The sequence below is a fragment of the Yersinia kristensenii genome (assembly GCF_900460525.1).
Taxonomy (GTDB): domain Bacteria; phylum Pseudomonadota; class Gammaproteobacteria; order Enterobacterales; family Enterobacteriaceae; genus Yersinia; species Yersinia kristensenii.
The window spans coordinates 2,708,767-3,170,139 of record NZ_UHIY01000001.1 but is presented as its reverse complement, the minus strand read 5'-3'; the positions used below and the strand labels follow the sequence as shown (position 1 = coordinate 3,170,139).

Here is a 461,373-nt window from a genome sequence, read left to right as displayed (position 1 = left end):
CACCGTTTAGTGCCACTGGCGACGATACCGGTAGCAGCCTGCCATTCTGGCAACAACAATCGTTCTTTGATCAGTTGATCAATATTGGTCGCTATTTACTCATCTTACTGGTCGCGTGGATCTTATGGCGCAAACTGGTACGCCCATTGATGGAGAAAAAACAAGTAGCGGATAAAGCAACGGCGTCGGTCAACACCCTGGTACAGACCGCGCAAGCCTCTGAAACAGCGAAACAAACTAAAGAAGAGCTGGCCCTGCGTAAGAAAAATCAGCAACGAGTGAGTGCTGAAGTTCAGGCCCAGCGTATACGCGAACTTGCGGATAAAGACCCACGTGTTGTCGCGCTGGTTATCCGTCAATGGATGAGTAATGACCAATGAGCCTGACCGGAACTGAAAAAAGCGCCATCATGCTGATGACACTGGGTGAAGACCATGCCGCCGAGGTATTTAAACACCTTTCCTCGCGCGAAGTGCAACAGCTCAGTACCACCATGGCCAGTATGCGACAGGTTTCTCACCAACAGTTGGTTGATGTATTGGCTGAGTTTGAAGACGATGCCGAGCAATATGCTGCACTGAGTGTGAACGCCAGCGATTATCTGCGCTCGGTGCTGATAAAAGCATTGGGGGAAGAACGAGCATCCAGCTTGTTGGAAGACATTCTGGAATCACGCGAAACCACCAGTGGCATGGAAACCCTCAACTTTATGGAACCGCAGATGGCGGCCGACCTGATCCGCGACGAACATCCGCAGATTATCGCCACTATTCTGGTTCATTTAAAGCGCTCTCAGGCGGCAGATATTCTGGCACTGTTCGACGAACGTCTGCGCAACGATGTCATGTTGCGTATCGCCACCTTCGGCGGAGTTCAGCCAGCAGCATTGGCAGAATTAACCGAAGTGCTGAACAACCTGCTTGATGGCCAAAATCTCAAACGCAGCAAAATGGGCGGTATCCGCACCGCGGCTGAGATTATCAACTTGATGAAAAGCCAGCAGGAAGAAACCGTTATGGACGCCGTGCGCGAATACGACGGCGAGCTGGCACAGAAAATTATCGACGAAATGTTCCTGTTCGAGAATCTGGTCAGTGTCGACGACCGCAGCATCCAGCGTTTACTGCAAGAAATCGACAACGAATCGCTATTGATTGCGTTGAAAGGGGCCGATCAGGCGCTGCGCGAGCGCTTCCTCAGCAATATGTCACTGCGTGCCGCAGAAATTCTGCGCGACGACCTGGCTACCCGAGGGCCGGTGCGGATGTCACTGGTCGAAAACGAGCAGAAAGCCATCTTGCTGATTGTCCGTCGTTTGGCGGAAAGCGGCGAGATAGTCATCGGTGGCGGCGAGGATATCTATGTCTGATAGGATTAATGCCCTGCCCTGGCAACCTTGGTCACTGAATGACTTTGCCAGCCAACCCGAACCCAGCACTGCCACTGCGCCGCCGGATATCAGTATGTTGTTTACTGATGAGCCAACAGCGGATATCGCACCAATGGAAAGTGATGAACAACAAACACTGATAAACCTGCAACTCGAAGCCGAGAAGCAGGGCCGCCAGCAAGGGTTTGCCAAAGGGTTGCAAGAGGGCTTGGATAAAGGTTACCAAACCGGTCTGGAGGAAGGACATCAGCAAGCGCTGGCAGATGCCGAGAAACAGTTGGCTCCGATCACCGCGCACTGGCAAACCCTGGTCGATGATTTTCAAAACACCCTGGATGCGCTGGACAGTGTGATTGCTTCGCGGTTGATGCAAATGGCCTTAGCAGCAGCAAAACAGATTCTGGGGCAACCGGCTATTTGCGATGGCACCGCGTTGCTGGCCCAAATCCAGCAAATGATTCAGCAAGAGCCGATGTTTGCCGGTAAGCCGCAACTGCGGGTGAACCCGAATGATTTAGCCGTGGTGGAACAGCGCTTAGGCTCGACCTTGAGTCTGCATGGTTGGCGCTTGTTAGGCGACAGTCAAATTCACCCCGGCGGATGCAAAGTTAGCGCCGAAGAAGGTGATTTGGATGCCAGCCTGGCGACGCGTTGGCATGAACTATGCCGCCTGGCAGCACCAGGAGAATTATGATGACCGCCCGCCTTGGCCGCTGGCTCACCTCTTTAGACAAGTTCGAAGAGCGTATCAGCCAATCAACCACCATTCGCCGCTACGGCCGCTTGACACGTGCCACCGGCTTGGTGCTGGAAGCCACTGGTTTGCAACTCCCCCTCGGCGCAACCTGTCTGATTGAGCGCCATGATAACGGCGAAGTACAAGAAGTTGAGAGCGAAGTGGTCGGTTTTAACGGCCAGCGCCTGTTTTTGATGCCACTGGAAGAGGTCGAAGGGATTGTACCCGGAGCGCGTGTTTATGCCCGCATCACTACGGGAGGGACGTCTGCCAGTAAACAATTGCCGCTCGGCCCAGAACTACTGGGGCGGGTATTAGATGGCAGCGCCAAGCCGCTGGATGGTTTGCCCGCACCGGAAACCGGTTATCGTGCTCCCCTGATTACCCCCCCTATCAATCCATTACAACGTACCGCGATTGAACAGGTATTGGATGTTGGTGTGCGCACCATTAATGCCCTGCTGACAGTCGGTCGAGGGCAGCGTATGGGCTTGTTCGCGGGTTCTGGGGTAGGGAAAAGTGTGTTGTTGGGCATGATGGCCCGCTACACCCAAGCGGATGTCATTGTGGTTGGGCTTATCGGTGAGCGTGGCCGTGAAGTTAAAGATTTTATCGAGAATATTTTAGGTACCGAGGGGCGTGCCCGCTCAGTAGTCATTGCCGCGCCAGCCGACGTATCGCCATTGCTACGTATGCAAGGCGCGGCCTATGCCACCCGCATTGCAGAAGATTTCCGCGACCGCGGCCAACATGTGTTGCTGATCATGGACTCTCTGACGCGCTACGCCATGGCACAACGCGAAATCGCACTGGCAATTGGCGAACCTCCGGCCACCAAAGGCTATCCACCGTCCGTATTCGCTAAATTACCGGCGCTGGTGGAACGCGCGGGTAACGGCGTGTCCGGTGGCGGCTCGATTACCGCATTTTATACGGTACTGACCGAGGGCGATGATCAGCAAGACCCGATTGCCGACTCTGCGCGCGCCATTCTCGATGGTCATGTGGTGTTATCTCGCCGTCTGGCAGAATCCGGTCATTATCCCGCCATTGATATCGAAGCTTCTATCAGCCGTGCGATGACCTCACTGATTGATGAAAATCACTACAGCAAAGTTCGCCAATTTAAACAGTTACTTGCCAGTTTCCAACGCAACCGCGACTTGGTCAGCGTCGGGGCCTATGCCGCCGGTAGCGACCCCTTGTTGGATAAGGCCATTGCCCTCTATCCACAAATGGAAATCTTCTTGCAGCAAGGCATGTATGAGCGCAGCAGTTACGAAGATGCCTGCCAGCATCTGAAAAGCCTGTTTCCGGGTTAATAAAATAGGTTTCCGGATGGATAGCTAACAACCCTGCGGCGTCAAGCACAAAACATATGCCCAAAGTGATTGGTGTTGCAGGTAGGCGGCAAGTGAATGAATCCCGATGAGCTGACTTTCGTCAGTGATTCGGGTAAGTGAACGTAGCTAACAACCCTGCGGCGTCAAGCACAAAACATATGCCCAAAGTGATTGGTGTTGCAGGTAGGCGGCAAGTGAATGAATCCCGATGAGCTGACTTTCGTCAGTGATTCGGGTAAGTGAACGTAGCTAACAACCCTGCGGCGTCAAGCACGAAGGGCATTGAGGAATACCATGAAAAGTCAGTCACCTCTCATCACCCTGCGCGACCTGGCTCAAAAGGCGGTTGAACAGGCAACGACCCAATTGGGGCAGGTGCGCTTGTCCTATCAGAATGCTGAGCAGCAACTGAGTATGTTGCTGTCTTATCAGGATGAATATCGGGTGCGGCTGAATGACACGCTGAGTAATGGCATGGCTTCCTCCAGTTGGCAAAATTATCAGCAGTTTATTCAAACATTGGAGCAAGCCATTGAGCAACATCGTCATCAGTTGGCTCAATGGAATGTCAAAGTTGAGCAAGCAGTGAAGCATTGGCAAGAAAAGCAACAGCGATTAAATGCATTTGAAACGCTGAACGAGCGAGCTGAAACCACCGCGCGTTTGCACGAGAACCGTTTGGATCAAAAACTGATGGATGAGTTCGCCCAGCGCGCCTCACAAAGGAGTCTACATTCATGAATCTATCGCTCTTGCCTACTGCTATCACTGCGAGTGAAGCCGAGGGCGCAACATCTTCGTCATCGATTGCCGCGCTGTTTACCGACGCGGGGTTACCCGCCGATTTTGCTAAACTTTTGGGTGACCAACTGGGAAAAGAACTCACTGCGGTGGATGCTTCAACCCTGAAATCATCTTTAGCCGCCGCGACTGATCTCACCCCCGATGTTGACGGCAGCAAGTCAACTACGGGTAACAGTAAGTTGAATCAGTTATTGGCCGCATTGGGGGATATCAGTGCTACGCTGCCAGCGGGTTTAACCCATGCAGGACAAACTGGCGATGCCGCGGGTATCAAGAAAACCACCCTCAATGAAGGTGGTAAGCTGAGCAGTGCCAGTGAAAAAACTCACGATAAAGTCGACCCCGCCGCATTACAAACCTTGCTGGCGATGTTGCCACATCAGGTGGCTAACACATTGGGCGGGCAAAAAGCTACCCAGACTGATAACAACGGTCTGACGGACAATAAAACCACGGCCGCCAGGCAAGATATTGCCACTCTCACCAGCCTGACCTCACAAGATAAAGGTTTAGCTGCACTGATTGGCGGCACTATGGTCAGTATGAAAAGTGATAAGGCCATGGACAGTGTAAAAAATAATAAAGCCGTAAGCAGTGACGATGAGTTAGCGGGTGTCTCCTCGAAAACAAAAACAACCGCGGCATCGGATAAGCTAGCCCCGTTGAGCGCGAAAGATGTCGACAGCAGCACTCTCAATGCCAAAACCGTTCCACAGGCAGCACAAGTTGGAACCATCGCATCCACCGCTGCAGTGGATAAAACCTTGGCCAATTCAACTGCCCTGACCCCCTCTCTGCCTCCGGTTTCCAGCCCTATTCTGCCGACTACCGCGACCGCCAGCGCCCATATCAGTGCGCCTGCCAGCGGTTATTTAAGTGCGCAACTGGGCAGCCAAGAATGGCAACAATCACTTGGGCAACAAGTGATTATGTTCAGCCGCAATGGGCAACAAAACGCCGAGTTGCGGCTCAACCCACAGGAATTGGGTGCTCTGCAAATCAGTCTGAAAATAGAAGATAAGCAGGCGCAATTACACTTCGTTTCAGCCCATAGTCAGGTTCGGGCGGCGATTGAAGCCGCCATGCCAAACTTGCGCACCGCCTTGGCCGAAAGTGGTATTCAATTGGGTCAAAGTAGTGTCGGCAGTGAAGGTCAATGGCAGCAAGCGCAGCAACAGAACCAGCAGAATCAGCAAGATTTCGCCTCACGTGGTCAGCCGGGTTACGGTGAAGTCGCCGCTGACGAAACACAGGCAAGCACACCGCTGGTCACACCGGCGGCGTTGCAAGCTCTGGCCAATGGCACTGGTGGCGTTGACATTTTCGCCTAAAAAGCGCGGTTAATTTCACCAAAAGGGGACAAACGAGCAAGTTAGGCCGTTTTTCTCCACCTATTCTGCCTATTGGGATTAAGGATACGCGGGATAATCATCAGTAATAATTCGGATAGCTTGGTGTCATTGGCACCAAGCTATTATCGTGATTCACCGGTTTGATACCGAAACAGGAATTTGCCTTCTTCATGTCTCAAAATACCTTCCCGGCCAAGCGTAAGAGTTCAATCTGGGTGATCCTGCTGGTGCTGATTGCGGTAGCAGCAACTGCGGGTGGCGGTTATAGCTGGTGGATACTCAATAAGAGTAAGCCAACCATAGCGAAAGCCGCGCCTGTCATCCCGGTGTTCATGCCCCTGGAGACCTTTACGGTCAATCTGATCACGCCGGATAATAATCTGGATCGTGTACTTTATATCGGATTAACGCTAAGACTCCCCGACGACAGCACCCGCGCAAAACTCAATGACTATCTGCCGGAAGTGCGCAGTCGGCTGCTGTTACTGCTCTCCCGTCAATCCGCTGATAGTTTGGCGAACGAAGAAGGCAAACAGCGCTTAGTCGGTGAAATTAAAAACGTTCTTAGCCCGCCAATGGTTAAAGGTCAACCTAATCAGGTAGTCAGCGATGTGCTGTTTACCGCATTTATATTGCGATAATCATTATGGGCGATAGCATTCTTTCACAAGCAGAGATTGACGCACTGTTAAACGGTGACAGCGGGGGTGATGAACCCGAAGCTGTCACTGGAAGCGAAACAGACGTTAAGCCTTATGATCCGACAACCCAGCGACGTGTAGTGCGTGAGCGCCTGCATGCGCTGGAGATAATTAATGAGCGGTTTGCCCGTCAGTTCCGGATGGGGTTATTTAACCTGTTGCGCCGCAGCCCGGACATCACGGTTGGCCCGATAAAAATCCAGCCATATCATGATTTTGCTCGTAACTTGCCGGTGCCGACCAACCTCAACTTGATACATTTGAAACCGTTGCGCGGCACGGCGCTGTTCGTTTTCGCCCCAAGTTTGGTCTTTATTGCCGTTGATAACTTGTTTGGTGGTGATGGCCGTTTCCCAACAAAAGTGGAAGGGCGCGAGTTTACCCACACAGAACAACGCGTGATTAACCGGATGCTACGGCTGGCGCTGGATGCATACCGTGATGCCTGGGCTCCCATCTATAAAATTGATGTGGAATATGTCCGTTCTGAAATACAGGTGAAATTTACCAATATCACCACCTCCCCCAACGACATCGTGGTCACGACCCCTTTCCAGGTAGAAATCGGCGCGTTGAGTGGTGAGTTTAATATCTGTATTCCGTTTGCCATGATTGAGCCGCTGCGCGAACTGCTGACCAACCCACCACTGGAAAATTCCCGTCAGGAAGACAGCCATTGGCGTGAAACGCTGGTCAAGCAAGTTCAGCATTCCGAGCTGGAACTGGTGGCGAACTTCGTCGATATTCCACTGAGATTGTCGCAGATACTCAAGCTACAACCGGGGGATGTTTTACCGATAGATAAACCTGAACGACTGATCGCGCATGTCGACGGCGTGCCAGTGCTGACCAGTCAGTACGGGACATTAAACGGGCAATATGCCCTACGTGTTGAACATTTGATTAACCCTATTTTGAATGCTCTGAATGAGGAACAGCCCAATGAGTGACCCTAAGTTTCCGTCTGATGATGGAAAGGAATCCGTGGATGACCTGTGGGCTGATGCGTTTAATGAGCAACAGGCAACGGAAAAGCCAGCGGCCACTACCGAAGGCGTATTTAAATCACTGGAAGCACCCGACGGGCTGGGTAACCTGCAAGATATCGATTTGATTCTCGATATTCCGGTAAAACTGACTGTCGAACTGGGTCGCACCAAAATGACTATCAAAGAATTACTGCGCCTGTCTCAAGGCTCAGTCGTTTCCCTTGATGGTCTGGCGGGCGAACCTTTGGATATTCTGATTAATGGTTACCTGATTGCACAGGGTGAAGTGGTGGTGGTGGCGGATAAATACGGCGTGCGCATCACTGACATTATTACCCCATCAGAACGTATGCGTCGTCTGAGCCGCTAATGACCGCAGCACAAACGGTGGCAATAACATCAACTGAATCAGCATCGACAACGGATACTCCGGTCGCAACTAATACTTCGGTGACCTCGCCGCAAACGCCTGTCACCGGGTTTGCGGCCAGCCACCCCGGCATCGCTACGCAACAAACAGCCCCGGCGATGCCCGCAGGATCAGTGTTGACCCAAGTCGGCAGTGTGTTGGGGGGGATTTTGCTGTTGATTTTATTTGCCGCCTGGCTGGTGCGCCGCTTAGGTTTTGCGCCACAGGCTCGCAACAATAAGCTATTGAATGTGCGGGCCAGTTGTCAAGTCGGCCAGCGCGAGCGGGTGGTCATTGTCGAAGTCGACAACACTTGGTTAGTTTTGGGTGTTACCGCCCAACAAGTGACGCCGCTCCATACACTGGAGCGCCCTCCGGTTGACGAAACCAGTACCGCGCTGTCGTCTGACACAGGAAAGCCGGCTGATTTTCGCCAACTCCTGAATACCTATCTTTTAAACAAAAAACCGCTATTAAACAAGAATTCGCTATTAAACAAGAAGTCAAAACCTCCGGAAAAATCGGCATGATGTCTCTGCGTCCGCTCATGAATAAAGTCCCCCTGCTGCTGCTCACCCTACTTTGCTCTCCAACAGCATTAGCTCAATTGCCGGGCATTATCAGCCAGCCGTTGGCGAATGGCGGGCAGAGCTGGTCTTTGCCGGTGCAGACGCTCGTTTTTATTACCACGCTAAGTTTTCTACCCGCCGCATTGCTGATGATGACCAGCTTTACCCGGATCATTATTGTGCTTGGCTTGTTGCGCAACGCATTAGGCACCCCCTCCGCACCACCGAATCAGGTGATGCTGGGTTTAGCGCTGTTTCTGACGTTTTTCATTATGTCTCCGGTGTTTGACAAGGTTTATCAAGATGCTTATCTGCCCTTCAGTCAGGACAAGATAAGTATGGAAGTGGCAATGGATAAAGGCTCTCAACCATTGCGGGAATTTATGTTACGCCAGACCCGTGAATCTGACCTGGCCCTGTATGCCCGGTTAGCCAATCTGCCGCCATTGGAAGGGCCGGAAGTGGTGCCAATGCGCATTTTGCTGCCCGCCTATGTCACCAGTGAGCTGAAAACCGCTTTCCAGATTGGTTTTACGGTGTTTATTCCATTTTTGATTATCGACTTGGTGGTCGCCAGTGTGCTGATGGCGCTGGGGATGATGATGGTGCCGCCCGCGAGTATCTCGCTCCCTTTCAAGCTGATGCTGTTTGTGTTAGTTGATGGCTGGCAGTTGCTACTCGGTTCGTTAGCGCAAAGCTTTTATAGCTGAGGTAGAGACATCATGACACCAGAATCGGTAATGGCCCTCGGCGTTGAGGCAATGAAAATCGCTCTTGCACTGGCCGCGCCATTATTACTGGCTGCATTGATTAGCGGCTTAATTGTCAGCCTGTTGCAGGCCGCGACACAAATTAACGAAATGACCCTGTCATTTATCCCCAAAATACTGGCGGTTTTCGCTACTTTGGTTATCGCTGGCCCGTGGATGCTGAGCTTGATTCTCGACTATATGCGTAATTTGTTTACCAGCCTGCCGACGTTAATTGGCTAAGAACCTAGGTTATCAATATGGTCTCTCTTGATACCACTCAACTCAGCGTCTGGGTCAGCCAGTATTTCTGGCCATTAATACGCATATTGGCCTTGATAAGCACCGCGCCGGTTTTAAGCGAAAAACAGATAAATCGTAAAGTCAAAGTCGGTTTGGCGATATTAATTACCTTTCTCATTGCTCCCTCCCTGCCACCCGTCAATATTCCGCTCGTTTCTAGCGGTGCGGTATGGGTCGCGGGTCAGCAGATATTGATTGGGGCCGCTATCGGGTTAACCATGCAGTTTGCTTTCGCCGCTATCCGCCTGTCTGGCGAAGTGATTGGTTTGCAAATGGGGCTGTCTTTCGCCACCTTCTTTGACCCCTCTGGCGGGCCAAACATGCCGGTTCTCGCCCGGTTGTTAAACTTATTGGCGATGCTGTTATTTCTCAGCTTTGATGGCCATTTGTGGCTAATTTCTTTATTAGCGGACAGTTTTCATACTTTACCTATTCAATTCGAGCCACTCAATGGCAATGGTTTCCTGGCATTGGCACAGGCCGGTTCCTTGATCTTTATGAATGGGCTAATGCTGGCATTGCCACTCATAACTCTGCTACTCACCCTGAATATGGCGCTAGGTATGCTTAACCGCATGACACCACAACTTTCTGTTTTCGTTATAGGTTTCCCACTGACATTGACGGTCGGTATTATTTCGTTGGGCTTAGCTATGCCGCTGCTGGCCCCTTTTACCGAGCACCTATTTGGCGAATTCTTCGACCGACTGGCGGGTGTTCTCAGTGGGTTAGCGTATTGACTGATACCCAAAAGAATGGGAGTTGCGGGTAGACCGTCAGCAAACAACCTGCGGCTTCAAGTATGGCGGGTAACCTGCGGGGCGAGCCCACAGGTTAAAGACGGATTACTTATTCAGTTGGAACAGAGACAAGCCCTGCATATTGGTGAATGTGGTGTAAGAAGCCTGTAAGGCAGCCTGCTGCATAACATAGGAAGAGATAGCAGAGTTCCAATCGACATCCACTAAATCACTCATTCGCTGCTTGTTGATCAAGGTACGGTCTTCGCCCAAACTATCAAGATTGTCCAACTCTTGCAGTTGAGTACCAATACCTGCCTGCACAGATAACACATTATTCAATGAGTTAGCCATACCGCGGATACCTTTATCCATCGCCGCATTCACTTGTTCTTTAACCTCATCAGTCGCACCTTGCATTGGCGTTTTGAGGGCATTGAGAACAGTGTCGATGGTATTAAAGATATTCTTTTCCGCATCTACCGGCTTACCATCAACATCATTCGGCTCAGGTTTGGCATTACTGGTCAGCGCCATAAAAACACTGTCACCGGTGTGACCGACCGTCATTGACCGGTTAGCATCGACTTTTTGCTCAATCGCGACATCGCCGCCCACATAAGTGACCTCGCCAGTTTTGCTAACAGCAAAAGGCGGCTTATCACTTTGAAAACCACCAAAAATATAGCGGCCATTACCATCAGTGGTGTTCGCCTGATTAACCAGTTGGTCTTTCAAACCCTGTAACTGAGTCGCATAAGAAGCACGGTCATCATCACTCAAAATATCGCTTTTAGCACTGATAATGACACTTTGAATAGACTGAATGGTGCTAGTGGCCTGCGCCAAAACCGTGGTTTCCAGTGATGAACTTTGGCGGGCAAAGCTACGTGCTAATGCATACTGGTTATTCTCTGACTGAGCTTGTGACACCATCACCGCTTGCGAGGCCGACATCGGATCATCCGAAGGATTAACCACGCGCTTGCCGGTGGAAAGTTGTTGGCCAGACTGCATCCAAAGGGATTGAGCATTAGTGATGCCCTGCATATTTTGCTGATACAGCATGCTGGTACTTAAGCGCACGATGTCAGTTCCTTTTAGTAACAGCTTAGTCAGACGGCCCGCACAAACTGCCATTCTGACTAAACCTAAAATGAGATAAGCAGCGGCAATACCGCTAACCAAAACTTAACCGCGCAGACTCAGCAACGCGTTAAACAATGTTGAAGCAGTCTGGATAACTTGGGCATTCGCCAGGTAATATTGCTGGAAACGCTGTAAGTCGCCGTACTCTTCATCCAGGTTCACCCCAGAAATAGACTGCTGTTCCGCTGACAACTGTTTGACGATATTGGCCTGTGCCGTGCTGTTAGTTTTCGCCGTTGCCGTCTGGTTGCCGACATTACTGACCAACCCGGCATAAGCACCCGAAAATGTCGCTTTACCATCGACCAGTTTTTGGGTTTGCAGATTCAATAGTGCTTGCGCGTTAACGTTGTCACTCGCGCCACCATCAGCAGTACCGCCCGCAGCAATCATGCTGGAGTCGGTAATGGCGACCTGCAAATTAGCGGCAACATTAGAAACGGTTTTAATGGTGAATTTATCTTTGGCTTCTGGCCCCTGCGTGCCATTAGTGACGCTGACCGCGATACCGTCGAAATTCAGTGTAGGTTTGCCATCTTTATCAGTCCCGGCGGTGGTAGGAACTTTGGTATTATCCGATACGCGCGTAACCTGCCAATCTTTACCGTCAAACTCCAGGGTGTAATCACTGGCTTTCACTTTCGAGGTATCGGTGTAACTCACCGTTAAGCTGCTATCACCTTGATTTTTTGCATTTTTCAATACTGACGGTTTAGCAAAACTAAAGAAATCTTTGCCCTCATCACCATTAGCATCAAAACCGGCTTTGTGCTGGGTATTAAAGCTATCGGCCATCACCAAAGCTAATTGACCCAATTGGTTACGCGCGCTGTCCAGTGCTTCACTGCGGAATTTCAAGGTACCGCCGAGTGAACCGCTGGTCAGGCGACTTTCGTCAATTTCAATGGTGTCGCTAGTGCCATGTTTATAACCCAAGGTTAGGCGGGTTGCATCGGCGCTGGAGGGAATGGCTTCCACTTTATAAGCATTCGGCCCTTGCACCAGAGATAACCCCCCGGCAAATGACACATTGTAAGCATCGCCATCTTGCTGAGTGACCGTCACCGCGACAATCTGGTTTAACTCGGTAACCAGTTGGTCACGTTGGTCAAGCAAGGCATTTGGCTCACTACCGCTGCTACCGCGCAGGCGAGTAATCTGGTCATTTAACTTGGCGATTTGCTCAGCATAGTTATTAATTTGTGCCGCGCTGTCACTTATCTTTTGGTTTACACCATTATCCATATCGCGCAGATATTTATCTGCATTCTGGAATTGGTTAACTAGCCCTTCGGCCTTGCCCAAAACTGTTTTACGCGCCGCATCATCGCCCGCGTTACTCACCAAGTTTTGCAGGTTGTTGAAGAAATCCTGCATGGTGGTTGAGATGTTATTGGAGGTATTGGACAGTAAATTATCGATTTGCGAGATTTGCTGATAATAGGTCGTCAGTCCACTGCTTTGGGTTTGTGATGCTCGCAACTGATTGGTAATAAAGGCATTATACTCACGGTTAACACCGGTCACTGCCACGCCATTACCAATAAAACCCGCCGGGCTTAATGTCCCACCGTTTTGCGCAAAAACCGTGTTCTGACGGTTATAACCCGCCACTTGGAAATTGCTGATGTTGTTACTGACGGTGCTCAAAGCATATTGGGCGGCACTCAGACCACTCATCGCAGTATTCATTAAACTATTGGACATGAAGAGATCCTTTTACCGCAGGCGATTCACATCGCGCACCTGCATTTATTAATATTGGGATACTGCCTGAGGAGATCTACGCCCCCGCACAGCCTATTCAGAGTATCGGCCCAAGTTTGGAAAACTTGAGTAAAAATATGGGTGTAAACCGGGTTCAATTTCCAAAATGGCCAGTAAAATAACCTATTAGAAGAGAGAGTCCAGATTGCTGCTGTATGCTTTTACTGCTTGCTCGCCGGTATTCTTCATCTGCTGAATAACATTAACTAATTTTTGCGCATATTGCGGGTCGGTGGCATAACCGGCGCGCTGCAAAGCATGTGCACCTTGTTCAGGGCTTTGGGCAGCAGCCACATTGGCGTAGCGCGGGTTTTGGGTCAGTAACTTGACATAATCACTGACCGCCTCGACATAAGAGCCATAGACCCGGAAGCGCGCTTTGGTTTTCTTCGCCACACCTTGCTCATATTCCGTGGTGGTGATTTCACTGACCGGGCCATCCCAGTTACTGCCCGCTTTGATACCAAAGACGTTGTAGCTGCTCTTGCCATCAGCCGTTGGGATCTCGCGCTGACCCCAACCAGATTCCAGCGCGGCCTGTGCCATAATAAGTTGATGCGGAATGCCACTTTGCTGGCTGGCAATTTGCGCCGGAATAGACATGCGGGCGACGAAATTACCGGTGCTTTGCGGCAGTGAAACTGGGCTGTTGACTGGCGGTGTCGGCATTGCCCGACGAACCATTTGCTCCAATGCTTGCGCAGGAAGAGTCTGCAAGACGTCGTTATCCAGCATCATTGGCACCGAGCCCGCAGTTTCACTCGGTGAAGAGGTTCCTGAAAGCTGCTCCACCATCATGTCAGCTAGCCCGAGCCCTTTGACCGACATTTGCTGCGCGATTTGCTGGTCATACATTGAGGTATAGAGCCGGGTTTGGTCACTGTTCATGACCCCCTCTTGCGGCAAGGCGGAGCGCATGCTTTTCAGCATCATCTGCACAAACATCCCTTCTACCTGCTGGGCAACCTGCTTTAGGTTGCCATCAGGATCTCTTGCCGCGTCACGTTTCAAGCTATTCAGTGATTGGGCGTCATAGGCCGCGCCGAACATTTCATTGGCGGCGCTGGGCATTGCCATCAAATCGCTCATTAGATAATTTCCAGTTTAGCCCGTAAGCAGCCGGCACTCTGCATCGCTTGCAAGATAGACATCAAATCAATCGGCGTTGCCCCCAACGAGTTCAAGGCGCGCACCACATTATTCAGATTCGGGCTGGCATTAACGCGTTGCAATGCGCCACCTTGTTGCTGAACAGAAATCTGGGTATTCGGCGTCACGACAGTCTGTCCGCCACCAAAGGGAGTATCTGGCTGGCTGACGGTATTCTGCTTATCAATCACCACTGACAAGTTCCCTTGCGCCACAGCACAAGAGTCGAGCATGACGTTGCGGTTCATCACCACCGAGCCAGTGCGGGAGTTAATAATGACTTTGGCATCACCCGCATCAATATTCACCGGAATGTTCTGAATATCCGCCAGGAAACGTACTTGCGAACTGTTACCGCGTGGCACTAACACCTGAATAGTGCGGGCATCAATGGCGGTCGCAGAACCAAAACCGCGTTGGCGGTTAATGGCATCACTGACCTGCTGTGCCGTGGTAAAATCTTCGGTATTCAATTGAAGATTAATCACCCCATCAGTGCCAAAGGTGGTTGGCAACTCGCGTTCAATGGTCGCGCCATTACTAATGCGCCCGCCGGTCAATTGGTTGACCTGAACACTGCTGCCACCGGAAGAAGCCCCAGCCCCGCCTACCAACACGTTACCCTGCGCCAAAGCATAAACCTGATTATCAACCCCTTTTAGTGGGGTCATCAGCAAGGTGCCGCCACGGATACTCTTGGCATTCCCCATTGAGGACACCACCACATCAATGGTTTGCCCGGTGCGGGAAAATGCCGGTAATTTGGCGGTGACCATCACTGCCGCCACGTTTTTGAGCTGCATATTGGTACCCGGTGGCACGGTAATACCCAATTGCGACAACATGTTACTGAGACTTTGCGTGGTAAACGGCGTCTGCATGGTCTGGTCACCGGAACCATCCAACCCCACCACCAGACCATAACCAATCAATGCGTTATCGCGCACTCCCTGAACGGTCACCAAATCGCGGATACGTTCGGCTGACGCCGGAAATGACACCAGCGTGAACAGCACAATAAGCTGCATGATAAATAGGGTGATAAGTGACTGTTTACGCATCAATGGGCCTCTTAGTATGGCGAAACATTAAGGAAGAACCGCTGCAACCAGCCCATGGTTTGCGCTTCATTGATATAACCATTACCCACATACTCGATGCGCGCATCAGCCACCTGTGTTGAGGTCACTGTATTACTGCCGCTGATGGTGCGTGGGTTGACAACCCCAGAGAAACGAATGAATTCAGTTCCCTGATTAATAGCGATCTGCTTCTCGCCCACCACATGCAAGTTGCCGTTAGCCAGCACTTGATTCACCGTTACCGTGATGGTGCCACTGAAGGTATTGTTAGCATTTGCCCCGCCCTTGCCACCAAAGGTGCTATCACCAGAAATATCCAAATCAGCGCGTGCATTACCCAACGGCCCCTCGAGGTAACGAGGTGCGGTAGCAACACCAAATTTGCTGGATCCGTTACGACTAGCGTTGGCAGAAGAACTTTTGCTGGCACTGACATTTTCCTGCAAGGTAATGGTCAGTGTGTCACCGATGTTACGCGGACGACGGTCTTCAAATAGCGGCTGATAACCATAGTTCATCGGCTGGGCAGCCTGGAAAATAGAGCCATTTGGCAGGGGCGCACTGGCAGGGGCTGGCTGTGCTGACGTCGAACCATCCACCAGCGGTTTATGCGGAATATACGCACAGCCATTGAGTAGTAGCATCGCCAGCAACGGCGTACCCATCCACCTCAACTCACCTAATTTTCGCAGCGGCGATGTATCCATCTCTGATTATCTGTCCTGTAACCGGTTAGAGGCTGGCAAGGTCAACCCCGAATACTCATTATTCTGCTGCAATCAGGGGGCGCTGTTGCCCCCCGAGAGCGGATTTACAGCTGTGTCAGTTTTTGCAACATCTGATCTGAAGTTGAAACCGCTTTACTGTTGATTTCATAGGCGCGTTGCGTCTGGATCATATTGACCAACTCTTCCGCCACATTGACGTTAGAAGTCTCAACATACCCCTGATACAACAAGCCGCCGCCATTCAGGCCCGGCGTTGTTTCATTCGGCGCACCGGAACTGGCGGTTTCCTGATACAAGTTTTCACCGACACTTTCCAGGCCACTGTTGTTAATGAACGTGGTCAAAGTCAGTTGTCCAACTTGCTGCGTGGCGGTTTGCCCCTGCAAGGTGACACTGACGATACCGTCACGACCAATCGTCATTTTCAGAGCATTCGCCGGAATAGTGATAGCGGGTTGAACCTGAAAACCACTGGCCGTCACCAGTTGGCCATTTTGGTCAACCTGGAAAGAACCGTCGCGGGTATAGGCATTGGTGCCATCAGGCATCTGCACCTGAAAGAACCCTTCGCCTTTGATAGCCACATCTTTGGTGTTATCGGTTTTGGACAAGTTGCCCTGGCTGTGTAAACGCTCAGTGGCGACCGGACGAACACCGGTACCAATCTGCAAACCCGATGGCAAGGTGGTCTGCTCGGAAGATTGTGCTCCCGGTTGACGTATCGTTTGGTACAACAAATCTTCAAACACCGCCCGCTGACGTTTAAAGCCATTGGTGCTGACGTTCGCCAGGTTGTTGGCGATAACGTCCATATTGGTCTGCTGTGCATCCAAGCCGGTTTTGGCAATCCAGAGTGATCGGATCATCAGTTTATTCCTCTGCGCCTATGCGCTTAGCTGATTGCTAACAGCTGGTTAGCGCGCTGTTCGTTTTCATCCACGCTGTGAATGACTTTCATCTGCATTTCGAAACTGCGGGCATTGGCAATCATGTCGGTCATCGCTTCAACCGCTTTCACATTACTGCCCTCCAGCACCCCCGGCATCACCTTGATGAGCGGGTCATTAGCCAACTGAGCACCACGCGCCTGCTGTGTCTCGGGTGTCAAATGGAACAAACCATCATCGCCGTGCATCACTTCACCGGCAGTGGCTCGCACCCGTTTAATCTGCCCCAACTGAGCAATGGTGTTCGGTGAGTCACCGGCGTTCAGTGCCGAAATAGTGCCATCCGCAGCAATGGTGATCGCCGCCTGAGGGGGGACATCAATCGGGCCGTTGTCACCCATTAATGGATAACCCTGCACAGTCATCTGCCCATCAGCTGAAATCTGAATATTCCCGTTACGGGTATAGGCCTCAGTGCCATCGGGCAGTTGAACCGCTAAATAGCCATCCTGCTGCAAGGCCACATCCAACGGGCGGCCGCTGTAGTTCATCGTCCCCTGACTGATATCTACCCCAGGGGTTGACGCCGTGACCATAGTGCGCGTGGCCATACTTGGCCCATCAATAGGTACGGCCCGCATCGCCGCCAACTGCGCGCGGAAACCCGGCGTCGAGGCGTTAGCCAGGTTATTAGCGGTAACCGCTTGCAGTTCGAGTGACTGCCGGGCAGCCCCCATTGCGGTATATATTGCGTGATCCATGAGCGAGTCCCGTCAGTGCGATTAACGCAGGTTAACCAGAGTTTGTAAGATCTGATCCTGGGTTTTGATGGTCTGCGCGTTCGACTGATAGTTACGCTGCGCCACAATCATGTTCACCAGTTCTTTACTCAAATCCACGTTAGAGGATTCCAATGCGCCACTGGTCAATGTGCCAAAACCACCACTGCCCGCAGTCCCAAGAATCGCGTTCCCAGAGGAAAGGGTTTCTTTCCAGACGTTATTGCCCTCAGATGACAACCCTTCTGGGTTAGCAAAGTTGACCATCACGATCTGGCCCAGCAATTGGGTCTGCTGGTTTGAATAAGTCCCGACCACCGAGCCGTCGTTATTGATCTGGAAGCCAGTGAACTCACCCGCTGCATAGCCGGTTTGGTTTTGGGTAACGATGCTGTCGGTACCAGTATTTTGCTGCTTGCTGCCCGCCACATTCAGCGCGAAATCTTGTGCCGGTGCACCATTAACTATCCCCATTGGGATGGTCAAGGTGAAAGGCACGGTTGTTGGGGTTTCCACCGGTGTGGTAGCCGGTGGGGTTATCACCGGATTGGTGGTTTCAACCAATGCACCGTTAGTATCAAAACGCATGGAACCGCGTCTCTCGGCAACTTGTGCTGGAACAGCGCTGCTATCGCGAGTGTAAACATCCCAAGAGTTACCATTTACGGCGTCTTCGGAGCGCTTAACATAGAACACGTTGATTTCATGGCGGTTACCCAGGCTATCAAAGGTGGTAATGTTATTCACAAAGCTATAGGTATCAGGTTTATCGGGATCAAACGTCGGGGTAGTGACCCCCGCACTGCTGGTAGTCTCGGCTGGAATAATATTGTGCGTCGACGTCAAGTTAGCCACCATATTGCCGGAGGTGGTGGCTTTGGCTGGGATCATGCCCTGCGGAATAGACAATGGAACCGGGTTGGCGCCTTGTTGTACTGTCGGCGGCGTCCCTGTTGCCGGGTAACCTGTCAGGTTGAGGCCCTGCATATTGACGATATTGCGGTTCTCATCCAACTTAAACTGGCCGTTGCGGGCATAGAATATACCGCCGGTGCTGTCTTGCATCCGGAAGAAACCATTTTGGCTAATAGCTAAATCCAGACGGCGGTTGGTGGTGGTAGTGGTGCCGTCGTTAAAGTCCTGAGTAATCCCCGCAACCTTAACGCCCATCCCGGTCTGAGAGCCGGCGAACATATCGGCAAAAGAAACTGAGCCGGCTTTGAAACCTGAGGTCGCCGAGTTGGCGATATTGTTACCGATCACATCCAGATTACTGGACGCTGCGTTCAAACCGCTGACTGCTTGAGAAAAGCCCATTTTCTTCTCCGTGAGATTCGGGGTCCGTGAAAGACCTTGAGCATTGATGACATATCAAACGCTATTTTTAAAAAATGATGGTGAATCCGTTCGAATCCTTGGCTCACCCTAATGTTTTTTGCTACTTCTTGTTCTTGCTGCCGTTTGGGACGACATATACCCTAAACAATTCGAGTTGCAGGAAGGCGGCAAGTGAGATAATCCCGATGAGCTTACTGTGGTAAGTGATTCGGGTTATTAAACGTAGCCAACGCACATGCAGCTTGAAGTGTGACGGGTATAACCGGCTTACAAAATCTGACGGACTTTATCCATCGTGATGGTACCCGCCATACCAAGATCTAATTTGGAACCATCGCTACCACGGGTGACACCATTAACAATGGCGTAGCTCAATGGTGTCGCCACCACCGATGCGCCGCCATTAGTGGCGGTAATCGTGACGGTATAAGCGCCATCCGGCGCATTGCCACCGGCCTCCACCGAGCCATCCCAGGTAAAGGCATGCACCCCCGCCGTCAAACCGCCAATCTCAATGGTGCGTACGGCCACGCCGTTACTGTCACTGATAGTCGCCGTCACTTTGTCGGCAGCGCGCTCCAGCTCCACACCAAATGGGGTGGTGGTTACAACACCGTCTTTGCTACCCGCTAACACATTGGTACCCGGAATCATTACACCGTGACCAATCAGGCTGCTAGCTTGCAGAGATTGGCTACTATCAATCTGACCGGAGATAGAACCCAGTGTGGTATTCAACTTTTCAATACCGCTCACGGTGTTGATCTGCGCTAATTGCGTAGTCAACTCGTTGTTTTGCATTGGGTTGGTCGGGTCCTGATTTTTCAACTGTGCCACCAACAACGTCAGGAAACTGTTTTGCAGATCCTGGCTGGTGCTGCCGCTGGTAGAACCGGTGCCGCTAGTGCTGTTAATCCCGTAATCACTATCAGTCAGGGAATTGGTAATAGCCATGTGTATAGGCTCCTGTTATTGACCCAATGTCAGCGTTTTGAGCATCAATGATTTCGTCGTATTCAACACTTCAACATTGGCCTGATAACTGCGCGAAGCTGAGATGGTATTCACCATCTCGCCAGTGATATCAACATTCGGCATACGGACATACCCCTTGGCATCTGCCAGTGGGTTACCGGGTTGAAAGACCAAACGATCCGGTGCCGGGTCATCAATGACTTGTGCAACGCGCACACCGCCAGTTTCTTGTCCCGGCTGAGCCGCAACCTGAAACACCACTTGCTTAGCGCGGTAGGGCTGACCATCCGGGCCTGTCACACTGTCGGCGTTAGCCATATTACTGGCGCTGACGTTCATCCGCTGCGACTGAGCTGATAATGCTGAACCGGCAATATCAAAAATATTCAGTAAAGACATCCGTCTTATCCTTGTTGTAACACTGACATCATCCCTTTGATCTGACCGCCTAGAACGGTCAAATCGGTCTGATATTTCAGGCTGTTATCGGCAAAATTGGTACGTTCGCGGTCCATATCTACCGTGTTACCGTCCATTGATGGCTGGTCTGGCACCCGGAATAATAGATCCAAGTCAGGCGGCTGAACTGTACTTGCAGGGATATGACGGGCTGACGTTAAACTGAGTGACACCCCGGTGCCATTGACACGTCCTTGCTCCATTACTTTTTTCAGTTGGCTGGAGAAATCAATATCACGTGCCTGAAAGCCGGGCGTATCCGCATTGGCAATATTGGACGACAGGATCTCCTGTCGTTGCGCACGCAAATTAAGCGCCTCTTGTTGAAAACGCAGAGCACCGTCCAGTTTGTCGAGCATAGTCCCCCCGCAAGGTTAGAATTTGGAGTCGACAGCATAAACGCCGTGCAGGGAAGCCTATCGTCAGAATAAGAGCAAAATGCGTCGCTATTTGTCCCCTTAGCCTTGTCGAGGTACAGGTACACTAGTGTGCAAAAGGGGATTCCCTGGCACTACCGGGTTGTGTGGGCGGAGATAATATTGATGGCAATGAAAAGAAATGACACCCTAACCTTAGCTTTAGGGCTACTGTTTATGAGTCAGACATTGACCCATCAGGCGATGGCCGCAGATTTATCTGTGCAGGTAAATCAATTCTTCCACCAGCAATATCCCGATAAAAACAGCCAGATTAATGTCATTATCAAAACCCCGCAAAGCCAATGGCCACAATGCGAGATGCCAGAAATCACACTGCCTGCCAATGCTCGTCCTTGGGGGAATATCAGTTTGTCAGTGCGGTGCGAGGGTTTACGGCGTTTTATCCAGACCCAAGTACAGGTCAGTGGCCAGTATGCTGTGGCTGCCCGTCAACTGACAGCGGGTGCAAAAATCACGCCGCAGGATATTGAAATGAAACAAGGCCGGCTTGATACCCTGCCCCCTGGCGCGCTATTAGAACCCAGTTTTGCTCAAGGCGCGGTCAGTTTACGGCAAATCAATGCTGGCCAGCCGCTGACTCGCAATATGTTGCGCCGCCTGTGGGTAGTCAAAGCAGGGCAATATGTGCAGGTCTTAGCGCAGGGCGACGGGTTTAATGTTAACGGCAGTGGCAAAGCCATGAACAACGCCGCAGTGCAAGATAATGTCCGGGTGCGCATGGCGTCAGGTCAAATCGTCAGTGGCACCGTGTCTGACGATGGTATAATTAAGATAATATTATAGTGATTAAAGTTTTTTTAACCTTTGCCGATAACCCTGGTATGCAGTTATTTGCGGGTTAAACAGTGACAATCCCGCCATTTTTTTGCTGAAAGATAAAAGTCTCGCGGGGCGTTAAACGTCAATCCCGCAATAAAGGGAGCAACACCATATGAGTATTGATCGCACCCAGCCGTTATTACCGATAACACAAGTGCAACCACGGGAAACCAGTGATATTGCGCAGCAAACGCGGAAACAGTCTGCCCAGACAAAAACGCCGGTGAGTGGTACTGAGGTTAAATTGAGTGATGCGCAGGCGAAATTGATGCAGCCGGGTGGTCAGGACATCAATGTAGAACGTGTCGAAACCTTAAAACAGGCGATTCGTTCAGGCCAACTGACCATGGACACCGGTAAAATTGCCGATGCTTTGCTCAGAAATGTCGCAGATGATCTGAAGAATAGCTAAACATAAAACAATCGTTAACCGTAAAAGGATAGGTGGTGGTGGAAAGATTACAAACCAATATGGACCAGCAGCTGGAACTGCTTGAATCCCTAAAAACTGTAGTAGCGCAAGAACAGCAATTACTGTGCTCCGGTCGGATTCAAGGCATGGTGCTGCAAGGTGTCACTGAACAAAAAAGTTCAATTTTGGCTACCTTGGCTTATCTGGACCAGACCCGGCTCACCACCGAAAAAACGATCAATATTCAAGCGCCGTACAGCAGCGTGCATGAGTTAGCCGTCCGCTGGCAACGTGTATTGGAGCTGGCCGAAACACTGCGATACAGCAACCTGCATAATGGGCTATTACTGCAACAGCATATTGAGCATAACACTCAGGCGCTGGCAGTTCTGAATACCCGCCACGGTCAGACATTATATGGGCCAGATGGTCACTCTAAAGGTGCCAGTTTACTGGGCCGGAAGATCGGTATTTAACAGCATTCTGCCATTAGTAAATACGACAAAATTTAATCATCCGCAGAGTTAAATTACCGCACAGCGGCGTTTAAATCTGCGCGAACGTTCTACTCCCTCCTTTATTTTCACGCCTATCTGACGTTATTACTGCCTACATAAAAAAGGATTTTTTCTCTTTTTCCGCGATGCGTTACTCTGGCGTGACTAGGCAAATACTGGCTTAGTTTAAAGGAGGGAATATGGAAAAACAGCGTGTAAGTTTATTATTTAGCTTGGTTTTTGTCGGCGTTATGGCGATGTCTGCACATTCAACTGCCCAAGCCGAGGAACTCAATAGCAGGCCTCCCTTGCCAATCCCAATGTGCTACGGTTGCTTTTCTCCGATAGGATTTTAGCGATAATTGACTATCACTTGGTTGCTAATCACTTGAAGTGGCGGATTTACCCGCCCTTTTCCTGCAATAAAGTACACAAAAGTCAGTTGAGTAGCAGCCGCTTCCCCCGCCAGCCCGCGGCTTTGCCCGCTGCCTCCTTCAAGAGGCATACAGCGGGTCGGCGTACACAACTTAACTTGTAAACCATCTGGTGCTGCCGACATTAATTGGTAGCGCCAACCTACCGACACAATTCGCGCATTTTCTTGAGCCAGTGCAACCGGTGATTGCAGCGGTTTGGCGGAAATAGCCACTCCGCGAAAACTCTGTGTAATGCCAATATCATCTGCCACCCACGTACCTGAAGCCGCAGCATTCAGCGGCAACATACTCAGCGAAAGCACACCACCTAGAATCAGTGGAAAAAGACGCGTTAACATCAGGCTGCTCCTATGGTTGAAGTCATACGGATCTGGCGATTATCGCCAATTTCCAGGTTAGACAGCACCACCATCTGCGGTAAGCTACGGCGCAAGAAACGCGCTAATAATGCACGGAGCGCGTGGTTAACCAGTAATACCGGCGGTGCGCCCAGCATTTCCTGACGTTGCAGTGCTTGTTTGGATTGTTCCAAGAGACGATCAGCCAGACCTGGCTCTAAGCCGCTACCACCTTGAAGTGCCTGCAATAACAAGCGCTCCAATGCTGCATCCAGCCCAATAACCTGAATTTCGCCCGTTCCGGGGAACCATTGCTGTGCAATTGAACGCCCCAGTGCAACGCGCACCACAGCGGTTAATTCATAAGGATCGGTTTGATTTGGCGCATGCTCGGCCAGTGTCTCAATAATGGTGCGCATATCGCGAATAGATACCCGCTCCATTAACAGGTTTTGCAGCACTTTATGCAGCGTGGTTAAAGTCACCACTCCGGGGATAAAATCTTCTGTCAGTTTCGGCATTTCTTGTGAAACCCTGTCCAGCAATTGCTGTGTTTCCTGACGTCCGAATAAATCACTCGCATATTGGCTAATCAAATGATTCAAGTGCGTGGCAACAACCGTACTGGCCTCAACCACGGTAAAGCCCTGGATCTGCGCTTGTTCGCGTAATGCACTTTCAATCCATACCGCCGCCAAACCAAAGGCGGGGTCATGGGTTGCTTCGCCGGGCAATGTCCCGACAGCATTCCCCGGGTTGATCGCCAGCCAGCGGCCCGGATGGGCTTCACCGCTGCCAATCTCGACCCCTTTCATTAATATCCGATAACTGGCAGGCGGGAGTTCCAGATTATCTCTGATATGAACCACTGGCGGTAGATAACCCATTTCTTGGGCAAACTTTTTACGAATACTGCGAATTCGGCCGAGTAACTCACCATTTTGCTGGAAATCGACCATCGGAATCAGGCGATAACCGACTTCCATACCCAATGGATCTTCCAACTGAACATCGGACCAAGTGGCTTCAGCGGCTTGCTGGTTATCCTGCACCACTGGCGCTTCTGCCGCTACCGGTTGCTGAGATTGCTTACCGCGCAAGCGCCAGGCTAATGCCAACAATGCAGCAGTAAACAGCAGGAATACAAAGTTAGGCATTCCGGGTACCATACCCAGTAAACCCAGTACCGCTGCACTCAAAACCATCACCCGCGGGTTGTTGAACAACTGGGTGACCATTTGCTGGCCGACATCCTGATCGGTGCTCACGCGGGTAACAATAACACCTGCCGCCGTGGAGATGACCAATGCTGGGATCTGCGCCACTAAGCCATCACCGATGGTCAATAATGTATAGGTTTCGGCGGCATGACCCACAGCCATGTTGTGCTGAAGCACGCCAACTAACAGGCCACCGACCACGTTAATCACCATGATCAGTAGCCCCGCGACCGCATCACCACGAACAAATTTACTGGCCCCGTCCATTGAGCCGTAGAAATCCGCTTCCTGTGTGACATCAGAACGACGCTTTTTCGCTTCGTCTTCACCAATCAAACCGGCATTTAAGTCGGCGTCGATGGCCATCTGCTTACCGGGCATACCATCAAGAACAAAACGTGCACCAACTTCGGCAATACGCCCTGCCCCTTTGGTAATAACCATAAAGTTGATGATAACCAAAATGACAAAGACCACGATACCGATGGCAAAGTTGCCGCCCACCAGAAAATGGCCAAAGGCTTCAACGACGCGCCCTGCCGCCGCTGCACCGGTGTGACCATCCATCAGAATGATACGGGTGGAAGCTACGTTTAGGGATAAGCGCAATAATGTCGAGAACAGTAGAATGGTTGGGAAGGCGGCGAAATCTAAAGTGCGCTGGGTAAACATGGCCACCAACAACACCATAATCGACAGCGCAATGTTGAAGGTAAACAACAAATCAAGGATGAAAGGCGGCAGCGGCAACACCATCATCGACAAGATCATTAAGATTAAGATTGGCCCGGCAAGAATTTGCCACTGGGTATCTTTGAAATTGCCCGGTAAACGAAGCAGGGCGGCCAAATTAGCCATTAGTCAGTCTCACTCTCTGTTGCAAAATCCAGACCTTCCGGTACCGGCAGATGTTCAGGTTTTTTCGGGATTAGCCCACCTTCCCGCTTCCAGCGTTTCAGCTGATATACCCAGGCAAGAACTTCTGCCACCGCGGCATAAAGGGTGGCTGGAATATGTTGGCCCACATCACTGTGCCGGAATAAAGCCCTCGCCAGTGGTGGCGCTTCTAATAAAGGAATGCGATGTTCAGCGCCCAGTTCACGGATACGCAATGCAACGGCCCCCGCTCCTTTCGCTAAAACTTTGGGCGCACTCATTTTTGCTTCGTTGTACTGCAATGCGACGGCATAGTGAGTCGGGTTCGTCACAATCACATCAGCTTTATGCACATCAGCCATCATCCGCCGGCGGGCCATTGCCCGTTGTTGTTGACGAATGCGCCCTTTCACATGCGGGTCACCTTCTTGATCTTTGAATTCATCACGTATTTCCTGCTTGGTCATACGCAATTTTTTAATATGGTTGGTTATTTGGAAAAACACATCAAACGCGACCATCGGGGTGAGGCCTAAAACCACGACCAATCCACAAAAAATAATCAAGTGGAGCGCATCCCCTAAAGCCGCCACCGGCGGTGCAGCCATTAACCGCATCATATCTGGCCAGTTATGCCACAGAAATATGCCGGTCACCCAGCCAACCAGCGTCGCTTTCAAAATGGCTTTCAGTAGCTCAGCCAATGCCTGAGAGGAAAACATCCGTTTTAAGCCCGCAATGGGGCTCATCCGCTTCAGGTCAAATTTGATTGATTCGCCGCTAAACAGCACTCCCCCCAACAGCATTGGGACTGCCAGCGCCACAATCACCAATCCGGCAAAAATGGGTATCATTGCTATTAGCGTTTGGCGCAATAACATGCCAATTTGCCGTAGCATTTGCTTATCATCACTGATGATACCGTGATCAAAGTGCAGCCCTTGGGCAATCATAGCGGCCAACTGGCGAGCCATCGATTCCCCCGAAACCCACAAAATAGACAAACCGGCCCCAAGCATCAGCATTGAGGTCAGTTCGCGCGAGCGCGGGATCTGGCCTTTTTCGCGGGCCTTCTCCAGCTTATGGGATGTGGGTTCCTCACTTTTTTCTGCATCGCTATCTTCAGCCACAGCAGGTTTTCCTGTTCAGCGTAAGCGTTCCCAAGTCAGGGAAAGAGATAAATATCAAAATTGTTGCTTAGGATGACAAACATTCAGTAAGTCTATGGCTTGAACAACGTGATAATTGAGGGGTTATTTGCCGGATGACGACACCAAAACCACTTTAACTCCCTGTTAGCGGGCTAGTTATTGTCAGATTTTGATAACCGGAAACACACCAATATATGTTATATAAAATCAGCCAACCCGCGACTCTAAATAATTCATATCTAAAAACATATTTATAAGCGCAGTAAACAAAAAATCCAGCTCAGCGCCATCCTATTAAAAGGAAATCAAAATGAAACAATTTGACGTTACATATGATGTTCTGGACAATAAACGCAAGACATTCAGCCTAATAAAATCCACTGATATACTCATAATAAGAATGCATAAAGAGGCCGACTTTACCCACATGATGGTCAATATTATTGGCGACAGTGATATACAATATGAGGTTATTTTTAATATTGCCCATGCTGACACCTATGTCGTCAACCTAAAAATCTCGGCAAGTAGGGTTAGCGAAATAAAGAAAAATATGGCTAACAATAAGGAGGTTAGGTTCGCCGGACATGCCTTTGTTAATGAAGAAAATCAAGAACCTGTTATTTATACCGAGAACCTTTTTATTCAATTCAAAAATGACTTAACCGAGAATGACTGTGAAAAAATAATCGATAAATATAATCTTGCCATTAAAAATAAAATATCATTTCTTAGGAATTCTTATTTTGTCTCAATATTGGAAAATACGGGTGAAGACACGTTTACACTTGCCGAAAATATTTTAAATCGTAAGGATATTGAACATTGTCATCCAGAATTAATTTATCATAAAAAAGCCAAAACCATTCATCCTAATCAGTGGCATTTAAAGAAAACCATCGTACGAACTGAGATTGATGTTGACGCTAGCGCGAATGTTGAAAACGCCCATAAAATCACCTTGGGAAAAGGTACGACGATTGCTGTCATTGATGATGGGTTCGATCTGGGCCATCCAGAATTTTGGCGCGAAGGTAAAATTGTCCATCCTTGTAGCCTGCCAGACGAAGACCAAGATGTTTCACCGCGAATAGGCGACAACCACGGTACCGCCTGTGCCGGAGTCGCCTGTGCCGATGGCCGCTATGGTGCTTCTGGCGTGGCCCCCGAGGCTAAACTGATGCCAATACGGCATACCGGAGGATTAGGCTCACAGAGCGAAGCTTTCGCCTTTGCGTGGGCGGCAGAACATGGCGCGGATGTTATCTCTTGCAGTTGGGGGCCCGTAGATGGCCTGTGGCTTGATCCCGATGCTCCAGAGCATAATGTCGTCGTCGCAATGCCAGCATTAACCCGTAAGGCCATTGATTATGCAGTAAAAAATGGTCGAGAAGGTAAGGGATGTGTGATCTTTTTTGCCGCGGGTAACGGCAATGAACCCCTCGAAAATGATGGTTACGCCAGCCATGAACAGGTGATTGCTGTCGGTGCCTGCAATGACCGCAGTAAACGTGCTGTTTACAGCGATTATGGCAAAGCACTCTGGTGCTCCTTCCCCAGCGGCGACATCCCTGCGCCTCACATGCGCCATCCCTCCCCTTTCACCAAGGGCATCTGGACCACCGATATACGTCATGAGGCTGGCTATAGTTCAGACGACACATTCACAGGGGATATTTTTGGTAATTACACCACGATATTTAGTGGCACCTCAAGTGCCTGTCCTGGCGCAGCTGGCGTGGCTGCGTTAATTCTCTCAGTGAATCCCTCTCTGAAATATTATGAAGTCAAAGACATTATCCGCTATAGCTGTGACAAAATAGATGAGGAAAACGGGCAATATGATGAAAACGGCCACAGTAAATGGTACGGCTACGGACGAGTCAATGCCGAGAGAGCGGTAATATTGGCCAAAGAATGGAAGAAATGAGCCACTCCGCCAGGGAGTGTCTCAAATGAGATTATCGTAGAGATAAATAAAGCAGACGAGGGCTCCCTCATCTGCATTTTAGGGGCGTAAGTCAGCTTAGAAACCTAAGCTATCAAGCAGATCATCAACTTGATCCTGACTGGCAATGACACCTGCGCCATTTTTATCCATTTGCGGCCCATTGAGTAAACTGTCAGCCGGTTTTTGCGGTTTTGACGGCATATCAGGAATGTTCTCCATCAATACCATCAATAGCTGTTTCTCAATTTCTTGCACCACATCCATCATGCGCTTGATAACCTGACCGGTCAGGTCTTGGAAATCCTGCGCCATCATTATTTCCAATAATTGCGCATTGGTAAATGAGGTGTGTTGCGGCACGACATCCAGATATTCACGAGTATCAGTGACCAGGTCGCGGGCATCTGACAGCTCGATTGGATTAGCAAACCATTCATCCCAACGAACCTTAAGCGCCTTAGCCGATGACTCCAGCTCATTCTGGCGCGGTTGCGCTGCTTCAACACAGTTCAATGCTCTTTCAGCAGCCTGTGCCGTCATATGAACCACATAGTCCAAACGGTCACGGGCATCAGGAATTGCTTCTGCGGCCTGAGCAATGGCCTGATCAAGACCCAACTCGCGCAGACTGTCACGTAACATCCGCGTCAATTGACCAATACGGCTTATTATATCACTGGCTGATGCCGCATCTGTTGCGGGCATTTGATGGTTACTCATCTCGCCTCCTTACATACCCAATTTTTCAAAGATCTTATTGAGTTTCTCTTCCAAGGTAGCGGCAGTGAAAGGTTTCACTACATAACCACTGGCACCGGCTTGCGCTGCTGCGATGATATTCTCTTTTTTAGCTTCAGCAGTTACCATCAAAACTGGCAGAGAACCAAGAGCACCATCACCACGGATAGTTTTTAACAGATCCAGACCATCCATATTGGGCATGTTCCAGTCAGAAACCACAAAATCAAAACCACCCGTTCGTAATTTATTCAATGCGTCTACGCCATCTTCGGCTTCTTCCACATTGTTAAAACCCAGTTCTTTCAGCAGGTTTCTGACAATACGACGCATGGTCGAAAAATCGTCTACCACTAAAAATCTGAGATTCTTATCCGCCATACCAACTCCTAAGGTTTGTTGCTCACCGCTGAGCGATTAAATACCAAAACCGACTTACACCTGATCTCACCCCAAAGACATTGGCGTTTCAGCCAGGCAGCAAACAAACACATCCCGAAGAGCTTACATAAGTCAGTGATTCGGGTGCGTGCGGCTAACACCGCTGCAACGTCAAGGACGAGGGGATTAGATGCGCAGGGCTTGGCCGCTACTAATCTGTGCCAACATCCGCTGGCTTATCTGATTCAACTCCAGAATTTCATTAACACCGCCCATCCCAATGGCTTCTCGCGGCATACCGAATACCACACAACTGGCTTCGTTTTGAGCAAGGGTATAAGCCCCTGCACGATGCATTTCCAGTAAACCGGCTGCACCGTCATTGCCCATTCCCGTCAAGATCACACCGACCGCATTACGCCCGGCATACTGTGCCACTGAACGGAAAAGCACATCGACCGAGGGACGATGGCGATTAACCGCAGGCCCGTCATGGATGCGCACCTGATAGTTTGCCCCACTACGTGCCAGTTCCATGTGCCGATCACCGGGCGCAATATACGCGTGTCCGGGCAATACCCGCTCACCGTCTTCTGCTTCCTTCACGGTAATTTGGCATAATTTATTGAGCCGCTCGGCAAATGAACGGGTAAAACCCGGTGGCATATGCTGTGTTATCAACAAGGCCGGGCTGGTCGGTGGCAACGGCTGCAATACCATACGGATAGCTTCTGTTCCCCCCGTCGAAGCGCCGATTGCAATGAGCTTTTCGCTACTGAGCAACGGCGTATGTGTCAGCATCACCGGTGCATTTTCTGGGCCACGCTGAGGTAACCGAGCTTTAGCCGCGGTGCGGATTTTTTCCGCAATTAATTCACTGTAAGCCAGCATTCCTTCCCGAATACCTAACTGAGGTTTGGTGACAAAATCAATTGCCCCTAACTCCAGCGCCCGCATGGTTATCTCGGAGTTTTTCCCGGTTAATGACGACACCATCACCACCGGCATTGGCCGTAACCGCATCAGTTTCTCAAGAAAATCCAAACCATCCATCCGCGGCATTTCAACATCGAGTGTTAACACCTGCGGATTAAATTTTTTAATTAAATCACGGGCAACCAACGGATCCGGTGCTGCTGCAACCATTTCCATGTCTGGGTGACTGTTAATAATCTCTGTCATTAACTGGCGCATCAACGCGGAATCATCAACGCACAATACTCTGATTTTACTCATCACCTCTCCTTGGTCAGTCCATAAACGGTCTGCCCGCGCAAATAGAATTCCCGACTAATTTGACTGAAATTCTCCGAATGGCCTGCAAACATCAAGCCGCCGGGTTTTAGCAAAGGGACAAAGCGACGCAGAATGCGCTCCTGCGTTTCTTTATCAAAATAAATCATCACGTTACGACAAAAAATAGCATCAAATTGCCCCGGTAGTGCCCATTCGGGTGCTAATAGATTCAATTGCTGAAACTGAATCATATTGGCCAGCTCCGGGCGCACTCTGACCAGCCCCTGATGAGGGCCAGTGCCACGCAGGAAGTAGCGCTGCATTTGTTGTGCCGACAATGAACGCAATTCATCTTGGCGATACACACCGCTGGTGGCTTTCTCCAGAACTTGTGTATCAATATCACTGGCTAATACCTGGCAAGAACCTGACCGATTCCCCAATACATCACATAATGTCATGGCGATGGAATAAGGCTCTTCACCGGTCGAGGCCGCGGTACTCCAGACCGAATAATTCCCCGACCGCTGGCGAGCATGCTCTGCCAGTATCGGGAAATGGTGCGCCTCACGGAAAAATGCCGTGAGGTTAGTGGTCAAGGCATTAATAAATGCCTGCCACTCTGCACTGTTAGGATCGGTCTCCAGTAAAGCCAAATATTGACCAAAATCGTCAATCCCCAGCAATCTTAACCGCCTCACCAGGCGGTTATAGACCATTTCCCGTTTGTGGGAGGCCAGAACAATCCCAGCCCGTTGGTAAATAAGTTGGCAAATGCGCCGGAAGTGAACATCCGACAGCGGGAGCCGTTGAATCATCTGGGTCAGAGGAGACCCAGACTCTTGGGGTGATGGTTTCATGCAGTCTCACCCCACCATGCCATTTTCGTTACACCGTTTGACAATCTGGGGTTTCCTTTGCAGCCGCTGTTTTCACAACAAATTGCTGACCACTGCCCGCTGCTGCCTGCCCCTCCCCGCCGTCGCTATATTGCTCCAAACGAAAAACAGACACGGCATCAGAGAGCATACCTGCTTGCTCTTCCAGTGCATTAGCTGCAGCTGCAGCCTCTTCCACTAATGCGGCGTTTTGCTGAGTGACCTGATCCATCTGTGTTACCGCGAGTGAAACCTGCTCGATACCTCGGCTTTGCTCATCCGAAGCGGAAGCAATTTCACCCATAATGTCGGTTACCCGAGTCACTGAGCGAACAATCTCTTCCATGGTGGTACCCGCATTTTCGACCAGTGTGGAGCCCTGGCGAACTCGGCTAACCGACTCATCGATTAACCCTTTGATTTCTTTTGCTGCCTGCGCACTGCGCTGGGCTAAATTGCGCACTTCACCGGCAACAACAGCAAACCCACGCCCTTGTTCACCCGCACGTGCAGCTTCAACCGCAGCATTCAGTGCCAGAATATTGGTTTGGAAAGCAATACCATCGATAACACTGGTAATTGCACCAATCTTCTGCGAACTGGTGGCGATATCATGCATTGTTTTCACCACACTGCCAGTCAATTCACCGCCTTTGGCGGCGGTTCCCGATGCTTCTTGCGCCAGTTGTGTGGCCTGACGAGCATTATCAGCATTCTGTTTCACTGTCGCCGTCAGTTGCTCCATACTGGCTGCTGTTTGCTCTAATGAAGCGGCCTGCTGTTCGGTTCTGGCGGACAAATCATTGTTACCGGCAGATATTTCCTGAATCCCGGTTAACATGGATTCTGTCCCATCGCGAACATGACTAACAGTGGTGATAAGCGACTGTTGCATGGTGCGTAAACTGGCAAACATCTGACTGATTTCATTGCGACCAGAGACAGTAATCTGACCGGATAAATCTCCCTGAGCAATCCGGTCAAAATGGGCGCGCATAATCTTCAACGGCGTGACAAACATGGTTCGTAGCCAGATAAGCGCAGAAATCGCCATCACTATCACCATCAAAATCGCACCACCAAATATCCACATGGAGAGGTGGTAAGCTTGTTGGTTCTGGCTGCCAGCATCCGCAACCACTTCATTGGCATACTGCAAATACTGCATAAAATCGGCTTCAAACAGATCTTGGGTTTTCTGAGTGGGCTGATCCATAAAACTCTGTAAATTACCGGCTTCCAGGAAATCGATTAATTCCCGTAAGGAAACGCGTAAATTCTGATAACTGTTTTTGGTCGCGTCTAGCAACTCACCACCGGTATCACTCTCATCAAGACGAGGCACAGCCAAAAACTGATTAAAATAAAGATCCGCTTTCTGTAGTGAACTACGCGCATTACCCATTAGCGCGTTGACTTGCTCCTGAGGGACTTTGAGAGCCGAGCGAGTCGCCGCCCGGTTTAAGGTATTACGCGCCTGAAGTAAGGATACCCAACTGAGGCTTAATGCATCCCGCTGCTGGCTACTGAGATCCACTCGATTTAAATTTTGATAGTCTGAACGAAAAGCAGTAAATGACAGACCACTTGAAATTAACTGTATCGAGCAAATCAACATCAGTAACAGGAAAAAGCTGGTAGAAATCCGGATTCGGCCAAACATCGTAACCTCTTCTCAGCCGGCTCGTTGGCCGGCTTTATCTATCCCCGTCATACTTCAAATTGCAGGGGTGTTGGCCGCCTTCGTTCCCCCCAATCACTTACTCATGTAAGCTCCTGGGGACTTTCTCACTTGCCGCCTTCCTGCAATTCGAATTATCTAGGGTATATGTTTTGTGTAGGGGGTTAGAAAGTTTCCCAATTATCTTGCAGGTCACTTCCCAGTGTTTTTTTAGCAGTACCGCTCTTATCCTGTGTCGGCTGCTTGGTTTTTTTCACATCTTTTTTGGTGCTATCGTTATCCATATGCAGGACAAATACGGACATGGATTGGGTTAATATACTGGCTTGTTCTTCCAGTGCTGCGGCAGCGGAAGCAGATTCCTCTACCAAAGAGGCATTTTGTTGTGTCACACGGTCCATTTCTGTCACCGCCTGACCCACCTGATCGATACCCCGACTTTGTTCATCAGAGGCAGAAGCGATTTCGCCCATGATGTCCGTGACACGGGTCACCGCATTCACGATATCGCCCATGGTTTCACCGGCACTTTCCACCAGCACAGACCCCATGTCGACACGGTTAACTGAATCTTCAATCAAGCCTTTAATTTCTTTTGCTGCTTGCGCACTGCGCTGAGCCAAATTGCGCACTTCACCCGCCACAACGGCAAAACCACGGCCTTGCTCACCGGCACGGGCAGCTTCAACTGCGGCATTCAATGCCAGGATATTGGTTTGGAACGCGATACCATCAATGACGCTGGTGATATCAGCAATTTTCTGCGAACTTCCCGCAATTTCATGCATGGTTTGCACCACGTTGGCGACAACTTTCCCACCTTTTTGCGCGGTTTCTGATGCACTCAATGCCAGTTGGCTAGCCTGACGAGCATTTTCAGCATTCTGTTTCACCGTGGCAGTGAGCTGCTCCATACTGGCAGCGGTTTCTTCCAGTGATGCGGCCTGTTGTTCGGTACGTGCTGACAAATCATTGTTACCGGCGGCAATTTCTGATGCACCGCTGTAGATAGCATCGGCACCTAAACGGACATCGCTGACGGTGGTAATCAATTCAGATTGCATATGTTTCAAGCTAGCGGCCAAGGTGCCCATTTCATTGCGGCTATGCACCTCAATATTCTGAGTTAAATCACCATTAGCGATATGTTTGATATGCTCAATCAAGTGTTTCAGCGGGTTAATTAAGATGTGCTGCATACCCAACCAAACAATGACAATCACGACGAATACCGCAATCAACACGAAAATAATCACACTCATCGCGTAAGTGAAGGAGCGGTTGCTGTCTTCCACCACAGAGGCGTATAGACGGTCGTTTTGTGTTAGGTAAGTGTTGTAATCCTGTTCAAAAGCATTTTGGAAACTGGAGGTGGGCTGATCAAAGAATTCATTGATCTTCCCTGCTTGCATTAATTGAATCAGTTCGGTCAATGCGGCAAAGTATTGGTCGTAAGTCAGTTTTAATTTTTTAGCTGATTCTGGGTCTTGTTTGCTATCCAAAGGGATTTGTTCATAGCTTTTAAAACGCTCCGCCGCCACACCCAATGTGCCTTTGGCGGAAGCCAAAAGGTCATTCACTGTCGGGCCACTGCCCGTGTGATTCACATCCATCATGTAGCGGATGCCAGCACGGTTCAGCGTATTACGTGTTTGCAGCAGATTTACCCAGCTTTCATTCAATACCGACTGTTGCTGACGGATGACTTGTAAAACCGCAAAGTTTTCTTTGTCATTTTTCAAGGAATTGAAGAAAAGCCCGCCGGAAACCAGCTGTAAGGCACCAAATAGCACTAACACCAGCAGCAGGCTGGTGACCACTTTCATACGCTTGAACATGTTATCCCTTCATAAGTACGTCAAAATATAGGTATATCAAAATACAAGTACGCCAAAACATAAACGTTTAGTTAACTGTGTTATCGGCACCCTAAGAGGGAACTTTACCGGGGAGAGGGATTATTTTACCGAGGGGATACTCGCGTTAGTCCTGTAAAATTTTAGCTTGATATCCGTTTCGTGATCAATTTGGTCATGCAGACGTGGGTTCTGCTTGCTGAAACCCTCGCCTGGTCGCCTTATGACAAGTCATCAACACAGACTTTCAGATAAGTGCAATCGGCCTAATTAATAAAAAAAACTGAACAGTTAGCGAGCATATCTATTCCCTTATTCCTTTTGTGACTATAGAAGTTCATAAAAATATTTGTTCTCAACATAGGGAGTGCGTAAAGAATATCTGTATTGAAAAATGACTCGTCCAAATTTGCTGGTTTATTTTATTAAAGGGGAAACCAATATGTCAGAATTGGGTGAATCACTGTTTATCCCATCACAGAATATTAATTGGCGGCTAAACAGCATTGTTGATGAATTAGGTTTGGTTCGACAGAAATGGCGTGATAAAAATTATCAAAACGCCGATAACAATAAACGCTTACTCCCTTCAAAAGACAATGTGAGTAACATTGCCAATACATTATCCAAAGTTTTATATCCTAAGCGATTAGGGACAACCGAACTCAGAAAAGAAAACGAAGATTATTATGTGGGTTATTTACTGGGTGATGCTTTAGATCGTTTAGCGGAAGAAGCAACTCTGGAATTGAGTTATAAAGCAGTTCAAAAAAGTCATAATAGTGAGGGTTCCGCACAAAACAAAGAGGTAATAGAACGTATCAGGCAGTTTGCACAACAGTTGCCCACTATTCGCCAATTACTGGATAGCGATATTCTGGCGGCCTATCATGGCGACCCTTCAGCCCAAAGTTTGGATGAAGTGCTGCTCTGCTACCCGGGCATTCATGCCGTTATTCACTATCGTATCGCCCATCAACTCTATCAGCTGGGGCTGCCTTTGTTGGCAAGGCTTATCACCGAAAAAGCCCATAGCGAGAGTGGGATTGATATTCACCCAGGCGCGAAAATTGACGAAGGATTTTTCATCGATCATGGCACCGGTGTGGTAATTGGTGAAACCGCTATTATTGGCAAACGGGTTCGTATCTATCAAGCCGTGACACTGGGTGCGAAGAGCTTTATTACTGATGAAGAAGGGAATCTGCAAAAAAGTTATCAGCGCCACCCCATTGTTGAAGATGATGTGGTTATTTATGCCGGTGCGACGGTGTTGGGAAGAATAACTATCGGCGCGCGATCAAGTATTGGGGGCAATGTGTGGTTAACGCGAAGTGTTCCCCCTGATAGCAATATTAGACAAGCGAATATATTGCAAAGAAAATTTATTGATGGCGATGGTATTTAATTAGCGATCTTTTACTGTTTATTTTATTGATATCTGAAAAGTATGACTCACCGTAAATACACAGTGAAACTGGAAATTATTTATAGTCAATAAATGGAAATGATTATGCGTATTATTGATATGGTGGGGAACACACCATTAATAACATTATCGTATTTTTCTGAGGAATTTCCCGGCGTTTCTATTTTAGCCAAAGCAGAATTTATGAACCCTAGCGGCTCGGTAAAAGACCGAGCGGCAAAGGCAATGATTCTTGATGGAATAGCGCGAGGAAAATTAACCGCGGGAAAAACCATTATTGATGCTACCAGCGGGAATACCGGTATTGCCTATGCCATGCTCGGTGCGGCACTGGGCTATGACGTGGTGCTATTTATGCCCCAAAACACCAGTGCAGAGCGGAAAAACACCATTCGCCATTACGGAGCAAAAATAGTGGAAACCGATCCCCTTGAAGGTTCTGACGGGGCCTATCTGGCGGTGAGAGAACAGGTTGAATCAGCCCCTGAACGCTATTTTTATCCGGATCAATACAACAACACTGTTAACCCAGAAACACATTTCACTACCACCGGGTGGGAAATCTGGCAGCAGTCGCAACAGCGAGTGACACATTTTATCGCCAGCATGGGCACTTCCGGCAGTTTTGTCGGCAGCGCCCGGCGGCTGAAACAAGAGAATCCACAGATTAAAACGCTGTCAGTACAACCGGCCTCGCCGCTGCATGGTATTGAAGGCACAAAACACATGGCGAGCAGCATCAAGCCCGGCATTTTGGACGAAACACTACAAGATGGCGTGGTAACCGTCACCACCGAAGAGGCCTATGCCAGCACCCGGAATCTGGCAAAACACGAGGGGCTTTTCGTGGGAATTTCATCGGGAGCTAATGTCGCCGCGGCGGTAAAACTGGCCCGCACTCTCCCCGCTGGCTCGGTGGTTGTTACGCTGCTTTGTGATACCGGTTCGCGTTATCTCACTGACCCTTTTTGGAATGAAATCTGATGATTAGATTCGCGATAGAAACAGAAAAACAGATCCGGATTGAGGGTGAAAATAGCTATCCGAATGAATGCTGTGGTGCCCTATTGGGTGTCTTTGATAAGGAGGGCAACGCGCGTGTAGAGACTATTCTCCCCATCATTAATGCCCGAGAAGATGAGGAGCAATATCACCGCTTTGTGATTACCGCAGATGAGTACCTATTGGCAGAACGCACCGCGCGCGTGAAAGGGATTGATGTCGTCGGTTTTTATCACTCACACCCCGACCACCCGGCTATTCCGTCCGAATATGACCGCGAGCATGCTCTGCCATTTTACGCCTACATCATTGTGGCGGTCGCCCAAGGGCGTTCGGGGGATTTGACCAGTTGGCGGCTGGATCCCAATAGCCGACAGTTCGAGCAAGAAAGTGTAATCACAAGCTAACTCAATGTTTTTATTTGAATTTTTTAAAACATAACAGAAAGGGAACCGCGATGGCAGTGACATTATTAATTCCAAGCGCATTACGCGCATTTACTGACGGCCAAGGTAAAGTGAGTTTGGAGGGGGAAAACGTCGGGGAATTAGTGGCGGCGTTGGCGGAGCATTATCCCGATATTCGTCAGCATTTATATGAAGATGACGGCTCGCTCCGCTCTTTTATCAACTTGTATGTGGGGGATGCCAACATCAAAACCACCGGGGGATTAGATACCCCGGTTAACAGTGGCGATGAAGTCATTTTGGTCCCCGCCATTGCAGGTGGTGCAGGGGCGCGGGCATGAGTATTGCGAGCATCATTCCTGATGAGCGGCTGACTGAACTGTCGAATGCCGAAATAGCCCGTTACAGCCGCCATTTGTTGCTGCCGGAAGTTGCTGTTGAAGGGCAGTTAAGACTGAAAAGCGCCAAAGTCCTGCTGGTGGGAACCGGTGGTTTAGGTGCGCCGGTCGCGCTCTATCTGGCAGCGGCCGGTGTTGGCAAGATTGGCATTGTAGATTTTGATTTTGTTGAAGTTTCAAACTTACAACGTCAAATCATTCACAGCACCAAAGATCTGGATCGCCCTAAAGTGGCATCGGCAAAAGATCGCATCAAAGCTATCAATCCTAATGTTGAGGTGGCGACATACAACACGCAACTGAATAGCCAAAATGCGCTGGATATCATCCGCGATTACGACATCGTGGTGGATGGTACTGATAACTACCCTACCCGCTATCTTATCAATGACGCCTGTGTGCTGCTCGGCAAACCCAATGTTTACGGCTCCATTTTTCAGTTTGAAGGGCAAGCCAGCGTATTTTATGCAAAATCCGGCCCATGCTACCGCTGCCTTTACCCTGCCCCACCGCCACCGGGGCTAGTTCCGTCCTGTTCAGAGGGCGGTGTCATCGGCGTATTGCCCGGCATCATCGGCACCATTCAAGCCGCCGAGGTCATCAAACTGATCATTGGCGGTAACGGCAGCTTGATAGGGCGCTTACTGCTGTTCGATGTATGGCAGATGAAGCAGCGCGAACTGAAACTGGAAAAAGACGCCGGGTGCCCCATCTGCGGGGAACATCCAACCATTCATGAACTTATCGATTATGAAAAGTTCTGTGGCCTGAAACCCTCTGATCAAGAAACGCCGATTGAAAGTGTGACCGCACTTGAGTTGAAGTCGTGGATAGAGGCAGGCAAACCGCTGCAATTGATTGATATTCGTGAGCAACACGAGCGGTCAATTGTGAAATTCCCCGCCGCTAAAGTCATCCCTTTGGGGCAGATAGTCCGCCGCATTGATGAGTTTGACCCCAGCATTGATGCCGTTTTTCTCTGCAAGATTGGGCAACGGAGCATCTTCGCTATCCGGGCGCTCCAGCGCGCAGGTTATCAAGGGCGGCTGCTTAATTTAAAAGATGGCATTAATGCCTGGGCACGGGATGTCGATTCCCATTTACCCCAATATTAACAATAACAGCAGCACTGACAACGTTGACCGACATAAAAACCATTTATCTATTGAAAAATAAAGGAAAATATCATGGCAGAAAAAAATGTAATTAATGCATTGGGACGTGAAGCAGCCTATCAGTTGGCCAACGTAACTAAAACTGCACCACAGTTTGGCGCGATTACGCCGCGCTGGGTCAGCCGTTTTCTCGACTACAAAGGGCTGGAATCGGGCATTTATCGGGTTAACAAAGTGGTTGAGGGGGATACGCCGCTGGATGCTTTATGCAGCCAAGACCCGTCGCGCGTCGAAATCCCTAAGGGCTATATTGAATACCAGACACAACCGCGAGAGTATCAGTTGGATTCTATTGCGACCATTGTCAATGTGGATACCAAAATCGCCGATATTTACAGATCTCCCTTTGACCAGGCATCAGAGCAAATCGCGCTGGCGATTGAAAGTTTGCGAGAACGTCAGGAAAGCCAATTAATCAATAATGATGAATACGGTTTACTTAAAAATATCACTGACGCCCAACGCATTCAGACGCGCAATGGCCGCCCGACCCCAGACGATTTGGATGAGTTGATTTCTAAAGTGTGGAAAGAGCCGTCCTTTTTCCTCGCGCACCCCCGTGCTATTGCGGCATTTCAGCGCGAGGCGACTCGGCGCGGTGTTCCCCCGGTGACAGTCAATCTGCAAGGGGGCAATTTTATCCTGTGGCGGGGCATCCCATTGATTCCTAGCGACAAACTTTTCGTCGATGGATTGAAAAACCCGAAAAGCAAAGGTGGTAAAACCAATATCCTACTGGTTCGCTCCGGCGAAGCTAAGCGCGGAGTGTTGGGTCTGTATCAATCGGGTTTACCGAATGAACAATCTCGCGGTTTGTCCGTCCGCTTCCGTGGGATTGATGACAATGGTGTCGCTTCTTACCTGCTTTCACTCTATTGCTCCGCCGCCATTCTGGCCGATGATGCTATCGCGGTGTTGGAAGACGTTGAAGTAGGTGAATATTATGACTACGAATAAGCACTCACTTACCGGCTTGTCCGGGGCGTGGCCGCCCTCCCAAGAGGGGCTGTTTTCTGCGCGCGATTACGGGCTACCGGATGAGCGCGATCTGCTCGCGCTACTCGGCGCAGGCGCGCCCGCTCAAGGGCCGACTGATCCGGCCTATTTGCCCAAAGTTGTTCCTTATGGGCAGGAGAATACCCCCGCAGTGCAGGGGGCGCTTTCCCGACCTCATGCTTCACACTATGACTATGGGACACCGGCCCCACTGGCACGAGTGGGCCAAGTTCCTGTGGAGCGCATTCGGGCTGATTTTCCTATCCTTGCGGAATTAGTCGATGGTAAGCCATTGGTTTGGCTGGATAATGCCGCAACCACGCAGCGCCCAAAGCAGGTCATCGAGCGAATCAGCCATTATTATCTGCATGAAAACTCGAATATTCACCGTGCTGCACACACGCTGGCGGCGCGTTCTACCGATGCCTATGAAGCCGCGCGGGGTAAAGTCGCGCGTTTCATCGGAGCACCCAGTGCGGATAATATTATATTCGTTCGAGGCACCACGGAAGGGCTGAATCTGATTGCACAAAGCTACGTGAAACCACGGCTGAAGCCGGGTGATGAGATTATCCTGACGCTGTTGGAGCATCACGCGAATATCGTGCCCTGGCAATTGATTGCACAAGAAACCGGTGCGGTCATTCGCGTTGTACCGGTGGATGAACATGGGCAATTAATCATTGAGGAATATGTCCGGCTGTTTAACGACAAAACCCGTTTTGTTTCAGCCACTCATGTGTCCAATGCATTGGGAACAGTGACACCTATTCATGAGTTGGTGGCCATCGCACACAGTTTTGGGGTGAAAATTGCTATCGATGGCGCTCAGTCTATTTCTCACATTCCGGTTAATGTGACCTTGTTAGATGCTGATTTCTTTGTGTTTTCAGGACATAAAGTGTTCGGCCCCACCGGTATCGGCGTGGTGTACGGCAAACAAGAAGTGCTGGACGACGCCAACCCTTATCAGGGCGGTGGTAACATGATTGCCGATGTCACTTTTGAGTTGACCCGTTACCAACCCGCGCCGAATAAATTCGAAGCAGGAACCGGTAATATTGCCGATGCGGTGGGGCTTGGGGCGGCCATTGATTATGTAACATCTCTGGGAATTGAAAATATCGAGCAGTACGAACATGTGTTGCTCGAATATGGCATTGATAAATTGTCGCAGATCCCCGGATTACGGCTGATTGGCACCGCAGCACAGAAAACCAGTGTGTTATCGTTTGTATTGGAAGGGTTTGAAAATGAAGCGGTTGGCCGTTATCTCAGCCAGCAAGGTATTGCAGTACGTTCCGGGCACCATTGCGCTCAACCTATCTTGCGCCACTTTGGTTATGAAAGTACCGTCCGCCCTTCTCTTGCATTTTATAATACTCCGCAGGAGATTGATTTCCTTGCGGAAAAAGTGGCCGAACTGGTGCGCTCTCGTTAAGTGAATTAGCGAAAAAGAGAGTTAGCAGAATTATCGGTGCTGATATAAATGAATACGCAGAGTAGCCGTAATAGCTACTCTGCCAATCGAATGAATAAGCAGTAACAACTTACCCTTTCGCCACTGAATCAAGCAATGACATCTCTTCACTGCTTAGCAACTTCTCAATATCAACCAAAATCAGCATCCGCTCACCCAGTGAACCTAAACCGGTCAGATACTCAGTCGCCAGCGTCACAGCGAATTCAGGAGCTGGGCGGATTTGCTCCGCGGTCAATGACAACACGTCAGATACGCCATCAACCACAATACCGACGACTCGCTGACCAAAATTCAGCACGATCACCACGGTATTTTCGTTATAGCTGACACCCTGTTGGGCAAATTTAACCCGTAAATCAATAATAGGAACAATAACGCCGCGTAAGTTAGTGACACCTTTAATGAAAGCCGGGGTGTTAGCGATGCGGGTCACTTGATCATAACCGCGGATCTCTTGGACTTTCAGAATATCAATGCCGTACTCTTCAGCACCCAGCGTAAAAATCAGGAACTCCTGTCCTACCGTTTCGCCTGCCAGCTTCGTGACGGTTGCTAGTCCTGCCATGTTTTTACCCTTCAATCAGTAGGTTGAATTTATGTTTTTTCAAGGCTTTATTACGCGACGGCGACATCATCAGCCGTAACACGTTTTTCCCGGTTTAAGGCCTGCAATGCCGACACATCCACAATGAGTGCCACACTGCCATCACCCAATATAGTGGCGGCAGAAATACCGGGAACCTTCCGATAATTACTTTCCAGATTCTTCACCACCACCTGATGCTGGCCTATCAATTGGTCTACCAGCAGGGCATAACGGCGACCGGCACTTTGCAGAATCACAACAATGCCTTGTGTGGCTTCAGTTTTTGCATTTTCAACATCAAATACACGGAACAGCTCAACCAATGGCAAATACTCACCGCGGACTTGCAATACGCGCTCACCGCCAGCCAGTGGATGTAAATCCTCAGCCAATGGTTGCAATGACTCCATTACGGCATTCAATGGCAAAATAAACACTTCATCACTGACTTTGACAGACATGCCATCAAGGATAGCCAGCGTCAATGGCAGCAAGATACGGATAGAGGTACCTTTGCCGGCCTGGAAACTGACTTGCACATGGCCGCCCATTTCCTGAATATTTCGCTTAACCACATCCATGCCAACACCACGACCGGACACGTCCGTCACCTGCTCAGCCGTTGAGAATCCAGGGGCAAAAATCAGCATCCCGACATCTTCATCACTCATATGCTCATTAACAGCCATACCTTGCGATTGAGCTTTTGCCAGAATTTTCTGTCGGTTAAGCCCTGCGCCATCATCAAGAACTTCAATGCAAATATTGCCGCCTTGATGTTCTGCGGACAGTGTCAGATTGCCGACCGGGGCTTTACCCGCCGCGATGCGTGTTGCAGGGTCCTCAATACCGTGGTCCAAACTGTTTCGCACCAGATGGGTTAACGGATCAATAATGCGTTCAATCAGACTTTTATCCAGTTCAGTCGAACTGCCCAGCAGGGTGAGCTCAACTTGCTTATTCAGTTTACTGGCTAAATCGCGCACCAACCGTGGGAAGCGGCTGAAGACATATTCCATCGGCATCATACGAATCGACATCACTGACTCTTGCAAGTCACGGGCATTACGTTCCAACTGCCCCATGCTATTGAGCAAATCGCCGTTAATCACCGGGTCTAAGGTACTAGAGCGCTGGGCCAGCATAGATTGAGTGATAACCAGTTCGCCCACCAGGTTAATCAGTTGGTCAACTTTCTCAACCGCTACGCGGATGCTGGTTGATTCACTGGCTTTCGCTTTAGGTTTTACATGCTCGGCGCTGGGAGTTTCAACTTTAGGAGTATTGCTGACTTCTGCAATCGTGGCGGGGGCAACGGGCGGCACTTGCGCCACAACCGGTGCGACGACCGCCGCCTCAACCACTGGCTCTTGCGCTGGCTCGGCCTGCACAAAGCTAATCTGCTCTGGCTCCAACACAAAACACAGCACGGCGCTGATATCATCTTCGCTGACCGACGTAATCAGGGTCGCCTCAAGGCTATCTGTCTCTTGGTGGGCATCTTTGACATCGCCAAGATTGCCCAGTTCTTCCAGCATCAGCGGGATTTCTTGTTCTTTCAAACCCGACAGTCGAATGCGCATCCCCCCCTGAACCAACGCCGGAGACTTACTGTTGGCCTTGGTTTCAGTGCTTGGGGTCGCTGCGTGATCCGCTGTCGCAACCTGATGAGTGGTTTGCTGTTCTAAAGCTTCGAGTGCCAGTTGGCGTAATGCATGACAAATATACTCAAAGCTTTCCGCATTAGGTTCTTGAGAGGTTTTGTAGGCGTCCAACTGTTCCTGCATAATATCTTTCGTTTCCAAAAACAGGTTGATGATATCAGTGCTCAAACGCATTTCATCGCGACGGGCACCATCCAACAGGTTTTCCAACAGATGGGTTGTCTCTTGTAATACCGAAAAACCAAATGTTGCGGCACCGCCCTTGATCGAGTGAGCAGCACGGAAAATAGCATTAAGTTGTTCATTATCTGGTGCCAACGGGTCCAGCAAGAGTAAGTGCTGTTCCATGTCTGCCAGCAGTTCATCTGCTTCATCAAAGAAAGTCTGATAAAACGCAGTAATATCCATGCTCACGGTGTCACCTCTACTGTGCGTCGCGGCTTGTCGGAGAGACCGGTGCATTACTTGCAGGTGCCGCTGGCAACGATGTCGTTGGCCCGCGGGCAACTCGAGTAACGTTCTCCGTGCTCGATTGTTGTGTTTGTGATGCTGTTGCTGGCGGAACTTGCGCTTTCACCGGCTCAGCAGTTGTCGGTGGCAAAGCGGTTGTTGTCGAAACCGTGTTTGTCGAAATCGTGCTGGTTGAAACACTTATCGTCGAAACCGCGACTGCTGCTTTTCCTGTGGTGCCAGATTGTTCAGCAGATAGCGCCGCCCCCGTGGCCGCTGGTGGTATCGCAGCCGTATTAGGCGCAGTCACTGCAGGCGTCGTGCCAGTGGAATCAATCTGTTTTAAGCTTTCGGCCTTTTCTATATCAAGCGCCCTGCTATCTAAGTTCTCGTGCTCAATATCATGTTGGGTTTGCTTATTCAGCACCAAGATACTGATACGGCGGTTCACCGGGTCATCTGATGCCTGCTCTTTTAGGCGCATCGTCGACGCCATGCCCACCACGCGTAATACTTTGCCTTCATCCAGTCCCCCAGCCAGTAATTCACGCCGCGAGGCATTGGCACGATCGGCCGACAGCTCCCAGTTACTGTAGCCCCGTTCGCCCGAGGCATAAGGTAGGTCATCGGTGTGACCGGACAAACTGATCTTGTTGGGAATGTCATTCAAAATTGGCGCTATAGCACGTAAAATATCGCGCATATACGGCTCAACTTGGGCGCTTCCCATCTTGAACATAGGGCGGTTTTGACTATCAATAATCTGAATTCTCAGCCCTTCATCCATCATGTTGATCAACAGATGTGGCCGCAAAGCTCTCAGCCTCGGGTCAGATTCAATTAATTGATCCAGTTTTTCCCGTAATTTGTTCAGCCGATATTCTTCTTTGCGACTCTCTTCGGAATCAATGTGCTTACGCACTTCGCCCACTTGTTGAGTTGGATCATCACCACCGCCAGGAATCGGACTGGTGCTATCACTGCTTTTCTCACCATGGGTCAGTGCGACTTTCAATGGCGTACGAAAATACTCTGCAATTTGTGTCAGCTCTTGCGGGCTGGAAACCGACAGCAACCACATCACCAGAAAGAAGGCCATCATTGCTGTCATAAAGTCCGCATAAGCAATTTTCCATGATCCGCCATGATGAGCTTGGGCATGTTTGGCTTTGCGCTTTTTGACCAGAATAACGGGGTGGTTCTGATGCTTCATGCGTCCTCTTCTGTCGCTTGCTGTGCTGGTGCTTTCACCCTGCGCACATGCTCTTCCAGCTCAATGAACGATGGCCGTTCCGTGGTGTAGAGTGTTTTACGACCAAATTCCACAGCAATTTGCGGTGCATATCCATTCAGACTGGAAAGCAAAGTCACCTTGATGCACTGCATCATTTTGTTGGTTTCTGCGCTCTGTTGACGTAGCAATGTCGCCAATGGCGAAATAAATCCATACGCCAACAAAATACCCAGGAATGTCCCTACCATTGCATGGGCAATTAACGCCCCGAGTTCTGCAGCAGGCCGGTCTGCGGATGCCAAGGCATGCACCACCCCCATCACTGCAGCAACAATACCGAATGCAGGTAAAGAATCCCCGACCATCGCCAAACTACCAGCAGGGATTTCGCATTCTTGTTCGTGAGTTTCTATCTCTTCATCCATCAATGCTTCGATTTCAAAAGCATTCATGTTCCCACTGACAATTAACCGCAAATAGTCGGTAATAAACTCCACCAACAACTTATCGGCCAAAATCCTTGGATAATTAGAGAAAATTTCACTTTCCAAGGGACTTTCTATATCTCGCTCTAGTGAAAGCATTCCCTGTTGGCGAGATTTAGCTAATAAGCGGTACAGCAGCGCCATTAAATCCATATAGAGGACTTTGTTATATTTAGAACGGCGCATCAGTTTTGGCATTACCTTCAGCGTAGCTTTTATCGCTTTACCATTGTTGCCCACAATAAACGCACCAATACCCGCTCCGCCGATAATTAAAAACTCAGCGGGTTGATATAATGCGCCTAGGTGACCACCGACAATGATGTAGCCGCCAAAAACCGCCCCTAAGACCACGATATAACCCAAAATAACTAACACGCGATATCCTTAGCAAAGTGTGTGGGTGGAAGGTGAGGCGTTAGCACCCTTTGAGTGCTATAAGTTGCCATTAACAGGCGACAGGGACGGTATCCATACCGCTGCTGTCACCCAAAATCCTGACAACTCAAAGAAACTCAAACTGCGCGTCTAACCTGCTCATCCAGCAGTTGTGAAGTTATATCGGCAGATTGCGGAGAAAGTTTACGTTTTTTTACTGCGCGGGAAGGTGGCTGGCAGAGACTGCAAACAAAGCTGTTTCGTGGTTGATGCGCATGGGTGATAAAAGTTCCACCACAGCAGTTACAGCCAGAAAGTTGCAACATGCCACTATCAACGAACCGAACCAAAGTCCAGGCCCGAGTTAGTGCCAATAATGGCGGTATTCCGGACTGATCCGGGCACTGTTCGAGATAAAGACGATAAGCCTTAATGACGGCTTCAACACCGGTGCATTGCCCACTTTTTAGCAAGAAGCTATAAGCGTTATAAAACATCGATGAATGGATATTCTGTTCCCAAGTCATAAACCAATCGGTCGAAAACGGTAACATACCTTTAGGCGGAGGACTGCCTCTCAGCTCTTTATAAAGCTTAATTAAACGCCCTCGGCTGAGTTGCGTTTCACTTTCTAACATCTGTAAACGCGCGCCTAAAGTTATTAACTCCATAGCTAAATGAATGTCTTTGGCTTCCTGAACAATACTTTTCTCAGCCATCAGTCATGCTCTTTTTTTAGATGCACTACCGTCTTTTAACGATAGCTCGTGGAGTAAATGACTCGACAATAAAATTCCTGTATGGATTTGCTGTAAATCATCCACACGAGACTCTTTCGTCAGATGATGAATTGTATTGTGATCACTGAAACGGAAATGACAGACCAATTGGTTTGTCTCGGCTAATTTAACCATCTGCGGTAATGTTAGCTGTGCTAGTGCATCGGCCATCGTATCCGTAATACCCAAGCGAAACATCGCTGAGGCTTTCTCATCGTTAATTAACCGTTGTGCTAAAAGCAAATATGACAAATTAATATCATAAATATGTTTGAGTAATTCAGACGTACTCATCTTATACATCCCGACTGATTATGTTTTAAAACATAAGTTGGATGATAGTATTCTTCACCCAAGACCTGGGATCCTTCCCGTTATACAGTTAATTAAAACCTATAGAACTAAAAGTAATAGATACCTATTGGTACTACATGACAAAAATACCATTTTGTAGGAAATAACATGCCGTCTGCCTGACAGTTTGATTTTATGTTGCTTACTGCTCTGATATTGCACCTTCGACATGAAACTTTTCTTACAAAATATTAGGATTATTCCTAAACAGGCCCAACTCTACTCCCGAATCGTTAGCACATACAATGTGACTAGCGATTCATTTTAAATGTAATGTGATCAATATCACAAAAATAAAATATAAAGTAGAGAAGTCTCTCTTTTTTTGTGTGTTTTTTAACCACCTCAGTATTCAAAAAGCAGCTAAAAGTAAAAAAATAGCTAAAAAACTAAGGATATAGGCCCTATTCTTAGTGTTTTTAGATCGGTTCGAACAAAAGCACTTCCAAAGCGAAATAGCAGGATATAAATCTGTCATAACAGCAAATCATCAGAATTAAGATCTGGTAAGTCACTTTATAACTCGACACCTCTATAGGTAACTATCCGAAACCACATTGCTTTAACGAATATTTATGCCATGTTAAAAAGTGCCTTTTATCGTTTATTTATTAACCTATTTGCCTATTTACGTTAAAACGAACGAAAACGTGTATTAAAAAAGGCAGCAGAGGTAACCATATGTTTCACTGTTAATCACCCTCACGTATTTTCATCAAACATATTCTCAATCTGAGTTTTTATCCCTATTTTTAGTCTGGTTTATTACCTTAAATGTAAGTAGGGTTAATTAATAAGTTTTAAATCATAAGCCTTACATATCATTATTTATGATTAGTTTTATTTAACTGTATGTTAAAGGTGACTTTTTTATTAGCTACCGCCAAGTGTGATTTGAATCTCATTTATTAAAGATATGATCCCCTAATCTTTACCCTACAGTCGCGCTTATGGGAGCTTAATAATGGGATACAGTAATGTACTGGTCGCCGTGGCCCTTTCACCCGATAGCCAACAATTAGTAGATAAGGCCGTTTCTATCGTACGGCCTTATAACGGCCGGGTTTCATTGATTACGCTGACAACAGAACCCGAAATGTACAGTAGCTACGCGGCCCCGATGCTGGGTGATTTGCGATCCGTTTTACAGGAAGAAGCCCAGTTATTTATGGATGAATTGGCTCTCAATGCTGATTATCCCATTGAGAACCGAACCATAGTTCATGGTGAGTTCGCTGATAGCATGGCTTATGTTTGCCAACAACAACATATTGACCTGGTGATATGTGGCAACCACAGCACAAGGCTAATGAATAAATTTTCCTGCTCAGCTGCTCGCCTGATTAATACCAGTATGGTAGATGTACTAATCGTCCCTCTTTAATAAGACTTTCTCGCCACATCACGGCGCTGTACACCTTAATAGCAGCGCTACTCGTTACTCTTTCGCACTATTAGCTGAAACCTTTCTGAAGAGTTCTACTATGATTTTTAACACTCATGCATTTCCAATACACCTCCAAATAAGGGATTCTGATGCCACAAAATAAAGTAGAGAATCGCCGCATTCTGTTAGCTTCACGCCCACAGGGTGTGCCAACCCACGAAAATTTCGTATTAGAGACCCAACCCATTCCTCAACCCGCAGCAGGTCAGGTGTTACTGCGCACACGTTATCTGTCTCTTGACCCTTATATGCGAGGCCGAATGAGTGATGCCCCATCATATGCAGCTCCGGTTGGGATTGGCGATGTGATGGTTGGCGGTGCCGTCTCACGGGTTGAAGTGTCGAAACATCCAGGCTTCCAGGTGGGTGATTGGGTTTTGGCCCGTAGTGGCTGGCAAGATTATGCGTTATCAGATGGCTCTGATATCCGCAATCTGGGGCCGGAACTCTCTCATCCTTCGCGCGCACTCGGTGTACTGGGAATGCCTGGCTTCACGGCTTATATGGGGTTATTGGATATTGGTCAGCCCAAAGCCGGCGAAACATTGGTCGTAGCCGCCGCTAGCGGTGCAGTTGGCTCCGTCGTTGGGCAAATAGGTAAATTAAAAGGATGTAAAGTCGTCGGTATTGCTGGCGGAGCAGAAAAATGCCGCTATGTGGTAGAAGAGTTAGGGTTCGATGCATGCATTGATCATCGGGCAACCGATTTTGCGCAACAACTGGAAAAAGCCTGTTCAGAGGGGATTGATATCTATTATGAAAATGTGGGCGGCGCAGTCTTTGATGCAGTATTACCATTATTAAATTCCCGCGCCCGCATCCCGGTTTGCGGCTTAATTGCCCGCTATAACGATACTGAGTTACCCGATGGCCCGGATCGTTTGCCACTGTTGCAAAGCATCATTTTGCGTAAACGGATTCGGATGCAAGGGTTTATCATTTTTGATGACTATGCACATCATTTTGATGATTTTCTACAACAAATGACCCCTTGGGTAGAGCAAGGAAAAATCAAGTTTCGCGAAGATTTGGTTGATGGGTTGGAAAATGCGCCACAAGCCTTTATTGGGCTATTGCAAGGTAAGAACTTTGGCAAACTAGTGATTCGCGTGAGTAATGAATAGTTATTATCGTTCCGGGGCCTATTGGCCCCGGATTTCTTGATATCCAACATTCATAAATACTGTTAGAACCATTTGCCAAAGCGGCGGATATAAAACTGCTTCATCAGTTGCGCAACAACACAGTAGCTGATCAGTGTCCCTGCCAACCATGGGAAATATTGCCATGGCAGGGGTTGCAGCCCGACTAATGCTCCTAATGGGGAGAATGGAATATAAATACCTACCGCCATAATAACCCCAGTGGTTAATAACACGGGTAATGCAGCGGTGCTTTGAATAAACGGAATTTTCTGCGTACGCAACATATGAACAACTAATGTTTGCGACAATAAACCTTCAATAAACCAACCTGACTGGAACAAAGCTTGATGCTCGACACTATTGGCCGCGAAAACAAACCACATCAGCGCAAAAGTGGTGATATCAAAGATCGACGAAGTCGGCCCTATCCACAGCATAAAGCGGCCAATATTTTTAGCATCCCACTTACGTGGTTTACGCAAAAACTCTTTGTCCATTTTATCCCACGGCAAAGAGAGCTGGGAGATGTCATACATCAGGTTTTGCAGCAGTAAATGGATAGCCAGCATCGGCAAGAATGGAATAAAGGCACTGGCAACCAGTACAGAGAAAACATTACCAAAGTTAGAGCTCGCGGTCATGTTCAAATACTTAATAATATTCCCGAAAGTTTCGCGCCCTTTAATAACGCCCTCTTCCAATACCATTAAATTCTTTTCGAGCAAAATGATATCGGCTGACTCTTTGGCGATATCTGTACCGGTATCAACAGAGATTCCCACATCAGCATCGCGCAATGCCGGAGCATCATTGATACCATCCCCGAGGAAACCGACGGTATGACCATTACTTTGTAGCATTTTCAGCACACGTGATTTTTGCAGCGGAGTCAGTTTGGTGAACACCGTGCGCAATTCCACTTCTCGCGCCAGCGTTTCATCATCCATATGCTCAATATCAAGACCACTCAATGGCTCCCCAGGTTCCAACCCAACATCGCGACAAATTTTAGCGGTAATAATCGGGTTATCGCCGGTTAATACTTTTACCGCAACGCCATTTTCTCGCAATGCGGCAATAGCGGCCTCGGCACTCTCTTTTGGCGGGTCAAGGAAAGTCAGTAATCCTTGAACAACCAGTTCACGCTCGTCGGCAATACTTAAAGGTAACTCACTAATTTTGTTACCTAACTCACGGGTTGCCAGCAGTAAAACACGAAAACCGTCTTCATTATATTGCGTGGCTAATGCCAACAATGAGGCGCGGCGGGCTTCATCAAGCGGATAGATTTCATCGCCCTCGCGCACGGAAGTGCAGATACTGAGCATTTCTTCTATTGCACCTTTGCAGATCAATGTCTGATGCTGCTGATCATCTTTCACCACAATCGATAAACGACGGCGAATGAAATCAAAGGGTAATTCATCAACTTTATTAAAGCTGCGCAAAGCATCAATTTCTGGCTTGCCACGGCTGAATTTAATAACCGCCTGATCCATCAGGTTACGCATACCACTTTGATGGAAACTGTTAAGCCATGCTAGTTGTAATATTTTACTGTCATTGCTGCCAAGAACATTTAAATGGTGCTCGAGAATGATTCGATCCTGCGTTAATGTCCCAGTTTTATCGGTACACAACACATCCATCGCACCAAAATTTTGTATTGCATTCAATCGCTTGACGACAACCTTTCGCCGCGACATCGCTATTGCACCTTTAGCCAGGTTAGAGCTGACAATCATCGGCAACATTTCAGGTGTTAATCCGACCGCTACCGCCAAAGCAAACAGCGCCGCCTCACTCCAATCCCCCTTAGTAAAACCATTAATCAGCAATACAATCGGCACCATCACCAACATAAAGCGAATTAATAGCCAGCTAACACTATTAACCCCTCGGTCAAAGGCAGTTTGAGCTCGGTTGCCCACAATGGATTTCGCAAGTGATCCGAAATAAGTATACCCGCCGGTAGCAACCACCACGGCCATGGCCGTTCCACTGGCAACATTCGTCCCCATCAGACAAATATTCGATAACTCAAGTAATTCACTTTCGCTACTGGCATCTGCTTCCACCGATTTTGGTGCAATTGACCCCATTGCATCATATTTCTCAATGGGTATAGCTTCACCGGTCAGGATTGCCTGGCTGATAAATAAATCTCTGGATTTAATCAGGCGCAAATCAGCCGGAATCATATCCCCAGCAGATAATAAAATAATATCGCCTGGTACCAACTGTTTAATGGCTATTTCCTGTTTCGCTGGCTGGGCACTATGGCTGCTGCGACGCAGTACCGTGGCCGTGGTACGCACCATTGATTTCAGTGTTTCTGCGGCTTTATTGGTGCGGTACTCCTGCCAAAAACGCAGTAATCCGCTGATTAAGACCATGGTCACAATAATGCTGACACCGACCAGATCAGTTTCCTCGCCACGTTGCAGCGGTAACCAATAATCAGTCACGAAACTAATTGCCGCCAAGATCATTAAAACAAAAATAAAAGGGTTATTAAACGCAGCCAGTAATTGAATCAGAGCGGGTGGTGCTTTCTCATGCGCAACTTCATTAATACCGTATAATTCCAGCCGCTCTTTGGCATCTTCCTCTGTTAGTCCATTCAAGTTAGCATTTAACTTAGATAATGTTTGATCCAAGCTATTTTTAGCCTCTAATGCAATAGTAAAAGGTTTTTTATTATTGCTACGGCCTGTACCTGTCTTTTGAAATTTGGTCATAACGCTTCTCTTTTAATTCTAAACGCACAGGATTTATCCGCTCAGTTATTGAGAGATAAATGTGCTGAACTATTATTGCGCCGCCAATTTTATATTTATATTTAATCAGCAGCGGCTAATTAAGTTAACTCCGGGGTGATCGTCCATAACAACTCCTTACTACCACGTGGGTCAGTATTATTGACTGCTAATTTGAAATTAGATTAATTTCCCAATTTATGCTGGTAATTCTGATGCGATACGCCAATGAATAGCACTGACACTCCGCTCCAGACTGACTCGGCAAACAATACTTTCAATTTCTTTTTGTGCTGCTGGCGTTGCCATTATTTCAGCACAGACTTCTAACTGACCGGGCTTGGCAATATCGGCGCTGCATAATGATTGCAGACGTAATGCCATACCATTCAATGCCTGTAAAATTAGGGTGCGGACTAATACTTCATCTTCCGTGCCACATGTCACGTGAATACGATAACGTACTTCTAAATCAACAGCTTGTTGTTGAGGTTGCATATTAATGCGTTGCGCAGCTTCCCGCAGTAATATATTGGCGCATAGAATGACAGCCGTTGCTGCAACAGCATTCCAATACAATCCCAGACCACAAAGCACACCAATCCCTGCGGAACACCACAAGGTGGCCGCCGTATTTAAGCCTCGAATATTCATGCCTTCGCGCATAATAACGCCAGCCCCCAAGAAACCAATCCCCGAGACCACTTGAGCAGCAATACGGCCCGGGCTATCAGGAGAGGTAGCATAAGAGCTGAGAATAAATACCGCCGCACCCGTCGCAACTAATGCATTAGTCCGCAGGCCAGCCATACGCTGGCGCCATTGTCTTTCGGCACCAATTAATGCACCCAAGCACATCGCCAGTAATAAATTTATAACAAAAGGAGTTAATGCCATGATTCTCTCCATGAATTAATCATTGGTAGAATAATCATGTGCTATTTAGCACACAGGTAATTGTGCTGATATATACCTAAAGGCAAATCAGCGATAACCAGTGTTAGCGCCAGGAGGAAAGAGTGGGTGGCTGTTAAATACCATAATAAAGACCCGAATTAATATCCTCGATGACTAATCATCGAGTAAAATCATTATTGGGTATGCACAGCTCAGGAAATACAGTGAGGGTGCTGCCCGCCATGTTTCGGCAAGCAACAAATCGGTCGGGAGATAAGTTAGCTTGCCTTGCTTATTTGACTACTACTTTGCGTATCCATTAGTTTCTCCACCGAAATTTTTCAAGAGTATAATTGTCTATGATAATTATGTAAAGGTTATATTTCTAAACAAAACTTAAACCGATTAAGAACAATTAAATAATAAGGATAATAGCGAAAATATAAGATGTAAATTAATCATATTTCACGGCTGGATATCATATTGCTATAAATAAGACTTCCTCGGAAAACACTATTCTTATGACTACACTGCACATGCGAAGTTTCTGCGGATACTTTGTATAAAAATAAAGCAAAAAAACAGCTGAATATTCCCCAAAAAAATTCAAAATAACTTATTGGAGAACAACCGCCCCCTCATAACAAAACACCTACGTGGTGGATTCCGTCAACGTTCCTCCCACCTGGCAAGTACCGCGGGGCATTGAATCGCAGACAACTATCAAGTCCTTGACGTTATTACAAAAATGTAATGAACCTTTCACCCAAAATGGGATCGTGATCTCATTTATAGCACTAACTATTTTAGGTCTATTGCCGATAGGTTCTTAAAGGAGTGTTGAGATTATTTTAGATATAGGGGTGGATTAATTTTAAGTAGCGATGCCCGCACTCCAATCATTGATGTTGCCGTCAGACAACTAACAACGCGGCAACGTCGAATGTATGGACATATCAGGCAAGGACCTTTCCTCGAGCGACTATAGAAACGGAACTAACAATGAAACGTGGAAGTACGCATAAGCCATTGGATATAAAAATAACGCCAGAACATAATAAAGAGACGAAAGTATTGTTTGTTAATAATATGCGTCTGGTTACTTTGTTTATCGCCATTCTGGCGGGGATATTGCTTTTATTTGCAGCGGCAATTGGTACATCTGGCTACTTCTTGAAACAAAGTAACCAATCGCTTGAAGAAGCGACTCAAGAGCTGGATATACGCCTGGGCCTCTCTAACAGCTCCAACCATTTGCGTACTGCGCGCCTTATTTTGATTCAGGCAGCATCATCGGCGCGTATTGGTGATGCTACAGGTTATCAACAGGGCTTGAAGAATGCAGAAAATCGCATTTCTCAATCGCAACAAATGTTTGACCTCTACTATAACCGCCCCACTAAATCCGAAACCGACATCGCCTTAGACAGCCCACTGAAGAAAGCCTATGAACAATATCGCGACGACGGCATGAAACTCATGCTGGAAGCGACTAAAGAGGGGCATTTCGAAGAAGTTATCTCGTTAGAGGCAGAGAAACTTAATCAGTTAGATGACGCCTATAACGAGCCGCTGCTAAAAGCCGTTAAATATCGCACAGAACTCGCCAACCAAATTAATCAGTCGGCTCAACAGGAGGCACACCTCGGCTACATACTGATGGGCGGGGCCTTTATTCTGGCTATATTACTGACAGTAATCGCTTTTTTAGTGATCAGCAAAGTCATTATCAAGCCGATTAACTGGTTGGTAGTGCGTATTCAACGAATTGCTCAAGGGGATTTAACACAAAGCCCCGTGGCATTTGGCCGCAATGAAATCGGTGTGTTAGGTCATAATATTCAACAAATGCAAGATTCGTTAGCTTCCACGGTTGAAGCGGTACGAAGCAGTGCCGAATCTATATATCAAGGCTCTAGCGAAATAGCACTGGGCAATACCGATCTTTCAGCACGAACTGAGCAACAAGCCGCGTCACTTGAACAGACAGCAGCTAGCATGGAGCAACTGACTGCAACGGTTAAACAAAATGCGGAAAATGCCCACCATGCCAGTCAACTGGCAGCGAATGCATCGGGTAAGGCTGCTCAAGGTGGCGATATCGTGAATGATGTTGTCGACACGATGGATAAAATATCCCTCAGCTCAATGAAAATTGCTGAGATTACTAACGTAATTAATAGCATTGCTTTCCAAACCAACATTCTGGCATTGAACGCTGCGGTAGAAGCAGCCCGTGCTGGTGAGCAAGGCCGTGGATTTGCGGTCGTCGCCAGTGAGGTTCGCAATCTGGCACAACGCAGTGCTGATGCAGCCAAAGAGATAGAATCGCTGATTGAAGTCTCAGTTGACCTTATTGGTGATGGCTCAATTCTGGTCTCTGATGCGGGTAAAACCATGAAAGAGATTGTAACAGCTGTTACACATGTGACTGATATTATGGGTGAAATTGCATCAGCCTCTGATGAACAAAGCCGCGGGATCACCCAGGTTGCGCAAGCTGTATCCGAGATGGACAACGTAACACAGCAGAATGCCTCTTTGGTACAAGAAGCATCAGCGGCAGCGGCATCTTTAGAGCAGCAGGCCGAGATACTGACTCAAGCCGTTGCAGTCTTCCATTTAAATGGCCGTAATCCAGCTCCGTCCCTTAAAACGCCAACGCCTTCATCTGGAGGACAGAATAAAACCGGCGGAAATAAAAAGTCTGCCGATGACTCGCTGAATTGGGAAACTTTCTGAGTTATCGCTAGCGGCAACTCAGCCGAGCTATAATTGCAAACGCTGATAACATAACCGGAGGTAGGGCTATCGCCCTCCTCCGGTTTTTTACTGTCACTGGCTACGCGCCAGGCAGATAAAAGGGTTACAAACGCTATTGGTGAAGTGGTTCAACAAAGGTGCCATCATGGCTATCAGTTTCATTAAAGAACCAGACACCGGCGGGGTAATTTTCCAGTGAAACCAGATACATAACACCCTCGCTAAACTGTTCCACCTCTAAAACGACCCCCTCACGTCGCGGGCCGCCATCGGTTTTTACTGTTACCCGATCATTCACTTTCATGATATTACCTTTGATTAAGTCAATGCTGCTAGTGTAGTACAGAATCAGGTGAGAATGATAAGGTTTACGCACAATCAAGTGTATGCTTTTGATGAATTTATTTAAGCAGAAAAATGGAGGTGCTCACACGGAGAGTATGTTGAGAGAATCAGCAGACAGAGGGGAAAATGAGAGTATATAAAGCAGTTTACTTTATATTAGAAAGTAAAAAACCCGCCTTAGCGGGTTTTTTTATAATCAGCCAAAGGCCAATTAGATTGCAGTTACGTTTGCTGCAGACGGACCTTTAGCACCGTTCTCGATAGAGAACTGTACATTCTGGCCTTCAGCCAGGGTCTTGAAGCCTTGATCTTGGATTGCAGAGAAGTGCACGAACACGTCTTTGCTGCCATCAGCTGGAGTGATGAAACCGAAGCCTTTAGACTCGTTGAACCACTTTACTTGACCTTTCATCATGTTAGACATGTGTATTTCCTTTATTAAAAAATTTTGCCACCATGGGCGTGTTATAGCCGGTTATCAGTCGTTACTTATGGAGGCACTATGAAGGAAATTCGTCAGTGAAGAGCTATCAACGATAACGCTTTAAATATGAACCACTTTACTCAAGATGTCGTGCATAAATAGGTCTGTACCACAGGCCGAGACGCATTAACTCATGACCGGCTTTTAATAGCAACTCTTTTTAGCAGGCAAGCGGAAGATTCTTGTTTGCATGACTAAAATAAGACCAAAAAAGCTATTTATTATACTCTTCTGTTCAGTTTTAATCATGTTTGCTGCTTGGGGCTGAAAGTTTATCCCTTGAATTTGCTATCATAAGCGGCCAACTATCCTTGAGAGAAATACATGAAGCCCAAGTCTGCCACTTTAGATGATGTCGCACGCCTGGCGGGTGTTTCTTATCAAACGGTATCCCGTGTTTTAAACCAAGCCCCTCATGTCTCGCTAAAAACCCGGAATAAAGTTGAATTGGCTATGGCTGAGCTGAACTATGTTCCTAACCGGGTAGCCCAGCAATTAGCAGGCAAACATAGCCTAACTCTCGGGTTAGCGACCACCGACCTTTCTTTGCATGCTCCTTCGCAAATAGCCGCCGCAATAAAAAGAAAAGCCCGTGAACTACGGTATAACGTCGTCATTGCCATGGTCGATGACCAAAGCGAACACTCCTGCCAACAAGCTATAAACGAGTTACTAGCTCAACGAGTTGATGGGATTTTAGTCAATGTTCCTTTGAAGACAAAGCACAGCCAGAAAATTACCGAACAATGTGCAGATACGCCGGTCCTTTTTCTCGATGTTGACCCCCAGTCCACCGCTTTCAGCGTCTTATTTGACCCCAAAGCAGGTGCAATTCAGGGGGCTAACTACATCATCGCATTAGGCCACCAGCAAATAGTGCTTATCTCCGGCCCCAAAGACGCTATTTCAGCCCAATTACGCCATCAGGGGTGGTTACAGGTATTGAATAACGCCTCACTCATACCACAAGCGGTTTACCACGGATCATGGAATGCGCAGAGTGGCTATCAGGCAACACAGAAATTGATCGCCAGCAAGACTCCTTTTAGCGCTATTTTGGTCGCTAACGACCAGATGGCACTCGGCGTATTACGTGCTCTGCACGAACATAATATCGACGTCCCGGAGAAGGTCTCTGTCATTGGTTATGATGATACTGCGGACAGTGCTTATTTCCAGCCCCCCCTGACCACCATCAGACAAAACTTCAAGTTATTAGGAGAAGAAAGCGTTTCCCGTCTGATAGTCAAGCTACATCATACGATTGAACCGCCCTCTCAATCGTTGTCTTTAGAGACTGAATTGATAATACGCCAGACTACAGCCTCTTTTAATCCTGTAAGGTACAAAAACGAATAAATGCGATCGTTCTCGACTATTTAACTCACCGCTATTTACTTTGTTTTCGGCTGAATTCATCTTGATTGCATCAAAATTGTGAGCGCATAACATTTCACTCCTAACTAAAGTAGCGCTAACAAAAACGAGCTCACTTTCGCAAAAGATAAGGCTGAAATCATGACGGCACAGCAAGAAGTTAAACAGCAGGTTAAACCAGCCCTATCACAGATTTTATTTCGCCGAGATTGGGAAAGCCCACAGATAACACAATACAATCGCCTTGAAGCGCACCCTCCATTTTACAGTTGGCGAAATATCGATGCCGCTCAAGATGATACCTATTCTCCACAGCGGCAATTACTGAATGGACAGTGGGTATTTAGTTATTTTACACGGCCCGAATCAGTACCCGATGAATGGACTGAGCAAGATTTGCCTGGAGCTGCGTCAATACCAGTCCCTTCAAATTGGCAGCTCCATGGTTACGACACCCCGATTTATACCAATGTACGATACCCAATTCCCGTTGACCCACCGCGAGTACCGCAGGATAACCCGACAGGCTGCTATTCCTATAATTTCACATTGGACCCCAATTGGCTCTCGGCAGGGCAAACCCGCATTATTTTTGATGGTGTGAGCTCCGCATTTTATCTGTGGTGCAACGGCTATTGGGTCGGATATTCCCAAGACAGTCGCCTGCCCGCCGAGTTTGATCTCACTCCTTATTTGCAAGCAAACAATAACCGCATCGCCGTTCTTGTATTGCGTTGGAGTGATGGTAGCTATCTGGAAGATCAAGATATGTGGCGCATGAGCGGAATTTTTCGTGATGTCAGCCTACTGCACAAACCTGATATTCATTTGCGGGATATTCATATCACGACGCATTTATCGCCAGAATTCAGCTCCGCCCATTTAGATGTGATGGCGGCAGTTAATATCCCATTGATTGATATCAATAACATGCAAGTGGCCGAAGCCTATCAAATCCGGGTACAGCTTTGGTTAGAAGAGACATTAGTTACCAGTTTACAACAACCTCTAAGTACTCAAGCAATTGATGAAAGAGGGAATTATACTGATCGCACTCTCCTAAGCCTACGGGTAGAACAGCCATTATTATGGAGCGCTGAACAACCTACACTCTATCGAGCCGTCATCTCGCTACTTGATAACCAGCAAAAACTTATCGAAGCAGAAGCTTATGATGTCGGCTTCCGCCAAGTCGTCATTCATCAAGGCTTACTCAAGATTAATGGCAAAGCAGTGCTGATTCGTGGAGTAAATCGCCATGAGCATCACCCCCAAACAGGCCAAGCTATAGATGAAGAAAGTATGCTGCAAGATATCATTTTAATGAAACAGCATAACTTTAATGCCGTAAGGTGTTCACATTACCCCAATCACCCATTGTGGTATCGCCTGTGCGATCGCTACGGTTTATATGTTGTCGATGAAGCCAACATCGAAACACATGGAATGCAGCCTATGGGGCGATTAGCAGACGATCCACAGTGGTTTTCTGCTTTCAGCGAACGGGTTACTCGGATGGTTCAGCGCGATCGTAACCATCCTTGTATTATTATCTGGTCATTAGGCAATGAATCAGGTCACGGCACTAGCCACGATGCACTTTATCGCTGGGTAAAAACCAATGACCCCACTCGCCCGGTACAATATGAAGGTGGCGGTGCGAATACCCAAGCTACTGATATTGTTTGCCCAATGTATGCTCGAGTGGATGAAGATCAACCTTTCCCTACAGTACCTAAATGGGCAATAAAAAAATGGATTGGTCTACCAAACGAATCTCGTCCATTGATTTTATGTGAATACGCCCATGCAATGGGCAACAGTTTTGGTGGATTTTCCCGCTATTGGCAAGCATTTCGCCAATACCCTCGGCTACAAGGAGGGTTTATTTGGGATTGGGTAGACCAAAGCCTTAGTCGTAATGATGAGAATGGTCAGTCTTATTGGGCTTATGGTGGTGACTTTGGCGACAGCCCCAATGACCGCCAATTCTGTATGAATGGATTAGTTTTCCCTGACCGCACCCCCCACCCAAGTTTGTATGAAGCACAATGCGCGCAGCAATTTTTCCAATTCGAGTTGCTTAGCACAACACCGCTGGTAGTCAGCATTACCAGTGAATATCTGTTCAAAAACAGCGATAACGAGCAGCTGTATTGGCGTATAGAGTTAGAAGGAAAGTCAGTTCTGGAAGGGAGCCGTCCACTAGATTTATCGCCTGAAAGTACACAATACATCACATTGGCAGAGCAATTACCGATCATCAGTGAGCAGGGTGATTTATGGTTGAATGTTGAGGTCAGGCAAGTAAAAGAGACAACTTGGTCACCAAAGCATCATCGTAGCGCCTGGCATCAATGGCGTTTACCACATTCGCTATCTGTTCCCCAAAGCTCCTTAGCTAGCTTAGCTGAGTCTAATAGCCTCCAACTGCACCAAAATGCGCAATATATTACTGTGGTTCATCAACAACAGCGCTGGTTATTTAGCTGCAAAACCGGATTAATGGAACAATGGTGGGTCGATGGGGAAAACAGATTACTAACCCCATTGCGTGATCAATTTATCCGCGCACCGCTGGATAACGATATTGGTATTAGTGAAGCAACACAGATTGATCCCAACGCTTGGGTTGAGCGCTGGAAAAAAGCAGGAATGTATCAACTGGAACAACGTTGTTTATCATTACAAGCGGATAAGTTGTCTCACGCTATACAAATCAATGCTGAATATGTGTATGAGTTTGCCAAAGAACAATTATTGTATACCCATTGGTTCTACCGCTTTGATCAACAAGGCTGTATGACCATTGATGTCCGGGTTCAAATTGCTACATCGCTCCCCTCACCGGCAAGAATCGGTATGTGTTGCCAATTATCTGATGTTTCTGAAAATGTTAGTTGGTTGGGATTAGGGCCTCACGAAAACTATCCTGACCGCCAACTCTCGGCACAATATGGTCACTGGTCGCAACCCCTTGAACAGATGCACACCCCCTACATATTTCCAAGTGAGAATGGATTACGTTGCAAAACTAGTACATTGAATTATGGAAATTGGTTATTAACGGGACAGTTCCATTTTGGTATCAGCCGTTACAGCACACAGCAACTCATGGTGACCAGCCATCAGCATTTGCTTAAACCAGAACCAGGTACCTGGCTTAATATTGATGGTTTCCATATGGGGGTCGGTGGTGATGATTCATGGAGCCCCAGCGTCCATAGCGATAACTTACTGACGCGTGAAACTTATCAGTATCAGGTTCGCTGGCAATACAAAAACGATATGTAACCAGCAACCAGAGACGAGAAGCTAATTTCGTTACTGGATTAATGCACAATTTCGGATTAATACCTATATTGAATCAAGGAAAACAGTCTTAATATCATTATGTTCCAAACATCTCTTAGTCTCGATTATTGCCATGTAATGAGTCATACATGTAGTACTCCTTTGTAAATTTATGCGTCCACCCTATTGGGCGCTTTTTTATCTTCCACTCTCCCTCGATGATGTTGCCTTTTGCATACGTGTCATAGTAAGCACATTCGCTCCATGAATTATTTACGTTACGGGACTAAGATAATCACTCAGTCATCGACATAGCTTCTGACTCAGTATCTTCATGTTACAAGAGGAATATTATGACATTGTTAACTCATCTCCCAACAAACATGGTCTCGATAGAAATTACTCAACCTGGCGGCCCCAAAGTCTTAGTCCCGGTAGATCGCCCAACACCTATGCCCGCTGCCGGTGAAATACTGGTTAAGGTTTCAGCAGCGGGAGTTAACCGCCCTGACGTCATGCAACGCCGTGGACAATATGCACCACCACCGGGTGCCTCCGATATTCCGGGGTTAGAAGTTGCAGGTACCGTAGTTGCGGTTGCGGCTGATGTCTCACGGTTTAAAATTGGAGACAAAGTGTGTGGGTTAGTCGCAGGTGGTGGTTATGCCCAATACTGCGTAATACATGAAACCAATGCTTTACCTATCCCACCTAACCTCACTGAAATTGAAGCGGCGGCGTTACCCGAAACTTTCTTTACCGTATGGACTAACCTCTTCCAACGTGGTCATTTTACTGCGGGTGAAACTGTCTTAATTCACGGTGGGTCTTCAGGTATTGGGACTACAGCAATAATGCTGAGCAAAGCATTTGGCGCAAAAATAGTTATCGTCACCGTGGGGTCAGAAGAAAAACGTCTGGCCTGCCTGGCATTAGGTGCTGATATTGCTATTAATTATCATACTGACGATTTTGTTGCCGAGACCAAACGAGCCACCGCAGGAAAAGGTGTCGATGTTATTATCGATTTAATTGCGGGTGATTATGTCGCACGTAATTATGAAGCTGCCGCAATGAGTGGTCGTATCGTGCAGATTGGCACTCAAAATGGGAATGCCAAAGACTTGAATTTGATGTTAATGTTGCTAAAACGCCTAACACACACAGGGTCTACATTGCGCTCGCGTACTGTGGCAGAAAAAGCGCTCATCGCCACAGAACTGGAGCAACACGTTTGGCCATTGCTGTGTAATGGTCAAATAAAACCACTGATATTTCAGACATTCCCACTGAAAGACGCCGCTAAAGCCCATGAATTAATGGAGAGCAGCACGCATATTGGTAAAATTGTCCTGACCACTGATGGCTGTTCAGAGCTATAATTATCCTCTCTATCAAGTTTCATCAGGTGAAATTGCAGAAAAACGATTATTTTCATCTGATGAATGAATAGGATATCTATACTAGTCTCTATTCAGCTATAACAGTTTTTCTAACTAATTCCTTAAACTGATATACTTTAAATTTAACTTTTCATGCTAAACTATAACAAACTATTATGGTTTAACTTTTATGAGTTATTAATTACAAGGTCATTATTATGGACATAATTAAAAAAATATTAACCGACGATATCGCAAGAATAAATCAGAAAGAAAAAAGAGATGGTCGATTAAAATTTAACAGCGATTTTGTCCACAAGCACCCCTACCTTTGCCTTGCGATGCTTATATCATACTTTTTTGTCTTAATTTTAATGTACTTAACACCCTACTTTGGCACGAGTTATATGGTTGCCTTTAGCGTTTTTTTTGTTTTGATGTCTGCGGTTCTCATGATGGAAATAAAGCCCGTATTTAAATTCGACGATATTGGTATTCTTGATTTACGTGTTTGCTATAACGGTGAATGGTTCTTTAGCCGCGCGCTATCAACACAGGCAATTGATGAAATATTAAATAGCAAGGATATCAGCGATGATTTTAAAATCCGCTTTAAACATATTATTAGCAATAAAGGTGAAATAGACTTTTATGATGTTTATGATTTAGCCTATTTACAAAAAAAATCTATTCGTGCCAATGAGCCGAATCAAACTGCATCGTTGACCAATACCTCCGCTATCAGACATTAATCACATCGAACTAGCATGACCTTCCCCTCTGCCAGTCACGGTAGAGGATATACTTCTGTGTATAAACTCGACTTTCTCAAAGATAAATCCGTGGTGGCAGGCATTACTGCTTTAATAGTCAATATTGCCCAAGCCTTTATTGATGTGACTAACGCTAGCAAAAAACTCGCCTTTTATTCACCAACGTCATTATATTTAGCGGGAAACTGTCGTTAACATATTACAATGACATCTATAATGAACCTATTGTTTCTAATCATAAAAGGCGGGTAGGCATGGACAAGATTGATGAACAATTGATTACCATCTTAGCAAAAAATGCACGGATATCTTTGAAGGACCTATCACAGCAAGTCAATCTCTCCTCCCCCAGTACCTCCGAACGTTTACGACGCCTCGAAGAACGTCATATTATCCGCAGTTACACACTAGATTTGGATCAACAGGCATTCGGGTATAACTTGCAAGCTATTGTGCGCGTCAAACCGCGGGCAGGAATGCTACGAATAACTGAAGAAATGATTCAGAAAACACCTGAATGTGTTGAGTGTGACAAAGTGACCGGCGACGACTGCTTCATTAGCCGTTTATATATTCATTCGATGGAGCAATTGGATACGATTATTGACCGTTGGTCAGAACATGCCGAAATCCAAACCTCAATTGTTAAATCATCCCCAATTATACGGCGCTTTCCACCCTTAGTGCAGTTGTCCAAAGAAAGTAAAATTTGAAATATGTACCCTAGCCCTCATTTTATCTATAATAAAGGGTTATTCTTGACATGATTAATATATGGAAGCGAATAGTTGATGAGTAATAATCAAAACAATGCGTCGGATTCATCGATTCTTACGCTCCCCTACACCCATTGGGGTCAAGATAACACGCAAAACTCCAGTGCTGTTGAGGCTCTGGAGCAAGGTAAAGTACTTTTTCTGCCTCATTTGGCATTTGCGCTGAGTGAACAGGAAATGCAACTGCTTGACCCCGCCTTAGTGGATATAAAACGTAAAAATATCAGCTTTAAGCCTATGGAAGGCACACTAACCGGTGTCACTGATGAAAGCAAAATGACATTAACCCATCAGTTGCTTGAGCGTTATTATCAGAATTGCCTCAGTCTGGTGAACCAATTATTGCCGGATTATATCTCTGCCCTGCACAGTCCGACCAATAGCTTACGTTTGCACCCGGTTACGGCCTGGCGTGATAAAACATCTTGGCGTAAGGATGATAGCCGCTTACATGTGGATGCTTTCCCGTCGCGGCCTAATTATGGTGAGCGCATCATCCGAATTTTTACCAATATCAACCCTCATAATGAACCCCGTTCATGGCGCGTAGGGGAAGGTTTCTCGCAATTAGCCGGTCGCTATTTACCGCAACTCGATAGCTATTCCCCTATCAGCAGTTGGTTGCAGCATAAGGTCGGGATAACCAAGCGCCGCCGCAGCCATTACGATCATTTAATGCTTCAACTGCATGATAAGATGAAGTCAGACTCTGATTACCAAAAAAATGGCCTACAGCAAGCTATTGATTTCCCAGCGGGTAGCAGCTGGATCTGTTTTTCAGATCAAACGCCTCACGCGGCGATGGGAGGGCAATTTATGTTGGAACAAACTTTCCTGCTGCCGGTTGAAGGGATGAAAGACCCTCAGCAATCCCCACTAAAAATACTGGAATCTTTAACGCGGAAGTCACTGATATAGCACATTGCTGGCCGTCTACAGAAAATCCGCTGACAAAGCGGATTTTTTATTAGCCTATATCCGATAAAAAAATTCTTATACGACTTGATCCCCGCTAAAAAAATAAATATCATTTTTCACAGAAAGTAAGCCAACTCCATAATAGCTTTGACTGAGGAAAATAAACTGTTCTTACCGAGAGAGGTCTATATAAAAGTTGTTTAGTTGTTCAATCTCACGTTAACAATAGGTTTATATCTTAGATATTTATTTGATTTTAGGTGTGAAATTTACACCCAGTAACTATTGAACCTTATCAGATAATTATTGGAGATTAATATGGTTAAGGTCTATGACAGAAACAGAAACCAAATTATTCCTGGTAAACGTGTCATGGTCGCACAAACAGGGGAAATTGACGTAGCCAAGGCTATTCACGCTGATGGCATGGCACCTACACAAGCAGAGCGAGAGCGGGTTGTAGAGCTCCTGCATACTGGTGAGCGCTATGTACCTTTCGATTTAGTCAGACTAGGTTAATAATACTTAAATTGTAGTGCTTCCGCTAATTGAAACATTGTCTTATTAGTGCTATCACTAATTTTCGGAGCTACCTGTATCTCACAGATAGCTCCATTTTTTATTTAAATAACATTCACCACAATAAATCCTTAATAATATTAGTTATAATAAACCCACATCGCAAGTCCCTATTACAATGTGGGCTATTGACCTATCCGAAAGATATAAACTCGTCCTGGATAGTCATAATTTAAATATGGCATGTAGGTTCTATCACTTGGGCGACTTTCTTTTGGAACGTTTCAAGCTGACAAAGTTTGTTATCACCCTCGTTTTCACACCCTTCAATAGCAATGGGAACAATTCTTGCCGGGTTGTTTTTCAAATCTAACTTATCTGCATTGCGCAACTGCTCCATCGTTTGATAGAACATTTTCACCGCCACATAGCGTTGATGGTTATCCGGATTCTGCCATAGCTCAAAGACTAGCCCTCCGCCTGGCGGGGTATTATCAGGTTGCTGCGGTAATTGCCAATTGGCCCCTAACATACCCGCAATATTGGCAATATTGGTGTCATGTCCCCCGAGGAACAGCAATTTGGTTTGCGGTGACAGCGGCAGTGTTTGCCCCTGAGCATCACGTTGCAACACTAATGCCGTATCAATTTGTTGCAACAACGGAGTTCCTTTATGCCGGGCGATATAAGGGGTTTTGGCCATCAAATCGAACTGTGCATTATGCAGTGACAATAATGAAATCCAATTTTCTTCACCGCTGAGACGGTTCCAGGCGACATCTGGCATGGCCTGTGAATTTTGTAATAGGAAAATTTCACCTAATGTCGATGATAGCGCCAATGGCCCACTCAGTGAGACTTTTGTCCCTTCTTTATTTACCTCGATTTCATTTGCTGCAAAAGTCGCAAAATCACAGGTTTTTCCTTTCTGTTGCAGTGAGTTGCAATAAGGTGAGGCCGAAAAATTCAGCACCTCGCCCATCAGGGCAAAGGGCTTGGCATAGCGTTGACTCAGTTCATTTAATGGCCCACCCAAGCGTTTTTCAACAGCCTGATGAGTTTTCTCTGGGTCCAATTTACATACCCCCGCCTCGACGGTATGGAACAATGGGTCAATTTTTTTCAAATCAGCTTGATAATGTACTTTCAGGCCGCAATCCGGGGCTATACCGTCCAGAAATGCCTGCCCGGTTAAGCGGGTACGTTGGTCAACATCAGCTTGCACATAGATGGATTCGTCTGCCGGGCACCCCGCCGGTAACAACCCATAGCTGCGGAAATAATCACCATAGAACCCGCCCATTAAAGTGACTAATCCTGCCCCTCGCGGCGTTAAATAGCCCGCTTTTACTGGCCATTGTGGCCATTTGTCCGGTGTAACATCATTCATTAACTGTGTTTGTTTCGTCGGGGAACGAACACCGTGGCGGCTCAAAATCACCACGCGCTCCAAAGTGTAACCGGTAGATTGTGCTGCAAGCGGTGCAGCACTTAGCGTAAAACTACTGAGCACCAAAGTGAGTATGGATAACCGCAGATATTCTTTTGCTATTGTCATAATTTTATATCCTTATTAAAACTACGAATATTTTTGCCCTATCGAGTATGGTCGAGGATTACAAACCTCACAATGTAGAAAGCAACACACCACCCTCTCCATGAGATAGGGGGGGCGAAAAACTTTAACCTGAACACGCTAAACTTGATTCGCTTCTCATTGTTAGAACGATAATTAGCCGATTATGTTATTGACGACGTTAATACTTAAAGGAGGCATAAATCCGGTCATTATCCGGGCAGTATTTAGCATATTAGGATTGATGGATATAGCTTGTAATCCGACGGCTATACATACAAATGATAAGGAGTCTGACATGCGGAAAGCAGGTGATATCGATAGAGTCATGTCGGCCAGACAACTTCCCAATAAAGCCGTAGCCCTGATTCTTGCAGGTGGTCGCGGTTCACGTCTTAAAGACCTCACGTCTGTCCGAGCAAAACCCGCTGTTCATTTCGGCGGAAAATACCGCATTATCGACTTCGCACTATCAAATTGCCTTAATTCAGGTATTCGCCGCATCGGCGTGATAACACAGTATCAGTCCCATACTTTGGTGCAACATATCCAACATGGTTGGTCATTTCTCAGTGAAGAGATGAATGAGTTTGTAGATTTATTGCCCGCACAACAGCGTCAGGGGCAGGAACACTGGTATACCGGCACCGCAGATGCGGTTTTTCAGAATCTGGATATTATTCGCCGCTATCGTGCCGAATATGTCGTGATTCTGGCGGGAGATCATATTTATAAGATGGATTACTCGCGTATGCTGCTCGATCATGTAGAAAGCGGCGCAGCTTGCACCGTGGCCTGTATCGAAGTGCCCAAGGAAGAAGCAACGGCCTTCGGTGTGATGGAAGTCTCCGAAGAGTTACAAGTGAAAATGTTTTGGGAAAAACCTGAAAATCCTCCTACGCTGCCTGGCAAGCCCGATAGCAGTCTGGCCAGTATGGGGATTTATGTGTTTAACGCCGAATTCCTGTTTGGTCTACTTGAGAGTGATCACGCAGACGAAAACAGCAGTCATGACTTTGGTAAAGATATTCTGCCGAAAATCACCGAACAGGGCCATGTTTGGGCACATCCGTTCTCATTATCTTGTGTTTCCACCTCACCCGATGCCCCTGATTATTGGCGTGATGTCGGGACATTAGATGCCTATTGGCAAGCAAACCTCGATCAAGCAGCTATCACGCCAGAGTTAGATATGTATGACTCACATTGGCCGATACGCACCTATGCCGAGCCATTGCCACCGGCAAAATTTGTACAAGATCGCTCTGGTAGCCATGGTATGACCATGAATACTTTGGTATCAGGCGGCTGTTTTATCTCCGGCTCTGTGGTGGTTAACTCGGTATTATTTTCTCGAGTACGCGTTAATTCATTCTGTAATATCGATTCTTGCGTATTACTGCCCGACGTCAATGTAGGCCGCTCTTGTCGGTTGCATCGCTGTGTCGTAGACCGTGCCAGTGTTATCCCTGAAGGTATGGTGATTGGTGAAAATGCGGATGAAGATGCCCGCCGTTTTTATCGTTCGGAAAGTGGGATTGTGCTGGTTACCCGAGAGATGCTAGCGAAGCTGTAAAGTCGCGATGTAATTAATGTCGAGTTGTCCGAGCATGGACAAGCGGGGAATAGTTTATATAATCAGGCCAAACGAATAAAAGGGTCTGAATATGTCATTTACTGAATGGGTCATTTTAGGTGTAGTGATTGGTTGTGCCGTTGGTGCCTTATTGAAGATTTTTGGCAAGAAAAAAGACAGTTAGCCCTTTCCGCTCCCTGATTAATCAATCACCACCTCCCTGGGAGGTAGTTTAGGGGTGACAATTAAAAAGGCGACCATTATCGGCCGCCTTTCGCATTGATGAACGCACTAATCTTGGTTAGCGCGAAACAGGAACCGTCACTTCCGGTTGCACAAAACCATAACGGCTCAGAGGTGTAACTTTAACTGATGTAGGTGACGACTTAATCGCAAATTGTTTGGTGACACCCGGCATAATATAATGGCTGCCCAAGGGAACAACTTCATTGCTCGGCACTAAAATTACCTGTGGGCCAAGGCGAACGACATGTTTGCTCGGATTATTAATAATCAAGTTATTACCGGATGTAGAGATAACCAATTCCTGCCAAGGGGTTTTAATCTGTGGCACAGCATTTGGCTGAATGAGAAAACCAATTTCTTGGCGAATTGGCATCACTGTCGCATTACCTGGCACCTGTTCAACCCCTTCAAATGAAGCTTTTAATAATACTTCTGAATCCAGTGTTGTGCCTTTCTTCAATACAAAGTTAACCTGCTGACTTTGCCCAGCATCAATACGCGTTACCGGTGGAGAAATCAAAATTTGCTTACTCAGATTTTTACCATCTAAGTCAACCAACTTGGTCACCAGCAATATCGGGTTCGCCGAAGTGTTTTCAATAGTAAAACTGGTGCGACCATCACTTTCTTTCAAAATGACCGTGGTGCTTTCTAATTTGAAAGATGCATTAGATGCCAAACTCCAGCAGCTTAACAACACCAGTAAATTGAACATAAAAAACGATTTAACACGTTTGAGAATAGGAGTAGGAGCAGCCATTACTCTCACACTACCATAACTAACCATCGTATTTTTCATAATAAATCCTATGTCTAAAAAATATTCACTGAGTATCTGCTTGCTCGACAATTTAATAAATCAATGACATACAGCGTCAGCAACTTCATATAATGCATCCGGGTCAAACTTCTCCGGTTCAACATAACTCACCACACATTCATTACGATTGGTAGCCTTAACACGTAACGTTGCACCAATTGCTTTGTTTTCCAACATAAAGTTACCATCACCAATAATGGTTCCCAGGAAATTACCTTTTTCATCAAGCACATTAGCCCCTACCGGTAACATTTCACCGTTACTATCACGAATACTTAGCAATAACTGGCGAGTTTCTGTTGCTTCAAAATTACGGGTAGCGACAGTGCCACGAGTCATCTTCAAATCGGCACTGGTACTGTTAAGGCGAATATTCAGTGGCAATGTTTTAGTACTTATTTGTGCTTTTGATGCCGTATAAGGCATCACTGATGGCAATAATGCCGTCCCTGCATAATCGGTAATCGATGTTCCACTACTCGGTGACGAAATACGCAAATTAGACTGACTCGGTATATTCACTACCGCAAAAGTATCACCAATTGCTGACGAAGAAGTGGCAAAAGTGCTATTGGCATAAGCCATTGAACCATTAGCAGAAACATAAGCTGAGCGGCTATTGTTGGTTGCCTGAGAAACCCCACCCGCCAGTTGTGTATACGCCGAGTTCATATTCACCGCCCCATTAATACGCCGCTGGCTATCACTGCCTGTTATGCCTACCTGGTAACCTTTGTTGTCTCCCCAGCGACCTTGATAGGTGCTGCCTAAGGTCATATTGCCATTATTACGCTGCATCCGACCACTGAGTGAGCCGTTACCCAATGGCAAAGTGATACCCACATATAACGCATTTTGTCCCTGCGAAGTGGATTGAAAACTTAGCGTCGTGGTCACCCGGCCAAATTGTTCGCTTGCTGAGAATGTGTGAGAAACACTATCAGCCGCCTGATAATACATATTATTAGACAAAACATAGGAAAAAGCGCCCCAACGAGGATGCGCCCACGTCATCGCTGCCGACGTCGAATTCTTCAGTTTACCGTACTTTAAATCATTCAGATTATTGCCACTACTCAGAGCATTATCCGGCGACCAATAACTTGATGAGTCATATACTGTCGACAATGAAGCACTCAGATTTCCGTTAATTGCGACCTGATTTTGTAAGGTGAGCTGGTAACCCTGCCCGACATTTTTAGTATTAGAGTAACTTGCCGCTGCCGAAAACCAGGCATTCTCCAACCCACTATAAAGATTTTGTACATTGATATTTTGATAATCAGGGGAAAGCAACCCGGCAGAAGTCATACGCAATGCGCTCATCGGGTTAAAAGACATCTCACCCGATGCCAATAGTGGTGACTTGCTCTCACTGTCATTCAGACTATCGCGATAACGGCCCAACCCCAATTGGTAGGTCGTCGCCTGCTGTTCAAAGTTAGGATCCAGCGCATTCGATACGGTAAAATGCTGCTGGGTGCCATCTTCTTCAATAACATCAACATCCGTAACCACGCCACTGGAAAAGTTACTGATATTGGATAATGAAAATGGGCCAGGAGGTACAACGGTGCGGTAAATAACTCGTCCGCGCTGGCGAATCTCAATAGTTGCGTTGGTATTGGCAATGCCTTCAATGGGCACCACCAACTGTGTATTATTTAGTTGAGCATTATCGGAATATATCTGGGCACCGGCGATCGGCAAGCCAGAATAGGTGTCACCGACTAAACCAAACTCACCTAACTGCACCACTGATTTCAATGATTCCACTGCGCGTAATGCGTAGGTTTCCTGATTATCATAATGGCCTACCCCTTGATTATAGGTATAGGATCCCCGGTTACGCAGTACCCAGTTATTAAAGTTAATCCCCGGCTGAAACTGTCCTTGGAATAAATTAAGATTATCGCCCTTGCTCTCAATTCGCTGGCCGAACAGATTATAGTTCAATAATAATGCATGACCGCCACTTTGGTAATCACTGCCTTCCATCTCAGGATCAAATGCCTCTTGGGGCAACGTCATTTCAACCCGGAATTGGCCGGGAAATAGTTTTATAGCCACACCAGGCCACAAGGCTTCAATGTCTTCACAACTGTCGCCGCTATCTTTGTGACGTAACTTCAATGCAATCAATAACTTTCGGTCTACACATAAATTACCCTCACTGTCGAAGGTAGCTTCAATATGATAGGTTTTATTGGCATTCACAATGATAGTGACATCATGTTGACCGGGTAAAAATCTATCTTTATTGCTGAAAAAATCCGCTAATTCCGCCGAATATCCCAAACCTTCCAGTGTTTTTATGTCAAATGCTACCGCGCCCTCTTTTGTTGCGGAGAAAACCGCTACAGGGAAGAGAGATAAGAGGAATGCTGTAAATGAAAACGCAACACAACGCGCAAACACAATGGTGTCCTAAAACAAGGAAAATGAGTGAATTAATAGACAATATTGCTTTATGCAATAAAAAGTACACCAGGCTATTAAAAATTGAAAACAACCTGATGTATAGGATTTTTATGAATTAAATACCAAAAGAAAAATTCATAGTCGCAGAACCATCGATATTGATATTTTCAGTGATGGCCCCGCCCATGGTAGTTGATCCTGCCAATGTCGGTATTACCGTAAAATCGGCACTGAATACTTTACCTGCTTTTGCTGTCGTCGCATTTTCAGACCAACCAAAGCGGAAATTATTGGTTAGCGTCTCCAAAGTATGTCCGCCCTGCAGTATGTTATTAGCGTCAATAAAATAGAGCAAACTGCTCACGCCATCGACAGTGGCGTTACTCATCGTGGTTTTATAAAAACCCAGTTTTCCGCTGCCATTCACAAAGCCCAAACCGAAATTGTGAATGCCGGTGTTATCACTAACAGAAGCTTTGCGGTTATCAATCGCGTTTAAACTCAGGTACGTCACGCTATCACAAGTGACTGTCCAAGTTTTGGTGATCGATGGCAATACTGTTACTGCTGTACCACTTTTTATCTGGCTTGATGAAATCTCACCAACATTATAAATACCGCCATCAGGGGCATTGATAGTACAGGTTGGGATACCAATATTCCCTTTAACCTTCAATTCAGCAGTAGGTGCTGCTGCATGGGCGGCAACGCCTAATAACAAAGAAGATAAAATGGCAGATTTCATTATCAGGCTTTTCATAACCATTAAATACCAAATGAGAAGTTCATTGTCATTGAGCCATCGATATTCGCATCTTCAGTGATCGGGCCGTTCATGGTCGTGGTTCCCGCCAATGTTGGTGCAATAGTAATATCAGTACTAAACGATTTTCCGGCAATGGCGACGGCAGAGGCGTTAGAGAAGCCATAATAATAACTATCGACCAAATACAGGCTGGTTCCTGCTGTCGCCGCCCCGGTACTTAGCCTGTAATACATTGAAGTGCTGTTACCATCAACCCGTGGGTTACTTAATGTCGCCGTATAAAAACCGATTTTACCGGTGCCATTAATATTGCCCAACCCGTGATTTCGGGTGGTTGATGTATCACTCACAGATGTAAGACGATTATCGATACTGGTATAACTTAAATACGTTGTAGCATCACAGCTGATAGTCCAGGTTTTTGTCATTGTAGGTAATGCCGTGATGGCGGTACCTGATTTCACATTCGTGGCTGAAATCTTACCTAGATCGTAAATGCCACCATTTGGGGCTGTTACTGTGCAATTTGGCACCCCAATTTTCCCTTTCACTTTTAATTCTGCAGAAGGCGGTGCCGCCTGCACGGTGACAGAGAAAATTAATGAGGTGAAAAGAGCTAATTTGAAAGTATGCATTCTCATAAAATGATGAGTCCTTCCAATATATATATTCTCAACACTTATCCATGACTGTGTTTTAAGGCAAAATTAAGGGCAGAAATAAAGATCTGCCCTCAATTTATACCGTGCCGAACAGGTTATTTAGATACCGAATGCAAAGTTCATCGTCAATGAACCGTCGATTTCTGCATCTTCAGTGATCGGGCCACCCATCGTCGTGGTACCAGCCAAAATAGGGCTAACAGTAATATCAGCAGTAAATATTTTACCGGTGCTCTGGGTATTAGCAGCAGATGACCAACCGGTACGCAGACCTGTTGTCAACGGAGCAGTTGTTGCTACAGCAAAGGTTGAAGTCGCGGATGAGAAGACGTTAGATACTTTACCATCGACAGTGGCACTCTTCATTTGTGCAGTATAATAACCGATTTTGCCGGTGTTATTCACGTTACCCATACCGAAGTTAGTTGTTCCCGCAACACTGGCAGATGCAGTGCGGTTATCTACAGGTGTAAAGTTCAGGTAAGTTTCTGCATCACAGCTTATTGTCCAGGTTTTAGTCATCGGCGTCAGAGGCGTAGTCGCAGTACCTGATTTAACTAAAGATGAAGACAGGTTACCAAAATCGTAAACACCCTCATCCGGAGGAGTAATGGTACAGCTTGGCACAGTCAACGTGCCTATTACTTTTAATTCTGCAGTCGGTGCTTCTGCATTGGCAGCATTAATACCAAAAATCAAAGAAGACAGTACAGTAATTTTAGCCAGTTGCTTTTTCATTTAAATAATCCTGATATTATGTTTATCGCGTTGCGATACCCAAACGTTAATAGGCCTGGTGCCTGGGAGTTAAATTCATTTTTATTTGGTTGACCCAAATCAAAATATGAATTCAAAATTTATGTGTCTATTAGACGTTTTAAGACATTCCTTGTATATAAGACTGTAGGCTGACTTGGTGTAGGAAAGGTCTTACGCCACAGTTAATCATGGCGTGATTCTGCCGGTTAAATTCTCTTAATCTACGTTTAATCGCGAAAAAACGAGAGAATATCTCGAAGAAATGACTCCAAATAAACATTAAAAAACAATAAAAATCAAACAAACAAATAAATAAATAAATAAATAAATAAATAAATAAATAAATAAGAATCTATTTTTACGACTCTGCCTCAGATTTATATTTCCTCTGAATTTTTTGCAGGGAAAATATATTAATCAACATATTAATGCTCAATAATATTAAATAACATTTTCTCTTTACAGACTCTATTACCCATTTAGCATGGTTATCTCTCTTTTTATCGCGAATACCATTTCGCAAAATGTATTACTTCAGCGGCTTACCTCACCCCCTCTAAAGCTAATTTTTAACTTTGCAATCCAATAAAAATCATATGCAATCAGTATCTTACTGGCCGCCCTCCCCTTTATACTCGGAATATTATGACTTTTAATGATGGTAATACCCGATGGATTATTATCTGGGAATCGATGTAGGGACTTCAAAAGTTAAATCAGTGCTATTTGATACCCATTTCAATGAGTGTCTGGTGGCATCCGTCGATAACCTCACTTTATCCCCCCGCCCCGGCTATGCAGAACAAGATATGCACAGCCTCTGGTTAGGCGTGGTTTCCACCCTAAAAACGGTGATGGCTTCGCCTTTATTGAGGCAAAATGCGATTCGCTCAATTGGTATTACTGGGCAAGGCGAAGGCGTCTGGTTAGTGGATAAGCAGGGGCACCCGATCCGTAATGCCATCTTATGGAGTGACACCCGGAGTGCCGCGCTAGTTGAGCAATTTAAGCAGCAGCCGGGCCTGGAAGAACAACTGTTTGCTATCAACGGCACCCCTTTATTACCGTGCAATAGCAGCTTGATTCTCAGTTGGTTACAGCAATATGAACCTGAAACATTGGCGCAAGCAGATCGCTTTTTTTTCGCTAAAGACTGGATTCGCTACCAACTGACTGGAGAATCCTGGCTGGAAATCAGTGATACCGGCACTTCATTGTTAGATTTGCAACGCGGCGAATTATCACATGAGGTTCTGACACAATTAGGGATAACAAATACCGCGCGACTATTTCCCCCGCTATTATCATCAGCCGCTGTTGCAGGCCACATCACCGCGGAAGCCGCACAGATTATCGGGCTGGAAGCCGGTATCCCGGTCTGTGCGGGTGCATTGGATGTTTCAGCCACCGCATTGGGGATGGGGGCGGTGAATCATGGGGATGTCTATACCATCCTCGGCACCACTTGCTGTACCGGTATTGTTTGTCATGACATTAAGCGGATTAACCGGAAAACGCGATTTGTCCCCCATGTGTTAAGCGGCAATTATATCAATTTATTTGCCATGCAATCCGGCACCCCGAATATTGATTGGGCGCTGTCGCAGCTGGCCGAAAATAGAGATTTTTCGCACATTAGCACCCAGTTGAAAGCCATTCCCGCAGGTTGTGCTGGGGTATTTTATCAACCTTATATTAATGGTGAACGTGCGCCATTTTATAGCCCATCTGCACGCGCCGGTTTTTTCGGTATCAGCCAACACACCACAGATAACCACTTATTACGGGCAGTTTTTGAAGGTCTGGCTTACGCCATCAAAGATTCTCTGGCTGATTATCCTGCTGGAGGTCGGTTGTATTTGGCTGGTGGCGGAGCAGCCTCGAGTCTGTGGTTACAGATTATTGCTAATTGCACTGGCCGCGAGGTTATCACCCGCCGAGCTAAAGAATTAGGTGCCCGCGGAGCTGCCATATTGGCAGCGCAATCCATCGGACAGACGGTTTATCCCATCGACTCACTTGATGACATCACGACCTACACACCCGAACCGCAACAAGTGCAAGTGTATAACGCGCTCTATCCTGTTTTCCGCCAACTGCGCGACGCGCTACAACCCGTTTGGCAAGCCAGAGAGCAGGCCCTGAGTCAGCTAAATACCCTTACATTGTCTCTTCACTCTCAGGCCCCCCTATGAAAACGCTCTTTACCGCAGAATATTCTGGCAGCCTCGACCATTTCCATCAGTTAGGTGAATTGGTTATCAGTGGTTGGGCGGCAGGGGAACCCAAACTGAGCGAAGATCAGTTGATCGCGCTCGGGCAAGATGCTGACTTTCTGGTCACCAGTTATGATGATATTACTGCGCGAGTGATTAAAGCTTGCCCGCAACTAAAGCTGATTGCTTGTACCCGGGCCAGCCCGGTCAATATTGATGTAAAAGCGGCAACGGAACGGGGTATTCCAGTCATTTATACCCCTGGGCGCAACTCCGATGCGGCGGCAGAGTTGACGATTGCGCTGATGCTCAATGTGGCTCGCCATATCCCACAGGCCCATAGCGCCCTAAAACAGGGCCAATTCACTGCCACGGAGCAAAGTCATTTTGGGCTTAAAACCGATGTGGTGTGGGATGTGACCAAAGACAGCCCCTATGAAGTGTTCAAAGGTATTGAATTACGCAATAAGACCTTGGGAATTGTCGGTTACGGCAGTATTGGACAGCGCGTTGGGCGCATTGCGCGGGCTTTTGGTATGCAATTATTGGTTGCCGACCCTTATGTTTCTGAGGTGGAACTGGATGAGCCCGGCATCCACAAAAGCACATTGGAACAACTGTTCAGCCAAGCCGATTTTGTCAGTTTACACTTGAAAGTCACCCCACAAACTGAGGGTTTAATTGATGCCCACCTGTTTTCACTGATGAAACCGGAGGCCTATTTTATCAATACCTCACGCGCGGCAGTGGTGGTTGAACAACATTTAATTGATGCTTTGCGGCACAAACAATTGGCAGGGGCAGCATTAGATGTCTATGCCCATGAGCCCATCCATGCCAGCCACCCATTTATTCATGAGTTTGATAATGTGGTTATCACCCCGCATATTGCGGGTGCAACACGTGAAACTCTGGTGAAACATACGGCGATGATTGCGCAGGATATTGAACGTTTTCTGCGCAATGAACCTTTGTTATATCGCTACAACTAAGCCGGTTAAATAACTGAGTGAGTTAATTAGCCCAATCTGGGCGTCCGCGCCATAAAATCAAGCGTATGCGCCCAATCCACCACACCGGCATCCGACCCCAAGCCGGTCGCCACTAATCCCGCCACTGCCGAGCCAAGCTCACAAGACTGTTCCAGTGACCTCCCTTTGGCGAGTCCAGCAATAAACCCGCCGCAATAACTGTCGCCACAGCCGGTCGTGTCCGACACTGCCACCTGATAGGCTGGCACACGGAAGTTATGCTGCGGACTTATCACATAAGACCCGTGCGCCCCCGCTTTAAAAATACAGGTTCCCACGCCCAGATCGAGGAAAAACTGGGCAATATCCTGCGGATTATCCAGACCAGAAAGAAAAGCGGCCTCCTCTAATGTCGGCATAAAATAATCAATGTTAGCCAGCATCGGTTTTAACAATGTGAGCGTTTGTGAGTTGGGGGCAATGAGATCAAAACTGGTGATGACTCCTTGGCTTTTAGCATGCTGCAAGAGCCGCGCACTTTGCCCCTGATCCATGGCTGCCAGTAACCCACTACCACCATGATGCAAAAACCGGGTGTTGCACACCGCATCAAAATCAGCGTCTTCAACATACCAATGATCAGAAGCCCCGCGGCAATGCAATGCAGGCCGCTCGCCATCAGGCCGAATGGTCAAGATAGTGGCTGAGGTTTCTGCTTGCGCGGTGCGCTGGATAAGCGAACTATCAATCCCCAGCTTATGATAAACACTCAGAATGAAATCGGCTTTCTCATCCTCGCCCAAACACGCGGAAGTGGCGGTATGAATCCCCAGTTTGGCGGCATTCATCGCCGCGCCACTGGCGGTTCCCGCTGGATTAAGGCGGATTTGGTCGATAAAATGCACCCCACCCTTTTCCGGAATACCGCTCACCGGACGCCCGGCAATATCTAAAATGGTCAGACCCACAAACACGGCATCAAACTGACTCACTGCATTTCCTTATTCATATGCTAGCGCACGCTGGGAGCGCTTAAGGTTGCGCTGGATAAATGATAGCGCCAAAGCTGCCACCAAAATAATGCCCGTCAAAGCATCTTTAACAATAAAATCAAGCCCTAACAGATTCAAACCATTCGCGACCATTCCCAAAAATAACACTCCGACCAACGTGCCCGGTACATTCGGCCGCCCCTGAGCATGAAAAGCGGTGCCAATAAAGACCGCCGCGATAGCATCCAGCAAATAAGCCTGCCCCGCCAATGGCGTGAACTGACGCAAGTTTGCCGACAAAATGACGCCGCCCAATGCACAAGTCACCGAGGTAATCATTAATGTCCAGAACAGATAGCGCTTAACACGAATACCGGCCGCATTAGCCGCCTGACTATTCAAGCCCAGAGCATGAATCCGCTTACCCAATATAGTGCGTTCAAAAAAGATAAAATAGAGCAGAAATAGCCCGCCGGCAAAAATCACGGGCAAAGGAATATTCGCCCATGACCCCACCGCCAGATAGTGATATTCCTGCGCCATACGCCGGAAAGCAATGGGGCCACCGCCATCGGTATAAATCCGTTCCACACTACTGCCAATAAAATAAGTGCCCAAGGTGGCGAGAAAAGGCCGGACATTGCACCAGACAATCAAGAAAGCATTCAATAAGCCGATTAATGCGCCACCTGCCAATGCCGCCAATATCGCCACTTGCCAAGGCAATTGGTATTGTTTGAGGGCAATAAGTGCAAAAGCGGCACCAAAATCCAGTGCTACCCCGACGGAAAGATCTATCCCGCCAGTGGTGACTACCAGGGTCATCGCCAGCGCCACAATCAGTAAAATGGCATTGCCTTGCAGTAAGTTTTGTAGATTAGCCAGTGAGAAAAAAGCATTGGTTTTCAAAGAGAAAAAAACAAAAAATGCCGCTAATATTAAAACAAACCCATATTGAATCAGTAAATACTTCAGGGCCGGTAAAACTCGCTCACGATAGTGAATATTGACATTTTTCATCAGTAACGCCCCCGGGACTTCAATGCAGAGGTCGCCAGTACCAGCAATATCAGCGCGCCTTTTATTGCGCCAACCCAAAAAATATCAACACGCAATAATGCCAATCCATTTGATAATGCATTGACCAATAACGCGCCGAGCAATGCACCGCCAATGGTGACGACCCGGCGGCGTGAAAATGCAGAGCCGATGAATGTCGCGAGAACCATTTCCAGCAATAATGACTCTTCCGTCCCTGGTGAACTTCCGGAACCCCGAGCCACCAGCGCTAATGCCGCTAACACCGCCGTCAGCGCAGCCAGTAAATAGGATTGCGCCACCAGCCGTTTGACTGACAAGCCCGACATCTCTGCCGCTTCGCGATTTCCGCCACTCGCCTGTAAATGTAACCCCCAGCGGGTGCGGTACAGCACAAAAAGCAATACCGCAAAAATAATCAGCATAAACCAAACTGCAGCGGGCAATCCCCAATAGCGATTATCACGAAAAGCCACAATCGCACTATCCGCCACACTGATGCGTCGCTGCTGAGTTATCAAGTTAGTGATGCCGATAAAAGCAACTGATGTCGCCAATGTCGCCAATAATGGGGGTAACTTCACCCAAACCACCAACACAGCATTGACCGCGCCGGCCAACAATGACGCGCCAATCGCCCATATCGCGATAGTCAAATATCCCGCACCTTGGTGGGTCAGCCCCTCACTGATGATGGCTGCGCCCAAAACAGCAATCGCGGGTAGCGAAATATCAATGCCTCCCGAAACGACATCATCACCACCGCCGGTAACCACGCAAACCAACCCCAAACAGAGAATAGCCAACGGCACGGTTTGTCGCAGAATGGTGGTAATATTTTGCCAGCCGAGAAAATAAGGCGCTTGCACACAAAGGAAAAGTAATAAGGCGGCGAATAACAATATCGGGATGTTATCAACTAATTGCCGTTGGTTCGGCAGGAAACTTTTGCCGCCATGCGGCTTTTTTTTCAATTGGCTGTGACTGAGTTGGCTCATATCCGTGCCTCCCATTCTGCCGGTTGTGGCGGTAATTGTGTGCTACCGGTGGTTAGTGCCAGCAACACTTCCAACGTCAGATTTTGTGTGGAAACTTCCGCCACCAACTCACCCCGTAACATCACTAAAATGCGGTCACATAACCCGATAAGCTCACTGGCATCACTGGAGGAAACCAACGCACTTTTACCGCTGCTCACCAATGACTCCACCAATTGATAAATCTCCGCTCTCGCCCCCATATCCACCCCCAGTGTGGGTTCATCCAAAATAAACAGGTTGGCGTCCGTCGCTAGCCAGCGGGCCAAAATCACTTTCTGTTGATTGCCGCCGCTGAGGAAACGAACGGGTTGACGAAGATTATTGGGCCGAATACGCAGGCGATTTGCCAACGCCTTGGCGCGCGCCAAGGCTTTACCGCGTTGTTCCCAGCCCGCCCATGCCACTTTGGATAATGACGCCAAATTAATGTTATCGGTTACGGGCATTTCCAGCACCAATCCCTGATGGCGTCTATCTCGCGGCACCAGCACGATACCCTGCGCAATGGCCTGTGCTGGAGAGAGGATCGAGGCCGACTGGCCATTGATGGTGATACTGCCGCCGCTGGGCCGTTGCAGGCCATAGAGAGTGTCAATCAGCGCGTCTCGCCCTGACCCCAATAAACCGGCAATACCAACAATTTCGCCTTCAGCAATCTGAAAGCTGAGTGGGGAAAATGCGCGGTTAAGCCGCAGTTGATTAACTTCAAGCCGCGGTTTTAATGCCGTTTTAGGCTGTCGCGGTGCAAACAGCGCCTCGAGATCCCGGCCAATCATCAAACGAATTAATTGTGGAATATCCTGTTGGGTTACGGCAGATAAAGTGTCAACTTCTTTGCCATTGCGAAATACGGTGACGCGGTCGCATAACACCGTTATTTCTGACAGATAGTGAGAGATATAAATAATGGCGATGCCACGGGATTTTAATTCGCTAATGGCGGCAAACACCCGCTGCGCCTCACTGGCTTCCAGCGGGGCTGTCGGCTCATCAAATACCACCAACCGCGCCTGCCCATCAATCAACGCCCGGGCAATTTGCACCAACTTGCGTTCGGCAATACTCAGCGCACTAATTAAAGTATTGCCATCTATCTCGGTATTCAGAATTTGTCTGAAGAATTGCTCCGTTTTTTGCCGCATCGCGTGTTTGTCTAAACCCAGCCAACGGTGACGTAACTCTTGCCCCATAAAGACCGACTCAGTCACAGTAAAGTGCGGAATGAGGTGCAATTCTTGATGAATAAAGCGAATGCCACTGGCATGAACAGTTGTGGCGGTGACGGGATTAAGACGTTTATTATCAACGATTATTTCGCCGCTATCCGCGTGATAAACTCCCGCCAGGATCTTGATTAAGGTGGATTTTCCCGCGCCATTTTCGCCAATAAGGCCGTGAGCTTCTCCCGGCTGAATGCGAAATGTGGCTCCATCCAGCGCGACAGTTCCCGGAAATGACTTTCTAATATGGTTCATTTCAAGGCCACCCACCGCGTGGGTGCCTGAATAAGCAGAATATGTCATGGTGTTATTTCAAATCACCGTAACCAAGCTGCTTGTAGACTGCTTTCGCCTCTTCTGGCCCGTTGACCGGCAGCACTGGGACGAAGGTTTGTGGCAACAATTTTTCACCGGCAAAGTAGCGGGCTACGTTATCGGCAGAAGTTTTACCAATCAGATTAGGTTGTTGCGCGACATTGGCAACCAGTGGGCTGTCTTTCTCTGCCATGATTTCCAGTGTTTCTGGCCCGGCATCAATCGCGGTCACTTTGACATCACCAGCACGTCCGCTCTCTTCCAAAGCCTGCACAATACCAATGGCGGGCTGATCCCAACAGGCGACATGTATAGCATCCAAAGTGCCTTTCGGATGTTGACTCAATAATTCCAGTGTCTTTTTCCGGGCATCTTCCGGTGAGTTAGCATATTGTTCCGCCAGTTCCGGCTGAATAATTTTGATGCCAGGATAATCCTGTAATACATATTTCCACAGATCGTAGCGAATACCGCAAATACGCAATGAATTAGAGAAAGCATTAAATACCGCTATATTGCCTTTCCCCCCTAAAGCATCGGCGGTATAACGGCCAATGGTGCTACCGATGGTGTAATTATCAGAGGTGGTGTTATTGATTGAATAAGGTGACACATGGTCGACAGTAAATACCGGAATACCTGCCGCCTGTAACGCTTTAAATTTAGGCTCAACCGCACTGTCACCCAAAATACTGATAACGGCATCGACTTTGCGTGCCAGCAAAATATCATGATTATCGGCATGCACTTGATTATCCCGCCCGCCGTCCACCGCAACCAATTTCCCCCCCAGCTTTTCGACCTCACTGGATGCCCCTTTAAAGGCTTCGCGATCCCAGAAATGCTGCGTGCCAACCACCGCGACGCCAATGGTTTTCCCTTGAAGGGAGAGTGCTTCAGTTTGTGCCTGAACACTGCCCGTTAATAAAATTAACCCTGAAAAACCCGCCGCTATCGCGGTATTAAGCGTTTTCTTCTTTGCCATTTTGTTATTATCCTTTTATTCACTGCTTGTTATTTGCCACTCAATCCCCTGATAAAGCCTCTAGAAATTAACAACGCCCTCAGGTAAAACGAAATAACAAAAGTGATAAAAGAAAGTTAAAAAATGGGATTGTATTTTACAATCAATTAACCAGACTTGGGTGAATTAGCCCACAGCAATCACCCGACATCCACTCGCGTACCCAATCGCCGTGCCAGCCCTTTCGCGCCTTCGCGCATAACACTGTTATGGTTCCAGCGAAAAAGCGGTGCCGCTATCGGGGCCAAGTGATTCATCCAGCGCGTATTGGTGCGGATGTGCCAGTCGTAACGAACAATTGTGTCAGTACCATCATAAAATAATGACCACAACCCGATGCCCTCGACCTCGCCACTGGCTTGCCCCTCCAACAAGTGCAAGGGGTTAATTGTTATCACATGAATATCAAAGGTTATTCGGTATGGAAGTACACCTTTCCAGGTATAACGATGCAATGCGCCGATACCATTAAGATCGCCCTTTTCAATCTCGACAACCTGCTCCAGACTTTTCCACCAACTCGGCCACAAATCAGGATGACAAAGAATATCCCATACGGCCTGTAGCGGGGCCTTAACACGCCAGAGGGTCGAAAACCGGTACTCAGCCATGCTGTCAGACTCCGTATTAAGGGGTAAAGAAATGCTCAGGAAAGTGCAGGTTGATTATCATGGCATCCATTACTACGGTTTCCAGTTGATGCCCATCAGCGCCATAACTCACGACTTTGACAGGGAAATTTTGACTCTTTTCCAACCAAACATCATAGCGATGCACATTATCCACCGTGACACCCACCGGGCCGGTTACAGAAAGATGCAATACCGGCTGCTGTGCTAACACTTCGTCACCGAGAATAGCCGTCTCACCGCTTTGTTGTAGGCTGCGGATATGGCTGAGCAATGTCCCCATATCTGATTGATCCACGCGGTGCCCATTCTTATCACGTATCAAACTATTGGTCGGCGACAGACTCAGCACCGGTAAACTATTTACTCCAAATGGCCATAATCGCACTTTGCCACTGCTTGGGTCATAGACCAGCGCCGCGCCATTATGGGGTTCGGTGAAGTCCATGCGCACATATCCCGGCTTACGGTAACTGTAACGAATCACGGTTAAATCGCCCTGTACCGACCGGGAATGCACGCTAACCTGATAGGATTCAATTTGCTCAAAATGGTGCAGAGCCGCGCTAATGGGGTCATTTCCGCCAGTATTGATTAGTGGGGTGGATATCATGGAGGCATTATAAATTTGATGTGTGGCCGTCGTTGCATAGACAACACTCGGCGACATAAAGACTGCCGCCAGTAGAGTGAGTGAACCGGTTAAGCTGCAAATAGTCTTCTCCTTGGGGCAAGTCATTCAAGCCCATGATTAACTATAGGCCTAAATATCAGTAAGTAATTATCAGCAAGCAATGAGCAAGACGGATGTATTATTTATCGTCTTGCTTTGCCAACTTACTGTGATAAAGATCGCTGAATTTTTTTTCTATAAGTGCTTGAATAATGAAAGAGCATAAGGGGTTTTGCCCTATCAGAAAGCGGATTTTCTCACCCGTTTGTGAGCTAGCCCTTTCAAGTGCTCGGGTATCTCTTCATGAAACGGTTGCGTTCATGCCACTTTTTACGGCATGTTTACAACAACACTTCCCTGCTTTAGACGTTCGAATTATCACTTTGTGAGCAACCTGATGATTAAGTGGCTGTGGAAAGCAAATCAACCGCAAGCGGAGCTGCTTGCACAGTGGCGTGAAGCGCTGAATATTCCTCTATTAGCCCCTTTGAATGAAGAGGAGCAACAGCGGCTGGTTTCTGTCGCCAGCCATTTGTTGCAACAAAAACGCCTGCTACCGCTGCAAGGGTTGGTATTAACGCCGTTGATGCAGGCTCGCCTAACACTATTATTCGCTCTGCCAGTGATGGAGTTAGGGGCTAAATGGCTGGATGGCTTCCATGAAGTGCTTATTTATCCGTCCCCTTTTGTGGTTGATGACGACTGGCAAGATGATGCGGGCTTGGTTCACACCGGGCAAACAGTGCAGTCCGGTCAGAGTTGGGAACAGGGGCCTATCGTCCTGAATTGGCAAGATATTCAGGATTCTTTTGATTTATCAGGTTTTAATCTGGTTATTCATGAGGCTGCCCATAAACTGGATATGCGCAATGGCGGTCATTCAAATGGCGTGCCGCCGATTGCCATGCGTGACGTTGCGGCATGGGAGTATGACCTGCATCAGGCAATGGACAACATTCAAGATGAGATAGATATGGTGGGTGTCGACGCAGCCAGTATGGATGCATACGCCGCCAGTGATCCTGCTGAATGTTTTGCGGTGTTATCCGAATATTTTTTCAGTGCGCCCGAGCTATTGGAAAACCGTTTCCCAGCGGTTTATCAGCATTTCTGTACTTTTTATCGTCAAGATCCGCTGGCCAGACTAAAACGCTGGGAAAACGAGAATCAAAACGCTGAGATTTTGCATCCACTGAATTAGTGATTGGCTCAATGCCTTAAACCATAAAGGCATAAAAACGGTGAAATCGTCTTATTTAGTCGTTATCGCTCTCTGTCTTGCTCATATGCTGAGCAGTCGAGCCAAATGTACTAATTTAGCGTTGACAGTATCGGGTATGCTAGATATCATGCGCCCCGTTCACACGATTCCTCTGTAGTTCAGTCGGTAGAACGGCGGACTGTTAATCCGTATGTCACTGGTTCGAGTCCAGTCAGAGGAGCCAAATTAGAGAAGCCCGCTTAGGAAACTAAGCGGGCTTTTTGCTCTATGCTTGCTGGTGGGCAGTGACCATGATTGGCGGCCAGATTCGCCAGTCGGCTGAAAGTTCGTTATTATCCCCCACCTATTCTCCCTTCGGGCAGCCTGATGTCTACCATTTACGATACCTTTATTGCCCCGCCGTGCCATGACAAGATAGAGACTCTCTATCAGGACGATCATCTGGTGCTTATCAATAAACCTGCTGGGCTGCTCAGTCTCTCGGGGAAAAACCCGCAAAATCTCGACTCGGTGCATCATCGACTGGTACAAATATTCCCCGGCTGCACCCTAGTTCACCGCCTTGATTTCGGGACTTCCGGGCTGATGGTGATTGCTCGGAATAAGACTATTAATGCTGCCCTCTGCCAACAGTTCAGTCAGCGCACCGTGACCAAAGTGTACAGCGCACTGCTCTGTGGACATCTGGGCAACAATGAAGGAGTGATAGACGCGGCGATAGCCAAAGACCCTGCGCTGTTCCCGCTGATGTCGATTTGCCCAATCAACGGCAAGCCCGCCCGTTCCCACTATCAGGTCATTGAGCGCTTTTATCACAAGTTGGCAGACCAGAAGCTACTGCCATTGACGCGGGTACAGCTCACCCCGGAGACCGGGCGTACCCATCAACTGCGCATCCACTGCCAGCAGTTGGGCCACCCTATTTGGGGCTGCGACTTGTATGGCGGCCGCCTGCTACCCGGCACCGAACAGACACCCCGGCTGATGCTGCATGCCAGTGAGCTACATTTTGTTCATCCCATCAGCAATGAGTGGATCAAAGCCCGTAATACCTGCCCGTTCTAAAGCAAAAATCTCTATCACTATGCCGCCATGAAGAGGCCTTGAGTATTGCCATAATTTTCTTTAGAGAAACCCATCTTTAAGAAAACTTAAGCAGGCTTTTTGCTTTCGGTGCCCATTATCCGCTGCGGCGCACCTTTAGCTGAGGTGCTAATGGAGTGACTGGCTGAATATCTGGTTCTCCCTGCCAGGCGGCTTGCGGGATATCATTACCGCCAATAATATCGGCTGTTTATGACTCATTTGCAGCGGAAAACTCAATCCCACAAGCGGCCTTTTGCCTCCATCTAATTGATGACTTTGTTATTTTATTGGGGAGTATTACAGCGCATAAAAAATCAATGCAGCAATGCCACCAAATAAAATCCATTTGATAAGATAATAAATTGTGCGGTTCCAGGCTTTTAAACGTTTACCCACCTTCCGTACCGCATAGATATATTTGAACGCGCGGTTGACACCACCGGTTCTATCCCCTTCTTCATTGGGAGCCGTGGCGGCACTCATTAAGTTACGGCCCAACCAATGGTTAATCCATTGTGCCCAGCGATAGCGCATCGGGCGTTCAATATCGCAAAATAAAATGAGCCGGTTTTGTCCACTCTGATTTTCGGCATAGTGAATATAGGTTTCATCAAATAATATTCCTTCACCATCACGCCAGCTATAAGTGGTGCCATCGACATCAATAAAGCAGCGGTCATCATTCGGCGTTATTAGGCCAAGGTGATAACGCAAAGAGCCCGCATAAGGATCGCGGTGGCGAGGTAAACGGCTGCCGTCGGGCAACTCAGCAAACATCGCCGCTTTCACCGACGGCAATCCTTGTAATAAGGTGGTGGTGTATGGGCACAATGTCATGGCTGATGGGTGGCTGTCTTCATACCATTTTAAGTAAAAGCGCTTCCAACCCGTTTTAAAAAAAGAATTAAAACCGGCATCATTATATTTGTCCGATGCTTTGATTTGCTGGATTTCCATTAACGCCTGACCTTCTTCCCTAATTTTTAACCAGTTATCTCGCAACACAGTCAGTTCGGGGAAAAGATCCTGCTTTAAATAGGGCGTGGTGGGGACGCGGGAGAATAAATACATGAAGACATTGATTGGCGAAACGAATGTCGAATGGTCTGAGAGCTGACGCCAGAATCTATAACGCACTTTCCCACGAAAATGCACATAGGCTACACACAAGATGAAGGCCAATAGCACTATATATTTCATGATGTCCTATCAATAAATATTTTTTGGTAGCTAAATATTTAGTCTATTCCTATTAAACTTTCCAATTAAAAATTATTTAAAATAATGACAAGGGCCGATGGTATAAAAATCAGTAAGCAATAAGTGTTTGTATATCGCTATCATTTAATGTGAAACAGCCAGTAAAACAGCGCCCTGCGGGAAAATCTCCACTTAACTCCCGTAATAATTGTAATTCAAAACGCCCCGTGTCCAGCGAGTAACTCAGCAACTTTGCTTCAAGAAAATCAAAATACCGTCCAAGCTGTGGGTATATCGCTTTAAATAAGCTTTCTTTCGCGGAAAAAGCCAATGTTAGCACGTGGTTAAAAGGTAATGGGCCATCTTGAAAATGCTGATATTCCTCTTCATTGAGAATACCCGGCCACACATTGGCGGCTCTTTCAACAGGAATTAAGCTTTCGATATCCACACCAATACCATGCAAGCGGCGGGAGGATTCTAAAGGCTCAGCAGCGGATGTTATTATTTGTGCGGTGCACAAAGCGCGTTGATTATTATGACTGATGCTGCCAATCAAACCGGTTGGCCACAGTGGCGCGCGATCGATACCATTCGCCAGCGGATAATCGCGTACTTCCAACATATTCAGAACTTGTCTGGCAACAAAACGCCCGGCCAGATATTCGGCACGCCGTTTAGCAACCGCTTTCTGTAAACTGCCTGGAAACGCGATGCCATATACGGCAAACAGCTCATCCCGATATTCATTCACATCAAAATCACATTTAGCCAAAAGCCCGTGAAACAAGGGTTGGTCATTCAGACCGGCGGCAGGTAATGCAGCAAAAGTAAAATTACGGATAAATACCGGCGTCACACGTTATCCTAATCATCTTAATTAATGGCGTTTTATAGTAGTAGTTAACCTCCCTTGCCACAACATCAGAACCCGCCATTTGAACTAAAACGTTATCCACTTCAAGTTGCACCTCATTTATAACCCGATAAATCATATCTCTCACCACGCGTTCGATTGATTAAAAGTCAATATGAAATGATACTTCACAATTATTGGAACGCAGTTCCTGTCATTTCTTTTTCTGTGACACTGGTCAATTTAAAAGCAAATGTAAACAGCTAGCTTTATCACCTTGGGGATAAAGGAATGGCCCTTTTATATCACTATTCCATTATTAGAAATGACCTATTTTTCTCTGTTAATTTAATGACTTCTGGAGACCACTGAATGAAATTCTCTATGAAATTTCCTAAGCCGCTGCCAACACTCTGTCTGGCTATTTCAGCTATTTTATTTAGCCAAATAGCGGCTGCTCAACAAATTAAAGCTGCCGATGTTCATCCTAAAGATTATCCCAATGTTGTCGCGGTTAAAAATATGGGTGACAAACTAAAGACTGCGACTGACGGGCGATTGGAAATTAAAACTTTCCCTGGCGGGGTATTGGGTGATGAAAAACAAATGATAGAACAAGCCCAAATGGGGGCTATTGATATTATTCGTGTTTCCATGACCCCGGTGGCATCAATTTTACCGGAGATCAGTGTCTTTACTCTGCCCTATATGTTCCGTGATGAAGATCACTTGCATAAAGTGATTGATGGGAAAATTGGTCAGGAAATTGGCGATAAAATCACTAATAATAAAAACTCAAAATTAGTCTTCCTCGGTTGGATGGATGCAGGCACCCGTAATCTGATAACCAAACAGCCCGTCATTAAATCGGAAGATCTAAAAGGCATGAAAATCCGAGTACAGGGCAGCCCGATTGCACTGGCAACACTAAAAGCGATGGGGGCCAATTCACTCAGTATGGGCGTCAGTGAAGTGTTCAGCGGGATGCAAACTGGGGTTATTGATGGCACCGAAAATAACGAGCCAACTTTTGTCGCACATAACTATCTGCCAGTGGTTAAAAACTATACTTTAAGCGGCCATTTTATTATTCCCGAATTGTTCCTTTATTCTAAAACCAAGTGGGATAAATTATCTCCAGAAGATCAACAAACCATTCTGAAATTGGCAAAAGAAGCACAGGCGGAACAGCGGGTATTATGGCAAGCCTATGTGCAGCAATCTCATGACAAAATGAAAGCTGGCGGCGTGCAATATCATGAAATCGATCATGACTATTATTATCAAGCCACTCAGCCAGTACGTGATGAATTTGGTAAAGATTATCAGGATCTTATTCAGCAAATCAGCGCGGTCAAATAACATTCATTTTGGCGGTGTTAATTTTTTAATGCCATCGATATATACCCAAAATCCTTGGTGTTGCCGCAAGGCGACTAACACCGCGGCAACACCAAGGTCGAAGGGTAATCTGAGGTCTCCACTATGGCTCGCTCTTATCTATCAACGATGGATGCTTTATATCGCCTGTCAATCTGGGTGGCGGGTATTGCATTAATTATTATGGTTGCAGTTATTCCTGTTGGGATATTCACCCGTTATGTCCTAAACGATGGTTTATCCTGGCCCGAACCCGTGGCTATTTTATGCATGGTGACATTTACCTTTGTGGGTGCTGCGGCCAGTTATCGTTCGGGTTCGCATATTGCCGTCAGTATGGTCACCGACCGGCTCTCTGAAACGGGTAAAAAAGTCTGCCTAATATTAGTGGATTTGCTAATGATATTAATCAGCCTGTTTATTCTGGTTTACAGCTTTATTCTGTGTAGCGAACTGTGGTCACAGCCAGTGGCGGAGTTCCCATTACTGACTGCCGGACAAACTTATATTCCTCTGCCGATAGGTTCCACAATTACCCTGTTGTTTATTATCGAGCGCTTGTTCTTCGGCTCGCAGACCCACCGCCCGATAGTCATGATTGGCAATTCATAATTTGGGGAACTTTGCCTTATGGACGCATTTATTTTAGTTTTTACCCTGGCAATTTTGTTGGCTATTGGCGTGCCGGTGGCTTATGCCGTCGGTTTGAGTGCGATTGCTGGCGCATTTTGGATTGATTTACCGCTGGAGGCGGTAATGATTCAAATAACCAGCGGCGTAAACAAATTCTCATTATTGGCTATTCCCTTCTTTATTCTGGCCGGTGCCATTATGGCTGAGGGAGGAATTGCGCGGCGACTGGTGAGTTTCGCCTATATTTTCGTCGGGTTTATTCGTGGCGGCCTGTCGCTGGTGAATATCGTCGCCTCGACTTTTTTCGGTGCTATTTCAGGGTCGTCCGTGGCGGATACCGCCTCTATTGGCTCGGTGATGATCCCGGAAATGGACAAAAAAGGTTACCCACGAGACTTTGCGGCAGCGGTTACCGCCAGTGGTTCGGTTCAGGCAATATTGACACCGCCTAGCCATAATTCAGTGATTTATTCATTAGCCACCGGCGGTACTGTCTCTATTGCGGCACTGTTTATTGCTGGGATCTTGCCGGGCCTGCTGCTCAGTTTCACCCTAATGTTGATGTGTGTCGGCTTTGCTTATAAGCGGGGTTACCCCAAAGGTGAGCGGGTGCCGTTCCGTCAGGCGCTTAAAATTTTTGTCGATACATTATGGGGGCTGATGACGGTGGTCATCATCATGGGCGGGATTCTTTCTGGCGTGTTTACTGCCACTGAATCCGCCGCTATTGCCTGTTTGTGGTCGTTTTTCGTCACCATGTTTATCTATCGTGATTACAAATGGTCAGAGTTACCCAAGCTGATGTATCGCACAGTAAAAACCGTCACTATCGTGATGATTTTGATAGGCTTTGCCGCCAGCTTTGGCGCTATCATGACCTATATGCAATTACCCGAACGTATCACTGAGTTCTTTACCTCGGTTTCAGATAATAAATACGTCATTTTAATGTGTATCAATATCATGTTGCTGTTGATTGGCACTTTGATGGACATGGCCCCGCTGATTTTGATACTGACGCCCGTGCTGATGCCGGTGACCAATTCATTGGGCATTGACCCGGTGCACTTCGGGATGATCATGCTGATAAATTTGGGAATTGGCCTGATTACACCGCCGGTGGGGTCGGTGCTGTTTGTTGCCAGTGCAGTGAGTAAACAGAAAATTGAGCAGGTGGTAAAAGCGATGTTGCCGTTCTATGGCGCACTGCTGTTGGTGCTGATGCTAGTGACTTATATTCCGGCAATATCGCTGTGGTTGCCAAGAGTCTTTGGTGTTTACACCGGCTAACACATCAACTCGCTATCTATCATAAATATGTCGGGCCGCTGACTGGCCCGACATACAGAAATACTTCTAAATCAATACCATAAGCTCATAATTGGCCAGCCCACCAGCAGCAACATGGTAATGTAGAACACCCCCATGATCCCGCCCAGTCGCCAGTAATCTTTGGATTTCACATAGCCGCAGCCGTAGATAATGACTCCAGGGCCAGTAGCATACGGGGTCAGAACCCCCATGATCCCGATAGACAACACCAGCAGCATGGATAAATGCTCCATGGGTACCCCACTCAACCCTTTACCAACAGCCAGAATCACCGGCAACATGGTGGCGGTATGAGCAGACAAACTCGCGAACAGGTAATGAGAGAAATAGAACACCAGCACCAATGCCACTACCGTCATATTCGGTGAGAAGCCATCAAGATGGGTGCTCATGGTGTTGGCGAACCAATCAATAAAGCCGGAGCGGGTCAGGCCGTTGGCCATCACCACCAATGTCGCCAGATTGACCAAGGTATTCCAGGCGCTGGAGTATTTGGTGATGTCCTTCCACGACACCACATGCAGTGCCAGCATCAAAGATACCGCCAGCAGACCCACGGCGGTGGCATCAATAAATTTACCGCCAAATACCCACAAACACAGACTCAACAGCACCAAACCAATCAGAGTCATCTCTTTGCGGGTCAGCGCCCCCATTTCACTTAGCGCTGTTTGTGCCCAAGCCGCCACTTCATCACTTTTGGTCACGCCGGGCTTATACAGCACGTAAGAGAGCCACGGTGCGACGATCAGTAAAATTAACCCGACGGGCAGGAATGCCAGGAACCACTGCATCCAGCCGATATGAACACCGGCAATTTTATTCACAAACTCAATACCCAGCACATTAGGTGCTGCGCCAGTGACAAACATGGAGGAGCTGATGCTGGTACCAATGACCATCATCCACATCAGATAGCCGCCGATCCGCCGTGACGAAGGGTCATGCGGATAGGAGTCAAACAATGGCGGCAAGTTTTTCACCACCGGGAACACCGTACCGCCGGTTCGGGCCGTATTCGAAGGGGTAAAAGGTGCTAATAGAATATCAATGATAACAATGGCATAACCTAGTGTCAGTGTGCGCTTGCCCATGAACTTCACCATGAACAAGGCAATCCGCCGCCCCAACCCGGTGGCTTCATAGCCCAGTGCAAAGATAAATGCCCCGAATACCAACCAGACGGTGGTACTGGAGAACCCTGCCAGCCCCCACTTCAATGATTCTTTACCGCCATTAAAGCTGGCATCCGCCACTTCAGCGGGACTAAATAGCACCCAGTCAGCACTCAGCACGCAAATGGTCACCGCAATAAAGCTGATGGCGGTGGCCGGAATCGGCTCTAAAATCATCCCGACAATCATGGCGACAAAAATCGCAAAATAGCGCCAGGCTTGAGGTGGCATACCTTCTGGGGTAGGTATCAACAGCAGAACGGCTAACACCACAAAAGGCGCGAGCGCTTTCCATAATTTCTCTTGCGACTTCAACATAGAGAGACTCCTGTAGCGGTTACTGATCCAATAGCGGTGAGTGGTTCAATAACAACGTTATTATTTTTGTGAGGGAGATGATGGGGGAATTGCGCCAGAAACCAGGTCAGGATCAGCAGGTCAGCACTGCCGCCAGGGCTAAGGTTGCGGGCGATACATTGGGCGTCAAACGTTCGCAGCCTCAATTGGCTAACCGGGTCGCCCACTCCTGCCGCTGAGAGTGAGGCCAGTAGCTCTTCCGCCTGTTGTTGCAGCCATTGCAGCCCCGCCATACCGCCACGAGAGACCACATTGGTATCGCGATTAACGGACATCAAAATCAGCAAGGTGTGCAATAAGGCATGGTCAGGTTGCGCCCCGTCCGCAAGTAAGCGCCGGTACGCGGGTAAAGCATGGGTTAATACGGTTGCAAAGCCGGATTCCGCTTCACCACGCGCACCCGTCAAACCCTGTTGATAAAACAGGCGCTGCCCGGCGGTTTGTTGTGGATTTGATTGGCGCAGTTCGCGCTCAGTCAGCCCACAGCATAAGCTGGCGACCTCCTGACATAGCGTTTCCGCACTTATCAGGGCCGCACGCGCTTTCAACCGCCCCAGCGCACAGCAAATGAGCCCCAGAGAGAAAACGCTGCCTTTATGGGTATTGACCCCTCCGGTGGCTAAAAACATGCTGTTTTCACACGCCAACCCTAAGGGCCGCAGGTTGGTCAGGGCCGTCTGCCCGTGCAAGTGGCTGTGGCGGATGCCGTGCTCAATAAAACGCGGTAGCCACGGCGCAATAGCATCAGCGCTGTGATAAAAATCTTGCAGCGTCATGTCCTGATGGGCACCACAATTAACACGATCGACTAAACCGGGCTTAGGTGTCAGATTGACTTCAGCTAACATCGCCTGATAAGCCAAAGCGCCATACTTTTCGCTAAAGTCACCGTCAGCCCAAACAACCGGCGACGAAACCGCCATGTTGTCAGTGCGTTGCAGTTGTGGCATTGAGCATCAACTCCATCTGGGCCAATAATTCGTCAAGCGTATGTGTCTGCGCTCGGGCGCAAACATTGGCTGGGCGATGGCATAGCAAGCAGCGGCGTGGAGCTAAGCCCACATCACGGCGCGACAAAATTCGCCCCGAAACATCCAGCACATCGATATCCCATAACCGGCCCTGCGGATGCTTTAACTCGAGTAATAGCGCGGCGTCTTTGACTTGCTCGGCGGGTAAATCAACCGCGATCAAGCCCTCACAACCGGTCGGCAGGGGGAAAACCTCTTGCTGCAATATCGGCCAACATTGTTGTTGGCCGAGTGCCGTGATCGCCTGCCACGCTAGTGAAAATAGCTTTCGCGTCAATGGGTTATCTTTGACCGCTCCCGGTGCCACCAATGTCAGTGAAATTAATGTGACGGGGTAGCGGGTCTGCCAGGCTTGTTGTCGGCTCTGGCGGGACTCACGACTGGTCAGCAATTCAGGTAAACTAATGGGCCGGTTAGCCGCTAAAGCGGGAGAAAGTGTATTCATCGTCTACTCCTGTATCTGATGAACAACATCAATCACCGAACCGTCGCGATAGCGCACCACCGCTACCACCCGGTCAGTGAATTTGATCGGTTGCGGTTCGCCGGTCAAAATCAGCGCGCGCTGATAGAGCCAGTCGATGGCCACTACCGGTAACCCCGCTTGCTGCAAACGTTCCGCCAGTTCTGGTCGTGCCGGATTCACCGCAATACCGTGATCGGTCACTAAAATGTCCACACTGGAGCCTGGCGTTACGCAGGTGGTCACTGCCTTGACCAAAGTAGGAATACGCCCGCGCACCAATGGCGCGACAATGATTGACAGCCGGGCAGCCACCGCCGTATCACAATGGCCACCAGATGCCCCACGCAACACACCATCGGAACCGGTCAGCACATTGACGTTAAAACCGGTGTCAATTTCCAGCGCACTGAGCACCACCACATCCAGCCGATCGACTGACGCGCCTTTCGAGCTGAAATTCGCATATTGGTTAGCACTGATTTCGATATGACGCGGGTTACGCGCCAACGAAGAAGCCGCTTGTTTATCAAAACTTTGCACATCCAGCAGTTTGGTAATCAGCCCTTTTTCGTGCAAATCCACCATGGTTGAGGTGATGCCACCGAGTGCAAAGCCGGCAGTGATATTGCGGCGTAGCATTTTGTCCTCAAGGAAGCGAGTGACCGCCAGTGATGCCCCGCCGGTACCGGTCTGCAAAGAGAAACCTTCGACAAAATAGCCCGAGCCAGCAATCACCTCGGCGGCACGGCGAGCAATCAGTAATTCGCGGGGATTAGAGGTCATTCGGGTGCTATCAGCACCAATTTTGTCGGCATCTCCCACTTGCTCAACCTGAACAATTAAATCCACTTGATCCTGGGTAATGCTGGCCGGATGATGCGGATAGGCCACCAGCGCTTCGGTCAGCAGCACCACACAATCAGCATATTCGGCATCAACACGGGCGTAACCCAAGGAGCCACAACAGGCATTGCCACTGAAACCATTGGTATTACCGAATTCATCACAGGCCGGTACCCCAATAAAGGCGACATCAATGCTCAGCTCGCCGGACTCAATCAAACTCACGCGGCCACCGTGGGAGTGAACTTGCACCGGTTTAGCTAATAACCCACGGGATATCTCCTCCGCCAGTGGCCCGCGCAGGCCCGAGGTATAGATTTCGCTGACCACACCATTACGGATATGCTCAACCAGCGGCGAATGGCACTCACTCAGGGAACTGGAAGCCAAACGCAAGTTTTTGAACCCCATGCCGGCAATGGCATTCATCACCAGATTTAAGGTCAAATCACCCGCGCGGAAAGCATGGTGGAAAGAAATGGTCATGCCGTCTTGCAACCCGCTGCGGCGGATGACATTTTCCAATGAATCACACATCTTGACATTGCGCGGTTTCTGCGCCTGTAAATTCGCTTTAGAGGTGTTTTGATACAAGTGATATGTCGGGCTGTTATCCTGGCAGTGACTTAAGCTTTCAACTCGTTGTTGCCTATTCATTTGTTATTCCTCACGCAGGCCGCTGACCGCACGTTGCAAAACCAACCGCGCCCGTTCAATCACCGGGCTGTCCACCATCTTGCCGTTCAGAGAAACTACACCGCGCCCTTCCGCTTCGGCCGCAGCCGCGGCATCGACCACCGCCTGCGCATGGCGGACTTCTTTCTCGGTTGGGGCATAAAGGTTGTGCAATAGCTCGATTTGGCGGGGGTTTATCAATGACTTGCCATCAAAACCCAATTGTTTGATAAGCGCCGCTTCCTGCAAGAAACCAGCTTCGTTATTGGCATCGGAATACACGGTGTCAAAAGCCTGAATCCCGACGGCACGGGCGGCCTGCAAAATTGAACAGCGGGCAAACAGCAGCTCAATACCTTCGGGAGAGCGCTCGGTGCGCAAGTTGCGGACATAATCCTCAGCCCCCAGCGCAATGCCCATTAAGCGCGGTGACGCCTGTGCAATAGCCAGCGCCTGAGTGATACCCTGCGCCGATTCAATCGCCGCCAATAGGCCGGTGCTGCCCACTTCGCGGCCACATTCCGACTCAATACGGCTGATTTCGCGCGCCATATCTTCGACATCTTTTGCATTATCAGTTTTCGGCAAGCGCACAATATCCGCGCCCCCGCGCACCACGGCGTCTAAATCAGCCAGGCCATAAGCTGAGTCCAATGCATTGACCCGCACAATGGTTTCTACATCTTGATAAAGCGGATGTTGCAAGGCGTGATAGACCAAACGACGAGCGGCATCTTTTTCGCGCAGAATAACCGAGTCTTCGAGGTCAAACATCAGTGCATCTGCCTGATAAATAAAGGCATTACTGACCATGGCGGCATTGGCACCGGGCACAAATAACATGCTGCGGCGCATTCTGTTTCTCATTTCAGGTTTCATCAATGCGCTCTCCATGGCAGAATTTTTTCATCGCAGGCTCTCAGCAATGCGGTTTCCAGCCGTGCCTGCAAAACGCAATCCAGTGCGCCTTTGTCATCAATAATCAGTTGCACCCCGGTCACCCGATACTGTTCCAGCAACGCCAATACGCTGTAGCGAATGGCGTCACCGAACTGTTTGTCTACACTGCTATGTATTTGCAGATCTATTTCGGGGGGGGTTAATGGCGCGATGCGCACCATAACGTCGCTCGACTCCAATGTTCCGGCGACGGCCTCTCTCATAATTTTCATGTTTCACCTGATTAACTTGTCTTCAAATTCGTGGTATCTGACTTATCTGCCAGTCCCTATCTTTGTGCCCTGCTTTAATCGGCTGCTTTATAATCAGCTATCGTTAATCCGTTAAAGCGGGGCTTAACTCTTTACTAACGTGGCACTTTTCTCTGGGCTAGTTGCCTTTTTCGCGCGCTGAGCCAGCAAACGTTGTAAGTAATGGCAGGTGGCGGTGGGGACTAATTTGCGAATAGTTTCGCCGTCTCCCTGTGCCAGTAATTTGCGCACCCATGAGGCGGAAATAGCGGTGTTGTGATATTTAAGGCGCTCAATTTCCACCAGCGAAATCGGGGGGAATGGCAATGATGGCGTTTCCAGCCACAAGCCCATGTCGTGGTTATATTTGGCGGTGACAGTACAAAACGGTTCCGTACCGACAAAGCGGTGAGTAACACCCAGTGCCGGGGCCAGGTATTGGCGGAATATTTTCAGATCGATTTCGGTATAACAGTCATCCGCGACACCTTGGTCTTTAATGAAATAACAAGGAAAAGTCGCGCGGGAAATCATATATTCCGAGCCGGGGTGTACAGTAAGATTGGCAATATCTTGTGTGCCTTCGAGCACTAATTGCAGCCGGTCTTCATACGGAAAACGCGAATTATCTTCTTTCACCAAAAACAGATGTAGCCAATCACACTGAGCGGCAGCCTGTCGCACCAAATATTGATGCCCACGAGTAAAGGGGTTGGCATTCATGACGATGCTGCCGATTTTCTGCCCTGGCTGGCGTAATTGACTTAATTGTTTAGCGTAGCGCGACAAACGGCAGTCGCTATTCTCCATCAGCACCACAATACCGGGGACACTGGCAATAGGATAAAAACCACAAGCTTTAAATAAGCTCTCGTTTTTAGTTTTGGTATAAATAAACAAATGGCTGTGATGGCGCTCATAGGCCAGATTTACCAGCTCTGTTGCCAGTGTCAGCGCCAACCCTTCGCCCCTCACCTGCTCGCTGATGGCCACACATTTGATAATATTGCCGGCAATACCACCACAGGCCACCAGCTTTTCATTACGGCTTACGGTAATAAACACCTCAACGGTGGTGTCTATATTCAGATCATTCGCACGTAAGAAGCGTGTTATTTCTGCAATCTGCTGATGGTCTGAACGATTAACTCGACTAAATACCGTATCCATAATTCACTCTCTACCATAACGTTTACATAACAAATAAAAAACAAGTTTATTCATTTGCAATAAAATAAATAAAAATTAAATTTTAAATAAAAAATTCACACAAAAACAACAAGATAAAATAATTTTACTTGGGTTTATTTTTAATTTTAATTAATTCGTGAGCACATGCTAAACATAAAAACAGCGTGGTTAATTGACCTATTTCACATATAAGAGAGTAAATATAAGTTATTTAATGGTTTTAATTTTCTTAATTATTAATAACTATTTTTATTTCTCTTAGCTATTTAATTATTTCTTAAATTAACTTATGTTAATGCCAATGTAATAGCCCATATGTTAATTAAGGTGAGTAATGTGTCGACCCCCTCTGCCGATCGCTTTACATCAGGCAAATTAAAATGGCGCAGCCGGATATGGAGCCGGTTGCAAAATATGGCTTTCCCACTGCGCATATTTCTTCTGCTATTAACCGTCTCTATTCTGTTAGTCGGGGCGCTGGATCGCTTTCTCAGCCATAACTTTGAGCAATACTTGCTGGATCAAGTCAGTAAAACCGCAATGAATCAGGCCAAAATAATTGCCTCAATGGATTCGGTAGTGAATGCCGTTAAACATCGCGATAAAGCGCAATTGGCCCACATTGTCGGGCGACTTGGAAATACATCAGACCTTGATTACCTCGTCATTGGGGATACTCAGTCAATTCGCCTGTATCACCCCAATCCTGAGATGATTGGCTACCCGATGCAATGGACCAAACCCGGCGCACTGGAAAGGGGCGAGAGCTACATTATTTTTGGTAAAGGCTCTATCGGCGAAGCCATGCGGGCTAAAACCCCCATCCGCGATGAACAGGGGAAGATCATTGGCGTGGTTTCTCTGGGTTATCTGATCAGCAAAATAGACCACTGGCGGCTGATTTATCTGCTGCCACTCACCCACTCTTTTATCCTCGTGCTGGGTGTATTGCTACTGCTGTCATGGCTGTTTGCCCATCATATCCGCCGCCAGATGATGGGGATGGAACCGAAAGAGATCGCACGCGTATTGCGCCAGCAAGAAGCTTTGTTCGGGGCCGTATTTGAAGGGCTATTAGCGGTTGATCCTGAGGGAAGGATCACTGCAATCAATCAAAATGCGCGTAAAATGCTGCACATCTCCGCCACGCCACAGCAATTGATTGGCCGAAAAGTCAGTGAGGTGGTCTCTCCTGACCACTTCTTCCTCGATCAAAGTGGCGATAACCGCCAGGATGAGCTGTGTACCTTAAATGGCTTAAACGCCATTGCCAACCGGGCGGGTATCTGGTCGGAAGAGGGCGTATTTCAAGGCTGGGTGGTGAGTTTTCGTAGTCAGGATGATATTCATACTCTCAGTGCCCAACTCAGCCAGATTAAGCAATATGTCGAAAATCTGCGCACGGTGCGCCATGAGCATCTCAATTGGATGTCGACCATGAGTGGGCTGTTGCAGATGAAAGAGTTTGATCGGGCACTGGAAATGGTCAAAACCGAATCCTCTTCTCATCAAGCACTGATTGATATGTTGCGCACCGCATTTAATAACCGGCAAATTGCTGCGTTATTATTTGGTAAATACCACCGGGCCAAGGAGTTAGGGCTGAATTTGAACTTTGTCCCCGGCTGCCAGTTAAGTCATTTACCCACCACTATCGGCGAAAATGAACTGGCTGCCATCGTGGGGAATCTGCTGGATAATGCGTTTGAGGCCAGCCTAAAAAACCCTGAAGGTGATAAGCAAGTTGAAATTTATCTGTCCGATGAAGGTGATGATGTGATTTTAGAAGTCGCCGATCACGGCTGCGGTATCGACCCACAATTGCAAGATAGCCTGTTTGAACGGGGTGCCAGTTCTAAAAATTCAGATGAACACGGCATCGGCCTGTATCTGGTCGCCACCTATGTGCAGCAAAGTGGCGGCACCATTACGATAGAAGAGAATCCGCCACGCGGCACCTTATTTACCGTCTTTATTCCGAAGACACATTAATTTCAAAGACGGGGAGACCCCATGGAATGTCTTAATATTTTAGTGGTAGAAGACGAAACACCACTGGCAGAAATGCATGCAGAATTTATCAAGCAAAGCAGCCATTGCCATGAAGTTTGGCTGGCAGGCAATTTGCAGCAAGCCCGCAGTATGGTGGCTCGCTTTCATCCTGATTTAATTCTATTGGATAACTATTTGCCCGATGGTAGCGGCTTGGCATTATTGCGCGAACTGACCTTGCAGGGGTTCTCTGGCGGGATTATTTTTGTCACTGCGGCCAGTGACAGCGAGACGGTCTCTGAAGCTATCCGCTACGGGGTTTTCGATTACCTGATAAAACCGGTGGCCTACGAGCGACTCGAACAATCTCTGGCTCGCTACAGCCATCGCCATCAAGTTTTGCAAGATGGTACCAAAGTCAATCAGCGTCAGATTGATGAAATGTACAATACCTATGCGCGTGGCGAGCAAAAAGTGACCTTGCCATTGGGTATCGACCAAATGACATTGGATAAAATTCAGACGCTATTTAGTGATAATGCCGACGAATACACCGCTGAAAATGTCGCGAAAATCCTTGGATTAAGCCGCACTACCGCCCGCCGGCATCTGGAGTTCTGCGCCGCTAATCATGCCCTACAAGCCGAGATTATTTATGGCAAAGTGGGCCGACCACAGCGTATCTACCACAGTAAAAAATCAGTGTGACCATTCCTGAACGCCCTCTCGCGCTCCCTATCCTTCTGTGGAGCGCTGGGCTTTTCATGACGAATAGCTTATTTCTCCAGCAGATTTTTCCCGCATATGTTAAGCCTCTTACATTTTTGATAACAATTATTGCCACCCTAATGATTGATGAGCATCATGCAAGTCTATGTTCCGCAATAATGAAAAATCATGATTAATGTCGCGTTGATAGATGACCATATTGTTGTCCGCTCTGGTTTTGCCCAGTTATTATCGCTGGAGAAAGATATACGAATTATTGGCGAATATGGATCAGCGGCAGAGGCCTGGAGTAATCTGCCCGCGATAGATGTACACGTCGCCGTAATGGATATTTCAATGCCAGACGAAAGCGGGTTAAGCCTGCTCAAGCGCCTGCGCCAGAAAATGCCACATTTTCGTGCCATTATTTTGAGTATTTATGACACTACCGCATTTGTGCAAAGTGCTATGGATGCTGGTGCCAGCGGCTATCTGACTAAGCGCTGTGGCCCGGATGAGTTGGTTCAGGCGCTACGCACTGTCAATGGCGGTGGCCTCTATTTGTGTGCCGATGCCCTGCGCGCCTTGCGCCATATGCCGCAGCAGCCGCAACAACTGGCAGTATTGACACCGCGCGAGAAAGAAATTTTCCAGTTATTAATCAATGGAATTAGTGTCAAATCTATTGCTGATCAATTATCACTCAGCCACAAAACTGTCCATGTTCATCGCGCCAATATTCTGGGCAAACTGAATTGCGAAACGACGGTCGAGCTGGTGCACTTTGCGCTGCAACATCAATTACTGGCAGGGAACTGACATGTGGCAATTGCGCTCAGTGGGGCTATCGCTGTTTCTGGCTATTTTCTTCTCACTGAGTTGGCTGGCGCTGTGGACCATTAGTTTTTATCTGAGTGACGATGGTTTACACGCCGTTTTATTACTGCCGCAAGGTCTGCGGCTGGCATTGATGATATTGCTGCCGCGCCGCTATTGGTCAGTCTTGTTACTGACGGAATGCGCCGCATTGTGGTGGCTGCACAGTGAACAATTACAGCCTACCGTATTGATTATGCTGTCACCTTTCCTCAGTTTGCTGCCCGCCGTGCTGACCCAACGTTTTTGGCACCATTACACCCTTTATTGGCAACGGCTGTTGATATTGCTCGCCGCCGTCACCGGTAACAGCCTGCTACATGGATTGGTGCTGGGCTTCTGGTTGCCGTTACCGTTAACCCAGATACTGCTCGCCACCTTTACCGGCGGCATTCTGTTAGTGCCGTTCACCTATCTCATCTATGAATATTTAAAGCAACAGCATATCCGCAACTTGTTCTCTCAACAGATGCCCGATCCACCGCTGCGCACCTCGCTGCTGATTTGGTGCTCACTTATTTTTGCCATTGGGGTTTGCGTGCAAATCGCTATTGCCCCCAATATGGAGCGATTGCTGCTGATTTTTGTCTTTCTGCCCAATGTGTTTATGGCTTACAAATTCGGCTGGCAAGGTGGGGTGTTGGCGGCAGTGTTAGGCAGCCTGATGATAACCGTGACCCGCCAGGCCAGCGGGGCATTTCATGATTTGGCTGAACTGGAATTATTTCTCTCCACTCAAGCGCTGTTAGGGCTGACATTGGGGATCGCTATCAGCCGCCAACAGCAATTAGCACAACATCTGCACCGTTACCGCAATCAGTTGGAGCAAGAACTGCAAACCCGCCGCAAACTGATGAAACGCTTAGTGCGTACCGAGGAAGATGTGCGCAAAGAAATTGCTCGCGAGCTGCACGACGAAATCGGCCAAAACATCACCGCGATTCAAATTCAGGCGATGCTGGTCAACCGCAGTGCGCCCTCCCCAGCGGCACAATCTGCAGCTAATCAAATCAGTAGCTTATCACAACGTATTCACCAAACCACCCGCCAACTGCTACGCCAATTGCGCCCACCGGTGCTGGATGAAATGCCATTGGATCAAGCCCTACACCATCTGGCAGAAGAGTTTGCTTTCGCCGAGCAAGGTATTCATTTCCAATTGGATTATGCACTGCCCGCGACACCCGGCGAAGATGTAGTGGTGTTTACACTTTACCGATTGGTGCAGGAACTGCTCAACAACATTAATAAGCACGCTAATGCCAGCAATATTCAGGTTAGCCTGCGCCTGTCCGACAATATCATCACATTGGAAGTCCGTGATGACGGCACGGGAATTCCCGTGCAACCGCAAGGCGGCGGATTGGGTTTGCGCGGTATTGAAGAGCGCGTGCGCGCTCTGGGCGGCGACTGGTTATTGCAACGCCGTTTAGGAACCCGGGTGGTGGTCAATCTGCCCACCCATGTCCGCACCAGCGACTCTGTGAGCCTGCCCACAGAACTGAATCAAACCTCCTCATAACTAAGCATTATTCCTAACCGTCTACAACCTTGTCTCATCTCTTTTACTTTTTCCTTCCTTACACTCAACACAATTACCGGAGGAGTCCATGTCAGCACCGCCATTGTCGTCAAAGACTTTACCCCCTGAGCCTTTGACGCCGGAACAGGTGAATGCGCGCTATCGCTACTGGCGTCCACGCCTGATGGCCGCCATGGTGATGGGCTATGCCGCCTTTTATCTCACACGCAAAAGTGTCAACTATGCCATGCCAGTGATGCAACTGGAGTTGGGGTTGGATAAAGGGGATATCGGCTTACTGGGCACCCTGTTTTATTTGGCCTACGGCGGCTCAAAATTTGTGTCCGGCATCGTGAGTGACCGCACCCAAGCGCGCTGGATTATGGGCATCGGTTTGATGATGACCGGGATACTGAATGTGGTGTTTACCCTGTGCCACTCTCTGCCCGCCTTGTTGGTGGTCTGGACTTTAAATGGTTTCTTTCAGGGTTGGGGATGGCCGCCTTGTGCCAAATTACTCAGCACATGGTATTCGCGCAATGAGCGCGGAACCTGGTGGGGGTGTTGGAATACCTCCATCAGTATTGGCGGGGCTGCCGTGCCATTGTTATCAGCCTTTCTGGCCTCGCACTATGGCTGGCAGTCCGCACTGTTAGTACCAGGGGCCATCGGCATCGTATTAGGTATTTGGCTATGTTGGCAATTGTGCGACAAGCCACAACAGCAAGGTTTGCCGACCATCGGCCAATGGCGGCGTGACCCGCAGGATCAGTGGCAAGAGCAGCAAAGCCCACCAATGCCGATGGGGCGTATTTTTCGCGATGCTATTTTGCGCAATCGCACCATCTGGCTATTAGGCGTTTCTTATGTGCTGGTCTATCTGATCCGCATCGCCCTCAATGACTGGGGCAATATTTGGTTGGCGGAGAGCCATGGCGTCAATTTGCTCAGTGCCAACGCCACTTTATCGCTATTTGAGTTAGGTGGGTTATTTGGCGCGTGGTTCGCTGGCTGGGGGTCGGATTTGTTATTTCGTGGTCAGCGCGCACCAATGATTTTGTTATTCGCACTGGGGCTGTTTCTGACCATGACCGCCCTGTGGCTGGCACCGGTAGATAACTATCCACTGCTGTCCGTGACCTTTTTCAGTATTGGTTTTTTTGTTTTTGGGCCACAGATGCTCATTGGCCTGGCGGCCACCGAATATACCCATAAAGATGCTGCCGGTACGGTCACTGGGTTTCTCGGGTTATTTGCTTATCTCGGGGCAGCTCTGGCGGGGTGGCCGCTGGCACAAGTATTACAACATTATGGCTGGCAAGGCTTTTTTGCCCTGTTAACACTGGCATCGGCTGGCGTTGGGTTGTTATTGATGCCGCTGCTGATGACCGGCATTAATCGATTAAAAACAGTCCGTTAAGCAAGTTAAAACCATAGATTAAGTCAATAAAAGTACGTTAAACAAAGTGAGTTATACCCTACAACGGTCATCTTTATAACTACAACTCTGATTGCCCCCGGCAACGGGCGCATAAGAATATAAAAAGGATAATGTTATGAAACTCTTACCTCTCTCAGCATTCGTCGCCGCGGGCCTCGCACTGAGCGCCTTTACCACTGTCGCCAAAGCGGAAGGCCGTTTGGTGATTTATTGCAGTGCCACCAATGCGATGTGTGAAGAAGAAGCCAAAGCGTTCGGCGAAAAATACGATGTCAAAACCAGCTTTATTCGCAATGGCTCCGGCAGCACACTGGCTAAAGTCGATGCAGAGAAAAAGAACCCACAGGCTGATGTCTGGTATGGCGGTACTCTGGATCCGCAGTCTCAGGCCGGTGAAATGGATTTACTCTATCCCTACGCCTCTCCTAATCTGGCGCAAATCATGCCGCAATTCCGCGATCCGGCCAAACGCAAAGGTAACTATTCCTCTGCGGTATATATCGGCATCTTAGGATTGGGGGTGAATACCGACCGCCTGAAAGAAAAAGGCCTGCCAGAGCCGAAGTGCTGGAAAGACCTGACCAACCCAATTTACAAAGGTGAAATCCAGATTGCCGATCCGCAAAGCTCTGGCACCGCCTACACCGCACTGGCCACTTTCTCACAATTGTGGGGTGAAGATGCCGCATTCGATTACCTGAAAAAACTCAATGCCAACGTGTCGCAATACACTAAATCTGGCATCGCCCCCGCCCGTAATGCCGCACGTGGTGAAACCACCATCGGCATTGGCTTCTTACATGATTACTCACTGGAAAAAGAAAAAGGCGCACCGCTGAAACTGATTTCACCTTGCGAAGGTTCTGGCTATGAAATTGGCGGCGTCAGTATTCTGAAAGGCGCACGGAACCTGGATAACGCCAAGTTATTCGTTGACTGGGTATTGTCAAAAGACGCGCAAGAGTTGGCATGGCAGAAAGGCCAGTCTTACCAAATTCTGACCAACACCACCGCAGCGACCTCCCCTAACTCACTCAAGCTCGATGACTTGAAATTGATTAATTACGACATGGACACTTACGGTGCCACCGAAATGCGTAAGAAGTTGATCACCAAGTGGGTCAATGACGTCAAGATGGGCAAATAGCAGCCGACAAAATAAGCGAACCATAAAATAACTTAGCGCTTTTTCTATAACCAAGTCCTTGGCGTTGCAGTGAACACTGCTGTAGCGCCAAGGATGAAGGTTAGATCTGGGGAACACCATGACTCACTCACATGTTCTGCGGCTCCCGCAGACACGGGATACCATTTTCTATTGGTTGGCTTTCTCCGTGGCTGCTTTTGCCTTACTACCTGCGTTCAGTTTGGATTATGGCCTACTTGATGCCAGCCGTTCTGAGCTACTGGCCGCCTATGGCTGGTCAAGCTTAAATATCAGTACTGTATGGTTTGCCTTGCCATTAGTGCTGCTTTTCCGGCCGCTTTCGCCCCAAGGGCGCGAACATCGTGCTCGCCACCTATTTGATGCCGGCTACGCCCTATTTTGCGCCTTATTCGTGGTGATCACCTCAGCCTGGGTCGAGCGCGGGCTGGGTTTCGCGACTATCGGGTTGTTCATCGCCTTGGGCGCTGTCATTACGTTAGCGCTAGCTCGCCTTGAATGGCTGGGAGGCGATCGTTTTGTCCTCGGATCGCTGGTCACCATTATCGCGCTAATCAGCGTCTTTATTCTGTTTCCTAGTATCGCTATCTTCATTCCGGTGTTTACCGATGAAAGCGGGGCTTTTGCGCCATGGCAATTTATGGCCATCCTCGGGCAAGCGCATATCCTGCAAGTAATCTGGAACTCATTTGTGTTGTCGGTGGCGGTGGGGATTGGCTGCACCTTCTTTGGCATGGTGTTAGCCATATACACCACGAGAATTGCTAAACGCTCAGCATTGCTGGGGCGAATCTTCTCAATTCTGCCAATTGTCACTCCGCCATTCGTGGTTGGGTTGGGTGTCACCTTGATGATGGGCCGTTCCGGTTACGTGACCGAGTTAATGGTCACTTGGTTCGGGCTGACCAATACTAACTGGCTCTATGGTTTTACCGGTATTTGGTTGGCGCAAGTTTTAGCCTTTACGCCGATGTCATTTATGATCCTCGACGGCGCAATTAAAACGATTCACCCGTCACTGGAAGAAGCCTCCTATACCTTGCGCGCCAGCCGCTGGCAGACTTTTCGGCAAGTGTTTCTGCCGCTGTTAAAACCGGCATTGGCCAACTCATTCTTGATAGTCATCGTACAATCACTGGCGGATTTCAGTAACCCGCTGGTATTGGGGGGGAACTTTGACGTGCTCGCCACGCAAATCTACTTCTATATTACCGGCGCACAACTTGATTATCCGGCGGCCTCGACCCTGGGTGTCATTCTGCTGATGTTCTCGCTGTTTATCTTCTGTATCCAGTATATGTGGATAGGCAAGCGCTCCTACGTCACCATCTCCGGTAAATCTTCGCGTGGTGATGTTCAGCCATTACCGGTCTCTCTGGTGTGGGGCACAACCGCCATGTTGTATGTGTGGATTGCGTTTAACGTGTTGCTGTATGGCAGCATTTTCTACGGCAGTTTTACCGTCAACTGGGGGGTTGATTATACCCTGACACTGAATAACTTTAACCAGCTATTTGGGCAAGGATTCAGTGATGGCGCATGGCCTTCGCTGCTCGATACGCTGCTCTATGCGGGTATCGCCGCCCCTATCACCGCTGCTCTGGGTCTGCTCATTGCCTATATCGTGGTGCGCCAGCAATTCCGTGGCAAAAAAACTATCGAATTCAGCACGATGCTATGTTTCGCCGTACCGGGCACTGTTGCTGGGGTTTCCTATATTCTGGCCTTTAACAGTGCGCCGGTATATCTGACTGGCACTGCTGCCATCGTCATTATCTCCATGGTGATGCGAAATGTGCCCGTCGGGATACGTGCCGGGATTGCGGGTCTTGGGCAACTGGACAAATCGCTGGATGAGGCCTCGCTCAGCTTACGAGCGGGTTCGCTGCGTACCGTGATTTATATTTTGCTGCCATTGCTGCGTCCGGCAATTTTATCGGCGCTGATTTATAGCTTTGTGCGGGCGATGACTACCGTCAGTGCCATTGTTTTCCTGGTGACACCGGATACGCGAGTCGCCACCTCCTACATCCTTAACCGGGTGGAAGATGGTGAATATGGCATCGCAATTGCCTATGGCTCAATTCTGATTGTGGTGATGCTCGCCATCATCTTCCTGTTTGATTATCTGGTTGGCGAAGCGCGTATTGCCCGCTCGAAAGCCAGTAATGCTGAATAACGGCGCACTGATAAGGCTTAATATGATGACTAACGAAAACTATGAATCTGATAAGAAACAGGGATCTGATAAGAAACATTTTGTCGAACTCAAACATGTCAGCAAGCGTTTCGGCACCAATACCGTTATCGATGATTTAAATCTGGCTATTCCAAAAGGCGAAATGGTCACACTATTGGGGCCGTCCGGTTGTGGCAAAACCACCGTGTTACGCTTGGTTGCTGGGTTGGAAAAACCCACTGGCGGGCAAATTTTTATCGATGGTGAAGATGTCACTGACAGATCAATCCAGCAGCGCGATATTTGTATGGTATTTCAGTCCTATGCCCTGTTTCCGCATATGTCGCTCGGCGAAAACATTGGCTATGGCCTAAAAATGTTAGGTCGCCCGAAAGATGAAATTCGCGAACGAGTGAAAGAAGCGCTGGCACTGGTTGATTTAGACGGGTTTGCTGACCGTTTTGTTGATCAAATATCGGGGGGGCAACAACAACGTGTCGCACTGGCAAGGGCGCTTATCCTGAAGCCCAAAGTGCTGCTGTTTGATGAACCGCTCAGTAACCTGGATGCCAACCTACGCCGCAGCATGCGCGATAAAATTCGTGAATTACAGCAGCAGTTCAATATTACTTCGCTGTATGTTACGCACGACCAAAGCGAGGCTTTTGCCGTTTCTGATACCGTATTGGTCATGAATAAAGGCAAAATCATGCAAATTGGCGCGCCGCAGGAATTATACCGCCACCCAGCCTCTCACTTTATGGCCAGTTTTATGGGGGATGCCAACGTCTTCCCAGCACGGATCAACAGTGATAGTGTCGAAATTTTTGGTTATCACATTCCTCGCCCACAAGGATTTGCTGATGGATATCAGCAAACTACAGTGGGAGTAAGGCCTGAAGCCATTACCTTGAGCCAACAAGGTGACTCAAGTCAGCGCTGCACGATCAATAAAGTGGCTTATATGGGGCCACAATATGAAGTTCTGGTGGATTGGCAAGGCCAATCATTATTATTGCAAGTGAATGCCACGCAATTACAACCGGCCCCCGGCGACAGCTATTATCTGCAAATTCATCCGTATGGCATGTTCGTCTTAACGGATGCTCCAGAATAAATACCCTGGCGGGCAGTGCGATAGCACCACTACCCGCCATTTTACCGGTTATCAAATCGTTTTTTGTGGGTAAACATTGAGCTAAAAGCTAAAAATCTCAACAAGTTGCACAAACTGTAAGCAAACAATCCAAATTTACTGTTTCCCCTTTGACATGTTCCTCATACCTCGCTATTATTCGCCCCGTTCACACGATTCCTCTGTAGTTCAGTCGGTAGAACGGCGGACTGTTAATCCGTATGTCACTGGTTCGAGTCCAGTCAGAGGAGCCAAATTAGAGAGGCCCGCTTAGGAAACTAAGCGGGCTTTTTGCTCTTCCCATTGATCATCATAGTGGGATTCTTAAAGCATCATTATAAATTTTTCACTCCCCCATCACTGATGAATCCATTATAAAATTATTTGCTATCTATCTGATATTTATACTGGAATAGTTCATACGACATATCATAGAAGTTTCCTATGTGCAGCGCTGAAAAATCGGATACATTTACAGTTAAAATGATTATTTGACTATTTCTTCTCTCTTTTTGAATGGTTGATTCGCATTTCAATAAAAAAAATCCTAACTCTTTTATAATCAATTCACTAAGCATAATAATGCTGATGGGATGAATTTGGTTAAGCAACTTCTACATGAGTAAGAATCTTTTCTTGATAATCTATAATTAGAGATTAAAATCACCGAAATAGTACCTTACCTATACGCTAAATAATTCGTGTGGCAGGAAAGCGGCAAGCGAGAATTCTCTGATGAGTCAGTGATTCGGGTGATTAAAGGTCGCCAATGCACATACAGTTTGTAGTATGACGGGTATAATAATAGTTTGAGCATCGGCAATAGCAGTTCTTGTTTATCTCATCTTGGGTAATCATTTAAAGTCGATCGATGCGAACGAGCAGCAGTGAATTAACTCTGCGAATCCCAAGATACAACGGTTTACGGAGATAACATGACAAAATCAGTGATGATAGTTGATGACCACCCAGCAATTCGTGTCGCCATTCGTGCGTTACTGTCGCAAAGCAATGAATTTTCAACTATTTACGAATCAGTTGATGGCAGTGAAGCTTTGGAAACATTAAAAAATAATCCTGTTGATCTGGTTATTATTGATATTGAACTGCCGAACTTTGATGGTTTCTCGTTGCTAAAAAAACTGCAGCAACGGGGTTTTACCGGTAAGTCATTATTTCTGTCAGCTAAGAATGAGCAGGTTTTTGCTGTGCGAGCATTGCAAGCTGGTGCGAATGGTTTCATTAGTAAAAATAAAGATATTAGTGAAATCCTTTTTGCTGCACAAAACGTATTACGTGGGTATTCTTTCTTCCCATCTGAAACCTTGACCCAATTAGCTGGGCAACCTTCAAGCCATGATCCTGTCAATCGGGCTCGCTTGTTGTCAGAGCGCGAGATTAATGTTTTACGGTACCTGGTCAATGGTCTCTCTAATAAACAGATTGCCGATGAGATGTTTATCAGTAACAAGACTGTCAGTACCTATAAAACACGTATCCTAACTAAATTAGGACTAAGTTCTGTAATTGAACTGGCAGATTATGCACATACCCATAATTTGGTATAGCTCAGCCAAATCTAATTTACTGCGTACAGCGTTATCTTTATATCGTTGCTTCCGTTTACGCATTTTACTGTGCTGTTTGCTATTACTTAGTGGGCAACTTTATGCAGCCCCAATAGCGAGTCGTCAGGGATGTGATACTGGTCAACCATTGACAATACACAGTATCGCGAACAGTTACAGTGAAGACTTACTGCTTCCCCCGTCCACTGATGCGCGTCAATCAAGCCGGCGCACTGTAAAAGTGGGCGTGGTTATTGATGCGAATACACCCTTTGTCGTGAATCGCGATGATACTGCCATTGAAGGTATTGTTGCGGATTATCTGAAAATAATCAGTGATGCCAGCCAACTCTCTTTTCAGATGATTGGTTATTGTGATTATGGCTTGGTATTGAATGCATTAGAAAATGGCCAGGTTGATTTAATGGCCGGCACCCCGATGCCCGCTCAGCCAGGGCTCATTGCTTCCCATGCCTTCTTTACTAACCGGCATGTGGAAGTTCGCAGCAAAAATTGGGACCCCACCAAACGCACCCATCCGGAAACCGTGGCCATCGTGAATAATGAGCCCCTCTCACCGGAGTTTTTATTTAATTATCATGCCGATAAAATCGTCGCCTATCCGAATCAATTACAAGGATTACTGGCGGTTGCCTATGGTAATGCCGATGTGTTTGTCGCCAATGCCACATCAGCCAACTATTTGATTGACCAATTACAACTGCTGACACTGCAAATTCGTAATTTTGCCCCTTATCACCCTGCCCCTTACACCTTCCTGGCGTTGGAAAAAAACCAAAAACTGATCGATTACATTAATCAGATTTTGGAATTACTGCCCAGCCGAGCCACAGGTGATATTCAACAGCGTTGGTTTGGCAGTAAGCATCATTACAATATTGATGCAAAATTACTGCTTACAGAACAAGAAGTTACCTGGATTCAAGATCATCCAGTGGTGACATATGTGGCTCCATTGGATCTGGCTCCGCTGATTTTTCGTGATCGCCAAACCGGCGAAATGGCCGGTTTTTCTGTCGATCTCATTGATATTATTTCACGCCGAACCGGGATTAAATTTAAACCGGTTTACACCAAAGATACCGGTGAATCGATGCGTGATTTTATTGCCGGGAAGATAGATATGCTGCCCATCGTGGCAGTCCGCAATGGTCAATACGGCAACAACCTTTACTCCTTGCCTGTCGCCCAATCCTTATGGGGCATTTTGACGCGAGAAGACCGCACGGATATCAACAACGTCGCAGATTTAGCGGGGAAACGGGTTGGCATACAGGCGGGCAGTACTTCCGGTGGAATTATTAGCAATACTCTTTTGGCCCAAAAAATTACCTTTGTAGACGCACCTGATACCATGACATTGGTGCGGTGGTTACAACAAGGGAAAGTCGATGCGATTATCAAAAATATGATGACCGCCAACTACCTGTCAGCACAGAATTTCACACCCAACATTAAAACGGTTGCCGTCACCGGAGAAGAACCCTTGATGATGGCATTTGCTATCAGCCCGCAATTACCTGAATTAAAAGCCATCATTGATAAAGTCATTGAGTCAATTCCTCCGGAAGAGTTAGACAATCTGATCAGTGAATGGAGTACATTCAAACCCAAACCAACGACCTTTGATGAGCGCTCATTGGAAAATGAGTGGCTAATGTTGGCGCTAAAAATAAGCTCCGGTCTGCTGCTGATCTTTGGTCTATATCTTTGTTATCTGGTGTTCAATAAACGCCGTCAGGCCAAGTTGTTACAGGCTCGTTTGCGGCAACAAGAGTCCATCATTAATGCCCTGCCATTCGCTGTTTTTATTCGCACCAAAAAAGGCGAATTAGCGGTTTATAACAACCACTTTGCCGCTGCGCATCAAGATAAGCTGAACGACATGCTCAATCAGAAGACTGAGCAAGCCCAATGGCCAATGACCAGCCCACTTGATCGCGAGATAGATAAGTATTGTCGTTATGTCTTACGAGACAGACAGCCCCAAATGGTGGATTTATCTCTTGAGATCAACAATGAGTTGCGTGATATCTTCCTGTGGATTATTCCTCTGGATAATGCGGAGCGCAGTCTGCTAGGCGGCTGGCTGGATATCAGCCAACGCAAAACTGTTGAGCGCGAACTTGAAGCAGCCCGTGTCGAAGCTGAAAGTGCTAACCGCACCAAGAGTACATTCCTGGCGACCATTAGCCATGAACTGCGCACACCAATGTACGCCATTATGGGGTTATTGGAGCTGGAAATACGCAGTGACCAGCCGGTGGATAAAAACACGCTGGTAACAGTATCCAAGTCGGCTCAATCGCTGATGCTATTGCTGGATGACATCATCGACTCCGCTAAAATAGAAGCCGGGCAACTGAGTGTTCACCCTGCTGTGGTGGATTTCCGTCAGGAAATAGAGCGGATGTTCACGATTTATCAACCTATCGCCGATGAACGCAATCTGAGATTCTCTGGCTGGCTGGACGACCATATCCCTGATTTGGTGATGGTTGACATGCTGCGGGTTCGCCAGGTGATGGGCAATCTATTAGGGAATGCCCTGAAGTTTACCGAGCAGGGTGGCGTGTCAGTGGATATCACCTGGGAATCTATTGACGAGAAGCATGGCATAATGAATATCGATATTACGGATACCGGTATTGGCATTTCTCCTGCGGCACAGGCCACACTATTCCAGCCATTCAGCCAAGCCAATGAAGGCACATCACCACGTTTCGGTGGTTCCGGTCTGGGACTGTGGATCTGTCATCAATTGATTCACAAAATGGGTGGGGAAATAACATTAGAAAGTCAGCTGGGCAAAGGCACCAGTCTGTTTATTACATTACCGCTGGAAATTGCCACAACCAGTGATTTGCCACCGGATTCAATCATTGTCGACGTAGATGAAACGCAACTGAATCAGTTAAAAAACTTGCGTATTCTGGTGGTGGATGATTTGCCCGCTAACCGCCAGTTGCTTCAGCAGCAATTAGCCTTTATCGGTATCGAGCAAGTCATGACTGCCGAAAATGGCGCTGAAGCTTGGCAGATATTACAGCATTATAGTTTTGATGCCGTCATCACTGATTACAATATGCCGCTGATGAATGGCTACGAACTGGCCACCCATATCCGTAATAGTGCGACGATGAAAGATATGGTCATCATCGGTTGTACCGCAGATGCTCGGGAAGAAAGTGCCGCCCGTTGCAATGATGCAGGGATGAATGACTGCATGGTTAAACCTGTGACCATCGATACACTGCGCACCACTCTGCTGCGTCAGGAGATTATTGGCAGTTATGTGGATACGCCAGGGGTTAATGAGGTCACAGCACAGAATCGCAGCCAGGAAGAGATAATCTCAGGTGAGACCGAATCTCTAATTGTTACTCAACCACTACCGACTCTAGTGGCAGCGCAGAATAAGCTAAAATCCCTATCGGGAGGCAATGCCGAAGTGGAATTGCAATTATTACAATTTTTACTGGAAAGTAATGTGCACGATACAGCGGTACTGGCACAGCTGTATACGCGCCTCTCTAATGATGATGACGACACAACTTCTGCTGATATTTATAAAGAAATGGCGAGTCTGGTCCATCGGATTAAAGGCGGCGTACAATTAATTGATGCTCAGACGCTGGTAGATAGTTGTATTAAATTCGAATCCTTACTGCACGAACAAGACAGAAATGCTGTTCTGACTCATGGTATTGACTATCTGGCTCTATTGGCTGAGACGAACCAATTATTGGTAAAATTGATTGCTTCATACTCTGAAATAGATAGCACGTCACCATAAAATAGAAATTAAAATGATGTTATCCCTGAAAGCTCGTCAGACATTTTGACGGGCTTTTTTAATTTCTGATTATTTATATTTAATGACGAAAATACAGCCTTGTATAACAACCAGTCATAACTCATTGTAATAAATGTAAATTATCATTCAGCCTCATTTGAAATGGATAAGTTCCTACACGTTTTGTGGGAAATTTCATATATAAAACAAGGACGCCTCTCATTCTGCCGCCCTGACTTTCCCCTTACACTACCACCGGCCCCAAAATCGGATAGTGAATACATATATAGGAGGGTCATCTTCAACTTAATAATCGCTTATTTTGTTGAACGATAAAGATCTCCGTTTACAAAAATATATACCCTAAATAATTTGAGTTGCCGTCAACATGCACGCAGCTTGAAGAATGATGGGGAGATAAATCATAAATTTAAGTGGGAATCACATGGGAAAAACACTAATAGCGTTAGCGCTACTTACCCTACCGGGCATAGCGTTAGCAGCGACCTCAAATAACACCATCAAGTTTCAGGGAGAGGTTGCCGAGCAAACTTGTATGGTTGATATCAATGGCACAGCCAACACCCCCGTTGTTCTGTTACCAACCGTCTCGACCAGTAATTTGAATCAAGTTAATTCAATCGCCGGTAAAACTAATTTCACTATCAACCTTACCGGCTGCAATATCGCCATACAAGACACCAAAATCAGCTCCGTTTTTCAAGGGATGAATGTCACACCTGCAGGTAATTTGGGCAATGTTGGGACAGCAAAAAACGTCGCTATTCAATTGCTTGATACTAATGGCGCACCAATCCGTATGTCTGGAGGCAGCGTTTCAGTACCTGGAATTACGCTGGCCACGGGTGCGACATCTGCATCACAGGATTTAGCTGCACAATATATTACGGAAGAAGGTCGTGCGACAGCAGGGAGCGTTATTGCTTCAGCCCAATATGCGATCACCTACCCCTGACTATTCATGAAATACAAACTGTTTTATGAATATGTTGGCCAACCGGTAACGGAGCCGATAAAAACCAGAAAAAACAAGGATAAGTAAGCATTATGACACTGATTGCCCAAAAAATTATCGCCTGCTCGTTGTTGCTGCTTAGCGGCGTACCCTTATGGACGCAAGCCAGTGTTGTCATGACAGGGACACGAATCATTTATCCTGAAGGCACACGGGAGAAAGTGTTACAGCTTAGTAATAAGGATAACCACCCCAATTTAGTCCAATTATGGATGGATGACGGAAATAATCAGTCTTCGCCATCAAAAAGTGATGTCCCTTTCGCATTAACACCACAAATATTCCGTATGGAAGCCCAAAGTGGACAAGTAGTCCGTTTGTCATATATCGAGCATAATTTACCTAAAGATCGCGAATCGATTTTCTATCTGAATTTCTTACAAATTCCCGCCTTAAAAAAAGAAGACACGCAATCTGAGAACAAACTTGTTTTGATCGTTAATAACCGGCTGAAAGTCTTTTATCGCCCAGCAGCATTAAAGGAAAATGTCGACACTTTAGGTGAAAAGATCCGTGTCAGCCTGGAGAGTGCTAACGGTGACAAAATCAAGATACATAATCCTACGGCTTATTATATCAGCCTGCGTGATGCCAAACTGGTGAGTGGTGGGAAAACTATTTCATTTGCTACCAGCGAAATGTTTGCCCCTAACTCAACCACTGATCTGGCTTTCCCTGCTGGGGTTAAAGCCAAAAAAGGCGAATTGTTAACGCTGAACATGGTTAATGATTATGGCACCAACATTCCCTACGATTACCATTTGTAATGCTGTTGTGATGATGACCCTGAACGTGTCTGACGACAGAGATAATCCGTGAGGTTTGCCCCTTGGCTACCCTATTTGCTCACACAGAGTCTGTTGGTCAGTCATTCCGTGTCAGCAGCAGATGAGAGCAAGCAAGACGAATATGTATTTGAAGATGCGCTATTGCGCGGCTCATCTCTCGGCTTGGGCTCCATCTCTCGTTTTAATAAAAAAGACAGTTATGAAGCAGGCAAATACCAGGTTGATATCTATATGAACAGCAAATTTGTTGATCGTATCGAGCTGATGTTTATCACCAAAGGTGACGCTGTTGTTCCCTGTTTATCAGTGTCACAGTTGCTACAAGCGGGCGTTAACGAAAATGCGCTAGAAAACGCCAAGTTGGAAGATAACTGCCTGGATTTTAAAACTCTCCTGCCTGCCAGTGACTATCATTTCGATTATGCCAAATTGCGTTTTGATTTATCGGTCCCGCAACTGTTTGTTAAGCATGTCCCGCGTGGCTATGTTGACCCCCGTAATCTTACGGCAGGAGAAACCATTGGTTTCAGTAATTACAACTTAAACCAATATCATGTGAGCTATAACAAAGAGGGAATTAAACGCAGCACCAATTCAAGTTATTTGAGTTTGAACAATGGTATCAATGCAGGGATGTGGCGTTTTCGTCAACAAGGTTCTTTGCGCTACGACGCGACTCGTGGGGCAGACTGGACATCTAACCGGTTGTACAGCCAACGCGCCCTGCCCAGCATTGGCAGTGAAATAACATTGGGTGAGACATTCAGCTCTGGCCAGTTTTTCTCCAGTCTGGGGTTTAGCGGTGTGGCTCTAAGCACCGATGACCGCATGTTGCCTGAGTCCCAACGGGGCTATGCTCCTGTTGTCCGGGGGATTGCCCGAACCAATGCCAAAGTCACGGTATATCAAAACAATCGGTCGATTTACCAAAGTACCGTTTCACCCGGCCCATTTGAATTCAATGATTTATCTGCCACCAATTTTGGTGGTGACCTGACCGTTGAGATTCAGGAAGCCGATGGCAGTATCAGCACCTTCCAAGTGCCATTCTCCTCTGTACCTGAATCATTACGCCCCGGATATTCCCGCTACAACTTCGCAACCGGCCAGGTTCGTGATATGGGTAGCCATGAAGTATTCAGTGAACTGACTTACCAACGGGGGGTCAGTAACGCCATTACGGCCAATACTGGGGTGCGCATCGCTTCCGGATATCAGGCCGTTATGCTAGGAGGCGTTTTCACTCACTATATTGGGGCTTTAGGGCTGGATGCGACCTATTCACATGCCAGCCTCCCCGGTAATGCCAATTCACCCGATAATAGTGATTCATCCAACAGTACAAAACAGAATGGCTGGATGGCGCGTGCTTCTTTCAGCCGTACCTTTGAAGCGACCAACACCACATTATCCGTAGCGGGCTACCGCTATTCCACTGAAGGTTATCGTGATTTAAGTGATGTATTGGGCATACGGGCAGCTAGCCATGGCAAAGTATGGAGTTCAGGGACTTACCAACAGCGCAGCCGGGCTGAGATATCCCTTAACCAGAATCTCAATAATTACGGTTCGCTGTATTTAACCGCCTCTTCGCAGGATTACCGTAATTCGCGCAAGCGGGATACCCAACTGCAATTGGGTTATGCCAATACCCTATGGCGCAATACCAGCGTTAACCTTGCGGTTTCCCAGCAAAAAACCGGTGGAGGCAACAATGAAACTTACTTTGTCGACCCCGGCAGCGGTATGCCTGCAGCTAATGGAGCTAATCTCCTCGCGACCAATGAAACCGTGGTACAAATGTCCATTTCATTCCCATTAGGAGGCAGCCCGCAAGCACCTTATATCTCCGCCGGAGCGGTCAACAGCCGGGTCAGCGGTGCGAGTTATCAAACCTCCCTCGCCGGTGTGATGGGTGACGATCAGTCCTCCAGTTACAGCATGGACTTCGCGCGCAGTGAGCAGACCAAAGAAAACACCTTTAGTGGCAGTTTACAAAAACGTTTGCCGAGTACCAGCCTGAGCAGTAGTGCATCGCGCAGCCCTGGTTATTGGCAAGGTTCCGCCAGTGCGCGTGGTGCGGTGGCATTCCACAGCGGCGGAGTCACGTTGGGGCCGTATCTGAGTGATACCTTTGCGCTGATAGAGGCTAAAGGTGCCAGTGGGGCCAAAGTGATGTATGGACAAGGGGCGAAAATTGACCACTTCGGTTATGCCTTGGTCCCAACCTTGACACCGTATCGCTACAATACCATCACCCTCGATCCCGATGGGATGGATTTCAATACTGAACTTCAGGACGGCGAGCGGCAAATTGCTCCTTACGCGGGTTCAGCGGTGAAAGTTAAGTTCCGCACTCTCAGCGGATATCCCCTCTTAGTGACGGTCAGATTATCTGATGGTAGCCAGGTGCCTATGGGCGCGGTGGTTTACAGCACTGGCGGCACCACTGATAACAAGAATGGCGATACCTCCCCAAATCTGGAGATCGGGATGGTCGGCCAAGCCAGTCAGGCGTATTTACGTGCTGAACATGCCAGTGGAACGCTCCTATTGGTCTGGGGGGATGCCGCCAATGAAAGTTGCCAGTTAGATTACGATTTAGGCACGCCGAATAACGATAAACAGCTGTATAAACTCGATGCCTTGTGTGTCGTTGCCCAGCATTGAATCAGAGAAACAGTATGAATCCTATGACACGCTACCGCACTAATCTCTACCGAAGTAAGTCCCTTTTTTCCCATAGCTTGCGATTATTTTTATCACTCGTTTTATTGAGTTTCGCGGTGCCCGGTTATGCCCAATGTGTCTGGAAAGGCGCGAATATCGGCGGCGATAATTACGGCGCTTCATTGCAACTCGGCAGCATCAATATAACTAGCAACTACATTCAACCCGTTGATTCAATTCTGGCTTCCAGCATCATCAGCCTGGTACCTGCCCGCTTCTGGTCAGACCCTGAAGCCGTTATCTATGAGTGTGATGTGGCCGATAAAGACAGTTTATTTGAAGTATTTGCCACTAATGGCGATAGCAATGTCGGTGGCTACACCAATATGGGTGACAACTATTTTCAGACCTTTTTCCCTTATACCGCATTAAAACTGACTCACGTCGATAGTGGCATCGAGTTCAACCGAATCTGGCAGCAAGTCCCGCTAAAAAAATACGATGTGGTCGGCAATAAAATTCAGATTAAGGGTAAACATTTCAGCCAAATCCGTGCCGAGTTGAAAAAAGTGGGATCGGTGGATCGCACTCCAGGCCCTTCCAGCTGGGGGTGCCCTGGACCTGCGGCAGATAACTATTCCGGTAGCTACACTTGCAATCAACCCAATGGTTATGTGGTGTTCAAAGGCCCCGGCATGCCCGTGCCAGAAACCGGGTATGATTCAGCGACTAATTATCAGACTTGGGGAACGGGTCGCTATATGGCATTTGGTATGAATACCTCACCGGTTTCTATCCTGACACGTAAAAATACCTGTGTAGTGCGCAATGTTACACCCTATGTGGTTTTCCCCATTATTACTGTCAATGAACTCAAAGATAATCAAACACGTAGCGCAGAAATCACGGTCGATATCGAATGCCAATCCGGCACTGAATCGGGTATTAATCGTGGACAGACGGCGCTTGGCATCCAAACATCATTACCGGGGTATCTGATAGCGCAAGGGTTGGGGTTGGTCAATTCTGCTGGCGGTGTCAGCTACTTACTTTCCGACCATTATGGCACTGATAGCCGTATTGCCACGGGCGTTGGGATCAGCCTCAGTGACAGTAGCGGAAATGCCATGAATTTTGTTGGCTGGGGTGGGTGTATCAGCAATTGTGCCGCCACGACCAGTGCCGGTTGGTACCCGATTCTCACCGGGGCCAGTGCCAATGGCAGTCATGCCGCGGGGTTCAACAATTATCTACATCACTTTACCGCCACATTAAAAAAACTGCCTAACGGCACCCCTACCGCCGGTAAAATCGATGCCACAGCCTATGTTTTGGTGAAAATACAATGAGATATCTTTGTCTATTTTTACTGATATTCAGTGTTAATCAACCGTCTATCGCTGGCCTCGTTGCAGCCTCAACCCGAATAATTTATCAGCCAGAGTCACGCGAACGCACGTTGATGCTGGCGAATACCAATGATTACCCCGTCGTGGTGCAAACCTGGGTGGATGATGGGGATGTGGATAGCACGCCAGACCAAGCCAAAGCGCCCTTTATGGTGCTACCCGCAGTATTTAAAATGCAGCCGGGTGCTGCACAAGGGCTGCGCATCATTAATAAAGGTGACAACCTGCCCACGGATCGGGAATCAGTGTATTGGCTTAATTTGTATGAAATCCCACCCAAATCAAGCCGTAATACTGAGGCTTATGCTCAAGTGGCGATGGCAATGAACACGCAGATGAAGATTTTCTATCGCCCTAATGGATTAACACCTAAACCAGATGAAGCGATGAAAAAGGTTAGTTTTACCCTACAAAAACAAAACCAAATATATGTTCTCATTGCCCATAATCCCACGCCATATCACGTTTCTTTCGGTCAGATTCAGCTAAAAGATCGCCAACAAAGTTATACCATCGCGCAGGAGATGAACATGATGATGACGCCTTTCGCCCAGCGACAATATCAATTTGAGCACCCGCCTACATCACTCAACGGTGAACTCACCTTGGACTCTATTTATTTTGATGATGCGGGTAACCAAGTAAAAAACAGTCAGTTAGTCAAAGTGACACCGTAATACAGCCCAATAAATTTGAATGAAAATCAAATAGCAAGACTAGAAAATGCACAAGTTTGCTGAAAAACAAGCCAATAAGCTCATTCTCTCAGCAAACGCGCATTTTTAATGTTTTTCTACTTTGACAAACGCCACCACCCCCGCTATTATTCGCCTCGTTCACACGATTCCTCTGTAGTTCAGTCGGTAGAACGGCGGACTGTTAATCCGTATGTCACTGGTTCGAGTCCAGTCAGAGGAGCCAAATTTATGTTTTCATGCATCTTCACGAATCTTTATACGATTTAGATTCAACGAGTTAGTGTGAAAAGTCTTCCCGATGCATTTTCATTTCCCCCTACGCATCGGGCAAGATTGGTGGTCTGATTTGGGGTCATTTCAGTTCGATTATGGAGTGACCACCATATATCTCTGAACGACACAAAAATCCGCAGCTTAAAACCATCCGCTAAACCCTTCAAAGTTTCCGATTCTCACGGCCTGTACCTTTTAGTCAATCCAGGCGGTTCACGTCTACGTCTCGCAGAAAGAGCCGCTCGCTCACCGGAAAAATATTTCAAGTCAGTGACATAAAAGCAACCGAACATGGTCGGAGAACCACGCCGCTCGTCTTTTTGCCAGCATGAACAACCCTATTTCCCCGATAATTGGACACTTTCCGGCCACAGAACTGAAAATCCGTCATTTTATCGACCGACTGAAAGGCATCGCGAAAAAAGGTCTGCTGCGGGGTATCGACATTGACGTAACACTAGGTGGCAACAGTTTTACAAGTAAAAGAGACATTCTGTTCGGGAAATGTATCCGATGGGAAGAGAATATCAATCCGCACCAGCCCGGTTAATCGAACAACTGTGGGATAAACTGCTGTATGCCTAGTTTTATCGCTTCTGCCAGCTACTGGAATAAAGCTAGCCGGATGCGCCCTTAGACAACCACTGACAGGTCAGGAACGATCCTGTGCGTTTTCGCCCCTATCCGGGCAGGGGCCAGTGAAGTTGTTCAAGCTAATATAGTCGCAATTGTACGGAGTTCTGAATATTCGTGAATTATTATGGATCAATTTTGCTGGTCGTCAATTTCTAGTTCAGCCGCTATTTTCTCGCCAATGAACTCTTTGTTGCGGCTAACAAACCAATGGTCGCCATGTACCAAATACTGTTGGAAACGAGATGTGGTCTGCTCCGCCCACAGTGCCATTTCCTCTGCCTGAGTCACCTCATCCTCAATGGCAGAGAATACCGTGATTGGGCAAGATAACGGAGAATCATCCTGATAGTCATAACTCATCAACAATGGCATATCACGACGCATCCCTGGCAGGACTTTATTAATAAAATCAGCATCATCAATGTAAGATAATAAACCGAGTATTTTCTGTGCCGAATTACTGGTGATACTACTTTCACGCATTGTATCCTGATTCTTCCATTTTCCAGTTAGTTGTGGCGGCATAGTAGCAGAAGCAAAGAAATGTATCGGCGTTATACCGTATTTCCGACGTAATAATCGGCACAACTCAAAAGCAATAATCCCGCCATAACTATGACCATAAATAACCACCCCTCCTTGCCAATTATGCTGCTGTTTATCTTCCGCCAAAACATCTATGAGGACTTTCTCCAAATCATTAAGCAATGGGGTAAGGTGTGTGTAGAGAGCATCATGTAGGCGATTTTCTCTACCTGGTAGTTGTACGCTATAAACCTCACAATCCTCTGGCGGATTATATAAAAAATGAGCAAACATGGTGGCCCCAGCCCCCATAGAAGGAATCATAAAGAGTTTATTTTTTTTCAGCACGTCACCTTCTTTTCTCCTGATACATACGAACCATTTATTGACTACTTCTACCTCTTTATCAGAAGTAATTCCCGAGTCGTCTGAATCAACAGCATTCGTTTCTTGATTATTACTCAGCATCTGTTTTAGTTCTGAAGCCAGTACCAATAAACTTGGCCCTTTAGCTATTCTCATGAGTGGATAATTAATCTCAAGTTTCTGCTGAATCCAATGGCGCAACTGGTTCAGCATCAAAGAATCCATCCCAATGGAAGCTAACGATTTTGTTGATTCAATTTTATCAACAGTACAGCCCAAAATTTGTGCCAATGCTTGGGTGAGATGTTCAAGCAACTCCCGTTCCCCACCAGAGATATCCATTGCCTGAATTTTACTCCGTAAACTTTCGCTCTCTAATTGAGTATTTCTGACGCCATTTATATTTTTCGATAACAAGTGAGAAATGCGCTTATCCGAGCGTAGGTGTCTGAAATAATCAAAGAAACGCGGCCAGTCAATATTGGCAGTCATCCTGGTACTCACACCATCAAGGATTATCCGCTCAACGCTAGCAAGTGTTTGCTTTAGCGTCATAGTCAATAATCCCTGACTTTCAAGCACATTAATGATCAAATCAACATCTCGCGACATTCCAGCAAATTCGCCAAGAATACCGAAATTAACACTTTGTGCAGGTAACCCCCTCATACGCCGATAATCAACTAATTTATCAACAAAGTTATTTGCTGCTGAATAAATGGATTGCTCAGGAAAACCGAATATTGATGTCATGGAAGATATAATCAAAAAGAAATCAATGTGTTTATCTGGTAGCGCTTGATGTAAATTCCATGCCCCCATTGCCTTCGCTGAATATGCTCTACTAATATTCTCCCGTTCAATATTTTGGATGGTATTGTTATGCAATACCGCTGCGCTATGAATAATGCCACCTAGCGGGCCTAAAGCTTTTGCTTGAGTTACCATTTCAGCCACACTTGTCACGCAAGTGATATCAACTCGGAGCAAGAGTATCTGCACCTGACGTTGTTGTAGAGAATGTATAATAGCTCTGTCATAATCGGTTTTTGGCCCTCCGCGACTGGCGAGCACCAGTTTTCTGGCACCTTTATCTACCATCCATCGTGCCAGTTCAATTCCAAAACCTGTAGTACCTCCGCTAATCAGGTAGACCTTGTGCATATTCAGAACCAAATCCGTAGCAGGCAAGGCATTAATTGTTTGATTCTCCATATTAATAATAACTTTACCAATCGGTGTACCTTGTTCTTGATAAGCTAATGCAGCAGGTAATTCGTTGATAGGGAACGCCATAAAAGGCTGAGGAGGTAGTAAAGTGAGACCTTCACTCAGGTTGAGAACATTATTAAGAAGTTGCTTTTCAACTCCTGGAGTCTCGCCCCTCAAGTAAGATATATCCACCCTAAAGTAGCTGACATTACGGTTCCACAACTCTTGAAAAACAACCATATCCCCAACATTACTTTCGGCAATATCAATAAAACGACCAAGAGAATTCAAACAACGAATACCTTGAACAATCCCCCTACCCGTTAAATCATTGAGTACAACATTCACTCCCTTTCCATCCGTGTCGTCCATAATCTGGCAGTAGAAATTAAGTGATTGGCTGTCATACACAAATTTAATACCGAGACCTGATAAAAATATACGTTCAGTCTCTGTATCTGCGGTAGCAAAAATAACAACATTCAGTTTTTGAGCAAGATGGATAGCGGCAATTCCCAATCCGTTAGTCGCATGGTGGATAAGGAGTCTTTCGTCTGACCTGAGACCCGCTAATGAACATAGACAATGATAAGCAGTTAAATAATCAATAGGTAACGTTGCAGCTTGATCAAATGAAAACTGTGCTGGTTTATGAACGACATAATCCTCCCCCAGAATAACTGAACCAGCAATTGTATTTCCCGCTACTGCTAATACCTCATCACCACATTTAAATTGACTGACAATTGAACCGACCTGCGTAATTATACCGGAACATTGTTGCCCCAGTTGTTCATAAATCCCATTACCACAGTTTAAACTGGCTGCTTTAATAGCAATTTCAACCTCATTATCCTCCAGATTCGGAGCCATAACCTGATAAAACTGTGCTGAACTGAAATTACGTGGTATAGCCAAAAATGCCTGATAATGACCACTACTTGCTACTAATTCTTTAGTCAATGTATATGAATCGATTTTTTCCAGTCGCCTAATAAATAATAAATCATCACGCATAGCAAACTCACGCTCATTCCCACCAGAGGTTACTGAGGAAATTAAATTTGCTACTTGCTGTAATTCTTTACTATTAAGGCAACTGACATCTATAGTTTTACATACAGCCATTGGATATTCGTTACTCATCACTCTGGCAAGTCCAAATATTACTGACTCAATGAGATTTATTTTTTTATCTTCCGCAACTACCCTCTCTGAAGAATTAGTTAGATACCATATTATGGTTTGTAATTTATTTTCCATGATAGCATAATGAACATTCAGTATTTTCCACATCAATTCTTCTGTTCGCTCGTAAAGACATTCTACTTCTGTTCTACCGAAAGGAAGTGTTATAACTACCCTTCCTATCGCTGGGTAACGAGATTTTATTTTTTGTACTGTCTGTGTTACTGCTTGCCTATCTTGTAAATCTACTGACCAACCACATTCTTCAAACTCACCCAATGTAACGAGATTAATATTAGCCTCAGATAAAGTATTAATTAACTCAGAATGTTCAAAACTATCATCACCAATCAACAATATATCAATACCTGAGGCAGGTTTGACATTAAAGTCTGTTGCCAAAACCCATTGATGTTCATAGCAATTTTTATAGCCAATGTTCTCTTCATTCTGACGAGAACCAACAATATACTTCAATCTTAGCCCCCAAAATTCAGCAACCGTTGAGCCATCATCATTCAATATAATGATATTTCCTTGCAAAAAATCCGGAGTATTTTCAATAATAGTTAAATAACTCCAGACTACTCGGCTATTAGGTGACTCATAGAAAGTATAACGTTCGGTATAGACAGGTAAATAAACACCAATCTCAATATCCGGATCCTCTAGTCTGGCAGCATAGATGATGTGGCCACACGTATCTAATATACTAGGATGTAATAAAAAATCTTCACATTCATATTCTAAACTAGGATGCAATATTATTTTAGCTAAAATCTTACCAGGAGATACCCAAACACTTTCAACTGTTTTAAATGTATGTCCGTAAGAAAGACCTCCGCGTTTTAATCCGTTATACATTGGTTGAATAGGTAATCTGTCATTAATTTCAGTCTGTAATTCAGACAACGAAACAGCAATAGGTGGTTTCTTCTCATCCAGACAATTCATCCGCCCTGATGAGTTTATTACCCACTGAGCATCATTATTACAGCTCATTATACAATAGCGACCTTCATCTGAATAAACCTCTAAACTGGCCTTTATTGCTTCTGCCTCTCCCGACAGAAATAAACCGGCTTTAAAGTGCATATCCTCCAAACAATTAAATTTACTACCAAAGGCTTTACGAGCTGCAGCTGTAGCCAATTCAAGATGCCCTGTCGCAGGGAATATTGCAATGTCATCCATCCGATGATCACCCAAATAAGGATCAGCATATTGATCCAGAAAAATAGTGTAAATATGGATGGCCGGACTAATAGCTGAATGGTGGTGGTGAGTAAAATGAGGATGAAAACGGTGCTGTAAACGCTGATCTCGATGAATGCGGTTTTCATTCCAAAAGCGGCTTTGTTGCCAAGGATAACGTGGCAGATCATAAAGGCGCTGTGCTGCGGGACAAATTTTATCCCAACTCATTGGCACACCTGCAACGTACAAAGCTCCCATAGTCTGCCAGAACCGTAAACTCTCATCTTCCTGGCGACGTAGCGAGGGATAAACCTGCGCCTCAATACCACGTTGCACAAAAACTTCCTCGACACTATTGCTCAAGGCGGGATGTGGCCCAATTTCAATAAAGATATCAAAACCCTCATTTAACATTTTTTCCAATGTCTGTGAAAAATAAACAGTCTGCCGAGCATTCTTATACCAATAGTCTTTTTCCAAGTGAGTACCGTCTTCTTGCTGGCTGCTGACGGTGGAATAGAGAGGAATATGTGCTTTTACTGAACGAATATGGCTGAATGAATCAATAAATTCTTGTTGTAACGGAACCATATGATGAGAATGGTAAGGGACTTCCACTTTCAAAAAACGGTAAAAAACATCGTGGGATTCTAATGACCGAATCAGTGAGTCAAGCGCTGATTGATCCCCAGACAAGGTAATGCTTTCAGGGCCATTAACCGCAGCAATAGAAACCTTATCTGCAACATCAGCAATGAGTAATTCCGCACTCTGCAAGGTCAAACCAACAGCCAGCATACTGCCCTTGCCTATTGCAAGATTGAGAATACGGCTACGCTGATAAATTATCTCAACGGCTTGCTCAAGGGTTAATGCGCCCGCAGCATAAGCCGCAGCGACCTCTCCCAACGAGTGCCCGATAACGCCTTCAGGCTCTATACCATAGGATTTCCAAAGCTCGGTAAGCGCTATCTGAATTGCCATCAGAGCAGGCTGTACAACCCAGGTATCATTAATATTTGACTCAGCTTGCGGACGATTCATTTCATCTAATAAAGACCAGCCAGCCAGTGTTAAGAAAAGCCGGTCTATTTTTTGAATAAAAAGCGCAAAAATCGGTTCAGCAGCAGCCAATTGACGCCCCATCGCATACCATTGCGGGCCTTGTCCGGTAAAAATAAAAGCTATCCGAGGTTTTTTCTCACGAAATTTTGAATACTCTACACCGCTGGCGGTATTTCCTTGTAAAAACCCCTCTATCTTGTTAATTAAATCCTGAGAATCACAGGCAACAATAGCGATACGATGACGTAAATCTGACCGATGTTTACCCGAATTAAAACAAATATCATTTAATGTTGACTGGGTTTTTGATAAATAATCTTGATAAGAATTTAATAGCTGTTTTAACGCAACTTCAGTATGTGCGCTACAAGTAAAGACCCTTAACAAAGATGATATATTATCTCGATATGAAATTAGATGATTTTTCGATATTCCAGAGGGACTCTCGATATATTCTTCTAATACGACATGAGCATTTGTTCCCCCTGCACCAAAGGAATTGACGCCACCAACCCGTGGACTACCATCAACTTGCTCTGGCCACACTTGATTATTATCAACCACTTTAATACCCCAATTATCAAAATCAATATTAGGGTTACCTTTTTTAAAGTGAAGATTCGCGGGAATATATTTATGATAGAGGCACAAAGCGAGTTTTATTAGCCCAGCAATACCGGAAGCTCCTTCAAGATGGCCAATGTTACTTTTTATAGAACCTATTAATAACGGTAGGTGGTCAATCCTCGGCTTAAATACATTAGCGAAGGCTCTTGCCTCTAGAGGGTCACCAATCGCGGTTCCTGTGCCATGCGCTTCAATAAATTGTACTTGGTCGACATTAATATTAGCATCTCGATAGGCAGTATGTAACATATCTGTTTGTGCTTCGCTGCTAGGCACAGTAAAACCTTGAGCAGTAAAACCATCAGAATTACAGGCACTACCCCGGATTAAACCGTATATCTTATTATCGTCAGTAATTGCCTTTGATAGCGTCTTAAGATAGACCACCGCGACTCCTTCACCGCGTACATAACCGTTAGCACTTTCATCAAATGAACGACATTCACCATCAGGGCTAAGAAAATTGCCCTTCGACAACATTATTGCCATCGCTGGATTAATATTGAGACTAACCCCACCACTGATGGCGGAATCACATTCCTGATGCCAAATACATTGACAGGCATGGTGTACTGCTACCAATGAAGTGGAACAAGCAGTATCAAGAGTGACACTGGGCCCCTTAAGGTTATAAAGATAAGAAATACGATTTGAAAGAGAGGTGAGGGAAGTTCCCATTGGGGCATGTGGAGTAATTAAATAACGGTTATTGCTATCGGCAAGTATATCCTGATAATCATTAGCGAATGAACCAATATAGACAGCCGTTTTAGAACCTTGGAATTTATCTAGCGTGTCCCCCGAATCTTCTAATGCTTCATGCGTGCTATGTAATAATAGTCTTTGTTGTGGATCTATATTTTCAGCCTCCTTCGGGTATATATTAAAAAACTCGTTATCAAAAAGGTCGACACCTTCAATAAACCCTCCTCTAGCTACTTTCATCTTCCCAGTCTTATTTGGATTAGGATCGTAATATTCACGTATACTCCAACGATCTGGAGGGATATCTATAATACCACTAATATTTCCAAGTAATAACATCCACAAATCATCCGGCCCCAAAACCTTTCCAGGCATACGGCATCCTATACCAACAATAGCTATTGGTTCTTTAAAAATAGGCATTTATAACACTCCTGAAAAAGTAATATGGCTATATTGATTAATGAAATTACTTTTTAGCAGTAATTTCTTCGCGTTTCTCGCCAACTAAATAATTTACTAATGTCGCAATCGTTGGATATTCAAAAAATATCATCGTGGATAATTTCAAGTTATATTGAGAATTCAATTTATTACTAAGAGATGTTAGCATAATAGAATCATAACCAAATTCAGGGAATGGAATATCCCGCCCTAACTCATCCTCTTTAATTTTCAAGTCTGTTGAAATAAGAGTGATTATGAAGCGTTCTACTGAAGAACATAATTGCTCAACATCAGGTAATGCCATGTTAGATTTTGTCGATAATATAGGCTGGATGGGGATAAATGGTTCACTGCCCCCGAGTAACCGTTGCCGTACCCGTGCTGGTTCGCCATAGCCCACAATAATATGTGCTGCCTGATGCGCGAGCACCTGGCGCAATATCCTTAGCCCTACAGCATCCGGCATGGGAATTTGCCCCGTCTGACGACGTAATGCATCCACAGCATCAATATCCATTTGCATACCACCATGAGCCCATAATGGCCACCCTATCGAAACGGTTCGGCCATGACGTAGACCTTTGGCAACCAATGCTGTTCGATATTCGGCATAGGCATCCATAAAGCCATTTGCTGTGGCATAATCGGTCTGGCCTATGCTGCCAAGAACACTACTTATTGATGAACACAGTACTAGCCAATCCAGTTTGATATCCTGTGTTGCCCTATCTATTGCGATTAGCCCAGCGACTTTTGGTGCTAATACTTCCTGTAATTCCTGAGGCGTTTTTGCCGCCAGCCAACTATCCCGAATAATTCCCGCGCTATGAATAACACCATTTAATTGACCATATTCCGCGATGATATTCATCAGCAAGAGCGAGATGGCGCACAAGTCACTGACATCTGCTCTTTTATAGATAATATTGGCTCCATTGCTACGCAACTCCATTAATATGTTTTCATATTCTGCCGACATGGGACTGCGACCCGTTAATATCACTCTCGCACGACATTTATTTGTTATCTCTTGGACAAATATCTGTCCCAAGCCGCCTAGCCCACCAGTTATCAGGTAGACTCCATCATCACGCCAAGGCAGCGCGGTATCATTGATAAGTATTGGTTCTAACTCTTTGAAATTAAATACTTTACGTAAACCAGCACCATAATGCACTCTGACCGCTGGAGAAACAGACTCATCTCGCAATCGTTGGGCTAATATAGATGTACTTATCCCCTGTTCAACGACAATCAGCTGCGTTTTTAATGCTGGATATTCTTGCTGAGCACTGTTCAATAAACCGCTTAACCCTTGAAATATCATACCTTCTTCACTATCAGGCACGATTATTTGAAGCAGCAATGGTTGACTTCGAGCATCTTTGACCGCTTGTTGTAACCAGCACAATATGTATTGTGCATATGCGGTGTACCGTTGGGTAAGAGTACCAACTTCACTAAGATAGTGCGGTTGAGCTGCTGGTATTGCCATCGACCACGCAGCAACACTCTCAGGTTCCATATCACCGATTTCACAAAGAATGACACCATGCACTTGATAAGTCACAGTGGTCAGTGCCGGTATCGAGGATTGAATATCCCATTGTGGGCTTATCATTATGGGCTGATGATGACTCGCAGGGTCAATACTGCGGAAAGCCGGACGCATACTGAAACCACTCAGGCGTAAAGCAACTTGCCCATCAGCATCGACCAGAAAGAGCACCAGCTTACGTATTGTAGAAGTATCATTGATGTCAGGTTGCACCACCACTTGAACCACGTTCGACAAAGGAGCCCATTGCATTACCTGTTCCAGTGCAAATGGTAAAGATAGCTGCGTAGCAGCACCCTGCTGAATTAAACCCAGAGTCGCTTGTAGTGCCCCATCTAATAATCCGAAGGGCCATTCATAACACGAAGATACTTCAGCGCCAGGACAGAAAACACCCAGCGCGATTTCATTCCCCCAAGTTAATTGCTTGAGTACCTGAAAACTGGCGCCATATTGGAACCCGTGAAGCGCAAACTGGCTGTAACATTCAGCTCCCGTTAGCGAATGAAAACACTGAGTTTGCGTATGAGGGATATCCAGTTGTGGTCTAGGTTCACTGTTCGCATATAGAGCATAGCCCTGACTATAAACTTGCCCTTCCTCGCCTTGATCACGATAGATTTTAAAGTGAACGCGCCCATCACTTTGCTGATGGAGACAGATATGTACTTCAAGTTGATTAGTTACTCTCAAGGGCTGTAACCAGGTCACTTGCTCAAGTGCGATACCGTGCCCAACCTTCTCGTCACTCGCAAAGGCCATTGCCGCCCGAGCCCACTCCAGTTGTGCAACGCCGGGCACTACTTGCTCACCACGCACCCGGTGATCACGCAAAAATGACTCGTTGCCAGTCAAGGTGGTGCTATAACGGACCTGACCTAAGTTCGAGGTATTACGATGCAGGAGTGGATGCCTAATCTCACCATCCGATGGCTCTGTCCCATTCTTTGGCAAGGACGGGATGTTAGTTACAGGAATCCAGTAGCTTTCACGGTTAAAAACATAAGTCGGTAAGTTAATACGTTGCGGTTTAACATGGGAATATAGACTCTGCCACTCCACATCTCCACCGTTGACCCACAGCGCCGCAAGTTTGCCAATATTCTCCTCACGCAACCCATTATCGATGGTATTTTGCCTATCCTCACCGCCTGTTGCCCTCCTCTCACTATTCTGTTTTATATCCCCTTGATACAGCTCGTTTGTTACCTTGCTGCCCTCAATGTATTGCGCTAATTGTTTCTTCACACTTTCAAGGGCATTAGCCGTAAAAGCTAATCGGGTACCAAACGCTTCACGACCCACCTGTAATGTGTAGGCCAAATCATGGAGATCGAGAGGGGTGTCCGAGATATATAACAACAATTTATTAGCTTGTTCATGTAACTGTGACTTGGTACGGGCAGACAGAATGATCAGGACAGGTTCAATGGCAGCTGGCCGTATCGCGTTCGCCATCCTGTACTCCTCAATAATCAGATGCCCATTGGTACCACTAAAACCAAATGAACTGAGACCCGCACGCTTTACCCCTGCCGGCCATTTTTGTGTCTGAGAAACCACTTTAACAGGCAAATTCTCCCAAGGAATTAGCGGGTTATGTATCGAGAAATGTAACTGCGATGGGAGAGTATCGTGCTCCATTGATAATACGACTTTAATTAGACCTGCGATGCCTGCTGCTGCTTCAAGATGACCAATAGAACTTTTGACCGAGCCGATGAGCAGGGGAGCATTCGGTGCTCTTCCGTTACCTAAAGCTTCAGCGGCTGCCATCACCTCAATAGGATCACCTAATTTAGTGCCAGTGCCATGAGCCTCCAAATAACTTATTTCATCCGCGTTGACCCCTGCCCGTGACAATGCTGCTTGAATTACCGCCTGCTGGGCAGGCTGGTTAGGGGCGGTCAAACCACTGCTGCTGCCATCTTGATTGATAGCACTGCCACGGATCACCGCGAGAATACGATCACCGTCATTTTGTGCATCTTGAAGTTTTTTCAAGGCAATTGCGGCACAGCCCTCACCACGAACATAGCCATCAGCCAGAGTATCAAACGTCTTGCAATGACCATCGGGAGAGAGCATTCCGGCATGCTGGTACGCCATAAACAACCTATCATCCAGCAGTAAGTTGACCCCTGCCGCCAAAGCAAAATCGCACTCACCTTGTAGCAAACTACAGCATGCGGTGTGTATAGCGACTAATGAGGAACTACATGCGGTATCAATGCTAAGGGCCGGACCTCGCCAGTCAAAGAAATAAGATAATCGACCTGCAGCCACGGAACAGGCATTACCGGTAGCAAAATAGGCATTGTTATCTACATCATTGTTTTGCTGGGTGATCAATCCCTGATAACCACTCCCCATCAACCCAATAAAAACCCCGGTGGGCGTACCACGCAATGTGGAAGGAGCGATAGCTGCTGATTCCAACGTTTCCCAGGCGATTTCTAATAACAGACGCTGCTGCGGATCAAGTAATTCAGCTTCCAGAGGCGAGATACGAAAGAATCTGGCATCAAACAGGTCAACCTCTCTGAGAAATCCTGCTCGCCAATGGAGTCGGTGTGAGGAGGCCAATCGTGAAGATTGACGACCATCAGGCAATAGTCCAATGCTATCTGTACCTGCTATTAGATTTTGCCAGAACTTTTCTGGCGTATCTGCATTAGGAGGAAACCGACAAGCCATACCAATAATAGCAATGCTGTTAGACTCAGAACATTCACTACGTTCGACCCGTTTTTCTCCAGATAGAATAGGGGAAAGTGACGGCATATGAGGTTCTGACAAGGGGAAAGGGCGAGTAGCAGGTAAAGCATTATTCTTTTGGGCAAAAAATGCAGTGATAGCTGCCGCAGTGCCATAGCTAAATAAAAATGTCGGCGATAATAATTCCCCCATACTCTCGCCGAGCTTACGTCGCAACTCAAGCAGTTCAAGCGAACTCAGCCCCATTTCCATTAAGGGAACGAACTCACCGTAAGTTTCTGCTCGCTGGTGCCCTAATAATTTCAAGATATGACTGCGCACAATATTCGCTAATTCATCAGCACTCATTAGGGGATAAATTGGCTTCTCAGAGGGAACTTCTAGGGCGAGATGTGTATCTTGTTGGTGTAAAAAATATTCAATCAACACTCCAATACCATCATTATCAGTATCTTTTGGCCGAAATCCATATAATGGTTTATGGATGGTGGCACCATGAGACGCATGAAAATGCAGCATTGAGTCTTGGTGTTGCCCTTGATCATTACGCAGTTGGATATAACAGGCAATGTCACGGGTGGCTTTGTGTTGTACAAAATTAGCACATCGAGTTACCCCGACCACTGAGTCAATCCCCTCAAGAGCAGCACAGTAAGTGAGCATCAACTCCAGTAATGCATCGCTGTAACCTCGACCATGCATTTCAGGTAGAACATAAAGCCCCAACAACTGAAGATAGCGACCATCCGCACGATGTAATTGCCCCAAATCACGATACTGACAGGTATATAAAGCATCAACTGATTCAATTCGCTGTGTATACAATACGGCGACAATTTGCCGATCCAGTTCCAAAACCATTTGGCCTAGGGGAAAATCAGTTAGACGGCGCAATAATTCATGTTGCGGCGTATGAAGATTCTCAGGTTGACTCAATCTATCGAGTTTTTCCAATTCAGGTAAATCAAGCCGCGTAGGATGCCGCACAGTGTAGGGTTTTGGCATTAAACAATGTAGTGATATTCGGGTGAAATCGGCTGTTTTGGGAATACATCGCGATACACCCTGTTTTGGGAAAAGCCCTGCCTCCACGGCACTCATCAAAAATACTGGGGCTTCAACCAGTTGTTGTCTGGAAAAGGCATGATAGGCATCAAAATACAGACTTTCCGTTGAATTCTGGAGTCGTCGCACTGTTGCCGGGCGCAAACAGTGAACCTCCAGTAAAATTAAGCCAAAGTGAGAAACTACCGATTTCCAACGACGCAAATGTTCAACCAGACTTTGCACGGCATATCCTGCATCAATCTCCTGGCCATCAGTTGTCACATACACCCCGCTATACGATAGAGCCTTACGCTGAAGAGCGATTTGATTTTCTTCTACGGGAACGAAAGGCCGGTCATGATCCAGAAAAGTGCGTATATGCAAAATATATTCGAGATCATTAATTCCTTGAGCGATGAGATCGCGGACTAATTGCTGAGGATCAGCAATATCCCCTTTGATCAAATAATGTGGTAATTCTGCTAATGTGCGCCCTGTGGCTTCGAGCGCCAATACGTTGTAGTCGATACCAATCAGTATCAAAGGATAGGATTTTAATGCTTGTCCTCGTGGCGTACGGGTAGAAATAACCTGATAAATTCGCAATAACAGGCTACCATCCCCACACCCCATATCGGCAATATAACGTGGTTGTTCCGCTAAAGGTGTCCGGGTAAAAATATCAATAATCAGCAGGTCCAGTTCGGCAAAGTGGCTCTGATGCTGCCACCCACTTACGGTAACATTAAGCGTACGATCAATATGCCCCTCATGCCCTTGCTGGTTAGTATCAAACACTGAGCCCGCGTCACCAAATAGCAAATCCTCCATTCGTCGAAACATCGCCGCGTAAGACATCAGCATACCGAGAGCGCCACCGCTCTCTAACAAACTACGGCCTGATGGGCTAAGGTGAAATCCACTGTGTGTATATTGCCCCCATTCATTTTGCACGAATAACTGTTGGAGCTCATTCCATACTTGGGTGCTTATTCCGCCCAAAATCGGCGGTAACTCCAAGCTAGCGGCTCCCAAACCGTGTAATTCAGACAATATAGGTGTCAGTAATGCGCCTTCTAATAAAATAGCAATATCGGGATCCGTATTTTGCCAATGAGCCGTACACCGACTAAGCCAGGTATAGAGTTCGGCAGGTACCTTTTGTAGAGGAGTTGGCGTCATGATGACATTAATAAGTTTATCCAGATCCTCTGGTAAGTCTTTGCCAGTCTTCAGTAGGGGGCTAGCTTGATAGTGATTGATCAAGGGGGAATCTATCCAGCCCAATTCAAATAATATCCGCAGTGCCACCTGTAAATGCCCTGCATTAGCTCTAAAGCGTAAAACTAACTGGCTAATACTTATCGGTTGTTCCGCTAACACATCAAGCACTCCACGTCGGGCAAGAGCATGAATTACAGGTGTAGCGGCCCAATTGTTGGCAAACCTGTTCACAAACTCCAACATAGCTCCCTCCCCAAATAATTAAATAGTCGATACCGGTAGAAAGTCATATTTTATTCATGACCAATCGTTCACAAATATGATCAGTTTCAATCACGGAAATACCAATTGACCGGAAATAAGCGCTCCAGAACTCTACCGCATCTTGTGCAAGAGTTTTTGAAGAAACTGATTCTATTTCGAATACATCTATTTCGTTGAGTAATATATTTTCCAACCAATGATGAATTTTAATATCAGATGAACCGTATATTAATTGCAGCAATGCTGATTCGTTATCATCATAATCTTCAAATAAATAATCGACCAATAAGCTATTATTTTTCACAATATGAATAATGTAGATATGATAATCCAAAACAGGCGAGGCTTTCATGACCTCATTCCTTCTCTGGCGTCACATCCAATATTTAGCATCGATGTTAATTGATTGGCTGTGGCATGTAGTAGTTTCATTGCAATCAGATCAACATGGCGCTGTGTCCATACCGCTAATTCGGTACCCTGAACCCACTGATTAAATGCCCCCAAAGCCGGGCCTGTATGTACCTGATAATTAGTCTTATCGTCAGGTAGTCCGCTAAAAGCTAACTGAGTTGAGTAACTGAAATACCAACGGAACACTAAACTCATACGGTATTTGGCATTAACTTGTGCTTTGGCAATATCCTGTGTCCGTCCACTTGCTTGTAAATGATATAAAGTTTCTTGCCAAACTTCGGCCAAACTACATTTAAAATAACAATCCTCTAATTGAGACTGTACGGCGGTAGGTAAATCTTCCAGGCTGTCATATTGCAGATAATATGCATAAAGCTTGTTGGCACGTGGCGGGAAAAGTAGCCCTTTTCTGAGGACTTGTACCCGAGAACCCATTTCAAACATATCTCCTGCTGGGGCATATGCCATATCATGAATACTGGCTTGTTGCAGCATCTCTTTCACCAGCGCACTAGAACCTGACTCCACCGTACATTGGTTAATCGAACCTGTTAGAATAAAATCCGCCCCCATAACAAATGCGGCAGCAGCAGCCATCGGTGTACCGATTCCCCCCGCCAACCCCACACAGGGAGGCACTTGATAGTGATATTTTTCGATGATGGATTGTCGTAACTGCAAAATAGCGGGCAGCAAAATAGTAGGGATGCCAGCATCAGTATGCCCACCAGAGTCAGCTTCGGCACAAATATCGTCACTTACCGGGATATACTGAGCTAATTCAGCTTGTTCAGCAGTGATAGCACCTTTCTGGTATAACATTGCGACAATTTCTGCCGGTGGTGGGCTCATAAATGCTTGAGCAACTTCTAATCGGGAAATCTTAGCTAATATGTGATGAGCACATTGAATATAACCCTGAATATCACGGCTCAAACCACTAAGACGAAATTGCACTATTGCAGGTGTTATCTGCATATAAGCAGCAGCTTCAATATTACGAACGCCATATTTCAAATAGAGTTGAACAGTCGCCAATTCGAGTTCAGGGTCTACATAATCAGCGAGTAAATTCATACCATAGAGAGAGTCCACACCAAGCCGGGCCTGAATTGTTTGGATCGCATTTTCAATTCGTTGCAAACTAAGACCACCGCTGCCGAAATAACTCAATAAACCTGCCTGACTCATCTGTATTACTAATGCTTCAGATGCAATTGCCCGATACATTGCCCCTGCCACATAAGCATATTGAGTACCATAGCGTTCACGAAAAACTGAACTTCCTAAATGTTTAGCATCCCAATCAAGGGTATATATCTCAGAGGGAGGTGCAACTACAGGGGGAATATTGGGTAAAATATAGCGGCAATTTTCTCTGGCATCAGTTGCTAATACCTCAGTATGCTTATCTAGAAAGTGCGAGTGGCTGCGAATGTCATCCACCAACTTACCCAAAACATTTCCTCCGATACGTGACGAATCCGCACCGATTTCCTCATAATCAAAATTACCGAATCCCATAAGATACTGAATACTCTGCATCCATTTAACTGGGTTGGCAATTTGTTGTACGAGTAATTGAGCGACCTGTCCAGGGGGATATCGACGTGCAGTCGCATTCGCAATGACGGGGATTTCCGGATCAGCAAAAGTGAATTCGTGTAAAAACGTAGCAAACTCCTCCTGAGCTTTATTCATATAACGTGAATGGAAAGGTACGCAAACATTTAACACAATGCATTGTATTCCTTGCTCGGTAAGCTGTTTCTCGGCAAGGTAGATGGCATCACTGTCACCGGCAATAACCGTTTGATTCGTAGAATTAAAATTAACCAAATCCAATCGTGACAGCCCAAATTCATTTAACATTACTTGGAGTTCAATCGCCGGTAAGCCAAGTACCGCAGCCATCCTCCCTTCGCCAGCCTAGCCCATTAATTGACCGCGCTGACGCACTATTTGTAACCCGGTTTTAAAATCGAAACAGCCAGCAGCAAATAATGCAGAAAGCTCTCCTAAGCTATGCCCGACAAGGGCATCAATCTTTGTGGATGGAAAACGCTCACACCATTGATAATAACCAAGAGTATTAATAACAAAAAGAGCTGGCTGAGTATATTCAGTGAGTTGTAAACGGTGCAATGGGTCATCAAGACAAAGCTCTTCAATCGAGTAGCCTAATATATCCGAAGCATCCTGAGTAATCTGCGGATAAATGGAAAACAGTGTTCTCCCCATGCCTTTATATTGCTGACCCTGCCCTGAAAATAATAATATTTTCATAGTCTAGCCACCTATATTCATAGTAACTTTCCATTAGAAAAATATTAATACCCTGAACGACACCAGTTGAATTAATAACAAATAAATCAATAACTAATTAAATAAAAAATATTTAATTTTGATTATAAATCATATGTATTTATGTATAGCGCAAAAAAATAACACCAGCAAGAAATAATTAATATAAAAAAACAAAAAAATAAAAAACACTAATTAACAAGAAGATAATAAATAACTATTAGTTTATTATATTTATTGCAATTGATTTATTACTAAGCTAGCTATTATGATTGTTTATATTATAAATATAGTTAACATAAAATTGATGGGGAGTTACACGAGTGATGGAATACCGAGTATATCTATTCGGCAAGCGTATTAGAAATCATAAGCCACTGTTACCAGCACTATGAAAGTCTCGATCTCGGTGGACAGTTAGTGTTTCCTAACTATAGCCGGAGGTATAGATATTATGAATGCTAACGCAAAGCGAGATATAGCGCTCAAAACAAATTTTTTGAACTATGCAAATAATACCAGAAATGTCGCAAAAATCTGTCGACATTTTAATATTAGCAGGCAAACCTAGAACACATGGAAAAAAGTCTATGAGTGCTATGGATAAAAAGGGTTAATCAATCATAAACCTTGCCCAGAAAATCCTACTCGATATGTGGAAAAGCACATTGAAGAGCAAATAATTTACTTGCGTACAACCTACCATTTTAGACCTCAGAGAATATCGCGGTATTTGTTACGATTTCATAATATCAAGATATCTCACTCTGGTTGTTATTATGCCTTTCTTCGAAATAGGCTAAATCAACTTCCACCAAATCAACGACAACGCTCTAAGCCATTGTTCAGACGCTATGAGAAACAGGTTCCAGGGCATCATGTGCAGGTTGATGTTAATTTATTGTTCTAATAGCCAACGGATTAAGCAAGATCTTGAGTGACGCAGGAGCACACACGATGATGGCAGAATTGCCCCACTCCTCACCTCCAACAATGAAAATCATCAACCACTGCGTACCTTTTATTCAGTGCATCGACTTAAAAAATTAAAACAATCATCATCACCGAAGCACTATTTCTATTTTTGTTCTATCGCTAGACGCTTTACTACTTTGACTTTAATTATTACTTCAAATATAAAAATAAAAACATTATCTCATCCAATATTGAGATTATAAAAAGAGTTAAAAATGAAAGTCAGTGAAATTTACCGGCGAGACCGGCAGGGAATTATCGTACTTGTTTTATCGATAACGATTTTTATCGTTTTCGCCTTTTTCTTACCGCGTTTTTTATCCACGGATAATCTGGTTAACTTAGTCCGCAGTGTCACACTTCTCGGTATTCTCGCCGTGGCCATGGGCATGATTGTTATTGGTCGTGGCATTGACCTCTCATTAATATCGGTCATGGCAATGTCGACCGCCTGGCTATTACATATGCTTAATCAGCAGATGTCACTGGCGGTGGCGCTGCCGTTAACACTGTTGGCAGTAATTGCCATTGGTATGGTCAATGGCTTGCTGATTGCCTACGCGGAGATCCCGGCGCTGTTCGCCACACTCGCCACTGGCATTCTGGTCTACGGCGTCGGTCGCTCGCAACTGATAAGCCAGGATGTTATCTATCTGCCAAAATCTCAGCATACCATTGCGGCGCTGGGTGAAGCTGCGCTCGGCCCTGTCCCACTGGAGATAGTGCTATTTTTGGTGCTGGCAGCGTTAATGGCTTTGTTACTCCGCTTTTTTAAATATGGCCGCTATCTCTATTTGATGGGCGATAATTTACACGCGGCGCGTAATATCGGTATTCCGGTTCGCCCATTGATTACCTTGCAATATACAGTTTCCACGCTGGTGGCGTTTATTGCCGGTTTGGTCATTGTGGCCAGCTTGCATTCCATCAATACCCGGATTATTAACTCCACCTTACTGTATGACGTCATATTAGTGGTGGTAGTGGGCGGAATAGGTTTATCAGGCGGTAAAGGCGGCATGCGTAATGTTATTTACGGCACTTTGTTAATCGGCCTGTTAATTAATGGATTAACTATCCTCGATATTTCCGATCTATATCAAAACTTGATCAAAGCCAGTTTTCTTTTAATTGCCCTGATTATTGACGGGGTGATTAATCCCCGCGATGAGCAAACCGAGCAACAGGGCGACATTTGAGTCATCACTTATTCACACAGGGTAACGAACATGAAAAAATGGCAAAAAGTGGCCGCGTTGGGTTTAGCACTCAGCGTGTGGGGCAGCAGTGCGTTTGGTCGCGATGATCCGGGGCCAGCCAATGTGGCGGAGCATTTTAAAGATAAAACAGTGGTGCTGATCCCGATGGCGATGGGAATGGACTTATCGCAAGGTTGGGCGTACTACATCGGTAAATCGTTGAAAGCAGAAGGTATCAACTTTGAAACACGCGATCCCAACTGGAAACCTGACGACGGTGCGGAAGCATTGACTGACGCGATTAACCGCAAAGTCGCCGCCGTTATCGTGCAATCGCCTGACCTGCAATCCTATTCACGTCTTTATAAGCGAGCGCAGCAGGCGGGGATTTATGTGATTCAAGTGGATAATCCGAGCAATTTCTCCTCCGACGCCTTTGTTGGCAGTAACTGGGCCACCGTCGGCCAGTTGGAAGCGCAGGCGGTAGTTAAGGGCTGCGGGGCCAATTCAACCCAAAAAATCGGTATCATTCAGGGCGACCAGGTTAATGCCTCCAGCCTTGATCAATGGGCCGGTTTGCGAGAAGAGCTGAAAAAGCATCCTGGCTTTGAAGTGGTTGCAGCGCCCTACTCCAACTGGGACGAAACCACTGCACGCAACGTCACCAGCACGTTAATCCAACAGCATCCTGATGTGTGCGGTATTGTTGATTTCTGGTCAACCACCGCGCAGGGCACCGGGGCGGCAATTCGCGATGCGGGTAAAACCGGCAAAATCTTCCTCGCCACCACCGGCGGCGGCGAGCAGGCCGACTGTGACCGCCTCAACAACGGCATAATTGATGCCCTGGTCTCTACCGACGTGCCAAATCAGTCACGTGATGTCAGCACGCTAGTGAAGTATCTGCTGCAAAGTGGCACGCAGGCGGGCAATAGCAAAACCTGGATCTACACACCGGAATCAATCACGACACGTAGTGACGTGAAGCCCGGCACTTGCTGGTCCCTGAAAGACAACGCGGCAGCCTAATCACTCCCGATCAGCCGTGCGCGGCTGATCACTTCGTTTATCTGGTCACTCATCATGTTTATGCGCGAACGGGCGGCACGGCTCCGCTACAATCTAATTCCCAGTTATTTGGTCGGCGAGCTGCTGACCAAGCGCTGGATCGACAATGTGATTCCGCTGTTATTTCTGCTGATTCTCTTGCCCGTGCTCGGCCATTTTCTGCCCGGCTTTTTCGCCCTATCGAGCCTGACTGACACCTCGCGACAGTGGGGAGAGTTTGCCCTGGTGGTGATGGGGATGAGCATTGTGATGCTTGGTGGTGGCATCGATCTTAGCGTCGGCGCTATCTTTGCCCTTAGCGCTTTCACTGCCGTTTCAGCCAATTCTCTGCTGGGGCTGCCGTTGTGGCAATCGCTGCTACTGACACTGGCGGTCGGCGCACTGGCGGGTGCCTTTAATGGCGTGTTGATCGGCTATTTACGGCTGCGAGCGTTTCTGACCACATTGGTCAGTTTTATCCTCCTGCGCACCTTGTTCGATATTCTGGTGGTGAAATACGCCACTCAAATTCAACAGTCGTCAGTGGATAACTCGCAGTGGAATTTCATCGGCGAAGAGGGAATCGGGCCGCTGCCGGTCAGTTTTGTGCTGGCGGTGTTAGTGGCTATCGGCCTGCATCTGCTGCTCAGCCGTATGCGCCTCGGCTGGCATATTCAGGCGGTGGGCGGCTCGCGCCGTTCGGCGTGGAATACCGGCATTGCGGTGCGCCGCACCGTATTTATCACCTATGTCCTCTCCGGTTTGTGCTGTGGGCTGGCGGGTTTTTTGCTCGCCACACGCATGGGCGGCGTCGGCCCAGGCACCGGCTTAGGGCTGGAGATCATGGCGCTGACCGCAGGTGTGGTGGGTGGCAACAGTCTCGGCGGCGGCCGTGGCTCCATCATGAAAGGCATCCTCGGCGCTATTATTGTTCTGCTGTTGACCAATGGACTAATCCGCCTCGGGCTGCCCAGCGGCAGCACCCAAATGGTGCTGGGGGTGGTGCTGATTGCCGCCGTCTTTCTTGATATTCGCTGGTTAAAAAACCGGCACAAAGTGCTGGCGAATGTCTATGTGGCCCCGATTTACACTCGCGTGGGTGAAACGTTGTCAGCAGAGCCGGCAGCGCAATCGGCCTGGTCGCTGAACGACAAACTGGCTGAGACTGAATTTATCGGCTTGGGCGAGCTGGAAGGGCCGGAAGATGTGATTCTCGACAACAATGACCATCTTTACTGCGGTACCCGTCACGGCGAAATTATCCGTTTCTTCGCCCCCGATTATCAGCGCTCCGAGGTTTTCACCCATATTGGCGGTTTTCCCTTAGGTTTGGCGCTGGATAAAGACCAATCGCTGAAAATTTGCGTCGGGGCGATGGGGCTATATTCAGTAACGAGCGACCGCACGGTGCAACAGCTTTCAACTCGAACCCGCCGCTCGTGGCTGTCAGTGGTGGATGATGCGCGGCTGCGTGATCCCAATGACTGTGATATCGCGCCGGATGGCCGGGTGTTCTTTACCGACTCCACCACGCGCTATGATGCGCACGAATGGGCGCTGGATAGCATCGAAAGCCGCCCTACCGGCCGCCTGCTCTGTTACTACCCCGATAGCGGCAAAACCGAAACACTCCTCAGCGGCCTGCGCTACACCAACGGTGTCTGTATCGCCCATGATGGGCAGTCACTATTTTTGGCCGAGTCCTGGGCCTGTCGCGTACACCGTTACTGGTTCGACGGGCCGAAAAAAGGCCAACTGGAATGCGTGATCCGCGATATGCCCGGTTATCCCGACAACATCAACCGCGCCTCGGACGGCCGCTACTGGATGGCGTGGCTCGGTATGCGCACCCCCACTTTCGATCTGGCGCTACGTCACCCCGGCATGAGGCGGCGTATGACGCGGCGACTGGTGCAAGATGAGTGGCTGTTCCCCAACATCAATACTGGTGGCGTGGTGAAATTCAGTGAGCAAGGCGAAATTCACGATGTGCTCGGCAACCTTGGCGGTATGAGCCACCCGATGGTCACTTCAATGCGCGAACACAAAGGATACCTCTATGTGGGCGGCATTTTGAATAACCGCATTGGCCGCTACCGCTTGCCCGACGCCGATCCCCACTGGACGGGCTATCACTCTTATTGGGGGAAATCTGCATGAGCCGTTTTTCACTGCTCGATCTTTTTCGCGGCAAAGCGCTGACCATTCCGCCACTGGATGGGCCGCTACAACCTAACACCGCGCTGGATGATGCCGCCCCTTGGCTGGTAACGCCGCAGCCCGATAATTTAACCGCCGATGGCGAGCGGGTGCTGTTCTCCAGCGGCTCCCAATTGTTGCAGTTGGCGCAGGAACCGCACAGTGCGCCGACGCGGCTGTGGCAATTTCCGCAGCAGATTATCAGTATCGCCGCGCGCCCCGGTGGCGGGCTGGCACTGGCGCTGGCGGATGATTCATTGTGGCTGTGGCAGGATGGCGCACCGCAACCATTAACCCGCCCGCATGATGCGCTGCGCTGCATTACCGCCATGCTGTTTCTCGATAGCCAACGGCTGGTGCTGTGCAGCGGATCACGGCGGTTACCGGCCAGCGAGTGGTCACGCGACCTGCTGCTAAAACACCGGGAAGGCGCGGTATGGTTGTGGGATCTCAACACCCAACAAACGCGCTGTCTGGCCGACGGGCTGGGCTACCCGCAAGGGATTGCCCATGGCCATCAAGCGGATACGCTGCTGGTGACGGAAAGTTGGCGTCACCGGGTCATTGAGCTAACCCTTACCCGCCCCGGCATCCGCATGGTGCTAGATCATTTGCCCGCTTATCCCTCGCGCATTGTCGCCAGCCATGACGGCAGCGGCTACTGGCTGAGTTGTTTTGCCCCACGCAACCGGCTGGTGGAGTTTGTGTTACAGGAGAAATCTTATCGGTTGGCGATGCTGGCTGAAGTACCACCGGAGTTCTGGATTGCGCCCGCTTATGCCTCCGGCCACAGTTTTCTTGAGCCGCTTCAGTGCGGCGCGGTCAAAACCATGGGCGTGCATAAGCCCTGGTCACCCAGCCGTTCGTGGGGGTTAGTGGTGCGGTTGGATAAACAGGGGCAGCCGATTGCCAGCTATCACAGCCGGGCCGATGGGCACCGGCATGGGGTGAACAGCGTGCTGGATAGCGCTCACGGGCTGTGGGTCGCGTCGCGCGGTGGCGATGTGCTGATTAATTTGCACCAGGAGGCACAGCATGCATGAGCTGCTGACATTAACCAACATCAGTAAGCATTATCACGGGGCGCAGGCGTTGGATGAGGTGAGTTTTAGCCTGCGCGCCGGTGAAGTCCACGCGCTACTGGGGGAGAACGGCGCGGGGAAATCGACACTCAGCAAAATCATCGCCGGAGTCGTCACCCCGGAGCACGGCGAACTGCGTTGGGAGGGGCGTCCCGTCAGTTTTACCTCCCCCGCCGAGGCGCGCAAACAGGGCATCGCCATGGTGTTTCAGGAGACCAGCCTGATCCCATCAATGACCGTGGCGCAGAACATTTGGTTGGGCGATGAGAAAACCTTTAACCGCCTGCGCGATGTCTATATTGCCGCGCAACAATTCTTGCAAGCCCTTAACTTCCCAGTGGACCCCACGGCACAAGTGGCAACACTGGGCGCGGCCAAAAGACAAATGGTGGAAATCGCTCGCGCAGTACGTCTGCAAGCCAAAGTGATTATTTTCGATGAACCGACCGCTACCTTAACGCCAGAAGAGAAACGGCACTTTTTCGCTCTGGTGCGCCGTTTGCAGAAACAGGGAATGACGCTGGTATTTATCAGTCACGCCATTGAAGAGGCGCTGCAACTGGCCGATCGCATCACTATTTTGCGCGATGGCAAACATATTATCACCGACGACGTGCAAGCTTTTAACCGCGAAAGCATCATTGCCCATATGGTCGGCAGGACGGCGGGCAGTACACCGGCGACAACCACGCGCACACCGCGCCCTGCGGGGGAAAAAATCCTCAGCGTGCAAGATCTCTCACGTGGCAATGTGGTGCGCAATAACGCGTTTTCCCTTTATCGTGGCCAAATTACTGGCATTTTTGGGCTGGTGGGATCAGGGCGCACCGAAACTGCCCGCATTATTGCTGGCATTGATAAGCGGGACTTTTCGCGCGGCGGCACCATTGAGCTTAATGGTCAGCCAGTGCGCTACCGCGTACCGCGTCAGGCGATGAAAGATGGCATCGTGTATGTGACTGAAGACCGTAAATCAGAAGGTTTTTTCGAGACCGCGACCATTGCCGAGAACCTCTATGCCGGTTTGCTTGCCTCCAACCAACATCGCTCCCCGCTGGTTAGCCGACGGGCGCAAGCCGCACTGGCGGAACAGTGGCGACAGCGGCTCAATATCCGTGCTCTCAACCCGCAAGAGCCCGTGGTGGCGCTATCGGGTGGCAATCAACAAAAAGTGGTGATCGGTAAAAGTCTGGTACAGCAGCCACGCTTAATCATTTTTGATGAGCCGACACGCGGTGTGGATGTCGGCGCGATCCACGAGATTCATCAGTTAATCAATCAGTTGGCAGATGACGGCCTGGCGGTGGTGGTTATCTCCTCCTATCTGCCGGAGATTCTGGCGTTGTCTGATCGCATTTTAGTGTCACGGCAGGGTCGGATCGTGGAAGAGTTTACCGCTGATCAGGCCGATGAAAAAAGAATCATGTATGCCGCAGTGCATTAAGCTGCCAACCACGGGAGAGCCAATATGGCCTTAGTGAACTATATCGATGAAGCACAGGCGGAGCCGCGCGTTAAAGCGGTGTTCGACGACATTAAACAGACGCGGCAGGTCGAGACGATTAACAATTTCTGGCTGGCGCTGGCTAATGACCCTGCCGCGCTGGAGCGCACCTGGTCGAGTCTGAAAGCCATTATGTCCCCCGATGGGGAGTTAGACCCATTGACCAAAGAGCTGATTTACGTTGCCGTTTCCATCACCAATGGCTGTGATTACTGCACGGTGTCGCACTTGGCAGCGGCGCGCAAGGCTGGGCTAACGGTGGGTCAGCGCAATGAACTACTGGCGATTGTCGGTATGGCCAATGAAACTAACCGGCTGGTGCAAGGGTATCAGGTCGATATCGACCCGGCACTGCACAGCTACGCGGCGGGTTTATAAGCCCAGCGCGGGTTCAGAGAGCTGGCGAACCCGCATCTGCGCATCAAATGCCTCTTTCTGTTTGATGAAAATATTAGCCATTAAGTTAGCTGCCCTGACATGAACCAACCGTTAACTTAATGAAAAAAAAGAATTATTCAGAGATAACCCGATAACGTTCTGCGGCATGTTCCTGAGCGAAACCCGGCAACATAGCTTGCCGGGCGGCCTGATAAACGCCCCACTGTTCAATATCATGCAGCGGTGGGATGGTCACTGGCTCGCGGCGGTCAAAACCTACTAATGCGGCATCGACCAATTCCCCTACCTCCATCAGCGCTGAAATAGTGTTGATATCGGTGCCAGAACGCTGCCAAATTTCAGTCCGTGTGGCGGCGGGCAACACCGCCTGAACATAGACACCTTGAGGCGCAAGCTCAAGACTGAGCCCTTGAGAAAGAAACAGTACAAACGCTTTGGTTGCACCATACACTGTCAAACCAAATTCAGGTGCCAAACCGACCACGGAGCCAATATTAATAATGGCCCCCTCACCTGCTGCCGCCAACCGAGGGGCAATAGCACTGGCAAGCCGCGCCAGGGCGGTGGTATTAAGGGTGATAATCCGCGTAATATCGTCAATGGACTGCTCAATAAAGCTGCCGCTAATATTCATGCCGGCATTGTTTACCAAGACTCCGATGCGGCTATCATCGCGTAATCGCGCCTCTACGGCGGCAAGCTCGCTGGGTTGAGTCAGATCAGCCGGTAAAACGTCCACATTAATGCCATTTTTTTGGCGAAGTTGGGTTGCCAATGTTTCCAATCGTGCACCATCGCGCGCCACCAATACCAAGTCATGCCCCCTAAGTGCGAAGCGCTCAGCATAAGTCGCACCAATACCCGATGAAGCACCGGTAATAAGAACCGCTGGAGTCGTGTTCATGAAGTTTTCTCTCTCAGGATGATTTATAGATGACAGTTGACATCTAATTTTAATATTATGACAACCATCATCTAAGTGTCAACGAGGATTCATTTGCATTAATAGATTACGCATGTCATATATAATAAATGTCAGTCATCATAAATAATCATTGGAATGGGGCTTCAATATGAAATACACCACTTTTGGCCGTAATAGCGGCCTGCGGGTCTCTGAATTGGCGTTGGGCACCGGTAATTTTGGTACCGCTTGGGGATATGGTTCGGAAAAAGAAGAAGCAAAACAAGTATTTGATCGCTTTTCCGATGCCGGTGGTAATTTCATCGACACCGCTGATACATATCAATTTGGTCAGTCTGAACAGCTTGTGGGCGAGTTTATTGCTGCGGAACGAGACCGCTTTGTGGTGGCGACAAAATATACATTGGGGGCGCAACCGGATGCTGGAATCACTCAAACCGGTAATAGCCGCCGCAATATGATCGCCTCGGTGGAAAGCAGTCTTAAACGGCTGAATACCGACCGTATTGATTTATTATGGGCGCATTTTGATGACCAGTTGACGCCGCTAGAAGAAATTGTGCGCGCTTTCGATGACCTGATCCGCGCCGGAAAAATACAATATGCTGGGCTTTCCAACTTCCCTGCATGGCGTATTGCTCGCGCTGATACTCTGGCAGAATTGCGCGGCTGGTCGCGTATTGCCGGTATTCAGGTGGAATATAGTCTGGTGCAACGAACCGCCGAGCGCGAATTGTTACCGATGGCTGAAGCATTGGGCTTGGCAGCCGCGCTATGGTCGCCACTGGGAGGCGGGTTACTGACAGGCAAATACCGCCACAGCAATGAAGGCCGACTACTGGGCTTCGCGGGCAAATTGGTGCATACCGAGCAAGATACCGCGCTACTGGATGAAGTTATCGCGGTATCACAGGAACACCATATCCAGCCATTACACGTCGCCATTGCCTGGTTGCGCCATAAGGCCGCAAACTCACCGACCAGTTTGATCCCTATTTTAGGTTCCCGTACGCTGGCTCAATTGAATGACACACTGGCAGCATTGGATGTGACATTAAGTGATGAACAAGTGGCCCGTCTTGATAAGGTCAGCGCCATCACGTTGGGGACACCACATGATCAAATTGCCAACACGCTGGCACGGGCTCAGGGCGGCGATAGCACTCGCATCATCCCCCCCCGAATACCGCGAGCATAAACCAGCTGATATATTGATGAGAGGCAACATCTATTGATGTGCTGGCATAGCATACCTTATGATGCTGCCTATTCACTAAGGAGAAATGTATGGCCCGAGTATCAAAACAGCAGATGGCGCTCAATCGCGAAGCCATTGTAGAGACGTCTTCGCAACTCTTCCGTGCTCGGGGTTTGAATGGCGTCAGTGTCAATGATTTAATGGCGGCGGTCGGTTTGACTCATGGCGGATTCTACGGGCATTTTGCGTCTAAAGATGAACTGGCGGCGATTGCCAGCCGCAAAGCGCTCGACGATTCCAGCACTCGCTGGCAAGAAATGGGCGACCAGCCAGACCAGAATAATCTACGCACCTTAGTAGAATTTTATCTCTCACCGACTCACCGAGATCACGCAGAAAATGGCTGTGCCATTACTGCACTCGCCAGCGATGTGGCGCGTGAGAATGATGAAAATCCAGTATGCGAAGTGTATCTCAGTGGCGTGAAATCCATGCTGGCAAGATTAGAGTCGGTTTCTGATATAGCAGACCCAGAACAGCGTAGGCAGCACGCCCTGGCGCAGTTGGCGATGTTGTCAGGGGCATTAACACTGGCACGGGCGACTGCTGGGGATAAAATATCGGATGAATTTCTTGATGCGGCCAAAACAGCCTTATTGGGGGAAGAAAAGTAATATTCCGTGTGGCCGGATTATCAGAGCGTTCTTATCAGGCGGGCGGGGTTACCGGCATAAACTCCTTTTAATATTATAGGCTTGGCAACCACACTCCCGGCACCAATGACCGCACCGCTACAAATTGAATCAGTCAATATTGTCGCGCCACTGCCAATAACCACATTATCACCCAAACAGATTCTCAGCCAATGGTTGGAATCTGGGTCAGGTGAACCCTGTTTAAAAAGATCATTGGCAAAAGTCACATTATGACCAATAAAGCAATTTTCACCGGTGGTGACATTCTCGCAGAGAAAGGTATGGGATTGTATCCGGCTGCCCCGTCCGATAATGCACCCTTTCTGAACCTCAACAAACGGGCCAATGAATACATCATCCTGGAGCGAGCACTCATAGAGGTTGACTGGCTCCACCACAGTGACGTTTTGGCCTGCGATCACATCCCGTATAGCGCATTTGATCATTTTCATGTTTTACTCCTCGCCGGCCACTGACTGCGCTTTCTATCACCACTATCATCATATCGTGCCAGTCAGTTTGGCGATCAGCAAGCCCATTTCTGGTGATGCAACACACAGAAACGGGCCGTAGAGGATAATACTCAAGTTACCGATTTAGGTTTTTCTTGGCATCCAACGCCTTGTGAATAGCGGCTTCCAATTCATTAGCTTCGAATTTCGCTACATAGGCATCGGCCCCCACTTTGCGGACATGATCTTCATTCGCGCTACCTGATAATGAAGAATGGATAATGACCGGGATATTTTTCAGGAACTCATCCCGTTTGATATTCAAAGTCAGGGTAAAACCATCCATCTCCGGCATTTCTAAATCGGTTAACACAAATGAGATTTTATCCGAAATCGGGCGGCCCTCGGCCCGAGCTTCTTCTGCTATCTTCTTGATTTTATTCCACGCTTCCAGGCCGGTAATATGCATTGCGGCCGGAATATCCATCATTTTCAGGGCTTGTTCCAGCATCGAGCGGGCAACTTTGGAATCTTCAGCCACAATGGCCACCGCCCCCGGTTTCAAATCGAATGCTTTGGTTTTCTCACTATCAATTTGAACATTGCGATTGGCCGGAAGGATGTCATATAAAATCTGTTCAACATCCAATACCAGCGCCAACCGGTTACTGGCTTTATCATTATCGAGACGCGCGATACTGGTGATATTGCGGCTTTTGACCCCCGCGTCAGCCGCCAGCACTTGGCTCCATTCCAAGCGAACAATATCATCAACAGATTCCACCGCAAATGCTTGGGTACTGCGGGCATACTCTGTCACCAGTAAAATGTTCAACCCGGTTTTGGGGACACAGCCAACAATAGCTGGGAGGTCAATCACAGGAATGATTTCCCCACGAATATTCGCCATGCCCATCATGGGTGAAGCCATGCCCGCCGCTTTGGTTAAACTTGGCATCGGGACTATTTCACGTAATTTGAATACGTTAATACCGTACAGTTCAGACTGCTGTTCCTCCTGAGATTCCCCCAAACGAAACAGCAACAACTCAAATCTGTTAGAGGAGGTGAGATTCGTTCTCTCTTCTATCTCTTTTTGAAAATTATCCATACTTTCCCCAATACCTTTTTCTAAAATGGAGGAACTTGTAACCTTATATCGGCAATTGGCGAAAAATGCTTAATTATTCGACTTAAGAAACAGGGAAAAATATTGAGGGTATCCGCTACGGGTCTGCAAACACCCTTTCACTGATAAAATCGATAAATACCCGTAACTTAGGTGTGATATAACGCCCAGAAGGCCACACCACATGCAAGCTGACGGTGCGCTTCATATAACCGTCCAATAAGGTGCGCAGCTTACCTTCCACCAGTGCGTTTCCCATCGAAAAATCCGGTAAGCATGCGATCCCCAGCCCGCGTAAAGCAAAACACATTCTGGTTTCAATGTTATTGCACACCATCGAAATGGGGATTTGCAAATCCGGCTCATAGGGCAACGGCCAGGTTTCCAATTTGCCACTGTTGGGATAGCGGTAGTGCAGACAGATATGGTTAGCCAACTCACTCGGATGCAGCGGCTCCCCATACTGTTCCAGATAGGCGGGTGAAGCCACCAGCAACACGTTGGACTGCCCCAACTTACGGGCAGATAGCCGAGAATCGGTCAGTTCACCGGTGCGAACCACGGCATCAAACCCCTCTTCGACTACATCAACAATCCGATCACTGAAATCCAGATCCAGTACAATGTCGGGATAAGCCAACATAAAATCAGCCAATACCGGCAATAGCAAGGTGCTCGCCAAGGGAAAACTGACCCGCAATTTGCCGCGTGGCTTATCGGCCAGTTGTAGCATTTCCAGCTCTGCGGCCTCGACCTCGGCCAAAATTCGCCGACTGCGCTCAAGAAAAATCGCTCCCTCAGAAGTCAGTGCAATACTGCGGGTGCTGCGATGAAACAGCCTCACTCCCAGCCGCGCCTCAAGCCGGGCGATACTTTTGCCGACCGCGGAAGCAGAAACCCCCAAAACACGCCCCGCCACCACAAAGCTGCGGGTCTCGGCCACTTGTACAAACACGGTCAAGCTGCTCAAATTATCCATCACATTTCCTATTGCGGACATTTTTGTCCTCTAATACTGGAAATCTACCCCACTTTTTCCTGATTGCGTAATTATTTACTGTATCGCTTGCTCTAGGGTTAAGTCGTCATTCATTCAGATTAAGGAATTACTATGTCCGCCAATTCGTTAGCGCCCCGACAGCCAGAGCCTCTGGCAAGCAGAATTAATGCCGTGATTGATCAGGCACTCTCCGAGCAGCGTTTAGTCGGTGCTGTGGTCATGGTTGCGCTTAATGGCGAAACCCATTTCTGCCGAGCAGCAGGTTGGGCGGATCGCGAAACCGAGCATCCCATGGCTGCCAACACCCTGTTTCGATTGGCTTCCATCAGCAAACCTATTGTTTCCACTGCCGCCATGGTGTTAGTCGCACAAGGTAAACTCGACCTTGATGGTGATATTCGCCACTGGTTACCTGACTTTCAACCACGTCTGGCTGACGGGGAATTACCCCAAATTACGGTGCGCCAATTACTCAGCCATACCGCCGGTCTGGGCTATCGCTTTGTTGAAGCGGATGAAAATGGGCCTTATGCTCGCGCGGGTATCTCCGATGGCATGGACCAATCAGCCATTACATTAAGTGAGAATTTACGTCGATTGGCGGAGGTGCCGCTGTATTATGCGCCGGGAACCTCGTGGGCTTATTCATTGGCAATTGATGTTTTAGGTGCAGTGATTGAGCAAGTTTATGGTCAGCCGTTAGATAAAGCCGTCCGGGCATTAGTCACCGGGCCGCTACAAATGGATGATACTGAATTTTTTACCCATGATATCAGTCGGTTATCGACACCTTATGTCAATGATATTCCTGCGCCACACCCTTTGCAGGAAGGGGAGATTGTCGCGCCGTTTCCGGATACCGTGGGGATTGAATTCTCCCCTGCCCGCGCGCTCAATCGCCATGCTTTCCCTTCTGGCGGTGCGGGGATGGTGGGCAGTGCCAGTGACCTGCTGCGCTTGTTGGAAACCCTGCGTCAGGGCGGTTCGCCCTTGCTCCCGGCAGCTTTGGTTGATGAGATGGGCCAGGATCAAACGCGCGGAATGACCTTACCAGATTCCCCCGGTTTGGGCTTTGGCTTAGGTTTTTCAGTGCTGCGTGACCCGGATGCGGCTGATTCGCCCGAGTCCGTCGGCACATGGAGCTGGGGCGGTGCCTATGGTCATTCATGGTTTGTTGATAAAATTCAAGGGATAAGCGTTGTAGCATTGACCAATACTCTCTACGAGGGAATGTCTGGGCAGTTTGTTAATGACCTGCGTGATGCTGTCTATGGCGTCGGGGAACAGCAATGAACCCGGCGCCCTTTCCTCTCGCGGCTTTGCTGGCACTGGCGATGACCGGCTTTATTGCCATCATGACCGAGACATTACCCGCCGGGTTATTGCCGCAAATTAGCCAGGAATTAGGGGTCTCACCAGCATTGGCAGGCCAATGGGTCACACTCTATGCGCTGGGTTCGTTAATGGCCGCAATCCCATTGATTGCGCTGACCCGCAGTTGGGGGCGACGTAAAGCCTTACTCAGCGCTATTATTGGGTTTTTCTTATTCAATACGCTGACCACTATTTCGCCGTGGTTCAGTTTAACTTTACTGGCCCGTTTTATGGCCGGTGCCGCTGCGGGGCTGGCCTGGGGGCTGATTGCCGGTTACGCACGGCGCATGGTGCAACCCCATCAGCAAGGGCGTGCAATGGCGATTGCCATGACCGGCACACCTGTAGCGCTGGCGCTAGGGGTGCCGCTGGGAGCATGGCTGGGCAGCGTGCTCAACTGGCGCAGTGCATTTGCTATTATGTCGGGATTAACTGTGCTGTTGATTATCTGGGTTATCGCGAAAGTCCCTGATTATCCTAGGCAATCAATCAAACAGCAGCAGCCAGTGCGCAAAGTATTCATCATCCCCGGCGTGCGCCCTGTGTTGTCGGTTATTGTCCTGTGGATGCTGGCGCACAATATTCTTTATACCTATATTGCGCCTTTTATCGCCCCAGCGGGGTTAGGCAATCAGGTCGATAAAGTGCTGTTAGTCTTTGGGATCAGTGCGCTGGCGGGGATTTGGCTGACCGGGCTGGTAGTGGATCGCTGGTTACGTGGCGCGGTATTACTCAGTATTGGCACCTTTGTTCTGGCGGCATTGATATTGGCAATTGAAGGAGGATCGCCCGCCGCTATTTACGCCAGCATGGTGTTGTGGGGGTTGAGTTTTGGCGGCGCACCCACCTTATTGCAAACCGCGTCGGCGGATGCCGCAGGGCAAGATGCCGATGTAGCGCAGTCAATGATTGTGGTGGCGTGGAATCTGGCTATTGCGGGCGGCGGGATAGTCGGTGGCCTGCTGTTACAAAGCGCCGGTGCGGCCAGTTTCCCATGGGCAGTGCTGGGGTTATTGTTCTTAGGGTTAATGGTTGTCTGGCAAGCACAGCGACACGGGTTCAAACCGGGCATTCGTAGCGCCATGCATTCGGCAAAATGTTGAGATGATATCTATAGCAATACCCGCTATCCGGCGGGTAGTTAATAACAAAGATATTTGTGGCTCAGTGAGTGAAGGGTTGACCACACCTAGGGGCACTCCGGTGGCTTACGCCACTACGACCCCAACGGCACGTTTCCCTTCATTTGATTTTTTCAGCAATCTGAAACACCCGCTATCCGGCGGGTGTTTTTTTAAAATTAATTGGCGTAGATAATTTTATCTGAATAAAGTGTTTCAATTGCTTGCTTATGCATATTTTTCTTTTTGTCGGTGACAATAATATCAATGTCGTTGATATCACTTATTTTCATTAACCCACTTTGACCAAACTTACTGGTATCACATAAAATGACTTTCTGTCGGCCCATAGCCAACATTTTCTTAGCTATACGCCCTTCATCCAAATTTTTCACCATCACACCAAAGTCACTGTCTATTCCGCCCACCCCAACAAAGGTGAAATCAGTATGAATGTCATTCATTTGTTCAATTGTCTGAATACCTAAATTCGCTTTATAAGTATGGTTATATTCACCGCCCAAGACATGCACGATAGCCATATTATTTTTACTTTTTATTTGATCGGCAATTAAGGATGAATTGGTAAAAACAGTCAATTTTACTAGCGGTAAGAATGAAGCAAAAATAAGTGTGGTGGTACAAGAGTCAATAAATAAGCTGTCGTTTTCCGTCACCAATGAGGCGGCATATTGGCCAATTAACATTTTTTCCTGGCGATTTAACTCCATTCTTTGAGCAAAACTGCCCTCTTGTATATTCTGAACCTTTATCGCACCGCCGTGGACTTTAGTAACTTCGCCACTCTTTTCCAAATAGGAAAGATCTCTGCGGATCGTTTCAGATGTCACACCCAACTCTTCGGAAAGACCAATAACAGAAACCTCACCAAGGCTATCCAGCTTTTCCAAAATAAACTGTTTACGTTTGATCTGATTCATAAGAATAAAGGCCCGAAGCTGTGCGATGCATTTTGTGCCATTCTACGCAATAATTTCATGAAAAAAAAGGCGATTCCATCACAGTGGCCAGAGTTGATTAATGGCAAAAGCAACCCCGTGTTGGTTATTATCCTGACTGACTCTATCCGCGCGAGATTTGACAAAATCACTGGCATTGCCCATTGCCACGCCGACAGCAGAAAACTGAAACATACTGATATCATTCTCTTGATCGCCAATACTGACGACAAATTCAGAACCAATATTTAAGTACTGAGATAAGTAATGCAAGGCTTCTCCCTTTGTAATTCCCTGTCTCATTATTTCGTAATAATGTTGACTGGTCTTACTGAGTGAGTATTGGCGGTGAAATTCTGCATCTATTTTATCGGCAACACTATTAATAAAATCAGCCGAGCCGACAATAGAGACTTTAACGATATCATCTCGTTGAGTAATAACCTTTGGTTCAATAGATATCAGTTCCATAGCAAAGAGTTGAGATTCATAGCGCGTGTAATCACTGACAGTCGACGAGCTGGATAGTATATTATCTCGGGTGAAAAAATGATGTGGGAATTTGTTCTCTGCCAGCATAGTTATCGCATTTTTTACCTCCCCGTCGTTCAATGGGGTAAAGCGAATATCTCTTTTCTCAACAGCATCATATATCCATGCGCCATTAAACGAAATAAAGTAGCGAATCAGATATTCTAATTCAGTATTACGGATAACTGCGGCAATAGCCTTAACCGGCCGAGCTGAACATAAAACCACCGTACCATGGTGATGAATAACATGCTTTATCGCGCTGATATTCTGAGCTGATATTTGGTTTTCCTGATTGAGTAAAGTGCCATCAAGATCAAGGGCCAATAATCTATACATATTTTAACTCCAATAAAAAAGGGAGAATACATTATTGCTAATACATTCTCCCGCCTGGTTAATATCCTACAATCAGTGAGTAATAAACTGCGTTACCACATCTTTGGCCGCATTACAGACCACATTATCAATGGCGGTGCCCACCACCAGAATATTAACGCCGGTATCTTTAAATGCTTTGGCATTTTCCAAGTTAATACCGCCCTCAGCTAACGTCGGGACGGAAACTGCACCGACCAATGCTAACAAGCGCTGTTTGATAACATCAGGAATATCGCCAGCGCCAACACCTTCATAGCTCATGCCGGTCATTAAACCAATCATATCAACACCTAACTCTTCCATCTTTTTCGCCACTTCGGCGACATCCGCCGGGGTTTCAGCCGCAATACCGAAGGTGTGCAAATCACTCGGGTGACCAATATAAGCATCCACTGTCAGGCCATATTTATGGGCTAAATCGACTAACTCTTTTAAATCTTCAAAACTGGATTTATGGGTATGTAAACCATCAGCGCCTGATTGAGCTATTAATAAAATATCCTGTTCAGTCACCGGCGTGGGGACAGTTTCAGTAAAGCCCCCGGCAATCCCGACAGTAATAAAAATATCGTCAGCCACCACATTACGCACCCCCTGCACCGCTTCCGCCATTTGCCCGATAGTGATTTCATGGCGAATTCGCTCGGCGGCATGCATATTTGTCACGCCATTATGGCCACGCGCCAATGCTAATGCTGGGTGATTCGGTTCTAATAATTTAACGCCTGAATCGCATACTGCTTTCGCTAAGCGAGCATCATCCCCGGTTATTCCGGTACTCAGAATAGTTTGACCGCCATGTAACGCAATGGCATTGCGTACTTTATCCATAGCGACGGAACGTTTTTTACTCATATCAGCGTTGAACATATTGACCTCTACTTGATTTATATAAAACTGCTTTTTTAATTGTTAACTCTTAGCCGAAATCCCTGGTGTTGGTGATTCGGGTATTGCCTTTTTAATTGCTACAAATTTGTTGGCTAATAGGGTGATAACACAGGTCAATACCAGCGTTACCGTCATGACTATCGCCATATGAAAAGCGTTATTTGATAAGAAGGGTGAGGCGAAAGCAGGGACATAAGCCACACCTTTAATATTTAATAATCCCAATAACATTCCGCCGACACCGGCTGAGAATATCGCGCCAGCAAAGACGACTTTATTAGAGAACATAAACGGATAAGCTGATTCGACGAACGTCCCGAAGCCCAAGTTAATTAATAATCCTGGTGCGGCAACGGCGGCTTCGCTTTTTTCTCGAGGGGCAATAACGTTTGCCAGGTTAATACCGGCTGCCACCATCACCAGCCCGACCATATCGACAGCACCAAGGAAACTGACACCGGACTTTTCCATTTCCAGCAATACCAGTGGCAATATAACGGCGTGATAAACCCCACCCAGAATAGCGGGCCAAATAACCAAACCGGCCAGTAATCCGGCTAAAATTGGGCTGAAAGCCAGAGTGGCTTCAATGGCCAATTTAATATAGTCACCGGCGGCTAAAGCCAATGGACTGAGCAGGTAATACATGACTAAGCCAGAGAATAGACCAGACAAACCGCCCGCCACGATATTGATAGTGGTCATGGGGAATTGCCATTTCAGACACAGCCCGAACAGATAGCGCACCATAATACCCGCGCCGATACCGCCCAGAATACCGCCAATTAAGCCGCCTTCAACTGACAGCACACCGGCCACAACACCGGCCACAATCGACACTTCATCTAGCTCGGAAACTTGTTTGGCCGCAATAACCGCGACAATCACCGGTAACCCTTTGAGCAATAATTCAAAGATAGCATTCAGTGATTGCAGCCCTGGGATATGGCTGAGTGCCAACACGATAGCCATGGCGATAAAACCGGGTAAAGCCGGGATCATGATGCTACGAATATTGATTCTTTTTAACAGGCTCTTGTCGCTACCCGGCATATTGGCATCGGCGCTGCCCAATATTGGGGTATATTTTATCTGCCAGTGTTTGCACAAGGAGGCAGTAAAAGAGATAGCCCGGGTACGGCTATTGGTGCCCGTGGTGCCAGAAGTGGCAATCACATTGGCACCTTTGGACGTGATAATCGCCATTGAGGTGCCGCCCGTCCCCACAATCGGGATTTTCTTTTCTATCGCCGCCAGAATAGCTTCTTTATTACTACGATCAGGATCGGCGCTCATGATAATGATGCCGTCAATATCACCGGCTCGGATTTGTGCCGCGATAGCCGCATCCGAAGATTTTACCGCATCATTCACCTCTGACAGTTTTCCCTGGAAGCTAATCCGGGGTTTATCGCTTTCCTCTGCGGTGATTGAATACACTGCGGCGGCGGTGGTCGGCTTTGCCACATCCATCGATTCTTCCGCTGCAATAAATTGCACCGCACTGACACCTAACCCCGCAGAGTGAAGTTGAGTATAAATTTCTTGTAGAAGTCTTTCCGGGTATGCACCACCGAGATTGAACAGATTTCCCCCGCTGCTTCCGAGTATTGCTACATTTTTCATGTCGGGCCTCAAAAGATAAGAAATGTTAGAAAGTGTTATTATGTTTTTAACTGCAATTCACAATCACAGAAAAAACAGCCCAAAGCAACATTAAACAACACAAGATCACTGATTAGCTCCATTGCTTGAATAACAATTAATTCTACTAATCAAAATATATGGTCATTAAATTAAACTAATATTCTTTAAAATTGAGATAACAAGATACTTAAAACTACAAATTGGCATTTTGTTGTTTTATTTTGTTTTGTTGTTTTCGTGATGAGGTTCAAATTATTGCGGCTTGATATTTCGGGTAAAAAGAAAAAGCGGAGAATCAAAGAGGGTTTCCGAAGCTGATACCCTCAGCTTCGGGCTATGCTGAGTGGTATCCGTGAGTCATGAAAAGATAAATGAGTGGCGGGTGCCATGGATTACTTTTTGGGTAAGCCGGTTTCAATTTCATGTCCTGCGGCTTGCCATTCAGGGAAGCCATCGACCCAGCGCCGTGCCTGTCGGCCTTCTGCTCGCAGCAGAGCAACCGCTTTCTCTGACAACATGCAATAAGCACCTCGGCAGTAAGCCACAACTTCTTGATTTGGTGAGAGTTCAACCAGGCGGTTTTCGAGTTCCTCTACGGGGATGTGGATAGCACCCGGTAAATGCCCTTGGCGATATTCATCTTCAGGACGTACATCCAGCAAAATAATACTGCCCTCCTGCATCCGACCCAGCAATTCATCTTGCGTAATAGCTTCCAGATGTTCACGACGGCGGAAAGCATCAGCAACCAGCTCACGAATTTCCGAATGATTGTGCGCCGCATAATGTTGTAAAGCATCCAGCACGGGCAATATCGGCCCATTGCCCAAACGGTAAAACACATGCTTTCCGTCCCGCCGTCCGAGTACAAAACCGGCGCGCTTTAAATGCTGCAAATGTTGCGATGTATTGGCAATAGATAACCCCGCCAGTTCAGCCAGATTCTCCACCGAGCGCTCTCCCTGCGCGATGTGGTCGAGCAGAATCAACCGGTGCGTATTACTGAGCACTCGCCCCAAATCCGCCATTTCGGCAAAAATCTGCAATGTGGATGGCAGTATTTCCGTTGACATAATCAATTTCCATCCTATCATTCAATTAATCAATTGAATGTAATATTAACTTAAAATAACGTAAGGCTCCAGTGGAGCTTGCCGCAAGGAACATGTTTATGAACATCGAATGGGAATTTATCAGAAACGCGGTTTTTATCGGTGTTGGGGCGACGATGGTCATGGATTTATGGGCGCTGATACAAAAACGCTGTTTTGGCGTGCCATCACTCAATTATGCCATGGTCGGCCGTTGGATTGGGCATTTCCCGCAGGGACGTTTTATTCATCAGAATATTAGCCAATCCTCCCCGATACCCGCAGAACGAGCGATCGGCTGGAGCGCCCACTATGCCATCGGGATTATTTTTGCCGCCCTGCTGTTAGCCATCAGTGGCCCCCAGCCGACGCTGACTACCGCGCTGTTGTTCGGCATTATCAGTGTGGCTGCGCCATTTTTCATTCTGCAACCGGGTATGGGGGCAGGTATCGCCGCTGCAAAAACACCACAACCCACGATTGCCCGGCTGCGAAGCTTGATTGCGCATACCAGTTTTGGTGTCGGCTTATATTTGGCAGCAAAATTGCTGGCGCAACTGGTCTATTAGTTCTCCAGTTGCTGTATTCACGCCGCTGGCCGATAGCGCCATAACCAGCGGCCAGTGGACATGCGGCGATAGAATAATACGCCGCGCACTATCCAATCGAGGAACATCCCCATCCAAACGCCGGTGACACCAAACCCTAATGTCACCCCCAGAATATAACCGGCAATAATACGGCACCCCCACATTCCCGCGAGCGCCACCCACATGGTGTAGCTGGCATCTTTCGCGCCTTTCAGCCCAGAGGGCAGCACCCAGGCCGCCGCCCAAATCGGCATAAAGAGTGCATTAATCCAAATTAGGTGCTTAACGACCGCGATAACCCCCGGTTCATGGGTATATAGCGACGCCAGAAATCCAGCACTGGGGATCGACAGCAAAGCGATAAAACACACCCCAAGGGTCGATAACCAAAAAATATGTTTGAGTTGGCGGATGGGCTGCAAAATCTGCCCTTTACCCAAGCGAGTTCCGATAATAATCGTCGATGTGTAACCCAGCGCATTACCCGGTAAGTTAATCAGCCCGACGATGGAAAACGCGATAAAGTTACCCGCGATCACTTCGGTGCCCATTCCGGCGACAAAACGCTGCGTAATAAGTTTGCCGACGTTAAACATCACCGACTCAACACTGGCAGGAATACCAATACTTAAAACCTCAAACATAATGGCCGAGGTAAAGGGCATAAAATAAGCTTTAAAGGGGATACGCAGAGTATTATTAGCACCGAAAATCAGCACTAACACCACCACCAAAGCCCCTAAATAACGGGAAAATGTGATGCCGATACCTGCCCCGATAAACCCCAGTCCCGGCCAGCGCCCCACGCCATAAATCAGCACGCTACTGATAGCAATATTAAGAATATTCATGGCGATATTGATAAACATCGGCAACCGCGTATTACCGGCACCACGCAATGCCCCGCATCCCACCAAGGTTATCGCCATGGCCGGATAATTCCACACCGTCAAATGCAGGTAAGTCAGCGCCATCATTTTGACTTCAGGATCAGCCTGGCTGGCCATAAGATTGATAATGGCGTCCCCGGCAAAATGTACCAGCAGCACCAATAATAGTGAGATTAAGACCAACAGAGAGATAGATTCGCGTGCTGCGGTTTGTGCCTGTTTCCGCTTACGTTGCCCCAAACTGAATGACACCACCACTGACGTACCGAGCGCCACGGAGGCAAAAAAAGCGGCGATTAGCATATTAAAGCTGTCGGCTAACCCAACTGCAGCCATAGCTTCTTTGCCCAACCAACTGACCAACAGAGTGCTAAACACCCCCATCAGCAGTACGCACAGACCTTCAATAAACAGCGGGATCGCCAGCGGTGTTATCTCCCGCCAAAACAGCACTCGATAGGATTTCCGCTTTTTATACCATGCATTTTCGCAAAAAATTTTCAACTTAATATACTCGAATTATTTAAGGTATATACTCGATGAAAGTCGATATGCACATCATAACAGAACAGCGAATTAATTTAAATGAAACCACATTTCATCAGCACGCAAATGAAATAGTTATGCAATACAATGCACATAAATATGCAAAATACCTTTGACTCTAACCCTAGTTTTGCGATATCAATGTAGGCATTGAAACCTTTGCCAGACAGACCTAATTTATACAGGATTTAATCGATGACAACTATTCTCAAACACCTTCCTATTAATCAGCGTGTTGGTATTGCTTTTTCCGGTGGTTTGGATACCAGCGCGGCCCTATTATGGATGCAGAAAAAAGGGGCAATTCCTTACGCTTATACGGCTAATCTGGGTCAGCCTGATGAAGAAGATTACGAAGCTATTCCGCGTAAAGCAATGGAGTACGGTGCAGAGAAAGCTCGTCTGATTGATTGCCGTAAGCAACTGGTTGCTGAAGGTATTGCCGCGATTCAATGTGGTGCTTTCCACAACACCACCGCAGGTGTGACTTACTTCAACACCACCCCACTAGGCCGTGCTGTGACCGGCACCATGCTGGTTGCCGCCATGAAAGAAGATGGTGTGAATATCTGGGGTGATGGCAGCACTTATAAAGGTAATGATATAGAGCGTTTCTATCGTTACGGTCTGTTGACTAATGCTGAACTGAAAATTTACAAACCCTGGCTGGATACCGATTTTATCGATGAATTGGGCGGTCGCCATGAGATGTCCGAATTTATGATTCAATCCGGTTTCGACTACAAAATGTCGACCGAGAAAGCTTATTCCACTGACTCCAACATGTTGGGTGCGACTCACGAAGCCAAAGATCTGGAATTCTTGAATTCTAGCGTCAAAATCGTTAACCCTATTATGGGCGTAAAATTCTGGGACGAAAATGTGGTGGTGAAAGCGGAAGAAGTGTCGGTCCGTTTTGAGCGCGGTTATCCGGTTGCATTAAATGGTGTGGTGTTTGAAGACAGTGTAGAGCTGATGATGGAAGCCAATCGTATTGGTGGACGTCATGGTTTGGGAATGAGCGACCAAATTGAAAACCGTATTATCGAAGCTAAAAGTCGCGGTATTTACGAAGCCCCAGGAATGGCATTGCTGCATATTGCTTATGAACGCCTGCTGACCGGTATTCATAACGAAGACACCATTGAGCAATACCATGCTAATGGTCGTGTTCTGGGCCGCTTGCTGTATCAAGGACGTTGGTTCGATCCACAAGCGCTGATGCTGCGTGACTCGGCTCAACGTTGGGTTGCTAGCGAAATAACCGGTGAAGTAACACTGGAGCTACGTCGTGGTAATGACTATTCGATTCTGAATACTGTGTCTGACAATCTCACTTATCAGCCAGAGCGCTTGACCATGGAAAAAGGTGATTCTGTATTTTCACCAGATGACCGTATCGGTCAGTTGACTATGCGTAACCTGGATATCACCGATACCCGTAAGAAGCTCTTTAGCTACGCCACCACTGGGTTGCTATCTTCTTCAGCCGAGGTCGGTTTACCGCAGGTGGATAATAATAATCTAGGTACACGCGGGATTCAGGATAAAAACAAGTAATTGTTATTATTAGTATAAATCGAAGCAGGCTTGGGCTATCACCCTAAACCTGCTTCGAGACCTGTCACCGAATCAACCTCAAACCGCCGATGTCGGCAATTCAATATTACTCTCCGCCAACGACCCCATATTATTATACATCGCACAAGCTGCATCCACTAAATGCATAGCAAGTGCCGCGCCGCTACCCTCACCCAAGCGCATACTCATTTGCAAATAAGGTTCCAGCTGCAAATGGTTTAACGCAATAATTGCGCCTTTTTCTGCTGATAAGTGGGACGGAATCAGATAATCACGCACTTTGGGTTCGATACGGCAAGCTGCTAAGGCAGAAGCGTAAGAGAGAAAACCATCCAGCACCACCGGCAAGCCCGCCGCCGCTGCGCCGAGCATGACACCGGTCATCCCCACCAAATCAAAACCACCGACTTTTGCCAACACATCAATGCCATCACTGCCATCCGGTTGATTGGTTTCAATGGCACGCCGCACCACGGCCACTTTGTGATGTAATTGCTCACTGGGGAAATTAGCCCCAATTCCCACCACCTGTTCAGGGTCACTGTCGGTAAATACACTAACCATCGCCGCCGCTGGGGTGGTATTCGCGATACCCAGCTCACCGACACCAAACACTTTCACGCCACTTGCCGCTTGTTGTAATGTCAGTGTGGCACTGGCAATCAGTAAATCTTCGGCCTGCTGACGGGTCATGGCCGCTTCGCGGGCAATATTGCCACTGCCTCGCGCCACTTTCATATCGATCACACCGGGGAGTGTCTCGCTGTCGATGCCCACATCCACTATCTTCACTTCCGCACCCGCGTTAGTCGCCAACACGCAAACACCGGTTACGCCTTTCACCATATTCAATGCCTGAATCATCGTCACGGCCCGTGGTGAGATAGCCACCCCCTCATCGAAAACGCCGTGGTCGGCCGCCATGACAATGATTTGCTTGCGGTCGACTTGATGGCCGTATAAACCGCGCATTCCTGCCAATTGGATAGCCAATTGCTCCAACCGGCCCAAGCTGCCGCAGGGCTTAAGCAAACCATCCAGCCGCGCTTTTGCTCGGCTCATCGCCCTACTATCCAGCGGTGCAATAGTCCGCAAAATTGATGAAAGTGTTTGCATGAATTTAACCTCGTGTTACAGGCTGCCAAACAGCCCGGCTATTGAACGCACGCAGAGTGACAAATCCATCATGGATTTCCAACACGCTGTATGCACCTTGCTCAAAATGAAAATGCCACATGGCAGCCGCTGGCATCGCCAGTAAGCGCGCCAACATTAGGCTTAATACCCCTTGATGGGATACCACTAACTGATTTTTTTCATTATCTTTTATTGAAAAAAGTGATTGAACCGCACTTTCTATACGGGCTGAAAACTGTGGGAAAGATTCCCCACCGGTGGGGCTGGCCTGCTGCCAATCAGCCACCCATGCTGCCCACGCATTAGGATCTTCACGTTGCAAATCATGGTGATGGCGCATTTCCCATTCACCGAAATTCATTTCATTTAATTGGTCATCGGCACTCGCATTGATTGAATGCCCCGCCAGCACGATATCGGCAGTATGGCGGGCGCGCAGCAATTGGCTGCTAACGGCGTGAGTAAACTCGACCTCCGCCAGCCAACCCGCGACATTACCGGCCTGCTCTGCCCCCAATGAAGTTAACGCCACGTCGGTCAGCCCGCAAAAAACACCGTGTAAATTGGCTTCAGTTTGCCCATGGCGCACCAGAAAAAGTCGCATAGAATGGCTCATCAAAAGTGATCAGAAATCGGCAACATCATAACAGTGCCAGTAAGAATACCAACTCGCCCACTTCAGCCGCAGCGCCCAGCGTGTCACCGGTTTGACCACCCAAACGGCGACGTAGATAGGCCGCCAATAACAGCACCACTACCATGGTGATAACCCATGCCAACAGTGCCGCGCCCTTGCCGAGTAACAGAGTTAATATCGTGCCAATCGCCAATGTGACCGCCGTTTGTTTCCCCGTCACTTTACCGATATAAATATTGCCCAATCCATTGCTTTCGCGCGCATAGCGTTGGCGATACATCAGCAGCACAATCACCGTGCGCCCGGCCACCGAGGCGGCGGTGAGCATCGCGAGCATCGATACATCGCGCAGCGCCAACTCACTGACCACCAGCACTTTTGCTACCACGATAAATATCAACGCCAAACCGCCGTTAGTCCCAAGGCGGCTATCGCGCATGATCTCCAGCATTTGCTCGCGTTTACGGGCAGAAAACACCCCATCACAGGTGTCGGCCAGCCCGTCGAGGTGAAAAGCACCGGTAATCAGCGCCAGCGCTAGCACATAACCCAAAGCCGCCAGCGGCACACCGCACCACGGCGCTAACAGAGTGAAAACCACCCCACCGAGCCCCCCGACAATCAAGCCAATGAATGGGAACCCAATAATACCGCTTTGGTAGTTATCCATCGCCAGCCCTTGAGTCCAGCGCTCTGGCACCGGAATGCGGGTCATAAACTGTAATGTTGCGAGAAATAAACGCAGGTTCATTTAATTTTTACCTCAATGCCCGACACCACTAAAAACACCTCGTCGGCGGCAGCGGCCAGGCGCTGATTAACCCGCCCGGCAATATCGCGAAAATGCCGCGCCAGGCGGTTTTCCGGCACAATGCCCATGCCCAATTCATTGGTCACCAGATAAATGGGAGCTGAACTTTGGGCACAGGCGGCCAGCAGTTCAGAAATTTGCTGCTGAATACCCACTTCAAGCGCCGCAAAATCCATCTGCTCCGGCGGCGTATCACCCGCCAATTCAAACAGCAGATTGGTAATAAGTGTGGTAATGCATTCCAACATCACGGCTTCACCGGGTTCGACCTGCTGCTCCAGCACCGCACCTAAATCCCGATAACCTTCCCAAGTGCGCCAGTGTGCCGGGCGGCTGGCGCGATGCAATGCAACCCGCTCGGCCATTTCCGCATCTGTCACCACCGAGGTAGCAATGTAAAACACCCGCTCAGCTGCTTGCGCTGCCATACGCTCTGCCAATGAACTCTTGCCACTGCGCGCCCCGCCGGTAATCAAAATCACTGCACGCTCTCCTGTTGGTGTGCTTTCATTAACTCTAGAATCCTATTAATATCAATATGTTCACGCATATTCGAGGCCAGAATATCGAACTGCTGCTGTTTATGTTCAGCATAATTCACCGTCACGCCATCAAAAGCCGCCAGCCCTTTGCGTTGCCGCAGGCTATCCAATAGCGGGCGGGTAAAGTGGTGGCTATCAAACAGCCCATGAATATAGCTGCCCAACACGCTGCCATCGCGATTTACCGCGCCATCGACCCACTGCTCGGCTTGCCCGTTGCGCAAGGTTAAGCGCGCAAAAGGCACGGCTGCGGCCCCCAACAGGGATGCGCCCATGTGGATTTCATAGCCTTCAAGCGGGTGCTCGCCGCAGTTTTTTAATATTCCCGGCAGTCCTGTTTGGCAATAGCCGCTCACCCGTGTGGTGACTTTCTCTACTGCGAACTCAGTTTCCACATCCAATAAGCCCAAGCCGTCCATCTGCTCTAAGCCCGACTCCACACCATCAATAATGCGTTTTCCCAACATTTGATAACCGCCGCAAATCCCTATCACCGGCACATTGTGTTGATGTTGCGCTAATAGCGCCGCCGCCAGCCCACTGTGATGTAACCATTGCAAATCCCCCAGCGTATTTTTGCTGCCCGGCAAGATAATTAAGTCCGGTTGGCCTAAAGCCGATAATTGAGAAACATAGCGCAGACGTACATCCGGCTGGGCCGCCAGCGCATTAAAATCGGTAAAATTGGCAATATGCGGCAAGTGGATCACTGCAATATCCAGCGATTTCTCCGCCGAATGCTGATATTTTCCCTGTTGCAGTGCGACGCCATCTTCATCTTCTAAATCAATGTCCAGCCACGGCATCACCCCCAGCACCGGGACATTTGTCAGGGCTTCAATCTGTTCCAGGCCGGAGGTCAGCAGCGCGATATCACCGCGAAACTTATTGATTATCACCCCCTTGACCCGCGCTTTTTCATGCGGATGCAGCAACGCCAAAGTGCCATAAATCGCCGCAAAAACTCCGCCGCGATCAATATCAGCCACCAGCAATACCGGCGCATCCGCCATCTCCGCCATGCCCATATTGACGATATCACGGTCACGCAGATTGATTTCTGCCGGGCTACCCGCCCCTTCCAGCACCATGACGTCATATTCGCGCGCTAAACTGTGGTAAACCTCGCTGATTTGCTGTTGCAATTGCGGCTTATATTGATGGTATTCCACCGCATCCATATTGCAGGCCACTTTGCCCATTAAAACCACCTGCGCCTTGCGGTCACTGGTGGGTTTAAGCAACACCGGGTTCATGCGGACATCCGGCGCTATTCCAGCGGCTTCGGCCTGGAAAATCTGCGCCCGGCCCATCTCTTCGCCTTGTGCCGTAATCCCAGAATTGAGCGCCATATTCTGCGATTTAAACGGCGCGCAGCGGTAGCCATCTTGCCTAAAAATGCGGCATAACCCCGCCACTAACACACTTTTACCGACGTCAGAGGCAGTGCCTTGCACCATTATCGACAAATTCATTACCGGCCGACTCATCGCATTTCCTCCGTTTCCCGCTGGCGCATCAGCGCAAAAAGTTGCTCTTCCGTTTTACACAGCGGCAACCCCAGCTCACTGTGCATTTTGACCAACCACGGCTGAACCAGCCCGGCGGCTTGCAGTTTATCCTGTTGCAGGAATACCTCGGTGGTTTCACCGGCAATCATCAGATGACCATGGGATAAGACATAGAGGTAATCACAAACCTTATAAATCAAATCAATATCATGGCTGGAGAGAATAACCCGTTTTCCCTCCGCGACAATACGCTCAATAATAGTAATCATGTGCTGGCGGCCCGCCGGGTCTAGCCCTGCGGTGGGTTCATCCAGCAACAGATATTCGGCCTCCATCACCAGCGCACCGGCAATAGCTACCCGTTTTTTCTGCCCGTGACTCAAATGCTGAATAGATTTATGGCGAAATCCCTGGGCATCCACCAAGGTTAATGCTCGGTCAACCCGCTGAGCAATAATCTCTTCCGCCATGCCCAAATTGCGCAAGCTAAACGCGATGTCGCTGTCAATATCGGTATAAAAAATCTGCTGCTCTGGGTCTTGAAATACCGTGGTGACGCGCTGGCGTAATTCACGCAAACTGGCCTTTTTATAACTGAGCGGCTCACCTTGCCACAACACCGCGCCCTGTTGCGGTTGCAGAATTCCGGTCAAATTCATAAATAATGTGGATTTGCCACAACCATTGGCCCCCAAGACCCCGGTGACTGCATGCTGACTGAAATCCAGTGTCAGGTCGTGCAATACCTGTTCATCCTGATAGCTGAAACCTAACTGCCGGGTGGCTAACATTACATCCTGCCTTAGAGGTGGAAATCGCCCTGATAGAGTTTCATATCCAGCGAAATGACCATTTGCTGATAGCGAATCATCACGCGGGTAAATAGCATACCGACCAACATTGCCAGCGAGTGATAGCCGGTACGCAATGAGATATAACCAAATCGTAGAGACTGCACCTGTTGAATGGCGGCAGCCTCTTCAATCAAGATAAAGATAAAACGCCAGGTTAGTAAAATTTGCTCGGTTAACAAACGCGGCGCGTGGCATCGTTTAAGTATCTGAATAAGTTGCGGAAACGGCGTATTAAGCACAAACCAAAAAGTGGCCGCTAATGCCGCTAAACTGCGCCATAGGGTTTGATTAGCGGTGGCTAAACCGACGCTATCCAGCCCAAACCACCAATTGCCTATCTGCACGCCCCACCACAGGCTCTCCGGTTGACGGGAGAGGGACAGCACAATAGTCACCAACCCCACTAACAGGAAAGAAAGCGGTATCGCCAGCCAGCGCAAATAGCGGCGCGGCCCCACCCGCAGTAGATAGCACGTCAGCCCGGCGATAAATACCAATAACAGCGCCTGATACATCGGCGGGCTAAGCATCGCCAACAGCAGGAAAACCCCATATAGCACCAGCTTGCCCATCGGGTCGGCCTGCCGCCAGCGGCTTTGATAACTGAGTTTATCAATCCCCAGCATGCTCACCGCGTTTCCCCCGGTAATAGCCTAAAATATAGAAAATCACCGCCGCCCCAATGGAACCTTGCAAGGTGAACAGCAGACTTTCTATTTCGCCACTGGCCGGTTCATACAGCGGTGTAAACCATGGCTGATAATGAGGGGCAGTGACCTGGATCAGAGCTTCAGCTTCGCCGTCTGAACCGCCGAACTCGCCGCCGTGATCAATAAAGAACGGCAATATGACCAGCGCGATAACCATCGCCAGCAGAATAAGTGTCTTTTTCATGTTAGTGACTCCCCGCGTGGATTAACTGCCGTTTGGTTAATTGGTCGTAAATCATCACCGTCAGCAAACCTTCAGCAATAGCAATCGGAATCTGGGTAATGCAGAACACCCCCATAAATTTGATAATCGAACCACTGATACCAAATTGCGGATCGGGAAACGCCAAACCAAGTTGTACCGAGGTGACAAAATAGGTGGTTAAATCCGCCAGCATGGCACAGAGGAACACCCCGACATCGCGGCGCAACCCCGCTTTGCAGGCCAGTTTCCAGACTAAATAACCCACTACCGGCCCAATCACCGCCATTGACATGCCGTTAGCGCCCAACGTGGTCAAGCCGCCGTGCGCCAGTAATAACGCCTGGAACAGCAGCACAATCGCCCCCAGCACCGCCACCACCACCGGCCCAAACAGGATAACCGCCAGCCCGACACCGGTCGGATGTGAACAACTGCCGGTCACTGACGGGATTTTCAGCGCCGATAGCACGAAAATAAACGCACCGCACAGTGCCAGCAGCACTTTTTGATTGCTGTCTTCAGAGACAATCTGCTTTAAGCGCACCAACCCCATAAACAAGCACGGCAGGAACAGCACCCACCAGGCCAGCGCCCACATCGGTGGTAAAAAGCCTTCCATAATGTGCATCGCAAAAACATCATTCGGGGCAATCGTTAGCAGGATTGCCATAGCAACCCCACTATATGAAAGTTTCTTTAACTGTCTTTCCATTTCCATGAGTGACTCCAATAACGTTGAGCATCTAAATAAAACTGGCTAACCGATTGTTTTTAAATAACTCGTTGCTGCTTATTGACTAAAATAGTCGAGAAATAGGGCAATGGTTGGTCAGCGGCAATGTTCTCCAACTGACGCCAGCACACCTCCCCCGGCAATGAGGCTTCTGACATCAATAGCGCGTGGGGGAACAGATTGAGTCGGCCCAATAGCGCCTGAATTCGCGCAAAGCGGCCATAGACTTTCATCAGCACCACACAGTCGTGATCGCGCAGTGCGCGTTCCAGTTCGGCTTCCGGCGCAGTGCAGGACATAATCGCCAGCGATTGTTGCTCCATCGCCAATGGCAATGCGGCACGCGCGGCAATGGCGGCAAAGGAAGTGACTCCGGGGACAATTTCCAACCAATCTGGCCGACCAATGCGTTCGAGCAAAAACACCCAAGTGCTGAATAACATGGCATCGCCGAGAGTGATAAATCCCACCTGACGCCCCTTGGCGACTTCTGCTTGTAACTGTTGCGCAACCTCATCCCAGACGGCCTGTTTTTCGCTGTCATCAGCACTCATAGGGAAGTGGCAGGTGCGGATTTCGGTGTTGGGTGATAAATATTCGCGCACAATTGACAGCGCCAGGCTGTCGCCGCCTTTGCGCCCCGCGGGGGCATACAGCACATCGAGTTTGGCTATCAGCCGCGCTGCCCGCACGGTGATTAAGTCACTGGCGCCGGGGCCGACGCCCAAGGCATAAAGTCTGCCGCTCATTACGCTGCCTCCTGCTGTTTTTGCTGTAAGGCGAGGCTCAAATGCCCGACAAACATCTGGCGAATCAAGGGGTTTTCTCCCAATCCTTGCAGCCATGATTGCGCACTGATACCGGCGGCTTCCAGTTGTGAGCGCCATGAGTCCGGCTCGTCAGAGGCCATGTCATTGATGGCGTGATCACCGGCCACCAGCATCAATGGCATCAAATGCACTTTGCGCACGCCCTGCTGCTGTAAGCAGCTAATGATGTGGTCGATTTCCGGATAGCTTTCGACCGCGCCGACCATGGCCGGGAAGTTCAGCGAAGCCATCAAATGGTCAAGGCAAGCATAAGCGGAGAAAGCATAGTGGCTGGCCCCGTGGCCCATAAAGACCACGCGCTCATCGGCTGCCAATGGGGGCATTTGTGCTTGCAGTGCCACCAGTAATTGCTGGTAATCGGCAAAGCTGCTCAACAGCGGCGTACCTAAGACCAAATGATGGAAACTGTCATTGAAACTGCGCACTTCAGTGGCAATTTTTTCGTATTCATCGCCATTAATCACATGCAGTGATTGGATGGCGACATCTTGATAACCCTGTTCAGCCAGCTGCTTCAGCGCTTCTCGCGGGTTATTGATCAATAAGCCATCGCGTTTGCGCAGCTTGCGAATGATCATTTCTGAGGTAAAGGCGCGGAACAGATCGCGATCGCGGTAAGCCGCCGCCAATTGTTGTTCGCAAGCATCAATATTCTTTTGCCGGGTGTGTTCATAACTGGTGCCGAAACTGATCACCAACAGTGCTTTTTTCATTTTATTGTCCTCGTTGTTCTTGCCCGTGGGTCAGATTGCTGCCAGTGCATCAGATGTTGGCTAAATTCATCCAATGAAGTCACTTGCTGTCCCAGACTGTCCAACACCACGGCGGCCGGGCGGCGCACCACAATGCAGGGAATATTCAGTGCCAAACAGGGCGCGACTTTTTCTTGATAGCCGCCTTGTGCGCCGGATTCTTTGGTGATGACCACATCTGGCTGGCAGAACTGATACAGCGCGTGATTGAATTGCGCACTAAATGGCCCGCGCAGCGCAATGATATGGTCGACCCCCAGCCCCAGCGCCTCACATTGACTCAGCACCTTCGCCGTTGGCAGTACCCGCGCGAATAGGGTTTTACCGGCCAATCCCTGTTGATACTCCGCCAACTGCTTACTGCCGGTGGTCAATAACACTCGCGGCCCCAAGCCTTGCGCCACCGCACAAGCTGCTGCGGCACTCTCCACTTTGTAAAGCAGCGGATGATTGAGCACTTCAATTTCACTTGGGCGCTGATAACGTGTCAGTAGCACTTTGGATTGCTGGCACGCGGCAACCACATTGTCACTGAGCAAATCGGCATAAGGATGAGAAGCATCAATCACCCACTGCACTTGCCGATTGATAAGAAAATCGGCCATTGCCACCACATCCATCCGCCCGACCACGACCTCGCCGCCAATATCCCCCGCCAGCTGTTTACCGGCATCGGTGGCGACCGACAAGCTGTAGCGCTCGCCAGCCCGGTCCAGCAATTGGCAAATCAGCCGGGCGTCACTGGTGCCACCGAAAATATGAATTGGTGGAGGGTCATAAGTCATAGTGAATCGTCCGTCATAATGAATATCTCTTTATAATGAATAGCCCCGAGGGGTGATCATCAGCCCGTTACGGCAATAAGTGGCCTGATTGCCGACAATCACCAAACTGGTCATGTCTACCGGTTCAAAATCCATTTCACCCAAGGTGGTGAGCCATTTCTCCTGTTTTTTGCGCCCCGCCGCCTTCACTACACCGACGGGTGTTGCGGCTTTCTTCCACGGCTGCATCAGCTCAAACGCCCGTGATAAATGCCCTTCGCGGCCACGGCTGCGCGGGTTATAGAAGCAGATAACAAAATCGGCCTGCGCCGCCGCGATAATGCGTTTTTCAATCACTGCCCACGGGGTCATCAAATCACTCAGGCTGATATGACAAAAGTCATGCATCAGCGGTGCGCCGAGTAAAGAGGCGGCCGCAATACTGGCGGTAATACCGGCCACCAACCGCACTTCCAGTTCAAGCTGTTGCTGGGTGACCAGTTCCAACACCAGCCCAGCCATGCCGTAAATACCGGCATCGCCACTGCTGATCAGCGCCACGTTATGACCGGCCATGGCCAAGTCAATCGCCGCCTGACAGCGCTCAATCTCTTTACACATGCCGGTTTTGATCACTTGCTTATCCAGGGTCATGGATTTCACCAGATGGGTATAGGTTTTGTAGCCGACGATAATTTCCGCCTCGCGAATAGCGGCGATAGCGTCTTGCGTCATCATCGATTCACTGCCCGGCCCGATGCCAATTACGGTTAACATTAATGCGATACTCCCAGAGTGATGGTGACTCCCTGCTGGCGCAGAGTATTGCCAACCAATTTACCGTCGCTCATCAGCCAGGCGACCGGTTGTGAAACGCTGCCGACCCCCACCGTTTGGCGGACAAAATCAGAAGCGGGAAAACGTTGCTCGTGGCGGCTTAATTCGCCGACGCTGAAAAGTTCGAATGGCACCCGCCAGCATTGGGCCAACTGGTGCAGCGCCGGTTCGTCTTTTTTGATGGTGACACTGCCAATCGCTCGCAACGCCATGATATCAAAATGATTTTCAGCCATTTGCTGTTGCAGTAACTCCACCAAGGTTTGCAGCGAGGTCGCGCGGCGGCAACCAATGCCCGCCACCACCCGGCGCGGCACCAGTTTGTACACCGGTAAGGCGGCGAGTTGTTCGGCGGGCAGTGGCAGAGTGTCGCGCAGCGTGATGCACACTAATGCGTCCAGTGCGGGCAATTGATCCAAACAATCAACCGGCACAAACCCCCGCGTGTCGCAGCGCTCCCGCTCCGCTAACAGCGGCGCATCCCACCACAGCCCGACTTTCTGGCCGCTAACCAACATTTGATTGACCACTTTGACTGCATGGCGGAAATCTTGCATTTCGCCGTCCAGTTGGGTGGCCAGTGTGTCCAGCGCCGCCATCTCATTCACATCGGTGGCGGTGGTTATCACCGGATCAGCCCCCAAAATACCCGCCAGATAGCGGGTTAAGGTATTCGCCCCGCCCACATGGCCCGACAGCAAGCTGACGACGTGTTGCCCGCGTTCATCAATCACCACCACCGCAGGATCGGTCATTTTGTCATTCACCAGCGGCGCGATAACCCGCACTGTCAGGCCAATTGCCCCCACCACCACCAGCGCCGAATACTGTTTAAATGCTTCACGCAGGGTGTCGCCAAAACTGCCGTTGAAAGGCAAAAAACCCGGTTCCAGCAGTTTGTCACTGGTAAAACAGGTCAGCGGCAAGTGGGTTTGCAAGCGCCGCGCCAGTCGCACTCCGCCGGGGGTCAGGCAAAATACCGCGATGGATTCAGGCTTGACGATATTCATGGCTAAACCCCGCGTCATAGAGTTTGGAATAGTGATATTCATCGCCGAGGAATGCCCCCACCAAAATCAGCGCCGTTTTATGAATGGCCGCCGCACGCACTAACTCGGCGATATCCGCCAGCGTGCCGCGTACCGTGCGGCTTTCAGCCCATGTGGCTTTGTACACCACCGCGACCGGCGTATTGGCGGGATAGCCACCAGCAATTAAGCGCTCGGCAACGCGGTCCATTTCCTGTACCGACAAGAAGATCGCCATTGAAGTTTGGTGCGCGGCGAAAGCTTCCAATTGCTCCAATGGCGGCATCGGAGTGCGTCCCTCAATACGGGTGATAATCAAGCTCTGCGCCACTTCCGGCACGGTGTATTCCACTCCCAGTTGCGCCGCAGCCCCCAGGAAGGCACTCACCCCCGGCACCGAAACAAAGCCAATGCCGTGTTCACTCAACACTTCTCCCTGCTCACGAATCGAGCCATACAAAGAGAGGTCGCCGGTTTGCAACCGCACTACCAGCTTGCCGGCGCGCACGCCATCCACCATCAGCGTAATGATTTGTTCCAGATTCAAGCCCGCGCTGTCATGACATTCAGCTTCGGCAGAGCAATATTCCAATAGCTCGGTATTGATAAGCGACCCGGCATAAATGACCACCTGCGCCTGTTGCAGCAAGCGGTAGCCTTTTAGCGTAATCAGCTCTTTGTCACCCGGCCCGGCCCCAACAAACCAGACTTTTTGCGTATCCCATGTTGGTTTAATCGCTGCTGATACAGCATTAGGATGCTCAGACATTGCTCGCCTCCTTGTGGCAGGAAATAAGATAAGTAGGATTATTCGGTTTAAAATAGTGCCCGCTGCCCAGAGGGGTCAGAGTGGAGAGTTGCAATTGCACACAATCCAACTCACTGACGGCGCAGGTCTGTAAGTGGTTTAAAGCCTCATTGAGGTTATTGAGCAAAATAAAGGTCAGCACCAGGCGGCCATCGGGATTGAGCATCATCAGCGCCCAGTCGATAAGGTCAGTTAAATGGCCGCCGCTGCCGCCAATAAAAATGGCGTCGGCTTTATCCGGCAGAGCAAGGGGGGCGACACCGGCGAGGATGTTCACATTGCCGCACCCCAAGCGCTGGCGGTTTTCATCAATCAATTCAAGGGCCGTAGGGTTGCACTCAATGGCGGTTACCTGTAAATGAGGGAAGCGCAGCGCCGCCTCCAACGCCACACTGCCGGTGCCCGCGCCAACATCAATCAGGTGAGTGGCACCCGATAACGCCAGCCGTTCCAGCGCCAATACCCGCACCGCTTCTTTGGTCATCGGGACTTTTTGCCCACGAATAAACAGCTCATCTTTCATTGAGGATCACCACCACATTCATGTCATAGCGGGCTGCCACCTGCTCTGCGGGCAGGCGGTGGATGCGTTCGTTAGATTGCGAAAGATTTTCACCAATAATAAAAGTGCGAAACAGGCCGCGTTGCTGTAGCGCATCTGCAATGGCCCGTGGGCCGATAATGCCGTCGGTCACCATCGCCACTTTGTCGTGCTGGAAGATCCAGTCAAAATCAGGCTCGCGACCATGGCTGCTGGTGAGGAAAAGGTCATTCATGTCCAGCGCCACTTTGGCGCACAGATATTGAATCGCGCTGATACCGGGGACGATATGCAACTCCTCGGTACTGAAGTTTGCCGCCAGTAATTTGCCGATGCCGTACAGCAGAGGATCGCCCGAGGCCAACACCACAATGGCGCGATTTTTATTGCTATCCAGCCACTCTAGTAGCCCCAATAAGTCCGCATCCAACAAACGAGACTCTTTGATATCACAACAAAATGTCGCCAGATGGCGTTTGCCGCCCACCAACACCTCGGCGCACTCAATAGCCCGCCGCGCCGTTGGCGTCAGATAGTCAGTATCACCGGGGCCAATACCTACTACTGTAATCATCGGAATGCCTCCGCAATCTCATCCAGTGCTCGGTTGCTACCTAACACCTGATTATCGAAAGAGAATAAAATGGCATCACACTGGGGCGGGTTAACCGAGAAGCGCATCATCTCCGCGATGCGCTCGCAGATGCGCTGCGCGATACGCGCATACACCCCTTGCCAGCCCTGCTCGGCAATTAACTCCATCGCCGCCTCGGTGGTATCACATTGATTAACTTCAAGAAGCAATGAATGTGGTGCGCCCATTAATGCTAAGTTCGCCACCAACGTCTCCATGCGCCCATCGGCAATGTGGCTGTGAGTATGGAAGATACCGGCGGCCACTTTGACTAATTTGCCGGGATGCCCGACCAACAGCACATGGCGGAACCCCAGCCGCACCGTTTCTTGCAGCATGTAGCCGACAAAATTACTCATGGTGACCACCCGCTGGCTCTCCAGCCCCAAATGGTCGCGAACAAAGCGCTCGCCGTGATTACCCGGCACTAAAATCACGCGATCCTCACCGGCGGCCCGCTTCATCTCCAGTTCCAGCGCTAAAGAGCGTTTCCAGCTCTCTTCCGACATTGGCGTGACAATGCCAGTGGTGCCAATGATGGAAATTCCACCCCAGATCCCCAGCCGCCCGTTGTAGGTTTTTTTCGCCCGTTCAACCCCTTCCGGCGCGAAAATTTCTATCTCGGCTCCGCGTAACGGGCCAATAACCTCGCGCACGGCAGCTTCAATTGTCTGGCGCGGCGTGCGATTAATTGCGCTACTGCCGATGGGTAAACCAATACCTTTACGAGTGACGGTTCCGATCCCCTCGCCGCCCCGCAAAGTGATTTCAGTCTGTTCAGTGAGAGTCACGCGAGCAAAAATCAACATGCCGTGGGTGGCATCGACATCATCGCCGCCATCTTTGCGGACAGCCGCCGTGGCTTGCTGGCCCTCAATAAGTGGCAGCTCGACATTCAGACACAAGGTGACGCCAGAGGGGGTGACAATCGAAATCTGGTCAATCACTTGCTGGCGCAGCACCATCAGCGCCGCCACTTTGGCCGCAGCTGTAGCACAGGAGCCGGTGGTATAGCCTTTGCGGTATTGCTTGCCGTTATGCCAAATACTCTCTAATTGCTGGTTTTGCAGTGCCGCTCCGTCATTCGCAATAACGTCACTCATAATGCCCCTCGCAACTGCGTCCTTTGTAATTGATAGAGGATGGCGTTGATAATCGCCGCTGCCACATTGCTACCTCCTTTGCGCCCCAGTGCGGCAATACAGGGCAAGCCGCTTTCCACCAGCGCATCTTTGGATTCCGCCGCGCCAACAAACCCCACCGGCACCCCAATGACCGCCACCGGGATCACTTGGCGCTCTAACAAACGGAATAACGCGGTCGGCGCATTGCCGAACACAAATAGCTTTTCGCCCGGCTCCGCCAGCGCCACATCCACCGCCGCCATCGAGCGGGTAATGCCCTGCACAGGCGCAGTTTCCACCACGCGCGGGTCACTGATATAGCAGCGGCACTCGCATCCCATCTGCTTGAGCAGCGTTTTGTTAATGCCCGACATCGCCATGGTAGTGTCGGTGTATAGCGTGCATCCTCGGCGGATGCCCTCAGCAATGTGAGCCAACACATCGGGGGAGAAATGCAGAATATCGAGCCAGTCAAAATCGGCGGTAGTATGGATAACCCGCTTGACAACCGCTTGGTGCATTTCGCTGGCAAAGCAATAATCTGGCCGTTCAGTGGCAATAATATCGCCAATAATGACAAAACTATTTTGTTCGATTTCCTGCGGATTTTTTATATAGTTCATCGGGTTATCCTTATCAAATCCCGACCAGCAACAAGCGGATCAGGGCGAACAATAACAGGGCCAATAACGACGCCATCATCATCAAATGGATGCTGCGCGGAATGTCACTTAGTGCCACTTCGCGCCGCTCATCGCCAATCCACGGCTTCTCGACTCGTTCACCAAAGTAATCATTCGGGCCGCCCAGACGGATACCAAGTGCACCGGCGACGGTAGCTTCTGACCAAGCGCAATTGGGGCTGGAATGCTGGTAGCGATCACGCCAGCCAATACGTAGCGCCTGGCGGTAATCGGCCTGAATCAGCCAGGCAGCAGCACTCAGCAGTACCCAGCTCAAGCGCGCGGGCAGCCAATTAGCTAAATCATCCATTCGCGCAGACATATAACCGATTGCCCTATATTTCGGCGTTTTATATCCCACCATCGAATCAAGGGTATTGACCGCTTTGTAGGCCATTGCCAGCGGTGGGCCGCCCAGCATCAGGAAGAACAACGGCGCAATAACACCATCGACACTGTTCTCAGCCACAGTTTCCACCACCGCACGGGTCATTTGCGGTTTCCCCAATTGCGAAGTATCGCGCCCGACAATCCATGACAACTTTTCACGACTTTGCGCCAGGGAGCCATGCTGTAGCGCATCGAAAACCAACAGCGCCGCATCACTCAAGCAACGCCCGGCCAGCAAGGTGTAAATCATCCACACTTGCGCCAGCCAACCAAGCCACGGGTTAATTTCTGTCATCAGCCATAAAAAGCCCCAACTAACCAGCCAGGTGATGCCGACCACCAACACCCACAACAGGGCACCGCCCCATTTCAGCGCCCGCTCACTACGACACACCGCGCGAACCGCCTGTTGCAGCACCGTAATCAAATTGCCAATCCAACGTACCGGATGCGGCCAATGCGGTGGGTCGCCAAGCCAATGGTCCAATAAGAAAGCCACAAACCACGCGCTCAGGGTCATAGCACACTCCGGGCGGCAGTCAGCCAGCCATTCAGTAAACCGGGGCGCTGGGCGAAATGAATATGCAGATAACTGGCCTGAGTGCGCTGTACCTGATAGCCACTGCGCCACTGCTGGATAACCGCACCATCACGCCATTTGCTGCTATCAAAAACCGGTGTCAGCGGGCTGGTAAAATCGGAGTAATGGAACTCATGACCGCGCAGAGTTTCACCAAACGCGGCTAATAACGTGTCACTGCGGGCCTGTGCCTGACAGTAGCCAAAACGGGTCAGGCGTTTCCCCATGCGGCTTTCACCGGGCAAAATCCCCACCATGGCATGGCGCTGTCCACTGTCATCGGTGAGACCGTCGCCTAAATACATCAAGCCACCACATTCGGCATACAGGGGGATTTGCTGGCGGTGGGCTTGCTGTAACGCGGCGTGCATGGCGGTATTTTCTGCCAGCGCTGTAGCGTAGATTTCCGGATAACCGCCGCCCAGATAAATCATCTGGCAAGCAGGCAAACTGCGGTCATGCAGCGGACTAAAGCGCTGGATACGCACTCCCGCCTGCTCCAGTAAATCAAGGTTATCGGGGTAATAAAAATTGAAAGCTTCGTCTTCGGCTAAGGCCAGTGTCAGCCCGTCGGCCAAAGCTTGCGGCGGTAACGCGGGAGGGGTGCCAACCGGAAGTTGGGAGCAACAAGTCAGAGCGAGCAATCTGTCCAGATCAATAAATTCTTCAACCTGCTGGGCCAGCCGTTGCCAGTGCGGCGAGTTATCGGGCTGCCTGGCGACAACTCCGCCCCGCTCCTGTGCTGGGATCAGCCCCAAATGGCGTGATGGCAAGGCCACATCATCCATAACCGGCAAGCGGCCCAAAACCGGAATGCCACAATAATGTTCAATAGCATGGCGAATAAGTTGATAGTGATTATCTGAGTTAACGCGATTAACAATCACCCCGGCAATGGTGAGGTCGGGATCAAATTGACTAAAGCCCAGCACCGTTGCCGCCACCGAGGTAGATACCGCTTTGCCATCCACCAGCAAGATAACCGGGCAGCCCAGTTGCTTGGCCATCGCCGCACTGCTGCAATAATCGGGGTCAGTGCCATAGCCGTCATACAGCCCCATGACACCTTCAATCACCGCCACATCGGCATGGCGCATATGCTGGTTATACAGGCCATTGAGGGTGGCAGGCGGCAACATAAAAGCATCGAGGTTACGCGAGGTCACGCCACTGACGGCGGTATGCCAGCCAGTATCCAGATAATCCGGCCCGACCTTGAACGGCTGCACCGACAATCCACGCGCCATCAGCGCCCGCAAAATACCCAAAGTTACGGTGGTTTTACCGCACCCGCTGCCGGTTCCTGCGATGATAAATGCTTGTTTACCTGAGCATTGCATAAAAAATCCCGCCATTTCAAGCGGGATATGCAGTGTCAAAAAGGTGCATCTACGCAACGTCACCGCTGCGCGCATCTGATGACAACCCGCTTCCCACCGAAGGAGTTGAAACTCTTTTACTGATTTGGCTGGTCTTCTGGCTTAGCGTCACCCTCCCCCGCTACCTTCCCAATCCGGTGGATCAGTGGTTTCAGCGGGTTCGTCAGCATCACAGCAGCGGGGGCTGCGGGGGATTTTCACCCCCTTCCCAATCATGTCTTGAGTACAAGTACACGACATAACCATTTCAGTAACTACAATTATCTAATTACAGTAGATTCTGTTATTTAATTTCTTATTTCGTTATCTAATTTATCTCTTTATTTACACTGTTATAACAGAGTGTTTATTCATTATTAGTCTGATAGAATTTCTTAAAATTAATATACCCTTTTCTGTTCATAAAAAATGGTGAATTTCATTTTTTGATAGGGATTTTTTTGCATCACCACAACAATTTATTGTCGAGATTGCGAGTGATTTATAATTAAAAACAGTGACTTATATAACTTTAAGTTCATTTTATTTATAGCAAATTATTGTCATTAATTATTTTAAATGGCTAATTTTTATTTTTTTTATTTAAATAGAAAACCCAAGCGAACGGCCCAATTGCATAATATTAAATCAATGATGGCTATTCCATTCCGCTACGTTCAGAAGAAAGTGAGCGAAATACCTGCGGTGTCACATTGTAGGTCTGACGGAACACTTTGCAGAAATAGCTGGTCTGGGAAAATCCTAGATTCTTAGCAATGCTGGCAATGCTCCAGTCACTGTGCTGCAACATCTCTCTGGCATTAGCCATCCGTTGCTGATTGACCCAGGCATTAAAGCCGATGCCGTGGTATTTTTTAAACAATTTGCTGAAATAATAAGGGCTGAGATACACCTTGGCCGCGACTTCTTCCAGCCGCAGTTCTTCCGATAAATGCGCATCAATATAACGCAATGCCTTCTTCATTTTGCTGTCATGGGGGTGAGCCGGCCGTATTCTCCCCGGTTCTTTGCTGCCCATATTGTCATTGATAACCACAAAGTTGAGGTGTTTTTTGAGACAATTTTCAACAATCAGCTTTAATAAATCTGCCGACGCAATCACTCGCGAAAAGTCCATAATGGGCACATTGTGGAATTCGTCCATCAGTGCTGGATTTTGCTGCCAGTGGTTATCAACATTAAGAATATCAATCAGATAAACATCTGAGTGCAACCGCACCTGCCCACATAAAACAAACCCGACCAAATGACCGGCAATAACCAGCGGGATAGAGAAATCAGTTAACCCGGCGTGGCAGCGATAAATACAAGGTTCATTGGATTTTGAAGCTTCCAAGCCACCGCAGCGATCACTCATGCGGCAACGAAGATGATGCACTGGGTCTTGCCGCATCAATTGACAAAATGGCGTAAAATTAAAGAGATCAGAAATTTCTTCGCCGTGAATATTGACCACCACCACAGCCAGCCCAGTTGCCTGAGCAAAATCCTGCGCGATTTTATTTATGAGCTCTGAGTTTAGAGAACTGGCAGAAATCATGATAAAACCTCTCAGTTAATTTATTGTTATTAGTTTTTGTTTGTTACCATCGTTCATCCTTGAAATAATCAATGTGTTACTTTTTTGTTATATTTAATTCCCCCTCACCCAATAGAAACCTATTTCCCTGTACCAATTTATACTCTGGTGAAATGAAAAGTAATAACTCACTTTACCAGAATCATCATCAACAGGGGACGATAATCAGCCCATTAACCCGAATAGATCACGAAATTTCCTCATCCTGTTTCACCGGTTCAAGATGAGGAAACTCGCCTTAATTTATATACTGGCTTTCTCATCCTCTAACTTGCAGGTATTACACGGCAGATTTTTACCAATGAAGAAACGATAAACCGCCGCACCGAGGCAAGCCCCAATAATCGGTGCGATGATTGGGACAAGGAAATAAGGGATATCACGGCCACCGGTCATTGAGATTTTCCCCCAACCGGCAAAAAAGGTGAATAATTTAGGACCAAAATCACGCGCCGGGTTCATGGCGAAACCGGTTAATGGCCCCGTCGCCGCGCCAATCACTGCCACCAGAATACCAATCAATAGCGGCCCTAATGCCCCACGCGGTACTCCGTTACCATCATCCGTCAACGCCATAATCAGCCCCATCAAAATTGAGGTAATGATGATTTCAACAAAGGCAGCTTGCCATACGCTGATAGCCGGTGATGGGAAGGTACTGAAAATACTGGCTAATTGCAGGCTTTCCAGACTGCCGCGCACCATCTGATGGGCGGTTTCAAAATCCGTAAATAAGTTGTGATACAACATATAAGACAGCGCCGCCCCCCAAAAGCACCGGCAATCTGCGCAATGCTGTAAGGAATCACTTTACGGGCGGGGAAACAAGCAAACAGCCAGAGAGCAATAGTGATGGCGGGGTTGAGGTGAGCACCGGAAATCCCGGCGGTCAGATAGACCGCCAGTGAAATCCCCAGCCCCCATACAATACAAATTTCCCACAAACCAAAACTGGCACCGGCCACTTTCATCGCTGCCAGACAACTAATACCAAAAAACAAAAATAGCCCGGTGCCGAGAAATTCTGCGATACACTGAGCTTTGAGCGATTCATTCATAGGGTTACCCTGCTTGCGGTTAAATTAATACGTTATATACCCTAAATAATTCGAGTTGCAGGAAGACGGCAATTGAGTAAATCCCCGGGAGCTTACATAAGTAAGTGACTGGGGTGAACGAAAGCAGCCAACGCATATGCAGCTCGAAGTATGACGGGTATGGTATTGCACGGCCCTTGACCTGATCACTATAAAGAGACGGAAAATGAAAGTGTTGTCGTGATTAGCCATTAATTAAACAAAAAATAGAGTTCCTATAGCAAATTATTGCTATTACCTGGCCCATACCCCCCTCAAAACCCTGTCAACAAGCAACTTATTGTCTAATTAAATAATGTGACTTTTTTGTCATTTATTATTTCCGTTATTGTTAGCAAGCTCGCAATTTCTATTTTAATGTGAACCAGATTCCATCTTTATATTCGCGTGCGTGAGTACCAAAGAAAATAGGGGTTGTCACTGACTTAATTGTAATTATGAATATGCAAAAACCAATTATTACCACCCATCCATTAATAAATAGACTTATAAAATAATCAGTTAAATGAGCTCATGACAATAATTTGTTATTTCGTCACTAACCATTCCCGCCAGTAAATTCAATACAGCCATTCTTTTTCATTACTTGTTTGTATATTCAGTCGCAGCACGAACCTGACAACGTTATTACTGAATATAACAACATTACTTTTGAGTATGGCCATTCAAGCCAAAGCAATACCCTAAATAATTCGAGTTGCAGGAAGGCGGCAATTGAGTCAATCCCCAGAAGCTTATTGATTTTAAGGTCAATGGCAGTCAGTGACTGGGGTGAACGAAAGCAGCCAACACACATGCAGCTTGAAGTATGACGGGTAAGGGCACCTGATATTCGTCGAGGTATATATGCAACAAGAAGCACTAGGAATGGTGGAAACCAAAGGGTTGGCCGCAGCCATTGAGGCTGCTGACACCATGGTGAAATCGGCCAATGTGACATTAGTGGGCTATGAAAAAATTGGATCTGGCCTGGTCACCGTTATCGTCCGGGGTGACGTGGGAGCAGTTAAAGCCGCCACTGATGCCGGCGCGATTGCCGCCGCTAACGTGGGCGAAGTGAAATCTACCCATGTGATCCCCCGCCCCCATACCGATGTAGAAGCTTTTTTACCCAAGGGAAGTAAACCATGAGTAGCAATGACCTGGTTGACCAAATCATGGCGCAGGTGATAGCAAAAGTCAGCGAGCACGCCCCGGCGTCTTCTGTACAACCATCCTATAAACAACGAGATACGGCTATGGCTGAGAAAACTTGCAGTTTAACGGAATTTGTTGGAACCGCGATCGGCGACACCGTCGGACTGGTGATCGCCAACGTAGACAGCGCCCTATTGGACGCCATGAAGCTGGAAAAACGTTATCGCTCAATTGGTATTTTGGGCGCACGTACCGGCGCTGGCCCACACATCATGGCGGCTGATGAAGCGGTAAAAGCCACCAATACCGAGGTGGTCAGTATTGAATTACCCCGTGATACCAAAGGCGGCGCAGGTCATGGTTCGCTAATTATCTTCGGCGGTGATGATGTTTCTGACGTAAAACGCGCCGTCGAAGTGGCATTGAAAGAGTTAGACCGGACATTCGGTGACGTTTATGCCAATGAAGCCGGTCACATTGAATTGCAATACAGCGCCCGCGCCAGTCATGCCCTGGAAAAAGCGTTTGGCGCACCACTGGGCCGCTCTTGCGGCGTGATTGTCGGCGCACCGGCTTCTATTGGTGTTTTGATGGCCGATACCGCCGTGAAATCCGCCAATGTTGATGTGGTGGCTTACAGTTCCCCCGCACAGGGCACCAGCTTTAGTAACGAAGTCATTCTGGTTATCTCCGGCGATTCTGGCGCAGTCCGTCAGGCAGTTATTTCTGCCCGTGAGATTGGCAAAACGGTATTAGCCACTTTAGGTGCTGAACCGAAAAACGACCGCCCGTCTTATATCTGACGCCACAGTGAGGCTGTTTCATGAAATCGAAAAGATTTGAAGCGTTGGCGAAACGCCCGGTTAATCAGGACGGCTTTGTCAAAGAATGGATCGAGGAAGGCTTTATTGCCATGGAAAGCCCGAATGATCCAAAACCTTCCATCAAGATTGTCAATGGTGTGGTGACCGAGCTAGACGGCAAACCACAAAGCAGTTTTGACCTGATTGACCACTTTATCGCCCGCTACGGTATTAATCTGGAGCACGCGGAAGAAGTGATGAAGATGGATTCCATCAAGTTGGCCAATATGCTGTGTGACCCCAATGTGTCGCGCCGCACTATTGTGCCGCTGACCACCGCCATGACTCCGGCCAAGATAGTCGAGGTGGTTTCCCATATGAACGTGGTGGAAATGATGATGTCGATGCAGAAAATGCGCGCCCGTCGGACTCCATCACAACAAGCTCACGTGACCAACGTGAAAGATAATCCGGTGCAAATTGCCGCCGATGCGGCGGAAGGCGCATTCCGTGGTTTCGATGAGCAAGAAACCACGGTGGCCGTAGCCCGCTATGCGCCATTCAACGCCATTGCGCTGTTGGTGGGATCACAAGTGGGCCGCCCCGGCGTACTGACCCAATGTTCGCTGGAAGAAGCCACCGAGCTGAAACTGGGGATGCTGGGCCACACCTGTTACGCCGAAACTATTTCAGTTTATGGCACTGAGCCGGTGTTTACCGACGGCGATGATACGCCATGGTCAAAAGGCTTTCTCGCCTCATCTTATGCCTCTCGCGGCTTGAAAATGCGCTTTACCTCCGGCTCCGGCTCTGAAGTGCAAATGGGCTATGCCGAAGGCAAATCCATGCTGTATCTCGAAGCGCGCTGTATTTATATCACCAAAGCCGCCGGGGTTCAGGGGCTGCAAAACGGCTCCGTCAGTTGTGTCGGCGTGCCGTCTGCGGTGCCATCGGGCATTCGCGCCATTCTGGCCGAAAACCTGATTTGTTCGGCGCTGGATTTGGAATGCGCCTCCAGTAACGACCAAACCTTTACCCACTCAGATATGCGCCGTACTGCTCGTCTGCTGATGCAGTTCCTGCCGGGGACTGACTTTATCTCCTCTGGTTATTCTGCGGTACCGAACTACGACAACATGTTCGCGGGCTCCAACGAAGATGCCGAAGATTTTGACGATTACAACGTCATGCAGCGCGACCTGAAAGTCGATGGTGGCCTGCGTCCGGTATTGGAAGCTGACGTGGTGGCGATTCGCAATAAAGCCGCGCGCGCCCTGCAAGCTGTATTTGCTGGGATGGGCTTGCCGCCAATCACTGACGAAGAAGTGATTGCCGCGACTTATGCCCACGGCTCGAAAGATATGCCGGAACGTAACATCGTCGAAGACATCAAGTTCGCTCAGGAAATTATCAGCAAAAACCGCACCGGTCTGGAAGTCGTGAAAGCCCTGGCGCAAGGCGGCTTTGAAGATGTGGCGCAAGACATGCTTAACATCCAGAAAGCCAAAATTGCCGGCGACTACCTGCATACCTCGGCAATCATCAAAGGTAATAACCAAGTGTTGTCGGCGGTGAATGACGTCAATGACTACGCGGGGCCAGCTACCGGTTACCGGCTGGAAGGTGCACGTTGGGAAGAAATTAAAAATATTCCAAACGCGCTTGATCCGAATGAGCTTGGCTAAGGGGTTCACGAGATGGTGGATATTAACGAAAAACTGTTACGCCAAATTATTGAAGGCGTATTGCAGGAAATGCAGGGAGACAAAAATACTGTTTCCTTTAAGCAAGAAACCCAGCCTGCAGCAGCGGCTGTTGCGTCCGGGGATTTTCTCACTGAAGTGGGTGAAGCCCGTCCCGGCACTCATCAGGATGAAGTGATTATTGCCGTCGGTCCGGCATTTGGCTTGTCGCAAACCGCCAATATCGTCGGTTTATCGCACAAAAACATTCTGCGCGAAGTGATTGCTGGTATCGAAGAAGAAGGGATCAAGGCGCGGGTGATCCGCTGCTTTAAATCCTCCGACGTGGCTTTTGTCGCGGTAGAAGGCAACCGCCTGAGTGGTTCTGGGATTTCTATCGGTATCCAGTCAAAAGGCACCACGGTGATTCATCAGCAAGGTTTGCCGCCGCTCTCGAATTTAGAGCTATTCCCGCAAGCCCCATTGCTGACACTGGAAACCTATCGCCAGATTGGTAAAAACGCCGCTCGTTACGCCAAGCGGGAATCACCACAACCGGTTCCGACCCTGAATGACCAAATGGCACGGCCAAAATATCAGGCCAAATCCGCGATTCTGCATATTAAAGAAACCAAGTATGTGGTGATCGGCAAGAATCCTCAGGAACTCCGGGTGGCGCTTTAATTAAGGAAAACACAATGAATTCCGAAGCTATTGAATCCATGGTTCGCGATGTGCTGAGCAAGATGAACAGCTTGCAAAGCCAAACGCCAACTGCCGCGAGTGCTCCCGCGGCCAGTTCGCGCAGTGATGCCAAAGTCTCAGATTATCCGTTGGCGAATAAACACCCTGACTGGGTGAAAACCGCCACCAATAAAACACTGGATGACCTGACGCTGGCGAACGTCTTAAACGGCAGTGTCACTTCACAGGATTTGCGTATTACCCCAGAAATCCTGCGAATTCAAGCCTCTATTGCTAAAGATGCGGGCCGCCCGCTGCTGGCAATGAACTTTGAGCGTGCAGCCGAGCTGACCGCGGTACCGGATGACAAGGTGCTGGATATCTACAACGCCCTGCGCCCATTCCGCTCCAGCAAAGAAGAGTTGAATGCCATCGCTGATGAGTTGGAACAGACCTACAAAGCGACCATTTGCGCCGCTTTCGTGCGCGAAGCTGCCGTGTTGTATCTCCAGCGCAAGAAGCTAAAAGGCGACGATTAATTTGGCGATATCAAACGAAGGGAAATAGGTCGTTGGGGTCGTAGCGGCGTGAGCCGCCGGAGCGCCCCTAGACATATAAGCCCTTCGCTCACCTCGGCTAAATCAGAGGGGTGTTACTGTCAGCAACTTAAGGTAAGAGATATGGATTACATCGTCGGGGTAGACATCGGCAACTCATCAACAGAAGTCGCATTGGCACAATGCATGGCTGATGGTCAGTTGCACTTTGTTACCAGTACCCTAACCGAAACCACCGGTGTCAAAGGGACGCAACGCAACATTTTCGGCATCAATAAGGCGCTAAATATGTTGGTGGAAAAGGCCGGTATCGCGCTGAGTGATATCAGTCTAATCCGCATCAACGAGGCGACCCCGGTCATTGGTGATGTGGCGATGGAAACCATTACTGAAACCATCATCACTGAATCCACCATGATAGGCCACAATCCGAAAACTCCCGGTGGGCTGGGGTTGGGCGTTGGGGTAACCATCACGATTGATGAGCTGGTCACTCGCGACCCTACCCGGCCTTACATTCTGGTGGTGCCTTCAGCGGTTGATTTTGCCGATGTTGCGGCTGTGGTGAATGCGGCTCACGGCGCTGGATACCACATTACCGCGATTATCCTGCAACGGGATGATGGGGTGCTGGTCAGTAACCGCCTCACGCATCCATTGCCCATCGTCGATGAAGTCTTGCATATCGACCGCATCCCGATGGGTATGCTGGCGGCAGTTGAAGTTGCCATGCCGGGTCAAGTGATTGAAACCCTTTCAAACCCTTATGGTATTGCCACCGTATTTGAACTCAATGCCGAAGAAACCAAAAACATCGTCCCAGTGGCACGCGCCTTAATTGGCACGCGCTCTGCGGTGGTGGTGAAAACACCCGAGGGCGATGTTAAAGCCCGTTCTATTCCGGCGGGTCATTTGGAGCTATTTGCCAATGGCCGTACCCTGCGGGTGGATGTCGCCACCGGTGCTGAAGCTATCATGACTGCGGTCAACAGCTTCCGGCATCTGGATAATGTCAGTGGCGAAGCCGGTACCAATATCGGCGGCATGCTTGAGCACGTGCGCCAAACCATGGCCGAACTGACCAACAAACCGACCAGTGAGATCTTCATTCAAGATTTGTTGGCGGTTGACACGGCGGTGCCAGTCAATGTCACCGGCGGTCTGGCGGGAGAGTTTTCGCTTGAACAGGCGGTGGGTATCGCCTCAATGGTGAAATCTGATCGCCTGCAAATGGCACACATCGCCAGTGAAATCAAAAAGAACCTAAATATTGAGGTACAGGTCGGGGGGGCGGAGGCCGAAGCGGCGATACTCGGCGCGCTGACCACACCAGGGACGCGGCGGCCACTCGCCATCCTCGATTTAGGGGCTGGATCTACCGATGCCTCTATCATCAATGCGCAGGGTCAAATCGTTGCCACCCATCTGGCAGGAGCCGGGGACATGGTCACGATGATCATCGCCTCTGAACTGGATTTGCAAGACCGCTATTTGGCCGAAGACATCAAAAAATATCCCTTGGCAAAAGTGGAAAGTCTGTTCCACCTGCGCCACGAAGACGGCAGCGTTCAGTTCTTCCCACAACCGCTGCCGCCCGAAGTTTTTGCCCGATTGGTGGTGGTTAAACCGGAAGGTCTGACCCCTCTGCCGGGGGATTACGCACTGGAAAAAGTGCGCAATATCCGCCGTTCTGCCAAAGAGCGGGTATTTGTCACTAATGCGCTTCGCGCCCTACGTCAAGTCAGCCCGACCGGCAATATCCGCGATATCCCCTTCGTGGTGCTGGTTGGCGGCTCCTCGCTGGACTTCGAAATCCCACAATTGGTGACCGACGCTCTCTCCCACTACAAGCTGGTGGCTGGTCGCGGCAATATCCGTGCTAGTGAAGGCCCGCGTAATGCGGTTGCCACCGGGCTGATTCTGGCCTATCAGCGGGAGAGTTATTGATGAACTTTACCCAAGATGCACCCGCGATTGTTATCAGCCTAACTTCGTCAACCCCTGAGGCGATTTGGCACCAGGTATTACTGGGGATTGAGGAGGAAGGTATTCCCTGGCAATGGCAGCAAGACGATGACACGGATGCCATACAACGCGCCTGGCAGGCGGCGACCCGCTCTCCATTATTGGTGGGGCTGGCATGTTCTGCCGACGAAGTGATTGTGCATTTTCGTCATTTACCGCCCGCCAACCCGCTATTTCGGCAGGAACGCGAGCAGAACGAAGACCAATTACGGCGGTTGGGTAACAACGCCGCCCGACTGGTTAAAGGTCTACCGTTTAAGTTTTCACTCTAAAGTCCCCCCCCTATAACCCCGATGAAGGATAGAGAAATATGAATAACGCATTAGGACTTATCGAAACCAAAGGTCTGGTCGCGGCCATCGAAGCGGCTGACGCCATGGTCAAATCCGCCAATGTCCAACTGGTGGGCTACGAAAAAATCGGCTCCGGCCTGGTCACTGTCATGGTTCGCGGCGATGTTGGCGCAGTGAAAGCTGCCGTTGATGCCGGCTCGGCGGCCGCCAGCGCGGTGGGTGAAGTGAAATCTTGCCATGTTATCCCGCGCCCACACAGTGATGTAGAAGCCATTTTACCGACCTCTGCCTAAGGGTAAGAAGAGGAGCACTGTGTGAAAACGTCACTGGGTTTACTGGAAGTTAGCGGTTTAGCGCTGGCGATTGGTGCGGCGGATGCGATGGCAAAGTCAGCATCTATCAACCTGATAGGTATAGAAAAAACCAACGGTTCCGGCTGGATGCTAATCCGCCTGACCGGTGATGTGGCTTCAGTTCAGGCGGCAATCAGCACCGGTGCCGCCTTTGCCCAGCAGCATCATGGTCTGGTCTCAAGCGCAGTATTGGCCCGCCCGGCGGATGCCCTGATGGCGCACTGGCAAACAGCCAAACTTGAGCCGATAACCGCCAAACCGACAACCTTGAGCGAACCTGCTCCAGCGGTCGTCATCGAGGTGATTATCCCTGAAATACCCGCATTCGAAGAAGAGGAGGCAGAGGCAGCACCAATCTCACCACCGGCCAATGCCGCCAGCGACGATGAACCTGGCGTAGCCTTGGATGTGGCAATAATGGCTCAGGATATGGAAATAAAAAGTGCAGAAAGTGAGGCCCTGCCAGCTCTGCGCGTGAGCTGCAATCTCTGCCTCGATCCGGTTTGCCGACGCCATAAAGGTGAGCCTCGCTTTCGCTGTATCCACTTGGGTAAACGAGGAAAAGTCTGATGGAAAAAGCGTTACTGGAACCCGTTGTCAGTAAGATCCTCGACGAAATGCGTCTTCGTCCGATCCCGCTTGGGGTTTCCAATCGACACCTGCACCTCTCGGTGCAGGATTACCAACAATTGTTCCCCGACCAGCCGCTGATGGAGAAAAAAGCGCTGCTCCAGCCCGGTCAGTATGCCGCCGAACAGACGGTAACCTTGATCGGGCCGAAAGGCAGCTTAAAAAATGTGCGTATTCTTGGCCCGCTGCGCAGTCACAGCCAGGTTGAAATCTCCCGCACTGACGCGCGCACATTGGGGATCAATGCGCCGCTGCGGATGTCGGGCAATCTGGACGATACGCCCGCTATCCGGCTGGTCAGCCCGTATGGCGAGCTGGAATTACCGCACGGTGTGATTGTAGCGCTGCGCCATATTCATATGTCACCGCTGGATGCCCTTATCTATCGGGTCAAACACGGTGACCGGGTGCAGGTGGCAATTCAGGGGAGCGGGCGGCGGTTGATTTTGGACGATGTGGCTATCCGTGTGTCACCGCAAATGAAACTGGAAATGCACATTGATACCGATGAGGCCAATGCGGCTGGCGCTGACGACCCCGCCGCGTTCGCCACGTTATTAGGCCCGTCACGGACAGCGCAGCCATGAATCTGACTCAGGCGCAAACCGAACAACTGGTCAGCCAGATTGTCACGCGGTTGGCTGAGCGCGAACGTCGGGTTCACGCCCTACGGCTGCCGCAGCTACGCGCCGGGCTGGATTCCTCGGTATTCACGCACTATGCCACGCTGCATTTAATGTTGCCGGATTTGGCGTTTATCCACCGGTTGGCGCAGTTCGATGCCACTTGCCCGGCGGTGGCGGCGCTGAATGAGGCCTGGTCGTGGGGCATGAAAGTACATATCAGCCTGCACCGCCAACTGCTACCCGCCCTGCCCTCGGCGGCACTGCGCCCATTGCCACTGAGCTTCAGTGACAACCAAGGTCTGGCGGTGCGGCTACATGCAGGCCAGGTATTGAGTTATCGCGATATTGCCACACTTGACCCCGGTTGGTTGCTGATTGACCACCCCACGTTGGTTACACCGCTGGCACAGGAAACCCTGTCAGCCCGTCACATTCAACTGTTAAGGCAGGAGTAAATCATGCAACTGGCCCGAGTGGTAGGTTCTGTGGTCTCAACGCAAAAGTCACCGACGCTGATTGGTAAGAAACTGCTGTTGGTGCGCCGTGTCGCCGGCGATGGCTCCTTGCCAGCGGACAGCAACACGCCGGATGAAGTGGCGGTCGATTCGGTCGGTGCGGGTCAGGGCGAACTGGTGCTGCTATCCGGAGGTTCCAGCGCTCGGCGCGTTTTTGCCGAACCGAATGATGCTATCGACCTGGCGATTGTCGCCATCGTCGATGAATGCTCTTACTGATGATGACTGTTCTTACTGATTAAACGGTGATTTTATGAGCATCTATACCAAAACCGGTGATGCGGGCACCACCGCCCTGTTCACCGGCCAGCGAGTCAAAAAAAGTCATCCTCGGGTGGAAACCTACGGCACCTTGGATGAACTGAATGCAGCACTTAGCCTGTGTGCCCGCGTAGCGCAAGGCGCTGAAAACCTTCAGTTACTTGATGCCGTGCAACATCAGCTGTTTTATTTCAGCGCCGAGCTGGCCAGTGAGGGTATCGAAACCCCGCCCAGTGGGCGAAAAAGTATTCGCGAACAAGATATTCAAGCGCTGGAACAGGCGGTGGATCGCTGCATGGCGCAACTGCCGCCGGTGCACGGTTTTATCCTGCCCGGTAACACCGAAGCCGGGAGCCGCTTGCATTTTGCCCGCACTCTGGCACGGCGTTGTGAAAGGCGATTAATAGAGCTGGCCGAGCAAGTGCCAGTGCGCCCGGTGTTATTGCAATACCTTAACCGGCTATCCGATTGCTTGTATGCCCTGGCCCGTGATGAAGATCAACGCCAGCAATTACAGCAAACAGCACAAACCGTGGTGGCCCGTTATCTGGCGGCAACCGTAGAAAAGCCAACACCGCCGCTGACTCAGCCCACCACCGCAGAACTAGGATTTTCTGATGTTCACCAGCTAGTTAAGTTAGCCGTTGAGGCCGCCATGACATTACAGATTGCTGTAGTTGTGGCACTGACCGACCGCCACGGCAACCTGATTATGACCTACCGCATGCCCGATACCCTGCTAGTGAGCAGTGAACTGGCACCTAAAAAGGCCTGGACCGCCGTTGCTTTAAAAACCGCCACCCACCAGCTGAGTGCTGCGGTGCAACCGGGGGCCGACCTGTTCCAACTGGAGGCCAGCACCGGCGGCAAAGTGGTGAGTTTTGGTGGCGGCTACCCGCTGTGGCGCAACGGCCAATTAGTGGGCGGGCTAGGGATAAGCGGCGGTAGTGTCGAACAAGATATGCACATAGCAGAAGCGGCCATATCGGCTTTACATCTGAGGAATGAATAATGAATACCAATGACCTTGAATCTCTCATTCGCACCATCCTCACCGAGCAACTGACGCCGGTAACGGCCTCTGCCTCCAGCGCCATTTTTGCCAGTGTGGATGAAGCCATCAATGCCGCTCACAGCGCGTTTTTGCGCTATCAGCAAAGCCCAATGAAAACCCGTAGCGCCATTATCAGCGCTATTCGTGAACAGCTAAAGTCACAACTCGTCTCTCTATCTGAGCGCGGTGCCAGTGAAACCGGCATGGGTAATAAAGAAGATAAAATCCTGAAAAATAGAGCGGCACTGGAAAACACACCGGGTATTGAAGACTTGTCCACCACCGCGCTGACCGGCGACGGCGGCATGGTGTTATTCGAATATTCGCCCTTTGGCGTCATTGGTTCGGTCGCCCCCAGCACCAACCCGACCGAAACCATTATCAATAACAGTATCAGTATGTTAGCAGCCGGTAATGCAGTGTATTTCAGCCCACACCCTGGCGCTAAAGCCGTGTCACTGGATTTGATCGCCCAAATCGAAGAGATCATTTTCAACAGTTGCGGTATTCGCAATCTGGTCGTGACAGTGAAAGATCCGAGTTTTGAAGCCACTCAACAGATGATGGCCCATGACAAAATTGCTTTGCTCGCCATCACGGGTGGCCCAGCCATTGTCGCCATGGGCATGAAAAGTGGCAAGAAAGTGATTGGGGCCGGTGCCGGTAACCCGCCTTGCCTGGTGGATGAAACTGCCGAGTTAGTCAAAGCGGCGCAGGATATCGTCGCCGGAGCTTCATTCGACTACAACCTCCCCTGTATTGCCGAGAAAAGCTTGATTGTGGTGGAAAGTGTTGCCGACCGTTTATTGCAACAGATGCAGGCCTTCGATGCATTACTGATAAGCAATCCGCAAGAGGTCGACAGCCTACGCAAAGCCTGCCTGACCCCACAGGGCCATGCTAATAAAAACCTGGTCGGTAAAAGCCCAATTGAACTGCTGCAAGCGGCTGGCATCGCCTGCCCGGCTAAAGCCCCGCGCCTGTTGCTGGTCGAAGTGGCCGGTGACGACCCCTTAGTCACCACCGAACAATTGATGCCGCTGTTACCGGTGGTGCGGGTAAAGGATTTTGATGCGGCCCTGACACTGGCACTGCACGTCGAGGGCGGTCTGCATCATACCGCGACCATGCATTCGCAGAATGTCTCGCGCCTAAATCTAGCCGCGCGCCTATTGCAAACCTCCATTTTCGTCAAAAACGGCCCGTCCTATGCCGGGATCGGCGTCGGCGGTGAGGGCTTTACCACCTTTACCATCGCCACTCCTACCGGAGAAGGCACCACTTCGGCGCGCACTTTTGCCCGTCAACGCCGCTGTGTACTGACTAACGGTTTCTCCATTCGCTGAGCGAGGACGTATGAAAACTTTTTTCCTGCAAACACGCATTTATAGCGGGGAAGGCAGCCTCAAGGTGCTGCAACGCTTTCATCAGCGCAAAATCTGGATAATTTGCGACGGCTTTTTGGCGACCTCCCCGCTGTTGGATAAGCTCAAACAAGCGCTACCCGCTGACAACCAGATAACCTTGTTCAGCGATATCACCCCCGACCCGAACATCGCCACGGTGGTCAAAGGGATTGAGCAGATGCAAGCGCTGCGCCCCGACATTGTGATTGGTTTTGGTGGTGGTTCAGCACTGGATGCCGCCAAAGCCATTGTCTGGTTTAGCCGTAAACAGGGGCTGGAGATAGAAACCTGTATTGCCATCCCGACCACCAGCGGCACCGGCTCGGAAGTCACCAGCGCTTGCGTGATAAGTGACCCGGAAAAAAATATTAAATATCCGATATTTGACGATGAAATTTATCCTGATATCGCCATTTTGGATGCGGCACTGGTGGCCAGTGTGCCGCCTGAAATTACCGCCAATACCGGGTTGGACGTGCTGACTCATGCGCTGGAAGCCTATGTTTCACCGCGTGCCAGTGATTTTACCGATGCGCTGGCAGAGAAAGCGGTGCAACTGGTATTTCGTCATTTGGCAACCGCCTGCCGTAAGGGCGATTGCCTGATAACTCGTGGAAAAATGCACAATGCCTCGACACTGGCTGGCATCGCATTCAGCCAGGCGGGGCTGGGAATTAATCATGCCATCGCCCACCAATTGGGCGGTCAATTCCACATTGCTCACGGCTTGGCGAATGCCCTGCTGCTGGTGCCGGTAATTCGCTTTAACGCCGCCGATGCGCGGGCGCGGAAACGCTATGCGCGGCTGGCGAAATTGTGTCATTTCAGCCCGGCCAATGGCGACGAGCGCGGCGCGGTGAATCAACTTATTCACCAAATAGAATTACTGAAACGCCAGTGCGGGCTGCCTCAGCCGTTGGCGGCGATGAAAGTCAATGAACGCCAGTTGCAGCAACAGATTCCAGACATGATTACTGCCGCTCAGGCCGACGTGACATTGCGTACTAACCCGCGCGCAGCTGACCGCCAAGATATCCGTGGAATTATCGAGGCGCTTTATGAGTGATATTCAGATGCCGGAGGCCAACGTGCTGCGCTCGCCACCCGCTTATGGCCAACTGACACCATGTGACGCCGCCACTATCCAACAGCGGGTGTGCGATGCCGGGGTGGTCGGGGCCGGTGGGGCTGGATTCCCCACTGCGGTGAAGTTACAGGCGCAGGCAGACATTTTTCTGGTCAATGCCGCTGAGTGTGAACCTATGTTGAAGGTGGATCAGCAATTGATCCCGCGTCAAGCGGCACGGCTGGTGCGCGGCGTGCTGTATGGCATGGTGGCAACCGGTGCACGCGAAGGCATCATTGCACTGAAAGCCAAGTATGGCGAGGCGATTGCGGCGCTGACGCCGCTGCTGCCACCGCAAATTCGGCTGCATATTTTACCTGATGTTTACCCCGCCGGTGATGAAGTGATCACCATCTGGCTAGCAACCGGCCGTCGGGTTCCGCCCGCCGCACTGCCCATCAGCATTGGGGTGGTGGTCAATAATGTGCAAACTTTGCTCAATGTGGCTCGGGCAGTGGAACAGCAATGGCCAGTGACCCGCCGCACTCTGACCGTCAACGGTGCGGTGGCGCGACCCTTAACCTTGACCGTGCCATTAGGAACTTCCCTGCGCGAAGTATTGGCGTTAGCCGGTGGCGTGACCATTAATAATCCGGCCTATATCAATGGCGGCCCAATGATGGGCCATGCGCTGCATGACCTCGATCAGCCGGTGACCAAAACCACTGGCGGCCTGCTGGTGCTGCCAGCCTCTCATCTGTTGATCACCCGCCGCGCTCGCAGTGATAGGGATGTACTGGCCATCGCCCGCACCGTCTGTGAGCAATGCCGCATGTGTACTGAACTCTGCCCACGCCACCTTATCGGCCATGAACTACCGCCGCATCTGCTGGTGCGGGCGATTATTTATCAACACGTTGCTACACCCGATATTTTGCTCAGCGCCCTCACCTGCTCGGAATGCAGCCTGTGTGAAAGCTATGCCTGCCCGGTGGATATCTCACCGATGCGCATTAACCGCCTGCTGAAAACCCAGTTACGTGCCCAAGGGGCACGCTATCAAGGAGAACTGCGGGAAGCTGACCCAATGGCAAATTACCGCCTGGTGCCGACATCACGGCTGATTACCCGATTAGACCTGACTGACTGGTATCAAGCCGCGCCTTTCAGTGAGGAAAGCTATTGCCCGCAACAGGTGATTTTGCCGTTGCGTCAGCATATCGGCGCATCCACAGAAGCTATCGTCACCGTGGGTGAGCGGGTAGAACACGGCCAGTTGATTGGGCAAATCCCGCATGGTGCCTTGGGCGCACCGCTACACGCCAGTATCAGTGGTGTCATCACGGCCATCAGTAACAGCGCCATCACCCTAAGCCGCGGCTGACCGTGTTTTTTAAAGAGGAATCGGCATGTCACAAGCCATTGGAATTGTTGAATTAAGCAGTATCGCCAAAGGGATGGAAGTCTGCGACCTGATGCTGAAAAGCGCTAACGTCGACCTGTTGGTCAGCAAAACGCTGTGCCCCGGCAAGTATTTATTGATGGTCGGGGGCGACATCGGAGCAGTGACGCAATCGGTGCAAAATGGTGAACAGCACAGCGGGCATTTATTGGTCGACAGCATCGTGCTGCCCAATCTTCACTCGTCAGTATTACCCGCCATCAGCGGCCTTAATCTGGTGGAGAACCGCCAGGCGGCAGGTGTGGTGGAAACCTGGAGTGTGGTGGCCTGCATCACTGCTGCCGACCGAGCGGTGAAAGCCGCCAATGTCACTCTGGTGCGCATTCATATGGCTTTTGGTATCGGCGGCAAATGTTATCAGGTACTGAGTGGCGATATTGCCGATGTACAAACCGCCGTCGAGGTCGCCAGCCAATGTGCCGGTGAAAAGGGATTATTGATTTACAGTTCAGTGATCCCACGTCCCCATGAGGCGCTGTGGCGTCAGTTAGTTCAGGAGGCATGATGGAAACCAACAGTACCCCCGAGCGCGTGATTCAGGAATATGTCCCCGGCAAACAGATCACTCTGGCGCATCTGATAGCCAACCCGAATAAGGCACTTTACAAAAAACTGGGGCTAAACGATATCAGTAGCGCCATCGGCATTCTGACGATTACCCCCAGTGAGGCCTCGATTATTGCCAGTGATATCGCCACCAAATCTGGCGCGGTTGAGATTGGTTTTATTGACCGCTTCACTGGCGCAGTGGTGTTTACCGGCGATGTTTCCGCAGTGGAATACGCCCTAAAACAGGTGATTCACACTTTGGGCGACATGATGAAATTTACCGCCTGTCCGATGACCCGGACTTAATGCCATGCAGCGCATCATGTTGATTGGCCCCAGTCAGTGCGGCAAAACTTCGCTGATTCAGCGTTTACACGGTGAGGCGCTGAATTACCAGAAAACCCAGTCCATTATCTGGCAGGACAATGCCATAGACACACCGGGCGAGTATCTGGAAAACCGCTGTTTATACAGTGCGTTACTGGCGAGTGCTTGTGAGGCCGATGTAGTGGGGTTGGTACAAAATGCCGATGCAACACAGAGCTGGTTTGCCCCGATGCTGGCACAGGTTTTCAATAAGCCGGTGATTGGCATTATCAGCAAAGCCGATACCGTCAGCCACCCAAATCAACTGAGCTGGGCGGCGGACTGCCTCACTCAAGCGGGCGCACAGCATATTTTTATTACCTCGGCGCAAACCGGCGAGGGGTTAACTGACCTTATGACCTATTTGAATCCCTTATGACTTATTTAAAACATTGTGGAGAGTCGCATGCCCGGTAAGATTATGGCGATTAACGCTGGTAGTTCTTCGTTGAAATTTCAGCTGTTTTCCATGCTAAATGGCGAACAAGTGCTGTGTCAGGGATTAATTGAGCGCATTGGTATGGATGATGCGGTATTTAACCTGCGGGCCGGTGATGTGAAATGGCGAGAAACGCTGCCCATCGCCGATTGCCGTCAGGGCGCTGAATACCTACTCAAGGCGCTGATTGAGCACAACATTATTGACTCGCTGGATGAAATCAGCGGGGTGGGTCACCGGGTTGCTCATGGTGGTGAGGCCTTTGCCGATTCAGTGCTGATAACCCCACAAGTGCTGGATAAAATTGAACAATTAGGCACATTAGCGCCGTTGCATAACCCGGTGAATGCGCTGGGTATCCGGGTGTTTCAGCAGGCCCTGCCCCATGCCAGCGCCGTGGCAGTGTTTGATACCGCTTTCCACCAAACGCTCAGCCAAACCTCATACCTTTATCCGCTGCCATGGCGCTACTATGAGGATCTCGGGATCCGCCGTTACGGCTTCCACGGCACCAGTCATAAATATGTCAGTACCCTTTGTGCCGAGCGCATGGGGCGGCCACTGGAAGAACTGCGCATTATCTCCTGCCATCTCGGTAATGGCTCCAGTATTTGCGCCATCGGCAATGGGCATTCCGTCAATACCTCCATGGGCTTCACCCCACAGGCCGGTATTATGATGGGTACCCGAAGTGGCGATATCGACCCGTCCATTCTGCCTTTTATTCAGCAAACGGAAGGCAAAAGTGCCGCCGAAATTAACCACCTGATCAACAACCAATCCGGTTTGCTGGGTATCTCCGGCATTTCTCATGATTATCGTGATGTGGAACAAGCCGCCAACAGTGGCAATTCCCGCGCTGCCGTAGCCCTTGAGCTATTCGCCGAGCGGATCCGCGCCGTGATTGGCAGCTATATCGTGCAATTGGGCGGGATTGACGCGCTTATCTTTACCGGCGGCATTGGTGAAAACTCGCGCAGCGCCCGCCAACAGATATGCCGCGAGCTAGAGTTTCTGGGTATTGAACTGGATAAAGAGAAAAACCTCAAAAATCAGTTCTTTATTCAACAAACTAATGCCCCGGTACACATCGCCATCGTCAATACCAATGAAGAATTAATGATTGCCCGTGATGTTCTGCGCGTGGCATTGAACTTGCCGGTACAGCCGGCCCTCGCCGCACAATGAGAGGCAATATGAAAAGTGGGAAAGTTTGGCTAGTAGGCGCGGGGCCGGGGGATGCGGCACTGATTACAGTAAAAGGATTACATGCCATTCGCCGCGCCGAAGCACTGGTATATGACCGGTTAGTTTGTGAAGAATTATTAGCTGAAGCCCCGGACGGGTGCGAAATGATCAATGTGGGTAAAACGCCCCATCATCATTTGGTGCCGCAAACACAAATCAATCAGATTCTGGTGGATTGCGCCCAGCGCGGCCTGAATGTGGTGCGGCTCAAAGGCGGCGACCCTTATGTATTCGGGCGTGGCGGCGAAGAAGCCGAAGCGCTGGCATTGGCGGATATTCCATTTGAAGTGGTGCCGGGGATAAGCTCCGCCATCGGCGGGCTGGCCTATGCGGGGATCCCAGTCACTCATCGCGATTATGCTTCTGGTTTTCATGTGGTTACCGGCCACTTGCGCCAAGGCAATGAACCACAGGACTGGGCAACATTGGCAAAACTGGAAGGCACACTGATTATCCTGATGGGAATGACGCAACTGACCCCCATTTGCCAGCAATTGATTGCCGCGGGTAAAGCAGCGAGCACACCCGCCGCAGTGGTGATGTATGCCAGCCACCAACAGCAACAGGTGGCCAGTGGCACCCTGACCACCTTAGCGGATCAAGTGGCGGCGCAAGGGTTATCCGCCCCAGCGCTGATTGTGATTGGTGATGTGGTGCGCTTGCGCGAGATTCTGGCATTCACTCCAGAAATACTGTCACTAAACTCAACTCCCTCGCTTATGGTACTCTGAACACACATGCTATAGGGGGAATAAAACAGCAATGAGCGAACATGGCGGCAATGTGCTGGAAATGGCACTGAAAATCGGGACAGATGCAGAAAATATCATTGATTTCAGTGCCAATATTAACCCGCTGGGGATGCCAAACTCGCTAAAAACCGCCATTGTGGAGCAGTTGGCGCGTGCCGAGCGCTACCCGGATGTTGAGTATCGCCAATTGCACAGTGCACTGGCCCGCGCTCACCATTGTTTGCCAGAAAATATCATGGCGGGCAATGGGGCCACTGAACTGATTTATGCCGTGGTGCAGCATTTGCAGCCGCGCAGCGCCCTGCTGTTGACACCGGGCTTTGCTGAGTATCGCCGCGCCCTGCAACGGGTGGGTTGCCAGATTCATGATTATCCGATGAGTGAAGCCGATGGCTATCAGCCCGATGAGCGGCTGTTAGACGTTTTAGTGCAATTACGCCCTGACTGCTTGTTTCTTGCGACGCCGAATAACCCCACCGGCCTGATGCCGGATGCGATGCTGTTGCAAGCCATTGTGCAGTGCTGCCACCAATACCAAATTGCATTAATTGTTGATGAAGCCTTCATTGATTTTCTGCCGGATGCGCCGGGGCTTATCCCGCAATTGGCGGATTTCCCCCATCTTTATATCTTGCGCTCGCTGACCAAATTTTTCGCTATTCCGGGGCTGCGTTTGGGTTACCTGCTCAGTGGCAATCTGGCGGGCATCCAGCAAATGAAACAGCAGCGTGAACCCTGGACTATCAATGCCTTTGCCGCGTTGGCGGGTGAGATTATTCTCGATGACCAGCCTTATATTCAGGCCACTCATGAATGGCTCGCAGAACAGCGGCCTTGGTTATATCAGCACTTAGCTGCCTTACCCGCGTTGCAGGTGTGGCAAGGATGCGCCAATTATATTTTCCTACGCTGTCTAAGGCCGGAAATTGATTTGCAACAGGCATTATTACAGCAGCATATTTTGATTCGCCATTGTGCCAATTATCCCGGGCTGAGCCGTGACTACTACCGCGTAGCCATCAAAAGTGCGGCGGATAATCAGCGGCTGGTCATCGCCTTACAACAGGTTTTGGGTCATGGCTGAAGCCCGCTGCCCCGCGTCCTGTGGTGAGTTAATTCAGGGCTGGATACTGGGTGGGGAAAAACTGATTTCCTGCCCAGTAAACTGGTTTAGCACGGTGTCAGTTACCGACGGAGCTCCGGGCTGCCACGAACGGCCACGGATGCGCCAGATGCTGAGGGCGGTACTGGCTTACTTCGACCAACCGGCAGATACCGCCCGTGGCCTGCATATCGATTTTGATTCCACTATTCCAGTGGCAAAAGGGTTAGCCAGCAGTACCGCCGACATTGCCGCCACCGCACTGGCCACCGCCCGTCATCTGGGGGAAACACTGGAAGAAGCCACCCTTGCCGCCTTGTGCGTCAGTCTTGAACCCACTGACAGCACCCTATTTCGACAGCTGACCTTGTTTGACCACCAAACCGCCGCCACGCAGATTTCTTATGATTGGCAACCGAAAGTCGATATTCTGCTGCTGGAAAGCCCGCATATTCTCAATACTGAGGATTATCATCGTCGCCATCGCCAGACGGCACTGCTGGCAAGTGCCGCCTCACTGGAACAGGCATGGCAACTGTTTACTCAAGCCGCCGAGCGCCACGATAACGCCCTGTTGGGCCAGTCCACCACCCTTAGCGCACAGGCCAGCCAGCATCTGCTGGTCAAACCGGATTTTCCCGCCCTATTGGCGTTAGTGGAGGAATTGGATCTATATGGGCTGAATGTGGCACACAGTGGCAGTGTGGTGGGGTTACTATTAGACCGCCAACTTCATGATATAGAACAAATTTATTGGCAATTACATCAGCGCAATATCAGCCAAAATTATCCGCGCCAACACTTATTAACCATGGTCCCTGGCGGAGTGAGATAGACTTCATAGGCCGACATTCAACTCTGGCTAACCGCCATTATTATCAAACCAGAATGTCCATGCTAGACGCGCTGTTATTCTCCTCACGCTGACTATTTCTCTGCAACTCACATTGCTCCCCCCCTCAGAATCATGACCTCAGTCACAAACCAGGAAAGCAGCCATTTAATCCATGTAAATAGCATTCAAAGATATGGGGAAAATAGCTACCGAGGCAGTAGAGTCCATCTACGGGAATGTAATGCAGATGTAAAATCTGCTTCCCAATAAATCTTCATTTTCTTAAAAACATAAATATAACTTAAGTCATACAGAATATTACGCCAACACCAAACTACGATAGCCTCAACCTACAATGAACACCGGGAGTCTTGGATGAAAAAACTGAGTGTAAAAACCTTATTAGCGGCCAGCTTGTTCAGCATGATCGCCTGCACGGGCAGCGCATTGGCGCAAGAAGTGGAAGTCGTCAATATCTCGAAAATCGCGGGTATGCCGTGGTTCAACCGCATGGGTGAAGGGGTGGAAAAGGCCGGTAAAGATCTGGGGATCAAAGCCTATCAAGTCGGCCCCTCCAGCACTGATGCCCCACAACAAGTTAAAATCATTGAAGATTTAATCGCCAAGAAAGTCAGTGCCATCAGCATTGTACCAAACGATGCCGATGTGCTGGAGCCAGTATTTAAGAAAGCGCGTGATGCCGGTATCGTGGTGTTAACCAACGAATCTCCGGGGCAGCCAAGTGCTAACTGGGATATTGAAATCATCGATAACGCCAAGTTTGCCGCAGATAATGTGGAAGAAATGGCAAAAGCGATGGGCGGCAAAGGCGGTTATGTGATTTATGTTGGCAGCCTGACCGTGCCACAACATAACCTGTGGGCAGATTTATTTGTTAAATACCAAAAAGAGCATTACCCAGAAATGTTTGAAGTGACCAGCCGTATGCCGGTCGCCGAGAGCATTGATGACTCACGCCGCACCACACTGGATTTGATGAAAGCGCACAGTGACTTGAAAGGTATTGTGGCTTTCGGTTCACAAGGCCCGATTGGTGCTGGGCGCGCAGTGAAAGAAAAACGTGCGAAAAACAATGTTCATGTCTTCGGCATGATGATCCCGTCTCAGGCGGCATCGCTGGTGAAAAGTGGTGACATCGCGATGGGGGTGACGTATGACCCAGGTTCAGCCGGTTATGCGATGACTGCGGTGGCCGATAAAGTGCTGAAAGGCGAGAAAATCGAAACCGGCATGGACATTCCTGGCGTGGGTAAAGCGGAAGTTGATCAGGATAAGCGTCTGATTCAATTCCATAATGTGTTACGCGTGACCAAAGATAACGTGGATTCACTGTATTGATTCACTGAGTTATGGCGGAGCCGAACTCCGGTTTGGCTCCGTAATTAATAAAAAAAACCAGCCAATAAGTTAGAGGGCTGAAGGGTTTAACGCTCCTAGGGGCACTCCGGCGGCTTACGCCGCTACGACCCCAACGGAACGCTTCCCCTTCAATTGATATTGCTACAGCCTCATTGCTGCAGTGCCTTGTCTGGCTTTTTATGATTTAGATAGCATCTATTTGTATCCAGAGGATCTATGCAGCCATTTATTACCCTGGAAAATATCAGTAAAACCTTTTATGGCGTTAAAGCGCTGAATAAGGTGGCCATGACCCTGTTACCGGGTGAGGTTCATTGCCTTGCAGGGCAAAACGGTTGTGGCAAATCTACACTGATCAAGATTATTTCCGGTGTTTATCAACCCGATGCCGAGGCCGCGATAACTGTCGATGGCAAAACTTATTCAACCCTGACTCCGATTGAATCTGTCCGGCTGGGGATTCAGGTAATTTATCAGGATTTATCATTATTCCCGAATCTGACCGTGGCTGAGAATATCGCCATGAATCACTATCATCATCATCTGTGGGTGAATAAACGTCAGATGCGGGAAACCGCCGAGCGCGTAATCAATAGCATTGATGCCCATCTTAATCTGGATGCATTGGTTGAGGATTTACCCATCGCCCAGAAGCAGTTGGTCGCTATCTGTCGTGCGCTGGCACAAGATGCGCGCCTGATTGTGATGGATGAACCCACCGCGTCACTGACCCGGCAAGAAGTTAACGGCTTGCTGCGGGTGGTGCATGAGCTGAAATCACGCAATATTTGCGTGGTATTTGTTAGCCACCGGTTGAGTGAAGTGCTGGAAATTTCAGACCGCATTACGGTGTTAAAAGATGGTAATTGGGTCGGAACCTACCCCGCCGCTGAAGTAGATAACCCACGGCTGGCCTGGCTAATGACCGGCATGAAGTTTGATTTTCAGGTGTTACCCGCTTACAACACGGCACGTCCTCCCGTGTTGGTGGTGGAAGAACTTTCCCGAGGGAACGAATATCACAATATCTCACTGACTTTACATCCGGGCGAAATTATCTCGCTGGTTGGCTTATTGGGTTCCGGCCGAACCGAGCTGTGTCTTAGTTTATTCGGTTTAACCACACCCGAGTCAGGCACCATTCGTATCAATGATAAGCCAATGTATTTCAGCAGTAACCGCGATGCCATCGCCGCCGGTGTGGGTTATGTTTCGGAAGACCGCATGAGTACCGGGCTGATTATGGCGCAATCAATCCGCGACAATATCAGCGCTACGGTTTTACACCGACTGAAAAACACCTTCCACCTGATGCGTACTGAACGGGTCGATACCTTGGTCGAAGATATGGTAAAGCATCTGTCGATTAAAATTGGCAGCAGTGACTTGCCGGTCAATACCTTATCCGGCGGAAATGCGCAGCGCATTGCTATCGCCAAATGGCTGGCAACTGAGCCACAAATATTGATCCTCGACTCCCCAACAGTGGGGGTAGATATCGCCAATAAAGCCGGTATTTATAATATTATCAATGCGTTGTCAGCACGCGGTATTGCGGTGTTGATGGTGTGTGATGAGATTGATGAAGCTTATTTTAACAGCCACCGCATTTTAGTTATGCGGGCCGGGCGACTTGTGCAGGAGTTCTTGCCGAGTAACAGCAGCGAAGCAGCCATTGCGGAGGTAGTAAATGGCTAATCCCCATGCACTCAATAAATCGGATGTCGGTAAAACAGGTTTATTCAATAAAGAACATCTGAAACGCCATGAAGTCATGCTGGCTTTCACTATATTGGTTATTTCGACTTACCTGGCTTTCGCCAGTCCCGATTTTCTGACTCTAGCCAATATTTATGACTTGATAAATAACTATGCCATGTTGACCATTTTGGCCTGTGGCTTATTTATCGTGTTGATTTCTGGCGGTATTGATATTTCATTCCCGGCGATGACCATCATCTCACAATATGTCATGGTGACATTAATTGTGAAGTTCGGTGGCAACTTCCCGGTAGCATTCGCGCTGGCAGGCGGTATCGGCTTATTACTGGGGCTAATTAATGCGCTGTTAGTTAATCGCCTGCGCGTACCGTCCATCATTATTACCATTTCCACGCTGAATATATTCTACGGATTACTGCTGTATCTCAGCCGAGGGATTTGGCTGTATACCTACCCAGAATGGTTCGAACATGGGCCGATGCTGTTCGCCTTTACCGCTGCTGATGGCTATGAATATGGCCTTTCACTGCCGATTTTGACTTTGCTGACGACCATTATTGTCACAGCCTTGCTGATGACTCGCACCAGCATTGGTCGGCAAATTTATGCATTAGGCGGTAATCAGGAAGCGGCCTCCCGCATGGGGTTCAGCATTCTTAAGCTACAGCTGTTTGTTTATGGTTATATGGGCTTTTTATCCGGTATCGCCGGTGTCGTGCAGTCTTACACCGTCTTAACGGTGGCCCCCGATTCTCTGCTCGGTTATGAACTCACGGTACTGGCGGCGGTAGTGCTGGGCGGCACCAGTATTATCGGCGGGCGCGGCACCTTGACCGGTACTCTGCTGGGGGTGATATTGCTGGCAATATTGCAGAATGGTTTGAATTTACTGGGGATTTCGTCGTACTGGCACACCGTGGTTATCGGTCTGGTGATTGTCATCAGTATCAGTGTGACGGCCTGGGGCCAACGTCATAAGGTAGGGATATAACCATGTCGAAAACAACACAACGAGACCATACTGAGCGCTGGCTGGTGGCACTACTGGTGCTGGTGGCGGTGGTGTTCAGTGTGCTGATCCCACAGGTATTCTGGTCCGCAGCTAACTTCCAATCCATTGCCTCACAAATACCTGTCGCTGGGGTATTAACGCTGGCAATGGCGATCACCATGCTAACCGGGGGGATCAACTTATCAATCATTGCTACCGCCAATGCCAGTGCGCTGGTGATGGCGTGGGTTTGTACCCATCTTGAGCCCACATTCAGCTCAATGATGCTAATGCTATTGGCCGGAGCCTCAGTTGCTTTGGTGGTGGGGCTGATCAATGGGGTGCTTATCTCCGTGGTTCGCGTCTCCCCTATTCTGGCGACACTGGGCATCATGACCTTACTCAAAGGCGTGAATGTGCTTATCTCCAAAGGGTCGGCGATTTCTAACTTCCCCAACTATGTGCTGGCATTGGATCGCAATAACTTTCTCGGGGTGCCAGTGCCACTGTATTTGTTCATCGCGGTAGCTCTGATTATCTGGCTAATACTGGCCAAGACCCCGTTGGGCCGTCAGATATACCTTTCTGGCTCCAACGAAAAAGCCACCTTTTTCTCCGGGATTAATACCCGCCGCACACTCATTTGGGTGTATGTGATTTCATCGTTACTGTGCACTGTCGCGGCGTTGTTGATGATGTCCAAGCTCAACTCCGCCAAAGCTTCCTACGGCGAGTCACTGTTACTTATCACTATTCTGGCGACGGTATTAGGCGGGGTTAATCCTGATGGCGGCTTTGGTAAGATTTTCGGCATTGTGTTAGCGCTGTTCTTGCTGCAAATGCTGGAAAGCGGGCTGAATATCATGGGGGTGAGTAGCTATATCACCATGGCATTGTGGGGTTCGTTACTGCTGGCATTTATCTTTGTTAAAGGAATCAACATTCCGGCGTTGCGTTTCTTGCGGCAGAATAAACCATCAAGCTAGTGTATTGATAGAGAATAATGTATTGATAGAAAAAGAAAAGGCTGGCAATTGATGCCAGCCTTTCTATTAATAGCTACAAAAAAACTATCCCGCTTGAGCTAAAGTTACTTAACTTCGCCCATCGCTTTCAGTTTTTTCGACAATTCACGGCGTTCTTTAGACAGATCGGCGTTTTTGATGATGTAATCATCAACACGATCTTCGTAGTCACCACGCATGTTAGCGATAATGGCCTGAACCTCTTCGATGCTCATCCCTGGCTTGATGTATTCACTCAAGTTATCGAGCAACAGAACGCGTTTTTGGTTATCACGAATTTTCTTTTCGTTATCAACGATTTCACGCTGTAATTTATTTTTGCGACGGAACATACGCACAAACTCCAAAACGTCCTGGAAAGTTGGCTTAGTTGCATTATCCATTTTCATACCTTCACTTAAGTTTTACACAAATTCAATTGCTGGTGACCAGGCTACCTGCACCATACCGCTTTGCTGTACCTGATGACAAGATTCATTGACTTATCTTACCCGCTTTACCCGCCAGACAGAAATATCATCTGCCTGATTTCCATGTTATACCCAAAGTTATTGGCGTTGCAGGTAAGCAGCCAGCAAACGACAAATCGGTCGGGAACCGATTTGAACAGCATTTATGCTAGCCCTTAGGGTGAGCCTCAAGGATGAGGCTCATTAATCCCGAATCACTTACTCAAGTAACTGATTCGGGTAAGTGCGAGCAGCTAACAACCCTGCGGCTTCAAGTACGAAGGGGAAAGATCACCGGCGTAAGGTCATATTAATCAGATCGTCCAATTCCTCAAGCTGTTTGGTTAACTCCAGACTCAGCCAAACATAGCCATAAATGGGCGTTTCTATCTGCTGTTCTTGCGTGACAGCCAACATCAATGATTTCAATTCGGTGGAAATTTCGCTCAACTCACCCGCAACTTCCCGCTCTCGCGCTGGCGAGCCATCGCGCAAACTGTCACTTAACGTATTCAGAGTGCGGGCCGTCATCAACTGAGCGCTGCGCAGCCCTTTAGCATTGAGCATAATAAAATGACTTTCTCGTGATGACCAATAAGCATCCACCAGTAATTCCAGTGTGCAAATCAGATTGCGGCTCAGTGTTTGGATAGCCTCAAAAACATCTTTATTAATATGAGATTCTTTACTGGCAGGCGCAATAAAAGTGCGCATTTTAACCGATTGATTGAGTGCAGCTTTTAATTTTGGCTCTAATCGCGGGCGATCGATAACATTCGGCGATAAGTAGGCGGCATAAATTTGGCTGATAGCGCGCAGGTTATCACTCATTTGCATACGCCAATGAGTAAAGGCGCGTTGTGGATAGACACTGGTAAAAACTAACGCCAATAATGAGCCAAAAATAACATCGCCGCTGCGCCACAGGGCCGTGTTCATATCCCCTGGAGCTGACCCACAAACCACTGCCAGCGTGATACCAATCAGCAGGGCCATATAGGGGCGCTTGCCCAACGTCAGATAACCACACAGGAACATGACGGCCCCACACCAAACCAGCATCAGAGTGAGAGAATATGACTCAAGATAAAGGGCTATCAGACCGGATATTGCGCCAAAAACAGTCCCGCCAATGCGCTGCATGGCTCTGGACAACACATTACCCCAATACGATATCGGCCCCATCACCACCACTAAGGTGATCAGCGGCCAAGTGCCCTCCGGAACGGCCAATAAGCGGATAATCAGGAATGTTAGGATAAAAGCCAGCGTAATACGCAAAGCATGGGTAATGCGGTAATGGCTGTAAATCAGGTTATCCAGTGGCGATATTTTTTTATTCAAGCGCACAACAGACCTACTTCCAATAAGATACCAGAAGCTAAGTCTAGCTGAGTTATTACACTCTGGCATCGGATTAACCGTTACCAAAAGTAGCAGAAATAAATTGGAGGGAGCTAAATATTCCCCGTCAGAGATGACCAAACGGGGCAATAGGCTTATTTAAAATCAACTGCCATTTGTTGCTGGATAGTCATGCCAAAGCTCGATTCTACACAGCAAGCAATATAATCGGTAAAACGGGGCGACCTTGGCATCCCCAAGCTGAGCAAACGCTCATTACTGAAACGCACATTCAACACGGCAAAAGAGCCGTATAAGCGCATAGCTTTCAGCATTAAACGCTCATTACAGGGGCCAAAAATCCCTTTCAGTTGCTTACGCATCTGCACCAAAGCACCGTATTCTACCTGGCGATAATCCGCTCCCATGGGTTGTTGTCGAGCCGCTGACGACATGGCCTGATCAATGTCAGAAAAACTGACACTGTCTTTCTCACCAGCAGAAATATGATAGATATTCTCCGGTAAGTTTGGATGCAGCAAAATACACATTAAGGCATCAGCACAATAATCGACTGGAATAACATCAATATAGTCATCTAAAGAACACATAAACTTGCGCAACATGAGTGCCATACGGAATACCCAAAAGATGCTGCTGGAGGGTTGGCAGCCCAAACGAGTGTGCCCGACAACAATTGATGGCCGGGCAAATACCAATGGCAATCCCGGACATTCTTCCGCCAATAGGCGCTCAATGGCCGATTTGGATTTCGTGTATTCCACTAAATGCGCATCATCTTCTGCGGATAGGATCTGCTCACTCACCACCGTATCGGCATCGGGAGTACAAGACATGGCGGTGCCCACATGAATGAATCTTTGTAAACCGGCAACCTGAGACATTCTTTTGCCAAAAGCTAATGTACCATCGACATTCACTTTCCAGATTAATGGGTTATTACCAAATGATGCGACGGCAGCACAATTAATAACATGCGTGACTTCATCGATACGCGAGTCATGAATAAAACTGTCAGGTTCAGCTAAATCCCCTAATAAAATATGACTAACATTTATTTTATTCAATCGCCCATTGGGGAGGTAAAACTTCTCCATATTCTCTCGAATACGCATAAGCCCCTGCTCCGGTGTATTGGCACGAACCAATAATAAATAATTAAAATCTGAGTTTTCTAACAATAGCTTTTCGAGCACGGCTCCGCCCAGAAAACCAGTGGCACCGGTTAACAAAAGTGTTTTCACTTATAAATCCTACTTATTATATTCAGTAAGCGGATTGTATGAATAGCTAAGTAAACGGCAGCTAAATATTAGTCAGATCGACACATTATGACTGAAACATAATTATTTCAAAATAAATCCTGACACCTTGGCCCGCCTGAAATGATATTCTAACGCTAATGCCATGGGTCACCGCGGGCGGTGTCCCATCATAAAGAATAATCATAAGAATTAAGGGTTAAATCGAATAATGTCAGATAAAAATAAGTCACCAACATTTTACATTCACGATTATGAAACCTTTGGTCAGCGCCCGGCGTTAGACAGACCAGCACAGTTTGCCGGAGTACGTACCGATTTGGATTTCAATATCATCGAGGAACCATTGGTGGTTTATTGTGCTCCCGCCGATGACTACCTGCCGCAACCAGAAGCCGTGATGATAACGGGCATCACCCCGCAACAGGCCTTAGCCAAGGGGGTTAATGAAGCCGAGTTTGCCCGCCAAATTCATCAAGCTTTCAATGTGCCCGGCACCTGTATTCTCGGTTACAATAATATTCGTTTTGATGATGAAGTTAGCCGTAATATTTTCTACCGCAATTTCTATGATCCTTATGCCTATAGCTGGCAAGGCGGTAATTCCCGTTGGGACTTGCTCGATGTGATGCGCGCCTGTTATGCCCTGCGCCCAGAAGGTATTGTCTGGCCGGAGAACGAAGATGGCTTACCCAGTTTCAAACTTGAGCATTTAACCAAAGCCAATGGTGTCGAACACTTACATGCTCATGATGCTATGTCAGATGTGCACGCCACCATCGCCATGGCAAAGCTGGTCAAACAAGCACAACCCCGGCTGTTTGATTACCTCTATCAGCACCGTAGTAAGCATAAAATCAACGCCTTGATTGATATCTCAGATATGACGCCACTGGTTCATGTGTCTGGCATGTTTGGTGCAGCACGGGGTAACACCAGTTGGGTTGCGCCGCTAGCATGGCATCCTGAGAATAAAAATGCGGTTATTATGTGCGATTTAGCGGGTGATATGTCGCCATTATTGGAGCTGGATAGCGATACTCTACGTGAGCGGCTGTATACCCGCCGCGATAAACTTAATGCGCAAGACGCCGCCATCCCCTTAAAACTAGTACATATCAATAAATGCCCGGTATTGGCACCGGCGAAAACCCTACTGGCTGAAAATGCCGAACGGCTGGGGATTGATCGTCAGCGCTGCCTGCGGAACCTGCAACTATTGCGACAAAACCCGCAAATACGCGAAAAAGTGGTCGCCCTGTTTGCTGAAGCAGAGCCTTTTGCTGTATCTGATGATGTGGATGCCCAGCTGTATAATGGTTTTTTCAGTGATGCTGACCGCGCCACCATGAAAATAATTTTACAAACCGATCCGCAAAATCTGCCCGCGCTCGACCTGACTTTCCAAGATCCACGATTGGAAGCGCTGCTATTCCGCTTCCGCGCACGTAATTATCCGAATACTTTGACGGACAGTGAGCAACAGCGCTGGTTAGCGCATCGTCGCGAAGCACTCAATCCAGAAAGAGTGCAGGAATATGTGCTGCAACTGGAACAGTTTTATAACCAATATGAGGGCGATAAAGAGAAGTTGGCACTACTGAAAGCCCTGTTTGACTATGCCAGAGATCTGGTGAGCTAATATTGATACTGAATTTAATCCCATAAAAAACGGAGCCATAAGGCTCCGTTTTAGTCAGCAATAACACCATATCTAACAAACAATACCAAATGGAGTTACTGTGCAAGTTCGCCAGTAAACTGAGGTAATGCCTGGCGGAAAGCACGGGTTTTCCAGACCATATAAAGCAGGCCAATTGCACCCCATACCAGCCCCAGAGTCATAGAGCTACTTTCCAAGTTAACCCACAGTACACCCACTGTTCCTGCGCCAATCATAGGGAGAATCAGGTAGCTGAAATGATCCCTGAACGTACGGTTACGGCGCTCGCGGATATAGAACTGTGAAATCACCGACAGGTTAACGAAGGTGAAGGCCACCAGCGCACCAAAGTTAATCAATGCGGTTGCCGTGACCAAATCAAAGGAAATAGCAGACAATGCCACGCCCCCCACCAACAATACGTTGATTGCGGGTGTACGCCATTTTGGATGCACGTAGCCAAATATTTTCTCAGGGAATACCCCGTCGCGGCCCATTACATACAGCAAGCGCGAAACCCCGGCGTGTGCTGCCATACCTGATGCCAACACCGTGACACAAGAGAAGCACAGAATCACTGACTGGAAGAATTTACCGGCCACAAACAGCATGATTTCTGGCTGTGATGCATCAGGATCAGTGAAGCGCGAAATATCCGGGAAATAGAGCTGCAAGAAATAAGACACCACGATAAAGATGATGCCGCCAATCAATGCAGTCAGGAAAATCGCTTTCGGGATCACTCTACCGGCATCTGGCGTTTCTTCAGACAGCGAACTAATGCCATCGAAGCCAAGGAATGAGAAGCACAGTATCGTGGCCCCGGTTATCATCGGCACCAAATGGGCATTTTCAGAATAGAACGGACGTGGGCTAACCAGTGTGCCTGTTCCTTCACCTTGATAAACACCGTGAATCAGCAACCCCATAAAGACCACCATGACAGCGACCTGAACGACAACGATGATTGAGTTCAGGTTAGCAACCACATTAATGCCACGTAGGTTGAATAGCGTCATCAAGCTGACCAACGCGCCAACAAAAATCCATGATGGCACGCCTGGGAAAATCGCCTCGAGATAAATTTTTGCCAACAGAATATTAATCATCGGCATGAACAGATAGTCCAGCAGTGATGACCAACCCACCATAAAGCCAACATTCGGGCTAATAGATTTCTGAGCGTAAGTATAAGCCGAACCCGCAGACGGGAAGCGCTTAACCAACTTGCCATAGCTAATGGCAGTGAACAGCACCGCTATCAACGCAATGGCGTAAGACGTCGCGACGTGACCATCGGTCAGGCCGGATACAATACCAAAAGTATCGAAAATGGTCATCGGCTGTAAATAAGCCAGCCCCATCATCACCACTTGTACCAACGTCAGTGTTTTTCTGAGTTGAACGCGGTTATTGGCGCCAGTTTGATTGGTGCCGACTGCAACAGTAGCATTATGCGTCATGATTCAGCCTCCCCATACCTTTAACCTTATTTGCGAGTGTAGCTCGCAGGTCAGAGGTGACGGGGAAACTTCGTATCTGCCTGGGATACGCAAGTGGGGAAATAAGAGCGGTGTAACGGGTATATGCCATCCCTGTTGCGCCATAATCGCTGCATGTGCAGCGCATACCGGTGGGCACCGGTGCCAGTGTGAATAATTGCCCCATCTTTCTTTCCTCATAACGGCGATTTTCGTATGTGAATAATCGCTCGCGGACCTGTTTATCTATCCGGATCGTTGTCCGGCCTCTTGATTTGTGAAAACACGAATGCAAAAAAATAACCGACGCGTTTAAACGTCGGTTATTCCATGGCGCGTATTCTGCCCTAACTCGAGAGCAAAAAACAAGATGTTAAACGGCTTGAAACAATATTCTTATGGCAGTTTGATCTAAACGGCTATTTCTATGCTGTATCAGTGCTGAGCAGCAATTTCTACGCGCTCAATTGCTGCCCATATCTTGTCTGAATTCAGCTCAACAGGCAGATAATGAATTGACTCGCTCGGCTTCAGAATTCGACTAATCACACGCTCGATAGCATCACGGTCATTAATATCAACATCCAGCGCAGCCAAATGCGTTGGTAAACCTAATTTATTAAACGCCACAATCAATGATTGCAATGCTTCATCCTGCTCCAGCAGCGCCGTTTGAACCAAAATTCCATAAGCGACTTTGGTACCATGCAGGAAATGCTCAGTCTGGGGCAACAGTGTCAGGCCATTGTGTACTGCATGGGCCGCCGCGACACGGGTATAACGTTCGCCCAACCCACCAACCATGCCTCCACCGGCAATAATCGCATCGACTACATCAAGAAAATCTTGTGTCAATTCCCCCTGTTCCACCGCCTGCAATGCAGATTCGCTCTGCTTAAGCAGCACATTGCGAATGTCCAAAGCGGCCTGTAATCCCAAACGAACGGTCAAAGATAATCTTTCCGGTTGTGGGCTTAGCACCACCGCTTCGTACCATTTCGCCAGAGTATCGCCAATTCCCGCCAACAGATATTCCACGGGTGCCTGCAAAATAATACGCGGCTCGACTAACACTAACTGATTGGCATCTTTGAATATTTCAAAACTCAGCGCTTGACCGGCATCGCTATACCACACAGAAAGTGGGGTCCAGGCCGCACAGGTTGCCGCGATAGTGGGAATGGCTACCAACGGCAACCCAAGTTTACGCGCCACCACTTTTGCGGTATCCAATACCGCCCCACCGCCAATGCCGATCACCACTTGTCGGTCACTGCCCGCAGTTGTCACCAAATCAGCCACAGTAGACTCACTGCAATGGGTGGAAAATAAAGCCCGCACCGCTTGCGGCGCATGGAAAACCGCTGGCAGATAATCACTGGCCGCCACCAAGGCGCTCTCGCCATAGATCCACAGCGCATTTTCCAGTGCTGCTTGAGGATAAAACTCACTCAGCTTATCGATAGCGCCTGGAAAAGAAAAATAGTTGGCAGGCCCCACCTGCACTCGGATTGCATTCGTGCTCATGGCGCGTTCCTTTTAAAGGATGGTCTCATCAGTATTTTTCTCATCTTAAGGGCTAAGTTGCCAATGTTTAATAATTTTTTGATATACCTTAACCATTTTAGTTTGTTGCGAATAATAGAAATTGTGTTAAAAAGAAGTCTACCGCAGCATTATTGACTGCCTATTCCGTCAAAATACTTCATAGGGCAGTGATAGAAATTTATGTCCAGTCTCACCTCATCCTCCCGCCTTGAGATGCGGAATATCTCTATCTCATTTTCTGGATTCCATGCTCTACAACAGGTTGATTTCACACTGGAAGGTGGGTCTACTCATGCGCTAGTCGGTGCTAATGGCGCAGGGAAATCAACGCTGATGGCGATTCTTTCCGGCGCACACAGTCACTATCGCGGCGAGATCTATATTGATGGTCAGCAGGTAGATATTCACTCCCCCCGTCAAGCAAAGCAGCACGGTATCCATGTGGTTCAGCAAGAGGTTGATGTTGCACTGATCCCTACCCTGTCTGTGGCGGAAAATATCATGCTGGATACGCTGGCTGAACAGGGGCATCTGTTTAATTGGCCGCAACTTTATCGTCAGGCAGAAGCACTACTCGGGCAGCTTGACCTCAAGTTGAATGCGCGCCAGCGCCTGGAATCCTGCACATTGGCGGAGAAACAACAGGTGCTATTGGCCCGCGCCCTTTCCCATCAATGCCGTTTTCTCATTTTGGATGAACCCACCGCGCCGTTGGATCAAGAAGAGAGTGCGCGCCTGTTTAAAGTGGTTCGCCGCTTGCAATCCGAAGGGATAGCCATTGTTTTCATTTCGCATCGTATTCATGAATTGCGCGAGATTTGCGATCAATTGACGGTATTACGCGATGGTCGCAAAGTCAGCCATGATGCAATGGGTGACCTGAGTGGTGAGCAAATTGTCGAAAAGATGCTCGGCCATACTTTGGATGATATTTTCCCACCACGGCGGGCCGCCATTAGTGACAAAATATTGCTATCAGTCAGTGGGTTACACGACCAACATAAATTATGTGATATCTCCCTAACACTCCGTGAAGGGGAAATATTAGGGATTGCCGGGCTAGCGGGCGCGGGTAAAACCGAATTGTGTAAAGCCTTGTTCGGTGCTACGCCGAGCCGTGTTGATCAGGGTGAATTACTGGGTAAACCGTGGAAGCCGCGCTCACCAGACCGTTCCGTCGCACAGGGGCTAGCTTTAGTGCCCGAAGAACGACGCAAAGAGGGCATTTTCATTCACGAAGGTATCCCAATGAACCTGAGTGTGGCAGCCGATGACAGTTTTTCCCACTGGAGTATTTTTAGCCGCCGCCAAGAGTTGCGCTGGGCCAAGGAACTGATTGCACGCCTGGGAGTGCGAACTTCCTCACCGCAGCAAAAACTCGCCCGCTTGTCAGGAGGAAATCAGCAGAAAGTGGCGATCGGTAAATGGTTGCGCGGTGATGCGCAGGTATTAATTTTTGATGAGCCAACTAAAGGCGTGGACATCAAGGCCAAGCAGGATCTGTTCACTCTGATTGATGGGTTAGCACAACAAGGAAAAGGCATTATTTATGCATCCGGTGAATTCTCAGAATTGGTCGGTTTATGCTCTCGTATCTGTGTGCTGTGGGATGGGCGTATTGTTGCCGAGCTGAATGCCGCAGATGTCGATGAAGAAACATTACTCTTATTTTCAACCGGAGGAACCCCTCAGTGAGCAAAGAAATACCCCTGCCAGACGCGCAGCCATGGCGTCACCAGTTGTTTGATTTTCTCTACAAATGGGGGATGTTGCTCACCGTTGTGGCGCTAATCGCGCTGTTTGGTCTGGCCTCAGATAACTTCCTCGACCCAAACAATATCATCAATATATTACGATCTATTGCCATCGTGACAGTGATTGCTATCGGGGTGTCGATCTCCTTGTCGGTGGGAGGTTTTGACTTATCGGTCGGTTCGACCGCCTCGCTAGCCAATGCCATCGTGGTGTCGTTATTTGTCTGGTACGGCTTTGGCACCACCGGAGCCATCATACTGACTTTACTGATTTGTACTCTGGTGGGTTTGTTTAACGCATTTCTGATTGTGGTGTTGAAGATCCCCGATATGCTAGCGACCCTCGCCAGTCTGTTTGTCATTCAGGGCGTGGCGATGACGTACAGCTACGGCGGCTCTATCACACAGAATATGTTACTGCCGAGCGGCGATATGGCGGAGGGCGTCATTCCTGAGATGTTTTCAGCGCTGGGCCAAGTGCCAGTCATCGTGATTATCATGTTGGCGGTCACTATTGTGGTGCAATTGTATTTGTCACTGACCAAACATGGCCGCCGGATGTATGCCATTGGTGGTAATCCAGAAGCGGCGCGGCTAGCGGGTATCCGTACCCTGCGTTATCGGGTGCTGGCTTATGTATTTTCATCTCTATTAGCGGCACTGGGCGGGATTTTACTGGCGTCGCGCATTGGCTCGTCACAAGTCAACGCCGGTGGCGGTTACCTGATGGACGCCGTAGCCGCCGCCTATATTGGCTTTTCACTTGCGGGCTCCGGCAAACCCAATGCTTTCGGCACCTTAATTGGCGCGGTAATCCTCGGTGTGTTGCAAAACGGGCTGGTGATGCTGTCAGTACCTTACTACGCAATGGATATTATCAAAGGGGGGGTTCTGGCGCTGGCCTTAGCCCTGACTTATATTCATCAGAAGCGATGATTGGGCATTGATTCTTATTTCGTAATGTTTTCAATGCCATCCATTCAAGGCGTAGCGAGCTAAGTCATACTGAGTGCGTACAGCGCGCAGTACCCGGAGCGTACACCCAGTACGTGAGGAGTACGGGCACTGCACAATCTCAGGATGACGACGCGCAGTAGCCGATAATAGGCTTAATTTAAAGGCATTCGATTTGGGTCTGGATACTGATACTCAAACCCCAACTCACTGCAAATCTTACTGCCATCAATCTCTCGAATGGGTTCTTCAATATCTTCAGACGCAAACTCGGGCGGAGTCAGTTCTAAAGCACGGGCGCACTCGGGGTAAAAATCACGTTTTCGTGGGTGAATCGGCGCACACAAATTATAAATATGCCCGCCTCTGGGGAGATTAAGCAGCAGTTCGATGGCAGAGATGACATCTTCCTGATGCACCAGATTCACCCCCTGCGAGCCGCCTTTCACATCGGTTTTACCCGCAAGGAATCGCCCAGGATGGCGTTCCGCCCCCACCAACCCCGCCAGACGCAAAATATCCACCGAAGTATTGGGTAATTTATGCAGCCAAAGTTCAAGTTCTGCCAGCGTTTTGCCGGCAGTGGTCACCGGTTGCAGCGGTGAACTTTCTTTAATTCGGCCCCGAGTTTCGCCATACACAGAAGTCGAGCTGGTAAAAATAATGCGCGGCACACCAAACGCCAGTGCGCTATCGACCACCATCTGTACCGCTTGAAAATACTGTGCGCCGCCCCCCGTCGTGCGGCTGGCGGGTAAGGTAATAACCAGCGCATCCACCGTCATCAGTTGTGCCAGATCATCCGGGTCACAAAGCAACTCGGGTGTCAGTTGCAATTGAAAGCAATTTATCCCGCTCATTCTGGCAGCTTCGACGCCATCCGGTGTGGTTTTACTCCCCACGACCTCAATTCCACGACGCACCAATGATTGTGCCAACGGCATACCTAGCCAGCCCAATCCAATAATGGCTATTTTCTTCATCTCAATTGCCCTCGACCGGTTCATACCGCCACACACTCCATACTAATAACCTACACCAATGAATGTAACTTAATAATTGCTCTATATCATGATAACCAAAATAATTGGATTTACAGGTAAGCAGCAAGTGAGCGAACCCGATGAATTTACTCAAGTATGTGATTCGGGTGAATGAATGTAGCTAACAACCCTGTGGCTGCAAGTATGAAGGATATTTCATTAGTCGGCGTAATAGCCATATGTAACAACTTCCTGCTTAAACTGACATCAAACAAAGTGATAATCGCTAAAAATAAAACCTCTGGCAGCAGATGGCGCGTGATGCGCGAGGGTAAAATAAAATCATCAGGTGAAAAAAAGGTTGCGCGGTACTAGTCAGATGGTTTACGTTGATTGACAGAAATTATGGCATCTAATGAATATGGCTATTTTGATTATCTCAAAAAGCCCAAACAGAGAAGCAACTATGAATCGCGTTCAATTTAATCACCATCATCACCATCATCCTGACTAGTCTTGCAGGCCGATGTGTGCTGGAAGACGGTTAACGAATCTTCCAGGTGGCGGTAGAACGCAATAGAGAAAGCCCTCGGAAGATTATCTTCCGAGGGCTTTTTTGTTGCTCACCATTTTATAAAATTAAATAAGAAGAGGGTTATCATGCTGGATAAAACACGTTTACGCATTGCGATGCAGAAATCAGGCCGCCTAAGTGACGATTGCCACGAATTGCTATCGCGCTGCGGGATTAAAATCAATTTACAACAACAGCGCCTGATCGCTTTCGCGGAAAACATGCCCATTGACATCCTGCGGGTGCGTGATGACGACATCCCAGGGCTGGTGATGGATGGCGTGGTTGACCTGGGAATTATTGGCGAAAACGTGCTGGAAGAAGAGCTACTGAGCCGCCGCGCTCAAGGTGAAGATCCACGTTACTTCACCTTGCGCCGCCTGGATTTCGGTGGCTGTCGCCTGTCACTGGCCGCCTCACTGGATACCGAGTATACCGGCCCGCAATGTTTACAAAATAAGCGCATTGCCACCTCTTACCCCCATATTTTAAAGCAATATCTTGATAAACAAGGAGTGACTTTCAAATCTTGTTTGCTCAACGGCTCAGTAGAAGTGGCTCCACGTGCTGGCTTGGCCGATGTCATTTGTGACCTGGTCTCAACGGGCGCCACACTGGAAGCCAACGGTCTGCGCGAAGTTGAAGTGATTTACCGCTCTAAAGCCTGCCTGATTCAACGTGATGGCGAAATGCCTGCCGATAAGCAACAGCTGATTGACCGCCTGATGACCCGTATTCAGGGCGTGATTCAAGCGCGCGAATCCAAATACATCATGATGCACGCGCCAAGTGAGCGTTTGGACGAAATCATCACCCTGCTGCCAGGTGCCGAGCGCCCTACCATTCTACCACTGGCTGGTGACAAGAGCCGCGTAGCGATGCATATGGTCAGTAGCGAGACCCTATTCTGGGAAACCATGGAAAAACTGAAGGCGCTGGGTGCCAGCTCCATTCTGGTGTTACCGATTGAAAAGATGATGGAGTAAGGAATGCAGCCGACGAATTTCAATACCTTAATTGACTGGCAACAATGCAGCGAAGAGCAGCAAAAAGCCCTGTTGAGCCGCCCAGCGATTAATGCATCAGAGCGGATCACCGCGACAGTCAGTGAAATCCTTGACCGGGTAAAAGCCGAGGGTGATAGCGCTTTGCGTGATTTTAGCCAACGTTTTGATACGGTTAAAGTTGCTGACATCCGCATCAGCAGCGATGAGATAGCCGCCGCAGCAGCGCGCTTGGGTGACGACATCAAACACGCCATGGCGCAAGCAGTGCGTAATATTGAAATCTTCCATAACGCGCAGAAAATGCCGGTGGTAGATGTTGAAACACAACCGGGCGTGCGCTGCCAGCAAATAACCCGCCCGATTGCCTCCGTCGGCTTATATATTCCTGGCGGCTCCGCTCCGCTGCTCTCGACCGTACTGATGCTTGGCACTCCAGCACGGATTGCCGGTTGCCAGCGCGTGATTTTATGCTCCCCCCCGCCGATTGCCGATGAGATCCTGTATGCCGCGCAATTGTGTGGTATCCAAGAAGTGTTCCAAATTGGCGGAGCGCAGGCTATTGCTGCGATGGCATTTGGTAGCGAATCGGTGCCAAAAGTGAATAAGATCTTTGGGCCGGGTAATGCTTATGTCACAGAAGCCAAACGTCAGGTTAGTCAACGTTTGGACGGTGCGGCGATCGATATGCCAGCAGGCCCGTCTGAAGTGTTGGTTATCGCCGATAGCGGTGCTACACCGGCGTTTATCGCCTCTGATTTGCTGTCTCAGGCCGAGCATGGGCCGGATTCTCAAGTGATTTTACTGACGCCAGATGCCGCTATTGCTCAAGCCGTTGCGGTCGAAGTTGAGCGCCAACTCCAACAATTATCGCGCGCGGATATTGCTCGCCAGGCATTGGAAAGCAGCCGTTTGATCATCACCAAAGACTTGCAGCAATGTATTGATATCAGCAATCAATACGGGCCAGAGCACTTGATTCTGCAAATACGCCAGCCGGAAGAAATCATTGATCAAATTGATAACGCCGGTTCAGTCTTTATGGGGGATTGGTCGCCGGAATCTGCCGGGGATTATGCTTCCGGGACTAACCACGTGTTGCCAACTTATGGTTATACCTCAACCTATTCCAGTTTAGGACTGGCCGATTTCGTGAAGCGCATGACCGTGCAACAACTAACCCCGCAGGGTTTGCTGGGTCTGGCATCAACAATTGAAACACTGGCTCAGGCTGAACAACTGACCGCCCACAAAAACGCCGTTACCCTCCGTGTCGCCGCCCTGACCGCCGCCCAAAAGGAGCAAGCATGAGCCATTCTGCCAATATCACTGATTTAGCCCGTGCAAATGTCCGCGCACTGACCCCTTATATGTCAGCCCGCCGCTTGGGCGGTAATGGCGATGTGTGGCTCAATGCCAATGAATATCCGCTGGCCACTGAATACCAGTTGACGGCGCAGACCTTTAATCGCTACCCCGAATGCCAGCCAAAATTGGTTATTGAACGCTATGCGGCTTACGCCGGTTTAGAAGCTGCCCAAGTTTTGGTCAGCCGTGGGGCCGATGAGGGGATTGAGCTGCTCATTCGCGCCTTCTGCGAGCCGGGTCAGGATGCCATTCTATTTTGCCCACCGACCTATGGTATGTATGCTGTCAGTGCCGAAACTTTTGGTGTTGAGCTGCGTACCGTGCAGACCAAAACAGATTGGCAGTTAGATTTACCGGCGATTAAAGCAAGTTTGGATCGGGTGAAACTGATCTATATTTGCAGCCCCAATAACCCAACCGGCAATTTGATCAACCCGGCTGACTTACGCGCAGTGCTGGAACTCGCACAAGGCCGCGCTATCGTGGCTATCGACGAAGCTTATATAGAGTTCTGCCCACAGGCCTCGGTGAGTGGCTGGCTAAAAGATTATCCGAATTTAGTTATTTTGCGCACCTTATCGAAAGCTTTTGCTTTAGCGGGCTTACGTTGTGGCTTTACATTAGCGAACAGCGATATCATCCAATTGCTGCTTAAAGTGATTGCGCCTTACCCATTATCAACACCAGTGGCAGACATTGCTGCACAGGCGCTCAGCCCACAAAGCCTTGAGCAAATGCGTCAACGGGTCAGCGAAGTCACCGCCAATCGTGAATGGCTACAAAATGCATTGCAAAACTGCGCCTGTGTTGAGCAAGTATTTACCAGTGAAAGTAACTACTTATTAGCGCGATTCACTGCCTCCAGCAGTGTATTCAAAACACTGTGGGATCAGGGCATTATTTTGCGAGATCAGAACAAACAACCAAGCCTATCGAATTGTCTGCGTATCACCATAGGTACCCGTCAGGAATGTGAGCGAGTGATTGCCGCCCTCGCCCCCTTACCCGGCGTTGATAGCCCGAATAACACCAATACCTCCAGCCTCCGTAAGGAAACAATATGAGCCAGAAATTTCTTTTTATTGATAGAGACGGCACCCTGATTGCTGAACCACCAGAGGATTTTCAGGTTGATCGGCTGGACAAACTGGCGCTGGAGCCAGACGTCATCCCCGCATTACTGGCACTGCAAAAAGCAGATTATCGTTTGGTCATGATAACCAATCAGGATGGCCTGGGCACCGCCAGTTTCCCGCAAGAAACCTTTGATCCGCCTCATAATTTAATGATGCAGATTTTCAGCTCTCAGGGGGTCAATTTCGAGCAGGTTTTGATTTGCCCGCACTTACCGGCAGATAACTGTGATTGTCGTAAGCCAAAAACAGCATTAGTCGAAAACTATCTGGCCGAAGGCGTGATGAACAGCGCCAACAGCTATGTTATCGGTGACCGCGAGACTGACCTGCAATTAGCGCAAAACATGGGTATCAGCGGTTTACGGTATCAGCGCGATGGGCTGAATTGGTCACAGATTGCCAAGCAACTGACCCAGCGTGATCGCCATGCTCACGTTAACCGTGTCACCAAAGAAACCGCCATCGATGTCGATGTCTGGCTGGATCGCGAAGGCGGCAGTAAAATCAAAACCGGCGTAGGCTTCTTCGACCATATGCTGGACCAAATCGCAACGCACGGCGGTTTCCGGATGGATATTCAGGTCAGTGGCGATCTGTATATTGATGACCACCACACCGTGGAAGATACTGCGCTGGCGCTGGGCGAAGCCATTAACAACGCACTGGGTGACAAACGCGGTATTGGCCGTTTTGGTTTTGTGCTGCCAATGGATGAATGTCTGGCACGGTGTGCATTAGATATTTCTGGCCGCCCACACTTGGAATACAAAGCCGAATTTAACTATCAGCGCGTGGGCGACCTCAGCACTGAGATGGTTGAGCACTTCTTCCGCTCCCTATCTTATGCCATGGCCTGCACCCTGCACCTGAAAACCAAAGGCCGCAATGATCACCACCGGGTGGAAAGCCTGTTTAAAGTGTTTGGCCGTACTTTGCGCCAGGCAATCCGTGTTGAGGGCAACACCCTGCCAAGCTCCAAGGGAGTGCTGTAATGGATGTGGTGATTCTGGATACCGGTTGCGCTAACCTCTCCTCTGTCACCTACGCGGTGCAGCGTTTAGGTTATACGCCGGTTATCAGCCGCGACCCGGAAATTGTGCTGCGGGCCGATAAGCTGTTTCTGCCAGGCGTGGGGACTGCTCATGCAGCAATGGAGCAATTGAAACAACGTGAGCTTATCGAGCTGATTAAAAGTTGCACTCAGCCGGTGCTGGGTATATGCCTCGGTATGCAATTGTTGGCAACCAGCAGCGAAGAGAGCGGCGGGATTGAAACGCTTGGCATTATCGATACCCCGGTAAAACAAATGACCGATTTTGGTTTACCGTTACCGCATATGGGTTGGAACCAGATCACGCCACAGGCGGGAAATCATCTGTTCCACGGTATCCCAGACGGAACTTATTTCTACTTTGTGCACGGATATGCAATGCCAATATGCCCAAATACCATCGCCCAGGCCAATTACGGCGAGCCGTTTACCGCCGCAGTCGCAAAAGACAACTTCTTTGGCGTGCAGTTTCATCCGGAACGCTCCGGAGCAGCTGGAGCCCAATTGCTGAAAAACTTTCTGGAGATGTAAGCACCATGATTATTCCCGCTTTGGATTTGATCGAAGGCAAGGTGGTGCGTTTGCATCAGGGCGATTACGGTCAACAGCGCGACTATGGCAATCATCCCTTGCCGCGCTTACAGGATTATCAGCAGCAAGGTGCTCAAGTATTGCATCTAGTTGATCTTACTGGCGCTAAAGACCCCGCAGCTCGCCAGATCCCATTATTACGTGAGTTACTGGCCGGTGTTGATGTGCCGGTGCAAGTGGGTGGCGGCATCCGTAATGAGCAAGATGTCGTCGCACTGCTGGAAGCTGGCGCAACACGCGTTGTGGTGGGTTCAACCGCGGTCAAAAAACCGGAAATGGTACAGCAATGGTTTGAACGCTACGGTGCGGAGGCCATTGTGCTGGCGCTGGATGTGCGCATTAATGATGCAGGCCGCAAAGAAGTCGCCATCAGCGGTTGGCAGGAAAATTCAGATGCCACGCTAGAGCAGATTGTTGAGCAATACCTACCTTTCGGCCTAAAACATGTGCTCTGCACCGATATCTCACGCGATGGCACCTTAAGTGGCTCGAATGTCGAGCTGTATCAGGAAGTGTGCCAGCGTTACCCGCAAGTGGCATTCCAGGCCTCCGGAGGCATTGGTTGTCTGGATGATATTGCTCGTTTGCGTGGCAGTGGTGTACAAGGCGTGATCGTGGGCCGCGCGTTATTGGACGGTAAATTTAACGTGAAGGAGGCAATTGCATGCTGGCAAAACGGTTAATTCCTTGTCTGGATGTCAAAGACGGCCAAGTGGTTAAAGGCGTCCAGTTCCGCAATCATGAAATCATTGGTGATATCGTGCCTCTGGCACAACGCTACGCGCAAGAAGGCGCTGATGAGCTGGTCTTTTACGATATTACTGCCTCCTCTGATGGCCGGGTGGTCGACAAAAGCTGGGTATCACGGGTTGCGGAAGTGATTGATATTCCGTTCTGCGTCGCAGGTGGAATTAAGAGTGTGGAAGATGCCGGTCAAATCCTAACTTTCGGTGCGGACAAAATCTCCATCAACTCACCAGCACTGGCTGATCCAACATTAATTACCCGACTGGCCGAGCGCTATGGCGTACAATGCATCGTGGTAGGTATTGATACTTGGTATGACGCAGAAAGTGATAGTTACCAAGTTTATCAATTTACCGGTGATGAAAAACGGACCAAAGCTACCACCTGGCAGACCGCCGATTGGGTAAAAGAAGTCCAATTACGCGGTGCCGGTGAGATTGTACTCAATATGATGAATCAAGATGGCGTGCGTAACGGCTATGATTTGCGCCAGTTGAAACAGATGCGAACTCTTTGTCATGTCCCACTAATCGCCTCTGGCGGGGCCGGGACACCAGAGCACTTCCTCGAAGCATTCCGCGATGCGGATGTCGATGGCGCGCTGGCGGCCTCGGTATTCCATAAGCAAATCATTAATATCGGCGAATTGAAAAAGTATTTGTCTGAACAAGGTGTGGAGATAAGAGTGTGTTAAGCGAACAACAAATTAACCAACTGGATTGGGAAAAAGTCGACAATCTGATGCCAGCCATCGTTCAGCATGCCGTATCCGGTGAAGTTCTGATGATGGGCTATATGGACAAAGAAGCGCTGGCGGTGACACAAGACACCGGCAAAGTGACTTTTTTCTCTCGCACTAAACAGCGCTTATGGACCAAAGGCGAAAGCTCCGGCCATTTCCTGAATGTGGTAAATATCTACCCTGACTGCGATAATGATACTTTGCTGATTCTGGTCAATCCTATCGGCCCAACCTGCCATTTGGGCAATAACAGTTGCTTCGCCCCTGCGGCCAGTGATTGGAGTTTCCTGTATCAACTTGAGCAGTTGTTGGCATCGCGTAAATCAGCAGATCCCGCCAGTTCTTACACTGCAAAACTGTATGCCAGCGGGACTAAGCGTATCGCGCAGAAAGTGGGCGAAGAAGGTGTAGAAACTGCCCTTGCTGCCACAGTGAATGATCGTGAAGAATTGACGAATGAAGCATCAGATTTGATGTATCACCTGTTGGTGTTATTACAAGATCAGGATTTGGATCTAAGTAAAGTGATTGGCCGCCTGCGGGAACGCCACGAGAAGTAATTTTATTATTGGTTTGATCGTAGATAAAAAAACGCTCTCGACTTATCATCGGGAGCGTTTTTTATTGGGCAGCTATCAAGCACCGAAGTTTGAGCTACCCGTAGTAAGACAGGAGAAATACTCAGATCGTAAAGACGGCCGTTAATCCATTCTTGGAGGCTCGAGCCGCGCCGTCTTGGCGCGGATGCTTTACTCTTCAGTATTCCGCCTGTTTTAAGCTATCGAACCGTCTTCACCAAAAAACCAATTAAGGCAAAGCACAGTAGCAGCTAAATAGATTACTCCATCCACTCGGTGTGGAATACACCTTCTTTGTCAGTGCGTTTGTATGTATGTGCACCGAAATAGTCGCGCTGCGCCTGAATCAAATTAGCTGGCAGCACGGCTGAGCGGTAGCTATCGTAATAGTTAATCGCCGCAGAGAATGTCGGCGTAGGGATACCATTTTGAACCGCGTAAGACACAACATCACGCAGTGCTTGCTGGTATTCATCAGCAATTTTCTTGAAGTAAGGAGCTAACAGCAGATTTGCGATATCCGCATTTTCTGCGTACGCGTCAGTGATTTTTTGCAGGAACTGAGCACGAATAATGCAACCCGCACGGAAAATCTTGGCAATCTCGCCGTAATGCAGATTCCAATTATTTTCTTCAGAGGCGGCTTTCAACTGAGAGAAACCTTGTGCGTAAGAAACGATTTTACCCAAATACAACGCACGACGGATTTTCTCGATAAACTCAGCTTTATCGCCAGTAAAAGGTTTCACTGTCGGGCCGGTCAGCACTTTAGAAGCGGCAACACGCTGATCTTTCAGAGAAGATAAGTAGCGGGCAAACACAGACTCAGTAATTAATGTTAATGGCTCGCCTAAGTCCAGAGAACTTTGGCTAGTCCATTTGCCGGTACCCTTGTTAGCGGCTTCATCCAGGATGACGTCAACCAGATATTTACCATCCTCATCTTTTTTGGTAAAGATTTCTTTAGTAATATCAATCAGATAGCTATTTAGCTCACCTTTATTCCACTCAGCAAAGGTGCTTGCCAACTCTTCGTTGCTCAAGCCCAAAGACTGTTTCAACAGAGAATAAGCTTCGGCGATCAGCTGCATGTCGCCGTATTCGATGCCGTTGTGAACCATTTTAACGTAATGGCCAGCACCATCGGCACCGATATAAGCAACACAAGCATCACCATCATCAGCACGGGCAGCAATTTTCTCAAGAATAGGGGCAACCAACTCGTAGGCTTCTTTCTGGCCACCAGGCATGATGGATGGGCCTTTCAATGCCCCCTCTTCGCCACCGGAAACACCCGTACCAATAAAGTTAAAACCTTGCGCAGAAAGTTCGCGATTACGACGAATGGTGTCTTTATAGTAAGTATTACCACCATCAATCAGAATGTCGCCTTTATCCAAGTGCGGCGTCAGTGAGGCAATCGTTTTGTCAGTGGCTTCACCCGCCTTCACCATCAGCAGGATGCGGCGCGGCTTTTCCAGTGAATCAACAAACTCTTCAACGGTGTAACTCGGCACCAGGTTTTTACCTGGGTTCTCAGCAACCACTTCGTCGGTTTTGTCTGATGAACGGTTAAAAATAGAGACGGAATAGCCGCGGCTTTCGATATTGAGCGCCAGGTTACGGCCCATCACTGCCATACCGACAACGCCGATCTGTTGTTTGGACATTAAAAAACTCCTGTCTGAAGAGATGACACCTGTTATCAGCCTTGAAGCCAACAGGTTTTTGATGTGGGAAACATGTTAACTCAGGATTATGTCAGCTGGGTAGTGATTGGTGCGATAGATAGCACAACTGACTAGTTGCTGTTCGCACACGTTTGCTTTATCAAAGTAAACGGTGAATATGATTTAATTTATCATGCTGATTTGTAGAAAAAAAAAGCAATCACGATGATCGCTTTTCATTTATCTCTCGTTGGCTTACGCCAAAAATTCTTTCAGCCAGGCTTTAAACTCAGCGCCTTGCTTTGGATGACGTAGGCCGTAAGCAACATATGCCTGCATATAACCGAGTTTCTCACCACAGTTATAAGACTCACCGGTTAATCCAACAGCTTCCACAGGTTTAACCGCAGCCAGAGCATCAATCGCATCTGTCAGTTGAATACGCCCCCAGGCTCCGGGCTTGGTTTGCTCCAACAGTGGCCAAATATCTGCAGACAGAACATAGCGCCCCACAGCAGACAGATTAGACTGTAAGTCAACTGGGCTTTGCGGTTTTTCTACCATGGCCTTAATACGGCTGCTTTCACCCGGTTCTAAATTGGCTTTCTCACAAGAAATAACCGAGTAGTTTGATAAAGCTTCTGGTTCAAGCGAATGAACTAATACCTGGCTATTGCCGGTTTCTTCGAAACGTTTAACCAATTGAGCCAGATTATCTCGGGTTAAATTCGACTTTGCGTCATCAATCAACACATCCGGCAACAACACCGCGAATGGTTCATCTCCTACAAGTGGTTTAGCGCATAATACAGCATGACCTAATCCTTCAGCGTGCCCTTGGCGAAGGTGCATAATCGTCACACCCGGCGGGCAGATAGATTGCACTTCTTCCAATAATTGGCGCTTAACACGCGCCTCCAGCATGGCCTCTAGCTCATAAGAAGTATCAAAATGGTTTTCGACTGCATTCTTTGACGAATGAGTGATTAAAATAATTTCTTTAATACCGGCAGCCACACATTCGTTAACGACATATTGGATTAATGGCTTATCGACAATAGGTAGCATTTCCTTGGGAATGGCTTTGGTCGCGGGAAGCATTCTCATGCCTAAACCGGCCACAGGGATTACTGCTTTCAATTTGGTCATAATTAACCCACTGATTTTCAATGCAAATTTAAAATAAGTATATATTTGGGCACTAAACCGATGTTAATCGGTTTGTTTTTTCAGCCAAGCAGTAAAATTTTCACCTTCGGTGTTATGGCGAACGCCATAAGTGACAAAGGCTTTCATATAGCCTAATTTGTCGCCGCAATCATGAGATTTACCGGTCATATGGAAAGCTTCAACAGGTTCTTGTTCCATTAACATCGCAATGGCATCAGTAAGCTGAATTTCATCGCCAGCACCGCGAGGCGTTTTTTTCAATAATGGCCAAATATCTTTAGACAACACATAGCGCCCGACCACAGCAAGATTAGAAGGCGCATCAGCTACAGAAGGCTTCTCAACCACAGCTGTCATCTGGGTACTCTCACCTGGTTTTAAGTCGACATGACCACAGTCAGCAATACCATACTTGGAAACGTCCGCTTGAGGCACCGGCTCAACCATGATTTGGCTATGCCCAGTTTTCTCAAAGCGCTGAATCATGCTGGCAAGATTCTCTTTAGACAAATCAGCGGTTGAATCGTCAAGTAACACATCCGGCAGCAGCACAATAAAGGGATTATCGCCCACTATCGGTTGAGCACAAAGTACTGCGTGCCCAAGCCCTTTGGCATGACCCTGGCGCACTTGCATAATTGTGACATCGGGTGGGCAAATATTTTTAATCTCTTTTAATAACTGCCGCTTAACCCGTGACTCCAGCGCCGCTTCCAATTCAAATGAGGTATCAAAATGGTTTTCTATCGCATTCTTGGACGAGTGGCTTACCAGCACGATCTCTTTGACTCCGGCGGCAACACATTCATCTACGATATATTGAATCAGAGGCTTATCGACCACTGGCAGCATTTCTTTCGGAATAGCCTTAGTTGCTGGCAACATACGGGTGCCAAGCCCGGCAACAGGAATGACTGCTTTCAATTTCTTATCCATCTACCATACCTTTTCTGGTGTAGTCACTGAGCAGGGCTTCAAATATCTACAAATACCAACTCACAGTACCAATAGTGTAGACTGTAATTCAAATTACAGAATCCCTATATTTATATATTATTTCAATGTATTACGTTGTTCGAAGTTCAATAGTCTGACTCCGAAACATTGACGTTCTCGTCATTTATTATATTCCACCTTAACACTTTGTTAAATTAATCTTACGCAATTTGCTTACTAATAAAACTTTTTTAAGAATAAACCGAATCAATGCATTAAACAGAAATATCCTCCTACATAATTGATTGCTTTTCATCCCACACTGATGAGAATTGCACTTCATTTCATTGCCAGTTGTCTAACGAAAGTTCGTCGCTTTAAGTTATCGCAGGGCTGGATATTGAATTTTATGCTCTCAGCGCCCATTATTCGTTTTAATGTCATAATTCGTAGAAATAAAAGGTGAAGTTAGATATATGGAATGGATCGCAGATCCTACTATTTGGGCGGGGCTAGCGACGCTGGTTGTGCTCGAAATTGTGTTGGGTATTGATAATTTAATCTTTATTGCTATTTTGGCGGAGAAGCTCCCCCGCCATTTACGAGATAAAGCCAGAGTAACAGGGTTGTTGTGCGCATTGTTAATGCGCTTGGTGTTATTGGCGAGTATCTCTTGGTTAGCGACATTAACTGCGCCATTTGTCACACTTTCTGGGCATCCGTTCAGCGCGCGTGACTTGATCATGTTAATCGGCGGTATCTTCTTGCTATTCAAAGCCACCATGGAGCTTAATGAGCGCCTTGAAGGCAAGGATCATCAACAAAATCAGCAACGTAAAGGCGCACGTTTCTGGCCCGTCGTAGCACAGATTGTGGTGTTGGATGCTATTTTCTCTCTCGATTCAGTGATTACCGCCGTCGGCATGGTCGATCACCTTGCAGTTATGATGGCTGCGGTCTGTATTGCAATTGGCCTGATGCTATTAGCCAGTAAGCCGTTGACCCGCTTTGTGAATGCGCATCCAACGATTGTCATTCTCTGTTTGAGCTTCTTACTGATGATAGGTTTCAGTTTAGTGGCTGAAGGCTTTGGCTACCGTATTCCGAAAGGTTATCTGTATGCGGCCATTGGTTTCTCAGTCATTATTGAATCGCTAAATCAGTTTGCACAATTCAACCGCCGCCGCTTCCTGTCGACTGTCCGCCCTTTACGTGAAAGGACAGCAGAGGCGGTGCTGCGTATGCTCAGTGGCAAGCACGAAGAAGCTGAATTGGATAATCATACAGCTAATCTGATTGCTGATAATACTCGGGTGGGTCAAGAGGTGTTCAACCAACAAGAACGCCGGATGATTGAGCGGGTATTAGGCCTGGCACAGCGGACTGTGAGTAGCATCATGACCTCACGCCATGATGTTGAATATCTCGACTTGAATGATCCGCCAGAAAAATTGGCTCAGTTGCTGACAAAAAATATGCATACCCGAATTGTCGTCACTGAAGATAGCTCAACAGATGAACCGCTCGGCGTGATTCACGTAATTGATTTATTGAAACAACAATTAACCAATGAAAAACTCGACTTAAGAGCGCTAATTCGCCAACCTTTAATTTTCCCTGAGCAAGTCTCATTGCTGATGGCGCTTGAACAATTCCGCCAGGCACAAACCCATTTTGCCTTCGTGGTGGATGAATTTGGCTCTATCGAAGGGGTGGTGACCCTAACCGATGTGATGGAAACCATTGCAGGTAATTTGCCTGTTGCAGGTGAGGAGTTAGATGCCCGTCATGATATTCAACAAACTGATGATGGCTGCTGGATAGCCAATGGCTATATGCCGTTGGAAGATTTAGTGCTCTACCTACCACTGCCGATCGATGATAAACGTGAGTATCATACATTAGCTGGATTATTGATGGAGTATACCCAGCGGATCCCTCAGGTCGGTGAACAATTGAAAATTGGTGACTATCTGTTTGAGCCCATTGAGGTGAGCAGCCACCGTATCTTAAAGGTGAAGATAACGCCGCTGAAAGTTCCTGACCCTGATTATGAAGTGTGATTTGCGGGTAGCAGAATATTTAGGTCACAGAAATTAGCTGTGTAAATGATGAAAATTAAACCGGGTTGCTTATTGCCACCCGGTTTTTTTATGATTATTTGCTCTTTTTATGGCAATTCGCAGACGTTATAAGTGCACGGGGACCAGAATCTCAGTGGCGACAATCACCACCACTAGCCCAACCAATACCGGAACTGAGGTGCGTTTCACTACTTCGAAAGGTGAGATTTTTGCCATCCCCGCCACTGCAACCACCACGCCAGAAACCGGCGACAGCGTACGCCCCAAATTTGAAGCTTGTAGCATTGGGATCACCAGATAAGCTGGATTAATTCCCATTTGTGCTGCCAATTTCGGGATCAATTCAACAAATGCATAGAATGGTGCATTACCTGAGCCCGTCGTCATGGCCGCCAGCATGGTGATAGTGACCAATACCAGCATCATAATAATGCCACCTGTGCCGAATGATTGCGCCAATCCAATCAGCCCACTGATAAAACCAACGGTACTCAATCCCTGTGCAAATACCCCTGCAGCCACTAACAGCATGACTACTGTCGCAAATGCATCAGCCATCCCCCGGTAAGCAACTTCAAGTCCGGTAAAGACCGTTTTTGCATTGAAGCTGCGCAAGAACTCAATCACTGCAGCAATCAGCATACAGATGACCAATACCGTGATGATGTGCAGTTCCGGCCCCCATTTACCATCAAATATCAGCACGCCAATGATGGGTGTGAAAGGTAAAATGGCGTAAAAGCTCGGGGCATTGGTCGTGATGTCATTGACATCCATCATCTCATGCTTTTCCTGACTTTTATTATCCAGATAGCGCTGCCAGAAAAAGTGAGCAATAGCCATGCAGACAATGGCGGCAATGGAAATCGGTAATGTCGTTTTAAAGGCAAAATCGACCAGTGGCATTTCAGAAGCTTTCGCTGCGAGCACTACATCGCCAGAGGTTGGGGCAAGAATGATAGCTGCGGGTGATGCGCAAATTGCAGCTGCAGCCCCCCGGCTGATACCCACGTTAACCATCACTGGGAACAATGTTGCCATCAATAATACGCCCAACCCAGTGGCCGATGACACCGCCAAAGACATTAAACAGGCCACAATATAAGCCGCGACCATCAATAAATACGGGGAGTTGATCATTTGCAGTGGTTTGGATGCAATCTTAACTACCACATCATTCGCGCCTATGTGAGTCATATACGCAGCAAAACCACATAACATCATGATCATCATGCCGAGGTCGCCGCCACGGCTCATCAACAAGATTTTGACGTATTCAACAATGTCTGTCGCCCGCCAACCGGTCGGCGTTGCACTGGCAGGTAATACGTTTTTGCCCATCAAGGCACTGATAATTAATAACAGTAAACCCCCGACCATCAGTACGCCGGTGGCTGAGTAGCCTTTAATAATATAACGGCCAACACCAATGGCCACTACAACCCCAATCAAAAGATCTAGCATATACCCTCTCTTACCGAAAACTCGCCTGTTGCTAAATACCCTTCGCTTTCAACACCATCAGAGGCATGCCAATCACTTGGGGAATAAATCATTATTGTTGATTGTTAAAACACAGAAATCGCTCTGCACTCTGCCCAAAGTCCATGGGCGAGTTTATGACATCTATCAATGATTCGCAGAGATTTTAGAAACAAATGTTAGTTTGTGAGCAAGAGAGAGGATTTTATGTTTAGAAAGGCGAGACTGACGAACAATATCATAACTGGAAGATAACAAAATCAGACCACCACCTCCGATAACTTTCATTGCTATCGGAGATGATGCTCTTTTTACAGCTTATCAATCAGCTTTTTGAGATCCTGACTTCCGCGGCTCTGCTGAGCACGTTCAGCCCAGTCATTGAGTGCTTTTTTAGCCCGCTGTTGTAATTCATTCCGCAAAAGCTGCTCAACATTCAATTGATAACTGAGTTGAGCCCATGGGCCATAAATACGCAGTGGAATGTCCGTATTTTGCAGCATTTTGACCAGGCTATCTTGCCCGCTCCAACCTTGCATCACTCGTACTGATAAATTCATGTCAGCTTGTTGCGCCGGTAAATTGAGTTCTCCACTGCCTTTAACCGAAATCAACATAGAATCAGCTACCAGATTACTGATATTCATCCGCCCTTTATTCAGGGCCAAATTCGCTTGCAGCTGTTTAACCGCAGTATAGCGCTCGTCGCGTTCTTGAGCCTGAACATCACTGGAACTCCGGGTGACAGCCTGCTGAATGAGTTGCTGAATATTCAGCCCCTCTAACTTTGCATCATTCATGCTGAACTGCGCATTCCCATTCCAACGATGAGTGAAAGCCTTAACATTAATGCCATCGCCAGACAGCTGCGCTTTCATGGAGAATTTACCCGTCATCATCTGCGGTAAATCTCCTGCCGCCAATACCGGGCCTAATTCCATATGGTTTATCACTGGGTTAATAGCGATGAGGACTTTCTTGCCCGTGACATCCAATGAGCCTGGTAGTGAAAAATCACCGCCCAATGCGCTGCCCGTTAAACGGTTAATCTGGACATCACCTTGTTGGTTTGATGCTTGTAAATTCAATTGACTGACTTTTATTGCACGATAAACCATATTATTCGCAGTCAGTGTCATTTGCGCCGAAAAATCGCGTAATGCCTCTAAATCCTGCCCAACATCATCATCGATTTGAGCTGCAATGACGGGTGAGGTTACCGTTGCCACTTTAGCTGTCGCTTTAGCGCTGGCGGTGCTCTTAGGCTCCCAACCGAAAATGGAATCCAAGTTGAGATTATCAGCAGCCAGATTAATAACATACTCAGGAACTGGGCCCAAAGTCGCTTTGGCACTGCCTGTCAGTTGGTTATTATTTGCAGTGAAACTCAGTTGATTGAGCAATAATTGCTGAATATCGCGTTGATAACTGGCTTGTAATGTCCCCTGGCCGCTCACACCACCGACAGGAATATCCGCACCTTCCAATTTATAGGTAAATTGGCTAATACTCGCGCTGAACTGCTGCGGATAATGGCGCATATCTGCGTCGGCAACCAAGGAGAAAGTGAGATCCCGCTGATTACGATTAACACGGCTGTCGAGTGTTATATGGACTTGTCGTTGAGGGTCTTGGCTAAGTTCAAGATTAATATCACGGACATTCACTTGATCATTATCTGACCGTTGCCAAATTAGCAGGCTGTCAGCAACCTGGACTTTATTGATATCGAGTTTCCAGGCGCGATGTTCATCGAGCGGGGCATTGCCCGCTGGTGCAACCGGCGCCCCTGGTTCCTGCTGTGCCTCACTATCCGGCGTTAAACGGATAACAGCACCTTTTAACATTACCTGTTTAACATCAAGCTGATGCGATAACAGTGGCCAGAGTTTGACATCCAGGCGCATATTTTCAGCACTGACTACCGGCGCAGCAGCACCGGGGGCCGTTAGTGCCGTCCGGCCAACAATGATGCTAAGTTGTGGCCAGACATGCCAACGTAAATCACCGTCCAGTTGCAGATGATAACCACTTTTTCTCTCAACCTGTTTGACCATATAAGCACGAAAGTCATTAGGATTTACTAGCAATACCAATGCGCTCATTCCTGCCACCAACACAACCAGCAGGATAATCAACGTCGTTAGTAATCGTCTCATGACATCCTCTTGTCTTATCGATCTAAAAGTCTTATCGAGCTAAAAGTCTTATCAGGCAAAAATCTCAGCGAGAAAAGGGCTAATCTTCATCAATACGGCTGGCTACCGCGCCTTGTTGGCCACGATATTTGGCATCCTGACGGCTATTGTAAGGACGAGCCGCTGGGCCAGAGAGTGGCTCAAAACTCAACGCACCAATCAGCATTCCAGGGCGCAGTGCCAATGGCAACTTACCTGAATTATAGAATTCCAGCACAATCCTGCCTTGCCAGCCGGGATCTATTCTGTGGGCGGTCACATGCACCATCAACCCAAGACGGGCCAAGGAAGAGCGCCCATCAAGCCAGCCGACCAGGTCATCGGGGATAGTCACTGATTCCAGTGTAACCGCCAGTGCTAACTCACCAGGATGCAGAAAGAATGCCTCCCCTTCAGGTAGAATGATTTCATCACTCATGACCCGTTCCAGCGCTGCGCTGACTTCATCTTTCGGGCCGCTTAAGTCAATAAACCCCGCAGTATGCCCGAGGAAGACACGGAATTTATTCCCTAAGCGGACATCGACTGTCGCACCATTAATACGTTCTACTGGCGGGCGAGGGTCGATCCCCAATTTACCGCTGTCCAGCCAGGCTTCTATGTCACGGTCGCACAGTCTCATTGCTAAAATCTCCATCAAAATTCGCATGTTACAGCTTGCATACTATGAAAGCTGCCATATTAAGAAGCAAAGATCCAGACGAACATTACTCAAAGAACTGGCTAATTTTCGCTTTTAGAATATCGATCGCAATCCGGTTTTTGCCGCCGCGCGGAACAATAATGTCAGCATATTGCTTGGACGGCTCGATAAACTGCAGGAACATTGGGCGCACTGTCTTTTGGTATTGAGCCATGACGGAGTCCATTGAACGGCCACGCTCATTAACATCACGTTTCATGCGGCGCATCAAACAGATATCCAAAGGGGTATCGACAAAGATAGAAAAGTTCATTTCCTGGCGCAGACGAATATCAGTCAACAGCAAGATCCCTTCCAAAATAATCACTTTTTTCGGTTCTAAATGGACGGTTTCTTTTTTACGTGTGTGCTCAGTGTAACTGTAAAGCGGCAGTTCAATCGACTTACCCGCTTTCAGCGATTGCAGATGTTCCAGCAATAAATTGTGATCCATGGCGCTGGGATGGTCATAGTTAGTTTTGACCCGCTCTTCCATTGACAGGTGACTCTGGTCTTTGTAATAACCATCCTCAGGAATGACGCCAATATGTTGGTCACCAACCTGTTCACGCAATTCACGATACAGCGTACTAGCGATAAGACTTTTTCCGGAGGCTGAGGCACCCGCTATCCCGATAATGACGCACTGGTGTGCTTTGTCAGTCATAAAATTAAAGACCTGATTACGAAGTGTGGGGGGAGACAAAGCACGCTAAGTGCTTCGATCGCGCCAATTATAAGGAGTTAACGGGTTTGATGCCAGCACAATACCCTGCGTCTTTGGCGTGGCCGTGGTGTTGACTGCACAACGCCAAAGACTTTAGATAGAAAAATAACCGCGATTACACCGCGCGGAATGAAATTTCCGTCGGAATGGCTTCGCCCTGCCAGTACATTTCTGCCGCAACGTTGGATGCCAGTTGGCGATAGATATCAGCAAATTCGCTATCAGGATGACTGACAACGGTTGGCTCGCCGCGGTCAAGGTCTTCGCGCAGTGAGATATGCAGCGGAATTTGGCCCAGTAGTTTGCAATGATATTTCTGCGCCAGTTTTTCTGCCCCACCGGTGCCAAAGATAGGCTCCAGATGGCCACAATTACTGCAAATATGCATGCTCATATTCTCAATAATACCCAGCACTGGCACATGCACTTTCTCAAACATCACGATGCCTTTCATAGCATCAATCAAGGCAATATCCTGTGGCGTGGTCACCACCAGCGCGCCGGTGACCGGAATATTCTGTGACAGCGTCAGTTGAATATCACCGGTACCCGGCGGCATATCAATGACCAAATAATCCAAATCAGGCCATAAGGTATCTTGCAGCATCTGCATTAAAGCCTTGCTAGCCATCGGGCCGCGCCACACCATAGCGTTTTCGTCGGTCACCAAATAACCAATCGAGTTAGTGGCGATACCGTGGGCCATAATCGGCGCCATATGTTTGCCATCGGGGGAAGTTGGCCGCTGCTGAGTGGTACCCAACATATTTGGGATGGAAGGACCATAGATATCAGCATCCAGAATACCGACTTTTGCGCCCTCCTCCGCCAAGGCCAGTGCCAGGTTCACCGCGGTGCTGGATTTCCCCACCCCGCCTTTACCGGAACTGACCGCGACAATGTTGCGCACGCCTTTCACACCAGGTTGATCATTGGCACGTTTTAGCGTGGTGATATTATGAGAAAGTTTCCAGTCAATGGCTTTAGCACCGGTCACTGCCAGCAATTCTCCGCTGACTGACTCTTTCAATGCATCAAAACCAAATTGCCAGGCAAAAGGCATCACCAGCTCGATATGCAGCACATTGTCCAATAATGCACAGTGATGAATAGCGCGCAGCTCGGTCAGGCTTTTTTGCAAGGTTGGGTGTTTAAAGGTAGCAATAACCTTTGAAATTTGTAATTGCAGCAGGTCAGGGGTGGTCTGCTCGGGGGATTTTTGGCTCATCCCGGCTCCTTGAATTTATCGTTATTAACCAACAGAATTTATCGTATTAGCCAATAATAGTGTACCAGAACTCCGTCGTACCTGTGTCGTCAAAGTAAATCGATTATAACTTAAGGCAAAGTGCAGGTTTGCTACCCTAGCGACGAGCCAGTATATCGGTTAACATCAAAGACCCTTTAATCGACATAAAGAAAGCAATTTCCCACTATGGCTCAAGTCGCGAAAAAAATATTGGTGACGTGCGCGCTACCATACGCTAACGGTTCTATACATCTCGGTCACATGCTCGAGCACATCCAGGCAGACATCTGGGTCCGTTTCCAGCGAATGCGCGGCAACCAGGTTCATTTTATCTGTGCAGACGATGCCCACGGCACCCCAATTATGCTGAAAGCTCAGCAACTGGGTATCGAACCAGAGCAAATGATTGCTGAGATGAGCCAGGAGCACCAACAAGATTTCGCCGGTTTCGCTATCAGTTATGATAACTATCACTCGACTCACAGTGATGAAAACCGTGAACTGTCGAGCCTGATATACAGCCGCCTAAAAGCGAACGGTCATATAAAGAATCGCACTATTTCTCAGCTCTATGATCCTGAGAAAGGCATGTTCCTGCCTGATCGCTTCGTGAAAGGCACTTGTCCGAAGTGTAAAGCGCCGGATCAATATGGCGATAACTGCGAAGTTTGTGGTGCAACTTACAGCCCGACTGAGCTTATTGATCCAAAATCTGCGGTTTCCGGTGCTACGCCGGTCATGCGCGAATCTGAACATTTCTTCTTCGACTTACCTGCTTTCAGCGATATGTTGCAAGCTTGGACACGTTCCGGCGCACTGCAAGAACAAGTTGCCAATAAAATGCAGGAGTGGTTTGAATCGGGCCTACAACAGTGGGATATCTCCCGTGATGCGCCTTATTTCGGTTTTGAAATCCCCGATGCGCCAGGTAAATATTTCTACGTCTGGCTTGATGCCCCTATCGGCTATATGGGGGCATTCAAAAATCTGTGCGATAAGCGCGGCGATTTAGATTTTGATGAATTCTGGCGTAAAGATTCTACAACCGATCTGTATCACTTCATCGGTAAAGACATTGTTTACTTCCATAGTTTGTTCTGGCCAGCCATGTTGGAAGGCAGTAATTTCCGCAAACCAACCAACCTGTTCGTCCATGGTTATGTCACGGTAAACGGCGCAAAAATGTCGAAATCCCGTGGCACATTCATTAAAGCGGGCACTTACCTGAAACATCTGGATGCCGATTGCCTGCGCTATTACTACGCGGCGAAACTCTCTTCACGTATTGATGATATCGACTTGAATCTGGAAGATTTTGTCCAGCGCGTCAATGCCGATATCGTCAACAAAGTGGTCAACCTGGCTTCCCGTAATGCCGGTTTTATTAGCAAGCGTTTTGCTGGCAAGTTAGCTGATCACCTTGCTTCCCCTGAGTTATACAAAACCTTTACGGATGCCGCCGTCAGTATTGCGGATGCTTATAATAGCCGCGAATCAAGCAAAGCGATTCGTGAAATTATGGCACTGGCCGATGTTGCCAACCGCTATGTTGATGAACAGGCTCCTTGGGTTGTGGCGAAAGAAGACGGCCGTGATGCTGACTTGCAAGCTATTTGCTCCATGGGCATCAACCTGTTCCGGGTCCTGATGACTTACCTCAAGCCAGTGCTACCTGCGCTGACCGCACGTACAGAGGCTTTCCTCAACACTGAATTAACTTGGGATAGCATCGAGCAACCCCTGTTAGGTCATCAAATCAATACTTTTAAAGCGCTGTTTAACCGTATTGATTTGGACAAAGTGAACGAAATGGTCGCCTCTTCTAAAGAAGATATGGCGGCGACAACAGTGACGGTAACCGGTCCATTGGCCGATGACCCGATCCAGGAAACCATCAGTTTTGATGATTTTGCTAAAGTAGATATGCGTATCGCGCTGATTGAACAAGCAGATTTTGTCGAGGGTTCAGATAAGCTACTGAAACTGAAACTGGATATCGGCGGTGAGACGCGCCAGGTATTCTCTGGTATTCGTTCGGCTTACCCTGATCCAAAGGTCTTAGAAGGCCGGCTCACCATGATGGTAGCGAACCTGGCTCCACGCAAAATGCGCTTTGGTATATCAGAGGGTATGGTGATGGCAGCTGGCCCTGGCGGCAATGATATCTTCCTGCTTAGCCCGGACAACGGTGCTCAACCAGGCATGCAAGTAAAGTGACATTAAGCTAGAAGACGAACAGCCGGTCACGGGTACCCTGACCGGCTTTTTATTGCCAACTTATTGATTAAAATCTAACCTTTACTCTCTATGCACGATAGGTTGCTGTTCACGTTGTCTAGCTTCCAGCCAAAATAAGATATTAATAAATAAACTGAGTGAGAAAATTAGAAATAAAATACTGTCCAGTAAAGAAACCTTAATAAGTGCATCGATAATAATATTCTTATGATGCTTTACTTCCACAAATCCTGACGAGAAAAACCAAAATAAACCGACGGCTCCCACGATATTTAATGCCACCACCGGCCAATACCATTTAGCCAATAAAAAGAAAATCCATGACAACATCATTAGCGCAATAACGGCATCATCTAACTCAAATAACAGAAAAAAGCTTAGATATAATAAACTAAAACTGATCAATGCCAATCCGAATGGATATTCGTTAGGTAAAGCAGCAGCCCATTGTTTTCTACGTTCGCATGTGAGTGGTTTTATGTCAAAAATATTGATAAATATCAGATAAAGTAAAAATGAACCCAATAAGAAAAACGTCAATAAACCATACGAAAAATAACAAGCGAACGGAAGAACGTGGAACATTAATAAATAAGGACTTAACTTTTGGCTGGCCAAGCGGTATGAGCAAGGTAGCACTAACACCAATGAAAGCACGGCAAAGAAGGACGACACTGAAAAGTACAAAACTTCATCAGTCAAATCAGGAAATAAAACCGTTACTAGAAATACAATGACCATTAATGCGAATAAATAACGGAAAAAGAGAAAGAAAAATTCACTACGCGACATATAACGGCAAATGGGATTATCAATAAATCCATTTTTGATTAGATAATCTAAATTCATTTGCGCCATTTCAACGCTATCCTTTCTGAATTTATATAGGTTGCTAATTTTACCCATAGTGACTTTAATCCTTTAAAAATCATTAAACTTAAAATGATGAAAAATGACTCATTTCATGACAGTTAACATCTATTATTTTATTGTTATGGCTCAGATCTATTTAGAATACCAGTCATGTGTATTCAGCGAAATAAAATATTAATCCTGAGATTCGTTGTAATGAAAATAACACTATAAACTTGATTGAGAAAAAACCACTAAAATAAAAAGGTTATTGCCATTATTTGTTCTCATTATACTCACCTCCTCTCTGCCTCTCGCTGTTTATTTAAGCTACCCAAACTAAAAGACATAAGACGATCCAAAAATTCATAACAAAGTTAATTCCTTATCTAAATCGTTATGGTTATGATGCTGCATAGAGACAAATAGACGTCTAGACACAAAGATAGCCATAATAATGATAGCAACGTACACATTGCATAACATATCAACACCATGACGGAGTTCCAGATGAAAAAAATTGCTTCCCCATTACTGGCCCTGAGCCTACTGACGGCACTGCCAGTATTTGCTGCGGACACCGCCACAGTCGCCCCTATTCCAGATGCAATAGCTAACCATAAAGGGCAGATTAAAATTGCGGTGATCCGTAATTTAGGTTCTGACGACAACACAACACAGTTCTTGTCTGGTGTATTGAAAGAGGGCAAAAAGCTTGGTTTCAAAGTCGATACTTTCTTAAGTAATGGCGATGATGCGCGTTTTCAGGACTTTGTTAACCAAGCCATCAGCCAAAAATATGATGGGATTATCCTCTCCCAAGGCCGTGACCCTTATTCAACTGAACTGGTTAAACGTATTGCCGCCAGCGGCATTGCGGTGTCTGTATTTGATACCGCCATTCAGGGCGATATCCCCGGTTTAACTGTGACTCAACAAGACGACGCCTCCCTGACCAACGAATCTTTCGGCCAGTTAGTTAAAGACTTCAACGGGAAAGCGAATATTATTAAACTCTGGGTTGCCGGGTTCCCACCAATGGAACGTCGCCAGGCCGCTTATCAGACATTACTGAAACAAAATCCGGGCATTATTGAACTGGAATCTATTGGTGCTGTTTCATCTGATGTTCAAGGTGATACCGCGAATAAAGTGGGTGCCGTCTTGGCAAAATACCCAAAAGGTAAAATCGACGCTATCTGGGGCACTTGGGATGCCTTTACTCAGGGCGCTTATAAAGCCTTGCAGGAAAATGGCCGTACCGAAATCAAATTGTATAGCATTGATATCTCGAATCAGGATTTGCAACTGATGCGTGAAGCCAATAGCCCGTGGAAAGTCAGTGTTGCTGTCGATCCTAAGCTGATTGGGGCGGTTAACTTGCGCCTGATTGCCAAGAAAATTGCCGGTGAAGAAACTCCCGCTAGCTATGAATTCCGTGCAGCCTCTATTCCACAAGCTCTGCTGGCAAGCCAGCCAGGCCCGGTTAACGTCGCGGGTTTGAGTAAAATCATTCCTGGCTGGGGCCAGTCAGATGATTTCAACTCGCCTTGGTTTGCGACCCTTGCCGCTAAAAACGGTCAGTAATCAACCAGTAAAATCAATGTGGTTAATCGATTTGGAGTGAAATAGATGGCAGCGCAAGGAGTCTTGCCGACACCTGAATACAGCCGCAATATGCGGCTGATTGGTCATAGCGATCAGGGCGGTAAACCCGATGGGGTACAGGTGATGGTGCATCGTGGTTACGCCTATGTCGGCCATATGGTGTCGCAGGGCGTATCCATTATTGATGTTCGTGATGCAAAAAACCCCCGTCCCGCAGGTTTTATCGCCGCACCGCCCAATACCTGGAATGTACACTTACAGGCCCATGATGACCTGCTACTGGTGATTAATGCCCGCGATCTCTTTGCTGATGCCAGTTTTGCCGAAGAGAAAGTGTATTACACCCAATCAGTCGCCCAAACGATCAGTACCCGGCAAGAAGGGCGCGGTTGGAGTGCCGGTTTACGTGTTTTTGATATTTCAACGCCAGATAAGCCGCGCGAGATAAGTTTCCTGCCACTTGATGGTATTGGTATCCACCGCATCTGGTATGTCGGCGGGCGCTGGGCTTATGTTTCTGCGCTGTTAGATGGCTACAGTGATTATATCTTCCTGACCATTGACTTGGCTGACCCACAAAAACCGCAGGTCGCTGGCCGGTATGCTTTACCCGGCATGCATACTGCGGCGGGTGAGCAAGCCACTTGGCCGGATGGTAAACGTTATGCATTGCATCATGCCATTATCAGCGGCGACACGGCATATGGCAGTTGGCGCGATGGTGGCCTGACGTTGTTGGATGTCAGCGACCGCTCGGAGCCAAAGCTGATCAGTCATCGTAACTGGAGCCCACCTTTTGGCGGTGGTACACATACCGCGTTACCCCTGCCCGACCGCAATTTATTGGTGGTGCTAGATGAAGCGGTGCTGGATAACCAAGAAGATGGCGAGAAGCATATCTGGCTATTCGACATTCGCGAGCCGATCAATCCGGTCAGTATCTCAACTTTCCCGGTACCTGATGAGCAGGATTATGTGAAAAAAGGCGCTCATTTTGGCCCACATAATTTGCATGAAAATCGGCCGGGTAGTTTTATCAGCTCAACGCTAATTTTTGCGACCTACCAGAATGCCGGGGTTCGTGCTTATGATATCAGCAACCCCTATCAACCCAAGGAAACAGGGGCTTTAGTGCCTGCGGCACCGGAAAAAATGATGGATAAACGGCCCAGTCGCCCACAAGTTATTCAGTCATGTGATGTGTTTGTTGATGCCCAAGGGATTATCTACAGCACCGATTATAATGGTGGCTTATCTATCATCGAATATTTAGGTTAATTATCCCTTTGTCCTTGGAGCCGCAGGGGTGTTCGCTGACCCCCTACCTGCACTCCAATGACTTTGGGTAAGTCTATAAGTGGCCGGTCGATTTAGGTCGATCGGCTATTTGCAAAAATTTTTCCGCCTCCCCCCTCTCTTTCGTTCCTGCAATAGTCTACTGTAATTGGCTGAGCCGCTCTGTCGTAATGCTGTTCGAGTCATTCTTTTGATTGAAAAAACCGCATAGAAACAGTTCATATCCCAAAAAATGATAAGTAAGAAGATTCCATGAAAGGATTTCCATCGCGTGTCACTAATCTGCTGATTGCCTCATTGGTCTTGACCATTGGGCGAGCCGTCACACTCCCCTTTATCACCATCTATTTGGCCGAGCATTTTCAGTTGGCTCCCGATAAGGTTGGGTTAGTCCTTGGGGCGAGTTTAACCTTAGGTATTTTCACCAGTTTGTACGGCGGTTATCTGGTGGACAAATTCAACAAAAAACAGTTGATTCTGCTAGCCGTCACCCTATTCTCAGTGACCTTTTTTAGCTTGCCGTGGGTTGAGCACCCAGCGTGGGTTATCCTGATTCTGGCGCTGTTGCACTCGGCCTACTCGGTCTACGCTATTGCTATTAAAGCCTGTTTTGCTGACTGGCTACCGGTTAATGAGCGCATTAAAGCTTTCTCGGCTAACTACACCCTAGTGAATGTTGGCTGGGCGATCGGCCCGGCATTGGGTGTTTTGGTGGTCAGCATGGGGCCGCAAGTTCCTTTTATCATTTCGGGGATACTGGCGTTATTGGTGGCCATCACTTTGAAATTCAGAATAAACAGCGCTGATATGTCGGTCGCTGAACAGACACAGACCGAATCAGTGCCAGATTTCCGCCAGACATTCCGTATTCTGCGCCATGATAAACGGCTGATTTATTTCACTATTGGGAGCATGCTCAGTGCAGTGGTTTTTGGCCAGTTCTCCGGCTACTTATCTCAATACCTGATTACCGTGTCTGATGCCAAATTTGCTTATCAAGTGATTGGTGCAGTGATGACGGTCAATGCCGTCATTGTCATTACCTTACAATACCTATTAAGTCGCCGTATGAATCAACAGAATTTAATGCGCTGGCTGATGCTCGGCACACTGTTCTTTATTATTGGTTTGTTCGGATTTATGGTGGCTCAGCAGTCAATTCCAGTGTGGATGCTGGCAATGGCGATTTTCTCATTAGGTGAGATTATTGTTATCCCGGTCGAATACCTGTTTATCGATTTTATTGCCCCAGCAAATCTTAAAGGCAGTTACTATGGAGTACAGAATCTCGGCCAGTTAGGCGGTGCAGCTAATCCGGTACTTTGCGGCTTTTTGTTAGCGTATACGGCACCACAAATGATGTTCTATATGCTAATTGTGGCGGCTATTTTGGGGCTGGCATTCTTCTATCGCGGCTACCAACTGGCTAAAAGACAAGAAGAGCCAGCAGCCAGCACCCCTGCAATTTGAAAAGTAATGGGTATATTATTCATACTGTGATGACTGGCACAGTGCTAAACTTAATTGTATGATGAATGTATTCGGTCACTCAGGACTCTTCTTATGCGCAATGTGACTTCACTTTGCTGGCAGTATCTGCGAGCTTTCGTCATTATTTATCTGTGTTTATGGGCGGGTAAGGCCGTGGCCTTACTGCTACCCATCACCATCCCCGGTAGCATCATCGGCATGCTGATTCTGTTTGCCCTGCTTGCCTCACAGATTTTGCCTTCAACCTGGGTGAAACCCGGCTGCCACCTGCTGATTCGCTATATGGCGCTACTGTTTGTGCCGATCGGTGTCGGCGTCATGCAATATTATGATCAACTGACCCAGCAATTTGGCCCGATTGTGGTTTCCTGCTTTGTCAGTACCCTGATTGTGATGCTGGTGGTGGCCTACAGTTCACAATATGTCCACCGTGAGCGCAAGGTGGTAGGTTCTCCGACTCACACGGAGGAAGACAAATGATCAGCAATTTATGGTGGTCACTGCCACTGACTCTCATTGTGTTCTTCAGCGCCCGTCGTTTGGCCCGCTGGCTAAAAATGCCGCTGCTCAACCCATTATTGATATCAATGGTTGTCATCATTCCATTGTTGTTAGTAACACATATGCCCTATGCCAACTATTTCGCTGGCAGCAAAATCCTGAATGACCTGTTGCAGCCCGCGGTGGTGGCACTGGCTTTCCCACTGTATGAACAGTTGCATCAGATTCGTGCGCGCTGGAAATCCATCATTAGCATCTGTTTTATCGGCAGTATTACCGCCATGGTCAGTGGTACTGCTGTTGCCCTCTGGATGGGGGCAACACCTGAAATTGCTGCCTCAGTTTTGCCAAAATCCGTCACTACGCCGATCGCCATGGCCGTGGCCGAATCCATTCATGGTTTACCGGCCATCAGTGCGGTATGTGTTATTTTTGTCGGCATTCTAGGGGCCGTGTTTGGTCACAGCTTATTGAATCTATTAAAAATCACCACCAAAGCCTCGCGCGGCTTGGCAATGGGAACCGCTTCGCACGCCCTTGGCACTGCCCGTTGCGCGGAGTTAGATTTCCAGGAAGGCGCATTTAGCTCACTCGCATTGGTTATCTGCGGGATTATCACCTCACTGTTAGCGCCCTTCTTGTTTCCAGTACTGCTACATTTATTTGGCTGAGGGTTACGGTATAATTTTGAGATACATCTCTCATTTGAGATTTTACTTGCATAAATTTCATATACAACGAGATCCACATCACACAAAGAAAGCCCTAAGCTGCCTAAAATAGTTTCCCGTAACTATTGGAGAGAACCCTATGCAAGCACGTTTTCATGACGCTTGGGCTACATTGCCCGCCTCACTGCAATCCGCCCTTGAACCTATCTTGAGCGCAAACGATTTCCCTGCCATGTTGACAGCTGAGCAAGTGGAGACAGTGAAGAGCATTAGTGGGTTAGATGACAATGCGCTGGCATTTGAATTGTTACCACTGGCTGCCGCTTGTGCGCTAACGCCTATCTCTCATTTTAAGGTCGGGGCCATCGCCAGGGGGACTAGCGGTAATCTCTACTTCGGTGCCAATATGGAGTTCAGTGGTACCCCATTGCAACAAACCATTCATGCCGAACAGTGTGCTGTCACCCATGCGTGGCTGCGTAATGAGGCCAGTTTGGTTTCTATTACCGTCAATTACACGCCATGTGGTCATTGCCGCCAGTTTATGAATGAACTGAACAGCGGAACCGGTCTGCACATTCATCTACCGGGCCGCCCAGCTTCGACACTGGGGCAATATTTACCTGACTCTTTCGGCCCAAAAGATCTGGATATCACCACCCTGCTGATGGACCCAGTCAATCACCAATATAAAGTGGCTGACACTGATGCCTTGACTCAGGCGGCACTCGATGGTGCCAACCACAGCCATGCACCTTACAGCCTTTCTCACAGCGGTGTAGCCTTGGAAACTGCCGATGGCAACATTTATGCGGGCCGTTATGCTGAAAATGCGGCGTTCAACCCAAGCTTACCACCACTGCAAGCCGCATTAATTCTGGCCAACCTTTCGGGCAAAGATTGTGGCGCGGTTCGCCGTGCGGTGCTGGTCGAAGGCCGCCAGCCTATGTTGACTCAGTGGGATGCAACCCAAGCCACACTGGCCGCCCTTGGTTGTATTGATGTCAAACGCGTGACATTTTAAACTAATTGCACCGCAACTGGGGTTACCTGACTGGCTAGCCCCGATGATTACCTTGCCCCGCACTTTCGCTAACTTGCTCCCGTAACCAACAGTGATCACTTTTGTCATCATTGCGGCTATGACATACCTGCACAAAAGGCAAAGAAGGCACCGTAAACGGCAATGATTCGGGCGAACCTGTGGGTTATTGGGCCTATTTTGCTGATCCGGATGGTAATACGTTGGAAATTTCGTTTGGTCAGCGGATTGAACTGACAGTGAATCAGTCTGCCGCGATGTAATAACACAAACAGCTAATAAGTAAATGCGATGTATTGCTCAATAAAACACCACATGTTGCTGATTAGCTGTAGAATCTGCAAGTTAACTCGCACTTTTGCCGGTAACCGAGATATTTAAGTAACAAAAGCTGTACATATTTCTCTTATCTTTTAGGATCGAGGGTAACAATTACTGTCTCTACCCAAAGTCATAAGAGTAAAACTCATGGAACTTGAATACGAAAGTAAGCGCCCCCTGTACATCCCCTACGCTGGCCCGATCCTATTAGAATTCCCTTTACTGAATAAAGGCAGCGCCTTCACCAATGATGAGCGTAGCCACTTCAATTTACACGGTTTGTTGCCCGAAGCGGTTGAAACCATTGAAGAACAGGCTGAACGTGCTTACCGCCAGTATCAGGATTTCAAAAACGACGACGATAAACATATTTATCTGCGTAATATTCAAGATACCAATGAGACTCTGTTTTACCGCCTGCTGGAAGCGCATCTCAGTGAGATGATGCCTATTATTTATACCCCCACGGTGGGCGAAGCTTGCGAACACTTTTCCGATATTTATCGGCGCGCACGCGGGTTATTTATCTCTTATCCGAATCGCGAACACATCGACGACATGCTGCAAAATGCCACCAAGCAGAATGTTAAAGTCATCGTGGTCACTGACGGCGAACGGATCCTGGGTCTGGGCGATCAGGGCATCGGCGGCATGGGTATTCCCATTGGGAAACTCTCACTGTATACCGCGTGCGGAGGTATCAGCCCGGCTTATACTCTGCCAGTGGTACTGGATGTCGGTACTAACAATCCGCAGCGCCTGAATGACCCGCTGTATATGGGTTGGCGTCACCCACGTATTTCCGGCGACGAATATTATGCCTTTGTTGATAAATTCATTCAGGCTGTAAAGCGCCGCTGGCCGAATGTGTTGTTGCAGTTTGAAGATTTTGCTCAGAATAATGCTACCCCGCTGCTCAACCGCTACCGTGATGAGCTGTGCTGTTTCAATGATGATATTCAGGGCACAGCGGCGGTCACGTTAGGCAGCCTGATTGCCGCCAGTCATGCCGCAGGTAGCCAGTTGCGCGACCAGACTGTCACTTTCCTCGGGGCCGGTTCTGCGGGTTGTGGTATTGCCGAGCAAATTATCGCGCAAATGATTTCAGAAGGGCTGAGTGAAGAACAAGCGCGGGCGCGCGTCTTTATGGTCGACCGTTTCGGTCTGTTGACTGACAAACTGCCTAATTTATTGGATTTCCAAAGCAAATTGGTGCAAAAAAGCGACAAATTACAGAGTTGGAACCTGGCCAGTGACTCAATCTCTTTGCAGGATGTGGTGCGTAATGCCAAACCTACCGTGCTGATTGGGGTTTCTGGTCAACCGGGGCTGTTTACCGAAGAATTAATCCGCGAGATGCACAAACACTGCGCACGCCCAATCGTTATGCCACTGTCGAACCCAACATCACGGGTTGAAGCTCGTCCAGAAGACATTATTAACTGGACCGATGGCGCAGCTCTGGTGGCGACGGGCAGTCCTTTCTCGCCGGTCAGTTATAAAGATAAACTGTATCCGATTGCTCAATGCAATAATTCTTATATCTTCCCGGGTATTGGCTTAGGTGTGCTGGCATCGGGTGCCAAACGCGTCACCGACGGCATGTTGATGGCAGCCAGCCGAGCATTAGCAGGATGTTCACCGCTAGCGCTTAACGGTGAAGGGGCATTGTTGCCGAATATCGACGACATTCAAGCCGTATCCAAAACCATTGCGATGCAGGTCGGTAAAGCCGCACAGTTGCAAGGCGTCGCCATTGTGACCTCAGAAGAAGCACTGGCAAAAGCCATTGAGCACAACTATTGGCAGCCACAGTATCGTACCTACAAGCGGACTTCGTTCTAAATGCTGCCCGGCCTACGTGACTGCGTAGGCCGGTTACCGGCGAATACGCGCCTTTTATATAATTTAATCCAAAGTAGATAAGAAACTATTGGCATGACATGAGCAGGTACAGTAGCCTTGCCCATATCACCAGTGAATTGAATGCACTAAAGGCCTCAGAATGTGGAAACGCCTGATTATTAGCTTAATTATCATCGCAGGGTTGCTGATGGTGACAGCTATTGCGCTCGATCGCTGGATCAGTTGGAAAACAGCCCCTTTTATCTACGATGAGCTACAAGACTTGCCCCACCGGCAGGTCGGTGTGGTATTGGGTACAGCCAAATATTACCGTACTGGTGGTATTAATCAGTTTTATCAATACCGTATTCAAGGGGCATTAAACGCTTATAACAGTGGCAAAGTCAGTTACTTACTGCTTAGCGGTGATAATGCTTTACACAGTTATAACGAGCCGATGACCATGCGCCGTGACTTGATAGCCGCAGGGGTAGCCCCCTCTGATATCGTGTTGGATTATGCAGGTTTTCGCACGCTAGATTCTATTGTGCGCACTCGTAAGGTGTTTGATACCAATGATTTTATTATCATTACTCAGCGTTTCCATTGCGAGCGGGCATTATTTATCGCTATGCATATGGGGATTCAAGCGCAGTGTTTTGCCGTACCATCACCCAAAGATATGCTCAATGTCCGGGTACGAGAAATCTTTGCCCGCCTTGGTGCCCTGACTGATCTCTATATTTTGAAACGCGAGCCGCGCTTCCTCGGGCCATTAATCCCTATCCCTGCGGTACACGTCATACCCGATGATGCACAAGGCTATCCGGCAGTATCGCCAGAACAGTTAGTTGAACTGGAACAGCGGCTGGCAGAAGAAAAACAGAAAAAAACAACACCAACACCAACACCAACACCAACACCAACACCAACACCAACACCAACACCAACACCAACACCATAATTCTGAATACGCTTTTGTTTTGACGTTAAGTTCAATCAAAAGCGCTTTCAGTTACCCCCCTTGCCCCAAAAACGCCCCCACATCACTTTCAACTTCCCCCATTTCCTGTAATAACTGCAAGGTTTCCAGCGCCTCATCCTCATCCAACCGGCTCATGGCAAAACCTACATGTACCAAAACCCAATGCCCCAACAAAGCGGCGCTGGCCTGCTCATCTGCGGCGACCAGCATAATATTCACCGAGCGGCGTACACCACAGACATCTACCCATGCCGTGCCCGATTGAGTCTCATCTAACGCAACAATTTGTCCAGGTATCCCTATACACATAATCCGGCTCCCACGGTATCACGGCATAAAAAAAGTAAATTCATTCCACCTCCAACCGCTTAATCATCACGCCATCATCAGCCGCACCAATACGCAAATGACTGCCAGCACACAATGGGCAGCGGGTCACTTTACTGCTGAGCAAATTAATGAATTGCTGGCAGTCATGACACCACACTTGTGATGGCTGCTGGCTAAGATGCAAAACACAGCCCTCAGCCAAAGTGCCACGACACACCAGCTCAAAACAGAACTCCAACGCCTGCGGCTCGACACAAGAAAATGCGCCGGTTTCCAGCCACACCCCGGTAATTCTCTGCGCGCCATGCAGCCGTGCCTGCTGTTCCATCATGGCAATAGCGTTTTGGCACAAGGTAATCTCATGCATGACTGTTCTCCCAGTATGGATTTATCTTACAAAGATAATGCAAAGACGGTGCCAGTAATGCTGCATTTCCCACTGGAACAACGTTCAAGTTAACAAATTGATAAATAATGATATTTACCAAGTTCGCCCCACCATGAATTCATAGAATGAATAATTACTGTCGAAGTGTCATCAAACGGCGGCAGTTTCGTCACTAATGTCGACATGTCACTGCGCAATCTCCCTGTTTTTACTGCCTTTTAAACTCCTGCCTTTTATCTGCAATCACCTTAATGCCCAACTGGCGCGGCTTCACAGCTCTTTTGCATTGGCGTCCACCGTACTGGCACAGAATATGCTTTGTCGCTGAGAAATGATTTCTCACAGCCTGACTGTCACCAGATTTTTGTCCCGGAGGGTATGGCCATGAACCGCTTTGTGATTGCGGAGCCAAGGCTTTGTATTGGATGCAATACCTGCATGGCTGCTTGCAGCCAGGTGCATAAAGCCAAGGGTTTACAACAGCATCCCAGATTGACCCTGATGCGTAACGCCACGGTTACGGCGCCGATTCTCTGTCGCCAGTGCGAAGATGCGTGGTGTGCACGGGTTTGCCCGGTCAATGCCATCACTCTGACCAATAACGCTGTCGAATTGGATGAAACCATCTGCATCGGTTGCAAGCTTTGTGGTATCGCCTGCCCGTTTGGTGCCATCACACCGGCTGGCAGTAAGCCCCTGGCGGTGCCAGACACATTCCCTGAATACATTCCGATGACCACGTTATCTGATGTGCCATTCAGCCCGGCCAGTATGAATCCGTTCCTCGCCTGGAATGCTGGAGTACGGACTGTCGCGGTGAAATGTGACTTATGCAGCTTCCAATCACAGGGGCCGGAATGTGTGCGGGTCTGCCCGACCAACGCCTTGATGCTAGTGGATGAGCACAGTATTGAGCAGGCGAATCGCGCCAAGCGGCTGGCGGCTGCCAGCGGGTTTGCCAACGAGCTGCCCTTTATGGCCGTGGACACCTCGTCCGCCATCTCTCATGAGGAGCAGAAAAGATGATGAATTCGCTTGAGTTATTAGGCCTCTCCTTGCTGCTTTATCTGGCTGGCGCATTGCTTTCTCTGCTTCTGGCACGGCGCGAGACTCTGGCGATTTATACGGCAGGGCTGGCGTCATTGCTGGGTGGCGTTGCTGGCCTGTTTGCCGCCGCTCCCACTCTGCTGGGGGGCGCTATAATCACTTTCATCACCGCGGGGCCATTCCCGTTTGCGGCCTTCAGTCTGCGCCTTGATCCATTGGCGGCATTTATGCTGATGGTCATCTCACTGTTGGTGGTGATAACCGCCCTCTATTCGCTGGCCTATGTGCAGGAATACAAAGGCCGTGGGGCGTGGGGAATGGGGGTCTTTATGAACCTATTCATCGCCTCGATGGTGGCGCTGGTGGTGGTGGATAACGCTTTCTACTTTATTATTTTCTTCGAAATGATGTCGCTGGCCTCTTACTTCCTGGTGATTTCCGATCAGGACGACGACGCCATTAGCGCGGGCTTGCTCTATTTTCTGATTGCCCACGCCGGTTCCGTGCTGATTATGATTGCTTTCTTCCTGCTGTACCGCCTCAGCGGTAGTCTCGAATTTGCCGCTTTCCGCCAAACCAACCCACAGCCGGTCATGGCCTCGATTATCTTCTTGTTAGCTTTCTTCGGCTTTGGTGCCAAAGCTGGGATGCTGCCGCTCCATGGCTGGTTGCCACGTGCGCACCCCGCTGCCCCGTCCCATGCTTCAGCCCTGATGTCCGGTGTCATGGTCAAAATTGGTATCTTCGGTATCATCAAAGTCGGCATTGATTTACTCGGCGCAAGCCAACTGTGGTGGGGCGTGGTGGTGCTGGGTTTTGGCGCGGTATCCTCGGTGCTCGGCGTGCTGTATGCCTTGGCGGAGCACGACATCAAACGCCTGCTGGCATACCACACTGTTGAGAACATCGGCATCATCCTGATGGGGGTGGGAGTCGGCATGATAGGCATTGCCAGCCATCAGCCGGTGTTAGCCGCCCTTGGCCTACTCGGCGCACTCTATCATCTGCTTAACCACGCCGTCTTCAAAGGGCTGCTGTTCCTTGGGGCTGGCGCAGTGATTTATCGCTTACATACCAAAGACATGGAGAAGATGGGCGGGTTGGCCAGAATGATGCCTTATACCGCGCTGACCTTTCTGGTGGGATGTATGGCGATCTCCGCCCTACCGCCATTCAATGGTTTTGTCAGTGAATGGTTTACTTATCAATCACTGTTTACCATGACCAAAGATGGCGGCTTTATTATTCGCCTTGCCGGGCCGATTGCTATTGTGATGTTGGCGATTACTGGCGCACTGGCGGCGATGTGTTTTGTGAAAGTTTACGGCATTAGCTTCTGCGGGTTACCACGCACAGAAAAAGCCGCCCAGGCGCGGGAAGTCCCCTGGCCGATGACCGCCGCCATGCTGTTATTGGCATTGCTGTGTTTGGTGTTAGGGATAGGCGCCACGCACGTCGCTCCGGTGATTGCCCGCATTGCTAGCAGCTTGATAACCGCCCCGCCGCTACCTTCATTGCAGGTAGCGCAAGGCGCGGTGTTATTCCCACAACACAGTTCTCAGGCCATGCTGTCCACCCTGTATATCTTCTGCGGTTTACTGATATTGCCACTGGTGATTTTACTGGTCGTCAGCCTTTACAAAGGCAGCCGTCTGTCATTCCGCCATGGCGGCGATCCATGGGCTTGCGGCTATGCCTGGGAGCAGGCCATGACTGTCTCGGCAGGTGGTTTTACTCAACCCCTACGGGCTATGTTTGCCCCACTCTATCGGCTGCGTAAAACACTCGATCCCGCCCCGATGATGCAACGCGCGCTGGAACACTCCGTCAGTGGCGCGGGCCGGATGGAACCGGTTTGGGATGACAAAATAGTGGCCCCGCTTATCCGCTTGATCCAATGGCTCAGCCAACGAATTCAATGGCTGCAACAGGGTGATTTCCGCCTCTACTGTCTGTATGTGGTCGCCGCGCTGGTTACCCTGCTGATCATTGCGGCTATTTAAGGAGACAAGCTATGCCAACTACTGATATGCCCGCGGTCTCTATGGTGGTTTTCGCCATCGGGCAAGCGCTGCTGATGCTGGCGCTGGCGCCGCTAATGGCGGGAATTTCGCGCATGGTGAAAGCCCGAATGCACTCACGCCGTGGGCCGGGCATCCTGCAAGAGTATCGCGATTTAGCCAAACTGCTGAAACGCCAGGATGTGGCCCCCGCCAATGCTGGGGTTATTTTCCGCCTGATGCCCTATGTACTACTGGGCAGCATGTTGTTGATTGCCATGACATTGCCCATTTTCACTCTGGCCTCCCCCTTTGGTGTGGCGGGCGACCTGATAACCCTGTTGTATCTGTTCGCGCTGTTCCGCTTCTTCTTCTCACTGGCGGGTCTGGATAGCGGCAGTATCTTCGCGGGGATCGGGGCCAGCCGCGAATTAACATTGGGCGTATTGGTCGAGCCAACATTAATTCTGTCACTGCTGGTGGTGGGGCTGATTGCCGGTTCCACCAATATCGGCACCATCAGTACCGCGCTCTCCACCGGCCACTGGCAGTCACCCACCGCAACAGTTTTGGCGCTGTTGGCCTGCGGTTTTGCGGTGTTTATCGAGATGGGCAAAATCCCGTTTGATGTCGCCGAAGCAGAACAAGAGCTACAGGAAGGGCCGCTGACTGAATATTCCGGCGCTTCACTGGGCTTGGTCAAATGGGGTATTAGCCTGAAACAGGTGGTGGTGGCGCAGCTTTTCCTCGCCGTGTTTATTCCCTTTGGCAAACTGGCAGCACTGAGTGGGCCGGGCTTGCTGTGGGCGCTGGTGGCCGGTGTTATCAAATTGGTGGTGCTGTTTGTGCTGGCCTCCCTGGTGGAAAACAGTATTGCCCGTGGGCGCTTCCTATTGACCTCCCGTGTTACCTGGCTGGGGTTTGGCGTCGCCGCCTTGTCTCTGGTTTTCTATCTCACCGGTCTTTAAGGAGCTAATAAACCCATCATGGAGAACCTGGCTCTTATGAATATCACCCTAATGAATATCGCCCTTGCGACTATTTTGGTTCCATTTGCCGGTGCCATCCTCACGGCCTGTTTGCCACAGCAATGGGCGAAATGGTCTTGCACTTTCTTTTCACTGCTGGCCACCCTCGGCACCGTGCTGCTGGCTTACGCCTATCTGAGTGGCGGAAAAATTGATGTCACTTTTGATCTGATTCATTACGGTGATATGGCACTGTTCGGCCTGACCATCGACCGCATCAGCACCTTGATAGCTTTTGCCGTGGTGTTCCTCGGGCTGCTGGTCAGCATCTATTCCACCGGTTATCTGACCTTAGGTAACCGCGAGCATCCTCACGAGGGCACCAACCGCTACTATGCGCTGCTGCTGGTATTTATCGGCGCGATGGCTGGGCTGGTATTATCATCGACCCTGCTGGGTCAATTGTTCTTCTTTGAAATCACTGGCGGCTGTTCGTGGGGGTTGATTGGCTACTATCAAAGTCAAAAGTCACTGCGTTCGGCGCTAAAAGCCTTGCTGGTTACCCATGTGGCGGCCATCGGCCTGTATCTGGCGGCGGCAGTGTTATTGGTCAATACCGGTACTTTCGCCCTCACCGCATTAGCGCAACTGGACCACACCACCAAAATCATGGTGTTCGGCGGCATCCTGTTTGCCGCTTGGGGGAAATCGGCCCAATTACCACTGCATATCTGGTTGCCAGACGCGATGGAAGCGCCGACCCCAGTCAGTTCCTATCTGCATGCCGCGTCAATGGTCAAAGTGGGGGTCTATATCTTCGCCCGCGCCATTTATTCTGCCGGTGACGTGCCGCAGATTATCGGCACCGTGGGCATGGTGATGGCGGTTATCACTCTGATTTATGGTTTCTTTATGTATCTGCCGCAAAAAGATATGAAGCGGCTGCTGGCCTACTCCACCATCACCCAGTTGTCTTATATTTTCTTCGCGCTGTCTCTGGCTATCTATGGGTCAAAACTGGCCTTTGATGGCGGCATTGCCTACATCTTCAACCACGCGTTTGCCAAGAGTCTGTTCTTCCTGATCGCCGGGGCGCTGAGCTACAGCTGCGGTACCCGCATGTTGCCCAAACTCAAAGGCATTATGGGCAAAATGCCACTGCTGGGGGTCGGTTTTTGTGTCGCCGCACTGGCGATTACCGGGGTGCCGCCGTTTAACGGTTTCTTCAGCAAATTTCCCATTTTTGCCGCCGGTTTCTCGCTTTCTCACGAACATTGGCTGCTGATACCGCTGTTAGTGCTGGCACTGATTGAGTCAGTGGCGAGCTTCGGCTGGTTCCTCTATTGGTTCGGGCAAACCGTGCCCGGTAAAGCATCTGAAGCCGTCGCCAGTGCCAAACCGCTGCCGTTAGCCATGCAGGGCGTGCTGGTGGTGCTGGTGATTATGTCTGTGTGCTCAAGCTTTATTGCCGTCGCCTGGCTCGGATAAGGGAGTAAATAATGACCGGAACACTTCTTGTCAACAATCTTGCAGGGCTGCTGATTATTACCTCGCTGCTGGTAATTATCGTGAAGAAGCCCGCCACCTCGGCGCTGTTTTATGCGGTGCAATCACTGGTTTTGGTGCTGATTTTCTTGGTGCTGGCCGAAACACTCGGTGCTCACGAACTCTATATGTGGTCGCTGACCGCCTTTATCACCAAGGTGATCCTGGTGCCATGGATCATGTACCGCGCCTTTCGCCAGATGGAAGACCCCAAAGCCAACGGCGGTGTGATAGGGACTGCCAGTCTGATATTTATCGCCGCCATTATCATTTTACTGAGCTACTTCGTGGTCGAGCCGGTGCAATTGCCGATGGTCAGTGCGCTGAAACCGGCGCTGGCGGTGTCACTTGGGCACTTCCTGATTGGCCTGCTGTGTATCGTCACCCAGCGCAATATTCTGAAAAACATCTTCGGCTACTGTCTGATGGAAAATGGCGCTCACCTGATGCTGGCACTGCTGGCTTTCCGCGCACCGGAGTTGGTCGAGATTGGCGTGGCTACCGATGCCATCTTTGCGGTGATTGTGATGACGTTAATGGCGCGCAAAATTTACCGCACGCTGCACACGCTGGATGTTAAACAACTGACGGCGCTAAAGGGGTAATGAAATGAGTCATACTGACCTGCTGCTGTTACTGCTGGCGATACCTCTAATAACCTCACTGCTGGCATTTGCTTGCCGGGCTTTGGGCCGTGCTGCCCGCATGGCAACCACCTGGGTACATTTTGTGGGCATCAGTTTACTGCTGATAGTGGCCTTGACGGTGGTGTGCCGGGTGGCCGTAGGTGGGGAAATTCTGGCGGCTCACCACTGGCTGCATATTGACAGCCTCAGTGCGCTGTTCCTCGTTATTCTGGGGGTTATTGGTTTTATCACTGGCCTTTACTCCCTCGGCTATATGCGCCATGAAGTGAATAATGGCGAAATCACCGTCAGCACGCTATGCAATTATTACGGCTTTTTCCATCTGTTCCTCTTCACCATGCTGTTGGTGGTGACCAGCAATAACCTGATTCTGATGTGGGTCGGCATTGAAGCCACCACTCTCAGCTCGGCCTTTCTGGTGGGATTGTACGGCCAGCGCTCCTCACTGGAGGCGGCGTGGAAGTACATTATCATCTGTACCGTGGGGGTGGCATTCGGGCTGTACGGCACGGTGTTGGTGTATGCCAATGCGGCCAATGTACTGGCGGACCCCAGCAGTGCGATTTTCTGGACGGCGGTCGCCGAACATGCCAAAGAGCTGGATCCTAGCCTGATGCACTTGGCATTTGTCTTTATCCTGATTGGCTTTGGCACCAAAACCGGCCTGTTCCCAATGCACTCCTGGCTGCCGGATGCCCACAGCGAAGCCCCCAGCCCGACCAGCGCCTTGTTATCTGCGGTATTACTCAACTGCGCGCTGCTGGTGATCATTCGCTATTACATCATTATCAGCGCCGCTATCGGGCCGCATTTCCCACAAATGTTGCTATTGGTGTTCGGCATGATGTCGGTTGCCGTTTCCGCCTTCTTTATTCTGGCGCAGCGCGATATGAAACGGTTGTTGGCCTATTCCAGTGTAGAAAACATGGGCTTGATCGCCGTGGCATTGGGTATTGGCGGCCCATTGGGTGTGCTGGCCGCACTGTTCCACACCATGAATCACAGTCTGGCAAAAACCTTACTGTTCTGCGGTTCCGGTAATGTGCTACTGAAATACGGCACGCGAGATATGGGCGCTATCAAGGGCATTATCCGCGTCGCTCCGCTCACGGCGGTGATGCTGGCTGGTGGGGCATTGGCGCTCGCCGGGATGCCACCTTTTAATGTGTTCATCAGTGAGTTTATGGTGGTCGCTGCCGCGATTAAAGCCGGTCATATCACCTTAGTGATTATCTTGCTATTGCTGCTAACACTGGTACTGGCTGGATTGGTGCGCATGATAGCCAGCACTGTGCTGGGCACCCCACCGGAAGCCGTGAGCAAAGGGGAGTTGGGGATTCTGACCACTGCGCCGATGGCCATTTTATTGCTGCTGATGCTGTTGCTTGGGGTGCATATTCCCGCGCCAGTCACTCGCTTACTGACTGATGCGGCGCAGATTGTCCTTAATAATGACAGTCGTGACCCCGCCCAGCAGCCCTTTATATTGCCGTGGCAACAGATATCTCCACCACAAGTGATAACTCCGCCCATTCCATCCGTTGCACAAAACCATACCGTTGTACAACTCACCCCGACTCGTCAGGAGATGTAACGTGACTCACGAAACCCCTATTTCAGCCATTCCGGTTTCAGGGCAACCGCCACATAGCGGTGAAAAACTGGGCGCAGTTTATGTGGCCCGCCTGCGGGAACAATTTCCAGCGGCAATCCTTGATGAAGAGTGGCAAACCCCAGACCAACTGACGATTACCATTAAGCTGAACAGCCTGCCGGATGTGGTTGAACACCTTTATTATCAACAAGGTGGTTGGCTGTCAGTGCTATTCGGTAATGACGAGCGCAGTTTGAATGGCTATTTTGCCATCTACTATGTGCTGTCAATGGAAGGCCGCGAACAATACGGCATTGATACGGGTAAAAAGTATGGCGATAAGTGCTGGGTGATTGTCAAAGCGCTGATTAGCCCCGAACGGCCCGAGTTCCCGTCCGTGACACCACGAGTTCCGGCAGCCGTCTGGGGTGAGCGCGAAGTGCGCGATATGTACGGCCTGCAACCTGTCGGTTTGCCTGATGAACGCCGCTTAGTGCTGCCCGATGATTGGCCGGACGACCTCTATCCACTGCGCAAAGACACCATGGATTACCGCCAGCGCCCAACGCCCACCAGCAACACTGAAACTTATCAGTTTGAAAACGAAGCGGGCAGCAGCAGCCGGGTGGTGCCTATCGGCCCGATGCATATTACCTCCGATGAACCGGGTCACTTTCGGCTGTTCGTCGACGGCGAAGACATTATCGACGCTGATTATCGCCTGTTTTATGTCCACCGCGGCATGGAAAAACTGGCTGAAACGCGCATGGGCTACAACGACGTCACTTTTCTTTCGGATCGCATCTGCGGTATTTGCGGCTTCACCCACAGTGTGGCTTATACCTCGTCAATTGAGAATGCGCTCGGCATTATCGTGCCACCACGGGCGCAGATGATCCGCACCATTTTGCTGGAAGTGGAGCGGCTGCACAGTCATCTGCTCAATATCGGCTTGTCCTGCCACTTTGTCGGCTTTGATACCGGCTTTATGCAATTTTTCCGGGTGCGCGAAAAAGCCATGACCATCGCCGAGATGCTCACCGGCGCACGTAAAACCTATGGTCTGAATCTGATTGGCGGGGTGCGGCGCGATATTCTGAAAGCCGACCGCATTAAAACGCTGCAATTGGTCTCAGAGATGCGCGCTGATATCAGTGAGCTGGTGGATATGCTGATGAGCACCGCCAATATTGAGCAACGCACAGTGGGTGTTGGCTTGCTGGATCGCAAAATCGCTCGTGATTTCAGCCCGGTCGGCCCGATGATCCGTGCCAGTGGCTATGCGCGCGATATGCGCCATGACCACCCTTATGCCAACTACGCCAATGTCCCTAAAGAGCTGTTTAGTCTGGATGGCTGCGACGTGCATTCGCGCCTGCTGGTGCGGGTGCGAGAATTCTTCGACTCGCTGGTGATGATTGAATACGGGTTGAACCATATGCCGGGCGGGCCGCTGCTGGAGGAGAAAGTCCACTATCAACCGTATAAATTTGCGCTCGGTTTTTCAGAGGCCCCGCGTGGTGAAGATGTCCACTGGAGCATGACCGGCGACAATCAAAAGCTGTTCCGCTGGCGCTGCCGTGCCGCCACTTACGCCAATTGGCCGGTGCTGCGCTATATGCTGCGCGGCAACACAGTTTCGGACGCGCCGCTGATTATTGGCAGCCTCGATCCCTGCTACTCCTGCACCGACCGGGTGACATTGGTGGATGTGCGCAAGCAAAAATCCGTCACCGTGCCGTACAAAGAGATCGAACGCTATGGCATTGAGCGCACCCATTCGCCGCTCAAATAGAGGGATGAAGAATGTTTAAACTGTTTAAAACCCTCCTGAAAGTCGGCGATACCACGGTGAAATACCCGTTTAAGCCGCTTGAGGTCAGTCATGGATTCCGTGGCAAGCCGCAATATGATGCTGAGCAGTGTATCGCCTGCGGGGCTTGTACTATGGCCTGCCCCGCCAATGCACTGACCATGGAAACCGATATTATCAAGGGGACTCGCCAATGGCAGCTGTTCTTGGGGCGCTGCATTTTTTGTGGCCGCTGTGAGGAAGTCTGCCCGACTCGCGCCATTGTGTTATCGCAAGAATTTGAGTTGGCCGTGTTCAATAAAGCCGATTTATATCAGCGCGCCAGTTTTACTCTCGCCCATTGCCAGCAGTGCCAGAAACCCTTTGCCCCGAAAAAAGAGGTCGATTACGTCATGGCGCTGCTGATTCACTCCGGAATGAGCGCTGAAGATGTCGAACAACAGCGGCCTCATTTTGAAACCTGCCCGGAGTGCAAACGGAAACAGAATATTGTTAGTCAGCATAATGTGATGCTCAATCAGCACCGCAATGAGGGGATCAACTCATGAGCCAGCCACATTCATTAAAACCGGCCTGGGGGCATCACGTGAGTCAGCCAGTGGCACTTGACTCTTCTATCGCCCAGTTAAAAAGTAAATTACTCAAAGATATCAAACGCTCGGCATATGTGTATCGGGTAGACTGCGGCGGCTGTAATGGCTGTGAAATCGAGATTTTCTCCTCGATTACGCCGGTATTCGACACCGAGCGTTTTGGTATCAAAGTGGTCGCCTCGCCCCGTCACGCCGACATTTTACTGTTTACCGGTGCAGTCACTCGCGCCATGCGGACACCGGCCTTACGGGCTTATGAATCTGCCCCAGATCCTAAAATCTGTGTCTCTTATGGCGCTTGTGGCTGCGGCGGTGGCATCTTCCACGATTTGTATTGTGTCTGGGGTGGCAGCGACACCATCGTGCCGATTGATGTTTATATCCCCGGCTGCCCTCCCACTCCCGCCGCGACTATTTATGGCTTTGCAGTGGCGCTGGGATTACTGGAGCAAAAACTCAAAGCTGAGGATCACCAAGAAGCCGCCGACGAACGCGTGGCACTGATCCACCCAGATGCACCACTCACGCTGCGAGTATTGTTAGAGCGCGAGGCCCGCCGCATGGCCGGTTATCATCAGGGGCGAGAAATTACCGACAGTTTCTTATCACTGCTGGTCAATCAACCGCTGCAAGGGCTGGAACAGCGCTGCCAGTATTATCTCCGCCAGCAAGATGATCCGCGCCTAAGTGAGATATTTGCCAGCCTGCAACAGATAACCCTGCTGCAACTGGCGGGAGGACGTATTGATGACCGCTAAAGTCATTTTTTATGTGCTGAACCAGAAGTTCCTCGACAGTGATGAGGACATGCCCGAGCAAGCGCAGCAAGTGATGTATTACTCGCTGGCTATTGGCCACCATGTCGGTGTCATTGATTGCTTAAAAGCCATTATGGAATGCCCGCTAAATGAGTATGAACAGTGGTTCAGTCAGTTGCCCGAAGGTGAAGCTCGCCGCAAAATGGCTGGTTTGCTGAAATTTGGTGAAATCACCATCGATAGCACACATACCCAATTACTGGCCCAAGCCTTTGCGCCACTGGCTGAAGACTCTGCTTCGCTGCATCCGCAATGGAGCCAACAACTGCTGCAAACCCTGTACGATATTGAGCAGGAACCGGCCATTTACTTAATGGTGAAACGCCGCCCATGAATCATCAACATCCCATCACAAATTTAGTGTTAACCGTCGGCAATAGCATGATGGGAGATGACGGGGCCGGCCCGCTGCTAGCCGAGCGCATGACCCAGCAACCCTTAGCTGACTGGCAAGTTATCGACGGCGGCTCAGCACCGGAAAATGTGGTGCATCGTGTCCGTGCTTTGCAACCCAAGCGCCTGATTATCGTTGATGCCGCCGATATGGAACTGCCGCCGGGTGAGATTCGTATTATTGACCCGGAGCGAATTGCCGAGATGTTCATCATGAGCACGCATAATTTACCGCTCAATTTTCTGATTGATCAACTCAAGGAAGATATCAGCGAAGTTATCTTCGTCGGTATCCAGCCCACCCTGGTGGCGTTCTACTTCCCGATGACCGACATTGTCAAACAGGCTGTCGAGATTGTGTACCAGCAATTGCCCCATTGGCAGGGTGACGGCGGGTTTAGTCACCTGTAATTGAGTGACGGTGTGATGTCGTCAAATTTGCCGACGTCACATCTGCCGACAGTTTTTAATCCGTTGTCCTCCCTCAACAAAAACCAATAAATCCTTTTAAAACAATTAGATTGATTAACTCCCACCCAATATCTTCAACTTGGCATAAACCATGCAATATGTATGGTAATGAGCCAGATTGACTGATCAAAACGTGAATCTGCCAGAACCACTCAATTTATGCCCAATAGCTTTCAAGTTGCAGGAAGGCGGCAAGGGAGTGAATCCCGATGAGCTGACTCAAGTCAGTGATTCGGGTGATTAAGCGTAGCCAACACATCTGTAACTTGAAAGATGAAGGGGAAGGAGAGAAAGCAATGAACCGGTTCATCATCGCCGATCCAAAAAAGTGTATTGGCTGCCGCACCTGTGAGGTTGCCTGCGTGCTGGCACACAATGGCGGCAAACTGGACACCCTGACCAAAGCCAATTTCGCCCCCCGGTTGAAAGTGGTCAAAGGAATGAATGTCAGTACCACCATTATGTGCCGCCACTGTGAAGATGCACCTTGTGCCAATGTTTGTCCGAACGGCGCGATTGTGCGGGCAGCAGACAGCATTCAGGTGTTGCAAGAAAAATGCATTGGCTGCAAAACCTGCGTCGTTGCTTGCCCTTACGGTGCCATGAATGTGGTGACCAAACAGGTCGAAGTGATGTTCAACGGCCTCTCGCAGGGCTTTTGCCTGAAAGCTGAAGCTCAAAAGTGTGATTTATGTGAAGGTCGCGCCGCCGGCCCAGCCTGTATCTCAGTGTGTCCCACTCAGGCGCTACACCTGATTGGCCGTGACACTCTGCAAGCCATGCTACGCAAGAAACAGATGCGTGCTGCATTGGATGAAGCCAACGAGATGAACTTTTAGTCAGCCTAAAAGCCAAGGAGATGAAAAAATGCACAAGGCACTCACTGTCTGCCCTTATTGCGGCTCCGGCTGCAAAATAAATTTACTGGTCGAAAACGGCAAAGTTGTCGGCGCGGAAGGGGCAAATGGCGTCACCAACCAAGGCGAACTTTGCCTGAAAGGCTATTATGGTTGGGATTTTCTCAATGATACTAAGCTACTGACGCCGCGCTTAAAACAACCGATGATTCGTCGTCAAAAAGGCGGCAAGCTGGAAGCCGTTTCCTGGGATGAAGCTATCGAGTTCGCCAGCAGTAAATTGCGCGCGATTAAAGAAAAATATGGCCCAGAAGCCATTATGCACACCGGTTCTTCCCGCGGGCCGGGCAATGAAACCAACTATGTGATGCAAAAATTTGCCCGCGCCGTCACTGGCAGCAACAACATTGACTGCTGTGCTCGCGTGTGTCACGGCCCATCAGTGGCGGGTCTGCAAGTCACGCTGGGTAACGGCGCGATGAGTAATTCCATCTGCGAGATTGAAGATACCAAATGCATTTTAGTGTTTGGCTATAACGCCGCGGATTCTCACCCTATCGTGGCCCGCCGCATTCTCAAAGCCAAAGAAAAAGGCGCTAAAGTCATTGTTTGCGATCCTCGCCATATTGAAACCGCGCGTATTGCCGACCTGTGGCTGCCATTGAAAAACGGCTCCAATATGGCGCTGGTAAATGCATTCGCCAATGTGCTGATAACTGAAGAACTATATGATAAAGACTATGTTTCGCGTTATACCGAAGGTTTTGATGAATATCGCGAAATTGTCGCCAAATACACGCCGGAATATGTCGAAAGCATCACTGGCTTGCCAGCACAAAGCATCCGCGCAGCAATGCGCATCTATGCAGCCGCGCCCTCTGCCACCATTTTGTGGGGCATGGGAGTCACCCAATGGGGTCAGGGCGTCGATGTTGTTAAGGGATTATCTGGATTGGCATTACTGACGGGCAACTTAGGCCGTCCGAATGTAGGTGTTGGCCCAGTGCGTGGGCAAAATAACGTGCAAGGTGCCTGCGATATGGGTGCATTGCCCAATATGTACCCCGGTTATCAAGCCGTTACTGACCCAGCGACACTGGAAAAATTTGCCAAAGCCTGGGGAGTTCCTTCGCTTTCCAACAAAATTGGTTACTCGCTGACCGATGTTCCGCACAAGGTTAAAGAAGGAAAAATCAAAGCCAACTATGTGATGGGTGAAGATCCGCTGCAAACTGAACCCGACCTTTCGATGATGCGCGAAGCCTTCAGCGAATTGGAATTACTGATTGTGCAGGACATCTTTATGACGAAAACGGCCGCCGAAGCGGACGTCATTTTCCCTGCAACATCGTGGGGTGAACATGAAGGCGTTTATTCTGCCGCCGACCGTGGTTTCCAACGCTTTGAAAAAGCAGTAGAACCCCAAGGTGACGTCAAACCGGATTGGGAAATTATCAGCCTAATGGCTACGGCCCTCGGCTATCCGATGAAATACAACAATACGAAAGAGATTTGGGACGAACTGCGCGAGCTATGCCCACTGTATTACGGCGCAACTTACGAAAAAATGGCTGGTTTAGGCTATATTCCATGGCCTTGTACCACTGAAGACAGCCCCGGTACGCCGTGGTTATATGCCGGTAATAAATTCGACCGCCCTGGCGGTAAAGGATTGTTATTTGCCAGTGAATGGCGTGCGCCAATGGAACTGGTAGATGAGAACTATCCGCTGGTGCTGTGTACCGTACGTGAGGTCGGCCACTACTCCTGCCGCTCAATGACCGGTAATTGCTCTGCATTACAGACACTGGCCGACGAACCGGGTTATGTGCAAATCAGCCCGCAGGATGCTGATAAAATGCACTTGCAAGACCAACAGTTAGTGTGGGTTGAATCGCGGCGCGGTAAGGTTATTACTCGTGTATCAGTCAGTGAACGTATCAATGTTGGTGCGGTATATATGACTTATCAGTGGTGGATTGGTGCTTGTAATGAACTGACACTGGACCATCTGGACCCGATATCCAAGACGCCGGAATATAAGTATTGTGCGGTGAAACTGGAGGCCATTGCGGATCAAACTTGGGCGGAAAACTACGTGCAGCAAGAGTATAGCCAGTTGAAGGCGCGGTTACGTCGAGAAGCCGAAGTAAATTAATAGACTAACGGCTACTGCGCTTTGCCATTCTGGGTTTACGCAGTGCTCGCCACCGTCATGTACTGACTCGACAGCTAATGCTCTAAGAATAAAGCGCAGTGGGCCAAGGGTTGACCACGCCTAGGGGCACTTCGGCGGCTTACGCCGCTGACGACCCCAACGGCGTGTTTCCCCTTGGTTCAACTCTGCTGCTTACGCAAATAGAATATAAACCAGAACAAAGAAAATAATTATATAAGCTACTCCATTCCATCTTCATCTTCGATGCTTTTTACTGATATTCCTAGCCGCTGCATGCGGGATAACAACGTAGTGCGTTTTAGCCCCAGTTTAATTGCTGCACCTTTCGGCCCGGCAACCACGCCATTGGTTTCCCGTAATACCCGAATAATCCGCGCACGTTCGGATTCTGAAAATTCCGGCTCTTCGCTCTCAGGTAATAAAGCTTTGTGAATAACCTTTTCAGACACCGGTTTGGCAACTTCTAATGGCGATAAATGATATTCCAGTTCTTGTAACTGCAAATTTAACGTGGTACCACGGCTGAGGATCACCGCCCGCTCAATCACATTTTCCAGTTCACGAATATTACCCGGCCAAGGTAACCGACTGAGCAAACGCAATGTCTCACCCGGAATGGTATCAATAGTGCGGTTCATACGTTTAGCTATTTTCTGAGTAAAGAATTTCACCAGTAAAGGAATATCTTCTGGGCGTTCACGCAAAGGTGGAATCACAATTGGGAAGACATTAAGCCGATAATAGAGGTCACTGCGGTATTCCCGATTCACCATCATCGCTTTTAAATCGCGGTTGGTTGCGGCAATGAGCCGCACATCAACCGGAATAATTTTACTGCCCCCCAATCGCTCTATTTCGCGCTCTTGTAGTACCCGCAGGAGTTTCGGTTGTAGTTCAAGAGGAATATCACCGACCTCATCGAGAAATAACGTACCGCCATCCGCCATTTCAAATCGGCCAATACGCTGTGATGACGCACCGGTATAAGCTCCTTTTTCATGACCAAATAAGTCACTCTCCATTAATCCGGAGGGGATGGCCGCACAGTTCATTTTCACCATGCGTTTATTCTTACGGGTGCTCAAATTATGGATAGCGCGAGCAATTAACTCTTTACCGGTACCCGTTTCACCTAGAATCAATACGGTACAATCACTGGAGGCCACCATTTCAACCTGCTCCAGCACTGCTTGAATAGCGGCGCTTTGGCCGATGATTTCACCAAACTCTTCATTATGAATAATCTGGTCAGTCAAATAGAGGTTTTCATTTACCAGTGAATCTTTCAAACGCGTAATTTCGTTGTAAGCCAGGGCATTATCGACTGCGATAGCAATTCGCGCGGCTATTTGTCGCAGCAATTTGAGGTTACTGTCAGTGAAAATATCACTCTGACATTGTGCGAGTTTTAATACGCCCAACATCTTATGACCGAAAAATAGAGGTAACAGACAAACTGCCTGTAAACCAGTGTCCAGCATATTTGCCAGTTGCTTATCATCCGGAGCCAAGAGAGCAATATCCGCCAGATTGACCAGTAATAATTCCCGACTGTGTAAAACCTGCCCGGCTAATGTACCTGTTATATCTACCCAGGATTGCTGATGCTGCACCGCTTTACCGGACTGATAGCGGGTAGAAAAAACATTCAATTTATTTTTGTCATGGTGGGTGCCACAGATTGCTAAACTGATGTAGTCAATATTGAAAAAGCGATGTATCTCTTTCGAGACTTCTGCCGCTAATACATCCAACTCCAGTTTAGAAATAACTGTATTGGTAACATCAACTAATATCCGGAAATGATCCCGTTCAAAGCGTAACCGTTCGCGTTCAGAAAATGCCCGGTTTATCTCCGTAATATTGTCCACCGCAATGGCCACTACCTCAGCCAATAGTTCCAGAAAGGTAATAGCTTGTTCATCAAACTGGCTGTTATCAGTTTTAATAAACTCAACACATCCCGAGCAGTGGTTATCGTGGCCCAAAGGAAAGTGGCAGCCAGAATGTAATTCCTGATACGGCGCTAAATCACAAACAGCAGAAAACTCCCTTTGCATACGGTGATGGTCAGTTTGCAAAGGCGTCTGTTGCTGCCATGCCAGCCCACCGGGGCCTTCAGCAAATAAAATATTTTGCGACGCCACAATGGTGTGAGATACATCATCATGGGTATAGAGGGTCATTTGGTTATACAAGGGGTTAAGTAGTAATAAATTGACTCGCTGGAAACGAATGACAGAAAAAGAGAGTTTCCTGAGTTCATTAACTAAATCGGTTATATCCCGCAGTAATAATAACTTTTTCGATACTGTGAACAATGTGTCTTGCCAGACTTGAGCCAATGTAGGACGGGGTAATTTTTTTGCGCTATCCATATATACCCAAAGTAATTAAGCCCAAAAAATGGATGATAACTACTTTAAGGTATTGAAATGAACAAATATATATTAACCCGCAATAAGCTTGATCTGGATTAATAAACTATTTTACCACATTCGTCTATAACAATTTATTATTGAAATCACGTCTCATTTACATTAAAAAACCCAATAAAACATAATATTACATTCAAACATGTTCTTGTAATTAATATCCATCACTGGCACACCGATGTATAATTTATTATATAACGACATGAGTAATATTCGCTAAAAAACACTAATAATAATACTTCATCTGACTCATCACCCAATTTCGAATCATACACCTATTTCATGGTATGAAAAATGCATGAAATTCCTGCCATTAAAATAATATTTATTTTTATCTTACCCTTATCTTAACAATAAAATAAGTAACAAGGAGCTATCAATGAGTATTGAAAATCCCTTTGATCTACGACTTCCGGTTGATATGGCAAAGCTTGCAGAGCAAGTGGGTATATATAAAGCCACTAAGAATCCAGCCACAACCTTTTATTTAGCCATAACAGCAGGTGTTTTTATCTCCATTGCTTTTGTCTTCTACATTACTGCCACCACCGGCAGCGCAGGTGTAGCATACGGGTTGGCAAAATTAGTCGGTGGTTTATGTTTCTCCCTCGGCCTGATTCTGGTGATTATTTGTGGTGCTGATTTATTCACCTCTACGGTATTGATTGTAGTCGCCAAAGCCAGTGGCAAGATAAATTGGTGGCAATTAATAGCCAATTGGATCAATGTCTATTTTGGTAATTTGATTGGCGCACTGTTTTTTGTTGCTCTGATTTGGTTTGCTGGTCAGCATACCGTGGCGAATGGTTTATGGGGCCTAAATGTGCTGCAAACAGCCGACCATAAAATGCACCATACCTTTGTAGAAGCGGTGTGTTTGGGGATATTAGCTAATTTGATGGTTTGCCTGGCGGTGTGGATGAGTTATTCAGGCCACACTTTGACAGACAAAATCGTGGTGATGTTACTGCCCATTGGTATGTTTGTTGCCAGTGGCTTTGAACACAGTATTGCTAATATGTTTTTGATCCCATTAGCTATTGTGATTCGTGATTTTGCATCACCCGAATTCTGGCATTCGATTAATGCGGCACCAGACCAATTCCCTTCTCTCACAATGTCTAATTTTATTATTGATAATCTTATTCCGGTCACTATTGGCAACATTATTGGTGGCGGATTATTAGTCGGCTTGACCTACTGGATTATTTATCTGCGTAATCCGGCCCACTAAGCCCTAGAGCGCCAGATATCATGGTGTCTTTCGACAAATTTGACGAAAAAATGACCATAAAAAGCCAGCCGAGTTTGACTCTGGCTGGCTTTTTTACTGTTAATGGCCGATTATTTCTTCTTAGCGTATTTCAGTGAGTCCAGTGCTACTGCAAAGATAATGATCGCGCCCTTAATAATGTACTGCCAATATGGGTTCACACCAATATAAGTCAGCCCGTAGTTAATCACGGTAAATATGATTACCCCGGTCACAACACCAATAACCGTGCCGACACCACCGCTGAATGATACCCCGCCCACCACGCAAGCGGCGATCGCATCTAACTCATACATGAAGCCCAGATTATTCGTCGCACTACCAATACGGCCTGCTTCCAACATCCCGCCGAATGCATAGAACACACCAGACAGCGCATAAATCATGATTAAGTTTAATGGCACATTCACACCAGAAACTTTTGCTGCTTCTGGGTTACCGCCGATGGCGAAAATGTTTTTACCAAAGCGCGTTTTATTCCACAGCACCCAAACAAAACCGATAGCAATCAAAGCATAAAAGGTAATGTAAGAGAGTTTAAAATCACCAAATCGTAAGAACCCTTGTGCAAAGGTTGAGAATGCAGGGTCAAAACCGGCAATGGGTGATGCACCCACGAAGTCGTAATACAGGGAGTTAATCCCGTAAACAATAATCATGGTGCCCAGTGTGGTAATAAATGGTGTCACATTCAGGTAAGCAATGATAATACCGTTGACCAAACCAATAATCGCACCAATCAAGCACACGGTTAAAATAACGATCGGAATAGGCACAGTCTGCAAATCTGGGAAAACTTTATTAACGTTATCCATGGCTTGCAGCATTGTTGCCGCCACCACCGCCGCTAACCCTACCTGACGGCCGGCTGATAAATCGGTCCCTTGGGTGACAATCAGCCCCGCAACACCCAATGCGATAATAATGCGCACAGAAGATTGGGTCAGAATATTACTTAAGTTCATCAGGCTTAAAAATGTCGGGTCCTTGACAATAATTATTGCCAGCAATACGAATAATACGACGTAAATCCCGCTCTCTTTAAGGTAAGTGAGCATGCTTTTCTTATTTAACGCATTCATAATAAGAACCTTCGACTAGATTAGAGATGCAAGGATGCAAGACGTAATATTTCATTTTGCGTGGTTTGTTTTGTTTCAACAATTCCCGCAACCTGACCATTACTCATTACCAAAATTCTGTCAGTAATTCCTAATAGCTCAGGCATTTCAGAGGAAATAATAATAATTCCTTTGTCTTTCTTCGCTAGTTCAGTCATTAACTGGTAGATTTCAAACTTAGCACCGACGTCAATCCCCCGAGTCGGTTCATCCAACATTAATATTTCTGGCTGAGTCAGTAACCAACGGCCAATAATAACTTTCTGCTGATTCCCACCCGATAAAGAACCAATACTGGTGCGATGACCCGGCGTTTTTACTCGCATAGCGTCGATAACCCATTGGGTATCACTCTTCATGCGGTTATTATCCAACAGCCCAAATTTATTTTTATAGTTACGAATATTAGATATCAGGGAATTAAAACCAACATCGAGATAAGCATAGATCCCGGTTGAACGGCGCTCTTCCGTCACTAAGGCGAAACCGTGATTAATGGCTTCATTGGCACTGTGGTTATTAATACTCTTACCGTGCAACTTAATAGTCCCTGCAACTTTTTCGCGGATACCAAATAAAGTTTCAACAATATCTGTACGCTTTGCCCCCACCAACCCGGCAATTCCCAGAATCTCACCTTTATGTAGATCAAAGGAGATATCACGGATTGAAGGCTGGCGCAGTGAGGTCAGATTTTTGACTTCCAGAATGACTTCACCGGGCTTATTTAGGCGATCAGGGAAACGCTGGCTCAGTGAACGCCCGACCATCATTGAGATTATCTGATCCATGGTCAGCCCTTCCAGGGGCTGGGTTGCAATCCACTGACCATCGCGCAAAATGGTGATTTCGTCGCACAGCTGGAATATTTCCTCCATTTTATGGGAGATATAAACAATTCCGCAGCCGCGATCTTTTAATTTGCGGATAATCGTAAATAGATGATTAACTTCTTTCTCAGTTAATGAAGAAGTGGGTTCATCCATAATGACGATTTTGGCATTATAAGAGAAAGCTTTAGCAATTTCGATCATTTGCATTTGGGATACCGACAAAGTGGCAACTTTATCGCGTGGATCAATATCAATATCCAATTCATCGAAGATTGCTTTGGTATCTTTGTACATTTTATCTTGATCGACAAAGAAACCCTTAGTTGGATAACGCCCCAACCACATGTTATCCATTACAGTGCGTTGTAATACCAGGTTTAACTCCTGATGCACCATAGAGACACCATGTTCTAATGCTTCTTTAGAACTCTTAAATTCTATTTCTTGCCCCTGAAAGATAATGCTTCCGGAGTCTTTTTTATAGATACCAAACAGACATTTTAATAGCGTTGACTTACCTGCACCATTTTCTCCCATTAAGGCATGGATCGAATTTGGTCGCACTTTAAGATTTACGTTATCTAACGCCTTTACGCCCGGAAATGATTTATTAATATTACTCATTTCCAGCAACCACTCGCGAGGTTGTGCTGTATTAATATCGGCCATAGTTGTACCTGGCTAAGAATCGCCACTGACCTCCTGGATATATACAGCACCAGTCATTCAGCGCAAATTCAAAATAAGGATCAATGCAAAAAACCTTCCGCCCCGGTGCTGGTCACCCAATAACGGGGCCAGAAGGTTAATAATAACGTCTTTACTCATAGCGGTTAGAGCTGCTGTAGGTACATCCCATCACTGCTACTGACTATTATTTAGTGAATTCAGCCAGGTTATCTTTATCAACACCTACATATGGAATTCGTACGATTTTGTTTTCGATTTTCCAGTTAGTGCCTTCGGCAGCGGGTTTACCATCGGCCAAGTTTTTAGCCAGATCGAAGGTCGCTTTAGCCTGATTGTTGGCATCGTTCAGAACAGTACCGGCCATTTGACCTGATTTCACCAGAGCTAATGCTTCTGGTAAGGCATCAACACCAAAGACTGGAATACTGGTTTTGTTATGCGCTTTCAATGCTTCCACTGCGCCCATTGCCATCGCATCGTTATTAGCGATAACCACTTCAATTTTGTTAGCGTTAGGGCCAGATAACCAGGCATCCATCTTATCTTTAGCCTGTGCGGTATCCCACATTGCGGTATCTAACTGCAATTGTTGGGTCGGGATGCCTTTCTCATTAAGGGTTTTGATAACATAGGTGGTACGAGCTTCTGCATCTGGGTGACCCGGCTCGCCTTTCAACAGCACAAATTGAATTTTACCGTCTTTGTTCAGATCCCAATTTGGATTGGCTTTCCAATGTTTGGCGATCAATTCACCCTGGATAACACCAGATTCTTTGGAGTCAGTCCCTACATAATAAGCTTTGTCATAGCTATCAAGCGCTTTGCGTGAAGGTTCTTTGTTATAAAACACGATTGGAACATCGTTTGCGCGGGCTTTATCAATAACCACTGGTGCAGCCGCTGGGTCGACCAGGTTGATTGCCAACGCCTTTACGCCTTTCGCCAGCAACACGTCGATTTGATCGTTTTGCTTGGATTGGTCATTCTGAGAGTCATTCATCAGTAAGGTAACGTCAGGAGATGCTTTGGCATCTTTCTCGATAGCTTTACGGACCACGGACATAAAGTTGTCATCATATTTATAAATAGTGACACCAATACGGGTATCAGCTTGAGCCGCCGCGCCGAACATCATGCTGGCAACCAGAGTCGCTAATGTGAAAACCTTCTTATTCATTTGTATCTCCGGGTTTATGTAGGGTAGTACAGGGTGATAACACCATCGCCTTAACGTGAGTAAAGACCCATCGTTCAAAGCAGCTGACACTCATATCTTTCGTCCTTGAGCACACTCCACTCCGAAAAGCTGCCTGAGTTGTCAAAAACCATGTCATTTACAAACTCGTCGTTTGCGGAACTCGCGTTTGTAAATCGCTCTTCTAAAACCCGCTACCGTGTGTTTTTTTATCCGGTAACTGATGACATATTGATACATTCAGGTAGAAAACAACTAGAGCATAGACGGGCCGTTGTTAAGAATCTGTGAATTTTCTCACAGATTGAAAACGGTTACACAAGAATAAATACCGAACTAGTGAGCGACACCACAAATTGCGACAGAATGCCGGGGCACCAATGTAGGATTAAAACAATAAGCCACATGAGGGTCTGTCGCACGGCTGGCACCTTCAAGCGCCAGCTCTGTGGCTAAAGTTGCCATAGAAACAATAGGATAGCGGACTGTGGTTAATTTAGGGCTGGTATAGCGCGCGATCGGGATATCATCAAAGCCCACCAGCGAAAACTGCTCAGGCACACTGATACCGTTTTCTTTTAGTACTGCCAGTGCTCCAGCAGCCATTGAGTCGTTATAAGCAAACACCGCACTGAGTTGTAAATTGCGCCCCAGCAGGTCAATCATAGCCCGCTCTCCTCCGGCCAAGTCGGGGGTGCCATAGGCGCGCCAAGTATCAGGTACAGTGATACCGGCCCCCTCAAGTGCATTGAGGTAACCCGTCTGACGCTGCATTGCATCATCTATAGGGTGATTGGAACCGAGGAAACCAATGCGCTGATGGCCTTGTTTCAGCAGCAGACGACACGCCATTTGCGCACCGCTAACATTATCTAATCCAACGCAGCGATGTTCAAATCCGGGAATGATTCGATTAATCAAAACCATGCCGGGGACTTGGTCCAAAAAGGTAATTAATTCACTATCACTCAATGCCTTAGCGTGAACCACCAAAGCATTACATCGCTGGCGCAGTAACACCTCAATAGCGTGCCGTTCCTTATCTGCCTGATGATAACTATTGCCAATTAAGAGATATTTTTGATGTCGCTGTGCAACAGTGTCTACCGCTTTCACCAATGCACCAAAAAAGGGATCTGATACATCCATCACCACCACACCGACCGTATCACTGCTTTGAGTTGCCAGCGCTTGCGCATTGGCATTAGGCCGGTAACCCAGCTCTGACACCGCTTTCAGCACGGCAGCCCGAGTTTCTGGCCGAATAGAGGCGCTATTATTAAGCACTCTTGATACTGTGGCCAGCGAAACGCCGGCCCGTGAGGCCACATCGCGAATAGTAATACTGTTTCCAACTGAATGCAGAGCGACCATGGCCTTATCCTGTGAGTCTTATTTTATCAATAAGTCGCCATGCATATGTTGAGCACAACCTGTCATGGCAGGTGGTCTATCCTACCCAGTTTATTGAGATTGCCACGTGAAATACGTCACAAGAAAGAAAACGTTTACATACAATTTTGCAACTGCTCAATCATTATCCTGTTTTAGACGCATTCAAGATTTGGTGTTACGCGGCTGTAAAGATTGACCACAAGCATAGGCGGTCAATTTACGCCAGAGCCATTCGACTGGCCCTTGGGCGAAATAGTGCAGCCATAACAAGGAGAAGAGGATATTACATAACCAGACCAATGGAACAACAGCTAACAATTGTAGGCGATCTAACTGTTGATAGAGGCCGAAGTGATAGAAAATCAGAGTGCATATCAATGTCTGCAATAAATAATTGCTCAGTGCCATACGGCCAACCTGTGCCAGCCAATGGCTGACTCGCCAACCCACTAATGTCGGCCAGAAACCATAAAGCAAGGCCAGATAACCTACCGCCTGTAAGGGTGCGCCAAGCTCACGCGGCACTTGTAGCAAAAAACCGGCCCAACGGAAATCCCATCCGACCATCCATTGCAGTGCCACACCCGGTATTTGGATAACTAATGAAAGCGGTATCAAACAGGCAGCCAACAACCGGTAATGACGTAAACTGAATTCCCCACGTAGCCAACCGCAACGCATTAGCCCGGCCCCCAATAGCATTGAGCCTGCCAGTTCCCAGCCATATTGCGCGCCGATAGCAATCAAATTGGATGACAACAGATCCAGCCGGTTTTTCCAAGCCTCCGCCCCACCCTGTAATTTCCAGAATTGTTCATATTGCAAATCTGCTGGCCCTGGTAGCCAGAAGCGGCCCGGCTCCCCGCTGGTGACAAAACTCAGCAGCAATAATACCGCCACCCCCAGCAAATAAAGTACCGCCCCGGTACGCAATAAACTGGCCGCATCTTTGGCATCGCGAATCATTCGCCAGCACACCAGGCCGATCAAACCATAGGCTAAGAGAATATCGCCATCCCAGAAGAAAATGCCGTGAATCAATCCTAATAACAATAGGAGAGAAAGCCGCGCCCGTATCCAACCTTTACCGCGCTTAAGCAGCAGCTCAAGGCCCGCACCAAATAAAATGGCAAAAATAGAGAGGAACTTTGCTTGCGCGATAATATCCAGAATGGCCCATGTCCAGCTATCAGACACAGAGGGAAGACCAAGATAAGCAGGATTAAGATAAGCAGCCTTGGGAAGGCCAAAAGCACTAATATTGAGCAGAAGAATGCCAAGAATGGCCAGACCTCGCGCGCTGTCTAACGTTGCGATGCGTTGACGCATACCCGACATCCTGTATAGGGGCACCCAATGATGCCCTCTTTGGCAAAAAGGCTAATTAGCCGTGGTGATATTAGCTATTATGACGAACAGCACGCAGGAATTCCTGGCGAGTATTCTGACTGGATTTGAACAACCCACCCAATGACGTGGTGGTGGTGGCACTGGTCGCATCGCGAATACCACGCGCTTTCACGCAATAATGCACCGCATCGATAGAAACAGCGACATTATTTGTCCCTAATAAGGTCTGTAACGCCAACAAAATTTGCTGCGTTAGCCGCTCTTGCACTTGTGGCCGCTGGGCAAAAAACTGCACGATACGGTTGATTTTAGACAAGCCAATTACACTGTCTTTCGGAATATAGGCCACTATTGCTTTACCATCGATAGTCACAAAATGATGTTCACAAGTACTGGTCAGGGTGATATCACGCACCGTCACCATCTCATCAACCTTCATTTTATTTTCGATCAGTGTGATTTTTGGGAAATTCTCGTAATCCAGTCCAGAGAAAATCTCATCAACATACATCTTGGCAATACGTCTTGGCGTATCGGCCAGGCTATCGTCAGACAAATCAAGATTCAGCAATTGCATAACTTGCGCCATATGTTCCTGAATCCGGGCCTTGCGCGTTTCGGCATCTAATTCTTGTTTGCGCAATGGGGTTTCAAGACCACGGGCCAGCAGTGCTTCATGAACCAGCTCAGCTTCTTTACTCAGCGATGACATTCTTTTCTCCAACAGGCATATACATCTGAGCGAGATAAACATGATGTAGATCACGTTCAGATTTTGCTCCCCACTTTAGTTGAGAGCAAAATGATTATCCAGTGATTGTTCTTGATATCCGATGATTGTTATTCATCTGCCGCGGTTCTTTTTATCATGATGAAAGAGTTGCATCTGGTTCGACAACAGCTTCCCGCGCACGGGCTGGCGTTTTAATCACCAAAGCCCCGGCAATAATCAATGCCACTATTGCTACATATAACGCTGGCTCCAACCGGTGGGTCAATGCGGTAGAAATCGCGGATAATATGGGGCCAACCAACTGCCCGATAGCATAACCAGTGGTCAATAAACCGGCCATATACCGAGTGTGTTCCGGTGCCAATTCGCGACCATGTTGCAAAGAAAGTTGGACGACACTCAAAAACCCCCCGCCGGTTAATAATGCACCTAATGCCAGCCCGCTCACGCCCGGTACCCATTCTGCACACAGCACTCCTAAGGCCTGAACCCACAGTGTTAATGCCAGCCGTGTTTGTGATGTCAAACAATGGCGCGTCAGAATACCGAGGGTAATACCTATCACAGCGGCACCACCGAAAACAGGCCAGACAAACTGGGCAAATAGGCTATCAGGGAAGCGGGCGGTTGCCATCTGCGATAAAAATGTTGCCGGTAAAATATAGCCAAACCCTGCCAGACTGTAACTCCACACCAATCGTTTCAGTGCTGGCGTTAAAGTCAGTGGCACAGCCGCAATATGAGGGCGATGCAATTCCCCACTGCGCGGTAAATTAATACTAATTGCAGCAATAATAATCAACGCCAATACACCATACACCAACCAGGCCTCTCCCGCCGATAAGCCATAGCTATGGATCAGCACGGCCAACATACCACTGATGAATATGCCAGCCCCCGGCCCCGCAAAAACAGCCGCACTCAGCGCGGGGCGGCCAAAATGTGCCAAGCGTTCATTGGTCCAGGCGGCAACCAACACCATCGACCAACCACTGGCCCAACCAATAGCAAAACGTACCACGCCATGCCACCACGGCCCGTCAACAACAGCGGATAGCAGTGTCAACGCCGCTGCACCCCATATCCCTAGCCATAAACGGCGCTCAACATGGCGGCTGGCCCGCATGGCATCAAAAGCGCCAAATAAATATCCCAGATAATTAAATGCCGCAACCAGCCCTGCCCCGGTCAGGGTGAATTGATGCTCCGCTATCATCAATGGCACTTGGGGAGTGAAAGCAAAACGCCCTATCCCCATCGCCACCACTAATGCCAGAAAGCCACTCAATGCAATTCTTAATGCCATCTGCCCCGCCTATCTATTTCTGCCAACTCATTACGCAGGCTGTCTGTTAAAAGAAAGTTGCGAATATCATGCCTGAGCATTAGAATCACAAAAAATGAATAATACTCACTAAGTTCATCACGGAAAGAGAATGCTTATGGATCTGACCCAACTGCGCATGTTTTGTTGTGTCGCGGAAACGGGCTCCGTTGCCCGAGCAGCGGAGCAGATGCACCGCGTCCCCTCAAATTTGACGACACGCCTGCGCCAGCTTGAAATAGAGTTGGGTGCAGACCTGTTTATCCGTGAAAAGCAGCGCCTGCGCCTCTCGCCTATGGGTCACAATTTTCTTTGCTATGCCAACCGAATTCTGGCGCTGAGCGAAGAGGCCATGAGCATTACTCATGCGGGTGAACCTGCCGGTAATTTCCCACTCGGTTCAATGGAAAGTACTGCGGCCACTCGCCTGCCCAATCTGCTCGCGGCTTATCATCAGCGCTATCCCAAGGTCTCTTTATCATTGACCACCGGGACTTCCGGCGAAATCATTGAGCAAGTCCGGGCCGGAACACTGGCGACCGCATTGGTCGATGGCCCTGTGCAGCATGATGAACTGCACGGCTGCCGCTCTTTCGAGGAGCAGTTGGTGATCATTTCCTGTCTGGATCACCGACCGATTCTGCAAGCTCGTGATGCCGTGGATGAAACTTTGTTTGCCTTTCGTCCCAGCTGTTCATATCGGCTACGGCTGGAAAGTTGGTTCCGTCAGGCGGGCTGTTTACCCGGACATATCATGGAGATCCAGTCCTACCACGCCATGCTAGCTTGTGTGGCTAGCGGAGCGGGGTTAGCGCTGATACCGCATTCAGTATTGGCTCTGCTACCCGGCCATGAGCGGGTACAAGTCCATCACCTGCCACCCGATATTGCCGAGACTGCAACCTGGCTTATTTGGCGTAAAGATGCCTTTAGCCCCAATGTTCGCGCCCTCAAAGAGTTAATCATGGAACAGATTGAAACTCAGTAATTGAGCGGGCAGAACCACTTTTCCCAGTCATAATTTATACAAGTATCGTCTGCTGTTATCGGGAACGATTACATGAAACATATATGATACATAAAGAATATATTTATATAACACTCATTACACAGAAGCTATAGGAGCAACACCATGGAGATGATTAAAACCCGCGCCGCCGTCGCATGGGGGCCAAACCAGCCGCTATCCGTTGAAGAAGTCGATTTAATGCCACCACAAAAAGGCGAAGTCCTGGTGCGGATCGTCGCCAGTGGGGTTTGCCACACTGACGCCTATACCTTATCGGGCAAAGATCCTGAAGGTGTATTCCCAGCGATTCTGGGTCACGAAGGTGGTGGTATTGTAGAAGCAATTGGCGAAGGCGTGACCAGTGTTGCGGTGGGTGATCATGTGATCCCGCTGTACACACCTGAATGTGGTGAATGTAAATTCTGTCGCTCTGGTAAGACCAACCTATGCCAGGCAATCCGCAGCACACAAGGCAAAGGGCTAATGCCTGATGGCACCACACGTTTTTCTAAGAATGGCCAGCCAATTTTCCATTACATGGGCACCTCAACTTTCTCCGAACTGACAGTGGTACCAGAAATATCACTAGCAAAAATCAATAAAGAAGCGCCATTAGAAGAAGTTTGCTTGCTCGGTTGTGGCGTCACCACTGGCATGGGGGCAGTTATCAATACTGCCAAAGTAAAACCGGGTGACACTGTAGCTATCTTCGGGCTGGGTGGTATTGGCTTGTCTGCGGTCATTGGCGCACAGATGGCCGGTGCCAGTCGCATTATCGGTATCGATCTCAATACCAGTAAATTCGAGCTGGCCCGCAAACTGGGTGCGACGGACCTGATTAACCCGAAAGATTATGATAAACCTATTCAGGATGTGATTGTCGAGTTGACCGATGGCGGCGTAGATTTCTCATTCGAATGTATTGGTAACGTCAATATCATGCGTTCAGCTTTAGAGTGCTGCCATAAAGGTTGGGGCGAATCAGTGATTATTGGTGTCGCCGGTGCCGGTGAAGAGATCTCAACCCGTCCATTCCAATTGGTGACAGGCCGCGTCTGGCGTGGTTCTGCCTTTGGTGGGGTAAAAGGCCGTTCAGAATTACCGGGCATTGTGCAGCAATATCTTGATGGGAAGTTCGCCCTGAATGACTTCATCACCCATACCATGGGATTGGACCAAATCAATGAAGCCTTTGATTTGATGCATGAAGGCAAATCCATCCGTACCGTGATTCATTTTGATCAATCTTCGCAAAACCATTCTTTACAAAACAAGTAAGGCAAGAAGGCATGAATACGTCACTTGAACTTCTCGAAGAGCACCGGATGTTTGGCGGATGGCAACAGCGCTATCGCCACGCCGCCAGCAGCCTGAATTGCAATATGACTTTCAGTATCTATCTGCCGCCACCACGGGATGATAACCCGCCGCCAGTGCTTTACTGGTTATCAGGGCTAACCTGTAATGATGAAAACTTTACTCTAAAAGCAGGCGCGCAGCGGATCGCGGCCGAATTAGGGTTAGTGCTGGTCATGCCGGATACCAGCCCACGTGGTGATGATGTTCCTAATGATGATGGCTATGATTTAGGCCAGGGAGCGGGGTTCTACCTCAATGCAACGCAAGCTCCCTGGTCTGAACATTTTCATATGTATGATTACATCAGCCAGGAGTTGCCCGCATTGATTGGTCAGCACTTTAGTGTCAGTGCACGTCAATCTATCTGCGGTCACTCCATGGGCGGCCACGGTGCGCTGATGTTAGCACTGCGCAATCCACAGCAATATCAATCCGCTTCTGCTTTCGCGCCAATAGTCAATCCGTGTCAGGTTCCGTGGGGCCGCAAAGCCTTTAGTACTTATCTGGGTGCTGATGAAAGTCAATGGTTACAATATGATAGCTGCCATTTACTGACACATGCAAAAAACCAGTTGCCTATGTTGGTGGATCAGGGAGATGGTGATCAATTCCTTGCCGATCAGTTACAACCGGCAAAATTAGCCGAATTAGCACGCCAGCGTGACTGGCCTCTGACTCTGCGTATTCAGCCGGGTTATGATCATAGCTATTTCACCATAGCGACATTTATTGAAGATCATCTGCGTTTCCATGCGGAATACTTACATCGCTAACGGATATCACTCAGCCGATCAACAATAATAGAAAACGTAAAGCTCCTTCGGGAGCTTTTTATTTTACTTAAGATATATAGCTTACTCTCGTTACGCTAATAAGTAATAATCCTTTAGTTTAATAACATAATTAATAAATTATTATAAAAAGCATGATGAAAAAAACATTGATAAAATCGGAGAAAAGAATTACAAATAAATAGCTCAACACTCACTGAGGCTGAGCAGCACAAAAAAGGAATAAACTTAAAAGGAGATTCATATGTTTACGTCGAATCAATCAAATGAAAGAATAAATAATGCTCATTTAATGGCATTAAAGACTAAGTTAGAGTCGTTAGAACAATCATTTAAAAATAATTTATTTTCTATAAATGACCATGAAATAGAAAATTTAAAACGCAGCAACGCCGACAACCAAATAACCGCCTGGAATTGGTCAAAAAGTTTCACACAACAATAAATCAAACAATGATACTTTTAATTAAAACAAATTAAGATGCTATTAGTAGCATCTTAATTATAATGATCATTATCGTTTGATTAATTTTAGAAAAAAATAACACCACCACTCTATTTTATTAAAATCAGTGAGATACTTTCCATGCTAACAAGTGAATTTTTTAATGATCTGAAGCTAAGCCCAGTATCAAGCCTGTTAGCAATACTAATAACGGCTATAGGATTGATCTCACTATTTTTTGTATTGCTTCTTTATTTAACAGACTCTCGTATTGAGAAACATAATAGTAACTATAAAGATATATATCGGATAGAAACATCATTTAATCTACCTAACGGCGATGAAGTGAAGTCAGCACAAGTTCCATTCCCACTTATTTCCGTATTAAGAAATGATAAAGATATCAAGAAGATTGATTACATCGCACGTATTTTTACCAACCTACATGTCAATGATAAGACGTATTCAAATATTGATATCTATGCAATTAGCACCGATTTTTTTAACACATTAAATCCCTATCAACAAAAAAACCTCTATCTGGCACAGAATGAAATTATCATTACCCCTGAGTTTAACCGACAATATCTTCATCTGGATAACCCTCAAGGGCATGTCATAACGTTAGGTGATAAAGGCCAATTTCTTATTAAAGATGTTGTTGAATTTAATCCATCCAGCCGTTTTAAAACGACTGCAGTTATCGCATTCGCTCCTGAAATATTAGATGGCTACCATGATAAAAGACATGATTGGTATGATACCCATGCCTACGCTTTTATCACGATGAAATCTGGGATCAGCCCCACCTCCGAGCAACTAAATTCTCACGTTATTCAGCACGCACCACAGCTTCCAGGAGCCCCTTTTAGTCCAGAAGAATTCATTCAGCTTTCAGCACGTAATATTGCTGATATCCATTATGACAATGCATTACCTGATGAAATTAGCACTGTAGTTTCAAGCTCATACTTAAATATTTTATACGCCTCAGGTGTATTTGTTTTTTTTGCTACGACAATGAATTTCTTCAATATTAACAATGTGATAAATACAAAGAAGAGAAACAGTTTCTATATAAAAAAAGCCGTTGGCGCGTCCCGTTACCAGCTAATCACAGAAGCATTTTTTATTGCTACATTCCAAACTGCATTTGTACTGTTAGTTGCTCTTTTTATTTTGATGTCACTCGTGCAATTTTCCGACAGTGCCAGAGAGCTTATCTTTACTCATGGCAGTTATGACTTCTCAACCGCGTTATCTATTACTACGGCGCTAACTTACGCAGCTATTTTACTCGCCCACTACCTCTTTTTACTGACGCTTACTTTGCCTAATAATACCTATAGCCACAGCATTGCTGTACAATCATCTCAGTCACACTATATGACTCGTATTATGTTCTGCATGCAGATCATTATTGCAGGTATCATCATATACCTGTGGGCGGGTATAATGACACAGATGCATTTTATGAAAGATTACAATTTTGGTTATAAAAAAGAAAATGTAATAACATTTATACTAAGTGACGAATTAAAATCAAAAACCGCAATAAACAATTTACAAAATGAATTAAGGAATGCAGCTGGAGTTAATAGTATCTCGCTGAGTAACTGGCGGCCATTTGACATGTCTCGGCAGAATACTTCTGTATTCCATAGTAATCAGCAAGAAAAAGACAAACTAGCCACAGTTAACATCCTAAAGGTAAATGAGCATTTTATTAATACTTGGGGAGTAAATATTCTAGCGGGGGACAAAAGCCCATTATTACCCAGTGATAATAGCAACATTTACCATGCAATTGCCACGAAATCGTTTATGACATTAATGGGACAACAGTCCTATGACCATATACTGAATACCGTTTTTTATATTAATGAAAATAACTCGCAACAATCAGTTAGGGTACTGAATGTGATCGATGACTTTTATCTGGCAGATAGAGAGGAGACAGCGCCCCCCTTACTTATTTTCATTCAAAACAATTCCCAACGCTATGGCGCTGTCAAACTTGAAAAAATTCAAGACATCGGGAAAATAGAGAAAATATTAAAACGCTATCACGTTAATACTGAGCATATAAAATCAGTCAGCAACTTACACCAAGAATATTTCAGTAATAATATACTTATGTATAATACGATCAACACGGTAACATTATTTACAGTCATATTAGTACTAATAAGCACAATAATAATCAGCACCTCAGAGAGCAAACGGCTCGAAAAAACACTAGCAATAATGGAGTCTATTGGCGGATCAATTTATACACATATTATTTTCTTTATACAGCAGAACATTATACCTATCGTCATAGCAGTAATAATATCACTCCCTCTCGGTTTTATGTTATTGCATAATTGGCTGGCACAATATAGTGTAATTAAAGGGTTATCTTATGTTTATGCGACAGGTTCATTTATTACTTTTATTTTATGCGTAATTATCGTTATGACTACTACACTTATTTTCAATAGTAACACACTAAATAGTCAGAAGAAGAAATAACATCATGGATATAAATATTGAGCAGAGAAAAAATAAAAACACGACTGCTAAGTTAATTATTTTTTTCGTATTATTGGCTATTATTTCTTGTCTTTATTATATTTATTGTTTATCTACCGCTCAGCGCTCTTTACTCATATCACGAGAGAATGCTGTTTTCCATACTATTGAAGCAGAAGTGTATCAGGATGTGCTGACAACACGAGCTATCGCGGTACCTAAAGAAAGTATGATTGTATCAAGTGAACGAGGAGGAAAAGTCACTGAAGTCGCCAAACAGGCTTTCGATACTGTCGAGAAAGGCGATGTCATTATTCGTTTATCTAACTACGATTTTATGCTGGAAACGACATCCAGAATAGTAAATATTACCGAGCAAATAAGCAATCTACGCAATATGAAAATACAATTGGAACAAGATAATAGAGAGACAAAACTTAATTTACAAGAGGCTCAGCATCAAATAACGACTATGTCGAGAGATTTAGCCAGGCATCAAGTCCTCGACATGAAATCAATGATTGCAAAATCCGAACTGGAAAACCAAGTCGGTATGTTAAAAAACTGGCAAATAAAAAGTGAAATTTTAAAAGATCATGATAATAAAAATAAAGAATCATTCCCATTACAATTCAAGAGGATAGATGATTCTATATTATTACTGGAGAGAATGATGGATATCATCGAAAACGGGATGGAACAATTAGTTATAAAAGCTCCAATTGATGGGGTTTTATCTATCCTTGATGTAGAACTGGGTCAACAAATAAAACCCGGCGAAAAAATTGCAATTATCGACAACCTTAAATCATATTATTTTAATGTTTATTTCAGTGAATATTACCTCGATAAAATTAAGCCACAAAGCCAAATATTGGCAGTAATAAATGGTCAAGATACACCACTACTTATTGAATCAGTATCCACTATTGTTGAAAATGGTAAATTCAAAGCAAAACTAATCCCACTACATGACACTACCTCCCTACTTAAAAGAGGGCAATCTATTGAAATACAAATCCCACTACAAGAAAAAAACAGCTCTGCATTGATGGTACCAACTGATAGTATCATTTCCGATGATGATGGAAATAATTTCATCTATATATATCAGCCAGAAAATGATCTAGCTATTAAATCTAAAATAGAAATAGATCGTCGAAGCCCGATGAAAACAGAGATAATAGCAGGAATAAAGGTTGGGGAAATCATTGTCACCCCCCCAGAAACTAACAATAGTGAATACGATATTATTGAGTTCAAATAACATGCTAAATATACAAAATGCTGAAAAGTGTTATACCACCAAAACAATTAAAACCAAGGTTCTTAATCATCTTAGCTTCAGCGTTGAAAAAGGTGATTTCGTTTCTATTATGGGGCCATCAGGCTCAGGAAAATCCACATTACTTAATATCATCGGTCTGTTTGACTCTCTTGATAATGGTTCATTCACACTGGCGAAAAAAAACATTATTGATATGAGCTACTCACAAAAAATAATATTACGACGATTATTAATAGGTTATATATTTCAATCATTCAATCTCATTTCACACTTATCTATTTTTGATAACGTTGCCTTACCACTTAAATATCGGGGCATTGGCAAAAAGGAACGTACTGAACAAGTTAACCAAATTTTAAACCTGTTCGATATTGATAACCGGAAAAATCATAAACCAATGCAACTCTCAGGCGGTCAACAACAACGAGTCGCCATCGCCAGAGCGATGGTATCTAACCCTGCATTGCTCTTGGCTGATGAGCCTACTGGCAATTTAGACAGTAAAAATGCCCTTTCTGTATTACAGCAATTAAAATATATAAACCAAAAAGGTACAACTATTATTATGGTTACACATTCAGATGAAGCTTCTTCATATGGCAACAGAATAATAAACATGAGAGATGGAAAACTTACATGAACAAATAGGAATATGCTATGGATAATATAATTCCGGTAAAATTCATTGATTGCACTAAGATAAATAATATAGGTCTTAAAGAACTGGAAAAGCTCGATACATGTGAATACAGAACACTATCATCTTATCTTATTGGTAAAATACCAGCAAAAAAATTACTCGATAGTGATGAGCTAGATACATTCAACGAAGAGATAAAAAAAAGTATTTCAGTGAAAGCTATTAAAGCAAAAAAACTGGTTGTTGTGTTAAAGGCAACCCGTTTATGTAATCTTCGTTGTACCTACTGCCACTCATGGGCAGAAGGCCCCAATCAGACGGTGTTATTTCATACCCTCGTCCGGACAGTACGGCAGATCCTGGCCATTCCTAATGTAAATAGATTTGAGTTTGTCTGGCATGGCGGTGAAATCACACTACTAAAGCCAGCATTTTTTAAAAAACTTATTTGGTTGCAGCAACAATTCAAGCGGCCAGAGCAATATATAACCAACACCATGCAATCAAATGTCGTTAATATCTCAGATGAGTGGTTAATATTTATTAAAGGTATTGGCATGAACGTCGGAATTAGTCTTGATGGAGTACCAGCAGTAAATGATAAACGGCGGGTAGACTATCGAGGCAGAAAGACATCTGATCGCATAGCCAAAGGAATAAAAAAACTTCTCGAGTATAATATTCCATATGGTGCTCTTATTGTTGTTGACCGAGAAGTTTATAAAACTGACATGAAAGAGATGTTGGACTATTTTATCTCAATAGAATTAACCCACATTGAGTTTCTTAATATAGTTCCTGATAATAGACTCGTTAAAGGGCAGTATGTTGGCGAAGAATTTATCAGTTATGCTGAATTTATCCAGTTTCTATCAGAGCTGTTTACTATTTGGGTAAACGGTTATCAGGGAAAAATACATATTGCTGTTTTTGATGATTTTATTCGTGTATTGAAAGATGCTAAAAATAAACCTTCCGCATGTTATTGGTCTGGCAATTGCTCGCAAGAAATTATCACCTTAGAACCCAATGGTGACATCTCTCCCTGCGACAAATATGTGGGTGATAAAGGTAGCATCTATGGATCTTTGTTAAATACTGACCTGGCGGATCTTTTAGCTCATTCATCGCATAATCAACAAGCCATCAATGAGGAAAAAAATGCGACTGAAAAAATGCAACTTTGCGAGTGGTTTTCTATTTGTCATGGCGGCTGCCCCCATGACCGGGTTATTAACCGTCGACATACAGCAGGATATAATGATACATGTTGTGGAACAGGGAAATTACTGGCGACCATTCAACGTTATTTAGCCAATACTTACTGAAGCCATCTTATTGTGGCTTCAGTTGTACGCAAGATTAGCCCTTTATAGTTCAACCTCCTGCCCTTTGCGGTGTAAACGTAATGAAACCAGGAAGGTGAGGAAACACATGGCTGAGACATACCAGAAGAAACTGTTTTCCATATCAAAAGATTTGAGAGATAACGCGACATATTCAGCGCTACCACCAAACATAGCATTGGCGACCGCATAGGATAAGCCAACCCCCAGTGCTCTGACCTCCGGTGGAAACATCTCGGCTTTCAGCAATCCACCAATAGCAGTATAGAAGCTGAGAATAATTAGTGCGGTGACAATCAGCATAAAGGCGATATAAGGGCTGGTGACACCTTTCAACGCATGGAGAATAGGCACTGTGAGTAGCATAGATAATAAACCGAAAGTCAGCATAGATGTACGCCGGCTAATACGGTCGGATAATGCACCAAATAAGGGTTGGATTATCATGAAAATAAACAATGCCGCTGTCATTACCAGACTGGCTGTTTTCACATCCATCCCAGCCGTATTGACTAAATATTTTTGCATATAAGTCGTATAAGTATAAAAAGACAGTGAACCACCAGCAGTGAAACCTAATACCATAATAAAGGCTCGTCGATGCTTCCACAGCCCTTTCAAACTACCGGCATCTTTCTTGTTACGGGTCTTTTCATTTGAAGTTTCATTCAATGAACGGCGTAAATAAAGTGCAACCACGGCCAGCAATGCCCCAAGCACAAAAGGAATCCGCCAGCCCCAACTATGTAATACTTCAGATGATAGAGTTTGCTGTAACAAAACCAGCACTAATAATGCCAGTAATTGCCCGCCGATCAATGTGACATATTGGAAAGAAGCATAAAAACCTTTGCGCCCTTTCACTGCCACTTCACTCATATAGGTAGCACTGGTGCCGTATTCACCACCGACTGATAGACCTTGGAATAAGCGAGCAATTAATAACAAAATAGGAGCGAGGCTACCAATAGAAGCATATGTTGGCAGGCAGGCAATCATTAACGAGCCAGCACACATCATGTAGACAGAAATAAGCATGGAGAGCTTACGACCATGTTTATCGGCAATATAACCAAATAACCAGCCACCAATAGGGCGCATCAAAAAACCTGCGGCAAAAACACCCGCAGTTTGCACTAACTGAGTGGTCGGATTATCGCTAGGGAAAAAAAGCGGTGCAAAGTAAAGGGCACAAAACGAATAAATATAAAAGTCGAACCATTCAACCAAATTACCCGAGGAAGCACCGACGATAGCTCGAATTCTCTGCCGGGTATCCGCTTTCTCTGTCAAACGTGCTGATTGTGATGCTGCGCTCGTCTCTAATGATGTTGTTTCAACCATATTGATCCATCTACCATATTGTTAAACTTCCATGCCAACATAAACTCAGAAATAAAAAACCGTAGAGACTGAGTTCTCATCTATATATTGTTAGATTGTTATATATTGGTAACAATATGGTTTCAATGAGCATTATGGAGTGGATCGCAGTTTAGGAAAAAACTCAAATTATTCTGTGAGGTCAAATGGATAAAAATGTCGATTCGACTTTAGGGAGAGTGTTTTTTTGTGAGCATGACCGCAAGATCAGTAATAGCCAAGACAGCAATAAGCCGCCAGTATTGGTGTAGCTCTGACGACTTATTGTTCACCCCTTTGGAACTAAAAAGCAGATCCGGGTTGTAACAGAAAAGCCTGCTCCTCGGCACTGGATACTCGCCCAAGAATATGATTGCGGTGTGGGTAGCGGCCGAAGCGATCAATAATGGCTTTATGGCGCAATTCATAATCGAGCTGAGTCTCATTACCTAGTTCGGTATATAACTTCAATGCTTGCTGATGGATTAATGCGGACTCAGAATGCATAAAAGGCAAATAGAGAAAACCACGTTGAGTATCAGACAGTTGGCTAGTTTGACCACTGCTGACCGCCTCCTGTGCCAACACTAACGCCATGCCATCACAGGAAAAAGAAGTCGGTAAATCACGGAATAAGTTTCGGCTAAACTGATCTAATATGAGTATTTCCGCCAGGCGCCCCTCAATATTCTGCCGCCAATGCGCCAGCTCCCCCTTAGAAGCAGCCTGCCAAAAAGCACCGAAATGCTGACGTAAATAGGTATCAAAATCTTCGTCTTTTTTGAACCACAATGCCGGATCCATCTCACTAAACCAGAATCTAAGAATTTTTTGATAGTCCATATTACCCCCAGTTTGCCTGATGAAAGCAAATGCTAAGAAAAAGAGTCGTTCGGTAAAAGACAGTATCAGGCGGTAGCCTCTTTGCCGCCATCAATTCACCCGCATAACAATCTCTGCCATAATGGCCCTCTAAATTGATAGATTGCCCAGCACCCGCTAGTTTCTTGTAACGGTGCCCTCAGATCACGGAGTTCAGCATGGATCACTGTAATACCTCGGATTTAATCTCTCTGGAACAAGCACTGACTAAAATGCTGTCACAGGTCACGCCATTACAGGCCACCGAAACCATCGCGCTCACTGATGCTGCGGGACGTATCACAGCTAATGCAATTACATCACCGATTGCCGTGTCACCTTTCGCTAATTCAGCTATGGACGGTTATGCTGTGCGCTGTAATGAGCTTAGCAGCACCCTGCCATTACCAGTGGCAGGTAAAGCTTTCGCCGGCGCCCCCTTTAAAGATAAATGGCCAGCAAATAGCTGTATTCGGATCATGACCGGTGCCCCAATTCCCGAAGGTGCCGATGCTGTCGTCATGCAAGAACAAGCGATTGTGGGTGAACAAGGTATTACATTTAGCGGCAATATACGTGCTGGACAAAATATCAGGCTGGCAGGTGAAGATATCCAGCAAGGGGCGACTGTTTTCCACGCAGGCATCAAACTCGGTGCTGCGCAGTTGCCGCTATTAGCATCATTAGGGATTGCCGAGCTGACCGTTTTCCGTGTACTGAAAGTGGCTATTTTCTCTACCGGTGATGAATTGAAGCCTGTCGGACAACCCTTGGGAGAGGGAGAGATTTACGATACCAATCGCTTTGCAGTGCGTTTAATGTTGCAGCAATTAGGTTGCCAAATCATTGATCTTGGTGTCATCCGTGATGACCAACAAGCATTGCGCAATGCATTTGAACAAGCCAATGCTGCGGCTGATTTAGTCATTAGTAGCGGTGGGGTTTCAGTCGGCGAAGCGGATTACACTAAACAAATGTTGGAAGAACTGGGTGATGTTGGTTTCTGGAAGTTAGCGATAAAACCCGGTAAACCTTTTGCTTTCGGTAAGTTAGAAAATGCCTGGTTCTGCGGCTTACCGGGTAATCCCGTCTCTGCGGCACTGACATTTTATCAATTGGTACAACCCCTCATTGCTAAACTTTCCGGCCACTCTAATTGGCAGCCGCCGTTACGTTTGAAGGCAAAAACAATAACAAAATTGAAGAAAACGCCGGGCCGTTTAGATTTCCAACGTGGAGTTTTCACAACCAATGCCCAAGGTGAGCTGGAAGTGCGCACAACGGGCCATCAAGGTTCACACGTATTTAGCTCATTTAGCCAAGGTAACTGTTTTATCGTCCTTGAACGGGAACGGGGTTCGGTAGAAATCGGTGAAATTGTTGAAATTGAATTGTTTAATGGATTATTGATTTAGTGAATTATTTTAACAAAAAATTGCTTGGAGCCTAATATGTTGCCTGAACTTTCCGATGCGCAAACCCTGCGTTATAACCGGCAAATTGTTTTACGGGGTTTTGATTTCGACGGCCAGGAAAAGCTCAATGCAGCCAAGGTGTTGATTGTCGGATTGGGTGGGCTCGGGTGTGCGGCAGCACAATATCTGGCAGTGGCAGGTGTAGGCAATCTTACACTGCTGGATTTTGACACAGTTTCTCTGTCCAACTTGCAACGGCAAGTTCTGCATCGTGATGACCGTATCGGAGTGTCTAAAGTCGCCTCTGCGGCAATAACTTTAGCGGAGATGAATCCTGGCCTAACACTCAAAACAGTTGATATTCAGTTAGATGATGAGCAGCTTGCTATTGTCATAGCTGAGCATCAATTAGTGTTGGATTGTACCGATAATGTCGCCAGCCGTGAGCAACTTAACCGCCTATGCCATACCCAACGTAAACCGTTGATTTCTGGTGCGGCAATTCGCATGGAGGGGCAAGTTAGTGTCTTTACCTATCAAGAGGATCAGCCGTGCTATCGCTGTCTCAGCCGGTTATTTGGCGATAACGCCCTAACCTGCGTTGAAGCCGGAGTTATGGCTCCATTAGTGGGTATTATTGGCAATCTACAAGCGATGGAAGCGATAAAGCTACTGACTGATTATGGGCAAGTGATATCAGGCCGCATATTAATGTATGACGCCATGACTGCAGAGTTTCGCAGTTTAAAGCTGGCAAAAGATGCCAACTGCGAGGTTTGCGGTAAAGACTAATGGGATATGGGCATAAAAAAAGCTGATGCAATGCATCAGCTTTCTTATCAACACGCAATCAAATAATCAGGACTGAATACCCTGGCTACGCAGATAATCTTCGTAGTTACCAGTAAAGTCGATCAGCTTGCTTGGTGTCATTTCAATCACTCGGGTCGCCAATGAACTCACAAATTCACGGTCATGAGAAACGAAGATTAACGTGCCTTCGTACATTTCTAATGCCATGTTAAGAGCTTCAATTGATTCCATATCCAAATGGTTGGTTGGCTCATCCATTACCAGGATATTAGGGCGCTGCATCATCAGCTTACCAAATAACATCCGCCCTTTCTCACCACCTGACAAGACCTGTACTTTTTTCTTGATATCGTCCTGGCTAAACAGCAAGCGACCCAGCACACTGCGCACAGCCTGCTCGTCATCTTTTTCCTGTTTCCACTGACTCATCCAGTCAAATACTGTCAGATCGATTTCAAAATCGCTGGCGTGATCCTGTGCATAGTAGCCGATCTTGCTGTTTTCAGACCATTTCACAGTACCCGCGTCTGCTTCATAATCCCCGACCAATGTTTTCAGTAAGGTCGATTTACCAATACCATTTGGCCCAAGAATAGCCACTTTCTCGCCCACTTCCAGCCGCAAATTAAGGTTTTTAAACAATGGGCCGTTATCAAAACCTTTCGTCAGCAATTCAACTTCCAGCGCATTCCGGAACAACTTTTTATCCTGATCAAAGCGGATAAACGGGTTCTGCCGGCTAGAGGCTTTCACTTCATCAAGCTGAATTTTATCAATCTGACGAGCGCGTGATGTTGCCTGTTTGGATTTCGAGGCGTTGGCACTAAAGCGGCTAACGAAAGATTGCAACTCCGAGATCTGCGCCTTTTTCTTGGCATTATCAGAGAGCAGACGATCGCGAGCTTGAGTCGCCGCCGTCATATACTCATCATAGTTACCCGGATAAACACGCAGTTCGCCGTAATCTAAATCCGCCATGTGGGTACACACCATATTCAGGAAGTGGCGGTCATGGGAAATAATGATCATGGTGCTGTTACGTTCGTTCAGAATTTGTTCCAACCAGCGGATAGTATCGATATCCAAGTTGTTGGTAGGTTCGTCGAGTAACAAAATTTCCGGATCGGAGAACAAAGCCTGTGCCAGCAATACACGCAATTTGAAGCCGGGAGCGATTTCGCTCATCAGGCCATAATGTTGTTCAACCGGAATACCGACACCGAGCAACAATTCACCGGCACGGGCTTCTGCGCTGTAACCATCCATTTCACCATAGGCAACTTCCAGATCAGCGACTTTATAGCCGTCTGCTTCACTCATTTCGGCCATGGCGTAAATGCGATCGCGCTCTTCTTTTACTTCCCACAGTTCGCCGTGACCCATAATAACGGTGTCGAGCACTGTGTTGTTTTCAAAGGCGAATTGGTCCTGACGTAACTTACCCAAACGCTCATTCGGGTCAAGGAATACGTTACCGCCGCTGGGTACTAAATCACCGCCAAGGATTTTCATGAAAGTGGATTTACCACAACCATTAGCACCGATCAGGCCATAGCGGTTACCGCCACCGAATTTTACTGAAATGTTTTCAAACAGCGGCTTGCTGCCGAATTGCATGGTGATATTGTTAGTACTTAGCACAGAGCTCGCTCTCGATTGGATTACTGAATAGGGATATTCAAGAATTATAGAAAATGTGATTCGGCGCGCATTATGCCACAAGATGGCAAGAGTATCGCCTCCAGTTTGCATGAAATCTCAGCAAGAGTAGAAAAGGGCTGAGATTAGGGGTAAAAGCTGATGTACAGTTTGGCTGCGGCGTTTCATATCAATGCGCCATTTGCTTAATCTTATCCCGAACTCGATAAATAAAAGAGGCTATATTGCACGGCCAATACAATACAGTCTCCCTCCCCCCACTCCCGTATAACTTATTATCCTATAGCCACTTTGGATTTCGGGTAAACGAGATGGTTAGCCAGCGATGTGGGCCAGGCTCACCAATAGCATGGGATATCTCTTCACGAATTTTGTCGAAATAAGGTACACCGCTGTTTTCCATTTCTGGTGGAATAACCACATGAATCTCAACAAATAACCCCCGCCCAATACGAGTCGCATAATGCGAATAATCGATAAATTGATATTTCGCCATTAGCTTATCCATTATATTTTCCATGGAGGCATCCAGTGTATCCGGTGTCATTTGTAATACTTCACGGACAGCTGCAATGACGGTTTTTATCGGAACAGGTATCAATATCAGAGTTAACAGAGCCAATACGGCAGGGTCAGTATAAACAATCAAATGCTCATAACGGGTACCTTCCATACTCCAGGAAAGCAAAAAGGCCACTAATAAAGCCGAGCTGATACACGCCGACATCAGCCAACTTTTGGTATCCAATGCGATTAACTCAGACTTAACACGTTTATTTAAACGACGCTGCTTTAGGAAGATAGTAAAACAGAAAATGCTGACCACCAGAGCATATACTATTGCCCAACCCAGCTCTAGCTCGCGACCGCCATCAATAATACCTTTAATAGCGTTAACAAAAGCATATAAACAGAGGAAGGCCAGTAAGCTGCCATTGAAAGCCAATACCAGAGGTTCAACATGCCAGAAACCATATTGGAAACGTCGACTATTCGGTTGGCCCAACAATCGGGAGACTAATAGAGATAAACTGCACATTCCTGCGTCTAAAGCAGAAAACATACCATCGAAAATTATCGACATCGAACCGCAGACGATACCAAAAACAATCCCCATAGTAGCAATGAATAAAGTACAAAAAATCGAACGTCGTAAAATCTGCTGTTCAAGTTTAGTATCATGCAGCATCGGTGCTACCTGTCCACTGTGTGTCGTCATGATTACAACCTATTTTTATAGTCATCTGCTTTATAGTAACCAACTGTTTTATAATCACATTTTCTTACTACCCAGTTTGACATGTAAATCTCGGCAGAAATAATGACTGTCAATCAGGGCCAGCAATAGTGTGTCATATTATTCCCTTTTTACCAGTAAATTACGTTGTCACGCCGAAACAGTAACCGGGTTAATGTCTTGTTTTTACATATTTAAAATAAGATTTTTTTATTAGTAATAGCGGGGGGTTTATAGTGTTAATGGCCCTTTCAATGTGTGAATGTAGTGTCCCATTTCGGTTTTATGTTAAAACTGCCGTTCTCATCACCTTATACTGTATATTTAATAACATCTTAAATATCACAATGAACTAAATTTTAATTCAAAAATCCATTGTGAATGGTAGAGAATGGCTATTCAACAAAATTGAATTTCTATATAAGGATGTTATCTATTACTGGATAACTGTACTGGGGAAATATAGCAGCAAAACTTAATATTCTATGAATACATGGAGGATGGAATTGCCTTTCTGGCTCACCCCATCTCTTAAATCTAAAACAACTTATTGATTTAATTATAGATTAGGAAAAAATCGTCAGATAATCTTTCGTCTCTTTTCAAGAAATACAGCTATTACAGACGAAAAAAATCCGCTCGAAAGCGGATTTTCTCAATACAGAATTCACCGTTAGAGATGAATGCTGATTATCCTAAGCCGTTGCTTAGAAAGTGTAACCTACGCCAGCAACCCAAGTGCCGACGTCAACGCTACGAATGCGGCTTTGCTCGTAAGAAACGTCAAAGGCAACATTTTGCATTGGGTTGAACTGCAGGCCTGCACCATAAGTGAAGCCGTAATCGCTGGTGCTGTTTTTGTCGCTAGGAGACGTTGGGTAGTTCTGGCTGAAACGGCCATAACCCACACCTACCAAGCCATAAACACTAGCCCAATCGTTGATACGGTAAGCTGGGCCACCAGTGATCGCGTTGTATTGTGCTTTATTGTATACAGATGCGCTGTCACCGAAGCTGCTTTTTTCAGTGTGAGTGAAAGAGGTGATGTAGCCCAGTTGGGAATCGCTCCACTCGTAACGGTACTTCAGGTTGAAGCCTGAAGATTTGTTAGCAACACCTTGGTAATCGCTCTGGGCATAACCACCAGAAACGGTGCTTTGACCTGCAAAGGCTGACCCTGCGGTCACTGCTAATACACAAGCTGCTACAGCTGAAAGACATGCAATTTTATTCATAACCACCTCGAAAAACGCAAATTATTAGATGAAACCTGAATACGATGAAATTATAACAAAAAATAGTATGAAACTCTGCCCACCAATGATTGTCTAATCATTTATTTGGTGTAACAAAGAGTTTCAAGTATCTTCTATCTTACTAATACGTTTACGAATTTTGGGTATTCTACCCCATTTTGTGACATTCATCACCAAAACCTATTCCAGACTATTCTTAATTACCCAGTTCAATAAAACATCAAAAACAGTATTAAAAATAAGCAACATTAGAAAATATTTATTTATTTCATCTTTTTCTTCGTCATTTTTATGTCCATCGGTAATTTTTAAACACTTAACCGACATTTCATTTACACTGACCAGAATTGATATCTACTCTATTTCTTTGAGGCTCAAAAGGATGTCCTTGTCTCCTTCTTCCAAACATTCACTCCCGTTACTCCCAATTCTTTTGCTCGTGATCGCCATGATCTCAATACAAAGTGGCGCATCATTGGCGAAAAGCCTATTCCCGCTGGTCGGCGCTCAGGGGATAACGTCATTGCGACTGGGTATCGGCACGCTGATTCTGTTTATTATTTTTAAACCCTGGCGGATGCGGTTTGAAGCGGGTAGCCGGTTACCCTTATTGATTTATGGGATTACCTTGGGTGGGATGAATTTCCTTTTTTACCTGTCATTGAAAACCGTGCCATTAGGTATTGCCGTCGCGTTAGAATTTACCGGCCCGCTGGCCGTCGCCATGCTCTCTTCGCGCCGCCCAGTCGATTTTATCTGGGTGGGGCTGGCTATTTTGGGCCTATGGTTCCTGTTACCTCTGGGAAACAGCATCGGAACCATTGATCTATTTGGAGCAGCTTGTGCTCTGGGTGCCGGAGTCTGCTGGGCGCTTTATATTGTTTCGGGGCAAAAAGCCGGTGGTGACCATGGGCCGGGTACCGTAGCAATTGGCTCCCTGATTGCCGCGATAATTTTCTGCCCGATTGGCGTAGCTTATAACGGTATGGCACTGTTCAGCCCTGCCATTCTGCCAGTAGCATTAGCTGTGGCCATTCTGTCAACGGCATTACCTTACTCACTTGAAATGGTCGCACTGACCCGTTTGCCCACTCGAACATTCGGCACATTGATGAGTTTAGAGCCAGCCTTAGCGGCGGTGTCAGGGCTGGTATTCTTAAATGAACATCTGACATTCATTCAATGGCTGGCTCTGGCATCCATTATCAGTGCCTCCATCGGCGCGACTCTCACCATCAAACCTAAACCGCAGATTGACAAAATTGCTTGAACAGGAACCACATATGGAAATCAGAATTGCAACAACAGCCGATTTTGCTGAAATTTGGCCACTGTTTCAGACGGTAATCAGTAGCGGTGACACCTATGTGTTCACCCCGGATACCCCCGAACAAGATGCTTATGATTACTGGTTTGGCAAAGGAGTGCGTTGCTGGGTGGCCCTGCATGAGGGACAAATCGTCGGTATGTATAAATTAATCGATAACCAGCGCGGCCTGGGTAATCATGTCGCGAATGCCTCCTTTATGGTCGATGGCAATGCACGCGGTCTGGGCATTGGCAAAGCACTTGGCGTCCATTGTATTGAACAGGCGACAGAACTCGGTTATCGGGCCATACAATTTAACTTTGTAGTCAGCACCAATACTCTCGCGGTTGCCCTATGGCAAAAGCTAGGTTTTGAAATTCTCGCCACACTGCCAGCTGCATTTCACCACAGCCAATTGGGTTATGTGGATGCCTATGTTATGCATCGAGCACTGGTTTCTCATCAGAGCTGACACTCAGTTCCCTCCAGATAAACTTTATCGTGTACGCCAGCCCAGTCATTCCGCGGGCTGGCGTTTTTTATTGATTATTTTTCATTTTTTTTGCATCCAAATACCCGGTTGATTCGTATAGGTAGATGTGAGGCCAAGCTTCACCTCAATTCACCTAAAAGGAATACATTATGAAAACGCTCATTGGTACCGCTATTTGTGCTGCCTTAGTCTTCAGCAGTGTTTCTATGGCCGCCATGATGTCCGACACGGTCATGGTGGGAGGCGCATCTATGCTCCCAAGCAAAAATATTATTGAGAATGCCGTGAACTCCAAAGATCACACCACTTTGGTTACCGCGGTTAAAGCTGCGGGGCTGGTTGATACCCTACAGAGTAGCGGGCCATTTACTGTGTTCGCGCCCACCAACGCCGCGTTTGCAAAATTGCCCGCCGGTACGGTTGAAAATTTGATCAAACCAGAAAATAAAGCCCTGCTCACCCAAATCCTGACCTATCACGTGGTAGCCGGGAAGTACGATATGAAACAGCTGGAGAGTAAAATTAAAGCCGGTGGCGGGACGGCTGAGCTGAAAACTGTCAACGGCCAGCCATTATGGATTATGAATAATGGGCCACATAATATTCAGCTTAAAGATAGCAAAGGTAACATCGCCAATATCAGTACCTATGATGTACAACAGAAAAATGGTGTGATCGATGTGATTGATACAGTCCTGATGCCTAAATAAAACCCGTCTATACTGGGTGCAGTCTCTCACTGCATCTGACGGTTTTTTAGGGATTGGCACATGAATGAATGTTCTCTGGAACAACAGATTGGACTGATCGATGCGATTGCTCAAGGCGATCAGTCCGCTTTTGAACAGCTTTACCGGCTGACTTCCCCTCGATTATTTGCCGTCGCCTTTCGCATGTTGCGTAGCCATGCCCGGGCAGAAGAAGTGTTACACGACAGTTTCCTCACGGTCTGGAACCGAGCGAGTCATTACAATGCGCAACTCAGCGCGCCACTGACCTGGTTGACCCATATCGTGCGTCACCGGGCTATCGATCTGATGCGAGGCAGTGATAATCGCCTGCAAAGACTGGACGATGCCGAAACCGATTCTCTCACCGATAACTCGCTGACACCTCTGGCAAAATTGCAGCAAGACACGGAAGCTAAGCAGCTGGCTGACTGTCTGGCACATCTACCGGCCGAGCAGCGGCAAAGTATTATGCTGGCTTATTATCAGGGACTTTCTCACGGGGAAATCTCGGCTCATTTACAGCAACCACTGGGTACAATAAAAAGTTGGATACGTCGTGCCCTGGATCACCTCAAAGGCTGTGTAGGCTTATGAAAAACAGACGCGAATATGACTCAGCCCTAGCCGCAGAGTATGCGTTGGGCACTCTGCGCGGACTGGCTCGGATGCGTTTTGAGCGCAGAATCCGCCGAGATCCACGACTGGCGGCGGATGTTGCCAGTTGGCAAAGCTTGTTTACTCAACTCGATAATCAGCTCGCGCCTTTAGAGCCCCCGGAGCTTGTTTGGAAGCGGCTCGAGTTACAATTACCGCCTCTCAATGTCCGCCATATTAAACGAAACCCTTGGTCTTATGTCGGCTGGGCTGTCGCCGCGGGCCTTGCGGCAATATTGCTCATTCCGCGTTTATTGGTCGAATCCCCGGTGACCACCCCCGTGGCCGTATTATCCAATAGTCAGCAAAGTAGCCAATGGGTAGTCAGTCTGGAAAAATCGACTCGCAGTTTGACATTAACACCATTGAATCCGGTCACCATCAGTGACACGAATAGCCTTGAATTATGGAGTATTCCTACTGGTGGAAAGCCACATTCGCTAGGATTATTAAATACTCAAGGCCCAACACAATTGACACTGGCTGAAAACCAGTTAACTGGTCATTCATTACTGGCAATCAGTTTGGAGCCCCATGGCGGGTCGCCCACCGGCCAGCCCACCGGTGCCGTTTTATTCAGCGGACCATTACAAAATCTATAATTTCTTCTATCGGAGGCCACATATGCAAGACTGGGATCCTGACTTATATCGCCAATTTGAAGCAGAACGCACCCGCCCCGCTCACGACCTGCTAGCACATATTCAAGCAGCAGCACCGCGGCGTATCAGTGACTTAGGCTGTGGGCCAGGTAATTCTACGCAATTGCTGCACGCGCGTTTTCCTGATGCCCAGCTGGTCGGCATTGATAATTCGCGAGCCATGTTGCTCAGTGCACAACAGCGCTTACCTGATTGCGCTTTTCTCGAAACCGATATCCGCCAGTGGCAACCTTCAGAGCCGCAAGACCTGATTTATGCCAATGCATCGTTACAGTGGCTCACTGACCACCAGCAACTCTTCCCTTATCTGTTTTCTAAACTGGCGGCCAACGGAATATTGGCTGTTCAGATGCCGGATAATCTTGATGAACCCAGCCATAGGGCAATGCGGGAGGTCGCCGAAAACGGCCCATGGCAGCAAACGCTACAAGAGGCTGGCGCTGAGCGGGCAAAAGTGCTCACTGCCAATCAGTATTATGATTTACTGGCCCCTCATGCTGAGCAAGTCGACATCTGGCGCACCACCTATTATCACCCTATGCCCTCGGCGCAGGCGATTGTCGATTGGCTACGCGCAACCGGTTTACGCCCTTTTCTTGAGCCGCTTTCTGAATCTATGCGTTTAGATTTCCTGCAAGATTATCTGGCCATTATTGACGCAGCATATTTACAACAAGTTGATGGCCGGCGTTTACTCGCGTTTCCGCGCTTATTTATTGTTGCCCGAGCACGACAATAACCCTTTGAGTATGCCGGTTAAATTAACTTTCCGGCATACTGGACAATATTGCACAATAAAATAGTCAATGAAGAAAACTATTTATATTTATAATAAAAAATACCTATAAATCATACCAATAGGTATTATTGATTGGACGCAATAATAAGAATGATAATATTTCAGTAATGAAACACTAAATGACACTTTAAAACACATTGAGCAATGAGCTATTTAATTGATAGGCACTATCTGCCCTACAAAATTAAATATCTTTGTTATACTTATCGCGGTGAAGAAATTGGTAATCAACTCAATAAAGGGATACCTATTATGAGTACAGCAAAACTGGTAAAAGCAAAATCTTCCGAACTCATCTATACACGAAATGACGTTGATGAACATACAAAAGAGCTTACGATTAAGCTATTAAATGAGCTGGTTATTCAGTTTATCGATCTGTCACTTATCACCAAACAAGCGCACTGGAATATGCGTGGGGCGAATTTTATTGCGGTCCACGAAATGCTGGATGGTTTCCGCACCGCCATTAACGATCACCTCGATACTTTTGCAGAACGCGCAGTTCAATTAGGGGGGATTGCACTCGGTACAGCACAGCTTGTGACTGAAAAAACCCCATTGAAGAGCTATCCAACTCGTATTCATAGCGTGCAAGATCATCTGAAAGAGTTAGCAGACCGCTATGGTGTGGTGGCAAACTTTGTGCGCAAAGCCATCACAGAAGTCAAAGATGAAGATAGCGCGGATATGTTTACTGCTGCGTCACGCGATCTGGATAAGTTCCTGTGGTTCCTCGAAGCCAATCTTGAAGATCAGCGGTAATATCGCCGATAGATTTCAAAGCGCAGGAAAAGATTAACTGAAAACAGTCAACATTCCTGTCATTTGAAGAAAATGAGACAGAGCCGGTTATCCGGCTCTGTTGATGAAGAAAACCCCTCACTTCCCTCCCAGCTCCTTTTTTCAAACCAAAATCCGATACAGTTAACAATATTGTTACATGACTGTGAGCTATAGATTGTTTATTATTGACTCTATAGTTAATAATAAGTAAACCATTGAATGGTTGCACCAAAATGATATTTTTGCACCATTTTGGGGTATCAATTTGGTGCAGTGATTGCAGCCTAAGTATTTGGCTACTAATTACTTAGAGAAAAGTCTCTATTTTTAAATAACTTGCATTTCTGGCACGTTTTTTTCATATTGCACACTGAAACATAAAAATGGATCCCCATGCCCCACGTCATTGAGGTTGCAGTTTGACTGCAATATCGACAACAAAGGGTATATCCACAAAAGCACAAAGGAACTCCCACTTATGAAGTCACTTGTCAAAGTTTCATTGGCCGCTCTCGCGCTGGCCTTTGCCGTTAGCTCCCACGCCGCAGAAAAAGAATTGATTGTTGCCACAGACACCGCTTTCGTCCCTTTTGAGTTCAAACAAGGGGATAAATACGTCGGTTTCGATATCGACTTATGGGATGCCATCGCGAAAAAACTGGATCTGAAATACACCCTGAAACCAATGGATTTCAGTGGCATCATTCCTGCGTTGCAAACCAAAAATGTGGATCTGGCACTGGCTGGGATCACTATCACCGACGAACGTAAAAAAGCCGTCGATTTCTCTGATGGCTATTACAACAGCGGCCTGCTGGTGATGGTCAAAGCGAATAACAACGACATCAAAGGCGAAGCTGACCTTGCAGGCAAAGTGCTGGCAGTGAAAAGCGGCACCGGCTCTGTCGATTACGCTAAAGCTAACATCAAAACCAAAGACTTACGCCAATTCCCAAATATTGATAATGCCTATTTGGAGTTAGGTACTGGCAATGCTGACGCGGTGTTGCATGACACACCAAACATCCTTTACTTCATCAAAACTGCCGGTAATGGCCAGTTCAAAGCCGTGGGCGACTCCATTAAAGCTCAACAGTATGGTGTAGCATTCCCACAAGGCAGTGACCTGCGTGAAAAAGTGAACGCAGCGCTGAAATCCCTGAAAGAAGACGGCACTTACGCTGCAATTTATAAAAAATGGTTCGGCGTAGAACCTAAGTAATTTATTTTTGCCGTTTTTAGACCAGGAGAATATCCATGCAGTTTGAATGGAGCGCTATTTGGCCCGCCATCCCAATCCTGCTTGAAGGCGCCAAGTTAACCCTATGGATTTCGGTCCTGGGGTTGCTTGGCGGCCTGATTATTGGGGTTATAGCAGGTTTTGCCCGCGCTTATGGCGGTTGGCTGAGCAGAAATATCGCATTAGTATTTATTGAGTTAATCCGCGGCACGCCAATTGTGGTGCAGGTGATGTTCATCTACTTTGCGTTGCCGATGATGATGCCCGTGCGCATCGATCCTTTCTCAGCAGCCGTTGTGACGATCATGATTAACTCAGGTGCCTATATTGCGGAAATCACTCGTGGTGCGGTGCTGTCTATCCATAATGGGTTCCGTGAAGCCGGTTTGGCGTTGGGCTTATCCAAACGCGATACCTTGCGCTACGTGATTGCGCCTTTGGCTCTGCGCCGCATGCTGCCCCCATTAGGTAACCAATGGATCGTCAGTATCAAAGACACCTCACTGTTTATCGTGATTGGCGTAGCCGAACTCACTCGCCAAGGTCAGGAAATTATTGCCGGTAACTTCCGCGCCATGGAAATTTGGAGTGCGGTTGCGGTTATCTACCTGATAATCACCTTGGCTCTGAGCTTTGTTCTGCGCCGGTTAGAAAGAAAGCTGAAAATAATATGATTGAATTCAAAAACGTCTCCAAACACTTTGGTAAAACCCAGGTGCTCCACGACATCAATCTGAATATCACCAAGGGAGAAGTGGTGGTCATTATTGGTCCCTCCGGCTCGGGTAAATCCACCTTGCTGCGGTGTATCAATAAGCTGGAAGTCATTACCAGTGGTCAGTTGATTGTTGATGGCCTGGATGTCAATGATCCCAAAGTGGATGAACGCCTGATTCGCCAGGAAGCGGGGATGGTGTTCCAACAGTTTTATCTCTTCCCGCATTTAACTGCGCTGGAAAACGTGGCATTTGGCCCAGTTCGTGTGCGCGGGGCTTCTAAAGAAGCCGCCAATAAACTCGCGATGGAGCTGTTGACCAAAGTTGGGTTGGAAGATCGCGCCCATCATTACCCGGCGGAGCTATCCGGTGGCCAACAGCAGCGCGTGGCTATCGCCCGGGCGCTGGCGGTAAAACCTAAACTGATGCTGTTTGATGAGCCGACCTCGGCACTGGACCCTGAATTGCGTCATGAAGTTTTGACCGTAATGAAAGATTTGGCCGAAGAAGGCATGACCATGGTCATCGTCACCCACGAAGTGGGCTTTGCGCAAAAAGTGGCATCACGCTTGATCTTTATTGATAAAGGCCGGGTAGCGCAGGATGGTGACCCAGATAGCTTGATTTCAAATCCACCTAGTGAACGTTTACGGGAATTCCTGCAACACGTTTCCTGATATGTGCTTTATTATTATGACGTTAACGTCGTGATGTAAAATAGAGATGGCGGGTATCTTCACTGATATCCGCCATTTTTTATGCTAACAGTCGGTTATACATGAGTTTGCTGATTCTTGACCTGAGAAAACGCCGTCATCAGCTTCACCACATCCTGCATCCCAATATTCACCTGATGAATAACTTCACCGGCATCTTGGGTCAGCGTGACCCCGCCTCCAGCCTGCTCAACACAAACCCCCATACCCTTGATGGCCGCCATCACACCATTCTGAATAGTCTTGGTCATATGCTCGATTTCAGTGGCCGCCTTACGCGAGCTTTCTGCCAGAATCCGCACCTCACTGGCCACCACAGAAAAACCTTTGCCATGTTCACCTGCATGGGCAGCTTCTATTGAAGCATTGATTGCCAATAAATTAGTTTGCGAAGAGATTTTGCGAATAGCTTCCACGATGGTGCCGATCTCTTTCGAGCAACGTCCTAACTCACTGATAACACCCGAAGTTTCGCGTGCTACAGACTCCACTTCCTGCATGCCGCGCACCGCCTGCTGAACAATCTCCGCCCCTTGTGATGCAGATCGGTCCGTGGTTAATGACAAATGGTGTACATCACGAATCAGATTTTCTTCATGTTCCTGCTGCAACATCAATTGGGTAATATCCTGCGCAATCTTCACCACTTTTAGCACTTGCCCCTCTTTATCCATAATCGGGTTATAGCTCGCCTCCAACCAGACCCGCTCACCGCGGCTATTCACGCGCTCAAAGCGCCCAACAATAAACTCACCTTGAGCTAACCGCTGCCAATGCTGACGATATTCATCTGAGTGCGCAAATTCAGGGGGACACAAAATCTGATGAGACTTATGCCGAATATCGGCCAGTGAATAACCAATAACATGTAGCAAATTATCATTAGCATCCAAAATAATGCCCTGCGGCGTGAAAGTAATCATTCCCATTGAACGATTAAGCGCAGCCAATAAACTCTGGTGTTCCTGAGATTGCACAATACGCTCAGTCACATCACTGGCGATCTTAATAATTTCCACCACTCGCCCTTGATTATCGAGCACCGGCGTATAGGTTCCTTGCAGCCAGATAATAGAACCATCTTTACGAATGCGCTTAATATTATCGGTAATAGGCCGCCCTTCATTGAGCAATTGCCAGTGACGACGATAAGCATCACTTTGCACATAATGCGGGTCACAGAACAGTTTATGATGCTTCCCGAGCACCTCTTCCCACTGGTATCCCATTGCTTGTAAAAACAAGACATTAGCGTGTTTTACTGTGCCATCCGGTTTGAAAATAATCATCGGGACTGCACTGTCAATCGAGGTCAGTTCAGCGCGTGGAGAGGCATGAGATGAGCTGAAATTGAACAACATAAGTCGCGTCCTTATGGTGAAAGATTGGGCTGCAAATAAGTCATGTGACCATCAACGTGTTTGCACGACAAAAACCAGAAAATCAGAATAGAATTTTCTTTAAGTTTTCTTCTTCACCCTGGACGATGAGATAGTTGGTTAATAAAGATAAACACAGAAAAAAATCAAAATAAAACCTACACTTGTCGGCTATTGTGCCGACTAAGAATTATCTTAATTAGCATAGCCGAAAGTATTTAGATTGACAGCCAACTGAGCAATATTGAAATAAAATAGTAGAAAATAGGGCAATATCCAGATAATTGAATATTGCCCATAGACGGCTGGTAAACGCATACAGCCAACCCCCCTGCGGCGCCAAGGGCGGAGAAGAGTATCCCCAAAGTCATTGGTGTTGCAGGTCGGCGGCAAGTAAACGCATCCCGATGAGCTGACAAAGGTCAGTGATTCGGGTAAGTGCATGCAGCCAACACCCCTGCGGTGCCAAGGGCGGAGAAGAGTATCCCCAAAGTCATTGGTGTTGCAGGTCGGCGGCAAGTAAACGCATCCCGATGAGCTGACAAAGGTCAGTGATTCGGGTAAGTGCATGCAGCCAACACCCCTGCGGCGCCAAGGGCGACGGGGATTACCAGCGCTCAGCTTTCCAGGCGGCCTGCTGCTCCGGCGTCAGGAAAGTCCATGCCACAAACCGGCTTACTTTCTGCCCCTGTGCCATATCAATGGTACGAACTTCTACCGCATTGGCATAACGTAGAGCATGATAAATAGCCGGTAATGTGGTTTTTTTCGAAATAAGCGAAGTAAACCAGAAGCAGTTTTGCGCTTTCGTTGCGCTCTCTGCCACCATGCGGCTAACAAAACCTTCTTCCCCACCCTCACACCACAACTCGCTATTTTTTCCGCCAAAGTTTTGCACCGGTTTGGCTGCCACTTCACCTTTACCCAATTTATGCAATTTACGGCGGGTAGTTGCGGCCGCTTCTTCTGCTGACCCGTGGAACGGCGGGTTACACAATGTGGCATCGTAACGTTCATTCACCGCCAGAATGCCTTCGAAAATCGCCTGCGGATCTTTTTGTTGCTTAAGTCGCAGAGTATTTTTCAGTGTTGGATTCATGGATACCACCATCTTCGCCGCACTGAGGGCTTGCGAGTCAATGTCAGTGCCGGTGAAACGCCAGCCGTATTCCCGTTGACCAATAATCGGGTAAATGCAATTGGCACCGACGCCAATATCCAGCACCGCAATATTCTTACCTTGCGGGATAACACCGTCATTGCAGCTGGCTAATAAATCAGCCAGATGATGCACATAATCCGCGCGCCCAGGAATGGGTGGGCACAAAAAGTCTGCTGGAATATCCCAATATTCAATGCAATAGAAATGTTTTAACAATGCCTTGTTCAGCATTTTTACCGCCAGCGGGGAGGCAAAATCGATAGAAATATCACCGTAGGCATTCGGGGCCAAAAAAGGGATTAATTCAGGACAACTGACTGAAAGCGCATCAAAGTCATAACGCGAGCGATGACGGTTGCGCGGATGCAATCCACTTTTTTCTTTAGGGAATACTTTTTTGTTTTCCATCGTACTGACTCTCTGATAGGCATTTTCTGGCGCGTAAGATAGCATAAATTCGTGTTAAACGGGTCAGCAGCAAAAGAGAGTGCTCGCTGCCAGTCGATTTATCTCCAACCAGAATGTCGGTTCAATACCCCCGCTCTGGCCCCCTGTGACCATCATGCCATGTAGGAATGTATGAGTACTGAAAACTATTATTACTACGAACCCGCTGCCGGCCATGGTCTGGCGCATGACCCACTGAAATCTATTATTAGCCCACGCCCCATTGGTTGGATCTCTTCGGTAAGCAATACCGGGCAGCGCAATCTTGCACCTTATAGTTTCTTTAATTGCTTTAGCGACCGCCCACCTATTATTGGTTTTTCCAGCAGTGGCTGGAAGGACAGCGTGGCGAATATCACACAGACCGGCGAGTTTGTCTGGAATCTGGCAACCCGCCCACTGGCCGAGGCGATGAATAATAGCTCGGCTTCTCTGCCGCGGGATCAAGACGAGTTTCTGTTTGCCGGATTGACTCCCAGACATGGTCGCCGCGTCAATGTTGATTGTGTCGCTGAAAGCCCGGTAAATTTTGAATGTAAACTGACCCAATGTATTCAGCTAAAAAATGCTGAAGGGGCCACAATTGATAACTGGCTAGTATTAGGCGAAGTTATCGCCGTACATATTAATCGTGAACTGATCAATGCTGAGGGGATTTACCAAACGACTGCCGCCCAACCCATTTTACGAGGTGGTGGCCCCAGTGCTTATTATCAGATTGCCGATAATTTACGTTTTGACCTGTTACGACCTGAGGGCAGGCAATCCCGGTAATTATCAATCAAATATTTTGAATAATTAACTCAATTCTATCCGGTTTTAAAATCTCTGCAAGGGCGTAATATAGCTTCCATCGAAAGGGAACGCCCTTTCAACCTTAAAATCGAATAGGAATACATCATGAAAAACATCAAAAATTTCGTTGCAGTTATTGCCCTGTCTACTCTGTCTTTTGCTAGCTTTGCCGCAGAACACATCAACAGCCAGGATGCGGCAAAATTAGAACAAGTCGGCGTTATCTCCGTCAGTGGCGTCACTGACCTGAGCAGCTTGAAAGCACAACTGGCTGAAAAAGCAGATGCGGCCGGTGCTAAAGCTTTCACTATTACCTCAACAACCGGTAATAACTTGATGCACGGTACTGCGACTATTTATAACTAATTGATATTTATCTAATATTACAGTAATGCTAGCGGATTTTATTGAGTTTTAGTATTTCTGCAAGAGAAAAAGCCCATCAGCCAACCTGATGGGCTTTTTTGTGAAGACAGCACGTAACTTACTGGAGGCGGGCATTTATAGCACGGGCAAATGCGCGGCACATGGCGTCATCACCCTGCTGATTGTCAGCCAACTGCTCATCCCCATCAACTATCCGCATCGTCACGTTTAAGTCAAAGTCTGCTGCCTGTTGTGGGCGCATTGCCGCCAGTTCAATTGTTTTTTGGGCTTCATCCCAAGCTTCCTCAACGGTTTGATTACAAACCTTCGCCAGATAATCTGGATTGAAGCCTTCCCCTGTCAAGCTGCGTAATGTCTGATCGTGCGTGACACTGTTGCCGGGACGCCAATAATGCTCGGCGAGATCTGGGCCGATAGCTGGATTGTCCGTCAAATAACCATCACGTTTGAGGAAAAATGCTCGCGTTTGTTCTACCGCCATCAATGCCAATAAATAACCTTGATAGGAGCAAGCAGACTCCATTGATAACAAATGCGGAATCGCCAATGTCGGGCGTGGGCTGCCACTGACACCCAGAATTTTTAATTCAATGTCTCGAGCTAACTGAGTTATCGCTTCTGGTGTGCGTTGTTCATCATCCCACTGATAAAGTTGCCATTCAAAATAGGGCACTAATAAAATATGCCGATCATTAAAAGCTCGCATGGGTTGTCGCGCCTGAATGCTTTCCTGAATCAATGTATCGGGAATCGATTCGCCCTGACTGTTTTTAGCATAACGTTTTAACCAATCGGCATCATCAAGCAAACTATCGCAGAACATGGATTGCGTTTCTGCGTAGGCCATTGAGGTTGGAGGAAATTCTTGTGAAAAACAGGGGGCATTTTGCACAATATTAGAAAAATGGGCCGCATGCCCACCTTCATGAAATAAGGTATTTAGCCCCGACGCCCCACTCCCGACCTGATCGGGTTTAGCCAAACTGGTGAAATTAATGCGCGCCGGGATCCAGTGACCTTGGTCGACAAAAGGCGGCACTGGCCCATGCATAAAACCATTTTCATATTTTCCTTTACGCACCAGCAGATCCAAATTCATCTGTGCGCCGCGAAAACCAACATGCAGCCGCTTAAAACTATTAACCCAGCGGTCAAGTGACTCGGCAAAGGGGAAATAAGGATCGAGTAAGCGGGTGACATCTCCCCCGCTGGCAAAGCGAATATTCCACGGTTCCAGCGTTTCAGCGCCTTTTTCCTCAACGAGTTGCTGCAAACTACGCAAATTAGCCTCGCGAGTTTGTGCTTCGAAACGGTCCAAAATGGCAAATAACTGTTCCGGTGTCATCTGCTCGGTTTTATTCACTTTGTAATCAAAGTAATTGCGATAACCCAATTTCCGCGCAAAACGATTACGCAAACTAATTAATTCTGGCAAGCCATTGTGCAATAGCCATTGCTCCAACTCCCGCAATGCCAAGTGCGAACTGTGCCGACATTCTGCATTCTCATTGGTGCCCTGATTGGTCAATAATTCACCCAGGGAGGCGAAAACCCGCTCACCGGCAGCATTTATATGGGTTAGAGTGAAGTTTTTGCGCCGTTGGTAAAGGGATGATTCTGCGGCAATAATTTCATCAAGTAGGGTTTGTGTGTTGGGATCTTCAATAGCATTACAATCAAAAAAGCGGTACCACCCTTGTAACCCGTGCAGTAATGCATCGCGATCCGCGCTGGGTGGCTCGTTTGCCAACAGGGCAGTCAAGTCACGCAATTCTTTTAAGCGGTGGCTTTGTGCAATAAAACGCTTATAAACACTCTCAGCTGCAGAGAATTGCTGAGCAATACCCTCCCCACCCAACCCCATATAATTCAGCCAAAAAAGATCTTCTTTGGCCTGATGGACAGCCCGATAATCCTTGTTCAGGGCAGTAAAGTAGTCCAAAGCTTGTCGCATAGCATTCCTTTTCAGCAATCATTCGCCAACATCAATTCAAGTTAGTAAAAAAACAAAGAATATTCAGCCTAACACCCTAAAAAAAAGACAACAATACATAATCACTTAAAAAAATAAATTGTTTAAAATCAATTGATAATAAAAAATATGAACATAAAAAAACCATCACAAATACAATAACAACTCTAGCCATTAAAAACATAAATTAACCATACCTTATATCTACCAACTGAATGATAGTAATGTCTTATAAGTCATTAATCTGTTGCCGTGCCTGTTCGACAGTTTCCGCCCGCCCAACCGCCACCAAACAGCAAGCAAGCTGTTTTTGGATAGAATCTGGAATGGGCACCACACCGGCCAAACAATCTTCAATCCAGCGGGCGGTAATGGCGGCCTCTTTCGACGAGGGTAATGCCAGCTCGGTGGATTCTGGTTGGCGCTCCAACAAAATTTGCTGCTCACCATTATTGATATAATGGATGGGTGGGCAACGTAATGGGTTGGCATAAACCTCCCCTTCAGTCCCTTGCTGTAACAGGGCCGGAGCGCTGATAGCCTGGAAGAAACCGCCGACTTTTTGCATATATTCTGGATGAGAGACACTGGCAAGGCGCAGCGCTTGATCGTGAACAAATGGCGTTGCCAACTTTGCCAATGTATGACTGCTATTCCGCACCCCCATACGCCAGCGTTGCTGTAATTGCTCGTCTAATTGAGCGGACAGCGCTGAAACAGGAATAAACACCGGCAGCCCATTATCCAGGCGCTGTTGAGCCTCTATTGCGCTGTGTGACCAAGGGATGTTCAGGTGTTGGAAAACCTCGGCACTGGTCACTCGGCTACTGTCCTCTGTCACACCGTGCACCACCACCGGCAGCCCAAAACGGGCTAGCAATAACGCCAATAATGGAGTGAGATTGGCCTGTTTACGCGCGCCGTTATAACTCGGAATAACCACGGGTAACGGGCGATTTTGCGGTGCCCGCAGTGACATGACCTGTTCCTGCATCGCCTGATAAAAACCCAGAATCTCCTGCTCAGACTCACCTTTAATACGAAAGGCAATCAGAATACCCCCCAGTTCCAGCGCCGGTACTTGTCCAGCTAACATGGCTTTATACAGTTCATAGGCGGTCGCCTGATCCAGATCCCGGGCATGATTTTTACCACGCCCAATCTCTTTGATAATTTTGCTGTAATCCATGGTGCGGTATTTCTCCTCTCAATGTTCCGTAACTCTATACCCGTCATCCTGTAAGTTGCATCTGTTGGCTTTATTACTCGGCCCATCTATGAAGCTCACACTGCAACTCAAATTATTTAGGGTATAAATAAGTTGAATATTCCTGAAACTTTATCACTGATGGTGATAAGTATGCTCGGAATTGTTACCACGGTGAATGTGGAGTAAAGGCCCCGACCAAGGCATCAATGGCAACCCTCAGCCGGGCGGGCATCACGCCCCCTTTTAGCCAGACGACATTGATAGGCAACCCCGGCCCAGTGCTACCCGGCAAAATCTCTTGTAACTGCCCCGATCTAAGCGCATCGCCCACTAACCAGCGGGGTAACAAAGCAACCCCCTGCCCAGCCAATACTGCTGTCGCGACGGCTGCCAGATTGTCAAACCTCAGCCGACTGACTGGCGACATCCAATGAATTTGCCCGTGGTTATCCCATAGCCGCCAAGGTTCATTATGGCCATTTTGTAATTGGCCAATCGTGCGATGCTCGGTGAGTTCTTGCCAGTCTTGCGGATAACCATAAGCAGTGAAATAGGCCGTGCTGCCGCACAATACCTGCTGCTGCTCGCCTAATTTGCGCGCTGTCAGACCGACAGCATCACCGGTTTCGCCAATCCTAACCACCAAATCAATACCCGCTTCGGCAAAATCTACCCGTTGATTAGAAAACAGCGCTTCAATTTCCAGCGCGGGATATTTATCGGCCAAAGTGAGCAGTACCGGCAGCACCCATTGTTGTCCAAACAATACCGGCAGTGAAACTCTTAACCGGCCACTTGGTGCAACAGCCCGTGCAGCCAACTGTGTTGTTGCCGCATCAAGGGCAGCTAAAGCACGAACGCAATCGGCATAAAAAATGCGGCCCTCATCAGTCAAAGATAAACTGCGGGTGGTTCGCTGGAATAAGCGCACTGATAACCGCTCCTCTAGCCGCGCAACGGCTTTACCGACGGTTGACCGAGAGAGCCCGAGTTGCTCTGCTGCGCGGCTAAAACCCCCCGCATCGACCGCCTGTACAAATGCCCGGATACCATTGAGACGTTCACTGGAAATCATCACGGCCTCATTATTGGGTTATTGATGAATTGTGGCTATTGGATAAATAATATCGCCAATTAAAGGCCAAATTGCCGCCACAAGCCCTAATTATTCGCCAGTATACTGGGATTTCAATCAATAGCCCCACCGGTGCTAAATAGCAGCCGCATGAGTCATCACTGTCATGAGTAAAACCATCTCTAATCAAACTGTGCAAAATAGCACCGAGCCCTCACCACGCCGGATACGCATGTTGATAGGTATTAGCATTGCCAGCTTCCTCGGCTGTATTGACTTTACCGTGGTAAACACCGCTATCCCGGCTATTGCACAAGATATGAACGCCAGTATCCCCCGTGTCCAATGGGTTGTTTCGCTATTCTTAATGGCGCTATGTGCTTTTATGGTCACCGCTGGCCGATTAGCTGATTTATATGGTCGGCGACGGGTGCTTTATGTGGGAATGATGGTGTTTGGCGTGTCCTCTTTAGGCGCAGGTTTAACCGAAAGTATTGGTGTTCTGAATGGCTGGCGCTTTATTCAGGGGGCCGCCTGTGCCGTTTTGTATACCGTTACAGTGACCATCGTGGCGGACGCTTTTCCTGATCATCAGCGAGGGCGGGCGGTCGGGACATTATTGGGTGTGAATGGGTTAGGGCTGGCGCTCGGGCCGGTACTGGGGGGGATTGTCGTCAGCACTTTAGGGTGGCGCTGGGTCTTTTTATTGAATATCCCCTTAATTTTGCTCAGTTTTGCTTTTTGTCTGGGTAATATCCGAGAATCTCGTTTATCCGAGGGGCGGCCCTTATTGGATATCACCGGCGCGATTTTATTAGTCAGCGCACTGGCCAGCCTACTATTGGGAATTAATCAGGGGGCTGAATGGGGCTGGTTAAGCTATAAAACTCTCTCGATTATTACCCTGGCAATAGTGTTATTCACGGCTTTTTTCCACATTGAAAGCCGGGTCGCTGCGCCGTTGGTCAAACTGAGTTTATTTCGTATTCCAGCGTTTTCTATTGCGTGCCTGGCCAGCGCGTTATTGGCTTTTTTCTATTGTGCGGCATTCTTCCTCATGCCGTTATATTTGGAAGGAACGCGCCATTACAGCGGATTAATATTGGGTTTGCTCTTGTTGCCGACAACCGCCGTAATGGCGCTTATTTCGCCCCTGATTGGCCGCTGGATGGATGCCGCAGGTGCTCGCCCGCCCTTGATTATGGGGTTTATTGCTCTGGCATTATCCGCCGGGTTACAAGCCACTTTCACTCCCAGCAGCGCGCTATGGATAATTATTGCGGCCTTTACCTTAATGGGCATAGGTTGGGGGGCGATCCTCAGTCCAGCGGCCGTTAGCGCTCTCAATGCCGTTTCAGCTGAACAAGGCGGCAGTGCGATGGGAGTGGCCTGGACATTACACAATCTTGGCGGCGCGATGGGTCTTGCCGTCTCAAGCTTGATTTACACCACTTTTTCTCAAGGATATCAATCCGCGATGTTGCTGTTGGTGGCAATCTCAGTGGTGGGACTATTGGCCGTAAGTTGGCGGGGAAAATAGGCCACGGCAACAGTGACCTGAACATATCTATAGCTTGTTCAGATCTTCCGGCGGGCTGAACAGCACAGGGTAGATAGCGCCACCTAAAGCCCCGCCCACCAAAGGGGCTAACCAAAATACCCATAATTGCTGCAAGGCAATACCTCCGGCAAAAATAGCCACACCGGTGCTACGAGCAGGATTTACTGAGGTGTTATCTACTGGAATACTAATTAAATGAATCAATGTATAACACAAGCCAATGACTAAAGGGGCGACAACTGCCGGGGAACTTATCTCCGTCCCCCCCATAATCACCATGACAAAACCCATGGTTAAAACCACCTCGGTCAGCAATACTGAAGGTAAGTTGTAGCCCCCAGGGGAGCGCGTGCCAAAGCCGTTACTGGCGAACCCGGCACTGGCATCAAAGCCAGCTTTGCCGCTGGCGATTAAATATAAAACGGCGGCACCCGCTAATCCCCCAAGCACTTGCGAGAGAATATAAGGCAGTAATTGCGCGCCAGAGAAACGGCCTCCAACCCATAAACCGAGTGATACCGCAGGATTAAAATGCGCACCAGAGATACGCCCTAATGCATAAGACATCGTGACCACCGTCAGCCCGAATGCCAGCGCCACACCGAGAAACCCAATACCCGCCACCGGGTACATTGCCGCCAATACTGTACTGCCACAACCGCCTAACACCAGCCAGAAAGTGCCAATAAACTCAGCCATTAGCTGTTTCATACTGATCGACCTCAGTCCGCTAAATATATTGATAGCAGTTAGCATTGCTGCTAATCAATAACCAATAATGCACACCGGAGAGACCACTTGACGTGTTAGTGTCTGCTTACCCGCGGCTGGTATAAGCTTAGTCACTGAATTTATGTCTATCAGAAAAGATTTCAGATCAAACGATTTTTTGAGAAATGATTAACAAAGGCAATAAATTTTGCGGTGATATTCGGGTGGAATTCACCTGTACGTGGGCCATGGTCTACTATAAATAATCACTCGAACCGCCCTGATAGCCAAGCCCACCCAACCCCATTATAAAGCCGCCCGTTTTCTCCGTACTCTCTTACCTGCCGCCTTAGCGGCCACCTTCACCACCGGCACTGGCATACTTTTGCCCTCCGGCATATCTGGTTGCTCAATGGGGAAAACCGGCAACGCCGCCAGCAAACGCGAACCATAGCCTTTGGTTAATAAACGCCGATCATAGATAACAATTTCACCGTGGCATTGGTTACTGCGAATCAAACGCCCGACCTGCTGTATCAAGTTAAATGAAGCACTTGGCAAACTTTGCACTTCAAACGGATAGCGCTTCAATGACTTAAGCCATTCACCCTCGGTCAAGATAACCGGGCTGTCGATAGGGGGAAATGAAATCTTGTGAATATGAACCTGAGTCAACAATTCCCCTTTCAAATCCAGCCCCTCAGCAAAAGATTGCAAACCAATCAACACACTGGCAGTGCCATTCTTCACCCGCTTACGGTGCTCTTCAACCAGCCGATAGCGCGGTTGATCGCCTTGAACTAACAGCATCAAACGCAGATCTGTAACATGGCTGAGAAAAGTTTGCATCGCCCGATGGCTGCTAAACAGGATCAACATACCTTTATGCCGCCCAGTGGCGTGCTGTGCGCGGAAGAAATGCGCCATTTCAGCCAAATGCTCAGCTTCATGCGCCATAGTCGGCTCAAAGCGCATTTTGGGAATAATCAGCTTCCCTTGATCAATATGATTAAACGGTGATGATAAAGTTTCAAACCGATCTCCGGCCTTTTCACTCAAACCGCTCAATTCCTGCAAACGAGCAAAACTATTGAGTGAGCGCAATGTGGCGGAAGTGACTATGACATGGGGCACTTTGCGCCACAGCATTTTATCCAGTTGATCACTAACACGAATTCCCACGCAGTGAAAATAGAGATGAGTTTGGTTCTCGCGATAATCCCGAGTAATCCACTTGGAAATCGGTGCGTTCGACGCTTTTTCCATCGCGGCCAAGCGCCAAAGCTTGCTCATGGCCTCGAGATAACCCAAAGTCCGGCTCATTTGTAAAATGGCACGATGTAACCGCACAATATCGTGCTTACCGGTTTGTTCGCTCAAATCATTAAGAACAAACTCAGCCAAACCACGTAGGGCATCCGTCAACTTGAATAATTTGGCGCAATCTTCCGTCAAATTGCCCGGTAATTCGCCCATTTCGAAGCGATGTACCGCCGGGTTACCATCAGCGGGTAAAAGCTGACTAACTTGCTGTTCTATACTCAGCATCAGCTCACGCAACTGCTCGCAATGGTCTTTCAAGCGCTCGGGATTCGCCAGGCCCGGTGGGTTTTTCGGCCGGTATTGCACCATGCATTGATCTACCAACCGGACAATCATATCCAATTGCATATTGGCAAAAACAGCGGTGATTTCACCCTCAATTTCTAGCGCATCCCGTGCCACATCGGGCAGATGATGGCCTTCATCCAATACCAACAGCAGCTCTTTGGGATTGGGCAATACGGATTCAGTTTCCAATGCCGCCATGACTAATGCATGGTTGGCGACCACCACATCAGCACTTTCGATTTCTTTGCGGGCAATAAAAAACGGGCACTCACGAAAATAATGGCAATTACGCCCGAGGCAGTTGGCCTTATCGGTACTTAATTTGGCCCACAAACTGTCACTAAGTGATAACTGATGATGGTCACGCAGGCCATCCCAAACATGGCTATTCAAAGACTTAGACAGGGCCAGGCATGTGGCTTGTTCCTCACCATTGGCGGGGGCCAATTCGTCACCGAGAAAAAGTGATAAATCCCCCTGGCCGGAGACATCCGTGCACATCGCCGCCAGATTGCGCGGACACACATACCGCCCGCGCCCAAAGGCACCGGTGAACTTAAGGTCAGGAATAATCTTCTTCAACAGCGGCAAGTCTTTACTGTAAATCTGATCCTGCAACGCCACGTTTGCGGTACTGACCACCAGCGGCTTACTTTCTGCCCGACTAATGGCAATACCGGGGATCAGGTAAGACAGGGTTTTGCCAACGCCGGTCGGGGCCTCAATAGCCAAATGACGGCCCGCATCGCCGGACAGTGTTTTCGCCACTTCAGCTATCATCTGGCGCTGTGGCGCTCGGGGAATAAAGTCCGGGATCTGCTGCGAAAGCGCCTTATACCACTGACTAATTTGTTCTTTTACTGCTGGGGACAACGCCATGCATATCTTATCTAAACTGGATGTTGCCCTATTGTCCCACACCGCAACGCTCACGTCAGCCCGAAAGCACCACATGCATTAGATGATGTGTCAGTTTAGTGCAAATAAAAATGAACAATATTTACGCAAAAACGCAGTTATTTATATTTTGTCATAAATATATCACATAGATGCGGTAAAAATTCTGCGCTGGATGAATTCAGACAGATATTGAATACAGCAAAAAAATTCGACTATTCGCGTCTTTTCAAATAAGAGAAACAGGGCATAAATATGAAACGTAATATTCTGGCAATCCTGATACCGGCTTTATTAGTTGCCACTTCTTCACACGCAGCAGAAATTTATAATAAAGATGGTAATAAACTTGATTTATACGGAAAAGTAAAAGCGCTGCATTACTTCTCTGATAATAATAAAAGTGACGGGGACAAATCTTACGTCCGTTTTGGTTTCAAAGGCGCTACCCAAATCACCGACCAATTGACCGGTTATGGCCAATGGGAATATAACATTGCCGCTAACTACGCTGAAAGCCAGGAAACAAAAGACAACAAAACACGCTTAGCATTTGCGGGTTTACGTTACGGGAAATTAGGCTCAATCGATTATGGTCGTAACTACGGCGTATTATATGACATCGCCGCCTGGACCGATATGCTGCCGGAATTCGGTAATGACAGCTACACCAGAACCGATAACTTCTTGACTGGCCGTACCACTGGCGTAGCGACTTACCGCAACACAGATTTCTTCGGTTTAGTTGATGGCCTGAAATTCTCCCTGCAATATCAGGGGAAGAACGGCAACGAATCTGACAACACCAATGGCCGCGCAGATGCCACCAAACAGAATGGCGACGGCTTCGGTATGTCCTCCAGCTACGCGATTGGCGCAGGTGTCAGTGTAGGTGCGGCTTATGCCTCATCTAACCGCACAACAGCACAGAAAGAAGGTCGATTTGGTAAAGGCGATAAAGCTGATGCCTGGACAACTGGCCTGAAATATGATGATAACGGTGTGTACTTAGGGGCTACTTACGCTGAAACTCGCAATATGACGCCTATTTCTGGCACCGCGGTTATTAATAATATTTCAACTGGTGTAAGTGGTTTTGCTAATAAAACCCAGAACATTGAATTGGTCGCACAATATCAGTTCGATTTCGGTTTAAAACCTTCGTTGGCTTATATTCAGTCTAAAGGAAAAGATATCGAAGGTGTTGGCGATGCTGACTTAGTCAAATACATTGACATCGGCGCTTTATATTACTTCAATAAAAACATGTCAACCTATGTAGATTATAAAATAAACCAGCTGAACAATGATAACAAACTGAAACTGAACACAGATAACGTGGTTGCAGTTGGTCTGGTCTATCAGTTCTAATCGTGACTTATTAGCATTACCCTCATTATTTTATTGTTTGAATGTTTCATCGTGTTTTGTGAATATATTTTATTAGCAGTCATCACATTTTGCCGGGAGATCACTCCCGGTTTTTTTATTATTGATCAATAATCATTTATTAATAGGAATAGATAATAACCCAACGTCACGTAGCACTTCAGTTACCGCGCCGTTTTGTTTTTTCTCCGTTTTACTCGCTATATCAGAAAAATGAGCTTGTTCAATCCACTGTTGATAGCGATTCTCACCCAATGCTTGGTCTGCCTGAACCATCAGAGGAACTAACCGTACACCAATATAATCAAGGCTAGGATAGGGCCATTTACTCTGCTCAACAGAAAAAGGAGCCATAAAATCAAGAGCCTTAATCAAATCACTGCCATTCGGGGTTTGATAATGCCACAAGCCAACGTGAACTTTATCAGCCAATCGGGCCATCAATACAGCAGCCTGTAAACTAAAATAGCTGTAGTGGAAAGAGCGCGTCCGCGCTAACTCTAGCGGTTGGGATCCATCTGCCGCTAATTGAACATTCAGTTTGGCTTTCAACAAATTCGCCATCTCAACCACGGTCTGGGTCTGTTGCAGATACCAGGCGATACCCGCCACTTGCACTGCATACCAATTACCGTGATTATTCAGAGCCACAGCTTCTTTTTTACCTGCCGGACTCTGTTGGAGCCACTGTAGATACACCATCATCCATTGCCTAATGTCCTTTTCATCTTGCGCTGTCCAGCGCTTATTTTGCTGTAACATTATCAGTGAATCGATAATGCGAGTGGCAAAATAGCGCCCGTCCAAGACGCCGGTTCCGCGCCCTGCGGCAATGCCCGGTACACCTTGAGCAAAATTGAGATTAGGGTTCATGCGAGTATCCGGGTCAATGAACCATGTTCGAATCATGCTGATGGCTTTATCGGCATATTGCTGTTGACCGGAAAAATACCAAGCCAATGTTAATGTTTGCACCTGAGCTGTAAAATCCGCCAAACGTACACCATCACTCTCTTCATTTTTACTGGCGGGGTTAATTTGCCCGTCTTTATGTTTCCAGGGTAAACCGTCCTTTTTTTGACTATCCGGCCACCAATATGCACTGAGACTCAGATAGTCATGTTTAGAGCCACTGGGCGGTACTCTGTTTTTATCCATAACACCAGGGTCTGGCTGCTTTAGCGCTTTATCCGCTTGCTGCAATAACTGGCGATAGGCCTGCTGGGTTGCCACCGGCATCAGCCCCCGCCCTTTCGTCTTATCTTCCGCGATAACCCGTTGGTTATGCTGCAACATACTGGCGGATAAAAAGGCGTATTCACTCTGTGCTGCCTCGGCGATGGGCATAAAAAACAGTGCCAGCAGTACCGCCAGGACGGAATAAGAACGTGTCAGATTAATAATACACATCCTAATCTGGCTCCCCATCAGCAAATGTATTGCTCCCATAAACCACTCACCTTGTCTGATAATTGTCATATAGGCTCAGTTGAGTATCCTGATTTTATGCATCATGCCTGAAGCAATTTTTGCTTTCTTAAGAAGAGTAGGTTTTGTCACTGCTTATTAACCCAACCGTTGTTAACCATAAGAATAACCCTCTGTTTTAACAAAAATTTTAGACGAAAAATTAAAACGTAAATAAATGATAAAAACCTTTGCTAACGACAGCTATTCTCATGTTTACTGGTACATCTCTGTTTTATTGTTCCTTTCTTATTGAATAACTATGCTGAAGCAAAATAGCCGTAATCTGTGGTTGCTGGTCGGTTCACTTTTCACCTTATACTTCGTCTGGGGTTCTACTTATCTGGTCATTCGCATCGGAGTCGAAAGCTGGCCACCGTTGATGATGGCGGGATTACGCTATCTGATTGCCGGGGTATTATTGTTCAGCTTCCTGGCTATTCGTGGCCATGCCCTCCCCACTTTTCGCCAATGGATGGGTGCCAGCGCAATTGGTGTTTTATTATTAGCTATCGGCAATGGGTTGGTCACCATTGCAGAACACCAGCATGTTCCCTCCGGTATTGCCGCCGTCATGGTCGCGACCGTTCCATTATTCACTTTGTGTTTCAGTATGTTATGGGGGATGCGTAATACTAAACTGGAGTGGTCAGGTATTGCACTTGGGTTAGTCGGTATTATATTGCTCAATACCGGCAGTAACTTATTAGGCAATCCACTGGGCGCGATGCTGATATTACTGGCTTCTGCCAGTTGGGCATTCGGCTCAGTATGGAGCTCACGACTCGCGTTACCCAATGGGCCGATGTCCGGTGCGGCGCAAATGCTGGTCGCTGGCGTTATTCTGCTGCTTGCCAGTACGCTAAGTGGTGAAGAACTAACCCAAACGCCCTCAATGGCGGGTATCCTGTCACTACTTTACTTGATTGTTTTTGGCTCAATGCTTGCCATCAGTGCTTATATGTTCCTACTGAAAAATGTCCGCCCAGCAGTGGCAACCAGTTATGCCTATGTAAACCCAGTCGTTGCGGTATTATTGGGCATTGGTTTTGCTGGTGAAAGTTTATCTACCCGGGAATGGTGGGCATTAGCCGTCATTGTTTCTGCGGTGGTTTTGGTAACCTTAGGGAAATTTCTGTTTAAATCTCGTTAATCTCTATGCTCTAAATAACCCGAGTTGCGGGAAGGCGGTAATAGAATGGCAAATTGGTTGTAAACCATTTTGACCAGCGTTGGCGCTGACCCGCAGGGCGGGCCGAGTAACGAAAAAAACCAACGTACATGCAAGCTTGAAGTATGACGAGTTTATACAGCAAGAATGCAACATGGTTGTTTCATTTAGTAAACGGGTTATAATTCACGCTGTTTAGATAAAAAGTGAAAATAATTATGCTGAGAAAAACACTCATTATTCTGATTGCAGTCATGGCTCTGAGTTCATTAGGCGGCGTTTTTCTGGCTGGGTTGAACATTTATACCCGTTCAACAACCCCACATGAAACTGAAACCACGGAATCAAGTCCATTGTCTGATATTGGCCCTGCGGGCTTGTCCAACAATGGTCAGGAATCACCGTAAGCACCCATCCAATAGCGGCGTTTCTGCTGCCAAAAAGTTTGCAAGCCCCTGACCCGTTCAAACACCTGCGAGCCTTGGGGGCATTATGGCCTCTGTCTTAACCTATATCACCGAGAATCAGCTCTTCCCTACTAGCTGTTTTAAAGAGTGAACACACCTAATTCAGCAGCCTTTTCTTCCATCTGCTTAATAACGTTATAGGCTGACCAAGGTAAGACGCTAAACCCGTTAATCAATAGCATAGCTTTAGCTGAGGTCGCCTCTGGCGAATTGATTGTAGCTCTAATGGCCTGACGTATCTGGATAAGCTCTTTTTCAGATGTTGTTACCGAGGTAATAAGGGGTAACCCAGGTACGGCATCAGTTTTCGCGATAATCTTTAATCCGACAACGGCTGATGGATCATCACGCTGTAATAATGCGAAGCTCACACAATCTATCGCAGCAATATCTGCTTGCCGTTGTTGAATCATTTCAATTGAACGATAGTGACTACCCGAAGCTATACTGCGCGAAAAGAACCCCCCATTAACCGCCAATGGGGCAATCAAAGTACGTAATGCATTATATCCGGAGTGGGAGTTTGTGCTGTTGTAGACAACTGTCCGATGACGAAAGTCAGACAGTTGCTCGCCTTGTTCATCGTCACGAACGACCACTAAACTACGGTAGTACTCACCTGAACAATAAGGTGATTGATAACTGAATACCCCAACCAACCGTACCTGCTGTTGCAGTTGAGTCACCAGAGGAAAACCACAGGTCTGACTCAAAAGCAGTGTAGGGTCACGCCAATGTTGCAATAAATCTAAAGGCCAGAGTAACTGTTCACTTACTCCAGAGACACCATGGCCGCGCAATTGTTGCAACAACAATTGCCAAAGAGGCTGGACATCTTGTTCCAGCCGAACCCCATACATGGGCAGTGAAATCATGATAGGCACCTACTTAAGAAGAGCCGCAGACTGGAGGATCAGTTATGTTTTACGACAGGGAGAGATTGTAATTCCCGCCAACGAGACAAACGCCGGTTCCAACGGGTAAAAATCATATCCGTAATAATTGCCAATAAGGCGACTACAATCGCACCCTGAATAACATAAGCAGTATTAAAACCGCTCAGTCCGATAATAATCGGGGAACCTAGCGTTTTCGTCCCGACAGTTGAAGCAATAGCAGCAGTACCAATATTGATAATGACTGACGTCCGGATGCCCGCAACAATAACCGGTGCAGCCAAAGGCAATTCTACACGCCATAAAATCTGCCGGGCGTTCATCCCCACACCTTCCGCTACCTCGCGGATATCCCTGGAAACAGACTCAACCCCCGTAATAGTCCCTTGTAAAATAGGTAATAAACCATAAAGTACTAAGGCAATAATGGCAGGCTTTTCGCTAAAGCCCATCACTGGGACGGCAATAGCGAGCACCGCAACAGGTGGAAATGTCTGCCCCATCGCGACAATAGTTTCTACCACCGAACGAAACTCTTTCCCTGCCGGGCGAGTCACACCAATACCTGCGCTAACCCCAATGAAAATAGCAATAATACTGGAAACCAGCACCAAAAAAACATGGGCGACGACCAGTGACCAAAATGTATCCTGCACATAAATAGGTCTGTCGAGATCAGGGAATAACGCCGAAAAAATGCCGCCCAAGGAGGTCATACCAAAAACCAGACCGGCCAGTAAGAGTAATGCCCAACAAAGAGGATCTTTTAAACAATATAATAATCCTGATTTGAGCTTCTCCAGAGGGAGCGCTTTCACATCACCCGTTTTGACAGCTGTCGGTTTCATGAGCCCCCCTCATCCGCATCGGCTATCAGATCTGCAAAGTAAAGCACCCCCAATGATTGCCCATGTTCATCAGCGACCAGTAATTTATCTGTCTGACGCGACACAAACAGGGAGAGTGCTTCACGCAAACTAGTCGTACCGAGTATTGGTTGCCCAACCAAAGTTTCACCACGCCTAACACGTTGTTCAGCCCGCCCAAGCGATAACAGCTTAATACCAAGATCACTGCGACCAAAGAAATCACGAACAAAGTCATTCGCGGGCTGAGTTAACATTTCAATGGGTGTTCCTTGCTGTATAACTCGCCCACCATCCATCAATACTATGCGATCAGCCAAACTCAAAGCTTCATCAATATCATGAGTGACAAGAACAATAGTCCGACCCGATAACTGGTGAATACGACTAATTTCGAACTGCAATGCTGAACGTGTCACTGGGTCTAATGCACCAAATGGCTCGTCCATCAACAAGACTTCTGGATCTGCCGCCAAAGCTCGGGCAACACCTACCCGCTGTTGCTGTCCGCCTGACAATTGATGAGGATAGCGATGAAGAAACTGTTCGGGATCCAGATGCAATAACTCAAGCAATTCAATAACCCGTTGACGGATGCGCTCCTGGGGCCATTTGAGCAATTGCGGTACAGTGCCAATATTGCGTTCCACAGTCCAATGGGGGAATAAGCCTATTGATTGGATGGCATACCCCATGCGTCGCCGTATATCTTCAGGCTTATAATTACGAATTTCTTCACCAGCAAAATGGATCTCCCCCTCATCATGTTCGATAAGCCGATTAATCATTTTTAATGTGGTCGACTTACCGGAACCCGAGGTACCAATCAGCACCGTAAATTCCCCTTTAGCAATCTGTAACGTTAGGTTATCTACTGCCCGTTTGCCGGCAAAATATTTAGTTACCTGATGGAAATGAATCATCGATGCGAAGTATCCATAAAAATAACGATGAATTTAAACAGCGAATCAACTACTACCGCCATCACTATCACGGGGATTACGCCCAATAACACCAAATCCAATGCACTGCTCAGTAAACCTTGAAATACAATCGCGCCCAATCCACCGGCCCCAATCAACGCAGCGACAACGGCCAAGCCGACGGTTTGCACAGCAATAATACGAACTCCGGATAAAATAAATGGCATTGCAATCGGGATCTGAACCCGAAAGAACAGCTGAGTGCGGGTCATCCCCATCCCTCGCGCCGATTCAACAACACTGTCAGGCACGGCCTCTAACCCGGCAACTACATTGCGTACTAATGGTAATAAAGCATAAAGCACAAGTGCGATAATCGCTGGCGCTAACCCGATACCACTCACCCCATGGTCTGCCAACCAGGGAATAGCCGCAGCCAACCCTGCCAAAGGTGCAATCAACAAACCAAACAAAGCAATGGATGGAATAGTTTGAATAATATTCAATGTTGAAAAAATAGTGCCTTGAAAACGATGAGAGCGAAAGCAGAATAGACCAAGGGGAATACCCAAGAGTACAGCGGGTATCAGTGTTGCCAACAAAATTTGAAGGTGTCGCCATAATGCATCATCAAATACGTCTTGCCGATTAACGTACTCTTTCATTAATGACAATTGATCAAGTTGCCCGGTTGCCAACAACAGTACAACTGGTAGAACTAACAAAATATTTGCCAAACTGCGCCAAACAGGATTCACAATCGCACGGGACAAGCTATCGACAGCAATTAATATGCTCATCCCACTCATCAACCAAAACCCACTACCAAGTGACGTGCGAGCGAGGCTTTCTTCGCCACCAGCAAGTTGTGTCGCTGTTGTTCCTGCCAGTAACAACAAGCCGAACAACAGTATTTCGGCTATTAAAACTGTTGACCAAAACACCACAGTATTTTGTTTAAAGAATGCAAAAGTAGATAGCATCAATATCGGCACTAATAACCACCAAACAGGCCCAGCTATCAATGATACTAATGAAATGCCCTGACCAGAGATCAACCGATTCGGTGCATGGCTCACAAAGGAAAAGCCTACCCCCGATAAAATCATCAAAAGAACCAGCGCCAGCAGAACTCGGTTTTTTACAACCATACACCCCATCTCCCTGACAGATAATCTTTTTATAACAATAGATTATCTGTTTATTTGATGGTGCTATAGGATATGAAATAGATACCTACAGTACCATCCCTGATATACATCACTATCCTTTAACAAACCCTTTTTCTTTCAGGTAATTGGCCGCAACTTTCTTCGCATCCTGACCTTCTACTGCAATGCGAGCATTCAGTTTTTGTAAGGTTGCACTATCAAGTGTGGCAAATACAGGATCAAGCAAAGCAGGGATATTAGGATGCGCTTTCAGTGTGGCTTCACGGATTATTGGGGTTGGCGCATAGATAGGTTGTACACCTTTAGTATCTTCCAATGTTCGCAGCCCTAATGCAGCGACCGGACCATCAGTTCCATACGCCATGGCGGCGTTAACTCCAGAGGTTTGCTCGGCAGCTGCTTTAATTGTTACCGCAGTGTCACCACCTGCCAATGATAGCAATTGGTCTTGATTCAATTTGAAACCATATGCTTGTTGGAAAGCTGGCAGGGCATCAGGTCTTTCAATAAATTCAGCTGAGGCAGCCAATTTGAATTTGCCACCCGCATTTATCCATTTGCCTAAATCATCTAATGTTTTCAAATTATTCGCATTAGCTAGATCCTGGCGAATAGCAATGGTCCACGTGTTGTTCGCCGGAGCGGGTGAAAGCCACACCAGTTTATTCTTGTCATAATCCAATTTCTTTACTTTTTCATAGCCTGCTTTTGCATCTTTCCAGGCAGGATCTTTTTCATCAGAGAAGAAAAAAGCACCGTTACCCGTGTATTCAGGGTAAATATCAATCTCACCAGCGGTGATAGCTCCACGCACCACTTTGGTAGTGCCCAACTGGGATTTATTGGTTGTTTTAATTCCATTAGCATCAAGAACCTGCACTATAATATTGCCCAGCAATGAGCCTTCGGTATCAATTTTTGAGCCAACACGGACAGTATCAGCAGCCTGTGATGCTCCAGCCGATACAGCCAACATTACTGTGGCTAACGCAAAAATCCGGCTACGGGTTAGGGTCTTTGCCATGCTTTACCTCTATGTGCTCAAGGGTTAATGAAAGTTATCTCGTTAATGTTTGTAAAATACCTATGCCAAAAAAGCATAAAAACAAAACCATTAACAAATCAGCAACCATATTAGATTTAGTCAAAAATAAACCAAATAACCAATTGATATTAAATATATTATTCAAGCCACTCTAAGCTAGAAGGCTAATCTATCTTATGCATAACAGTATGATAGCTAAGTATTTAAAAGAGTTTTGCTGCTAAAATTAACCGTTAAGATTACACAATTAACTGTATATAACAACAGTAAAATACGGTTAAATGAAAACATGCCCTATGGTTTGTAGGTATCCCAACGGCCTCGCTTTCACTTTGATAAGCGCTTTAGACTGACTCAGACCGCCTATCTCCACTGTCAATCACAGTGTCTTGTATCCTCTCAGTCAGAGCTTTATTTTCACTATCGTAAAAGGGATGGGTTTCTATCTCCAAAGCTGTAAAAACAAATGCTTCGAACCATTCAGTATAGCCGTTCACCACGAATTGCTCGCTGCGATGTTGATATTGAACCCGATTTTCCAGATAAATCTGGCGTAACCCATACCAAGGTAAAGCGGGTAAATCATGATGGACCAGATGATAGTTGAGGTTTAAAAATAGTAGACGCCACGGCCATGCCGCCTCATTTAAAGTAGAACGTGCTGCACTATTTTCAGCTGCACGATGCTCAAAAAAGGATCTAATTTTAGTCAGACTGAGCGCTGGATAGCTAATCACCAAAATATAGAAAATAGCCGAAATACCATAACCCGCCATCCAGTGAAACAATAAGCCAAGTAAGCCAAAATGAACCAACCACATTGCCATGGCAGGGCGATCGCCCGTAATAAATGCACTGATTGCATTGCGGATAGTGTCAATGATATCCAGTGCTGGCCCTAGAATTAATCGGCCAATAAAAGTATTGTTAATACGCACAATGCTTTTGAATAATGGGGGAAAACGCTGCCATTGTTCAGCAGTATAATAATAACACTCTGGATCTTTTTCTGGATGAGTCAAGTCTTCGTCTTTGTGGTGTTGAATATGGGAATCACGATAAAGACCATAGGGATACCAAACTGCTAATGGCAAAGTCCCTAATAGCTGATTAACTCGTCGCCAGCGAGTTGGATGGCCGTGGATCAGTTCATGTTGTAGCGACATATACCACGCGCTTAACAATATTAGCAATGTACTACCAAGCACTGGGCCCAATTGTTGCCAGTAAATAACGCAGGCAAACCAGCCAGTATAAATAATCGTAATCAATATCCAGGTAGGCAATTCCAACCGCCATACCCAAGAACGAGATAACAATTTTATCCGTGCCCGTTGCCGCTCGCTAAGGTAATAAGCGGCTCCGGCTTCACGGTGATTCAATTTGGTATCAGTAGAAGACATATTAAAAGCTCATACTTGGCATAATTCCGGCCAGTATCAACTTAATGATCTCTGCTGCTAACTAACTTAAAATACTATGTAAATCTGAGAATGAGATAATCACCCTTTATATGGATGTCACAAAAGTCGCAAAGCGGTGAACAATTAGCGGCCATAGCAATCTTCTATAACATTAACCCAACGCAGTTCCTTCGCTGAAATAGCAATAGCGTCTAGTACTCTGGAGACTTTCCACCCTTCGTCGAAATCCGGCCACATACGATCTCCGGCAGCAATTCCATTAATTAAATCGCGGATCTCTACCGTTTTTTGGTCATTAAATCCAATACCATGCCCAGAACTCACACAAAATGCTGCGTAGTCCGGGTGCAATGGCCCTGTAAGTAGTGTTTTAAATCCTTGTCTGGACTGTGGTTCATCATGCCGATAGAGCTGTAATTCCGCCATGCGCTCTTGGGAATAACTAATTGTGCCCTTGGTTCCGGTGACCACATAGGTCAAGCCCATTTTGCGACCACATGCAATACGTGAGGTCTCTATGGTCCCCATCGCCCCATTAACAAAACGCACGAGAGCTCCTGCTTGATCTTCATTTTCTACCGTCCGTAATAAAGAGGGATTTTTCGGGTCGGGCCGCTGTTTAATGACGGTCTGCATATCCCCACATACACTAGTGATATTACCCACTAAATAATGGGCCATATTGACTATATGGGCAGCTAAATCGCCCAATGCTCCTAGCCCTGCCTGCGCCTTAGTACAGTGCCAATCTAACGGTGTCTGCGGGTCTGCCAGATAATCTTCATTATGGGTGCCATAAAAATGCACGATATCACCAATCTCACCATTGGCAATAATCTCCCGTGCTAACTGACTGGTGGGATTCTTTATATAATTAAATCCCACTAGCGTTTTCACACCTTTTTCACGCGCCGCTTCAGCCATTTCTTTAGCATCTTCTGCATTAAGAGCCAGAGGCTTTTCGGAATAAACATGCTTGCCATGGCTTATGGCCGCGAGAGCAATTTCCTTGTGTAAGAAATTTGGTGCACAAATATCTACTACATCAATAACGGGATCAACTACCAATTCTTGCCAATTTGCAGTCGATCGGGAGAAACCAAACTCAGCAGCACGTTGCCGGGCCAATTCAGGCGTGACTTCTGCCAGCATTTCTAATACCGGTACCCCTTTTAAAGGAAAAACAGTTGCAACCTGTGCATAAGCAATCGCATGGCAACGACCAATATAGCCGGTGCCGATGAGGCCTATTCGGACCTTTTGCATTTTATTCCCCTATCTGTCTAAGATTAAGTCCACATCCAAGAACTTTCCATGTTAATGGTTATACGAAACTAAAATTTCATTATCAAGCGGACAATGAAATTAAAAATCCTTTTTGCGAAGCAGTGCAATTAATCGCTTAAATGCGATGAAAACTTACATTAAAAAGTATTAAATCTCATCACCCATCTCACAAAACTAAATTATAAAATGCAAAAAATTAATTATTTATTTTCTTTTATCGTAATAATGAAAAAAACATCTCAATTTTCGAGGCGTTACGCATCACTGATTACTCGAGGTTTCAATACTGTCATTTCGTTATATAGTAAGTACCGCGATGAAGCATTTAACTAAGCTGCTTCTGTATAACTTTGACAGGAAATTGGCAATGAACTCACCTTTTCTGGTAACACCACAATGGCTGGCAGATCATATTGATGATATCGATATCACTATTCTGGATGCCAGAATGTCACCGCCCGGATTATCCCCTAAGAGAAATATTCAGGCCGAGTTTGAGCAAGCACATATTCCTGGGGCTGTTTACTTTGAAATTGATGCAGTTGCAGATAGCAGCACCGATTTACCTCATATGTTGCCAGCTCCACAAGTATTCAGTGAGATGGTTGGCCAACTAGGGATCAATGAGCAGCAAACCCTGGTCATTTATGATGATGGCAATTTTTTTTCAGCACCGCGAGTTTGGTGGACATTCCGTATATTTGGTGCCAAAAATGTATATATATTGGCGGGTGGCTTTAGTGGGTGGCAGCAGGCAGGTTTCGCATTAGAGAGCGGCCCGACATACCCAACACCTCAAACCTTCAAAGCAATATTCAATGGTGTTGCAGTCAAAAGTGTTGATGACGTTTTAGCCGCACTAGGGAACAATGACATACAAATTATAGATGCTCGCCCGGCTGGCCGATTTAAAGCACAAGATCCAGAGCCGCGCCCCGGTCTACAGATGGGCCGTATTCCAGGCAGTATAAATGTGCCTTGGGGAAGGCTGATTGAAAATGGCAATCTGAAATCACCACAGGAACTAAAGAATATTTTTGTCACCCACGGTGTGGATTTAACCAAACCCATTATTACCAGCTGTGGCTCGGGGGTTACAGCTGCGGTGATTGTTCTGGGATTAGCTGCAGTAAATGCAACGTCGGTATCTTTATATGATGGCTCTTGGGCCGAATGGGGATCATCAGATTCGCTACCAATCGATAATACTCGACTGCCATAAAGTTACTTAAATAGCAGCCAGGATACGGATACTATCAAGTTCGATACTAGTACCGTGTCCTCCCACTCTAGATCAAAATAAAACGAAGTTTGAATTCTTGGACATTGCTATTCTAAATATTATTACTATGCAAACAATTTCGTAAAGTCTCATTAGCCATGTGCAATTCAATATATAACGTAAAATACTTCACCGCCCTACGATTTTCTAACAATAGATATTCATCAACAGGAATGAGGATTGTATTTAATTAAAAAAGACATAAAGTTGAGATTTCAAATATATTAAAATATAATAAAATAAATTTAAATAAGAAAGGAATAGCATGATGCCAATCCTTTCTTACTTGCAATTAATATTAGCCTTTTATATTAAAATAATTATTTTTTAGGGCCACGGATACGCAATGTCAAACCTTTCAGGAAATAACGTAATACCTGATCACCACAAGGGCGGAAGTTTTTGCTGCCTTCTTTACGGAACAATGCATTTAACTCAGGCTTAGATACTGGGAATTCGACCGCGTTGAAAACATCGTGCATATCGGTATCTTTCAATTCAAATGCCACACGCAGTTTTTTTAGCACGATATTGTTCGTAATGACCGGCTCTACCGCTGGCGCTGGGAACTTATCATCCTTACCACGTCTAAAGAAAATCAGGCCATTGAGGAAATGTGCCATCACCAAATCAGGGCAATCCTGATATCCGGCTTCGTCTTCTTTTTTAAGAAAATTAACGACATCCGCATTGTCCACGTCAAAATCAGCCAGCTTAATGATCTCTGTTATCTTGGTATCGTTTACGTTAAGCATATAGCGAACACTACGGAGCACATCGTTGTTGATCATATTACTGCCCTATTCCTATTATTTAGATTAGGCGCGCGCGAATATCGCAAGAAAAAAATCGTCTTTAACGCCTAGCGGGCAGTATTGTATAGATCAACACCGATTTTCTCAATGTAAATCTGGTTGATAATAAAAATACACATATAGCAAAAATAGAAAACCATGACATATAATTATTTATTAGTTATTTCTAATAAATAATTAATAAAGGTAAGAGATAAATAAACAATAATCTTGACCATTGAAACACATATTAAACCTTGGTTTTGATATTATTAGTTGGTTCATAAAGGGGGATTTCCTCACCAATAATATACTTTTTCCGCAAAGTGGCAGAAACTTTATCCATGATCATTACAATGACAACCATTATTAAAGTAATAAACATAACAACATCCCAATTCCATAGTCTCATATTCTCAGCATAAACTAAACCTATACCGCCAGCCCCCACAAAACCTAATACTGCGGCCGAACGAGTATTGGATTCAATCTGATAGAGGCTAAGGGCTAAAAAGGTGGGAAAAGACTGAGTAAAAATGCCAAAACGCTGTTTTTGTAATGCATTAGCTCCCAGAGAAGTTAAACCACGATTAGGTGATTTATCTACCGCTTCATGCCCTTCTGCATAGAGTTTACCGAGCAATCCCATATCTTGCATAATAATCGCCAGCACCCCAGCAAGTGGCCCCATCCCGACAGCACGTACAAAAATCAGCCCCCAGATTGCCATATCAATACCACGGAAAATATCCAATAAACGACGCACGACAAATGAAATAAGGCGTAAACCCGGTGTCGACATCACATTTCGTGCAGCCAAAAATGACAGAGGCAAAGCAATCAAGGTTGCAGTGATTGTTCCGGCAAAAACAATTGCTAAAGTAATAAAAATCTGGCCAAAGTAATATCTAAATGGCCAATTAACAAAATCATGCCAGACAAACATCCGCAAAAAATACCGGCTTATTTGCTGGCTACCATTAACAAATGTCTGCCAGGGAATACCAAAGGATTTGAAGAAAAAAAGATAATATAAAAAAATGCCTACGGCAATTATCATGACCCACTTTATATATCGTTTTTGCTGTAAGAAAATCTGCGGATGTTGCTGTTTCACAGTTGCTAGTTGCTCTGTACTCAAGTGGTCTGTCAACATTATGACACGCCCTCGACAACTCGTTTGCGTAATTTACCGGATGTATAATCCAGTAACGAAACTACAATAATAATCAGCAGTAATGTCATACTCACCTGATCATAACGATCTAGTTTTATTGAGGTCATCAACTCCTGACCGATTCCCCCCGCCCCCACCAACCCCAAAATGGTCGATTGGCGAAAATTAATCTCCAGCCGCATAAAGCTATAGGAAAGAAATACGGGTTTGACTTGCGGCCAAAGCGCAAAACGCATTCGTTGTAATTTGCCGGCACCACAAGCAGCAAGGCCGCGAACAGGTTTATCCGATGCTGTTTCCAATGACTCGTAAAACAACTTAGTTAAGCTGCCAATAGTGTGTAATGCCAACGCCAAAAAACCGGGAATAGCCCCAATGCCAAAGGCCATGACGAACATCACCGCCCATGCCAATTCTGGCATTGTGCGTAAAAAGGCAACAAAGGTGCGAATAGATAATCTCAACCACGCTGGACTTTGAGTATTATTCGCCGCTAAAAAAGCAAAAATAATAGCAACCATAACTGACAAAATTGTCGAAGCCACCGCCAGTTGTAGAGTTTCCCAAATTAGCGGTAACTGAATTGGTAGACGATAGCCCCAATAAGCCAAGGAACCTTCCGTATGACCATCTGCAAACAATTTATGCCAATGGAGTACGGGAATAGTTTCAACGAGATAATCAAAAAAATGCGGAATAGAAATAAAGATAGTATGTAAATTAAACTCAGCAATATTTCCCGCACCAAGATAGATAATTGCCAGCATCAATGACCAAATCAACGTTTCACGTTTTTGTTTAGCGCGAACCTTTTGATAGTAATAGTTAAAGTCTGTATTCAAAATTAGCTACCACCTAAAAATGATAGCCCCGGCAAACCAGAGCTATCATATTTTATCCGCAGGACCGACTTAACGGTCACCTTTGGTTAATTCGCGCTTCATATCAATAATAGTTTGATACTCGCTGAGCGATGTTTCACCAATATGCTGTTTGCCACCCATCGCTTTGATGAAACAACCATGATCTTCTTTATCCAGTTTTTTAACCGCAGCCACTAACTGCGCTTTAAACTCAGGGGGTAATGCACCGCGAACTAAAATCGGACCATTAGGAATAAGGGGAGATTCCCAGATAATACGGATCTGTTTCATTAAATCCGGGTGGTCCATACGAATCATGCGGGTAAATGCGCCGCTGGTATATCCAGTATTGTAGTCACCGATCATCGATGCCCAAGTAACTGCACCGTCAAATTGGCCATTAATGACTCCAAGAATATCTTGCTCATGTCCGCCAGAGAATGTCACGCTAGAAAAGAAATTGTTATATTTGTTATCTGGTGTCCCACCTAATTTCTGTTTAAATATTTGATTAGGGATCAAGAAACCAGAGGTTGAATCTGGGTCTGCAAAGCCAAAAGCTTTACCCTTTAAGTCTTCAATTTTCTGGTAAGGACTATCTGCTTTTACAACGACGACAGAGTGATAGCCGCGAGATTGGTCAGTATCATCAATAGCAATACCTACAATATCAACAGCTTTAGGATCTTTGATATAAACAGAGGCAAAAGAGGAAGGAGACATACTTAATACCAGGTCAATCTTTCCACCTAATAAACCTTGAATAACGCCTGAGTAATCAGATGCATTATGCAAATTTGTTTTAACATTTAATTCCTTATCTAAGAACTCCTTAACACATACATTATCGCCAATTTGCTGTGTTGCATTCTGCCCGCCAAGAATACCCAGATTAATTTCTTTTGGTGCATCCACTGCAGTGGCATTAAATACCATAAAACTTGCCACTAATGAGGTAAGACAAAGTACTTTTTTCATTAAAATAACCTATTCTGATAAAGGGATAAGTGGGAGTTAATGCAAAAGCTCAGGTGATTCATCACTATATATATCCTGAATAATGGTGTCATTTAGCATAGAGGGATGACCGTCAAAAATAATTCGTCCATGAGCAATACCAATAACTCTGGTACAATAATCTTTCACTAAATTGACAGAGTGTAAATTAACAACCACCGCAATATCATTTTCACTTATTTTCTGTAATGTATTCATAATACGAGTCGTATTCTTAGGATCCAAAGAAGCGACGGGTTCATCAGCCAATAATATTTTGGGGTTTTGCATCATGGCACGGCAAATAGCAACACGCTGCATTTGTCCACCCGAAAGGTTTTCTGCGCGTTGCAAAGCATGCGGCAGCATATTAAGCCACTGTAATAATTCGATAGCTCTGGCGCGATCCTGATCCGCAAATATCTTAAAAAATGATTTTAGTGTGGAGGTGTAACTGAGACGGCCTAATAAAACGTTAGTCATCACATCAAGACGCGGAACCAAACAGAAATCTTGAAAAATCATGCCACATTGAGCTCGCCATTTACGCATCTGCTTTGTTGTCAGGGCTGCAATATTTTGTGTTTCGCCGTTGTCATGGTAATTAATAATTTCACCAGCACTACTGGGAATAGTGCCATTTAAAACATGTAGTAATGTAGATTTACCGGCACCAGAACGGCCAATTATTGCGACAAATTCACCCGCATGAATCTCAAAATTAATATTATCCAAAACTCGATGTTGTGACTTATACGCCTTAACCAAACCTTTAACAGAAAGTACCTTTTTACGCGATTCTAACACCACAGCTGGATAATCAGCCACAGTGAGCTTACGCAATGCCTGGCCCATGTCATGTTTCTCAGATTGCCTGTAGTCATGTGCTATTAACTAATATTTCTATTGCATATTGATGATGGTTTTATGAGAGAAAGGTGACAAAATTTAGCCACCTTTCTTATATTCTTGATGAGAGAAAATTTTCTTGTTTAATGCTTATTTAGTCAAAAATGATTATTTAAAATCACTATAATAAGCACCTGAAAAGTTGCTAACTTCTTAATTTTCGATAGACAAGCAGCACAACCAGTGAACCAATAACTGCCACCACAAAGCTACCAAGGTTAAATCCATCAACCTTACCCATCCCAAAGAAAGTACTAATATAGCCACCAACCAGCGCCCCTACCACACCGAGGATTATAGTCATAATAAAACCACCGCCATCCTCTCCTGGCATAATCCATTTAGCTAAAATCCCAGCGATAAGACCAAAAATAATCCAAGATAGTATGCCCATAAGTACCTCCATAAAATTAATTTTCACTGATAGCTGACTTGCCTATCTCACTCATTACAAACTCAACATAGCGGCCTTAAACCGCTATCGTCATTATTAAGTTAAGACCCGAATAACAAAATCTGCAAACCAGATTAGTCATGTTCAGTTGAAATTAAATAATGGGTTCTCGAGGTGAAAAAATATGATTAACCCCCTGTTGCTGCAGTTTTTTCAGTAAATCATACCCACCATTCGGTACACTATGGGCAAATTTTCTTTCGCTGGCAAAAATGGGGCTGGCCCAATATATATTAACCGGGTCTTCTTGCTGGAGGGGTAATATTAGGCTATCTGCATTAGCATAAAGCTTTGATGACAAGACATAACCCTCATACCCCTGAGGAGCAACTTTTGACTCCAATGTGTGCCCCTCCCCTAGCCAAGTTATTTTACTCCAAGGTACATGAGCAAAACCTGCCAACGCGCTAGCCATATAGATAGCGTTGTCCTCATTAACAAATTGGCTATCAATCGCTATAGCCATTTCGAAACGCCGGTATTTAGCCGCATCATCATTGAATAATATTTCAACCCATGGCTGAGGACGAATACTGACCCCCAACGTCAGAAAGTAATATATTCCCTCTTTTTCGTGCTGGGAGATAGCCATAGGCGGCCACTTGCCTTGATCGATGGCATAATATTTAACCGATGGGCCAAAGTGTTGTTCATAGCACTGAATATATTCAGCTTGTAATGCAGGCCATGGATTCCCTTCCTCCTGCTGCCAGACCCGCCAAAATTGGCGGGTATTTTGTGCATGGGTATATTGGGTATTAGTGGAAGCTGACCCTAGAGGTAATGTTAGCGGGTTATCTTTAATGCAACTGGCAGAATAACAAACAGAGTGATCAATATATAAACTCCAACCGGGAATAATCGCCAGTAATTGCCCCTGATACCACAATGCTGCGCCGTCATCACTTTCTGACCAGATGATCGAAATAAACTGTGCATCAAGTTCAGCCTCACCAGCCACATTACGGCAAAATTCTGCCGCCAAACACGGAGCCAGTCCTTGTTCAAGGGCGGCATTATCAGCCGATATTGGAGCTGCGACCAAATTTCTCACCCAGCAGGCGCGAACGGGGAAACGTTCTTCAAACGCCTCTTGCGGATAAATATAGAAGTACACTACCCGCTGGTCTTGTTGCACCACGGCTACTAATGTCTGGTTTTCATTACTGACTTCGGCCAGTACCTCAGATTCTTTCATATCGCCTCAACTCTATCGGCAAAGGATTTCAGGCTAAACACGCTGTATTGCATGCCGTAAAATAAGTCTATTAGCGGGGGAAACATAATCTTATGCCAATAATTCTATACTGAATAATATAAAAAGGGACCGTAAAAACTCAGTGATAGTGTAAAACGACTTATCCCTTTAAATCATCGGCAAAAGTCTCAAAAATTATCAGTATCAACATGAATATCTAGACACATGTTTTTATAATTGATTCAATATGTTCCTATAGAAACAGACTCTAACGAAGAAGTATGGCCTAAAGATTAATTGCCAATAGTTGATAGTCTACCGTCTGTTTTCACGCTAAAATACAAACATTATTTCTCGCAGAATTGAAGGCTGATATGGCATATATACCGAAGAACTATGCACGTCTCGAAAGTGGGTATAGGGAGAAAGCATTGAAGATTTTTCCGTGGGTTTGCGGTAAGTGCTCACGAGAATTTGTTTATTCCAACCTGCGAGAACTAACCGTTCACCATATTGACCATGACCATAGTAATAACCCAGAAGATGGCAGCAATTGGGAGATGTTATGTCTTTTTTGTCATGACCATGAACACTCTAAATATACCGAGGCAGACCTTTATGGCTCGACTGTGATTGCCGGGGATGATGCCCAGAATGATCAGGGTATTGCTACCCACAATCCATTCGCCAACTTGAAGTCTTTGATGAAAAAATAAGCCTATTTGGCCGTGATACACAGAGCGGCCAATACTTTATAATGGCAAATCGCACAATAGTTAGAAGCCGAGCAACTGCCGGTATGAGCGATTCTCTTGTTGTTCTACTAATAATCCTAATCCATTAGCTAACTCTCGGCATTCTGCCTTAAGATTATCAAGGGCAGTAAAATCATCAGTCATGATGGCTATCTCAGCAAAATCACCCAACTCCGCCAAGCTATCAACCGTGACGTGAAACTTCCCAATAAAATAGATACTACGTTGTTTTTCTAGTGTAAAAGCGGGTTGATACCCTAATGTTGACAACATGCTCTTCACTTTATCAATATCTTCAATATTGCTCGCTTCACAGCGTTCCGTACCCGGCCCCTTAACTATCCATAAACGAATACCTGATGGATTCATTTCGCGTAAAAGCATACTGATCTGTTTAGCGGCTAAATCACCGCTATTCACTTCCAAATAGATATCTTTTTCATGATTATTGACAGTAAATGGCACTGCTTTATACATTGTTAACTGTTCATGTAATTGGTTGATGTTCGATACTTTGAACTTCAACTCAACTTCATATTTACCCACAAAATGCTCACTCATAAAATACCTTATTAATCAGCGTAGTTCCGGTATCCGATCCTATACCTCATCACGTCATGATCAAAACTCTTATCAAGATATTAAACGGCGAGCCCATCACAATTTTCTGTCTTATCCTCTCAATTAATCATTAGAGTTAATAATGTTTAAAACACAGTGATTCGAAGACTGGATGCTTTTTAAGCGATAATAATGCGAGTGAGTTCACAAAACACACGTTTTATCAGGAAAGCATGCAGCCCCTCATGTTTACTTCATTGCACCAAAATAATGTTCCATATCGGACTGAACGCAAGTGTGAAGCCCGACGCTATAAAAAGTAAATGCCACTACAGGGAGCCGCACGAATGAATCACTCTTATGATAAAAAAACGCAAACTTTACTGACCCAATTACAGCATATCGTAGGTGCGCGCTACTTATTGACTGGTGAGCGACAAACTGAACGCTATCGTTCGGGTTTTAGGTCAGGGGCTGGTTCTGCCCTCGCTGTAGTGTTCCCTTCTACGTTATTACAGCAATGGCAGTTGCTACAAGCCTGTGTTGCAGCCGATACTATCGTTATAATGCAAGCAGCTAATACAGGGCTAACAGAGGGGTCAACCCCTAGTGGTGATGATTACGATCGGCCCATTGTTATATTAAATACATTGCGGCTTAATCAAATTCAGCTACTCAATGATGGCAAACAAGTTATTGGCTTTCCTGGTAGTACATTGAATCAACTGGAAAAACGCTTAAAACCTTATGATAGAGAGCCCCATTCAGTCATTGGTTCTTCTTGTATTGGTGCTTCTGTTATCGGTGGTATTTGCAATAATTCAGGTGGTTCATTGGTTCAAAGAGGCCCTGCCTACACAGAAATGGCGTTATTTGCACAAATTGATGCACAAGGTGAGTTGCAATTAATTAACCACTTAGGAATTCATTTAGGCGATACACCAGAAGAGATTTTACAATGCTTGGAACGGGGTAAATACCCTGTCAGTGATATTGATCAGGGCACTCAACAAGCATCCGATCATGAATATGCAACGCGAGTGAGAGATATTGATTCGTCAACGCCTTCTCGTTTTAATGCCGACCCACGACGACTCTTTGAGGCCTCTGGATGTGCGGGCAAACTAGCTGTATTTGCCGTTCGGTTGGACACATTCCCCAGAGACAAGCAGCAGCAAGTTTTCTATATTGGTACCAATCAAACTCAGGTCTTAACTGATCTACGGCGCGCTATTTTACGTGACTTCAAGTATTTACCTGTTGCTGGCGAATATATGCATCGCGATATTTTTGATATTGCAGAAGTGTATGGCAAAGATACATTTGTCATGATCAACAACATGGGCACCAATAACATGCCACGTTTTTTCACCTTAAAAGGTAAAATTGATGCCCGCCTTAATAAGGTTCCCTTTCTAATAGATCATTTAACTGACCGTATTATGCAAGGTTTCAGCCAGGTACTCCCCAGCCATTTACCTAAACGCCTTAAGAGTTATCGTAGTAAATATGAGCATCATTTGATGCTCAAAATGTCAGGTGAAGGGATAACTGAAGCACAGCAATTTTTAAAAGATTTTTTTACTACGGCGGAAGGTAATTTTATTACCTGTACTGCTGATGAAGGCAAAAAAGCTTTTTTACATCGCTTTGCCGCGGCAGGAGCCGCTGTTCGTTATCACGCAATCCATGCCGATAAAGTAGAAGATATTCTGGCGTTGGATATTGCCTTGCCGCGTAATGAGGAACAATGGTTTGAGACGTTACCGCCCGAAATAGATCAATGTTTGGTCGCCAAACTCTACTATGGTCATTTTTTGTGCCACGTTTTCCATCAGGATTATATCGTGAAGAAAGGGGTCGATACCCACGCCCTAAAACAAAAAATGTTGGCGCTTCTGAATAACAAAGGGGCAGAATACCCAGCCGAACATAATGTCGGGCACCTCTACATAGCCAAACCGGCATTGAAAGCGTTTTATCAGCAGATAGACCCTACCAATAGTTTTAATCCGGGGATTGGTAAAACCTCGAAACTTAAATACTGGCAGACAAAATAACTGTGTTGAGGACGGATATCTGGCAAATTAAAATAACTTAAGCATTATCCGAATTCCTGCAACATATCGTATGAATTCTGCCAGACAAACTATAGTCATAGTCTGACACCCACGAAAGTTGGTATGACTATCACATGTTAGTTTTTTATACGAAATCTGGGAGAACGAATGAAAATAATACTGTGGATTATCGCAATCATTTTTATTGTCGGTTTACTGACCATTACTGGTGTATTTAAACTTATTTTTTAATTATTATCAGTATGTTGAGAGAAATTAGTTAAATGCTATAGGCAGAGTTGCAGGCTGGTTGCAAACTCTGCCTTTCAATAACTATCACTGTATTTATTCAGTCACCTGAGCTAAACGCCCTTGAGCATCTTTTTGTTGACGATAACTTTTTGCAGCTCCAGGAATAGGGGCAGCCTTGCCGGTTTCCATCCAACTGCGCAGGCGGTTTGCATCCGCAAAATGGGTATATTTGCCAAAAGCATCCAAAACAACTAATGCAACAGGGCGATTACCAATAACAGTACGCATTGCCAGACAATGCCCGGCCTGATTAGTAAAACCGGTTTTAGTCAGCTGAATATTCCATTTGTCGTTATAAACCAAATGGTTAGTATTACGGAAAGGCAATGTGTAATTGGGGTCACGGAACGTAGCCATTTTCTCGGTAGTGGTACTTAATTGACCAATCAGTGGGTATTGTTTGGTTGCTATCAATAATTTAGTAAGGTCACGTGCCGTCGACACATTATTAATCGACAAACCTGTTGGTTCGACATAGCGCGTATTCGTCATTCCTAGCGATTTAGCCTTTGCATTCATTGCTTTAATAAAGGCGTTATATCCACCGGGATAATGATGGGCCAAACTGGCTGCTGCACGGTTTTCCGACGACATGAGCGCCAGCAACAACATATCTTTGCGGCTAATTTCACTGTTTACTCTAACCCGAGAAAATACCCCTTTCATTTCTTTGGTTTGATGGATATCAACCGAAATAATCTCATCAAGCGGCAACTTGGCATCTAATACCACCATTGCTGTCATCAGTTTGGTGATTGAAGCAATCGGCACAACTTCATCTGCATTGTTAGCATAAATGACTTTATTTGTTTGCAAATCAACCACCATCGCGCTCCCCGAAGCCAATTCAAGAGGGGCCTTTCCTTTAACTTCATTGCCTCCGCCACTCGCTATCGCGGTAGGGACACCACTAATAGAGGTAGATAAAAGCAAGAAACTTAATAGTGCAGAACGGATTTTCACATGCATGTTAGTCAGCTTAAAAAGGTTGTCTGGAGACATTATGGTTGATCCGGCGCATTATAAATTACAGTAATGCCCTGCGCACCACACATTCTTAAAATGATTGTTACAAAGATTAAAGCTGCCTAATCACTGCTCAACAGTAAACATTTCCGAAGGAAAACAAAGCTAAAGTTATGATAATGACTATTTTAAATGATAGTTTTGTTTATAAAACAATCAACATGCTACGGTAGACTGGCTTCTGCTGTAAACATTCAATTTTAGTAAATCTATCACCGGTCATTTTAATTAATCAAAATAATCTCAACGGTGCCTCAATAATGAAAAAAAAACATGTCTCAGGTTAAATACCACCCTATACTTGCCAACATAAATTTTTAGATAAATCTAATTTTTAGGTGTTTATATGGGAACAACAATTTTTGGTATTCTCTTCGGAGTATTTTTAATCGCTGCAGGCCTTGCTGACATTCATGATGAAAACTTGGCATCTTTGACATTTTGGGTTGATGCGTTGCTGATTTTTGTTGGGGCAGTCTTCCTATTGGGCATTGCTAAATTTATCGGCCGCAAGAAAAAGTAACATCCGATTTTTTATCAAAAAAGGCGCTAAAGCGCCTTTTATTTCCGTTTACCTTACGCCAAATCTGTCATCACCCGTTGAGCAATTTCAAAGTAAATAATCAGACCGGTGCCATCAATAAAGGTCGCAATAAAGGGGGCAGACACCACCGCAGGATCGATGGACAAGCGCTTTAATACCATCGGAATAATAGAAGAAATAATGGCGCTCCATACTGTAATCGCAACAACAGTTAAGCTCACCACGATAGTGACTTCCATTCCTACCCCAAGGAACCAAGCGCGGATCCAGGCAGCTAAACCAATAGTCGCTGCTACCATTAGAGATGTAGAAACCTCTTTACGCAATACTGCGCCTATATTGCGTAAACTAACTTCACCTAATGCCATCGCTCGTACTAAAGTGGAGGTAATTTGTGTTCCACTGTTCCCACCCGTACCGATTAATAATGGAATAAAAAATGCCAGGGCAATAGCGGCTTCAAGTTGTTCTTCAAACGCTTTTAATACTGTGCCAGTATAAGCCTCTGCGACAAATAGCAGTAATAACCAAACAACCCGTTTGCGCCATAATGTTACTGGGCTAGTTTGTAAATATGGCTCATCAAGAGGAAAACTAGCGCCTTGTCGTTGGGCATCATCGGTATTTTCATCTTCAATCAACTCAGCAATATCTTGGGCTCGTAATATTCCCATTAATTTACCGTAACTTAATACTGGAATGATACCTAAACTGTTTTTTGATAATAGACTGACTGCCTCATGACGGTTCTGATCTGGCGATACAGAAAAATAACTTTGATTGATAATTTGAAAAATTTTTATATCTTGCTGTTCTTCCGTCAATAGTTTTTTAACTGAGAGTAAGCCGAGTAAATGCTGATTATCATTAATGACCAATAATTGTGTCGGTATTTCATCATCAGAGATATTCTGCAAGAAATAAGTTTTAGCCTCAGCGACTGACATATCAGCAGACACCGTAATATAGGCATTGCTCATATAAGCGCCTAAAGTAGATTCCTTATCTTCGCCTGGATGGAACTGGTCTTGCTTTTGCAAGGCTAAATCGAGATGTGAACTCATAAAAGACCCTATTACTGTTATTAATCAACTAAACAGTCCTCACATAGGGGCGTAACTAGATTAGAGAGTGCTCTATGGCTATCTCCGTGTCTAAGTTTTAGCACTATACAACGTATCTGATTTCTCAGAAGTTACTTTGAGCTATACCTTAATCCGATATAGCTTGTCCTAACCTTGGGCGTCTCTGGACGTCGTCAGATCAGTAACCTGTGTTTGTATAGGAGCCTCGCCTAACGAGATACTGCATTTAAAATGCCCGCACACTATAAGCGTGATACTTAAAACAAATCAAAAAAATAACCATTCTCGTTTAAGGTATATTTAGTTTTTATCAAGAAAAAATAATTAAAATTTATTAATGATTAATTACTATTTAATGAATTTGAAATAATATCAGAGATGGTTATTATTCCTACTGTACGAGTATATCCACTTAGGTTATATTTCTTTAATATCCCAGCCATAATACCATTATGGTATGGCTACCATCTGTATAAAATCACCCCGATAAGAAGGAACTTATTGATGCGAATTTTAGTTAATACATCTATATTATTTATGTGTTCTATAGTAGGAACAGGGGCTGCAACCGCTAATGAAATAATCTTATGGCGAGAACCCGCTCCTATTGTAAAAGAAGGGAAATATTACAGTCTTATCGTCGATCGGGGGCAACTGCAAAAAGCGGTCAGGAATACCAATAATGATTATCTTTTTTCTGAAAAAGGGAAGGGTATTAAGCCATTAGTGTTAATCGGCTCTCCTCTTGAGATTTCAGAGTTTTTGATTAAAAACGAAACTCGTGGTATCGAAAACCATATTAAAGAACTGCCAGATATCTACATGGGCATCACGAATTATGTGCCTCAGAAACGTTTTACCGGGTTATTTCCATTACATGACTTATTAACCAAAAGTGTTGAGCAAGCACTAAAATTCGTGCCGGTAGGTACTATTCTGACTGATGCAGCCGGTATTCCTTCAGATCTAAACGAAATGTATGATGTGATTAAGATTTTGAAAAATAAAGATAAAAGTGATGGAAGACTTCTTTATGTCAAGTTTAGCTATCTACCGGAGGATGGAATGAAAAAGGTGGGTAGAAAAACCGTCAGTTTCGGTAAGATACTTAAACAAATGCAGGATGGTAATAAATAAGCCAGCAACGGATACTAGCAAAAACGGCACTGTGGCCAACGCCTTCGATTAACCCCTTCGCCACAGTGTTTAATAATATGCAAAGCTAAATACGTTGAATAGCGAGCGCAATATCTTTCGAGGTTTTTAACGCGCGGATTTCGCTGAATAACTCCGTGGCTTCAGCATATTCTTTACGCAGATACCCTAGCCACTGCTTGATGCGAGCAACATGATATAAACCTGTATCCCCCTGTTTTTCTAGCTGAACATATTTTTTCAACAGTTTCACCACTTCCGGCCACGGCATTCGCGGTTCGTTATATTTGACCACTCGGCTCAAGTTTGGCACATTCAGCGCTCCTCGGCCTAACATCACAGCATCACACCCCGTCACCTTCATACACTCTTGCGCGCTCTGGTAATCCCAGATTTCACCGTTGGCAATAACCGGAATAGTGAGCCGCTGGCGGATCTCACCGATCGCCTGCCAGTTAATGCGTTCAGCTTGATAACCATCTTCTTTGGTACGGCCATGTACTGCCAGTTCGGTTGCACCCGCTTGTTGCACCGCATCGGCAATTTCAAACTGACGATCACCCGAATCCCAGCCTAATCGAATTTTTACTGTTACCGGCAAATGAGCCGGGACAGCCTCACGCATAGCTTTGGCTCCCCGATAAATCAGTTCGGGATCTTTCAGCAATGTGGCCCCACCACCGCTGCCATTAACCAGCTTTGACGGGCAACCACAGTTCAAATCCACCCCGTAAGACCCCAATTCAACCGCACGGGCGGCATTTTCCGCCAGCCATTCGGGGTATTGGCCTAACAATTGGATACGAACCTGAGTGCCGGAGGAAGTCCGGCTCTGATAATGCAGTTCAGGACACAGACGATAGAAAGATTTTACAGGCAATAGTTGATCGACCACCCGTAAGAATTCGGTGATGCAAAGATCATAATCATTGACTTCACTGAGGAGCTCGCGCACCAGTGAATCTAATACACCTTCCATCGGCGCCAGTATTACCCTCATGCTAATGACCCTACTCCCCTATCCACACCATGAATACATCCTGCCCAGAATCTATAAAGCCAACATAGTATAACGGTAAAAAAGACCGGCAATGATACGGGGGATGCCGGGGATAAAACAAGGGATAACCCAGTAATGACAGAAATTCAGATAAAAAAAACCGCCTCCGAAGAAGCGGTTTTATCAGCGAATACTTTCTTGCTTATTCGCCTGGTTTGCGGCTACGACCACGTGAAGACGGGCCTGCCGGGCGGCGTTGACCATCAGCCTGGCTGCGCGGGCGGCTGGTACGGCTATCACCGCGACCTGCTGTTGCACCACCACCATTCTGTGGGCGACCCGCACTGCTACCCCGGCCCATTCCAGGGCGCTGCGCCCCACGGCCCTGACGGCCATTTTGAATCGGATCCGCTTTAATACTTGGGTCCGGCTCATAGCCATCGAGTGCGATACGTGGAATTTCACGTTTCAGTAAGCGCTCAATATCACGCAACAATTTATGTTCATCAACACAAACCAGTGAAATCGCCTCGCCAGTACGTTCCGCGCGGCCAGTACGGCCAATGCGGTGCACGTAATCTTCCGGTACGTTTGGCAGCTCATAGTTAACCACATGAGGTAACTGATCAATATCCAAACCACGAGCAGCGATATCAGTCGCTACCAATACACGGATTTTACCATCTTTAAAATCAGCCAATGCACGGGTACGCGCACCTTGGCTCTTGTTGCCGTGAATGGCAGCGGCAGTAATACCGTCTTTATTCAATTGCTCGGCTAAATGGTTAGCGCCGTGTTTGGTGCGGTTAAACACCAATACTTGCTGCCAGTTACCTTCACCAATCATCTGAGACAGTAGCTCACGCTTGCGGTTTTTATCAACAAAATGAACGCTTTGTGCAATTTGTTCAGACGCAGTGTTACGGCGCGCAACTTCAACAGAAGCCGGGTTATGCAACAACTTACTAGCCAAACCTTTAATCTCATCAGAGAAAGTGGCAGAGAACAGCAAGTTCTGGCGTTTGGCTGGCAGTTTGGCCAATACACGACGGATATCGTGAATAAAGCCCATATCCAGCATGCGGTCAGCTTCGTCCAATACCAAAATTTCAATTTTGGACAAATCAACTGCATTCTGATGTTCCAGATCCAGTAAACGGCCAGGGGTGGCGACCAAAATATCCACACCACCGCGCAATTTCATCATCTGTGGGTTAATGCTAACGCCACCAAATACCACCAGCGAACGCAGCTTCAGGTATTTGCTGTAACTCTGTACGTTTTCGTCAATCTGCGCAGCCAGCTCGCGGGTTGGCGTCAAAATCAACGCACGCACCGGACGACGGCCTTTAATTGGCTGTTGATCCTGACTTAGCAATTGCAACAACGGCAAGGTGAAACCCGCGGTTTTACCCGTACCGGTTTGCGCGCTGGCCATTAAATCACGGCCTTCCAATACCACAGGGATTGCCTGACGTTGAATCGGTGTCGGCACAAGGTAGCCCTGCTCTTCAACAGCACGCAGGATGTCGGCGTTTAGGCCGAGAGAATCAAATGACATATTACGAGAAGCTCCAGATCTTCCCAATCCTGGCGATAACGTCAGGTGCAGTTTCAAGGGAAGATTATCAGACGAGGCATGAATTGAGGCATTACCACGAGGATTGGCACAAACTGCAGTGCACCATTGCGGCTGATTATAGCAGATGTTAGTGAGAAAAGGGAGATTTACACGTTTCTTAAGAATTTTATTAGCTCAAACATCAACAGAATTGATTTATCAGCCCCGATTAACCTGCTCAGGATCACAAAAACAGGGCGAATTACGGCCATAGCTTTACATATTCTCAGCAGAGACCTAAAGTTAATCATACGATTGATTTATTATTTGACTATCATTATAGTTAGCACAAATCTTATCCATTTTTACCCAAAGTAATTGGAGTTGCAGGTAGGCAGCAAGCGAATGAATCCCGATGAGCTTACACAGGTAAGTGATTCGGGTGAGTGAGTGTAGCTAACAACCCTGCGGCTTCAAGTACGCGGGGTATATTGAGTATGGTGCCTATGTCTCATTCCACACCTCACTATTTAACACCGGCAATACCGGTGACCACCCGCGGTGAACAAGCACGCCAGCAATTAATACAGGCTGCGACCGAACTGTTCGGCGAACAGGGTTTGAAAGGGGCAACCACCCGCGAAATTGCCCAGCGAGCAGGACAGAATATTGCCGCGATTACTTACTACTTCAATTCTAAAGAAGGTTTGTATCTGGCGGTGGCACAACAAATTGCGGATTTTATCCAGCAGGCTTTTGCACCACTGGCGTTGGAAATTGACCAATTTCTGCGCCTGCCGAGCCAGGATCAAAGTCCAGAACAGCAATTGCATTATATCCGCCGTGGGTTACTGGAATTTAGCCATTTAATGACACAGCCGGAAACACTGAATATCAGTAAAATCATGGCGCGGGAACAACTCTCCCCCAGTGATGCATACCCGTTGATTCATACTCAGGCCATTGCGCCCTTACACCAAAAAATGAATTTTTTGCTGGCGGCATTTATTGGTGCCGATGCAAGTGCGACGAAAACCATTCTTCATACTCATGCACTGATAGGCGAGGTTCTCGCTTTCCGCATGGCGCGGGAAACCATCCGCCGACAAGCCGGCTGGCTGGAGATTGGCGAATCTGAAAGTGAGATGATTAATCAAGTACTTATCGAACATATCGACCTGCTGCTTTATGGGCTGCGAGCTAAATCGGCATAATGAGCGTCTTAAGTAGGTCGTTATAAAAATTGTAACTATAAAAGTTGTAGTTATATCTAAAAAAATTGGAGTTGCAGGTAGGCAGTAAGCGAATAAATCCCGATGAGTCTATTCATTTAAGGTCAACGACCAGTAAGTGATTCGGGTGACAATCCTGCGGCTTCAAGGGCGAAGGGTATAAAAATCGGTAACAGATAGGGAGCATTATGAATCGCAAGAAGATTATAGTGGCCGTCGTCATCGTCGCTGTGCTGGCGGCAATCGGTTACGGATGGAATTATTATCGCCAACAACAGGACGCGACATTGACGTTATATGGCAATGTCGATATTCGCACCGTGAATCTGGGCTTTAGGGTAGGTGGTCGGCTGGCTTCTCTGGCCGTCGATGAAGGGGATAAAGTTCAGCCGGGCGAAGTCTTGGGGAAACTGGATGACGGCCCGTATCTCAATGCCCTTAAGCAGGCCCAGGCCAATGTGCAAAGTGCGCAAGCCCAGTTGGATTTACTGAAGGCGGGCTACCGGGAAGAAGAAATTGCCCAAGTTCGAGCTGAAGTCTCTCAGCGCGAGGCCGCATTCAGTTATGCCGACAGCTTCCTGAAACGCCAGCAAGGGCTGTGGACAAGCAAAGCCGTATCAGCCAATGAGCTGGAAAATGCCCGTACCGCGCGCAGTCAGGCCCAGGCTAATCTGCAAGCATCAAAAGATAAACTCGCCCAATATTTGAGCGGTAACCGCCCGCAAGAAATCGCACAGGCCGAAGCGAATCTGGCGCAAAGTGAAGCTGAATTGGCGCAAGCCCAACTCAATTTACAAGACACCACCTTGCTTTCACCTTCTGGCGGGACGGTACTGACGCGCGCGGTTGAGCCAGGTACTATTTTGTCTGCCAGTAATACCGTCTTTACTCTCTCACTGACGGATCCGGTTTGGGTGCGGGCCTATGTCAGTGAGCGCCACTTGGGGCAAGCCATACCGGGGACTGAGGTCGAAATCTTTACTGATGGCCGCCCGGGCAAGCCTTATCACGGCAAAATTGGCTTTGTTTCACCAACCGCCGAATTTACCCCTAAGAGTGTAGAAACACCGGACTTGCGAACCGACCTGGTTTATCGCTTGCGAATTATCATCACGGACGCCGATGAATCGCTACGCCAAGGTATGCCGGTCACCATCAGTTTTGCACAACCTTAAGGTGGCTTGAGCTATGAATGGCATTCAGCATCTTATTACTCTGGAAGGTGTCGAAAAATCGTTCCCCGGACTGGAGAGCCCGGCGGTTGCCAGCCTGACCACTGAAATCCGCAGTGGTGCAGTCACCGGTTTGGTCGGGCCAGACGGCGCAGGTAAAACCACGCTGTTACGGATGTTAGCCGGGCTGCTTAAACCCAGCCAAGGCAAACTGACGGTCGTCGGCCTTGACCCTGTTGAAGATGATCGCCAGTTACATTCCATCCTCGGCTATATGCCGCAAAAATTTGGTTTGTATGAAGATTTGACGGTGATGGAAAACCTGACGCTGTATGCCGATTTACGGGGCGTTACCGGTGAACAGCGCCGTCAGACCTTCGAGCGTCTGCTAACTTTTACTGATTTAACCCGCTTTACAGAGCGGTTGGCGGGCAAACTTTCCGGTGGCATGAAACAAAAATTGGGCTTGGCCTGTACTTTGGTCGGGCAGCCCAAAGTTTTGTTGCTGGATGAGCCAGGCGTCGGTGTCGACCCCATCTCACGCCGCGAGCTATGGCGCATGGTTCATGAACTGGCGAGTGACGGTATGCTCATTCTCTGGAGCACATCATATCTGGATGAAGCTGAACAATGCCGCGAGGTCTTGCTGCTCAATGAAGGTAAATTGCTCTACAGCGGCGCACCGCAAGAACTGACACAGCGCATGAGTGGCCGGACTATTCTGGTCGCCGCCCAAACCGGCACTAACCGCAAATTACTACAACATGCTTTGGCGTTGCCTCAGGTCAGTGATGGCGTGATTCAGGGTAAATATGTGCGGTTGATCCTCAAGCCGGATGTAGATCACAAGAAAATATTATCCCTGTTAGATCAACCTAATGCCGAGATTATGGAGGCAGAACCGCGTTTTGAGGATGCCTTTATCGACCTGCTGGGCGGTGGCCCGGCCAGCGAGTCTGCGCTGGCAAAAATCATGCCCAAAGTCGAGGGCAGCCATGATGAAACCGTGATTGAGGCCCAAGAATTAACCAAGAAATTTGGTGACTTCGCTGCCACCGATCATGTGAATTTTCAGGTCAAACGTGGGGAAATCTTTGGCTTGCTCGGGCCGAACGGTGCCGGTAAATCGACCACATTTAAAATGATGTGTGGTTTGCTGGTTCCCAGCAGTGGCAAAGCTTTGGTGCTGGGTATGGATCTGAAAACCAGCTCCGGTAAAGCACGCCAGCATTTGGGCTATATGGCGCAGAAATTCTCACTGTATGGCAATCTGACGGTAGAGCAAAATCTGAAGTTTTTCTCTGGGGTTTATGGCCTACAAGGGAAAACTCAGCGCGAAAAAATAGCCGATATGACGTCGGCGTTTAATTTCACGCCAATTCTCAAGCAAACACCCGACTCACTGCCACTGGGGTTCAAACAGCGCCTGGCGCTGGCTTGCGCCCTGATGCATGAACCCGACATTCTGTTTCTGGACGAGCCAACCTCCGGTGTCGACCCCCTCACCCGCCGTGAATTTTGGCTACATATCAATGGGATGGTAGATAAAGGGGTGACCGTAATGGTCACCACCCACTTTATGGATGAGGCGGAGTATTGTGACCGCATCGGGCTGGTTTATCGGGGCAAAATTATTGCGGCGGGCACGCCAGATGAGCTAAAACAGCAAGTTGCCACTGATGACAATCCTAATCCATCCATGGAAGAAGCATTTATCGGGTTGGTCCTGCGCTATGACCAGCAAAATGATAAGGAGCAACAATCATGACCGAGCCATATGATTCCCATGTAAATAAATCGCCGGTAAATGAGAGTGAAACTTATCAAGACACCGGGTTCTCCTGGCGACGCCTGCGGGCGCTTTGCAATAAAGAAACTCGGCAAATTCTGCGCGACCCCAGCAGTGGGCTAATTGCTTTTGTTATTCCTCTGCTGTTGCTGTTTATTTTTGGCTACGGCATCAATCTGGACTCCAGCAAACTGCATATCGGTATTTTAATGGAGCAACAAAGCAAGCCGGCGCAAGATTTAGCTAACGCGTTCGCCAGCTCGCCCTATATTTCTCCGCAAATCAGTGATGACCGCCAGGCGCTGATTCAAGCTATGCAAGCCGGTAAAATTCGTGGGTTGATTGTGATCCCCAATGATTTTGCTGAGCAACTCGCACGGCCAGAGAGCCAAGCACCGATTCAGGTCATTACTGACGGCAGTGAGCCGAACACCGCCAACTTTGTGCAAGGTTATGCCCAAGGCGTATGGCAAATCTGGCAACAGCAACAGGCGCAAAATCTGGGGCAAAAAAATGATCCACTGATAGAGGTTCAAGTACGTTATTGGTTTAACCCCGCAGCTATCAGCCGACATTTTATTATTCCGGGGGCCATCACCATTATCATGACAGTGATTGGCGCTATCCTGACGTCACTGGTCATCGCCCGCGAATGGGAGCGCGGCACCATGGAGGCGCTACTCTCGACCCAAGTCACGCGCAGTGAATTACTGCTGTCAAAACTCATTCCCTATTATGTGCTCGGGATGGTCGCCATGACGTTATGTATGGTAGTCGCGGTGTTTATCCTCGGTGTGCCTTATCGCGGCTCATTGTGGATATTATTTATCATGACCAGCTTATTCTTAGCCAGCACACTGGGCATGGGGCTGCTAATTTCGACTATCACCCGCAACCAGTTCAATGCAGCCATGGTGGCACTCAACGCCGCATTTCTACCCGCAGTTATGTTGTCAGGATTTATTTTCCAAATCGACAGTATGCCCGCCGTGGTCCGCGCCGTGACCTATATCATCCCTGCTCGCTATTTTGTCAGCAGTTTGCAAACACTCTTCCTGGCGGGAGATATCGGTACCGTTTTGGTGATTAACCTGTTGTTTTTGGTTGCATCAGCAACCGTGTTTATCGGCCTGACGGCATGGAAAACAAATCGTCGATTAGATTAGGTCGTCGGCTAGATTAACGGAAGGGAGTTAACCATGTTTCATCGCCTTTATACCTTGATTATTAAAGAGTTGCAGTCGCTACTGCGCGAACCGCAAACCCGTGCGATATTAATCATGCCGGTGATATTGCAGGTAATACTATTCCCATTTGCCGCCACATTAGAAGTGACCAATGCCACTATCGCCATTTACAGCGAAGATAGCGGTAAAGCATCAATAGAACTCACTCAGCGCTTTGCTAAAGCTGAAGCATTTTCTCATGTGTTGCTGCTGCACAGCCCACAAGAAATTCAGCCAGTAATTGATAACCAGAAAGCACTGCTGTTGATTCGCTTCCCTGCGCAATTCAGTGCAGATTTAGCCAATGGCAAAACAACTCAGTTACAGTTGGTCTTAGATGGCCGCAATTCCAACAGCGCCCAAATAGCCGCAAATTACATTCAGCAAATCGTACAGGATTACCAATTAGAATTGACCAAGGGGCAAATCAAACCCAATAACAGTGAGCTAGTGATTCGAAATTGGTATAACCCAAACTTGGATTACAAATGGTTTGTGGTGCCATCATTGATAGCGATGATTACAACTATTGGCGTGTTGATTGTCACCTCACTGTCGGTCGCCCGTGAACGGGAACAAGGGACACTGGAACAGCTTCTGGTTTCCCCACTGACAACCTGGCAGATATTTATTGGCAAAGCAGTTCCGGCCCTGATAGTGGCTACTTTCCAGGCCACTATCGTGTTGTTTATTGGGATATTTTTCTACCAAATTCCCTTTGCGGGATCACTGGCACTGTTTTATGGCACCATGCTGCTCTACGGCTTGTCACTGGTCGGTTTTGGTCTGTTGATTTCATCATTATGCTCAACTCAGCAACAAGCCTTTATTGGTGTATTTGTCTTTATGATGCCCGCAATCTTGCTTTCCGGTTATGTCTCTCCGGTGGAGAACATGCCCGTTTGGCTACAAAATATCACGTGGATCAATCCTATCCGCCACTTTACTGATATCACCAAACAGATTTATCTCAAGGATGCCAGCTTCGACATTATCTGGCACAGCTTATGGCCACTGTTGGTGATAACCGCCACGACGGGGAGTGCGGCCTACGGGATGTTCAGGCGGAAAATCGCGTAACACAGCAAATATCTGTACTCACAAAAAATAAAAAGGACACCAACTTGGTGTCCTTTCAAATTTAGAGTTGCGTACGCCGGGCAAGTTTGCCGCGCCGCAGCCCTTAATTAACCCGCTTAACGGCGGTTGCCGAAAATGCGCAACAACATCAGGAACAGGTTGATGAAATCAAGATACAGGGTCAGTGCGCCGACGATGGCATACTTACGGAAACCATCTTTATCATTGGCATCTAACTGCGCGCCCATGTTTTTCAATTTCTGGGTATCGTAAGCCGTCAGGCCAACAAACACTAAAACACCAATGTAAGTCACCGCCCACATCAACGCCGGGCTTTTTAGCCAAATGTTAACCAAAGACGCCAGAATGATACCGATCAGCCCCATAAACAGGATGCTGCCCAACCCACTCAAATCACGTTTAGTGGTATAGCCATATAGGCTCATAGCACCAAACATCCCGGCACAGATGACAAAAGTACTGGCGATTGATGCGCCGGTGTACAGTATCAAGATGCTGGAAAGCGTCAGCCCTGTTAGCGCAGAGTACAGCATAAACAGTGACGTTGCGGCTGATCCACTCAGGCGGTTAATCATGCCAGAGATAACAAAAACCAAACCAAGCTGAGCAATAATCAACCCAAAGAACAGGATTTGATTTGACTGCAAAGCAAAAATAATTGAAGGGGTGTTCGCTGCATACCACGCGACTACCGCTGTTAATAACAGACCACAGGTCATCCAGCCGTATACCTGCGCCATATATGCCTGAATGCCAGAGTTAGCACGTTCGACAATTGAACCATTAGAGCGTGGATAGCGATCCATGGTAGTTACCTTATGCATATAAATAATGATACAGGCCATCAACTGACAGCCCACCGACTTTGTTAGGGTACCACAGAAATAGGGCAAACAAGGGAGTAAAAATAGGTATTTAGGGCCAATCTTTACACGGGTTTACTTACAGTTTACCAGCGCTTGGCGGCGGCATGATCACTGTCGCGAGATTCGACCCAGCGTTCGCCGTCAGTGGTTGCTTCACGTTTCCAAAATGGTGCCCGTGTTTTCAGATAATCCATAATAAACTCAGCTGACTCAAACGCCATACTGCGATGAGCGCTGGTCACACCAACAAAGACGATTTCATCTCCGGGGAACAAAGGTCCAACCCGATGAATCACTGACACGCGCTGTAAGGGCCAGCGGCTACGTGCTTGGGCAATAATTTCATCCAGCGCTTTTTCTGTCATGCCAGGGTAATGTTCTAGTGTCAACGCACTGACATTGGCGCCCAAATTGTGGTTACGGACTTTGCCGGTAAAGGTCACCACCGCACCGTCTTCATCACACTGCGACAACCAAGTGTATTCTTCGCCGACATTAAATGCCTCCGGCCCGACACGAATGCGCGTGTTGTCCATCATTAACCTCCCGTCACCGGCGGGAAGAAAGCCACTTCATCCCCAGCCACCAAGGGGTGTTGAGCATTGACCAGCGATTGATTCACTGCTGTGAGCAATTTCCCCTCTTCGAGAGCCAACTGCCAGCGGTCACCCCGTTGACACAAAGATTGGCGCAAAGCGTCAACGGTTGAAAACTCCGCAGCCACTTGCAAGCGGTCTGTCCCCACCAACTCACGCACCTGAGCAAAAAATAGAATTTCAATCATGGGTTTACCTTAAAATCACCAGATTTACCGCCACTTTTCGCCAACAGGCGAACCGGGCCAATTATCATGTCTTTTTGTACGGCTTTACACATGTCGTAAATGGTCAGCGCCGCGACGGATGCCGCCGTCAAGGCTTCCATTTCCACCCCAGTTTTACCTGTCAGGCGGCAGCAGGACTCGATACGAACTCGATTGTGCTCCGGCTGCGCTTCCAGTTGGACTTCTACTTTAGTCAGTAATAACGGGTGGCACAGGGGAATCAATTCCCAGGTTTTTTTTGCCGCTTGAATACCGGCAATTCGTGCGGTGGCAAACACATCGCCTTTATGATGGCTACCATCAATAATCATCGCCAATGTCGCGGCATGCATTTCAACAAAGGCTTCCGCACGCGCTTCACGTACAGTTTCAACTTTGGCGGATACATCCACCATATGGGCTTCGCCAGCGGCATTAATGTGAGTCAATTGGGTCATATATAACCTTTGTTCTTAATGTTGCAGCCAATCAGCCACCAATAAATGATAAATTTTGCGTAATGCCGCTATTACCTTGATGCAAGAAATGAGTTTGCTTCTTGGTTTGCAATGCACTTTGAATTCGCGCCATTAATTCATATTGCTGGTCATCACTGCCTAACAAATCACGCAGCGTGATACCCTGCTCGCCAAATAAGCATAAATGCAGGTTTCCCAGTGCAGAAACACGTAGGCGGTTGCAACTGGCACAGAAGTCTTTCTCATAAGGCATGATAAGCCCAATCTCCCCTAAGTAGTCCGGGTGATGGAACACTTGAGCGGGGCCGTCACTGCGGGCGCGCTCTTGCTGTTGCCAGCCTTGCTGGAGTAATTGCTGACGGATAACATCACCGGAAACATGGTGTTTGCGGAACATATTGCCGCCCTCACCGGTCTCCATCAATTCGATAAATCGCAGTTGAATGGGCCGAGATTTTATCCAGCTAAGGAATGCCCCGAGATTCTTGTCATTGACATCCCGCATCAGTACGGCATTGATTTTGACTTTCTCAAAACCCGCATCAAAGGCGGCATCAATCCCTTGCATCACTTGATGAAATTTATCTTGCCCAGTGATGGCATGAAATTGTCGAGGGTCGAGGCTATCAACACTGACATTAATCGCCGTCAACCCCGCCTCGCGCCACTGTGCGGCATCACGCGCTAAACGATAACCATTGGTGGTCACCGCCAAAGTGCGGATCGCGGAATTTTGACGAATGGTGGCGATGATGTCGGTAAAATCGCGGCGCATAGACGGCTCGCCGCCAGTTAAACGGATTTTTTCAGTTCCTAACATGGCAAATGCACGGCTGACGCGACTTATTTCGTCTAGGCTTAGGAAACTTTTTAATCCGTCCGGGCGATAGCCATCAGGCAGGCAATATGTGCAACGAAAATTGCACACATCTGTAATCGATAGGCGCAAATAATAGAACTTGCGCGCAAATGCGTCTGTAAGTTGTACCATAACACCTTTCCAAATACGGGAGATGCAGGCATTTCTACCTCGCACCCTGGTGGCATAAAGCCACGGCCAGAGCATCATATTGTCCATAAAAGCAACAACGTAGACACCAAGGCTAGGAGTTTGTGCTCAGACGCTGTTTGCTCGCAGCTAACTGAACCATGGTTAAAAAAGCAAAATTCGCTACAGCGGCTAACCGCCAAAGACCTTACTTTATTTGCAGATTCTAACGCTAAAACGACAAGATAGCCAATCGCTGTTTTTCGTTATATATTTTTATATACAACGACTTACGCCACAAAAATTAGGGTTATTGAGCTTATTTTATTCCGCGGCTAATACTTTGTTTAAAATCACGAAAATCATGGCTTTTATCGCGTTTTGGCAGCAAATCCGTTAACTTATGCAGCAATTTCACCATTAGCTATGCTTATTACAATATTTAGGCAGGAAAAATATGCGAAATCGCACATTAGCGGATCTCGACCGGGTAGTTGCATTAGGTGGAGGGCATGGGCTGGGGCGGGTGATGTCAGCTCTTTCATCTTTAGGTTCACGCCTGACCGGTATTGTTACCACCACTGATAATGGGGGGTCGACCGGCCGCATACGCCGCTCCGAGGGGGGAATTGCCTGGGGGGATACTCGTAATTGTCTGAATCAATTGATCACTGAACCCAGTGTAGCTTCCGCAATGTTCGAATACCGTTTTACCGGCAATGGTGAACTGGCGGGCCATAATCTGGGCAATTTAATGCTCAAATCGCTGGACCACCTTAGCATCCGCCCTCTTGAAGCCATTAATCTGGTGCGTAGTTTGCTGAAAATCGATGCATGGTTGATCCCAATGTCAGAACAACCTGTCGACTTGCTGGCCATAGATACTGAAGGGCATCCGATTTACGGTGAAGTCAACATTGACCAACTTGCACATATGCCACAAGAAATGCTGCTATCACCCCATGTCCATGCAACCAAGGAAGCGATTGAAGCTATCAGCCAGGCGGATGTTATTTTAATCGGCCCGGGCAGTTTTTTGACTAGCCTGATGCCACTGTTATTGCTCGATGATCTCACTCAAGCTCTACGGCGTAGCTCGGCCAGTATGATTTATATTGGCAACCTAGGGCGCGAGCTAAGTATCGCCGCCGCGGAGCTGTCATTGCACGAAAAACTGGCAATAATGGAAAGTAAGATTGGCAGAAAAATCATTGATGCCGCTATTGTCAGCCCGCGTATTGATATCAGCGGAGTTACGGACAGAATCATTGTACAGCAGCCCTTGGAAGCCAAAGATATCCCCTATCGCCATGACAGGGAGCTACTGCGCCTGGCGCTGGAAACCACCTTACAGCAATTGGGTGGCGTAAGTTCTGTGTCAGTGGGCTAGCCCAGTGAGTTACGAAATTTTTCTTCTAAAGCCGCAGTATCATTCATGTGGATGTATAGCTCTTCCACTTTAGTACGCGCCCACGGAGTTCGCCGCAAAAATTTCAAACTAGATTTAATGCTCGGATCGCTGATGAAACAGTTGATCCGAATGCGGTGTGCCAACTCTTCCCAGCCATAGTGCTCGACCAATTTGGTCAACAATTGTTCAAGGGTAATGCCGTGTAACGGATCTTTTGATACATGGTCGTTCATCATTTTCCCTTTTTATTTATCTATTAACCCTAAATTTAGCGGCACACCTTACGAGGAATCGAGGTATGCCGCAAGCTATTAAGATATGGCGATAAACTGCTGGCGCAGCTGATGTACCTGATCGCGTAATTCTGCCGCCTGTTCGAACTCCAGATTTTGCGCGTGAGTGTACATTTTCGCTTCCAACTCCCGGATTTTTTGATCAAGCGCTTTCGGTGCCAGAGATTGATAATCATGGGTATCAACCACTTTACCGCCCCGCCCTTTCCCTTTGCCACGCAGTGAAGGTTGGCCCAATTGCAGAATATCGCCGACTTTCTTGTTGAGCCCCTGTGGAATAATGCCACGCTCTTCATTGTAAGTTTGCTGCTTAGCCCGACGCCGCTGCGTTTCGCCAATGGCTTTTTCCATCGAGGCTGTAATTCTGTCGCCATAAAGAATAGCTTTACCATTGAGGTTACGTGCTGCACGGCCAATGGTCTGGATTAAGGAGCGCTCAGAGCGCAGGAAACCTTCTTTATCCGCATCAAGGATAGCGACGAGAGAAACCTCCGGCATATCCAGCCCTTCTCGCAGTAAGTTGATCCCCACCAGCACATCAAACTCGCCCAGCCGCAAATCGCGGATAATCTCTACGCGCTCAACGGTATCAATATCCGAATGCAAGTAACGTACCCGCGCACCATGTTCTACCAGATACTCAGTTAAATCTTCAGCCATCCGCTTAGTCAGCGTGGTCACCAGTACCCGCTCATTAATCGCGGCGCGGATGCGGATCTCTGACAGCAAATCATCCACCTGTGTTGCCACAGGGCGCACCTCAATCAATGGGTCGAGCAAGCCAGTTGGGCGCACCACCTGCTCAATAATATCGCCACCGGATTTCTCCAGTTCATATTTGCCTGGTGTAGCCGAAACATAAATGGTCTGGGGCGCCAGAGCTTCGAATTCTTCAAAACGCATAGGGCGGTTATCCAGCGCCGATGGCAGTCGGAAGCCATATTCCACCAATGTTTCTTTACGCGAACGGTCACCTTTGTACATCCCACCGATTTGCGGGATAGTGACGTGAGATTCATCAACAATCAGCAAACCATCCGCCGGTAAGTAATCGAAGAGTGTTGGCGGCGCTTCACCCGGCCCACGGCCAGAAAGATAGCGAGAATAGTTTTCAATGCCGGAGCAATAGCCCAGCTCATTCATCATTTCCAAGTCAAACTGAGTTCGCTGCGTAATACGCTGTTCTTCAACCAATTTGTTGTTGGCTAATAGCACCTGACGCCGCTCAGCCAGCTCAACTTTGATGTCTTCCATTGCCTGTAAAATTCGCTCCCTCGGGGTCACATAGTGCGTTTTAGGATAAACAGTAAAACGGGGAACTTCGTGCTGTAACTGGCCAGTGAGTGGATCAAAGATGGATAAGCGCTCGACTTCCTCATCAAATAACTCAACCCGCACAGCCCATTCATCAGATTCCGCCGGGAAGATGTCGATAACCTCACCACGTACCCGGAAAGTACCGCGTTGAAATACCTGATCATTGCGACTGTATTGCAACTCTGACAAACGCCGTAAAATTGCGCGCTGATCAATTATCATGCCCTTGGTTAAATGCAGCATCATTTTCAGGTATAAATCAGGGTCACCCAAACCATAAATGGCAGAGACCGAGGCCACCACCACGACATCACGCCGCTCCAGCAGGGCCTTAGTCGCCGATAGCCGCATTTGCTCGATATGCTCGTTTACCGAGGCATCTTTCTCAATAAAGGTATCAGAGCTTGGGACATAGGCTTCAGGCTGATAATAGTCATAGTAAGAGACGAAATATTCTACTGCGTTATCGGGGAAAAACTCTTTCATCTCGCCATAAAGCTGTGCCGCCAAGGTTTTGTTGGGCGCTAGCACCATCGTGGGTCGATTCAAATCAGCAATAACATTGGCAACCGTAAAGGTTTTACCCGAGCCCGTCACCCCTAACAGCGTTTGGTGGGCCAGACCATTTTCCAGCCCCTCCTCCAGTTTACGGATGGCCTCAGGCTGGTCACCTGCTGGCTTAAACTCAGAATGTAGTTTGAATAATTTACTCATGAATTTGTTACCCGCCGGAGAAATACACACTGTCAGGAGGCTAATTATGAAAGCCCCATAGATTTTTGCCACTGCTATGATACTGGATATAAAACCAGCTTCAAGCAGCAAAATGCCGAAATATCTCTCAATGCGAGAACCTTTGCATTATTTCAGTGACATGCTACTAACATTTGCACCCTCAACGTATTCTTATCCCCAGCCGTTAACATAAATATATTACTGATAGTTAATTGATTAAAGATCATCCATATATACAAGCCATATTTTTTGAATGCTTGATTTTAGTTAACACATTGAAATAAAAGTATTTTATTAAAAAGTCGAGAATCCGGACAACACGAGCGGAAGCCGCGCCCGCTCTCGTCTGCCTTTAGTTTTCTATGGCTAATGCACAAGGTTATCCACAGGAATGGTGGATAACTCATTCAACCCCATGAGGGCCGCGTGTTGGCGAAAAGCAAAGCTTAGCGATGTAATAGTGACAAACTGGCTTTTTTAGTGTTTTTTTTACATTTTTATTTCACCGCATATTTCAATTAATGCTAACAAATCTATTTGCTAATTCTATAATCTCAACATTCCAGGTGTACCAACTCAACACTCACCGGCGTGACTATATCGTTTGCACCATGTTCTACTTGATAGCACTGCTTAAGTGCAAAAAATGCCGGTTCCTCTCCTATCCCCCCGCAGTTTGAGCTATTTGTGTGTATTCTCGCGCACCAAAACCATTTACAGCCCATTAACATACCTATTTTGGCTCGGTTCGCCACAACTTGGCCCAAGAGTTGCTTGATCTTGGTAGATAGTGACTTGCAACCCCTCATCAGAAAGGTGGTTTTTTATGCTGTGCTGCCGCTATCCAGTATTCAGATTTGCTGGTTAATCCTTCACTAGCCGTTACAGAACACCGGGATACCTGTGAACAACTGAGACTGACTAAGGAGAAGCACTGATGCTAAGTTTAACCGCTGTAAATCAATACTATGGGCAGAATCATATCCTTTGGGATATCAATCTGGAGATTCCACGCGGTCAATGTACTTGTCTGATTGGCCGTAACGGCGTCGGGAAAACCACATTAATTAATTGCATCATGGGCCATCTGCCCATTAAAAGTGGCACCATGATCTGGCAGCCTAACCATGAACCACCACAGAATTTGCTACAGCAGCCAGTCGAGGGGCGGACAGCACTGGGCATCGGCTATGTTCCTCAAGGACAACAGATATTTTCCCAAATGAGTGTTGAGGAAAATATGTTGATAGCCGTATTGGCGGGCCGCCATAAATCGCGCCATATTCCGAGCTGGGTGTTTGAGTTGTTTCCCCAGTTATATGACAAACGCCGTCTGCGGGGTGGCGAACTCAGCCGCCATCAGCAGCAACAATTGGCCATTGCCCGCGCACTGGTAGCCGAGCCGGAACTGCTTATCCTTGATGAGCCGGGTTGCGGCGTGTTACCGCCACTGTGTGAAGAGATGGGTAATATTTTGCACCAGCTCAGCCATAGCCTTGGCATGACGGTATTATTAGTCGAACATAGATTGCCATTTATTCAACATGTTGCGGATAGATTCTGTCTGATGGCAGGCGGCAGGAATGTGGCGCAAGGGACGTTAGATCAATTGGATGAAAATATGATTATTGAGCATTTAGCCAGTTGATATGGTGCAGGCAAGCTCCGTCAGCAACATATTGGAGCAAAAAGAAAAAGTAGGCTAATAACCGGTATTAGCCCTTTTCGTCGTCTAATGGCTAAAAATCCGTATTTACCTTGGTACTGCCAATAAGTTCAAATCCAAATAGCGGCCAAGGTCACGCCGCTCAGTGGTGGGATTAGTTGCAAGATCAGTAAGATGGGGAATACCCCCCAATAATGGCGCACTTATCATCCGTGTCAGTGTTTCCCTGTATTCAGATTGCCGCCTACCAGCCGGTATCACCTCGTTTGTTACCCAGCCTGCCAGAGTCAGCCCCGCCTGCTCAATTGCCAAAGCCGTCAACAATGCATGATTGATGCACCCCAGCTTTATCCCAACAACCATAATCACCGGCAATTGTTCTTGTTGCACCCAATCGGCAAAAGTGGCTTGGGGGGACAGCGGAGTAAACCAGCCCCCCGCCCCTTCGACCAGTATCCAGTCAGCGGATTGCTCCAGTTGACGTAATCCTTCAGATAACACAGATAAATGAATCTCTTGCCCTTCACTGACGCTAGCAATATGTGGCGAGGTCGCCTCTTGCAATACCAGTGGATTCACCTGCGCATAAGACAATACTTGAGTGCTGTTAGCCTGTAACGCCAGTGCGTCACTGTTACGCAAGCCATCAGCCGTCATCTGGCTGCCCGAGGCCACCGGTTTATAACCGGCAGTGCGATGTCCCTCAAGTGCAGCAGCTTGTAATAATGCACAGCTGGCAACTGTCTTACCGACATCAGTATCTGTGCCGGTGATAAACCAACGTTTAGTCACGATAAATAACCCCATAAACTAGATGGTAACTCAGCGGGTAATAACCGGATTGCATATTATAAGCGCGCTGTAAGGCTATTAGGCGTTCGCGGCCACTCAACCCAGCCTCCCGCCCCTGATGCAAATGCGTGGCACCAATGCCCTGTAGCGAGCGCATAAGCGCAATGACATTCGGAAACTGTTGCTGATACAACTGCGGTGTCAGTGTGTGCCGATAGCTCTGACAAGCCGCGCTAATATGCTGAAATGATAGAAAATCATTCACATGCCGCTTGCCATCAACCTGTTGCCACGCTCGCCCCAACTCATCAAGCGAGCCGCTTGCCAGTGTCGAAAACAGAATGATTCCTCCGCTACGTGTAACCCGATACAGTTCTGCCAACGCTAGCGGTAAATCGGCGCACCACTGCACCGCTAAGTTGCTAAAGCTGATATCAACTGATTGATCCGCTAGCGGAATATTTTCAATATCGGCGAGAAGATAGTCATCGGCAGCTTGATGTTGGCGGGCATGTTCCAGCATCCCGACCGCCAAATCCAAGGCAATTACCTGCTTACCGTGATCGCGCCACAGGCGGGAGAAATGCCCAGTGCCGCAGCCCGCATCCAATACAGACCGCCCCGGATGCTGCACCCCGAGGGCCAGCAAGGTATGACCGGTTTCACGCTGTAAATCAGCAGCGGTGTCGTAACTGCCAGCAGCCCGGCTAAAAGCCGCCGCAATCGCCGGTTTATTGACTTGGCGCTGATTGATTGCCAGCGGTAGCTTGTCAGTGACAAATGCCATATAGCACCTCCAGCAACCGGTCGATATCCTCACGTTGGTGGGCGGCACTCAGGGTAATACGCAATCGAGCCCCACCGGGTGGGACAGTCGGCGGGCGAATGGCGGTGGCCCATAAACCCGCCGTGCGCAGTTGCTCCGCCAGGGCCACTGTCCGCTGATTGTCACCCACCAAGAGCGGCTGGATGGCGGTTTCAGAGGCCCCTAATGACAGCGTTAAATCTGCCGCACCGCGCCGAAATTGCGCAATACGTTGCTGAAGTTGTTGCCGTAAATCATCACCTTGCTGAATACGCAGCAAGGCGGCTTGCAAAGCACAGGCCTGCGCCGGTGGCATCGCGGTGCTGTAAATCAGGTGACGTGCATATTGCAACAAATATTCAGCCACCGGTTCCTGACACAATACTGCCGCGCCGCTTAAACCAAATGCCTTACCAAAAGTGACTACCAATAGCGCTGGTTTCACCCCTTGCAACTGACAGCTACCCCGCCCCGCATGCCCCCGCACGCCGATGCCATGGGCATCATCCACCAGTAACCAACCCCCTGCCGCCGCAGTCTGTTGTTGTAAAGCCGCCAACGGCGCACTGTCACCGTCCATGCTAAAAACGCCTTCCGTCACCACCAACGTTTGGCCCGAACACGGCTTATGCAGCAATTTTTGCAGAGAATCGGGTTGATTGTGAGCAAAACGCCGCAGTTGAGCCGCTGAGTGCGCGGCGGCCTCCAGCAAAGAGGCGTGACTGAGTTTATCCGCCAAAATTCGGTCATCAGCAGCGGTTAATGCCGCTAATACCGCCTGATTGGCCGCATAGCCGGAGATAAACAACAAGGCGCGTGGGTAACCCAGCCAATCGGCCAATTGTTGTTCCAATTGGGCATGAGGCAAGCTGTAACCGGTCACATGGCCGGAGCCGCCGCTACCGACCCCATAGCGCTGCGCGCCCTGCTGCCAAGCCGCAATCACACCGGCATCCTGACTTAGCCCCAGATAATCATTACTGGAAAAGTTAAGATATCGTCGAGCCCCCGTCTGCAACCAGCGGCCATTAGCGCCGTCATTCATCTGGCGAGTGCGATAAGCTGCCGCCTCGCGCCGCTGCTGTAAACCCCGCTCTATTTTGTTCTGCCAGCTCATCAGACTGCCGCGTTGTAAAATTGAACCGCATCCTCGGGCAAAGAATCGCTATGCAATAATTGCTCGGTCAAGGCCTGCTGCTGCTCACGATCGCCGTGATGAGTTGCCGTCTGCTGTGGGTTTAGCCCCAACTTACGGAATAACTGCAAATCTTTATCTTCTTCCGGGTTCGGTGTGGTGAGTAGTTTGCAGCCGTAGAAAATGGAGTTAGCACCCGCCATAAAGCACATAGCCTGGGTCTGCTCATTCATCTGCTCACGACCAGCAGAGAGCCGCACATAGGAGGTGGGCATCATGATGCGGGCAATCGCGATAGTGCGAATGAAGTCGAACGCATCCACATCTTCGTTGTTTTCCATTGGCGTGCCTTTCACTTTGACCAGCATGTTGATCGGCACACTTTCCGGCGGTTTCGGCAAATTCGCCAGTTGCACTAACAGCCCTGCCCGGTCACGCACCGTCTCCCCCAGCCCGACAATCCCGCCGGAGCAAACCTTGATGCCGGCATCGCGCACTTCACTGAGAGTATCGAGCCGCTCCTGATAACTGCGGGTGGTGATAATGCTGCCGTAGAATTCCGGCGAGGTATCCAGATTGTGATTGTAATAATCCAGCCCGGCATTGGCCAGCCGATGGGCTTGCTGCTTGTCCAAAGAACCCAGAGTCATACAGGTTTCCATCCCCATCGCCTTAACACCTTCGACCATTTTTTCCAAATAAGGCATATCGCGCTCATGTGGATTTTTCCAGGCCGCCCCCATACAGAAACGGGTTGAACCAGCAGCTTTGGCTTTTTTTGCGGATTCCAGCACTTGCTCGACCTGCATTAATCGCTCACTTTCCAGCCCGGTTTTGTAGCGCGAACTTTGTGGGCAATATTTGCAATCTTCCGGGCAAGCACCGGTTTTAATCGACAACAAGGTACTGACCTGAACCTGACGCGGATCAAAATGTTGACGATGAATTTGCTGAGCTTCAAATAATAAATCCAGCAAAGGTTTTTCAAACAGGGCTTGGGCTTGCCCGACGGTCCAGCGCATATAATTTGCCATTACGGCCTCTCCAGGGAAGAGAAAAAAGTGTCGTCAGTGTAGATAAACTCGATATACTGTCAACCATTCTTACATCAATTTGGTTTACAACTTATCCTCATGACACCTTCTGATCTGGCTTTTGACCAACGCCATATTTGGCATCCCTACACTTCAATGACTGATCCGCTCCCCTGCTATCCGGTGGTGGCAGCCGAGGGGGTTGAGTTAGAACTGGCTGATGGTCGGCGATTGATTGATGGCATGTCGTCATGGTGGGCGGCTATTCACGGATACAATCACCCGGCATTGAATCAGGCAGCCCATCAGCAGTTAGATAAAATGTCGCATGTCATGTTTGGCGGCATCACTCATCCGCCAGCAGTGAAGCTGTGCCAACAACTGGTCGCCATGACGCCACCGGCGCTGGAATGTGTATTTCTGGCGGATTCTGGCTCAGTGGCGGTAGAAGTTGCCCTGAAAATGGCTTTGCAATATTGGCAAGCAAAAGGGGAGCGGCGACAGCGGATTTTGACCCTGCGCCATGGCTATCATGGCGATACCTTCGGCGCGATGTCAGTGTGTGACCCGCAGAATTCCATGCACAGTTTGTATCAGGGCTATTTAGCGGAAAATCTGTTCGCTAGCGCGCCACAATGCCGTTTTGATGAGGAGTGGAACCCGGAAGACACCACGGATTTTGCTGCGATGATAGCAAAACACTCGGGTGAGATTGCGGCGGTGATTTTAGAGCCCATAGTGCAAGGCGCGGGCGGGATGCGAATTTACCACCCCGCTTATTTGCGTGAGGTAAGAGCACTGTGCGATCAGCATCAAATTCTGTTGATTGCTGATGAAATCGCCACCGGTTTTGGCCGCACCGGTAAACTTTTCGCCTGTGAACACGCACAAATCGTGCCAGATATTCTCTGCTTGGGCAAAGCGCTGACAGGGGGGTATCTGACATTATCGGCCACACTGACCACCCGAAAAGTGGCAGAAACCATCAGTAATGGTGATGCCGGGTGCTTTATGCACGGGCCGACATTTATGGCAAACCCGCTGGCTTGCGCGGTGGCCTCGGCGAGTTTGAATTTATTGGCTGAAAATCACTGGCAACAGCACGTTTCCGCCATAGAAACTCAATTAAAACAAGCCTTGCTGCCATTAGCAGAACACAAAGCGGTGGCAGATGTGCGAGTGTTGGGGGCGATCGGAGTAGTGGAAATGAAGCAGCCAGTTAATGTCGCCCGCCTACAACGCGGCTTTGTCGAACACGGGGTGTGGATCAGGCCCTTTGGCAAGCTGATTTACCTGATGCCACCTTATATTATTTCGTCGGAGGCATTATCCCGGCTGACGGATGCAGTGGCGTCTGCGGTAGTCAGTGCCAATTAGAAAAATGACCTTATTGGCGTCATTGTTGCAGTCAGTTTGAATGCGGACAGCGCACAGTAACCGGAGCGTACAAAAAAGTACGTGAGGATTACCAGCACTGCCCACATTCAAAATGGCAAGTAAAATAGCCTATTTCGCCAAAATACTCACCCACATCGGGCCTTTCCCGACCGGGTAGCGGTTTAGCGTGGTCAGCTCACCGCTGTTCTGATCAATGCGATACACTTCAATATGATCGGATTTTTGACCGGAAGAAATCAGGAAGTTACCGCTATGGTCAATATTGAAACCGCGCGGCTGTGCTTCCGTCGGATGATGCCCGACCAATGCAATCTCTCGCCCGTCGTCAGAAACACTGAAAATACCCAATAAACTGGCAGTACGGTCACTAATATACAGATGGCGGCCATTTGGCGTGATATGAATATCCGCCGCCCAGCGGGTGTCGGTAAAACCAGCCGGCATGGCATCCAATGTTTGAATAATCTTATATTCTTGGCCGTTATTGCTGATTTGGTATACATCAACCGAGCTATTCAGCTCATTCACACAATAAGCCACCTGCTGATTAGGGTGGAAGGCCATGTGACGCGGGCCAGCACCTGCGGCAACAGTCACATTCGCCTGCGCATGTGGTGTTAATTTGCCCGCCGTACTCAAATCAAATAACCGCACTTTGTCTTCTTTCAGACAAGGCACCAACAAGATTTGATTGGTCGGGTCAATATTTGCCGAGTGCGGTGCGGGTAAATCATCCAACTGCTGAATAGGGGCCTGTACCACACCATGCTCATCAATAGGGCTGATACTGACACAGTTGAAACTGTAAGAAGCAGAGAACAAGAAACGGCCTTGTAAATCCGTACCAATGTGAGTTGGGCTGCCCGGCAGGGGTGCCATACCGGCGGCAGTTAAGGTGCCATCATCGCCGATATTGTAGCTAACAATGCCAAAATCAGGACGAACGCCAACATACAGGTGGCGCTGGTTTGGATTGATGCTCATCGGCTGCACTTGGCCCGGTACGTCAACCGTTTGCAGTAACGTTAATGCACCGGAGGAATCTAATTGCCAGACATGAATCTGTTGACTGTCTGGGCTTGCCACGTAAACCACTTGCTTCATCTTTACTCCTTAGTCGGGCCTGTTGGGCAAATCTACTTGGTATTATTTATACCTTAGATAATACAACAGTCCGCCGTCGCGCGGCTCAAAACTTATCCCGCTTATTTTTAACCGATTATGCTCCCTGTTCCCCAGTTTGGTTTAATCAGCCTGCTATCCGGTGTACCATCAGAAAATACTGTTCAAACATATTATTTCTCGCCTTGGGATTAGAATCGCTATGACATACCGTATTATTGCATTGGATCTGGATGGAACACTGCTCGACAGCAAGAAACGTATTTTACCAGAATCTTTATCCGCACTGGCCCAAGCACGGGCTGAGGGTGTGAAAGTGGTGGTGGTCACTGGCCGTCATCATGTGGCGATTCATCCGTTTTATCAGGCTTTAGAGCTAGATACCCCAGCAATTTGCTGTAACGGCACCTATATATATGATTATCAAGCCAAAAAGGTTTTGGATTCCAATCCATTACAACCTCAGCAGGCGGTTCAGGTATTACAATTGTTGGAGCAAAGTGATATCCACGGGTTGATGTATGTCGATGACGCGATGCTCTATCAGCAGAGCAGCGGGCATGTGGTTCGCTCCCTGAGTTGGGCCGAATCATTGCCGGTTGCCCAGCGCCCAACACTGCTTCATGTCGATAGCTTGTTAGAGGCTGCCCACAGCGCCAATGCTATCTGGAAATTTGCCACTTCCCATGCCGATATTGAGCAACTAAAAGTATTCGCCAGCAAAGTAGAAGATGAAATGGGGCTGGCGTGTGAATGGTCGTGGCATGATCAGGTGGATATCGCGCAAGCTGGTAATAGCAAAGGAATGCGCCTGCAACAATGGGTTGAATCTCAAGGATTAAGCATGAAAGACGTCGTGGCTTTTGGTGATAATTTTAACGACCTGAGTATGCTTGAGAGCGCCGGTTTGGGTGTGGCGATGGGTAATAGCGCCGATGCCATCAAACAACGAGCTGATTTGGTGATTGCCGATAACGAACAGCCGGGCATTGCCGCGGTTATCCGCCAGCATGTGTTGGCTTAATCATTAAGCCGAAAAAAGCGCCTTGGTGATGGGCGCTTAGGTTAATGATAAACCCAGTATAAAACCAAATGAGTGAAGGGGCGACTGTCCCTAGGGGCGCTTCGGTCGTTTACGCGACTATGCCCCAACGGAACATTTCCCCTTCAATCGACTTTGTCAGCAGTGTGAGGCGCCTCGATGACGTGCGATTTAACCTGTTGATAATAGTTAATTTTTTCGATTAAACGACACGCTTTTTATCTGCGCGTAAACCCACTGGCCCGGCTTCAGCCCCAGTTCATCCCGCGCCCAGGGTGTAATTCTGGCCCATAACCATTGGTCGCCAACCGCCAGTTTGACATCAATCTGCCCATCAACTTCGAGGCATTCGGCTATTTTGACCGGCAAAATATTGCGAATACTGCTGTTTTGCGGCGGTTGCAACACTAATGAAACATCCGCCGCATTAATCCGGATGCGCATTGAGTCGCCCTTTTGCGCCTCCAGTTTACCGACCCACAACCGCTGGTCGCCGAGTGCCAATGCCGTCATCGCATAGCGATCATGATGACCAATGACATTCACTCGCAATATGCTGCTCGGCTCTTCTCGTTGCAGCCATGGCCGCAGTGCGCTACTGGCCCATACTTCCTCCAGCCCACCCACTGCCCGCACTTTACCGGCATCCATCACCACTACTTGATCCGCCAGACGCAAAATCTCATCCATACTGTGACTGACATACAATATCGGGGTATTGACGTCTTGCGCCAAGCGCTCCAAATAGGGCAACAGCTCACGTTTACGCGGCAAATCCAGTGAGGCCAAGGGTTCATCCATCAGCAGCAGCTCAGGGGCGGTCAGTAATGCACGGCCAATGGCCACCCGCTGTTTCTCGCCGCCAGAGAGGGTCAGCGGGAAGCGCCCTAATAGCGCCTCAATACCCAGCAACCCTACAATGGTATCAAACTGCCCGCGCATCGACGGGTTCATGCCATATTGCAAGTTGCCCATCACGCGATAGTGCGGGAACAAGCGGGCATCCTGAAAAACATAACCCACGCGGCGTTTTTCCGGCGGCAGATAAATCCGCTGTTCTGCATCCACCAGCACCCGGCCATTGAGCACAACTTTACCTTGCTGCGGGCGAGTCAGGCCACCAATCACATTGATTAATGAGGTTTTACCGGCCCCCGACAAACCAAAAATCGCCGTAATCCCCTGCGCAGGTAAATGAGTGGAAACTTGCAGATGCAAATCGCCCAATTGTTGACTGAAATCCAGTTCTAGCATGGTGCCCCCATGCGTTTTTTGCCCCAACGCGCCAACCATTCGGACAACAACAGAGAAACCAGTGACAAAATAATGGCGATGATACACAGCCGCGCCGCCGCCGCTTCAGCGCCGGGAGTTTCAATCAGGGTGTACATTGCCAGAGGGATCGTGCGGGTTTCGCCGGGAATATTGGAAACGAAAGTGATAGTCGCACCAAACTCCCCCAGCGAACGGGCAAAAGATAATACCGTACCGGCAATGACCCCCGGTAAAGAGAGCGGCAGGGTAATGGTGAAAAACACCCGCCACGGATTCGCTCCTAATGTGCGGGCTGCAAGCTCCAGGCGGGTATCGACCGCTTCCAGCGCCAGCCGGATGGCCCTGACCATCAGCGGGAAAGCCACCACCGCCGAGGCCAGCGCCGCGCCGCGCCAACTGAAACTGAAATTAATACCAAACCAGCTATAGAGCCATTCGCCAATAAAACCGCGCCGCCCCATACTTATCAACAGCAAATAACCAATCACCACTGGCGGCAACACCAGTGGCAAATGAATCACGCTGTCTAACAAAGACTTACCGGGGAAGCGGCAGCGTACTAAAATCCATGCCATTAAAATACCTAATGGCAAACTGCACGCCACCGCCACACCAGAAACCTTCAGGCTCAGAATAATGGCCTGCCACTCATACTCACTCAATATCATTAGCGTGTGGTAAATCCATATTTTTCGAAAATAACCGCCGCTGCCGGGCTTTTCAGGTAATCATAAAAAGCAGTAACGGCAGGATTTTCATGACCCTTAACAATCGCCATTGGGTATTCAACCGGTTTATGACTCGCTTCTGGGAATACCCCCACAACTTTCACTTTATCGCTAGCAATAGCATCTGAGCCATAGACGATACCCAGTGGCGCTTCGGCCCGCTCGACCAATGCCATAGCACTGCGAACATTATTGGCGCGCGCCATCTCAGGGGCTAAAGTTGACCAGGCACCTAAATTCTCTAATGACTCTTTGGCATAAATCCCGGCAGGAACATGGTCAGGATCGCCGACAGCCAGGCGGCCACCATCTAACAATTTCTTCCAATCGGTTTTTTTATCAATTTCGACTTTATCAATTTTGCTGTCTTTTGGCGCGATCAACACCAGTTCATTACCTAACAAAGTATAGCGAGTGTTAGCCACCATTTGTTGTTTATCAATGGCATAATCCATCCATTGCTGGTCAGCCGAGATAAACAAATCCGCCGGTGCGCCCTGCTCAATCTGGCGCGCCAGAGTAGAAGACGAAGCGTAAGAAGCCACGACATCAACTTGCTTTTCTTTTTTATACTGTGCCGAAATGTCTTGCAGCGCATTGGTCAAAGAGGCCGCAGCAAAAACCGTAATGTCAGCCGCCATAGCTGAACTGGAAAATGCCGCCAACAGTGCTGCACTCGCAACCCATTTATTCACTTTACCGTATTGATTCTTCATCTTGTTCTCCGCATGAATGATATCGTTATATACGTTGAAATATAACGTAACATGCCAGGCAGGTCATTCAGTTTATCGGCAAGATGTGAGGTAACTTGAGTTGTCGCAAGATAACGCCAGAAAGGCAGCAAAAGATAAAAACGAAAATGCCCGGCGTCAATCCACCAGGCATTTATAAAATCAGACAGTGATAAAATAGAAATTACTGTGTCAAAAAACTGTATTAAGTGCGCTCTTTCTTATGACTGCTTTTGGAGATGATGTTAAATACCTCACCCAGCCCATAGATCAGGCCCAAAATCACTGCCATCACTACCGGAACCATGACCACAGCAAAGAGCAGACTTTTCAATAGATCTAACATACCAACCTCTCATGACCACTTTATAGCGCGATAAACCACGTTATCACAATAACAAATAGATATCATTCTCTGTAATTTATGCGAGCAATGAATGAATTCAGTTATTTTAACCCACACTAAAAGAATGTAACCTGCCAAACGTGCGGTTTGAACCTCGGCGCTATCCACTTGATGTTCATTGGATATACATCGATTGTTGAGTCACAATATCCGTTTCCCGCTGGAGCAAATAATCATGCAGGCCGAAATCCTCCTTACGTTAAAACTTCAGCAGCGACTGTTTGCCGATCCACGACGTATTTCATTACTTAAACAAATACAAAATACGGGTTCTATCAGTCAGGGCGCGAAACTCGCTGGGATTAGCTATAAAAGCGCCTGGGATGCCATCAATGAAATGAATACATTGGCAGAGGAAACACTGGTCGAGCGCGCGACGGGTGGCAAGGGTGGCGGCGGTGCTTTTCTGACCGGCTATGGCGAGCGTTTAATTCAGCTTTATGATTTGCTCGCGATAATTCAACAAAAAGCCTTTGATACCCTGAAAGACGACTCAATGCCGCTGGACAGCTTACTCGCGGCCATTTCTCGTTTTTCACTGCAAACCAGTGCCCGTAATCAATTTTTCGGTACAGTGATTGAGCGCGACCACCAGCATGTTCAGCAACACATCAATATTCTTTTATCTGACGGCAAAACTCGCTTATCTGCAGCGATAACCCAGCAAAGTGCCGATCGACTACAACTGGCCACCGGTAAAGAAGTGCTGGCGCTTATCAAAGCGCCCTGGATAAAGCTGGTGACCGACCCGGCATTGGCGGGTGCTGCCGATAACTCACTGCCAGGGACGGTTAGCAGTATTGAGCCAGGTAATGAACACAGCGAGGTTATCCTGACCTTAGCGGGAGGTGCCAGCCTCTGTTCAACACAGAATAACAGCGAGTTGCACAAACTTAATTTACGCGTGGGCAGCCAGGTTATTGCACAATTCAATGCGGATCGGGTCATTATCGCGACACTTTGCTAAATAATTGAGGTTAGTTATTAACCATGGGCAAGGTATTTACTGTTGACATTTAACCCTATTCCGCCTATCCCTACATTATTATAACGTTGCAGAATATGGGAAAGATGATGTCTGAGTTGCAAATATCGCAAGGTTGTTTCCGCCTGAGTGACACCCGAACACTCATCTTGCCCGAGCTTTATATCTCCTCCGGTGACCAGAAACAGCCGGGCGATAGTTGGGCGTTTGTCGGCGCTAATGGCAGTGGGAAATCGTCGCTGGCCAAAGCGTTATCAGGAGAGTTGACCCTGCTTAACGGCAACCGCCAGAGCAATTTCAACCATATTGTGCGTTTGTCCTTTGAGCAACTTCAACAGTTGGTCAGCGAAGAATGGCAGCGCAATAACACCGATTTACTCAGTGCCGATGAAGATGACACCGGGCGTACCACGGCCGAAATCATTCAGGAAGAATGTAGTGACCCGCCACGTTGTCAACAGTTAGCCGAGCAATTTGGTATCAGCCACTTACTCTCACGCCGTTTTAAGTATCTTTCGACCGGCGAAACCCGCAAAACACTGCTGTGCCGGGCATTAATGCCGCAACCCGACCTGCTGATTCTGGATGAGCCGTTTGATGGCCTGGATGTCGCGGCCCGTGCGCAGTTGGCTGGCATGTTATCCACCCTGTCAGCCCACGGGGTCACACTGGTTTTGGTCCTTAACCGCTTTGATGATATCCCCGATTTTGTGCAATACGTCGGGGTGCTCGCCGACTGTCAACTGACTCATACCGGCCCGCGCCAACAGATCCTTGCCGAAGCACTGATTGCTCAATTGGCACACAGCGAAAACCTCGATGGTTTGTTATTACCCGAGACGGAAAACCCACAGCAACACGCCCGCCCACCCCAAGATAAACCACTGATTATATTGCGTAATGGGGTGGTTGAATATAATGATCGCCCTATTTTGCATAACCTGAACTGGCAGGTTAACCCCGGCGAACACTGGCAGATTATCGGCCAAAATGGCGCAGGAAAATCAACTTTACTCAGCCTGATAACTGGCGACCATCCACAAGGTTACAGTAATGATTTAACGCTGTTTGGCCGCCGCCGTGGCAGTGGGGAAACAATCTGGGATATCAAACGCCATATCGGTTACGTCAGCAGTAGCTTGCATTTGGATTACCGTGTCAGTACTAACCTGCGTACCGTGATTTTATCCGGCTTTTTCGATTCAATTGGTATTTATCAGGCTGTATCAGACCGGCAGCAGCAACTTGCCGATCAATGGTTGGCTTTGTTGGGGTTCTCCGCCGCGACGGCAGCTCAACCCTTCCACAGTTTATCTTGGGGGCAACAGCGGTTAGCACTGATCGCCAGGGCGTTGGTTAAACATCCTGCGCTATTGATTCTTGATGAGCCGCTACAAGGTTTAGATCCACTCAACCGCTTGTTAGTACGCCGTTTTATTGATGTGATGATCGGCGAGGGAGAAACTCAACTGCTGTTTGTCTCTCACCACGCAGAAGATGCACCGCAGTGCATTACCCACCGGCTGACTTTTGTTCCCGACGGCGATATCTATCAATATCAACAGGATAAATTGCCCCGCTGAATGCGGCTAACATATTCATATAGTTATATTTCATTCAAAAGTCAGCAGCGATTTTCACCCCAATTCTAGGGGTTACTGACAGTCATTTATGCTACTATTCCCACTGTCAGCTATGATTCATGCTGACACTGGGAAGGGTTTCGATTATCCGGTTTAAAATAGTTAGGATTTAACAAATAAAGGGATTATTTATGTGGGGCGTACTTGCTGCATCACTGCTTTTCTTATCAATTAACCGGGTACTCTCCCTGTTTCTCTTGGCTTTATCTTTGCTTATAGCGCTTTATCACGGCGTTCTGACGCTACCGTCGGCGGGGTTCTTGCTGCTGACACTGGCCGTTGCCCTGCTGCTGAAAAAATACCGCCAACAAAAATGGCTGACCGCCGGGCTGGAATTGCTCTTAGTGCTCGCCGCTATCGCCTTATTCCTGCATCTGGTTCCGGGTTTTAATAACCTAAAAATATTAGATAAAGTCAAAGTTGGGCCGCTCAGCACCGCCTTTAGCATGTATTACAACCTTGATAAGGCGCTGATACCCTTTATTTTACTTGCTTGCCTCCCTACTTTATTTGTCGCCAAAAAGCATCTCTCTGTCGGGCGGCTTGGCTGGGTAAGTTTGATTGTCAGTATCCCAGCATTGCTACTGCTGGCGGTCGCCTTAGGCGGTTTGAAAGTTGAAATGCACACTCCAGCATGGGTTGGCTCCTTTGTTATCGCTAACGTGTTTTTTGTGTGTTTGGCCGAAGAAGCACTCTTTCGCGGCTATTTACAGCAACGCCTAAGTCAATGTATTGGGAATTACCCAGCGCTGCTGCTCACTGCTTTGCTATTCGGTGCAGCACACTTTGCAGGCGGCCCACTGTTAATGGTATTCGCAGCATTAGCAGGGGTGATTTATGGTTTAGCATGGCTGTGGAGCGGCCGTTTATGGGTGGCCGTGGCCTTTCATTTCGGCCTGAATTTAATGCATTTGTTGTTCTTTACCTATCCGCTGTATTCCACTCACTGACCTTTACTGACTGCGGCCCAATGCTACTTTTTCCCCCACGGCATTGGGGCGTGGCTATCACTAACAGGATATTCCTGCTAAATTTATGGATGAGAACGCTACCATTTCCCTTTCTATTTATCATGCCCGAAGTTTCTGCATTTTTGCCCATCCTGACTGATTGCCCTGTATTAATACCCTGACAGAGATTAAACTAGAATAAAATTAAATGTAAACGATTCCATTATTGAGCGCAGATCACCTTTTCTCACATAATGGCATGCTATCTTTCTGAGACGAAATTGATTCGAGGAGTCTTTATGTACGTTCTGGTAACGGGTGGTAGCGGTTACATTGGTAGCCATACCTGTGTACAGTTGATTGAAGCGGGTTACAAGCCCGTCATTCTCGACAACCTTTGCAACAGCAAATCCAGCGTATTAGCTCGGATACATCAATTGACCGGCCACACACCTGAACTTTATCAAGGTGATATCCGTGACCGCGCCCTACTCGACCAGATATTTGCAACTCATCCTATTCATGCTGTCATTCATTTTGCCGGCCTAAAAGCCGTGGGCGAATCCGTCAGTAAACCACTGGAATATTACAATAATAATGTCTTCGGCACCTTAGTCTTGCTGGAAGCGATGCGCGCCGCCGAGATCAAAAACTTTATCTTCAGCTCTTCCGCCACGGTGTATGGCGATCAACCGCAAATTCCTTATGTTGAAAGCTTCCCGACCGGCCTGCCTTCCAGCCCTTATGGCCGCAGCAAATTAATGGTTGAGCAAATCCTGCAAGATGTTCAATTAGCTGACCCGCAATGGAATATGACTATTTTGCGCTATTTCAACCCGGTGGGGGCACATCCGTCAGGGCTGATGGGAGAAGACCCACAGGGCATTCCGAATAACTTGATGCCGTTTATTGCGCAAGTTGCGGTAGGCCGCCGTGAATCACTGGCGATATTTGGCAATGACTACCCAACCCCTGATGGCACTGGGGTTCGTGATTATATTCATGTGGTCGACTTAGCTGATGGTCATGTCGCGGCGATGAAAACACTACACAACCAGCCCGGCGTGCATATTTTCAATTTGGGTGCGGGGCTCGGCCACAGTGTTTTACAAGTGGTCGAGGCCTTCAGTAAAGCTTGCGGTAAGCCTCTGGCTTACCATTTTGCGCCACGTCGCGCCGGTGACCTCCCAGCGTATTGGGCGGACTCCAGCAAAGCCGCGGAACAGTTGGGTTGGCGAGTCAGCCGCTCACTGGATGAAATGGCTGCTGATACCTGGCGCTGGCAATCACATAATCCTCAGGGTTATCCCGATTAAGGTATTGTTATGACTGAGTTTAACCCTGTGGATCACCCACACCGCAGATATAATCCGTTAAGCGACCAATGGGTATTAGTCTCGCCGCATCGGGCCAAACGCCCTTGGCAAGGTCAACAGGAAACGCCTGCGACGGAGAGTTTACCCGCGCACGATGCTGATTGTTTCTTATGCCCCGGCAATACCCGGGTGACCGGCGACGTCAACCCTGATTACCCGTCAACCTATGTTTTTACCAATGACTTTGCCGCGCTCATGCCCGACACCCCTGACGCGCCGCCAAGTGATGATCCTTTGATGCGCAGCCAAAGTGCACGCGGCACCAGCAGAGTTATTTGCTTTTCACCGGATCACAGCAAAACATTACCGCAACTGACATTAGCTGCACTGGAAGATGTTATCCAAACCTGGCAACAACAAAGTGCCGAGTTGGGTAAAATTTACCCTTGGGTACAGGTATTTGAAAATAAAGGCGCGGCCATGGGCTGCTCGAATCCCCACCCGCATGGGCAAATTTGGGCCAATAGCTTCCTGCCGAATGAAGCCGCGCGCGAAGACCGACTACAACAGCACTATTTTCAGCAACATCAATCACCTATGCTGCTTGATTATGTCGAGCGTGAGTGCCGTGACGGCAGTCGAACGGTGGTTGAAACCGAACATTGGTTAGCCGTGGTGCCCTACTGGGCGGCGTGGCCGTTTGAAACCTTGCTGCTGCCCAAAGCCCATGTGCTGCGTTTAGAAGATTTATCCGATGAACAGCGCCATGATTTGGCGATTGCCCTGAAAAAACTGACCAGCCGCTATGACAATCTGTTCTCATGTTCTTTCCCTTACTCAATGGGATGGCACGGCGCGCCTTATAATGCGGGTGACAACGCGCATTGGCAGTTACATGCACATTTTTACCCGCCATTACTGCGCTCGGCGTCAGTACGGAAATTTATGGTGGGTTATGAAATGCTGGCCGAAACCCAGCGAGACCTGACAGCAGAACAGGCGGCTGAACACCTGCGGGCAGTCAGTGATGTTCATTATCGAGAAGCTGGAGCCAAATAATGAGTTTAAAACAGCATACCCAGGACATTTTCCGTCAACAGTTTAGCCACGAACCTGAGATCACCATTAAAGCACCGGGCCGCGTCAATATCATCGGTGAACATACTGATTATAATGATGGTTTTGTGCTGCCCTGCGCCATTGATTATGAAACCGTGATCAGTTGTGGCAAACGCGATGACCGCCAGATTCGTGTCATTGCAGCGGATTATGAAAATCAGCAAGACATATTCTCGCTCGATGAGCCGATTATCCCGCATGAGCAATATCGGTGGGCAGATTATGTGCGCGGGGTGGTAAAACACCTGCAACTGCGCCATGCCGATTTTGGCGGGGCAGATTTGGTTATCAGCGGCAATGTCCCACAAGGCGCTGGCCTGAGTTCCTCTGCTTCTTTAGAAGTGGCGGTCGGCCAGGCACTGCAATCACTCTATCAGTTGCCCCTGAGTGGTGTCGAACTGGCGCTCAATGGGCAGGAAGCTGAAAATCAGTTTGTCGGCTGTAACTGCGGCATCATGGATCAGCTGATTTCGGCTCTCGGTAAACAAGACCACGCGCTGTTGATTGACTGCCGCACTCTTGAAACGCGCGCCGTACCGATGCCAGAAAACGTCGCGGTGGTGATTATCAACTCCAATGTGAAGCGCGGTTTGGTGGATAGCGAATACAACACCCGCCGTCAGCAATGTGAAACCGCAGCGCGCTTCTTTGGGGTTAAAGCCCTGCGCGATGTTGACACTAAGCTGTTCTTCTCCATTGAGAATGAGTTAGACCCAGTGGTGGCGAAACGTGCCCGCCATGTGATTACCGAAAATGAGCGCACTTTGGCCGCGGCGGATGCACTGGCTGCTGGCGATTTGAAATTGATGGGGCAATTGATGCACGAGTCTCATATTTCAATGCGTGATGATTTCGAGATCACAGTTCCGCCGATAGATAGCCTGGTAGATATTGTGAAATCCGTTATTGGGGAGCAAGGTGGTGTCCGTATGACTGGCGGTGGTTTTGGCGGCTGTATTGTCGCACTAATGCCAAATTCGCTGGTCGAGCAAGTTCGTGCCGCTGTTGCGCAGCAATATCCAGCATACAGCGACGGCAGGACTGAAACCTTTTACGTTTGCCAAGCTTCACAAGGAGCGGGTTTATGCTGAAAAACGACGCTGCATCACCAAGCAGTGTTGACCAGTTAGCACCGGATGGTCACCCCTTTGAATTGACCGAATTACATAATAAAGCGGGCATGAGCGTGACGCTGATGGATTGGGGCGCAACCTGGCTATCGGCTATATTACCGCTAAAAGGGGGCGAAAAACGCGAATTGCTGCTGGGCTGCCAAACCCCGGCCGACTATCTGCGTCAGCGCGCTTATCTTGGGGCAACCGTTGGCCGCTACGCCAACCGCATTGCAAAAGCACAAATCACTGTGGAGGGTGAAACCTTTCATTTGATAGCAAACCAAGGTGAGAATCAGTTACATGGTGGCCCTGAGGGATTCCATACCCGGCGCTGGAAAAAGGTTAAGCAGGATGAAAAACAGGTGACTTATCAACTGTTTTCTCCTGATGGCGATCAGGGGTTCCCCGGTAATCTGACTGTCGAAGCCCAATATTTATTGACCGAAGATAATCGTCTGGAAATTCACTATCAAGCGCAGGTCGATAAATCCTGCCCAGTCAACCTGACCAATCATGCTTACTTTAACCTGGATGGCGAAGGGATAGACGTTCGGGCGCATCGATTACAGTTATTCGCTGACCGCTACTTACCCTCGGGCAGTGATGGACTTCCCATCGGCGGGCTAGAAAGTGTTGAAAGAACTGGCATGGATTTCCGCCAAGCCAAAACGCTGGCGCGCGACTTCCTAAAAGACCGTTGCCAGCAGCGGGTGAAGGGCTATGACCATGCTTATCTGCTGCACCGGACTTGTGGTGCGACTGAAAGCCCGGCGGCCCATTTGTGGTCATCCGATAATCAGGTCCAAATGAGTGTCTACACCACAGCTCCTGCATTGCAGCTCTATAGTGGCAACTCCCTGAGCGGAGCCCCCGCACGCAATGGCGGAAGTTATGCGAACTACACCGGTGTGGCGTTGGAAAGTGAATTCCTGCCAGATAGCCCTAACCACCCAGAATGGCCACAACCTGATTGCTGGCTAAAACCGGGGAAAGTCTACCACTCGACCACTGTTTATCACTTTATCGCGCTATAATTTTATCTCGCTATAACTTTATCGCGCCAGGATAGAGATTGTCGCTCCGGCGGCAATCTCTATTCATCTAAGATATAACCGAATTACTATCCATATTCTGCACTGCCGACTACCCTTAACTGCATCTATCAGGCGGTGTATACCCTGTTGTCCGCCCTTTCAGACCCACAACATTATCTAAGGAATTCCTATGCGCTTAACGACGTTATGGTTACTCTCAGCCGGATTACTACTCAGTGCAAATGTGATGGCGGCGGATACAGCAGTGAAAACACCCTCGCCTGCTCAAGCGGCACAACAGAAAAAAATGACCGACTGTAATCAGCAAGCCACCACTCAATCGCTGAAAGGCGATGACCGCAAGAAATTCATGAGCCAATGCTTGAAAGCACAGGTTCATCCGGATGAAAAAGCCCTCACGCCACAGCAGCAGAAAATGAAAAGTTGCAACGCTGAAGCGGCCACTAAAGCGCTAAAAGGGGATGCACGTAAAACCTTTATGAGCACTTGCCTGAAGAAAGCCGCTTAATCCGCACGCAATTCTATGGGGTATTTACCGCCCCATAGATTAATTAGTTATAGCTATAGCAGAATCGATTCAACCTGCGCTCTTACCTTACGATAAAAAATTGGCTATGGTTAAACACAAACGATTGCTGTCTGTGGCAATCACGCAATATAATGATAATAGTTATCATTGAATAAGTTAGATTGAGGAGTTTGAACTATGGCAGTAACAAAGCTGGTTCTGGTACGTCACGGCGAAAGTCAATGGAACAACGAAAACCGCTTCACCGGTTGGTATGACGTTGATTTATCTGAGAAAGGCCGTACCGAAGCAAAAGCAGCTGGCAAGCTGTTGAAAGACGAAGGTTTTACTTTTGATTTCGCCTATACCTCAGTATTAAAGCGCGCTATCCACACCTTATGGAGCATCCTGGACGAACTGGATCAGGCGTGGCTACCAACAGAAAAAACCTGGAAGCTGAATGAGCGTCATTACGGCGCATTGCAAGGTTTGGATAAATCAGAAACTGCCGCGAAATACGGTGATGATCAAGTCAAATTGTGGCGTCGCGGCTTTGCTATCACACCTCCAGCACTGGATAAAAGTGATGAGCGCTTCCCGGGGCATGACCCACGTTATGCAAAATTAACCGATGCAGAGCTGCCAACCACTGAAAGCCTGGCTCTGACCATTGATCGCGTTATCCCTTACTGGGAAGAAGTGATCAAACCACGTATCGCCAGTGGTGAGCGCGTTATCATCGCCGCCCACGGTAACTCACTGCGCGCGCTGGTTAAATATCTGGATAACCTGAACGAAGACGAAATTCTTGAGCTGAACATCCCAACTGGTGTGCCTTTGGTGTATGAGTTTGATGAAAACTTCAAACCAATCAAACACTACTATCTGGGCAATGCTGATGAAATCGCAGCTAAAGCGGCTGCGGTAGCCAATCAGGGTAAAGCGAAGTAATCGCCCCTGATTTGTGCTATTAAAAAACCCCCGCGCATCATCGATGGCGGGGGTTTTTATTTGCCAGTGATTGGGAGGAATACCGCCCAAATTCAAAATGACAAGTACGATAGCCTACTGGCGGCGAGCTTTGACTGCATTTGATAGCTGGCGCAACAACACTTCAGTATCTTCCCAACCAATACAGGCATCGGTGACACTTTTACCATAAGTCAGCGGTTCGCCACTTTCCAGATTCTGGTTACCTTCCACCAGATGACTTTCAATCATCACGCCCATAATGGATTTTTCACCTTGCGCAATCTGACGGCAAACATCGGTTCCCACTTCCATTTGCTTTTTGAATTGCTTGCTGCTGTTAGCATGGCTGAAATCAATCATTATTTGGGGTTCCAGGCCGGCTTTGCTTAACCCTTCTTTCACCGCAGCAACATGGACACTGCTGTAATTCGGCTCTTTGCCACCACGCAGAATGATATGGCAATCATCATTACCCGCAGTGTTTACAATCGCTGAGTGGCCCCATTTGGTCACTGACAGGAAACAATGTGGCGCGCTGGCAGCATTGATAGCATCAATAGCCACTTTAATGGTGCCATCCGTCCCATTTTTAAAACCAACCGGGCATGACAAGCCAGAAGCCAGCTCACGGTGAACCTGTGACTCAGTGGTACGGGCACCAATAGCCCCCCAGCTCATCAGGTCAGCCAGGTATTGCGGGGTTATCATATCCAAAAACTCACCCGCCGCCGGTAAGCCACTTTCGTTAATGTCTAATAGCAACTTACGCGCAATACGCAGACCATCATTGATGTCGTAGCTACCATCCATATGCGGATCGTTAATCAGACCTTTCCAACCCACCGTGGTACGCGGTTTTTCAAAATAGACGCGCATCACCACTTCAAGCTCGCCTTGTAACTCTTCACGTAATGTCAGCAAACGGGCCGCATATTCTTTAGCCGCCTGGGTGTCGTGAATTGAGCATGGGCCAATCACTACCAACAAACGATCGTCTTGAGCACGCAAGATGTTGTGAATAGCAGTACGCGCCTTGGATACCGTTTCTGCGGCATTGTTACTGGCTGGAAACTTCTCTAACAGGGCAACAGGTGGGAGGAGTTCCTTAATTTCATTAATCCGTAGGTCATCATTCAGGTAGTTCATAGCTCTTCCATTAAGTCTCTGGCGGTCATCGCATAACCATTATTTAAGCAATCTAGCTGAACCAATCTAGCGGGTGAATGGGGCGCTGTAAATCGACTTTATTGCATTAGGGGTTCAGTACAGATAAACAACAATATAGGTATTATCTATAATACATATCAATTATTGAATGAAATCTTATCAGAGTTAACTTTCTCGTTCTGTATTCACCCTTGATGGCTAAAGGATAAATATGTCTGCATCATCGTTTTTCCCGCAAGACAGCAATAGCAAGCGTCTGCTAGTTGCTTTCGTAGTCACCACTGTATTTATGGTGGCCGAGGCCATTGGTGGTTGGTTATCCGGTTCACTGGCGCTCTTAGCCGATGCCGGGCATATGCTGACGGATTCTGCCGCGTTATTTATCGCTTTAATGGCAGTTCATTTCTCTCAGCGCAAGCCGGACTCTCGTCATACGTTTGGTTATTTACGCCTCACTACGCTGGCCGCGTTTGTTAATGCCGCCGCATTATTGCTGATTGTGGTGCTGATTTTTTGGGAGGCGGTTCGGCGCTTTTTTACCCCCCATGAAGTGATGGGAATGCCGATGCTAGTCATCGCCATTGCGGGGCTGTGTGCGAATATTTTCTGCTTTTGGATACTTCATCGCGGCGAGGAAAAAAAGAATATCAATGTGCGAGCCGCCGCTTTGCATGTCATGGGGGATTTATTAGGCTCAGTCGGGGCTATCGTGGCGGCAGTGGTGATTCTGACCACTGGCTGGACCCCCATAGATCCTATTTTATCCGTATTGGTCTCGGTATTGGTGCTCCGCAGCGCCTGGCGGCTGCTGAAAGAAAGTTTTCACGAGCTATTGGAGGGAGCACCGCAAGAAATTGACATCAATAAACTGCGCAAAGACCTCTGCACCAGCGTATATGAAGTGCGCAACGTCCATCACGTCCACTTATGGCAAGTCGGTGACCAAAAACTGATGACATTGCATGTGCAAGTGATTCCGCCGCAAGATAATGATGAGTTACTACAACGCATTCAGCACCATCTGCTGCATCATTACAATATTGGTCATGCCACCATTCAGATGGAATACCAACACTGTAAAACACCCGATTGTGGCATTCATCAGGCCACCAGTATGGAAGAGCACCATTATCACCATCATTGATGACCATCAGTCAGGCTAATGCTCCGTAGCACCTCGCCTGGCTGATATTTCCACCCACAACTATTGAGTTGACACATTAATCACTATTAGTGGATAGCGGGCGTGAATGATTCAGCGCTGCACTCTTAATCCACAACCAAGAGCCATTCAGTGCGATCAGTGTCAGTAACACATATTCCAGTGCCATGGCGTAGACGCCCTGATAGGCGAAAATGGCCACACTGATGACATCAATAACCACCCAAATCAGCCAGTTCTCAACATACTTACGGGTCATCAAAATCATCGCCACAATAGATAAGACCATCATGGTGGAGTCCCAGAATGGGAAAGCATCGGGTTGCAATTCAGGCATTTGGACATTGGCACCCAAGCTTTGCATCACCGTCACTGCCGCGCGGGTCAACCAGGCAAATACGGTATCAATATGCAACGTCATCAAGGCGATACCTGCTACGCAGACCGCGCCCCAAGCCAATGCTTTCGGCAAAGATAGCCAGCGAATTTTCAACTCAGCTTGATTATCAGGCGTTTGCTTGCTCCAGGCATACCAACCATAAATATTGGCAACAAAGAAGAACAGTTGTAACAACAAGCTGGCGTAAAGTTGAATCTGGAAGAAAATCACCGCGAACAACGTCACGTTTATCAACCCAAACAAGTAGTTAATGATTTTCTCTTTGCTGGCAAACCAGATACACAGCAACCCAAACAGTGTCCCAATCGCTTCTATCCATGAAAGGTCATACCCGCCCGCACCCAGCGGAATATGGACTAATATGTTACTGGTACTAAAGAAATCCATCTGGCTATCCTTTTGCTGTTAATACAGTAGTGAATATACTCTAAATAATTCGAGTTGCAGGAAGGCGGCAAGCGAATGAATCCCGACGAGCTTACTGTAGTAAGTGATTCGGGTGATTGAGCGCGGCCAACGCACATGCAGCTTGAAGTATGACGAGTATAAATGCTTACGCATTGCCTTTGAGCTGTAGCTTCAACTGATTAGCAAAATCCAACATGCGATTTAGCGGTATCAGCGCCTGCTGACGCAGTTCTTCATCAACATGTATCTCATGCATTGCCCCACCCTGCTCTAACCCCTCAGCAATCGCTCTGAGGCCATTCATCGCCATCCATGGACAATGAGCACAACTTCTGCATGTCGCACCTTCGCCTGCCGTGGGCGCTTCAAATAATTCTTTATCGGGGCAAGCCTGCTGCATTTTGTAAAAAATGCCACGGTCTGTTGCCACGATCAGTTTCTTCTGTGGCAATGTTTTTGCCGCCGTAATCAACTGGCTGGTTGAGCCGACAGCATCAGCCATATCGACCACCGCTTGTGGTGACTCTGGGTGAACCAATACAGCAGCGTCCGGATGTAAGGCTTTCATTCGGGCCAGCGCTTGGGTTTTAAACTCGTCATGGACGATACAAGCCCCTTGCCAGCACAATACATCTGCGCCACTCTTTTTCTGCACGTAGCTCCCCAGATGCCGATCCGGCGCCCAGATTATCTTCTCACCCAAGCTATCGAGATGCTCGATTAACTCAACCGCAATACTGGAAGTGACCACCCAATCAGCGCGGGCTTTTACTGCCGCAGAGGTATTGGCATACACCACCACGGTGCGGTCAGGATGGCTGTCGCAAAACGCTGCAAACTCATCAACTGGACAGCCTAAATCCAGTGAACATTCAGCATGGAGAGTGGGCATCAAGACTTGTTTTTCAGGATTGAGTATTTTGGCCGTTTCCCCCATAAATCGCACCCCGGCGACCAGTAAAGTCGATGCCGGATGACTATTGCCAAATCGCGCCATTTCAAGGGAGTCAGCAACACAACCACCAGTCTCTTCAGCCAGTGCCTGAATTTCAGGATCGGTATAATAGTGAGCGACTAACACGGCATCACGTTGCTTCAGCAGTGTTTTGATTTTCTCACGATAAAAAGCTTTTTGATCCAAATCCAATGGGACAGGCCGCGCAGGGAAAGGATAAATAGCCGCATTCACATCAAAAATTTCGCTCATCGCTCACATCTCTAATTGCCAGAGGTATTCCGGAGCCACTATACCTCTTGGGCTGCCAGTAAGATTGGTTTGTTTTTTATCCTAAACAAAATACTCAATATCTAGCCAAAAGTCGCCAGATTTCGTCTAATAATGGCAAAAATGTTTAATGGAGTTAAAAATAAGGTGATAAGTTGAGTGTCAGGAAGGATACCAGAGGATTATAGGGAGCTGTTTTGAGTTCTAGAATGAGAAGTATAAATGAGATTGCTGGGGAAAGGTATAACAGGGAAAAAGATTACACCATGGTGGGTCGTGCGGGATGACTCGTCCTCTGGACTCGCCCTTCGGGTCAACGTTGTGCGTTGTTGTCTCGCTTCGCTCGGCTCGAACCTGAACGCAGGGTCTCACCCGCACAGGACGGTGTAATATAGAATTTTTGAGTTAGCGGGGTTTACAGCGATATTTGAAATAATGGTGGGTCGTGCGGGATGACTCGTCCTCTGGACTCGCCCTTCGGGTCAACGCTGTGCGTTGTTGTCTCGCTTCGCTCGGCTCGAACCTGAACGCAGGGTCTCACCCGCACAGGACGGTGTGATATAGAATTTTTGAGTTAGCGGGGTTTACAGCGATATTTGAAATAATGGTGGGTCGTGCGGGATTCGAACCTGCGACCAATTGATTAAAAGTCAACTGCTCTACCAACTGAGCTAACGACCCGCTGTGATGCGGAACTGCTTACTGCTTAACATAATGGTGGGTCGTGCGGGATGACTCATCCTGCGGACTCGCCTTTCGGGTCAACGCTACGCCTTGCTGTCTCGCTTCGCTCGGCTCGAACCTTTACGGCTCTCATCCCTACGATTTGATACCCTAATAACTCTGCATAATGGTGGGTCGTGCGGGATTCGAACCTGCGACCAATTGATTAAAAGTCAACTGCTCTACCAACTGAGCTAACGACCCATTATGTTTACTGCTAATGACATTTGACTGCCAGTCGTGCGGAATAAATCCACTCGAGGTATTTTAGACAAAACAGGAAGAGGAATATCTATGCGATGATTTCAACTTCTTACACTCAAACCAAACTGCGAAAGAATGGTGGGTCGTGCGGGATTCGAACCTGCGACCAATTGATTAAAAGTCAACTGCTCTACCAACTGAGCTAACGACCCGCTGTAATGCGGTACTGCTTAATTCTTTACTACAAAACATATGGTGGGTCGTGCGGGATTACTCGTCCTGCGGACTCGCCCTTCGGGTCAACGCTACGCGTTGCTGTCTCGCTTCGCTCGGCTCGAACCTTTGCGGCTCTCATCCCTACGATTTGATACCCTAATAACTCTACATAATGGTGGGTCGTGCGGGATTCGAACCTGCGACCAATTGATTAAAAGTCAACTGCTCTACCAACTGAGCTAACGACCCATTATGTTTACTGCTTAATGACAATTCAGTGCCAGTCGTGCGGGATTACTCGTCCTGCGGACTCGCCCTTCGGGTCAACGCTGCGCGTTGTTGTCTCGCTTCGCTCGGCTCGAACCTTTAACCAATTGATTAAAAGTCAACTGCTCTACCAACTGAGCTAACGACCCATTATGTTTACTGCGGACTATAATTTCCTGTTGCTTTAACGTTTTACAAGTTGTCTTGGCAACGGCGGCATATATTACTAATTTCTCTTCACAGTGCAACTTAAATTTCTGTAAAGACGTCTAACTGCTTGTTCTTCACTCGCTAAAGCCCAGAAATTAGTCAATAAGACCAATTCCTGGGCTCGAAAAAAGCTAAAGTGCAGACAAACGTTTCTGCGCCTGTTTAGCAGCATCAGTGTTGGGATATTGCTTGATCACTTGTTGATAAACCGCCTTCGCTTTATCGCTCTGGCCTTTATCCTGCATGATCACCCCAACCTTAAACATGGCTTCTGAACTTTTTGGGGACTTTGGATAATTTTTTACGACAACAGCATAATAATACGCAGCATCATCTTTCTTACCTTTATTGTAATACAACTGCCCTAACCAATAATTGGCGTTAGGTTGGTAAGTCGACTTTGGATACTGTTTCACAAAGCCTTGGAAAGCAGTGATCGCTTGATCATATTGCTTTTTCTCAAGAGCCAGAGAAACAGCTGCATTATAATCGCTGTTTTCATCACCAGTACTTGCTGCAGGTGCCGCTGTAGCCGCTGCTGCGCCTGCCGCGGCAGTATCAGTACTTCCAGCCGCTGCATTATCTGCTGCAGCGCCAGCAGCCGCAGGCGTTGAAGTAGACGCCCCTTGACCACCGCTCAGACTATCCATCTGCTGATAGATCTGTTTTTGCCGCTCAACAACTTGATTGAGCTGATACTGATTTTCTTGGATCTGACCGCGTAAACTATCTATATCGCGTTGCGAATCTGATAGTTGTTGCTGAAGTTGAGTTAATAGTTGGCTGTGAGCGTTGGAAATACGCTCAAGTTGAGTGACCCGATCTTCTACCGAGCCGGAGCCGACATTACTGATTGGCGCTTGGGCAGTAGCGGCCCATGGGACCGCTACGCCAACCAGTAACGACAGACCCACTAAGTGACGTCTGAAGTTACTGTTCATGCGATTCTCTTAGTAAACCAGAACTGCACGACGGTTTTTAGCAAATGCTGCTTCGTCATGGCCCAGTACTGCTGGCTTCTCTTTACCGTAAGAAACGATAGAGATTTGGTCAGCAGAAACGCCTTTACCTTGCAGATACATTTTCACTGCATTTGCACGACGCTCGCCCAACGCGATGTTATATTCTGGCGTACCGCGTTCATCCGCGTGGCCTTCAACAACAACTTTGTAAGATGGGTTGCTACGCAGGAATGCAGCATGTGCATCCAGCATTTGAGCGAAGTCAGAACCGATATCGTATTTATCGAAACCGAAGTAAACGATATTGTTCTTTTGCAGTTCTTGCATCTGAAGACGCGCTTGCTCTTCGGAAGACAGGTTGCTGCCGTTTTCTGTACCAGTGCCAGCGCCCATGCCAGATTGGTCATTATTTGCGCTTTTGTTGGAACTACAAGCAGCGATTGCCAGAACTGGCAAAGCCAACATTAGCCCTTTTAGCACTTTGTTCAGTTGCATCTCTTTGATCCTTTTTTATAGTTTGCCATACATACGTATTTACACATGCATCACAGATACGGCGACCAGGCAGGAAATTTGACCTGTCCATCAGTTGCCGGAAGACGCGCTTTGAAACGCCCATCAGTCGAGACCAGCTGTAACACGGCTCCCAGCCCTTGTGTCGAGCTATAGATAACCATGGTGCCGTTAGGCGCGATACTAGGCGTTTCATCCAGGAACGTGTCCGTTAAGACTTGAACGGCTCCCGTTACCAGATCCATTTTGGCGATGTGTTGTGCCCCACCATTGGAACTCACCAATGCCAGGAACTTACCATCAGGACTCACATCTGCGTTCTGGTTCTGAGAACCTTCCCACGTGATTCGCTGTGGCGCACCGCCATTAATATTCACTTTATACACTTGTGGACGACCGCCCTGATCCGAGGTATAGGCCAGATTCTGGCTATCCGGGAACCAGCTTGGTTCAGTGTTATTGCTACGGCCATCAGTCACCTGGCTGATTTGGCCAGACCCTAAGTCCATAACGTACAAATTCAAGCTACCGCTTTTAGACAAAGCAAAGGCCAGTTTGGTACCGTCCGGTGAGAAAGCTGGCGCACCATTATGACGTGGGAATGAAGCCACTTGTCTGATTGCACCATTTGCCAACGTTTGAATAACCAGCGCTGATTTGCCGCTTTCGAAAGTGACATAAGCAATCTTGCTACCATCTGGAGACCAGGCTGGTGACATCAGAGGCTCTGGAGAGCGGTGAACCACAAACTGGTTGTAGCCATCGTAATCAGAAACCCGCAATTCATGTGGGAATTTGCCGCCGTTGGTTTGCACCACATAAGCAATACGGGTACGGAAAGCACCTTTAATCCCAGTCAGCTTTTCGAAGACTTCGTCACTGGCAGTATGCGCGGCATAACGTAACCACTGTTTAGTCACTTTATACTGATTCTGCGCCAAAACGCTACCCGCAGCACCAGAAGTATCTACTAACTGGTAAGAAACCACGAAACTGCCATCAGCACTTGGCTGAACCTGCCCAACCACCACGGCATCAATACCTAACGCAGTCCAAGCCGCAGGTGTTACTTCAGCCGCAGTAGACGGTTGCTGTGGCATACGCGCCGCATCAATGGGGTTAAATTTGCCACTATTGCGTAAATCTGCGCCGACTATCGCGCCAATCTCTTCTGGTGGAGTACCCGGCCCCATCCATTTGAATGGAACAACCCCAATTGGACGAGCAGAGTCTACCCCTTGGGTAATCTCAATTCGAACTTCTGCATGTAAAACAGAAGCCCATAAAACTAAAAAGCCTAGCGCAACTCGACATGCCTGCTTCATCTTGTCTCCCTTACCCGAGCGGGATGCCCGTGATAATTAGCAGAATTTTAACAAACCAACGCAAACAAAACTACATAATACATAGCTGCTTAACAGAGTATATCCCCGTCAATCAAACCTTATTGAGGTTTAAATACAAGCGGAGCATTCTTAAACACATCATAAACATCAGAACTTGGTGGTTTAGGGATCTTCGCTTGTTTTGCTGCGGCGATGGCTGCCTGACACAGTGCCGGGTCGCCCCCTTCCGCTTTAACATCAATTAATAGACCATCTGGTGCCAATTTAATTCGCAGATCACAGGTACGGCCTTTGTAAAGATCTGCATCATAAAATTTACTTTGGATCGCGGCAGTGATCTGGCCTAGATAGCCACTGACATCCGCGCCTGATGCACCGCTCTTCTTACCACCACCTTTACCCGCAGCAGCAGCGCCAGCACCGGACCCACTTTTCGGTGCATTCTTGGAATTTGCCAAGCCACCGAATAAATCATCGACATCTGTTGTCGCGGCAGCTTCTGCGGCAGCTTCTGCGGCAGCTTTCTTTTTGGCCTCAGCAGCAGCGGCTTTCTTAGCGTCAGCGGCAGCTTTTTTCTCAGCATCAGCGGCGGCTTTCTTTTCAGCGGCCTCTGTTGCAGCTTTCTCAGCCGCTTCTGCGGCCTTCTTCGCGTCAGCATCAGCTTGTTTCTTCGCAGCAGCAGCTACAGCCGCCTCTTTCTTGGCCTCAGCTTCGGCTTTTTTCTGTGCTTCAGCTTGCGCTTTCACCAGTTTATCGGCTTCTGCTTTGGCTTTAGCCGCAGCGGCCTCGGCCTGCTTCTGCTCTTCTTTAGCTTTCGCCGCAGCAGCAGCGGCCACTTTTTGTTGCTCAGCCGCTTCTTTTTGCTGTTCAGCAGCCTGTTTTTTCTGTTCTTCAGCCGCCTGCTTGGCATCTTCTTGCGCTTGCAGACGCTCTTTTTCCAATTCTTTCAGGCGCTGTTGTTCTGTCGCCTGTTTTTGCTGTAATTCTTCAGCTTGCTGATCGGCTTTCTTCTGGCGTTGTTGTTCCGCCCGTTTAGCGTCTGTCTGCTGCTGCTGTTGGCGGTTGTACTGCTCTGTCACCGCGCCCGGATCGACCATAACGGCGTCAATAACTTCACCGCCAGCACCGCCGCCGCCCATTTCAGTCGTCTGCGTCAGAGAGCCCCAAATCAACAGGGCAATCAATATGATGTGCAGAACCACCGACACTATAACAGCGCGATTCAGCTTATCATTTTGCTCGGTTGCCTTACCCACGCTCGATTTCCACACTCGATGTCCGCGCTCTATTGCTAAAAAACGGAACTGCCAAAAACAGGGTATCTACTGGCTGGATTCACTATCAACCCAGCCAATATCAACGCAAATTTATATCGGTTGAGTCATTAAGCCTACCGATGTCACTCCAGCCTGATGCAGCATATTAAGGGCCTTAATAATTTCATCATAAGGAACCTCTTTCGCACCGCCGATCAGAAATACAGTTTTCGGATTCGATTTCAACCTTGCTTGAGCCTCTGCCACCACTTGTTCTGAAGGCAGTTGCTCCATCCGCTGATGGTCAATCACCAGCGAGTATTGGCCCACACCTGATACTTCGACAATCACCGGCGGATTATCATCGCTGGAGACGGTTTTTGAATCCGTCGCGTCAGGTAAGTCCACCTCAACGCTTTGCGTGATAATCGGCGCGGTCGCCATAAAGATCAGCAATAGCACCAGCAAAACGTCGAGCAAGGGAACAATGTTAATTTCAGACTTAAGCTCGCGCCGTTTACGACCACGTACTCGCGCCATACAACCCCCTACTTATTTGCTCTCGGCGCTGGCAAAAGCCTGGCGATGCAGAATAGCAATGAACTCTTCCATGAAATTGTCATAGTTTTGTTCAAGTTTATTCACACGCTGATTCAGGCGGTTATAAGCCATAACAGCAGGGATAGCGGCAAACAAGCCGATCGCCGTGGCAATCAGTGCTTCTGCAATACCCGGTGCGACCATTTGTAATGTCGCCTGCTTGACTGCACCCAGAGAAATAAAGGCATGCATAATCCCCCATACTGTACCAAACAGGCCGATATACGGGCTGATGGAACCCACAGTACCAAGGAAAGGAATATGGGTTTCCAGCGCTTCTAATTCACGGTTCATCGAGATACGCATCGCTCGGGAAGCACCGTCAATCACGGCTTCAGGCGCATGGCTATTTGCACGATGTAAACGAGCAAACTCTTTAAATCCGGAATGGAAGATTTGCTCGGAACCACCCAGCGTATCACGGCGAGCCTGACTTTCTTGATACAAGCGAGACAGCTCGATGCCGGACCAAAATTTATCTTCGAAGGCTTCAGCATCGCGGGTAGCAGCATTCAGAATACGCGTTCGCTGAATGATTATCGCCCAAGAAGCAATAGAAAAGCCCATCAATACCAGCATGATAAGCTTAACGAATAGGCTTGCCTGCAGGAATAAATCCAGAATGTTCATGTCAGCCACTACTTAAACTCCGCGACAATAGACTTAGGAAGCGCTCTTGGCTTCATTTGGTGTGGATCGATACATGCGATCAATACTTCTGCACTACTCAGAAGATTGCCATGTGAGTCGAGAATTCGTTGAGCAAACGTGAGAGAAGCCCCACGCATTGCGGTAATCTCACTCTGAACCTCCAGCATATCATCAAGACGTGCAGGTGCCAGGTATTCTACCGTCATGCGGCGGACAGCGAAAGCGACATGCTCACTGAGCAATTGCTGCTGGTGAAAATTGCGTTGGCGCAACATTTCTGTGCGTGCCCTTTCATAAAAGGCGACATAGCGTGCGTGGTAAACCACACCGCCAGCATCGGTGTCTTCAAAGTAGACACGAACCGGCCATCGAAACAACGTATTACTCACTCTACTTCCCAGTAATGCAGTTAACGGACACACTATACTGAAGAGTGTTAAGGTTTGGAATCACTTGCAAGAATAGAACGAAAATAATTATGGGCCAGGCGGCCCATAAGGTGAGATTGTGTGCAGATTAGGCGATATAGATTCAGATTAAGCGAAAAAGTAGAATAATCCCGCGCCCAAGATCACAATTGCTGGAAGTGGTGAGAAAAAAGCGCGTAATAACATCCGTTTTGGACGAAAACCAACGCCATGAATCACACCGGTACAAACTGCCCACACGATAAACACTTCTTGCCAGACTTCCAGTGAGCTGGTTGCCGCCGCAAAACGCGTAGGGTCCCAGAACACACAGAAAGCCACTGCAAATGCGAGCACCAGTGAAAGGGCCCGTAGGGGGCCCTTATCCATTAGATTGTATAGCTTATCGGACAACATCGTCTTCGCCATTATTAGCGGCTTTCGCTGCTGCATTGGCTTCACTCTGCTCCAGCGCCAGAGCAGTAATGATACCAAAGGAGCAGGCCAGAAGTGTCCCTAGAATCCAGGCAAAATACCACATGCTTTATGCTCCTTAGTACAGTGAATGCTTGTTGTTTTCGATGAACTCTTTATCAATGCGCCCGAACATCTTGTAGTAACACCAGCTGGTGTAAATCAGGATGATAGGAACAAAGATTATCGCAACAATGGTCATCACTTTCAGCGTTAACAGGCTCGATGTTGCATCCCACATTGTCAGGCTAACATTTGGCACGGTGCTTGACGGCATAACAAATGGGAACATGGTGACCCCAGCAGTCAGTATCACACAGGCAATGGTCAGTGATGAGAACAGGAACGCCCAAGCCCCTTTTTCAAAGCGCGACAGCAAGATGGTGAACAGTGGCAGAATCACACCCAGTGCTGGCAGCGCCCACAAGCTTGGATACTTGTTGAAGTTAATCAACCAGGCACCCGCCTGATGTGCAACTTCTTTGCGCATCGGGTTAGATTGAGCTGCTGTATCCAATGCTGAAGTCACAACAAAGCCATCAATACCTTTAACTAACCAGATACCGGCCAGTAGGAAGGCAACGCTCATCACCAACGCAGAGATTTGCGCCGCAGCACGGGAACGCAAGTGCAGCTCCCCACGGGTACGCATTTGCAGGTAAGTTGCACCCTGCGTGACCAGCATAGTCAAGCTGACCACCCCTGCCAGTAAACCAAATGGGTTCAACAACTGGAAGAAGTTACCGGTGTAGAACAGACGCATATAGCTGTCCATATGGAACGGCACGCCTTGCAGCAAGTTACCGAACGCCACACCGAATACCACAGCAGGCACGAAGCTACCGACAAAAATGCCCCAGTCCCACATATTGCGCCAGCGGTTATTCTCCAGTTTAGACCGGTAATCGAAACCGACTGGACGGAAGAATAACGCAGCCAACACCAGAATCATTGCAATATAGAAGCCGGAGAATGCGGCGGCATAGACCATTGGCCAGGCAGCAAACAGCGCCCCACCCGCAGTTATCAGCCAAACCTGATTACCATCCCAATGAGGGGCAATCGAGTTAATCATAATGCGACGCTCTGTATCATTCTTCCCGATGATGCGCAGCAGGATACCGACGCCCATATCGAAACCATCAGTGACTGCGAAACCAATCAGCAGTACACCGATCAGCAGCCACCAGATAAATCGTAATACTTCATAATCAAACATAAGTGGACTCCTGTTTACCGTGCTTCCTGCACTGGGGCAGTCGGCTGCTCAAAATGATAACGGCCAGTTTTCAGGCTGCTAGGCCCAAGGCGCGCGAATTTGAACATCAGGTACATTTCTGCCACCAGGAACAGCGTGTACAGACCGCAAATCAGCCCCATGGAGAATAGGATATCCCCAGCAGTAACGGATGAGTTTGCAATTGCTGTCGGTAGCACTTCACCGATGGCCCATGGTTGGCGACCATATTCTGCCACAAACCAACCAGCTTCGACTGCAATCCACGGTAACGGAATACCGAACAATGCGGCACGCAGTAACCATTTCTTCTCACCAATCCGACCACGAACCACATTATAGAATGACAAGCCGATGATAATTAACATCAGGAAGCCACAGGCCACCATGATACGGAAAGCGAAGTACAACGGCAGAACGCGAGGAATAGAGTCCTGTGCTGCTAACTGAATTTGCTCTTCAGTGGCATCCGTTACGTTTTGTGTATAGCGCTTCAGTAACAGGCCGTAGCCTAAGTCTTGTTTCGCCTGACTGAATGCTTCACGCACAGCAGGGTCAGTATTACCCGCACGTAATTTTTCCAGCAGGCTGTAAGCATGGATACCATTACGGATACGGACTTCGTGCTGAGACATCAAATCACGTAAGCCGATAACTGGCGTATCCAGTGAACGGGTCGCAATTATCCCCAGGGCAAATGGAATCTGAACCGCAAACCGGTTCTCCATGGTTTCCTGATTGGGGATGGCAAATAGCGTGAAAGCCGCCGGAGGTGGCTGAGTTTCCCATTCAGCTTCAATCGCAGCCAATTTGGTTTTCTGCACATCACCCATTTCATAACCGGATTCATCACCCAGCACGATAACAGACAGTACGGCAGCCATACCAAAACTCGCAGCAATAGCAAAGGAACGTTTGGCGAACGGAATATCACGGCCTTTCAATAGATAGTAAGAACTGATACCCAGAACAAACATCGCACCAGTGACATAACCTGCTGCCACAGTGTGAACAAATTTCACCTGAGCAACTGGGTTTAACACCAATTCTGAGAAGCTCAGCATTTCCATACGCATGGTTTCAAAGTTGAAGTCAGATGCAATCGGGTTTTGCATCCAGCCATTCGCAACCAAGATCCACAGCGCAGAGAAGTTAGAGCCTAAGGCCACCAGCCAGGTTACGGCCAAATGCTGGTGTTTACTCAGACGATCCCAACCGAAGAAGAATAGACCGACGAAAGTAGATTCTAAGAAGAACGCCATTAAACCTTCGATTGCCAGAGGGGCACCGAAGATATCACCGACGTAATGTGAGAAATATGACCAGTTAGTCCCGAATTGGAACTCCATAGTCAGACCAGTAGCAACACCCAGAGCAAAGTTAATCGCAAATAACTTACCCCAGAACTTGGTCATATCTTTATAGATTTGTTTGCCAGACAGCACATAAACCGATTCCATAATTGCCAACAAAAACGCCATACCCAGCGTTAATGGGACAAATAAGAAATGGTACATAGCCGTTAAGGCAAACTGTAACCGTGACAGTTCGACAATATCAAACATCTTGACTCCTTGCTCCTCGCACGAAGACTCCGACTTGCGGCAACTGGACCTCCATTAATATTGGAAGTTTAGTCATAACCCGCAGTGAATGCCCAAAAAACACAACAAAAATAACAATATCAACTACCCAGTATTACACCGCGGTAATAGTACGCTTCTAATCCCACACAATAAATAGGATTTTACGTGACCCAGCTTCGAGTTCTGGATACAGGTCAATAAATAGGCCATTTACTTATCATAGCGTAATTTGATCCAAAACAATTTAAGCCCATATGAACATTATTGCTATATTCAAAAGTTGATTTAGAACAATTAATTCTTTTTAATGTTAATTAAAAGTTCAATTGTTTTTATATAATCCACAGCTGTTAAATAAATGTAATTTTATGGTTTAGTTAGTGCTTTATTACGTGGTTATTATGCGATCCAGGTTAACTTTTAAATTTATTATTTTCAGAGTGAGTTAAATCACATTTCCGAGTTTTATATGAATATATTAGTCTATCCTGAGGGAAGCGTTCGCAAGTGTTGCCATTTTGTTGCATGATAAAGTGCTATTACCTGATAAATGAATCCCCTACAATGAAAAAAATAGCACTCACCACATTACTTTGTATCAGCTCCCCCGCTTTCGCTGCACCACAAGTTGATATTACTATCTTGGGAACCTCTGATTTACATGGCACTTTCGTACCATGGGACTATGCCAGTGACAGCGAAAATCTGGCTGGTAGCCTGAGTCAAATAGCCACCAAAGTGCATAAAATACGGGCTGAACAGCCGAATATTATTTTGGTGGATGCTGGAGATACTCTTCAGGGCAACTTTGTCGAAACCTTTAAAAACGAACCTATCAGCCCAATGATCCTTGGCTTTAATGCCTTGAAATATGACGCTTGGGTGATGGGCAATCACGAATTCGATTTTGGCTTGAAAGTCCTTTCTACCTCATTAAAGCAATTTGACGGCGCAGCACTGGCGGGTAATATTTTCTGGGATTCAGGTAAACCCTACTTGCCTTCTTACAAAATTATTGAGCGCCAAGGGGTTAAAATCGGCATTATCGGGATGGATACCCCCATGACCGCCGAGTTTGCTCAGGGCACTGATCGCATTAATGGCATCCATTTCACTGATCCAATGCAAGAAGTGAAAAAGGTCATTCAGCAGCTCCAGCCCCAGGTAGATGCCATTGTTCTGGTGGCGCATATGGGGATCGACAATGAGAATCAGCGGCCCGGAACCGGTGTTGGCGATATCGCCAAAGCCAATCCAGAGCTTGCTGCCATTGTCGCGGGCCATATGCATGTGAAAGTTGATAAAGCGGTGATCAATGGCGTCATTATTACTGAGCCGGATAAATATGGCCGCGCCCTATCCCGTATTGATCTGAAATTTGAGCAACGCGACGGGAAATATCACCTGATAGACAAAGACAGCTACACCTACCCAATCAAAGGGGTTGAGTCTGATAAAACGCTGGAAGCACTCTATCAACCTTACCACGATATTTTGCGCGCTAATGCTAATCGAGTGATTGCGAAACTGAGCGGTACAAATTTGGTTCCGCCGGATGAGATCAAAGGTATTCCGCAAGTCCATGTGCAAGACACCGGCATCAGTGCGCTATATCAAGAAGCAGCACATTATTATGCCCCGCAGGCCCAAGTCATCGCCTTGCAGATTGATAATGACCGTCCCAAAATGGATGTGGGTGATATTACAGCTAAAGATATTGCATTCAACTATCAATATGCTGGCGGTGAAATCACGGTTTATGCCCTGACCGGCAAAGAGCTGAAGCAATATATGGAGTGGTCGGCTGGCTACTTTAACCAAGTTAAACCCGGCGATGTAACCTACAGCTTCAACCCGCAGCGCCGTGCCTCTAAATATTCGACTAATGACTTCTTTGATGGGGTGACATACACCATTGATTTACGTCAACCCGCGGGTACGCGTATCACCGACCTGCGCCTCAATGACGGCACCCCCGTCACAGATACCACTCCCATACATTTGGGCATGAACAGTTATCGGATGGGGCATTTAACGCAAAAAGGCGGCGTGCTCGAAGGGCAAAAATTCCCGATATTGTCGGACAGCAAAGCCCAATATGGTGAAGAAGAAGGCACTATCCGTAACCTAACGATTCACTATCTGACGGATGTTAAAGCGGGTAAATATGAGGGAAAACCTCAACAGCGCTGGCATTTGGTGGGTTTGGAGGGCTATGAGAAAGAGCGGCAGGTTGTTAAACAACTGATTAATGATGGCACTATAGCAGTGCCAGCCACGGATGATGGCCGCTATACCAACATTGCGTCGATCAATGTCAAAGATAAACTGTTTAAAGATAAAGCCAGTTACGATGCAGCGCTGACGACATCGCAGCAACAAGTTTCGGGCAGCAAAAATGAGCAGGTTAAACAGCAAGCTCAAACAGATATCGCTCTTATTACGGCACTGAATAAATTCTGATTGGGTATTAAAAGGCCACCCTAAGGTGGCCTGAGGTTGCTGACAAACCTCTTTTATCGCCCGATGACTGGCGGGGCGACTGCACCGATGGGCGCTCCGGTCGCTTACGCGACGACGACCCATTCGGCACATTTCCCCGCGAATCAACTTTGTCAACGGTCTGAGGCCACCCCAAGGTGGCCTCTATAACACAAGATTATTTATGGCTCTGGTAAACAGCTTTCACGGCATTACCAATTTCAGCCAGGCTACGGACGGTTTTCACGCCTGCAGCTTCCAGCGCAGCAAATTTATCATCCGCCGTTCCTTTACCGCCCGCAATGATGGCGCCTGCATGGCCCATACGCTTACCTTTTGGTGCAGTCACACCGGCGATGTAACCTACAACAGGTTTGGTCACGTGATCTTTAATATAAGCAGCCGCTTCTTCTTCTGCGTTACCGCCGATTTCACCGATCATCACGATCACTTCAGTCTGTGGATCTTCCTGGAACAACTTCAGGATATCGATGAAGTTAGAACCCGGAATCGGGTCGCCACCGATACCAACACAAGTTGACTGACCGAAACCGATATCCGTGGTTTGTTTTACCGCTTCATAGGTCAAAGTCCCTGAACGGGAAACAATCCCCACTTTACCCGGTAAATGAATATGACCCGGCATGATGCCAATCTTACATTCACCTGGGGTGATAACACCTGGGCAGTTCGGGCCGATCATCCGTGCATCAGACTGTTCCAATCTGACTTTTACTACCAGCATATCCAGTGTTGGGATACCTTCAGTAATACAGATAATCAATTTGATGCCGGCGTCGATAGCCTCCAAAATTGAGTCTTTACAGAACGGAGCTGGCACATAGATAACCGAGGCCGTAGCACCGGTTGCATCTACCGCTTCACGTACAGTATTGAATACTGGTAAGCCCAAATGCTGGGTGCCGCCTTTGCCTGGCGTCACACCGCCAACCATTTTTGTGCCATAGGCGATAGCTTGTTCGGAGTGGAAAGTCCCTTGGCTACCGGTAAAACCCTGGCAAATAACTTTGGTGTTTTTATCAATTAAAATAGACATTATTTAGCCCCCACTGCCGCTACAACTTGCTGAGCCGCATCTGTCAGGCTGGTCGCAGCAATGATATTCAAACCGCTGTCTGCCAGTTTTTTGGCCCCCAGCTCGGCGTTATTTCCTTCCAGACGAACCACGACTGGCACGTTGACGCCCACTTCTTCCACTGCACCAATGATGCCGTCAGCGATCAGGTCACAACGCACAATCCCGCCGAAGATGTTAACGAAAACTGCTTTCACTTTGTCATCAGACAAAATGATTTTGAAGGCTTCAGTCACACGCTCTTTCGTGGCACCGCCGCCAACATCGAGGAAGTTAGCCGGTTCACCGCCGTGCAATTTCACAATGTCCATGGTACCCATGGCCAGACCCGCACCGTTTACCATGCAGCCAATGTTGCCATCCAATGCCACGTAGTTCAGTTCCCACTGTGCAGCATGGGCTTCACGGGCATCTTCCTGGCTAGGATCGCGCATTTCACGCAATTCGGGTTGACGGAACAAAGCGTTACCATCAGCACCCAGTTTGCCATCCAAACAAATCAGATCGCCCTGCTTGGTGATAACCAGCGGGTTGATTTCAACCATCGCTAAATCGCGCTCCAGGAACAAGGTCGCCAGCCCCATAAAGATCTTGGTGAACTGAGCAACTTGCTTACCGGTCAGGCCCAGTTTGAAAGCCAATTCGCGACCTTGATAAGGCTGCGGGCCAGTCAATGGATCCAAAGCGATTTTGTGGATCAATTCTGGTGTTTCTTCGGCAACTTTCTCAATCTCAACGCCACCTTCAGTGGATGCCATAAACACCACCCGACGGGAGCTACGATCAATAACCGCGCCCAGATAGAGCTCTTTGTCGATATCAGTCGCCGCTTCAACCAAAATTTGGTGAACAGGTTGACCATGTGCATCTGTCTGGTAAGTCACCAGTTTTTTGCCCAACCACTGTTCAGCGAAAGCACGAATATCTTCTTTGCTATTAACCAGTTTCACGCCGCCCGCTTTACCGCGACCACCCGCATGCACCTGACATTTAACCACCCACGGGCCAGCACCGATTTTAGATGCGGCTTCTTCTGCTTCACGCGGTGTGGTACAGGCATAGCCAGTTGGCGCTGGCATGCCATACCGAGCAAACAGTTGTTTTGCCTGATATTCGTGTAAATTCATGATGTTCTATCCATATAAGGTCTGAGTTGAGCCGAAGCCTACCAGGTAGCCTGATTGCGCGGAGGCAGGTCATCAACACCTTGCAATCAGACTGACCTTGTCATTTATCTTTTTTATACGTCGAGCAGTAAGCGAGCTGGATCTTCCAGCATCTCTTTTACCGTCACCAGATAACCAACGGATTCTCGGCCGTCAATCAAGCGGTGATCGTAGGACAGTGCCAGGTACATCATTGGCAGAATCACTACCTGACCCTCTACCGCCATAGGCCTATCTTTAATGGCATGCATGCCAAGGATTGCGCTTTGTGGCGGGTTAATAATCGGAGTCGACATCAATGAGCCGAATACACCGCCATTGGTAATAGTGAAATTACCGCCGGTCAGCTCTTCAACTTTCAATTTGCCGTCACGACCTTTGATAGCCAATTCTTTGATTTTCTTCTCAATATCAGCCATGCCCATGGTGTCAACATCACGCAATACTGGGGTAACCAGGCCACGTGGAGTAGAAACGGCAATACTGATATCAAAGTAATTGTGGTAAACCACGTCTTCGCCATCAAGAGAAGCATTGACTTCCGGATAACGTTTCAGTGCTTCAACAACCGCTTTGATATAGAAAGACATAAAGCCCAAACGAACACCGTGGCGCTTCTCGAAAGCTTCGCCGTACTGCTTACGCAGGTCCATGATAGGTTTCATGTTGATTTCGTTAAACGTGGTCAACATTGCGGTGCTGTTTTTAGCTTCCAACAGACGCTCGGCAACACGTTTACGCAGACGAGTCATTGGCACTCGTTTTTCACTGCGGCCAGCCAGAGCGGCAACAGGTGCGACGGCTTCAACTTTGATTTCCGCTGCAGCTGGAGCTGATTTCTGGCTTGCCAGATGGCTATCGACATCTTCACGTGTGATACGTCCACCCACACCACTGCCTTTAATGGCCGAAGCATCAAGACTATGCTCAGCAATCAGGCGACGAATCGCTGGGCTGAGGGTATCGTTGCTTTCGACTTCCAAGCTGGCCGTCTGGCGCTGGGCAGGAGTTGACTCCGTGCTTTGGCTTTTTTCTTCTGTCGGTAGGCCGGAACTGTCACTTGGGCGGATGCGGCCCAATACCTGGCGTGAGAGCACGGTCGCGCCCTCATCTTCCAGGATGACGTCCAGAATGCCGTCTTGGCTGGCCGGAACTTCCAAGATTACTTTGTCCGTTTCAATCTCGACCAGCACTTCATCACGTTTGACGCTATCGCCCGGTTTCTTGTGCCAGGTTGCTACAGAACCATCGGCGACAGACTCAGGGAGGTCAGGAACATTAATATCTACGCTACTCATTCTCTATCCTTTATGTGTTAACCGGTCGCTATTCAACAGTCAGCGCGTCATTAACCAGCGCTTGTTGTTGTTTCTGGTGTACGGAAATGTATCCCACTGCTGGTGAAGCTGATGCTGGGCGGCCTGCATAACGCAAGGATGCACCAAATGGAATCACTTCACGGAAGTTATGCTGACTGCAATACCAGGCACCCTGGTTAAGCGGCTCTTCCTGACACCAAACAAAATCATGCACATGAGCAAAGGGTTCCAGCACCGCTTGTACCGCGTGATGTGGGAACGGATAAAGCTGCTCGATACGCACGATAGCAACATCGGTTTGCCCATTTTTGCGCCGTTGTTCCAGCAGGTCATAATAGACTTTGCCTGAACACATCACGACACGCTTAACGCCTTTCGGGTCCAGCTCATCGATTTCACCAATAGCCGGTAAGAAGCTACCATTGGCCAATTCATCCAGCGAAGAGACCGCTAATGGATGACGCAACAATGACTTAGGTGACATGACCACCAGCGGACGGCGCATACCACGCAATGCCTGACGGCGAATCATGTGGTAAACCTGCGCTGGCGTTGATGGGATACACACCTGCATGTTTTGTTCGGCACAAAGTTGCAGATAGCGCTCTAATCGTGCGGAGGAGTGCTCTGGACCTTGCCCTTCATAACCGTGCGGCAACAGCATGACCAGGCCACACATACGGCCCCATTTCTGCTCGCCGGAGCTGATGAACTGGTCGATAACCACTTGAGCACCGTTGGCAAAGTCACCAAACTGCGCTTCCCAGATAGTCAGCGTGCGTGGTTCTGCGGTGGCATAACCATATTCAAACGCCAGAACCGCTTCTTCCGAAAGCACCGAGTCCCATACCTGGAAATCACCCTGTCCGCTGTGAACGTTCGCCAGCGGCACATAAACAGAACCGTTTTTCTGGTTATGGATCACCGCATGACGATGGAAGAAAGTCCCACGCCCAGCATCTTCACCGGATAAACGGATAGGAATCCCTTCATCGACCAGAGTCGCGTAAGCCAGTGTTTCAGCACCGCCCCAGTCAAATGGTTTCTCGCCGCTGGCCATCAAGGCACGGTCACCATAGATTTTGGCTACACGGGATTGCATTTCAATAGCTTCTGGTGCATGGCTGATGCGGCGCGCCAGCTCTTGCAGGCGTTTCATCTCAACTTTGCTTGGATACTCTTCATCCCATTCGTGGTTCAGATAGGGTGACCAAGTGAAAGATTGCAGATTCATTGGACGCCATTCTTCCACCACACAATCGCCATGATCCAGTGCATCACGGTACAGGTTGACCATTTCCGTGGCATCTTCCAGGCTGGCGATATTTTGTTCTACCAGCTTGTCAGCATAGATTTTGCGCGGCGTCGGGTGTTTTTTAATCTTCTGATACATCACTGGCTGTGTTGCACTTGGCTCATCGGCTTCGTTATGCCCATGGCGACGGTAGCAAACCAGATCGATCATCACGTCACGTTTAAAGGTGTTACGGAAATCCAACGCCAGACGAGTCACAAACGCCACGGCTTCAGGATCATCAGCATTCACGTGGAAAATCGGAGCCTGTACCATTTTGGCGATATCAGTACAGTATTGGGTAGAGCGCGCATCCAGTGGGTTCGAGGTAGTGAAACCAATCTGGTTGTTGATAACAATGCGCACCGTCCCGCCCACTTCATAACCACGGGCTTGCGACATGTTAAGTGTTTCTTGCACCACGCCCTGCCCGGCAATCGCCGCATCACCATGAATAGTGATTGGCAATACCATATTGCTGCGCGCTTCATCCAGACGATCACGGCGTGCTCGTACCGAACCAATGACGACTGGGCTAACAATTTCCAAATGCGAAGGGTTAAAGGCCAGTGCCAGGTGAACCAGGCCGCCTTCAGTTTCCACATCGGATGAGAAACCTTGGTGATATTTAACGTCACCAGTCCCCAGATGCTCTTTGTGTTTGCCGGCGAATTCATCAAACAAATCTTCCGGTTTTTTACCCAACACGTTAATCAATACGTTCAGGCGACCACGGTGCGCCATTCCCAGAACCACTTCACGTGTTCCGTTTTTACCGGCATGGCGAATCATTTCTTTCAGCATGGTGACCAGCGAATCGCCGCCCTCCAGCGAGAAACGCTTAGCGCCTGGGAATTTAGCCCCTAAATAACGCTCCAAACCTTCAGCTGCAGTCAGTTCGCTCAGGAAGCGGCGCTTTTCTTCATCACTGAATGTAGGTTTCCCGACCACCGATTCAATCCGCTGCTGAAGCCAACGTTTCTCTTCAGTGTTGGTGATATGCATGTATTCAGCGCCAATCGAACCACAATAGGTCTGTTTCAGGGCGGCATACAGGTCAGACAGCTTCATGGTTTCTTTGCCGATAGCAAAAGAACCCACATTGAAGGTGTTCTGGAAATCGGATTCGGTCAGATGGTGATAAGCAGGGTCAAGGTCTGGAACAGACTCCTGCTTCCACAAACCGAGTGGGTCTAGGTTGGCATGTTGATGGCCGCGGAAGCGGAAGGCATTGATTAACTGCAACACCTTAACTTGCTTGGCATCATTTTCAGGATCACTGATGGATGAGTTATAACGAGAGGGATCCTTCGCCAAGCGACGGAAATACTCACGTGTTTGAGAGTGGAACTGATCAGGTTTTACACCCGTCGTAGGTAGTTGTAGAAAAATTGAACGCCAACTATCATCAACGGAACCAGGATCGGTTAAAAAGTCTTCATAGAGCTGCTCTATGTAGGACTGGTTCGCGCCCGCCAGATAGGAGGAATCCAGCCAGGCCTTCATTGCGCCGTTCTGCATCATGATCCCTTAAGCTTTGAAGCTTCAGTTTTCGCCGTGGTTAACATATACACCGTAGTATCAACGGTTTGCCGTAAAAACGGTTCACTCGACGTGCTTAATACACGTTCTGTTATGGACCTTAACGGTCCCGTTCAAGGAACCTCTAGAAGCAGACAACTTGTCGGCTTTTAGAGATTCCCTACCTTTAAGCAACCTGGGGAAGCATTCCCCAGGTTAATAAACTCACATCGTGTACTGCGTTGCAACTATCATGTGCACTGTAGCGCTTTTCATGCACTTCGCTGTAGCAACATAGACTTAATGTGGCCAATTGCTTTGGTCGGGTTAAGGCCTTTAGGACAAACACTGACACAATTCATGATGCTATGGCAGCGGAAAACACTAAAAGCGTCGTCCAGATCATCCAAACGTGCTGCTGTTTCAGTATCACGGCTATCTATCAGGAAGCGATAGGCGGCCAGTAACCCTGCCGGGCCAACAAATTTATCCGGATTCCACCAGAATGACGGACAAGATGTAGAGCAACAAGCGCACAGGATACATTCATACAGACCATCCAGTTTTTCGCGCTGTTCCGGCGATTGTAAATGCTCGCGCGCTGGCGGATTTTTGCCATCATTCAACAGGTAAGGTTTAATTTTCTCATACTGAGTATAAAACTGCCCCATATCGACCACTAAATCCCGCACCACTGGCAACCCCGGCAATGGGCGAATCACAATCTTTTTATTGCCCTTTTGCAAAGCCGAAATCGGTGTAATGCATGCCAGCCCATTTTTGCCATTCATATTCAAACCGTCGGAGCCACAAACCCCTTCACGGCATGAACGACGAAACGACAACGTTGGATCTTTTTCTTTTAACTGGATAAGGGCATCCAGCAACATCATATCCCGGCCTTCTTCCGCTTCTAACGTGTAATCCTGCATATGCGGCGCGTTATCGACGTCCGGGTTATAGCGATAAATTGAAAACTCAAGCTTCATGACCTTTTCCTCCGCAACGGGTTAGGATTTAACCCTATCAACACAACACATGCATTAGTAAGAACGCACTTTCGGCGGGAAGGCCGCGCGTAGCTTAGGTTGCATGTTTACCTCACGGCGGGTCATGCTTTCAGTGTCTGGCAAATAGAGCGAGTGACACAGCCAATTCGCATCATCCCGTTCCGGGAAGTCGAAGCGGCTATGCGCGCCACGGCTTTCAGTACGGAAGTTTGCAGACACGGCAGTGGAAAACGCAGTTTCCATCAGGTTGTCTAATTCCAGACATTCAATACGCTGGGTATTGAATTCACTGGAGGTGTCATCCAAACGGGCATTTTGCAGACGTTCACGGATAGTTTTTAGTTCTTCCAAACCATTGGCCATAGCATCACCTTCACGGAACACCGAGAAGTTATTCTGCATACAGGCCTGTAATGCTTTGCGGATCTCAACCGGATCTTCACCTGAACGGGTATTATTCCAACGGTTCATGCGCTCCAGTGATGCTTCAATATCAGACTCACTGGCATCGCGGCTAGCGCCCTGCTCCATCAAAGACTCTTGCAGATGCATACCGGCTGCACGACCAAATACCACTAAGTCCAGCAATGAGTTGCCCCCCAAACGGTTAGCACCGTGGACGGAAACACAGGCAATTTCACCCACAGCAAACAGGCCTGGGATGACAACATCTTCGCCCTTTTCATTCACTGTAATGGCCTGACCGGTCACTTTGGTTGGGATCCCGCCCATCATGTAATGGCACGTTGGAATCACCGGGATAGGTTCTTTGATCGGGTCAACATGGGCAAAGGTGCGTGATAGCTCAAGAATGCCCGGCAGGCGGGATTCCAGCACATCTTTACCCAAGTGATCCAACTTCAATTTGGCATGTGGACCCCAAGGGCCATCGCAACCACGACCTTCACGGATTTCAATCATAATGGAGCGCGCGACAACATCACGACCGGCCAAATCTTTGGCGTTCGGCGCATAACGCTCCATAAAGCGCTCACCGTGTTTATTCAGCAGATAACCACCTTCACCACGGCAACCCTCGGTCACCAACACACCCGCCCCGGCGATACCCGTCGGGTGGAGCTGCCACATTTCCATGTCCTGCACCGGAACACCGGCACGCAGAGCCATACCCACACCGTCACCGGTATTAATGTGCGCATTGGTGGTTGATTGGTAAATACGCCCGGCACCGCCGGTCGCCAACACCGTCGCCCGCGCTTTGAAATAGACCACTTCACCGGTTTCGATGCAGATAGCGGTACAGCCCACAAAAGCGCCGTCCTGATTCTTCACTAAATCCAGTGCATACCATTCGGAGAAAATCGTGGTGTGGTTTTTCAGGTTTTGCTGATAAAGGGTGTGTAACAGCGCATGCCCGGTACGGTCAGCAGCAGCAGCAGTACGCGCCGCTTGCTCACCGCCAAAGTTGAGCGACTGCCCACCAAATGGCCGCTGATAAATGCTGCCATCTTCTAAACGGGAGAAAGGTAGCCCCATGTGTTCCAGTTCAAGAACAGCCTCAGGGCCAGTTTTACACATATACTCGATGGCATCCTGGTCACCGATATAATCGGAGCCTTTTACCGTGTCATACATATGCCATTCCCAGTTATCTTCATGGGTATTACCCAGTGCAACAGTGATACCCCCCTGTGCAGATACGGTATGGGAACGGGTTGGGAAAACTTTAGATATCAGGGCACAAGACAGCCCCATTTGTGAAATTTGCAGAGCCGCGCGCATACCTGCGCCACCCGCACCGACAACAACAGCATCAAACTCTCTGACCGGCAGTTTCATTTAAGCACCCCACACCACAATGGTTCCATATAATAGATAAACCAGCAGCGTAATCACGACGGCCAGTTGTAACACCAGTCGTATCGCTATCGGCTTGATATAATCCGTTAATACCTGCCACAGACCAATCCAGGCGTGAGCCAGAATCGACAGCAATGTCAGCAGGGTAAACACTTTTGTGATGTGCGAAGCAAAGAAGCCACGCCAGATTTCGTAGGTGATATCTGGGACAATGACGACAAAGCCCAGAATATAAAGAACATACAGAGTGATGACGATCGCAGAAGCACGTAGTAACAGCCAGTCGTGTACTCCATTACGCCCTAACGCAGAAGCATTGCTTACCATACAAGGACTCCAGCTAAAACTGACAGCACCAAGGTTAACACCATTGCTACTTGGGCGGAGCGGGTCCCCGCAGCCAAGCTCTCTTCGATATAGCCGAAATCCATTAACAAGTGACGGATGCCACCGCAAATGTGATAGGCCAGCGCAGTCAGTATTCCCCAGAAGATGAATTTAACAAAAAAGCTATTCATGATAGCCGCAGCTTGCATGAACCCTTCTTGCGAAGAGACAGACAAACCTAACAGCCAGAGGAGGATACCCACGGCAACGAAAGTAATTACGCCAGAGACTCGGTGTAAAATGGACGCTATCGCAGTAACAGGAAATCGAATCGTTTGCAGATCCAAATTGACAGGTCTTTGTTTTTTCACGGTTTTGCCCACACAGCTCTTATTATTTTCCTTCCTCCGGGCCTGGGTGGGGATCAGACAGCGTTAAGAGCCGAAACCCTTCACATCGCACATTTAAACATAACATCCTGAATGCTTAGATGACGTGTTCTGTATAACGCTGGGTGCTCCTACTTCAGGGTAATCCGGAGACCTGGCGGCAGTATAGGGGGTTCACATTCTTATTACAATTCCCACACAATCTGATTGGTAACATTTCCCCTGAACAGTGATTACGATCACGCTTTACATAATTTACATAAAATTAATTATCTGATTTGACAAAGAATAAACATTTAAATTACAACTATGGTGGAAACAAACCCTATCATTCACTAAAGGTGTACAGATACACTTCCCCATAAGCTTAAGTTATGCAACAGTGTACTCAGTAAATATCCCCATATGTTTCGTAGGCAATGAAAAACGAATTATAAGAATTCAACAAATCCTTAACAAACAAGTAACGTCAGTTGACGATCGGCACGATTGAATCGTCCACCGCATTGGTAAGATACTCTGTACCCTAATTCACTTTTCAAGGTGAACACAGAGATGTGCTGATGAGGGGATGCCCAGCGGGTATCTAAGACATTTAGATTGTTAGGGGTTTTAAAATAAGCGCTAAGGAGACTGTAAATGGCTAATAAAAAAGCGACGCTGAATCTGGAAGGCGAAGCTGCGATCGAACTGGGCGTGCTATCCCCGACCATCGGCACTGACGTTATTGATGTTCGTGCCCTCGGTTCTAAAGGTTATTTTACCTTTGACCCCGGTTTTACCTCTACCGCATCCTGCGAATCAAAAATCACTTATATTGATGGTGACGAAGGTATTCTGCTGCACCGCGGCTTCCCGATTGCCCAATTGGCAAAGAATTCTACTTATCTGGAAGTTTGCTACATCTTATTGTATGGCGAAACTCCGACTGCAGAAGAGTATGAAACCTTCAAAGCGACGGTCACCCGCCACACCATGATCCACGAGCAGATAACCAGTCTGTTCCGTGGGTTCCGCCGCGACTCACACCCAATGGCAGTACTCTGCGGGGTGACGGGCGCACTGGCGGCTTTCTACCACGATGCGCTGGATGTCAATAATGAGCGCCATCGTGAAATCACCGCTTTCCGTCTGCTGTCCAAAATGCCGACGGTGGCGGCAATGTGCTACAAATACTCAATCGGTCAGCCGTTTGTTTATCCGCGTAATGATCTGTCTTATGCCGGTAACTTCCTGCGCATGATGTTCTCAACGCCATGCGAAGAATATGAAGTTAACCCGGTATTGGAACGCGCTATGGATCGTATTTTCATCCTACATGCTGACCACGAACAGAACGCTTCAACCTCGACAGTGCGCACTGCTGGCTCTTCTGGCGCGAACCCGTTTGCCTGTATCGCTGCGGGGATTGCTTCCCTGTGGGGGCCAGCTCACGGCGGTGCTAATGAAGCCTGTCTGAAGATGCTGGAAGAGATTAAAACTGTTGAGCACATTCCAGAGTTTATCCGTCGTGCAAAAGATAAAAATGACTCGTTCCGTCTGATGGGCTTCGGTCACCGTGTGTATAAAAACCACGACCCGCGCGCCACCGTGATGCGTGAAACCTGCCATGAAGTATTGAAAGAGCTAAAACTGGAAGACGATCTGCTGAAAGTGGCGATGGAGTTAGAGCATATTGCGCTGAACGACCCGTACTTCATCGAGAGAAAACTGTATCCAAACGTCGATTTCTATTCAGGTATCATCCTGAAAGCGTTGGGGATTCCGTCTTCAATGTTCACGGTAATCTTTGCTATCGCCCGCACCATTGGCTGGATTGCTCACTGGAATGAAATGCACGACGAAGGTATCAAAATTGCCCGTCCGCGCCAACTTTATACCGGTTATGCCGAACGTGACTTTAAGAGCCAACTGAAATAATAGACAGATTTTTTGCTATTTGATGTAAAAACGCCACCGTCTTAGGTGGCGTTTTTTATCCCCAAATTTATTGGAGCTACCGCTAAACAACAAGCTAACCCCTCTGTAGCTTCAATGACGAAGGGTAGAATTAGTGGATTGCACCACCAGCAATGTGCGAATCATGATCAATCTGTAATGCGATGGAAATCGCCAGTTCCAAAGCAATCACCACGGAGTGTGATGACATACTGGGCGCGCCAGGGTGATTGACCGCCTGTTCCGGTAAATAAGGGATATGAATAAAACCGCCCTTAACTTCGTCATTGGCCTGATGTAACCGATGTAATAACCCATACATCACGTGGTTACAGACATAGGTTCCGGCAGTCTGGGACACAGAGGCCGGAATACCCGCCTCACGGATACCCTGCACCATGGCCTTGATAGGCAGACGGGTGAAGTACGCTGCCGGGCCATTTTCCACTATGGGTTGGTCTATGGGCTGATTTCCCAGATTGTCTGCAATGCGGGCATCATCAATATTAATGGCCACCCGCTCAATGCTAATCTCGGCACGGCCTCCCGCCTGACCAATAGCCAATACCAACACTGGCTGAACTTCATCTATAGCGGCATTCAGCGCGATCAGTGCTTCGCCAAAAGCACAAGGTAATTGGCGGGCCACCACTTTAACCCCGCCGAGCATCAGATCATTGAGCTGTTTGACCACTTCCCAAGAAGGATTAACCCGCTCCCCGTCAAAGGGCTCAAACCCGGTAATTAATACACTTTTCATCGCCTCTCCTAGAGGAACATCAGGAAATACAGTAAAAATACGTTAACAATCAAGAGAGTGACCCCGGTTGGGATCTGGGCTTTGATCACCGCATTTTTATCTGGCAGTTCCAATAATGCAGCAGGAACAATATTAAAGTTGGCCGCCATTGGCGTCATCAGAGTACCGCAATACCCCGAAAACATCCCGATAGCCGCCATCACTGCGGGGTTACCGCCATGCTGCAACACTAAAATGGGGATACCAATACCGGCGGTGACAATAGGGAAAGCCGCAAAAGCATTACCCATGATCATGGTTAACACCGCCATGCCAATAGCATAGACTGCCACGGCAATAAAGCGATGATCTACCGCCAGATATTCCTGTGTCAGATGGGCAATTGCCGTGCCGACACCGGCGGTGGTAAACAACAGGCCGAGTGTCGCCAGAATCTGCGGCAAGATAAATGCCCAGCCAATGGAATCCAGCAAACGCCGCGCTTCCTGCACTGGCTGAGCAGCCGTTTCGCGGGTCAGGAACACGGCAATCAGCAAGCCAAGCACACAGCCAACTGTCATCGAGAATAAGGTCACCAAGGTGGCGTGGTTGCCGCTACCAAATAGCCACAGGTCCAAAGCCGGAATATAATTAAACAGCAGCACGCCGATAACCGTCACCACGGGGATAGTCAGTGCCGGAAGAAACAGCCGGTTGCCGAGGCGCTTGGCACTTACTTCCCGTTCTTGCTCGGTGCGCTGGTGATAACTGCCCAGTTTTACCCCGCCGAAACCGGCAATCAGCGCCATGATGATGACCACCACGCCGACCGTGATATTCAGCACCCGCTTCTCATCTGGGCCCTCGCCCGCCAAGGTATTTGCCAGGCGGTAAGTCCAATCCCCGACCAAGAAAATCAGCCCGTATAGCCCCCAAAAAAGCCCTGTTGTTATACGGCGCGGGTTGGCTTTATCGCGAAACGACATCACTGCGACTATCAGTAATACCGCGCCAGCCAGCCAATATAGATATTGTTGTTGGAAAATCATTGGCTGTCTCCCTTGGTTGCCAGGGCAGACTGATTCAGCGCGGTTAATTCAGCGGCGAGATGTTTATCTAAACGTTGTAAGCGGTAGGCATGAATCAAGAAGGCACAAATCGCCGTCGGGATCCCCCACAGGGCGATATGCAGCGGCTCGGTTTGAATGCCACCGGACTCCAACATAAAATTATGCATAAAAATGATGGCACCAAAGGCGACAAAAATATCTTCACCAAAGAACAGCCCCACGTTATCTGTCGCCGCTGACATGGCGCGCAGCCGATAACGTACTTTTTCCGGCAACTCGCCATAACGAGTTTTTGCCGCACCTTCCGCCATCGGGGCCAATAGCGGCCGCACCATTTGTGCATGACCACCGAGGCTGGTTAGCCCCAGCGCTGCTGTGCCTTCGCGCACAAACAGATACACAATCAATAAGCGGCCAGAAGTGGCGCTTTTAATTTGCGAAATCCACGCCTGCGCCCGCTCTTTCAAGCCATGGCGTTCCAATAAGCCAATAACAGCCAACGGCAGTAACAGAATCAAGGGCAGATTGCGGGTGTTCAGAAACCCTTCGCCCAGTTTTTCCAAAATAGTGGCTATTGGCATCAATGCTGCCACGCCCGTGATGATCCCGGCGCTTATCACTACCAAGACCGCGTTTATGCGCAGTAAAAATCCAATTACAATTGCCGCGATCCCTATCAGCGGCCAAAGGTTTACTGTTTGTTCCAAGATGACGCTCCTGTCATGATATTGAAAATGTTATAGATTTACATCTATGATGCTATTGCATCCGCGCTTGGTACTGATGATTTTTTATGATCAGAATGGGGTTTTAATACCCTTTATTGCGCGGTGATAATGATATTTTCCTGCTGGAAACTGTCACGCAAGCGACGGGCGAAATTCAATGCATGAGCACCATCACCATGCACACAAACTGTATCCGCCTGCACCGGTACCCAACGGCCATCACGCGCCTGTACCTGATGACGTTGCACCATGGCTAAGGTTTGTGACAAAGCCAAATCGTCACTTTCGATGAGCGCATCAGGCTGACTACGCGGCACTAAGGTACCATCGCCTTGATAGCGGCGATCGGCAAACACCTCTTGTCGGGTCACTAAGCCCGCTCGCTCACCGGCGCGGATGAGTTCACTCCCCGCTAGCCCCACCAACCGCAATGACGGGTCGACGGCCTTAACCGCCTGAGCAATCGCATCCGCCAACCGCGAGTCCAGTGCCGCCTGGTTATACAACATGCCGTGTGGTTTCACATGTTGCATAACGCCCCCTTCGGCTTTCACGATGGCAGCCAGTGCCCCCAGTTGGTAAAGCACTTGGGCGTAGACGGTCTCGGGCGGTAACTGCATGGCGGTGCGACCAAAGTTCTCACGATCCGGGAAGCTCGGGTGTGCGCCAATAGCCACCCCATACTCCATAGCCCAGCGCACTGATTGGCGCATGGTCTGCGCGTCACCCGCATGAAAACCACAGGCGATATTGGCGGAACTGACTAATTGTAACAGTGCCTGATCATTGGCACAGCCCTCACCTAAATCTGCATTTAAATCAACCTTCATTTGGCCTCCGTGCATTTAGCCTCCACAGTCTCAAAACCTTGCTGTAAGCCCCATTCAATCTGCTGTAGATAATGGCGTTGTTCTGACTTGGCACGCAGTGCCTCTTCGACGCTACACTGGACAAAATGCACTGACTCTCCGAGCCTAAGTTGCGCCAAATGGTAGAGATCTGCTTCAATCACGCAGGCAATACGCGGATAACCGCCAGTCGTTTGTGCATCCGCCATCAACACAATAGGCTGGCCGTTATGCGGCACTTGCACCACACCGGGCAATAAACCGTGCGATAACATCTCGCGTGAAGTGGTGCGAGTTAACTCACGCCCTGTCAGGCGATATCCCATCCGGTTACTTTGCGGGCTGAGTTGCCAAGCCTCGCGCCAGAAAGCGCCCTGCGCAACATCGTCAAATTCATGATATTCCGGCCCCGGTACCGCGCGCACACGGTTACCAAATAACATTTGTTTTATACCAACAGATTCACGCGGTAAACGAGTCGGCTGGCCCAACGGCAGGTTGTCACCCTCTTTAATCAACCGCCCCTGATGACCACCAAAGCCCGCTTTCAAATCTGTACTGCGCGACCCCAGCATTTCCGGCACGGCAATACCGCCAGAAATCGCCAGATAACTGCGCATACCACGGTGCGGCACACTGAGTTTTAACTGTTGGCCTGGCTTGACCGGATAACGCCAGCCCGTCCACAGCAGTTGGTCACCCAACATCGCCTCACAGCCCGCGCCAGTGACCGCAATCCAGCCCGGTTGGGTAAATTCAGCAGTAAATTGGCCCAATGTAATTTCCAACCCGGCAGCATCGGCATCATTCCCCACCAGCATATTCGCCATGCTCAGTGCCGGTAAGTCGAGCGCCCCGCCCTGACTGATACCTAAACGACGAAAACCACCGCGGCCACTGTCTTGCACCGTGGTATAAATACCTGCACGAATTATCTTCAGCATACGCCCTCCTTTAAAGGCAGGAAGCGCACATTGTCACCAGGCCGCAACAGGGTTGGCGGCATTTCTAGCGGATTAAACAACGCCAATGATGTGCGGCCAATAAGCTGCCAGCCACCCGGAGTGGCCAGCGGATAAATACCGGTTTGGCTCCCGCCAATCCCAACAGAACCCGTAGGAACCACCAGCCGTGGCTCAGCGCGCCGTGGTGTTGCCAGCTGTTCTGGCATTCCCCCCAGATATGAAAAGCCCGGTTGGAACCCAAGAAAATAGACGATATAGCTCGCCCCCGCATGGCACTCAACCACCTGACGCTCCGTCATGCCGGTATGACGCGCCACTTCAGCCAGATCTGGCCCTGCTTCACCGCCATAAATAACCGGGATAGTGACATCGCGCGATTCAGGGACTAATGACTCACTCTCTTCCCACCAGCGTTGCAGCCGTTCAATGGCATCCAGCGCGGTATGCTGTGGATCTGTCAGCAATAAAGTTAGGTTATTCATTCCGGGGATAGCTTCAAGAACATCGGGATGATGAATCAGGCGATCAGCTAGCCCCCAAATCCGTTGCTGGCTTGTTAATGTGACCGGCGGTTCTAACTCCAGAACCACCGCACTTTCTCCCAGTAAATAGCATCGAGCTCGTTGCACTCCCGTCCCCTATAGCTTTTGTTTTTATATAAATAATCGTTATAAGTTTATATTTATGCGTTAGCGCCTAGCCGCTGTCAATAGAACTAAATTAACCTATAGCTGTGAACAATCACTAAACTGGGTGAAAAGACCCATATTAATCACTGTAACTGCTTATTTTTAAGGTTTTTTAACAATGATAGCGATAACTGTGCGATTTTTTCTTATTTAAAATCAGAGGGAAGCACCGAGATATTCTTAAAAATTGCAGATTTATCGCTCAACGGCAGCCAGATGAGGATTTCAAATAGCTGAGCGGCCGATAAACCTTTTATTATGTAGGGTTTATTACTGTGTGGTGGAGGGAATATCAACGGTAACTTATGCACCGAGGCTTATCGCCGGTGCATAAGTTACCGTATTAGGTCAGGCGGGGTTAGGAATATCAATAAAGATAACATCAAGTTGATAGTGGGTTGCGAGCCATTCACCTAGCGCTTTAATGCCATAGCGCTCAGTTGCATGGTGCCCAGCCGCATAAAAATTCACCCCCATCTCACGGGCGATATGAATGGTTTGCTCAGAAACCTCGCCAGTTATAAATGCATCGACACCAAATTCAGCGGCTTGCTGAATATATCCTTGCCCGCCCCCGCTACACCAGGCAATGCGGCGCACATCCGCTGGCGCGTGCTCACCACAATGTAACACTGGGCGCTCCAATAACTTTTCCAACCGCTCACGTAAAATGACTGCATTTAGCGGCGCATCGAATTCACCATACGGCAGCAGAGACTCAATTTCTCCCTGCACCTGAATCCCCAGCAATTTCGCCAGTTGCGCGTTATTGCCTAATTCAGGATGCGCATCCAGCGGCAAGTGATAGCCATACAGATTGATGTCATTGGTGAGTAATGTTTTCAATCGGTTACGTTTCATTCCCCGCACCACTGCCGGTTCATTTTTCCAGAAATAACCGTGATGCACCAAAATGGCATCCGCCTGCTGCGCCACCGCCGCGTCCAGCAGCGCCTGGCTGGCTGTGACACCGGTGACAATGCGCCGGACTTCCTCGCGCCCCTCGACCTGCAAACCGTTGGGTGCATAGTCTTGAAAAGCCGAGATATTCAGCTGATTATTAAGTAGAGTTTCGAGTTCGGTATTACGCATTTCATCAGCCTTATCAATAGATACTATGAATCAATATTATTGAGATATATACCCAAAGTCATTGGAGTTGCAGGTAGGCAGCAAGCGAGCAAGTCCCGATGAGCTTACTCGAGTAAGTGATTCGGGTTTGTGAACGTAGCTAACACCCCTGCGGCTTCAAGTACGAAGGGAATATTTAGAATTTCCGGCTATCGCCTTGATCCATCAGGATAAACTTAACCCCCATATCATTACCTTGCGTAAGCTCAGCCGCAATCACTTTACGCACATCCTGGCCCTGTTTGAATGAGGGTTTAATATGGCTAATCACCACCGGCAAACCTTTTAAGGGCTGCCCTTCGCCGCTGTATTTCTCAAGATTCTTCAATTCCTTCAGCAGCCACTTGGGTGTCATGTGGCCATACAATTTGCCATCATCCATTTCATTCGGGTATGAAACTTCAATAATCATCCCTTTCAACTGCTGCTTTTGGACCTTTTCAGCCAATTTACGCCACACTGTATCCAGGTTCTTCGACTTTTCTATCTCATCCGGGCCAGTATCGCCAAAATAGGCAAAAGCTGCATTGTTACCGGTGATAAGCAACATTGAAGAAGGCGATTTATCATGGCTTAAGGGGTACATCTCGCCGGTTAAACGGGTCAGCCCCAAACTTAATGATTGGGCCGGGCGCACCAGTTGCATGCGGTAAGTCCCCAAACGAGTGCCACTGCCACTGTCGGTAAAATTGGGCCAGACACGCCAGTTAAAATAGTAGTTCCGCAATACATCAATAGTATCGGCTGATGCATAAATAGTTTTTTTGCTGTCTTCCGGCGAACCAATAATCAGGCCAGATACATGGTCAAGATGGGCATGGCTAATGAAATAGCTGTTGATGCTTTGGCGAAAGACATAACCCTGCCGAGTGAGCGGAGCGGCCTTTTCAGCCGTCACATCAGAAAAGTTACCTTTATCCAGTGCCTTAGCTATCCCCGGCAGCACCGAACCGGCATCCAGCGCTAAATACACCGGCTGGCTATCATCACGAATCAGGTAAGAAGTCAGATTGCCATCACTGACACCGCCATCGACCCCAAGTGCTACCACTTCAAACCCTGCCGCCGCCAAGGTGCTATAGAAGCTAAAAGAGAAAACTAATCCGGCATTAAGCAGCCGGTTACGGCGCTTATTACTGCTGACTTGACGAACAGTTGCTACCGATTGAGTCGAAATATAGGTCAAAAACATGAAGGCTCCTGGTGATTAGGGATCCTTGCTGCCATCCCGCTTAGCGGCTTCAAATGCCGCGAGTGTAGCCAATCTGGCCTGCTTATGGTCCACCAGCGGTGGTGGGTAATCCAAAGGTTGCTGCTGCCGCTCGGCCCAACGCCATGGTTGATGGATATCGCTGTCGGGTACTGCCGCCAATTCAGGTAACCACCGACGAATAAAAACGCCATCTTTATCAAAGCGCTCTCCCTGCGTGGTGGGATTAAAGATGCGAAAATAGGGTGCGGCATCCGTCCCGGTTGATGCTGCCCACTGCCAGCCGCCATTATTAGCGGCCAAATCACCGTCTAATAATTGCGACATAAAATAGCGTTCGCCGTGCCGCCAGTCGATCAGCAAGTCTTTGACCAGAAAACTGGCGCTAATCATCCGCAATCGGTTATGCATCCAGCCAGTTTCATTGAGCTGCCGCATTGCTGCGTCGACAATAGGATAACCTGTTCGCCCCTGCTGCCAGGCGATTAATTGCTGTTCTGAGTGATTCCATATTACTGCATCAGTCCAGCTAATAAAGGGATGATGCTGGCATAACCGGGGATAAGCTACCAGTAAATGACGATAAAATTCACGCCAGATCAATTCATTAAGCCAAATAAAGGCCCCGCCCTCGACATTTTCCAACAAATCCGGACATTCGGCTCGCAGGCGATTAACACATTGACGGGGTGAAAGAATACCCAGTGCCAAATAAGGTGACAAGCAACTGGTGCCCGCGATCGCGGGGAAATCGCGTTGCTGCTGATAGTCCTGAGCATCCTCGCGACAAAAACGGCGCAAACGCTGTAGCGCCGCCTCTTCCCCCGCCGGAAATAGCTGATTGTCGACCGGCTGTTGCGGATAATCAAACGGTGCCAAGGGCTGCGAGGGAGTCACAGCTGCGGTGGTGCGGGCTTTCGGGGCCGGAACACTGCGGCAATCACTCATCATTAACCGCTGGATAAATGCACGGCGAAACGGAGTGAAAACTTTATACATTTCATTATTACCGGTCAGGACAGTGCCCGGTGGCAATAACACGCTGTCATGAAAGCCGTGACAGGCGATAGCGCGCTGACTCAATTGTGCCATCAATGCTTCATCGCGGACACGTTCATTCAGCTCATACTGTTGGTTATAAAACAGCGCATCCACTGGCTGCTGCTGACAAAAATCATTCAGCCAGGTAATCGAATCTTTAAAATCATCACACTGATGATAGTGCAGCGGGATTCCTCTTTCGGCGAGCGCACTCTGCAACAGTTGCAGATTTTGCAGCAAGAATGCCGCCTGTCGCGGTGCCATATCGTGCGCCGCCCATTGTGCTGGTGTGGCGATAAACACCGCCATCACAATGGCTTGAGGATCCTGACACGCCGCATGTAGCGCCAGATTATCCGTTAGGCGTAAATCATTACGGAACCAAACAAGATGCGTAGCCATGCTTTAACCTTGCGCTGAATAAAACGTAAAATAGTGCTGCCCAGCCAGATAATCATTTGGAAATTCAACCATATAATCCATTATCTGCGCAATAGGCGCGCTGATAGGCCATTCGCCTAACCGATATTGCTCAATAAGCTGTGCCAAAGCCTGACGCTGCGCTGAGGTGAGATAAGGCCGAAAATAGCCCTGCACATGCATCAGCACATTGGTGTGATTAGCCACTGTTGGAGAATGGGACAATAAATGCAGTAAACGCTGGCGATACTCAGCAGTAAATTCACTCAGTGATGGCCATTTATCCATTGCCGCAATAAAAGGCCCAATTTCACGGTATTCCGGTTGTGAATGCGCTAATAACACTAATTTATATCGGCTATGAAATTTCATTAATTTGCCACGGGTGATACCCGCCGCACAGAGTGCATCAAGTTCATCGCGCGCATGGCAATATACAATACTCGGTGTTACCTGTTGGTTTTGCAGCATCTGCTTGTTTTCCGGCATCTGACTATTTTGCGGCATTTTATTCTCCATCAGCTTTGGCTGTGTTGAACAATTTATTTCATCATAACAGCTGTAGCCAAAGAACCAGGGTATTGGTTGATCTCTTTATATAAAAGCACTCAGTGTTCGCAATAAAAAAATGCCACTCAGTATTAGCTGAATGGCATCACGAAATCTTATCTACAACGCGCTATCGATAGGCTTTATCGCTACGCCGCACACAGAGTAGTGTTAGCCCACAGCCCAGCTATTTTCTGTTGTATTTGAGTATCCATTTGCCCAATAAAGCTGGATTTTCCATCAGATACAGGGAAGTTGTTCATATTCTGAACCAAGCCATCAATGGCGGAATCTGTCAGGACCTCATAGCCATGAGGTGAGCCATTGACTCCCTTATCACTCACCACAATCGCGGCGCGTTTACCATTAAAGTAATCATTAAAGGTCACTGAACCCACTCGCTCAAAATCACCTTGTGCCGAATCATCAGCAATTGGCCGTCTGACTAAAATGGTCAAATCATAACCACTTCGCTGGAGCCACAGGTCACGCCAACTGACATTATTCATCAGAATTTTATCTTCGCGACTGATATCAGTAACCGTACAATCAATCACCGCTGTGCTGACGACAAAGCTATCAACCCCATCAAGGCCGCTAAATTTGTTCTGATAGCCGCCGAGTTCAAACATGTCATCACCCTCGCCGCCCAAAAAATCACTGAATTTTGAAATAACGTCGGCAATCAGATGGTCATTCCCATCACCGCCCATAATGACGCTCGAGTAACCCATCAATTTTATCGTATCGCTACCTTGATTTCCTGACACGCTATTTTCATTACCAAATACGACACCGTAATCATTGCCTTCCCCTAACTCTGCAACATTATTATTGCCCATAAGAACAACGTAATCCTGACCTTGCTCACCATCAGTGCGATTATAATGACCGGCGACGACGGCATAATCGTCCCCATCCCCCATGTTGACAGTTCCAGTCTCACCAAAGATAAATGCTTTATCATTACCGGCACCCAAGTTGGCATGATTTATCCGCCCAGCAAGAACAGCAGTATCATCACCTGCCCCGCCAAACATTGTATTTTCACGGCCCATCAAGACGCCAGTATCATCGCCCTGACCACCAGTGAAAACGTTGGAAATCCCCATGCCATAGAATGCATCGTCTCCCTGCCCACCCCAAAAGTTATTATTATCGCCAAGATAAGCACCTAAATCGTTACCATGCCCGCCCAGTGTGAAGTTGTAATTCCCCAATGACCAATTCAGGTCGCCATCCCCACGTAGAAAACCGCTATTACGCAAGAAATCGAACGTTTTCTCTTCCATATTAAGCAGATCTTGGGCCATATTCTGTTTCAGATTATTGACCCTATCCGCCATTTCAGTTTGCTTGTCTTTATTGAATAACGTAGCAAACAGGTTAGGTAAATTAAGAGAACTGAAACCAAATGCCTGATCTTTATTTTCTGGGGGCTGGGTAGTTCTGGACCCCGATGCATTAACAGCCGCGGTCTCATCTCCTTCATTTGGAGCCTTATCTTGCAAACCATGAGTTTGGGCGAAAGAGGTAATCGCATTTTCACCCATATTTAAATTCGCTTTTAAGCCATTCAGTAATTTCTGCGGATCACTCAGTGCATTAAGCTTTTCACCACCAAATTCGGCCACAACCTCTATCATTTCTTTTAATATTTTTTCTCCATCGATATCTTCGCCGGTACGGGAAACAATATTACCCGCAGCATCATAATCAACACCAAAAACATCACCTAACGTCATATCACTTTCGATTAATGATAATTTATTAATTAACTGATTTTTAATCTGCCTTGGCATATCATCAATACTATAAGTCATGGTGGTTTTGACTCTACCCGACCGGGTAACCTGCTGGGTACTGATAGCAAACAACGAACCCAAATTAATATCCATAATCGATTGAATATTATCGCCAAAAGTAAAGTTCCAGTTACTGTTGGTCACAATGATATCGGCCCCTTGACCACCGACTGCAATATTAAAGACCATAGTGTCATTTAACTTACGCAACTTATCTGCTTTAGTTGTTTTTACCTGATGGTTATTTTCTGTAGTAGATGGCTTTCCTAACCATTGGTTATATTTCTTATTCAATGTCGCATTAATATCACTTTTTAGGCCACGTGCACTACGAATAAGTTGAGAATCTATTTCAATCAAACTGTTATATTCCACATTACTGGTACTGTCCAATGCAGATAATTCGTTGAGATATTGTTTCGCACCAGAGAAGGTCCACTGCTGTGCTTGGGCCTGCAACCAATCACCGCCATACCCTTCAGTAGCAATATTCTCTAACGCAACACAAATTCGTGTCGCGCCATCAAATGGATTAACCAATGGTGGGGATAGCACGGTTTTTTCTGTCATAAATATCAAGTCATTACTGTGACCATAATTAAAACTAATATTGCGAGACCCCATAAATGCTTGTACGCCTTCAAAGGCCTGATAACCGCCAATATTAACGCTGTGTTTACTCATACCATCACCAATATGAATCATGATATTATTATCACCAAACACTAAGGTTTTAAATCCACCATGACCGACTTTTATACCCAGATTTGAGGTACCCCAATTGATTGAGGTAAATTCATCATCACCAATCTGAATATTTATATTACCTGCGTAACTTACCGCCTGATTATTATCAGTAGATGGGGCTACAGTATCAATCCTTTGTTTCCTTTCTGGCGGGGAAAACTCTTCTGTATTACGGCCAATAGCGCCACTTGCGGGTGAATCAATATTCTTAGTACCAACGCGATTAATATCGATCTCAGCCAAGTGCACATTGTTATTGACTTTTTCTGTAATACTTTCTATTTCCCCCTCATTGTTCAGCCGTAATATGACTTTATCACTGCCCACTTTGTGTTTTAAGTTGCCATCATCATCCAGTGTATTTTTACGCCCTTGCTCATTAACAAGGACTCGAGTATTTCGTGCTGCAACATCAGTTTTAATGCCTTGGTTGCCTAATTCCGTAATAAATTGTCGGGCAAAACCTTGCTGTCTGTTTTTATCTACCAGTGAACATCCCACCAGGCTAATATAGTTTGGCGTGCTTTTGATATGATAATCATTATCGAGTTCGTCTTTAAAACGTCTAATTCTTGTGGCTAATTCTGTAGGGTTTTCATTGGATAAGGTTTGATTATCTTGACCATTACTGCCATCACGCCCATGCCCAACTAACTGCCAACGGATATTGCCATGCAATGAAGTCGGATCACCCGATACCACTCGGTACTGCCCATTTGAATCAAGCTGAACCAAAATAGAGCCTGGGTGTTTAGCTGCTAAATTAGCCGCCGCTTCAGCTGCAATAGGGTCGTTTTCTAATTGAACAATAATTTGACCATTATATTGAGAAAAACTCCATGAGCTGCTCGACTTAACAGTAGCGACCTCCCAATTATCAACCGATTGGCGAGTATTTCTTTTAGTACTTGTGTCATTCAATGTTGCTGGGAATATTATTCGTGGAGAGCCAGTTGTATTATTTCTAGGATAAATAGTACGTTGAGTTGGATCATCAGCACTGACAGTGAGCCTGTTGTTTGCATCAACTTGCAGTATTGGAAGCTTCATTTGGTGGCTAATACCGGAAACGGGCGATTCTATACCAATGTGTGACTTTAAATGAGCCTCACCATAGATAACAACAAATTTTTCGTTTGCAGGTATCTGTTTTAATATATCTACTGCAATATTATTCGCAGATCCCGCTCTATACATTAAACTATGGTTACCACTACCTTTCGAGGTACTATTATCATCCAAGAAAATAATTTTTACTTTATTTTCAAATGCTGTAGTGACAATATTTTTAACTCCCTTTGCCGTTAGGAAAGTGTTTAAATCAGGTGAGATAACACCAGTTCTATAATAATCATCAATTAGTGGTTGAATATGGTCTCTACGCAAATGTTCCAGACCAATAGTTGTTACCCCATGACGCTTAAGTTCAGATATTTGCTCAATAATAAAACGTCGTCCTTCCTCTTGTGAACCATGAGTTTCACCAATAAGTAACCCTTGATTACCTCTTAGTAATACCGAAAGCTGGCCATCAACATCACCGTATTGGTTAAGTTCTCTATTTATCCTATCCCTACTAATACCTGAATATTTGGAATCCCAAGATGCAAAGTCTATTTTATTATTGCGCTGGTAAATCGATTCAATTTGATCCAAGCGCGAAAGTTGTAATTGCTTTAAGAATTTTTTATCTGCACAGTTATCTAGCCAGTTAAGCTCTTTCGAACGATCAGTACTATTATTCCTGCCAGCGACCTCATTAAGTATATAACTGAAAAATTGGCTATTTTCGGATCCGCGCGCTCTAAAAGATGCCATTTCTTCATAGGTATAACCTATAGTAAATGATCGAGTTGATTCATTAATATAAACTTGTCTCAGCTCTCCATTTGATTGAGCTTGCAATAATTTTGTTTTGCATTCGTCAAATTGATCTCCTGTTGCAATATGATAGGTTGGGTCAAAATTAAGTAAATTTCTATCTGGTATTTTGCCTTCAAACCCTTTCAATAGGGTCAGATAACCATCTTCGCTAATCCAAACATGCATCATATTTGTTAAACCAACATGACTACCTTGCGATTCACGAGCAGCAACTTCATACAATCTGGCAGCCATCTCTGGTTGCGTCTTCGAAAGGCGTAGTATTGCATTTTTGGCTGGTTGCATTTTAGAATTAAACAAGGATTTATCTATCTTTTCACCTAAAGTCAGAAATGCTTTATTACGCCCTGAAGATGGATGTTCATTGATATATCTTTCAATTTCACTTTTCAATATAAATATATTTTTAATTCTTTCAGAATTCGACGTTGAATTAATAAGATCGATTATGTTCAATATTTTTTTATAAGAGTAACCTATCGGTTTACCCATCACTGAAGCTTGTTTTTTTAATTCATCTTTGGAAATAATTACATTTGATTCAATTTCTACTGGTGGATTGTTTTTTCCTGTTTTTTTCACTATATCCAATATGTTATAACCAAAATTATCTTCTCGTAATTTATTAGATAATATCTTCACCTCCTTTATTTTTGACTGACCTGTAGTAAGACCCTCTACCGACGAAACATCAGATATTATATTGGTAATTCTCCCATCAGCCGGAGCCAAAGGCAGTCTATCAGGAATGAAACTTTCATCAGGAGAAATAGCAGCGTCAGAGACCTCTTTAACATCTGTGTTGTAGGCGTTTTGGTTTCGATTCAGACCACTGCCCTCAGCCTCCCGCCTATTTTTTGGTGTATCGCCCTCACTACGTTGAACACTTTTAGCCTCTCTTGCCGCAGCATCCGCCTCGTTATTAGCGTCCTTAAGATGGCCCTCACCACGGCTTTTAGCGGTAACGACATCTTCTTGAGCCTTTCTATTTGCTTTATTAGCTTTTATTTTCTGCTGTTTAGCCTCTGTTTTTCTTTTCGCTACTTCTAACTCAGCAGTGGCTTTTGCGGCATCTGCTTTATTTTTATCCTGCTCACCTTTTGCCAATGCAGACTCAGACTGAGCAACCGCGTCATTCATCGCTGATTGATGCTTATTAACGTTAGATTGAGACGTATCTAAACTTTCATTTGCAGTTTTTATTGATTCATCAAGTTTATCGTTTATATCTTTTAACAAACCTCCAGCAAATTGTTGTCGGTAATCCTCTCCCGTTTCTGTATTTTCATCAGCAGAAATATTATTAATACTCTGAGCTATTTTTTGTTTCTCAGTTAATAACTCATTTGCCTGCTGTTCCATTTGTTGCTGGTAATCTGCAGCAGTGGCTGCTAAAACCGCTTTATCAATACCCTCTATCTGCGACTGGATAACAGATGCATTTTCAGTCTGCTTATCCTTATATCGCTGGAACTGTTCAGCATCGTCCTCTGCCCGAGCCTTATCTCCACCCACTTTTTCCTCAATTTCAAAATGAGTTTTAGAGTGCTGAACATCGTCTTTTATTGACGTATTATCAGAACCACCTAATGCCTTTGATGCATTATTTTTTGTACTTTCTAAGTTGGGTGCATCTATATTATTAATATTATTACTTTTAGCACTAAAATCAGAAGGTGCGCTCTCTGAATCAAACTTTCCACTGACCCCAGTCTCATTTAAGTTGAAACCATTAAGATTATTGACCTCTGGTAAATTAAAACCACCATGGCCATTACGGAATCCCGTCGTCTGCCCTTCATTACCATTAACCAAATAGTCAATCCCCTGGCTACCTGCCCGCCCCAGCAGATTTTGCTTTATGTTACCAAACAATGCTGATAATTTATTGCTCCGTGTATTACTGGATGCTACAGATAAATTATAATAATCTCCATTCCCCACTTTGACAGAGACATTATTCCGTCCATAGGTTGCTACAACAGATAAACCATCACCAACATTAATATTAGCATTGGCTTTACCTTTCATCACTGCAACATTTAATCCATCGCCAACTTTGGTATTAATATTATACTTACCCCAAGCGACATTAACTGAAGTACCATCACCTACTTTAGTATTGATATTGGTATCACCATACACAACGGTAACGTTTAATCCATCACCAACATCTGTCGTGACATTAATTTTCCCTTTAGCAATTGTTATTGCATTACCATCGCCGACTGTAGTAACGATATTATTATTTGCCCATAATACATTGTAAGCATCTCCATCACCCACTTTCGTCACAATGTTATTATTAGCCTTAGCCACAACCACATTCCTGCCGCTACCAACAGCAGTGATAATATTCTGCTTACCCCATGCAAAAGTATAGTTATCAATATCCCCTATAGCACTAACAATATTAGCATCACCTTTTGTTACAGTGACTTCCTGACCATTTCCCACCCGAGTAATAACATTACCTTTACCTTTGGAAAAATTATAACGATCCCCATCGCCAACCTGAGTAATAACATTCAGCTCCCCCCACACCGCATTGATGCCAGTACCATTACCTATTTTTGTAATGATATTTCCTTTCCCTTTAGCAATGCCAATGGTCATACCATTACCAATATGGGTCATAATATTGCCAGTTTGGGATATTAATAAACCAATAGTAGTATCATTACCCACTTTAGTGAGAATATTACCTTTTCCGTGTAATACAACCGCGGTTATTCCTGTTCCCACATGAGTGATAACATTCCCATCCGCTTTTGCCAAAATACCCATAAAACCATCGCCGACTTTGGTAATGATGTTCCCTTTAGCTAAGGCTATTCCGCCAGTAATACCGTTACCAATATGGGTCATGATATTCGCTTTGCCGACCATAATAGCGAGTGCAGTTCCATCGCCAACCTTGGTCATTACATTTAGCTTGCCAATGAAAACCCCAATACCTATAGATTCATTTTTATGATTATTTATCTGAGAATAAACATTTATATTTCCGACCATGACGGCAACAGTCAGCCCGGAACCTACCTTGGTAAATATATTTGCCTTACCGATCATTAACGCAAAGGTTTCTCCATGACCAACGTGGGTCATCACATTAGCAATACTGATCATCGCCGCTAATGTCATACCATCACCAACTTTAGTGAGAATATTACCCCCCTTGGCCAGCATTAAAGCAAATGTTTGGCCATTGCCTACTTGGGTTAGAATATTTCCTTTGGCAATCATTAACGCTAAAAGATCACCATCACCGACTTTAGTTATCACATTTCCTAAAGCAGCCATTAATACATAGGTATTACCATCCCCTATATGAGTCATAATATTACCGGCGGCAAGCATAGCCGCAATTGTGGTTCCATCACCTACTTTAGTATAGATATTTCCACCGCCGGCCATCACACCCAAAGTCTGGCCATCCCCCACATGAGTAAATATATTCCCTAAGCCAAACATAATACCGTTAGCGCTGCCATTGCCTACTTTGGTTAGAATATTACCGCCACCTAACATGATAGTATCGGTCTTCCCGCCACCAACATGGGTTAATACATTTAAACCGCCGGCCAGAATAGCTCGCATATCCCCGCGGCCTTTTTTAGTCACGATATTTGCCGCCGCTACAGCAATAACAGTTGTCCTGGCGTGGTTTTCATCATCGCTAATATGAGTGATGATATTCCCCAAGCCAAGAGCAACAATGGTCAAATCACCCTGACCCATGCTGGTTATTACATTACCCCCCCCACCCACGACAGAAAACAGTGACCCTTGTCCTTTTTTGGTTAGCACATTTAAGCCACCAGCAGAAATCCAGAAAGCCTCTCCATCGCCAATTTGAGTATGCGTATTTAATCCACCTAGCATCTTCACAATACTATTTCCATCACCACTGTGGACAGAAATATTACCCAAAGCGATCAGTGTGACATCATATTGACCATTACCTAGACGCACCATGACATTAACTGCACCACCAGCATTAACTTTCATGTCCCCTTTTTGACTTTTATGCACTAATACATTCGCCAGCCCAGCACCGTTAAATGTCAGGTTACCCTCGCCTCCACTCTTAACAATAATATTGGCTATTCCACCACCGGTAAAGTCGGTATTACCTTTAACTGCTGTATGGGTGATGATATTTGCTGCACCGCCACCTTTGAAAGTAACATTTCCACGAACAACATCAGACTCGATAACATTGGCAATACCTCCCCCTTCAAAGTTTATATCATCACTTGAGTTAATTAAGTTCATATTTGTGATATTTGATACTTTATTAGGTTCTAGTCTATTTAATTTTTTATCTACCATAACCTCTTTATTAATGCTATATGAAATACTGTCAATACTCGGTACATTGGCTATGTTCACAACGCGTCTATACCGACCAATATAACCAGAGCCAGTACGTTCTACTAATCCATCAGGAATTTTATTTATTGTATCGTTGGGCCTGGCAACCATCCCTTTTGATACCGAACGTTTATAAGGTATAATTTTCATTCCCTGACAGGGTGTCAATATCGTCTCACCGTCAATATTGACACGCGTATAAGCATCACTTATTACAATTTCATAAATATAATTTCTACTCACAAAATAATAAGCCCCTGGCTTACCTGTTGATTTAATTGCCGAGAGTGAGTTGCCATCTGAAAGCTTAATTGCATTTAATGTTAAATTATCCTTTTTTAAAACCAGTTCATCTTCATATTTCAACAGTATGCTGTCACCGCCAAGCCATTCTTTTGGCAGCTCAGATGAATACTCACTTTTTATCTTTGTTGCTTTAACATTATAATTAATATCAACCAAATCATTAAAATTAGAACCATTACCAGAAGTTCTACGCCAACGATTTGATATGCTATCAAACGAAAATATAGTTGTAGTTTTTTTAGTTTTTATATCTCCTGTTTTTTCATCCTGAAATAGGTACACTTTAGTAAAAGCTTTAGAATAATAACCATCATGGTAGTACCAGTGTTCATATAAATAGTAACCCTCCTTTTTTACAGCACTAACTTTATCTGTGCTAATACCAAGCGTTTCATTTTCAAAGCGAGCATCCCCTAAAACAATATCGTCTAATGCTAACTTGCCATTAGCACCATATCCTATTGATTTGCGAGTAATTTTATTATATGCACCTATAGCAAAAATATTCATGCTGCCACTGTTTCCAGTGTGGTTTATAATATTAGCACCAGCAACTACAGTGGCATCAATATCACCATCTCCCTCCTTAATGATATTCATTGCCCCTGCTGCACCTTTCACGGTTAACTTCCCCGTAGTATCTAAAACCTCCAGATATGCTGCTCCTCCTTTTATCGTATCATCACCGCTCCCAGCTTCGACTTTTGCAGCAATGGATCCGACAAAAATATCATCATCTCCGCCACGGGCATATATTATTCCACCAAGGCCGATCGCATCAATATCATTATTACTATCATCGCCATTATAAACACCGGTAAAAAAATACTCTGCACTTCGATTAGATGCTTTACTCATGGAATATCCTTATTAAGTTAAATTTTAAACCATTGGATTTTGGGTTTATCTGAAGAACACTGTTTATTGAGTTGCCCCCGGATAGCACACACCCATTCTCCCTTTCTGGAAGAATGTATATTCCTGCGCAAATCAGTCGCCATCATTTTCGCATGACCATAAGGGGCTATCATTTCTGGGAAAAACATATTACTGCCGGACTGCCAATCTTCTTTTCTAATATCACGCTCACCTGAAAGTATTTCGTTCATATTTTTTTCAGATAAAAATGCCCAATTGCAAAATGCAAGTGGGTTACCCTGTTCATCTTCATAATAACGAAATTGATTTAATATAATCGCCGGGTAAATCTGCTGAAACCATTCCGAAACAAAATAAGCTCTATGCAGCGGAGAACGCTGCGTTAACAGCATTACTCCACCCATTATTTTTTGTATTTCGGATGATTCTAGCGATGTGAATTTATTATTTATCACTACCAACCACCAACCTATTATTCCATTAACTTATATTTTATTTTTTTAGTGTTTTTTCTCCGTCACTTTCAATTTCATCATTACCTTCCCCATCACCACTAAGTGGTAATAAGTTGGCATTAATCATATTGTCAATTTCCTGCTGCATTCGAGGATCTTCCAGCATATTCTTTACCATTGAGACCATATACATAAAACCGGATGCTGGCATATGTACAACTTGTTTTAACTCAAGTTCGCTATCGTTTTTAGCCGCCATACCCTTTGCCATTTGCTGCTGATTTTGACTAACAAAATAGAGTGAAAAAACACCTTTGTTATAATTGACTAACGATGTTGTCTGTACGTAAATCTCCATATTATCTCCATATACAATTAATTAGCTAACCATGCTTAGCAGATTCATGATGCATCACAAAGAATGGTAATTGAATTAAAATCAAATAAATAATAATGATATTAATAAAATAGAAGCATTTTAATTGCGAATGAATTCGAATTAAGAATTGGTTTATAATATGGGTTGGTCATTATTTAATGCTGAAAGAGTGCATCAATGAAAAGGCCCGTGAACACATCATATTCACGGGCCTTGTGTTGAACTATTCTTTTAGATCAATAAAAATCTTGCGGGGCCATTTCAGACTGTGCCAACCAAACCGGTTTATCACTGGTTTTGATCCAGACACGGTGCAAATAGCTATAAAAACGGGCGCGGTCTTTGCGGAAAAGCATCACCGGTAGCGCTAATAACCCCACCAGAATCACTACGATGCGACGCAAAATAACCTGATGCAATGGGTATGCGTTGTACATGGTCATAATAACCCTCCTTTAAAACGCCTTTATGTAACCGCTAGCCCTAACTCGCAGAGGGCCGATTACCGCGTGGCGTTGAAAGTAAAATAAACAAAATTGGTAACTGGACAAAATTTTACCGCATTGATTGAAAGTTTACCACTCATCCGACCACTCAATTGCGTAAAAAGCACAAAAAAACCACCAATCCTGTAATTTTGTTACAGACAAGTTAATGTAATTTTATAATTTGTTTCACGTAGGGTGACCAACCCCTCTGCAAATCAGAAAAGCGGATGCATTCACCCAAAAAATATCGGTCCAGCTAATTTGATGGTCTGCCGCACCTCGCCACTGAGTACTTTATACCCATAAAACGGTTATTTCTTGACCATTTTTATACTTTTTTTACACCCCTCCCCATTTTTTTATCAAGAACTTTTCTTACAACTTTCTAAGCTGCTGTTATCAAAACTTGGTTATCAAAACTTGTTCATCAAAAAACTGGGTTATCAAAAAATAAGACCTGTGGAGGTATATCGTGAGTGTCAGCATCATTTGTGGTGCGCTGCTGGTTCTGCTGCTACTGGGCTATCTGGTTTATGCCTTATTTAACGCGGAGGACTTTTAAATGGCGGCATCAGGATTTCTGCTTATTGCCAGCTTTATGTTGGTGTTGTTGGTGCTGTCCCGTCCATTGGGAAGTTTCTTGGCGCGCCTTATTGAAGGTGAGCCCTTCGCGCCATTACAAAGAATCGAGGCCGGTTTATGGTGCTGTAGTGGGGTAAAAAACCAGGAAATGAACGGTTGGCAATATGCGCTGGCCATTCTCAGTTTTAACGTGCTGGGCGTGGTGCTGTTGTTCGCGCTGTTAATGATGCAAGGTTCATTACCACTGAATCCGGAAAATATGCCGGGGCTGTCATGGCATTTAGCGCTGAATACTGCGGTGAGTTTTGTCACTAACACTAACTGGCAAGCCTATAGCGGGGAGAATACCCTCAGTTACCTGAGCCAAATGGCCGGTCTGACAGTACAAAACTTCCTCTCTGCTGCCACCGGTATTGCGGTGGCTTTTGCGCTAATTCGCGCATTTGCCCGCCATTCAGCCAGCACATTGGGCAATGCCTGGGTCGATTTGGTTCGCATCACTTTATATGTCTTATTGCCAATTTCGCTGCTTATTGCGCTGGTTTTTGTCAGTCAAGGCGTCTTGCAGAATCTGGATAGTTATCTGCATATCACCACCCTCGAGGGGGTAAAACAGACCTTGCCAATGGGGCCGGTGGCCTCGCAGGAAGCCATAAAACTGCTGGGTACCAATGGTGGCGGCTTCTTTGGTGCCAACTCAGCGCATCCGTTTGAGAACCCGACGGCATTTAGCAACTTTGTGCAAATGCTGGCGATTTTCCTGATCCCCTGCGCATTGTGTTTCTCTTTCGGCCAAGTGGTCGGGGATAACCGCCAGGGCCACGCGCTGATCTGGGCCATGTCACTGATTTTTGTGGTGGCGGTGGTGGTGGTGATGTATGCCGAGCTGGCCGGTAACCCGCATTTGATGCAGTTGGGTGCCGACAGCAATATCAATATGGAGGGCAAAGAATCCCGCTTCGGTATTCTGGCGACCAGCATGTACGCCGTAGTCACCACTGCGGCATCTTGCGGTGCGGTTAACGCCATGCATGACTCCTTTACCGCGCTGGGTGGCATGGTGCCCCTGTGGTTGATGCAGATTGGTGAAGTGGTGTTTGGCGGCGTCGGCTCCGGTTTGTACGGCATGCTGTTATTCGTGCTGCTGACGGTCTTTATTGCCGGGCTGATGATTGGCCGTACCCCTGAATACCTCGGCAAGAAAATTGACGTATTTGATATGAAAATGACCGCGCTGGCGATTTTGGTCACGCCAACTATCGTGCTGTTAGGCACCGCACTGGCGCTCGGCACTGATGCCGGTCGCGCAGGGATTCTTAACCCCGGTGCGCATGGTTTTAGCGAAGTGCTTTACGCCCTCTCTTCGGCGGCCAATAACAACGGCAGCGCCTTTGCTGGCCTGAGTGTCAATACGCCGTTTTATAACTTGCTGCTGGCTGCGGCGATGTTCTTGGGTCGATTCGGTGTGATTCTGCCGGTGCTGGCGATTGCCAGTTCATTGGTGGCGAAGAAACGGCAACCGGCTGGCAACGGCACTCTGCCTACTGCGGGGCCACTGTTTATCGGCTTGCTGGTGGGCACCGTGTTGTTGGTGGGCGCATTGACCTTTATCCCAGCTCTGGCCCTAGGCCCGGTCGCCGAACATCTACAAGTTTGGTTAACACATTGATTATATAGCCAAAGAGCTTGGAGTTGCCGTAGGTGGCAAACGAACGCCCCTGCAACTTCAAGTCCAAGGGTATCGTCACTAAGAGAGAATAACTATGACCCGCAAACAACGCGCAATTTTTGAGCCAGCACTGGTTCGCACTGCGCTGCTTGATGCCGTGAAGAAACTGGACCCGCGCGTCCAGTGGCGCAATCCGGTGATGTTCGTGGTGTATCTGGGTAGTGGGCTGACCACCCTGATTTGGTTGGCTATTTTAAGCGGACAGACCGCTGGCAATGCCATGTTTACCGGCAGTGTTGCCCTGTGGCTATGGTTTACCGTGCTGTTCGCCAACTTTGCCGAAGCATTGGCCGAGGGGCGCAGCAAAGCGCAGGCGGAGAGTCTGCGCGGCGTGAAAAAAACCAGTTGGGCGAAAAAACTGACTGAAGCCCGCTTTGATGCACCGCAAGAGAAAGTCTCTGCCGACAGTTTGCGCAAAGGTGATGTGGTGCTGATTGAAGCCGGTGACACCGTGCCCTGTGACGGTGAAGTGCTGGAGGGCGGGGCCTCGGTGGATGAAAGCGCCATTACCGGTGAATCTGCGCCGGTTATCCGTGAATCCGGCGGCGACTTCTCCTCGGTAACCGGCGGGACTCGGGTGCTATCAGACTGGCTGGTGGTTCAGTGCAGTGTTAACCCCGGCGAGACTTTCCTCGACCGCATGATAGCCATGGTGGAAGGGGCTAAACGGCGCAAAACCCCGAATGAAGTGGCGCTGACCATTTTGCTGGTGGCACTGACTATCGTCTTTTTACTGGCGACCGCGACTTTATACCCATTTTCAGTCTTCAGTGTTGAAGCCAACCATGCCGGTTCACCGGTCACCATCACTGTGCTAGTAGCACTGCTGGTTTGCTTGATCCCCACCACCATCGGCGGGTTGTTATCCGCTATTGGCGTGGCTGGGATGAGCCGCATGTTAGGGGCCAATGTGATAGCCACCAGCGGGCGCGCCGTCGAAGCTGCCGGTGACGTCGATGTGCTGCTGCTGGATAAAACCGGCACCATCACGCTGGGTAACCGCCAGGCATCAGAATTCTTGCCTGCACCGGGAGTGACCGAGCAACAACTGGCGGATGCCGCACAGCTCTCATCACTGGCCGACGAAACCCCGGAAGGCCGCAGTATTGTGGTGCTGGCTAAACAGCGCTTTAACTTGCGCGAACGCGACTTGCACAGTTTGAATGCCACCTTTGTACCCTTCTCAGCACAAACCCGCATGAGCGGCGTGAATATACAAGACCGAATGATTCGCAAAGGTGCGGTCGATGCGATTCGCCGTCATGTGGAATCCAATCAGGGTCATTTCCCACGCGCGGTAGAAGATGCAGTGGAAAGTGTAGCGCGCACCGGCGGTACCCCCTTGGTGGTGGCCGATGGCCCTCGGGTGCTGGGGGTGGTGGCGCTGAAAGATATCGTCAAAGGCGGCATTAAAGAACGTTTTGCTGAGCTGCGCAAAATGGGCATTAAAACCGTGATGATCACCGGTGACAACCGTCTGACTGCGGCGGCGATTGCGGCTGAGGCTGGGGTCGATGATTTTCTGGCCGAAGCCACACCGGAAGCCAAGCTGGCCTTGATTCGCCAATATCAGGCCGAGGGGCGACTGGTGGCCATGACCGGCGACGGCACCAACGACGCCCCAGCACTGGCACAGGCGGATGTCGCGGTGGCGATGAATTCTGGGACTCAAGCCGCCAAAGAGGCGGGCAACATGGTGGATTTGGACTCTAACCCGACCAAGTTGATTGAAGTGGTGCATATCGGCAAACAAATGCTAATGACCCGTGGCTCGCTGACCACTTTTAGTATCGCCAACGACGTCGCCAAATATTTCGCCATTATTCCGGCGGCATTTGCGGCCACTTACCCACAGCTTAACACCTTGAATGTGATGCAATTACATTCACCGGCCTCGGCAATATTGTCGGCGGTTATCTTTAATGCGCTGGTGATTGTGTTCCTGATCCCGCTGGCGCTAAAAGGGGTCAGTTATAAGGCGATGAGCGCCGCCGCCCTGTTACGCCGCAATCTGTGGATTTACGGTTTGGGCGGGTTACTGGTGCCGTTTGTTGGTATCAAGCTCATCGATCTGGTGCTGACGGCGTTAAATCTGGCTTAAGGCTGCTTAATTTAAACTAAGCCAAGAATGTATTTCGTCACGGCCACTGCCGCCTTGGGGTGGCCGTTTTTAAGACTCAAATTGAGGTAATAAAAGATGTCATCGACCACGAATATGTCATCCACAAAAAATATGTCATCAACCGGGCGCATGTCCTATCTGCGCCCTGCATTGGTTTTACTGATATTACTGACACTTATCACCGGAATAGCTTATCCTCTATTGACTACTGGGCTGGCAAAACTGATATTTCCACAGCAAGCGAATGGTTCACTGGTGATGTTGGGTGATGAGGTGGTCGGCTCTAGCTTGATCGGCCAAAACTTTACTCAATCGGGTTATTTTGCCGGCCGCCCATCGGCAACCGCCGATATGCCTTATAATCCAATGTCATCCAGCGGCAGCAACTTGGCGGCCAGCAACCCGGATTTGGATAAAGCCATCAGTGAGCGCGTTAAATTACTGCGCCAGGCAAACCCGACACAAACTGGGCCAGTGCCGGTTGATTTGGTAACCGCTTCAGCCAGTGGTCTCGACCCACAAATTTCACTGGAAGCAGCCTATTATCAAGCCCCGCGTATTGCCAGCATTCGCCAAATGCCGCTGTCTGAGGTCAAACAATTGATTGATGACAATGTACAGAAAGCAACGCCAAATTTCTTCGGTGAATCCGTGGTCAACGTGCTGAATCTGAATATGGCGCTGGATGCCCAGAGTCACGTGAAAATCCCGGCGACTCCGGTAAAATCTTAAGGACATAACATGGTGGATGCAGAACCAACCCGCCCAAACCCTGACAGTCTGCTTGCGGCCGCGAATGAAAAATCCCGTGGCCGGCTAAAAGTCTTTTTTGGGGCTTGCGCCGGAGTGGGCAAAACCTACGCCATGCTACAAGAAGCCCAGCGCCTGCGGGCGCAGGGGCTGGATGTATTAGTCGGCGTTGTCGAAACTCACGGGCGCAGTGAAACCGCCGCCTTGCTGGAAGGGCTGGCAATTCTGCCACTAAAGCGGATTCATCACCGCAATCGGCAAGTGCGCGAGTTTGATTTGGATGCCGCCCTCGCCCGCCACCCCGCGCTGATCCTCATGGATGAACTGGCTCACAGCAATGCCCATGGCTCCCGCCACCCCAAACGCTGGCAAGATGTTGAAGAGCTGCTGGATGCGGGCATTGACGTGCTGACCACCGTCAATGTGCAACATTTGGAAAGTCTGAATGATGTGGTCGGTGGCGTAACCGGTATTCGAGTGCGGGAAACGGTACCCGACCATATGTTTGACGAGGCCACGGAAGTGGTCTTAGTCGATCTTCCCCCTGATGACCTTCGCCAACGGCTCAATGAGGGGAAAGTCTATATCCCAGGGCAGGCCGAGCGCGCTATTGAGCATTTTTTCCGCAAAGGGAATTTGATTGCACTGCGCGAATTGGCCCTGCGCCGCACCGCGGATCGGGTTGATGACCAGATGCGCGCCTTTCGCGATACTCAAGGGCGCGAGCGTGTTTGGCATACCCGCGATGCTATTTTATTGTGTATCGGCCACAACAGCGGCAATGAAAAACTGGTGCGAACCGCAGCCCGGTTGGCGGCGCGGTTGGGCTGCATTTGGCATGCAGTGTATGTTGAAACCCCACGGCTGCACGGCTTACCGGAAGCCAAACGTCGCGCCATTTTGCGCACCCTAAAACTGGCGCAAGAGTTAGGGGCTGAAACCGCCACTTTATCGGAACCCAGTGAAGAACGGGCGATATTACGTTACGCCCGCGAACATAATTTGGGCAAAATCATTATTGGCCGCCGCACTGAACAACATTGGAAACTGCGCGGCAGCTTTGCCGACCGTTTGGGTAAACTCGGGCCGGATTTAGATTTAGTGATTATTGCACTGGAGGGGGATGCTCCCGCCAATGTCGTGAAAGAGACCGACTCACGCACTTTCACTGAAAAATGGCGGATGCAATTACGCGGCTGTGTCGCGGCCATTGGCCTGTGTGCGCTGATCACCGTATTATCACAGTGGCTAATACCGGGGTTCGACCAAGCCAACCTGGTGATGATTTACTTGCTCGGCGTCGTGATTATTGCGCTGTTTTATGGCCGCTGGCCTTCCGTCTTGGCCGCATTTATCAATGTCGTCAGTTTCGATCTGTTTTTTGTCCAACCGCACTGGTCACTGGCGGTCACTGATGTGCAATATTTGCTGACTTTTGGCGTCATGTTGATTGTTGGTATCGTGGTGGGGAACCTGACGGCCGGAGTGCGTTATCAAGCCAGAATTGCCCGTTATCGCGAGCAACGCGCCAGACATCTGTATGAAATGTCACGCGGATTAAGCCGCGCCCTCACCCCAGCAGATATTGCCAAAACCAGCCGTCATTTTCTTTCCAGCAGTTTTCAGGCCAAAACTGACCTGCTGTTGCCACAAGAAGATGGGCGCTTACAACAAATTACTACCGATGAAGGGGGAGCGCTTTCCGTCGATGAGGCCATTGCACGCTGGAGCTTTGACAAAGGCGCACCCGCTGGCGCGGGTACTGATACCTTACCGGGTGTACCTTACCAATTACTTCCTCTGACGGCATCGAAACAAACTTACGGGGTGTTGGCGATTGAACCGGCCAACCTACGCCAACTGATGGTGCCGGAGCAACAGCGCTTGCTACAGACTTTCACCAGCTTGATTGCCAACGCGCTGGAAAGGTTGCATCTGGCCCGCAGCGCCGAATTGGCCAAACTGGATGCAGAACGCGAGCAACTACGCAACTCCCTGCTGGCGGCACTTTCCCATGATTTGCGTACCCCGCTAACCGTGTTATTCGGTCAGGCGGAAATCCTGACACTGGATCTGGCCGCCGAAGGTTCACGGCATGCACCGCAAGCCAATCAAATCCGTCAACAAGTACTCAGCACCACCCGACTGGTCAACAATTTGCTGGATATGGCCCGTATCCAATCGGGCGGTTTTAACCTGCGTAAAGAGTGGCAGTCACTGGAAGAAATCGTCGGTAGCGCCCTGCATATGCTGGAAACCACATTAAGTCACCATCAGATTAAGGTCGACTTACCGGACGAAATGGTGTTAATCAACTGTGATGGCAGCTTGTTGGAGCGGGTGTTTATTAACCTACTGGAAAACGCCCATAAATACGCCGGTTATACTGCAATGTTGGGAATTAGAGCTAAGGTACAAGGCGAGTGGCTGAATGTCGAAGTCTGGGACAATGGCCCCGGAGTCACTGCTGGGCAGGAACAACTGATTTTTGATAAATTCTCTCGCGGTAACAAAGAGTCAGCTATTCCGGGAGTGGGCTTGGGCTTAGCCATTTGTCGTGCCATTATTGATGTACACGGCGGGCGGATCTGGGTGGAAAAAAGTCAAGATGGCGGCGCAAGCTTCCACTTTACCTTGCCACTGGAGAAAGCCCCGGAAATTGACAGTGAAAACATCGATACTGAGGAAACGTGACGATATCCCCGACTAACATCCTGATCGTTGAAGATGAAAAAGAGATCCGGCGCTTTGTTCGTATTGCGCTGGAGGGTGAGGGCTGGCGCGTATTTGAAAGTGAAACTCTACAACGCGGCCTGATTGAAGCCGGAACCCGTAAACCCGATCTCATTATTTTAGATTTGGGCCTGCCGGATGGTGACGGTTTAACCTATATTCAGGATTTACGTCAGTGGAGCGCCATCCCGATTATTGTGTTATCGGCCCGCAGCAGCGAAGAAGACAAAGTGGCGGCACTGGATGCTGGTGCTGATGACTATCTCAGTAAACCCTTTGGTATCAGTGAATTACTGGCACGAGTGCGGGTGGCTTTACGCCGCCACAGTGGAGGCAGCCAGGAAAGCCCGCTGGTCAATTTTTCAGATATCAGCGTGGATTTGATTAATCGCCAAGTCACCCGCGCCGGTATTGACCTCCACCTAACCCCAATTGAGTTTCGTTTACTTTCAGCATTATTGGCGAATACCGGTAAAGTCATTACCCAACGCCAGTTACTCAACCAAGTTTGGGGGCCAAATTATGTCGAGCACAGCCATTATCTGCGCATTTATATGGGCCACTTGCGTCAAAAATTAGAAACCGACCCTACCCGCCCTAAACATTTATTAACAGAAACGGGGGTGGGTTATCGCTTTATTCCGTAACGGTTTATTAGTCATAAAACTCCTCTTAAGGCTATGAAAAATAAATCTAACGGCGTAGCATCAGATTTTTGATGATAATAGGTCTTATTCATTATGAGCACTTGGTTAATTTACGCCCTGCTATCCGCCGTTTCAGCATCTTTAGTGGCTATCTTCGGTAAAATCGGTCTACAGCATTTGGATGCCAATACCGCCACCGCCGTACGTGCTGTAGTGATGGCATTATTTTTGGTCGGAGTGGTGGTGGTTCAGGGCAAATTTAATCTGGTCGGCACGGTATTGGCGGATAAAAAAGCGCTACTTTTTGTGGTACTCAGTGGTGTCGCAGGGGCGTTATCCTGGCTATTCTATTTTATGGCAATCAAAAATGGTAATGTCTCACAAGTGGCGCCGATTGATAAACTCAGCGTAGTCTTCGCCGTGATTCTGGCTTTTATTCTATTTGGCGAAAAAATTTCATTAGTGGCCGGACTCGGTGTGGCACTGATTACAGCGGGCGCATTGATGGTAGCATTGGGGTAATTTGCATAAAAAATCAAGTTCATTATCCTGTTTAATTAAATAACCAATAATAAATAATAAATAATAAATAATAATGTTATTTAACTTTATTTGAAATTATTTATTTTTTAGAATCCAATAGAAGGATGATCAATAACATATAAAAAAGGAAACTATTTTGAGTACTAAAAAAAGTAACAAAAAAACCAGAACAACTCCGATTACAGGTATATTGATAGTTAATGGAGAAATGAAATCTATTTTTTTAGACGATATATCGCCTGACAAAGTATTTTTCCAATATGCAGACTCAAAACTTAAAGTCATTATAATTGCCGATGATAATTATTTTTTCAGCAAAACTTACCACGTAATTGAAAATGGAAACTTAATTGTTAAATCTGTCATTTTGCGTGACAAAAATGGAATAAAAAATGAGTTATTCTTAACGCTAAAGGAAACCAAGAAAAGAAAAGATTTTTACGATGGTCCTAGCAAAGATCTCTTGCTCATTAGAAAAGATATAAAATATAAATCCGCATACCATCTAATCACTAATACTCTGCCATCAAATAGATTTCACCTAACTGGAAATGACAATTTCTCAGGGCATAAATATATAAGGAATGAGGTCACCGGTGGTGAGGGGAATAATACTATTATGGGTGGCGATAAAAATGACAACTTAGCGGGTGGGGATGGCAACGATCTTATTATGGGTTATGACTCTTTTGATTCGCTGTTTGGTCAAGGTGGAAATGACGTTTTGATTGGCGGTGAAGGTAATGATGGGCTGGCTGGCGGCGCGGGTGATGACTTTCTTGATGGTGGTGAGGGTGATGATGAGTTACATGGCGATGCGGATGCCTTTGCCTGTTTTGCCAGTGAAAGTAGTTGGCGGGGTAATGATAAAATATTTGGCGGGAAAGGTAATGATCGTATCGAAGGCGGGAAGAATAACGATTATTTAGCCGGAGGAACCGGTAATGATTTATATGTTTTCTCCGCTTATGATGGTATCAACATGATAGTAGAATACGGTGGTGAAGAAAATACAATCAGTATTGATGATTATTTTTTCCATCAGCTCAAATTCACGCGTTATGGCAATCACCTGATACTATCGAGCACTGAAGATCATCCTAATAATCTGGTCATTATTATCAAAGATCAATATGCCCCAGATGGCTATAAAGTTAAAAACTTACAGACGAAATCGTATCTTAGTCATGGCAGTGAGTCTGATAAAAAAATTCATGCAGTAATGATTAATAATATAGTGAAAAAATACAATGGAGATTCTGAAAAATTAATGGCTGCATTGAGCAAGATAAAAGATTTTGGTGATTCTTATCAAACTGAACTCTCTGATGTTTTTTGTGAAAAAACACCTGATTTTGAACAAATAACAAGGGGAAACCTGACTAATGTACTTATTGAGAAGAATAATGCATTGCGAGAAATGTATGAAGAAAAATCTTTCTATTTTGGTGATAACTTGCCTGACATAACTTATATTACTCAGGCGCTCTCTTCTTTTGCTCCCAAAGAAGCCTATCAATCCAATATAAAATATTTAAAATCCCCAATACCGATGGATAGTTTTTCTGGCGGTTTGGTCACTGTAGAATATTAACAACAGCGAGTATCGCCGTTGTTTTTTTGCTTATATGGGTGTTGGCGAAATAGCGCCAACCGGCGCTATTTCTTACCTGTAATGGCTATTTACCGGCTAATACTGCACTAACAATATCGACCGCTTCCTGCTCTATCTTTTCGCGATGCTCCGCGCCTAAGAAGCTTTCACAGTAAATCTTGTAGGCATCTTCGGTACCCGATGGGCGCGCAGCAAACCAGCCGTTGTCAGTCATCACTTTCAACCCGCCAATGGATGCGCCATTACCCGGAGCAGCCGTCAGGCGGGCAGTGATGGGGTCACCAGCCAGCGTGCTGGCTTTCACCATTTCTGGTGACAACTTGGACAATGCGTTTTTCTGTGCCTGGGTTGCTGGGGCTTGAATACGGTTATAGCTTGGCGCGCCAAAGCGTTTCGCTAAATCATCATAATGGTGCTGTGGATTTTTACCGGTAACCGCGGTGATCTCAGCCGCCAGCAAGCACATGATAATGCCGTCTTTATCCGTCGACCAAGGTTTGCCATTAAAGCGCAGGAAAGATGCCCCGGCGCTCTCTTCACCACCAAATCCAAAGCTGCCGTCGTGTAAACCCTCAACAAACCATTTGAAACCGACCGGGACTTCCACCAGCTTACGGCCCAAATCAGCTACCACTCTATCAATCATCGCACTGGATACCAGCGTCTTACCCACCGCCACATCTGCGCCCCATTGTGGACGGTGCTGGAACAGATAATTGATTGATACGGCTAAATAATGGTTCGGGTTCATCAAACCAACGGGCGTCACAATACCGTGGCGGTCATAATCGGGATCATTAGCAAAGGCTAAATCGAATTTATCACGTAGAGCCAGCAAGCCCGCCATCGCATATTCTGATGAGCAATCCATGCGGATCACACCATCATGATCCAGATGCATAAAGCGGAAAGTCTGATCGATAGAATCATTCACTAACGTCAGATCTAACTTATAATGCTCGCCAATACGCTGCCAGTAGGCAATACCTGAACCGCCGAGCGGATCAACACCTAATTTCAGACCAGCCTGTTGAATGGCTGGAATATCAACAACATCGACTAAACCTTCTACATACGGCTGAATCAAATCCTGCTCACACAGATGATTGCCGTGCCAGGCTTTATCCAGCGTTTGGCGTTTGACACCCTCTAATTTCAGACTGAGTAACTGATTGGCGCGTTTTTCTATCACCGAGGTCAGATTGGTATCAGCCGGGCCGCCATTCGGTGGGTTGTACTTGATGCCGCCATCTTCAGGAGGGTTATGAGATGGCGTAATGACAATGCCATCGGCCAAATTTTTACCCTGCGCGTTATAGCAAAGAATGGCGTGAGAAATGGCCGGGGTAGGAGTGAAGCCATTATCTTGCTGCACCACAACATCGACACCATTCGCCGTCAGCACTTCCAGCACCGAAATAAAAGCGGGCTCAGACAGCGCATGGGTATCTTTACCCACATAACATGGGCCAGTAATGCCGTGCTGATGGCGAACTTCAGCAATCGCCTGCGCGATGGCCAAAATATGCGCTTCATTAAAACTGTGACGCAATGAACTGCCACGATGGCCCGACGTCCCAAACCTGACTGCATGTTCCTGATTTTCAGCATCAGGTTGCAATACATAATATTGCGACGTCAACTGAGCAACATTAATCAAATCGCTTTGCTGAGCAGCTTGCCCAGCACGAGGGTGATTAGCCACAGTCACTACTCCCTATCTCCCCTTCATACTTGAAATCGCAGGATTGTTAGCTGCAACTCCAAGTTATTTGGGTATTGTTTCAACGAAATTAGATTGTCCCGCACACTTTATCAGTCAAATCTGGCGGGAACTGCATGGTCAGCATGATATGTTGCACCATACTGCGTTTACGCTCGGTATTGGTATTGGTAATTACCCAGTATGGCGTACCAGGGACATGTTTGGGTTTGGTGTGTGTCCCGTTTTGCAACAAAGTCTGTTGGTCACCAGCAAAATAAACTCGGGTACGGCCATGTAAAGATTCTGTCGCCTCGGCAAATGCCTGAGCATCCAAGGTATAAAGTGTTGATAGCACTAACATAAAGCGGTTAACCGCCCTATTTTGCTCAGCATACTCATCGGACAGCAGCAATTCCCGGACGGCGCGCACGCGATCCCGTGGCGCTGAAGCTGGCGCTATTTTGGCTACGTCATTATTGGCTGATAAGTTATGAGTAGATAAGCTGGGTATCGGCTGACCGGCCGTAAACTTCAACATGCGCCGCAAAATATCGGACGCGCTCTCACCAATGTGTTGCGTATGGCTGGCGATATAGCGATAAAGCTCTTCGTCGAGTTCAATAGTTTTCATCTTTATCCAAAACAATAATTCAATTGATTTTTATATATTTTTTATGACAGTTCATGAAAAATTTAATGTTGTTCTACATTTTTCAACCATCTGGTTTTACGATACTTCACCACTTTCCGTTAGATTAACAGACTCTAGGGGGGCATCCAACTTTCCCCTCAATGACTTTAAATTGTCACCAATGTGATTGGATCACTAAACAGCATGATTAGATAGGTAATTAAACAGCAGAGGGGTATTTATGCGCATCCGGACAGCGGCAAAAAAATAGAGTATGCCAATCCACAACAGGCGGATCGTGGTAAGTAGCTTTAATATCGGTTCGGTGACCGCCTGAGCGATCACCTTTTATATATATTGGCTCGGTAAGCCAATTCCTCTCACGGTATCCTTATCGTTCCGTCACGAGAAATGCCGCATTCGCCAATTCGCGACTGTCATCGGAACCCGTAGAGTGCAATTTAAACGCGCTGACGGTTTCGGTCAGTGTTGATGCCTGAGCCTGCAAAGAAAGTGCGGCAGCGGCAGACTCTTCAACTAATGCAGCATTTTGCTGGGTTGTGGTGTCAATTTGCCCAACAGCTAAATTAATCTGGTTGATACCGTCACTTTGCTCGCGGCTGGCCTGTGAAATCTCACCAATAATGCTATTCACATCCTGCACATTGCCGACTAATTCGGTTAATGTTTCTTCAGCGCTATCCACCAACCTCATGCCGTCCTGAATTTTATCCACCGAATTATCAATTAGGGTTTTAATTTCTTTCGCTGCCGTCGCACTTCGCTGAGCCAGGGATCGCACTTCACTGGCCACTACGGCAAACCCGCGCCCTTGTTCGCCGGCACGGGCCGCTTCTACCGCCGCATTTAATGCCAGAATATTGGTTTGGAAAGCGATACCATCAATCACGCCAATAATTTCAGACATACGTTGTGAAGAGTCCCGAATACCCCGCATTTTCTGGGTCACCGAGCCCATGACTTCGCCGCTATGTTTCGCCGTTTCTGATGCTTTATTGGCAATCGACGTGGCCTGATGGGTGTTATCTGCGGTGTTTTTAATAGTTGATGTCAGCTGTTCCATGGAGGATGCCGTTTGTTCCAGCGAACTGGCCTGCTCCTCGGTGCGGGCCGAAAGATCCTGATTACCTGCCGCAATTTGCGATGCCGCAGTAGAAATGGTTTCAGCCCCATCACGAACTTTGCTGACAATCTGGCGCAAGCTGGTATTCATATGGTCAAGCGACTGTAACAGCAGCCCAGCCTCATCTTTTCGGTTAGTCACGATGCTGGAAGTCAAATCACCCTGTGCAACCTTATTGGCAATGTCCAATGCTTGTTGAATTGGCTGAGTCACACTGCGGGTGATAGCCCAAGCAATCAGCAGACCGGCTACAGCACTGGTCAGCAAAATCGCCAATAGCAGGTTACGGGTGCTCGTATAGACTTTTGCCATGCTATCAACCGAATCTGCCATTATCTGATCCTGATACGCCACTAATTGGCGCACATGCTCACGATATTGGGCCTGAGTAATATTCATATTATCGGTGAATTCAGTAACAGCAGCTTCTCGATTACCCGCCAAAACCAAACTGAGAATTTTATCTCCCGAGGTTAAAAAATCAGTCCGCGAGTTTTGTATCTCGCGCAGTACATCTTTAGATTTACTATCTTGAACGCCCGCCTCTAAATCGGCTAGCTTGGTGCTGATATCTTTGCGTAGGTCCGCAATCATATCGATGGTTTTTTTCTCCTGAGCCTCATCGGTGACTAACAATAATCGCTGATATGCCACCAGCGCACTGTTTACAGCATCGATCAGTGCATTAGCATCAACTGTTTGTGGATAAACTTCTTCGACAATATCGCTGGCGCTTTGTTGGAAGCCTGATAATTTGCTGATGGCAAGCAGACTGACGATAAATAGCATCAGAACCAAAAAGGCAAAACCACCGCCTAATCGATAGCCTATACGCCAATTAGATAAACTCATTATTCGATCCTTTATATTATTTCGCTATACAACAAGAGAGGAAATATTCGGTTAATTGCTAATCAGAGTGCCGAGTATGTTTATCACCTGGTTTAATTAGGGAAGCGCACAGCGGAGGCTATATTGAGATCTGCCCTTAAATAGCTTGTGTTTAACCCGTACTCAGCTGATTTTTGTAATAGAGAAAATACTTTTTCTCTCAATCAGGATTGCTCTCAGTTATCGGCGGGTAAATGGGTATCTTTATGATTTTGATCGTTTTAATCATTCAATAACACTAAACAGATAGCCATTACCTATTAAAGATAAGATATCGATCGGCGAAATAAACGGATATATATAACGTTATTATCGAGGAGTCTGCTTTAACTCAAATCAGCAGTGGCTAACGCTTAAATTTGATCAATTAAGAGGATAATAATGATGCGGAAATATTGACCACAGAAAGGATTTATTGATTTATCTGCCAGCATAATGACAGATAACATTCATTCTCACTTTTGGTTTCAAGTACATTCAGTCATGCTACCCTAAGTAGAATGTCTCTCTGTATGAACATCGCCATGAAATTAAACTTCCGCTTACAAAATGCACTTTCTCCTAGCCCTGCTCTGCCGATCATTCTGATCCACGGGCTATTTGGTAACCTGGATAACCTTGGGGTGCTGGCCCGTGACTTACATCAAGACCATGACGTAATTCAGGTCGATTTGCGCGACCATGGTTTATCCCCTCGATCACCAGCGGTGAACTACCCTGATATGGCGCAGGATGTGCTGGAGTTGATGGATAACCTCAGGATAGAAAAAGCGATTATTATCGGCCATTCCATGGGCGGTAAAGTGGCGATGGCCATGACAGCAATCGCGCCCGAGCGTATTGAAAAGCTGGTCGCGATAGATATCGCGCCAATCAGTTATCAAGTGCGCCGCCATGATACAATTTTCGCCGCCCTTAATGCAGTCAGTACCGCTGGCGTGGCGCAACGTCAGGAAGCCGCTCAGTTGATGCGCGAATTCATAAAAGAAGACGGCGTTATTCAGTTCTTATTGAAATCATTCCACAATGGCGAATGGCGGTTTAATGTGTCCGCTCTGTGGGATCAATACGAAAATATTGTTGGCTGGCAGCCAATCCCGCCTTGGCCACACCCTATTTTATTTATTCGCGGTGAACTGTCGCCCTATATTCAAGACAGTTATCGCGATGAGATTGCGCGCCAGTTTCCGCAAGCCCGCGCCCATGTGGTTGCCGGAACCGGCCACTGGGTGCATGCGGAAAAACCGGACTCTGTATTACGCGCCATTCACCGATTTATAGATTAAAGCCGTTTTATCACTGAAAACAGCCGCGGCGAAAAATAGCACCGAACAAAAAATGAACCGCGCGCAATGGATGTTGATTAAAAATCATACCCTGGGGAAAAGAAATGTATTTCCTGTGGAAAAATTGTGCAAAAAAGAATGAATTAGACCAATCTAATCACAGTAAAGCATTGTCGTTGCTCGGTTGGCTGGGGTATTATGGCGCGCTATAAATTTGCTGCGGAATTTGGTGGCAAATGCAAATTCAGGCTGTTGGTTCATACTCAAATTAGTTGACATTGCAGAGTTATAGCAGCGCCAAATAATGAGCTATCGGCCTGAAACGTGTAAACCGAATCATCAGAAATTTCTGATGTAAATCCCTTGTAGTACCGCTACCTATGGCAAAAGAACAAACGGATCGCACGACGCTGGATCTGTTCGCAGATGAACGCCGTCCGGGGCGCCCGAAAACAAACCCATTATCCCGTGATGAACAGCTTAGAATTAATAAGCGAAATCAACTACGGCGCGATAAAGTACGTGGCTTACGACGCGTGGAACTGAAGATTAATGCCGATGCCGTCGATGCTCTCAACAGCCTTGCTGAGCAGCGTAACATCAGCCGTAGTGAACTGATTGAACAGATGTTACTGGCTCAATTAGAACACTCACAAAAAGGGTTTTAACCCTATTGGTTTTACCCCATCGGTTATCACGACGGCGTGGCGTAAGTGATTACGCCACGCCAATATCCTCACAATAGCTTTTGAAAAATAGGCTAGAACGTTTCCCAGTTTGTATTGTTATCCACCTTACTCGTCGGTGTCGCCGCTAAAACTCTGGCCCGAGGTTTGGCTGCCGGTTTTGCTCGCTCATCATCTGACCGCAATTTAAACACGGCTACCGCTTGGTTTAACTGCGCCGCCTGTTCCTCCAGCGAAGCCGCTGCTCGGGAAGCTTGCTGCACCAACGCAGCATTTTGCTGAGTCACACTGTCCATTTCCGCCACCGCCTGCCCGACTTGAGTGATACCTTTACTTTGCTCATCAGACGCCGATGCGATCTCCCCCATTAAATCAGTGACATTCGTAATGGAACGAACAATTTCATCCATGGTTATCCCGGCGCTTTCTACCAATGCCGAACCACTGCTAACGCGGCTTACTGATTCGGTGATCAAGTTATCAATCTCTTTCGCCGCCTGCGCACTGCGTTGTGCAAGATTGCGGACTTCACTGGCAACCACGGCGAACCCCCGACCTTGCTCTCCGGCTCTGGCCGCTTCAACGGCGGCATTGAGTGCCAGAATATTAGTCTGGAAAGCAATACTGTTAATTACCGTGGTAATTTCGGCTATTTTGCGTGAACTCGCAGAGATCTCATCCATGGTATGCACCACATCAGCCACCAGTGCCCCACCTTTTTTTGCAGTGATAGAAGCATTTGCCGCCAGTTGACTGGCGTGATGTGCATTGTCTGCGTTGTGTTTTACCGTTGCCGTCAATTGCTCCATACTCGCGGCGGTCTCTTCCAATGCGGCCGCCTGCTGCTCTGTTCGCGATGATAAATCCGTATTTCCGGCAGAAATTTCTGCCGCCCCGTGATAAATCCCATCAGTGCTGCTGCGAATAGCTTTTACCGTGTTGGCCAAGCTGGCCTGCACATCACGTAGCAGTGGAAATAATTGCCCGACACAGTTACGGCCAAAATCCGTAATAGGCTGCCCAAGTTGGCCTGAAGCAATCGCGCGAAAATGTGCGCGGATATCATCTAGCGGACGCACCATGTTAACAATTAGGTAGCGATCAGTGACCACCAAAATCACTAATCCCGCCACCAAAGCAGAGATTAATATTATGCTGCTCACTCTGGTCAGGTGAGCAAATTGCTCTTTAGCCACGCCGATGGCTTTTGAGGCGGCCTGATTAAAATTCTCCGCAACAGCGCCATATTGGCGGCTCAGCGCTGGCACGGTCTTTTTGGCTAAATCCTCATAGACTGTGTCATTGTTATTCATTGCGGCCTGAAATAGCGGAGTCACACCCTGATCAATTAATCCACTCCATCCATTAACCACTCCAGTCACCAATGCGGGATCAATCTGTGCATGATCGATAGCTTTAAACTGTGCTAACTCCTTTTTCAGATTCTCAAGTGCGGTATTGGATGATTTGAGTTCTTTATCGGCATCCACAATATTACCGCTCTGGCGATAATCGACTGAACGGGCCAGACGTGTCACCATGCGGAAATATTGATCCGTCCCCTGATTGACTAAATTCATGTTTTCAACCAACACACTGTTGGCATTAGACGATTGTGTCAGTTGATTCAGTGATAGCAATGTATAACCCGATACACCGCCCCATAGCAGGCAAAATGCCCCAAGCACCCAAAGTAGTGCGGCTCTGATGGTAATATCTCTTAAAAACTGCATGTTCGTTCCCCTTATATATCGGATAGTTATCGTTAAAACTCTGGTGTTACTTGATGACCGAAAAGCAATAAAGGACGTTCCATACAGCTAACGACAACTCCTTTCCCGGCAAATTTTCATCTGACGGTTTTCCCCCTGGCACCGCAAATTGCAACCTTTCGGTTACATGAAGGTTATCGGCAATGCCGCTATAAGGTTGAGCGGCTCACAAAAATTTTATATCGCATAAACTTGATATCGGCCTGGCGAGATTTTCTGGCATTATATGGCCCTATACATGTGTTATATTATTGGGCAGAAGGCTCAATAATTTGCATAACTTTTTGAATTTAAGGGTATTACGTTATATGGCAACTGTAGGCATTTTCTTTGGCAGCGATACTGGCAATACCGAAAACATTGCCAAGATGATCCAAAAGCAACTGGGCAAAGAGGTTGCTGAGGTTCATGACATTGCCAAAAGCAGCAAAGAAGATTTAGAAGGCTTCGATATTCTGCTGATCGGTATCCCAACCTGGTATTACGGTGAAGCCCAGTGTGATTGGGATGATTTCTTCCCGACGCTGGAAGAGATCGATTTCAACGGCAAACTGGTGGCGTTGTTTGGTTGTGGCGACCAGGAAGATTACGCAGAATATTTCTGTGATGCGATGGGAACCGTGCGCGATATCATCGAACCACGCGGTGCTGCCATTGTCGGTCACTGGCCAACGGCAGGCTACCACTTCGAAGCCTCTAAAGGCTTGGCGGATGATGATCACTTTGTCGGTTTAGCTATTGATGAAGATCGCCAGCCAGAACTGACGAATGAGCGAGTGAGTGCTTGGGTGAAACAGATCAGTGAAGAACTGAATCTCGCTGAAATTACCGGTTAATTTGTCGTGTCGGAAACGCGCGGGTGGTGTTAAACATCAAACCGCGTTTCCGTTACTCTTACGCCTCTCGCGATACTTGTTAAGCCGCCCACAGATCCGCATGTTCATCCGTGAAAAATGAAAATAAACCGCTACAAATTTGTAACGTTACGCCTAGCAGCCATATACTTAAATGATGCAACAATCCCATTCATCAATACATTGCATGATTAATGGGACAAAGTGTGCGATTATATCTTTGTTAACAACCACGGTTTTCATTTGGGGCTAGCAGTTCTATAATGAGACGCAATTGAGAATATTGCGCCACGGATGTCATAGGCTGAACGGCCTTAATTTGAATCGATAGTAATAGGACTGAATCCGCATGACTGACAACAACAAAGCCTTAAAAAATGCAGGCCTTAAAGTAACGCTGCCTCGGCTTAAAATTCTGGAAGTGTTACAAGATCCGGTTAACCATCACGTCAGCGCGGAAGATCTTTATAAAAAGCTGATCGATATCGGTGAAGAAATTGGCTTGGCGACGGTTTACCGCGTACTGAACCAATTTGATGATGCCGGTATTGTGACCCGCCACAATTTCGAAGGCGGTAAATCAGTCTTTGAATTGACACAACAACATCATCACGATCATCTGATTTGCCTGGATTGCGGCAAAGTGATTGAATTTAGCAATGAAGAGATTGAAAAACAGCAGCGTGATATTGCTGAGAAGCATGGCATCAAGCTGACCAATCATAGCCTGTATCTATATGGCCACTGTGCCACTGGCAATTGCCGTGAAGATGAGTCTGCGCACGATCCAAAATAATATGGTTTAATCGCATTGATCATATAAAGATTTTTAGATAATGCTGAAATAAGCAATTCTCAAGATGGCCGCCTTTCCCACAAATCATTTTAGTTGGGAGTCAGGTGGTCATTTTTGTTACTGGTATCCTATATCCCTATCCTCGTGACAAATCCACTTTTTTATTGCTCACTTAGTCGCTATCCGTATGAGTTTGAAGCAAAAAAAACCCCGGACTCGCCGGGGTAAAAACCATCAACTCAATTTCACTTAATGTTGTTTACCTAAAAATCGGGCAAACAGGAGTTAACATCAGACACAACACTTTGACAGCAATAATCAGACTTTAACCGGCTCCGCACGGCTACTACGTTTACCATCCGGACTGGTCGAGCGAATCAACACATCACCGCTGACTTTAGGTTGGGCTTTGACATCATATTTCTGCCATTGCTTGCCGCCATCAGTCGAATACTCAATAATCAGCCCCGGCAAGGAGATGTTAGCTTCTAACTCCCCTGCAACAACACGTGCTCCCGGCACCGGTAAGCGGTAAGCAACACCGGCTTTATCCAGTTTCGCCAATTCACGTTGCCCCATAATATTGGCAAAACGCTGCCAATCTGAGTTCAACGCCTTGGTATCGACCATATGGGTTTCGCCACCTTTGTACTCACGACCTGCTTTGTAATCTTGCTCCCATGGCGCACGATGCCAGGCACGTTCCGCCAATGGTAATACCCGTGGGAAAATCATGTATTCCATCTGTTCGTCAGTCCGGACAGTTTCATTCCATGATTGGCCTGAAATACCGTGCACACCCGGCCAAGGTTTATCACTCTTGGCACTGAAGTGATTACCATCGCGGTCAACCGAGGTTTCAGCATTTTGCGGCATGTTGTCCGGCGCGAAACTGAAGACTTTAGCTTCGTCGTTGAAGCGAGTTGCCCAGTAATAACCGCGCTCACTTGGGTTAACTTCATACGGCATGTCGAAATAGACATAATCTGGGTTGGACGCGACCACTTCATAACCTTTATTGGCCCAATCATTGACTGAGTCGGCCCCGCCCCAATAGAGGGTATCCCAGAAGTTAACGCCCACACGTTTGGTCGCAAAATCCTTCGAATCTTTGGCATCTTTAAGGCCATCTTGCCAGGCTTGCATTTTTTCGATGCCGTGAGCATTTACCAACTTGCTGACTTCAATAGCAAAGTGGCTGGAAAGGTGCTCAACATCCTGAATTTTGCCTTGCTTGACCATGTCCTGACAAACCTGCGATTTGGCCCACGGCTTATCTTCTACACTCTTATCAATAATGCCTTTACCCGGCTCAATCGGGCTGTTTTTGTCCTGGAACCCGGCCCCCAGACGGATATTTTTGGCCTCATCGCCGCCAAAATGCCAAGTATTTAGCGGCATACCGGCTTCTTTATGCATCTGAGCCATTTCGCCGATCACTTTGTCGACAAAACGCTTAGAAGAATCCAGGCAGGGGTTGAGATAACTTTTGCGCTCATACAACTGAACTGAAGTCGTTTGAGAATCATCTGTCGGGTCGACCAGACGGAATTCGTTGGCTTCTTTTTCTTTGCCCTGCTTCATCAAATTGTTGTAGCGGGCCTCCATTGATACCACAGCCGCACGAGCATGGGCTGGCATATCAATTTCAGGAATGACATCAATCTGACGCGCCTTGGCGTATTTCAGAATGTCGATGTAATCAGCGCGGGTAAAATGACCAGAACCCAGATTATTGCTATCCGGGCCAGAACCCAATTGTGGCAATAAACAGGTAGTTTCCGTTAAATCGTGGCAACGCTTGCTACCGACATCCGTCAGTTCTGGCAAGCCAGGAATCTCAATACGCCAGCCTTCATCATCACTGAGGTGGAAATGGAATTTGTTCAGCTTGTAAGCCGCCATTTGATCGAGCAAACGCAGCACGGCATCTTTGGTTTTGAAGTTACGCCCGACATCCAGGAAGACTCCGCGATATTCAAAGCGCGGCGCATCTTTGGCCTCCAATGTTGCAATCTTCTTGCTACCGTCAACCGGCACTAAAGAAAGAATAGATTGCAAACCGTAGAACACCCCTGCCGGATCAAAACCTATGACCTGCGCGCCTTTTTCGCCGATTTTCAGCTCATATGCCCCAGAAACGGCTAAATCACCTTTAAAAGCAGACGGCTGAATTACCGTTTTAATCGGGAAGCCGGCTGAATCAGACTTCAAACCCAGTAATTCAAAACGCTGTTGTGCAGCATCAGCGG

Annotated in this window: 402 protein-coding genes, 7 tRNA genes, 5 other RNA genes, 4 pseudogenes, 3 riboswitches and 1 other annotated feature (2 of these 422 cut by a window edge); of the genes and pseudogenes, 205 read left to right on the top strand and 213 right to left on the bottom strand. The window is 47.7% G+C overall.

Annotation, left to right across the window (positions count from 1 at the left end; all coding sequences use genetic code 11):
• The 13 genes from fliF to fliR form a co-directional block, all read left to right on the top strand.
• Positions 1-380, top strand: partial view of a flagellar basal-body MS-ring/collar protein FliF gene (fliF, locus tag DX162_RS14455; protein ID WP_004392714.1) — the 3' portion only. The gene continues 1,339 nt to the left of window position 1, outside the view; the window shows 380 of its 1,719 coding nt (coding positions 1,340-1,719); its start codon lies beyond the left edge, outside the window; the stop codon is at positions 378-380.
• A complete protein-coding gene (gene fliG / locus DX162_RS14450; protein ID WP_032820943.1) occupies positions 377-1,369 on the top strand; it encodes a flagellar motor switch protein FliG in 993 nt (330 codons plus the stop codon). Before fliF ends, fliG begins: the two co-directional genes overlap by 4 nt.
• A complete protein-coding gene (gene fliH, locus DX162_RS14445) occupies positions 1,362-2,084 on the top strand; it encodes a flagellar assembly protein FliH (RefSeq protein WP_032820944.1) in 723 nt (240 codons plus the stop codon). The genes fliG and fliH overlap by 8 nt, the downstream gene beginning before the upstream one ends.
• The gene (gene fliI, locus DX162_RS14440; RefSeq protein ID WP_004392716.1) at positions 2,084-3,448 is read left to right on the top strand and encodes a flagellar protein export ATPase FliI; all 1,365 of its coding nucleotides are present in this window, start codon (positions 2,084-2,086) and stop codon (positions 3,446-3,448) included. Before fliH ends, fliI begins: the two co-directional genes overlap by 1 nt.
• A 315-nt stretch (positions 3,449-3,763) precedes the next feature.
• Entirely contained in the window at positions 3,764-4,210 is a 447-nt protein-coding gene (gene fliJ, locus DX162_RS14435) for a flagellar export protein FliJ (RefSeq protein WP_004392162.1), read from the top strand.
• The gene (locus DX162_RS14430) at positions 4,207-5,604 is read left to right on the top strand and encodes a flagellar hook-length control protein FliK (protein WP_032820661.1); all 1,398 of its coding nucleotides are present in this window, start codon (positions 4,207-4,209) and stop codon (positions 5,602-5,604) included. The genes fliJ and DX162_RS14430 overlap by 4 nt, the downstream gene beginning before the upstream one ends.
• A 191-nt stretch (positions 5,605-5,795) precedes the next feature.
• Positions 5,796-6,266: a flagellar basal body-associated protein FliL gene (gene fliL, locus DX162_RS14425; protein ID WP_004392160.1), complete on the top strand. Its 471-nt coding sequence runs from the start codon at positions 5,796-5,798 to the stop codon at positions 6,264-6,266.
• 5 nt (positions 6,267-6,271) lie between these two features.
• Positions 6,272-7,276 (top strand): flagellar motor switch protein FliM, encoded by a 1,005-nt coding sequence (gene fliM / locus DX162_RS14420; protein WP_004392159.1) that lies wholly within the window; start codon positions 6,272-6,274, stop codon positions 7,274-7,276.
• Positions 7,269-7,685, top strand: a complete 417-nt coding sequence (gene fliN, locus DX162_RS14415) for a flagellar motor switch protein FliN (RefSeq protein ID WP_032820660.1) — start codon at positions 7,269-7,271, stop codon at positions 7,683-7,685. Before fliM ends, fliN begins: the two co-directional genes overlap by 8 nt.
• Positions 7,685-8,254, top strand: a complete 570-nt coding sequence (gene fliO / locus DX162_RS14410) for a flagellar biosynthetic protein FliO (RefSeq protein ID WP_004392158.1) — start codon at positions 7,685-7,687, stop codon at positions 8,252-8,254. Before fliN ends, fliO begins: the two co-directional genes overlap by 1 nt.
• A complete protein-coding gene (gene fliP / locus DX162_RS14405) occupies positions 8,251-9,003 on the top strand; it encodes a flagellar type III secretion system pore protein FliP (protein ID WP_338067147.1) in 753 nt (250 codons plus the stop codon). Before fliO ends, fliP begins: the two co-directional genes overlap by 4 nt.
• 12 nt (positions 9,004-9,015) lie before the next feature.
• Positions 9,016-9,285: a flagellar biosynthesis protein FliQ gene (gene fliQ, locus DX162_RS14400; RefSeq protein ID WP_004392156.1), complete on the top strand. Its 270-nt coding sequence runs from the start codon at positions 9,016-9,018 to the stop codon at positions 9,283-9,285.
• A 17-nt stretch (positions 9,286-9,302) separates the two neighbouring features.
• The gene (gene fliR / locus DX162_RS14395) at positions 9,303-10,085 is read left to right on the top strand and encodes a flagellar biosynthetic protein FliR (RefSeq protein ID WP_004392155.1); all 783 of its coding nucleotides are present in this window, start codon (positions 9,303-9,305) and stop codon (positions 10,083-10,085) included.
• A 105-nt stretch (positions 10,086-10,190) separates the two neighbouring features.
• On the opposite strand, the gene flgL is transcribed toward fliR, so the two are convergent.
• The 11 genes from flgL to flgB form a co-directional block, all read right to left on the bottom strand.
• Positions 10,191-11,171 (bottom strand): flagellar hook-associated protein FlgL, encoded by a 981-nt coding sequence (gene flgL, locus DX162_RS14390; RefSeq protein ID WP_032820665.1) that lies wholly within the window; start codon positions 11,169-11,171, stop codon positions 10,191-10,193.
• Between the two features lie 105 nt (positions 11,172-11,276).
• On the bottom strand, positions 11,277-12,941 hold the full coding sequence (gene flgK / locus DX162_RS14385; RefSeq protein ID WP_098080817.1) for a flagellar hook-associated protein FlgK: 1,665 nt from the start codon (positions 12,939-12,941) through the stop codon (positions 11,277-11,279).
• Between the two features lie 186 nt (positions 12,942-13,127).
• Positions 13,128-14,090: a flagellar assembly peptidoglycan hydrolase FlgJ gene (gene flgJ, locus DX162_RS14380; RefSeq protein WP_032820658.1), complete on the bottom strand. Its 963-nt coding sequence runs from the start codon at positions 14,088-14,090 to the stop codon at positions 13,128-13,130.
• Positions 14,090-15,211, bottom strand: a complete 1,122-nt coding sequence (locus DX162_RS14375; protein ID WP_004392151.1) for a flagellar basal body P-ring protein FlgI — start codon at positions 15,209-15,211, stop codon at positions 14,090-14,092. The genes flgJ and DX162_RS14375 overlap by 1 nt, the downstream gene beginning before the upstream one ends.
• 11 nt (positions 15,212-15,222) lie before the next feature.
• Positions 15,223-15,939, bottom strand: coding sequence for a flagellar basal body L-ring protein FlgH (flgH, locus tag DX162_RS14370; protein WP_004392150.1), 717 nt, complete (start codon positions 15,937-15,939; stop codon positions 15,223-15,225).
• A gap of 104 nt (positions 15,940-16,043) precedes the next feature.
• Positions 16,044-16,826 carry a flagellar basal-body rod protein FlgG gene (gene flgG / locus DX162_RS14365; protein ID WP_004392149.1) on the bottom strand — a complete coding sequence of 261 codons (783 nt, stop codon included), beginning with the start codon at positions 16,824-16,826 and terminating at the stop codon, positions 16,044-16,046.
• Between the two features lie 26 nt (positions 16,827-16,852).
• Entirely contained in the window at positions 16,853-17,608 is a 756-nt protein-coding gene (locus DX162_RS14360; protein WP_004392148.1) for a flagellar basal body rod protein FlgF, read from the bottom strand.
• 21 nt (positions 17,609-17,629) lie between these two features.
• Positions 17,630-18,943, bottom strand: coding sequence for a flagellar hook protein FlgE (gene flgE / locus DX162_RS14355; protein WP_004392147.1), 1,314 nt, complete (start codon positions 18,941-18,943; stop codon positions 17,630-17,632).
• Between the two features lie 288 nt (positions 18,944-19,231).
• Positions 19,232-19,918: a flagellar hook assembly protein FlgD gene (flgD, locus tag DX162_RS14350; protein WP_004392146.1), complete on the bottom strand. Its 687-nt coding sequence runs from the start codon at positions 19,916-19,918 to the stop codon at positions 19,232-19,234.
• 15 nt (positions 19,919-19,933) lie between these two features.
• A complete protein-coding gene (gene flgC, locus DX162_RS14345; RefSeq protein ID WP_004392145.1) occupies positions 19,934-20,338 on the bottom strand; it encodes a flagellar basal body rod protein FlgC in 405 nt (134 codons plus the stop codon).
• A gap of 5 nt (positions 20,339-20,343) precedes the next feature.
• Positions 20,344-20,757, bottom strand: coding sequence for a flagellar basal body rod protein FlgB (flgB, locus tag DX162_RS14340; protein ID WP_004392144.1), 414 nt, complete (start codon positions 20,755-20,757; stop codon positions 20,344-20,346).
• Between the two features lie 183 nt (positions 20,758-20,940).
• Between flgB and flgA the strand changes: the two genes are divergently transcribed.
• From flgA to DX162_RS14325, 3 genes are all read left to right on the top strand, one after another.
• Positions 20,941-21,621, top strand: a complete 681-nt coding sequence (flgA, locus tag DX162_RS14335; RefSeq protein WP_032820657.1) for a flagellar basal body P-ring formation chaperone FlgA — start codon at positions 20,941-20,943, stop codon at positions 21,619-21,621.
• 148 nt (positions 21,622-21,769) lie between these two features.
• A complete protein-coding gene (gene flgM / locus DX162_RS14330) occupies positions 21,770-22,069 on the top strand; it encodes a flagellar biosynthesis anti-sigma factor FlgM (protein WP_004392142.1) in 300 nt (99 codons plus the stop codon).
• A 35-nt stretch (positions 22,070-22,104) separates the two neighbouring features.
• On the top strand, positions 22,105-22,545 hold the full coding sequence (locus tag DX162_RS14325) for a flagella synthesis protein FlgN (protein ID WP_032820656.1): 441 nt from the start codon (positions 22,105-22,107) through the stop codon (positions 22,543-22,545).
• A gap of 373 nt (positions 22,546-22,918) precedes the next feature.
• Here DX162_RS14325 and DX162_RS14320 read toward each other — a convergent pair whose 3' ends face one another.
• The 3 genes from DX162_RS14320 to flhB are packed head-to-tail and all read right to left on the bottom strand — an operon-like array spanning position 22,919 to position 26,567.
• A complete protein-coding gene (locus DX162_RS14320; RefSeq protein ID WP_032820654.1) occupies positions 22,919-23,341 on the bottom strand; it encodes a flagellar protein FlhE in 423 nt (140 codons plus the stop codon).
• Positions 23,341-25,419, bottom strand: coding sequence for a flagellar biosynthesis protein FlhA (flhA, locus tag DX162_RS14315; protein WP_049556973.1), 2,079 nt, complete (start codon positions 25,417-25,419; stop codon positions 23,341-23,343). Before flhA (DX162_RS14315) ends, DX162_RS14320 begins: the two co-directional genes overlap by 1 nt.
• Positions 25,419-26,567: a flagellar biosynthesis protein FlhB gene (gene flhB, locus DX162_RS14310; protein WP_032820652.1), complete on the bottom strand. Its 1,149-nt coding sequence runs from the start codon at positions 26,565-26,567 to the stop codon at positions 25,419-25,421. Before flhB ends, flhA (DX162_RS14315) begins: the two co-directional genes overlap by 1 nt.
• Before the next feature lie 331 nt (positions 26,568-26,898).
• Between flhB and DX162_RS14305 the strand changes: the two genes are divergently transcribed.
• A complete protein-coding gene (locus DX162_RS14305; protein ID WP_032820651.1) occupies positions 26,899-28,518 on the top strand; it encodes a S8 family peptidase in 1,620 nt (539 codons plus the stop codon).
• Positions 28,519-28,614: 96 nt separating this feature from the next.
• Here the strand turns inward: DX162_RS14305 and cheZ are convergent, their stop codons facing one another.
• From cheZ to DX162_RS14275, 6 genes are all read right to left on the bottom strand, one after another.
• On the bottom strand, positions 28,615-29,259 hold the full coding sequence (gene cheZ, locus DX162_RS14300) for a protein phosphatase CheZ (protein ID WP_004392137.1): 645 nt from the start codon (positions 29,257-29,259) through the stop codon (positions 28,615-28,617).
• 9 nt (positions 29,260-29,268) lie between these two features.
• Positions 29,269-29,658 (bottom strand): chemotaxis response regulator CheY, encoded by a 390-nt coding sequence (cheY, locus tag DX162_RS14295; RefSeq protein WP_032820649.1) that lies wholly within the window; start codon positions 29,656-29,658, stop codon positions 29,269-29,271.
• A gap of 186 nt (positions 29,659-29,844) precedes the next feature.
• Positions 29,845-30,894: a protein-glutamate methylesterase/protein-glutamine glutaminase gene (locus DX162_RS14290; RefSeq protein WP_004392135.1), complete on the bottom strand. Its 1,050-nt coding sequence runs from the start codon at positions 30,892-30,894 to the stop codon at positions 29,845-29,847.
• Positions 30,894-31,754, bottom strand: a complete 861-nt coding sequence (cheR, locus tag DX162_RS14285) for a protein-glutamate O-methyltransferase CheR (RefSeq protein ID WP_032820647.1) — start codon at positions 31,752-31,754, stop codon at positions 30,894-30,896. The genes DX162_RS14290 and cheR overlap by 1 nt, the downstream gene beginning before the upstream one ends.
• A 28-nt stretch (positions 31,755-31,782) precedes the next feature.
• The gene (locus tag DX162_RS14280) at positions 31,783-33,435 is read right to left on the bottom strand and encodes a methyl-accepting chemotaxis protein (protein ID WP_004392134.1); all 1,653 of its coding nucleotides are present in this window, start codon (positions 33,433-33,435) and stop codon (positions 31,783-31,785) included.
• A 182-nt stretch (positions 33,436-33,617) separates the two neighbouring features.
• Positions 33,618-35,291 (bottom strand): methyl-accepting chemotaxis protein, encoded by a 1,674-nt coding sequence (locus DX162_RS14275; protein WP_004392133.1) that lies wholly within the window; start codon positions 35,289-35,291, stop codon positions 33,618-33,620.
• A 460-nt stretch (positions 35,292-35,751) separates the two neighbouring features.
• On the opposite strand from DX162_RS14275, the gene epsC reads away from it, so the two are divergent.
• The 7 genes from epsC to DX162_RS14240 all read left to right on the top strand — a co-directional run bounded on the left by epsC (position 35,752) and on the right by DX162_RS14240 (position 42,157).
• Complete coding sequence (gene epsC / locus DX162_RS14270) at positions 35,752-36,717, top strand: serine O-acetyltransferase EpsC (protein WP_032820663.1); 966 nt, start codon at positions 35,752-35,754, stop codon at positions 36,715-36,717.
• A 105-nt stretch (positions 36,718-36,822) separates the two neighbouring features.
• Positions 36,823-37,722 (top strand): PLP-dependent cysteine synthase family protein, encoded by a 900-nt coding sequence (locus tag DX162_RS14265; protein WP_098080816.1) that lies wholly within the window; start codon positions 36,823-36,825, stop codon positions 37,720-37,722.
• On the top strand, positions 37,722-38,147 hold the full coding sequence (locus DX162_RS14260; protein WP_032820646.1) for a M67 family metallopeptidase: 426 nt from the start codon (positions 37,722-37,724) through the stop codon (positions 38,145-38,147). Before DX162_RS14265 ends, DX162_RS14260 begins: the two co-directional genes overlap by 1 nt.
• 50 nt (positions 38,148-38,197) lie before the next feature.
• On the top strand, positions 38,198-38,488 hold the full coding sequence (locus DX162_RS14255; RefSeq protein WP_004392129.1) for a MoaD/ThiS family protein: 291 nt from the start codon (positions 38,198-38,200) through the stop codon (positions 38,486-38,488).
• A complete protein-coding gene (gene moeB, locus DX162_RS14250) occupies positions 38,485-39,660 on the top strand; it encodes a molybdopterin-synthase adenylyltransferase MoeB (protein WP_032820645.1) in 1,176 nt (391 codons plus the stop codon). Before DX162_RS14255 ends, moeB (DX162_RS14250) begins: the two co-directional genes overlap by 4 nt.
• 72 nt (positions 39,661-39,732) lie before the next feature.
• Positions 39,733-40,677, top strand: coding sequence for a family 2A encapsulin nanocompartment shell protein (locus tag DX162_RS14245; protein ID WP_004392127.1), 945 nt, complete (start codon positions 39,733-39,735; stop codon positions 40,675-40,677).
• Positions 40,664-42,157, top strand: a complete 1,494-nt coding sequence (locus tag DX162_RS14240) for a cysteine desulfurase (RefSeq protein ID WP_086017146.1) — start codon at positions 40,664-40,666, stop codon at positions 42,155-42,157. Before DX162_RS14245 ends, DX162_RS14240 begins: the two co-directional genes overlap by 14 nt.
• Before the next feature lie 109 nt (positions 42,158-42,266).
• On the opposite strand, the gene cheW is transcribed toward DX162_RS14240, so the two are convergent.
• The 6 genes from cheW to flhD all read right to left on the bottom strand — a co-directional run bounded on the left by cheW (position 42,267) and on the right by flhD (position 48,069).
• A complete protein-coding gene (gene cheW, locus DX162_RS14235; RefSeq protein WP_004392125.1) occupies positions 42,267-42,764 on the bottom strand; it encodes a chemotaxis protein CheW in 498 nt (165 codons plus the stop codon).
• A gap of 50 nt (positions 42,765-42,814) precedes the next feature.
• Positions 42,815-44,857, bottom strand: coding sequence for a chemotaxis protein CheA (gene cheA, locus DX162_RS14230; protein ID WP_004392124.1), 2,043 nt, complete (start codon positions 44,855-44,857; stop codon positions 42,815-42,817).
• Positions 44,858-44,873: 16 nt separating this feature from the next.
• Positions 44,874-46,112 (bottom strand): flagellar motor protein MotB, encoded by a 1,239-nt coding sequence (gene motB, locus DX162_RS14225; RefSeq protein ID WP_032820643.1) that lies wholly within the window; start codon positions 46,110-46,112, stop codon positions 44,874-44,876.
• Entirely contained in the window at positions 46,109-46,996 is an 888-nt protein-coding gene (motA, locus tag DX162_RS14220; RefSeq protein ID WP_004392122.1) for a flagellar motor stator protein MotA, read from the bottom strand. Before motA ends, motB begins: the two co-directional genes overlap by 4 nt.
• 137 nt (positions 46,997-47,133) lie before the next feature.
• Entirely contained in the window at positions 47,134-47,715 is a 582-nt protein-coding gene (flhC, locus tag DX162_RS14215) for a flagellar transcriptional regulator FlhC (protein ID WP_004392121.1), read from the bottom strand.
• 3 nt (positions 47,716-47,718) lie between these two features.
• On the bottom strand, positions 47,719-48,069 hold the full coding sequence (gene flhD, locus DX162_RS14210) for a flagellar transcriptional regulator FlhD (protein ID WP_004392120.1): 351 nt from the start codon (positions 48,067-48,069) through the stop codon (positions 47,719-47,721).
• 1,024 nt (positions 48,070-49,093) lie between these two features.
• On the opposite strand from flhD, the gene uspC reads away from it, so the two are divergent.
• Entirely contained in the window at positions 49,094-49,513 is a 420-nt protein-coding gene (gene uspC, locus DX162_RS14205) for a universal stress protein UspC (protein WP_004392118.1), read from the top strand.
• 152 nt (positions 49,514-49,665) lie between these two features.
• Positions 49,666-50,700 (top strand): NADP-dependent oxidoreductase, encoded by a 1,035-nt coding sequence (locus DX162_RS14200; RefSeq protein ID WP_004392117.1) that lies wholly within the window; start codon positions 49,666-49,668, stop codon positions 50,698-50,700.
• 62 nt (positions 50,701-50,762) lie between these two features.
• On the opposite strand, the gene mgtA is transcribed toward DX162_RS14200, so the two are convergent.
• Together mgtA and DX162_RS14190 are read right to left on the bottom strand one after the other, a co-directional pair.
• The gene (gene mgtA / locus DX162_RS14195; RefSeq protein WP_004392116.1) at positions 50,763-53,462 is read right to left on the bottom strand and encodes a magnesium-translocating P-type ATPase; all 2,700 of its coding nucleotides are present in this window, start codon (positions 53,460-53,462) and stop codon (positions 50,763-50,765) included.
• A gap of 216 nt (positions 53,463-53,678) precedes the next feature.
• Complete coding sequence (locus tag DX162_RS14190) at positions 53,679-54,377, bottom strand: MgtC family protein (RefSeq protein WP_004392115.1); 699 nt, start codon at positions 54,375-54,377, stop codon at positions 53,679-53,681.
• A gap of 1,002 nt (positions 54,378-55,379) precedes the next feature.
• Between DX162_RS14190 and DX162_RS14185 the strand changes: the two genes are divergently transcribed.
• Complete coding sequence (locus DX162_RS14185; protein WP_004392114.1) at positions 55,380-57,119, top strand: methyl-accepting chemotaxis protein; 1,740 nt, start codon at positions 55,380-55,382, stop codon at positions 57,117-57,119.
• A 133-nt stretch (positions 57,120-57,252) separates the two neighbouring features.
• On the opposite strand, the gene dsrB is transcribed toward DX162_RS14185, so the two are convergent.
• Together dsrB and cspE are read right to left on the bottom strand one after the other, a co-directional pair.
• Positions 57,253-57,444: a protein DsrB gene (dsrB, locus tag DX162_RS14180; protein ID WP_032820641.1), complete on the bottom strand. Its 192-nt coding sequence runs from the start codon at positions 57,442-57,444 to the stop codon at positions 57,253-57,255.
• Positions 57,445-57,696: 252 nt separating this feature from the next.
• The gene (gene cspE / locus DX162_RS14175) at positions 57,697-57,909 is read right to left on the bottom strand and encodes a transcription antiterminator/RNA stability regulator CspE (protein ID WP_002210893.1); all 213 of its coding nucleotides are present in this window, start codon (positions 57,907-57,909) and stop codon (positions 57,697-57,699) included.
• A 384-nt stretch (positions 57,910-58,293) separates the two neighbouring features.
• On the opposite strand from cspE, the gene DX162_RS14170 reads away from it, so the two are divergent.
• The 8 genes from DX162_RS14170 to ydfZ all read left to right on the top strand — a co-directional run bounded on the left by DX162_RS14170 (position 58,294) and on the right by ydfZ (position 67,008).
• The gene (locus DX162_RS14170; RefSeq protein ID WP_004392112.1) at positions 58,294-59,328 is read left to right on the top strand and encodes a LacI family DNA-binding transcriptional regulator; all 1,035 of its coding nucleotides are present in this window, start codon (positions 58,294-58,296) and stop codon (positions 59,326-59,328) included.
• A 159-nt stretch (positions 59,329-59,487) separates the two neighbouring features.
• Positions 59,488-62,640, top strand: a complete 3,153-nt coding sequence (locus DX162_RS14165) for a beta-galactosidase (protein ID WP_098080815.1) — start codon at positions 59,488-59,490, stop codon at positions 62,638-62,640.
• A 353-nt stretch (positions 62,641-62,993) separates the two neighbouring features.
• Complete coding sequence (locus DX162_RS14160) at positions 62,994-64,022, top strand: NAD(P)H-quinone oxidoreductase (protein ID WP_032820639.1); 1,029 nt, start codon at positions 62,994-62,996, stop codon at positions 64,020-64,022.
• A 218-nt stretch (positions 64,023-64,240) separates the two neighbouring features.
• Positions 64,241-64,774, top strand: a complete 534-nt coding sequence (locus tag DX162_RS14155) for a YlaC family protein (RefSeq protein WP_098080814.1) — start codon at positions 64,241-64,243, stop codon at positions 64,772-64,774.
• 57 nt (positions 64,775-64,831) lie between these two features.
• Entirely contained in the window at positions 64,832-64,990 is a 159-nt protein-coding gene (locus DX162_RS22300) for a hypothetical protein (RefSeq protein WP_004392107.1), read from the top strand.
• 59 nt (positions 64,991-65,049) lie between these two features.
• Positions 65,050-65,508, top strand: coding sequence for an Lrp/AsnC family transcriptional regulator (locus DX162_RS14150; protein ID WP_032820638.1), 459 nt, complete (start codon positions 65,050-65,052; stop codon positions 65,506-65,508).
• A gap of 78 nt (positions 65,509-65,586) precedes the next feature.
• A complete protein-coding gene (locus tag DX162_RS14145) occupies positions 65,587-66,489 on the top strand; it encodes a Kdo hydroxylase KdoO (RefSeq protein ID WP_004392105.1) in 903 nt (300 codons plus the stop codon).
• A gap of 318 nt (positions 66,490-66,807) precedes the next feature.
• Positions 66,808-67,008 carry a putative selenium delivery protein YdfZ gene (gene ydfZ / locus DX162_RS14140; RefSeq protein ID WP_032820637.1) on the top strand — a complete coding sequence of 67 codons (201 nt, stop codon included), beginning with the start codon at positions 66,808-66,810 and terminating at the stop codon, positions 67,006-67,008.
• 232 nt (positions 67,009-67,240) lie between these two features.
• Here the strand turns inward: ydfZ and DX162_RS14135 are convergent, their stop codons facing one another.
• Complete coding sequence (locus tag DX162_RS14135; protein ID WP_004392102.1) at positions 67,241-68,566, bottom strand: AppA family phytase/histidine-type acid phosphatase; 1,326 nt, start codon at positions 68,564-68,566, stop codon at positions 67,241-67,243.
• Between the two features lie 316 nt (positions 68,567-68,882).
• Here DX162_RS14135 and glgC point away from each other — a divergent pair, with 316 nt between their 5' ends.
• A complete protein-coding gene (gene glgC, locus DX162_RS14130; RefSeq protein WP_050118167.1) occupies positions 68,883-70,160 on the top strand; it encodes a glucose-1-phosphate adenylyltransferase in 1,278 nt (425 codons plus the stop codon).
• A gap of 301 nt (positions 70,161-70,461) precedes the next feature.
• On the opposite strand, the gene DX162_RS14125 is transcribed toward glgC, so the two are convergent.
• From DX162_RS14125 to DX162_RS14105, 5 genes are all read right to left on the bottom strand, one after another.
• Positions 70,462-71,193: a fimbria/pilus chaperone family protein gene (locus tag DX162_RS14125; RefSeq protein ID WP_408642845.1), complete on the bottom strand. Its 732-nt coding sequence runs from the start codon at positions 71,191-71,193 to the stop codon at positions 70,462-70,464.
• 72 nt (positions 71,194-71,265) lie between these two features.
• The gene (locus tag DX162_RS14120) at positions 71,266-73,644 is read right to left on the bottom strand and encodes a fimbria/pilus outer membrane usher protein (protein ID WP_004391214.1); all 2,379 of its coding nucleotides are present in this window, start codon (positions 73,642-73,644) and stop codon (positions 71,266-71,268) included.
• Positions 73,645-73,762: 118 nt separating this feature from the next.
• On the bottom strand, positions 73,763-74,413 hold the full coding sequence (locus DX162_RS14115) for a DUF1120 domain-containing protein (protein WP_032820106.1): 651 nt from the start codon (positions 74,411-74,413) through the stop codon (positions 73,763-73,765).
• A complete protein-coding gene (locus DX162_RS14110; RefSeq protein WP_032820103.1) occupies positions 74,413-75,054 on the bottom strand; it encodes a DUF1120 domain-containing protein in 642 nt (213 codons plus the stop codon). The genes DX162_RS14115 and DX162_RS14110 overlap by 1 nt, the downstream gene beginning before the upstream one ends.
• Before the next feature lie 120 nt (positions 75,055-75,174).
• Positions 75,175-75,813 carry a DUF1120 domain-containing protein gene (locus DX162_RS14105; RefSeq protein ID WP_004391210.1) on the bottom strand — a complete coding sequence of 213 codons (639 nt, stop codon included), beginning with the start codon at positions 75,811-75,813 and terminating at the stop codon, positions 75,175-75,177.
• Positions 75,814-76,505: 692 nt separating this feature from the next.
• Here DX162_RS14105 and DX162_RS14100 point away from each other — a divergent pair.
• Complete coding sequence (locus DX162_RS14100; protein ID WP_004391209.1) at positions 76,506-78,029, top strand: FGGY-family carbohydrate kinase; 1,524 nt, start codon at positions 76,506-76,508, stop codon at positions 78,027-78,029.
• Positions 78,026-79,042, top strand: a complete 1,017-nt coding sequence (locus DX162_RS14095) for a 2-hydroxyacid dehydrogenase (RefSeq protein ID WP_032820101.1) — start codon at positions 78,026-78,028, stop codon at positions 79,040-79,042. The genes DX162_RS14100 and DX162_RS14095 overlap by 4 nt, the downstream gene beginning before the upstream one ends.
• A 26-nt stretch (positions 79,043-79,068) precedes the next feature.
• Here the strand turns inward: DX162_RS14095 and DX162_RS14090 are convergent, their stop codons facing one another.
• From DX162_RS14090 to DX162_RS14060, 7 genes are all read right to left on the bottom strand, one after another.
• Positions 79,069-80,013, bottom strand: a complete 945-nt coding sequence (locus tag DX162_RS14090; RefSeq protein WP_004391207.1) for a carbohydrate kinase family protein — start codon at positions 80,011-80,013, stop codon at positions 79,069-79,071.
• A gap of 9 nt (positions 80,014-80,022) precedes the next feature.
• Positions 80,023-81,033 (bottom strand): ABC transporter permease, encoded by a 1,011-nt coding sequence (locus tag DX162_RS14085; protein ID WP_098080812.1) that lies wholly within the window; start codon positions 81,031-81,033, stop codon positions 80,023-80,025.
• Complete coding sequence (locus DX162_RS14080; RefSeq protein ID WP_032820100.1) at positions 81,033-82,049, bottom strand: ABC transporter permease; 1,017 nt, start codon at positions 82,047-82,049, stop codon at positions 81,033-81,035. The genes DX162_RS14085 and DX162_RS14080 overlap by 1 nt, the downstream gene beginning before the upstream one ends.
• Positions 82,046-83,614, bottom strand: coding sequence for a sugar ABC transporter ATP-binding protein (locus DX162_RS14075; protein ID WP_004391204.1), 1,569 nt, complete (start codon positions 83,612-83,614; stop codon positions 82,046-82,048). The genes DX162_RS14080 and DX162_RS14075 overlap by 4 nt, the downstream gene beginning before the upstream one ends.
• A 4-nt stretch (positions 83,615-83,618) precedes the next feature.
• Positions 83,619-84,611 carry a sugar ABC transporter substrate-binding protein gene (locus DX162_RS14070; RefSeq protein ID WP_004391203.1) on the bottom strand — a complete coding sequence of 331 codons (993 nt, stop codon included), beginning with the start codon at positions 84,609-84,611 and terminating at the stop codon, positions 83,619-83,621.
• 179 nt (positions 84,612-84,790) lie between these two features.
• Positions 84,791-85,261 carry an SRPBCC family protein gene (locus DX162_RS14065; protein ID WP_004391202.1) on the bottom strand — a complete coding sequence of 157 codons (471 nt, stop codon included), beginning with the start codon at positions 85,259-85,261 and terminating at the stop codon, positions 84,791-84,793.
• Positions 85,262-85,277: 16 nt separating this feature from the next.
• Positions 85,278-86,018 (bottom strand): hypothetical protein, encoded by a 741-nt coding sequence (locus tag DX162_RS14060; protein WP_004391201.1) that lies wholly within the window; start codon positions 86,016-86,018, stop codon positions 85,278-85,280.
• 331 nt (positions 86,019-86,349) lie between these two features.
• On the opposite strand from DX162_RS14060, the gene mtfA reads away from it, so the two are divergent.
• The 3 genes from mtfA (at position 86,350) to DX162_RS14045 (ending at position 88,239) form a co-directional block, all read left to right on the top strand.
• Complete coding sequence (gene mtfA / locus DX162_RS14055) at positions 86,350-87,153, top strand: DgsA anti-repressor MtfA (protein WP_032820099.1); 804 nt, start codon at positions 86,350-86,352, stop codon at positions 87,151-87,153.
• 168 nt (positions 87,154-87,321) lie between these two features.
• Positions 87,322-87,397 (top strand) — tRNA-Asn (locus tag DX162_RS14050).
• Positions 87,398-87,540: 143 nt separating this feature from the next.
• A complete protein-coding gene (locus DX162_RS14045) occupies positions 87,541-88,239 on the top strand; it encodes an RluA family pseudouridine synthase (protein ID WP_032820098.1) in 699 nt (232 codons plus the stop codon).
• A 318-nt stretch (positions 88,240-88,557) separates the two neighbouring features.
• On the opposite strand, the gene lpxO is transcribed toward DX162_RS14045, so the two are convergent.
• Positions 88,558-89,460, bottom strand: coding sequence for a lipid A hydroxylase LpxO (gene lpxO, locus DX162_RS14040; protein WP_032820097.1), 903 nt, complete (start codon positions 89,458-89,460; stop codon positions 88,558-88,560).
• Between the two features lie 109 nt (positions 89,461-89,569).
• The gene (locus DX162_RS14035) at positions 89,570-90,319 is read right to left on the bottom strand and encodes a 4'-phosphopantetheinyl transferase family protein (RefSeq protein ID WP_004391196.1); all 750 of its coding nucleotides are present in this window, start codon (positions 90,317-90,319) and stop codon (positions 89,570-89,572) included.
• A gap of 381 nt (positions 90,320-90,700) precedes the next feature.
• Between DX162_RS14035 and DX162_RS14030 the strand changes: the two genes are divergently transcribed.
• From DX162_RS14030 to DX162_RS14020, 3 genes are all read left to right on the top strand, one after another.
• Entirely contained in the window at positions 90,701-91,678 is a 978-nt protein-coding gene (locus tag DX162_RS14030) for a TRAP transporter substrate-binding protein (protein WP_032820118.1), read from the top strand.
• 123 nt (positions 91,679-91,801) lie between these two features.
• Positions 91,802-92,308 carry a TRAP transporter small permease gene (locus DX162_RS14025; protein WP_032820096.1) on the top strand — a complete coding sequence of 169 codons (507 nt, stop codon included), beginning with the start codon at positions 91,802-91,804 and terminating at the stop codon, positions 92,306-92,308.
• Positions 92,309-92,326: 18 nt separating this feature from the next.
• Positions 92,327-93,619: a TRAP transporter large permease gene (locus tag DX162_RS14020; protein ID WP_004391193.1), complete on the top strand. Its 1,293-nt coding sequence runs from the start codon at positions 92,327-92,329 to the stop codon at positions 93,617-93,619.
• Positions 93,620-93,690: 71 nt separating this feature from the next.
• On the opposite strand, the gene DX162_RS14015 is transcribed toward DX162_RS14020, so the two are convergent.
• The 7 genes from DX162_RS14015 to citC all read right to left on the bottom strand — a co-directional run bounded on the left by DX162_RS14015 (position 93,691) and on the right by citC (position 100,568).
• On the bottom strand, positions 93,691-95,154 hold the full coding sequence (locus tag DX162_RS14015; protein WP_032820095.1) for an anion permease: 1,464 nt from the start codon (positions 95,152-95,154) through the stop codon (positions 93,691-93,693).
• Positions 95,148-96,143, bottom strand: a complete 996-nt coding sequence (gene citG / locus DX162_RS14010) for a triphosphoribosyl-dephospho-CoA synthase CitG (RefSeq protein WP_032820093.1) — start codon at positions 96,141-96,143, stop codon at positions 95,148-95,150. Before citG ends, DX162_RS14015 begins: the two co-directional genes overlap by 7 nt.
• Positions 96,121-96,669, bottom strand: coding sequence for a citrate lyase holo-[acyl-carrier protein] synthase (gene citX / locus DX162_RS14005; protein WP_004391190.1), 549 nt, complete (start codon positions 96,667-96,669; stop codon positions 96,121-96,123). Before citX ends, citG begins: the two co-directional genes overlap by 23 nt.
• A gap of 3 nt (positions 96,670-96,672) precedes the next feature.
• Positions 96,673-98,190, bottom strand: a complete 1,518-nt coding sequence (gene citF / locus DX162_RS14000) for a citrate lyase subunit alpha (RefSeq protein WP_004391189.1) — start codon at positions 98,188-98,190, stop codon at positions 96,673-96,675.
• 3 nt (positions 98,191-98,193) lie between these two features.
• The gene (locus DX162_RS13995; protein WP_004391188.1) at positions 98,194-99,087 is read right to left on the bottom strand and encodes an aldolase/citrate lyase family protein; all 894 of its coding nucleotides are present in this window, start codon (positions 99,085-99,087) and stop codon (positions 98,194-98,196) included.
• On the bottom strand, positions 99,087-99,380 hold the full coding sequence (gene citD / locus DX162_RS13990; protein WP_032820092.1) for a citrate lyase acyl carrier protein: 294 nt from the start codon (positions 99,378-99,380) through the stop codon (positions 99,087-99,089). The genes DX162_RS13995 and citD overlap by 1 nt, the downstream gene beginning before the upstream one ends.
• Before the next feature lie 123 nt (positions 99,381-99,503).
• On the bottom strand, positions 99,504-100,568 hold the full coding sequence (gene citC / locus DX162_RS13985; RefSeq protein WP_004391187.1) for a [citrate (pro-3S)-lyase] ligase: 1,065 nt from the start codon (positions 100,566-100,568) through the stop codon (positions 99,504-99,506).
• A 336-nt stretch (positions 100,569-100,904) separates the two neighbouring features.
• Between citC and dpiB the strand changes: the two genes are divergently transcribed.
• The 18 genes and pseudogenes from dpiB to DX162_RS22590 all read left to right on the top strand — a co-directional run.
• Positions 100,905-102,581 (top strand): sensor histidine kinase DpiB, encoded by a 1,677-nt coding sequence (gene dpiB / locus DX162_RS13980; protein WP_004391186.1) that lies wholly within the window; start codon positions 100,905-100,907, stop codon positions 102,579-102,581.
• Between the two features lie 21 nt (positions 102,582-102,602).
• Complete coding sequence (dpiA, locus tag DX162_RS13975; RefSeq protein ID WP_004391185.1) at positions 102,603-103,289, top strand: two-component response regulator DpiA; 687 nt, start codon at positions 102,603-102,605, stop codon at positions 103,287-103,289.
• A 189-nt stretch (positions 103,290-103,478) separates the two neighbouring features.
• The gene (locus DX162_RS13970; protein ID WP_004391184.1) at positions 103,479-104,108 is read left to right on the top strand and encodes a response regulator transcription factor; all 630 of its coding nucleotides are present in this window, start codon (positions 103,479-103,481) and stop codon (positions 104,106-104,108) included.
• 1 nt (position 104,109) lies between these two features.
• Positions 104,110-105,687 (top strand): MASE1 domain-containing sensor histidine kinase, encoded by a 1,578-nt coding sequence (locus DX162_RS13965; RefSeq protein ID WP_004391183.1) that lies wholly within the window; start codon positions 104,110-104,112, stop codon positions 105,685-105,687.
• Between the two features lie 88 nt (positions 105,688-105,775).
• Positions 105,776-107,107: an MFS transporter family glucose-6-phosphate receptor UhpC gene (gene uhpC, locus DX162_RS13960; protein ID WP_004391181.1), complete on the top strand. Its 1,332-nt coding sequence runs from the start codon at positions 105,776-105,778 to the stop codon at positions 107,105-107,107.
• A gap of 136 nt (positions 107,108-107,243) precedes the next feature.
• Positions 107,244-108,275 carry an ABC transporter substrate-binding protein gene (locus DX162_RS13955; RefSeq protein ID WP_004391180.1) on the top strand — a complete coding sequence of 344 codons (1,032 nt, stop codon included), beginning with the start codon at positions 107,244-107,246 and terminating at the stop codon, positions 108,273-108,275.
• Positions 108,276-108,393: 118 nt separating this feature from the next.
• On the top strand, positions 108,394-110,472 hold the full coding sequence (locus DX162_RS13950) for an ABC transporter permease (protein ID WP_032820091.1): 2,079 nt from the start codon (positions 108,394-108,396) through the stop codon (positions 110,470-110,472).
• 25 nt (positions 110,473-110,497) lie between these two features.
• Positions 110,498-111,589, top strand: coding sequence for a ferric ABC transporter ATP-binding protein (gene fbpC, locus DX162_RS13945; RefSeq protein WP_098081225.1), 1,092 nt, complete (start codon positions 110,498-110,500; stop codon positions 111,587-111,589).
• Positions 111,590-111,785: 196 nt separating this feature from the next.
• Positions 111,786-111,861 (top strand) — tRNA-Asn (locus DX162_RS13940).
• A gap of 681 nt (positions 111,862-112,542) precedes the next feature.
• Complete coding sequence (locus DX162_RS13935) at positions 112,543-113,175, top strand: response regulator transcription factor (RefSeq protein ID WP_004391176.1); 633 nt, start codon at positions 112,543-112,545, stop codon at positions 113,173-113,175.
• The gene (locus tag DX162_RS13930) at positions 113,150-116,992 is read left to right on the top strand and encodes an ATP-binding protein (RefSeq protein WP_098081222.1); all 3,843 of its coding nucleotides are present in this window, start codon (positions 113,150-113,152) and stop codon (positions 116,990-116,992) included. Before DX162_RS13935 ends, DX162_RS13930 begins: the two co-directional genes overlap by 26 nt.
• Positions 116,993-117,437: 445 nt before the next feature.
• A complete protein-coding gene (locus DX162_RS13925; RefSeq protein WP_004388881.1) occupies positions 117,438-117,968 on the top strand; it encodes a fimbrial protein in 531 nt (176 codons plus the stop codon).
• A 92-nt stretch (positions 117,969-118,060) separates the two neighbouring features.
• Positions 118,061-118,795: a fimbrial biogenesis chaperone gene (locus DX162_RS13920; RefSeq protein WP_004388880.1), complete on the top strand. Its 735-nt coding sequence runs from the start codon at positions 118,061-118,063 to the stop codon at positions 118,793-118,795.
• A 48-nt stretch (positions 118,796-118,843) separates the two neighbouring features.
• Positions 118,844-121,486: a fimbria/pilus outer membrane usher protein gene (locus tag DX162_RS13915; RefSeq protein ID WP_032819068.1), complete on the top strand. Its 2,643-nt coding sequence runs from the start codon at positions 118,844-118,846 to the stop codon at positions 121,484-121,486.
• A 14-nt stretch (positions 121,487-121,500) separates the two neighbouring features.
• Positions 121,501-122,835, top strand: coding sequence for a fimbrial protein (locus DX162_RS13910; RefSeq protein WP_032819067.1), 1,335 nt, complete (start codon positions 121,501-121,503; stop codon positions 122,833-122,835).
• Entirely contained in the window at positions 122,832-123,572 is a 741-nt protein-coding gene (locus tag DX162_RS13905) for a fimbrial biogenesis chaperone (protein WP_032819065.1), read from the top strand. The genes DX162_RS13910 and DX162_RS13905 overlap by 4 nt, the downstream gene beginning before the upstream one ends.
• A 168-nt stretch (positions 123,573-123,740) precedes the next feature.
• A tRNA-Asn gene (locus DX162_RS13900) sits at positions 123,741-123,816 on the top strand.
• Positions 123,817-123,977: 161 nt separating this feature from the next.
• Positions 123,978-124,299, top strand: a pseudogene (locus tag DX162_RS22590) (Arm DNA-binding domain-containing protein); the annotation flags it as partial.
• A gap of 332 nt (positions 124,300-124,631) precedes the next feature.
• Here the strand turns inward: DX162_RS22590 and DX162_RS13890 are convergent.
• Genes DX162_RS13890 through DX162_RS13870 form a run of 5 tightly spaced genes read right to left on the bottom strand, consistent with a single transcriptional unit; the run spans position 124,632 to position 141,348 of the window.
• On the bottom strand, positions 124,632-131,810 hold the full coding sequence (locus DX162_RS13890; RefSeq protein ID WP_004388876.1) for a type I polyketide synthase: 7,179 nt from the start codon (positions 131,808-131,810) through the stop codon (positions 124,632-124,634).
• A 46-nt stretch (positions 131,811-131,856) separates the two neighbouring features.
• Complete coding sequence (locus DX162_RS13885) at positions 131,857-138,624, bottom strand: type I polyketide synthase (RefSeq protein ID WP_032819063.1); 6,768 nt, start codon at positions 138,622-138,624, stop codon at positions 131,857-131,859.
• Between the two features lie 43 nt (positions 138,625-138,667).
• Positions 138,668-138,997, bottom strand: coding sequence for a hypothetical protein (locus tag DX162_RS13880; protein ID WP_032819060.1), 330 nt, complete (start codon positions 138,995-138,997; stop codon positions 138,668-138,670).
• Complete coding sequence (locus DX162_RS13875; protein ID WP_004388873.1) at positions 138,994-140,976, bottom strand: PfaD family polyunsaturated fatty acid/polyketide biosynthesis protein; 1,983 nt, start codon at positions 140,974-140,976, stop codon at positions 138,994-138,996. The genes DX162_RS13880 and DX162_RS13875 overlap by 4 nt, the downstream gene beginning before the upstream one ends.
• A gap of 15 nt (positions 140,977-140,991) precedes the next feature.
• Positions 140,992-141,348 (bottom strand): acyltransferase domain-containing protein, encoded by a 357-nt coding sequence (locus DX162_RS13870; RefSeq protein WP_004388871.1) that lies wholly within the window; start codon positions 141,346-141,348, stop codon positions 140,992-140,994.
• A 469-nt stretch (positions 141,349-141,817) separates the two neighbouring features.
• Between DX162_RS13870 and DX162_RS22935 the strand changes: the two are divergent.
• The 7 genes and pseudogenes from DX162_RS22935 to DX162_RS13835 all read left to right on the top strand — a co-directional run.
• Positions 141,818-142,273, top strand: a pseudogene (locus tag DX162_RS22935) (helix-turn-helix domain-containing protein); the annotation flags it as partial.
• 283 nt (positions 142,274-142,556) lie between these two features.
• Positions 142,557-143,540, top strand: coding sequence for an ABC transporter permease (locus tag DX162_RS13860; protein WP_004388869.1), 984 nt, complete (start codon positions 142,557-142,559; stop codon positions 143,538-143,540).
• Between the two features lie 30 nt (positions 143,541-143,570).
• Positions 143,571-144,569, top strand: coding sequence for a sugar ABC transporter substrate-binding protein (locus DX162_RS13855; RefSeq protein ID WP_004388868.1), 999 nt, complete (start codon positions 143,571-143,573; stop codon positions 144,567-144,569).
• Positions 144,570-144,623: 54 nt separating this feature from the next.
• Complete coding sequence (locus DX162_RS13850; RefSeq protein WP_004388867.1) at positions 144,624-146,747, top strand: ABC transporter permease; 2,124 nt, start codon at positions 144,624-144,626, stop codon at positions 146,745-146,747.
• On the top strand, positions 146,744-147,829 hold the full coding sequence (locus DX162_RS13845) for an SMP-30/gluconolactonase/LRE family protein (RefSeq protein ID WP_032819059.1): 1,086 nt from the start codon (positions 146,744-146,746) through the stop codon (positions 147,827-147,829). The genes DX162_RS13850 and DX162_RS13845 overlap by 4 nt, the downstream gene beginning before the upstream one ends.
• Entirely contained in the window at positions 147,822-149,312 is a 1,491-nt protein-coding gene (locus DX162_RS13840) for a sugar ABC transporter ATP-binding protein (protein ID WP_032819057.1), read from the top strand. The genes DX162_RS13845 and DX162_RS13840 overlap by 8 nt, the downstream gene beginning before the upstream one ends.
• 24 nt (positions 149,313-149,336) lie before the next feature.
• Positions 149,337-149,750 carry a carboxymuconolactone decarboxylase family protein gene (locus tag DX162_RS13835; RefSeq protein WP_004388864.1) on the top strand — a complete coding sequence of 138 codons (414 nt, stop codon included), beginning with the start codon at positions 149,337-149,339 and terminating at the stop codon, positions 149,748-149,750.
• A gap of 133 nt (positions 149,751-149,883) precedes the next feature.
• Here DX162_RS13835 and DX162_RS13830 read toward each other — a convergent pair whose 3' ends face one another.
• Positions 149,884-150,675, bottom strand: coding sequence for an SDR family NAD(P)-dependent oxidoreductase (locus tag DX162_RS13830; RefSeq protein WP_004388863.1), 792 nt, complete (start codon positions 150,673-150,675; stop codon positions 149,884-149,886).
• A 169-nt stretch (positions 150,676-150,844) separates the two neighbouring features.
• On the opposite strand from DX162_RS13830, the gene DX162_RS13825 reads away from it, so the two are divergent.
• Together DX162_RS13825 and DX162_RS13820 are read left to right on the top strand one after the other, a co-directional pair.
• Positions 150,845-151,894, top strand: coding sequence for an aldo/keto reductase (locus DX162_RS13825; protein WP_032819056.1), 1,050 nt, complete (start codon positions 150,845-150,847; stop codon positions 151,892-151,894).
• An 89-nt stretch (positions 151,895-151,983) separates the two neighbouring features.
• Positions 151,984-152,568, top strand: coding sequence for a TetR/AcrR family transcriptional regulator (locus DX162_RS13820; RefSeq protein ID WP_004388861.1), 585 nt, complete (start codon positions 151,984-151,986; stop codon positions 152,566-152,568).
• Between the two features lie 20 nt (positions 152,569-152,588).
• On the opposite strand, the gene DX162_RS13815 is transcribed toward DX162_RS13820, so the two are convergent.
• From DX162_RS13815 to DX162_RS13805, 3 genes are all read right to left on the bottom strand, one after another.
• Complete coding sequence (locus DX162_RS13815) at positions 152,589-153,041, bottom strand: acyltransferase (protein WP_004388860.1); 453 nt, start codon at positions 153,039-153,041, stop codon at positions 152,589-152,591.
• Positions 153,042-153,177: 136 nt separating this feature from the next.
• Positions 153,178-154,152: a chemotaxis protein gene (locus DX162_RS13810; protein WP_004388859.1), complete on the bottom strand. Its 975-nt coding sequence runs from the start codon at positions 154,150-154,152 to the stop codon at positions 153,178-153,180.
• A gap of 115 nt (positions 154,153-154,267) precedes the next feature.
• Positions 154,268-155,149 carry a LysR family transcriptional regulator gene (locus DX162_RS13805; protein WP_032819054.1) on the bottom strand — a complete coding sequence of 294 codons (882 nt, stop codon included), beginning with the start codon at positions 155,147-155,149 and terminating at the stop codon, positions 154,268-154,270.
• 132 nt (positions 155,150-155,281) lie between these two features.
• On the opposite strand from DX162_RS13805, the gene DX162_RS13800 reads away from it, so the two are divergent.
• Together DX162_RS13800 and DX162_RS13795 are read left to right on the top strand one after the other, a co-directional pair.
• Entirely contained in the window at positions 155,282-156,463 is a 1,182-nt protein-coding gene (locus DX162_RS13800) for a serine hydrolase domain-containing protein (RefSeq protein ID WP_004388857.1), read from the top strand.
• The gene (locus tag DX162_RS13795) at positions 156,460-157,647 is read left to right on the top strand and encodes an MFS transporter (protein ID WP_032819053.1); all 1,188 of its coding nucleotides are present in this window, start codon (positions 156,460-156,462) and stop codon (positions 157,645-157,647) included. The genes DX162_RS13800 and DX162_RS13795 overlap by 4 nt, the downstream gene beginning before the upstream one ends.
• A gap of 197 nt (positions 157,648-157,844) precedes the next feature.
• On the opposite strand, the gene DX162_RS13785 is transcribed toward DX162_RS13795, so the two are convergent.
• From DX162_RS13785 to DX162_RS13765, 5 genes are all read right to left on the bottom strand, one after another.
• Positions 157,845-158,606: a DeoR/GlpR family DNA-binding transcription regulator gene (locus DX162_RS13785; protein ID WP_004388855.1), complete on the bottom strand. Its 762-nt coding sequence runs from the start codon at positions 158,604-158,606 to the stop codon at positions 157,845-157,847.
• A 78-nt stretch (positions 158,607-158,684) separates the two neighbouring features.
• Positions 158,685-159,494: a Cof-type HAD-IIB family hydrolase gene (locus tag DX162_RS13780; protein WP_004388854.1), complete on the bottom strand. Its 810-nt coding sequence runs from the start codon at positions 159,492-159,494 to the stop codon at positions 158,685-158,687.
• Between the two features lie 72 nt (positions 159,495-159,566).
• Entirely contained in the window at positions 159,567-160,406 is an 840-nt protein-coding gene (locus DX162_RS13775; RefSeq protein WP_004388853.1) for a beta/alpha barrel domain-containing protein, read from the bottom strand.
• A gap of 42 nt (positions 160,407-160,448) precedes the next feature.
• Entirely contained in the window at positions 160,449-162,053 is a 1,605-nt protein-coding gene (locus DX162_RS13770) for a hypothetical protein (RefSeq protein ID WP_004388852.1), read from the bottom strand.
• Between the two features lie 413 nt (positions 162,054-162,466).
• Complete coding sequence (locus tag DX162_RS13765) at positions 162,467-163,147, bottom strand: ArsR/SmtB family transcription factor (RefSeq protein ID WP_004388851.1); 681 nt, start codon at positions 163,145-163,147, stop codon at positions 162,467-162,469.
• 92 nt (positions 163,148-163,239) lie between these two features.
• Between DX162_RS13765 and DX162_RS13760 the strand changes: the two genes are divergently transcribed.
• Positions 163,240-163,734, top strand: coding sequence for a DUF2938 domain-containing protein (locus tag DX162_RS13760; protein ID WP_004388850.1), 495 nt, complete (start codon positions 163,240-163,242; stop codon positions 163,732-163,734).
• Positions 163,735-163,751: 17 nt separating this feature from the next.
• Here the strand turns inward: DX162_RS13760 and DX162_RS13755 are convergent, their stop codons facing one another.
• Positions 163,752-165,149, bottom strand: coding sequence for an EmmdR/YeeO family multidrug/toxin efflux MATE transporter (locus tag DX162_RS13755; RefSeq protein WP_004388849.1), 1,398 nt, complete (start codon positions 165,147-165,149; stop codon positions 163,752-163,754).
• 237 nt (positions 165,150-165,386) lie between these two features.
• Between DX162_RS13755 and argG the strand changes: the two genes are divergently transcribed.
• Positions 165,387-166,751, top strand: a complete 1,365-nt coding sequence (gene argG, locus DX162_RS13750; RefSeq protein ID WP_004388847.1) for an argininosuccinate synthase — start codon at positions 165,387-165,389, stop codon at positions 166,749-166,751.
• 78 nt (positions 166,752-166,829) lie between these two features.
• On the opposite strand, the gene cobT is transcribed toward argG, so the two are convergent.
• From cobT to pduF, 23 genes and pseudogenes are all read right to left on the bottom strand, one after another.
• Complete coding sequence (cobT, locus tag DX162_RS13745) at positions 166,830-167,888, bottom strand: nicotinate-nucleotide--dimethylbenzimidazole phosphoribosyltransferase (RefSeq protein WP_004388846.1); 1,059 nt, start codon at positions 167,886-167,888, stop codon at positions 166,830-166,832.
• Between the two features lie 4 nt (positions 167,889-167,892).
• A complete protein-coding gene (locus tag DX162_RS13740) occupies positions 167,893-168,513 on the bottom strand; it encodes an adenosylcobalamin/alpha-ribazole phosphatase (RefSeq protein ID WP_004388845.1) in 621 nt (206 codons plus the stop codon).
• Between the two features lie 37 nt (positions 168,514-168,550).
• Complete coding sequence (gene cobS / locus DX162_RS13735) at positions 168,551-169,297, bottom strand: adenosylcobinamide-GDP ribazoletransferase (RefSeq protein ID WP_032819049.1); 747 nt, start codon at positions 169,295-169,297, stop codon at positions 168,551-168,553.
• Complete coding sequence (cobU, locus tag DX162_RS13730; protein WP_032819047.1) at positions 169,294-169,839, bottom strand: bifunctional adenosylcobinamide kinase/adenosylcobinamide-phosphate guanylyltransferase; 546 nt, start codon at positions 169,837-169,839, stop codon at positions 169,294-169,296. The genes cobS and cobU overlap by 4 nt, the downstream gene beginning before the upstream one ends.
• Complete coding sequence (locus DX162_RS13725; protein ID WP_004388842.1) at positions 169,836-171,374, bottom strand: cobyric acid synthase; 1,539 nt, start codon at positions 171,372-171,374, stop codon at positions 169,836-169,838. The genes cobU and DX162_RS13725 overlap by 4 nt, the downstream gene beginning before the upstream one ends.
• Before the next feature lie 11 nt (positions 171,375-171,385).
• Entirely contained in the window at positions 171,386-172,201 is an 816-nt protein-coding gene (locus DX162_RS13720; protein ID WP_004388841.1) for an ATP-binding cassette domain-containing protein, read from the bottom strand.
• An 11-nt stretch (positions 172,202-172,212) separates the two neighbouring features.
• Positions 172,213-172,890, bottom strand: coding sequence for an energy-coupling factor ABC transporter transmembrane protein (locus DX162_RS13715; protein ID WP_032819045.1), 678 nt, complete (start codon positions 172,888-172,890; stop codon positions 172,213-172,215).
• A complete protein-coding gene (locus tag DX162_RS13710; protein WP_004388839.1) occupies positions 172,877-173,158 on the bottom strand; it encodes an energy-coupling factor ABC transporter substrate-binding protein in 282 nt (93 codons plus the stop codon). The genes DX162_RS13715 and DX162_RS13710 overlap by 14 nt, the downstream gene beginning before the upstream one ends.
• Before the next feature lies 1 nt (position 173,159).
• A complete protein-coding gene (gene cbiM / locus DX162_RS13705) occupies positions 173,160-173,897 on the bottom strand; it encodes a cobalt ECF transporter S component CbiM (RefSeq protein ID WP_004388838.1) in 738 nt (245 codons plus the stop codon).
• Positions 173,898-173,950: 53 nt separating this feature from the next.
• Positions 173,951-174,661, bottom strand: coding sequence for a cobalt-factor II C(20)-methyltransferase (locus DX162_RS13700; RefSeq protein WP_032819043.1), 711 nt, complete (start codon positions 174,659-174,661; stop codon positions 173,951-173,953).
• A complete protein-coding gene (cbiK, locus tag DX162_RS13695) occupies positions 174,661-175,455 on the bottom strand; it encodes a sirohydrochlorin cobaltochelatase (protein ID WP_032819041.1) in 795 nt (264 codons plus the stop codon). The genes DX162_RS13700 and cbiK overlap by 1 nt, the downstream gene beginning before the upstream one ends.
• A complete protein-coding gene (locus DX162_RS13690) occupies positions 175,452-176,279 on the bottom strand; it encodes a cobalt-precorrin-6A reductase (RefSeq protein ID WP_004388836.1) in 828 nt (275 codons plus the stop codon). The genes cbiK and DX162_RS13690 overlap by 4 nt, the downstream gene beginning before the upstream one ends.
• Before the next feature lie 30 nt (positions 176,280-176,309).
• On the bottom strand, positions 176,310-177,035 hold the full coding sequence (locus DX162_RS13685) for a precorrin-3B C(17)-methyltransferase (protein WP_032819039.1): 726 nt from the start codon (positions 177,033-177,035) through the stop codon (positions 176,310-176,312).
• Positions 177,035-178,105 (bottom strand): cobalt-precorrin 5A hydrolase, encoded by a 1,071-nt coding sequence (cbiG, locus tag DX162_RS13680; RefSeq protein WP_032819038.1) that lies wholly within the window; start codon positions 178,103-178,105, stop codon positions 177,035-177,037. The genes DX162_RS13685 and cbiG overlap by 1 nt, the downstream gene beginning before the upstream one ends.
• Positions 178,086-178,892, bottom strand: coding sequence for a cobalt-precorrin-4 methyltransferase (locus tag DX162_RS13675; protein ID WP_032819035.1), 807 nt, complete (start codon positions 178,890-178,892; stop codon positions 178,086-178,088). The genes cbiG and DX162_RS13675 overlap by 20 nt, the downstream gene beginning before the upstream one ends.
• A complete protein-coding gene (locus DX162_RS13670; protein ID WP_032819034.1) occupies positions 178,885-179,454 on the bottom strand; it encodes a decarboxylating cobalt-precorrin-6B (C(15))-methyltransferase in 570 nt (189 codons plus the stop codon). Before DX162_RS13670 ends, DX162_RS13675 begins: the two co-directional genes overlap by 8 nt.
• Positions 179,444-180,046: a cobalt-precorrin-7 (C(5))-methyltransferase gene (locus tag DX162_RS13665; RefSeq protein ID WP_032819033.1), complete on the bottom strand. Its 603-nt coding sequence runs from the start codon at positions 180,044-180,046 to the stop codon at positions 179,444-179,446. Before DX162_RS13665 ends, DX162_RS13670 begins: the two co-directional genes overlap by 11 nt.
• Complete coding sequence (gene cbiD, locus DX162_RS13660; RefSeq protein WP_032819031.1) at positions 180,043-181,209, bottom strand: cobalt-precorrin-5B (C(1))-methyltransferase CbiD; 1,167 nt, start codon at positions 181,207-181,209, stop codon at positions 180,043-180,045. The genes DX162_RS13665 and cbiD overlap by 4 nt, the downstream gene beginning before the upstream one ends.
• Complete coding sequence (locus DX162_RS13655) at positions 181,206-181,853, bottom strand: cobalt-precorrin-8 methylmutase (RefSeq protein ID WP_004388830.1); 648 nt, start codon at positions 181,851-181,853, stop codon at positions 181,206-181,208. The genes cbiD and DX162_RS13655 overlap by 4 nt, the downstream gene beginning before the upstream one ends.
• A 13-nt stretch (positions 181,854-181,866) precedes the next feature.
• Positions 181,867-182,823, bottom strand: a complete 957-nt coding sequence (cbiB, locus tag DX162_RS13650) for an adenosylcobinamide-phosphate synthase CbiB (protein WP_032819029.1) — start codon at positions 182,821-182,823, stop codon at positions 181,867-181,869.
• A complete protein-coding gene (locus DX162_RS13645) occupies positions 182,820-184,223 on the bottom strand; it encodes a cobyrinic acid a,c-diamide synthase CobB (protein ID WP_032819102.1) in 1,404 nt (467 codons plus the stop codon). Before DX162_RS13645 ends, cbiB begins: the two co-directional genes overlap by 4 nt.
• Before the next feature lie 109 nt (positions 184,224-184,332).
• Positions 184,333-184,524, bottom strand: a riboswitch (cobalamin riboswitch).
• 375 nt (positions 184,525-184,899) lie between these two features.
• Positions 184,900-185,802, bottom strand: a complete 903-nt coding sequence (pocR, locus tag DX162_RS13640; protein WP_004388827.1) for a transcriptional regulator PocR — start codon at positions 185,800-185,802, stop codon at positions 184,900-184,902.
• Positions 185,803-186,084: 282 nt separating this feature from the next.
• A pseudogene (pduF, locus tag DX162_RS13635) lies at positions 186,085-186,899 on the bottom strand (propanediol diffusion facilitator PduF).
• Between the two features lie 885 nt (positions 186,900-187,784).
• On the opposite strand from pduF, the gene pduA reads away from it, so the two are divergent.
• From pduA to DX162_RS13495, 27 genes are all read left to right on the top strand, one after another.
• Entirely contained in the window at positions 187,785-188,069 is a 285-nt protein-coding gene (pduA, locus tag DX162_RS13630) for a propanediol utilization microcompartment protein PduA (protein WP_004388824.1), read from the top strand.
• Positions 188,066-188,878, top strand: a complete 813-nt coding sequence (gene pduB, locus DX162_RS13625) for a propanediol utilization microcompartment protein PduB (protein ID WP_032819028.1) — start codon at positions 188,066-188,068, stop codon at positions 188,876-188,878. The genes pduA and pduB overlap by 4 nt, the downstream gene beginning before the upstream one ends.
• Positions 188,879-188,898: 20 nt before the next feature.
• Positions 188,899-190,563 (top strand): propanediol dehydratase large subunit PduC, encoded by a 1,665-nt coding sequence (pduC, locus tag DX162_RS13620; RefSeq protein ID WP_004388822.1) that lies wholly within the window; start codon positions 188,899-188,901, stop codon positions 190,561-190,563.
• Between the two features lie 15 nt (positions 190,564-190,578).
• Positions 190,579-191,244 (top strand): propanediol/glycerol family dehydratase medium subunit, encoded by a 666-nt coding sequence (locus DX162_RS13615; RefSeq protein ID WP_169311104.1) that lies wholly within the window; start codon positions 190,579-190,581, stop codon positions 191,242-191,244.
• Positions 191,245-191,258: 14 nt separating this feature from the next.
• Entirely contained in the window at positions 191,259-191,783 is a 525-nt protein-coding gene (pduE, locus tag DX162_RS13610) for a propanediol dehydratase small subunit PduE (protein ID WP_004388820.1), read from the top strand.
• Between the two features lie 141 nt (positions 191,784-191,924).
• Positions 191,925-193,748, top strand: a complete 1,824-nt coding sequence (locus DX162_RS13605; RefSeq protein ID WP_004388819.1) for a diol dehydratase reactivase subunit alpha — start codon at positions 191,925-191,927, stop codon at positions 193,746-193,748.
• Positions 193,748-194,098: a glycerol dehydratase reactivase beta/small subunit family protein gene (locus DX162_RS13600; protein WP_032819027.1), complete on the top strand. Its 351-nt coding sequence runs from the start codon at positions 193,748-193,750 to the stop codon at positions 194,096-194,098. The genes DX162_RS13605 and DX162_RS13600 overlap by 1 nt, the downstream gene beginning before the upstream one ends.
• Positions 194,099-194,136: 38 nt before the next feature.
• Positions 194,137-194,412: a propanediol utilization microcompartment protein PduJ gene (gene pduJ / locus DX162_RS13595; protein WP_004388818.1), complete on the top strand. Its 276-nt coding sequence runs from the start codon at positions 194,137-194,139 to the stop codon at positions 194,410-194,412.
• Positions 194,413-194,433: 21 nt separating this feature from the next.
• Positions 194,434-195,042, top strand: a complete 609-nt coding sequence (locus DX162_RS13590; protein WP_098081219.1) for a BMC domain-containing protein — start codon at positions 194,434-194,436, stop codon at positions 195,040-195,042.
• Positions 195,042-195,689: a phosphate propanoyltransferase gene (locus DX162_RS13585; protein WP_004388816.1), complete on the top strand. Its 648-nt coding sequence runs from the start codon at positions 195,042-195,044 to the stop codon at positions 195,687-195,689. The genes DX162_RS13590 and DX162_RS13585 overlap by 1 nt, the downstream gene beginning before the upstream one ends.
• Positions 195,686-196,183: a microcompartment protein PduM gene (gene pduM, locus DX162_RS13580; RefSeq protein WP_032819026.1), complete on the top strand. Its 498-nt coding sequence runs from the start codon at positions 195,686-195,688 to the stop codon at positions 196,181-196,183. Before DX162_RS13585 ends, pduM begins: the two co-directional genes overlap by 4 nt.
• Before the next feature lie 3 nt (positions 196,184-196,186).
• Positions 196,187-196,462, top strand: a complete 276-nt coding sequence (locus tag DX162_RS13575; RefSeq protein ID WP_004388814.1) for a EutN/CcmL family microcompartment protein — start codon at positions 196,187-196,189, stop codon at positions 196,460-196,462.
• A 34-nt stretch (positions 196,463-196,496) separates the two neighbouring features.
• Positions 196,497-197,516: a cob(I)yrinic acid a,c-diamide adenosyltransferase gene (locus DX162_RS13570; protein WP_032819025.1), complete on the top strand. Its 1,020-nt coding sequence runs from the start codon at positions 196,497-196,499 to the stop codon at positions 197,514-197,516.
• A complete protein-coding gene (locus DX162_RS13565; RefSeq protein WP_004388813.1) occupies positions 197,516-198,904 on the top strand; it encodes an aldehyde dehydrogenase family protein in 1,389 nt (462 codons plus the stop codon). Before DX162_RS13570 ends, DX162_RS13565 begins: the two co-directional genes overlap by 1 nt.
• Before the next feature lie 10 nt (positions 198,905-198,914).
• The gene (locus DX162_RS13560; protein ID WP_098081216.1) at positions 198,915-200,030 is read left to right on the top strand and encodes a 1-propanol dehydrogenase PduQ; all 1,116 of its coding nucleotides are present in this window, start codon (positions 198,915-198,917) and stop codon (positions 200,028-200,030) included.
• A complete protein-coding gene (locus DX162_RS13555; protein WP_032819024.1) occupies positions 200,023-201,414 on the top strand; it encodes a 4Fe-4S dicluster domain-containing protein in 1,392 nt (463 codons plus the stop codon). The genes DX162_RS13560 and DX162_RS13555 overlap by 8 nt, the downstream gene beginning before the upstream one ends.
• 25 nt (positions 201,415-201,439) lie before the next feature.
• The gene (locus tag DX162_RS13550) at positions 201,440-201,997 is read left to right on the top strand and encodes a BMC domain-containing protein (protein ID WP_004388809.1); all 558 of its coding nucleotides are present in this window, start codon (positions 201,440-201,442) and stop codon (positions 201,995-201,997) included.
• Complete coding sequence (gene pduU, locus DX162_RS13545; protein WP_032819023.1) at positions 201,997-202,347, top strand: propanediol utilization microcompartment protein PduU; 351 nt, start codon at positions 201,997-201,999, stop codon at positions 202,345-202,347. Before DX162_RS13550 ends, pduU begins: the two co-directional genes overlap by 1 nt.
• A 4-nt stretch (positions 202,348-202,351) precedes the next feature.
• Positions 202,352-202,786, top strand: coding sequence for a EutP/PduV family microcompartment system protein (locus DX162_RS13540; RefSeq protein ID WP_004388808.1), 435 nt, complete (start codon positions 202,352-202,354; stop codon positions 202,784-202,786).
• Between the two features lie 27 nt (positions 202,787-202,813).
• Positions 202,814-204,034 carry an acetate/propionate family kinase gene (locus DX162_RS13535; protein ID WP_004388807.1) on the top strand — a complete coding sequence of 407 codons (1,221 nt, stop codon included), beginning with the start codon at positions 202,814-202,816 and terminating at the stop codon, positions 204,032-204,034.
• 8 nt (positions 204,035-204,042) lie between these two features.
• On the top strand, positions 204,043-204,825 hold the full coding sequence (gene cobA / locus DX162_RS13530) for a uroporphyrinogen-III C-methyltransferase (protein ID WP_004388805.1): 783 nt from the start codon (positions 204,043-204,045) through the stop codon (positions 204,823-204,825).
• Between the two features lie 31 nt (positions 204,826-204,856).
• Positions 204,857-205,930: a threonine-phosphate decarboxylase CobD gene (cobD, locus tag DX162_RS13525; protein WP_004388804.1), complete on the top strand. Its 1,074-nt coding sequence runs from the start codon at positions 204,857-204,859 to the stop codon at positions 205,928-205,930.
• Positions 205,923-206,783, top strand: a complete 861-nt coding sequence (locus DX162_RS13520) for a GHMP family kinase ATP-binding protein (RefSeq protein ID WP_032819022.1) — start codon at positions 205,923-205,925, stop codon at positions 206,781-206,783. The genes cobD and DX162_RS13520 overlap by 8 nt, the downstream gene beginning before the upstream one ends.
• A 423-nt stretch (positions 206,784-207,206) precedes the next feature.
• Positions 207,207-208,142 (top strand): autoinducer 2 ABC transporter substrate-binding protein, encoded by a 936-nt coding sequence (locus tag DX162_RS13510; protein ID WP_227744220.1) that lies wholly within the window; start codon positions 207,207-207,209, stop codon positions 208,140-208,142.
• Between the two features lie 237 nt (positions 208,143-208,379).
• On the top strand, positions 208,380-209,861 hold the full coding sequence (locus tag DX162_RS13505; RefSeq protein WP_004388801.1) for a sugar ABC transporter ATP-binding protein: 1,482 nt from the start codon (positions 208,380-208,382) through the stop codon (positions 209,859-209,861).
• A 76-nt stretch (positions 209,862-209,937) separates the two neighbouring features.
• Complete coding sequence (locus DX162_RS13500; RefSeq protein ID WP_004388800.1) at positions 209,938-210,876, top strand: ABC transporter permease; 939 nt, start codon at positions 209,938-209,940, stop codon at positions 210,874-210,876.
• Positions 210,877-210,878: 2 nt separating this feature from the next.
• Positions 210,879-211,862, top strand: a complete 984-nt coding sequence (locus DX162_RS13495) for an ABC transporter permease (protein ID WP_004388799.1) — start codon at positions 210,879-210,881, stop codon at positions 211,860-211,862.
• Positions 211,863-211,966: 104 nt separating this feature from the next.
• Here the strand turns inward: DX162_RS13495 and tmaR are convergent, their stop codons facing one another.
• From tmaR to DX162_RS13480, 3 genes are all read right to left on the bottom strand, one after another.
• Positions 211,967-212,284, bottom strand: a complete 318-nt coding sequence (gene tmaR / locus DX162_RS13490) for a PTS system regulator TmaR (protein ID WP_032819099.1) — start codon at positions 212,282-212,284, stop codon at positions 211,967-211,969.
• Between the two features lie 357 nt (positions 212,285-212,641).
• Positions 212,642-213,700: an FUSC family protein gene (locus tag DX162_RS13485; RefSeq protein WP_004388797.1), complete on the bottom strand. Its 1,059-nt coding sequence runs from the start codon at positions 213,698-213,700 to the stop codon at positions 212,642-212,644.
• Positions 213,701-213,849: 149 nt separating this feature from the next.
• On the bottom strand, positions 213,850-214,959 hold the full coding sequence (locus tag DX162_RS13480) for an SDR family oxidoreductase (RefSeq protein ID WP_004388796.1): 1,110 nt from the start codon (positions 214,957-214,959) through the stop codon (positions 213,850-213,852).
• Positions 214,960-215,188: 229 nt separating this feature from the next.
• On the opposite strand from DX162_RS13480, the gene sbcB reads away from it, so the two are divergent.
• The gene (gene sbcB / locus DX162_RS13475; RefSeq protein ID WP_004388795.1) at positions 215,189-216,619 is read left to right on the top strand and encodes an exodeoxyribonuclease I; all 1,431 of its coding nucleotides are present in this window, start codon (positions 215,189-215,191) and stop codon (positions 216,617-216,619) included.
• A 95-nt stretch (positions 216,620-216,714) separates the two neighbouring features.
• Here the strand turns inward: sbcB and DX162_RS13470 are convergent, their stop codons facing one another.
• Both DX162_RS13470 and DX162_RS13460 read right to left on the bottom strand, forming a co-directional pair.
• Positions 216,715-218,103: an APC family permease gene (locus DX162_RS13470; RefSeq protein ID WP_004388794.1), complete on the bottom strand. Its 1,389-nt coding sequence runs from the start codon at positions 218,101-218,103 to the stop codon at positions 216,715-216,717.
• A gap of 453 nt (positions 218,104-218,556) precedes the next feature.
• Complete coding sequence (locus tag DX162_RS13460; protein WP_032819019.1) at positions 218,557-219,648, bottom strand: oxidoreductase; 1,092 nt, start codon at positions 219,646-219,648, stop codon at positions 218,557-218,559.
• Positions 219,649-219,849: 201 nt separating this feature from the next.
• Between DX162_RS13460 and DX162_RS13455 the strand changes: the two genes are divergently transcribed.
• Entirely contained in the window at positions 219,850-221,364 is a 1,515-nt protein-coding gene (locus tag DX162_RS13455) for a sugar ABC transporter ATP-binding protein (RefSeq protein WP_004388792.1), read from the top strand.
• The gene (locus tag DX162_RS13450) at positions 221,361-222,359 is read left to right on the top strand and encodes an ABC transporter permease (protein ID WP_032819017.1); all 999 of its coding nucleotides are present in this window, start codon (positions 221,361-221,363) and stop codon (positions 222,357-222,359) included. Before DX162_RS13455 ends, DX162_RS13450 begins: the two co-directional genes overlap by 4 nt.
• Before the next feature lie 173 nt (positions 222,360-222,532).
• On the opposite strand, the gene DX162_RS13445 is transcribed toward DX162_RS13450, so the two are convergent.
• Positions 222,533-223,360, bottom strand: a complete 828-nt coding sequence (locus tag DX162_RS13445) for an SDR family oxidoreductase (RefSeq protein WP_004388790.1) — start codon at positions 223,358-223,360, stop codon at positions 222,533-222,535.
• A 466-nt stretch (positions 223,361-223,826) separates the two neighbouring features.
• Here DX162_RS13445 and hisL point away from each other — a divergent pair, with 466 nt between their 5' ends.
• From hisL to hisIE, 9 genes are all read left to right on the top strand, one after another.
• Positions 223,827-223,874, top strand: a complete 48-nt coding sequence (hisL, locus tag DX162_RS13440) for a his operon leader peptide (RefSeq protein WP_002231208.1) — start codon at positions 223,827-223,829, stop codon at positions 223,872-223,874.
• Positions 223,850-223,980: a sequence feature (His leader region), on the top strand. Its footprint overlaps the gene before it by 25 nt.
• Before the next feature lie 40 nt (positions 223,981-224,020).
• The gene (gene hisG / locus DX162_RS13435) at positions 224,021-224,920 is read left to right on the top strand and encodes an ATP phosphoribosyltransferase (RefSeq protein WP_004388789.1); all 900 of its coding nucleotides are present in this window, start codon (positions 224,021-224,023) and stop codon (positions 224,918-224,920) included.
• Positions 224,921-224,923: 3 nt separating this feature from the next.
• On the top strand, positions 224,924-226,249 hold the full coding sequence (gene hisD / locus DX162_RS13430) for a histidinol dehydrogenase (protein WP_004388787.1): 1,326 nt from the start codon (positions 224,924-224,926) through the stop codon (positions 226,247-226,249).
• Positions 226,246-227,370 carry a histidinol-phosphate transaminase gene (gene hisC / locus DX162_RS13425; protein ID WP_032819011.1) on the top strand — a complete coding sequence of 375 codons (1,125 nt, stop codon included), beginning with the start codon at positions 226,246-226,248 and terminating at the stop codon, positions 227,368-227,370. Before hisD ends, hisC begins: the two co-directional genes overlap by 4 nt.
• Entirely contained in the window at positions 227,367-228,434 is a 1,068-nt protein-coding gene (gene hisB / locus DX162_RS13420; RefSeq protein WP_032819008.1) for a bifunctional histidinol-phosphatase/imidazoleglycerol-phosphate dehydratase HisB, read from the top strand. Before hisC ends, hisB begins: the two co-directional genes overlap by 4 nt.
• On the top strand, positions 228,434-229,024 hold the full coding sequence (hisH, locus tag DX162_RS13415) for an imidazole glycerol phosphate synthase subunit HisH (protein ID WP_032819007.1): 591 nt from the start codon (positions 228,434-228,436) through the stop codon (positions 229,022-229,024). The genes hisB and hisH overlap by 1 nt, the downstream gene beginning before the upstream one ends.
• Positions 229,025-229,029: 5 nt before the next feature.
• Entirely contained in the window at positions 229,030-229,767 is a 738-nt protein-coding gene (gene hisA, locus DX162_RS13410; RefSeq protein WP_004388783.1) for a 1-(5-phosphoribosyl)-5-[(5-phosphoribosylamino)methylideneamino]imidazole-4-carboxamide isomerase, read from the top strand.
• On the top strand, positions 229,749-230,525 hold the full coding sequence (gene hisF, locus DX162_RS13405; RefSeq protein WP_032819006.1) for an imidazole glycerol phosphate synthase subunit HisF: 777 nt from the start codon (positions 229,749-229,751) through the stop codon (positions 230,523-230,525). The genes hisA and hisF overlap by 19 nt, the downstream gene beginning before the upstream one ends.
• Positions 230,519-231,133 (top strand): bifunctional phosphoribosyl-AMP cyclohydrolase/phosphoribosyl-ATP diphosphatase HisIE, encoded by a 615-nt coding sequence (gene hisIE / locus DX162_RS13400; RefSeq protein WP_032819005.1) that lies wholly within the window; start codon positions 230,519-230,521, stop codon positions 231,131-231,133. Before hisF ends, hisIE begins: the two co-directional genes overlap by 7 nt.
• 278 nt (positions 231,134-231,411) lie before the next feature.
• Here the strand turns inward: hisIE and gndA are convergent, their stop codons facing one another.
• The 3 genes from gndA to galU (DX162_RS13385) form a co-directional block, all read right to left on the bottom strand.
• Positions 231,412-232,821 (bottom strand): NADP-dependent phosphogluconate dehydrogenase, encoded by a 1,410-nt coding sequence (gene gndA / locus DX162_RS13395; RefSeq protein WP_004388778.1) that lies wholly within the window; start codon positions 232,819-232,821, stop codon positions 231,412-231,414.
• A gap of 255 nt (positions 232,822-233,076) precedes the next feature.
• A complete protein-coding gene (galU, locus tag DX162_RS13390) occupies positions 233,077-233,970 on the bottom strand; it encodes a UTP--glucose-1-phosphate uridylyltransferase GalU (RefSeq protein ID WP_032819003.1) in 894 nt (297 codons plus the stop codon).
• 63 nt (positions 233,971-234,033) lie between these two features.
• Positions 234,034-234,927, bottom strand: a complete 894-nt coding sequence (gene galU / locus DX162_RS13385) for a UTP--glucose-1-phosphate uridylyltransferase GalU (protein ID WP_004388776.1) — start codon at positions 234,925-234,927, stop codon at positions 234,034-234,036.
• A 476-nt stretch (positions 234,928-235,403) separates the two neighbouring features.
• On the opposite strand from galU (DX162_RS13385), the gene DX162_RS13380 reads away from it, so the two are divergent.
• On the top strand, positions 235,404-236,990 hold the full coding sequence (locus tag DX162_RS13380) for a TerC family protein (RefSeq protein WP_004388775.1): 1,587 nt from the start codon (positions 235,404-235,406) through the stop codon (positions 236,988-236,990).
• 126 nt (positions 236,991-237,116) lie between these two features.
• Here DX162_RS13380 and dcuC read toward each other — a convergent pair whose 3' ends face one another.
• The 5 genes from dcuC to apbC all read right to left on the bottom strand — a co-directional run bounded on the left by dcuC (position 237,117) and on the right by apbC (position 243,328).
• Positions 237,117-238,475 carry an anaerobic C4-dicarboxylate transporter DcuC gene (gene dcuC / locus DX162_RS13375; protein ID WP_032819001.1) on the bottom strand — a complete coding sequence of 453 codons (1,359 nt, stop codon included), beginning with the start codon at positions 238,473-238,475 and terminating at the stop codon, positions 237,117-237,119.
• A gap of 329 nt (positions 238,476-238,804) precedes the next feature.
• Positions 238,805-240,652, bottom strand: coding sequence for an outer membrane assembly protein AsmA (asmA, locus tag DX162_RS13370; protein WP_032819000.1), 1,848 nt, complete (start codon positions 240,650-240,652; stop codon positions 238,805-238,807).
• A 79-nt stretch (positions 240,653-240,731) separates the two neighbouring features.
• Positions 240,732-241,313 (bottom strand): dCTP deaminase, encoded by a 582-nt coding sequence (dcd, locus tag DX162_RS13365; RefSeq protein ID WP_032818998.1) that lies wholly within the window; start codon positions 241,311-241,313, stop codon positions 240,732-240,734.
• Between the two features lie 85 nt (positions 241,314-241,398).
• A complete protein-coding gene (gene udk, locus DX162_RS13360) occupies positions 241,399-242,040 on the bottom strand; it encodes a uridine kinase (protein WP_004388770.1) in 642 nt (213 codons plus the stop codon).
• A gap of 175 nt (positions 242,041-242,215) precedes the next feature.
• Positions 242,216-243,328 carry an iron-sulfur cluster carrier protein ApbC gene (gene apbC, locus DX162_RS13355; protein WP_004388769.1) on the bottom strand — a complete coding sequence of 371 codons (1,113 nt, stop codon included), beginning with the start codon at positions 243,326-243,328 and terminating at the stop codon, positions 242,216-242,218.
• A 207-nt stretch (positions 243,329-243,535) separates the two neighbouring features.
• Between apbC and metG the strand changes: the two genes are divergently transcribed.
• Positions 243,536-245,566: a methionine--tRNA ligase gene (metG, locus tag DX162_RS13350; RefSeq protein WP_098081212.1), complete on the top strand. Its 2,031-nt coding sequence runs from the start codon at positions 243,536-243,538 to the stop codon at positions 245,564-245,566.
• Between the two features lie 81 nt (positions 245,567-245,647).
• On the opposite strand, the gene DX162_RS13345 is transcribed toward metG, so the two are convergent.
• Positions 245,648-246,493 carry a hypothetical protein gene (locus tag DX162_RS13345; protein WP_004388766.1) on the bottom strand — a complete coding sequence of 282 codons (846 nt, stop codon included), beginning with the start codon at positions 246,491-246,493 and terminating at the stop codon, positions 245,648-245,650.
• 456 nt (positions 246,494-246,949) lie between these two features.
• Between DX162_RS13345 and DX162_RS13340 the strand changes: the two genes are divergently transcribed.
• The 9 genes and pseudogenes from DX162_RS13340 to sanA all read left to right on the top strand — a co-directional run bounded on the left by DX162_RS13340 (position 246,950) and on the right by sanA (position 256,178).
• Entirely contained in the window at positions 246,950-248,026 is a 1,077-nt protein-coding gene (locus tag DX162_RS13340; RefSeq protein ID WP_032818996.1) for a sugar ABC transporter substrate-binding protein, read from the top strand.
• A gap of 45 nt (positions 248,027-248,071) precedes the next feature.
• The gene (locus tag DX162_RS13335; RefSeq protein WP_004388763.1) at positions 248,072-249,325 is read left to right on the top strand and encodes an LVIVD repeat-containing protein; all 1,254 of its coding nucleotides are present in this window, start codon (positions 248,072-248,074) and stop codon (positions 249,323-249,325) included.
• A gap of 270 nt (positions 249,326-249,595) precedes the next feature.
• Positions 249,596-250,813: an MFS transporter gene (locus tag DX162_RS13330; protein ID WP_004388762.1), complete on the top strand. Its 1,218-nt coding sequence runs from the start codon at positions 249,596-249,598 to the stop codon at positions 250,811-250,813.
• 93 nt (positions 250,814-250,906) lie between these two features.
• Complete coding sequence (locus DX162_RS13325; protein ID WP_004388761.1) at positions 250,907-251,314, top strand: CidA/LrgA family protein; 408 nt, start codon at positions 250,907-250,909, stop codon at positions 251,312-251,314.
• Positions 251,311-252,006: a CidB/LrgB family autolysis modulator gene (locus tag DX162_RS13320; RefSeq protein WP_032818994.1), complete on the top strand. Its 696-nt coding sequence runs from the start codon at positions 251,311-251,313 to the stop codon at positions 252,004-252,006. The genes DX162_RS13325 and DX162_RS13320 overlap by 4 nt, the downstream gene beginning before the upstream one ends.
• A 139-nt stretch (positions 252,007-252,145) precedes the next feature.
• Complete coding sequence (gene cdd / locus DX162_RS13315) at positions 252,146-253,030, top strand: cytidine deaminase (protein ID WP_004388759.1); 885 nt, start codon at positions 252,146-252,148, stop codon at positions 253,028-253,030.
• 170 nt (positions 253,031-253,200) lie between these two features.
• Positions 253,201-253,311, top strand: a pseudogene (locus tag DX162_RS13310) (VOC family protein); the annotation flags it as partial.
• A gap of 205 nt (positions 253,312-253,516) precedes the next feature.
• Complete coding sequence (locus DX162_RS13305; protein WP_004388755.1) at positions 253,517-255,214, top strand: NAD-dependent malic enzyme; 1,698 nt, start codon at positions 253,517-253,519, stop codon at positions 255,212-255,214.
• A 160-nt stretch (positions 255,215-255,374) separates the two neighbouring features.
• Positions 255,375-256,178, top strand: coding sequence for an outer membrane permeability protein SanA (gene sanA, locus DX162_RS13300; protein WP_172439477.1), 804 nt, complete (start codon positions 255,375-255,377; stop codon positions 256,176-256,178).
• Positions 256,179-256,229: 51 nt separating this feature from the next.
• Here the strand turns inward: sanA and DX162_RS13295 are convergent, their stop codons facing one another.
• Positions 256,230-256,508, bottom strand: a complete 279-nt coding sequence (locus DX162_RS13295) for a HypC/HybG/HupF family hydrogenase formation chaperone (protein WP_004388752.1) — start codon at positions 256,506-256,508, stop codon at positions 256,230-256,232.
• Between the two features lie 40 nt (positions 256,509-256,548).
• Complete coding sequence (gene hypA, locus DX162_RS13290; protein WP_004388751.1) at positions 256,549-256,896, bottom strand: hydrogenase maturation nickel metallochaperone HypA; 348 nt, start codon at positions 256,894-256,896, stop codon at positions 256,549-256,551.
• Positions 256,897-257,301: 405 nt separating this feature from the next.
• Here hypA and DX162_RS13285 point away from each other — a divergent pair, with 405 nt between their 5' ends.
• From DX162_RS13285 to fdhF, 14 genes are all read left to right on the top strand, one after another.
• Complete coding sequence (locus DX162_RS13285; protein WP_032818993.1) at positions 257,302-257,943, top strand: 4Fe-4S dicluster domain-containing protein; 642 nt, start codon at positions 257,302-257,304, stop codon at positions 257,941-257,943.
• Positions 257,940-259,967 carry a hydrogenase 4 subunit B gene (gene hyfB / locus DX162_RS13280; protein WP_080548210.1) on the top strand — a complete coding sequence of 676 codons (2,028 nt, stop codon included), beginning with the start codon at positions 257,940-257,942 and terminating at the stop codon, positions 259,965-259,967. Before DX162_RS13285 ends, hyfB begins: the two co-directional genes overlap by 4 nt.
• Before the next feature lie 11 nt (positions 259,968-259,978).
• Complete coding sequence (locus tag DX162_RS13275; protein WP_004388748.1) at positions 259,979-260,932, top strand: respiratory chain complex I subunit 1 family protein; 954 nt, start codon at positions 259,979-259,981, stop codon at positions 260,930-260,932.
• An 18-nt stretch (positions 260,933-260,950) separates the two neighbouring features.
• The gene (locus DX162_RS13270; protein WP_032818992.1) at positions 260,951-262,420 is read left to right on the top strand and encodes a hydrogenase 4 subunit D; all 1,470 of its coding nucleotides are present in this window, start codon (positions 260,951-260,953) and stop codon (positions 262,418-262,420) included.
• 11 nt (positions 262,421-262,431) lie between these two features.
• Positions 262,432-263,082, top strand: coding sequence for a hydrogenase 4 membrane subunit (gene hyfE, locus DX162_RS13265; RefSeq protein ID WP_004388745.1), 651 nt, complete (start codon positions 262,432-262,434; stop codon positions 263,080-263,082).
• Between the two features lie 4 nt (positions 263,083-263,086).
• A complete protein-coding gene (locus DX162_RS13260) occupies positions 263,087-264,718 on the top strand; it encodes a hydrogenase 4 subunit F (protein ID WP_004388744.1) in 1,632 nt (543 codons plus the stop codon).
• Between the two features lies 1 nt (position 264,719).
• The gene (locus tag DX162_RS13255; RefSeq protein WP_004388743.1) at positions 264,720-266,513 is read left to right on the top strand and encodes a hydrogenase large subunit; all 1,794 of its coding nucleotides are present in this window, start codon (positions 264,720-264,722) and stop codon (positions 266,511-266,513) included.
• Positions 266,514-266,524: 11 nt separating this feature from the next.
• On the top strand, positions 266,525-267,079 hold the full coding sequence (gene hyfH, locus DX162_RS13250; protein ID WP_004388742.1) for a hydrogenase 4 subunit H: 555 nt from the start codon (positions 266,525-266,527) through the stop codon (positions 267,077-267,079).
• Positions 267,076-267,882: an NADH-quinone oxidoreductase subunit B family protein gene (locus DX162_RS13245; RefSeq protein ID WP_032818991.1), complete on the top strand. Its 807-nt coding sequence runs from the start codon at positions 267,076-267,078 to the stop codon at positions 267,880-267,882. Before hyfH ends, DX162_RS13245 begins: the two co-directional genes overlap by 4 nt.
• Positions 267,872-268,276, top strand: a complete 405-nt coding sequence (locus tag DX162_RS13240; protein ID WP_032818990.1) for a formate hydrogenlyase maturation HycH family protein — start codon at positions 267,872-267,874, stop codon at positions 268,274-268,276. Before DX162_RS13245 ends, DX162_RS13240 begins: the two co-directional genes overlap by 11 nt.
• Positions 268,273-268,746 (top strand): hydrogenase maturation peptidase HycI, encoded by a 474-nt coding sequence (gene hycI, locus DX162_RS13235; protein WP_032818989.1) that lies wholly within the window; start codon positions 268,273-268,275, stop codon positions 268,744-268,746. Before DX162_RS13240 ends, hycI begins: the two co-directional genes overlap by 4 nt.
• A gap of 178 nt (positions 268,747-268,924) precedes the next feature.
• Positions 268,925-269,050, top strand: a complete 126-nt coding sequence (locus DX162_RS22765) for a hypothetical protein (RefSeq protein ID WP_004388737.1) — start codon at positions 268,925-268,927, stop codon at positions 269,048-269,050.
• Positions 269,051-269,102: 52 nt separating this feature from the next.
• A complete protein-coding gene (locus tag DX162_RS13230; protein WP_032818988.1) occupies positions 269,103-269,645 on the top strand; it encodes a 4Fe-4S binding protein in 543 nt (180 codons plus the stop codon).
• A 28-nt stretch (positions 269,646-269,673) separates the two neighbouring features.
• On the top strand, positions 269,674-271,821 hold the full coding sequence (fdhF, locus tag DX162_RS13225) for a formate dehydrogenase subunit alpha (protein ID WP_004388735.1): 2,148 nt from the start codon (positions 269,674-269,676) through the stop codon (positions 271,819-271,821).
• Positions 271,822-272,060: 239 nt separating this feature from the next.
• On the opposite strand, the gene flhA (DX162_RS13220) is transcribed toward fdhF, so the two are convergent.
• Entirely contained in the window at positions 272,061-274,220 is a 2,160-nt protein-coding gene (gene flhA, locus DX162_RS13220) for a formate hydrogenlyase transcriptional activator FlhA (protein ID WP_004388734.1), read from the bottom strand.
• Positions 274,221-274,656: 436 nt separating this feature from the next.
• On the opposite strand from flhA (DX162_RS13220), the gene focA reads away from it, so the two are divergent.
• Entirely contained in the window at positions 274,657-275,511 is an 855-nt protein-coding gene (gene focA / locus DX162_RS13215) for a formate transporter FocA (RefSeq protein WP_004388733.1), read from the top strand.
• 110 nt (positions 275,512-275,621) lie between these two features.
• Here the strand turns inward: focA and mglC are convergent, their stop codons facing one another.
• From mglC to DX162_RS13180, 7 genes are all read right to left on the bottom strand, one after another.
• Positions 275,622-276,632 (bottom strand): galactose/methyl galactoside ABC transporter permease MglC, encoded by a 1,011-nt coding sequence (gene mglC, locus DX162_RS13210; protein ID WP_004388732.1) that lies wholly within the window; start codon positions 276,630-276,632, stop codon positions 275,622-275,624.
• Positions 276,633-276,652: 20 nt separating this feature from the next.
• Positions 276,653-278,173 (bottom strand): galactose/methyl galactoside ABC transporter ATP-binding protein MglA, encoded by a 1,521-nt coding sequence (gene mglA, locus DX162_RS13205; RefSeq protein ID WP_004388731.1) that lies wholly within the window; start codon positions 278,171-278,173, stop codon positions 276,653-276,655.
• 205 nt (positions 278,174-278,378) lie between these two features.
• Positions 278,379-279,371, bottom strand: a complete 993-nt coding sequence (gene mglB, locus DX162_RS13200) for a galactose/glucose ABC transporter substrate-binding protein MglB (RefSeq protein WP_115155864.1) — start codon at positions 279,369-279,371, stop codon at positions 278,379-278,381.
• Between the two features lie 354 nt (positions 279,372-279,725).
• Positions 279,726-280,763 carry an HTH-type transcriptional regulator GalS gene (gene galS, locus DX162_RS13195; RefSeq protein ID WP_004388729.1) on the bottom strand — a complete coding sequence of 346 codons (1,038 nt, stop codon included), beginning with the start codon at positions 280,761-280,763 and terminating at the stop codon, positions 279,726-279,728.
• 183 nt (positions 280,764-280,946) lie between these two features.
• On the bottom strand, positions 280,947-282,113 hold the full coding sequence (gene yeiB / locus DX162_RS13190; RefSeq protein WP_032818987.1) for a DUF418 domain-containing protein YeiB: 1,167 nt from the start codon (positions 282,111-282,113) through the stop codon (positions 280,947-280,949).
• Between the two features lie 70 nt (positions 282,114-282,183).
• On the bottom strand, positions 282,184-282,846 hold the full coding sequence (gene folE / locus DX162_RS13185; protein ID WP_004388727.1) for a GTP cyclohydrolase I FolE: 663 nt from the start codon (positions 282,844-282,846) through the stop codon (positions 282,184-282,186).
• A gap of 154 nt (positions 282,847-283,000) precedes the next feature.
• Entirely contained in the window at positions 283,001-284,173 is a 1,173-nt protein-coding gene (locus tag DX162_RS13180) for a YbfB/YjiJ family MFS transporter (protein WP_004388726.1), read from the bottom strand.
• Positions 284,174-284,309: 136 nt separating this feature from the next.
• On the opposite strand from DX162_RS13180, the gene ptrR reads away from it, so the two are divergent.
• The 8 genes from ptrR to darE all read left to right on the top strand — a co-directional run bounded on the left by ptrR (position 284,310) and on the right by darE (position 293,565).
• Entirely contained in the window at positions 284,310-285,179 is an 870-nt protein-coding gene (gene ptrR, locus DX162_RS13175; protein ID WP_004388725.1) for a putrescine utilization regulator PtrR, read from the top strand.
• Between the two features lie 144 nt (positions 285,180-285,323).
• Entirely contained in the window at positions 285,324-286,478 is a 1,155-nt protein-coding gene (locus DX162_RS13170) for an S-(hydroxymethyl)glutathione dehydrogenase/class III alcohol dehydrogenase (protein ID WP_004388724.1), read from the top strand.
• Positions 286,479-286,489: 11 nt separating this feature from the next.
• Entirely contained in the window at positions 286,490-287,332 is an 843-nt protein-coding gene (gene fghA, locus DX162_RS13165; protein ID WP_032818985.1) for an S-formylglutathione hydrolase, read from the top strand.
• A gap of 262 nt (positions 287,333-287,594) precedes the next feature.
• The gene (darA, locus tag DX162_RS13160; protein ID WP_032818984.1) at positions 287,595-287,795 is read left to right on the top strand and encodes a darobactin family peptide antibiotic; all 201 of its coding nucleotides are present in this window, start codon (positions 287,595-287,597) and stop codon (positions 287,793-287,795) included.
• A gap of 141 nt (positions 287,796-287,936) precedes the next feature.
• On the top strand, positions 287,937-290,309 hold the full coding sequence (darB, locus tag DX162_RS13155; RefSeq protein ID WP_004388721.1) for a darobactin export ABC transporter permease subunit: 2,373 nt from the start codon (positions 287,937-287,939) through the stop codon (positions 290,307-290,309).
• Between the two features lie 4 nt (positions 290,310-290,313).
• Entirely contained in the window at positions 290,314-291,576 is a 1,263-nt protein-coding gene (darC, locus tag DX162_RS13150; protein WP_098081209.1) for a darobactin export ABC transporter periplasmic adaptor subunit, read from the top strand.
• Position 291,577: 1 nt separating this feature from the next.
• Positions 291,578-292,237, top strand: coding sequence for a darobactin export ABC transporter ATP-binding protein (gene darD / locus DX162_RS13145; protein WP_004388717.1), 660 nt, complete (start codon positions 291,578-291,580; stop codon positions 292,235-292,237).
• Between the two features lie 17 nt (positions 292,238-292,254).
• Complete coding sequence (darE, locus tag DX162_RS13140; protein ID WP_004388715.1) at positions 292,255-293,565, top strand: darobactin maturation radical SAM/SPASM protein DarE; 1,311 nt, start codon at positions 292,255-292,257, stop codon at positions 293,563-293,565.
• A gap of 42 nt (positions 293,566-293,607) precedes the next feature.
• On the opposite strand, the gene DX162_RS13135 is transcribed toward darE, so the two are convergent.
• Together DX162_RS13135 and DX162_RS13130 are read right to left on the bottom strand one after the other, a co-directional pair.
• Positions 293,608-294,927, bottom strand: a complete 1,320-nt coding sequence (locus DX162_RS13135; protein WP_004388713.1) for an MFS family transporter — start codon at positions 294,925-294,927, stop codon at positions 293,608-293,610.
• 321 nt (positions 294,928-295,248) lie between these two features.
• Positions 295,249-295,788: a DUF924 family protein gene (locus DX162_RS13130; protein WP_032818982.1), complete on the bottom strand. Its 540-nt coding sequence runs from the start codon at positions 295,786-295,788 to the stop codon at positions 295,249-295,251.
• A 197-nt stretch (positions 295,789-295,985) separates the two neighbouring features.
• Here DX162_RS13130 and moeA point away from each other — a divergent pair, with 197 nt between their 5' ends.
• Positions 295,986-297,221 carry a molybdopterin molybdotransferase MoeA gene (gene moeA / locus DX162_RS13125; RefSeq protein ID WP_004388710.1) on the top strand — a complete coding sequence of 412 codons (1,236 nt, stop codon included), beginning with the start codon at positions 295,986-295,988 and terminating at the stop codon, positions 297,219-297,221.
• 36 nt (positions 297,222-297,257) lie between these two features.
• On the top strand, positions 297,258-298,013 hold the full coding sequence (gene moeB / locus DX162_RS13120) for a molybdopterin-synthase adenylyltransferase MoeB (RefSeq protein ID WP_004388708.1): 756 nt from the start codon (positions 297,258-297,260) through the stop codon (positions 298,011-298,013).
• A gap of 66 nt (positions 298,014-298,079) precedes the next feature.
• Here the strand turns inward: moeB (DX162_RS13120) and DX162_RS13115 are convergent, their stop codons facing one another.
• From DX162_RS13115 to ompX, 3 genes are all read right to left on the bottom strand, one after another.
• On the bottom strand, positions 298,080-299,675 hold the full coding sequence (locus DX162_RS13115) for an ABC-F family ATPase (RefSeq protein ID WP_071777573.1): 1,596 nt from the start codon (positions 299,673-299,675) through the stop codon (positions 298,080-298,082).
• Positions 299,676-299,973: 298 nt separating this feature from the next.
• Positions 299,974-300,912 carry a cation diffusion facilitator family transporter gene (locus tag DX162_RS13110; protein ID WP_004388703.1) on the bottom strand — a complete coding sequence of 313 codons (939 nt, stop codon included), beginning with the start codon at positions 300,910-300,912 and terminating at the stop codon, positions 299,974-299,976.
• Positions 300,913-301,637: 725 nt separating this feature from the next.
• Entirely contained in the window at positions 301,638-302,165 is a 528-nt protein-coding gene (gene ompX / locus DX162_RS13105) for an outer membrane protein OmpX (protein WP_004388702.1), read from the bottom strand.
• Between the two features lie 403 nt (positions 302,166-302,568).
• Between ompX and rhtA the strand changes: the two genes are divergently transcribed.
• The 10 genes from rhtA to glnQ all read left to right on the top strand — a co-directional run bounded on the left by rhtA (position 302,569) and on the right by glnQ (position 310,253).
• Entirely contained in the window at positions 302,569-303,456 is an 888-nt protein-coding gene (gene rhtA, locus DX162_RS13095) for a threonine/homoserine exporter RhtA (protein WP_032818981.1), read from the top strand.
• Positions 303,457-303,469: 13 nt separating this feature from the next.
• Entirely contained in the window at positions 303,470-303,967 is a 498-nt protein-coding gene (locus DX162_RS13090) for a GNAT family N-acetyltransferase (RefSeq protein ID WP_004388699.1), read from the top strand.
• Positions 303,968-304,137: 170 nt separating this feature from the next.
• Entirely contained in the window at positions 304,138-304,698 is a 561-nt protein-coding gene (locus DX162_RS13085) for a fasciclin domain-containing protein (RefSeq protein ID WP_004388698.1), read from the top strand.
• Between the two features lie 60 nt (positions 304,699-304,758).
• Positions 304,759-305,313, top strand: a complete 555-nt coding sequence (locus DX162_RS13080; RefSeq protein WP_004388697.1) for an RNA polymerase sigma factor — start codon at positions 304,759-304,761, stop codon at positions 305,311-305,313.
• Positions 305,310-305,975: an anti-sigma factor gene (locus DX162_RS13075; protein WP_032818980.1), complete on the top strand. Its 666-nt coding sequence runs from the start codon at positions 305,310-305,312 to the stop codon at positions 305,973-305,975. Before DX162_RS13080 ends, DX162_RS13075 begins: the two co-directional genes overlap by 4 nt.
• Positions 305,976-305,997: 22 nt before the next feature.
• Positions 305,998-306,774, top strand: coding sequence for a trans-aconitate 2-methyltransferase (gene tam, locus DX162_RS13070; protein WP_004388695.1), 777 nt, complete (start codon positions 305,998-306,000; stop codon positions 306,772-306,774).
• A gap of 312 nt (positions 306,775-307,086) precedes the next feature.
• Entirely contained in the window at positions 307,087-307,599 is a 513-nt protein-coding gene (gene dps / locus DX162_RS13065; protein ID WP_032819092.1) for a DNA starvation/stationary phase protection protein Dps, read from the top strand.
• A gap of 499 nt (positions 307,600-308,098) precedes the next feature.
• A complete protein-coding gene (gene glnH, locus DX162_RS13060) occupies positions 308,099-308,842 on the top strand; it encodes a glutamine ABC transporter substrate-binding protein GlnH (protein WP_004388693.1) in 744 nt (247 codons plus the stop codon).
• Between the two features lie 35 nt (positions 308,843-308,877).
• Entirely contained in the window at positions 308,878-309,534 is a 657-nt protein-coding gene (glnP, locus tag DX162_RS13055) for a glutamine ABC transporter permease GlnP (protein ID WP_005168189.1), read from the top strand.
• The gene (gene glnQ / locus DX162_RS13050; RefSeq protein WP_032818979.1) at positions 309,531-310,253 is read left to right on the top strand and encodes a glutamine ABC transporter ATP-binding protein GlnQ; all 723 of its coding nucleotides are present in this window, start codon (positions 309,531-309,533) and stop codon (positions 310,251-310,253) included. The genes glnP and glnQ overlap by 4 nt, the downstream gene beginning before the upstream one ends.
• A gap of 95 nt (positions 310,254-310,348) precedes the next feature.
• Here the strand turns inward: glnQ and DX162_RS13045 are convergent, their stop codons facing one another.
• Positions 310,349-311,653, bottom strand: coding sequence for a methyl-accepting chemotaxis protein (locus DX162_RS13045; protein WP_004388688.1), 1,305 nt, complete (start codon positions 311,651-311,653; stop codon positions 310,349-310,351).
• Between the two features lie 625 nt (positions 311,654-312,278).
• The gene (gene rlmF, locus DX162_RS13035; protein ID WP_169311118.1) at positions 312,279-313,241 is read right to left on the bottom strand and encodes a 23S rRNA (adenine(1618)-N(6))-methyltransferase RlmF; all 963 of its coding nucleotides are present in this window, start codon (positions 313,239-313,241) and stop codon (positions 312,279-312,281) included.
• A 171-nt stretch (positions 313,242-313,412) separates the two neighbouring features.
• Between rlmF and DX162_RS13030 the strand changes: the two genes are divergently transcribed.
• Both DX162_RS13030 and bhsA read left to right on the top strand, forming a co-directional pair.
• Positions 313,413-314,054: a flavin reductase family protein gene (locus tag DX162_RS13030; RefSeq protein WP_004391491.1), complete on the top strand. Its 642-nt coding sequence runs from the start codon at positions 313,413-313,415 to the stop codon at positions 314,052-314,054.
• A 126-nt stretch (positions 314,055-314,180) separates the two neighbouring features.
• Positions 314,181-314,441: a multiple stress resistance protein BhsA gene (gene bhsA, locus DX162_RS13025; protein WP_004391492.1), complete on the top strand. Its 261-nt coding sequence runs from the start codon at positions 314,181-314,183 to the stop codon at positions 314,439-314,441.
• A 118-nt stretch (positions 314,442-314,559) separates the two neighbouring features.
• On the opposite strand, the gene DX162_RS13020 is transcribed toward bhsA, so the two are convergent.
• The 3 genes from DX162_RS13020 to DX162_RS13010 all read right to left on the bottom strand — a co-directional run bounded on the left by DX162_RS13020 (position 314,560) and on the right by DX162_RS13010 (position 318,719).
• Complete coding sequence (locus DX162_RS13020; protein WP_004391493.1) at positions 314,560-316,416, bottom strand: M3 family metallopeptidase; 1,857 nt, start codon at positions 316,414-316,416, stop codon at positions 314,560-314,562.
• Positions 316,417-316,663: 247 nt separating this feature from the next.
• Positions 316,664-317,623 (bottom strand): DNA-binding protein YbiB, encoded by a 960-nt coding sequence (gene ybiB / locus DX162_RS13015; protein WP_004391495.1) that lies wholly within the window; start codon positions 317,621-317,623, stop codon positions 316,664-316,666.
• 184 nt (positions 317,624-317,807) lie between these two features.
• Positions 317,808-318,719 (bottom strand): LysR family transcriptional regulator, encoded by a 912-nt coding sequence (locus tag DX162_RS13010; protein WP_004391496.1) that lies wholly within the window; start codon positions 318,717-318,719, stop codon positions 317,808-317,810.
• 166 nt (positions 318,720-318,885) lie between these two features.
• On the opposite strand from DX162_RS13010, the gene DX162_RS13005 reads away from it, so the two are divergent.
• Positions 318,886-320,259 (top strand): MFS transporter, encoded by a 1,374-nt coding sequence (locus tag DX162_RS13005; protein WP_004391498.1) that lies wholly within the window; start codon positions 318,886-318,888, stop codon positions 320,257-320,259.
• 27 nt (positions 320,260-320,286) lie between these two features.
• Here DX162_RS13005 and aqpZ read toward each other — a convergent pair whose 3' ends face one another.
• Both aqpZ and dinG read right to left on the bottom strand, forming a co-directional pair.
• Positions 320,287-320,991 (bottom strand): aquaporin Z, encoded by a 705-nt coding sequence (gene aqpZ / locus DX162_RS13000; RefSeq protein ID WP_004391499.1) that lies wholly within the window; start codon positions 320,989-320,991, stop codon positions 320,287-320,289.
• A gap of 306 nt (positions 320,992-321,297) precedes the next feature.
• A complete protein-coding gene (gene dinG / locus DX162_RS12995; protein WP_004391500.1) occupies positions 321,298-323,481 on the bottom strand; it encodes an ATP-dependent DNA helicase DinG in 2,184 nt (727 codons plus the stop codon).
• 273 nt (positions 323,482-323,754) lie between these two features.
• Between dinG and ompF2 the strand changes: the two genes are divergently transcribed.
• A complete protein-coding gene (gene ompF2, locus DX162_RS12990) occupies positions 323,755-324,870 on the top strand; it encodes a porin OmpF2 (protein ID WP_004391501.1) in 1,116 nt (371 codons plus the stop codon).
• A gap of 132 nt (positions 324,871-325,002) precedes the next feature.
• Here the strand turns inward: ompF2 and DX162_RS12985 are convergent, their stop codons facing one another.
• Positions 325,003-326,316, bottom strand: coding sequence for an alginate lyase family protein (locus DX162_RS12985; protein ID WP_086017138.1), 1,314 nt, complete (start codon positions 326,314-326,316; stop codon positions 325,003-325,005).
• Between the two features lie 301 nt (positions 326,317-326,617).
• Here DX162_RS12985 and yedA point away from each other — a divergent pair, with 301 nt between their 5' ends.
• Both yedA and DX162_RS12975 read left to right on the top strand, forming a co-directional pair.
• Entirely contained in the window at positions 326,618-327,508 is an 891-nt protein-coding gene (gene yedA, locus DX162_RS12980) for a drug/metabolite exporter YedA (RefSeq protein ID WP_004391503.1), read from the top strand.
• Positions 327,509-327,744: 236 nt separating this feature from the next.
• Positions 327,745-327,933, top strand: coding sequence for a hypothetical protein (locus tag DX162_RS12975; protein WP_032820269.1), 189 nt, complete (start codon positions 327,745-327,747; stop codon positions 327,931-327,933).
• 140 nt (positions 327,934-328,073) lie between these two features.
• Here the strand turns inward: DX162_RS12975 and DX162_RS12965 are convergent, their stop codons facing one another.
• The 7 genes from DX162_RS12965 to DX162_RS12935 form a co-directional block, all read right to left on the bottom strand.
• A complete protein-coding gene (locus tag DX162_RS12965) occupies positions 328,074-328,868 on the bottom strand; it encodes a phosphate/phosphite/phosphonate ABC transporter substrate-binding protein (RefSeq protein WP_004391505.1) in 795 nt (264 codons plus the stop codon).
• A 38-nt stretch (positions 328,869-328,906) separates the two neighbouring features.
• Positions 328,907-329,605 (bottom strand): ABC transporter permease, encoded by a 699-nt coding sequence (locus DX162_RS12960; protein ID WP_080548324.1) that lies wholly within the window; start codon positions 329,603-329,605, stop codon positions 328,907-328,909.
• Between the two features lie 128 nt (positions 329,606-329,733).
• Complete coding sequence (locus tag DX162_RS12955; protein WP_032820272.1) at positions 329,734-330,678, bottom strand: ABC transporter ATP-binding protein; 945 nt, start codon at positions 330,676-330,678, stop codon at positions 329,734-329,736.
• A complete protein-coding gene (locus DX162_RS12950; protein ID WP_004391508.1) occupies positions 330,675-331,829 on the bottom strand; it encodes an ABC transporter permease in 1,155 nt (384 codons plus the stop codon). The genes DX162_RS12955 and DX162_RS12950 overlap by 4 nt, the downstream gene beginning before the upstream one ends.
• A 112-nt stretch (positions 331,830-331,941) precedes the next feature.
• Positions 331,942-332,874: a glycine betaine ABC transporter substrate-binding protein OsmF gene (gene osmF / locus DX162_RS12945; RefSeq protein WP_004391509.1), complete on the bottom strand. Its 933-nt coding sequence runs from the start codon at positions 332,872-332,874 to the stop codon at positions 331,942-331,944.
• Positions 332,875-333,239: 365 nt separating this feature from the next.
• A complete protein-coding gene (locus DX162_RS12940; protein WP_004391512.1) occupies positions 333,240-334,298 on the bottom strand; it encodes a fatty acid desaturase in 1,059 nt (352 codons plus the stop codon).
• A 144-nt stretch (positions 334,299-334,442) separates the two neighbouring features.
• Entirely contained in the window at positions 334,443-335,585 is a 1,143-nt protein-coding gene (locus tag DX162_RS12935; protein WP_004391513.1) for a Gfo/Idh/MocA family protein, read from the bottom strand.
• 388 nt (positions 335,586-335,973) lie between these two features.
• Here DX162_RS12935 and sseA point away from each other — a divergent pair, with 388 nt between their 5' ends.
• Positions 335,974-336,828 (top strand): 3-mercaptopyruvate sulfurtransferase, encoded by an 855-nt coding sequence (sseA, locus tag DX162_RS12930; protein WP_098081206.1) that lies wholly within the window; start codon positions 335,974-335,976, stop codon positions 336,826-336,828.
• Between the two features lie 380 nt (positions 336,829-337,208).
• Here sseA and DX162_RS12925 read toward each other — a convergent pair whose 3' ends face one another.
• From DX162_RS12925 to DX162_RS12895, 7 genes are all read right to left on the bottom strand, one after another.
• Positions 337,209-337,679 (bottom strand): YehS family protein, encoded by a 471-nt coding sequence (locus DX162_RS12925; RefSeq protein ID WP_032820273.1) that lies wholly within the window; start codon positions 337,677-337,679, stop codon positions 337,209-337,211.
• A gap of 253 nt (positions 337,680-337,932) precedes the next feature.
• Entirely contained in the window at positions 337,933-338,838 is a 906-nt protein-coding gene (gene phnE, locus DX162_RS12920) for a phosphonate ABC transporter, permease protein PhnE (protein WP_098081204.1), read from the bottom strand.
• Entirely contained in the window at positions 338,838-339,701 is an 864-nt protein-coding gene (phnE, locus tag DX162_RS12915; protein WP_004391518.1) for a phosphonate ABC transporter, permease protein PhnE, read from the bottom strand. The genes phnE (DX162_RS12920) and phnE (DX162_RS12915) overlap by 1 nt, the downstream gene beginning before the upstream one ends.
• Before the next feature lie 69 nt (positions 339,702-339,770).
• Positions 339,771-340,700 (bottom strand): phosphonate ABC transporter substrate-binding protein, encoded by a 930-nt coding sequence (gene phnD, locus DX162_RS12910; protein WP_004391519.1) that lies wholly within the window; start codon positions 340,698-340,700, stop codon positions 339,771-339,773.
• A gap of 36 nt (positions 340,701-340,736) precedes the next feature.
• A complete protein-coding gene (phnC, locus tag DX162_RS12905) occupies positions 340,737-341,573 on the bottom strand; it encodes a phosphonate ABC transporter ATP-binding protein (RefSeq protein WP_004391520.1) in 837 nt (278 codons plus the stop codon).
• Positions 341,574-341,772: 199 nt separating this feature from the next.
• Positions 341,773-342,021 (bottom strand): GlsB/YeaQ/YmgE family stress response membrane protein, encoded by a 249-nt coding sequence (locus DX162_RS12900; protein ID WP_004391521.1) that lies wholly within the window; start codon positions 342,019-342,021, stop codon positions 341,773-341,775.
• Positions 342,022-342,175: 154 nt separating this feature from the next.
• Positions 342,176-343,279 carry a suppressor of fused domain protein gene (locus DX162_RS12895; protein WP_004391522.1) on the bottom strand — a complete coding sequence of 368 codons (1,104 nt, stop codon included), beginning with the start codon at positions 343,277-343,279 and terminating at the stop codon, positions 342,176-342,178.
• Between the two features lie 374 nt (positions 343,280-343,653).
• Here DX162_RS12895 and yajD point away from each other — a divergent pair, with 374 nt between their 5' ends.
• On the top strand, positions 343,654-343,995 hold the full coding sequence (gene yajD, locus DX162_RS12890; RefSeq protein ID WP_032820275.1) for an HNH nuclease YajD: 342 nt from the start codon (positions 343,654-343,656) through the stop codon (positions 343,993-343,995).
• A gap of 60 nt (positions 343,996-344,055) precedes the next feature.
• On the opposite strand, the gene cyaB is transcribed toward yajD, so the two are convergent.
• Positions 344,056-344,595, bottom strand: a complete 540-nt coding sequence (gene cyaB / locus DX162_RS12885; protein WP_004391524.1) for a class IV adenylate cyclase — start codon at positions 344,593-344,595, stop codon at positions 344,056-344,058.
• 347 nt (positions 344,596-344,942) lie between these two features.
• On the opposite strand from cyaB, the gene dld reads away from it, so the two are divergent.
• The gene (gene dld, locus DX162_RS12880) at positions 344,943-346,655 is read left to right on the top strand and encodes a D-lactate dehydrogenase (protein WP_098081201.1); all 1,713 of its coding nucleotides are present in this window, start codon (positions 344,943-344,945) and stop codon (positions 346,653-346,655) included.
• A gap of 168 nt (positions 346,656-346,823) precedes the next feature.
• Positions 346,824-346,907: a small membrane protein YohP gene (locus DX162_RS23030; protein ID WP_017346848.1), complete on the top strand. Its 84-nt coding sequence runs from the start codon at positions 346,824-346,826 to the stop codon at positions 346,905-346,907.
• Between the two features lie 93 nt (positions 346,908-347,000).
• Here DX162_RS23030 and pbpG read toward each other — a convergent pair whose 3' ends face one another.
• A complete protein-coding gene (gene pbpG / locus DX162_RS12875) occupies positions 347,001-347,936 on the bottom strand; it encodes a D-alanyl-D-alanine endopeptidase (RefSeq protein WP_004391527.1) in 936 nt (311 codons plus the stop codon).
• Positions 347,937-348,339: 403 nt separating this feature from the next.
• Here pbpG and DX162_RS12870 point away from each other — a divergent pair, with 403 nt between their 5' ends.
• The gene (locus DX162_RS12870) at positions 348,340-348,516 is read left to right on the top strand and encodes a hypothetical protein (protein ID WP_004391528.1); all 177 of its coding nucleotides are present in this window, start codon (positions 348,340-348,342) and stop codon (positions 348,514-348,516) included.
• Positions 348,517-348,569: 53 nt separating this feature from the next.
• Here DX162_RS12870 and DX162_RS12865 read toward each other — a convergent pair whose 3' ends face one another.
• A complete protein-coding gene (locus DX162_RS12865; RefSeq protein ID WP_004391529.1) occupies positions 348,570-349,601 on the bottom strand; it encodes a magnesium transporter in 1,032 nt (343 codons plus the stop codon).
• A 75-nt stretch (positions 349,602-349,676) separates the two neighbouring features.
• Positions 349,677-349,846, bottom strand: a riboswitch (M-box (ykoK) riboswitch).
• 280 nt (positions 349,847-350,126) lie between these two features.
• Between DX162_RS12865 and DX162_RS12860 the strand changes: the two genes are divergently transcribed.
• Positions 350,127-350,759: a hypothetical protein gene (locus DX162_RS12860; protein WP_004391530.1), complete on the top strand. Its 633-nt coding sequence runs from the start codon at positions 350,127-350,129 to the stop codon at positions 350,757-350,759.
• Between the two features lie 85 nt (positions 350,760-350,844).
• Here DX162_RS12860 and dusC read toward each other — a convergent pair whose 3' ends face one another.
• On the bottom strand, positions 350,845-351,777 hold the full coding sequence (dusC, locus tag DX162_RS12855; protein ID WP_032820277.1) for a tRNA dihydrouridine(16) synthase DusC: 933 nt from the start codon (positions 351,775-351,777) through the stop codon (positions 350,845-350,847).
• 202 nt (positions 351,778-351,979) lie between these two features.
• Complete coding sequence (gene rhlE / locus DX162_RS12850; protein ID WP_004391532.1) at positions 351,980-353,338, bottom strand: ATP-dependent RNA helicase RhlE; 1,359 nt, start codon at positions 353,336-353,338, stop codon at positions 351,980-351,982.
• 506 nt (positions 353,339-353,844) lie between these two features.
• Between rhlE and DX162_RS12845 the strand changes: the two genes are divergently transcribed.
• From DX162_RS12845 to DX162_RS12825, 5 genes are all read left to right on the top strand, one after another.
• On the top strand, positions 353,845-354,552 hold the full coding sequence (locus DX162_RS12845) for a transcriptional regulator (protein WP_032820300.1): 708 nt from the start codon (positions 353,845-353,847) through the stop codon (positions 354,550-354,552).
• 206 nt (positions 354,553-354,758) lie between these two features.
• Complete coding sequence (gene hlyD, locus DX162_RS12840) at positions 354,759-355,745, top strand: secretion protein HlyD (protein ID WP_032820279.1); 987 nt, start codon at positions 354,759-354,761, stop codon at positions 355,743-355,745.
• 13 nt (positions 355,746-355,758) lie between these two features.
• Positions 355,759-357,510, top strand: coding sequence for an ATP-binding cassette domain-containing protein (locus DX162_RS12835; RefSeq protein WP_050118097.1), 1,752 nt, complete (start codon positions 355,759-355,761; stop codon positions 357,508-357,510).
• Positions 357,507-358,697 (top strand): ABC transporter permease, encoded by a 1,191-nt coding sequence (locus DX162_RS12830; RefSeq protein WP_049561741.1) that lies wholly within the window; start codon positions 357,507-357,509, stop codon positions 358,695-358,697. Before DX162_RS12835 ends, DX162_RS12830 begins: the two co-directional genes overlap by 4 nt.
• Positions 358,698-358,730: 33 nt before the next feature.
• On the top strand, positions 358,731-359,837 hold the full coding sequence (locus tag DX162_RS12825) for an ABC transporter permease (RefSeq protein ID WP_004391541.1): 1,107 nt from the start codon (positions 358,731-358,733) through the stop codon (positions 359,835-359,837).
• 116 nt (positions 359,838-359,953) lie between these two features.
• Here DX162_RS12825 and DX162_RS12820 read toward each other — a convergent pair whose 3' ends face one another.
• From DX162_RS12820 to moaA, 5 genes are all read right to left on the bottom strand, one after another.
• Entirely contained in the window at positions 359,954-360,664 is a 711-nt protein-coding gene (locus DX162_RS12820; RefSeq protein ID WP_032820281.1) for a Bax inhibitor-1/YccA family protein, read from the bottom strand.
• Between the two features lie 143 nt (positions 360,665-360,807).
• Positions 360,808-361,260 (bottom strand): molybdopterin synthase catalytic subunit MoaE, encoded by a 453-nt coding sequence (gene moaE / locus DX162_RS12815; protein ID WP_032820301.1) that lies wholly within the window; start codon positions 361,258-361,260, stop codon positions 360,808-360,810.
• 2 nt (positions 361,261-361,262) lie between these two features.
• Positions 361,263-361,508, bottom strand: coding sequence for a molybdopterin synthase sulfur carrier subunit (moaD, locus tag DX162_RS12810; protein ID WP_032820282.1), 246 nt, complete (start codon positions 361,506-361,508; stop codon positions 361,263-361,265).
• Positions 361,505-361,984: a cyclic pyranopterin monophosphate synthase MoaC gene (gene moaC, locus DX162_RS12805; RefSeq protein ID WP_004391544.1), complete on the bottom strand. Its 480-nt coding sequence runs from the start codon at positions 361,982-361,984 to the stop codon at positions 361,505-361,507. Before moaC ends, moaD begins: the two co-directional genes overlap by 4 nt.
• A gap of 31 nt (positions 361,985-362,015) precedes the next feature.
• On the bottom strand, positions 362,016-362,996 hold the full coding sequence (gene moaA, locus DX162_RS12800; RefSeq protein WP_032820283.1) for a GTP 3',8-cyclase MoaA: 981 nt from the start codon (positions 362,994-362,996) through the stop codon (positions 362,016-362,018).
• Positions 362,983-363,127, bottom strand: a riboswitch (molybdenum cofactor riboswitch). (Overlaps the previous gene by 14 nt.)
• Positions 363,128-363,450: 323 nt before the next feature.
• Between moaA and yvcK the strand changes: the two genes are divergently transcribed.
• Entirely contained in the window at positions 363,451-364,383 is a 933-nt protein-coding gene (gene yvcK, locus DX162_RS12795) for a uridine diphosphate-N-acetylglucosamine-binding protein YvcK (RefSeq protein ID WP_004391548.1), read from the top strand.
• Here yvcK and DX162_RS12790 read toward each other — a convergent pair.
• Positions 364,380-364,637 carry a VF530 family protein gene (locus tag DX162_RS12790; protein WP_032820285.1) on the bottom strand — a complete coding sequence of 86 codons (258 nt, stop codon included), beginning with the start codon at positions 364,635-364,637 and terminating at the stop codon, positions 364,380-364,382. The two genes, yvcK and DX162_RS12790, sit on opposite strands and share 4 nt — an antisense overlap.
• A 78-nt stretch (positions 364,638-364,715) precedes the next feature.
• Positions 364,716-366,728, bottom strand: a complete 2,013-nt coding sequence (uvrB, locus tag DX162_RS12785; protein ID WP_032820286.1) for an excinuclease ABC subunit UvrB — start codon at positions 366,726-366,728, stop codon at positions 364,716-364,718.
• 958 nt (positions 366,729-367,686) lie between these two features.
• On the opposite strand from uvrB, the gene DX162_RS12775 reads away from it, so the two are divergent.
• On the top strand, positions 367,687-368,397 hold the full coding sequence (locus DX162_RS12775; protein ID WP_004391550.1) for an ABC transporter ATP-binding protein: 711 nt from the start codon (positions 367,687-367,689) through the stop codon (positions 368,395-368,397).
• A 105-nt stretch (positions 368,398-368,502) separates the two neighbouring features.
• Here the strand turns inward: DX162_RS12775 and bioD are convergent, their stop codons facing one another.
• From bioD to bioB, 4 genes are read right to left on the bottom strand one after another with little or no spacing between them, the layout of a single operon-like run.
• The gene (gene bioD / locus DX162_RS12770; RefSeq protein ID WP_032820302.1) at positions 368,503-369,207 is read right to left on the bottom strand and encodes a dethiobiotin synthase; all 705 of its coding nucleotides are present in this window, start codon (positions 369,205-369,207) and stop codon (positions 368,503-368,505) included.
• Positions 369,200-369,994, bottom strand: coding sequence for a malonyl-ACP O-methyltransferase BioC (bioC, locus tag DX162_RS12765; protein WP_032820288.1), 795 nt, complete (start codon positions 369,992-369,994; stop codon positions 369,200-369,202). Before bioC ends, bioD begins: the two co-directional genes overlap by 8 nt.
• Entirely contained in the window at positions 369,978-371,129 is a 1,152-nt protein-coding gene (gene bioF / locus DX162_RS12760; protein ID WP_004391553.1) for an 8-amino-7-oxononanoate synthase, read from the bottom strand. The genes bioC and bioF overlap by 17 nt, the downstream gene beginning before the upstream one ends.
• On the bottom strand, positions 371,129-372,181 hold the full coding sequence (bioB, locus tag DX162_RS12755) for a biotin synthase BioB (RefSeq protein ID WP_032820289.1): 1,053 nt from the start codon (positions 372,179-372,181) through the stop codon (positions 371,129-371,131). Before bioB ends, bioF begins: the two co-directional genes overlap by 1 nt.
• Positions 372,182-372,280: 99 nt before the next feature.
• Between bioB and bioA the strand changes: the two genes are divergently transcribed.
• Complete coding sequence (gene bioA / locus DX162_RS12750; RefSeq protein WP_004391554.1) at positions 372,281-373,558, top strand: adenosylmethionine--8-amino-7-oxononanoate transaminase; 1,278 nt, start codon at positions 372,281-372,283, stop codon at positions 373,556-373,558.
• A gap of 129 nt (positions 373,559-373,687) precedes the next feature.
• On the opposite strand, the gene pgl is transcribed toward bioA, so the two are convergent.
• The gene (gene pgl, locus DX162_RS12745; RefSeq protein WP_004391555.1) at positions 373,688-374,683 is read right to left on the bottom strand and encodes a 6-phosphogluconolactonase; all 996 of its coding nucleotides are present in this window, start codon (positions 374,681-374,683) and stop codon (positions 373,688-373,690) included.
• A 220-nt stretch (positions 374,684-374,903) separates the two neighbouring features.
• Here pgl and DX162_RS12740 point away from each other — a divergent pair, with 220 nt between their 5' ends.
• Positions 374,904-375,725 carry a pyridoxal phosphatase gene (locus DX162_RS12740; protein ID WP_032820290.1) on the top strand — a complete coding sequence of 274 codons (822 nt, stop codon included), beginning with the start codon at positions 374,904-374,906 and terminating at the stop codon, positions 375,723-375,725.
• Positions 375,726-375,932: 207 nt separating this feature from the next.
• Here DX162_RS12740 and modC read toward each other — a convergent pair whose 3' ends face one another.
• The 4 genes from modC to DX162_RS12720 all read right to left on the bottom strand — a co-directional run bounded on the left by modC (position 375,933) and on the right by DX162_RS12720 (position 378,826).
• Complete coding sequence (gene modC, locus DX162_RS12735; RefSeq protein WP_050118093.1) at positions 375,933-376,997, bottom strand: molybdenum ABC transporter ATP-binding protein ModC; 1,065 nt, start codon at positions 376,995-376,997, stop codon at positions 375,933-375,935.
• Entirely contained in the window at positions 376,991-377,686 is a 696-nt protein-coding gene (gene modB / locus DX162_RS12730) for a molybdate ABC transporter permease subunit (protein WP_032820291.1), read from the bottom strand. The genes modC and modB overlap by 7 nt, the downstream gene beginning before the upstream one ends.
• Entirely contained in the window at positions 377,686-378,462 is a 777-nt protein-coding gene (modA, locus tag DX162_RS12725) for a molybdate ABC transporter substrate-binding protein (protein ID WP_004391558.1), read from the bottom strand. The genes modB and modA overlap by 1 nt, the downstream gene beginning before the upstream one ends.
• 223 nt (positions 378,463-378,685) lie before the next feature.
• Entirely contained in the window at positions 378,686-378,826 is a 141-nt protein-coding gene (locus tag DX162_RS12720) for an AcrZ family multidrug efflux pump-associated protein (RefSeq protein WP_004391559.1), read from the bottom strand.
• Between the two features lie 235 nt (positions 378,827-379,061).
• Here DX162_RS12720 and modE point away from each other — a divergent pair, with 235 nt between their 5' ends.
• From modE to gpmA, 9 genes are all read left to right on the top strand, one after another.
• Positions 379,062-379,853: a molybdenum-dependent transcriptional regulator gene (gene modE, locus DX162_RS12715; protein WP_032820292.1), complete on the top strand. Its 792-nt coding sequence runs from the start codon at positions 379,062-379,064 to the stop codon at positions 379,851-379,853.
• A 107-nt stretch (positions 379,854-379,960) separates the two neighbouring features.
• Positions 379,961-381,454, top strand: coding sequence for a molybdate ABC transporter ATP-binding protein ModF (gene modF, locus DX162_RS12710; RefSeq protein ID WP_032820293.1), 1,494 nt, complete (start codon positions 379,961-379,963; stop codon positions 381,452-381,454).
• A 191-nt stretch (positions 381,455-381,645) separates the two neighbouring features.
• A complete protein-coding gene (locus DX162_RS12705) occupies positions 381,646-382,464 on the top strand; it encodes a CPBP family intramembrane glutamic endopeptidase (protein ID WP_004391564.1) in 819 nt (272 codons plus the stop codon).
• 299 nt (positions 382,465-382,763) lie between these two features.
• Positions 382,764-383,780, top strand: coding sequence for a UDP-glucose 4-epimerase GalE (gene galE / locus DX162_RS12700; RefSeq protein WP_004391565.1), 1,017 nt, complete (start codon positions 382,764-382,766; stop codon positions 383,778-383,780).
• Between the two features lie 9 nt (positions 383,781-383,789).
• Positions 383,790-384,839, top strand: a complete 1,050-nt coding sequence (gene galT / locus DX162_RS12695) for a galactose-1-phosphate uridylyltransferase (protein WP_032820295.1) — start codon at positions 383,790-383,792, stop codon at positions 384,837-384,839.
• Positions 384,839-385,990, top strand: a complete 1,152-nt coding sequence (gene galK, locus DX162_RS12690) for a galactokinase (protein ID WP_004391566.1) — start codon at positions 384,839-384,841, stop codon at positions 385,988-385,990. The genes galT and galK overlap by 1 nt, the downstream gene beginning before the upstream one ends.
• On the top strand, positions 385,984-387,048 hold the full coding sequence (gene galM / locus DX162_RS12685) for a galactose-1-epimerase (RefSeq protein WP_032820296.1): 1,065 nt from the start codon (positions 385,984-385,986) through the stop codon (positions 387,046-387,048). The genes galK and galM overlap by 7 nt, the downstream gene beginning before the upstream one ends.
• A gap of 190 nt (positions 387,049-387,238) precedes the next feature.
• Entirely contained in the window at positions 387,239-387,577 is a 339-nt protein-coding gene (locus DX162_RS12680) for a PsiF family protein (protein ID WP_004391568.1), read from the top strand.
• 198 nt (positions 387,578-387,775) lie between these two features.
• Positions 387,776-388,528, top strand: a complete 753-nt coding sequence (gene gpmA / locus DX162_RS12675; RefSeq protein ID WP_004391569.1) for a 2,3-diphosphoglycerate-dependent phosphoglycerate mutase — start codon at positions 387,776-387,778, stop codon at positions 388,526-388,528.
• A gap of 114 nt (positions 388,529-388,642) precedes the next feature.
• Here gpmA and aroG read toward each other — a convergent pair whose 3' ends face one another.
• Positions 388,643-389,695, bottom strand: coding sequence for a 3-deoxy-7-phosphoheptulonate synthase AroG (gene aroG, locus DX162_RS12670; RefSeq protein ID WP_004391570.1), 1,053 nt, complete (start codon positions 389,693-389,695; stop codon positions 388,643-388,645).
• Positions 389,696-389,927: 232 nt separating this feature from the next.
• Here aroG and zitB point away from each other — a divergent pair, with 232 nt between their 5' ends.
• Entirely contained in the window at positions 389,928-390,860 is a 933-nt protein-coding gene (gene zitB / locus DX162_RS12665; protein ID WP_004391571.1) for a CDF family zinc transporter ZitB, read from the top strand.
• A gap of 76 nt (positions 390,861-390,936) precedes the next feature.
• Here zitB and pnuC read toward each other — a convergent pair whose 3' ends face one another.
• From pnuC to cydA, 22 genes are all read right to left on the bottom strand, one after another.
• Positions 390,937-391,665, bottom strand: coding sequence for a nicotinamide riboside transporter PnuC (pnuC, locus tag DX162_RS12660; RefSeq protein WP_004391573.1), 729 nt, complete (start codon positions 391,663-391,665; stop codon positions 390,937-390,939).
• Positions 391,666-391,831: 166 nt separating this feature from the next.
• Positions 391,832-392,893: a quinolinate synthase NadA gene (gene nadA, locus DX162_RS12655; RefSeq protein ID WP_004391574.1), complete on the bottom strand. Its 1,062-nt coding sequence runs from the start codon at positions 392,891-392,893 to the stop codon at positions 391,832-391,834.
• Positions 392,894-393,178: 285 nt separating this feature from the next.
• Positions 393,179-393,303: non-coding RNA, RtT sRNA (locus DX162_RS12650), on the bottom strand.
• A gap of 44 nt (positions 393,304-393,347) precedes the next feature.
• A non-coding RNA gene (locus tag DX162_RS12645) (RtT sRNA) lies at positions 393,348-393,472 on the bottom strand.
• A gap of 44 nt (positions 393,473-393,516) precedes the next feature.
• Positions 393,517-393,592, bottom strand: a tRNA-Lys gene (locus tag DX162_RS12640).
• 34 nt (positions 393,593-393,626) lie between these two features.
• A non-coding RNA gene (locus DX162_RS12635) (RtT sRNA) lies at positions 393,627-393,748 on the bottom strand.
• A gap of 14 nt (positions 393,749-393,762) precedes the next feature.
• A tRNA-Lys gene (locus DX162_RS12630) sits at positions 393,763-393,838 on the bottom strand.
• A 136-nt stretch (positions 393,839-393,974) separates the two neighbouring features.
• Positions 393,975-394,050, bottom strand: a tRNA-Lys gene (locus DX162_RS12625).
• A 41-nt stretch (positions 394,051-394,091) separates the two neighbouring features.
• Positions 394,092-394,213, bottom strand: a non-coding RNA gene (locus DX162_RS12620) — RtT sRNA.
• Positions 394,214-394,227: 14 nt separating this feature from the next.
• Positions 394,228-394,303, bottom strand: a tRNA-Lys gene (locus DX162_RS12615).
• Between the two features lie 28 nt (positions 394,304-394,331).
• Positions 394,332-394,463: non-coding RNA, RtT sRNA (locus DX162_RS12610), on the bottom strand.
• Between the two features lie 199 nt (positions 394,464-394,662).
• Entirely contained in the window at positions 394,663-395,472 is an 810-nt protein-coding gene (cpoB, locus tag DX162_RS12605; protein WP_032821144.1) for a cell division protein CpoB, read from the bottom strand.
• A 9-nt stretch (positions 395,473-395,481) separates the two neighbouring features.
• Entirely contained in the window at positions 395,482-395,988 is a 507-nt protein-coding gene (pal, locus tag DX162_RS12600; RefSeq protein WP_004393299.1) for a peptidoglycan-associated lipoprotein Pal, read from the bottom strand.
• Positions 395,989-396,038: 50 nt separating this feature from the next.
• Positions 396,039-397,331, bottom strand: coding sequence for a Tol-Pal system beta propeller repeat protein TolB (gene tolB / locus DX162_RS12595; protein ID WP_004393302.1), 1,293 nt, complete (start codon positions 397,329-397,331; stop codon positions 396,039-396,041).
• 119 nt (positions 397,332-397,450) lie between these two features.
• Positions 397,451-398,608 carry a cell envelope integrity protein TolA gene (tolA, locus tag DX162_RS12590; protein WP_032821145.1) on the bottom strand — a complete coding sequence of 386 codons (1,158 nt, stop codon included), beginning with the start codon at positions 398,606-398,608 and terminating at the stop codon, positions 397,451-397,453.
• Between the two features lie 111 nt (positions 398,609-398,719).
• Positions 398,720-399,148, bottom strand: a complete 429-nt coding sequence (tolR, locus tag DX162_RS12585; protein ID WP_004393306.1) for a colicin uptake protein TolR — start codon at positions 399,146-399,148, stop codon at positions 398,720-398,722.
• Positions 399,149-399,160: 12 nt separating this feature from the next.
• Positions 399,161-399,847 (bottom strand): Tol-Pal system protein TolQ, encoded by a 687-nt coding sequence (gene tolQ, locus DX162_RS12580; RefSeq protein WP_004393307.1) that lies wholly within the window; start codon positions 399,845-399,847, stop codon positions 399,161-399,163.
• Positions 399,847-400,248 (bottom strand): tol-pal system-associated acyl-CoA thioesterase, encoded by a 402-nt coding sequence (gene ybgC, locus DX162_RS12575; RefSeq protein ID WP_005165498.1) that lies wholly within the window; start codon positions 400,246-400,248, stop codon positions 399,847-399,849. The genes tolQ and ybgC overlap by 1 nt, the downstream gene beginning before the upstream one ends.
• A gap of 147 nt (positions 400,249-400,395) precedes the next feature.
• Positions 400,396-400,683 carry a cyd operon protein YbgE gene (ybgE, locus tag DX162_RS12570; protein ID WP_050413840.1) on the bottom strand — a complete coding sequence of 96 codons (288 nt, stop codon included), beginning with the start codon at positions 400,681-400,683 and terminating at the stop codon, positions 400,396-400,398.
• Positions 400,670-400,807 carry a cytochrome bd-I oxidase subunit CydX gene (gene cydX / locus DX162_RS12565; protein ID WP_004393309.1) on the bottom strand — a complete coding sequence of 46 codons (138 nt, stop codon included), beginning with the start codon at positions 400,805-400,807 and terminating at the stop codon, positions 400,670-400,672. The genes ybgE and cydX overlap by 14 nt, the downstream gene beginning before the upstream one ends.
• Before the next feature lie 12 nt (positions 400,808-400,819).
• On the bottom strand, positions 400,820-401,959 hold the full coding sequence (cydB, locus tag DX162_RS12560; RefSeq protein WP_004393310.1) for a cytochrome d ubiquinol oxidase subunit II: 1,140 nt from the start codon (positions 401,957-401,959) through the stop codon (positions 400,820-400,822).
• Between the two features lie 14 nt (positions 401,960-401,973).
• Positions 401,974-403,542, bottom strand: coding sequence for a cytochrome ubiquinol oxidase subunit I (cydA, locus tag DX162_RS12555; protein ID WP_004393311.1), 1,569 nt, complete (start codon positions 403,540-403,542; stop codon positions 401,974-401,976).
• A 585-nt stretch (positions 403,543-404,127) separates the two neighbouring features.
• On the opposite strand from cydA, the gene DX162_RS12550 reads away from it, so the two are divergent.
• The gene (locus DX162_RS12550) at positions 404,128-406,026 is read left to right on the top strand and encodes a bifunctional metallophosphatase/5'-nucleotidase (RefSeq protein ID WP_004393312.1); all 1,899 of its coding nucleotides are present in this window, start codon (positions 404,128-404,130) and stop codon (positions 406,024-406,026) included.
• 196 nt (positions 406,027-406,222) lie between these two features.
• On the opposite strand, the gene sucD is transcribed toward DX162_RS12550, so the two are convergent.
• The 8 genes from sucD to sdhC form a co-directional block, all read right to left on the bottom strand.
• Positions 406,223-407,101 (bottom strand): succinate--CoA ligase subunit alpha, encoded by an 879-nt coding sequence (sucD, locus tag DX162_RS12545; RefSeq protein WP_032821147.1) that lies wholly within the window; start codon positions 407,099-407,101, stop codon positions 406,223-406,225.
• Positions 407,101-408,267, bottom strand: coding sequence for an ADP-forming succinate--CoA ligase subunit beta (gene sucC / locus DX162_RS12540; protein ID WP_004393313.1), 1,167 nt, complete (start codon positions 408,265-408,267; stop codon positions 407,101-407,103). Before sucC ends, sucD begins: the two co-directional genes overlap by 1 nt.
• A gap of 113 nt (positions 408,268-408,380) precedes the next feature.
• Positions 408,381-409,604, bottom strand: coding sequence for a 2-oxoglutarate dehydrogenase complex dihydrolipoyllysine-residue succinyltransferase (odhB, locus tag DX162_RS12535; RefSeq protein WP_004393314.1), 1,224 nt, complete (start codon positions 409,602-409,604; stop codon positions 408,381-408,383).
• Positions 409,605-409,632: 28 nt separating this feature from the next.
• Positions 409,633-412,440, bottom strand: a complete 2,808-nt coding sequence (sucA, locus tag DX162_RS12530; protein ID WP_032821148.1) for a 2-oxoglutarate dehydrogenase E1 component — start codon at positions 412,438-412,440, stop codon at positions 409,633-409,635.
• Positions 412,441-412,712: 272 nt separating this feature from the next.
• Positions 412,713-413,429, bottom strand: coding sequence for a succinate dehydrogenase iron-sulfur subunit (locus DX162_RS12525; RefSeq protein ID WP_004393316.1), 717 nt, complete (start codon positions 413,427-413,429; stop codon positions 412,713-412,715).
• A 54-nt stretch (positions 413,430-413,483) separates the two neighbouring features.
• Positions 413,484-415,250 carry a succinate dehydrogenase flavoprotein subunit gene (sdhA, locus tag DX162_RS12520; protein WP_004393317.1) on the bottom strand — a complete coding sequence of 589 codons (1,767 nt, stop codon included), beginning with the start codon at positions 415,248-415,250 and terminating at the stop codon, positions 413,484-413,486.
• Positions 415,251-415,598, bottom strand: a complete 348-nt coding sequence (gene sdhD / locus DX162_RS12515) for a succinate dehydrogenase membrane anchor subunit (protein ID WP_004393318.1) — start codon at positions 415,596-415,598, stop codon at positions 415,251-415,253.
• Positions 415,592-415,981, bottom strand: a complete 390-nt coding sequence (gene sdhC, locus DX162_RS12510) for a succinate dehydrogenase cytochrome b556 subunit (protein ID WP_032821149.1) — start codon at positions 415,979-415,981, stop codon at positions 415,592-415,594. Before sdhC ends, sdhD begins: the two co-directional genes overlap by 7 nt.
• Positions 415,982-416,626: 645 nt before the next feature.
• Here sdhC and DX162_RS12505 point away from each other — a divergent pair.
• Positions 416,627-417,907: a citrate synthase gene (locus tag DX162_RS12505; RefSeq protein WP_004393319.1), complete on the top strand. Its 1,281-nt coding sequence runs from the start codon at positions 416,627-416,629 to the stop codon at positions 417,905-417,907.
• A 130-nt stretch (positions 417,908-418,037) separates the two neighbouring features.
• Here DX162_RS12505 and pcp read toward each other — a convergent pair whose 3' ends face one another.
• From pcp to DX162_RS12435, 14 genes are all read right to left on the bottom strand, one after another.
• On the bottom strand, positions 418,038-418,685 hold the full coding sequence (gene pcp, locus DX162_RS12500) for a pyroglutamyl-peptidase I (protein WP_004393320.1): 648 nt from the start codon (positions 418,683-418,685) through the stop codon (positions 418,038-418,040).
• Between the two features lie 8 nt (positions 418,686-418,693).
• Positions 418,694-419,713, bottom strand: a complete 1,020-nt coding sequence (locus DX162_RS12495) for a DUF979 domain-containing protein (protein WP_032821150.1) — start codon at positions 419,711-419,713, stop codon at positions 418,694-418,696.
• Positions 419,710-420,441, bottom strand: a complete 732-nt coding sequence (locus tag DX162_RS12490) for a DUF969 domain-containing protein (RefSeq protein ID WP_032821151.1) — start codon at positions 420,439-420,441, stop codon at positions 419,710-419,712. Before DX162_RS12490 ends, DX162_RS12495 begins: the two co-directional genes overlap by 4 nt.
• A gap of 113 nt (positions 420,442-420,554) precedes the next feature.
• Entirely contained in the window at positions 420,555-421,292 is a 738-nt protein-coding gene (pxpA, locus tag DX162_RS12485) for a 5-oxoprolinase subunit PxpA (protein ID WP_032821152.1), read from the bottom strand.
• Positions 421,289-422,254 (bottom strand): 5-oxoprolinase subunit PxpC, encoded by a 966-nt coding sequence (gene pxpC, locus DX162_RS12480; RefSeq protein WP_032821153.1) that lies wholly within the window; start codon positions 422,252-422,254, stop codon positions 421,289-421,291. Before pxpC ends, pxpA begins: the two co-directional genes overlap by 4 nt.
• Positions 422,248-422,904 carry a 5-oxoprolinase subunit PxpB gene (pxpB, locus tag DX162_RS12475; protein WP_032821154.1) on the bottom strand — a complete coding sequence of 219 codons (657 nt, stop codon included), beginning with the start codon at positions 422,902-422,904 and terminating at the stop codon, positions 422,248-422,250. Before pxpB ends, pxpC begins: the two co-directional genes overlap by 7 nt.
• A gap of 408 nt (positions 422,905-423,312) precedes the next feature.
• Positions 423,313-424,056, bottom strand: coding sequence for a type 2 GTP cyclohydrolase I (locus DX162_RS12470; RefSeq protein WP_004390547.1), 744 nt, complete (start codon positions 424,054-424,056; stop codon positions 423,313-423,315).
• A gap of 175 nt (positions 424,057-424,231) precedes the next feature.
• A complete protein-coding gene (locus DX162_RS12465) occupies positions 424,232-425,287 on the bottom strand; it encodes an MBL fold metallo-hydrolase (protein WP_004390548.1) in 1,056 nt (351 codons plus the stop codon).
• Positions 425,288-425,302: 15 nt separating this feature from the next.
• Positions 425,303-426,748: a deoxyribodipyrimidine photo-lyase gene (gene phrB, locus DX162_RS12460; protein ID WP_004390549.1), complete on the bottom strand. Its 1,446-nt coding sequence runs from the start codon at positions 426,746-426,748 to the stop codon at positions 425,303-425,305.
• Positions 426,749-426,751: 3 nt separating this feature from the next.
• A complete protein-coding gene (locus DX162_RS12455) occupies positions 426,752-427,237 on the bottom strand; it encodes a YbgA family protein (RefSeq protein WP_050413803.1) in 486 nt (161 codons plus the stop codon).
• Positions 427,238-427,464: 227 nt separating this feature from the next.
• Positions 427,465-437,292, bottom strand: coding sequence for an MARTX multifunctional-autoprocessing repeats-in-toxin holotoxin RtxA (rtxA, locus tag DX162_RS22585; RefSeq protein WP_004390551.1), 9,828 nt, complete (start codon positions 437,290-437,292; stop codon positions 427,465-427,467).
• 17 nt (positions 437,293-437,309) lie between these two features.
• Complete coding sequence (locus DX162_RS12445; RefSeq protein ID WP_153043086.1) at positions 437,310-437,768, bottom strand: toxin-activating lysine-acyltransferase; 459 nt, start codon at positions 437,766-437,768, stop codon at positions 437,310-437,312.
• Positions 437,769-437,805: 37 nt separating this feature from the next.
• Positions 437,806-438,126 (bottom strand): hypothetical protein, encoded by a 321-nt coding sequence (locus DX162_RS12440; RefSeq protein WP_004390553.1) that lies wholly within the window; start codon positions 438,124-438,126, stop codon positions 437,806-437,808.
• A gap of 257 nt (positions 438,127-438,383) precedes the next feature.
• Positions 438,384-438,590, bottom strand: a complete 207-nt coding sequence (locus tag DX162_RS12435; RefSeq protein WP_004390554.1) for a YbfA family protein — start codon at positions 438,588-438,590, stop codon at positions 438,384-438,386.
• Between the two features lie 517 nt (positions 438,591-439,107).
• On the opposite strand from DX162_RS12435, the gene DX162_RS12430 reads away from it, so the two are divergent.
• The 8 genes from DX162_RS12430 to DX162_RS12395 all read left to right on the top strand — a co-directional run bounded on the left by DX162_RS12430 (position 439,108) and on the right by DX162_RS12395 (position 449,335).
• Positions 439,108-439,197: a K(+)-transporting ATPase subunit F gene (locus tag DX162_RS12430; RefSeq protein ID WP_032819844.1), complete on the top strand. Its 90-nt coding sequence runs from the start codon at positions 439,108-439,110 to the stop codon at positions 439,195-439,197.
• The gene (kdpA, locus tag DX162_RS12425; RefSeq protein ID WP_004390555.1) at positions 439,198-440,886 is read left to right on the top strand and encodes a potassium-transporting ATPase subunit KdpA; all 1,689 of its coding nucleotides are present in this window, start codon (positions 439,198-439,200) and stop codon (positions 440,884-440,886) included.
• A gap of 94 nt (positions 440,887-440,980) precedes the next feature.
• Positions 440,981-443,047, top strand: a complete 2,067-nt coding sequence (kdpB, locus tag DX162_RS12420) for a potassium-transporting ATPase subunit KdpB (RefSeq protein ID WP_004390556.1) — start codon at positions 440,981-440,983, stop codon at positions 443,045-443,047.
• Positions 443,048-443,161: 114 nt separating this feature from the next.
• Positions 443,162-443,800, top strand: a complete 639-nt coding sequence (kdpC, locus tag DX162_RS12415) for a potassium-transporting ATPase subunit KdpC (RefSeq protein WP_032819874.1) — start codon at positions 443,162-443,164, stop codon at positions 443,798-443,800.
• Between the two features lie 9 nt (positions 443,801-443,809).
• Positions 443,810-446,512, top strand: a complete 2,703-nt coding sequence (gene kdpD, locus DX162_RS12410; protein ID WP_004390559.1) for a two-component system sensor histidine kinase KdpD — start codon at positions 443,810-443,812, stop codon at positions 446,510-446,512.
• Entirely contained in the window at positions 446,509-447,198 is a 690-nt protein-coding gene (gene kdpE / locus DX162_RS12405; RefSeq protein ID WP_032819845.1) for a two-component system response regulator KdpE, read from the top strand. Before kdpD ends, kdpE begins: the two co-directional genes overlap by 4 nt.
• Before the next feature lie 93 nt (positions 447,199-447,291).
• The gene (locus tag DX162_RS12400) at positions 447,292-447,720 is read left to right on the top strand and encodes an EamA family transporter (RefSeq protein ID WP_004390561.1); all 429 of its coding nucleotides are present in this window, start codon (positions 447,292-447,294) and stop codon (positions 447,718-447,720) included.
• 157 nt (positions 447,721-447,877) lie between these two features.
• A complete protein-coding gene (locus DX162_RS12395; RefSeq protein WP_098081187.1) occupies positions 447,878-449,335 on the top strand; it encodes a calcium-binding protein in 1,458 nt (485 codons plus the stop codon).
• An 85-nt stretch (positions 449,336-449,420) separates the two neighbouring features.
• Here the strand turns inward: DX162_RS12395 and pgm are convergent, their stop codons facing one another.
• From pgm to DX162_RS12380, 3 genes are all read right to left on the bottom strand, one after another.
• The gene (gene pgm, locus DX162_RS12390) at positions 449,421-451,061 is read right to left on the bottom strand and encodes a phosphoglucomutase (alpha-D-glucose-1,6-bisphosphate-dependent) (RefSeq protein WP_032819875.1); all 1,641 of its coding nucleotides are present in this window, start codon (positions 451,059-451,061) and stop codon (positions 449,421-449,423) included.
• An 88-nt stretch (positions 451,062-451,149) separates the two neighbouring features.
• Positions 451,150-451,692: a replication initiation negative regulator SeqA gene (gene seqA, locus DX162_RS12385; protein ID WP_004390564.1), complete on the bottom strand. Its 543-nt coding sequence runs from the start codon at positions 451,690-451,692 to the stop codon at positions 451,150-451,152.
• Between the two features lie 391 nt (positions 451,693-452,083).
• Positions 452,084-453,688, bottom strand: a complete 1,605-nt coding sequence (locus DX162_RS12380) for a methyl-accepting chemotaxis protein (protein WP_004390565.1) — start codon at positions 453,686-453,688, stop codon at positions 452,084-452,086.
• 563 nt (positions 453,689-454,251) lie between these two features.
• Between DX162_RS12380 and ybfF the strand changes: the two genes are divergently transcribed.
• Complete coding sequence (gene ybfF, locus DX162_RS12375; RefSeq protein ID WP_032819876.1) at positions 454,252-455,013, top strand: esterase; 762 nt, start codon at positions 454,252-454,254, stop codon at positions 455,011-455,013.
• A gap of 380 nt (positions 455,014-455,393) precedes the next feature.
• Positions 455,394-455,681 carry a LexA regulated protein gene (gene ybfE, locus DX162_RS12370; RefSeq protein WP_004390567.1) on the top strand — a complete coding sequence of 96 codons (288 nt, stop codon included), beginning with the start codon at positions 455,394-455,396 and terminating at the stop codon, positions 455,679-455,681.
• Positions 455,682-455,773: 92 nt separating this feature from the next.
• Here the strand turns inward: ybfE and DX162_RS12365 are convergent, their stop codons facing one another.
• Positions 455,774-457,432, bottom strand: coding sequence for a methyl-accepting chemotaxis protein (locus tag DX162_RS12365; protein ID WP_004390568.1), 1,659 nt, complete (start codon positions 457,430-457,432; stop codon positions 455,774-455,776).
• Between the two features lie 347 nt (positions 457,433-457,779).
• Between DX162_RS12365 and fldA the strand changes: the two genes are divergently transcribed.
• Together fldA and fur are read left to right on the top strand one after the other, a co-directional pair.
• Positions 457,780-458,307: a flavodoxin FldA gene (gene fldA, locus DX162_RS12360; RefSeq protein WP_004390569.1), complete on the top strand. Its 528-nt coding sequence runs from the start codon at positions 457,780-457,782 to the stop codon at positions 458,305-458,307.
• Positions 458,308-458,674: 367 nt separating this feature from the next.
• Entirely contained in the window at positions 458,675-459,121 is a 447-nt protein-coding gene (gene fur, locus DX162_RS12355) for a ferric iron uptake transcriptional regulator (protein ID WP_004390570.1), read from the top strand.
• A gap of 318 nt (positions 459,122-459,439) precedes the next feature.
• Here the strand turns inward: fur and DX162_RS12350 are convergent, their stop codons facing one another.
• Positions 459,440-461,373: the 3' portion of a beta-N-acetylhexosaminidase gene (locus DX162_RS12350; protein WP_004390571.1), read on the bottom strand. 742 nt of this gene lie beyond the right edge of the window; the window shows 1,934 of its 2,676 coding nt (coding positions 743-2,676); its start codon lies off the right edge, out of view — the gene reads right to left on this strand; its stop codon occupies positions 459,440-459,442.

Coding starts and splice junctions, on each gene's coding strand:
- fliG (WP_032820943.1), top strand. CDS start 377: ATGAGCCTGACCGGAACTGAAAAAAGCGCCATCATGCTGATGACACTG.
- fliH (WP_032820944.1), top strand. CDS start 1,362: ATGTCTGATAGGATTAATGCCCTGCCCTGGCAACCTTGGTCACTGAAT.
- fliI (WP_004392716.1), top strand. CDS start 2,084: ATGACCGCCCGCCTTGGCCGCTGGCTCACCTCTTTAGACAAGTTCGAA.
- fliJ (WP_004392162.1), top strand. CDS start 3,764: ATGAAAAGTCAGTCACCTCTCATCACCCTGCGCGACCTGGCTCAAAAG.
- DX162_RS14430 (WP_032820661.1), top strand. CDS start 4,207: ATGAATCTATCGCTCTTGCCTACTGCTATCACTGCGAGTGAAGCCGAG.
- fliL (WP_004392160.1), top strand. CDS start 5,796: ATGTCTCAAAATACCTTCCCGGCCAAGCGTAAGAGTTCAATCTGGGTG.
- fliM (WP_004392159.1), top strand. CDS start 6,272: ATGGGCGATAGCATTCTTTCACAAGCAGAGATTGACGCACTGTTAAAC.
- fliN (WP_032820660.1), top strand. CDS start 7,269: ATGAGTGACCCTAAGTTTCCGTCTGATGATGGAAAGGAATCCGTGGAT.
- fliO (WP_004392158.1), top strand. CDS start 7,685: ATGACCGCAGCACAAACGGTGGCAATAACATCAACTGAATCAGCATCG.
- fliP (WP_338067147.1), top strand. CDS start 8,251: ATGATGTCTCTGCGTCCGCTCATGAATAAAGTCCCCCTGCTGCTGCTC.
- fliQ (WP_004392156.1), top strand. CDS start 9,016: ATGACACCAGAATCGGTAATGGCCCTCGGCGTTGAGGCAATGAAAATC.
- fliR (WP_004392155.1), top strand. CDS start 9,303: ATGGTCTCTCTTGATACCACTCAACTCAGCGTCTGGGTCAGCCAGTAT.
- flgK (WP_098080817.1), bottom strand. CDS start 12,941: ATGTCCAATAGTTTAATGAATACTGCGATGAGTGGTCTGAGTGCCGCC.
- flgJ (WP_032820658.1), bottom strand. CDS start 14,090: ATGAGCGATTTGATGGCAATGCCCAGCGCCGCCAATGAAATGTTCGGC.
- DX162_RS14375 (WP_004392151.1), bottom strand. CDS start 15,211: ATGCGTAAACAGTCACTTATCACCCTATTTATCATGCAGCTTATTGTG.
- flgH (WP_004392150.1), bottom strand. CDS start 15,939: ATGGATACATCGCCGCTGCGAAAATTAGGTGAGTTGAGGTGGATGGGT.
- flgG (WP_004392149.1), bottom strand. CDS start 16,826: ATGATCCGATCACTCTGGATTGCCAAAACCGGCTTGGATGCACAGCAG.
- DX162_RS14360 (WP_004392148.1), bottom strand. CDS start 17,608: ATGGATCACGCAATATATACCGCAATGGGGGCTGCCCGGCAGTCACTC.
- flgE (WP_004392147.1), bottom strand. CDS start 18,943: ATGGGCTTTTCTCAAGCAGTCAGCGGTTTGAACGCAGCGTCCAGTAAT.
- flgD (WP_004392146.1), bottom strand. CDS start 19,918: ATGGCTATTACCAATTCCCTGACTGATAGTGATTACGGGATTAACAGC.
- flgC (WP_004392145.1), bottom strand. CDS start 20,338: ATGTCTTTACTGAATATTTTTGATATTGCCGGTTCAGCATTATCAGCT.
- flgB (WP_004392144.1), bottom strand. CDS start 20,757: ATGCTCGACAAACTGGACGGTGCTCTGCGTTTTCAACAAGAGGCGCTT.
- flgA (WP_032820657.1), top strand. CDS start 20,941: ATGGCAATGAAAAGAAATGACACCCTAACCTTAGCTTTAGGGCTACTG.
- flgM (WP_004392142.1), top strand. CDS start 21,770: ATGAGTATTGATCGCACCCAGCCGTTATTACCGATAACACAAGTGCAA.
- DX162_RS14320 (WP_032820654.1), bottom strand. CDS start 23,341: ATGTTAACGCGTCTTTTTCCACTGATTCTAGGTGGTGTGCTTTCGCTG.
- flhA (WP_049556973.1), bottom strand. CDS start 25,419: ATGGCTAATTTGGCCGCCCTGCTTCGTTTACCGGGCAATTTCAAAGAT.
- DX162_RS14305 (WP_032820651.1), top strand. CDS start 26,899: ATGAAACAATTTGACGTTACATATGATGTTCTGGACAATAAACGCAAG.
- cheZ (WP_004392137.1), bottom strand. CDS start 29,259: ATGAGTAACCATCAAATGCCCGCAACAGATGCGGCATCAGCCAGTGAT.
- cheY (WP_032820649.1), bottom strand. CDS start 29,658: ATGGCGGATAAGAATCTCAGATTTTTAGTGGTAGACGATTTTTCGACC.
- DX162_RS14290 (WP_004392135.1), bottom strand. CDS start 30,894: ATGAGTAAAATCAGAGTATTGTGCGTTGATGATTCCGCGTTGATGCGC.
- cheR (WP_032820647.1), bottom strand. CDS start 31,754: ATGAAACCATCACCCCAAGAGTCTGGGTCTCCTCTGACCCAGATGATT.
- DX162_RS14280 (WP_004392134.1), bottom strand. CDS start 33,435: ATGTTTGGCCGAATCCGGATTTCTACCAGCTTTTTCCTGTTACTGATG.
- DX162_RS14275 (WP_004392133.1), bottom strand. CDS start 35,291: ATGTTCAAGCGTATGAAAGTGGTCACCAGCCTGCTGCTGGTGTTAGTG.
- epsC (WP_032820663.1), top strand. CDS start 35,752: ATGTCAGAATTGGGTGAATCACTGTTTATCCCATCACAGAATATTAAT.
- DX162_RS14265 (WP_098080816.1), top strand. CDS start 36,823: ATGCGTATTATTGATATGGTGGGGAACACACCATTAATAACATTATCG.
- DX162_RS14260 (WP_032820646.1), top strand. CDS start 37,722: ATGATTAGATTCGCGATAGAAACAGAAAAACAGATCCGGATTGAGGGT.
- DX162_RS14255 (WP_004392129.1), top strand. CDS start 38,198: ATGGCAGTGACATTATTAATTCCAAGCGCATTACGCGCATTTACTGAC.
- moeB (WP_032820645.1), top strand. CDS start 38,485: ATGAGTATTGCGAGCATCATTCCTGATGAGCGGCTGACTGAACTGTCG.
- DX162_RS14245 (WP_004392127.1), top strand. CDS start 39,733: ATGGCAGAAAAAAATGTAATTAATGCATTGGGACGTGAAGCAGCCTAT.
- DX162_RS14240 (WP_086017146.1), top strand. CDS start 40,664: ATGACTACGAATAAGCACTCACTTACCGGCTTGTCCGGGGCGTGGCCG.
- cheW (WP_004392125.1), bottom strand. CDS start 42,764: ATGGCAGGACTAGCAACCGTCACGAAGCTGGCAGGCGAAACGGTAGGA.
- cheA (WP_004392124.1), bottom strand. CDS start 44,857: ATGGATATTACTGCGTTTTATCAGACTTTCTTTGATGAAGCAGATGAA.
- motB (WP_032820643.1), bottom strand. CDS start 46,112: ATGAAGCATCAGAACCACCCCGTTATTCTGGTCAAAAAGCGCAAAGCC.
- flhC (WP_004392121.1), bottom strand. CDS start 47,715: ATGGCTGAGAAAAGTATTGTTCAGGAAGCCAAAGACATTCATTTAGCT.
- flhD (WP_004392120.1), bottom strand. CDS start 48,069: ATGAGTACGTCTGAATTACTCAAACATATTTATGATATTAATTTGTCA.
- uspC (WP_004392118.1), top strand. CDS start 49,094: ATGGGATACAGTAATGTACTGGTCGCCGTGGCCCTTTCACCCGATAGC.
- DX162_RS14200 (WP_004392117.1), top strand. CDS start 49,666: ATGCCACAAAATAAAGTAGAGAATCGCCGCATTCTGTTAGCTTCACGC.
- mgtA (WP_004392116.1), bottom strand. CDS start 53,462: ATGACCAAATTTCAAAAGACAGGTACAGGCCGTAGCAATAATAAAAAA.
- DX162_RS14190 (WP_004392115.1), bottom strand. CDS start 54,377: ATGGCATTAACTCCTTTTGTTATAAATTTATTACTGGCGATGTGCTTG.
- DX162_RS14185 (WP_004392114.1), top strand. CDS start 55,380: ATGAAACGTGGAAGTACGCATAAGCCATTGGATATAAAAATAACGCCA.
- dsrB (WP_032820641.1), bottom strand. CDS start 57,444: ATGAAAGTGAATGATCGGGTAACAGTAAAAACCGATGGCGGCCCGCGA.
- cspE (WP_002210893.1), bottom strand. CDS start 57,909: ATGTCTAACATGATGAAAGGTCAAGTAAAGTGGTTCAACGAGTCTAAA.
- DX162_RS14170 (WP_004392112.1), top strand. CDS start 58,294: ATGAAGCCCAAGTCTGCCACTTTAGATGATGTCGCACGCCTGGCGGGT.
- DX162_RS14165 (WP_098080815.1), top strand. CDS start 59,488: ATGACGGCACAGCAAGAAGTTAAACAGCAGGTTAAACCAGCCCTATCA.
- DX162_RS14160 (WP_032820639.1), top strand. CDS start 62,994: ATGACATTGTTAACTCATCTCCCAACAAACATGGTCTCGATAGAAATT.
- DX162_RS14155 (WP_098080814.1), top strand. CDS start 64,241: ATGGACATAATTAAAAAAATATTAACCGACGATATCGCAAGAATAAAT.
- DX162_RS14150 (WP_032820638.1), top strand. CDS start 65,050: ATGGACAAGATTGATGAACAATTGATTACCATCTTAGCAAAAAATGCA.
- DX162_RS14145 (WP_004392105.1), top strand. CDS start 65,587: ATGAGTAATAATCAAAACAATGCGTCGGATTCATCGATTCTTACGCTC.
- ydfZ (WP_032820637.1), top strand. CDS start 66,808: ATGGTTAAGGTCTATGACAGAAACAGAAACCAAATTATTCCTGGTAAA.
- DX162_RS14135 (WP_004392102.1), bottom strand. CDS start 68,566: ATGACAATAGCAAAAGAATATCTGCGGTTATCCATACTCACTTTGGTG.
- glgC (WP_050118167.1), top strand. CDS start 68,883: ATGCGGAAAGCAGGTGATATCGATAGAGTCATGTCGGCCAGACAACTT.
- DX162_RS14125 (WP_408642845.1), bottom strand. CDS start 71,193: ATGGTTAGTTATGGTAGTGTGAGAGTAATGGCTGCTCCTACTCCTATT.
- DX162_RS14115 (WP_032820106.1), bottom strand. CDS start 74,413: ATGGTTATGAAAAGCCTGATAATGAAATCTGCCATTTTATCTTCTTTG.
- DX162_RS14110 (WP_032820103.1), bottom strand. CDS start 75,054: ATGAGAATGCATACTTTCAAATTAGCTCTTTTCACCTCATTAATTTTC.
- DX162_RS14105 (WP_004391210.1), bottom strand. CDS start 75,813: ATGAAAAAGCAACTGGCTAAAATTACTGTACTGTCTTCTTTGATTTTT.
- DX162_RS14100 (WP_004391209.1), top strand. CDS start 76,506: ATGGATTATTATCTGGGAATCGATGTAGGGACTTCAAAAGTTAAATCA.
- DX162_RS14095 (WP_032820101.1), top strand. CDS start 78,026: ATGAAAACGCTCTTTACCGCAGAATATTCTGGCAGCCTCGACCATTTC.
- DX162_RS14085 (WP_098080812.1), bottom strand. CDS start 81,033: ATGAAAAATGTCAATATTCACTATCGTGAGCGAGTTTTACCGGCCCTG.
- DX162_RS14080 (WP_032820100.1), bottom strand. CDS start 82,049: ATGAGCCAACTCAGTCACAGCCAATTGAAAAAAAAGCCGCATGGCGGC.
- DX162_RS14075 (WP_004391204.1), bottom strand. CDS start 83,614: ATGACATATTCTGCTTATTCAGGCACCCACGCGGTGGGTGGCCTTGAA.
- DX162_RS14070 (WP_004391203.1), bottom strand. CDS start 84,611: ATGGCAAAGAAGAAAACGCTTAATACCGCGATAGCGGCGGGTTTTTCA.
- DX162_RS14065 (WP_004391202.1), bottom strand. CDS start 85,261: ATGGCTGAGTACCGGTTTTCGACCCTCTGGCGTGTTAAGGCCCCGCTA.
- DX162_RS14060 (WP_004391201.1), bottom strand. CDS start 86,018: ATGACTTGCCCCAAGGAGAAGACTATTTGCAGCTTAACCGGTTCACTC.
- mtfA (WP_032820099.1), top strand. CDS start 86,350: ATGATTAAGTGGCTGTGGAAAGCAAATCAACCGCAAGCGGAGCTGCTT.
- DX162_RS14045 (WP_032820098.1), top strand. CDS start 87,541: ATGTCTACCATTTACGATACCTTTATTGCCCCGCCGTGCCATGACAAG.
- lpxO (WP_032820097.1), bottom strand. CDS start 89,460: ATGAAATATATAGTGCTATTGGCCTTCATCTTGTGTGTAGCCTATGTG.
- DX162_RS14030 (WP_032820118.1), top strand. CDS start 90,701: ATGAAATTTCCTAAGCCGCTGCCAACACTCTGTCTGGCTATTTCAGCT.
- DX162_RS14025 (WP_032820096.1), top strand. CDS start 91,802: ATGGCTCGCTCTTATCTATCAACGATGGATGCTTTATATCGCCTGTCA.
- DX162_RS14020 (WP_004391193.1), top strand. CDS start 92,327: ATGGACGCATTTATTTTAGTTTTTACCCTGGCAATTTTGTTGGCTATT.
- DX162_RS14015 (WP_032820095.1), bottom strand. CDS start 95,154: ATGTTGAAGTCGCAAGAGAAATTATGGAAAGCGCTCGCGCCTTTTGTG.
- citG (WP_032820093.1), bottom strand. CDS start 96,143: ATGCCACAACTGCAACGCACTGACAACATGGCGGTTTCGTCGCCGGTT.
- citX (WP_004391190.1), bottom strand. CDS start 96,669: ATGAATACACTTTCTCCCGCTTTAGCGGCTAACCGGCCCATTAGTTTA.
- citF (WP_004391189.1), bottom strand. CDS start 98,190: ATGAATAGGCAACAACGAGTTGAAAGCTTAAGTCACTGCCAGGATAAC.
- DX162_RS13995 (WP_004391188.1), bottom strand. CDS start 99,087: ATGAAACCTGAAATGAGAAACAGAATGCGCCGCAGCATGTTATTTGTG.
- citD (WP_032820092.1), bottom strand. CDS start 99,380: ATGAAAATTATGAGAGAGGCCGTCGCCGGAACATTGGAGTCGAGCGAC.
- citC (WP_004391187.1), bottom strand. CDS start 100,568: ATGGATACGGTATTTAGTCGAGTTAATCGTTCAGACCATCAGCAGATT.
- dpiB (WP_004391186.1), top strand. CDS start 100,905: ATGTTAATTAAGGTGAGTAATGTGTCGACCCCCTCTGCCGATCGCTTT.
- dpiA (WP_004391185.1), top strand. CDS start 102,603: ATGGAATGTCTTAATATTTTAGTGGTAGAAGACGAAACACCACTGGCA.
- DX162_RS13970 (WP_004391184.1), top strand. CDS start 103,479: ATGATTAATGTCGCGTTGATAGATGACCATATTGTTGTCCGCTCTGGT.
- DX162_RS13965 (WP_004391183.1), top strand. CDS start 104,110: ATGTGGCAATTGCGCTCAGTGGGGCTATCGCTGTTTCTGGCTATTTTC.
- uhpC (WP_004391181.1), top strand. CDS start 105,776: ATGTCAGCACCGCCATTGTCGTCAAAGACTTTACCCCCTGAGCCTTTG.
- DX162_RS13955 (WP_004391180.1), top strand. CDS start 107,244: ATGAAACTCTTACCTCTCTCAGCATTCGTCGCCGCGGGCCTCGCACTG.
- DX162_RS13950 (WP_032820091.1), top strand. CDS start 108,394: ATGACTCACTCACATGTTCTGCGGCTCCCGCAGACACGGGATACCATT.
- fbpC (WP_098081225.1), top strand. CDS start 110,498: ATGACTAACGAAAACTATGAATCTGATAAGAAACAGGGATCTGATAAG.
- DX162_RS13935 (WP_004391176.1), top strand. CDS start 112,543: ATGACAAAATCAGTGATGATAGTTGATGACCACCCAGCAATTCGTGTC.
- DX162_RS13930 (WP_098081222.1), top strand. CDS start 113,150: ATGCACATACCCATAATTTGGTATAGCTCAGCCAAATCTAATTTACTG.
- DX162_RS13925 (WP_004388881.1), top strand. CDS start 117,438: ATGGGAAAAACACTAATAGCGTTAGCGCTACTTACCCTACCGGGCATA.
- DX162_RS13920 (WP_004388880.1), top strand. CDS start 118,061: ATGACACTGATTGCCCAAAAAATTATCGCCTGCTCGTTGTTGCTGCTT.
- DX162_RS13910 (WP_032819067.1), top strand. CDS start 121,501: ATGAATCCTATGACACGCTACCGCACTAATCTCTACCGAAGTAAGTCC.
- DX162_RS13905 (WP_032819065.1), top strand. CDS start 122,832: ATGAGATATCTTTGTCTATTTTTACTGATATTCAGTGTTAATCAACCG.
- DX162_RS13890 (WP_004388876.1), bottom strand. CDS start 131,810: ATGCCTATTTTTAAAGAACCAATAGCTATTGTTGGTATAGGATGCCGT.
- DX162_RS13885 (WP_032819063.1), bottom strand. CDS start 138,624: ATGTTGGAGTTTGTGAACAGGTTTGCCAACAATTGGGCCGCTACACCT.
- DX162_RS13880 (WP_032819060.1), bottom strand. CDS start 138,997: ATGAAAGCCTCGCCTGTTTTGGATTATCATATCTACATTATTCATATT.
- DX162_RS13875 (WP_004388873.1), bottom strand. CDS start 140,976: ATGGCTGCGGTACTTGGCTTACCGGCGATTGAACTCCAAGTAATGTTA.
- DX162_RS13870 (WP_004388871.1), bottom strand. CDS start 141,348: ATGAAAATATTATTATTTTCAGGGCAGGGTCAGCAATATAAAGGCATG.
- DX162_RS13860 (WP_004388869.1), top strand. CDS start 142,557: ATGAAAGTCAGTGAAATTTACCGGCGAGACCGGCAGGGAATTATCGTA.
- DX162_RS13855 (WP_004388868.1), top strand. CDS start 143,571: ATGAAAAAATGGCAAAAAGTGGCCGCGTTGGGTTTAGCACTCAGCGTG.
- DX162_RS13850 (WP_004388867.1), top strand. CDS start 144,624: ATGTTTATGCGCGAACGGGCGGCACGGCTCCGCTACAATCTAATTCCC.
- DX162_RS13845 (WP_032819059.1), top strand. CDS start 146,744: ATGAGCCGTTTTTCACTGCTCGATCTTTTTCGCGGCAAAGCGCTGACC.
- DX162_RS13840 (WP_032819057.1), top strand. CDS start 147,822: ATGCATGAGCTGCTGACATTAACCAACATCAGTAAGCATTATCACGGG.
- DX162_RS13835 (WP_004388864.1), top strand. CDS start 149,337: ATGGCCTTAGTGAACTATATCGATGAAGCACAGGCGGAGCCGCGCGTT.
- DX162_RS13830 (WP_004388863.1), bottom strand. CDS start 150,675: ATGAACACGACTCCAGCGGTTCTTATTACCGGTGCTTCATCGGGTATT.
- DX162_RS13825 (WP_032819056.1), top strand. CDS start 150,845: ATGAAATACACCACTTTTGGCCGTAATAGCGGCCTGCGGGTCTCTGAA.
- DX162_RS13820 (WP_004388861.1), top strand. CDS start 151,984: ATGGCCCGAGTATCAAAACAGCAGATGGCGCTCAATCGCGAAGCCATT.
- DX162_RS13815 (WP_004388860.1), bottom strand. CDS start 153,041: ATGAAAATGATCAAATGCGCTATACGGGATGTGATCGCAGGCCAAAAC.
- DX162_RS13810 (WP_004388859.1), bottom strand. CDS start 154,152: ATGGATAATTTTCAAAAAGAGATAGAAGAGAGAACGAATCTCACCTCC.
- DX162_RS13805 (WP_032819054.1), bottom strand. CDS start 155,149: ATGGATAATTTGAGCAGCTTGACCGTGTTTGTACAAGTGGCCGAGACC.
- DX162_RS13800 (WP_004388857.1), top strand. CDS start 155,282: ATGTCCGCCAATTCGTTAGCGCCCCGACAGCCAGAGCCTCTGGCAAGC.
- DX162_RS13795 (WP_032819053.1), top strand. CDS start 156,460: ATGAACCCGGCGCCCTTTCCTCTCGCGGCTTTGCTGGCACTGGCGATG.
- DX162_RS13785 (WP_004388855.1), bottom strand. CDS start 158,606: ATGAATCAGATCAAACGTAAACAGTTTATTTTGGAAAAGCTGGATAGC.
- DX162_RS13780 (WP_004388854.1), bottom strand. CDS start 159,494: ATGTATAGATTATTGGCCCTTGATCTTGATGGCACTTTACTCAATCAG.
- DX162_RS13775 (WP_004388853.1), bottom strand. CDS start 160,406: ATGTTCAACGCTGATATGAGTAAAAAACGTTCCGTCGCTATGGATAAA.
- DX162_RS13770 (WP_004388852.1), bottom strand. CDS start 162,053: ATGAAAAATGTAGCAATACTCGGAAGCAGCGGGGGAAATCTGTTCAAT.
- DX162_RS13765 (WP_004388851.1), bottom strand. CDS start 163,147: ATGTCAACGGAAATACTGCCATCCACATTGCAGATTTTTGCCGAAATG.
- DX162_RS13760 (WP_004388850.1), top strand. CDS start 163,240: ATGTTTATGAACATCGAATGGGAATTTATCAGAAACGCGGTTTTTATC.
- argG (WP_004388847.1), top strand. CDS start 165,387: ATGACAACTATTCTCAAACACCTTCCTATTAATCAGCGTGTTGGTATT.
- cobT (WP_004388846.1), bottom strand. CDS start 167,888: ATGCAAACACTTTCATCAATTTTGCGGACTATTGCACCGCTGGATAGT.
- DX162_RS13740 (WP_004388845.1), bottom strand. CDS start 168,513: ATGCGACTTTTTCTGGTGCGCCATGGGCAAACTGAAGCCAATTTACAC.
- cobS (WP_032819049.1), bottom strand. CDS start 169,297: ATGAACCTGCGTTTATTTCTCGCAACATTACAGTTTATGACCCGCATT.
- DX162_RS13725 (WP_004388842.1), bottom strand. CDS start 171,374: ATGAATTTGTCGATAATGGTGCAAGGCACTGCCTCTGACGTCGGTAAA.
- DX162_RS13720 (WP_004388841.1), bottom strand. CDS start 172,201: ATGTTAGCCACCCGGCAGTTAGGTTTCAGCTATCAGGATGAACAGGTA.
- DX162_RS13715 (WP_032819045.1), bottom strand. CDS start 172,890: ATGCTGGGGATTGATAAACTCAGTTATCAAAGCCGCTGGCGGCAGGCC.
- DX162_RS13710 (WP_004388839.1), bottom strand. CDS start 173,158: ATGAAAAAGACACTTATTCTGCTGGCGATGGTTATCGCGCTGGTCATA.
- cbiM (WP_004388838.1), bottom strand. CDS start 173,897: ATGGAAATGGAAAGACAGTTAAAGAAACTTTCATATAGTGGGGTTGCT.
- DX162_RS13700 (WP_032819043.1), bottom strand. CDS start 174,661: ATGAGCGGCAGACTTTATGCCTTGGGCGTCGGCCCCGGCGCCAGTGAC.
- cbiK (WP_032819041.1), bottom strand. CDS start 175,455: ATGAAAAAAGCACTGTTGGTGATCAGTTTCGGCACCAGTTATGAACAC.
- DX162_RS13690 (WP_004388836.1), bottom strand. CDS start 176,279: ATGACTTATGACCCTCCACCAATTCATATTTTCGGTGGCACCAGTGAC.
- DX162_RS13685 (WP_032819039.1), bottom strand. CDS start 177,035: ATGTTAACCGTAATTGGCATCGGGCCGGGCAGTGAATCGATGATGACG.
- cbiG (WP_032819038.1), bottom strand. CDS start 178,105: ATGAATATCGTCAAGCCTGAATCCATCGCGGTATTTTGCCTGACCCCC.
- DX162_RS13675 (WP_032819035.1), bottom strand. CDS start 178,892: ATGTCTGAGCATCCTAATGCTGTATCAGCAGCGATTAAACCAACATGG.
- DX162_RS13670 (WP_032819034.1), bottom strand. CDS start 179,454: ATGAAAGATGAGCTGTTTATTCGTGGGCAAAAAGTCCCGATGACCAAA.
- DX162_RS13665 (WP_032819033.1), bottom strand. CDS start 180,046: ATGATTACAGTAGTAGGTATTGGCCCCGGTGATACTGACTATCTGACG.
- cbiD (WP_032819031.1), bottom strand. CDS start 181,209: ATGAGTGACGTTATTGCGAATGACGGAGCGGCACTGCAAAACCAGCAA.
- DX162_RS13655 (WP_004388830.1), bottom strand. CDS start 181,853: ATGAACTATATAAAAAATCCGCAGGAAATCGAACAAAATAGTTTTGTC.
- cbiB (WP_032819029.1), bottom strand. CDS start 182,823: ATGACCCTGAGCGCGTGGTTTGTGGCTTTCTTATTGGACCATTGGCTT.
- DX162_RS13645 (WP_032819102.1), bottom strand. CDS start 184,223: ATGCAATGCTCAGGTAAACAAGCATTTATCATCGCAGGAACCGGCAGC.
- pocR (WP_004388827.1), bottom strand. CDS start 185,802: ATGATTTCTGCCAGTTCTCTAAACTCAGAGCTCATAAATAAAATCGCG.
- pduA (WP_004388824.1), top strand. CDS start 187,785: ATGCAACAAGAAGCACTAGGAATGGTGGAAACCAAAGGGTTGGCCGCA.
- pduB (WP_032819028.1), top strand. CDS start 188,066: ATGAGTAGCAATGACCTGGTTGACCAAATCATGGCGCAGGTGATAGCA.
- pduC (WP_004388822.1), top strand. CDS start 188,899: ATGAAATCGAAAAGATTTGAAGCGTTGGCGAAACGCCCGGTTAATCAG.
- pduE (WP_004388820.1), top strand. CDS start 191,259: ATGAATTCCGAAGCTATTGAATCCATGGTTCGCGATGTGCTGAGCAAG.
- DX162_RS13605 (WP_004388819.1), top strand. CDS start 191,925: ATGGATTACATCGTCGGGGTAGACATCGGCAACTCATCAACAGAAGTC.
- DX162_RS13600 (WP_032819027.1), top strand. CDS start 193,748: ATGAACTTTACCCAAGATGCACCCGCGATTGTTATCAGCCTAACTTCG.
- pduJ (WP_004388818.1), top strand. CDS start 194,137: ATGAATAACGCATTAGGACTTATCGAAACCAAAGGTCTGGTCGCGGCC.
- DX162_RS13585 (WP_004388816.1), top strand. CDS start 195,042: ATGGAAAAAGCGTTACTGGAACCCGTTGTCAGTAAGATCCTCGACGAA.
- pduM (WP_032819026.1), top strand. CDS start 195,686: ATGAATCTGACTCAGGCGCAAACCGAACAACTGGTCAGCCAGATTGTC.
- DX162_RS13575 (WP_004388814.1), top strand. CDS start 196,187: ATGCAACTGGCCCGAGTGGTAGGTTCTGTGGTCTCAACGCAAAAGTCA.
- DX162_RS13570 (WP_032819025.1), top strand. CDS start 196,497: ATGAGCATCTATACCAAAACCGGTGATGCGGGCACCACCGCCCTGTTC.
- DX162_RS13565 (WP_004388813.1), top strand. CDS start 197,516: ATGAATACCAATGACCTTGAATCTCTCATTCGCACCATCCTCACCGAG.
- DX162_RS13560 (WP_098081216.1), top strand. CDS start 198,915: ATGAAAACTTTTTTCCTGCAAACACGCATTTATAGCGGGGAAGGCAGC.
- DX162_RS13555 (WP_032819024.1), top strand. CDS start 200,023: ATGAGTGATATTCAGATGCCGGAGGCCAACGTGCTGCGCTCGCCACCC.
- DX162_RS13550 (WP_004388809.1), top strand. CDS start 201,440: ATGTCACAAGCCATTGGAATTGTTGAATTAAGCAGTATCGCCAAAGGG.
- pduU (WP_032819023.1), top strand. CDS start 201,997: ATGGAAACCAACAGTACCCCCGAGCGCGTGATTCAGGAATATGTCCCC.
- DX162_RS13540 (WP_004388808.1), top strand. CDS start 202,352: ATGCAGCGCATCATGTTGATTGGCCCCAGTCAGTGCGGCAAAACTTCG.
- DX162_RS13535 (WP_004388807.1), top strand. CDS start 202,814: ATGCCCGGTAAGATTATGGCGATTAACGCTGGTAGTTCTTCGTTGAAA.
- cobA (WP_004388805.1), top strand. CDS start 204,043: ATGAAAAGTGGGAAAGTTTGGCTAGTAGGCGCGGGGCCGGGGGATGCG.
- cobD (WP_004388804.1), top strand. CDS start 204,857: ATGAGCGAACATGGCGGCAATGTGCTGGAAATGGCACTGAAAATCGGG.
- DX162_RS13520 (WP_032819022.1), top strand. CDS start 205,923: ATGGCTGAAGCCCGCTGCCCCGCGTCCTGTGGTGAGTTAATTCAGGGC.
- DX162_RS13510 (WP_227744220.1), top strand. CDS start 207,207: ATGATCGCCTGCACGGGCAGCGCATTGGCGCAAGAAGTGGAAGTCGTC.
- DX162_RS13505 (WP_004388801.1), top strand. CDS start 208,380: ATGCAGCCATTTATTACCCTGGAAAATATCAGTAAAACCTTTTATGGC.
- DX162_RS13500 (WP_004388800.1), top strand. CDS start 209,938: ATGCTGGCTTTCACTATATTGGTTATTTCGACTTACCTGGCTTTCGCC.
- DX162_RS13495 (WP_004388799.1), top strand. CDS start 210,879: ATGTCGAAAACAACACAACGAGACCATACTGAGCGCTGGCTGGTGGCA.
- tmaR (WP_032819099.1), bottom strand. CDS start 212,284: ATGGATAATGCAACTAAGCCAACTTTCCAGGACGTTTTGGAGTTTGTG.
- sbcB (WP_004388795.1), top strand. CDS start 215,189: ATGTCAGATAAAAATAAGTCACCAACATTTTACATTCACGATTATGAA.
- DX162_RS13470 (WP_004388794.1), bottom strand. CDS start 218,103: ATGACGCATAATGCTACTGTTGCAGTCGGCACCAATCAAACTGGCGCC.
- DX162_RS13460 (WP_032819019.1), bottom strand. CDS start 219,648: ATGAGCACGAATGCAATCCGAGTGCAGGTGGGGCCTGCCAACTATTTT.
- DX162_RS13455 (WP_004388792.1), top strand. CDS start 219,850: ATGTCCAGTCTCACCTCATCCTCCCGCCTTGAGATGCGGAATATCTCT.
- DX162_RS13445 (WP_004388790.1), bottom strand. CDS start 223,360: ATGAAGAAAATAGCCATTATTGGATTGGGCTGGCTAGGTATGCCGTTG.
- hisG (WP_004388789.1), top strand. CDS start 224,021: ATGCTGGATAAAACACGTTTACGCATTGCGATGCAGAAATCAGGCCGC.
- hisD (WP_004388787.1), top strand. CDS start 224,924: ATGCAGCCGACGAATTTCAATACCTTAATTGACTGGCAACAATGCAGC.
- hisC (WP_032819011.1), top strand. CDS start 226,246: ATGAGCCATTCTGCCAATATCACTGATTTAGCCCGTGCAAATGTCCGC.
- hisB (WP_032819008.1), top strand. CDS start 227,367: ATGAGCCAGAAATTTCTTTTTATTGATAGAGACGGCACCCTGATTGCT.
- hisH (WP_032819007.1), top strand. CDS start 228,434: ATGGATGTGGTGATTCTGGATACCGGTTGCGCTAACCTCTCCTCTGTC.
- hisA (WP_004388783.1), top strand. CDS start 229,030: ATGATTATTCCCGCTTTGGATTTGATCGAAGGCAAGGTGGTGCGTTTG.
- hisF (WP_032819006.1), top strand. CDS start 229,749: ATGCTGGCAAAACGGTTAATTCCTTGTCTGGATGTCAAAGACGGCCAA.
- gndA (WP_004388778.1), bottom strand. CDS start 232,821: ATGTCCAAACAACAGATCGGCGTTGTCGGTATGGCAGTGATGGGCCGT.
- galU (WP_032819003.1), bottom strand. CDS start 233,970: ATGACCAAATTGAAAGCAGTAATCCCTGTGGCCGGTTTAGGCATGAGA.
- galU (WP_004388776.1), bottom strand. CDS start 234,927: ATGGATAAGAAATTGAAAGCAGTCATTCCTGTTGCCGGGCTTGGCACC.
- DX162_RS13380 (WP_004388775.1), top strand. CDS start 235,404: ATGGAATGGATCGCAGATCCTACTATTTGGGCGGGGCTAGCGACGCTG.
- dcuC (WP_032819001.1), bottom strand. CDS start 238,475: ATGCTAGATCTTTTGATTGGGGTTGTAGTGGCCATTGGTGTTGGCCGT.
- asmA (WP_032819000.1), bottom strand. CDS start 240,652: ATGAGACGATTACTAACGACGTTGATTATCCTGCTGGTTGTGTTGGTG.
- dcd (WP_032818998.1), bottom strand. CDS start 241,313: ATGAGACTGTGCGACCGTGACATAGAAGCCTGGCTGGACAGCGGTAAA.
- udk (WP_004388770.1), bottom strand. CDS start 242,040: ATGACTGACAAAGCACACCAGTGCGTCATTATCGGGATAGCGGGTGCC.
- apbC (WP_004388769.1), bottom strand. CDS start 243,328: ATGAGCCAAAAATCCCCCGAGCAGACCACCCCTGACCTGCTGCAATTA.
- metG (WP_098081212.1), top strand. CDS start 243,536: ATGGCTCAAGTCGCGAAAAAAATATTGGTGACGTGCGCGCTACCATAC.
- DX162_RS13345 (WP_004388766.1), bottom strand. CDS start 246,493: ATGGGTAAAATTAGCAACCTATATAAATTCAGAAAGGATAGCGTTGAA.
- DX162_RS13340 (WP_032818996.1), top strand. CDS start 246,950: ATGAAAAAAATTGCTTCCCCATTACTGGCCCTGAGCCTACTGACGGCA.
- DX162_RS13335 (WP_004388763.1), top strand. CDS start 248,072: ATGGCAGCGCAAGGAGTCTTGCCGACACCTGAATACAGCCGCAATATG.
- DX162_RS13330 (WP_004388762.1), top strand. CDS start 249,596: ATGAAAGGATTTCCATCGCGTGTCACTAATCTGCTGATTGCCTCATTG.
- DX162_RS13325 (WP_004388761.1), top strand. CDS start 250,907: ATGCGCAATGTGACTTCACTTTGCTGGCAGTATCTGCGAGCTTTCGTC.
- DX162_RS13320 (WP_032818994.1), top strand. CDS start 251,311: ATGATCAGCAATTTATGGTGGTCACTGCCACTGACTCTCATTGTGTTC.
- cdd (WP_004388759.1), top strand. CDS start 252,146: ATGCAAGCACGTTTTCATGACGCTTGGGCTACATTGCCCGCCTCACTG.
- DX162_RS13305 (WP_004388755.1), top strand. CDS start 253,517: ATGGAACTTGAATACGAAAGTAAGCGCCCCCTGTACATCCCCTACGCT.
- sanA (WP_172439477.1), top strand. CDS start 255,375: ATGTGGAAACGCCTGATTATTAGCTTAATTATCATCGCAGGGTTGCTG.
- DX162_RS13295 (WP_004388752.1), bottom strand. CDS start 256,508: ATGTGTATAGGGATACCTGGACAAATTGTTGCGTTAGATGAGACTCAA.
- hypA (WP_004388751.1), bottom strand. CDS start 256,896: ATGCATGAGATTACCTTGTGCCAAAACGCTATTGCCATGATGGAACAG.
- DX162_RS13285 (WP_032818993.1), top strand. CDS start 257,302: ATGAACCGCTTTGTGATTGCGGAGCCAAGGCTTTGTATTGGATGCAAT.
- hyfB (WP_080548210.1), top strand. CDS start 257,940: ATGATGAATTCGCTTGAGTTATTAGGCCTCTCCTTGCTGCTTTATCTG.
- DX162_RS13275 (WP_004388748.1), top strand. CDS start 259,979: ATGCCAACTACTGATATGCCCGCGGTCTCTATGGTGGTTTTCGCCATC.
- DX162_RS13270 (WP_032818992.1), top strand. CDS start 260,951: ATGGAGAACCTGGCTCTTATGAATATCACCCTAATGAATATCGCCCTT.
- hyfE (WP_004388745.1), top strand. CDS start 262,432: ATGACCGGAACACTTCTTGTCAACAATCTTGCAGGGCTGCTGATTATT.
- DX162_RS13260 (WP_004388744.1), top strand. CDS start 263,087: ATGAGTCATACTGACCTGCTGCTGTTACTGCTGGCGATACCTCTAATA.
- hyfH (WP_004388742.1), top strand. CDS start 266,525: ATGTTTAAACTGTTTAAAACCCTCCTGAAAGTCGGCGATACCACGGTG.
- DX162_RS13245 (WP_032818991.1), top strand. CDS start 267,076: ATGAGCCAGCCACATTCATTAAAACCGGCCTGGGGGCATCACGTGAGT.
- DX162_RS13240 (WP_032818990.1), top strand. CDS start 267,872: ATGACCGCTAAAGTCATTTTTTATGTGCTGAACCAGAAGTTCCTCGAC.
- hycI (WP_032818989.1), top strand. CDS start 268,273: ATGAATCATCAACATCCCATCACAAATTTAGTGTTAACCGTCGGCAAT.
- DX162_RS13230 (WP_032818988.1), top strand. CDS start 269,103: ATGAACCGGTTCATCATCGCCGATCCAAAAAAGTGTATTGGCTGCCGC.
- fdhF (WP_004388735.1), top strand. CDS start 269,674: ATGCACAAGGCACTCACTGTCTGCCCTTATTGCGGCTCCGGCTGCAAA.
- flhA (WP_004388734.1), bottom strand. CDS start 274,220: ATGGATAGCGCAAAAAAATTACCCCGTCCTACATTGGCTCAAGTCTGG.
- focA (WP_004388733.1), top strand. CDS start 274,657: ATGAGTATTGAAAATCCCTTTGATCTACGACTTCCGGTTGATATGGCA.
- mglC (WP_004388732.1), bottom strand. CDS start 276,632: ATGAATGCGTTAAATAAGAAAAGCATGCTCACTTACCTTAAAGAGAGC.
- mglA (WP_004388731.1), bottom strand. CDS start 278,173: ATGGCCGATATTAATACAGCACAACCTCGCGAGTGGTTGCTGGAAATG.
- mglB (WP_115155864.1), bottom strand. CDS start 279,371: ATGAATAAGAAGGTTTTCACATTAGCGACTCTGGTTGCCAGCATGATG.
- galS (WP_004388729.1), bottom strand. CDS start 280,763: ATGGTCGCTCTGCATTCAGTTGGAAACAGTATTACTATTCGCGATGTG.
- yeiB (WP_032818987.1), bottom strand. CDS start 282,113: ATGCGTCAACGCATCGCAACGTTAGACAGCGCGCGAGGTCTGGCCATT.
- folE (WP_004388727.1), bottom strand. CDS start 282,846: ATGTCATCGCTGAGTAAAGAAGCTGAGCTGGTTCATGAAGCACTGCTG.
- DX162_RS13180 (WP_004388726.1), bottom strand. CDS start 284,173: ATGGCATTAAGAATTGCATTGAGTGGCTTTCTGGCATTAGTGGTGGCG.
- ptrR (WP_004388725.1), top strand. CDS start 284,310: ATGGATCTGACCCAACTGCGCATGTTTTGTTGTGTCGCGGAAACGGGC.
- DX162_RS13170 (WP_004388724.1), top strand. CDS start 285,324: ATGGAGATGATTAAAACCCGCGCCGCCGTCGCATGGGGGCCAAACCAG.
- fghA (WP_032818985.1), top strand. CDS start 286,490: ATGAATACGTCACTTGAACTTCTCGAAGAGCACCGGATGTTTGGCGGA.
- darA (WP_032818984.1), top strand. CDS start 287,595: ATGTTTACGTCGAATCAATCAAATGAAAGAATAAATAATGCTCATTTA.
- darB (WP_004388721.1), top strand. CDS start 287,937: ATGCTAACAAGTGAATTTTTTAATGATCTGAAGCTAAGCCCAGTATCA.
- darC (WP_098081209.1), top strand. CDS start 290,314: ATGGATATAAATATTGAGCAGAGAAAAAATAAAAACACGACTGCTAAG.
- darD (WP_004388717.1), top strand. CDS start 291,578: ATGCTAAATATACAAAATGCTGAAAAGTGTTATACCACCAAAACAATT.
- darE (WP_004388715.1), top strand. CDS start 292,255: ATGGATAATATAATTCCGGTAAAATTCATTGATTGCACTAAGATAAAT.
- DX162_RS13135 (WP_004388713.1), bottom strand. CDS start 294,927: ATGGTTGAAACAACATCATTAGAGACGAGCGCAGCATCACAATCAGCA.
- DX162_RS13130 (WP_032818982.1), bottom strand. CDS start 295,788: ATGGACTATCAAAAAATTCTTAGATTCTGGTTTAGTGAGATGGATCCG.
- moeA (WP_004388710.1), top strand. CDS start 295,986: ATGGATCACTGTAATACCTCGGATTTAATCTCTCTGGAACAAGCACTG.
- moeB (WP_004388708.1), top strand. CDS start 297,258: ATGTTGCCTGAACTTTCCGATGCGCAAACCCTGCGTTATAACCGGCAA.
- DX162_RS13110 (WP_004388703.1), bottom strand. CDS start 300,912: ATGACGACACACAGTGGACAGGTAGCACCGATGCTGCATGATACTAAA.
- ompX (WP_004388702.1), bottom strand. CDS start 302,165: ATGAATAAAATTGCATGTCTTTCAGCTGTAGCAGCTTGTGTATTAGCA.
- rhtA (WP_032818981.1), top strand. CDS start 302,569: ATGTCCTTGTCTCCTTCTTCCAAACATTCACTCCCGTTACTCCCAATT.
- DX162_RS13090 (WP_004388699.1), top strand. CDS start 303,470: ATGGAAATCAGAATTGCAACAACAGCCGATTTTGCTGAAATTTGGCCA.
- DX162_RS13085 (WP_004388698.1), top strand. CDS start 304,138: ATGAAAACGCTCATTGGTACCGCTATTTGTGCTGCCTTAGTCTTCAGC.
- DX162_RS13080 (WP_004388697.1), top strand. CDS start 304,759: ATGAATGAATGTTCTCTGGAACAACAGATTGGACTGATCGATGCGATT.
- DX162_RS13075 (WP_032818980.1), top strand. CDS start 305,310: ATGAAAAACAGACGCGAATATGACTCAGCCCTAGCCGCAGAGTATGCG.
- tam (WP_004388695.1), top strand. CDS start 305,998: ATGCAAGACTGGGATCCTGACTTATATCGCCAATTTGAAGCAGAACGC.
- dps (WP_032819092.1), top strand. CDS start 307,087: ATGAGTACAGCAAAACTGGTAAAAGCAAAATCTTCCGAACTCATCTAT.
- glnH (WP_004388693.1), top strand. CDS start 308,099: ATGAAGTCACTTGTCAAAGTTTCATTGGCCGCTCTCGCGCTGGCCTTT.
- glnP (WP_005168189.1), top strand. CDS start 308,878: ATGCAGTTTGAATGGAGCGCTATTTGGCCCGCCATCCCAATCCTGCTT.
- glnQ (WP_032818979.1), top strand. CDS start 309,531: ATGATTGAATTCAAAAACGTCTCCAAACACTTTGGTAAAACCCAGGTG.
- DX162_RS13045 (WP_004388688.1), bottom strand. CDS start 311,653: ATGTTGTTCAATTTCAGCTCATCTCATGCCTCTCCACGCGCTGAACTG.
- rlmF (WP_169311118.1), bottom strand. CDS start 313,241: ATGGAAAACAAAAAAGTATTCCCTAAAGAAAAAAGTGGATTGCATCCG.
- DX162_RS13030 (WP_004391491.1), top strand. CDS start 313,413: ATGAGTACTGAAAACTATTATTACTACGAACCCGCTGCCGGCCATGGT.
- bhsA (WP_004391492.1), top strand. CDS start 314,181: ATGAAAAACATCAAAAATTTCGTTGCAGTTATTGCCCTGTCTACTCTG.
- DX162_RS13020 (WP_004391493.1), bottom strand. CDS start 316,416: ATGCGACAAGCTTTGGACTACTTTACTGCCCTGAACAAGGATTATCGG.
- ybiB (WP_004391495.1), bottom strand. CDS start 317,623: ATGGATTACAGCAAAATTATCAAAGAGATTGGGCGTGGTAAAAATCAT.
- DX162_RS13010 (WP_004391496.1), bottom strand. CDS start 318,719: ATGATTTCCAGTGAACGTCTCAATGGTATCCGGGCATTTGTACAGGCG.
- DX162_RS13005 (WP_004391498.1), top strand. CDS start 318,886: ATGAGTAAAACCATCTCTAATCAAACTGTGCAAAATAGCACCGAGCCC.
- aqpZ (WP_004391499.1), bottom strand. CDS start 320,991: ATGAAACAGCTAATGGCTGAGTTTATTGGCACTTTCTGGCTGGTGTTA.
- dinG (WP_004391500.1), bottom strand. CDS start 323,481: ATGGCGTTGTCCCCAGCAGTAAAAGAACAAATTAGTCAGTGGTATAAG.
- ompF2 (WP_004391501.1), top strand. CDS start 323,755: ATGAAACGTAATATTCTGGCAATCCTGATACCGGCTTTATTAGTTGCC.
- DX162_RS12985 (WP_086017138.1), bottom strand. CDS start 326,316: ATGGGGAGCCAGATTAGGATGTGTATTATTAATCTGACACGTTCTTAT.
- yedA (WP_004391503.1), top strand. CDS start 326,618: ATGCTGAAGCAAAATAGCCGTAATCTGTGGTTGCTGGTCGGTTCACTT.
- DX162_RS12975 (WP_032820269.1), top strand. CDS start 327,745: ATGCTGAGAAAAACACTCATTATTCTGATTGCAGTCATGGCTCTGAGT.
- DX162_RS12965 (WP_004391505.1), bottom strand. CDS start 328,868: ATGATTTCACTGCCCATGTATGGGGTTCGGCTGGAACAAGATGTCCAG.
- DX162_RS12960 (WP_080548324.1), bottom strand. CDS start 329,605: ATGACCTCCTTGGGCGGCATTTTTTCGGCGTTATTCCCTGATCTCGAC.
- DX162_RS12955 (WP_032820272.1), bottom strand. CDS start 330,678: ATGATTCATTTCCATCAGGTAACTAAATATTTTGCCGGCAAACGGGCA.
- DX162_RS12950 (WP_004391508.1), bottom strand. CDS start 331,829: ATGGTTGTAAAAAACCGAGTTCTGCTGGCGCTGGTTCTTTTGATGATT.
- osmF (WP_004391509.1), bottom strand. CDS start 332,874: ATGGCAAAGACCCTAACCCGTAGCCGGATTTTTGCGTTAGCCACAGTA.
- DX162_RS12940 (WP_004391512.1), bottom strand. CDS start 334,298: ATGTCTTCTACTGATACCAAATTGAATCACCGTGAAGCCGGAGCCGCT.
- DX162_RS12935 (WP_004391513.1), bottom strand. CDS start 335,585: ATGCAAAAGGTCCGAATAGGCCTCATCGGCACCGGCTATATTGGTCGT.
- sseA (WP_098081206.1), top strand. CDS start 335,974: ATGAACTCACCTTTTCTGGTAACACCACAATGGCTGGCAGATCATATT.
- DX162_RS12925 (WP_032820273.1), bottom strand. CDS start 337,679: ATGATCAACAACGATGTGCTCCGTAGTGTTCGCTATATGCTTAACGTA.
- phnE (WP_098081204.1), bottom strand. CDS start 338,838: ATGTTGACAGACCACTTGAGTACAGAGCAACTAGCAACTGTGAAACAG.
- phnD (WP_004391519.1), bottom strand. CDS start 340,700: ATGAAAAAAGTACTTTGTCTTACCTCATTAGTGGCAAGTTTTATGGTA.
- phnC (WP_004391520.1), bottom strand. CDS start 341,573: ATGGGCCAGGCATTGCGTAAGCTCACTGTGGCTGATTATCCAGCTGTG.
- DX162_RS12900 (WP_004391521.1), bottom strand. CDS start 342,021: ATGGGCATACTATCTTGGATTATTTTTGGTCTTATCGCTGGGATTTTA.
- DX162_RS12895 (WP_004391522.1), bottom strand. CDS start 343,279: ATGAAAGAATCTGAGGTACTGGCCGAAGTCAGTAATGAAAACCAGACA.
- yajD (WP_032820275.1), top strand. CDS start 343,654: ATGGCATATATACCGAAGAACTATGCACGTCTCGAAAGTGGGTATAGG.
- cyaB (WP_004391524.1), bottom strand. CDS start 344,595: ATGAGTGAGCATTTTGTGGGTAAATATGAAGTTGAGTTGAAGTTCAAA.
- dld (WP_098081201.1), top strand. CDS start 344,943: ATGAATCACTCTTATGATAAAAAAACGCAAACTTTACTGACCCAATTA.
- DX162_RS23030 (WP_017346848.1), top strand. CDS start 346,824: ATGAAAATAATACTGTGGATTATCGCAATCATTTTTATTGTCGGTTTA.
- pbpG (WP_004391527.1), bottom strand. CDS start 347,936: ATGCATGTGAAAATCCGTTCTGCACTATTAAGTTTCTTGCTTTTATCT.
- DX162_RS12870 (WP_004391528.1), top strand. CDS start 348,340: ATGGGAACAACAATTTTTGGTATTCTCTTCGGAGTATTTTTAATCGCT.
- DX162_RS12865 (WP_004391529.1), bottom strand. CDS start 349,601: ATGAGTTCACATCTCGATTTAGCCTTGCAAAAGCAAGACCAGTTCCAT.
- DX162_RS12860 (WP_004391530.1), top strand. CDS start 350,127: ATGCGAATTTTAGTTAATACATCTATATTATTTATGTGTTCTATAGTA.
- dusC (WP_032820277.1), bottom strand. CDS start 351,777: ATGAGGGTAATACTGGCGCCGATGGAAGGTGTATTAGATTCACTGGTG.
- rhlE (WP_004391532.1), bottom strand. CDS start 353,338: ATGTCATTTGATTCTCTCGGCCTAAACGCCGACATCCTGCGTGCTGTT.
- DX162_RS12845 (WP_032820300.1), top strand. CDS start 353,845: ATGTCTCATTCCACACCTCACTATTTAACACCGGCAATACCGGTGACC.
- hlyD (WP_032820279.1), top strand. CDS start 354,759: ATGAATCGCAAGAAGATTATAGTGGCCGTCGTCATCGTCGCTGTGCTG.
- DX162_RS12835 (WP_050118097.1), top strand. CDS start 355,759: ATGAATGGCATTCAGCATCTTATTACTCTGGAAGGTGTCGAAAAATCG.
- DX162_RS12830 (WP_049561741.1), top strand. CDS start 357,507: ATGACCGAGCCATATGATTCCCATGTAAATAAATCGCCGGTAAATGAG.
- DX162_RS12825 (WP_004391541.1), top strand. CDS start 358,731: ATGTTTCATCGCCTTTATACCTTGATTATTAAAGAGTTGCAGTCGCTA.
- DX162_RS12820 (WP_032820281.1), bottom strand. CDS start 360,664: ATGGATCGCTATCCACGCTCTAATGGTTCAATTGTCGAACGTGCTAAC.
- moaE (WP_032820301.1), bottom strand. CDS start 361,260: ATGGACAACACGCGCATTCGTGTCGGGCCGGAGGCATTTAATGTCGGC.
- moaD (WP_032820282.1), bottom strand. CDS start 361,508: ATGATTGAAATTCTATTTTTTGCTCAGGTGCGTGAGTTGGTGGGGACA.
- moaC (WP_004391544.1), bottom strand. CDS start 361,984: ATGACCCAATTGACTCACATTAATGCCGCTGGCGAAGCCCATATGGTG.
- moaA (WP_032820283.1), bottom strand. CDS start 362,996: ATGGTACAACTTACAGACGCATTTGCGCGCAAGTTCTATTATTTGCGC.
- yvcK (WP_004391548.1), top strand. CDS start 363,451: ATGCGAAATCGCACATTAGCGGATCTCGACCGGGTAGTTGCATTAGGT.
- DX162_RS12790 (WP_032820285.1), bottom strand. CDS start 364,637: ATGAACGACCATGTATCAAAAGATCCGTTACACGGCATTACCCTTGAA.
- uvrB (WP_032820286.1), bottom strand. CDS start 366,728: ATGAGTAAATTATTCAAACTACATTCTGAGTTTAAGCCAGCAGGTGAC.
- DX162_RS12775 (WP_004391550.1), top strand. CDS start 367,687: ATGCTAAGTTTAACCGCTGTAAATCAATACTATGGGCAGAATCATATC.
- bioC (WP_032820288.1), bottom strand. CDS start 369,994: ATGGCATTTGTCACTGACAAGCTACCGCTGGCAATCAATCAGCGCCAA.
- bioF (WP_004391553.1), bottom strand. CDS start 371,129: ATGAGCTGGCAGAACAAAATAGAGCGGGGTTTACAGCAGCGGCGCGAG.
- bioB (WP_032820289.1), bottom strand. CDS start 372,181: ATGGCAAATTATATGCGCTGGACCGTCGGGCAAGCCCAAGCCCTGTTT.
- bioA (WP_004391554.1), top strand. CDS start 372,281: ATGACACCTTCTGATCTGGCTTTTGACCAACGCCATATTTGGCATCCC.
- pgl (WP_004391555.1), bottom strand. CDS start 374,683: ATGAAGCAAGTGGTTTACGTGGCAAGCCCAGACAGTCAACAGATTCAT.
- DX162_RS12740 (WP_032820290.1), top strand. CDS start 374,904: ATGACATACCGTATTATTGCATTGGATCTGGATGGAACACTGCTCGAC.
- modC (WP_050118093.1), bottom strand. CDS start 376,997: ATGCTAGAACTGGATTTCAGTCAACAATTGGGCGATTTGCATCTGCAA.
- modB (WP_032820291.1), bottom strand. CDS start 377,686: ATGATATTGAGTGAGTATGAGTGGCAGGCCATTATTCTGAGCCTGAAG.
- modA (WP_004391558.1), bottom strand. CDS start 378,462: ATGAAGAATCAATACGGTAAAGTGAATAAATGGGTTGCGAGTGCAGCA.
- DX162_RS12720 (WP_004391559.1), bottom strand. CDS start 378,826: ATGTTAGATCTATTGAAAAGTCTGCTCTTTGCTGTGGTCATGGTTCCG.
- modE (WP_032820292.1), top strand. CDS start 379,062: ATGCAGGCCGAAATCCTCCTTACGTTAAAACTTCAGCAGCGACTGTTT.
- modF (WP_032820293.1), top strand. CDS start 379,961: ATGTCTGAGTTGCAAATATCGCAAGGTTGTTTCCGCCTGAGTGACACC.
- DX162_RS12705 (WP_004391564.1), top strand. CDS start 381,646: ATGTGGGGCGTACTTGCTGCATCACTGCTTTTCTTATCAATTAACCGG.
- galE (WP_004391565.1), top strand. CDS start 382,764: ATGTACGTTCTGGTAACGGGTGGTAGCGGTTACATTGGTAGCCATACC.
- galT (WP_032820295.1), top strand. CDS start 383,790: ATGACTGAGTTTAACCCTGTGGATCACCCACACCGCAGATATAATCCG.
- galK (WP_004391566.1), top strand. CDS start 384,839: ATGAGTTTAAAACAGCATACCCAGGACATTTTCCGTCAACAGTTTAGC.
- galM (WP_032820296.1), top strand. CDS start 385,984: ATGCTGAAAAACGACGCTGCATCACCAAGCAGTGTTGACCAGTTAGCA.
- DX162_RS12680 (WP_004391568.1), top strand. CDS start 387,239: ATGCGCTTAACGACGTTATGGTTACTCTCAGCCGGATTACTACTCAGT.
- gpmA (WP_004391569.1), top strand. CDS start 387,776: ATGGCAGTAACAAAGCTGGTTCTGGTACGTCACGGCGAAAGTCAATGG.
- aroG (WP_004391570.1), bottom strand. CDS start 389,695: ATGAACTACCTGAATGATGACCTACGGATTAATGAAATTAAGGAACTC.
- zitB (WP_004391571.1), top strand. CDS start 389,928: ATGTCTGCATCATCGTTTTTCCCGCAAGACAGCAATAGCAAGCGTCTG.
- pnuC (WP_004391573.1), bottom strand. CDS start 391,665: ATGGATTTCTTTAGTACCAGTAACATATTAGTCCATATTCCGCTGGGT.
- nadA (WP_004391574.1), bottom strand. CDS start 392,893: ATGAGCGAAATTTTTGATGTGAATGCGGCTATTTATCCTTTCCCTGCG.
- cpoB (WP_032821144.1), bottom strand. CDS start 395,472: ATGAACAGTAACTTCAGACGTCACTTAGTGGGTCTGTCGTTACTGGTT.
- pal (WP_004393299.1), bottom strand. CDS start 395,988: ATGCAACTGAACAAAGTGCTAAAAGGGCTAATGTTGGCTTTGCCAGTT.
- tolB (WP_004393302.1), bottom strand. CDS start 397,331: ATGAAGCAGGCATGTCGAGTTGCGCTAGGCTTTTTAGTTTTATGGGCT.
- tolR (WP_004393306.1), bottom strand. CDS start 399,148: ATGGCGCGAGTACGTGGTCGTAAACGGCGCGAGCTTAAGTCTGAAATT.
- ybgE (WP_050413840.1), bottom strand. CDS start 400,683: ATGTTGTCCGATAAGCTATACAATCTAATGGATAAGGGCCCCCTACGG.
- cydX (WP_004393309.1), bottom strand. CDS start 400,807: ATGTGGTATTTTGCCTGGATTCTAGGGACACTTCTGGCCTGCTCCTTT.
- cydB (WP_004393310.1), bottom strand. CDS start 401,959: ATGTTTGATTATGAAGTATTACGATTTATCTGGTGGCTGCTGATCGGT.
- cydA (WP_004393311.1), bottom strand. CDS start 403,542: ATGTTTGATATTGTCGAACTGTCACGGTTACAGTTTGCCTTAACGGCT.
- DX162_RS12550 (WP_004393312.1), top strand. CDS start 404,128: ATGAAAAAAATAGCACTCACCACATTACTTTGTATCAGCTCCCCCGCT.
- sucD (WP_032821147.1), bottom strand. CDS start 407,101: ATGTCTATTTTAATTGATAAAAACACCAAAGTTATTTGCCAGGGTTTT.
- sucC (WP_004393313.1), bottom strand. CDS start 408,267: ATGAATTTACACGAATATCAGGCAAAACAACTGTTTGCTCGGTATGGC.
- odhB (WP_004393314.1), bottom strand. CDS start 409,604: ATGAGTAGCGTAGATATTAATGTTCCTGACCTCCCTGAGTCTGTCGCC.
- sucA (WP_032821148.1), bottom strand. CDS start 412,440: ATGCAGAACGGCGCAATGAAGGCCTGGCTGGATTCCTCCTATCTGGCG.
- DX162_RS12525 (WP_004393316.1), bottom strand. CDS start 413,429: ATGAAGCTTGAGTTTTCAATTTATCGCTATAACCCGGACGTCGATAAC.
- sdhA (WP_004393317.1), bottom strand. CDS start 415,250: ATGAAACTGCCGGTCAGAGAGTTTGATGCTGTTGTTGTCGGTGCGGGT.
- sdhD (WP_004393318.1), bottom strand. CDS start 415,598: ATGGTAAGCAATGCTTCTGCGTTAGGGCGTAATGGAGTACACGACTGG.
- DX162_RS12505 (WP_004393319.1), top strand. CDS start 416,627: ATGGCTAATAAAAAAGCGACGCTGAATCTGGAAGGCGAAGCTGCGATC.
- pcp (WP_004393320.1), bottom strand. CDS start 418,685: ATGAAAAGTGTATTAATTACCGGGTTTGAGCCCTTTGACGGGGAGCGG.
- DX162_RS12495 (WP_032821150.1), bottom strand. CDS start 419,713: ATGATTTTCCAACAACAATATCTATATTGGCTGGCTGGCGCGGTATTA.
- pxpA (WP_032821152.1), bottom strand. CDS start 421,292: ATGAAGGTTGATTTAAATGCAGATTTAGGTGAGGGCTGTGCCAATGAT.
- pxpC (WP_032821153.1), bottom strand. CDS start 422,254: ATGCTGAAGATAATTCGTGCAGGTATTTATACCACGGTGCAAGACAGT.
- DX162_RS12470 (WP_004390547.1), bottom strand. CDS start 424,056: ATGCGTAATACCGAACTCGAAACTCTACTTAATAATCAGCTGAATATC.
- DX162_RS12465 (WP_004390548.1), bottom strand. CDS start 425,287: ATGTTTTTGACCTATATTTCGACTCAATCGGTAGCAACTGTTCGTCAA.
- phrB (WP_004390549.1), bottom strand. CDS start 426,748: ATGGCTACGCATCTTGTTTGGTTCCGTAATGATTTACGCCTAACGGAT.
- DX162_RS12455 (WP_050413803.1), bottom strand. CDS start 427,237: ATGCTGCAAAACCAACAGGTAACACCGAGTATTGTATATTGCCATGCG.
- rtxA (WP_004390551.1), bottom strand. CDS start 437,292: ATGAGTAAAGCATCTAATCGAAGTGCAGAGTATTTTTTTACCGGTGTT.
- DX162_RS12440 (WP_004390553.1), bottom strand. CDS start 438,126: ATGGAGATTTACGTACAGACAACATCGTTAGTCAATTATAACAAAGGT.
- DX162_RS12435 (WP_004390554.1), bottom strand. CDS start 438,590: ATGACCATGTACAACGCATACCCATTGCATCAGGTTATTTTGCGTCGC.
- kdpA (WP_004390555.1), top strand. CDS start 439,198: ATGGCGGCATCAGGATTTCTGCTTATTGCCAGCTTTATGTTGGTGTTG.
- kdpB (WP_004390556.1), top strand. CDS start 440,981: ATGACCCGCAAACAACGCGCAATTTTTGAGCCAGCACTGGTTCGCACT.
- kdpC (WP_032819874.1), top strand. CDS start 443,162: ATGTCATCCACAAAAAATATGTCATCAACCGGGCGCATGTCCTATCTG.
- kdpD (WP_004390559.1), top strand. CDS start 443,810: ATGGTGGATGCAGAACCAACCCGCCCAAACCCTGACAGTCTGCTTGCG.
- DX162_RS12400 (WP_004390561.1), top strand. CDS start 447,292: ATGAGCACTTGGTTAATTTACGCCCTGCTATCCGCCGTTTCAGCATCT.
- seqA (WP_004390564.1), bottom strand. CDS start 451,692: ATGAAAACTATTGAACTCGACGAAGAGCTTTATCGCTATATCGCCAGC.
- DX162_RS12380 (WP_004390565.1), bottom strand. CDS start 453,688: ATGAGTTTATCTAATTGGCGTATAGGCTATCGATTAGGCGGTGGTTTT.
- ybfF (WP_032819876.1), top strand. CDS start 454,252: ATGAAATTAAACTTCCGCTTACAAAATGCACTTTCTCCTAGCCCTGCT.
- ybfE (WP_004390567.1), top strand. CDS start 455,394: ATGGCAAAAGAACAAACGGATCGCACGACGCTGGATCTGTTCGCAGAT.
- DX162_RS12365 (WP_004390568.1), bottom strand. CDS start 457,432: ATGCAGTTTTTAAGAGATATTACCATCAGAGCCGCACTACTTTGGGTG.
- fldA (WP_004390569.1), top strand. CDS start 457,780: ATGGCAACTGTAGGCATTTTCTTTGGCAGCGATACTGGCAATACCGAA.
- fur (WP_004390570.1), top strand. CDS start 458,675: ATGACTGACAACAACAAAGCCTTAAAAAATGCAGGCCTTAAAGTAACG.